Below are 461,373 nucleotides of genomic sequence, written 5' to 3'. Positions count from 1 at the left end.
TCACAGGAATCCTAAACATGAACTCAAAGTGCTATTGCATAGGCTGGTCCCTCGTGGCCGGTCTGGCGGTAAGCGTTCTGGCATTGCCGAGCTTGGCGGGTGGATTGACGCTTGATGAAGCGTTGCGGCTGGCCGAAAACAATGCACCGTCGCTGACCGCACAAGACGCCAAAATTCAGGCTGCCAGCAGCGCAGCCATTCCAGCGGGGGAGTTGCCTGACCCCAAACTGCTGCTGGGTGTGCAGAACTATCCTGTTGGCGGCCCGGATCGCTGGAGCATCGACCAAGACTTCATGACAATGCAAATGGTTGGAGTCAGGCAAGAAATGCCCAACAGCGACAAGCGCAAGGCGCGCATTGAGGTCGCCGATGCGGCCGTTGAACGCGCCGCGGCGCAGCGGCGGGTCGAACGTCTGAACGTACGCCAATCCACGGCGTTGGCCTGGATCAGTAGCTACTCGGTTGAGCGCAAAGATGCACTGTTCCAGGACTTCTACAAAGAGAACCGCCTGCTGAGCAATACCGTCCTGGCTCAGATTGCCGGTGGCCGGGCTCAACCCGCCGATGCGGTAACACCCAAGCAAGAAGCGGCTCGACTAGCGGAGCAACAGGACGATCTGATTCAGCAGCGAAGGCAGGCCCGAGCTGCCCTCAAGCGTTGGATTGGCCCCGCTGCCAACGACGAGCTTGTGGGCCGCTTGCCTGAATGGTCCGTCGATACCTCCGGTTACTCCCATAACCTGCAGCACCATCCCGAGCTGGCAGCGTTTGCCCCGATGACCCGAGAAGCGCAAGCCAAGGTTCGTGAAGCCGTGTCGGAGAAACAGTCAGACTGGAGCTGGGAGCTGGATTACCAGCACCGTGGCCGAGCGTTTGGGGATATGGTCAGTGTGCAGCTTTCCTGGGATCTGCCGCTGTTTCCTGGCTCTCGCCAAAATCCCAAAATCGCAGCCAAGCAGGCTGAACTCAGCCAGCTTGAGGCCGAGCGTGAAGCCCTGTCACGCGAGCACACTCAGGAACTGGAAAACCAACTGGCTGACTATGAGCGTCTGAATCGTGCGGTGCACCGAAACCAGGACAGTCTGTTGCCTCTGGCCAAGGAAAAGGTCGAACTCAGCATGGCCAGTTATCGTGCCGGAAAAGGCGATTTAAATGCCGTTGTTGCGGCCCGGCGTGAGCTCATCGAAGCGCGTCTCAAACAGATTGAGGTGGAAGAGCAGCGGGCGCTGACCAGTGCGCGCCTGTACTTTGCCTATGGGGAGCCCAGCCAGTGATCCTTAAAAAGTGGAATGGGGCATTGTTGGTAGGCATCTCGCTGACATTGGGTGTTGCCGGTGGTTACTGGTTCGCTCAGCAGCGGATGAACGGAGTATCCAGTACTGCCCAGGAGAGGGGTGTCAGCCCGTCGGGTGAACGCAAGGCTCTGTATTGGTACGACCCCATGTACCCGCAGCAAAAGTTTGATAACCCCGGAAAGTCCCCCTTTATGGACATGCAGTTGGTGCCTCAATACGCCAGCAGCGAAGGGGATCGTGCGGTCGTCAGTATCGATCCAAGCCTGACCCAGAACCTCGGTTTGCGTTTTGCGACGGTCACCCGGGGAGTCTTTGATTCCAGCCTAGATGTGGCAGGTGTCTTGGCGTTCAACGAGCGTGATGTCGCGGTGATTCAGGCCCGTACCGCCGGCTTTGTGGAGCGGGTCTATGCCCTTGCTCCAGGGGATGTGCTCAAAGCCAATGCCGCCCTGGCGGATATTCTGGTGCCGGAATGGGCCGCGGCTCAGACAGAGTTTCTGGCCCTGAGGCGTAACGGGGATGCCGATCTGTTGGTTGCGGCCCGTCAGCGCCTGCGACTCACAGGGATGCCCGCAGCACTGATTACTCAGGTTGAACGTAGCGGTAAGGTTCAACCGTATCTGACCCTGACCAGTCCCATCGCCGGTGTGCTGCAAGAGCTGAACGTACGCGCGGGCATGACCGTGGCGACGGGCGAGACTCTGGCACGGGTCAATGGCTTGAGCAGTATATGGCTAGCCGTGGCTGTTCCAGAATCCGATGCCGGGGCCATCACTGTGGGGCAGGCGGTCGAAGCGCGTCTGCCAGCCTTCCCGGGGACAACGTTCAGAGGCAAGGTCAGCGCGATTTTGCCCGAGACCAATCCGGACAGCCGCACTCTTCGGGTGCGGGTGGAACTACCCAACCCGGACGAGCACCTCAGGCCCGGTTTGACGGCGCAGGTGCGCCTGAGTCATTCGACCGGGGAAAGTGTGTTGTGGGTGCCGAGTGAAGCAGTCATTCGCACTGGCCGACGCGCCCTGGTGATGCTCGCTGAAGACGCCGGTCGCTATCGCCCGGTGGAGGTGCAACTCGGGCAGGAAAGCGATGGCAAGACGGCGATTGTGAAAGGTCTGACAGAAGGACAGAAAGTGGTTACGTCTGGCCAGTTCCTGCTCGACTCGGAAGCCAGTCTTAAAGGCATTGTTGCCAGCGCTGAGGAAGATTCACCACTCGGCGCAACAGCCTCCAGTTTTCATGAGGCCGATGGGCAGATTGTTGAGATCAACGACAAAGACGTGACGCTCGCCCATGGTCCTTTCAAGACGCTGGGCATGCCCGGCATGACGATGACTTTTCCTCTCGCCAGTCCGGCGCTGATGCAGGGCCTCAAGGCGGGGGACAAGGTTCGGATCGCGGTGAGCCAAACTGACGATGGTTTGCGTGTCGAGCGCCTGGACAAATCGGGGAGCCAGCCATGATTGCTGCACTGATTCGTTGGTCGGTGGCCAACCGGTTTCTGGTGCTACTGGCTACGCTGTTCGTCACTGCTTGGGGCATCTGGTCGGTACAGAGCACACCGATCGATGCGTTGCCGGATCTCTCAGATGTGCAAGTGATCATCCGCACCCCTTATCCGGGACAAGCGCCGCAGATTGTCGAGAACCAGGTGACCTATCCGCTGGCCACCACCATGCTCTCAGTGCCGGGAGCCAAGACGGTACGTGGTTATTCCTTCTTCGGTGACAGCTTCGTTTACGTGCTGTTCGAAGACGGCACGGACTTGTACTGGGCCCGCTCGCGAGTGCTGGAGTACCTGAGTCAGATACAAAACCGATTGCCGGCCAGTGCAAAACCTGCGTTGGGGCCGGATGCAACGGGAGTGGGCTGGATCTATCAGTACGCACTGGTGGATCGCACGGGTGGGCACGACTTGGCACAGCTGCGCGCACTTCAGGACTGGTTCCTCAAGTTCGAACTCAAGACCCTGCCCAATGTTGCTGAAGTGGCTACGGTGGGAGGCATGGTCAAGCAGTACCAGGTGCAGCTTGACCCGCTCAAGTTGGCCAGTCTGGGCATCACACAGGCGGAGGTGACCGAGGCTATCGGCAAGGCCAACCAGGAGACGGGCGGCGCCGTGATGGAGATGGCCGAGACTGAGTACATGGTGCGAGCTTCCGGCTACCTGAAGACGCTCAATGACTTTCGGGCCATCCCGCTAAAACTGGGGGCGGCCGGAGTGCCGGTCACCCTTGGCGATGTCGCCACCATCCAATTGGGCCCGGAAATGCGACGTGGCATCACCGAACTCGACGGCGAAGGCGAGACCGTTGGTGGTGTGGTGATTTTGCGCAACGGCAAGAACGCCCGCGAGACCATTGCGGCGGTCAAGACCAAACTCGACGAACTGAAATCCAGTTTGCCGGCCGGCGTTGAAATCGTCACCACCTACGACCGCAGCAAGCTGATCGATCGCGCGGTGGAAAATCTCAGCCACAAGCTCATCGAAGAGTTCATCGTCGTCGCGCTGGTCTGCGGGATCTTCCTCTGGCACTTGCGCTCATCCCTAGTGGCGATCATTTCGCTGCCGGTGGGCGTGTTGATTGCCTTCATCGTCATGCGCTACCAAGGCATCAACGCCAACATCATGTCCTTGGGCGGGATTGCCATCGCCATCGGCGCTATGGTCGATGCCGCCGTGGTGATGATCGAGAACGCCCACAAGAAGATAGAGGCTTGGCACGCTGCCAACCCTGGGGAGGAACTGAACGGCGAGCGTCATTGGCACGTGATGACCGAAGCGGCTGCGGAGGTAGGCCCGGCACTGTTCTTCTGCTTGTTGATCATCACCCTGTCGTTCATTCCGGTATTTACCCTTGAGGCCCAGGAAGGGCGGCTGTTCGGCCCGTTGGCTTTCACCAAGACCTACGCCATGGCGGCAGCGGCGGGACTGTCAGTGACGTTGGTGCCAGTGCTGATGGGTTACTGGATTCGAGGTCGAATTCCCAATGAACAACAGAACCCGTTGAACCGGTGGTTGATTCGACTCTATCAGCCAGCCCTGGATGCGGTACTGCGTCGTCCCAAGATCACGCTAGTGGTGGCGCTCTTGGTATTTTGCAGTGCACTATGGCCAATGTCTCGCCTGGGGGGCGAGTTTCTTCCACCGCTGGACGAAGGCGATCTGCTCTACATGCCTTCTGCTCTTCCGGGGTTGTCGGCACACAAAGCCGCGCAGCTGCTGCAGCAGACCGACCGCCTGATCAAGACCGTGCCTGAAGTCGAACACGTTTTCGGTAAAGCAGGGCGTGCCGAAACCGCAACCGATCCTGCCCCTCTGGAGATGTTTGAAACCACCATTCAGTTCAAACCACGCGAGCAATGGCGCCAAGGTATGACACCTGAAAAACTGGTGGAAGAATTGGATCGAGTGGTGCGAGTTCCGGGGCTGACCAATATCTGGATACCGCCGATTCGCAACCGTATCGACATGCTGGCTACGGGGATCAAGAGCCCCATCGGTGTGAAGGTTGCCGGCACCAATCTGATGGAAATTGATACGGTCACTCAGACGGTCGAGCGCGTGGCCAAGGGGGTACCTGGTGTCAGCTCGGCTCTGGCGGAGCGACTGACCGGTGGCCGGTATATCGATGTGGATATAGACCGCAAGGCCGCCGCCCGCTACGGCCTGAATATCGCCGATGTGCAATCCATCGTGGCCGGTGCTATCGGTGGAGAGAACGTTGGGGAGACCATTGAGGGGTTGGCACGGTTTCCAATCAACGTGCGTTACCCACGGGAGTGGCGTGACTCGCTCGGTGCTTTGGAGCAATTACCTATCTACACCCCGTTAGGCAGCCAGATCACCCTGGGTACTGTGGCGAAGATTAAGGTCAGCGACGGCCCGCCGATGCTCAAGAGCGAAAATGCTCGGCCTTCGGGCTGGGTTTATATCGACGTGCGGGGCCGGGACATTGCCTCAGTCGTCGCCGATCTGCGCCGGGTCGTCAGTGAACAGGTCAAGTTGCAGCCAGGTATGAGCCTGAGCTACTCGGGGCAGTTCGAATTTCTCGAAAGGGCCAACGCCCGACTAAAACTAGTTGTGCCTGCCACGTTGTTGATCATTTTCGTGCTGCTCTACATGACTTTCGCCCGCTTCGATGAGGCCTTTTTGGTCATGGCCACTCTGCCATTCGCCCTCACGGGCGGGGCATGGTTCCTCTATCTATTGGGGTACAACCTGTCGGTCGCAACCGGGGTCGGCTTTATCGCGCTGGCCGGAATTTCGGCCGAATTCGGTGTGATCATGCTGCTCTACCTCAAGAACGCTTGGGTCGAACGTGTAGACCTCGGCGACAACACGGAAGTTGGGCTGGTGGCGGCGATCCGTGAAGGAGCTGTACAGCGCGTTCGCCCCAAGGCCATGACCGTGTCCGTCATCATTGCCGGCCTGTTGCCCATTCTGTTGGGCAGCGGAACCGGTAGTGAAGTGATGAGTCGCATCGCCGCGCCAATGGTCGGCGGGATGGTCACTGCTCCCTTGCTTTCCCTGTTTGTCATACCGGCAGCCTACAGCTTAATGCGCCGTCGGAACCTCTCGGGTTGTACCCACTAAGCCTTAAGGAAAAAACCTTATGAAACTGCCCCTGATAATGCCCCTATTTTTGATACTCGCCTGAAATAGAGATCAAGCTACTAGGGCCAACTTCTGTTAGGGGGGGAATGCCTCCGAGGGCCATGTTCGATCGCTCGTGATTGTATGTCCAAATCCAAACTGGCGATCTGTACTCCAGCACTCGACCGGGGCTCGAAAGAAGAGTTCTAAAACTCGTGAGTCTTGCATCACATTTGCCTCGTTAACATCTGAGGTTGAGCCATGAGATCAAGCTATTGCGGAACAGCGCAATCCCTGCGCCTGTTGGTGGGCGCCTGTGAGCGGTTTCTGTGGGAATACGATGCTCCCTCACGCTACCATCGTTCACAAACAGACAAGACTGTTCATGAGCGTTGGCGCTCTGGAGAATTATGCACATTTCCAAAATGACTTTGGTGAACTACCGAAACTTCAGCAACACAACGCTAAAGTTTCAGCGGGGCGTCAACACCATCATCGGCGAAAATGGCTCAGGTAAGTCCAATATCCTGCGCGCAATCCGTCTACTATTGGATGACACCATGGTGCGTGCAGCCTATCGACTGGAGGAGTCCGACTTCTGCCGATCGCTCGGTGAATGGCGAGGTCACTGGATCATTATCAGTGTTGAGTTTGAACAGATCAGCGCCGACGAAGCCGTTCAGGCGCTATTTCTTCACGGCACCGCTGCGCTAGAAGACGGACCGCTAGCGAAGGCAACCTATAACCTCATCTTCCGTCCGAAAAAGGAGATCCGGCTCAAGCTGGCTGCTCTAGATATTTTTGATGATGAGGTGCTCGCGGAAATACGCAGTACCATCACGATCGATGACTACGAAACTGTGTTCACGGGAAGAAGCAGCGCCGACTTCAGCGACCCTTCCGTCTACCAGTCGATTGTGGGTAATTTCGAAACGTGTACTTTCAGTGCTGAAACTGAATTCCCTCAGATCGGGGCTAAAGTACCTGGATTCCTCTCGGTTACGAAAGAAGTGTCACTGACCTTCATACAAGCCCTCCGGGACGTCGTTGCCGAGTTTCACAACAACCGAACGAACCCGTTGTTTGCGCTACTCAAGAGTAAGAGTGGGGAGATAGATCCAGTGTCGATGCTTCCTATAACCCAAATGGTCAGAGACCTGAATGCCTCTATCGAAGGACTCGAAGATGTGCAGTCGGTTCGTAACCACATTCGCGAAACGATCAAAGATGCGGCCGGAGAAACCTACTCGCCTGCTTCGCTTTCGATTAAATCTGACCTACCAGATGAGGCAGAAAAATTATTTCAGTCCCTGCGCCTTTTTGTAGGCGAGGCCGATGATGGGTATGAGGGTGGTATTCACGAGCTGAGCTTGGGCGGAGCAAACCTCATCTACCTGACGCTGAAGCTTCTTGAGTTCAAGTATCAGCGTGAGAAGCTTGCCATTGCCAACTTTCTACTGATCGAGGAGCCCGAAGCGCACATTCACACCCATATCCAGAAGACTCTGTTCGACCGTATTTCCTACAGCGATGCCCAGATTATCTACACAACGCATTCGACCCACATCTCCGAAGTGAGCAATGTCACTAACGTCAACATTCTGGGGCGGCAAGGCTCATATTGCGAGGCTTACCAACCCGCTACGGGGCTTGAGCCATCAGAGGTGAGAAGCATCCAGAGATATCTGGATGCTGTCCGCAGTAATTTGCTCTTCGCTAAAAGCGTACTACTCGTTGAAGGCGATGCGGAGGAGATACTGATCCCGATATTGGTGAAAAAGGTGCTTGGGCTGAGCGTTGATGAGTTGGGTATTAGTGTCATCAACATACGCAGCACGGGGTTCAAAAACGTCGCAGTCCTTTTTCACGACCTCCGAATCCGCAAGCGCTGTGCGATAGTTACTGACCTTGATACCACCTTCTTTGATGTGACGCCGCAGCCCACTGATCATGAGTTTCTGGCAAGCAAGAAACGCAAGGCGATAGGTTCCCAAAAAGCTGGCGTCGAACGCAAGGTTGGTCTCGATGCCTTTGTCGCTGGAAACCCTTGGATCTCGGCCTTCTATGCACCACACACCTTTGAAGTTGACCTCGTATCAGCGGGCAACGAAGAGGCGTTCGCTCGAGCAGCGAGCAAGGTCTATATAGCGCCGCACACTATCAAAGAGGCGGTGGAAGCCCTTCGATCGGGTCAACCTCACCTAGTAGGTTTTCGTGCGCTGTTGATGGCTGAGTATGAGGGGAAAGGCTGGTTTGCAATCATGCTCGCCGAAGAGCTGGACCATCAGGTAGCGATCCCTCCCTACATCTTGCAGGCCCTTCAATTCGCGCATGGGCACATGTCCCCTCTGCTGCTCGCCAGAATCCTACAGTATCGAGTTGCCCGCCAAATCCATGCCGATCCTTCAGCACAGCCACGACTAACACTCCTGAGGGGTGAGGTTGAGCGTTTCCAACGCGGCGAAATCGATCTGGTTTTCCTAAAAGCTGCTGTCGCCCTCGCGCTACCAGGCGATGCCATTAATTCGTTCATGGTTGGCATTGCCTGATGTTCGCCTGGGATTCCCGTGAATTGAACGCCGAGCAGTCTGCCGCAATCGAGGAGCCTTCGAGCGTATTCCTCATCGCATGCCCTGGGAGCGGAAAAACGCGGACGTTGACCTATAAGATCGCTTATGAGCTTTCGCGGGCCACGGACAAGCGGATTGTCGTGGCGATTACTTATACGCACCGCGCAGCAGATGAAATTCAGGAGCGCATTGAAGGTCTCGGTGTTGACACGTCAAAGCTGTGGATCGGGACCATTCACTCATTTTGCCTCGAGTGGATCATTAAGCCATATGGCATCTACCTTCCAGAGCTTTCCCGCGGCTATCGAGTCCTAGACAGACACGACCGCGAACTCATGCTCGATAGGCTATGCGCGCCCTACCCAAAGATCACGCACTGGGATTGCGATTATTACTTCAGCAAAACGGGCTATCACCTAGGATGCAAAGATGCTTGGAAGCATGAAACGCTACATAAAATTCTTGGTGAGTATTTTCGCGAGCTCGGCGAAGCGCGTCAGATCGATTTCGAGCTGATCCTTTGGTATGCGCAGGTCCTGATGAGTGATCAAAAGCATATTGCATCAATTCTCGCTTCGGTCTTCTCATATGTTCTGGTAGACGAGTATCAGGACACGAAACAAATTCAATATGGCCTTCTTACCGCTATTTTGCGTGCCGGAGCGGGGCGAACGAAGACCTTCATCGTAGGCGATCCAAACCAAGCTATCTACGGCTCGCTTGGTGGCTACGCAGTTCCGGTGGCTGATTTTCGTGCCGAAGCTGGAATCCCGATAAGAGAAATGGCGCTTACCCGGAATTACCGTTCGAGTAATAGGATCATTTCCCACTTCTCGAATTTCAGCGTTTATCCGACATCAATCGAGAGCGCGGGATCGGATGCGTCGTTTCCAAGCAAGGTTTCGTACAACCAGCACGTAACACTCACCAATTTGCATGACGAGCTAGTACGACTGATCCAAGCAAGCCTTGCTGCCGGGCATCCTCCTGAGGAGATCTGCGTGCTCGCCCCATGGTGGATTTTATTGGCATCGACGACGCGGCATCTAGTAAGGATGCTTCCGGATCAGCAGTTTGACGGCCCTGGTCTAGTCCCCTTTAGTAACGATATAGACAACTTCTGGTTCAAGGTTTCGAAAATCATCCTGACTGAGTCATCGCCGAAGATGCTTGTTCGTCGCATGCGATGGGCCAGAGATGTGATCAGCGACCTGGGTGATTTGGGCGTTGATACATCGCGCCTGACACAGCGGCTCCTATTGAGGGAATGCAACTCAATTTCAATCTCCGAAATGGATGGGATTGCCTACCTTGACCAAGCCTTCACCGCGCTGCTTGAACGACTCGGGGTAGCCCTTCATAGCTTCCCCGCATTAATGGAGCACCGCGATGCGTTCTTTCGCAGCTCACTATCTCGGATCGACAGGCTCCAAAAGGACGGGGCCCCGTACATCAACGATATCTCTTTCTTCAGGAAGGTATTTCGCGAGCGGACTGGTATCACCGTTTCGACGATCCACGGGGTAAAAGGTGCCGAGTACGATGTGGTCATCGCGTTCGGCCTTCTTCAGGGGATGGTGCCTCATTTCACCGAGGCAGCAAGCCTGGATGCCGCGAACAAGCTCCTCTACGTCGTAGGTTCCCGTGCCCGCAAGAATCTACATTTGATTTCTGAGAGCGGACGCCCCCAAGGGCACTATGGGCACTATGCGGCTACAGAGGCACTGTTCACATGTGTCTTTGACTACGACGCAGCCGAGTAGAATCCAGCCTAGGGGGGAGGCCCATCGAAAATACGCCTCGCCCCGGCACATTGCTGTGCCAAAAGACTAGATTGGTAAGGCATGGTGGCCCCTTGCGTTAGCAAACTCGAAGCAGTTGTGTCCGGTAATGCTGAGAGAAGTTGAGCTCGTAGGTTCGGCCAACATCGTAGCTATAGATCTCATCCGGCAACTGTTGGCTTTCGCGCTCAAAGCACTCGCCTTGGAACGGCGTCACAGGGTGACAGTTGTACTGGTCAGCCGAGTTCTCAACTGGGCTAGCGGCGACCTCCTCTGAGACACCCTGAAGATAGTTCAGCACCGCGACGTCGCGGGGAAGATCGTCTGCAACCCGCTCAGAAAACTGCTGCAGCGAAGGCTCGGCCAAGACGTACAGCCAGGCCTCTGTGTCATTACTAGCGGAACGACGCAGAATCCGGCCCAAGACCTGTCTGTAATAAAGCTCAGTCCTGATCCTGCTTAGGTGACAGCACACTTGAAGCCTCGGAATGTCAGTACCCTCACTAATCATTCCAACAGCCACAATCCACGGCCGATTGCTGTGCCTGAAATCGTTGATCACTCGCTGAGCATTTGGGGTTTTATTTGTGACTACATCGCAGCTCTCACCTTCAAGTCGGAGCATCGCTGCGACTTGGTGAGCGTGTTCGATATTTGTTGCCACCACAAGCCCGCCAGCGTCCGGTTTCACGTTACGAATTTCCTTGAGCTTCCGGCACCCTAATAGCAAAAGCTGTCTCAGGACATCTTCGTGGAACAGCAGGCTTTCATAGGTAACTGGCGAGTCTGTAAGCAAGCTAGCGATGTTGGGGAAAACAGTAACCGTATTATCACTCTCAATGGCCTCTGTGAGTCTGACCATTGTATTGTCCAAAATAACTATTCGCGGTGATCGGCATACCTCGTCCGAGATCGCCTCTTCAAGACCGTAACGGTAGTCACAAATAAGGTTGCCTTCTGGAGTCGAGTAGCGCGCCAGGACTATCGCCTTTTGGTCGGACCTCCAAGGCGTGCCAGAAAGCGCTAGCGTGTACGCAGCCCTGTCCTGGACGCGCTGAATTATACGCTGCCCCCAAGCATTGCTTAAGAGTGCATCGTGGCCAGCGCAATGATGAATTTCGTCAAACACAGCGAACACACGATAATCATCGAACAGCTTCCAAAAGGTCTCATCCCGGTATTCCATCCCTTGGTAGGTGCACACAGCGCCGACGGCGCCAATCAGCCCATCGAGTCGTCTCGACAGCACATCAGAAAAAGTACGCCGGAAGCCTTCAACCACTTGGCGTGATGGAGCAAAACACAAAACCAGGTCAATTCTGCCCTGATCCAGCAGCGCTTTTGCAAGTTCAGCCGCCATCCTGGTCTTACCGGCCCCGGGAGTGGCCTGACAGAAAAAATGGGGCGTCTCAAGGTATTGAGCCAACGCCGTGTTTTTGCATTGATCCTGCCATGTGCGAAGTCCCATGCTCATACCGCGGTCACAGCCTTGAGTGTCGTCTCTAGCGCGCGGAGATGACCCAACAGGCGGGAGCAGCGGTCTCGAACCTCGTAATAAGCGTTTTCAAGAAGCCCTTTCAAATGGGGGATTTCCTCAAAGAGCTGCTTGTAACGTTCTGTTTCTCCCATTGAGGAAAGAAGGTCTAGGCGAGTCTCCTTCAGCATTTCCTCTAAGCGGCTATGGGCTACCGCCGGATCAGCGATTGGCAAAATTGGATCTGATGGATCAATTGTATTGTCACTTGCGTGATGCCCCCCCACAACTGGGTCTGAGATGTCTGCACATCGGAAGCGAGATGCAACCAGCATGAGGTCTATGCCAGGAGGCTTGCTTAAGACTTGATAGACTTGGCCACGCTTACGAAGCATAGGCGCCTTGGCCACCCATCCGGCACGCACCAGCCGCCGGATCTGCTCATACACGTAGATCCGAACTGCAGCGAGTTTCGGGCTTCCTTCCATAGTCAGCACGTAGGCATCCCGGAGCTGCCGGATCGTGAAACTTTGATGGTGTTCATGGCAGAGGAGGTCATACAGCTGCCTGTCAAACTCGAATGAATCATGTTTCATGCAGGGAACCAAGCTTTCGCAGACAAAATACGGATTATAGTCCGTGGCTGATTCGTCCGTAAACGCCCGATAGTCCTGCCTCGAGTGAATTGAGGCAGCTATGAGCGATTTGGCGAAGGCGTTAGGGAAAAAAGTGAGGGAAGCAAGGAAGGCAAAAGGCATATCCCAAGATGGGCTTGCACTTGTATGCAAAGTTGATCGCAGCTATATGGGCCGGATTGAGCGGGGCGAGGCAAACATTACGGTAGAGAAGCTCTATCAGATTGCGGAGAGTCTAGGGTGTGATCCCAGATGCTTGTTACCTGACAGCCGATAACATGGGACCGGCACACCTCTTAGATACGCCATCGAGCAAATCTGGCAATCTATCCCAGGTGGAAATCGCTGAAATTTTGAACTACCATAATAGATAAAGATGAGGATACAACGGCGATTAATCACGACATCGATCATTTATCCTTACTACTCTATTATCAGATACCTAGTAAAAATGGCCAGAGGCTAAGAAAAGCGCGTTACTAATCTCAACCCCAGCCAACTTGAACATCAGCGATTGGTAGTACCTCTTTTAGGACCTCCCAGCGCCACGATTCGGCCGGACTTGGATTGCTCTAATACCCTCATACGCTCCCAAAGTTTAAGATTTTGAGCCAGAGCCCGATCACGCTGATACGAGGTTTCAATAAGCTGCTGCTCAAGATTCTGTACCTTTTTTTTCAATGACTGCAGCGTACTCTCACTTGATGACGTTTTAGTTTTAGACGCACTCATGCGTAAAGCATCAATTCTCGCCAGTAGCGGAAGATGAGCGGCGCGTGAGCGCTTAAGATATCCTCTATCATACCCCGCCTCTTCGCTAACTATACTTGCCGTAAGCTTACTTAAAGACAACCCTACAAATCTGGATTTTACGGGTTGCGCCGCAATCAATCGATCCAACGCCTCAAAACAAAGTAATAAACCGCTTTGGGGTTCTTTACTCATACTAGTTCTACCCCAACCCGCTCAGTGGTCTTTAGACGCAAAAAGTCGGATAGTCTTTCAATTTCTTTCTCTACTATCTGCCGCTCGCCAGAAGCCTGTGGATACATCAACAATTCGGAACGACTATCCGATATCACGACTTCAATCCTTTCTAACTTTATCACCGCACTCTCGCACGTTAGGCAACTCAAAAAATCGCCGAGCAAAAAAGAATTGCAGCGACCAAACTTAGTGCATCCACCCAAGAGCGTCTCGCGAAAGCTTATGTCACCGTTCTTGACTCTGCGCTGAGTATCCGCTCGAAGTTCCTCTACACTAATTTCACCACTGAGAACTCTTCCACGCTGCTTTTCCACATAAGTTCCGACTCCGCCAAACTGAGGGGCATCAGAATGCAGAAGGTCTGCGATTAATTGATTAGCAACTGACATTGGTATAGCCATCTGATAATCATATGCAATGTGGTTTTTCGGCAAGACAAACTCTCCTCTACCTTGATCATAGTACCCGAACATCGTGCGCAACTTATTAAACCCGTTAGCGTAATATCGGGCCATTGCTAAAGACAAATGTTTAAACTGAGATCTGAGCGTTGGAAGAGAGACGAAGCCGCTACTACTGCCATAAAACGCTAGCGAGCGTCTATATTGATGTCCAGTCAGCGGCCATGGCTGACCAACTTGGTAAGCAGGTTCATTCCAAAAGTCACGAGACTGATCGGTTAATGAGAGCTCAGCTAAATCCTCAGCGGTAATAAGCATCGAAGATAAGCCAGCAAGCTGGGTCTTTTCTGATACAAAGTTAGCAACTGCTACTTTTTTCGCCCCTCTTATAAATCCGATCACCGAAGGACTAAGAAACAGTGGGCATTCATCACCAACGTCTATTCCATATAAGGTCGCCAACCCTCTGCAAATGGCCTGTGCGCCTTCCACAGCCCTTGTGACTTCCTTGGGGGCAAGCCACCTTCCTTCCATTTTATATCCAGAATACTTGGTCGTCGTAGACAGTACGCTCACGCATTGCCCAAGATCGGTACTGATACGCTTCGGGTCTTGAAACGGAGTACGATACGATACCTCACTTATACAATTATATGACATGCGCATGACTTCCTGCTCCCGCATGCCGGTATACAACTGGATTACAGTTTTCATAACATACTGAAGTTTCAAAATGATTCTTTGAAATACCAACCGAGATTGACACTCAAATTCCCCCTTGAACAAATCGTGCAAACCATGCTCCTTGATAGCCATGTGCAAATCTGGACGATAGTGTCTTTTCCCACCTAAGCCCCTTGATTTCTGTGTACCTCTCCCAATGCCGTAATGTTCATCGGAGAATTTACAAATCAATGTATCGAGCTCTTTAATATTCGGATAAATCTGATCGAGCAAAGCGCCGGTAACGTTTATAATCTGAAGGTAAAATCTTGTGGGAATAACGGGGTGTTGTTTATTCTTCGGCCGGACGATTTTAAGAGCTTGAGGATTAACAACTTCATAACCCAGATGCCGCGCCCCGACACCTATCATTTGACTTAGAAATGCAGATGTAACTTTGTGATAGGACGGGTTCAATTCGCGCAAGAATGCAGCAAGATAAACTGGAATAGTAAACAACTCGCCCAGTGTGATAATCCCTACCATGGGTTTAGCGCGCTGAGCATAGCAAAACCGCAGCGCTCCCCGCAGCACATGCACCCAATACAAACCAAGAGTAGTAGCGCTCAAAGCCCCGGTCCGTCCACCTCCGCCGTAATAAATCAATGAGTACATTATATATTTCGCCTCATCTATTAAGCGCAATTCGTGTTCGCCTTCGCCCTTGAAAACCTTGGCAAAATTTACCTTGCATATATGAACCGCCGACAGCCTGTACGGATTAAAATCCCAAATATTATTTCCATACACGGCGGTGGCCAGGCCGTCACCATCTCGACATAAAACAAAACAATTACTTGGTGCCTTACCGCTTGCGCATGCAACATCAGGCTTGTTCTTCATATCCAAGCCTTTGGCTGCGTATAATATGCCCGAGGATGAAAACTTCTTATTCAAAAAACAACTCCTAGCCTTTCAAAGCGACTCAAGCGCGTTTCCCAAAAAGGGGTTAATACACCATAGACATGCACAGTAGTTCTTACTTTTTCAACAATCTTCGCAACCGAATCGCCGCGTTCCGCAAGAGCGTTAAGGATATAATCAATCCTTGCAGACAAATCCGAGTATAGTAATTCAGCATGCTCCATATCTGGCGCAGAACGACGTACAGCATTTACTACGTACTGCAAACTCATCAATTTATTTATGTCAGTCTCATCTGAGTGACACACATAGTGAACACAAAACAAGCATCCGTGCTGGGTTTGGCAGTCCGGTAGTATGGAAATACTCGACGCAAATTGAGGTGCTGGCGAAGCAGCGCCGAATTGTTCGCATTGGCCGCTGGCGATAGGTATCAGCTGATCCGCCTTCTCGGATTGTTCTTTAATTGATGCAGCAGCCGTTTGAACAGCCTCCCAGTATTTGGAAAGCTCTGACTTTTGATGCTCGAGGGTACCTCCAGAATACCGACCTAGGTTCATAGTCTCTGTATGATTCAGAGAATTCGCTACTGTAGATACGGAAAACCCCCCCATATGCTGGGTGACGCTCTTATGTCTTCGCATCTCCCTCACTGTAAGGATTGGAATACTAGGATCTATAAACCCCGCATGAAGGGTACGATAGAACGTCTGTAGCGCATCGCTAGTTGGAAAATCCCTCAAAGCGTCAAGCTCTTTGTAGGATGGATTACGCAGTTCAGAGACCGTAAAAAAAAGCTTATCGTAGCTCCGACCGTCTAGCAACCACTCCCGCAATTTGAGATAGTCCTGGAGAATAGACAGCCCATTTTTTCTACCAACATTATAATTTGTAACTTTCCCACCTGCCCTAAACTTCACCGCCGACAATTCTTTTTTTAACGGCGATTTATTAACTTGCAGGGCATCCGCGTATAAAAACTGAGAAAATTCCGTAGGGGTAGCCCCGGTAATTAAGAGCAGAAGGCACGCATACGCCTTGACTGCCAAGGATGCAATGCGAAGACGCTGCCGAGATCGTTCATCGCGGTTATTTCTGCTCAAGGTTTTTTGAGCATCCATTATGCCGTGCTTAAGGATCCTGTCTTTTACTTCAATGTTTTTCTCAAGCAATTTAGCCTTATATTCATCGAGCGTAGCGATACGCCGCTCCGCGGCATTATAAACGTCTATAGGAGGTCTATACGGGCTCGAAACGCCTACTACAGAGTGAAAAACAACCACTTCATAATCGCGAATATTTACCACGCATGGGAAAGGTCGTTTGTTCAACACGAACTCACTGCATTGTCGAGCCAGAGCGAGACATACATCTCTATAAAAGTGGATATGATCGTCACTAGGAGCAACAGGTTGTGTCACTCCCGAAATTTTTGTGACTCCCGATACGACATGTCGGTAGGTCTGGGGAAATGCTGCTTTAATAACGGAACAAGCACCTTCTTGGTAATGTGCAGCAGTACGCGGCTTAAGCCCACCAGTATGAAGCCTATGTATAAGGTGAGCCGTGTATCCAACATACGCTCTTTGCGCTTCCTCCTCGCTTTCGAACAGCCTCACAAAGCCTTCTCTATTCAGCCATCGAATGAATAGCCGTATGCGTACGAAGTTTTGGAGCACGCTTTCTTCACGAAGAGTAAACAAGCTCTGTATGATTGCAAGAATGAGTTCCCGGCGAGATTCAACAAAAGATGAAAGAACAACATACTCGCCACGATCCTCGTGCACATTCAAATCTGCCCGAGTATCAGCATACGCAAAACTTCCAAAATCTAAGCCTTTTTTCTTGACCGACCTTGTCAATCTAACTAGAAGCCTCTCAGGCTCAGAAAAATCTTCCAGAAACGCTGACGGTGGGATGTGAATTAAGTCTGCACGCTGCACGTAATCCTCATGCATTGGACAGGCCTCCGCCTGATATTTCGTACGCACCTTCAAACAACCTATACTCCCAAAACTCCTGTACGAGCACTTTCTCATGCGTCATTGTAAAGAGCTTTAAGTAGTTCTCCGTAGTCTCTCTTGCCTCATGATGCATTCTGGATTGTATGAAATCGATGATATCCCCCGACGGCAACAACTCTTTAGATACGAGAGCTTTCAGCCTTTGATATAAAATATAGGCGTATGTTGCTCTCAGCCAGTGGCAGGTAAAATCGCAAGGAAAGTTTTTAATATCAAGACGTCTTATTTTGCGTCGAATCGTATCTGCGACCTGCCCGGACTGAGGCGATTTCACTAGGGTATACCGGGGATCATCCTTAGCCATGTAATAGCTATTACCCTGATCAGATAAAAATACGTACATTTCATCGCCTGTCATTTGCACCTGTGGAAATTCTTTTGCCAACTTTGCTTGAAATTTTTTCTGTCGGGCAAGCATCAACGGGCTAGCAATTAACCTGCATAATTCTTCGGCGAGCGGCCTAGGAAAATAGAGGTCTTGCAGCTTGTTATTTTTCGTGTCGATTCCGGTTCCTGGCCCGGCAAAAAGTTTATAAGTATTATCTTTTTGCAGAAATTCAGGGCGAAATCTTTTCAGGTGCCGAAGCCGCAATGTCAAAACTGTTTGTTTTCTTGCCCCAGTAAGAAGAGAAACATGCACAATAAGCCGCTCTACAGCAGACCAAACTTCACCATCACTCAGAGATAGCATCAAGACCTGAAGTTCAGAATTATGCAGAGGCCGCAAATCCTCGCCATCCTCTCTTATGTATCCAATTTGCGGCATCGCCCTGCGTGGCACCTTTTTTGTCTGCCCTCTTTTCCTTACCTCGAATGACTTGGTACCTGTTGACGTCTCCACCATCATTTTGACGTACTTGACCGTATCAACCTTATTCATATCTAATGGATGCCAGTTCTCGCTGACATATTGATAAAAACCGTATACCGCCCCGGTATATTGATTGATTACAGAATTACTTCTCTTACCTTCCGTTATCAGCCTATGAAAGTAACGGGTAGTTGGGTGCATGGACATCCTAGTACCCGAGAAGTCGAGCCATTCTTGTTCATTGTCTTCGCAAAACCTCAAATAATCTAACAACTTACTTGCTAGCTTTCTTATCCCATCGGTGCGGCTAACCCTAACTGGGCTATCACGAATCACACTCAGCACGTATGAGTTTGCCTCATGCCAAGGGTCTCCGTTGGCATGAAACAAAAATGGAAGGTGGTATAGCTCTGAATTTCCCGGTTCGCAGATCGAGTTGAACTCATAAACGACAAGTGATTGGTCTGCGGTCAGAGGCTCCGCGCGGGCGCCAGCGGCTTCAAGCGTTGACACGTTTGAAAAGGGATCGGAAATACGCGCAATCGTGGTCAGGCGACTTCGATGAGAGGGGTTGCTGTATGGCATAGCTCACCTGTGGATGTTGGAAAATCCACCTTAGCGAGTACGCGTTTTCGATTCACCTCAACTCAGTGCAGTTACTTCCTCGTCCAGAGCTCAAGCAACCTGGGACAGTGAACGCGTCGTAGTCAACGCTGCTCGTTATGTGGAAGCAGAAGCCTGAATGCGTCAATCATTTCTTGTTAAGCGAATCGACCCAAGGGTCCAACTTATGGAATAGCTTGGGATAACGCCCCTTGAGGTCTTTCTTCACCTCGGCATAGGTGCTGCGCCAGAAGTTGGCCAGATCCTGGGTCACTTGTACCGGTCGCCGTGCAGGCGACAACAGGTGCAATTTGACCACCTGACGCCCGCCCGCAATGCGCGGGGTATCCGCCAGGCCGAACAGTTCTTGCAGGCGTACCGCCAAAATCGGTGGGTGCTCGCTGTAGTCCAACCGCACCGATGAACCCGACGGCACCTTGATGTGATGGGGCGCCAGTTCGTCGAGGCGCTGGGGCAGCGGCCATTTGAGCAAGTTATGCACAATGCTCGACAGGTCCAGGCCGGCAAAATGACTCAGCCGCGAAACCCTTCCCAGGTAGGGCGCCAGCCACTCCTCAAGCCCGGCCAATAGCGCAGTATCGCTGACGTCCGGCCATTCGCTGTGGCCTTGAGCCTGCATTTCAAGCTGACGCAACAGGGCCACTCGCGCCTGCCATTGACGCAGTTCGGGCGTCCACGGCAACAACTCCAGGCCTTTGCGCCGCACCAGATTGATCAGCGCTTGCGTGCGCGCCGCCTCGTCCAGACCGGTCAACGGTTCGCGACTGAGTACCAGTTCGCCCACTTTGCGTTGGCGTTCAGCACGCAACACGCCTTCTCGCTCATCCCAGTCAAGCTGATCGACAACGCTGACCTGCTCACTCAGCACGCCATCCAGCAGCGCGGGATCAAACTCGGCGGCCAGGTAGATACGCTCTTCGCGCTGGCCCTGACGGCTGCCCAGGTCTGCGATGACCAGCCAGGGCTGCTTCATCAGGCCGTCGACTTCGCTGAACAGCGCTGCCCGGCCATTGGCCAGCCGATACTCCGCACCACCGGGCTTGCGTTGCTGGGCAATGCGGTCGGGGTAGGCCAGCGCCAGCAAGGCGCCCAGCCAGCGCGGGTGATCGGGGTCGGTCACCGGCTGAGTGGCCTTGGCCCGCAAATAGCCCCGATACTGACGGGCCAGTTGTTTGGCGCGCTGCACGCCTCCTTGACCGCCCCGTGCGGCGCGGCTTTCACCCGAGAGCAAGGCCAGGCGGCTGTGCACATCCGCCCCGGCGCCGCGCAAGATATCGCGCTCACCCAATAGCGCCGCCACGTCGCAGGCCATGTCAGCCAGGCCCAAGTCTTGCCCGCGAAGTAACAGATGGGCGATACGCGGGTGCGCAGGCAGTTCGGCCATTGTTTCGCCATGCGGCGTGAGTTTTCGGTCGCGCAAGGCGCCCAGGCGTTCCAGCAATTGCTGAGCCTGTGCATAACTTGCCGCGGGAGGCACATCGAGCCAGATCAATTGCTCCGGCGTCACGCCCCAGCGCGCCAACTGCAACGCCAGCCCGGCAAGGTCTGCCTGAAGGATTTCAGCACTGCCGTAGGCGGCCAGTTGCCCGTGCTGGTCTTCTGACCACAGGCGGTAACACACACCGGGTTCCAGTCGCCCGGCACGACCAGCGCGCTGGGTGGCACTGGCACGGGAGATACGCTGGGTATCGAGACGGGTCATGCCGCTGCCCGGGTCAAAACGCGGCACCCGCGCCAGCCCGGCATCGATGACCACGCGCACGCCGTCAATGGTCAGGCTGGTCTCGGCAATGTTGGTGGCCAGCACCACTTTGCGCAGGCCCTTGGGCGCCGGTTCGATGGCCGCCCGCTGAGCCGCCAGATCCAGCTCACCGTGCAGCGGGCACAGCAAAATATCGCTGCGTGAGCCCAGCGCGTCAGCCAATTGCTGATTGACCCGGCGAATCTCTGCCTGCCCGGGCAAGAACACCAGCAGGCTACCGCTTTCATCGTTGATGGCATCGAGGACGGTCTGCACCACTCGCGGCTCGATAAACTCGCCGGGCACAAAGGGCCGCCCCCAGCGCATCGTTACGGGGTACATGCGTCCTTCACTGCGCAGGATCGGTGCATCGCCCAGGATGCTGGCCAGGCGCTCGCCCTCAAGGGTGGCGGACATCAGCAGGATTTTCAGCGGTTGCTCGTCGCGAAACAGCTCACGGCCATTGAGGCTCAAGGCCAACGCCAGGTCGGCATCCAGACTACGCTCATGGAACTCGTCGAAAATCACCAGGCCTACCCCTTCCAGCGCCGGGTCGTGCTGCAGGCGGCGGGTGAGGATGCCTTCGGTGACCACTTCAATACGGGTATCGGGACCGACTTTGCTGTCGAGACGAATCCGATAGCCCACGGTTTCGCCGACTTTTTCACCCAGTTCACTGGCCAAACGCTCGGCGGCTGCACGGGCAGCAAGACGCCGGGGTTCGAGCATCAGAATTTTCTGACCGGCGAGCCACGGTTCATCGAGCAGGGCCAGCGGAACACGGGTGGTTTTACCAGCGCCGGGGGGCGCTTCAAGCACGGCTTCATGGCGCTCGGACAAAGCCAGGCGCAGCGCAGGTAAAACTTCATCAATCGGCAAAGAAATCATGGTGGCTCCAGAACAGAGCGGCGAGTATAACGGCGAACAGTTGAGCATTAAGCGCGGTCTTAATGATTCAGTCCTTTAAGCGTCTTCGAGGTTTTTGTATGCGTATGTCTTCCCGTGTGATCGGCGGTGTCGTGGTTGCGGCCCTGCTCAGCCAATTGACTGCCTGCGGCAGTATTTTCTTTCCCGATCGTCGTGGACAGATCGACGGCAAGATCGATCCCATGATTGCTGTGCTCGATGCCGTAGGCCTGCTGTTTTATGTGATTCCGGGCCTGATCGCATTCGGTGTCGATTTCGCCACCGGCGCGATTTACTTCCCGCCAGGCAAAACCGCACAAATCGCCCCGGAAAAACTGCGCGAAGCCATTGGCGAAGACGGCAAGGTCGATAACGCCAAGCTTCAGGCCATTCTCGAAAGCGAGTTGGGCCGCAGTTTCCCGCTGAACGACCCGCGCCTGATCCAGCACAAGGGCAGCGCACAGCAGTTGGCCATGTACGGTTTGCAGCCCGCCGCCTGAAGCCCGTCGCCCATGAACAAGGAAGCGCCATGACCAGCAGCACGGAACACGCCCGCCTGTTACGCCTCGCCACCCGTGCGTCGGTGGCGGTGGCGAGTCTGTTGATCGTGACCAAGGCCATCGCCTGGTGGCTCAGTGGCTCGATCAGCATGCTCGCCGGGTTGACCGACTCGCTGCTCGATGGCGTGACCTCGTTTCTCAATTTGCTGGCCGTGCATTACGCCTTGCGCCCCGCCGATGAAGATCACCGCTACGGTCACGGCAAGGCCGAGTCGCTGGCCGGCATGGGACAAGCACTGTTTATCGGGGTGAGTGCAGTATTGATCGCCTTTCAGGCCGTCGAACGGCTGAAAAACCCCGAGCCGGTGGGCGCACCGTGGATCGGAATTGGCGTGATCGTATTTTCGCTGGTGATGACCGTGGCACTGTTGATGCTGCAACACCGGGTGATCAAGGCCACGGGCTCCAATGCCGTGCGTGCCGACTCGCTGCACTATCGATCGGACCTGATGCTCAATGGCAGTATTTTGCTGGCGCTGGTGCTGGCCAGTGTTGGCTTTCCTCAACTGGATGCCTGGTTTGGTCTGGGGATTGCGGTGTATATCCTCTGGAGTGCGATCCAGATCGGGCGTGAGAGTTTTGCCGTGTTGATGGATCAGGAGTTACCGAGTGACATCAGCGAAAACATGCTGTCATTGGCCTGTGCCGTGCCGGGCGTACTGGGCGCTCACGACCTGCGCACACGCATCTCGGGCACTGTCTGGTTTGTGCAGTTTCACCTTGAGCTGCCGGGCGAGCTGACCCTGTCCGCAGCCCATACCATCTGCGACCACGCCGCCGACGCCATCAAGCAGGTTTACCCCCAGGCCGAGGTGCTGGTGCACGCCGACCCGAAGGAAGTGGTTAGGGGCAAAACCTTGTAGTAGCTGCCGCAGGCTGCGAAGGGGATCGCGGAGTCTTTGAGACAACGGGTTGCTACGCAACCCTTCGCAGCCTGCGGCAGCTACTACAGGTGTTCAGGTCAATACGTCACCTGATACCCGCGGCTGCTCAGGCAATTGCCTTGTGCCTGACGATAGGCTTGCACCAAGGCCGGGTCAGGTGCGTAGGTGAGTCTGGCTGGGTCAAAACCGCTTTGATCCACAGCCCAGCGGTAGCAGTCATAGCGATCCTGATCGATTTGCGCCGGGCTCTGGCCATTCATCGGGTAAGCCACCACGTCATAGCCGTTGCTCACTGGTTGCTGGGCAGTCGGGGGTTGAACCACGATGTAGTCCTGGGTTGCGGGTTGATACGCGTAATACGCACCCGCCGCCAGGAACATCAACGTGCTGCCAAACCATACTTCCCGCGCAAACTCAGGCAAATACCCTACGCGAATCCCATAGGGCGGTTGAACCACGATGTACCGCGGGCCTTGTGGGCGATACCAGTAGCCGCCGGAAAAGAAGTAATCCTGACCGCGATAGGGCACTTGCCGGTACTGACCGGGAAAACGGTCAATCACGTAACCGGGCCTGTATTGAGGCCCCGGACCCCAGCCATTTCCGTTCCCGGGCGGGCGCCCGACCCAGCGCTGGTCGTTGGGGTGACGATTATTGGCGCCCGGGTAGTAACCGCCGCCGTGCCAACTCTGATTGCCACCCCGGTTCGGGGCCTGGGTCTGCTGCACTGTATCTGGACGAGACTGAATCGACAGGTTATTACCGGGCTGGACCGGGCGCGCTTGAACAGGGGCTGCGCCCTGTGGACGCCCTTGCCATTGACCGCCATGAGACTGCGCATTCTCTTGTGACGGCCTGTTTTCAGGGCGGGCCGAGGTGTCTGAATGACCCTGCGGGCGCCCTTGCCATTGACCGCCATGGGACTGCGAATTTTCTTGTTGCAGCCTGTTTTCAGGGCGTGGCTGGTTGTCTTGATGGCCTTGGGGGCGCCCTTGGTTGAACTCCTGGCGCGGCTGATTATTACCGCCCTGCCCGTGTTGCTGACCACCATTGGAATGGGCGGGGCGAGCTTCTTGAGGACCGCCTTCACCTCGTTCATCGGCCAATAACTGTCCGCTGACACTCACACAGAGCACGCCAACTGTAGCCAGATGCCAGATGCGCGGTTTCATGCTGTTCCTCACTGCGGGTTAGGTCTTACAAATAAGACTAGGATTTATAGAACCAGTTCTGTGGGAAACAGTCGGGTAAAACTTATTTTTGGCAAACGAAAAAAGGGCGACCCGTCGGTCGCCCCTTGAATTTTCAGTCCTGGCTCAACACTTGTGATGTTGGCTCACCTCGCGCCGTCTTCTGGACAGTGCGTAGCCCGGGGGCCGGAACACCCCTGTGGGGTTGGCGGCCGCGGCTGGCCTGATTCGGCGGGCCGCTGTGGACTCTATGTCCGGGCAGTGATTCTGTTGATAAGAATAGGCTTGAGGGCACAGCAGGCGATTGCGAATATTGCTCGATAAAACATTACTTGCGCAATTTTTGACTTAAGGTGGATACTTTCACGCAATAGTTATGACAAAGGGTAACTTCGTGAGCAAACTCGACCGGTATGACCTGAGCATTTTGGCGGAATTGCAGCGTGACGCACGCATCTCTAACCAGGAACTGGCCGAGCGCATCGGCCTGTCGCCATCACCTTGCTCACGCCGGGTTAAACAGCTGGAGGATGATGGCTACATCAGCCGGCAGGTGGCGCTGCTCGACCGTAAGCTGCTGGGTTTAAGCCTTACGGCCTACGTGCTGATCGGCATGGACCGACACACGCCAGAGCGTTTTGAGAATTTCGAAGCCTGTATTCGCAACCTGCCCCAGGTGTTGGAGTGCAGCCTGGTGACCGGCATGGACGCGGACTACCAGCTCAAAGTGGTGGTAGCCGACATGGATCATTACCAGAAACTGCTGCTGGGGGAGCTGACCCGTATCGAAGGCGTGACCAGCGTGCGCTCGAGCTTTGTGCTCAATCAGGTGCTTAACAGCACCGAGTTGCCGTTGACTCACTTGCGCACGTAAGCAGGCCTGTAGTCGCTGCCGAAGGCTGCGAAGAGGCTGTGGTGAATTCAAGAAAACGGGTTGCGGTGCAACCCTTCGCAGCCTTCGGCAGCGACTACGCAGCTCATCTTCACGACCCAGCTCAACAACCAGCCACTCTTCCCTGGCGTATACTCCTACGGCTTTTTCCCACGATGACGCCGGAGAACACCGATGGATCCTGCCGTACTTGAAGAATGGATGATGACGATTCTGGTCAGTGTGCTGATCATTTTCATGGCCTTTATCGTCTGGGATCTGGCGAAGAAGTCCAAAGCCGGGCGCTTCGGCTCAATGATTCTGTTTTTCGTACTGGGCCTGGGTGTTGCGGCGTTCATCATCAAAAGCGTGGTGATCGGGCTGATTGAGTCCGGCGCGCTATAGCCGCGCTGGCACTTCCTTGTATTGCCCCTGCTCCAGCCCTTCAATCGTCCAGTCGCCAATTCGCACCCGCACCAGACGCAGGGTCGGCAGGCCCACCGCGGCCGTCATCCGCCGTACCTGACGATTGCGCCCTTCGCGAATCACCAGCTCTAGCCACGACGTGGGAATGCTTTTTCGAAAGCGCACCGGCGGGTTGCGCGGCCATAGCTGCGGCTCTTCCAGTGCCCGTGCTTCGGCTGGCAGGGTCTTGCCATCGTTGAGCTCCACACCCTCACGCAACTGCTGCAATTGCTCTGGCGTGGGCTCGCCTTCCACTTGTACCCAGTAGGTCTTGGGCAATTTGTGCTTGGGGTCGGCAATCCGCGCCTGTAGCTGGCCATCATTGGTCAGCAGCAGCAAACCTTCACTGTCCCTGTCCAGCCGACCGGCCGGGTAAATGCCCGGTATGGGGATAAAATCCTTGAGCGTCGCCCGCCCGCCTTCGTCGCTGAACTGAGTCAGCACATCGAAGGGTTTATTGAACAGATAGAGCTTGGGATCAGACGGCGGCGCCTTGGCCACACGGCGATTGGCAGCTTGAGGGTTTGGACTTTTCGAGGCCGGGCGGCGCGGGGCGGGACGAGACATGACAAAAAAGGACATCTAGCGATCAGGGCTGGCAATGCTAGTCCCCCGATCGCTAAATGACCATCACCGATCAACGGAACGGCGGTTCGTCGAAGCTGCGCAGTTTGCGCGAGTGCAGGGAGTTGAGCTGGCTGCGCATCAAGTCCACGGCGGCAATACCGATTTTCAAGTGCTGGCTCACGGCCCGCTCATAGAAAGCGTTGGCCGAGCCCGGCAGTTTGATTTCGCTGTGCAAGGGTTTGTCCGACACGCACAGCAGCGTGCCGTACGGAACGCGCAAGCGATAGCCCTGGGCCGCAATGGTGCCGCTTTCCATGTCAACGGCCACGGCGCGGGACAGGTTGATCAGCGGGCGCTCCTGAGCCCAGCGCAGTTCCCAGTTACGGTCGTCATAGGTCAGTACGGTGCCGGTGCGCAGGCGTTTTTTCAGTTCTTCGCCGCGCTCGCCGGTGACCTGTGCCGCCGCTTCCTGCAACGCCAGTTGCACTTCTGCCAGAGCCGGAATCGGAATATTGGGCGGTACGACCCGATCCAGAATCCCGTCGCGACGCATGTAGGCGTGGGCCAACACGTAGTCGCCGATGGTTTGCGACTGACGCAGGCCGCCGCAGTGACCAATCATCAACCAGCAATGGGGACGCAGCACGGCAAGGTGATCGGTGATGTTTTTCGCGTTGGACGGGCCGACGCCAATGTTCACCAAGGTCACGCCGTGACCATCGCTGGCCTGCAGGTGATACGCCGGCATCTGGTAACGATGCCACACCACCCCTGCCGCAATGGCCTGGGCTTCGCCGTAGTCCATCGATTTTTCGATGATCACGTTGCCCGGCAACACCATGCGCACAAAGCGCGGGTTGTCCCGCAGTTGCTCAAGGCCGTGCAAGATGAACTGATCGACATAGCGATGGTAGTTGGTCAGCAGAATCCACGGCTGCACATGGCGCCAGTCGCTGCCGGTGTAGTGCACCAGGCGACGCAGCGAGAAGTCGACCCGGGCAGCGTCGAACAGCGCCAAGGGCAGCGGATCGGTGTTTTCCCAATCGTACAGGCCATCTGCGATGCCGTCGGTGGCGGCGGACAGGTCGGTGCTGGGGAATACGCGCGCCAACGCGGCTGCGGTCACTCCGGAACCGGCAAGCTCATCCCCTTGTTCGACCACATAGGGATACGGAATATTTTGCTGGCTGACACCGACTTCCACCTCAACGGTGAAATCGCGCATCAACGGCACCAACTGCTCCAGCAGGTAGTTACGGAAAGAGGCGGGATGGGTGACGGTGATGCTGTATGTGCCCGGCAATTGCACTTTGGCGTAAGCACGGGTCAGGGTGGGGATTTCACCGTGAATGGTATTGGTCAGTCGCAGTTCCGGGTAGCGGAACAGGGCGCGCTCTTCGGCACTGGGCTCGACTCGGTCTTTCAGGTAACGCTTGAGTGCCTGGCTCAACGCAGTGGTTGCGCGCTCGTGGAGGGCAGCGAGGCGATCAACGGCCTCTTCAGCGGTGGAAACGACAATAAAAGCTTCGGTCACGATAAGCATCCTGTCTTCTGAACGGGCAGGCCTTTATCTTGCCTGTATCGAGGGGCAAAGACAGCTACAAATGTAGGCATGCCACTGATTTTATGTGGGTGATTTCCTGTGGGAGCTCACATGTTCAGGGGATCCCAGGGGTTGAGCGAGCAACGATCGCGGCCACATTCAAACCCCTTGGCAACGTGCCGTAAACCCGGCCGCTGTTTTGCAGGCGACTGGCGATAAAGGCGTCGCTGACATCGCTGTTTCCCGCTTCCAGCAATAACTTTGCCTGCAGGCCCAGGGCGATGTCTTCTGTCAGTTGCCGCGCGCGGTATTGAATGTCATCGGTGTCTTTAAAGTCGGTTTTAAGCTGTGCAATGTGCTGCGCCAGACGCGTATCACCGTGCCCGTCACCCAGTTCGGCAAACAGCGCATCCAGGACTCCGGGCTCTTTGGACAGGGCTCGCAGCACGTCCAGGCATTGCACATTCCCCGAACCTTCCCACGTTGAATTCACCGGCGCTTCGCGATACAAGCGCGGCAGGATGCTGTCTTCTACATACCCTGCACCACCCATGCATTCGGCCGCTTCGTTGATCATGGCTGGAGCCCGCTTGCAGATCCAGTACTTGCCCACCGCCGTCACCAGCCGGGAAAACCGGGCTTCTTGCGGGTCGTCCAGGTGATCCAGCGCACGCCCCATGCGCAAGCTCAAGGCCAGCGCGGCTTCACTTTCAAGCGCCAGGTCTGCCAGTACGTTCTGCATCAACGGCTGCTCTGCCAACACCCGCCCTCCCACCAGACGGTGAGCACAATGATGGCTGGCCTGGGTCAGCGCCTGACGCATCAAGGCGCTGGAGCCGACCATGCAATCGAAGCGGGTCATGGCGACCATTTCAATAATCGTCGGCACGCCGCGCCCTTCTTCGCCGATCATCCAGGCCAGCGCACCACGAAACTCGACTTCACTGGAGGCGTTGGAGCTGTTGCCCAGTTTGTTTTTCAGGCGCTGGATATAGAACTCATTGCGGCTGCCGTCCGGGCGATGGCGCGGCAGCAAAAAGCAGCTCAGGCCCTTGTCGGTCTGCGCCAGGGTCAGGAAGCCGTCACACATCGGTGCCGAACAAAACCATTTGTGGCCCAACAGTTCGTAGGCCTGCCCCGCTCCCTTGGCTCCCACCGGATACGCCCGAGTGGTGTTGGCGCGCACATCGGTACCGCCCTGTTTTTCAGTCATGGCCATGCCCAGGGTCACGCCGGCCTTTTGGCTGATATCGACATTGCGCGGGTCATAGTCAGTGGCCAGCACTTTGGGCAGCCAGACAGCAGCCAGCTCGGGTTGCAGGCGCAAGGCCGGCACGCTGGCGAAGGTCATGGTCAAGGGGCAGCCGCTGCCTGCTTCGGCCTGGCTGTGCAGGTAGGTCATGGTGGCGCGGGCCACATGGGCACCGGGTTGCGGCTGCGTCCAGGGCAAAGACGGCAAGCCGTGCTCAATCGCCGTGCGCATCAGTTCGTGGTACGCCGGGTGAAACTCCACCAGATCGATCCGATGCCCATAACGGTCATGGCTGACAAACTGCGGTTTGTTTTCATTGGCCAAAAAGCCCGCGACCATCAACGGGCCACCCGCCAGTGCACCGTACTCATCGATCCGCGCCTGTGCCCAGCCCGCACCAAAGTGCTGACTCCACTGTTGCAGCACCCGATCGATCCGGTACAGGTTCACGCCGTCCAGAGACGGCGGCTGATTGGTCACTTGGTGGGTTTCAGCGTATTGATGCAGGTTCATTGCGCGGGCTCCTCTGGCTCTTGCCAATAGAGCCAGTGAAGCACGCATCTGCACCTAAACAAGTGGCATAAACGCCTAAAACTCTGCGTTCTTGCTGCCTTCCCGAATCAAAAGCCGCTGTGCCAAGGCGTGTTGCAGCGCCTCAAACCGTAGCGGCTTGATCAGGTAATCGGTGATTCCGTCGACCTGATCACGGGCCTGATGGGCCTCGAGCTCGGACTCGAACAACGCCAGCACGGGTAGTTGCGCGCACGCAGCCAGTGTCAGCAACTGGCTGCCTATCGATGTCCCCGACACCAGCGCCAGCGGGCACGCCAGCAACACTGCATCGACCCGCTCGCGACGCAGTGCCTCTATCGCCGCCTGCCCGGTGTCGGCACTCAGCACGCGATAACCCAGCTTGAGCAACATGCCTCGCACCATCGCAGGGTTGGAGGGTTCCTCAACCAGCAGGACAACACACTCCCCGGGGGTGCGAACCAGGGTCTGGGCGTGGACCGATACGGGGTGCGGCTGCGGGACTTGAACCGGTGACTCAAGCTCCAGCAACAGTTGGAACTGTGAGCCCTGCCCGGGCTGCGAATGGTGTGTCAGTCGCCCTCCAAGCAGCTCCACCAGACGTCGACAAATCGCCAGGCCGATGCCTAAACCACCATATTCGCGCGTCATGGAACCATCGACCTGGAAGAAGTGCTGGTACAGCTCGGCTTCCTCCTGATGTACGAAACCGATGCCGCTGTCGATGACATTGAACGCCAGCGCCCAACGCCCGGCGTCTGCGGCTTTGCCGGTAACTCGCAGGACCACGCCACCTTCACGGGTGAACTTGATGGCGTTATCCAGCAGGCACTCAAGGCACTGTCGAATTTTCTCGGCATCGCTTACCCAGTGATCGGGTAGGTTGCGTGCCACTTCGTACGAAAACTCCAGGCCTTTTCTACGCGCCGCTGGCCCGAACTGATCACTCAGCCCATGCAGCAGTTCATTCAGGCTGAACGGGCGAGGACGGGCGACCAGTCGACCCGCTTGCAGTTCTGTCAGCACCAGGATGCCATTGACCATGTGCATCATTTCGCGTGCAGAACCTTCTGCCGTCTGGGTGTACTGCGCAAGCTCAGGGCTCATGTCCAGGGTTTTGATCAGCTCCAGCGAGCCAATCACGCCGTTCATGGGGGTGCGCAACTCATGGGTAACGGTTGCCAGAAATTCATCTTTCAATTGGTTGGTACGCGCCAGCTGCTGGTTCATGGCGGCCAGCTTTTGCCCGGACTCTTGCAGCGTGCGCGCCTGCAGGTCACGCATGGCATTGATCCGGTCGGCAAGCGCCAGCGACAACAGCCCCACCTCAATCGCCGAGCCGATCTGGCTCGCGTACATGGTCAGGAATACGTTTGGCAGATAGCCCAGCACCATCAGCGTATTGACCAGCCCACCGAGCAAAAAGGCCGACCAGGCGATCACAAAGTAGCGCGCGACCCGCAGCCCTCGTATCCAGGCCACCACGCCGGCGGTAAAAATGGTGACGATAAACGCCAGCGCCAGGCCAGTGGCCAGGCGCAACGACACGGCATAGCTGGTGGTCAACGCCAGCACCATCACCAGGGCACCCACTGCCATCAGGAGCATCAGCGCCCGATCAAGCCAGCGACTGTGGGAGGCGGTGTGCAAAAAGGAGCGGGCAAACTGGCAACCGAAAAACGCCGAAGCCCCAATCAGGAACGGTGTGGACGCGTTTGCCCACCACGGGTTGTTCGGCCAGAAGTACTGCACCGCTGCGCCATTGACTGACAGCTGATACAAGCCAAAGGAGCCGATGTAGAAGATGTAGTAGAGGTAACTGGTGTCGCGCACGCTGAGGTAAATGAACAGGTTGTAAACCAGCATCCCCAGCAATACGCCATAAATCAGGCCCAGGATATAAATCCGTACAGGTTGTTCTTCGAGGTACGCCTGGGCTGACCACAGCGTTAACGGCGCCTGGACAGAGCCCTGGCTGGAGAGGCGCAAGTACAGGGTCTGGCTTTGCCCCGGGGTGAAGTTGAGTTCAAACAGGTAGTTGTTTTCTTTGATCTGACGATTGTCAAAGGGCAGCGCATCGCCCGTACGTTCGGCGAGTCGGTAGTTGCCTGCGGCATCAGCCAGGTACAGTTCGATGGAATCAAGCGGCGGATAGGCCAATTCCAGCAGCCAGGTGCGATGCACCTGCGGGTCTAGTGGCTGATAGTGCAAATCCACTTTGACCCAGAAGGCCGAGTGCGAGTAGCCCTCGTTCAGCGTGTCTTTGGTGTGTGGCTTGAACAGCTCGTCGCGGGCGGTCACATCTGCCAGAGTCGCTTCGCCGCCCACGTCTTCGAAGACTTGCATCACGCGGCCCAAGGGCAGGCTTTGTGTGGTTTCGTCAAACGTGACTGCGCCAGCCAGCATCGGTAGCCAGCCCAACAACATCATCAACAAATAGCGCATACAGCCCCAACGTAGCTCACTCGATAAACTGCGTCAGCCCATACTCCCTCTGGGATGACGTCGCCCGAATGACCGGTTATTAATTTGAAGGCACTCTAACATAGCCATTAATGGCACATACACACCATGCCAAAAATCAATGCAAAGGCTCTAGATCGGGCATTACAGCGATAGGCGAGTTTTCAAACGGGAAATTTGTCAGGGCAATCAAAAGCTTATAACCAACATTTAACTGCGCACGGACCAAGCGCCCCAAAAAACCGTTTGGTGGTAAGCTCGCGCACCATGAATATCTACAGCTCTCGCCCCGTTGTCCTCTGTCTCTCCGGCCATGACCCCAGTGGGGGTGCCGGCTTGCAGGCAGATATCGAAGCCCTGCTGGCTCAAGGCTGTCACGCCGCCCCGGTGGTGACCGCCCTGACTGTGCAGAACACCGTCAATGTCCGCGACTTCCGCGTGCTGGATCGTGAGTGGGTGCTGGCCCAGGCCGACGCCGTGCTCAGCGACTCCACCGTTGCGGCGGTCAAGCTGGGCATGCTCGGCTCACTGGAAATGGTCGACACCGTGGTCGAACTGCTTCAGGCCCACCCGCATCTGCCAATGGTCTGCGACCCGGTGTTGCGCGCAGGCGGCGGCGGGCGACTGGGCAAGGACGAAGTGGGCTACGCGATGCGCGAACGCCTGCTGCCCCTGGCCACCATTGCCACCCCCAACCTTCCCGAAGCCCGCATCCTGGCCGAACTGCCCGAGGGCAGCGCTGATGAATGCGCAGAAAAACTCCTGCCCTTTTGCAAGCACCTGCTGATCACCGGCGGTCACGGTGATGAACACGAAGTCCATAATCGCCTGTACAGCCGCGACGGTAGCCGTCATACCTTTACCTGCCATCGCTTGCCCGGCAGCTATCACGGCTCGGGTTGCACCCTGGCCAGCACACTGGCAGGACGGCTTGCCATCGGTGAAGAACTGGTCAGCGCCGTGCAGACCGCGCTCAACTACACGTGGCGCACCCTGCGCGATGCCGAGCAACTGGGGCAGGGGCAGTTTGTACCGCGCCGCTTGCCGCTGGACTTCTGCTCGTAACGAATGAGGCACGAACCATGACACTGCGCGGCCTGTATGCAATCACTGACAGCCAACTGCTGGCCGGCAAACTGCTGCCCTACGTTGAGGCGGCCCTCGATGGCGGCCTGACGCTGTTGCAATATCGCGACAAAAGCAACGATGACGCCCGTCGCCTTCGCGAAGCCGAGGCATTGCGCGGTTTGTGCGAGCGCTACAAGGCGCACTTGATCATCAACGACGATGCCGAGCTGGCCGCGCGCCTGGGCGTGGGCGTACACCTGGGGCAAACCGATGGCCCGCTGACACCGGCCCGGGCACTGCTCGGGCGCAATGCCATCATTGGTTCCACCTGCCATAGCCAGATTGAGCTTGCCGAGCAGGCCGCCAAGGAAGGGGCAAGTTATGTCGCCTTTGGACGCTTTTTCAATTCCAGCACCAAGCCCGGCGCCCCGACCGCAACCCTGGACGTACTGGACCAGGCTCGCGCCCGGCTCAACCTGCCGATTTGTGTGATTGGCGGCATTACCCTGGACAACGCGGCCCCACTGGTTGCCCACGGCGCCGACCTGCTGGCCGTGGTGCATGGCCTGTTTGGCGCCCGGGACGCCCAGGAAGTCACCCGCCGCGCCAAGGCGTTCAACACCTTGCTGTCTATTTAAATACCGAATCCTGATTCAGAGAGAGCCCACCATGTCTCGTTCCGAAACCCTGTTTGCCAATGCCCAAAAACACATCCCCGGCGGCGTGAATTCGCCTGTGCGTGCGTTCAAGAGCGTGGGCGGCACCCCGCTGTTCTTCAAGCATGCTGAAGGCGCCTACGTCACTGACGAAGACGACAAACGCTACGTGGATTACGTCGGCTCGTGGGGCCCGATGATTCTGGGTCACAGCCACCCGCAAGTACTGGATGCGGTGCGTGCGCAACTGGAACACGGCTTGTCGTACGGTGCTCCGACCGCCATGGAAACCGAAATGGCAGACCTGGTGTGCTCCATCGTGCCGTCGATGGAAATGGTGCGCATGGTCAGCTCCGGCACCGAAGCCACCATGAGCGCCATCCGCCTGGCCCGTGGTTTCACCGGCCGCGACAATATCCTCAAGTTTGAAGGCTGCTACCACGGCCACTCCGACAGCCTGCTGGTCAAGGCTGGCTCAGGCCTGCTGACTCAGGGCGTACCGAGCTCGGCCGGGGTTCCGGCTGATTTTGCCAAACACACCCTGACCACCGCGTTCAACGACATTGAAGCGGTTGAAAAACTATTGGCTGAAGTCGGCGACACCGTGGCCTGCATCATCGTCGAGCCGGTGGCCGGCAACATGAACTGCGTACCGCCTGCGCCAGGTTTCCTGCAAGGCCTGCGCAGCCTGTGCGACAAACACGGCGTGGTGCTGATTTTTGACGAAGTGATGACCGGTTTCCGTGTTGCCCTGGGTGGCGCTCAAGCCCATTACGGCGTCACCCCGGACCTGAGCACCTTCGGCAAGATCATCGGCGGCGGCATGCCGGTTGGCTGCTTCGGCGGCAAACGCGAAATCATGCAGCACATCGCACCACTGGGCCCGGTTTACCAGGCGGGCACTCTGTCCGGCAACCCGCTGGCAATGGCTGCTGGCCTGACCACCTTGCGCCTGATCAGCCGTCCGGGCTTCCACGCCGAGCTGAGCGATTACACCACCCGCTTGCTGGATGGCTTGCAGCAGCGCGCCGACGCGGCAGGCATTCCATTTGTCACCACCCAGGCCGGTGGCATGTTCGGCCTGTACTTCAGCGGCGCCGACGACATCGTCACCTTCGATGATGTGATGGCCAGCGATGCCGATCTGTTCAAGCGTTTCTTCCACCTGATGCTCGACGGTGGCGTGTATCTGGCACCCAGTGCTTTTGAAGCCGGTTTCACCTCGATCGCCCACGGCGAGACCGAGCTGCAACTGACCCTGGATGCTGCAGAGCGTGCATTTGCCGCACTGAAGTGATCCACAAAAACGGCAAGGGTTGATGCCCTTGCCGTTTTTTTATGCCCGTAATGGCCTGATCTTTTACCCCGCCCGTCCAAAATCGTCTTAAATCAATGGATATCGCGGTCACGCAGCAGAAAAACGAGTAAAGACTTTGTAAGGTTGCCTCTGCTTATTTCATAATGCGCGCCTACACATCCCACGGTCGGGTTAACCCGCCTTTCAGAGGTACGTCGATTCCCATGAACCGCACCGGCCGCGCCCTTGCACTGGGCTGCCTGTTGCTCCTACAACCGCTGCTTGTCCAGGCAGGCGGTAACTCGTTGTTGATCCCAGCGATGGGTCGCTGCACCCTCAATACTCAGCCTGAAGACCTCGCCGAGGCGCTTGCGGCATGCGTTGAAGCGGCAAAAGCCGGGGATGCAGAAGCCGAATACGAGTTAGGCGAGTTCTATTACGACGGTAAAAACACCCCTCGCGATCTTAATCAGGCATTGAGCTATTTCGAGCAAGCGTCGCTGCAAGGTCACGCCATGGCTCAATTCCAGCTCGGCACCATGTTCTTCAAGGGCGAAGGTGTACCGGCCAATAACATCCAGGCGTATATCGTGCTGAAGATGGCCGCGGTCAACGGCGCCGAAGACGCACTGGACACTGCCGACCTGGTAGCCGAGCAAATGCCTCGCGACCAGCTGGAAACCGCCACCCAGATCCTGGGGCAGATTTTCCGCAAGTACTTGCAGGAACTGCAATCGACCGATGCCCGCTCGCCGTTTTCGCCGCTACCTTAAATCAAGGCCAGCACAAAGCCTGCAGTCGCAGCCTTAGCCCATCCCGGCAGACGAATCCCGACAGAATAAACGGCCTTACTTTTCCGGCATCGGAAACGGAAACGGCATCACGTTGCTCACGCCACGGGCTTCGCTGATTTTGGGAGTGCCCAAGCGCTCAACCTCGTCGATACGCACAATCGAGTGCATCGGCACAAAACTGCGCACCACACCTTCGAACTGGGCCTTGAGTTTTTCTTCACTCGGGTCGACGACCATTTGCGTGCGCTCACCGAAGACGAATTCCTCAACTTCCAGGAAACCCCACAGATCACTTTGATAGATCTGCTTGGCGTACATTTCGAACACCTGGCCCTGGTTAAGGAAAATCACCTTGTAGATTGGAGCTTCACGTTTGGTCATGGTGGGCGGGTAAGCATCTGGAGGTATAAAAGAGGGCGCGAACTATAGCATAGCCGTCAGACGCACAACGCTAGGAAGCAACGGCCATGCCCCCTATAATGCGCGGTTCTTTGAATCACTTGATGAACACCCATGGCCAAGAAGCTTTACATCGAAACCCACGGTTGCCAGATGAATGAGTACGACAGCTCGCGCATGGTCGACCTGCTGGGTGAACATCAGGCCCTGGAAGTCACAGCGCGCGCCGAAGACGCTGATGTCATCCTGCTTAATACCTGTTCGATCCGTGAACGCGCCCAAGACCGCGTGTACTCGCAACTGGGTCGCTGGCGTGAATTGAAACTGGCCAACCCCGACATGGTGATTGCCGTGGGCGGCTGTGTTGCCAGCCAGGAAGGTGCGGCGATTCGCGATCGCGCCCCTTACGTGGATGTGGTATTTGGCCCGCAAACCCTGCATCGCCTGCCAGAAATGATCGACGCTGCGCGCATCACCAAGCTGCCGCAGGTCGACGTGTCGTTCCCCGAGATCGAGAAGTTCGACCATCTGCCAGAACCGCGCATCGACGGCCCAAGCGCCTACGTCTCGGTCATGGAAGGTTGCAGCAAATACTGCACATTCTGCGTGGTGCCTTATACCCGCGGCGAAGAAGTCAGCCGCCCGTTCGATGACGTGCTGGCCGAGGTGATTCACCTGGCCGAAAACGGCGTACGTGAAGTGACCCTGCTCGGCCAGAACGTCAACGGCTACCGCGGCCTGACCGAGGGCGGTCGCTTGGCCGATCTTGCCGAACTGATTCGCGTGGTTGCCGCGATCGACGGGATCGAGCGCATTCGCTACACCACCTCCCACCCGCTGGAGTTCTCCGACAGCCTGATCCAGGCCCACGCCGAAGTCCCGGAGCTGGTCAAACACCTGCACTTGCCGGTGCAATCGGGCTCTGACCGCATCCTGTCGGCCATGAAGCGCAACCACACGGCACTGGAATACAAGTCCAAGCTGCGCAAACTTCGGGCAGCCGTACCGGGTATCTGCATCAGTTCCGACTTTATTGTTGGCTTCCCGGGCGAAACCGAAAAAGACTTCGAACAAACCATGAAGCTGATCGAAGACGTAGGTTTCGACTTCTCCTACTCCTTTGTGTACAGCCAGCGCCCGGGCACCCCGGCAGCAGACCTGACAGACGACACGCCGGAAGAGCGCAAGAAGGAGCGTCTGAACGCGCTGCAACATCGCCTCAACCAGCAGGGTTTTGAGATCAGCCGCCAAATGGTGGGTTCCATCCAGCGGATTCTGGTGACCGACTACTCGAAAAAAGACCCTGGTGAACTGCAGGGCCGCACCGAGAACAACCGGATCGTCAACTTCCGCTGTGACAACCCGCAGTTGATCGGGCAATTCGCCGATGTGCACATCGATGCTGCCCAGCCGCACTCGTTGCGGGGCTCGCTGCTGAACTGACCACACGCAATCAACTTCTGTGGGAGCGGGCTTGCTCGCGATGCATGCAACGCGGTCCGGCTGGACGAGTGCGGTGATGCAATCGCGAGCAAGCCCGCTCCCACATCAAACATTTGGTTAAGTCCTTTCACGCTTGACCTGCTAGCGTTATCCTTAATTCCATCTCAATTGCCTAAGGGCGGCTAAATACGACCTTGAACGCACCCATCGAACCACATCGCTTTCTTCTCGAGCCATTTGAGGCTCGCCGTTTCGCCAATCTGTGCGGGCAATTCGACGAGCATTTGCGCTTGATCGAACAACGCCTGACGATCGAAATCCGCAATCGCGGTAATCAATTCGAGCTGATCGGCGACCCCAAGCTGACCTCTTCCGCTGAACATCTGCTGCGCCGCCTGTACCGTGAAACCAGAGCCTGCGAGCTTTCACCGGACATGGTGCACCTGTTCCTGCAGGAATCTGCCGTCGAAGACCTGGCCAGTAATCCGGTGGCTGAAGCCAGTGTTTCGCTGCGTACCAAAAAGGGCATGATTCGCCCCCGGGGCATCAATCAGCAGCGCTACGTCAAAGAAATCCTGGGGAACGACATCAACTTCGGGATTGGCCCAGCGGGTACGGGTAAAACCTATCTGGCCGTGGCCTGCGCCGTTGATGCCCTGGAACGCGAGCAAATCCGCCGCATCCTGCTGGTGCGCCCGGCCGTTGAAGCCGGCGAAAAACTCGGTTTCCTGCCAGGCGACCTGTCGCAAAAAATCGACCCGTACCTGCGCCCGCTCTACGACGCGCTGTACGAAATGCTGGGCTTTGAATACGTGGCCAAGCTGATCGAGCGCCAGGTGATCGAAGTTGCGCCACTGGCCTACATGCGTGGTCGCACGCTGAACAACAGCTTTATCATTCTCGACGAAAGCCAGAACACCACCGTCGAGCAAATGAAGATGTTCCTGACCCGTATCGGCTTCGGCTCGACCGCCGTGATCACCGGTGACATCACCCAGATCGACCTGCCTAAAGGCACCAAATCAGGGCTGAACCACGTCATTGAAGTGCTCAAGGATGTACCGGGTATCAGCTTTACTCACTTCCAGTCCAAAGACGTCGTGCGCCACCCGCTGGTGCAGCGCATTGTGGAAGCCTACGGGCGCTACGAACAGGAAGCCGCCGACAAGCTGGCCGCACTGCCCGCTGCAAAGGATTACCGTCACGATGCTTGAGCTTGACCTGCAACTGGCCACCGAGGCAGCCGCCCCCACCGAAGCCCAGTTCCGCCAATGGTGTGAACTGGCTCTTCGTCAGCGTACCGCCGATTCGGAAATGACCATTCGCCTGGTAGACGAAGCCGAAGGCCGCGAGCTCAATCACACCTGGCGCCAGAAAGACTACGCCACCAACGTGCTTTCCTTTCCGGCTGACGTGCCTGACGAATTCCTCGATATCCCGTTACTGGGCGATCTGGTGATTTGCGTGGCCGTGGTTGAACGCGAAGCCACCGAACAAGGCAAAAGCCTCGAGGCCCATTGGGCCCACCTGGTGATTCACGGCTGCTTGCATCTTCTGGGTTACGACCATATAGAAGACGAAGAAGCCGAAGAAATGGAAGCACTGGAACGAACGTTGCTTGCTGAACTGGGTCATCCAGACCCGTATGCAGACGACGAAACCGAATAACACCCACTGAAACGACCAAGGGATACGAGTAAATCGCTATGAGCGAAGACCGATCGAGCAACGGGCAAAAGTCATGGTTAGGTAAGCTGACCCAGGCCTTTGCCCATGAGCCGAAAAACCGCCAGGAGCTGCTTGAGCTGCTGCGCGAAGCACACCAGAACAAACTATTGGACAGTGAAGCGCTGGCCATCGTCGAAGGCGCCATTCAGGTGGCTGACCTGCAGGTACGGGACATCATGGTTCCGCGCTCGCAGATGATCAGCATCAAGGCGACCCAGACCCCCCGTGAATTTCTCCCGGCGATCATTGAGGCTGCGCACTCGCGCTACCCGGTGATCGGCGAAAGCCATGACGACGTCCTGGGCGTCCTCCTGGCCAAAGACTTGCTGCCGCTGATCCTTCAGGAGAACGGCGACAAGTTCAACATCAAGGATTTGCTGCGTCCGGCGACGTTTGTCCCTGAGTCCAAGCGTCTGAACGTGTTGTTGCGTGAGTTCCGTGCCAACCACAACCACATGGCCATCGTGATTGACGAATACGGCGGCGTGGCGGGCCTGGTAACGATTGAAGACGTTCTGGAGCAGATCGTCGGCGACATCGAAGACGAGCACGATGTCGAGGAAGACAGCTACATCAAGCCGCTGCCCAGCGGTGACTTCCTGATCAAGGCCCTCACCCCCATCGAGAACTTCAACGAGTTCTTTGACACCGAATTCTCCGACGATGAATTCGACACTGTCGGCGGCCTGGTCATGAGTGCATTCGGGCACTTGCCAAAACGCAACGAAACCACTGAAATCGGTCCTTACCGCTTCCGCATCCTCAATGCGGACAGTCGCCGGATTCATTTGATTCGCCTTACGCCTATCGCCCGCTAAACCTCAATACCAAGGATTGAAATGCGCTGGATAACCTCCCCCGGCTGGCCCGGTAACTTGCTGGCCGTGGTGGCCGGCGCACTGACAACCCTGGCGTTGGCACCTTTCGATATCTGGCCACTGGCACTGGTTGCCCTGGCCATTTTCTATCTTGGCTTGCGTGACCTGTCCCCAAGACAGGCGCTGGGCCGTGGCTGGTGCTACGGTTTTGGTCTGTTTGGCGCCGGCACCAGCTGGATCTACTACAGCATTCACCACTTCGGCGGCGCGTCTGTGCTGCTGGCCGGACTGCTGATGCTGGCGTTCACGGCAGCTATTGCATGGTTCTTCGCCCTCCCCGCCTGGCTCTGGGCACGCTGGATTCGCCGCAACGAAGCGCCACTGGCCGACACATTGGCGTTTGCGGCCCTGTGGGTCGCACAGGAAGCTTTTCGTGGCTGGTTCCTCACCGGTTTCCCCTGGCTGTACTCCGGTTACAGCCAATTGGACGGCCCACTGGCCGGCCTTGCCCCTCTGGGCGGCATGTGGCTGATCTCCTTTACCCTGGCCCTGACCGCAGCACTGCTGTGCAATCTGCCGCGCCTGATCAAGGCCAAACGCAAAGCCTTTGTAGCGGCTGGTTTAGTGTTACTGATCGGTCCGTGGTGCCTCGGCCAGGCACTCAAGCATCACGCCTGGACCAGCCCTTCGGGTGATCCACTGAGCGTCGCGGCCATCCAGGGCAATATCGAACAAAGCATGAAATGGGATCCGGCGCAGCTCAACGCGCAACTGGCCCTGTACCGCGACATGACATTGAGCTCCAAACGCGTTGATCTCATCGTTTGGCCAGAAACCGCCATTCCCGTACTCAAAGAAAACGCTGAAGGCTTCTTGAGCATGATGGGGCGGTTTGCCGCTGATCGAAACTCGGCACTGATTACAGGCGTGCCTATCCGCCAGGAAGTACGTCACGAGCCGCGCTACTTCAACGGTATTACCGCCGTTGGTGAGGGTGACGGTGTTTATCTGAAACAGAAGCTGGTGCCGTTTGGCGAATACGTGCCGTTGCAGGATGTCCTGCGCGGCCTGATCGCATTCTTCGACCTGCCGATGTCGGACTTCGCCCGAGGCCCGTCTGATCAGGCCATGCTGCAAGCGAAGGGTTATCAGATCGCGCCGCTTATTTGCTATGAAGTCGTCTACCCGGACTTCGTGGCCAACCTCGCCGCCCAAAGCGATATTTTGCTCACCATCAGTAACGACACCTGGTTCGGCACGTCGATTGGCCCGCTGCAACATTTGCAGATGGCACAAATGCGCGCCCTGGAAGCAGGCCGCTGGATGATCCGGGCAACCAACAATGGCGTAACGGCTCTGATCAATCCGTTCGGCCAGATCACCACCCAGATCCCGCAGTTTGAGCAGGGCATCATGTATGGCGAAGTAGTCCCCATGCACAACTTCACGCCTTACCTGCAATGGCGCTCGTGGCCGCTGATCATCCTGTGCAGCCTGCTGATTGGCTGGGCACTGATCACCAGCCGGATTGCCAAGACGGTGTAGTGGCAGCCGGGCTTGCATCGCGAGCAAGCCCGCTCCCACAAACAGCCAGACGCCCCGCCTCTCAGTTACCGGTAAAAAAGCGGATAGGACATCTGCCCGACCGCTTCATTGATCAACAGCCCGGACTGCCAGAACGATTTGTATTCGGGCATCCAGCCACCCAGCGGCCGAGCGTTGTCAGCACTCAAGAATCCAACGGGAGCGGGTACAACCTCAAAGCCGGCCTTTTCAAAGCTCCACACCGAACGCGGCATGTGCCAGCCGTGGGTGACTACTACCACGCGTTTGATACCCAGCGGCAGCAGAATGTCTGCAGTCATTTTGGCGTTTTCCCACGTGGTACGGCTTTGTTCTTCTTTCCAGCGCACGCTCACACCAAAGTCATCACGCAACGAGTCCGCCATCAACTGCGCCTCGCTGGGGGGCGTGCCGTAGTGCAAACCTCCCGTGGTCAGTACCGGCAAACCTGAAGCCTTGGCCAGCCGGGCCGCATATCGCTGGCGTTCCAGGCCTATTCCCGTCGGTTGATCGCTGCCCCATGCCGGGTCTCCCCGCTCACGGCCCGAGCCCAGCACCACGATTGCATCCGCCCGCTGCGCAAGCCTGGACCACTCGCTTTGGGCCAACGGCGGCTCGCTCTCGAGCACCCGCGCGCCCCATTCCACCATCACGGGCAAACTCATCAGCCAAAAACCGCCCACCCCCAAGGCGAACAGGACACCCGCCAAACGCGGGCGCGAACGACGCAACCACCAGGCAAGCACCAAGAGGAGTAAAAGAATTCCAGGAGGTAATAGAAGTTGTTTTAAAAAATATCGAATAGGCATCGAGCATCTCCAAAGATGCCCGAAGCCTAAGGGGGTTGAGTGAACGCATCAACAGCGCAGGTGAGAAACCCAAACACAAACACCTGATACATCAACCCGGGGTACAACCTTTCTTGATGCGACTTTTTCTGAAGGCCCGGCCTGAATCGTTGAATCGCCGTAAGGCCCTAAGCTCCCTGCACCCTGTCTTTAAGCCAGATGACCTTGGCCTTGGGGGCATCCTGCATGTTCCTGCTGCCTTGCGAGCGTTCAATCGCCTCACGCCCCATCCGATTCAAATAGAGGTTGATCAACTCTAGCTCGGCACGACTCAAGCCTCGCAACTCCAACTCGACTGGACGTTCATCACGTAATTGGACAGCCGTCTTTGCTGAATCAAGAGCCACACTTAAACGATCAATCAGCCGCTCATACACTTGCGATGTTGTTGCGCTGCGTTGCAACTCTGCCATCCGTCCACCTCATTAAAGGAAATGTATCTCCCCCAAAGAGAGCTTAGCTGTGCCTGTAAAACCGGCGTGCTGCCGCGACCAACGGAGTGATGAGGCAATCAGGGTTTCCCTCGATAGAGCGGGGTCATGTATGCTACGGGACTTCCTGTAACCCCTGCTCCAACCTGACCGGGCAACACCAAAGCCGATCTATGTTGAAGAGGATTAGGCCACCCTTTATCAGTACAAGTAGCCATGCACGAACAATATCAGCCCCGTGAAATAGAAGCCGCCGCCCAATCATTCTGGGACAACCAAAAGTCCTTCGAAGTCAGCGAAGATCCAGGCAAAGAGACTTACTACTGCCTGTCGATGTTCCCGTACCCAAGCGGCAAGCTACACATGGGGCATGTGCGTAACTACACCATCGGTGACGTGATCTCCCGTTACCAGCGCATGCTCGGTAAAAACGTCCTGCAACCGATGGGTTGGGACGCCTTCGGCATGCCGGCCGAAAACGCCGCGATGAAAAACAATGTCGCCCCGGCCAAGTGGACCTACGAAAACATTGCCTACATGAAAACCCAGCTGCGCAGCCTGGGTCTGGCGGTGGACTGGTCCCGCGAAATCACGACCTGCCAGCCGGATTACTACCGCTGGGAACAATGGCTGTTCACTCGCCTGTTCGAAAAAGGTGTGATCTACCGTAAAAACGGCACCGTGAACTGGGACCCGCTGGACCAGACCGTTCTGGCCAACGAACAGGTCATCGACGGCCGCGGCTGGCGTTCGGGCGCGCTGATCGAAAAGCGCGAAATCCCGATGTACTACTTCAAGATCACCGCTTATGCGGATGAACTGCTTGAAAGCCTCGACGACATGCCGGGTTGGCCCGAGCAGGTCAAAACCATGCAGCGTAACTGGATTGGCAAATCCCGCGGCATGGAAGTGCAGTTCCCTTACAACGTCGACTCCATCGGCGAAGCGGGCGCACTCAAGGTCTTCACCACCCGTCCCGACACCCTCATGGGCGCTACCTATGTAGCCGTGGCTGCCGAGCACCCGCTCGCCACTCTGGCTGCACAAGGCAATCCTGAGCTGCAAGCGTTTATCGCTGAATGCAAAGGCGGCAGCGTGGCCGAAGCCGATATGGCGACCCAGGAGAAAAAGGGACTGCCAACCTCGCTGTTCGTTGAGCACCCACTGACCGGTGAAAAGCTCCCGGTATGGGTCGCCAACTATGTATTGATGCATTACGGCGACGGCGCGGTGATGGCCGTTCCAGCACACGACGAGCGTGATTTCGAGTTCGCTACCAAGTACAACCTGCCGATCAAAGCAGTCGTTCGTACCAGCGCAGGCGACGAATCACCTGCTCCGTGGCAAGACGCCTACAACGAGCACGGCACGCTGATCAACTCCGGCGAATTCGACGGCCTGGATTTCGACGCGGCATTCGCTGCCATCGAAGCCGCCCTGACCGCCAAAGGCCTTGGCCAGTCGCGTACCCAGTTCCGCCTGCGTGACTGGGGCATCAGCCGCCAGCGCTACTGGGGCTGCCCGATCCCGATCGTGCACTGCGACACCTGCGGTGACGTTCCGGTCCCTGAAGACCAGTTGCCCGTCATCCTGCCAGAAGACGTCGTGCCCGATGGCGCCGGCTCGCCATTGGCGCGCATGCCTGAATTCTATGAGTGCAGCTGCCCTAAATGTGGCGCACCGGCCAAACGCGAAACCGACACGATGGACACCTTCGTCGAGTCCTCGTGGTACTACGCCCGTTACGCGTCCCCGCACTATGAAGGCGGCCTGGTCGAGAAATCGGCGGCTGACCACTGGCTGCCGGTTGACCAGTACATCGGCGGTATCGAACACGCCATCTTGCACCTGCTGTACGCGCGCTTCTTCCACAAGCTGATGCGTGACGAAGGTCTTGTCAGCTCCAACGAGCCGTTCAAGAACCTGCTGACCCAAGGCATGGTGATTGCCGAAACTTACTACCGTCGCGAAGCCAACGGCGCCCTGACCTGGTTCAACCCGGCAGACGTCGAGCTGGAGCGTGACAGCAAAGCCAAGATCATCGGCGCCAAACTGATCAGCGACGGCCTGCCCGTTGAAATCGGTGGCACTGAAAAAATGGCCAAGTCCAAGAACAACGGCGTCGACCCGCAATACATGATCGAGCAATACGGCGCAGACACCTGCCGCTTGTTCATGATGTTTGCCTCGCCACCTGACGCGAGCCTGGAATGGTCCGACTCGGGTGTTGAAGGTTCGCACCGCTTCCTCAAGCGCGTATGGCGTCTGGCCTATGCCCACGTTGGCCAAGGTCTGCCGGGCACGCTGGACATCGCCAGCCTGAACGACGAACAAAAAGTCATTCGCCGTGCTATCCACCAGGCGATCAAGCAAGCGAGCCAGGACGTCGGCCTGCATCACAAATTCAACACCGCCGTCGCCCAGGTGATGACCGTGATGAACGTGCTTGAAAAAGCACCGCAAGTGACTGAACAAGACCGCGCACTGCTGCAGGAAGGCCTTGAAACGGTTGCACTGGTATTGGCCCCTATCACTCCGCATATCAGCCATGAGTTGTGGAACAAATTGGGCCATGCAGGCGCCATCATCGACGCGCCTTGGCCAACCCTGGATGAAAGCGCACTGATTCAAGACACCCTGCAACTGGTTATCCAGGTCAACGGCAAACTGCGTGGGCATATTGAAATGCCAGCCAGTGCCAGCCGTGAAGACGTTGAAGCCGCAGCCCGCACCAACGAAAACGTACTGCGGTTTACCGAAGGCCTGACGATTCGCAAAGTCATCGTGGTCCCCGGCAAACTGGTCAATATCGTCGCGAGCTAACTGGAACAGGCGCCCGTGCCATGCCCGGGCGCCCAATAAGACCTTCAGGGCCGCCTAGTCGGCCTATCTGGTTTCAAGGGGAGCAACACATGATCAAACGCAACCTGCTGGTGATGGGTCTCGCTATTTTGTTGAGCGCCTGCGGCTTCCAGCTGCGCGGCACCGGCACCAATCAGCTGACGATCACCGAACTCGACGTGAGTGCTCGCAACGCCTATGGCGATACCGTGCGCCAACTGCGTCAGATTCTGGAAAACAGCGGCGTAAAACTGACCGCCAATGCTCCGTACAAAATGGTTCTGACCAGCGAAAAAGAAACTCAGCGCGCCGCCAGCTACTCTGGCAACGGCGGAACTGCCGAGTATCAGTTGACCAACGTGGTGAATTACGAAATCCGGGGTCACAACAATCTGACGCTGCTGAGCAATCGGGTTGAAGCGAACAAGGTTTACCTGCAGGACGGCAGCAACATTGCTGGCGCCAATCAGGAAGGCCAAATGATCCGTAAAGAGATGCGTCGCGACCTCGTACAGCAACTGGTCATGCGCCTTGAGCAGTTGACGCCTGAGCAGCTGGAAAAGCTGCAACAGCAGGCCGATGCGAAGGCCAAGGCTGAAGCCGACGCCATCGAAGCTGCACGCAAGGCTCAAGAGGAAACCCCTCAACAGTCGCCTCTCGAACTGCAAAACCAGTAAGGCATACGGGGCGCTCAGGCGCCCCGCTATCGTTATAGCCCCTATGAAACTCGCCCCCGCCCAACTCGCCAAACACTTGCAAGGCAATCTCTCGCCGATCTACATCATCAGCGGCGATGACCCGTTGCTGTGCCAGGAAGCGGCAGACGCCATTCGCAGCACTGCTCGCCAACAAGGTTTTGATGAACGCCAGGTGTTCAGCGCAGACGCCAGCTTTGACTGGGGCACGTTGCTGCAAGCGGGCGCCAGCATGTCGCTGTTCGCCGAAAAGCGCCTGCTGGAACTGCGCCTGCCCTCGGGTAAACCCGGCGACAAAGGCGCCGCGGCACTGATCGAGTACAGCTCACGCCCGGCCGAAGACACCCTTTTGCTGATCAGCCTGCCCAAGCTTGATGGCAGCGCGCAGAAGACCAAGTGGGGCAAGGCACTTGTCGAGGGACCCCATACCCAGTTCGTTCAGATCTGGCCAGTCGACGCCAACCAGTTGCCTCAATGGATTCGCCAGCGCCTGTCACAGGCAGGCTTGTCTGCCAGCCAGGACGCGGTCGAACTGATTGCTGCAAGGGTTGAGGGCAACCTGCTGGCGGCGGCCCAGGAAATCGAAAAGCTCAAATTGATGGCCGAAGACGGGCAGATCACCGTCGAAACCGTACAGGCCGCGGTGGCTGACAGTGCGCGCTTTGATGTGTTTGGCCTGGTCGATGCCGTACTTAACGGCGAGGCTTCCCACGCCTTGCGCATGCTGGAGGGTTTGCGCGGTGAAGGTGTAGAGCCTCCGGTGATCCTCTGGGCACTGGCCCGTGAACTGCGGGTTCTGGCCAATATTGCGCTGCAATACAGCCAGGGCATTCCTCTGGACAAGGCTTTCAGCCAGGCACGCCCCCCGGTCTGGGACAAGCGCAAGCCGCTGATGAGCAAGGCTTTGCAACGTTACTCGGCGCAGCGCTGGGCACAGCTGTTGATGGACGCACAGCGTATCGATGCGCAAATCAAGGGTCAGGCAGCGGGCTCGGCCTGGAACAGCCTGAGTCGTCTGGCGCTGCTGATGTGCGGACAACGCTTGAGTCTGCCTGCGGAGTAACCCCTGCTCCCACTCACCCATGGCTGGACAACCGCAAAATTCTGGCCGATGATTTGCGCTTGTTCACATCAAGCGAGAGTACCTGCCATGAGCAAGCGCCCCAACAAGGCCAAATCCATCGTCGCCCAACCCCTGTTCCGCAGCCGCCAGGAACGCCCCGCCAAAGGCAAAGGCAGCTACCGCCGCGAAGCCTTCCAGTCGAGAGACCGGGAGGCTTTTTACTTTCTGGCTGCCTGACAGCGGGGATGATAAGGTCTGCATCTGATTTGCATTACCTGGACCTGCGCATGCCCTTAAGTCATAAACGTGGTTGGCCGATGCGCCAACTGATCGCTGCTTCCAGCGTCATCCTTTTAGTCGCCTGCGCCGAGAAACCTACCGCAGCCGATGCCCAACCCTTGCCTGTGACGCCTCCCGCCCCAGCGGTGACCACCAGCGCGCCAGGCACCACCGACACACCTTTTGTCCAGCCCGCCCAGAGCTTCAGCGAGTGGCAGGCCAACTTCCGCGTTCAGGCCCTCAAAGCCGGAATCAGCCCGCAGGTGTTCGATAACGCCTTTGCTGGCGTCACACCCGACATGAGCGTGATCAAGGCCGACCGCAGCCAGCCTGAATTCAGCCGCCCTGTCTGGGAATACCTCGACGGCGCCCTGTCACCCTTGCGTGTGCGTAATGGTCAGCGTTTGCTGGAGCAAAACGCCGAGTTGCTGAGCCGCATCGAACAGCGTTATGGCGTCGACCGCCAGGCACTGGTGTCGGTCTGGGGCATGGAGAGCAACTTCGGCTCGTTCCAGGGCAACAAATCCGTCATCCGATCGCTGGCCACCCTGGCCTACGAAGGGCGTCGCCCGGAATTCGCTCAAAGCCAATTGATCTCGGCGCTGAAAATCATTCAGCAAGGTGATATCAGCGCCGACAAAATGCTCGGCTCCTGGGCTGGCGCAATGGGCCAGACCCAGTTCATTCCGACGACCTATGAAACCCACGCCGTGGATTTCGACGGTGACGGTCGTCGTGACATCTGGAACAGCTCTGCCGACGCCCTGGCCTCGACTGCGCATTACCTGCAAAGCTCTGGCTGGAAACAAGGCCAGCCGTGGGGCTTTGAAGTCATGTTGCCTGCCAGCTTTGACTACGCGCTGGCGGATGGTGCTGTCAAAAAGAGCGTCGCCGAATGGCAGCAACTGGGGGTATTAGTGCCTGAAAGTTCTGCAGCCGGCTCAGAGCAGTTGAGCGCTACCCTGCTGCTGCCGGCAGGCTACCGTGGTCCGGCGTTCCTGGTGCTGGATAACTTCCGCGCTATCTTGCGCTACAACAATTCATCGTCCTATGCGCTGGCCGTAGGCCTGTTGTCTCAGCGCTTCAACGGGGGCGGAACCATTTTGGCTGCGTGGCCAAAAGATGACCGACCGCTGAGCCGTTCCGAACGCGTAGAGCTGCAAACACTGCTGAGCCAGCGCAATTACGATGCGGGCAATGCGGATGGCATTATTGGCGCCAATACGCGCAAAGCAATTCGCAGCGCGCAGCAAGCTATGGGTTGGCCTGCAGATGGCTACCCGAGTCACAAGTTGCTGGAGAGTTTGCGTAGCCGCTGAGTTGCGACTCAACCGGTAGGAGCGGGCTTGCTCGCGAGGCTATCAACTCGGTATTTCTGACTAAACGAGTCGATGCAATCGCGAGCAAGCCCGCGCCCACGGCTCAGGTTTTGACTGTGACCACAGCCTGCTCAAGTACCAATAACTGCTGATCAGCATCCAGCCGCACTTGAGCCCCCATCGGCAAGGTCAGGTTTGGATCACAATGCCCGCTGCGCCATCCGGCCAGCACGGGAATGCCAAGCCCGCCCAATTCCTGTGTGAGCAACCGCTCCAGCGCCCGTACATCAACCCCAGCCACATCCCCTACAAGGACGCCACGCACCTTGTCGAGCTTGCCTGCCAGACGCAAATGCGTGAGCAGACGGTCGACCCGGTACAACGGCTCGTTCACGTCCTCGATAAACAGGATGATGCCTTCGCCATCCAGCTCAAACGCCGTCCCGAGGGTGGCGCAGATCATGGATAGATTGCCGCCCAGCAAACGGCCACTGGCGCAACCTGACACAAGGGTTGTCAGCGGGTAAGCTGCAGGATGCTCCAGCACAGGCAGTTGCTGCCCGCCAAGCATGCGTAGCAGTGAGGATTCTGTCGGCGGTTGCTTGTTACCCAGCAGGTCGGCGTTCAGCATCGGCCCGTGGAAAGTCACAAAGCCTGCGTAACGTGTAATCGCCAGATGCAGCGCGGTGATATCGCTATACCCCACAAAAGGCTTGGGATGGTTGCGCAGAAGCTCGAAATCGATGCCATCAAGCAAGCGCGGGGATCCGTAGCCACCGCGCAGGCAAAAAATCCCATCAATGCTGTCATCGGCAAAGGCGTCGTGCAGGTCGCGTAAACGCACGGCATCAGAGCCTGCGAGGTAGCCGTCCTTTTCCCACACGCCCGGAAATACGCGCAACTGATAGCCGCGGTCATGCATCCATTGGGTGGCGAGTTTCAGATCAAGTTCGGCGGGACCGGCCGGGGCGATCAGGGCGATCACCCCACCAGCGGGCAACGCGGGCACCGCGCTGTGGGTCTTGAAAGACACGGGCGCGGTGCTCCGGTTTGTCATGGAATCAGGCACTCACCAGCATGGATTTGACCAGCTTGGCTTGTTCATCCGCGTGATACGAAGAACGTACCAACGGGCCGGATGCCACGTTTTTGAAGCCCATTTTGTAGCCTTCTTCGGCGAACCAGGCGAAAACGTCCGGGTGCACGAAACGCTGTACCGGCAAGTGGTTGCGCGATGGCTGCAAGTACTGACCCAGGGTCAGCATGTCGATGTCGTGTTCGCGCATGCGCTTCATGACTTCGATGACTTCTTCATCCGTCTCGCCCAGACCCAGCATCAGGCCGGACTTGGTCGGGATGTGCGGCATCATCTGCTTGAAGCGCTGGAGCAAGGTCAGCGACCACTGGTAGTCGGAACCAGGGCGGGCGGCCTTATACAGGCGCGGCACGGTTTCGAGGTTGTGGTTGAACACGTCAGGCGGCTCGGCTGCGGTGATTTCCAGCGCAACGTCCATGCGACCACGGTAATCCGGCACGAGGGTTTCAAGCAGAACGCCCGGCGACAGCTTGCGGATCTCGCGGATGCAATCGGCAAAGTGCTGGGCACCGCCGTCACGCAGGTCGTCGCGGTCTACCGAGGTGATCACCACGTACTTCAGGCGCAGGTCAGCAATGGCGATGGCCAGGCTTTCAGGCTCGTTGACGTCCAGTGGCTTCGGTCGACCGTGACCCACATCGCAGAACGGGCAGCGGCGGGTGCAGATGTCGCCCATGATCATGAAGGTCGCGGTGCCACCCGAGAAGCACTCGCCCAAGTTCGGGCAGGAAGCTTCTTCGCACACGCTGTGCAGCTTGTGCTTGCGCAGCAATGACTTGATACGGTCGACTTCAGGCGAAACCGGAATGCGTACACGAATCCAGTCAGGCTTCTTCGGCAGCTCGGTGGTCGGAATGATCTTTACCGGGATACGCGCAACCTTTTCGGCACCGCGCAACTTAACGCCGGTCTCAACCTTGGAACGGGCCTCGCTGGCGCGGGCTGCACGTTCTGAGATATCCAGCGTTGGGATCAGGGTTTGAACAGCGTCTTGCGCAGTAGTCATATCAGTCGATTCCGCCCGTCAGGGTCGTCTGCTCAGCATAGTCGAGGTGTTTGACGAGCTGCACACGCAGCCGGGCACCTACCTCGGCAAATTCAATCGGCCCTGCATGGTCACGCAGCTGGGTCATCGCCAGCCCCGCATAACCACAGGGGTTAATCCGTCGAAACGGTTCCAGGTCCATGTCCACATTCAGGGCCAGACCATGGAAGGAGCAGCCATTGCGGATCCGCAGCCCCAGAGAAGCGATTTTCGCGCCGTCAACATACACGCCGGGCGCATCGGGCTTGGCCGCCGCGCTCACGCCATAGCTGGCGAGAAGGTCGATCAGGCACTGCTCCATCCGCGAGACCAGCTCACGCACGCCATAACCCAGCCGACGCACGTCAAGCATCAGGTAAGCAACCAGCTGGCCAGGGCCATGATAGGTCACCTGACCACCGCGATCCGACTTCACCACCGGGATATCACCCGGTAACAGCAGATGCTCGGCCTTGCCTGCCTGGCCTTGGGTAAACACCGGCGGATGCTGCACCAGCCAGACTTCATCTTGCGTGTCCGGCTCAAGCTTGCGCTCATCGGTGAAGCGCTGCATCGCCAGCCAGGTGCGCTCGTAATCAAGCTGACCCAGTTCGCGAATACCCAAGACCTGCGACATCACAGCACCATGTGTACGAAGCCGGTGGCTCGCAGTTCGCTGTTGATGTTGTAGAGCTGATCCTGATCTGTTGCCACGATGTGCAACTGGATGGTCGTGTACTTGCCGTTGGTGCTCTGGCGCTCGTCGACACGATCATCGTTGACCGTCGCGTGTTTCTTGACGATGTCGATGATCCTGTCCTTGTTGCCCACACCCGTGTCGCTGATCACCTTAACCGGGTAATCAACGTTGGGGAATTCGATCTTTGGCGCCTTTACTTCAGTATCGGTCATGGCGTATTGGCCTCGTAAGCCTTGAGCTACAGAGATAACCCCGCGCCGTGTAAGCGCGGGGCCATGCAGGTGGGTGCTATCAGTTGAACAGACCGTAGAAGAATAGACGGATGCTGTCCCAAACGCGTCGGAAAATACCGCCTTCCTCAACGGGCTCCAGTGCGATCAGGTCGGCACTGTGCACAACCTTGTCGTCCAGCTTGACCTCAACCTTGCCGATCACATCGCCTTGGGCGATAGGGGCCATCAGTTGCGGGTTCATGGTCATGCTTGCAGCCAGCTTTTTCAATTGGCCTTTAGGCAGAGTCATGGTCAAGTCTTCGGCCAGGCCGGCCTTGACTTGATTGGTGGTGCCTTTCCAGACCGGGGCCTGAGCCAGCTCTACACCCTTCTGATAGAACGTCTGGGTTTCGAAGAAGCGGAAACCGTAGGTCAGCAGCTTCTGTGTTTCGGCAGCACGGGCGACTTCGCTGTTGGTACCAAACACCACGGCAATCAGTCGCTGACCATCACGAACAGCCGACGACACCATGCAATAGCCTGCTTCGTCGGTGTGACCGGTTTTCAGACCGTCAACGGTCTTGTCACGCCACAGCAACAGGTTGCGGTTAGGCTGCTTGATGCCGTTCCAGAAGAACTCTTTCTGCGAGTAGATCGCGTAGTGAGTCGGGTCTTCGTGAATGATGGCACGGGCCAGCAACGCCATGTCGTGGGCCGACGAGTAATGCTCAGGGTTTGGCAGGCCAGTCGGGTTCATGAAGTGGCTGTTGGACATGCCCAACTCGCCGGCGGTCTTGTTCATCATGTCGGCAAAGGCGTCTTCGCTGCCGGCGATGTGCTCGGACAAGGCCACGCTTGCGTCGTTACCCGACTGAATGATGATGCCGTGCAGCAGGTCACTGACCGACACTTGAGTGCCGACCTTGATGAACATCCGCGAACCACCGGTACGCCAGGCGTTTTCGCTGACGGTGACAGGATCATTTTCGCCGATCTGGCCGCGACGGATTTCCAGGGTCGCGATGTAAGCAGTCATCAGCTTGGTGAGGCTGGCTGGCGGCAGACGCTGGTCGCCGTTGTTCTCAACCAGCACGTTACCGCTGCTGGCATCCATCAGAACATAGGACTTGGCTGCAAGTTGTGGCGGCGACGGCATCATCTCGACTGCCCAGGCGGCAGGAGTGACGATCAGCGGTACAAGCAGGCACAGGCGTTTGGCTAAAGTGGTGATGTTCATCCGTCTCTCGAAGTTGTTAATTGAAACTTACCCTCACGGGCAAAACTGTACAGGCAGTCGTATGACTGACTGCCGCGTATTCAGTTGCAGTCCCGGCCCCTGGAAGGGCTTTTATTCTTGACCTCTGCAACTGCGTTTGGGCCCTTGATGCTCCGGCCCAACGCTTTGATCGGTGTTACTGATCCGACGTCACAACGCTTGGCTGACCCAAATTGGCCTGGCGCACGCTGTTTTGCGTTTGCTGTACTTCACCCGCCGAGGCAATGGGCCCCAGGCGCACTCGATGCAAGGTTTGCTGATTGCGCACAATCGAGCTGATGAATACTGGGGTGCTGACCATGCCACTGAGCTTGGAACGAAGCAACTCGGCGGCGTCCGGATTGGCAAAGGCGCCTACCTGCAAATACGTACCCTGGCCCTTGGGCAGTGTGCTGACCGGTACCACATCGGCGGCGTGCTGCTGGGCCGGCGGCGTCCATTGCTCAATCTTGCCGGTAGAGACGGTCGGCCCGGTGTTCTGGGCCATTTTCGGCTCATTGAGCATCAAGGGAGCCGGACGACCACGCTGGGCCCACCAGGCTTGCGGGTCAATCCCTTCAACCTTGACCCGTGCCGTACCGGTTTCGGCATAGCCCAGTTTCTTGGCGGCAGCGTAGGAGAGGTCGATGATGCGATCCGAATAAAACGGGCCACGGTCGTTGACCCGCAGGACCACGGCCTTGCCGTTATCGAGGTTGGTCACTTTGACGTAGCTGGGCAACGGCAGGGTTTTGTGCGCCGCGCTCATGCCGTACAGGTCATACACTTCGCCATTGGCCGTGTTCTGACCGTGAAACTTGGTGCCGTACCAGGACGCAGTGCCAGAAGCCACATAGGTCTTGGACTCTTGCATCGGAAAGTAGGTCTTGCCCAGCACCGAATACGGCGCGGCCTTGTAAGGACCGCTGTGCAGGGTCGGCGTGGCATCCGGGATACGGGATACGTCGACATCCCACCACGGCGCACCATCTTTATGGGCGCGGTTGATGTCCAGGCCCGGCTTGGAACTGACACCGCCAGAGGTTTGCGGGGTCGTCGAACGGCTGCTGGAGCAGCTCACCACCAGCAACGCCAGGGCGGCGCAGGCAGCGAGTTTCAAAGGTGTGCGGATCGCTAGAAACGGCATTACTTGTTGCCCCGTGCTTGAACCAGCAGGTCGGACAGTTGATGCACTGCCATGGCGTACATCACGCTTCGGTTATAGCGCGTGATCGCATAAAAATTCTTCAGGCCCATCCAGTATTCAGGACCATTGGCGCCTTCAAGACGGAACGCCGTGACCGGCATATCGTCGGGCAGCGCATCATGACTCGACCAGCCCAGCGCTCGCAACTCCCCGACAGTCTTGACCGGCTCAATGCCCTGGGTCAGGCCTTCATCGGCCCGATCACCGGTCACATCGGCGCGAATCACCACCGGCTCACCGGCCACCCAGCCGTGACGCTTGAAGTAGCTGGCAACACTGCCGATGGCATCGTCCGGATTGCTCCAGATATTGATATGACCATCACCGTCGAAGTCCACGGCATAGGCGCGAAAGCTGCTTGGCATAAACTGCGGCAAGCCCATCGCCCCGGCATAAGAGCCTTTAAGGGTGAGCGGGTCAACTTGCTCTTCGCGGGTCAGCAGCAGGAACTCACGCAGCTCCTTGCGAAAAAACTCGGCGCGCGGCGGGTAATCGAACCCCAGGGTCGACAGCGCATCGATCACCCGGTAGTTGCCGGTGTTGCGGCCATAAAAGGTTTCGACGCCGATGATCGACACAATCACCTGGGCCGGAACCCCGTACTCCTGCTCGGCGCGGGCCAGTACGGCTTCGTGCTCACGCCAAAAATCCACACCACGGGCAACCCGGGCGTCGGTCAGGAACATCGGGCCGTACTCTTTCCACTGTTTAACGCGTTCGGCCGGGCGAGAAATGGCATCGAGGATGCTCTGTTTACGCTCTGCCTCACGGAACACGCCCATCAGTTGCTCGCCGGCAAATCCGTAGTCGCGGGTCATCTCACCGACGAACTCAGCCACCTGGGGCGAGCCTTCGTAGTCACCGGCTACCGCGCCCTGCGCTGCCCCGAACAGACCCAGCAGGCCCACCCATGACGCGTATCGAGCGGCCCAGCCACGCATTGCTTGCATTGAATAATTCACCTTAATCAAACTTGTGCGATCCACTTGCGATGTGTGTGAATCGACATCAAAACCCCAAACGCTGACAACAGCGTCACGAGCGAAGTGCCGCCGTAACTGATAAATGGCAATGGCACGCCCACCACCGGTAGCAAGCCACTGACCATACCGATGTTGACGAAAACATAAACAAAAAACGTCATGGTCAGGCTGCCCGCCAGCAATTTGCCGAACAGGGTCTGCGCCTGGGCCGTGATCACCAGGCCGCGACCAATCAACAGCAAGTAAATCAGCAGTAACGCGCAGATGCCGACCAGGCCGAACTCTTCGCCCATCACCGCAATAATGAAGTCGGTGTGGCTTTCGGGAAGAAAGTCCAGGTGCGACTGGGTGCCCAGCAGCCAGCCCTTGCCGAACACCCCGCCCGAGCCGATGGCGGCCTTGGACTGGATAATGTTCCATCCGGTGCCCAGCGGATCGCTCTCAGGATCGAGGAAGGTCAGAACCCGCTGTTTCTGATAGTCGTGCATCACAAACATCCACATGGCAATCGCCACGGGCACCGTCGCTGCCAGCACGCTGAGGATCCAGCGCCAGCGCAGCCCGCCCATAAACAGCACGAACGCACCGCCCGCCAGTACCAGCAAGGCCGTACCCAGGTCGGGCTGGCGCACAATCAGGGCAAAAGGCACCCCGATCAGCATCAGGCTGACCGCCACATGCTTGAGTTGCGGTGGCAAGGTCCGCTTGGACAGATACCAGGCGATGGTCGCCGGCATGAGGATTTTCAGGAACTCCGAGGGCTGGAAGCGAATCACACCCGGAATATTGATCCAGCGTGTGGCGCCCATGGCGTTGTGGCCCATGACGTCCACCACCACCAGAAGCAACACGCCAGCCAGATAACCGATCGGTACCCAGCGGGCCATAAAACGCGGTTCAAGCTGAGCGATGATGAACATCGACACCAGCCCGATCCCGAATGAAGTCGCCTGCTTGCTGAGCAAGTCCCAGTTCTTGCCACTGGCCGAATACAGGACAAACAGGCTGCCGGCCGCCAGGGTCAGCAGCAAAATCAGCAGCGGGCCATCCAGGTGCAGACGCTGAAGCAGCGTGGCACGCCGACGCATCACATCCTCGCTGGAGAGGATGCGGTCAAAATTACTGATCATTGGCCGTAACCTCTGCCTTTACGGGACCGCCGTACTCGGGTTTGAGTTTGCCGTCTTCACCCAGCAACCAGGCGTCCATGACCTTGCGCACCACAGGCGAGGCTACGCGGCTGCCGGCTTCGCCGTTTTCAATCATGACCGAGACCGTGATCTGCGGGTTGTTGGCCGGGGCAAAGCCGACGAACAAGGCGTGGTCACGGTGACGCTCCTGAACCTTGGAGCGGTCGTATTTTTCGCCCTGCTTGATCGCCACCACCTGTGCCGTACCGCTTTTGCCGGCAATCAGGTATTGCGCGCCAACGCCCGCAACCCGCGCCGTGCCACGTGCGCCATGCACCACTTGCTGCATGCCGTGGTTGACCTTGGCCCAGTTGGACGGGTCACGCAGGACGATGTCCGGTACCGGATCCGGATCCACCGGCGGAACGCCTTCGATGGTCTTGGCCAGGTGCGGACGAATCCACTTGCCTTTACTGGCAATCAGCGCCGTGGCCTGGGCCAGCTGCAGGGGCGTGGACTGCATGTAGCCCTGACCGATCCCCAGAATCAACGTCTCGCCGGGGAACCAGGCCTGACGCCGGGTGGCCCGTTTCCAGTCGCGGGACGGCATCAGCCCGGCGGATTCCTCGAACATGTCCAGGGAGACCTTTCGCCCGATACCGAACTGATTCATGTAGGTCGACAGACGATCAATCCCCAGCTTGTGGGCCAGATCATAAAAATAGGTGTCGTTGGAGCGCATGATCGCGGTGTCCAGATCGACGTAGCCGTCACCGGTGCGGTTCCAGTTACGATATTTGTGATCGTAATTGGGCAACTGGTAATAGCCGGGGTCATACACGCGTGAAGTACCACTGATCACGCCACTGTCCAGCCCCGCAATTGCGACGGCGGGCTTGATGGTCGAACCAGGTGGATACAGGCCGCGCAGGATGCGGTTGAACAATGGGCGATCAATCGAATCGCGCAGCTCGGCATAAGCCTTGAAGCTGATGCCGGTCACGAACAGGTTGGGGTCGAAACTCGGCTGGCTGACCATGGCCAGCACTTCCCCCGTCATCGGGTTAAGTGCAACCACCGCGCCACGACGCCCTGCCAGGGCCTCTTCGGCCGCCTCTTGCAGCTTGATATCGAGGCTGAGCACGATGTCTTTGCCGGGGATCGGGTCGGTACGCTTAAGCACCCGCAATACCCGGCCCCGGGCATTGGTTTCGACTTCTTCGTAACCCACCTGGCCGTGCAACTCGGCTTCGTAGAAACGCTCGATGCCGGTTTTGCCGATATGGTGCGTGCCGCTGTAGTTGACCGGATCGAGGGTTTTAAGCTCTTTCTCGTTGATCCGCCCCATGTAACCCACCGAGTGCGCAAAGTGCGCGCCTTGCGGGTAATGGCGCACCAACTGCGCAACCACCTCCACCCCGGGCAGGCGGAACTGGTTTACAGCAATCCGGGCGATCTGCTCTTCGTTAAGCTCAAACAGAATGGGCACCGGCTCAAATGGCCGCCGCCCCTGCTTCATGCGCTTTTCAAACAGGGCGCGATCTTCAGGCGCAAGCTGCAGCACTTCAACAATGACGTCGAGCACTTGCTGCCAGTCGCCGGAGCGCTCGCGGGTCATGCTCAGGCTGAAGCTGGGACGGTTGTCCGCAATAACCACGCCATTACGGTCAAAGATCAAACCCCGTGTAGGCGGGATCGGCTGCACATGCACCCGGTTGTTTTCTGACAAGGTGGAGTGGTACTCGTACTGCACCACCTGCAGATAATAAAGTCGCGCGAGCAATACGCAGATCAATCCCACCACGACAAATGCGCCGACCACGACGCGTCCGCGCACAAGGCGTGAGTCTTTCTCGTGGTCTTTAAGGCGAATCGGCTGAGACATTCAGGGCGCTGAGCTATTTGTGATACGGGTGCCCGGACAACACTGTCCAGGCGCGATACAACTGCTCACCGATCAGAATCCTTACCAACGGGTGCGGCAACGTCAATGGCGACAGCGACCAGCGCTGGTCAGCGCGGGCGCAGACTTCCGGCGCCAGCCCTTCCGGGCCACCGACCATAAAGTTCACCGTGCGCGAATCCAGGCGCCAGCGGTCGAGTTCAACCGCCAGCTGCTCGGTACTCCACGGTTTGCCGTGCACTTCCAGGGTTACGATCCGCTCACCGGGGCCGACTTTGGCCAGCATGGCCTCGCCTTCCTGTCGGATGAATCGAGCCACGTCGGCATTCTTGCCACGGGTATTGAGCGGTATTTCCACCAGTTCAAGGGCCAGCTCGGATGGCAGACGCTTGGCATATTCATGCCAGCCTTCTTCCACCCATTTAGGCATACGTGAACCGACAGCGATCAAACGCAGGCGCACAGCGAACCCTTACTCTTGGTCTTTGTTGAGCTTCAGGAAGTGCTCATGGGTGTTTTCCGGGCTGTGGTGAGCAGCACTGCCAGCACGGCTTTGTTCAGCACCGGCCCACAGACGCTCCAGGTCGTAGAACTGACGGGCACTGGCGGTCATCATGTGAACGATCACGTCGTCCATGTCCAGCAGAACCCAGTCGCTGTCGCCCTTGCCTTCTTCGCCCAAAGGCTTGACGCCCAGAGCCTTGACCGCTTCACGAATCTTGTCGAGCATCGCGCCGATCTGACGGTTCGAAGTACCGGTAGCGATGATCATGAAGTCAGTGATGCTGTGCTTGTCACGAACGTCGATGACCTGAATGTCCTGGGCCTTGACGTCTTCCAGAGCGCTAACCGCTACCTTGACCAGCTCTTCGCCCTTGAGCGGCTCGTTGGTGAAGGTTTTTTCTGGCAGAGGGGCGCTTTTGAACGTGCCTTTGCGCTTTACTTTGCTTACATCTTTGTCAGTCATATAAAACTCGTTTTGCTCGTATGTTCGGGTGTTTCAATACACGTCAATTCGCGCCTTGAAACACGCCCTTTTTAGTTCGACGCACGGTAAAGCCCGTGCGCATCGATGTAGGCCAGGACCGCGTCGGGCACCAGGTAACGTACCGACTTACCGCTGGCCAGCAGTTGACGGATCTGGGTGGCGGATACCGCGAGCGGCGTCTGCCAAACGAATGCAATCTGTCCGCTTGCCCCCTTCAGGGCCAGCGGGTCGCTTACCGAGCGCGCTGCCAGCAGGTTGCGCAAGGCATCCGGCGGTTCGCTGTCGGCATCCGGGCGCTGTAGCACCAGGATATGGCAATGCTGGAGCAACTCTTCCCAGCGATGCCACGTGGGCAGGCCGCAAAAAGCGTCCCAACCCAACAGTAAAAACAACTGGTCGTGCGCGGCCAACTCGGCCCGCATCAGTTCCAGCGTATCGATCGTGTAGGACGGTTTGTCCCGCTGCAGCTCCCGGGCGTCCACTACCAGCGTAGCCACTCCTGCGACAGCACACTCGACCATCGCCAAACGGTCATGAGCCGACACCTGGGGCGTATCGCGGTGAGGAGGCCTGGCATTGGGTGTCAGACGAAGCTCGTCGAGCTCCATCATTTCAGCCACTTCAAGTCCGCCACGCAAATGCCCGATATGCACCGGATCGAAGGTTCCACCCAGCACGCCTATGCGCAGGGGTAACGCTTCGATTTTCGGTGCCGGCCCTGACGCTTTAAGAGCGACCAAGTCAGACCGGCTCCTGACCGCGCAACTGGCCATCACCGACCACAATGTACTTCTCGCAGGTCAGACCTTCGAGACCGACCGGTCCGCGGGCGTGCAGCTTATCAGTAGAAATGCCAATCTCCGCACCCAATCCGTATTCAAATCCATCGGCAAAGCAGGTTGGTGTGTTGAGCATCACGGAACTGGAGTCCACTTCGGCCATAAAACGCCGGGCTTCGCCCTGATGTTCGGTCACGATCGAGTCGGTGTGGTGGGAGCCGTAGTGATTGATGTGTTCAATCGTCTGATCAAGCCCGTCGACAACACGAATCGACAAAATCGCGTCCAGGTACTCGGTGTTCCAGTCATCTTCAGTCGCCGCCACCACGTCGATCAGCGCCTGGGTGCGTTCGCAACCGCGCAGTTCGACGCCCTTGGCGCGAAATTGTTCAGCCATTGCCGGCAGAAAATCAGCAGCCACCGCCTGATCCACCAGCAGGGTTTCCATCGCCCCGCAAATGCCATAACGGTAGGTTTTGGCGTTGAACGCAATGCGTCGGGCCTTCTCCAGATCAGCATGGGCACTGACGTACACATGGCAAATCCCGTCCAGATGCTTGATCACCGGCACCCTGGCGTCACGGCTGACACGCTCGATCAGGCCTTTGCCACCCCGTGGCACGATCACGTCAACGTACTCGGGCATGGTGATCAATGCGCCCACTGCGGCGCGGTCGGTCACTTCAACCACTTGCACCACGGCTGGCGGCAGACCGGCCTCGGCCAGCCCTCGCTGAATGCAGACCGCAATGGCACGGTTGGAGTGAATGGCTTCGGAACCACCGCGCAAGATCGTCGCATTGCCTGACTTCAGGCACAGACTGGCGGCATCAATGGTCACGTTCGGACGCGACTCATAGATGATTCCGACTACACCCAGCGGCACGCGCATCTTGCCTACCTGAATACCCGAGGGGCGGTAGCTCATGTCGCGGATCGCGCCAATGGGGTCTGGCAGGCTGGCCACCTGACGCAAGCCGACAATCATGCTGTCGATGCGTGCAGGGGTCAGCGCCAGGCGCTCCAGCATGGCCGGCTCAAGGCCGTTGGCCCGGCCAGCGGCCAGGTCCAGTTCGTTGGCGGCAACAAGTTCCAGGCGAGCGGCATCCAGTGCAGCGGCAGCGCCGTGCAAGGCACGGTTTTTCTGCGCAGTGCTGGCACGGCCAATCACGCGGGAAGCTTCGCGAGCAGCGCGACCCAGTCGGGTCATGTAGTCAAGAACGGACTCAGTCATGGTCTCAAGGGTCTTGGCAGGGAGGAAAGCGGCCGATTATAGCGGTCCAACCGCCTTACGCACAGCGGTGGCAGGCGGATGGTCGAAATGGACTACAAATACACGGCGTTCAGCCCCGATTAAGCATGACTTGCTATTATCTGCCCCTTTTCAGCTATCCACTGACCGCCCTGAAAATGCCCATGATGCTGCCTGATGCCTTTTTCGACCGCGACGCCCAGCTTCTGGCTCGTGAACTGCTGGGCAAAGTCATCCGCCATCGGGTCAACGGCCTGTGGCTCAGTGCACGGATTATCGAAACCGAAGCCTATTACATGGCCGACAAGGGCAGCCACGCTTCGCTGGGGTACACCGAGAAACGCAAGGCGCTGTTTCTGGATGGCGGGCACATCTATATGTATTACGCCCGTGGCGGCGATTCTCTGAACTTTAGCGCCCACGGCCCCGGCAACGCGGTACTGATCAAATCGGCTTTCCCGTGGCTGGATGAACTGTCGGGCCCGGACAGCCTGGCGCAGATGCAACTCAACAACCCCGATGCCCAAGGCAACCCGCGCCCCGAGCAGAAACTCTGCGCCGGGCAAACCCTGCTGTGCAAAGCACTGGGCCTCAAAGTCCCCGTATGGGATGCAAAATGTTTCGACCCCGAACGTTTATGGGTCGATGACGTCAGAGAAAAACCTTCGCGGATCATCCAGACCACTCGCCTGGGCATACCCCACGGACGGGACGAGCATTTGATGTACCGCTTTGTTGACGCTGACTACGCCGGGCATTGCACCCGAAACCCCCTGCGCCGCGGTCAGGTCGAAGGACAGGATTATGTGATTGTGCAAAACCCGTAACCCCTGTTGCGGGAGCGGGCAAGCCCGGCTCCCACCGGCTCTACACGGGTTCACACATTGACCCGAGCCCGCTTCAAGACTGCTGCTCCCACAAGAAACCTGAAAGCGAATAAGGAAATTGAAACATGGGCCCGTGGCTCGAGAGCGTAACCGGCTGGCTGACAGCCAACCCGCAGTGGCTGGGCCTTGCGGTGTTTATTGTGGCGTGCGTGGAGTGCCTGGCGATTGCCGGGATCATCGTTCCCGGCACCGTGCTGTTGTTCGCCATTGCCGTGATGGCTGGCAGCGGCGCCCTGTCACTGGGCCAAACGTTGCTGTTGGGATTTCTCGGTGGGCTACTGGGTGACGCGGTGTCTTACGCCTTGGGCAGACGCTTCCACCAGAACATTCGACGCTTGCCACTCTTGCGCACCCACCCTGAGTGGATGAACGGTGCCGAGAGCTATTTCCATCGCTATGGCATTGTCAGCCTGTTGATTGGTCGTTTTATCGGCCCATTGCGCCCCATGTTGCCGATGGTGGCCGGGATGTGCGACATGCCGCTGCCTCGATTCATCGGCGTCAGCCTGCTGGCGGGTGCAGGCTGGGCGGTTGCGTATCTGCTGCCAGGCTGGGCAACCGGCGCAGCCATTCGCCTGCCGCTGCCCGAGGGCTTTTGGCCTCAGGCAGCCATCGTTGCTGTGGGGCTGGTTGCCCTGCTGGGCCTGAGCATCAATGCCAGCATCCGCCGCCAACCCAGGGCCACACTCCTGATCGGTGCGTTAAGCCTGACCCTGCTGCTGGCCGTTTTCATTGGCTACCCGAACATGACCGCTTTCGACCAGGGCATCACTGCGCTGGTACAAGAGCACCGTAGCAGCGCCATGGACACCGCGGCGGTACTGGTGACGCAAATCGGCAACTTCCGCACGCAGTTTTTAGCGGCGGCGCTGGTGTGCGTCATTCTGCTGTTTGCAAGGCAATGGCGGGCGATGTGGTTCTTTGGCGGGGTCACGCTGTTTACGGCCTTGGCCAATGCAGCGACCAAACACTTTTTCGCCCGGGTGCGCCCCGAAGTACTGGTCGACCCGTTGACCAGCTACAGCATGCCCAGCGGCCACAGTTCGGGGGCATTTGCGTTTTTTGTAGCCCTGGCGATTCTGGCCGGACGCAATCAGCCCCAGCGCATGCGCGTCACCTGGGTACTACTGGGGTGTTTGCTGGCAATTACCGTGGCGATGTCGCGGGTGTACCTGGGGGCTCACTGGCCAACCGATATCACCGCAGGCGCCCTGCTCGCCATCACCGTCAACGCACTTGCCCTGGCGTTGAGTCAGCGATTCATGCCGCTTGAGCCCGTGCCTCAGAAAATCTGGTGGCTGATCTTGCCATCGGTGACTGCGCTCTACGGCTTTTTCATGCTGGCCCACCTGTCCAAAGAGCTGCTGCGCTACGCCTATTGAACCGAGCACGGCATGACGCCCGCGAGGTGCTCTATAAATTGAACGCCTCGCCCTGGATCTCATCAAGCAACACTTGAATCCCGTCCAGACGCTGCTGCGGGTCATCGACCTGCAGCAGTTCGATCTTGTCCGCTTCGGCAAAAGGCAACAGGTACGCCAGTTGATTGGCCAATGACTGCTGCCCGGCCACTTCGGTATTCATGTTCAAAGCGGCGACCATCGGGTGCTCGGCCAGCGCCCTGAGCAAGGCCAGCAGATCCAGATCCTCGTCCTGAAGCGGTTGCTCGGGGATCTCGCTCAGCCACTCGACCTGTGCTACCAGCAACTGGTCGCGCTGCAACTCAGTGCTCAGCACCTCAAAGCGACGCCCGCCTTCAACCCGAATCCCCAGCAGCCCATTGTCCTGCTGCTGAAAGTCGCGGATCAGCGCTTCGCAGCCGATCCCGGCGATGTCCTGGGGCGCATCACCGACTTCTCGCCCCTCAAGGATGCACACCACGCCAAAGCCCGTGCCCTGCTTCATGCAGCGGGCAATCATGTCCAGATAGCGCGCTTCAAAAATCTGCAAATCCAGTACACAACCCGGAAACAGCACCGTCTTCAAAGGAAACAGCGGCAACGTCATACACTCACCCTTACACCACGAGGGTCACGGCCAACGGCAAGAAGACTGCCGTGGCAACGCCCATCAGACTCATCGCCAACGCCGCAAAAGCGCCGCATTCTTCACTCTCCTGCAACGCCACCGACGTGCCGACTGCATGCGCCGTCATGCCCAGCGCCATGCCACGGGCCTCCGGGCTATGAACCCCCAAAAGCTGTAGCAGGGCCGGCCCGCAAATTGCGCCTATCACCCCTGTAATCAATACAAACACTGCTGCCAGCGCGGCGACACCGCCAATCTGTTCAGCCACCAGCATGGCAATCGGCGAGGTGACCGATTTGGGCGCAAGGGTCATCAGCATCATGTGTTCGGCCCCGAACCACCAGGCCAGCCCCACCACCAGCCCGGTGGCGAACACACCGCCAATCATCAGCGTAGTAAAAATGGGCCAGAACAATTGACGAATTCGCCGCAGGTTCAAATACAACGGCACCGCCAGCGCCACCGTCGCAGGCCCCAGCAAGATACTCAGGATGTCCGTGCTTTTGCGGTACTCGGCATAGCTCAAGCCGCAACTGAGCAATACACCGATCACCAGCAGCATCGACGCCAGTACGGGCTGCAGGAAGAGCCAGCGGGTTTTTTCGTAGGCGGCAAGTACCAGTTGATAGGCACCCAAGGTGATGCCAATGCCAAACAGTGGATGGTGGATGACTGACTCCCAGGCGCCTTGCCATTGAACACTCATGGCCGCTCCTCGGGGTGGCTGTGACGCTTGAGCAGGCGCTGCATCAGCACCCCCACAAACCCCATCGAGATCAACAGCGACAGCACCAGCGCACCGACGATGGCCCAAAAGTCAGCGGCAATATCGGCGGCATACACCATGACGCCCACCGCGGGTGGCACCAGCAACAAGGGTAGATAACGCAACAGACTGCTGGCCGCCTCGCTCAATGGCTCGCCGACCTGACCCCGCACCATCAAAAAGCCCAGCAACAGCACAAGCCCAATAATGGGACCGGGCAACACAGGGACGAACAAGTGATTGAGCGCAGTGCCCAGCAATTGAAACAGCACCAGCCAAGTCAAGCCGCGTAACAACATCTCACCTCTCCAGCGATTTTTTTTGTGCCGCATTATAAGCACGTCCCGCCGACCAACGGCCCTGGCTTGCACCCTGGCATGCAATAACTGTCGATGTTTCATCCGGACCTATAGACAGTCCCCATTGCTACGGCATACTCGGTGGCTTAATTATCCGGATCCCGCTATGCGCCCATTTGCCCCCCTTGCTTTGACCCTGCTGCTGACGGCCTGCGGTGACGGTGAATCACTGTTACCGCCAGACGCACGCCTGCCCGATGGCGGGCGTTATCGTGGCGAAGTGGTCAACGGGTTGCTGCAAGGCCAGGGCCGCATCGACTACCCGAACGGCAGTTGGTACGCAGGGGATTTCAAAAATGGCCTGTGGCAAGGCCAGGGCGAATGGCACGCCAGCAATGGCGATGTGTATCGCGGCGGCTTTGAACAAGGGCTGTTTAGCGGCCAGGGTAGCCTGACCGCTCACGACAGCACCTATGTAGGCGGGTTCAAGCAGGGGCGGCGCGAGGGTGAAGGCACTCGCAAAGAGGCAGGCTTGAGCTATCGCGGCGAGTTCAAGGATGACCAGTTCTCCGGCAACGGCCAGCTTGAACTGGAAGACGGCAGCCAGTACAAAGGCCAGTTTGCCCACGGCAAGCCCCACGGCGAAGGGATGCGCAGCGATGCCAGCGGCAATGAATTTACCGGTCAGTTCGTCAATGGCGAGCTGGAAGGCAACGGCGTGTTCAACAGCGCAGACGGCGACCAGTACGAAGGCGCGTTCAAGCACAACCAGCTGAACGGCAAAGGCCGCTATGAAAATGCCGACGGTGACGTCTGGGTCGGGGAATTCAAGGACGGTGCACTGACCGGCAAGGGCGAACTGATCGGCATCGACGGCAGCCATTACCGCGGCATGTTCAACGAATGGCGCTTCAACGGCCCCGGCCATTTGAGCCTGCCCGACGCCAGCAGCTATGTGGGTGAGTTTGCCGCAGACACCTATCAGGGCCAGGGCACCCTGACCCTGGCCGATGGCACGGTGCAAAGCGGTTTCTGGCTCAACGGCCAGCGGGTACGCGATGCCAATGGCAAGGTCTTGCCCGATCCGCTGGAGCTGGGGCTACTCAACCAGGGCACGCTGCTCAACGAGGCACTGGCAGGCATTGCACCCTCAACACCGGCCATTGAGCTGTACAGCCTGGTGCTGGCAGGCGACGGCAAACAAAGCGTGTTCAAGCGCGAAGCCGACTACGTCAACGACATGCTCGCCAGCCGCTTTGGCAGCCGTGGCCAGATCACGTTGGTGAACCACCGCGACCACCTGCTCGATCGTCCCATGGCCACCCGCGAGAACCTGCACCGCGCAGCCCTTACCCTGGCCGAACGTACCGGGCCGGAAGACCTGATCTTTATTTACCTGACCAGCCACGGCACCCAGGAACACGAACTGGTACTGGATCAGCCCCGTCTGGAGCTGGCAGACCTGCCCGCCGACGACCTCGCGGCGGCACTGGCCCCACTGAAAAACCGCGACAAGATCATCGTGATTTCATCCTGCTATTCGGGCGGTTTTATCCCCGCACTCAAGGATGAAAAGACCCTGATCATGACCGCATCCAAGGCTGATCGCGTGTCCTTCGGCTGCTCGGAAGAAGCCGACTTCACTTACTTCGGCAATGCCTTGTTTGCCCAGGCGCTGAACCAGACAGACGATTTGCAAAAAGCCTTCAAGCTGGCCAAAGGCTATGTCGCCGAGCGCGAGGTGGCTGATGGCTACGAACCTTCTGAACCGCAGATCTGGGCGCCAAAAGGCGTTCTGAACCACTGGCAACGCTTGCGTCAGCAACAAGCAAAACAGGCTTTGCAGTAAGCAAATAACCCTGGAATGGCTACGCTGGTTGTATCAAGGGAGAAACACTATGCACTTGACGCCTTCACATATTCTGCTCGCAGGAGCCACCGGCCTTACGGGTGAGCTGTTGCTCGACCGCCTGCTCAATGAACCGACCATCACCCGAGTGCTTGCCCCTTCGCGCAAGCCTCTGGCAGCGCATCCGCACCTGGAAAACCCGGTAGGGGATCCAGCCGTATTCCTGCCCCAGCTGAGTGGGCGGGTCGATGTGGCCTTCTGCTGCCTGGGCACCACCATCAAACAGGCTGGCTCGGAAGCGGCATTCCGCGCAGTCGACCATGACATGGTGGTGGCTTTCGCCAAACGGGCACGGGAAATGGGCGCCCGGCACCTGATTGTGATCAGTGCCATTGGCGCCGATCCCAAATCTTCGGTGTTCTATAACCGGGTCAAAGGCGAGATGGAGCAATCGCTACGCGCCCAGAACTGGCCGCAACTGACCATCGCACGCCCTTCGCTGTTGCTCGGCGACCGCGTTGAACCGCGACTGGCGGAGCAGATCGCGGGGCCATTATCCAAACTGATTCCGGGCAAGTACCACGGCATCGAAGCATGCCAACTGGCCCGGGCCCTTTGGCGCCTGGCGCTGGAAGAGCAGGACGGCATACGGGTGATTGAGTCCGATGAACTGCGCAAGCTGGGCAAATAGCCAGCAACCCGTTCGCTACAAACCGCCGCTGGCCTGAAACCCGACACCCAGCACGGTCAGCACTGACAACGGCAACACCACCGTGTCGAGCAACGCACTGGCGGGCAGGTCCAGCCCGGGATATCGCGGAGCATCGGCGCCAAAGCGATCCTTGGCGCAACACCCTCCCTGCAACGCATACAGGTCAAGCCGGGTGCCCGAATAGACAATCGGAGCACCCGACTTGGCTGCGTTCAGCGTACGTACGCTGGCGCAACCACACACCAGAGCCGCCACCAGCAAGGCCAGCAGCGCCTTATTCATCGCCGCCCACATGGTGTTCACCCCAACGCGGGAGCATGTCCTGGGGGATATTGAGCAGGTTGAGAATGCGCGCCACCACAAAATCCACCAGATCATCGATGGTCTGTGGCTGATGATAAAAGCCGGGGGACGCTGGCATGATCACCGCGCCCATATTGGACAGCTTGAGCATGTTCTCCAGATGGATGCTGGAGTACGGCGCTTCACGGGGCACCAGAATCAACTGGCGGCGCTCCTTGAGGGTCACATCGGCCGCCCGCTCCACCAAGTTATTGCAGGCGCCAGTGGCAATCGCCGACAGCGTGCCGGTCGAACAGGGCACCACCACCATCGCTGCCGGAGCTCCCGACCCCGAAGCCACCGGCGACATCCAGTCTTCCTTGCCGTACACCCGAATCTGTCCGGCAGCAGCCCCGGTGTATTCAGTCAGGAACGCCTGCATCGCCTGCGGTTTGGCCGGCAGGCTGACGTCGGTTTCAGTGGCCATCACCAACTGCGCCGCCTTTGAGATCAGGAAGTGCACTTCGCGATCCTCTCGCACCAGGCAGTCGAGCAAGCGCAAGGCGTACTGCATGCCCGATGCGCCGGTGACGGCCAGGGTTATACGCTCCGGGCCGCTCATTGCAGCGCGTCCGCCAGCTTGCCATGCAGGCCGCCGAAGCCACCGTTGCTCATGATCACCACATGGGCGCCCGGCTTAACCTGAGCCTTGACCTCGGCAATGATGGCTTCCAGCGAATCGCACACCTTGGTCGGCACAGGACTCGACGCAACCGTCGCCGCCAGATCCCATCCCAGATTGGCCGGTGCGTACCAGACCACGTGATCGGCCTGCACCACACTTTGCGGCAGACCATCACGGTGGGCACCAAGCTTCATGGAATTGGAGCGCGGCTCAATCACGGCAATCAGCGGTGCATCACCGATGCGCTTGCGCAGGCCGTCGAGGGTGGTCGCAATCGCGGTCGGGTGGTGGGCAAAGTCGTCGTAGATGGTAATACCGTTAACTTCAGCGACTTTTTCCATACGGCGTTTCACGCTTTTGAAGGCACTCAAGCCATCAATTGCCAGGCTCGGCACAACGCCCACATGGCGTGCAGCAGCCAAGGTCGCCAAGGCATTGGCCACGTTGTGCTGGCCGGTCATGTCCCAGTCGACGGTGCCCTGCAGGACGCCGTCAAACAGCACCTCAAAACGCGAACCATCGTCACTGAGCAGGCGAGCTTGCCATTGGCCGCCCTCGCCCGTGGTTTGCACCGGCGTCCAGCAACCCATCTCGATCACACGCTGCAAGGCAGGCTCTGTGGTCGGATGGATCACCAGCCCTTCACTCGGAATGGTGCGCACCAAATGATGGAATTGACGCTCAATGGCCGGCAAGTCCGGGAAGATGTCGGCATGATCGAACTCAAGATTGTTCAGGATCGCCGTGCGCGGACGGTAGTGAACGAATTTCGAACGCTTGTCGAAAAACGCGCTGTCATATTCGTCGGCTTCCACCACAAAGAACGGGGTGTCACCCAAACGGGCCGACACGGCAAAGTTTTGCGGCACGCCACCAATCAGGAACCCCGGCGCCATACCCGCGTGTTCCAGGACCCAGGCCAGCATGCTGCTGGTGGTGGTTTTGCCGTGGGTGCCGGCCACGGCCAACACCCAGCGACCCTGCAGCACATGGTCGGCCAGCCATTGCGGGCCCGAGACATAGGGCAGGCCTTTGTTCAGCACATACTCCACTGCCGGGTTGCCCCGCGACAGCGCGTTGCCGATCACCACCACATCCGGAGCCGGATCGAGCTGAGACGGGTCATAGCCCTGAGTCAATTCGATACCTTGAGCCTGCAGCTGGGTGCTCATTGGCGGATAGACGTTAGCGTCAGAGCCGGTAACGTGATGGCCCAGTTCTTTGGCCAGAACCGCCAGCGAACCCATGAAAGTGCCGCAAATACCAAGAATATGAATGTGCATAGTCGACCTCGTAAATCATCGGCGAAGGGTAGCGCAGGGGGGTTCTTTTCGCACCTGATGATTCATGTGGGAGCGGGCTTGCTCGCGATGACATCACCGCGGTTTGCCAGGCAGACCACAGCTCCCACACACGTGAAGTCGCTCTGCTCAGCGCTCAATCCCATGCTTGCGCAGCTTTCTATAAAGGGTATTGCGGCTAACCCCCAGTTGCAGCGCCGTATGGGTCATGTGCCAGCGGTGCAGTTCGAGCGCCAGCAACAAGGCCTGCTTTTCGGCATCCTCAAGCGGGTGTTCACAAGGTTCGGGGACCCTGGACGGAGCCAGGCGAATAGTGGCAGGCAAGTCGCCGAACTGGATCACATCGTCGTCACACAAAGCCGCCAGGGTGCGCAGCACATTTCGCAATTGGCGCACGTTGCCCGGCCAGGCAAACGCCAGCAGCGCCTCGCGCGCGCCCTGGCTGATCCGCAACGGTTGCCCGCCCGACTCTTCTGCCAGCAAGAAGTCCAGCAACTGCGACTTGTCAGTGCGATCGCGCAACGCTGGCAGGCCGACTTCCAGCCCGTTGAGACGGTAGTACAAGTCCTCGCGAAAACTGCCGTCGGCCACCCGCTCCTGCAAGTTACGGTGAGTCGCGCTGATGATGCGCACGTTGACCTCCAGCGGTTCGCCCCCGATCGGCACCACCTGACGGTCCTCCAGCACTCTTAATAGACGGGTTTGCAGCGCTAGTGGCATATCGCCAATTTCGTCGAGGAACAAGGTGCCGCCATCGGCCTGCTGCAATTTGCCTTGCATGCCTTCCTTGCGGGCCCCGGTGAAGCTGCCGCCGCGATAACCGAACAGCTCGCTCTCGATCAGGCTCTCCGGAATCGACGCGCAATTGAGTGCCACGAAAGGCTGGCTGCTGCGCAAACTGGCCTGGTGCACGGCCTTGGCAAAGGCTTCCTTGCCGGAACCGGTTTCGCCGTTGATCAGCAGCGGCACATCCCGCTCAAACACCCGCAGCGCCCGGCGAAAATCGACCTGCAGGGCCTCATCCCCCAGACAAATCCCGCTTGGGCGCGCGCGAACGGGTTCAACGTGCACGGCGACCGGGGCAGTCCCTTGTCGCGGCTGGCCGCGCAGCGCCGCAAACAGTCGGCGACCATCGCGGGTGCGCAGCGGCCAACTGGTGCTCGCATGGGCAGTGGCCCGAGAAAAAAGCTCATCACGCTGGCAATCGAAAACACTTTCGACCACGTGCCCAAGCAGCCCCCCACGTACGTGGCCCAGCAAGTTCAAGGCACTTTGGTTAACCGCGCAAATAATCCCGTCACCATCAAACGCCAGCATGCCCTCACTGAACAGCCCGACGGACTCTGCCTGCAGGTGAAAGCGCAACAGCCACTGGTTTTCGAAATGCCCCAGGAAGTAGCTGTTCTCGATGATCTTGGCCGACAGGTTGACCAGCGCCATTGTATGAAACTGGCTCTGACGCGAAGCCTCATGCCGTGCCGAAGACACATCCAGCACCGCCAGCAACTCGCCCTGCGGATCAAACACAGGACTGGCCGAGCAGGTCAGCCCGGTGTGCCGACCGCGAAAGTGTTCGTCCTGGTGGATCGTCAGCGCCTGACGCTCCACCAGGCACGTGCCGATACCATTGGTGCCCTCCCGCGCCTCGCTCCAGTCAGCTCCCAGCCACAACCCGGCCTGCTCGAACACCTTGCGTTCGGAAGGCGCGGTGACACAGTTGAGAATCACGCCACGGGCATCGGTCAGCAACACTGCGTGCCCGGCACCGGAAAGCTGCTGATGCAGGCTGTTCATTTCGTGACCGGCAATTTTCAGCACCTGCTGCAACCGCTCGCGGCCTTCGAGAATGCGCCCTTGTTCAAGCACGGTCGGGGCAATGGTCTGCGCGGGATCGAGATGGTAGTCCTCCAGGCAACGTTGCCAGGAGCGAACGATAGACGGGTCACAGCCTTGAGGGCGGCCCTGGGTGACATCAATCACTTGCCGTGCGTGACGGCTCAAATCGGTACTGTGCATTTCTTATTGTTCTCCGCTCTGTCTCGGTGGTCTCCCGCTCGACGGAGGCAACTCGCCCTCAGCGACTACAGAGATCCAGTCCAAACCGAACATCCAGCATCCTCTCGCCTGCAGCCCTTTGCAATCACGAACTGACCCGCCGGTCATCGGTTGCGCCAAGAACGGTACATATTGTCACAGCTTCTGTGTCACAGCTGTCACAGCGGCCCTCCCCCAACCACCGACTAAAACCTGCAAAGCCCCGGCCTGCAAGGCTTTCACAAATATGGCCCAGCCCTTGCTCCTGCTTCTGCCAGCGCCACAGCGCGTCCTCCCATAAGCACAATAAAGCCAGGAGACACACCCCATGCGTTACGCACAACCCGGTACAGAAGGCTCGATCGTCTCGTTCAAGAGCCGCTACGGTAACTACATCGGCGGCGAATTCGTGGCGCCCGTCAAAGGCCAGTACTTCACTAACACCTCGCCTGTGAACGGCAAAGCCATCGCCGAATTCCCGCGTTCGACCGCAGAAGACATCGACAAAGCCCTCGACGCCGCCCATGCCGCTGCCGATGCATGGGGCGCGACCTCCGTGCAGGCGCGCTCTCTGGTACTGCTGAAAATCGCTGACCGTATCGAACAGAACCTCGAACTGCTGGCCGTGACCGAAACCTGGGACAACGGCAAAGCCGTGCGCGAAACCCTGAACGCCGACGTGCCCCTGGCCGCCGACCACTTCCGTTACTACGCCGGTTGCATCCGCGCCCAGGAAGGCAGTGCCGCCGAAATTGACGGCAATACCGTGGCCTACCACATCCACGAGCCGCTGGGTGTGGTCGGGCAGATCATCCCGTGGAACTTCCCGCTGCTGATGGCCGCCTGGAAGCTTGCGCCAGCACTGGCTGCCGGTAACTGCGTGGTGCTCAAACCCGCCGAACAAACTCCGCTGAGCATCACCGTGCTGATGGAACTGATCGGCGACCTGCTGCCACCGGGCGTGCTCAACGTGGTGCAAGGGTTCGGCAAAGAAGCGGGCGAAGCACTGGCCACCAGCAAGCGCATTGCCAAGATCGCCTTCACCGGCTCTACGCCAGTGGGCTCGCACATCATGAAATGTGCTGCCGAGAACATCATTCCGTCGACCGTTGAGCTGGGCGGCAAATCGCCGAACATCTTCTTCGAAGACATCATGCAGGCAGAGCCAACCTTCATTGAGAAAGCCGCTGAAGGCTTGGTGCTGGCGTTTTTCAACCAGGGGGAAGTCTGCACGTGTCCATCCCGGGCACTGATTCAAGAGTCGATCTACGACGACTTCATGAAAGTGGTGATGAAAAAGGTCGAATCGATCAAGCGTGGCGACCCGCTGGACACGGACACCATGGTCGGCGCCCAGGCGTCCGAACAGCAATTCGATAAAATCCTCTCCTACCTTGAAATCGCCAAGAAAGAAGGCGCGCAACTGCTGACCGGCGGTGCCGTGGCCAAGCTCGAAGGCGACCTGGCTACCGGCTATTACATCCAGCCGACCCTGCTCAAGGGCACCAACAAAATGCGTGTTTTCCAGGAAGAAATCTTTGGCCCGGTGGTCAGCATCACCACCTTCAAAGACGAAGCCGAAGCACTGGCGATTGCCAACGACACCGAGTTCGGCCTGGGTGCAGGCCTGTGGACCCGCGACATCAACCGCGCCTACCGCATGGGCCGCGCAATCAAGGCCGGTCGTGTGTGGACCAACTGCTATCACCTGTACCCGGCTCACGCCGCGTTCGGTGGTTACAAAAAATCCGGCGTTGGCCGTGAGACCCACAAAATGATGCTCGACCACTATCAGCAGACCAAAAACCTGCTGGTGAGCTACGACATCAACCCGCTGGGCTTCTTCTAACCCCCCCAATTCCTGTAGTCGCTGCCGCAGGCTGCGAAGGGTTGCACAGCAACCCGTTATCCGGAGCCTGCGCAGTCCAATCGCAGCCTTCGGCAGCGACTACAAGGGATGTGTCAGCTCCTGTGGCCCAGCTCTTGCTTTGCTCCCTGTCATATTTTCTCAAACTATAAAAGAACAGGTGAACCCCATGCCTAGCGAACCTACTCCCGCTTCGGCGGCATCCTCTGTCGACTTTGAAAAGGTCGGCAGCGAATATTTCCAACAACGAGAACTGAAAAAAGGCGCTGCCGGCTGGGTCCTGCTGGTGGGCCTGGGCGTGGCTTATGTGATTTCCGGCGACTATGCCGGCTGGAACTTTGGTCTGGCCCAAGGCGGCTGGGGCGGGATGTTTATCGCCACATTGCTGATGGCCACCATGTACTTGTGCATGTGCTTTTCGCTGGCTGAACTGTCTTCGATGATCCCCACCGCTGGCGGCGGCTACGGCTTCGCACGCAGCGCCTTCGGACCTTGGGGCGGGTTTCTGACCGGTACCGCGATCCTGATCGAATACGCCATCGCCCCCGCAGCCATTGCCGTGTTTATTGGCGCCTATTGCGAGTCGCTCTTCGGGATTGGCGGCTGGATGATCTATCTGGCGTTCTACATCATCTTTATCGGCATCCACATTTTCGGGGTCGGTGAAGCGCTCAAGCTGATGTTTATCATCACTGCCGTGGCCGCCATTGCCCTGGGGGTATTTCTGGTCGCGATGGTGCCGCACTTCAGCGTCGCCAACCTGCTGGATATCCCGGTCACCGAAGCCAAGGGCGCCAGTCCCTTCCTGCCGTTCGGTTATGTCGGCGTCTGGGCGGCGATTCCTTACGCGATCTGGTTTTTCCTCGCGGTCGAAGGCGTGCCGCTGGCTGCTGAAGAAACCAAAAACCCCAAGCGTGACCTGCCTCGCGGCCTGATCGGCGCCATGCTGGTACTGGCTACCTTCGCCCTGCTAATCCTGGTGATCGGCCCGGGTGGCGCGGGCGCGAACAGCTTGATGGCCTCGGGCAACCCGCTGGTTGAGGCACTGAGCAAGGCGTATGGCGGCTCCACCTGGATGGGCGGCTTTGTGAACCTGGTGGGCCTGGCCGGTTTGATCGCCAGCTTCTTCTCGATCATTTACGCCTACTCGCGTCAGATCTTCGCCTTGTCCCGCGCAGGCTACTTGCCGCGCAAACTGTCCGAAACCAACAAGAGCAAAGCCCCGGTACTGGCCTTGGTCATTCCCGGCATTATCGGTTTTGGCCTGTCGCTGACCGGTCAGGGCGACTTGCTGATTCTGGTGGCGGTGTTTGGTGCAACGATTTCTTACGTGCTGATGATGGCCGCGCACATCACCCTGCGCATTCGTCGCCCCAAAATGGAGCGCCCGTATCGTACGCCGGGCGGTATTTTCACTTCAGGCATCGCTTTGGTGCTCGCCTGCGTCGCGGTCGTTGCCGGTTTCCTGGTAGACCCACGGGTGGTGATTGGCGCTGCGGTGATCTATGGAGTATTAATTGCCTACTTCGCATTCTATAGCCGACATCACTTGGTGGCCGGTACGCCGGAAGAGGAATTCGCGGCTATTCAACAGGCTGAAAAAGCCCTGCACTAACCGCTGAGAAATCCGCCAGGCGCACTGCGCCTGGCGTCATGGAGCACCCTGAATGGCAACTTTCTCCCATGCGGTTGGCACCCAGACCTACCGTTTCGACAGCCTCAAAGACGTAATGGCCAAAGCCAGTCCGGCACGTTCCGGGGATTTTCTGGCAGGCGTGGCCGCACTCAACGACGGCGAACGCGTCGCCGCACAAATGGCGCTGGCTGATATCCCGCTCGCGTATTTCCTGCAAGAAGTGCTGATCCCTTACGAGTCCGACGAAGTCACCCGGCTGATTATCGACAGCCATGACCTGCAAGCCTTCTCTGCAGTGAGCCATCTGACCGTGGGCGGTTTTCGCGACTGGCTGCTCAGCGACGCGGCCGATGAACACAGCCTGCGTGCCCTGGCACCGGGCCTGACGCCCGAGATGGCCGCTGCCGTATCGAAGATCATGCGCGTGCAGGACCTGATCCTGGTGGCCCAAAAGATCCGGGTCGTTACCCGGTTTCGCGGCACCATGGGCCTGCGCGGCCGGCTTTCGACCCGCCTGCAGCCCAACCATCCCACCGACGATCCGGCGGGAATTGCCGCCAGCATTCTTGACGGGCTGCTGTACGGCAACGGCGACGCCATGATCGGCATCAACCCGGCCACCGACAGCATCGCCTCGATCTGCGACTTGCTGAACATGCTCGACGCGATCATCCAGCGCTATGAGATCCCCACCCAGTCTTGCGTGCTGACCCACGTCACCACGTCAATCGAGGCGATCAACCGCGGAGTGCCGCTGGATCTGGTGTTTCAGTCCATTGCAGGCACCGAAGCGGCCAACGCCAGTTTCGGCATCAACCTGAATGTTCTGCAGGAAGGCTATGAAGCGGGTTTAAGCCTCAATCGCGGCACGTTGGGCAACAACTTGATGTATTTCGAAACCGGCCAGGGCAGCGCGCTGTCAGCCAACGCCCATTTCGGCGTGGATCAACAGACCTGCGAGACGCGGGCCTACGCGGTTGCGCGGCATTTCAAGCCGTTTCTGGTCAATACCGTGGTCGGTTTTATCGGCCCCGAGTACCTGTACAACGGCAAGCAGATTATCCGGGCCGGTCTTGAGGACCACTTCTGCGGCAAGCTGCTGGGTGTGCCCATGGGCTGCGACATCTGCTACACCAACCACGCCGAAGCGGACCAGGATGATATGGACAACCTGCTGACGCTGCTGGGCGTGGCCGGGATCAACTTCATCATGGGCATTCCAGGGTCGGACGACATCATGCTCAACTATCAGACCACTTCCTTCCATGATGCGTTATATGCGCGCAAAACCCTGGGACTCAAGCCTGCACCCGAGTTTGAACAGTGGCTGAGCAAGGTCGGAATTTTCACTCAGGCTGACGGCCGGATTGAGTTCGGTCATCAATTGCCCCCCGCATTTCGCCAGGCGCTGGCTCACCTGGGAGGTCGCTAGACATGGCCAACACCCCGACCGACAGCCCAAACCCGTGGCTGGAACTGCGCCGACTGACCCCGGCGCGGATTGCCCTGGGCCGCACCGGTACCAGCATGCCGACCCAGGCCCAGCTCGATTTTCAGTTTGCTCACGCCCAGGCCCGCGATGCGGTGCATTTGCCGTTTGATCACCCGGGCTTGAGCGCGCAGTTGAGCGAGCGCGGGCGCGAAAGCCTGTTGCTGCACAGCGCCGCCATTGACCGCCACAGCTACCTGCAGCGACCGGACCTGGGGCGCAAGCTTAACAACGGTTCCGCACAGCAATTGCGCGACTACGCCCAGGCCAACCCGGGGGGGATCGATGTGGCAGTGGTGGTCGCCGATGGTTTGTCGGCACTGGCCGTTCATCGCCACACCCTGCCGTTTTTGGCGCGCATGGAAGAGCACACGGCGACCGAAGGCTGGTCACTGTCCCCCGTCATTTTGGTGGAGCAAGGCCGTGTGGCCGTGGCCGACGAAATTGGCGAACTGCTGGGGGCACGAATGGTGGTGATGCTGATCGGCGAACGCCCCGGCCTGAGCTCACCCGACAGCCTGGGGCTGTACTTCACCTACGAGCCCAAGATCGGCCTGACCGATGCGTATCGCAACTGCATATCCAATGTACGGCTCGAAGGCTTGAGCTATGGCATGGCCGCTCATCGGCTGGCCTACTTGATGCGCGAAGCCTGCCGTCGGCAATTGTCGGGGGTCAACTTGAAGGATGAGGCACAGGTACAGACCCTGGACGTGGACGCCCCCAGCGAAAATTTCCTGCTCAAGGGCGATTGAAACTCGCTCTGCTTGGCTGTGCTTGGTTGTGCTTGGTTGTGCTTGGCTGTGTAGTCGCTGCCGAGGAACGAAGGCCGCGAGCCTTGAATGCCTATGCCCACAACAGCTCGCAGCCTTCGTTCCTCGGCAGCGACTACAGGGTTTTGAACATCAATACACGCCTCGCTACAAACTCAATCTGCAGAATTCATCTCAATCCGTATAATCCAATTCTTTAAAAAAGTACGAAAAAACTACATTCGTTGTAGTTAACTACGCCTCCCTACCCGCACAGACCTGCAGAGCCGGGTCATCAACACAGGTGCTTTACATGGATTTCAACCCGATCGACATTATCCTGCACCTCGATGTGTACCTCGACATGCTGGTGAACAATTACGGGCCATGGATCTACGCCATCCTGTTTCTGGTGATTTTTTGCGAAACCGGCCTGGTGGTCATGCCGTTCCTGCCGGGTGATTCGCTGCTCTTTATCGCAGGCGCTGTAGCTGCAGGCGGCGGCATGGACCCTGTATTGCTCGGGGGCTTGCTGATGCTGGCTGCGATCCTGGGCGACAGCACCAACTACGTGATCGGACGAACGGCAGGGGAACGCTTGTTCAGTAACCCGGACTCGAAAATCTTCCGTCGCGACTACCTGGAAAAAACCCACGACTTCTACGAACGTCATGGCGGTAAAACCGTGACGATGGCGCGCTTCCTGCCGATTTTCCGTACCTTCGCCCCGTTTGTTGCCGGTGTGGCACGCATGTTCTACCCGCGTTTCTTCATGTTCAGCGTGTTTGGCACCATCTTGTGGGTCGGCGGCCTCGTGACCCTGGGTTACTTCTTCGGCAACGTACCTTTCATCAAGAAAAACCTGTCCCTGCTGGTAGTAGGCATCATCTTGCTGTCGCTGGTACCGATGATTATCGGCGTGATCCGCAGCCGCATGGGCCGCACTCCGGCAAAAGCCAAAGCCTGATCGGGACTCGCCTACCATGTGGTCTCTAACTGAATGGCGGCGCCAGCGGATTCTGGCGCAGCACCCGGTGGCATCCGATGTCTGGCACAGCGTGCGCCAGCGGTTGAGCATTCTCGACGGCCTGGATGACGAGCAGGACAAATGGCTGCGCGACAACAGCGTGCTGTTTCTGAAAGACAAGCACCTGACGCCGATGCCCGGTGTTGAACTGACTGAAGAAGGCCGGCTGCTGCTGGCCGCTCAGGCTCAATTGCCCCTGCTCAACTTGGGCGACCTGGACTGGTATCAGGGGTTTCACGAAATCGTGCTGTACCCCGACGACTTCATCAGCCCCCAGCGCCATCGTGACTCCAGCGGCGTAGAGCATGAATGGGAAGGCCATCACAGCGGTGAAGCCTGGGAACATGGCCCGGTGGTTCTGGCCTGGCCCGGGGTTCTGTCGAGCGGCGGCTGGGAAGGTTACAACCTGGTCATCCACGAACTGGCCCACAAACTGGACATGCTCAACGGCGCCGCAAATGGCATGCCGCCATTGCACAGCAGCATGCACGTCAGCGACTGGACCAAGGCCATGCAACAGGCCTACGACCACCTCAATCACTATCTTGATCACCACAACCCCGATCACGCACCGATCGACCCGTATGCAGCCGAAAACCCGGCGGAGTTCTTTGCGGTCACCAGCGAATACTTTTTCAGCGCGCCAGACCTGTTGAACCATGCTTACCCGCTGGTCTATCAACAACTGAGCCTGTTTTATCGCCAGGACACGCTTGCACGCCTCAAACAGCTGCAAAGCGAACACCCCGAATACCGCGCACAGCACTGATCGCCCAAGGGTGACGTCCTTATAGGAATACGCCTATAATCGCCGCCACTTTTTGGCCAAATCGGCCAACCAAACTGGCCTACTAACGGGGGCACCGCCCAATGAGCTACAGCAAGATTCCGGCTGGCAAAGACCTGCCGAATGACATCTACGTCGCTATCGAGATTCCGGCTAACCACGCGCCGATCAAATATGAAATCGACAAAGACAGCGATTGCCTGTTCGTTGACCGCTTCATGGCTACCCCGATGTTCTACCCGGCCAACTACGGCTTTATCCCGAACACCCTGGCCGACGACGGTGATCCGCTGGACGTGCTGGTTGTTACCCCTTACCCGGTAGCTCCAGGTTCGGTTATCCGTGCTCGCCCGGTTGGCATCCTGCACATGACTGACGACGGCGGCGGCGATGCCAAAGTTGTTGCAGTACCTCACGACAAGCTGTCCCAGCTGTACGTTGACGTGAAAGAGTACACCGACCTGCCACCTCTGCTGATTCAGCAAATCCAGCACTTCTTCGAGAACTACAAAGATCTCGAAAAAGGCAAATGGGTGAAGATCGAAGGTTGGGGCGATGCTGAAGCCGCCCGCGCCGAAATCACCAAATCGGTTGCTGCCTACAAAGGCTAAGCAACCCGTTAAAAAAACCTCGGCTCGCCGGGGTTTTTTTATGCCCGTATAAACGCAATGCAACAACCCGTTTACGGGATTTAAAAAGCCCAGCCAAGATTTGTAGGAAATTTCGCCGAAAGACTCGGAAAATTCTTGTTTTTATAGCGCTTTTTTGAACGTTTAGTTTATTTAAACAGCCGAGTCTTGCCCGTAGACTCTGTGTTCATGAATACATCCGGTGATCGCCTGAAAGCCCTCCTGCGGGAGTGCCATTTAACCGCTTCGGACTTCGCAGCCAATCGCCGAGCTGCTGTGCGTCCACAGCCGCTGGTTGCGTACCGGCGAAGGAAACAAGCATCCGGGGCTTGGCGACAGCCACGACGAAATGGCGCCCTTCCTGGCGCCGGAGCAGCACAAGCCTGCTGCCAGCCTCGAAGTTGAAGTGCCTTTCTACAGCGAAGCCCTGCACCCGGATGGCTCGGGCAGAACCCGAGTGATGCACATTCCTGGCTGTACCGTGCGATTGAGCTGCTCGGTTCTGGAGGCCATGGACGTCAGCCCCGACCACGCCCTGTGTGTTGCCATGATCGGCAACCACATGGCGCACAAGATCCAGGACGGCTCCACTGTCGCCATCGACCGCAGCCTGACCCACATCGTCGACGGCGAACTATATGCCCTCGAACAGGACGGCATGCTGCGAATCAAATACGTCTACCGCCTGCCCAACAATGGCCTGCGCTTGCGCAGCCACAACCCTCTGGAATCTGCGGACGAAGTGTTCAGCGCCGGCGAAGTTCAGGCGCAGCAGATACGCATATTGGGATGGGTATTTTGGTGGTCCACGCTCAACCGCCGCCCCCAAGTGCCATACACGCTGGAGGAATAACATTGAGGCGGGCTTTTAGTGGGAAAAGCACCTGAATCCCAGTATGATTCCCCGCACTTGCGCATCCCTCCTCGCTTCAGGCGAGCCGGAATGCAGGGCCAGACCGCAAAAAGCCGTCACGCCCCACACCCAGTCGCAACGCGCTGGATGTCCCGATTGAAGGCGAGTACGGCTTACCAAAAATAAGCCAAACCCGCCCCCGAGAAGCCGGCCACAAGCCGGCTTTTTAATGTCTGAAAGTCAGGCAAAACAAGGGCCGTGTACGAAACGCCATCTTTGACCCACACTTTGACCCACACCAAAGCTTTGGGTTAACTGCTTCGTCGATTCGATTTCTGTGACACAGACGACCAGGGCCACCTTATGCTCTAGTGCGTAATTGCATCACAGCTTGACCACCAATGCATTCGTTTGGACCACATGCATGTATGCGGCCGAACAGCAAACGCTATAGTAACGAACAGCCTCGCTCGACCCGAAGCTGCACCTTGCCAGGTAGAAGTCGGCCAAAGGAATTAACACCAAAGATGGCCGTCATCAGCTCCATCTCATTTTCCATTAACTATTTATCACTACTGAACAGCCATGACTGAGCGCTATATCGAGTTTCTTGTTGACTCAACCGGCAAATCGCCTCGCAACCTCAAAGACGCCATCCGTCGTGTACTCAATGCATCAGCGGGATTCAAGCAAAGCTGGTTAGTCGGCGATAAGCAAGAAGCTTACGAAACCAGCCAAGAAGCATTCGAAAACCTTGACTACATACAAAACGAGTTATTAAGGCAGCGTGATGTGTTGAGAGGTGATAAGGCTTCGTGGCCAACATCGCCGTTTAATGCCGCCCTTGCCAACCCCGTCGGATATTTGCTCAAGAATGTCACCCCTACTGATCGAACTTGGTTTATAGGGTTACCCCAAGGACAAGGCGCGATGCCATCTAGCACTGCGCCAATCGCACTTACACTTGAACAGGCATTAAATAAACTCAAACACCGAGACACGATAGCACTCAACTTTTCTTTACCTTCGTCCGGTAGTCACATCTTTTATCTATTTACCAACGCCGGCATGGGGCAGCCAGACTCCATTTCTGAAATTGATGTTGTGAGTTTCTGTTCCGCTTGCAAGTTTGCTGCGCAGCACATTTGACACCCAACTTCTCGGTCAGCCGGGCCGCCTGCGCTTCGAGCTCCGGCGGCCGGGTACCTCTCCACTATTATTTTGGGTCGATTACTGCCCTTCACGACAGGCAGCACGACAAGAGAACAGCGGTCAGGTGCCTACGAATTCAGCAACGATTTAGATTGAGCTCAAGCCTGTAAACGGCCAGATCAAAAAAGCTTCCTAGCTCAGGTAAAGATACTGCTGAAAGCCCACAAACGCTTTGCGCACGCTATCGGGAGATCCAAGGTCAGCAAATGCATCCGCAATAGCGTTGTTGTACTTAAGCTTCAGCAGTGGTCCCAGTTTAATCTCGTCGAGCTCATCCACTCCGGCACTGACGTAGTGCGCGAGCACGAAAGTCAAAAACGCCTGCTGCTTGTCGCTGAACTCCTTACTGATCACAATCCTCGCGCGCTCAGCCCTCTCTTCACGGGTGAGTGGGGTGTCGGCGTAGGCAACAAAGGCCAACACATCGAAGATGTCGCTGTTCTCGGCATGGATGATCTTCTGCATTTCAGCAAGCTGATCTTTCCCATATCCTTTCTCAGCGAGGCCGTCCAGCAGCTTGCGCCGAGTATCGGGAGCGCTCCATATGGCCCGCAGCTCATCCTCGTCCTTGAAGAACTCCGGCAGTTTTCCGAATAGTGACTCCATAAATTGTGCGGCGGACATAGGGGTGCCATCCGGATGCCAGAAACTGGTCGCAGTCATGAACTGAATTTGTCGCTCCTTGCCGTCTGCAAGCTTTACCTTCGCTTTTTTCGTGCAGGTGCAGGGCCAGTTTCCGCATTTCGGACACGGCTCTTTCGGGCATGTGCAGAGTTGATTACCGCAGGTTGCACAGGGTTTCAGTGGCGTCTTTTCGCAGGTACAAGATGCATTTCCGCATTTCTTACAAGCCTCAGGTTCCACCGGCTCGCCATCCCATTCCGGATCACTGAAATGATGATGGGCCTTCACGAAGTCGTAGATCGTGAAGTAATCCTTGCCGTCGTAAAGCCGAGTGCCGCGTCCGATGATTTGCTTGAACTCGATCATCGACTTCACCGGACGCATCAGCACGATGTTGCGCACATTGCGCGCATCCACGCCGGTCGAGAGCTTCTGCGAAGTTGTAAGAATGGTCGGAATGGTCTTCTCGTTGTCCTGAAAGTCGCGCAACCATTGCTCTCCTAACGCGCCATCATTTGCCGTCACGCGCTGGCAGTAATTCGGATCTGCGCTCTTCTTCGTCTGGTTGATCAGATCGCGTACTGCCAGCGCATGCGTCTGCGTGGCGCAAAAGACGATGGTCTTTTCCTTCTGATCGATGTCTCCCATGAAAATCTCGACGCGTTTCTTCTCGCGCTCTTTGATCTCGATAATGCGGTTGAAATCGGCCTCGTCGTAGCGTTTGCCAACCTCGATCTCGCCTTCTACCACAGTGTCGTCGGCGGTAAAAACATAGTCATCCAGCGTGGTCGCAATTTGCTTCAGGCGGAAAGGCGTGAGGAAGCCATCGTTTATGCCATCCTTCAGCGAGTAGATGAACACTGGCTCGCCAAAGTAGGCGTAGGTATCTCCGTTATCCTTGCGTTTCGGTGTCGCAGTGAGGCCCAACTGCACGGCTGGCGAGAAGTATTCGAGAATACCGCGCCAGTTGCTCTCGTCATTTGCCCCACCTCGGTGGCATTCGTCGATGATGATGAAGTCGAAAAATTCCGGAGGGTAATCACCAAAATAAGGAGTTTCACCAGGCCCACTCATGAAAGTCTGGAAGATCGTGAAAAAAATGCTGCCGTTCTTAGGAACTTTACCTTTCTTCTTGATTTCGTCCGGAGCGATGCGTAGCAGTGCATCTTCGGGGAAGGCTGAAAAAGCGTTATAGGCCTGATCGGCGAGGATGTTGCGATCAGCCAGAAACAGGATGCGTGGACGGCGTGTTGGTTCCCCATCCGATTTCCAGTCCGTAACATTCCAACGGCTCTGGAACAATTTCCACGCCAGCTGGAACGCGATAAAAGTCTTGCCAGTGCCCGTTGCCAGCGTCAGCAGAATGCGCTCTTGCCACTCGGTAAGCGCACCCAGCACGCGCTCAATGGCGATGTCCTGATAGTAGCGGCCCTGCCAGTAACCACCCTTGTCTTCAAAGGGCACAGCAGCAAAGCGTTCGCGCCAGGCATTTTCAACAGCGAAAGTTGCCTGCCACAGTGCTTCAGGTGAGGGAAAAGTAGGCTGTTCGCCTTCCACGCCGGTGTGCATATCAATGCCGTAAACACCCTGGCCGTTGCTGGCGTAGGTAAAGCGAATTGAAAGCTTGCCCGCGTAGTTCTTGGCCTGTCCAACGCCCTCAGACAACGGTTTATGCCAAGCCTTAGCCTCCACCACCGCTAGCTTGGTGTTGCGGTACTCCAACACATAGTCAGCCGTGAGCGCCTCACCGCGCTTGCCATTGCCCTCAATACGACCCAGCGTGATTGGGTACTCGCGGCGGATACGGCTACCTTCAACCACGCCCCAACCAGCGGCAGCTAGCGCTGGGTCAATGTATTCGGCTCGGGTTTCGGCTTCGTTCATTCTTAGTTTTAGCCTTAATTCATAAGGTGAGTGGCGTAGGAGGCGTTTTAATCGATAAGAAACCTTAGCCGCCCCATGCTATACAATCCATGTTCTAGGAACGTTAAAATCAATATCAAACAGAAGGAAGCACCAACACGGTTGCCTGGATGTCGATTCGGAAACCGTAGCTCTGAAAGAATCGCCGCTTCAGTTCGTGGTCGATAGTCGCGAACGCCCTGTGCCGCTTGTTGCAAGCGAACGCTTTCTTGTGACGAAAGCGACTTAGGTCATCTAAGTGATGTTGGCGAAGAAACAGAATCGTCGACTCCAATTGGGCAATAGCATGTGGCTGCCAGTGTGCTCTCTGATCTTTCAACTCCACCAAGTACAACAGATCAACTGTGGTCAGCATGCCATCGCAGCGCCCCCGGTCCGGCTCGTCGCCATCCTGTATGACGCACTTGTCGATAGCCGTGAATATGACTGGGCTCTGTGAGGGGTTCTCAACGGTCGCAATCCATATCGACGGAGTGTTGGAATCGACATAGGCGCGAGTGGTGTTCTGATCATCACACAATCCGAACTTCACTTGGTTGAAAGGACCGCTCTGACACTCTGGATTAAAGAAATCCACTCAGATAGCCTCTTCCAGTTCCAACAACCGGTCGAACAGTTCGTTCCCTGCTAGCAGCCATTCGTTCAGCAGGTTGTGATCCGAAGGAATTCCCTCGAAAGAGGGCAAACGGGTAATACTGCCGTCACGCTCGTTGCACTGGTAGATCGCCAGCTCATCAGGTAGCAACAATGCCTGCAAAGGTACGATCTCATAAAGTGCGGGTAGTAAATCCTCGCGCTTTTGCTCAATGAGGCGCTGCTGCAGATGCTTTCCCTGAATCGCAAGGCTGAGGTAATTCACGATGTATGGACTATGCGTAGTCAGTACCAGGCGGTTGCGCATACCTTGATTGTTGAAAGCAAGCAGGCTTTTCAGAATGTCCCACTGCGACGAGGGGAATAGGTTCTGCTCAGGCTCCTCGACGATGTTTATGAATGCCGTCTTATTGAAGCGAGCCGAAAGCACCGAGAGCGCAGCCCGCTTTTGTTCTTCCGTCAGGGTCTCATTGGCAAAAACACTTTCCACGCCTTTCTTGAACCGATCCAGCTCGTCGGCACTCATCGGCTGTTGGCTGTTCTGGCTCTGCTCTTGCACCATATTGGCGAGGTACTGACTTACGAGATACACCGGCACGAAAGACTGAAAGCCGCTAGATGCATCCGTCAGCCTCAGCTTGTAGCCTGGTCCTTTGAGATTGAGGATGTCGTTTAGCTTGTCATACTCAATTTCGCTATCGTTGATCGGTAATTTCAGCGATCCCCGCAAATTGTCTTTAGCTTGATCAAATGCTGTCAGGAATTCCTTCAGTGACTCGGAAGAGAGCTTTAACTCTCTCGAGCTCCTCACATACGAAATGAAGTTGCGCTCCGCTGGCACATACATAACCTGCGGCAGAGCATAGCCTTGATGTCCGGTTTCCCTGATGCTCAACTGCCCGCCCGCATAGCGGAGTGCATAGGCTTCACCCTCGTATTCAATCTCGACATTTCCCCTGTCACTCGTTTCCAAGTAATTTTCTAAGCGGTGATAACTCAGGTATTGGCTCTTCAGTCGCCCCTTTCGCTCAAACCACTTCTTCTCGTAATCCCCCCGCACTAAGGCTTTCTCGATCCAAGAGAAGGTGGAGTACAACTTGGCCAAAGTGCTTTTACCCGAGCCCTGATTACCGATGAAGACCGTAACCCGCTTGATATCGATCCAACCACCATTCTCCGAAAGACCAGGGCCGATGGGACCGAAATTATTGATGCGCAGGCGGCTCATTGTGTGTCTCCAAAGAGTTTCAAGTCAGGGTCCATTCCTTGCCTTTCCTTACAAGTTACCCGAAAAGGCATGATGCAGCAGAGATCGCTTGAGCTCGTCTAGCGCTTCGAGCTTACGCTGGTAGAGGGCCTCGAGGTGTCTGGTTTCATCTTGAATCTCTTCAAGTTTTGAAACGATGCATCTTTGTTCATCTACAGAGGAGGGAAATGCGACAACGACTTCACCTATTTTGGTTGGTGACGTGTGACGCACCTTTACGCCGGAAGCACTGCCGTGAATTGCTTTGCGCACTGCTTGCGTGTTGAAAACATGAAAGAAGAATTCGTTGAGCCAAGGTACACCGGTCTTTGGTGTGACGAGGCCGAGACGCTGGTTATGAAGGAAGCGCCCTGGTTCCGGAACAAGAATGGGGCTGCCAAGCAAACCTGCCGCTTGCTCTGTCATAGCAACTAGCAAGTCGTTCTTTTCAAGAATGAAACCAGTTGGAATATCGCCGCAATAGTATTTCTGCTTTACGCCTCGATCACGATATCCGCCTGATTCGTAGAAATTCCCAGGGGTTAGAAGTATATGATCCCCTTTATCAGTGAAGAACTCACTCTTGAAAGCAAAGCCGTGCTTAATGTTGCACAGTTCTGACAACGGCTTTTCCTGCCACCCCTTACCCCTTAAGCTGAAGACGTCCTGGAGGCAGCTGTCAAAGAGGGCCCGGGAGTTTTGGCGATTTTGCTCGGCGGCGGAGCAGGCCGTGGCGATGCCGGCCAAAGCTTCATCGAGGATAGCTGCAATGCGCCGCTGTTCGGCGAGCGCGGGAAAAGAGATTTCAATTGCCTTGTATGCGTTACCGTCAAGATTGCGTATGCCAGTCGAATGGCTTTGCATTTTCTCGGTTATGCCACACAAATACGTCCAGTACAGCAGTTTATGCAGGAAGCGAAAATCCAGTTCCTGCGGGTCTTTGATCCTTAAGGCCGACGTGAAATTGCTGAACGAAAACAGTCCTTCCTGTTTATCAAACAGTACAACTCGTCCAACCGGCTGCTTCGGACCTCCCCCTGACTTTTCTAGGATAATGTCGCCGAACTGCAGGCGACGCTTCTCAAACTTCTTAGCTTCAACATCAAGGTAGGCAATGTCTGAGTCATCGAGTGCGCCATCTTTCGTGAAGTTCGTGTTTCGAATCACGCCGACGTTAACAAATGGCTCTTTCTCGCCCTTCCAGAGACCATTGGAAAAGTGACATGCTTCAATCAGCGTCTTTTTCTGCCACCCCGCCCTCATAGCATCCCCCTGATACTTGCCAGCACATCCGCGCTCACGGCATCAAGGGCCGTAATCTCATCCAAGATGTCCTGTGGGCTGCAGTGGGTAACTTCTTCACCGCCGTTCGGGTTCTTCACCGATAGATCGTAGCTGGCCGCACCAATGCTGGCAGCGTCCACGCTCCAGCTCTTGTCCGAGTCTGCAAAGCTCTTCTGCAACACCACGAACTCTTCGAGATCGGCGTCATTCAACGGGTTGGTCTTGCCCATGTTGCGACCGGGGTCGAGCTGGTAGTACCAAACTTTGCGAGTAGGCGCGCCTTTCTCGAAGAACAGCACGACGGTTTTAACGCCCGCCCCCAGGAAGGTCCCGCCTGGGCAATCGAGTACGGTATGTAGATTGCAACTCTCCAGCAGAAGCTTTCTCAGACTCACAGCGGCATTTTCACCGTTGCTGAGAAAGGTGTTCTTGATGACGATGGCTGCGCGACCACCAGCCCGCAACATCTTGATGAAGTGCTGCAGGAAGAGAAACGCGGTTTCGCCCGAACGAATCGGGAAGTTCTGTTGTACTTCGGGTCGCTCTTTGCCGCCGAAGGGCGGGTTGGCGAGAATCAAGTCGAAGCGATCTTTCTCCTGCACGTCTGCGAGGTTTTCAGCTAGCGTGTTGGTGTGCAGAATATTGGGGGCTTCGATACCGTGCAGGATTAGATTCATGATTGCGATCACATAGGCGAGGCTCTTCTTTTCCTTGCCATAGAAAGTTCGTGTCTGCAGGGTTTCGAGGTCTTTTGTACTCAGATTGGGCTTAGCGCTAAGGTAGTCGTGCGCTTCGCACAGGAAGCCGGCAGAGCCGCAAGCCCCGTCATAAATGCGCTCGCCGATCTGCGGCGCAGTCACCTGGATCATGGCGCGAATTAGAGGGCGCGGAGTGTAGTATTCGCCACCATTGCGCCCGGCATTGCCCATGCGCTTGATCTTTTCTTCGTAGAGCGCGGAGAGCTCGTGCTTCTCGACCTGTGAGCGGAAACGCAGTTCGTCGATGTGATCAATGATGTCGCGCAGGGTGTACCCGCTGCGGATCTTGTTTTTGATCTCGCCAAAGATCTCGCCAATCTTGTACTCAATGGTGTCTGGACCCGTCGCACGTTGCCTGAAGCCGTGCAGATAGGGAAAAAGCTTACGATCGACAAAATCGACCAAGTCATCGCCCGTGAGCGCGGTATTGTGGTCAAGCCCGCCGGAGGCATCCTTCGGCGCGGCCCAGGCGCTCCAGCGGTAAGCCGGGTCAAGAATGTAATTGTAGCTCTTACCTTCGAGCATGGCCTCGCTGGCCTTATCCTGCTCTAGCCCATCCAGGTACTTCAGAAAAAGCAGCCAGGATGTTTGCTCGGTGTAGTCGAGCTCGGTGGTACAGCCGCTTTCTTTCCAGAGGGCGTCGTCGATATTTTTGAAGGCTTGCTCAAACATGAAATACGGTGTCCTGGCGATGTAGCGCGGGGCAAAGACGCTAATCTACCTGCTATCCTCCTGGCCTGAAAGTTTGTATCGCCTAAGCACCTCATCCCTATCAGCAAAGCTCAAAGATTTCGCGTCTAAAACTGCGAAACAGAGTTTTACCGTATGATGATTTTTAGGGCTCCCAGATGTAGTGTTCTGAACTTCCATATCAAAAATAGTAATACGCCGGCCCTTCCAATTGGCTATGCCATAGCGGGGCGTATTGTGATGTTTCGCGCGCGTACGGTTTAAGAAATTATCAATTTCTCACAATGACCATCAGACAGGGCGAGCATGGATGAACAGACAACGAGAACTCTCAGAACACAGAATCACTCGTGACCTGGGGGAGGCTTTGGCTCAGCGCCTGGCTATTGGCTGTATCCGTAATCTCCAGCGCATCCAGGACTGTCTGTTGTCGGGGGGCGACACGCCGCTGAGCAGCATCTGGGAAGAGATCTGCGTCCAGCAGCAGTGGGAACTGTCGTTTTACTGGCGCGCCTACCAAGACACAATTACCGCCTCCGTCGAAGGCCGCATTGAGGGCTTGCAGCCTTACGAGTAGGACGCTCTTTGGCTGCTGACTCGCGAGAGCGAATATTGGGATTGCAAATCGGAAAGTGATCGCGAGTCCTACCCGGTGCTCCAAGACGATGTGGTCGATTACATTCGGGACGAAATACTCGGTCGAGCCAACGACTGGAGCAATGAGCGGATTCGGCGCTACTTAGCACGCCGTTATGAGGTGAATTGAGAGTGAGCGCCATCCCTAGCGTTTCGCTCAGTCCAAGATCTCGCGACGAATCTTGTCCTGCTCTCGCAGCTCTTCAGCCAGCTCTCGCAGCAGCGGCCTCATCCCGCCCGTCCAGGCATTGCGAGAAGCAGCGGTCTTACCCTCGGCGCTTCGCGGCCCGGTGCTTTGCTCCCAAGGTCGCCATTGCCGGATCAGCTCCGCCTGCCGAGCACGTCGCTCGGGTGTCCAGCCGTTCGCCATGCTCCACCTCCAATAGTTCGTTCTGCGCTTTTTTGGTTTTCCGCGTGCGCGCGGGCTTCTCTTGAATACCGTTGTTGACTTGGACCTGATTACCGATGTTCGCCTGCTTCACGAAAGCGATCTGCTTGGGAGCTTTGAGTTCGCCCAGGGTCTGCAAGGTAGCCCTGGCCTGGTTCTGGGCCTTGAGCGCCAGACGCATGTAGGACTCCAACCCGCCCATGTGTTTGGCCGACAGCGCCCGACTTGCGAGATGCGTGAATAGAGCGTCCAAAGTGTGTGCCTGCGCCACCAGCATTTCTTCTGCTCGGGTCATGTCACCGCGGGTAATTGCAGCCGACTGCCGAAAAAGTTCGGAGACAACCTCGGTAACCGGCGTCTTGCAGAGCAGGTTACTGCTAACAAGCAATGCAGCGCTCAGGAACTCCGGTGTCAGGTAATTGCGGGCGTTGATCTGGTCCTCACTTTCCTCAATGGCTAACTTCACTGTCGGGGCGTCGCTCATTCGCTCGTCTCCATCTGGGTGTTTTCATAACGCTGGCGCAGCGCTTCCCCTATTGCACAGTAACGAACAGTCGGTGCGTGACAGGCATCGCAGCGCATCAGATGGCCGATGTACAAGTCGCGGGACTGGTGCCATTCAGGTGAGGCCGTCGCAGCAGTGCGGATGAGATGTTGCGGCTCGTGCTGCTGCGCTACTGGCGCGATCTGCGGATCGTTGGCAACTTCCAATTCGACCAGCAGGTCAGCGCGGTGATCGCTCAGGTACTGGCGGTGCTCGTCGGTGATACGCGATGCTGGGGTCACGCGCAGTCGCTTGCCCTCCAGCTCGACGACCAGGCCAGCCTGGCGCAAATAGTCCAGGGCGGCCATGGCTAGAAGTACTCCGCTGTGTTGTCTTCGTGCTGTACCGCTTTTTGATCCGCTACAACGCTACAAGCCTCGGAACTACTGGCTTTCAGCGTTTTTTGCTTCGCTACAGACGTGACCTGTGTAGCGTTCGAAAATTCGCTCAAAGCCTCATGGTTGCTGGTCTGTAGCGTTGTAGCGGTAGCCGCGGGGGTAGTGCCGGGAAGGTAGCGCTTCCATACGTCTTCGAAGTCGCTACGCTCGAAGCCTTTTTTTACAGCTACCCCAATACGCACGTCTTTCGACTTAACGCCAAAACCCTCAACGCGATCGGTGAGCTGACGGCGAGTCATAGGGCGGCCACGATTCCAGGTTGCCCAAGGCGCTTCCTCATCAGCCAACAAAAAAGCGAGAAGGTCTTCTCCGAACATCTTGAACGCATGCTTTTCCGTGAAAGCGGTGCGAATGTCGTTCAGCAGTTCGGCATCTGCGCTCGGAGCTTCCTCCTCCAGGCCGTGAAGCGTGATCGCAGACTGACGAGCAAGGCGCAACCAGTCACCACCAGCGACTTCCGCAATCTTCAGAAGCGGTTCCCAGCAATCATTGGCCCGGTCGTTCAAGCCTTCGATCTCTGCCGGCCTGGCGAGTCGTACTGCATCCCGGTTGTCGATGGCGAAACGGGCCAATTTGCCCGCCAGCTCGGCAAAGACGGCGGGGTCGGCATGGCGAATCTTCACCGTGCGCTCCCCCGGCAGTTTGCGGCGCAAGCGCAGCGGAATGCTGCGATCTGCCAGAGTGTCGGCAATTTTGCCGATGCCACAAAGCGCCTTGGCGCCCCACACGTTGAAGCGGGTTGGCATGTGATCATCGCCCACACAGCGAATTACGAACGCCGTATCACGGGTGAAGCCGGCATTCAGAATGCCGCGCGCTTCCTCATGCGCGGCCAAGAAGGCATCCACCTCATCAACCATCAAGGTTGGCGTCCACAATTCCAAGGCACGGAAAAGCGCAGCCGGGGCGATGTTGGAAACGGCCAGCGGACGACAGGCCAGCCGTGCCAACACGCCCAGCATTACGGTCTTCCCGCAACGCTTTTCTGGGGCTGTGATGTTGGCAATTGGTGCCACGTCCACCACGTCGATAAACCAAGTGAAGGCAACCCACAGCGCAGCAGCGTGGATTGTCGTTGGGTCGGCAATGACGTGGAGGCGGATAGCGGCTGCCACTTCATGCAAAAGTACCGCTCCGTCAACCGAATCGGGCGAAATCATCACCTCGGGGAACAAGTCGGCGCTACCGGTTTCTTTGGGACTGCTGATGCCGGTCAGCTTATCCAGGTCGACCATGCTTACGACATTAACGTCCTTGATGGCCTGCCGGCAGCGCGCCCAACGTGCCGGATCGGTTTCACGTACTAGGCGCAGAAGCACCAGCACCTCAACCTCAAACACGGCACCGGGATCTTGCTTGAGCTTCGAGATGGCGATTGCGATAGGGTCAGGCGCAGGCAATGCTTCGGGCACCAGCAAGCTTACGTTGGATGCGTTCATGCGTTGGTCTTCCGCCATTGATGCAGATCGTTGAAGTCGGAAAGTTCCATCGGTTCGGCACCAGACCAGGGCGGGAAAACCAGCCCGCAGCCCAGCGCGATAGCCGCCTTAGTGGCGGCAGTCCTGCCTGGGTTACCCTTGGTCTGTCGGTCATCATCGCCCGCTACGATAAGCACGGCTTCAGAATGCTCGCGTTGCAGGCGTTGGCCAACTTGCAAGAGGTTGCCGGCATTCATGGCACAAGCCACGGCGGCCCCAGTTTGGGCGTGGATTGTGGCGCCGGTCGCCCAGCCCTCGCATTCGTACAGCGGCTGACCAGCGGTGATAATGCCCAATGGCGAGTAGCAACCCTTGATCATGCCGCCTTTCAGGAAGCCCTTACTTCCGTCCGGATGGATGCGTTGCAGGCTCACCACCTGCCGCCCTAGGCACAGCGGTACTAAAAGTACGTCGCCGCGTTGGCGCAGGATGTAAGGCTTTGCACCTTTGCGGGTCAGGTAGGGGTGATCGGGATCAGCCGGTGCGCCAGCATTCCACAAGCGCAGAGCTTTGATGGCGGCAGCTTGTTGGCGCTCACGCTGTTTGGCTTTGAGCTGCTGCTGGGTCCGCTTGAAGCCCTGGACGATCATCTGTGCCTCCAGATGATTGACCGGCTTACGGCTGTGCCATTTGTACACACCCCCAGCCTTCCAGCTACCGTAACAGCCCGTGGCGATGCGATCGGTATACAGCACATACCAGCCGTTCAGACTGCCAGGCTTATCACCGGGGACATGGAAGCGATGAATATTGCCATCTGGAATCGGCAGAAAATCAAGTGGGCCATAAAAGGCTTCAAGAGCATCATGAAACAGCAGAGAGTGGCCGTGTTTCATTATTGGCACTCCAACTGCTCGGAAATCCAAGCATCTACCTCCAATGAGTCCCAACCAACAACATGCGCACCAGCGATGCGGCGCGCCTTCGGAAAGCGGCCCTCTTTCATCAAATCATAGATTTTGGTCCGCCCCAAACCCGTTGCAGACTTCACAGCCGGAAGCCGCAAGATGCGGCGCTGGGTGGCTTTATGTTGGGCGTATTCTTGGTTGGTTGCAGCCATCGTCGTCTTCCTCTCGACTCCGCAGCGGCGCTGCGGATGGCTACATATTCAATACACCAACGCGGTTGAGTTCGATCCGAGTTTCAGGGGGCGAAAACTTCCGGAAAGTTTTAGCTCTCAAAAACTTCCGAAAAATTTCAGCCCGCTACAACCTCCGAATCAGCTGAAGCTTGCGTAGCGGCCTCGACGGCGGCCAGCGCTTGAAGCTCTGATAGGTCGCGTACCAGTCCAGCAGCCAGTGGAACGACTGTCTTGCTGAACGAGCTCTCGCCTTTGACATACCCGACCGCATCAGCCATGACATGGCGATTGATGCTGTTGCCGCTCAAGAGCTCCCAAATCCGAAGGTCCAGATACGGCAGCAAGCCAAAGCTCGGCCATCGGTAATACATTTTTTTCCTACCTAGTGGTGCGCTGACCTGCTTGGATCTAATCTCTTTGAGCAACGCCGCGAATGCTTGTTTCAGCACGCTATCCGGTGCGCTCAGGTCAAGTTGCACGACAGGCGACGCAGGGGCACCATTGAAATAGTCGATGGACAACGGGGTTGTTTGGCCACTTGGAAGAACTCCGTGCAGGAGCGGAATCGCTGGCGACCGATCTGGCAGAGGTTGAATCCCAGGATTGATTGCCGCCCACTTATGGTAATGGCTCTTCTTCACCTTCCCCGCTATCAGCGCTTGCTTATCTCGGGCCATTTGCCAGGCAAGATCATTCATGCAGACTGGTTTGACCGGCATACTCGGGCCATCTGAAATCCATTTGCTTGGCATGCATTCTGATTGATCCTCTATAGGATTCTCCCAAATCTAAGTTGCCCCTTCTTCCACGCTCCGCTGCCACACCATGCAGAGAGTGTCTTGAATGAATTCCGGTACATCTTGAGAAGAGTCACCCCCAGGGTAGTGCCTCAGCAGATCACTGCGTCGTTCCAGTTGTTTCATCCACTCAAAAGCCCTGAACGATTCAACTCCCTTGTATTTCTTCAGGTCGAACCACCCTGGCAGATCTTGCAGTCTTGTAATTTTTGCCACTGCTGCGCCTCCACAGGCAACCTACACAAAAAAGCCGACCAGCCAACGGGGTAGGTAATCCCGCTTTTCGCCCAGTCGGACTAGGCTGGTCGTAACTTGATCAGGCGCGCTTGAAGTCGCCTTGAATGACGTTTGCCGCTGGCGGGGTGGTAATAAATTTCGCCCAATCAGCCATTAAGGCGCGGCGCTTTTCGATGAAGTCGGATCTGGAGTAGGCGGCCTCGGTCTGGTCACGCTCGTCGTGGGCCAAGGCCAGTTCGCAGACTTCACGAGGATACTGAGTGTATTCGCTTGCCCAGTCACGGAAGCTGGACCGGAAGCCGTGACGGGTCACGTCATCATGCCCGAGGCTATGTAATAGGCTGCGGATGGCGTTGGCATGCATAACGCCAGTCTTGCCTTGACCAGGGAATAGGTACGAACTGTCCTCGTCGCGCGGAAAAGTTTCCAGCAGCTCGACAACCTCGGAAGCCAAGGGAATATTGAAGGCTTGGCGCATTTTCATCCGCTCGGCAGGCAGCGACCAGATACCGGCCTTCAAGTCGAACTCCGACCACTTTGCAAAGCGGACCATGAGTGCGCGCGCACCAGTGAGGATGAGCAGTCGAGCCGCCACAGAGGCGCGAGATTCGTCCATCGCCAGCTTGACCATAAGCGTCGGCACATCCTTCCACTTCATCGCAGGAAAATGCTGGCGCTGGCGCGCTTTTTTCTTTTCTACTTTGCTCAGCAGGCTGTCCAGATGCCCGCGCCAGCGCGCCGGATTGTCACCATCGCGCAGCTTGTGCGCCTTGGCGGCATCTAGGACCTGCTCGATTTGTCCACGCACCTCGTCGGCGGTGCGGGTTTTGGTTGCCCAGATTGGGCGAAGTACTTTCAGGACCTGCTCGGTCTGAACCTCAGCAGCAGGTAGCTTGCCTATGATGGGGAAGGCATACAGCTCCAGCTTTCGCAGCCAGCCTTTACGCCACTTTTCCGACCAAGTGGAACCGTGAGCGTTCCGGTATTCGGTCGCGAGCGACTCAAAGGTCACCCGACGCGATTGTGCTTGTCGCTCGGCTTCGCGCTTCACTTCTCGCTCGAGATCACGGGCGGCCAGAGGGTCACTGCCAGCAGCCAAGACCTTGCGTTGATCTGCCGCCAGTTCGCGGGCCTTCGCAAGAGTGATGGTTGGATAAGGGCCCAGCCCCATTTCACGGCCTTTGCCCTCAATCTTGTAGCGGAAAATCCAACTGGACACCCCAGCTTTGCTGATCTGGAAATACAAACCATCACCGTCGTTGGTTTTGCCTGCGTCTCCAGAACGGGCAAGTGATTCGATTGCCTTGATCGTCAGCTTGCCCATAAAGCCTCCTCAGTCCGACCCACACTTTGACCCACACCCTAATCGCGGTTTCCAGCGATCAACGGCGGACACTTATGAACTGATAGTAGGCTTAAAGCCTTGTAAAATCTAGGCTTCGAGGAAGTCTGCGAAAAACTGCGGACCAAAGAAATGCCGGCCACAAGCCGGCTTTTTAATGCCTGCAAAAAAGTGACCAGCCCCGCTCAGCCCTCTCCCTGCCAATGTCGACACTTCGAGGTTTTTCCCACGCCCGGATTGAAGGCATTGCACGGATCCAGCTCCTTGTAGAACGCCTTCAGATCGGGTTTCGCAGGATAGAGATGGCCGACGTTATGCTCTGCCGGGTATTCAGCACCACGCTCGTCCAGAAGCGCCCACATCGCATGCTCCACCGCCAGGCAATCGCTGCCCTTGCGCACGATGTAATCCTGATGGAAGACGTGACAGAAGAAATGCCCGTAGTACAACTTCAGTACCAGTTGCTGCTCAATGGATGCCGGTAGCGTCTCGAACCAGTCGCGGTCGTTGCGCGCCAGGGCGATGTCCAGCGCCACGATATCTTCAACCGTTTTGTCATGGATCGCCCGATACCGAATCGCCGCACCGGCTGCCGCGAACCGATGCAGGAACGCCTTGCTGCCCTCCTCTGCAGTGCAGCGAAAGTAATCTCCCTCGCGCCCCTCGAACAATTGACTCAGGTAAGCCTCGGCCGGTTCAAGAGAAGCCGCCGAGACCTTGAGCATCAAGTAATGCTCATACCGCTGACGAAAGTTGGCCATGCGCTTGGGAAGGTGATCGGGAAAGCATCGCGCGATGCCTTGCAGGACGCGGTCTGATAAGTGCGGTCGCAACCCGCTGAACCGCCCGAGAAAGTTGTCCACCCGGCTTTTGAGGGCAAACATTTTCGGCAGGCGCCGGGTGCCCAGGTGATGGATCATCAGAAAGGTGTCCTTCCCGTACTCAGCCGCCACGTCATAAGCATCGCGGTGCATGTATTCACCGGCGATGGGCAGCTCGGAAAAATGTTCGAGCATGTGCCGACGGATGTCGGTCAGGTCGGCGGAATCGTTGGTGCCAATGTATAAGACCGCGGTATCGCATTCGGCGGCAAAGGTGTCCAGGCGCACCGCGAACACCGCCAACTTGCCCGCACTGCCGCTGGCCTCGTGCAGGCGCTGTTTGTCCGCATTGAACCGGGCTGGTGTGGACGCGTCGATATCACGCACATGGTCCGCATAGCCATGATCGGACCCACGCCCGGCGTCGGCCTTGATATCCGCTTCGCTGTATCGACCGGCATCCAGGTTGCTCAGGATCTGCTCGGGGGTATCTCCCAGATTGACCCCCAGGTGGTTGACCAGATGCAACTGGCCCTGTGCATCGAGCTGGGCATACAGCGACATCTCGGTATAGGCCGGGCCGCGGCGTATCAACGAGCCCCCGGAGTTGTTGCAGACGCCACCGAAGACCGAGGCCCCTATGCACGAAGAACCGATTACCGAGTGCGGTTCGCGGCCCAGGGGCTTGAGCACTGCTTCCAGCTGATCCAGGGTTGAGCCGGGAAAACAGATCACCTGCCGCCCCTCCTCGATCACCTGGACCTTGCGCATGCGCAGGGTATTGATGATCACGACCTTGCGATCGTATACGCCATCTGGGGTCGAGCCGCCGGTCAAGCCGGTATTGGCCGCCTGCATGATGACGATCAGGTCGGCGCCGACACAGGCTTTGACCACCTGCCATTGCTCAAGCAACGAACCCGGGCATACCACAGCGACGGCGTTGCCCTGACCAAAACGAAAGCCCTGGCGAAAACGCACCGTGTCGCTGGCTTGCGTCAGCACATGGCTGGGACCAACGATGGTTTTAAGGTGGGCAATCAGGTCGGGGATGGCAGCTTGATTCAAAGGCGTAACAATGGCGTTCATGGGTATTTCCGAAAATTCAGGCGCGATCAGGCAGGCGCAGTGCTCAGGGAGCGACGCGTTTGACAAGCAGGTGCGGCGTCCACCGATTGAGTGGACGCGCCACGGTCCCTTAGATTTCCAGAATGCCCGACGCCATGTAGCCGCCGTCCACCGGAATCACGTGACCGCTGATATACGAAGAATCGTCGGACGCCAGAAACGCAACCGCCCCTGCCATTTCCGCAGGCGTTCCGTATCGACGCATCGGCACTGACCGAGCGTAGGAGTCCCGGGTTTTGGCCGAGTGCAGCCTCTGGGTCAACGGTGTGTCCACCGGGCCAGGCGCGATGCCGTTGACGGTGATACCCAAGTCAGCCAGCTCCACGGCCATCTGCCGGGTCAGGCCGATGATCGCCGCCTTGGAGGTGCCGTAAGCCGTGCGACCCATGCTCGCCCGCATTCCACTGATGGACGCGACATTGATGATCCGCCCCCAGCCGTTGGACTCCATCAGGCGGGCCGCATGCTGGCCGCACAACAGGGAGCCGGTGAGGTTGATGTTCAATACCCGCTGCCAGTCAGCCAGGTCACACTCCAGGAAGGCCTGGGTCTTGGCGATCCCGGCGTTGTTGACCAGGACATCGCAACGACCGAAGCGCTGGTGCAGCTCCTCGAATGCCGCAGCAATAGACTGCGCGTCGCCCACATCGATGGCCAGCGCCAGCGCTTCAATGCCTTGAGCCTTGAGACCGGCAACCATTTCTTCGGCCGCAGCCAGGTTGATATCGGCAACCACCACGGTATGCCCGTCGTGCCCCAGCCGTTCGGCAATGGCAGCACCAATCCCCATCGCCGCTCCCGTGACCAGGGCCACACGGCCCAGCGCTGCAACAGGCGTGATTTTTCTGTTCGCTAATTGGCTCATGACAAATGCTCTCTTAAAGGAAACCGATGGAGATCCACGGGAAACAGGCAACGATGATCAACGCCACGATCAGTGCGCCGAGGTAACCCCAGACGCGGCGGATAACATGGTCCGAGGACACTTTGCTGATGGCGCAGGCAGCGTAGAAACCGACGCCCAGAGGCGGTGCGAACAGACCGATACCCATGGCCAGGATCACCACCATCGCGTAGTGCACCGGGTGGATCCCGAGCATTTCCGCCAACGGGAACATCAGCGGACCGAACAGCACGATCGCCGGGATCCCCTCCAGGACGCTGCCCAGAATCACGAACACAAGAATGGTCACGACCATGAAGCCAATCGTGCCCCCCGGAATCTCGCTGATCAGGTCCACCAGCGCGGCCGAGAACCCGGACTGCGTGAGTGCCCAGGCCATTGCAGATGCCATACCGATGATCAGCAAAATCGAGCCGGACAATGCCCCTGCCTCGAGCATCATCGGGTACACCCTTCTGAACTCGATGTGGCGCATGAACAGGTGCATCACCAGTCCGACCATCACCACATAAGCCACTCCGATGGTTGAGACTTCGGTGGCGGTGGCTGCGCCTTCCAGCACGGCCACTCGAATCAGCAATGGCAGCGCCAGAGCAGGCAAGGCGATCATGAACGTACGGGCGATGACCGACAGCGGTGCGCGCTTGACGGTGGGCATGGCCTCCTTGCGTGAACGCCACCAGCACACCAGCGCGATGACCACGGTGGCAACCACCGCCGGCATCAGGCCGCCGATGAACAAGGCCGTAATGGACACACTGCAGACTGCACCGATGGTGATCAACACCAGGCTCGGCGGGATCGTCTCGGTCATGGCTCCGGTGGCTGCCAGCAACGCCGCCAGCTCTTCAGGTTCGGAGCCACGCTTCTTCATTTCAGGAAACAGCGCCGGAGCCACCGCTGCCATGTCGGCAACCTTGGAGCCGGAAATCCCCGATACCAGAAACATCGCCCCCAGCAACACATACTGCAACCCGCCCCGCACATGCCCCAGCAGTGAGGCCATGAAATCGATCAACGTCTTGGCCATGCCCGAAAGCTGCAGCACCACCCCCAGCATGACGAACAGCGGCACCGCCAGCAGCACCATGTGCGACATGCCTTCGTCCATGCGCCCGACCACGATCGACAACGGCGCGTGGGTAACCAGCGCCAGATAGGCGATGGTTGCAGTACCGAAGGCGAAGGCGATCGGGATGCCACCAAACACGCAGGCGCCCAGCAGCACCAGGAAGAAGATGATCAGGTTGTAGTTACCCATCCCCACCAGCAGCGGCTGGCTGAGCCACAAAGCAGCGGCAACGACCGCCACCACGCCGACCCCGGCCATGAACTGGCGCATCGTGGAATACCGCGCCATGCGCGACACCGCAGCCAGCAGCATCAGTATCGCGCCGACCGGCAAAGCCGCAGCCCGCAAGCCGTCGGGGATGCCCAGGGCCGGAGTCGTGATCGACATCTGCTCATGGGAGTGCTCCATGGCTGGCCCGATGATCACCAGTACGAACAGGCACACCACCAACGCCGAAAGCGTTTCACAGAATCCGCGCCAGGCCACCGGAAGCTTGTTCACCAGGGCGGACATGCGCATGTGTTCGCCGCGGTCCAGGGCCAGCACCGAGCCGAACATGGCCAGCCAGATGAACAGCGAAGAGGCCAGTTCGTCCGCCCAGATCAACGGGTTGTGCATCACGTAGCGGGAAATCACACCCGCCAGCAACACGCAGGTCTCGATCACCAGCAGAGCAACGGTGATCGCTCCGACCACATGAATGCACCAGGTATTGAGAAACACGAGCGCCCGGGCCGGCAGGCGCATGGAAGTAGTGGGGGCCACTGCCACCGACGCGCCCATCATGCGAGTTTCCCGGAGTATTTTTCGAGGATTGCCCAGGCAGCGTCGCCGAACTTTTCGTGCCAGTCGGCGTAGTAGTTGGCGGACTGCAGGCGCTCACGGAACGGCTCCGGCGGCGACTCGACCAACTCCAGGCCCTGCTGTTTCAAAGTCTCGCGGATGGTGCCTTGAAGCTTGGCGAGGTCATTGCGCTGGGACATGACGGCAGTGTTGATGTGCTTGCTGACAATGGCTTGCAAATCCGCAGGCAGGCGGCTGAACGAGGCATTGTTGCCCAGCATCCAGAAACCATCCCAGACGTGGTTGGTCAGCGAGCAGTATTTTTGCACTTCGTAGAGTTTGGCCGACGAGACCAGGGTCAGGGGGTTTTCCTGGCCTTCGACAATGCGGGTCTGCAGCGCCGAATACACTTCCGAGAAGTTGATGCTGGTGGGGGCGGCCTCAAATGCGCGGAAGATCGACATGATGATCGGGCTGGGCGGCACGCGCAGTTTCATGGCCTTCAGGTCGTCAGGGGTCACGATCGGCCGGGTACTGGTGGTGGTTACCCGAAAACCGTTGTCCCAGATCTTGTCGAAGGCGAACAGGGTATCGGTCTTGGCAATTTCAGATCGAACGTGGGCACCCAGCTCGCCGTCCATCGCGCTCCAGACTTGATCGTAATCCTTGAACGCGAACCCCACCGCGCTGATCTGCACCGACGGCACCAGAGTGCCGAGAATCACCGGCGACAGGGCGAACATGTCGACGGCGCCAGAGCGCACCTGCGCCAGGGTGTCGGTGTCGCTGCCCAGCTGGCTGCTGGGGAATACCTGGATCTGTACCGCACCGTTGGTTTCTTCGCGTACCGCCTTGGCCATTTCCCGTGCCCGCACATTCATCGAGTGGGTGATAGGCAGGTTGTTGGCAAATTTAAGCTTGAACTCGGCGGCCTCACTCTTGCCGCTGTAAAGGCCAAGCCCTGCGGTCGCGACGGCAGCGGACGCAAGGGAGGCCGTTTTGAGAAAATTGCGGCGAGTAAAGTCGCTCATTTGGTTCTCCTGACTTTATTATTTTTATGGATCAATGACCGTGAAATAGGCACTGGATACGCAAGCTATAGCAATTCAGGTGCCACGAAAGACGCAGCCCTGGTGGAGGGGAACCAGGTTTGTATTCAACTGGCTGTTTTCACTAGGAAAAATATCCTACTCACTAGTGTTTCAATTTCTTACAGCACTCAGGGTAGGACGGGTGATGTGACAGGTGTCTCCCTCAACTGTCTCGCTGGCCAGCGCAACAAGTGACACCTGTCCTCAGCAGATCAAATTTCAACGATGGGTAAACAACAAGGGGCTCTGGCAGCCGAGCCCCTCTGAACTAGAACAACGCCAGGGTATAGTTGATGGATACCCGGTTCTGATCCTGGGCATATTCGCTGGGCACGCCACTGCGCATCGTTCCGTTACGCCAGCTGAACCCGACGCCCTTGAAGGTCCCGGTCTGCACCACGTAATCCAGGGCCAGGTCGCGCTCCCACTCTTTCTCGGTGCCACCGCTCGCCATGCGGATATTAGTGCCTTTGAGATAGGTCACGGACGCCACCAGCCCCGGCATGCCCAGCCCGGCGAAGTTGTAGCCGTACTGCCCGAATGCCGTACGCTCACCTGCCCGGGTGAAGCTGGTGATCAGGCGATCGGTGAACAGGTAAATGCTGCTGCCTGCTGCCCCCTCGTTGATATTGCCCTGGTTGAGCTGCACGAAGTTGCCGCTGTCGGACACACTCTGGTAACCGAGCAGGAAAGAATTGCCCCCAAGGGCATAGGTAAACATCGCACTCCAGGTGTCGTTGTCGATTTTGCCAGCGGTATCACCCAGGCCACTGACCCGATAACCGGCTGCGCGACCCGAGGCGGAGTCGTTGCGACCGTCGGCGTCAGTCTTGAAGTAACGCAGATCAGTCGTCAGCGACTGCCCCTCGCCCAACGGCAGCACATGCACCAGCCCGCCAAAATGTTGCACGTAATAGTCTTCCAGCCGGGATGTGTAGTATTGCAGCGTGAGGTCCTTGGTCAGCTTGTAGTCGGCACCGGCAAACAGGAACTCATTGCTCTGCTGCGTGCCGCCAGCAACCGCGAACCCCGAGCGGTTGCTTGATCCGCGGCCGGTGGCGTGTTCCAGGCGACCGCCAACCAGAGTCAGGTTGTCCACTTCTTTGGAAGTAATCATGCCGCCTTCGAAGGTTTGCGGCAGCACTCGACCATCGTTGGCCACCAGGATCGGCAACTTCGGCTGCAGCGTTCCGTAACGGGCTTCAGTCTGGGAAAAGCGCATCTTCCCGGTCAGCCCCAGGCGACTCCAGTCATCCACCGCACCGCCATCGCTATCATCAGGGATCATCGAGCTGCCGCGGTGATTGCCTTTGCCGCCATCCAGGCGCACACCCTGCAAACCGAGCACGTCCAGTCCAAAACCGACGGTGCCTTCGGTGAAGCCGGATTTGTAATCGAGGAAGAACCCCTGAGCCCATTCCGCCGTCTTGCTTTGCCCGGCGGGACCGGTGCGATCACGGTAATCATTGTTGAAGTAGTAGTTGCGAAAACCCAGGGTGGCCTTGCTGTCCTTGACGAAGTCCGCATACGCCAAGGGCGACAGGACAATCCCCGTAGTGGCGAGCATGGACAGTCGAACGAAAGGAGTTTTTTTCATTATTGTTTTCCTGATGGGCGTGGCAATACGAACGAAAGGCCGCGAACACAGGACTGCGGGACAACCCTGTGTGTGCGGTTTCGATTTTCTTGTTATGGGTTGCGAGGGTTCAGTCGGGCAGCCACTCCTGCAGCGTCAACTCGACCGTGATGAACGTGAGGTTTTTGCCGCGCTCCAAGCGACCGGCGTAGAGCTTGCCGTCCGCATCGGCTAGCACCGCCTGCAGACGACTTTCACCGCTGAGAATTTCGCCGCTGATGCTGAGGATTTCCACCCCCGGACCTTCGACAGGGATCTTCATCATGCCTTCGCGGCCCTGGTAGCTGAGCTGACCATCAATCAGGCTGCCCAGACCGCCGCGCACCACGGCCAGATGGATTCCGTGCTCTCTGCACAGGGCTTCGGCACTGTCGATGATGTCTTCATTGGGCTTGAGGCGTGCGATGACCAGACGGCCCAGTCGGCCGCCCTGAACTTGTGATTCCTGGACTGCAGCGACGTTCATGACACCTCCTGGAGAACGGGGTGAAGCAGGTTGAAGTGGGTTTCAGCGTCAGGCTGCACCTGATAGGCCACCTGATTGAACAGGCAAAGACTGATCGTCATGGGCTCGCTGCCCACGATGAGTTTGTCCAGTACCAGATGCCCGCCGTGCTGCTCGCCATTGCTGTCCAGAAACCCGGCATGGCCGTGCAGCAATGGAGCGCCCCGGACATCGCGCCCGACGGTGATGGCGCCGCTGATAAAGGTGATATGTCCTTCAAGAACCACCGGCTGGCCGTAGTCATAGGGCCGCTCCGGCTTGTCGGTGACGATCATGCGGTGATAGCTCAGGTGCGCGGCGCCGCCACACACAATGCGACCCACGGCACTGGCGAAGCATCGACCTTCAAGCACCTTGAGCAGGCTGGCGCCGACATTACTGCCCAGCGGCAGGACGATGCGTATCTCTTCGCTGCCGGGCACTTCCAGGTCAAGCAGTCGCGGGGCCAGGGACGGGCCTGCGTGGATGAACGTGCGCACGCCGCTGCGCTCGGCAAAATGAGCATTCATCAGGCGACCTCCTGCCGTTCTTCGAGCAGCGCACGGATCTGCTTCTTGACGATTTTGCCGTAGCCGGACTTGGGCATTTCGGCCCAGCGCACAAAGCGCTTGGGCCATTTGTAGCGCGCAATGCGTGGCTCCAGGTAGGCAAGCAGTTGTTCGTCCGTGACCTCGGCAGTGGTGACGATGACGGCGTAACCGGACTCCCCCCACTTGGCGTCGGGCATGCCCAGCACCGCAGCCTCGGTTACCGCTGGATGGCTGAGCAGGGCCTCTTCGATCTCCCGTGGATACACGTTCGACCCACCGGAAATGTACATGTCCGAAGCGCGGCCCGTGATGAACAGGTAGCCCTGTTCATCCAGATGGCCTAGGTCACCCGTGTGGAACCAGCCGAACTTGAAACAGCTTTCGTTGGCCTTCGGGTTGTTGTAGTAACCGCTGAACACTGCGGGCCCGCGCACGCAGATTTCACCGTCTATGCCCGTGTCCAGTTCGTTGCCCGCCTCGTCGAGAATCGCCACTTGCATGCCGGTTCGAGGGTAGCCGCAGCTGCCGACCTTGGCGTCTGGCGAGTCTTCACTTTCATGGCAGTCGGCGGGCAGCACGGTGATGTTGCCGGTCACTTCGCCCAGGCCGTAATACTGCACCAGGACCTTGCCCAGTTTGTTCAGGGCATGGCGTTGATCAGCGCGGTACATCGGCGCGCCCGCGTAGATCAGGTGTTGCAGGCTGCTGTGGTCGTAGCGGTCGACGGCATCGCTTTCGGTGAGCATTTTGACGATGGTCGGCACGGTGAACAGGTTATCCACGCGGTACTCCTGCACCAGGCGCCAGGCCTCATCGCAATCGAGCTTGTCGCTGGCCGGCAGGACGCAGGCAGCCCCTCGGGCGACATTGACCAGCGCATGGATACCGGCGCCGTGGGAGAGCGGAGCGAGCACCAGCGAACGCGAGTGCTGGTTCAGGCCGGGCATCAGGTCGGCGATGTGGTTGGTAATGACAAAAGCCATCTGGCCGTGGGTCAGCACCCCGGCCTTGGGGTGGCCGGTGGTGCCTGAGGTGTAGAAGAACCACAGCGGGTCGTGGTACGTCACTTCGGCCGCACGGAAAGCCGCATACGAAGCGCGGCCCTCATCCAGCAACTGCTCGTAACCCAGCTCACCGCTGCGGGGCTGACCGATGGCGATGACCGTCTGCAGGCTGGGCGACGCTTCGCGCACAGCGTCGACGTAATGTTCGAGACCTTCGTCGTAAAGCATGGCCACCGCGCCGCTGGAGCTGCCCAGGTAAGCCGCCTCCACCGGGGTGATCCGCACATTGGTCGGGACCCACACAGCGCCCAGACGAAACGCGACCCAGGCACTTTCGAACAGCGGCAAGTTATTGCGCGAATGCACCAGCAGCTTGTCGCCCTTACCGATACCGCGGTCGCGCAACGCGGCGGCGACGCTATCGACCCGCATGGAAATTTCTTTCCAGGTGTATTCACGTCCACCCCGGATAAGGCCGGGCGCATCGGGATAGCGACGTGCGATCTGGTTGAGCATTTCGCCCAGGTTCATGACGTTGTCGATACCTTTCATTGCACGGTCTCCAGGATGCTCACGTAGTTGGTCACCGCCGCGCCCCCCATGTTGAACACGCCGGCGCGATCGGCCGTGGGCAGTTGCATGTCCCCCGCCTGGCCCGTGAGCTGCATGGCGGCCATGACGTGCATCGACACCCCGGTGGCGCCGATCGGGTGGCCCTTGGACTTGAGGCCGCCAGACGGGTTGATCGGCAGGCGCCCGTCCTTGCGACTGATGCCTTCGGCGATGACACGCGCCCCCTGGCCGCGCTCGGCCAGGCCCATGGCTTCGTATTCCATCAATTCAGCGACCGTGAAGCAGTCGTGGGTCTCGACCAGCGACAGGTCGTCCAGGCTCAGGCCTGCTGTTTGCAGGGCCTGCTGCCAGGCGCGGGCTGCGCCTTCGAAGAACGTCGGGTCTCGCCTGGACAGCGGCATGTAGTCGTTGACTTGCACCGCAGAACGGAAGCGCACGGCTTGACCGCGACCGCCCACCAGATCCTCGCGGCTGATCACCAGGGCGGCCGAGCCATCGGTGATCAGAGAGCAGTCGGTACGTTTCAGTGGCCCGACCACAAACGGGTTTTTCTCGGAGGGATGACGGCAGAAGTCATAGCCGAAATCCCGGCGCATGTGAGCGTACGGGTTCAGTACACCGTTGGCATGGTTCTTCGCGGCAATCATCGCCAGCGCATCGGACTGGTCGCCGTAACGGTCGAAGTAACTCTGCGCAATGTTGCCGAACACGCCTGCAAAGCCGCCCTCAATGTTGGCTTCTTCCTTGGCGTAACAGCACTTGAGCAGGATCTTGCCGACCTCGGCGGTGGGCAACGTATTCATCTTTTCGAAGCCCACCACCAGGGCGTGCTTGCTCTGGCCGCTGAGCACGGCCTGCAGCGCCGAGTGGATGGCAGCGGAGCCGGTAGAGCAGGCGTTTTCCACGCGAACTGAAGGCGTGAAGCGCAATTGCGGAATGTGATTGGCCAGCAGCGCAGATGGAAAATCCTGGTAGAGAAAGCCTGCGTTGAAATGGCCGACGTGAACGGAGTCGATCTGCTCCGGCGCGATATCAGCGTGCGCCAGCGCGCCCAACGCGGCCTCGGCCATCATGAGTTCAGGGTCGAGTTGGTCGAACTTGCCGAATGGCGAGTGATACCAGCCAGTAATAACAGGCGATCGCATAAGGTGTTCCTTGCATTAACTGTGTTTGCAAGGTCGATAGCAAGAGCGGTGCCAAAGCCCGGCCAAGTTGGCGCAGGCCTTATGCAGCAAGGGGTGCAGGGGAATTAGGGTTGCCGGGGCAACTGTCGCCTGAGCGCAGGCGGGAGACACTCAGGGAGACAGCTGTCACTTCAGATCCGTGTACGGGCTCAGGGGTTTGCGACCGGTCGAGGTGCGCGCCCGTCAGCAACCACGGCTCAACTCACCACCTCTTCACAAGACACCAGCGCACAGGATTGTCGGGCGCTCTCGATGAAGGTCTCGATACAGGGGTTGTGATTGTCGGCCTTCCACACCGCCACCACTTCAATCACCGGTGCAGCGCGCAACGGTTTGAAGGTGGTGGTGGTCAGGCGCATGTTGCGCATCGAGCGCGGCACGATCGCAATCCCCAGGCCTTCGCCCACCAGGTTGACGATGGTTTGCTGCATATTGATTTCCAGTCCGATGTTCGGCGTAACACCGTGCTGCAGGCAGTAGCTGTAGATCATGTCGTGCAGCGCCGGGGCAATCCGCCGAGGCACGATGATGAAGGTCTCCCCGGCAAGCTCGCTCGGGTCGATGATGGCCTGTTCGAGGAGTCGATGACCCGGCGGCAGCACCACGGTCATTTCTTCCCGGTAGAGGGTCACGGATTCGAGCCCGGAGCAGTCCTGGGGGCGGTACATGATGGCAACGTCTTTGTTGCCGCTGCTGATGTCCTCGGCCAGGTCCAGGGGCAAGGTCTCGGTGAGCTTGAGGCTGACCTGGGGAAACTGCGCCGCGTAGCGCCGGGTAATCGCCGGGGTAACGCTGTAGGCCGTTGACATCATGAAGCCCACTGACAGCTCCCCCGCAGCGCCCCGCGCCGCAGCCAGGGCGTTGCGCTTGGCCTGTTCGAACGCAGCCAGCACCGTGGCGGTATCCAGGTAAAAGCGCTGACCAGCCTCCGTCAGCTCTACCCGTCGACTCGATCGATCAAAGAGCTTTACCCCGAGTTCCTCCTCCAACATGGCAATTTGCCGCGACAGTGGCGGCTGCGAAATATGCAGCCGTTCTGCGGCGCGACCAAAATGCAGTGTTTCGGCGAGCGTGCGGAAATAGTTCAAGTGACGGAGCTCGATCATGATGCTCTCAAAGGTATCAATGGATGATTTATTATGGATTGGAAAATATCGGTGCGCCTCGTTACTGTCATTTAACGCCATATCGACGGCTGTATCACAAGTGCGGCGAGTCGACATAGTCACAAGCTATACAATAATAAAAGGTGACGCTGATGCCTTCCGTATACGAACAACCTTCGTTTACCCAAGACCGTACAACTGCTGTCCACCCTGAATGCGACATTTCCCACGACACTGATCCGCAAGTGCGTCAGGCTTTTCGCCGCGCATTGCTCCTGATGGAGCGCGGCATTGCCGTGCTCATCCAGGGCGAAACAGGGACGGGTAAAGAAGTGCTGGCCCGTGCGCTGCACGAACACAGCCGGCGCCATGCCGCGCCGATGGTTGCCCTCAACTGCGCGTCCATCCCCGAAACCCTGATCGAAAGCGAGCTGTTCGGTTATTCCCGTGGCGCGTTTTCCGGCGCCCTGCCGGGGGGCAAAAAAGGCAAGGTCGCGCAGGCAGACGGCGGCACCTTGTTCCTCGATGAAATCGGGGACATGCCATTCGAGCAGCAGACCCGCCTTTTACGGGTGATCGCCGAACGCGAGATCACCCCCTTGGGTGCCGAGCGCAGTGTGCCGGTGAATTTCGCGCTGATCTGTGCGACCCACCAGTCCCTTACGCAACTGGTGGAGAACGGCAGCTTTCGCGAAGACCTGTTCTATCGCATTGCCACGGGCGTGGTGCAATTGCCGCCGCTGCGCGATCGCACTGACCGTGCTGAGTTGGTGTGCCGAATGGTCGCCACCGAGATCCCCGGCTGCGATCCGCGCCAGATGATAGCCAACGATGTCTGGACCTTGCTCCTCGGGCATGCCTGGCCTGGCAACCTGCGCCAGATGCGGGCCGTCATTCGCTATGCCTGTGCCGTCATGGAAGGCGCGCGCATCCAGCGCTGTGATCTGCCTGCGGATTTTCTGGCACAAACGGGAGAGCAGCCTGCGCAACCGTCCCGTGCACACCCGCACAACGTCACACCGATTCGCCTGGGCAGAATCCCCGCGCCCCCACTGGGTGAGCGCGAAGATGTACTGGGCGTACTCGTCGACTGCCGCTGGAACATGACGGCTGCGGCGCGGGCGCTGGGCATCTGCCGACCTTCGCTGTATCGCGTGCTTCGGCGGCTGAACATTGCCCCGCTCAAAGACCAGTTGGCACTGGGCCGCTACGCCCCTTCCTGACTGCTTTCACCGACTGACTTAACCGACTGACATAACCGGAGCCGGCCATTCTCCATCAAGGGGGAAGGCCGACATGCGCCCAGACCAAAGGATAATAATAATGAATGCTCCCGCCAATTTTGCGCCGATCAGCCTTTCGCTGGAGGGCCGTAACGCACTGGTCACCGGGTCTGCCCGCGGGATCGGGTATGCCATCGCCGTCGCCCTTGGCCAATGCGGAGCAAGGGTCGCGATTTGCGACCTCGACCACAGCGCCGCCGAGCGTGCCGTTGCCCAACTGGGCGAACTGGGCATCCATGCCATCGGGCTGGGGGTCGACGTGGCCGACGAACAGCAGGTGGAGGCAATGGTCAGCCAGGTTGAACGGGTCTTGGGCAGCGTCGATATCCTGGTCAACAATGCAGGGATCGTCTCGACCTTGCCCCTGCTGCAGGTGAGTGCAGCCGAGTGGAAACGGGTCATGGCCATCGACCTGAACAGTGTTTTCTACTGCGCCAAGGCGGTATTGCCAGGCATGATGGCCCGGCGGTCGGGACGAATCATCAACATAGCCTCTGTCGCCGGAAAACGTGGTGGCGGGCTGCTGGGCAACAGCTGCTACGCCGCCGCCAAAGGGGGCGTGATTGCACTGACCAAAGGCCTGGCACGTGAAGCCGGGCCGTTCAATATCACCGCCAATGCCGTTTCCCCGGCCTTGACCGATACCGACATGACCAGTGCACTGAGCCCTGACGCACGGGCCAGGGTGCTGGCAGACATGCCCCTGGGACGTGCCGGAACACCGCGGGACATTGCCGCTGCAGTGTGTTTCCTGGCATCGGATGCGGCCAGTTTTGTGAGCGGCGAAATCATGGACGTGGACGGTGGGTACATGCGCGACTAATGGGTCGCCATGCCGGTTTTCCGGGTTTTATCGGTCAAATTGAAGCGGGGGCAAGCCGCCCCCGATTTGCCCCAAAACCCGCTGTCTGCTAGTGTCGGCCGGTTTTAACGCCTACCGAGAATGCCGCCATGGCCCGCAAAAAAGCTTCACCGGATTTCGAACAGTCGCTCTCTGACCTGCAAACACTGGTCGAGCGTCTGGAAAATGGCGAGCTGTCGCTGGAAGATTCTCTGACTGCCTTCGAACAAGGCATCCGCCTGACCCGTGACTGCCAGGGCGCATTGGCCCAGGCCGAGCAGAAAGTCCAGATCCTGCTTGAGCGTGATGGTGAGTTGGCACAAGAGCCTTTTGATGCGGAACAGTCCGAATGATTGATGCTTACCAGATCAGCAGCCAGGCCCGCGTCAATGCGGCGCTTGAATGTTTGCTTGTTGCTCCGGCTCCTGAGCTGGCCCGTCTTTACGAGGCCATGCGCTACAGCGTCATGAATGGCGGCAAGCGCGTTCGCCCGCTACTGGCCTATGCCGCTTGCCAGGCCCTGGGCAGCGCCCCCGAGCAAGCCAATGGCGCGGCGTGTGCCGTCGAACTGATCCACGCCTATTCGCTGGTGCATGATGATTTGCCCGCAATGGATGATGACGATCTGCGACGCGGCCAGCCCACCACCCACAAGGCCTTCGATGAAGCCTGCGCCATTCTGGCCGGCGACGGTTTGCAAAGCCTTGCGTTCAGCGCCCTGCTAGACCCCCGACTCAACACCCTGGATGCTGAAACGCGCTTGCGCATGGTGACTGCCCTCGCACAGGCTGCAGGCCCGGCGGGCATGGTCGGCGGCCAAGCCATTGACCTCGGTTCTGTAGGCATGAAGCTCGATCAGGCGGCGCTGGAAAACATGCATCGGCACAAGACCGGGGCCCTGATCGAAGCCAGTGTGCAACTGGGCGCCCTGGCCAGCAGCAACGCGACTGCCGAAAATCTTCAGGCACTGAACATTTACTCGCGAGCCATTGGTCTGGCGTTTCAGGTTCAGGACGACATTCTGGATGTTGAAAGCGATACCGCGACGTTGGGCAAACGCCAGGGCGCCGATATTGCACGCGACAAACCGACCTACCCGGCGCTGATGGGTCTGGAGCAGGCCAAAGGCTATGCACTGGATCTGCGCGACCAGGCACTCAACGCCCTGCGGCATTTTGATGCAGGCGCCGAACCGCTGCGTGAACTGGCGCGATATATCGTTGAGCGCCGCCATTAATCGTCACACTCGGTAATTATTTCTGACAGCTCTAATGCCAAGGTCTTACTAACGAGTGCCAGACTGCGTGGGCAGCTTACGTTCCTTAAGGTAAACTGCCGCCTCTTCTTATACCTATAACGATTCGCCTGATGCCAACGACGTTTCAAGAGATTCCCCGCAACCGTCCGACTACGCCCCTGCTCGACCGGGCAGGCACGCCTGCGGGCCTGCGCCGCCTGGCCGAAGCCGAGCTGGAAACCCTGGCCGATGAGTTGCGCCTGGAATTGCTCTATACCGTCGGCCAGACGGGCGGGCATTTCGGTGCCGGCCTGGGTGTCATTGAGCTGACCATTGCGTTGCACTACGTGTTCGACACCCCGGACGACCGACTGGTGTGGGATGTGGGTCATCAGGCGTATCCGCACAAAATCCTCACGGGCCGTCGCGAGCAAATGGCGTCCTTGCGCCAGAAAGACGGCGTAGCCGCTTTCCCGCGTCGCTCCGAGAGCGAGTACGACACTTTTGGCGTTGGCCACTCCAGCACCTCGATCAGCGCAGCGCTGGGCATGGCCATTGCCGCCCGCCTGCAGAACAGCGACCGCAAGGCGATCGCCGTGATCGGTGACGGAGCGCTGACCGCCGGCATGGCCTTTGAAGCCCTGAACCACGCGCCGGAAGTGGATGCCAACATGTTGGTGATCCTCAACGACAACGACATGTCGATTTCGCGCAATGTGGGGGGGTTGTCCAACTACCTGGCCAAGATCCTGTCGAGCCGCACTTACGCCAGCATGCGCGAAGGCAGCAAAAAGGTGCTCTCGCGTCTGCCTGGCGCGTGGGAAATCGCTCGCCGTACCGAAGAATATGCCAAGGGCATGTTGGTACCCGGCACGCTGTTTGAAGAGCTGGGCTGGAACTACATCGGCCCTATCGATGGCCACGACCTGCCGACCCTGATCGCGACGCTGCGCAATATGCGCGACCTCAAAGGTCCGCAGTTCCTGCATATCGTCACCAAGAAAGGCAAAGGTTTTGCTCCCGCCGAAGCTGACCCGATCGGCTATCACGCCATCACCAAGCTTGAACCGCTGAACGCCCCGAAAGCGGCGCCAAAAGTTGCGAGCGGGCCGAAGTACTCGGCCGTCTTTGGCGAGTGGCTGTGCGACATGGCCGCCGCCGATGAACGCTTGATGGGCATCACTCCGGCCATGAAAGAAGGCTCGGACCTGATCGCTTTCAGCGAACGTTTCCCCAAGCGTTATTTCGACGTGGCGATTGCCGAACAGCACGCCGTGACGTTCGCTGCCGGCATGGCCTGCGAAGGCGCCAAGCCTGTCGTGGCTATTTATTCGACATTCCTGCAGCGCGGTTACGACCAGTTGGTGCATGACGTCGCCGTACAGAATCTGGACGTACTGTTCGCCATCGACCGTGCAGGCCTGGTGGGCGAAGACGGCCCGACCCACGCAGGCAGCTTCGACCTGTCGTTCCTGCGTTGCATCCCGGGCATGGTCATCATGACCCCGAGCGACGAGAACGAACTGCGCAAGATGCTCACCACCGGCCATCTGTACAACGGCCCGGCGGCCGTGCGCTACCCGCGCGGGACCGGCCCGAACGCTCCCATCGAAAAAAACCTTGAGCCGCTGGAAATCGGCAAAGGCGTGATTCGTCGCCAGGGCTCCAAGGTCGCCATGCTGGTTTTTGGCGTGCAACTGGCCGAAGCCTTGCTCGTGGCAGAAAAAATCGACGCCACCGTGGTCGATATGCGCTTCGTCAAACCGATGGATGAAGCACTGGTACGCGAAATGGCTGATAGCCATGAGCTGCTGGTGACCATCGAAGAAAACGCCATCATGGGTGGCGCCGGTGCGGGTGTCAGCGAGTTCCTGGCCCGTGAAAACGTGCTCAAGTCAGTCCTGCACCTGGGCCTGCCGGACATCTATGTTGAGCACGCCAAACCGAGCCAGATGCTGGCCGAGTGCGGCCTGGATGCGCCAGGCATTGAAGCCTCGGTGCGCCAGCGCATGGCATTGCTGGGTCTCTGACCAACCTGTACCTGTAGCCGCTGCCTTCGGGCTGCGATCGAGCCCGAAGGGATCGCGCTTTACATAGCGAAGGTCCTGCGGACCTTATCGCAGCCTGCGGCAGCGGCTACAGGTTTGATACCGAGAGCCCATGAAACACCTTCGTCTGGTTTTAATCCTCAGCAGCCCGTTGCTGGCCAACGCCGCCGAGCGCGAAAACGCGCTCAAACTCCCGCAAACACTGATCACCGGCAATCGTCAGGTTGAAGCGCGCTCCGACAGCAGCAGCGCCAACAGCGTGTTCACCCGTGAAGATATCGACCGCCTGCAACCCACCAGCCTGACCGACCTGCTGGGCCGGGTACCGGGTGTTCAAGTGGCGCGCAGCGGCGGGCGCGGCGGTTTGCCGGGGATTTATATTCGCGGCACCAAGTCGGCACAAAGCCTGGTGCTGGTGGACGGCCAACGCATGGCCAATGCCACTTCGGCCGACAGCAACTTGCAGTACCTGAATATCGATCAGATCGAACGAGTGGAAGTGCTGCGCGGATCGCGATCAGTGATCTACGGCAGTGATGCGATCGGCGGGGTGATTCAGATTTTCACTCGCCGTGGCGCCAATCAGGCCCCGCAGCTTCGAGTCCGCAGCGCGATGGGCAGCTATGGCAGCTCAGACAACAGCGTCGGGATATTCGGTGGTGATGCGCAAACACGCTACAACTTGAGCGCCAGCCTCGAACAGACCGCGGGGATCAACCGTACTCACGAGTCCTTCCCCAGCGACAACGACCATGATGCTTATCGCAACAAGTCACTCAGCCTGAATCTGAGCCACTACCTGAGCGAAGACCTTGAGGTCGGATTGACGGCGATGAAGAACATCGGCAAGACCGAACTCGACAACTCGTTCGGGCGCTGGGACCCGAGCACCATGACAGTCAGCGGCCAGCAACTTTACAGCGACTTCGATATCAGCAGCGTCGCCAGTTTTATCGACGCCCAACTCGCCGAGCGCTGGAATTCACGCCTGGAGCTGGGCCACAGCGAGAACCGTGAAAAAACCCGGGACAAGCTCAGCCCGGACCTCTACAGCTTCAATACCTATCGCGACTCGCTGAACTGGCAAAACAACCTGACGCTGGACGATCAAAACACCCTGATCCTGGGCGCAGACACCTATGAAGACCGCGTGCGCAGCAGTACTGTTTTCGACGAGGACAGTCGCTGGAACCGCGCCGCCTTTATCCAGCACCGCTTCCACGGTGATTACTTTTCGACCGAGCTGGGCCTGCGTCACGACCAGAACCAGCAATTCGGCAGCCACAACACCTGGAGCGCCAGCCTGACTGTACCGCTCAACGCCGACAATGATGTGCTGCTGTCTTACAGCGAAGGGTTTCGCGCACCTACGTTCAATGATTTGTACTACCCACAATTCGGCAACCCGAATCTCAAACCGGAACATTCCAAGAGCTACGAACTGCAGTGGCGCAGTCAGCTGAGTGAAACCAGCCGCCTGGAAACCTCGCTGTACCGTACCGAGATTCGTGACGCGATTGTGGCCGATGCCGACTTCATCCAGCAGAACATCGGCGCAGCACACATCACCGGTTTCGAAAGTGCCTTGCAGCAGGAGTGGTTCGGCTGGCAGAGCAGTCTGGGCATCGCGATCATCGACCCTCGCGATAAAGGCACCGGCCACACGTTGGGCCGTCGCGCACGCCGGACGTTAAGCCTGGATCTGGATCGGCAATTCGACAAGATGGGGGTCGGCGCCAGCTGGCAAGCGGTGAGTAGCAGCTTCAACGATGAAGACAACAAGCAACCCATTGGCGGGTATGACGTGCTGGGACTGCGCGGCAACTGGCAGGCCAGTTCAGAAGTGCGGTTCGATGTGAAGGTCGACAACCTGCTGGACAAGCGCTTCACCCGCGCGCTCTACAGCTATGACGGCAACTACTACGGCTATCGGGAAGAACGGCGCAGCTTGCAGTTGGCCATCACCTGGACCCCCGAGTTATGACACCTGCGGCAGCGACTACAGAGCCTTGATCAACTGCTCACACAATCTGGCGGTCGCTTCCAGCATCTGCGCGCTTGGGCGTTCCAGGCCTTTGTCGGCCAACAACAGCAAACGCCCATGCTTGACCGCATCAATTTGCGGCCAGGCTTTCCAGGCATCCAGCTGCGCCTGGGTGCTGGCAATGATCACCTCGGGATTGCGCTGCAGAACGGATTCAATGCTGACTTGCGGCGCAGGCAGCTTGAGGTCGTCAAACACATTTTTCGCCCCGCACACGGCCAGCGCATCACTGATGATTTGCCCGCCACCGATGGTGTACAGAGGCTGATCCCACACCTGATAGAACACTCGCACCGGCTTGTCGCTCTGATACTGCGCCCGTAACCCGGCAAGACGTTGACGCAACTGGCCAGCCAACTGGTGTCCCCGTGCCGGGCGCCCGAGGGCAGTGGCCAGGGCTTCAAGCTGATCCGCCAATTGTTCGAGGCTACCGGGCTCAGCAATGTAGGTCGGAATCTTCAGGTTACGCAGCTGTTCGCGCTGTGCGATGCCCACACTGCCCGGCCAGAGCAACAGCAGGTCGGGTTGAAGGCTGAGCAGGCGCTCCATGTCCAATTGCCCGTAGCGGCCCACCGAGGGCACGCTGACCAGCTCCGGTAATGGCTCGCCCGCATCCAGACGCCCCACCAGCACATCGGCAGCGCCCAGTTCGACAACCATTTCAGACAAGGAAGGTGAAAGGCTGACCACACGGAGGGTGGCCAGAGAAGGCATGCTGGCGCTCAGCAGCAGAGCCGCCAGCAAGACGCGCATCAGCCGACCTGGCGGGGAATGCGGTAAAGGTAAAACAGGACCAGCGTCGACAAGGCCAGCAGCAACAGGGGCACACCTTCAAGCCCGACAAACACTGCCAGGGCGGCGATCCAGGTGGGCAACCCCGCTGCCAGCAAGGCACGATGACGCACACGGGCCAGCTCATCCCAGGCCGCCGGTTCTTGCGGGGTGTCGAGGGCTTTTTGCAGGTTGATCAGGCCATGTTTGTAAGGCCCGAACGTGCGCAGGGTCGCGAACATGGATGCCACGCCAGCAATAAAGAACGGCATCGTCAGATCAGGCAACAGCGGCTCGGAGTCGCCAAAAAACCAGTTGGCCAGCACCAGCGGGAGCAGGGTCAGTATCAACTGTTGCCACCAGCTGAAGCTCAGGCGCCGACGGCGCTGACCGCGGGTCACGCCGGGTCAGCCTCGTTTTGATGCTGGTTGCCCATCATGTGACCGAGCTTGTTGGCCTTGGTCGCCAGGTACAGTTTGTTGTGCGGGTTGTGCCCCGTGTGCAGCGGAACACGCTCTGCCACGGTGATACCCATATCGGTCAAGGCTTTGACCTTGCGCGGATTGTTGGTCATCAAACGCAACGACTGCACACCTACATGCTCAAGCATCGGCAGGCAGATGGCGTAATCGCGCTGGTCGGCAGCAAAGCCAAGACGCTCGTTGGCTTCAACGGTATCGGCGCCTCCATCTTGCAGCTCGTAGGCACGGATTTTATTCAACAAACCAATGCCACGGCCTTCCTGGCGCAGGTACAACAGCACTCCACGCCCTTCGCGGGCAATGGCCTGCAAGGCCGCTTCGAGCTGAGAACCGCAGTCACAGCGCTGGCTGAACAGGGCATCACCCGTCAGGCATTCAGAATGAACCCGCCCCAACACCGGAGCACCATCGGCCACGTCGCCCAAACTGAGCACAACGTGTTCACGGCCCGTGGTTTTCTCAAGGAAGCCATGCATGGTGAATTCGGCAAAGGGGGTAGGCAACTTGCAAGCGGCAACGAAAACGACGGGCACCGTGTGCTCCTGATCAGTTTGAGGACTGGAAATTCGCAGAGGCGGCATTGTAACAGGAGGTTCCAACAGACGCTTAGGCTGAATTACCGAGGATAAATATCTAAAAGTTTGATGACTTGTGGCACACACAGTACCTGTGGGAGCGGATTTGCTCGCGAAACAGGCGATGGGGTGTATCAGGCTGAACGTGGCGATGTCATCGCGAGCAAGCCCGCTCCCACAGGGTCAAGCATGAAAATGCTGATATCCGCGCACTGCAGGGGTGATGTCTGAGCCATCCGTATCCAGCAGAGTCACGCCCTGCCCTTCGACCACGCGACCAATCACATGGATCGGCCAGCCATCGGCCAGCAACGTCGGCAGTTCAAGCGCGGGCAAGGTGAACGCCAGAACATAATCGTCACCCCCGCTCAACGCCGCTTGCTGCGCACCGCCATCGCCCAGGAACTCTTCCAGCGCCAATGACACGGGCACCCGGTCCAGCTCAATCACCAGACCCGCCTGTGACGCCAAGGCAATATGGCCACAGTCGGCGAGCAGGCCATCGGAGATGTCCAATGCCGAAGTGGCTTTGCCGCGCAATGCCTGACCCAGCGCCAGCTGCGGCTGCGGCGACCAGTAATGGGCCAGCAACGGTTCGCTGATGATCGGCTCGGCGGTACGCTGCCCCAACACCAGCGGCAACGCGCCAGCCCCATTGCCCAGCTCACCGCCCACACACAACAGGTCGCCGGGTCGGGCACCGCTGCGGGTCAGGGCCTGGCCGTTGGGTACCCGGCCGAACACCGTGAGCGTCAGGCATAACGGGCCGCGCGTGGTGTCGCCGCCAATCAGGCGCAGGCCACAGGCTTGGGCCATCATGTTTAATCCGCGGGCATACGCCTCTAACCAATCGGCTTCAACCGTCGGCAAGGTCAGGGCAAGGGTAAAGGCGAGGGGTGTTGCGCCCATGGCCGCCAAATCGCTGGCCGCCACCGCCAGCGAACGCTGACCAAGCAAGAAAGGGTCGCAAGGATCTGCGAAGTGCACCCCGGCTACCAGGGTGTCGGTGGAAATTGCCAGCTGTTCCCCGAAGGGAACATCCAGCAGGGCGCAGTCGTCGCCAATCCCCAGGGCAACACCCTCGCCGCGCTGCGCACAGGGCGCGGCAGCGAAGAAGTTGCGGATCAGCTCAAACTCGCCCATGGCCGACAGCGCCGTTTAGCGCTTGTAAGCCTTTACTTCAGCTTCACGCAAGCGTGGCGCCAGTTTGTCGAGCACACCGTTGACGAACTTGTGGCCGTCGGTGGAACCGAACACTTTAGCCAGCTCGATACCTTCGTTGATCACAACGCGGTAAGGCACGTCGACACGCTTGATCAGCTCCCAGGTGGACAGGCGCAGAACGGACAGCTCAACCGGGTCGAGTTCTTCGATGGTGATGTCCAGGCACGGAATCAGCGCAGCATCGATCTCGCCTTTGTGCGCAGGTACGCCGTGCAGGATTTCACGGAAGTAAGCGGCGTCAACGTCGGTGAAGTCGTTATCGACGCGAAACTGCGCTTCGATCTCGTTCAACGACTGCTTGGCCATGTGCCATTGGTACAGGGCCTGAGTCGCGAGTTGACGCGCTTCACGGCGCTTGGCGCTCTTGGAGGGTTTGCCAGCGTCCGCAGGTTTTGGATCGCGCGGGTTGAAACGATCGCTTTCGTCGGAAATCACTTGGCCTCCAACTGTGCCAACAGGCTGACCATTTCAAGGGCGGACAAGGCAGCTTCAGCGCCTTTGTTGCCGGCTTTGGTGCCGGAACGCTCGATGGCTTGCTCGATCGAATCAACAGTCAGTACACCGAATGCTACCGGTACGCCGAACTGCATGGACACCTGGGACAAGCCCTTGGTGCATTCGCCAGCAACGTATTCGAAGTGCGGAGTACCGCCACGAATCACGGCGCCCAGGGCGATGATGGCGGCGAACTCGTTGCGCTGGGCAACTTTTTGCGCAACCAGCGGGATTTCGAACGCACCCGGCGCACGAATGATGGTGATGTCGCTTTCGTTCACACCGTGGCGAACCAGGGCATCAACGGCACCACTCACCAGGCTTTCGACAACAAAGCTGTTGAAACGGCCAACTACCAGAGCGTAGCGCCCTTTGGGGGCGATGAAGGTACCTTCGATGGTCTTCAGGGTCATTCGGTATGTCTCGTATTAAAGAGCCAGAACGCACTCGCGTGCGTTCTTTAAGGATATTGGGCCACGAATTTCAGACAGGACACGACCGGTCTTTATTCGGAGGGCACGTATTCTACAACTTCCAGATCGAAACCGGATATGGCATTGAACTTCATTGGTGAACTCATGAGGCGCATTTTGCGCACGCCCAGGTCACGAAGGATCTGCGAACCGGCACCGACGATGCTGTAGGTGGTCTGTTTTTTCACCGGCGCGTGGTCCGCGGTTTCGCGGATATTGGCCAGCAGTACGTCGCCATCCAGCGGATGCCCCAACAACAGCACCACACCACTGCCCGCCTCTGCTACCGCGGTCATGGCGGCGCGCAAGCTCCAGCGGCCCGGCTGTTTGACCATCAGCAGGTCACGCAGCGGGTCCATGTTATGCACCCGAACCAGGGTCGGTTCTTCGGCGCAAATCTTGCCCAGGGTCAGGGCCATGTGCACATCGCCTTCGACTGAATCACGATAGGTCACCAAATTGAATTGGCCCAGTTCGCTGTCCAGTGGCTGCTCGGCAATCCGCTGAACGGTACGTTCATGGATCATCCGGTAGTGAATCAGGTCGGCAATGGTGCCGATCTTGATGCCGTGTTCGGCCGCAAAGGTCTCCAGTTCCGGACGACGAGCCATGGTGCCGTCATCGTTCATCACTTCGCAGATCACGCCGCTTGGCTCGAAACCGGCCATGCGCGCCAGGTCGCAGGCCGCCTCGGTGTGACCGGCGCGGGCCAGAGTGCCGCCCGCCTGGGCCATCAGCGGGAAGATGTGGCCAGGGCTGACGATGTCTTCGGCCTTGGCGTCCCTGGCCGCAGCCGCTTGCACGGTGCGCGCGCGGTCAGCGGCGGAAATGCCGGTGGTCACGCCGGTAGCCGCTTCGATCGATACGGTGAACTTGGTGCCAAAGCCGGAGCCATTGCGCGGCGCCATCAATGGCAGCTTGAGCAGCTCGCAGCGCTCGCGGCTCATCGGCATGCAGATCAGCCCACGGGCGAAGCGCGCCATGAAGTTGATGTGCTCGGCCTTGCAGCACTCGGCGGCCATGATCAGGTCGCCTTCGTTCTCGCGGTCTTCGTCATCCATGAGGATGACCATCTTGCCTTGGCGGATGTCTTCAACCAGTTCTTCGATGCTGTTGAGCGCCACGCGGCACCCCCTTAAGTCAGGATTTGAGGTAGCCGTTGGCGGCCAGAAAACTTTCGCTGATGCCACCCGAGGTCGGCTCGGCGGCTTTGTCGCCCAGCAGCAGACGCTCAAGGTAACGCGCCAGCAAATCGACTTCGAGGTTGACCCGGCGACCCGGACGGTAGTCGTCCATGATGGTTTCGCTCAGGGTGTGCGGAATGATGGTCAGGGAGAACTCGGCGCCATTGACCGAGTTCACGGTCAGGCTGGTGCCGTCGACCGTGATCGAGCCTTTGTGGGCGATGTACTTGGCCAGTTCCTTGGGCGCACGGATACGAAACTCGATGGCACGGGCGTTCTCTTCACGGGAGATCACTTCACCCACGCCATCAACGTGACCGCTCACCAGATGACCACCCAGGCGCGTGGTCGGCGTCAGGGCTTTTTCCAGGTTGACCCGGCTGCCGCTTTTCAGATCGTTGAACGCGGTGCAGTCCAGGGTTTCGCGGCTGACGTCAGCCGCAAAGCCGTTGCCCGGCAGTTCAACGGCGGTCAGGCACACGCCATTGATCGCGATGCTGTCGCCGAGTTTGACATCGCTCAGGTCGAGCTTGCCGGTGTCGATGGAAACTCGCACATCACCGCCCTTGGGGGTCAATGCACGGATGCTGCCGATGGATTCGATGATGCCGGTAAACATGGCGTTCCCCTTGAGAACAAAGCCTGCGTAAAACGAAGACCGAGAATTATACGCTCGCTGGCGGCACGGGAATGGCGGTGACTCGCCAGTCATCGCCCACCGCGCGCATTTCAGTGATTTTGAGCAATGGTGCTTCGCTCATGTGGGTCAACGGCAGCTCAAGCAGTGGCCGGGCTGTGGAGCCCAAGAACTTGGCCGCGACGAAGATCTGGTACTCATCGACCAGGCCTTGATCGGCAAATGCCCCGGCCAGGCGCGGACCGGCCTCGACCAGCACTTCGTTGACGCCGCGTGCCGCCAGCGCAACCAGCAATTTGCGCAGATCAACCTGGCCGTTGGCACCGTGGATCACCAGGCATTCGGGCCCCGTGCGGTACTGCTCGGCAGGTGGCACGCAGGTGGCGACCAGCGCCGGGCCAGCCTTGAAAAACGGCGCATCCAGCGGCACCCGCAAACGCCCGTCGATCAGTACCCGCAGCGGCGGCCGGCTGAGCGCCAATGCCGTCAGCTCAGGGCTCAGACCCAGCTCGGGGCCACGCACGGTCAGGCGCGCGCCGTCGGCCAGAACCGTGTCGGCACCGGTCAGTACGACGCTGGCCTGGGCCCGCAGACGCTGTACCGCAGAGCGCGCCTCGGGACCGGTGATCCACTGGCTTTCGCCATTGGCCATCGCGGTGCGACCATCAAGGCTCATCGCCAGCTTGACCCGCACAAACGGCAGGCCATGTTCCATGCGCTTCAGGAAGCCCGGGTTCAGCGCCCGGGCATCGGCTTCCAGCACACCGCTGAGCACTTCAATCCCGGCGTCGGCCAGACGCTTGAGGCCGCGCCCGGCGACTTCCGGATTGGGGTCCTGCATGGCCGCAACCACACGCGCCACGCCAGCCGTGATCAGGCCTTCGGCGCACGGCGGGGTGTGGCCGTGATGGCTGCACGGCTCAAGGGTGACATAGGCCGTGGCGCCACGGGCCAGCTCGCCCGCTGCGCGCAGGGCGTGGACTTCTGCATGGGGCTCGCCGGTGCGCACATGCCAGCCTTCGCCAACGATCTGCCCGTCACGCACGATCACGCAACCGACACGCGGGTTGGGATGGGTGGTGTACAAACCGTTGCGCGCCAACTCGATGGCGCGGGCCATGTAATGGATGTCTAAAATCGATTGTTCAGGGGACTGGGTCATTCTTTGGAAGGCTCACGGGCAAGTCGGTCGATCTCTTCGCGGAACTCGTTCAAGTCCTGGAAGCGTCGATAGACCGAGGCAAAGCGGATATAGGCCACTTCGTCGAGCTTTTGCAGCTCGCCCATGACCAGTTCACCAACAACCAGCGATTTGACTTCACGTTCGCCGGTGGCGCGTAGCTTGTGCTTGATTCGGGCAAGGGCGGCTTCAAGGCGCTCGACACTCACCGGGCGCTTTTCCAGCGCCCGCTGCATGCCGGCGCGCAGCTTATCTTCGTCGAAGGGCTGACGACTGCCGTCTTGCTTGATCAGACGGGGTAACACCAACTCGGCTGTTTCAAAGGTGGTGAAACGTTCACCACAGGCCAGGCATTCGCGCCGGCGACGCACCTGGTCGCCCTCGGCGACCAGACGCGAGTCGATGACTTTAGTGTCGTTGGCACCGCAGAAGGGACAGTGCATGGTGGCAGCCAACAAAAATGGGGAGCGCCATGTTAGCGCATCCCACTGGCAAGACAAGCCATAGGCTTTACGGTATACAGACGGGCTACTATGTTTTACACCATCTGTTACATCGACTGACCTGCTGCTGGAGCCGTGTATGCCGCTACGAACGCTTGTTTTGCTGTGCCTTGCCAGTTTGCTGGTGGCTTGTAGCAGTGAGCCACCCAAATCGGCACAGCCCCAAGTGCTGACGCAGCCAAAAACCGACGCCCCGGCTGACCTTGGCCCGCTACCGGCGTATCAGCGCGAGTTGAGTGGCGTACTGACTGGCGCGCCGGCAGGCGCCGAGGTTGAGCTGGCCATACTGATCGTCGACGACCGCGGACGCCCCCAAGGACTGATGGCCAGCAGCAAAATCATCGGCAACAACCAGGCCCTGCCATTCAAGCTGCGATTCAACCCCGAGGCCTTCCCCGCCGGTGCGCGGGTCGAACTGCGCGGACGCGCCAGCCAGTCCGGGCAACTGATCCTGCACCTGCCTTCACGGATTATCAGCCAGCCCACTACGCAGGCGCTGGGGACCCTGGCACTCGTCAAAGCGCCATGAACACACCGCTAGACCTGCAGCAGTCGCTAGGCGAGTTATTGGGTGATGCGCAACTGGTCATCACCGACTTGCCGGACACCGCGCTCAAGCTCTGGTTGATCGATGCGCACAATATGGATCGCGCCTTCACCCCTGACGAAACCCGGCGCATTCTCTACGAGCCGCCCTATTGGGCGTTTTGCTGGGCCAGCGGGTTGGCGTTGGCGCGCTTTCTGGCCGATCGGCCGCACTGGGTCAAAGGCAAGCGCGTGCTGGATTTTGGTGCTGGCTCCGGCGTCGCGGGGATTGCTGCTGCCCGGGCCGGGGCGCTGGAAGTCGTGGCCTGCGACCTTGACCCGCTGGCGCTGGCAGCATGCCGGGCAAATGCGCAACTCAATGATGTGGAGCTCGGCTATTCCAGGGACTTTTTTGCCGAGGCCGACCGGTTTGACCTGATCCTGGTGGCTGACGTGCTGTATGACCGCGAAAACCTGCCGCTGCTGGATCACTTCCTCGCCCGCGGCCAACAGGCGCTGGTCGCTGATTCCCGGGTGCGTGACTTCAGGCATCCGCTGTATCGGCAGCTGGAAATGCTCAAGGCACTGACCTTGCCCGATCTGGCCGAACCCCACGAATTTCGCAACGTCAGCCTGTATCACGCGCAACGCGAACCAACGCCTTTCAGCGCTCGCGTCCAGCCTTTATAGTTGCCCTCATTTACCTGCTTCGAGACACATAATGAATCAGCCTACGCCCTCTTTCAGCTTCGACGTAACCTCCGCTGACTTCGACAAACTGGTTGTACAGGCGTCTTTCGAGCAGCCCGTGCTGGTGGATTTCTGGGCCGAGTGGTGCGCGCCCTGCAAGGTGATGCTGCCGATCCTGGAACAAATCGCCGAGGACTATCAGGGCGAGTTGCTGCTGGCCAAGGTCAATTGCGATGTCGAGCAGGACATTGTGGGCCGTATCGGCATTCAGACTTTACCCACGGTCGTGCTGTTCAAGGACGGCAAGGTGGTCGACGGGTTCCAGGAAGCACAGCCTGAATCGGCGATCCGCGCCATGCTCGCCCCCCACGTGGTCATGCCTGAACCTGAGGTAGAAGACCCGCTGGTACAGGCCCAGGCGCTATTTGCCGAAAGCCGTTTTGCCGATGCCGAAGCCCTGCTCAAAAGTATCCTGACCGAAGACAACAGCAACGCCAAGGCACTGATCCTGTACGGCCGTTGCCTGGCCGAGCGCGGTGAGTTGACTGAAGCGCAGGCCGTGCTGGATGCCGTCAAAAGCGACGAGCACAAAGCCGAACTGGCAGGAGCCAAGGCTCAGCTGACGTTTTTGCGTCAGGCGGCAGACTTGCCGGATGTTGCCGATTTGAAAACCCGCGTGGCGCAAAACCCGCAGGACGATGAAGCGGCGTACCAACTGGCGATTCAGCAATTGTCGCGCCAGCAATATGAAGGGGCTCTGGACGGCTTGCTGAAGTTGTTTACCCGCAACCGCAGCTATAACGAAGGCATCACCCACAAGACGTTGCTGCAAGTGTTCGACCTGCTGGGCAACGATCACCCGCTGGTCACCACGTACCGCCGCAAACTGTTTGCTGCGCTGTACTAAACGCCGATACATCTCTGTAGCAGTTGCCGAGGGAACGAGGCTGCGTTCGGCGGCAGCTGCTACAGGGTTTTTGTTACGCCCCGTCAACCCAGCTATAGATCGGTGAGTCTGCACCGCTGATCACCTTGACCTCGGCACAATGACGCAGGCGCACCAACAAGCGCTTGCCAGCGCCCGTACTGCCGGTCAGCGCTTCAAGCTGGCCCAGCAGTTCAGGCCCGGTCATCTGGCCAGCCTTGCGCAGCAAGTCTTTGGTCGTTTCCCATACCGCATCGTCCTGACTCGCGGGCTTGGCAGGTGGCGCAGCGGCCGGCGCATCACCCACAGGCAACTGCGCACCCAGCTTCGCCCAATCGCTATCATCCAGCTCCACCGTCAAATCGACCGGCCAGTCACCTATCGTTCCGCGAATGCGCACCATCGTTGTGCTCCTGAAATTTCATGAAGCCATGCTCCCATGCGTCTTGCGTAACGCCAAGCACACGGGCAAACTCTCGCAACACTTGTTATAAGATCACATAACAAAACATTCATATTTCTTGCTGGAGTGCTCCCATGCGCCGTTTGCTTCTTGCTTTGCCGTTTGCCTTGTTGCCGCTGGCGATGGCTCACGCCGCCGACGATCACGATCACGATCACGACCATGAACACGGCAGCCTGGCGCCCCATGAGCATGGCGTGGGAAGCTTGAATGTGGCGCTGGACGGTCAGACACTGGAACTGGACCTCGACGGTCCGTCAATGAATCTGGTGGGCTTTGAACACGTGGCCACGACCCAAGATGATAAAGCCAAGGTCAGTTTGGCCCGTAAACAACTGGAAGACCCGCTGGTACTGTTCAGCATCCCGAAGGCAGCTGGCTGCATAGCTGACGATCAGGAGCTCAAGAGCCCGTTGTTCGAACCGGCTCCTGAAGAAGGCGCAGCCAAGGGCGAGCACCACCATAGCGATATCGAAGCCCACTACGCGTTTACGTGCAGCAAACCGGATGCTCTGAAAGCCCTGGACCTGACCCAGTTTTTCAAGACATTCCCCGGCACTCATAAATTCAAGGTACAACTGATCGGCCCAAGCGGTCAGCAAGCGGTGGAAGTGACGGCCAAGGCACCTACGCTGAAGTTTTAAATACCCGCCCCTCTGTGGGAGCGGGCTTGCTCGCGATGGCGTCACCGTGCTTTCACTGAAAGCCCGCAGCGTCTGAATCGCGAGCAAGCCCGCTCCCACACACCCCCCCCGATGACACAGGCGATTTCCTCCCCCCATGACCCAAGCACTTATCGAACTGAGCGACCTGAGCTTCAGCTGGCCGGGACACCCCGTGCTGCTGGATATCCCGGCGTTTCGCCTGGAACCCGGTGAAACCCTGTTTCTCAAAGGCCCCAGCGGTAGCGGTAAAACCACACTGCTGGGCTTGCTGGGCGGGGTTCAAAAAGCCAACCGGGGCACGATCCGCTTGCTGGGCCAGGAACTGAGCGAGCTAGGCTCGGGGGCGCGCGATCGTTTTCGGGTTGATCACACGGGCTATATCTTTCAGCAGTTCAATCTGCTGCCGTTTTTATCGGTTCGCGAGAACGTTGAACTGCCTTGCCATTTTTCCAAACTACGCGCCAGCCGTGCCGTGCAGCGTCATGGCAGTGTGGATAACGCCGCACAAACCCTGCTCGCACATTTGGGCCTCAAAGACCCGGCGCTGCTGGAACGACGCGCAGATTCACTTTCGATTGGCCAGCAGCAGCGTGTCGCCGCCGCCCGCGCACTGATCGGCCAGCCCGAACTGGTGATTGCCGACGAACCCACTTCCGCGCTGGATGCCGACGCCCGTGAAGCCTTTATCCAGTTGCTGTTTACCGAGTGCCGCGAGGCTGGCGCCAGCCTGCTGTTTGTCAGTCACGATCAAAGCCTGGCCCCCCTGTTCGACCGCAACCTGTCGTTGTCTGAACTCAATCGCGCTGCAACAAAGGTAGAGGTCTGAGATGTATCTGTTTCGTCTAGCGCTGGCCAGTCTGGCTAACCGTCGCTTTACCGCACTGCTGACTGCCTTCGCCATTGCCCTTTCGGTGTGCCTGCTGCTGGCAGTCGAGCGGGTGCGCACCGAAGCCAGGGCCAGCTTTGCAAGCACCATCAGCGGCACAGACCTGATCGTTGGCGCCCGCTCAGGCTCGGTCAACCTGCTGTTGTATTCGGTGTTTCGCATCGGCAATGCCACCAACAATATTCGTTGGGACAGCTTTGAGCACTTCGCCAACAACCCGAAAGTGAAATGGGCAATTCCCATGTCCTTGGGCGATTCTCATCGTGGTTATCGGGTGATGGGCACCAACGAGAACTACTTTGAGCACTACCAGTACGGCCACAAGCAAAACTTGAAACTGGACAATGGCCGCGCCTTTGCAACCGATCCGTTCGAGGTGGTACTGGGCGCCGAAGTCGCCGAGGCCCTGCACTACAAACTGGGGGACAAGCTGGTGCTGGCCCATGGCGTGGCAGCGATCAGCCTGGTCAAGCATGACGACAAACCGTTCACCGTGGTCGGTATTCTCAAGCGCACCGGCACCCCGGTTGACCGCACACTGCATATCAGTCTTGGCGGCATGGAAGCGATTCACATCGACTGGCATAACGGGGTGCCCGCCCAGGGTAGCGGACGTGTCAGCGCGGACCAGGCACGCAATATGGACCTCACGCCACAGGCCATCACCGCTTTCATGCTGGGCCTGAACAGCAAGATTTCAACCTTTGCCCTGCAACGTGAAATCAATGAGTTTCGCGGCGAGCCCATGATGGCCATTTTGCCAGGCGTAGCCCTGCAAGAACTCTGGAGCCTGATGAGCACCGCTGAAAAGGCGCTGTTTGTGGTTTCGCTGTTCGTGGTGTTGACCGGGTTGATCGGCATGCTCACGGCGATTTTGACCAGCCTCAATGAGCGTCGGCGCGAGATGGCGATTCTGCGCTCCGTGGGCGCACGGCCCTGGCACATCGCAACCCTGCTGATCTTCGAAGCGCTCGCGCTGGCATTGGCCGGAGTGATTGCTGGCGTTGGTTTGCTGTATGTGTGCATTGCCATTGCACAAGGCTACGTGCAATCCAATTACGGGCTGTATTTGCCACTGGCATGGCCAAGTGAATATGAATGGACGCTGCTGGGCGGTATTCTGGCGGCGGCCCTGCTGATGGGCTGCGTGCCCGCATGGCGCGCCTACCGACAATCGCTGGCCGATGGCCTGTCCATTCGTTTATGAGCTTATGTTTATGAAAAGGTCTGCACTGTCACGCGCAGTACTGGCGCTGTTACTGCTGGTGGCCACACCGCTGTGGGCGGCCGAGCCAAAAGAGCTGACATGGTCAGAGATGATCCCGGCGGATGCGCCGCCTGAAGCCCCGGACATGACACCCTTGCACGACTTGTCTCAAATGGGTGACATGGAGACCGCACCAGCAGCCAGACAGGACTTGCCCAATGCGCCGGTGGTCCCGGCGCTGGACGGCCAACTGATCCGCCTGCCGGGCTATATCGTGCCCCTTGAAGTCAGCGAAGACGGCCGTACCACCGACTTCTTACTGGTGCCCTACTTCGGCGCCTGTATCCACGTACCACCACCACCGTCCAACCAGATCGTGCATGTAACCAGCAAAGAGGGCGTCAAACTCGAGGAGTTGTACCAGCCGTACTGGATCGTAGGCGCGATGCAGGTCAAGGCCAGCACCAGCGAACTGGCCGATGCGGGCTATCAGATGGATGCGCAGAAAATCGTGGTGTACGAGTTGCCTGAGTAAATCAAAAGCCCCGTGCACTCTTGGCAACTAACGAATTTTTCACAACCTCATCTTTTCATTGAGCTGGGTCAACTGAACGGAGCTGCGGGCTCATTACCATTGGTTATATAAATTTTAAATATCCCAATGGAGCTCCCATGCACAAGTCTTTGCTCAGCGCAGCCGCCCTTGCGCTCGCTGTCGTCGCCCCTCTTGCTCACGCACACACCGAAGGCGACATCATCCTGCGTGCCGGTGCCATCACCGTAAACCCGAAAGCCGACAGCTCCAGCGTCAAGGTTGATCAGGGCCCATTGGCAGGCACCGATCTGGGCGGCAAGGCGACCATGAGCAGCGACACGCAACTGGGTCTCAACTTTGCTTACATGATTACCGATCATGTGGGTATTGAACTGCTGGCGGCAACGCCGTTTGAACATGACGTCAAACTCAAGGGCACCGGCCTGGATGCGGCCAACGGTAAGCTGGGCAGCCTCAAGCACTTGCCGCCGACCCTGAGCGTTGTTTACTACCCACTGGACTCCAAGTCGGTGTTCCAGCCTTACGTCGGTGCCGGTATCAACTACACCTGGATCTACGACGAGCACGTCGGTAGCAGTGCCAGCGCCGCAGGTTTCGACAACTTCAAGGCGAAAAACTCCTGGGGCATGGCATGGCAGCTGGGCGCTGACTACATGCTGACCGACAACATCATGATCAACGCCCAGGCACGCTATATCGATATCGATACCCGCGCGACCGTAGAAAACAACGGCGTTGCACCGGGCACACGCGCCAAGGTCAACGTTGATGTAGACCCGTGGGTTTACATGGTAGGCCTGGGCTACAAGTTCTAAGCCAGCCACCCATAAAAAAGGCGCCCGAAAGGCGCCTTTTCTTGTGGGCAAAAAACCCTTAGCGGCCCAGCAGGCGCGCCAGCCCGACACTCATCGGTGTGGTTTCGCCCAGCGTGAAGCGCTGCAACAGACGGGTGTTATCGGCACGGGAATGACGGATATCGCCAGAGCGGGCCGGACCGAAGGTGATAGGTGGCAGTGGGCCTACGACTTCACTCAGGGCTTCAAGCATTTGTTTGAGGGTGGTGGCCTTGTTCAGACCAACATTCACTGCCCCCTCCTCAACCTCCCGAGCCTCAATAGCCTGAACCAGAAGTTTGACTACATCCCCCACGTACACGAAGTCACGAGTTTGCTCGCCATCGCCAAAAATGGTGATGGGCAGGCCCTTTTCAGCACGCTCGCTGAAAATGCTGATCACGCCGGAGTACGGTGAGGATGGATCCTGGCGTGGACCAAAGATATTGAAGAAGCGAAAAATGACCGGTTCCAGGCCGTGTTGGCGGCGGTAGAAATCCAGGTAGTACTCGCTGGACAGCTTGTCGGCTGCGTAAGGCGTCAACGGCGCTTTTGGCGTGTCTTCGACGATCGACTCACCTTCGCCATTATTGCCGTACACCGCAGCACTGGACGCGAATACAACACGCTTGATGCCCGTTTCGCGCATGGCTTCGCACACGTTCAGGGTGCCGATGAAGTTGCTCTGATGCGTGCGTACCGGATCGTCCACCGACGCCTGCACCGAAGCGACCGCTGCCAGATGAACCACGGCACTGCAACCGGCCATGGCCTTGGTCACCAGTGCGGCATCAGCCACATCACCTTCAATCAGTTCGAGACGCGAGTTGTCCATTGGCAGATTGCTGCGCTTGCCTGTGGACATGTCATCGAGAATTCTTACGGAGTAGCCCTTGGCCAGCAAGGCATCTACCAGATTGGAACCAATAAAGCCGGCGCCACCGGTGATTAAAACGGGAGCATCAACCATGACGATAAAACCTGTCCAGTAAAGCGGGAAGAGCCGCACGCCATGCGCGAGGCTTGATCCCGAAGGTGTGTAGAATTTTTTTGCAGGCCAGCACCGCGTGCTGGGGCTCTTCAGCCGCATCCGGCCGCGCGGCATGGGCCTGGGGCGTAGGTGCCTCAACTGCCAGCGGGTGCAGATTGCGCGCCTCGGCCAGAATCGCCTGCCCCAGCGCCAGCGGCGTCGTCGCTTCATGTCCGGCGTAGTGGTAAGTGCCCCACAGAGGCGCCGCACAATCAAGCTGCTTGAGTACAGAGATAATAACCCGTGCGGCGTCGTCCACCGGTGTCGGGTTGCCCCGTCGGTCATCGGCCATCAGCAGTTCGCCCGGTTTTTCGGCCTGGGCCAGAAACCGCCCAAGGGTACCGTCGGGGCTGTCATCAAGTAACCAGCCAAAACGCAGCAGCACGTGTTGTGGGCAAATGGCCCTCACACTTTGCTCGATGCGCCACAGGGCCTGACCGCGCAACCCGAGCGGAACGGGCTCGTCTTTCTCGCTGTAGGCCGTGGCTCGCGACCCATCGAAAACTCGATAGCTGGAAGGCTGCAGCAAGGTGATGCTGTGGTGCTGGCACAACTCGGCCAGACGCTCGACAGCACGCTCTTGGGCGCCAAGGCGTGCCTCGCTCACGGACTGCGCCTGGAACCAGTCGAAGTAGTACGCAAGGTTGATGACAGCATCCGGGCGGGTGTCATCGAGCAGCTGCGTGAGGCTCGCGGCGTCCCAACCGTCTTGCGGTGGACGCGGGGCAAGGAAATTAATGTCTTCCTCGGCACCCAGACGAATCAGCGCCTGCCCGAGGGCATTTCCGCCGCCCAATAACATAAGGCGCATTCGCATAAAGTATGCAGACTCAGTCTATTCAGAACGGTGATGTATACCAGAAAATCAGCCGTGAAAGCTGCTGACCATGATCAAGATAGCCGCATTTTGCGGGTTTCTGCCCCGCGCGTCACTGACAAACTGCCCCCATGCAGTTGGTCCTCACTGTGATCTCGGCGGGATGTCTGAAAGCAATACCGCAGGCCGTTGAGCCAAAGAGTCCGTTTGCGATGCTTGTTCCGACTCACGCACGGGCATCAGAAACCCCTGTGGATAATGTTGCGCAAAATGCACGTCCGGCGACTTATCCACAAGCTTTTTAAGCCGGTCATTGAACGCCCGGCTAACGGTGTTCTGCGCCCCGGACAGGGTGCGGAACTGCGCAGTAATCGTCACCCCGTCCAGGGTCATGCTGTCGACACCAAAGATGGTCAACGATCCCTGCAAGCTGAGACTCAGCAATGGATCGCCAGTGATCTGATTCCCCGCCTCCCGGATCAGAGCCGTCGCTTTATCCATGTCGGTGTCGTAGGTGAACTGCACTGAAAAAAATGCGTAGGCAAACTGCCGGGAGTGGTTGATCACCGCCTTGATCTGACCAAACGGCACCGAGTGGACAAAGCCTCGCGAGTCCCGCAGGCGCAACGTACGGATGGTCAGCCCCTCGACCGTACCCGCGTGGGAAGAGTCGACCACCACCCAATCGCCGACCGAAATGGTGTCTTCAATGATGATGAACAACCCGGTAATGACATCTTGCACCAACTGTTGAGAGCCAAAGCCGATCGCCAGGCCGATAACCCCGGCCCCCGCCAGGAAGGGAGCTACGTTCACCCCCAGATTGGCCATAGTGGTGATGGTACAGATCACCACCAACACCACTTTGATCGCATTGCGGGCCAACGGCAGGATGGTTTTGATCCGCGTGCTGGGTTCGTGGGTGCCACGCCGGTTGGTCGTGGGCTCCAGTGCTTGTTGAATGGCCGTGTCGAGCACGACCCATGACAGCCAGGTCACCAGGAAAATCAGCAGGATGTGCCCCAGTGAGTCACTGATAACCCTGCCGGTGCTGCTGTCCGATGCAAAGGCCAGCAACGAGAAACCCCAGATTTTCGCCAAGAGCTCAATAAAGCTCACTGCCAGGACAATGCGCAACAAGGCGTAAACCACATTTATAAAGCGATCTTTGTAGGCTCCGGAGCTTCGAATTCTCGTGCGAAATGAATGATGCAGAATCGTACTCAGAAATACCGTGCCGATCAGCAATCCGGATGTCAGCAGCGCATTGCGCAAAGCACGCTCACTGCCCTCACCCACGCCCAGCAAGTTGAGTGCCGTTGCCAGCAGCATCAGCAACAGGGGCCAATACCAGAGCACCGAAAAAATGCGCAATGACTCTTGCAATGCGGGCTGCCCCAGACGCTGGGCCAAGGCCCTGTTACGAAACAGATGAGCGACGGGACGGCGAAGCCGGACTGCCAAAAAGGCCAGAATGGCGCATGCCAGCAACCCTGAAAAAACCGAGAGGCAACTGGTAATGTTGCCGCCAATTTCCTGAGTGATTTGCGGGCTGTTCATGGCATCACTCAGGGCTGCCAAAAAGCCGATGAAAAATAGCGGACGCATGGCGTACTCGCGAATGATCTGGACTGCGATCCGCTTGTGTTCCACCTCAAACATCGTATTCAGTGACAGCACCAGTGCCGAGCAGAACACCCCTGCACTGCTCGCATAGGACAGGCTAAGCGCCAGCGAACGGCCAAGGGTGTCGTTCAGAAAACGACTGACATACAGCGTCAACACTATGCTCAGCAGCGCAGGCACCAGATAAGGCAGCCCGAAACCGATAAACGCTTGTATCCGCTCCCGGCTGTTAATGCGTCGGCTCTTGCCCAGATAAATTGCCAGCCAACGTCCCGCCAGCATTAATCCGATGAACGCGCCTGCCCAGATCAAGGACAACAGGAAAAAGTCCCACACACCGCTCCACGAGGGATGAGTCGATGCCTGGATTACCAGGGCCTCAACCTCTTCTGCAGCCCGCTTGGAGCGCAAACTCCAGGCGCTCAACTGCTCCACGCTGGAGCCCAGCTGGCTCTGCACCTCATCCATACCGGCACCCAGGGCACCCAGCAAGCCGCCATCGACCAGAACCGGCGGCTTACCGTCAGACTCTTCGGCTTTCATGATGGAGGCCAGCGTAGGCGCTGCCTTAACAATACCGTTGCCTGTTAACAACAGGATGAGGAACAAACATGCTGTTTTGAATGTGAGCAAACCCGGAGATCCCCCTGGACAAGTCTGGCGAGCAGATCGCAACCAGCCAAAAATTCAGCTGGCAACTCGACGCGCAGTTCCCGGTACAGCGTAGTCAATACACGGATTAACCCCGCACCTTCGTGCGAAAACTCTCTCATATGCAACTCAAGCGCGCCCTGTCACGGGTCAACCGTGCCCTCCCTTCCAAATGCGCGGCACAAAAAAAGGCCCGTCGCTGTGTCAGCGACGGGCCTTTTTCAGTACTTCAATGCAGCTCGAAAGCTACAAATCAGAATGGAATATCATCATCGAAGCTGTCGAAGTCCGGAGCAGGTTGTGGTGCCTGCTGTTGCGGCGCTGGACGCGACTGCTGCTGAGGCTGCTGTTGCGGCGCAGGGCGTTGAGCCTGCTGACGCGGAGCGGATTGCTGTTGCTGGTAGTTGTTACCACCGCCCTGGTTTTGCTGGTCGCCCTGTGGACGGCCACCCAACAGCTGCATGGTGCCTTGCATGTCGACCACGATTTCGGTGGTGTAACGCTTGATACCGTCTTTTTCCCACTCGCGGGTCTGCAGCTTGCCTTCGATGTAAACCTGCGAACCCTTGCGCAGGTATTCGCCAGCGATTTCGGCAACTTTGCCGAACATCGATACACGGTGCCATTCAGTCTTTTCGACTTTCTGACCGGTCTGCTTGTCAGTCCACTGTTCGCTGGTTGCCAGACTCAGGTTGGTCACGGCATTACCGTTAGGCAAGTAGCGAACTTCGGGATCCTGGCCGCACGTGCCGACCAATATAACTTTGTTAACCCCACGGGCCATAACGTTCTCCTAGGCTTCGCACGTCGGCGCTGGGTTAACCAACTGCTCGAGTGTCGCGCGATCCAATAGTTCGGTGTCCAATTTGATATAAATCGCAGCTTCTTCAGCCACGATCACTGCATCTGTAACGCCAGCAACTGCCTTCAAACGCTCGGTCAGACCTGCTTCGCGGAGCGCCTCAGGCGATAACGGCAAGCGCAGGCTGGTTACATATGGTGGTTCACGCATGGTAACAGCAAAGGCCAACCAGAGTGCAGCCAGACCTGCGCCTCCAAGGAACACAACCGACAAACCGCCATGCTGGAATAACCAGCCGCCGAGTATGCCACCCAGTGCCGAACCCAGGAATTGACTGGTGGAATAGACCCCCATCGCCGTGCCCTTGCCACCCGCCGGTGAAACTTTGCTGATCAGCGAAGGCAATGAAGCCTCAAGCAGGTTGAACGCGGTAAAGAACACTACGGTACCAATCACCAATGCGCGCAAGCTGTCGCCAAACTGCCAGAAGAATAGCTCAGTGAGCATCAACGTCGCGACGGCACCGAGTAAAACTCGTTTCATTTTGCGTTTCTTTTCGCCATAGATAATGAACGGGATCATGGCGAAGAAAGAAATCAGCAAGGCTGTCAGGTACACCCACCAGTGCTGCTCCTTGGGCAGTCCGGCCTTTTCGACCAGAGCCAGCGGCAACGCGATAAAGCTCGACATCAACATGGCGTGCAACACAAAAATGCCGAGATCCAGACGCAGCAGGTCGGGATGGCGCAAGGTTGGCAGCAAAGCCTGCCTGGCCACGCCGGACTCGCGGTGCTGCAAGGTCCCGGTCGAGCGCGGCACCATGAACATGACAATCACGATCCCCAGCAGTGCCATGGCACCTGTCGCCAGAAACAGGCCAGACAGACCAAAGGCACGGGTCAGCAGTGGCCCCACGACCATTGCAACCGCAAATGACAAACCAATGGTCATGCCGATCATGGCCATCGCCTTGGTGCGGTGCTGCTCACGGGTGAGGTCAGACAAAAGCGCCATAACTGCAGCAGAAATTGCACCCGCCCCCTGCAGGATTCGTCCCGCGATAACGCCCCAAATCGAATCTGAGTTAGCCGCCAGCACGCTACCCAAGGCGAAGACAATCAGCCCCAGATAAATGACCGGGCGCCGTCCAATACGGTCGGAAATCACACCAAACGGGATCTGAAAAATGGCTTGGGTCAGGCCATAAGCGCCAATTGCCAGACCTATCAGGGCGGGCGTCGCACCGGCAAGGTCCATCCCATAGGTTGCCAAAACCGGCAACACCATAAACATGCCTAGCATACGGAAGGCGAACACCAGGGCCAGACCGCTTGCCGCTCGGGTCTCGCCGCTACTCATGCGTTCGCTGTGGGGATCGTGCATGGAAAAACCTCATGTGAACCGGCGGCGATTCTATCAGTCCCATCGAGTAACAGCACATACGCGAGAGAGCCGCGACGCTTTGTCACGCAAAAGTTATAAAGGCTGCTTGAATGACATCGTGCCATCAAGGCCTGCACAGCTTTCATACAGATCCGTATACTCATTCGTTTACGTTATGCCCGCCAAGCGAGGCCGCAGTGGACAAGATCCTGATACGTGGGGCACGAACCCACAACCTGAAGAACATCGACCTGACCCTGCCAAGGGACAAACTGATCGTCATCACCGGACTGTCTGGCTCCGGCAAATCATCCCTGGCGTTTGACACTTTGTACGCTGAAGGCCAGCGCCGTTATGTCGAGTCGTTGTCCGCCTATGCGCGGCAGTTCCTTTCCATGATGGAAAAGCCTGACGTCGATACCATCGAAGGTCTGTCGCCAGCGATATCCATCGAGCAAAAATCGACTTCGCACAACCCGCGCTCCACGGTTGGCACCATTACCGAAATTTACGATTACCTGCGCTTGCTGTACGCCCGCGTCGGCATCCCCCGCTGCCCGGATCACGACATCCCCCTTGAAGCCCAGACCGTCAGCCAAATGGTCGATCTGGTGCTGGCGCAGCCTGAAGGCAGCAAACTGATGTTGCTGGCTCCGGTCATTCGCGAGCGCAAGGGTGAACACCTCTCCGTATTCGAAGAGCTGCGGGCCCAGGGCTTCGTGCGGGCTCGCGTCAACGGCAAGCTCTGTGAGCTGGATGAACTGCCCAAACTCGACAAGCAGAAGAAGCACACCATCGACGTGGTGGTCGACCGCTTTAAAGTGCGGGCTGACCTGCAACAGCGCCTGGCCGAATCATTCGAGACCGCGCTGAAGCTGGCCGATGGCATTGCCCTGGTCGCGCCGATGGACGACGAGCCGGGCGAAGAGATGATCTTCTCTGCACGCTTCGCCTGCCCGATCTGCGGCCACGCGATCAGCGAGCTGGAACCCAAGCTGTTCTCCTTCAACAACCCGGCTGGCGCATGCCCGACCTGTGACGGCCTGGGGGTCAAGCAGTTTTTTGACATCAAGCGCCTGGTCAATGGCGAGCTAACCCTGGCAGAGGGCGCGATTCGCGGCTGGGACAGGCGTAACGTTTATTACTTCCAGATGCTGGGAGCGCTGGCCAAGCATTACGACTTCAGCCTTGAAGTACCGTTCAGCGAGCTGGCGGCTGACAAACAAAAAGTCATCCTGTACGGCAGCGGCACGCAGAATGTCGATTTCCGCTATCTGAATGACCGCGGCGACATCGTTAAGCGCGCGCATCCGTTTGAAGGCATCGTGCCGAACCTTGAGCGGCGCTACCGTGAAACTGAATCGGCCACCGTGCGCGAAGAGCTGGCCAAGTTCCTTAGCACCCAGGCATGCCCGGACTGCCGCGGTACCCGTCTGCGCCGCGAAGCCCGTCATGTGTGGGTCGGCGAAAAAACCCTCCCGGCCGTGACCAATATGCCTATTGGCGACGCGACCGAGTACTTCAGCACCCTGAGCCTGACCGGGCGTCGCGGCGAAATTGCCGACAAGATTCTCAAGGAAATCCGCGAGCGTCTGCAGTTTCTGGTGAATGTGGGGCTCGACTATCTCTCACTGGATCGCAGTGCCGATACGTTGTCTGGCGGTGAAGCCCAGCGTATTCGTCTGGCCAGCCAGATTGGCGCAGGACTGGTCGGGGTGCTGTACATCCTCGATGAGCCCTCCATTGGCCTGCATCAGCGCGATAACGACCGATTGCTGGGCACCCTCAAGCATCTGCGCGATATCGGCAACACGGTGATTGTGGTGGAGCACGACGAGGATGCAATTCGTCTGGCGGACTACGTAGTGGACATTGGCCCGGGCGCGGGCGTGCATGGCGGGCATATCGTCGCGCAGGGCACACCGGCCGAGGTCATGGCGCACCCTGACTCGCTGACTGGCAAGTACTTGTCGGGCCGGGTGAAGATCGCCGTGCCGGCCAAACGCACCCCACGCGACAAGAAGCTGACGCTGTCGCTCAAGGGCGCTCGCGGCAACAACTTGCGCAACGTGGATCTGGAAATTCCTATAGGCCTGCTGACCTGCGTGACCGGGGTTTCGGGCTCGGGCAAGTCGACACTGATCAACAACACGCTCTACCCGCTCAGCGCCACGGCACTCAACGGCGCAACCACGCTGGAAGCCGCGGCTCACGACAGCATCAAAGGCCTGGAGCATCTGGATAAGGTCGTAGACATCGACCAGAGCCCGATTGGCCGCACACCACGCTCCAACCCTGCTACCTATACCGGACTGTTCACGCCGATACGCGAGTTGTTCTCCGGCGTACCGGAATCCCGCTCGCGGGGCTATGGTCCAGGGCGTTTTTCATTCAACGTGAAAGGTGGGCGCTGCGAGGCCTGTCAGGGTGATGGCTTGATCAAGGTAGAAATGCACTTTCTGCCTGACATCTACGTGCCTTGCGATGTGTGCAAGAGCAAGCGCTATAACCGTGAGACCCTTGAAATCAAATACAAGGGCAAGAGCATTCACGAAGTGCTGGAGATGACCATTGAGGAAGCACGCGTGTTCTTCGATGCAGTACCAGCCCTGGCGCGTAAGCTGCAGACGCTGATGGATGTAGGTCTGTCATACATCAAGCTGGGGCAGTCCGCCACAACGCTGTCAGGCGGCGAGGCACAACGGGTGAAACTGTCCCGCGAGCTGTCCAAGCGCGATACCGGTAAAACGCTGTATATCCTCGATGAACCTACTACAGGTTTGCACTTTGCCGATATTCAGCAGTTGTTGGATGTATTGCATCGTCTACGCGATCACGGCAATACCGTGGTGGTGATCGAGCACAACCTGGATGTGATCAAGACTGCTGACTGGCTGGTTGACCTGGGACCTGAAGGCGGTTCCAAGGGTGGTCAGATCATCGCAACCGGCACTCCGGAAGAAGTAGCCGAGATGTCGCAATCTCATACGGGCTTCTATCTGAAACCGTTGTTGATTCGCGACAAAGCTTAAATCGCAGTAAGAAAAAGCCCCTGCCATCGTGAGATGGCAGGGGCTTTTTGTTGAGGCTTACGCCGATCAGAACTGCGATTGCAGGTAGTTCTGCAGACCTATCGTTTTGATCAGGCCCAGCTGTTTTTCCAGCCAGTAGGTGTGATCTTCTTCGGTGTCTGCCAACTGAATGCGCAACATGTCACGGCTTACGTAGTCCTTGTGCTGCTCACACAGTGCAATACCTTTGCACAGCGCAGCGCGGACCTTGTACTCAAGGCGCAGGTCAGCCGCGAACATATCCGGCACGGTGGTGCCCACATCCAGATCATCCGGGCGCATGCGCGGAGTACCTTCAAGCATCAGAATCCGGCGCATCAACGCATCAGCGTGTTGTGCCTCTTCTTCCATTTCGTGGTTGATGCGCTCGTAGAGCTTGGTAAATCCCCAGTCCTCGTACATGCGGGAATGGACAAAGTATTGATCACGTGCAGCCAGCTCGCCGGTGAGCAACGTGTTGAGGTAATCGATTACGTCCGGGTGCCCTTGCATCGCCGCACATCTCCCTGCTTGAAAGCCTGTAGTTTGAACCAAGCTGACTGAGAGGTCACGGCTCAATCGCTATAAAATCCTGTATTTGTAGAGAAAACAGACCTAAATAACGCAAAAACCGCCCTATTGAGGGCGGTTCTGCTTCTCACTTAGACTTACTTAGCCTTTACGCCCAGCGCTTTGGCGACACCGTCACCGTAAGCCTGATCGGCATTGTAGAAATGTTGCAACTGACGCTCCACGACGTCGGCCGAAACCCCGTCCATTGCCCCTGCGATGTTATTGATGAGCAGGGCTTTCTGCTCGTCATTCATCAGGCGGAACAATGCACCCGCGTGACTGTAGTAATCGCTGTCAACGCGATGATCGTAACGATCCGCCGCACCACTCAGGGCCAAAGGCGGCTCGGCGAACTGCGGCGCTTGTTTTGGCGCATCAGCGTAGCTGTTGGGCTCGTAGTTCGGCGCAGCACCACCATTATTGCCAAAAGCCATTGAGCCATCACGCTGATAGTTATGCACAGGCACCCGTGGTGCGTTGATCGGCAGGTGCTGATGGTTGGTGCCTACACGGTAGCGATGGGCATCGGCATAAGCGAACACACGGCCTTGGAGCATGCGATCCGGAGACAAGCCGACACCTGGGACCATGTTGCTGGGACCAAACGCAGCTTGCTCGACTTCTGCGAAGTAGTTGAGCGGATTACGGTTCAACTCAAGTTCACCGATTTCAATCAATGGAAACTCTTTCTGCGACCAGGTTTTGGTCACGTCGAACGGATTTTCGTAGTGTGCGGCGGCTTGCGCTTCGGTCATGATTTGCATGCAGACACGCCATTTCGGGAAATCACCGCGCTCAATGGCACCAAACAAATCCCGCTGTGCGTAGTCCGGGTCAGTACCTGCAAGTCGTGCAGCCTCGGCAGGCGGCAGGTTTTTGATACCTTGCTTGGTCTTGTAGTGCCATTTGACCCAGTGACGCTCACCCGCTGCATTGATCATGCTGTAGGTATGACTGCCAAACCCGTGCATGTGACGGTAGCCATCGGGAATGCCACGATCAGAGAACAGGATGGTGACCTGGTGCAGCGACTCCGGCGAGTGCGACCAGAAATCCCACATCATCTGCGCGCTTTTCAGGTTGCTTTGCGGCAGACGCTTTTGGGTGTGGATAAAATCAGGAAACTTAAGTGGATCACGAATGAAGAACACGGGGGTGTTGTTACCCACGATGTCCCAGTTACCTTCCTCGGTGTAGAACTTAAGCGCAAAGCCGCGAGGATCGCGTTCGGTATCGGCCGAGCCACGTTCGCCACCTACGGTTGAAAAACGCAGAAAAGTGGGCGTTTGCTTGCCGATGGTGTCGAACAGCTTGGCACTGCTGTACTGAGCCATGTCACGGGTCAGTGTGAAGGTGCCGTGTGCACCTGAACCCTTGGCGTGCACACGACGCTCCGGAATGTTTTCCCGGTTGAAGTGAGCGAGCTTCTCGATCAGATGAAAATCGTCGAGTAGCAAAGGGCCGCGAGGGCCAGCAGAACGAGAATTCTGGTTATCAGCAACTGGAGCGCCGCTGGCGGTTGTAAGCGTTTTGGTCTGGCTCATGTGTTTGCTTCCTCAGTCAGTCTTTGTGCTGCCGGCTAATCGGCTGAGGAGGAGTATTGACCATGATCTACTCACGGGCAAATGCATTAAATGATCAGAATCAATAGAGAATACTAATCTAACAGGCACAAAAAACCGGGCACTAGGCCCGGTTCTTTGTAGAGACTGACGTCTTACTCAGCGGATACAGCTTCACCGCCAACTGGACGATCAACCAACTCGACGTACGCCATAGGCGCGTTGTCGCCAGCGCGGAAACCGCACTTGAGGATGCGCAGGTAGCCACCCTCACGAGTTGCATAACGCTTGCCCAGATCGTTGAACAGCTTACCAACGATGGCTTTCGAACGCGTACGGTCGAAGGCCAGACGGCGGTTAGCCAGACAATCATTCTTGGCCAGAGTAATCAGCGGCTCAGCAACGCGACGCAATTCTTTGGCTTTCGGCAGAGTCGTTTTGATCAGCTCGTGCTCAAACAACGACACTGCCATGTTTTGAAACATAGCCTTGCGGTGGGAGCTAGTGCGGCTCAGGTGACGACCACTTTTACGATGACGCATGGTTCATTCCTTACCAAACACAACGTTCGGTGATTACGACGATCAGGCAGTCGCCTTGTCGTCCTTCTTAAGACTTGCAGGCGGCCAGTTGTCGAGGCGCATGCCGAGGGACAGACCACGGGAGGCCAGAACGTCCTTGATTTCAGTCAAGGATTTCTTGCCCAGGTTCGGAGTCTTCAACAGTTCTACTTCGGTGCGCTGAATCAGGTCACCGATGTAGTAAATGTTCTCCGCCTTAAGGCAGTTGGCCGAACGCACGGTCAGTTCCAGATCGTCAACCGGACGAAGCAGGATCGGATCGATCTCGTCTTCCTGTTCGATTACCACTGGTTCGCTGTCACCTTTGAGGTCGACGAATGCAGCCAACTGCTGTTGCAGGATGGTTGCAGCACGACGAATGGCCTCTTCAGGATCCAGTGTACCGTTGGTTTCCAGATCAATAACCAGCTTGTCCAGGTTAGTACGCTGCTCGACACGGGCGTTTTCCACCACGTATGCGATACGGCGAACCGGGCTGAACGAAGAGTCAAGCTGCAAGCGACCAATGCTGCGGCTTTCATCTTCATCGCTCTGACGCGAGTCTGCTGGTTCATAACCACGACCACGAGCTACGGTGAGCTTCATGTTCAAGGCGCCGTTAGACGCCAGGTTGGCGATTACGTGATCGGGATTAACGATCTCGACATCATGATCCAGCTGAATATCGGCAGCGGTAACCACCCCCGAACCCTTCTTCGACAAGGTCAGCGTAACTTCGTCACGGCCGTGCAGCTTGATAGCCAGACCTTTAAGGTTCAACAGGATTTCAATTACGTCTTCCTGTACACCTTCGATGGCGCTGTACTCGTGGAGCACACCGTCAATCTCGGCCTCGACTACTGCACAGCCTGGCATTGAGGACAACAGGATGCGGCGCAGCGCGTTGCCCAGGGTGTGGCCAAAACCACGCTCGAGAGGCTCGAGAGTGATTTTAGCGCGGGTTGGACTGACAACTTGCACATCAATATGGCGAGGTGTCAGGAACTCATTTACCGAAATCTGCATGGATGCACCTATTTTCTAGCCCTTACTTGGAGTAGAGCTCGACAATCAGGCTTTCGTTGATGTCGGCGGACAGATCACTGCGAGCAGGAACGTTCTTGAAAACGCCCGACTTCTTCTCAGTGTCTACTTCTACCCATTCTACGCGGCCACGTTGGGCACACAGATCGAGAGCTTGGACAATGCGAAGCTGGTTCTTTGCTTTCTCGCGGATAGCGACCACGTCACCAGCACGAACCTGGTAGGACGGAACGTTTACGGTCTGACCGTTAACGCTGATCGACTTGTGCGATACCAACTGACGAGATTCGGCACGAGTAGAACCGAAACCCATACGGTATACGACGTTATCCAGGCGGCATTCGAGCAGTTGCAGCAGGTTTTCACCGGTTGCACCTTTCTTGCCAGCAGCTTGTTTGTAGTAGCCGCTGAACTGACGCTCGAGAACGCCGTAGATACGACGGACCTTCTGCTTTTCACGCAGTTGGGTACCGTAGTCGGATTGGCGACCGCGGCGTTGGCCGTGGATGCCTGGAGCAGCTTCAATATTGCACTTCGATTCGATAGCGCGCACACCACTCTTCAGGAAGAGATCGGTGCCTTCACGACGTGCCAGTTTGCATTTTGGACCAATGTAACGAGCCATTCTTTACAGTCTCCTGGATTACACGCGGCGCTTCTTCGGCGGACGGCACCCGTTGTGCGGGATAGGCGTCACGTCGGTGATGCTGGCGATCTTATAGCCACAGCCGTTCAAAGCACGGACAGCGGACTCACGACCTGGACCTGGGCCCTTAACGTTAACGTCAAGGTTTTTCAGGCCATATTCCAGCGCAGCTTGACCAGCACGTTCAGCAGCTACTTGAGCAGCGAACGGGGTGGACTTGCGAGAACCGCGGAAACCCGAACCACCGGAGGTAGCCCAAGAAAGCGCGTTACCCTGACGGTCGGTGATGGTCACGATGGTGTTGTTGAAAGACGCGTGGATGTGGGCGATGCCATCAACCACTGTCTTTTTAATTTTCTTACGAGGACGAGCAGCAGGTTTTGCCATGACTAAATTCCTGTCGATTCGCTGGTGCGATTACTTGCGGATCGGCTTACGCGGACCTTTGCGAGTACGCGCGTTGGTCTTGGTACGCTGACCGCGTACTGGAAGACCACGACGATGGCGCAGACCGCGGTAGCAGCCCAAGTCCATCAAGCGTTTGATTTTCATGTTGACTTCACGACGCAGGTCACCTTCAGTGGTGAACTTCGCCACTTCGCCACGCAGCAACTCAATCTGCTCGTCGCTCAGATCCTTGATCTTAGCGGCTGGGTTTACACCAGCATCCGCACAGATTTTCTGTGAGGTAGTGCGACCAACACCATAGATGTAGGTCAGCGAGATAACAGTGTGCTTGTTATCTGGAATGTTAACGCCTGCAATACGGGCCATTCAGTGGGACTCCAATTGACAGCTACCTACGCCCCGGAAGCCAAGAAATAGGGCGCGAGATAATATCGCTGTAATAACAAATAATCAACCCAGCAGCGCACTAGCTGCTGGGCTTCAAACAGATCACACTCAGCCTTGGCGCTGTTTGTGACGTGGTTCCGCGCTGCAAATTACCCGAACAACACCTTCGCGGCGAATAATCTTGCAGTTACGGCACAGCTTTTTCACCGATGCACGAACTTTCATCACCAACTCCTCTCACCTTACGGGGTAGTACTTCAGCGGAGCATGCCGCTGCCGTAGCCCTTCAGGTTGGCTTTCTTCATCAGGGATTCGTACTGGTGCGAAACGAGGTGCGATTGTACTTGGGACATGAAGTCCATAACAACCACGACCACGATCAGCAACGAGGTCCCGCCAAGGTAGAACGGAACGTTTGCCGCAACCACCAGGAACTGGGGCAACAGGCACACGGCCGTCATATAAAGAGCACCGAACAGAGTCAAACGAGTCAAAACGCCATCAATATAGCGTGCCGACTGCTCGCCTGGACGGATACCCGGAATAAAGGCACCGGACTTCTTCAGGTTTTCCGCTACGTCTTTCGGATTGAACATCAACGCCGTATAGAAGAAGCAGAAGAAAATAATCCCTGCACTAAACAGCAGAATATTCAACGGCTGACCAGGAGCGATCGACTGCGAGATGTCCTGCAACCAGCCCATACCTTCAGACTGACCGAACCAGGCACCCAGCGAAGCCGGGAACAGCAAAATGCTGCTCGCAAAAATAGCCGGAATAACACCGGCCATATTCACTTTCAGCGGTAGGTGGCTAGTCTGCGCAGCAAAAACCTTACGGCCCTGCTGACGCTTGGCGTAATGAACAGCAATACGACGCTGACCACGCTCAATGAACACCACGAAACCGATAATCGCTACTGCCAGCAAACCGATAGCAACCAAAGCGAAAATATTGATATCGCCCTGACGCGCAGACTCGAAAGACTGCCCTATTGCTCTCGGAAGACCGGCGACGATACCCGAAAAAATCAACATCGAGATACCGTTGCCAACACCACGCTCAGTAATCTGCTCACCCAGCCACATCATGAACATTGCACCCGCCACAAAAGTGGTTATTGCAACGAAATGGAAGCCTAGGTCACCAGTGAACGCTACGCCCTGCCCCGCCAAGCCAATGGACATGCCAATAGCCTGGACGAGAGCAAGAACGACAGTGAGGTAGCGGGTGTACTGGCTTATCTTGCGACGACCAGCTTCACCTTCCTTCTTCAACTGCTCCAGTTGCGGGCTGACAGCGGACATAAGCTGCATGATGATCGATGCCGAAATGTACGGCATGATCCCCAGCGCAAAAATACTCATCCGCTCCAGCGCGCCGCCGGAAAACATGTTGAACAAGCTAAGTATGGTCCCCTCATTCTGTCGAAACAGGTCCGCCAGCCGGTCCGGGTTGATACCAGGAACTGGGATGTGTGCGCCTATTCGGTAGACGATAATCGCCAAGAATAGAAAACGCAGTCGAGCCCAGAGCTCGGATAACCCGCCTTTGCTGAGCGCTGAGAGAGCACCTTGCTTAGCCATTTATTCCTCGAACTTGCCGCCAGCTGCTTCGATAGCCGAACGCGCACCTTTGGTGGCGCCGATTCCCTTGCCGATTGTGACAGCGCGAGTAACTTCACCGGACAGCATGATTTTCACACGCAGCACGTTGACGTTGATCACGTTGGCATCTTTCAGGGTCTGCACAGTAACGATGTCGCCTTCCACTTTAGCCAGCTCGGACAAACGCACTTCTGCGCGATCCATGGCTTTCAGGGAAACGAAACCGAACTTAGGCAGACGGCGATGCAGCGGCTGTTGACCGCCTTCAAAGCCTGGAGCAATTGTGCCACCGGAACGGGAGGACTGACCTTTGTGACCACGGCCACCAGTCTTGCCCAAACCGCTACCGATACCACGGCCCGGACGATGCTTTTCGCGACGGGAACCCGGCGCTGGACTCAGATCATTGAGTTTCATCGATTAACCCTCTACACGCAGCATGTAGTAAGCCTTGTTGATCATCCCGCGATTCTCGGGAGTATCAAGTACTTCTACAGTGTGACCGATGCGACGCAGACCCAGACCCTTAATGCACAGTTTGTGATTAGGGATACGGCCGGTCATGCTTTTGATCAGCGTTACTTTAACGGTAGCCATGATCAGAAGATCTCCTTGACGCTTTTGCCACGCTTGGCGGCAATAGATTCAGGAGACTGCATAGCTTTCAAACCTTTAAAAGTGGCGTGAACCACGTTTACCGGGTTAGTCGAGCCGTAGCACTTGGCCAGTACGTTCTGAACACCAGCAACTTCGAGGACAGCACGCATAGCGCCGCCAGCGATGATACCGGTACCTTCAGAAGCAGGCTGCATGTAAACCTTGGAAGCGCCGTGGGCGGATTTCATGGCGTACTGCAGAGTGGTGCCGTTCAGGTCCACTTGAATCATGTTGCGGCGAGCAGCTTCCATTGCCTTCTGGATCGCAGCAGGCACTTCACGTGACTTGCCACGGCCGAAGCCAACGCGCCCTTTACCATCACCAACCACGGTCAACGCGGTGAAAGTGAAGATACGGCCGCCTTTAACGGTTTTGGCTACGCGGTTAACTTGAACCAGCTTCTCAATGTAGCCTTCGTCGCGCTTTTGGTCGTTATTTGACATAACTTAGAACTCCAGCCCAGCTTCACGAGCAGCCTCAGCCAGCGCTTTCACGCGGCCGTGGTACTTGAAGCCAGAGCGGTCGAAAGCCACCTGCGAGACGCCAGCGGCTTTTGCACGCGTAGCGACCAGCTGGCCAACCTTTGTGGCCGCGTCGATGTTGCCAGTGGCAGCATCACGCAGTTCTTTGTCCAAAGTCGAGGCGCTTGCCAGGACTTTGCTGCCGTCGGCCGAGATGACCTGGGCGTATATATGCTGAGACGAGCGGAACACGCAGAGACGCACGACTTCTAGTTCGTGCATTTTCAGACGTGCTTTGCGAGCGCGACGCAGTCGAGTAACTTTTTTGTCGGTCATTTGCTATGCCCTACTTCTTCTTGGCTTCTTTACGACGGACGACTTCGTCCGCGTAACGTACACCCTTGCCTTTATAAGGCTCTGGCGGACGGAAACCGCGGATCTCAGCGGCCACCTGACCTACCAGCTGCTTATCAATACCCCGGATCAGGATATCGGTTTGGCTAGGAGTCTCAGCGGTGATGCCTTCCGGCAATTCGTAATCCACTGGGTGCGAGAAGCCAAGAGCCAGGTTCAGCACTGTGCCTTTTGCTTGCGCTTTGTAACCAACACCGACCAGCTGGAGCTTACGCTCGAAGCCTTGGCTTACGCCTTGGACCATGTTGTTTACCAACGCACGAGTGGTACCAGCCATTGCGCGAGTTTGTTGATCGCCATTGCGAGCAGCGAAACGCAGCTCACCAGCTTCTTCAACAATCTCAACGGACGAATGGATGTTCAGTTCTAGAGTGCCCTTGGCACCCTTCACCGAAAGCTGTTGGCCGGCGAATTTTACTTCGACACCAGCTGGCAGCTTAACGGGGTTCTTAGCGACGCGTGACATGCTTATCCCCCCTTAGAACACAGTGCAAAGAACTTCGCCGCCGACACCGGCAGCGCGCGCAGCACGATCCGTCATCACACCTTTGCTGGTGGAGACGATAGACACACCTAGACCGCCACGAACTTTCGGCAGGTCTTCGGAGGACTTGTACTGACGCAGGCCTGGACGGCTAACGCGCTTAACTTCTTCGATAACCGAACGGCCTTCGAAGTATTTCAGCTCGATAGACAGCAGTGGTTTGATTTCGCTGCTGATCTGATAATCCGCGATGTAACCTTCGTCTTTAAGAACTTTGGCTACAGCTACCTTCAACGTGGAAGATGGCATGCTTACGACGGACTTTTCAGCCATCTGGGCATTACGGATTCGAGTTAGCATGTCCGCTAACGGGTCCTGCATACTCATGGGCTAGACGCTCCTGATACAAAAAGAATTAGCCTTGCGGCTACAACTGTCGCCGAGTGACTCAATGCTTAAAAAGCACGGGCTCAGGCGAGCCGGTCATTCTAGACACACGCCAGAAATGAATCAAGCCCCAATAGGGGCTTGATTCATATTCAAGGTCACCGGCTGTCAGGATCTTACGACCCTGACAGGGGTAACTTTGCCTGTACGCCTTACCAGCTGGCTTTAACCAGACCTGGTACGTCACCGCGCATTGCTGCTTCACGCAATTTGTTACGGCCAAGGCCGAACTTGCGGTAAACACCATGCGGACGACCAGTGAGGCGGCAGCGGTTACGCATGCGCGCAGCGCTTGCGTCACGTGGCTGCTTCTGCAGAGCAACTTGAGCTTCCCAACGTGCTTCTGGACTTGCGTTCAGATCAACGATGATAGCTTTCAGCTCAGCACGCTTCTTGGCGAACTTGGCAACCGTAAGCTGACGTTTCAGCTCGCGGTTTTTCATGCTCATCTTAGCCATGGTCCTACTCCAATCAGTTGCGGAACGGGAATTTGAATGCACGCAGCAATGCGCGACCTTCATCATCCGTTCGAGCAGTGGTGGTCAGGGTAATGTCCAGACCGCGGAGGGCATCGATTTTGTCGTAGTCGATTTCCGGGAAGATGATCTGCTCTTTAACGCCCATGCTGTAGTTACCACGACCATCGAAGGACTTGGCATTCAGGCCGCGGAAGTCGCGAACCCGAGGCAGGGAGATCGACAGCAGACGATCCAGGAATTCATACATACGCTCACGGCGCAGAGTAACCTTAACGCCGATCGGCCAGCCTTCGCGAACTTTAAAGCCTGCGATGGACTTGCGAGCGTAGGTCACTACACATTTTTGACCCGTGATTTTTTCCAAATCAGCTACAGCGTGCTCGATGATTTTCTTATCACCGATCGCTTCGCCCAAACCCATGTTCAGGGTGATTTTGGTAACGCGCGGAACTTCCATCACGTTCGAAAGCTTAAGTTCTTCCTTAAGTTTCGGAGCGATTTCCTTCCGGTAAATCTCTTTTAGTCGTGCCATGGTCTCATCTACCTAGCAGTGTTCAAGCATCAACCGCTTTTTGGGTCGACTTGAAGACACGAATTTTTTTGCCGTCTTCTACTTTAAAACCAACGCGATCTGCTTTGCTGGTTTCGCTGTTGAAGATGGCCACGTTAGAAGCGTCCAGTGGAGCTTCTTTCTCGACGATACCGCCTTGTACGCCCGACATCGGGTTAGGCTTGGTATGACGCTTAACCAGGTTCAGACCACCAATAACCAGACGGTTGTTAGCGAGAACCTTAAGCACCTTACCGCGCTTACCTTTGTCTTTGCCGGCGATCACGATGATCTCGTCGTCACGACGAATCTTTTGCATGTCGGATCTCCTTACAGCACTTCTGGGGCGAGCGAGACGATCTTCATGAACTTCTCAGTACGAAGTTCACGGGTCACTGGCCCAAAGATACGGGTGCCGATCGGCTCTTGCTTGTTGTTCAGAAGAACAGCAGCGTTGCCATCAAAGCGGATAATGGAGCCATCAGCACGACGTACGCCGTGACGAGTGCGGACTACAACAGCAGTCATCACTTGGCCTTTTTTCACTTTACCGCGAGGAATTGCTTCCTTCACGGTAACTTTGATGATGTCACCGATACCAGCGTAACGACGATGGGAGCCACCCAGCACCTTGATGCACATAACGCGGCGTGCGCCGCTGTTATCGGCCACATCGAGCATGGATTGAGTCTGAATCATATAATTTCTCCGACCCCTAGTCCTTAGACTTCCACAGCGCGTTCGAGAACATCAACCAGTGCCCAAGACTTGGTCTTGGCCATCGGACGAGTTTCACGAATAGTGACTTTGTCGCCGATGTGGCACTGATTGGTTTCGTCGTGCGCGTGCAGCTTAGTCGAACGCTTAACGTATTTACCGTAGATCGGGTGCTTAACGCGACGCTCGATCAAAACGGTGATGGTTTTGTCCATCTTGTCGCTGACAACACGGCCAGTCAGCGTACGGACAGTCTTTTCGGCTTCAGCCATGATTACTTACCTGCCTGCTGTTTGAGCACAGTCTTCACGCGAGCGATGTCACGCTTAACTTGCGAGAGCAGATGCGACTGCCCCAACTGGCCAGTTGCTTTCTGCATACGCAGATTGAACTGGTCGCGCAGCAAGCCGAGCAGTTGCTCGTTCAGCTGCTGTGCGGATTTTTCACGAAGTTCATTCGCTTTCATCACATCACCGTCCGTTTAACAAAGGAGGTGGCGAGCGGCAGCTTTGCAGCAGCCAGGGCGAAAGCCTCACGCGCCAGCTCTTCAGTAACACCCTCGATTTCATACAGGACTTTGCCTGGCTGAATCTGGGCAACCCAATATTCCACGTTACCCTTACCTTTACCCATACGAACTTCGAGGGGCTTTTTGGAAATAGGCTTGTCCGGGAATACACGGATCCAGATCTTACCGCCACGCTTAACGTGACGGGTCAGTGCACGACGCGCTGATTCGATCTGACGAGCGGTGAGACGACCACGAGCAACAGACTTCAGCGCATATTCGCCGAAGCTGACTTTGCTACCGCGCAATGCCAAGCCACGGTTGTGGCCAGTCATTTGCTTGCGGAACTTCGTACGCTTAGGTTGTAACATTTGGCGTACCCCTTACTTAGCAGCTTTTTTACGAGGCGCTGGTGCTTGTGGCTTCAGCTCTTCTTGGCGACCACCAATTACTTCGCCTTTGAAGATCCAAACCTTTACACCGATCACACCGTAAGTGGTGTGAGCTTCGTAGTTGGCATAGTCGATGTCGGCACGCAGGGTGTGCAATGGCACACGACCTTCGCGATACCATTCAGTACGTGCGATTTCAGCACCGCCGAGACGACCGCTCACTTGGATTTTGATGCCTTTGGCACCAATGCGCATAGCGTTCTGTACAGCGCGTTTCATCGCGCGACGGAACATTACACGACGCTCCAGCTGCTGAGCTACGCTCTGCGCAACCAGCATACCGTCGAGTTCCGGCTTGCGGATCTCTTCGATATTGATGTGCACAGGCACACCCATTTGCTTGGTCAGGTCCTGACGCAGTTTCTCAACATCTTCACCTTTCTTCCCGATAACGATACCTGGACGAGCGGTGTGGATGGTGATACGTGCAGTTTGGGCCGGACGATGGATATCGATACGGCTTACGGACGCGCTTTTTAGTTTGTCTTGGAGGTATTCACGCACCTTCAGATCAGCGAACAAGTAGTCCGCATAAGTCCGGCCGTCTGCGTACCAGACGGAGGTGTGCTCCTTGACGATTCCCAGGCGAATGCCAATGGGATGTACTTTCTGACCCATCTCTTCGACTCCGTTACTTGTCAGCAACCTTGACAGTGATATGGCAAGACCGCTTGACGATGCGATCAGCGCGGCCTTTGGCACGCGGCATGATGCGCTTCAGCGAACGCCCTTCGTTGACGAAAACGGTAGCGACTTTAAGGTCGTCAACGTCTGCGCCTTCGTTATGCTCGGCGTTGGCTACGGCCGACTCCAGCACTTTCTTGATGATCTCGGCGGCTTTCTTGTTGCTGAAAGCCAACAGGTTGAGCGCTTCGCCCACCTTCTTCCCGCGGATCTGGTCGGCGACCAAGCGGGCTTTCTGGGCGGAGATTCGAGCGCCCGACAACTTAGCGGCTACTTCCATCGTTCCTTACCCCTTAACGCTTGGCTTTCTTGTCTGCCACGTGCCCACGATAAGTGCGGGTACCGGCAAACTCGCCTAGTTTATGGCCAACCATGTCTTCGTTCACAAGAACTGGGACATGAAGACGACCGTTATGCACAGCGATGGTCAAACCGACCATTTGTGGCAGGATCATCGAACGACGCGACCAGGTTTTCACCGGTTTGCGATCGTTCTTTTCCGCCGCCACTTCGATCTTCTTCAGTAGGTGAAGATCAATAAAAGGACCTTTTTTCAGAGAACGTGGCACTGTCGTATCCCTCTATTTACTTGCGACGACGGACGATCATTTTGTCGGTACGCTTATTACCACGAGTCTTCGCGCCCTTAGTCGGGAAGCCCCATGGCGATACCGGATGACGACCACCAGAGGTACGACCTTCACCACCACCATGTGGGTGGTCAACCGGGTTCATGGCAACACCACGAACGGTTGGGCGAACGCCACGCCAGCGTTTGGCACCAGCTTTACCCAGCGAACGCAGGCTGTGCTCGGAGTTCGAGACTTCGCCAAGCGTTGCACGGCATTCAGCCAATACTTTACGCATTTCACCGGAACGCAGACGCAGGGTCACGTAGACACCATCACGAGCGACCAGCTGAGCCGAAGCACCAGCGGAACGAGCGATTTGTGCGCCTTTGCCCGGCTTCAATTCGATGCCGTGTACGGTGCTACCAACTGGAATGCTGCGCAGTTGCAACTGGTTGCCTGGCTTGATCGGAGCCAAAGCACCCGAAATCAGCTGGTCGCCAGCGCTCACGCCTTTAGGGGCGATGATGTAACGGCGTTCGCCGTCTGCGTACAACATAAGAGCAATGTGAGCAGTACGGTTTGGATCGTATTCGATACGCTCAACAGTGGCTGGAATGCCATCTTTGTCGTTGCGACGGAAGTCGACCAAACGATAATGCTGCTTATGACCACCACCGATGTGACGCGTGGTAATACGGCCATTGTTGTTACGACCACCAGTCTTCGATTTCTTCTCGAGCAGCGGTGCGTGAGGAGCGCCTTTATGCAGCTCCTGGTTGACCACCTTGACCACATGACGGCGGCCAGGGGAAGTCGGTTTGCATTTAACGATTGCCATGATGCACCCCTTCCTTACTCAGCACTGCTGCTGAAATCGAGATCTTGGCCTGGCTGAAGGGAGATTACTGCCTTCTTCCAGTCATTACGCTTGCCCACGCCGCGAGCGGTGCGCTTGCTCTTACCCAGAACATTCAGGGTAGTAACACGCTCAACTTTCACGCTGAACAGGCTTTCGACGGCCTTCTTGATTTCCAGCTTGGTTGCATCAGTAGCAACCTTGAAAACGAACTGGCCTTTCTTGTCTGCCAGAACCGTAGCCTTCTCGGAAACGTGCGGGCCAAGCAGAACTTTAAATACGCGTTCCTGGTTCATCCCAGCAGCTCCTCGAATTTCTTCACGGCCGACACGGTGATCAACACCTTGTCGTATGCGATCAGACTAACTGGGTCGGAACCTTGCACGTCACGTACATCAACGTGTGGCAGGTTACGAGCAGCCAGGTACAGGTTCTGATCAACAACTTCAGACACGATCAGGACGTCTGTCAGACCCATGCCATTCAGCTTGTTCAGCAGATCTTTGGTTTTCGGCGCTTCAACTGCGAAGTCCTGAACCACGATCAGACGATCAGTACGAACCAGTTCAGCAAGGATGGAACGCATTGCTGCGCGATACATCTTCTTGTTGAGCTTCTGAGAGTGATCTTGTGGACGAGCTGCGAAAGTAGTACCACCGCCACGCCAGATTGGGCTACGGATAGTACCGGCACGAGCACGGCCAGTACCTTTCTGACGCCAAGGGCGCTTACCGCCACCACGAACGTCGGAACGGGTCTTTTGCTGCTTGCTACCTTGACGACCGCCAGCCATGTAGGCCACGACTGCCTGGTGAACCAGCGTCTCGTTGAACTCGCCGCCAAACGTCAGTTCGGAAACTTCGATCGCTTGAGCATCATTTACATTTAATTGCATGTCAGCTTCCCCTTAACCGCGAGCCTTGGCCGCCGGACGTACAACCAGGTTGCCGCCAGTAGCGCCAGGAACAGCACCCTTGACCAACAACAGATTGCGTTCAGCGTCGACGCGCACTACTTCGAGGGACTGCACGGTCACGCGCTCAGCGCCCATATGACCGGACATTTTTTTGCCCTTGAATACACGACCAGGAGTCTGGCACTGGCCAATAGAGCCCGGGACGCGGTGGGAAACGGAGTTACCGTGAGTGTTATCTTGGCCACGGAAATTCCAACGCTTGATCGTACCCTGGAAGCCTTTACCTTTGGACTGACCGGTCACATCGACCATCTGACCTGCGGTGAAGATTTCAGCGTTGATCAGATCGCCTGCTTGGTACTCGCCTTCTTCAAGACGGAATTCCATTACGGTACGACCAGCTGCAACGTTTGCTTTAGCGAAGTGACCCGCTTGAGCAGCAGTTACACGCGAAGCGCGACGCTCGCCGACAGTGACTTGCACTGCACGATAGCCATCGGTTTCTTCAGTTTTGAACTGGGTGACGCGATTCGGCTCGATCTCAATGACCGTTACCGGAATGGAGACACCTTCTTCGGTGAAAATACGGGTCATACCGCATTTACGACCGACTACACCAATAGTCATGTTGTAAACCTCATGAGTGTACGGGGCTTTCACCCGCTATGGCCGCCCATTTCAGAGCGTTACACGACTAAGACCCAAGTCTTAGCCGAGGCTGATCTGCACTTCCACACCGGCCGCAAGATCAAGCTTCATAAGTGCATCAACGGTTTTATCCGTTGGCTGGACGATGTCCAGAACGCGCTTATGAGTACGGATCTCATACTGGTCACGCGCGTCTTTGTTGACGTGCGGGGAGACCAGAACGGTGAACCGCTCTTTACGGGTAGGCAGTGGAATTGGACCACGCACTTGAGCACCAGTACGTTTCGCGGTTTCCACGATTTCCTGGGTTGATTGGTCGATCAGGCGATGGTCAAAAGCCTTCAACCTGATACGGATTTGCTGATTTTGCATTGGATTTCAGACTCCGATTGCTATTCCCACCGAGCGCAATACGCCCGTTTAAAGGAGGCGCAATTCTATAGATGGCCCAACTGGGTGTCAACTCAATAAAAAAAGCCCCCGCTGAGCGGGGGCTTTTTCAGGCAATCAAAGCTTAAGCAATGATTTTGGCTACTACGCCAGCGCCGACGGTACGACCGCCTTCACGGATTGCGAAACGCAGACCGTCTTCCATTGCGATGGTTTTGATCAGGGTGACAACCATTTTGATGTTGTCGCCTGGCATTACCATTTCAACGCCTTCCGGCAGTTCGCAGTTACCGGTCACGTCAGTGGTCCGGAAGTAGAACTGTGGACGGTAGCCTTTGAAGAACGGAGTGTGACGGCCGCCTTCTTCTTTGCTCAACACGTACACTTCAGCTTCGAAGGTAGTGTGCGGCTTAACCGAACCCGGCTTAACCAGAACCTGGCCACGCTCTACGTCGTCACGCTTGGTGCCGCGCAGCAGCACGCCGCAGTTCTCGCCAGCACGACCTTCGTCAAGCAGCTTACGGAACATTTCAACGCCGGTGCAGGTGGTAACAGTAGTGTCACGCAGACCAACGATTTCCAGCGGATCTTGAACGCGAACGATACCGCGCTCGATACGACCAGTTACAACAGTACCGCGACCAGAGATCGAGAATACGTCTTCGATTGGCATCAGGAACGGCTTGTCGATAACACGAACTGGGTCCGGAATGTAAGTATCCAGAGTTTCAACCAGTTTACGAACGGCAGTGGTGCCCATTTCGTTGTCGTCTTTGCCTTCCAGAGCCATACGAGCAGAACCGATGATGATCGGAGTGTCGTCGCCTGGGAAGTCGTAAGTGCTCAGCAGATCGCGCACTTCCATCTCAACCAGTTCCAGCAGCTCAGCGTCGTCTACCAGGTCAGCCTTGTTCAGGAAAACCACGATGTACGGAACGCCAACCTGACGGGACAGCAGGATGTGCTCACGGGTTTGTGGCATCGGACCATCAGCGGCCGAACAAACCAGGATAGCGCCGTCCATCTGAGCAGCACCGGTGATCATGTTCTTCACATAGTCAGCGTGACCTGGGCAGTCAACGTGAGCGTAGTGACGGATCAGCGAGTTGTATTCAACGTGTGCAGTGTTGATGGTGATACCACGAGCTTTTTCTTCTGGCGCGCTGTCGATTTTATCGAAGTCAACGATTGCCGAACCGAAAATCTCGGAGCAAACACGAGTCAGAGCTGCAGTCAGCGTGGTTTTACCATGGTCAACGTGACCGATAGTGCCAACGTTGACGTGCGGTAGGGAACGATCAAATTTTTCTTTAGCCACGACAATTAACTCCTTGCCTAAAGGACTGAACTAAATCAGCCTTGTTTTTTAGTAACAGTTTCGACGATGTGCGCCGGAGCTGTATCGTATTTTTTGAATTCCATAGAGTAGCTTGCGCGACCCTGAGACATGGAACGAACGTCGGTCGCATAACCGAACATTTCACCCAACGGAACCTCGGCACGAATAACTTTGCCGGAAACCGTATCTTCCATACCCTGGATCATGCCGCGACGACGATTCAAGTCGCCCATCACGTCACCCATATAGTCTTCAGGTGTAACAACCTCTACCGCCATGATCGGCTCAAGCAGCTCACCGCCACCTTTGGTAGCCAGTTGCTTGGTCGCCATGGAAGCAGCCACCTTAAACGCCATCTCGTTGGAGTCGACGTCGTGGTAAGAACCATCAAACACGGTAGCCTTCAGGCCGATCAGCGGATAGCCGGCAACAACACCGTTCTTCATCTGCTCTTCGATGCCCTTCTGGATAGCCGGGATGTATTCCTTAGGAACCACACCACCTACCACTTCGTTCACGAACTGCAGACCTTCCTGACCTTCGTCAGCAGGTGCAAAACGGATCCAGCAGTGACCAAACTGGCCACGACCGCCGGACTGACGAACGAACTTGCCTTCGATCTCACAGTTCTTCGTGATGCGCTCACGATACGAAACCTGAGGCTTACCGATGTTGGCTTCGACGTTGAACTCACGGCGCATCCGGTCAACCAGGATGTCCAAGTGCAGCTCGCCCATGCCCGAGATGATCGTCTGACCAGTCTCTTCATCAGTTTTAACGCGGAAAGATGGATCTTCCTGAGCAAGCTTGCCCAGTGCAACACCCATTTTTTCCTGGTCATCCTTGGTCTTAGGCTCTACGGCAACCGAAATAACCGGCTCCGGGAAGTCCATGCGAACCAGAATGATTGGCTTGTCAGCGTTGCACAAAGTCTCACCAGTGGTGACATCCTTCATGCCGATCAAGGCCGCGATGTCACCAGCGCGTACTTCCTTGATTTCTTCACGGGCGTTTGCGTGCATTTGCACCATACGACCCACACGCTCTTTCTTGCCTTTAACCGAGTTGATCACGCCGTCGCCGGAGTTCAACACGCCCGAGTAAACACGGACGAAGGTCAAGGTACCCACGAATGGGTCGGTAGCGATCTTGAACGCCAGAGCCGAGAACGGCTCGCTGTCGTCAGCATGACGCTCCAACTCGATGCTCTCGTCATCAGGGTCAGTACCCTTGATGGCAGGAATATCAGTCGGAGCAGGCAGGAAGTCGATAACGGCGTCGAGAACCAGGGGAACACCCTTGTTCTTGAAGGAAGAACCGCAAACAGCCAAGACGATCTCACCAGCGATAGTACGCTGACGCAGAGCAGCCTTGATTTCCGCGATGGTGAATTCTTCACCTTCGAGGTACTTGTTCATCAGCTCTTCATTGGCCTCGGCCGCAGCCTGAACCATGTTGTCGCGCCATTCGTCAGCAAGATCTTTCAGCTCAGCTGGAATTTCTTTGCGAACAGGAACCATACCCTTGTCAGCATCGTTCCAGTACACAGCTTCCATGTTGATCAGATCAATCTGACCCTGGAAGTTGTCTTCGGAACCGATAGCCAGCTGGATTGGAACCGGAGTGTGGCCCAGACGCTTCTTGATCTGCTCAATAACGCGCAGGAAGTTGGCGCCAGCACGGTCCATCTTGTTTACGTAAACAAGACGTGGAACGCCGTATTTGTTGGCTTGACGCCATACGGTTTCCGACTGAGGCTCAACACCCGAGGTACCACAGAACACAACGACAGCGCCGTCGAGTACGCGCAGGGAACGCTCAACTTCAATAGTGAAGTCAACGTGGCCCGGGGTATCGATTACGTTGAAGCGATGCTCGTCCTTGTACTGCTTGGCAGAACCTTTCCAGAAGGCGGTGATAGCAGCAGAAGTAATGGTAATACCACGCTCCTGCTCCTGAACCATCCAGTCTGTGGTCGCGGCGCCATCATGCACCTCGCCCATTTTGTGACTTTTGCCCGTGTAAAACAGTACGCGCTCGGTGGTAGTGGTTTTACCAGCATCCACGTGAGCGACGATACCGATGTTACGGTAGCGACTAATCGGAGTAGTACGAGCCATAAAGCCCTCGCAAAATTAGTGAAGCTGAATTTAGAAGCGGTAGTGCGAGAAAGCTTTGTTAGCTTCGGCCATACGGTGCACGTCTTCACGCTTCTTAACAGCAGCACCTTTACCTTCAGCTGCGTCCAACAGTTCGCCAGCCAAACGCAGAGCCATAGACTTCTCGCCGCGCTTACGGGCGAAGTCTACCAACCAGCGCATTGCCAGGGCGTTACGACGGGACGGGCGAACTTCGACCGGAACCTGGTAAGTAGCACCGCCTACACGGCGCGACTTCACTTCGACCAGCGGAGCGATGGCGTCGAGAGCTTTCTCGAAGATTTCCAGGGGATCGCTGTTCTTGCGTTCTTTAACCTTTTCCAGCGCGCCATAAACGATACGCTCGGCAACGGCTTTTTTGCCGCTTTCCATCACGTGGTTCATGAACTTGGCCAGGATTTGGCTTCCGTATTTTGGATCGTCAAGCACATCGCGCTTGGCTGCTACGCGTCTTCTTGGCATGGATAAGCCCTCAAACGGTCTTCAGGTTAGCTCGGAACCATTACATCCAAAAGATGCACGTCCGACCTTACTCTTATCGACTCAGAAAAAAAGAAATCTGCATTTTTTACCAGCAACCGAATACTACTTCGGCTTCTTGGTACCGTACTTCGAACGACCTTGGTTACGACCTTTAACGCCGGAAGTATCCAAAGAGCCGCGAACGGTGTGATAACGAACACCTGGCAAGTCTTTTACACGACCGCCACGAATCAGTACCACGCTGTGCTCTTGCAGGTTGTGACCTTCACCACCGATGTACGAGGAAACCTCGAAACCGTTGGTCAGGCGCACACGGCATACTTTACGCAGTGCCGAGTTAGGTTTTTTCGGCGTAGTTGTATACACACGGGTGCATACGCCACGACGTTGCGGGCAGTTTTGCAGCGCAGGCACGTCGGATTTCTCGACGATACGCTTACGCGGCTGACGTACCAGCTGGTTGATAGTTGCCATCTACTAGCTCCACTGTTGTCTTGCGACGCTATTGTCTTGCAAGAAAAGCAAAATGGCAGGAACGAATTCCCGCCAAATTTAGGGGTACAAGAGTCTAAAGAGGATCTTGCCCCCAGTCAAGACAAGGCCCCGACCTTCCCACTCATCAAACCCCGACAAAATGTCTCGATTCGATGAACGGAACTGCCGGGGCCCATCTCTCATTTACCGCAGAACTCAGTTACCGCTCGAGTTCAGCGCTTCGGTCAGTGCAGCTTCCACTTCACTGGCGCTCACGCGCAACGGCTTGTCAGCTTCACGGCGGCGCTTGCGCTCGCTGTGGTATGCCAAACCGGTACCTGCCGGGATCAAACGACCCACGACAACGTTTTCTTTCAGGCCACGCAGGTAGTCGCGCTTGCCGGTTACCGCTGCTTCGGTCAATACGCGGGTAGTCTCTTGGAAAGAGGCCGCGGAAATGAACGACTCAGTCGACAACGACGCCTTGGTGATACCCAGCAGGACGCGAGTGAACTTGGATACGAATTTATCTTCGCCGCCCAAACGCTCGTTCTCGGTCAACACCTGAGTCAACTCCATCTGGTCGCCCTTAATGAAGGTGGAATCACCTGACTCGGCAATCTCAACTTTACGCAACATCTGACGCAGAATGGTCTCGATGTGCTTATCGTTGATTTTTACGCCTTGCAGACGGTAAACGTCCTGAATCTCGTTAACGATGTACTTGGCCAGCGCACTTACACCCAGCAAACGCAGGATGTCGTGTGGATCGCTTGGACCGTCGGAGATAACTTCGCCGCGGTTCACTTGCTCGCCTTCGAAGACGTTCAGGTGACGCCACTTTGGAATCAGCTCTTCGTACGGATCAGTACCGTCGTTCGGGGTAATAACCAGACGGCGCTTGCCTTTGGTTTCTTTACCGAACGCGATGGTGCCGCTGACTTCAGCCAGAATCGAGGCTTCTTTCGGACGACGCGCTTCGAACAAGTCAGCAACGCGTGGCAGACCACCGGTGATGTCTCGAGTTTTCGAAGTCTCTTGCGGAATACGAGCGATAACGTCACCGATCGCGATTTCCGCGCCATCCGCTACACCGACCAGGGCGTTGGCTGGCAGGAAGTACTGAGCCGGTACGTCGGTACCAGGCAACAGCAGATCCTTGCCATCCACACCAACCATCTTAACGGCTGGACGGATGTCCTTGCCGGCAGCTGGACGGTCTTTGGCGTCGAGGACTTCAATGTTGGTCATACCGGTCAATTCGTCAGTCTGACGCTTGATCGTGATGCCTTCTTCCATGCCCACGTAGGTCACGGTACCTTTCATTTCGGTAACGATTGGGTGAGTGTGCGGATCCCACTTGGCTACGATCGAGCCAGCGTCAACCTTGTCACCTTCTTTAACCGAAATTACGGCGCCGTACGGCAGCTTGTAGCGCTCACGCTCACGACCGAAGTCATCAGCGATGGCCAGCTCACCGGAACGGGATACAGCTACCAGGCAGCCATCTACACGCTCAACGTGCTTGAGGTTATGAAGACGGACAGTACCGCCATTCTTCACCTGAACACTGTCAGCAGCAGAGGTCCGGCTTGCCGCACCACCGATGTGGAACGTACGCATCGTCAGCTGTGTACCCGGCTCACCGATCGACTGAGCAGCGATTACGCCGACAGCTTCACCGATGTTCACCTGGTGACCACGAGCCAAGTCACGACCGTAGCACTTGGCACAGATACCGAAGCGAGTTTCACAGCTGATTGGCGAACGCACGATTACTTCGTCGATGCTGTTCAGCTCGATGAATTCAACCCACTTCTCGTCAACCAGAGTGCCCGCAGGAACGATAATGTCCTCGGTACCCGGCTTGTACACGTCACGGGCGATTACTCGACCCAGAACGCGCTCACCCAACGGCTCTACAACGTCGCCGCCTTCGATGTGCGGAGTCATCAGCAGACCGTGTTCGGTACCGCAGTCAACTTCAGTCACAACCAAGTCTTGCGCAACGTCTACCAGACGACGAGTCAGATAACCGGAGTTAGCTGTCTTCAAGGCGGTATCCGCCAGACCCTTACGAGCACCGTGAGTAGAGATGAAGTACTGAAGTACGCTCAGGCCTTCACGGAAGTTCGCAGTAATCGGCGTTTCAATGATGGAACCGTCCGGCTTGGCCATCAGACCACGCATACCGGCCAGCTGACGGATCTGCGCTGCAGAACCCCGTGCGCCGGAGTCGGCCATCATGTACATCGAGTTGAACGACTCTTGCTCAACCTCAACGCCGTGACGGTCGATAACCTTCTCTTTCGAGAGGTTGGACATCATTGCCTTGGAAACTTCGTCGTTAGCTTTCGACCAAAGGTCGATTACTTTGTTGTACTTCTCGCCCTGGGTTACCAGGCCGGAGGCGTACTGACTTTCGATCTCTTTCACTTCATCGGTCGCAGCCGCGATGATGCGAGCTTTTTCATCCGGGATAACGAAGTCGTTAACACCGATGGAAACGCCGGAAATGGTCGAGTAAGCAAAACCTGTGTACATCAACTGGTCAGCGAAGATCACGGTCTCTTTCAAACCAACCACGCGGTAGCACTGGTTGATCAGCTTGGAGATCGCTTTTTTCTTCATCGGCAAGTTGACGACGTCGTACGACAGACCTTTTGGCACAACCTGGAACAACAGCGCACGGCCGACGGTGGTGTCGACAATCCGAGTGTTGCTCACGCTGCCGCCATCACGATCGTTGACGGTTTCACTGATGCGAACCTTGACCTTGGCATGCAGTGCGGCTTCGCCGGCACGGAATACACGATCAACTTCTTGCAAGTCAGCGAATACACGACCTTCGCCTTTGGCGTTGATCGCTTCACGAGTCATGTAGTACAGACCCAATACAACGTCCTGCGACGGAACGATGATTGGCTCACCGTTGGCTGGCGACAGAATGTTGTTGGTCGACATCATCAACGCACGCGCTTCCAGCTGGGCTTCCAGCGTCAGCGGTACGTGCACGGCCATTTGGTCGCCGTCGAAGTCGGCGTTGTACGCAGCACAGACCAACGGGTGCAGCTGGATAGCTTTACCTTCGATCAGAACCGGTTCAAAGGCCTGGATGCCCAGACGGTGAAGAGTCGGTGCACGGTTGAGAAGCACTGGGTGTTCGCGGATAACTTCAGCGAGAACGTCCCAAACTTCCGGCAACTCGCGCTCAACCATTTTCTTGGCTGCTTTGATGGTGGTAGCAAGACCACGCATTTCCAGCTTGCCAAAAATGAACGGCTTGAACAGCTCAAGAGCCATTTTCTTCGGTAGACCGCACTGGTGCAGACGCAGGGTCGGACCTACGGTAATTACCGAACGACCCGAGTAGTCAACACGCTTACCGAGCAAGTTCTGACGGAAACGACCCTGCTTACCCTTGATCATGTCAGCCAAGGATTTCAGAGGGCGCTTGTTCGAACCGGTAATAGCGCGACCACGACGGCCGTTGTCGAGCAATGCATCGACCGCTTCTTGCAACATACGCTTTTCGTTGCGCACGATGATGTCCGGAGCGGACAGATCAAGCAGGCGCTTCAAGCGGTTGTTACGGTTGATTACCCGACGATACAGATCGTTGAGGTCGGAAGTCGCGAAACGACCACCATCAAGCGGAACCAAAGGACGCAGATCTGGCGGCAGAACCGGCAGAACGGTCAGTACCATCCACTCAGGAAGGTTGCCGGAGCCCAGGAAGGCTTCCATCAACTTCAGGCGCTTGGACAGCTTCTTGATTTTGGTTTCGGAGTTGGTTTGCGGAATTTCTTCGCGCAGACGGCCAATCTCGTGTTCCAGGTCGATAGCGTGCAGCAGTTCACGGACAGCTTCAGCACCCATACGGGCATCAAAGTCGTCGCCGAACTCTTCCAGCGCTTCGAAGTACTGCTCATCGTTCAGCAGCTGACCTTTTTCCAGAGTGGTCATGCCTGGATCGATAACGACATAGCTCTCGAAGTAGAGAACGCGTTCGATATCACGCAGGGTCATGTCCATCAGCAAGCCGATACGGGACGGCAGCGATTTCAGGAACCAGATGTGAGCAACCGGCGAAGCCAGTTCGATGTGAGCCATGCGCTCGCGACGGACCTTGGCCAGTGCGACTTCAACGCCACACTTCTCACAGATCACACCACGGTGCTTCAAGCGCTTGTACTTACCGCACAGGCACTCGTAATCCTTTACCGGGCCAAAGATCTTGGCGCAGAACAGGCCGTCACGCTCAGGTTTGAACGTACGGTAGTTGATGGTTTCCGGCTTTTTAACTTCACCGAACGACCACGAACGGATCATCTCAGGCGATGCCAATCCAATACGGATGGCGTCGAACTCTTCGACTTGACCCTGGTTTTTCAGCAAATTCAGTAGGTCTTTCAAGGCCTTTCCTCCTGGCGGAGCAGAGAGCGGGCTAAACAGCCCCGCTCTCGATTCGCGTCACGTGTTATTCGGTTTCCAGATCGATATCGATGCCGAGGGAACGAATTTCTTTGATCAACACGTTGAAGGACTCGGGCATGCCCGGCTCCATACGGTGATCGCCGTCCACGATGTTTTTGTACATCTTGGTACGACCGTTCACATCGTCCGACTTCACTGTGAGCATTTCTTGCAGAGTGTATGCCGCGCCGTAGGCTTCCAGCGCCCAGACCTCCATCTCCCCGAAACGCTGACCACCGAACTGTGCCTTACCACCCAGCGGCTGCTGGGTAACCAGGCTGTAAGAACCGGTAGAACGAGCATGCATCTTGTCGTCTACCAAGTGGTTCAGCTTCAGCATGTACATGTAGCCAACGGTAACCGGGCGCTCAAACTGGTTGCCGGTACGACCGTCTGTCAGCGTCATCTGGCCGCTGTCCGGCAAATCTGCCAAACGAAGCATTGCCTTGATTTCGCTTTCTTTGGCACCGTCGAACACCGGGGTAGCCATCGGCACACCGCCACGAAGGTTCTTCGCCAGATCCAGGATTTCCTGATCGGAGAAGTCATCCAGGCTTTCTTGACGACCGCCAATTTCGTTGTAGATCTCATGCAGGAACTTGCGCAGGTCAGCGACCTTGCGTTGTTCTTCAATCATGAGGTTGATCTTCTCGCCCAAACCTTTAGCCGCGAGGCCCAGGTGAGTTTCGAGAATCTGACCAACGTTCATACGCGAAGGTACGCCCAACGGGTTGAGAACCACATCAACCGGGGTGCCATTGGCATCGTACGGCATGTCTTCAACCGGCATGATCACGGAGACCACACCTTTGTTACCGTGACGACCAGCCATCTTGTCACCCGGCTGGATGCGACGACGGATTGCCAGGTAAACCTTGACGATTTTCAGCACGCCCGGAGCCAGGTCATCGCCCTGCTGCAGTTTGCGCTTCTTGTCTTCGAACTTGTCATCCAGCAGACGACGGCGATCGATGATGTAGGCCTGAGCTTTTTCAAGCTGCTCATTCAGAGCATCTTCAGCCATGCGCAGTTTGAACCACTGACCATGCTCAAGACCGTCCAGGATTTCATTGGTGATTTCCTGGCCTTTCTTCAGACCGGCACCGCCCTCGGCAATACGACCAACCAGAGCAGAGCGCAGACGTTCAAAAGTAGCGCCTTCAACGATACGGAACTCTTCGTTCAGATCCTTGCGGATCTCGTCCAGCTGGGTCTTCTCGATCGACAGGGCACGAGCATCACGCTCAACGCCGTCACGAGTGAAGACTTGTACGTCGATTACAGTACCTTTGGTACCGGTAGGTACACGCAGGGAAGTGTCTTTAACGTCGCTGGCTTTTTCACCGAAGATTGCGCGCAACAGCTTCTCTTCTGGAGTCAGCTGAGTCTCGCCTTTCGGAGTGACCTTACCTACCAGAATGTCGCCAGCGCCAACTTCAGCACCTACGTAAACAATACCGGCTTCGTCCAGTTTGTTCAGTGCAGCTTCACCCACGTTCGGGATATCTGCAGTGATCTCTTCAGGCCCAAGCTTGGTGTCACGTGCCACACAGGTCAGTTCCTGAATGTGGATCGTGGTAAAGCGATCTTCTTGAACAACTCGTTCCGACAGGCAGATGGAGTCTTCGAAGTTGTAACCGTTCCAGGCCATGAACGCGATACGCATGTTCTGACCCAACGCCAGTTCACCCATATCGGTGGACGGACCGTCAGCCATGATGTCGCTGCGCTGTACACGATCACCCTTGCGGACCAGCGGACGCTGGTTGATGCAAGTGTTCTGGTTGGAGCGGGTGTACTTGGTCAGGTTGTAGATATCAACACCAGCTTCGCCGGTCTCAACTTCATCATCAGCAACACGAACCACAATACGGCTGGCATCAACAGAGTCGATCACGCCGCCACGACGAGCCACGACGCAAACGCCGGAGTCACGAGCTACGTTACGCTCCATGCCAGTACCTACCAGCGGCTTGTCAGCGCGCAGGGTCGGTACAGCTTGACGCTGCATGTTCGAACCCATCAACGCACGGTTGGCGTCATCGTGCTCGAGGAACGGAATCAACGACGCTGCAACCGAAACAACCTGCTTCGGAGATACGTCCATCAAGGTGACGTCTTCCGGCGCCTTAACGGTGAATTCGTTCAAGTGACGAACAGCTACCAGCTCGTCGATCAGGACTTTCTTGTCGTTCATCGTGGCCGAGGCCTGAGCGATCACGTGATCGGCTTCTTCGATGGCGGACAGGAAAACGATCTCGTCAGTTACCAGTGCGTCTTTAACCACACGGTACGGGCTTTCAAGGAAGCCGTACTGGTTGGTGCGCGCATAGGCAGCCAAGGAGTTGATCAGACCAATATTCGGACCTTCCGGCGTCTCAATCGGGCAAACACGGCCGTAGTGAGTCGGGTGTACGTCACGAACTTCAAAGCCGGCACGCTCACGCGTCAAACCGCCCGGGCCCAGTGCAGAAACACGGCGCTTGTGGGTGATCTCGGACAGAGGGTTGTTCTGGTCCATGAACTGGGACAGCTGGCTCGAACCGAAGAACTCTTTCACCGCCGCAGCCACTGGCTTGGCGTTGATCAGGTCTTGCGGCATCAGGCCTTCGCTTTCAGCCATCGACAGACGCTCTTTGACCGCACGCTCAACACGCACCAGGCCAACGCGGAACTGGTTCTCGGCCATTTCGCCTACACAGCGAACACGACGGTTACCCAGGTGGTCGATGTCATCGACGATGCCTTTACCGTTACGGATGTCGACCAGGGTCTTCAGCACAGCAACGATGTCTTCTTTGCACAACACGCCCGAACCTTCGATCTCGGTACGACCGATACGACGGTTGAACTTCATCCGGCCGACCGCAGACAGGTCATAGCGCTCAGGGCTGAAGAACAGGTTGTTGAACAGGGTCTCGGCAGCGTCTTTGGTTGGCGGCTCGCCTGGACGCATCATGCGATAGATCTCGACCAGCGCTTCCAATTGGTTGCTGGTGGAGTCGATCTTCAGAGTGTCGGAAACGAACGGACCACAGTCGATATCGTTGGTGTACAACGTCTCGATGCGAACAACCTGGCCCTTGGCGATTTTTGCCAGGATTTCAGTCGTCAGCTCGGTGTTGCACTCAGCAATGATTTCGCCGGTAGCCGGATGCACGATAGCTTTGGCCGTTGTGCGTCCCAGGACATAGTCCAGAGGCATAACGAGCTCTTTGATACCGGCTTTTTCCAGCTGGTTGATGTGGCGAGCAGTAATACGACGACCCTGCTCAACAATCACCTTGCCTTTGTCATCGGTAATATCGATGGCCGCGATTTCACCGCGCAGACGATGCGGAACCAGTTCCAGGCTAATGCTTTCGCCCTGAACGTGGAACACGTTGGTCGTGTAGAACGCGTCCAGCACTTGTTCAGTGGTATAGCCCAGCGCACGCAGCAATACCGATGCAGGCAGCTTGCGACGACGGTCGATACGCACGAACACGCAGTCTTTCGGATCGAACTCAAAGTCCAACCACGAACCGCGGTAAGGAATGATACGCGCAGAATAAAGCAGCTTACCGGAGCTGTGCGTCTTGCCGCGGTCGTGGTCAAAGAACACGCCCGGGGAACGGTGCAGCTGGGAAACAATTACACGCTCGGTACCGTTGATTACGAAGGTACCGTTTTCAGTCATCAGGGGGATTTCACCCATGTAGACTTCTTGCTCTTTGATGTCCTTGATCGCTTTGTTCGACGATTCTTTGTCGAAAATGATCAAACGAACTTTTACCCGCAAAGGTACGGCGTACGTTACGCCACGCAACACGCATTCTTTGACATCAAATGCCGGCTCGCCCAAGCGATAACCGACGTACTCCAGCGCAGCATTGCCGGAGTAGCTGATGATCGGGAAAACGGATTTGAAGGCCGCATGCAGGCCCACGTCGCGGAACTTATCTTTAGTCGCTCCCGCCTGCAAGAATTCACGATACGAATCCAGCTGGATTGCCAAGAGATACGGCACATCCATGACGTCCGGCAACTTGCTAAAGTCCTTGCGGATACGTTTTTTCTCAGTATATGAGTAAGCCATCAGCGTTCCCCAGCTTGGTCACCTGCTTGTTTGGCCTCTCCCGACGGGAGCAGCCAGAAAATCGTGCAAACCCCTTGGTTTGCTCCACCGCACAGGGTGGTTACAGCACGTTAAAGGCATCGACCTAGTCGACTGCCAATAACGGAAAAAGGCCGGTGGCAAGAGCCACCAGCCATCAGCCTCAGCTTAACGCTTGGGCTGGAGACGCAAGGTCGATGCTTACTTCAGCTCGACTTTAGCGCCTGCTTCTTCCAAGGCTGCCTTGGCTTTGTCAGCTGCGTCTTTCGCAACAGCTTCCAGAACAACGCTAGGAGCGCTGTCTACAACTGCCTTGGCTTCTTTCAGGCCCAGACCAGTCAGCTCACGAACAGCCTTGATCACGTTAACTTTCTTCTCGCCAGCTTCCAGCAGCATGACGTTGAATTCAGTTTGCTCTTCAACAACAGCAGCGGCAGCAGCAGGACCAGCAGAAGCAGCAGCAGCAGAAACGCCGAATGCTTCTTCCATTGCCTTGATCAGCTCAACGATTTCCAGAACGGATTTCGAACCGATTGCGTCGATGATTTCTTGAGTAGTCAGAGACATGACTATAAATTCCTGTATTGGGGTGACAGCCTAGGCGGCCATCGAAATAAACAATAAACGCTGAAAGGAGTTGCTCAGCCTTAGGCTGCAGCTGCTTCTTTCTGGTCGCGAAGTGCCGCCAGAGTACGAGCCAATTTGCTGGTAGCGCCTTGAATCACGCTCATCAGCTGAGAAATTGCTTCGTCACGGGTCGGCAGACTTGCCAGTACGTCGATCTGATTAGCTGCGAGGAACTTGCCCTCGAACGCAGCTGCCTTGATCTCGAACTTATCCTGACCTTTAGCGAACTCTTTGAACAAACGGGCAGCAGCGCCTGGATGTTCGTTCGAGAATGCGATCAAGGTCGGGCCTGTGAACACGTCGTTGAGGACACTGTATTCAGTGTCAGCAACAGCGCGCTTTAGCAGGGTGTTACGTACAACACGTACGTAAACGCCAGCTTCACGAGCCTCTTTACGGAGTCCGGTCATAGCGCCTACTGTCACACCGCGGGCATCAGCCACAACAGCGGACAGGGCAACTTTGGCAGCCTCGTTGACTTCAGCGACGATGGCCTTCTTGTCTTCGAGTTTAATTGCCACGGGTTTAACTCCTGCATGTTACCGTTTCATCCAACCGAGGCCGGATGTCGTTTTGGTGTCTGATTCGGTAAGGAACCGGGAGCACCATCTGCGTAGGCTTGAAGTTTAAGGCTTGCGCCGCCTACGGTCTTGGATAGCCCCCGCCAGGCAGGGACCCCAATCTTTCATTGGCGAGCTAAAAGCACGCCAATTTGTCTTACGCGTCCAAAGAACCTTGGTCGATGACCAAGCCTGGGCCCATAGTGGTGCTCAGGGTAACGCGCTTAACATAAATACCTTTCGAAGAAGCTGGCTTGATACGCTTCAGATCAGCGATCAGGGCTTCAACGTTTTCCTTCAGCTTGACGGCATCAAAACCGATCTTGCCAACGGAAGTGTGGATGATACCGTTTTTGTCAGTGCGATAACGAACCTGACCAGCCTTCGCGTTCTTGACAGCGGTAGCTACGTCTGGAGTTACAGTACCAACCTTAGGGTTAGGCATCAGACCACGTGGACCAAGGATCTGACCCAACTGACCAACAACACGCATTGCGTCCGGGGAGGCAATAACTACGTCATAGTTCAGGTCGCCGCCTTTCATTTCGGCAGCTAGGTCGTCCATACCAACGCGATCAGCGCCGGCAGCCAGAGCAGCTTCAGCAGCTGGACCCTGAGTGAACACAGCTACACGTACAGTCTTGCCAGTGCCGTGTGGCAGCACAGTAGCGCTACGAACAACCTGGTCAGATTTACGTGGGTCTACGCCCAGGTTAACGGCGATGTCAAAAGACTCGCTGAATTTTACAGTCGACAGCTCAGCCAGCAAAGCAGCAGCGTCTACAAAGTTGTAAGACTTGCCAGCTTCAATTTTACCGGCGATTGCCTTTTGACGCTTAGTCAGCTTAGCCATTACACACCCTCCACGTTAAGGCCCATGCTACGAGCAGAACCGGCGATAGTACGCACGGCTGCTTCCATATCAGCTGCAGTCAGATCCGCGTTTTTGGTTTTCGCGATTTCTTCCAGCTGAGCACGAGTCACAGTGCCAACCTTAACGGTGTTTGGACGAGCGGAACCGCTAGTCAGACCAGCAGCCTTCTTCAGCAGAACCGAAGCAGGGGTCGACTTGGTTTCGAACGTAAAGCTACGGTCGCTGTATACAGTGATGATCACTGGAGTCGGCAGGCCTGGCTCAATACCCTGAGTACGGGCGTTGAAAGCTTTGCAGAATTCCATGATGTTCACGCCGTGCTGACCCAGAGCCGGGCCTACGGGTGGACTTGGGTTGGCCTGAGCGGCCTTCACTTGCAGCTTGATGTAAGCGGTAATCTTCTTAGCCATGAGGCACTCCAATTACGGGTTCAAGCGCCTAAAGAGGCTCCCCGGTTACTTGCGCGTTTATCCCAGTGACGACAAAACCCCACAGCCTAGACCATGGGGTTGGGATTCGTGTCTAACTAGACCTTTTCGACCTGGCTAAACTCTAGCTCTACCGGAGTAGAGCGACCGAAAATGAGCACTGCCACTTGGATGCGGCTCTTTTCGTAGTTAACTTCTTCGACTGTGCCATTGAAATCAGCAAATGGACCGTCGGTAACACGGACAACTTCGCCCGGTTCGAATAGTGTTTTTGGCTTAGGCTTGTCGCTACCATCAGCAACACGACGCAGAATTGCTTCCGCCTCTTTATCAGTGATCGGCGCCGGCTTGTCGGCAGTCCCACCAATGAAGCCCATTACGCGCGGAGTATCCTTGACCAAGTGCCAAGTACCCTCGCTCATATCCATCTGAACCAGCACATAACCAGGGAAGAACTTACGCTCGCTTTTGCGTTTCTGGCCATTACGCATTTCAACCACTTCTTCAGTGGGAACCAGAATTTCGCCGAAGCCTTCTTCCATGCCTGCCAGCTTAATACGCTCAATCAAAGAGCGCATAACATGCTTTTCGTAACCCGAATAAGCATGCACTACGTACCAACGCTTAGCCACGGGACACCCTTAGCCAACAATCAAGGAAACGAGCCAACCGAGCAGGGAATCTAAACCCCACAACAGCAACGCCATAACAAGAACAACAGCCACCACGATCAACGTGGTCTGCGTAGTTTCTTGGCGAGTTGGCCATACGACTTTACGAATCTCAGTACGAGCTTCCTTCACCAACACAGAGAACGACTTGCCTTTAGCCGTCTGCAAGCCTACATAGGCAGCAACAGCAGCAATCACAAGAAGTGCAATGACGCGATACAGGATCGGCGAACCAGAATAATACTGATTCCCAACAACGCCAACCACCACAAGAGCAACCACTACAAGCCACTTGAGGAGATCGAAGCGAGAGCCTTGAACTTCAGCCTTGGGAGTCATCTAAGAGGATCCTGTGAAAAGAAAGCCAGACGCAATGAGCGAATCTGGCAGGTCAGGAGGGAATCGAACCCCCAACCTACGGTTTTGGAGACCGTCGCTCTGCCAATTGAGCTACTGACCTAAAACATTATCGAGCCGCCGATTATGCCGACACGAGAGAGACTTTTCAACAACTTATGCAATTACTTTTGCAACCAACCCTATCAAAGCGGAGATTGCCAGCGAGCAGCAGAATGCGAGCTACTCACAACCGTAACAACCAACCAGGGCAGCAGCACCAAAAGCACCACCAGCAAACACCCCAGACAGGCTATGCACCTGTTAAAACAAAGGCAGATATTTTCATATCTGCCTTGTTATATGGAGCTCTTGAGCGGATTTGAACCGCTGACCTCACCCTTACCAAGGGTGTGCTCTACCAACTGAGCTACAAGAGCGAAACACGTTGCGAAAACAGCTAGACTGGAGCGGGTGGCGGGAATCGAACCCGCATCATTAGCTTGGAAGGCTAAGGTTCTACCACTAAACTACACCCGCAAATCTTGCTGCTCTAGCTTGAATATGGTGGAGGGGGAAGGATTCGAACCTTCGAAGTCGTAGACGTCAGATTTACAGTCTGATCCCTTTGGCCGCTCGGGAACCCCTCCTGAGCTGGCTAGAATTCTACACCATTCTAACCTTATGTCAACCACTTTCTTCAATTAAATCAGGAAGTTAGCAACTTGACTCGCTTCACACCTAGTAGCCTGTTCGGTGTTCACTGTGGAGCGGGCGCCATTCTATGCAAACTATCGGATGGCTGCAAGCCCTCACACCGCATTTTTTTGTATTTTAACCCATTGAATTCATTGGCAAGGTTAGCCAAAGCCATTTCAGTGCCCACAGCACCGATTTGAGGCGAGAGTTTTAGTACATATCCCCCTGAATCATCTCGGACCACTGTGGACGGCAGTGACTGCACATCCACATCAGAAAGCTTGCTCTGAAGACTGCGCAACTGCTCTTCACTGGATAAGCCGCTTATATAGAAGCACTCCAGACTTTCTACACGGTCTCCAGAAACACTGTCACTGACGACCTTGGGTCGCGCCTCACTGAGTAGGCGTATGTCCTGCTTGTTCCCCTTATACAAGGACAAGGAAATGACTTCCTTCGCCCTGGGCGGCGCCTCTTGTTGATGCCAGACGTAATAAAAGATATTGAGTACAACTAGCAGAAGAAACAGCCAACGCATAAGAACCTCAAGGAAGGGGACACACTACCGCCAAGCCTACAAATACAAGGTCTTGCACCAAACGAGCATCAGGCACCATATCCCTCACCAAACTGGCGTCACCGCCCGTGAGAAAAACCTCAAAATCCTGCCCCCAATATTCGCGCGCCAACTCCAGCTGGGTCAAAACGAAGCCTCTCATCATCAGCAAACAACCACGCTCAACAGCCTCAGCCGTGGTACGACCCGGAGTCTGCTGTAGCAACGCCTGCTCCGCCGAAAAGTCGTCGTACCTGATACGCCGCGTATGCGTACGCAATTGGTCCCGCATCAAGGGCATACCAGGGCATATAAATCCTCCCAGGTGCTGACCATCGGACGCAACAAAGTCCGCAGTGACCGCCGTACCGAAATCCAGAACAAGGCACGCATTCTTAGCCAGCTCAAATGCCCCAACCAGAGCCAGCCAGCGATCCAGCCCCAAACGAGCAAACTCCTCATATCCGTTACTTACACCCGCGACTTCCCTTGCAGGTTTAGCACACTCCACTCCGACACCGAGCATCGAGGCAATTGATGCCACCAGACTCGATGTCTCGTCATCACTGCGCACGCTAACCAAGCGGCAATGGGTTATGCGCAGCTCCGGAGCAGCTAGTATCGCGGCCATAAGCCCAGCATCTGAGTCCACGACTCCGCCGCTTACTACAACCGTGCCGTCTAGAGCGCGCCATTTTATGAAACTGTTTCCACAGTCCATTTCAAGAATCATCGCGCAACCTCAAACTAAGCTCACCGCCACTGAACACCTTCTCCTCACCATTTACACTCATACGCAGCGCACCCTGACGGTCAATACCCATGACCGTACCGTTCACCTGGTGCACCCCAGCGATCAAAGAGACTTCACGCCCTTGCCACAAATGATTTTGTTCCCACTCCGACTGAATAGCCGAAAAGCCTGAGACCTCATGGCGCTTGAGATACATGCGCAAGCTATCGCTGAGCTTTGACACTAATTCATTACGGTTAGTCGCAACTCCAGACTCCAGAAAAACCGAAGTCCAGGCCTGATCAACCTCACTCGCCACTCTCATGTTAACGTTGATACCGATACCAAGGACTACATGACATACGTCGGCCGGATCTCCGACCAGCTCAAGCAAGATGCCGGCAATTTTTTTGTTGCTCACTAGCACATCATTTGGCCATTTCAGCCCCGCATCCGAGACACCAACCGCTCTGAGCGCACTCAGCACCGCAAGGCCAACTACGAGGCTAAGCCCTTCCAGCTGACGCATACCCCCATCCATCCGGAGCACTAGACTGTAGTAAATATTCTCCGCGAAAGGACTAACCCACTTACGCCCCCGTCGCCCCCTGCCTGCGGTCTGTCTCTCAGCCAGTATTACAAATGGCGCCGTTACACCACGATCAACCGCGCGCAGGGCTTCAGCATTCGTAGAGTCTAACGAGTGGCTAATCGCAACAGGCCAAGGACTCGCTGCCAACTGATCCAGCTCAAGCAGCTCAAGGGGGGCAGCCAACTGATAGCCACGACCACGAACCTTATGAATTGATAAGTTCAAGTCTGACTCCAAGTGCTGGAGCTGCTTCCATACAGCGCTGCGACTAACGCCGAGCGCAGCCCCGAGCGCTTGTCCCGAATGAAATCGACCGTCTTTAAGGAGTTTCAACAACGTCAGCATGCAAGTATCGCCTCACAATGAGGCACGCATAATAGCCATGAGGAGAGCTATTGCATAGAAACGCTGCTACGCACTGCAGCAGACGCTCCTGAAAAGTGGGACAGCAACAAGTGCGGCTAGCCATAGCTGCAACTTTTCTCGGCCCAAAAACAAACCCCCTGTCTGCGCGAGCAGACAGGGGGTTTGGAATTTAATCTTGACGATGACCTACTCTCACATGGGGAAACCCCACACTACCATCGGCGATGCATCGTTTCACTTCTGAGTTCGGGATGGGATCAGGTGGTTCCAATGCTCTATGGTCGTCAAGAAATTCGGTAGCCAGGTCGTTTACCTTTCGGTTTACGCTCCAGCGAATGGGTATGTAATAGTTTGGTGTTTTGTGAGTCGCAAACTTTCGGTCTGTATCGTCTTCACACACCGCAATCTGGTCTCTTCGACTCAAATTGCTTGGGTGTTATATGGTCAAGCCTCACGGGCAATTAGTATTGGTTAGCTCAACGCCTCACAGCGCTTACACACCCAACCTATCAACGTCGTAGTCTTCGACGGCCCTTTAGGGAACTCAAGGTTCCAGTGAGATCTCATCTTGAGGCAAGTTTCCCGCTTAGATGCTTTCAGCGGTTATCTTTCCCGAACATAGCTACCCGGCAATGCCACTGGCGTGACAACCGGAACACCAGAGGTTCGTCCACTCCGGTCCTCTCGTACTAGGAGCAGCCCCTCTCAAATCTCAAACGTCCACGGCAGATAGGGACCGAACTGTCTCACGACGTTCTAAACCCAGCTCGCGTACCACTTTAAATGGCGAACAGCCATACCCTTGGGACCGGCTTCAGCCCCAGGATGTGATGAGCCGACATCGAGGTGCCAAACACCGCCGTCGATATGAACTCTTGGGCGGTATCAGCCTGTTATCCCCGGAGTACCTTTTATCCGTTGAGCGATGGCCCTTCCATACAGAACCACCGGATCACTAAGACCTACTTTCGTACCTGCTCGACGTGTCTGTCTCGCAGTCAAGCGCGCTTTTGCCTTTATACTCTACGACCGATTTCCGACCGGTCTGAGCGCACCTTCGTACTCCTCCGTTACTCTTTAGGAGGAGACCGCCCCAGTCAAACTACCCACCATACACTGTCCTCGATCCGGATAACGGACCTGAGTTAGAACCTCAAAGTTGCCAGGGTGGTATTTCAAGGTTGGCTCCATGCAGACTGGCGTCCACACTTCAAAGCCTCCCACCTATCCTACACAAGCAAATTCAAAGTCCAGTGCAAAGCTATAGTAAAGGTTCACGGGGTCTTTCCGTCTAGCCGCGGATACACTGCATCTTCACAGCGATTTCAATTTCACTGAGTCTCGGGTGGAGACAGCGCCGCCATCGTTACGCCATTCGTGCAGGTCGGAACTTACCCGACAAGGAATTTCGCTACCTTAGGACCGTTATAGTTACGGCCGCCGTTTACCGGGGCTTCGATCAAGAGCTTCGCGTTAGCTAACCCCATCAATTAACCTTCCGGCACCGGGCAGGCGTCACACCCTATACGTCCACTTTCGTGTTTGCAGAGTGCTGTGTTTTTAATAAACAGTCGCAGCGGCCTGGTATCTTCGACCGGCATGGGCTTACGCAGTAAATGCTTCACCCTCACCGGCGCACCTTCTCCCGAAGTTACGGTGCCATTTTGCCTAGTTCCTTCACCCGAGTTCTCTCAAGCGCCTTGGTATTCTCTACCCAACCACCTGTGTCGGTTTGGGGTACGGTTCCTGGTTACCTGAAGCTTAGAAGCTTTTCTTGGAAGCATGGCATCAACCACTTCGTTGTCTAAAAGACAACTCGTCATCAGCTCTCGGCCTTAGAATCCCGGATTTACCTAAGATTCCAGCCTACCACCTTAAACTTGGACAACCAACGCCAAGCTGGCCTAGCCTTCTCCGTCCCTCCATCGCAATAACCAGAAGTACAGGAATATTAACCTGTTTTCCATCGACTACGCTTTTCAGCCTCGCCTTAGGGACCGACTAACCCTGCGTCGATTAACGTTGCGCAGGAAACCTTGGTCTTTCGGCGTGGGTGTTTTTCACACCCATTATCGTTACTCATGTCAGCATTCGCACTTCTGATACCTCCAGCAAGCTTCTCAACTCACCTTCACAGGCTTACAGAACGCTCCTCTACCGCATCACCTAAGTGATACCCGTAGCTTCGGTGTATGGTTTGAGCCCCGTTAAATCTTCCGCGCAGGCCGACTCGACTAGTGAGCTATTACGCTTTCTTTAAAGGGTGGCTGCTTCTAAGCCAACCTCCTAGCTGTCTAAGCCTTCCCACATCGTTTCCCACTTAACCATAACTTTGGGACCTTAGCTGACGGTCTGGGTTGTTTCCCTTTTCACGACGGACGTTAGCACCCGCCGTGTGTCTCCCATGCTCGGCACTTGTAGGTATTCGGAGTTTGCATCGGTTTGGTAAGTCGGGATGACCCCCTAGCCGAAACAGTGCTCTACCCCCTACAGTGATACATGAGGCGCTACCTAAATAGCTTTCGAGGAGAACCAGCTATCTCCGAGCTTGATTAGCCTTTCACTCCGATCCACAGGTCATCCGCTAACTTTTCAACGGTAGTCGGTTCGGTCCTCCAGTTAGTGTTACCCAACCTTCAACCTGCCCATGGATAGATCGCCCGGTTTCGGGTCTATTCCCAGCGACTAGACGCCCTATTAAGACTCGCTTTCGCTACGCCTCCCCTATTCGGTTAAGCTTGCCACTGAAAATAAGTCGCTGACCCATTATACAAAAGGTACGCAGTCACCCAACAAAGTGGGCTCCCACTGCTTGTACGCATACGGTTTCAGGATCTATTTCACTCCCCTCTCCGGGGTTCTTTTCGCCTTTCCCTCACGGTACTAGTTCACTATCGGTCAGTCAGTAGTATTTAGCCTTGGAGGATGGTCCCCCCATATTCAGACAAAGTTTCTCGTGCTCCGTCCTACTCGATTTCACTGCAAAGATGTTTTCGCGTACAGGGCTATCACCCACTATGGCCGCACTTTCCAGAGCGTTCCGCTAACATCAATACAGCTTAAGGGCTGGTCCCCGTTCGCTCGCCACTACTAAGGGAATCTCGGTTGATTTCTTTTCCTCAGGGTACTTAGATGTTTCAGTTCCCCTGGTTCGCTTCTTAAGCCTATGTATTCAGCTTAAGATACCTAACTTATGTTAGGTGGGTTCCCCCATTCAGACATCTCCGGATCAAAGTCTGTTTGCCGACTCCCCGAAGCTTTTCGCAGGCTACCACGTCTTTCATCGCCTCTGACTGCCAAGGCATCCACCGTATGCGCTTCTTCACTTGACCATATAACCCCAAGCAATCTGGTTATACTATGAAGACGACATTCGCCGAAAATTCGCATGTTCAATTAAGAACGCTCACAAATTTTACCTTAGCCTGAATAAACACCAGTGAAAGTGTTATCCAGTCTAACTTTCTATTACATACCCAAATTTTTAAAGAACGATCTAATCAAAAGATCAGAAATCAACATTCACCACCGTTTGATGGAATGCTCATTTCTAAGCTTTACGACAGAAAAACCACAGAGCGACTCTGCAGTTATCGTCTTCTACAATGAATCAAGCAATTCGTGTGGGAACTTATGGAGCAGCTGATGTCGTCGATTAAGGAGGTGATCCAGCCGCAGGTTCCCCTACGGCTACCTTGTTACGACTTCACCCCAGTCATGAATCACACCGTGGTAACCGTCCTCCCGAAGGTTAGACTAGCTACTTCTGGTGCAACCCACTCCCATGGTGTGACGGGCGGTGTGTACAAGGCCCGGGAACGTATTCACCGTGACATTCTGATTCACGATTACTAGCGATTCCGACTTCACGCAGTCGAGTTGCAGACTGCGATCCGGACTACGATCGGTTTTATGGGATTAGCTCCACCTCGCGGCTTGGCAACCCTTTGTACCGACCATTGTAGCACGTGTGTAGCCCAGGCCGTAAGGGCCATGATGACTTGACGTCATCCCCACCTTCCTCCGGTTTGTCACCGGCAGTCTCCTTAGAGTGCCCACCATTACGTGCTGGTAACTAAGGACAAGGGTTGCGCTCGTTACGGGACTTAACCCAACATCTCACGACACGAGCTGACGACAGCCATGCAGCACCTGTCTCAATGTTCCCGAAGGCACCAATCTATCTCTAGAAAGTTCATTGGATGTCAAGGCCTGGTAAGGTTCTTCGCGTTGCTTCGAATTAAACCACATGCTCCACCGCTTGTGCGGGCCCCCGTCAATTCATTTGAGTTTTAACCTTGCGGCCGTACTCCCCAGGCGGTCAACTTAATGCGTTAGCTGCGCCACTAAGAGTTCAAGACTCCCAACGGCTAGTTGACATCGTTTACGGCGTGGACTACCAGGGTATCTAATCCTGTTTGCTCCCCACGCTTTCGCACCTCAGTGTCAGTATCAGTCCAGGTAGTCGCCTTCGCCACTGGTGTTCCTTCCTATATCTACGCATTTCACCGCTACACAGGAAATTCCACTACCCTCTACCATACTCTAGCTTGCCAGTTTTGGATGCAGTTCCCAGGTTGAGCCCGGGGATTTCACATTCAACTTAACAAACCACCTACGCGCGCTTTACGCCCAGTAATTCCGATTAACGCTTGCACCCTCTGTATTACCGCGGCTGCTGGCACAGAGTTAGCCGGTGCTTATTCTGTCGGTAACGTCAAAACACTAACGTATTAGGTTAATGCCCTTCCTCCCAACTTAAAGTGCTTTACAATCCGAAGACCTTCTTCACACACGCGGCATGGCTGGATCAGGCTTTCGCCCATTGTCCAATATTCCCCACTGCTGCCTCCCGTAGGAGTCTGGACCGTGTCTCAGTTCCAGTGTGACTGATCATCCTCTCAGACCAGTTACGGATCGTAGCCTTGGTGAGCCATTACCTCACCAACTAGCTAATCCGACCTAGGCTCATCTGATAGCGCAAGGCCTGAAGGTCCCCTGCTTTCTCCCGTAGGACGTATGCGGTATTAGCGTCCGTTTCCGAACGTTATCCCCCACTATCAGGCAGATTCCTAGGTATTACTCACCCGTCCGCCGCTCTCAAGAGAAGCAAGCTTCTCTCTACCGCTCGACTTGCATGTGTTAGGCCTGCCGCCAGCGTTCAATCTGAGCCATGATCAAACTCTTCAGTTCAAACATCTTTGGGTTTTTAAGAAACCCTAAACTTGGCTCAGCAATCGTTGGTTACATCTTTGATTTCTCGCGGAGTAACTTGTGATGCTGATAATCTTGTTGACTATCAGTCTGACTCCACAAGCACCCACACGAATTGCTTGATTCAGTTGTTAAAGAGCGGTTGGTTTAGCTTTCGCTGAACCGAGGCGCGCATTCTACAGCAGCCTCTGTTGCTGTCAAGCGGTTATTTTAAGATGTTTTCAAAGTTTCCTCTGTAACATCAACCACTTGCGCTTTCGATCTCTCGTTAGCGGGAGGCGAATTCTACAGCGTTACACGCTGCTGTCAACACCTCATTTCCTGCTTCGATGACTTGAAGCTGACACTGCCGAAAACCAATCCAACTCATTGAAACTCAAGGAGTTTTCCGTTTCGACTGCGCCGGAAGTGGGCGCATTATAGGCTAATAAAATGCGCCGTCCAGCACTAATTTCCTACTTATTCAGCTTTTAGCGTAATTCGCGCAAAAGCCTTCTTCCCAGCCTGACAAACGTGGGTAGAACCCAGTGCATATATATAGGAGCGATCAACCACCTCACCATCTATACGCACACCACCCGAACCCAGCAGGTCTCTGGCCACCGCTGAGTTCTTAACCAGCCCAGCTTTATTAAGAACAGCTGCAATCGGCATATCCTCAGTAGCAGTCAACTCCACCTCGGGCAGATCGTCTGGCAACTCGCCATCCTTCATCCGATTGCCGGCGCCACGATGCGCATTGGCCGCAGCCTCTTCACCATGGAATCGAGCCACGATCTCTTCGGCGAGCTTGATCTTGATATCACGCGGGTTAGCCCCCGCCTCCACGTCAGCCTTGAACGCATCGATTTCATCCATCGAGCGAAAGCTCAGCAGTTCGAAGTAGCGCCACATCAACGCATCAGGTATGGACACCAGCTTGCTGTACATCACACCCGGCGCTTCCTGGATACCAACATAGTTACCCAAGGACTTGGACATCTTCTTGACGCCGTCCAGACCTTCAAGCAAAGGCATTGTCACAATGCATTGCGCTTCCTGACCGTAGCCGCGCTGCAGCTCACGCCCCATCAGCAAATTGAATTTTTGATCTGTACCGCCCAGCTCAATGTCCGCCTTCAATGCAACCGAGTCATACCCTTGCACTAACGGGTAAAGGAACTCATGGATCGCGATTGGCTGATTGGTGGTGTAGCGCTTGTCGAAGTCATCGCGCTCAAGCATGCGAGCAACGGTGTACTGGGAAGTCAGGCGAATGAAGTCGGCAGGCCCCATTTGATCCATCCAGGTGGAGTTGAATGCCACCTCGGTTTTAGCCGGATCTAGAATCTTGAAAACCTGAGTTTTATACGTCTCGGCGTTTTCAAGTACCTGCTCGCGCGTCAGCGGTGGACGCGTAGCACTCTTGCCGCTCGGATCACCGATCATCCCGGTGAAATCACCTATAAGGAAGATCACCTGATGGCCCAGTTCCTGGAACTGGCGCAGCTTGTTAATGAGTACGGTATGACCCAAGTGCAGATCGGGTGCGGTCGGGTCGAATCCGGCCTTGATACGCAACGGCTGACCGCGCTTGAGTTTCTCGACCAATTCAGACTCGACCAGTACCTCTTCGGCACCCCGCTTTATTAGCGCTAGCTGCTCTTCAACCGACTTCATATCAGACCCGTAAGGCTCAAATTCAAAGGGAACCAACGATACAAGATCAGGGACTAATTACAAGTTCCGGCAGGCATACGGCGGTCTATCCGCGCGCGAATGGCTCGCGGACTTGCTTCAAGGGCGATTTGGTTATATTTTATACAGTTATTTCATATTCATTGTGCCAGTCATCTTTTCCAATTCATCCTTTATCTCAAAGTCAAAATCATCTATGACCAGTCAACCGCCTAAAGCGCCGCCGCTTTATCCGAAGACCCACCTGCTTGCCGCAAGTGGTATCGCCGCTCTCTTAAGCTTGGCCTTGCTGGTATTTCCCTCCAGCGAAGTAGAAGCCAAAAGAACAACGCTTAATCTGGAGCTGGAAACACCTGCTGAACAACTGACACAAGATCAAGACGCTGCCGAGCTCGTTCAAGCCACAAATGAAGCGAATCCATCGCCATTTGCCCAGATTGAACAGCAGGACAACGCACCGGTTGCGACTGCCAAAGTCGAACCAGCAGCGCCACCCGCCCCCACCCACCGCGAAGTGATCGTGAGTAAGGGTGACACGCTATCAACCTTGTTCCAGAAGGTCGGCCTGCCAGCTACCTCCGTGCATGAAGTACTGGCCAGCGACAAGCAAGCCAAGCAATTTAGCCAGCTCAAGCACGGCCAGAAGCTCGAATTTGAAATGAGCCCTGACGGCTTGCAACTGAACAAGCTGCATAGTCAGGTCAGCGATCTTGAGACCATAACCCTCAACAAAAGCGCCAAGGGTTATACCTTTCGCCGTGTCACGACCCTGCCTACCATGCGCACGGCGTACGCCCACGGCGTGATCAGCAGCTCGCTTTCCGTATCGGGCCAGCGCGCAGGCTTGCCGCACAGCACAACGATGGATATGGCCAAGGTGTTTGGTTACGACATCGACTTCGCTCAAGACATCCGCCCAGGCGATCAGTTTGAAGTGATCTATGAGCAGAAAGTGATCAACGGTAAAACCGTCGGCACTGGCAATATTCTCTCTGCGCGCTTTACCAACCGCGGTAAAACCTTTACCGCCGTTCGTTACACCAACAAGCAAGGCAACAGCAATTACTACACCGCCGACGGCAACAGCATGCGTAAAGCATTCATCCGCACCCCGGTAGATTTTGCCCGCATCAGCTCGCGTTTCTCGTCAGGTCGCAAGCATCCGATCCTGAACAAGATCCGCGCCCACAAAGGCGTTGATTACGCAGCGCCACGCGGGACCCCAATCAAAGCAACCGGCGATGGCAAAGTACTGCTGGCTGGTCGTCGTGGCGGCTACGGCAATACCGTCATCATTCAGCACGGTAACACTTACCGCACGCTTTACGGGCACATGCAGGGCTTCGCCAAAGGCGTCAAAACCGGCGGTTCGGTCAAGCAGGGCCAAGTGATTGGCTACATCGGGACAACTGGCCTTTCGACCGGTCCGCATCTGCACTACGAGTTCCAGGTCAATGGCGTACACGTTGATCCACTAGGACAGAAACTACCGATGGCCGACCCGATTGCCAAAGCTGAACGCACTCGCTTCCTGCAACAAAGCCAGCCATTGATGGCTCGCATGAATCAGGAAAAGGCCACCCTCCTGGCCTCGAGCAAGCGCTAAGCCATGGCCCTCTATATAGGTGTGATGTCCGGAACCAGCCTGGACGGTATGGACATCGCCCTTATAGAGCTGGGGGCTGGCATCAGGCTGCTGGCCACCCATTACATTCCCATGCCGAATACCTTGCGCAGCGAGCTACTTGGTTTGTGCGCCAGCGGCCCGGATGAAGTGGCCCGCTGTGCAATTGCCGAGAATCACTGGGTCGAACTGGCCGCACAGGGCGTCAACGCGCTCCTTGAGCAACAGCATTTGTCCCCGGCAGATATCCGCGCAATCGGCAGTCATGGCCAGACCATACGGCACGAACCCGCCCGCGGTTTTACCGTACAGATTGGTAATCCGGCACTCTTGGCCGAATTGACCAACATCTGCGTCGTAGGTGACTTCCGCCGTCGCGACGTGGCTGCCGGAGGTCAGGGAGCACCTTTGGTTCCTGCCTTCCACGAAGCATTGTTTACGGATCAAGTCGGTAACAGGGCAGTGCTTAACGTAGGCGGATTCAGCAACCTTAGCCTGATAACTTCTACCGCTCCCGTTGCAGGATTCGACTGCGGCCCGGGTAATGTCCTGCTGGATGCCTGGATACAAGAGCAGCGCGGTGAGCTCTATGACCGCAACGGTGACTGGGCTGCAAGCGGCAAGATTGAGCCGCTGCTGCTCAACGCCCTGCTCAGCGACCCTTTCTTCCAGACCAAGGGCCCAAAGAGTACAGGCCGCGAGGTATTCAACCTCGCATGGTTGAAACAGCATCTGTTCAACCTGCCCACTTTCCCTGCTGAAGACGTCCAGGCAACCCTGCTGGAGCTTACAGCACAGACCATCGCGCAATCCCTGAAGGCAGCCCAGCAACACACGGACGAGCTACTGGTATGCGGTGGCGGAGCCCACAATGCCGCATTGATGGCCCGACTGGCAGACTTGCTGGCTCCCGCCCAAGTGAACAGCACACAGGCCAAAGGTGTAGACCCTGACTGGGTCGAAGCAATGGCCTTTGCATGGCTCGCGCACTGCTGCCTGGAAAACATCCCTACCAACCGCCCCAGCGTCACTGGCGCACGCGGCTTGCGCATATTGGGCGCCATCTACCCCGCCTGACCGCCCACCTCACAGTACAGACAGCAAAACGCCGCGAATCTACGCGGCGTTGAGTTTGAAGCCTGTACGACACGCTTAGATCGAGAACGATGATCCGCAACCACACGTTGTGGTGGCATTGGGGTTCTTGATCACAAAACGCGACCCTTCCAGACCTTCCTGATAATCCACCTCGGCACCCGCCAGGTACTGGAAGCTCATTGGATCGACCACCAGGCTCACGCCTTCGCGCTCCACCAGGGTGTCGTCATCGGCCACTTCTTCATCGAAGGTGAAACCATACTGAAAACCGGAACAACCGCCGCCCGTAACAAAAACGCGCAACTTCAAACGATCATTACCCTCTTCATCGACCAGGCTCTTCACCTTGTGCGCAGCACCTTCGGTGAATTGCAAAGCCATGGGGGTGAAGGATTCGACGCTCATGCTGACTATCTCCCGGCGTTATGCCGCCATAATGCGTGATGACGCGCATTATCCGCTTCTCCTAGAAAAGCGGTCAACTATTCATAAGTAGCAGCTGCAAGTGAAGAGCTCTTCACTTGCAGCTTGTGCTGGGTACCTGCAGATGCTTTAAGGCAACATCCCGGCGTGGGACAAGCCCAGACGCTCATCCAGGCCGAACATGATGTTCATGTTCTGCACCGCCTGGCCAGAGGCGCCCTTGACCAGATTGTCGATCACCGACAACACCACGACAAGGTCACCATCCTGTGGACGATGTACCGCAATCCGGCACACGTTGGCACCGCGCACGCTACGGGTTTCTGGATGGCTGCCGGCAGGCATCACATCGACGAAAGGCTCGTTGGCGTAACGCTTTTCGTACAAAGCCTGCAAGTCGACAGAACGATCAACAACGGTTGCATACAACGTGGAGTGAATACCGCGGATCATCGGCGTCAGATGCGGAACAAAGGTCAGGCCCACCTCTTTACCTGCCGCGCGGCGCAGACCCTGACGGATCTCCGGCAAGTGCCGATGGCCTTTCACGGCATACGCCTTCATGCTTTCAGACGTTTCGGCATACAGCGCTCCTACACTGGCACCCCGGCCAGCGCCGCTCACACCCGACTTGCAGTCAGCGATCAACTGCGAAGTCTCGGCCAGGCCGGCTTCCAGCAAAGGCAGAAAACCCAGTTGGGCAGAAGTCGGATAGCAACCCGGCACCGCGATAAGCCGCGCCTTCTTGATCTGTTCACGGTTCACTTCCGGCAGGCCATAGACAGCCTCATCCAGCAGCTCTGGCGCACCGTGCGGCTGGCCGTACCACTTGGCCCACTCATCCGCATCCTGCAAGCGGAAGTCTGCCGAGAGGTCGATAACCTTGGTGCCTGCAGCCAGCAGTTCGCCAGCCAGCGCATGGGCTACGCCGTGGGGCGTTGCAAAAAACACCACATCACACGCTCCCAGGGTTTGCGTGTCCGGCACGCTGAAGGCCAAACCGTCGTAATGACCGCGCAGGTTGGGATACATATCGGCAACTGGCAGGCCAGCCTCGGATCGAGAAGTGATGACAACCACTTCAGCCTGCGGGTGCTGTGCCAGCAAACGCAGCAATTCGACCCCGGTGTAACCCGTGCCGCCGACAATACCGACCTTGACCATAACCTGCCCTCAACGAAACCACTGGAAAGCCTTCGATAATAGGGATACCTGGCCCCTGCGACAACCGCCAAGGTGACTCCCGGACGCTCTACTACTACTATTTGATCTACCGTGAACCTGGGAATAACTAAAAATGCTTTATCTATGGCTCAAAGCCTTCCACCTCATCAGCATCGTCTGCTGGTTTGCTGGCCTCTTTTACCTGCCTCGCCTGTTTGTTTACCACGCACAAAGCGAAGATTCCGTTAGCAAAGAGCGATTCAGCATCATGGAGCGCAAGCTGTATCGCGGCATCATGGGCCCGGCAATGATTGCGACCCTGATTTTTGGCGGCTGGTTGATCAGCCTCAACCCGAGCGGCTATTTCAGCCAGGGCTGGATGCACGTCAAGCTGACACTGGTGATCCTGTTGATTGGTTATCACCACATGTGTGGGGCGCAGGTAAAACGCTTTGCCCGCGGCGAAAACAAACGTAGCCACGTGTTCTATCGCTGGTTCAACGAAGTGCCGGTCGTGTTTCTGCTGGCGATCGTAATTCTGGCCGTGGTCAAACCGTTTTAAACTCACTTCTTAACGATCCGAGGTTATCCATGTCACTGCCCGCTCTGCTTGAACAACGCTTGCGCCTGCCGGTAGTAGCCGCCCCCATGTTTCTGATTTCCAACCCTCAACTTGTCCTGGCCTGCTGTCGCAATGGTGTTGTAGGCAGTTTCCCTGCACTCAACCAGCGCGAGAGCAGCGGTTTCAAGGCATGGCTTGAGGAAATAGAATCAGGACTCGCCGGACTGGATAACCCTGCCCCCTACGCCGTGAACCTGATTGTGCATAACAGCAACCCACGGCTGCAGGCGGATCTGGCGATTTGCATCGAACATAAAGTGCCTATCGTCATCACAAGCCTGGGGGCAGTCAAAGAAGTTGTTGATGCCGTGCACAGCTATGGTGGCCTGGTATTTCACGATGTCACCACCCGACGTCATGCCGAGAAAGCAGTAGAGGCCGGGGTAGACGGCTTGATTGCAGTCGCAGCCGGCGCTGGTGGACATGCAGGTACCTGGAGCCCTTTTGCATTGGTCGCCGAAATACGGCAGTTTTTCGACAAAACCTTACTCTTAGCAGGGTGCCTGAATCACGGCCACGAAATCCTCGCGACTCAGGTTCTGGGCGCTGATCTTGCCTACCTCGGTACACGCTTTATCGCCACCCAAGAAAGCCATGCGCCTGACGCTTACAAAGAGATGCTGCTGGCATCCCGCGCCGCCGATATCATTCACACCCCCGCTGTATCGGGTGTGCCCGCCAGTTTTATGCGCCAAAGCCTTGAAAATGCAGGTTTCGACCTGGCTGCACTCCAAGGCAAAAACGACACGGGGGCAGGTAACAAACTCAAGCCGCTGACCGATGAGGCCAAGGCGTGGAAAACAGTCTGGTCCGCTGGCCAGGGCGCAGGAGAAATCCACGACCTGCCCACAATCGACCAGTTGATCGCACGCCTGGATGAGGAATATCGCAAGGCGCTAAGCCGCACCTCAAAACTCGCCCAGCATTGGCCGCATCACTGATATTGCCAAGCCCGCCATTACGGCGGGTTTTTGTTAACTCCACCCGGACAAGGAAGCCACCGTGCCCGAGCTTAGCCTGAACAAAACACCTCAAGAACAGTACGCGCCGCTTGACCCTGTGGGGTTCAGCGGGAGGATCGGGCGTTTACGACTGCTGGCATGGAGCATGATAATCACCGTCATCGCCATGGTGACATCACTTCTGGTTTTGCTCGCAGTCAAGGTTTCCCCCACCCTGGGCATTACCTGTGGCGCAACGCTCACACTTGCCTACTTCATCATCAGCCTGAGAATCAGCGCCCAGCGCCTGCATGACCTCAACTGGTCCGCGTGGATGCTGTTACTGCATTTGGTGCCCGTGGCCAATCTGATCCTGTCCCTCATGATGCTCTTGATGCCCGGCACACCCGGTCCCAATAAATACGGGCCACCGCCACCGCCGAACAGCCGTGCAGTCAATGTTCTGGCTGCGATTACCATCTTTTTGATTGGACTGGGCATCTGCGTAATGATTGTCCTCTTTGCTTTGGGCCTGCTGACTGCGTTGATCAACGCAGTCAACAGCAACAGCATGTAGACTGCCCGCCTTAATGAACGCGTTAACGCCAGGGACATCATTGTCACCGGACTGTACCGTTGCAATGGAGAACAGCATGACCCGTTACGCTTTAATCACCGGCGCCTCCAGCGGCATTGGCCTGGCGCTGGCTGAGGCTCTTGCCCGACGCGGGCGCAGTTTGATTCTGGTGGCCCGCCAGCGGGATGCGCTGGAAACCATTGCACTTGAGTTGACCCAGCGTTTCGGCGTCGAGGTGTTGTTCCGCGCCTGCGACCTGGGTGAGCCCCTGCGCCTGTCAGGCTTTTTGCTGGAGCTTGAAGAAGGCGACCGTCAGATTGACCTGTTGGTCAATTGCGCGGGTATCGGCACCTGCGGTCCTTTCCTGGCCCACGACTGGAGCGCCGAACAAGACCTGATTGAACTTAACGTGCTGGCACTCACCCGGTTGTGCCATGCCATTGGCAACATGATGGCCGTGCAAGGCGGCGGGCAGATTCTCAATGTGTCCTCAATTGCTGCGTTCAAGCCCGGGCCTTGGCTGAGCACCTACTTCGCCAGCAAAGCGTATGTCCTGCATTTTTCTGAAGGCCTGCGCGAAGAAGTGAAAAAAACCGGGATTAAAGTCTCGGTACTCTGCCCCGGCATTACCCGAACCCGTTTTTTCGATGCAGCCAAAATGAATACCGACGCCATCAAGCAAAGCACCGGAGCCATGAGCCCCGAAGAAGTTGCGCTTTACACCGTGCGTGCGCTCGATAAAAACAAGGCGATCATCATTCCAGGACGTCGCAACCGCTGGCTCTCTCGCTTCCCGCGTGTTCTCTCTCGCTGGATGACACGAAAAATAGCCGCCTCGGTCAACAAATCCTACTGCCCTCGTTAACGACGACTGGGCGTAACTCACAGCCCTGAGTACACTCAGACCGGACTTCACTCACGGAGACACAGCTTTGGATACTTTGTTTACCAAGATCATCAACCGTGAAATACCCGCAAAGATCATCTATGAAGATGATCAAGTGCTCGCTTTTCACGACATCGCACCACAAGCACCGGTCCACTTTCTGGTTATCCCGAAAAAGCCGATACGCACGCTTAACGACCTGGCCGAAGAAGACAAGCTGCTGGCAGGCCATATCCTCTTCACGGCACAGCGCCTTGCCAAAGAACTGGGCTGCGAAGACGGTTTCCGCGTAGTGATGAACTGCAATGAAAAGGGTGGCCAAACGGTTTACCACATTCATATGCACGTTCTGGGTCAACGCCAGATGAATTGGCCGCCGGGCTGATTGCTAGACGATTCTGACGTGGGAGCCGCACGGTTCCCACATCCATCCATGATCCAACGCAAACTCCACCCCCGCGATTGGGGTAAACTGACCGCCGTGATTTTTTCCGGAGGTAAGCATGACTAACCAACGTCACTACTCGCCGATTGACCGTCTTCTGTTACAAGCCGATACCGCCCTGCGCACTCTGCTGCCATTCAGCGGCCAGCCTCATCGGCCATCACCGGCCATAGTCAAACCTGAAAACCCGCTAGACCCGCAAGCTACACGCCATGTTGCCGGTCTGATGCGTATCAACCACACCGGTGAAGTCTGTGCTCAAGCCTTGTATCAAGGTCAGGCACTGACAGCCAAGCTCCCGCACGTGCGCGAAGCGATGGAACACGCCGCTGAAGAAGAAATCGATCACCTGGCCTGGTGTGAGCAACGCATTCGCCAACTGGGTAGCCATCCCAGCGTGCTGAACCCGCTGTTTTACGGCATGTCCTTCGGGATCGGCGCAGCAGCAGGACTGATCAGCGACAAAGTCAGCCTGGGGTTTGTGGCGGCCACCGAAGATCAGGTTTGCAAGCACCTGAACGAGCATCTTGAGCAACTGCCGGTCGAGGATGAAAAGTCCCGGGCGATTCTTGAGCAAATGCGTATCGACGAAGAGCAGCACGCAGAATCTGCGCTCGATGCTGGCGGGTTCCGCTTCCCAGCCCCGGTCAAATTCGGCATGAGCCTGATGGCCAAGGTGATGACAAAAAGTACGTACCGTATCTGATCGCAGCTTCGGTAGAGACCGCCGCTTTAGCGGGACTTTGCACATAGGCTATGTGCGTGTCAGTTAAGGGGCCTGTGGGAGCGGGCTTGCTCGCGATGCAGGCGACGCGGCCTGAGAGTCAAACCGCGCGGCTCCCATCGAGGGCAAGACCGCTCCCACAAGAGCCAGCTTCCCGATTTACTGACTGGCATTAGCTAAATCAAGACCCTTATTGACTCAGCCCAGCTCGATAATTTCGTAATCGTGGCTGATGGCAACACCCGCTGCGCCAAGCATGATGGATGCCGAGCAATACTTCTCGGCCGACAACTCGATGGCACGCTTGACCTGGGCTTCTTTCAAGCCACGGCCCTTGACCACAAAGTGCAGATGGATTTTGGTGAAAACCTTTGGATCTTCAGTGGCGCGTTCTGCCTCCAGAAACGCGTCACAGCTCTCAACCGCCTGACGCGACTTCTTGAGAATGCTGACAACGTCAAAGTTGCTGCAACCCCCGAGACCTAACAACAGCATCTCCATCGGGCGTACGCCCAGATTGCGACCACCGCTTTCAGGCGGGCCATCCATCACAACGACGTGGCCGCTGCCTGACTCGCCCAGAAACATGGCTTCGCCAGCCCATTGAATGCGTGCCTTCATCACCCAGACTCCACTGATTTAAAAGGGGCGCCAGCTTAGCACAGGGTCAGAAACTGATAACTCACCACACTGAAGCGTTTCTCTGGCCTGGCACTCCGAAAATTCTGCAATCCGTACAGAACCTGTCTGGTAAGCTGGCGCCAAATCGCTGGCGCCTGCCAGAAAGCGCTCTATATAAAAATAGATTTAATCCTTACTGTGTACGCTTCTCGGGATACAACCATGGTTGCTCTTACTCCCATACCCAAGATCAAGAACCTCGACAAGTTTTTGACTTTTTGCCAACGCAAACGATATCCAGCCAAGAGTAATATCATTTGTGCAGGTGAGTCTTCACACACCCTGTTCTTCATTATCAAAGGCTCGGTAACGGTTTTGATTGAAGACGAGGAAGGTCGTGAAATGATCATTGCCTATCTCAACAGCGGAGACTTTATTGGCGAATTGGGCCTGTTTGAACAAGCGGGACAAGAGCAGTCACGCAGCGCATGGGTTCGAGCCAAGACCGAGTGCGAAGTTGCAGAGATCAGCTATCCAAAGTTCAGAGAATACACTCAGCAAGAGCCAGAGATTCTTTACGCGCTAAGTGGCCAAATAGCACAACGCCTGCGCAACACTACGCGCAAGGTCGGTGACTTGGCATTCTTTGATGTCACAGGAAGGGTTGCGCGCTGCCTGCTTGAGCTGTGCAAACAACCCGATGCCATGACCCATCCGGACGGCATGCAAATCAAGATCACCCGTCAGGAAATCGGTAGAATCGTCGGTTGTTCTCGAGAGATGGTAGGACGCGTACTAAAAGGTCTGGAAGAACAGAACCTGGTAAACGTCAAAGGCAAAACCATGGTGGTGTTCGGTACACGTTAAGACTTGAGCAAGGGCGCCAGGATCTGTTGATAACTGGCACTCAAGCGCTCAAAGAAGTCGGGGGCCGCAAACGCTTCGTGCAAAGCGATGTGACTGTCGGCAAGACAGCGTTGCTCAAGATCACACAACTGATTGAAACGATTGACCGCCGCCACCATCGACTCACGCTCGTTCTCTACCAGCAATGCACCATGAACCAAACCGACAGGCCGCTGCCCGCCTTGACTCTGACGCCAGCGCTGAGCGGTTCCCACCAGTTTCCGGGCATTGAGATTGACGTTAAAACGCCCATCACAGAACGCACCCTCAACTTCGCCCAAAGAAGCGGTGCCACCCAACTGCATCAGCAAATCGCAAATCGGCTCGCACAAACGGCGATAGGCCGTTTCGATACGCCCATGATCGCCTTCACTGCATAAAGGCGCATAAACCAGTGCAATATTGACCGTCGAGGCGGACTGCGGGACAGGCTCGCCGCCCGTCTCACGCAACAGAACCGGCCAGCCGCTGGCAGCCAACTCAATACTGGCCTGCTCAAAACCCGGCAAGCGACTCAGTCGCCGCGGCATGACCAGCGCCCGATCCGTGGGCTGCCAGAACAGCACCCCTGCCTCCAGCTCTGCGGCACAGACCGAGGCCAGTAAATCCTGCTCGGCCTTGAGGCCGGCTTCGACGGTGAGGTGCTGGATGGGTGCCATGGGATTCCTTGTCAGACGCTGCAGATACAGGTTCGATCGCTGTTGGAGCGGGCTTGAGGCGCCGCAGCCTGCCAGGAAAATCGCGGGGCTGCTATCGCGAGCAAGCCCGCTCCCACAAGGGGATGAGTCAATCCAGAGTCGAACCCGTCACTGGCACAACGCGCTCCGGGAAAAACAGACGCTGCAGTTCATTGCCCGGGTTCTCGGCGCGCATAAAGGCTTCACCAACGAGGAACGAATACACCTCGCTGATTTCCATCAGCTCGACATCCGCACGGTTGAGAATCCCGCTCTCGGTAATCACCAGGCGATCACGCGGTACACGGGGCAACAGATCCAGAGTCGTTTCCAGGCTGACTTCAAAAGTGTGCAGGTTGCGGTTGTTGATGCCCACCAACGGCGTATCAAGGGTTTTAAGTGCGCGCTCAAGCTCGTCGCCATCATGCACTTCAACCAACACATCAAGCCCGACGCTTTTGGCGACGGCTGCCAGCTCTGCCATCTTCACGTCGTCCAGGGCGGACACGATCAACAGCACGCAATCGGCCCCCAAGGCACGGGCTTCGACGATTTGATAAGGGTCGATCATGAAATCCTTGCGGATCACCGGCAAGGTACAGGCCGCACGGGCCTGCTGCAGGTACGCGTCGGCACCCTGGAAGTAATCGATATCAGTCAGCACGGATAGACACGTCGCACCGCCCGACTGATAGCTCCTGGCAATGTCGGCAGGCACGAAGTGCTCGCGAATCACGCCTTTGCTCGGCGACGCCTTTTTGATTTCGGCAATCACTGCAGGCTGTTTTTTCTTGGCCTGCGCCAGCAAGGCATTGGCAAAGCCGCGAACAGGATCCGCCTGAGCGGCCAAACGTTCAAGCTCGGCCAGGCTCACGCGCGCGCTGCGCTCGGCAACCTCTTGAACTTTACGCGCCAGAATATTTTCCAGAACGGTTGGCACACTCATGCTTCATTCTCCTGCTTGAAAATCGCGGTAAACGCGCCCAGCTCTTCGAGCTTCTCGCGGGCCAATCCGGTGTGCAGCGCATCATGGGCCAACTCCACACCCTCTTTGAGAGTGTAGGCAAGGTCCGCGGCATAAAGCGCTGCGCCAGCATTGAGCACAATCATTTCGGCGGCTTTCTGGCCCGCTTCGGTTTTGCGACGACCCAACGCATCGCGGATCAACTCCAACGATTGCTCGGGGCTGTCTACTACCAGGCCGAACAGGCTCTGGCTCTTGATGCCAAAATCTTCAGGCTGAACCCAATACTCGGTGATCTCACCGTTTTTCAGCTCTGCCACAAAGGTCGGCGCTGCCAGGCTGAATTCATCCAGGCCGTCTTGCGAGTGCACCACCAGCACATGCTTGCTGCCCAGACGCTGCAGCACTTCAGCCAAGGGACGGCACAGCGCCTGGTTGAACACACCGACCACTTGATGCAACACACCAGCCGGATTCGTAAGCGGGCCAAGCATATTGAACAGGGTTCGCAAGCCAAGGTCGCGACGCGGAATAGCCGCATGCTTCATGGCGCCATGATGGCATTGGGCAAACATAAAGCCGATGCCCACGCTGTCGATGCATCGGGCGACTTGAACCGGGGTCAGGTTCAAATACACACCGGCCGCTTCCAGCAGGTCAGCACTGCCGCTTTTACCGGACACCGCGCGGTTGCCATGCTTGGCCACCGTGCAACCCGCCGCGGAAATCACCAGCGCCGAAGCGGTGGACACGTTGAAAATGTTCGCACCATCGCCGCCGGTACCAACGATATCGACCACGCCGTCCAGCGTCTTGAGCTCAACCTTGTCTGCCAGTTCGCGCATGACAGTCACGGCACCGACGATTTCGTCGATGCTTTCGCTTTTCATGCGCATGCCCATCATGAATGCGCCAATCTGCGCTTCGGTGCATTGACCGGTCATGATGTCGCGCATTACGTCGCGCATCTCATCGGTGGTCAGGTCGAGGTGGCCGACGATACGGCTCAGGGCTGTCTTGATATCCATATAAAGTCCTTAGCGCGTGCCGCCGGTTTGTTTTAGAAAATTCGCAAACAGCTCATGACCTTGCTCGGTCAGGATCGACTCAGGGTGAAATTGCACCCCTTCGATATTCAGCGTCTTGTGGCGCAGGCCCATGATCTCGTCCACCGAGCCATCTTCGAGCTGAGTCCAGGCGGTCAGTTCCAGACAGTCCGGCAGGGTTTCACGCTTGACCACCAGCGAGTGGTAACGGGTCACGGTCAGCGGATTGTTCAGGCCCTGGAATACCCCTGTATCGAGGTGATACACCGGGCTGGTCTTGCCATGCATCACTTGCCGGGCGCGGACCACATCGCCGCCAAATGCCTGGCCGATGGACTGATGGCCCAGGCACACGCCCAGGATCGGCAGCTTGCCGGCAAAGTGCTTGATGGCTTCGAGGGAAATACCCGCCTCGTTCGGCGTGCAAGGGCCGGGCGAGACCACAATGCGCTCGGGCTTGAGCGCTTCGATCTGGGCCACGGTCAATTCATCGTTGCGCACCACCTTGACCTCTGCACCCAGCTCGCCGAGGTATTGCACAACGTTGTAAGTAAAAGAGTCGTAATTATCGATCATCAGCAGCATGTTGCTAAACCTCTGAATTCACTGACATTCAAAACTGTTTTCAGAATCCTGTGCCCGCAGTTTCAGTTGCTGGTTTGAACACACCAACCGAGGGGCAGCCATTCATGAAAACGCAGGGGGCAGGTCCGGCGTGGCCGGCAGAGAAATATTAGGCGCGCCAACGCCAACGGCCGTGGGCCTTGAGAACTCGCATAAAGAGTTTGCTGATGATCAACACAGGAAGGGTCTCATTTCTACGTCAGGGCACAGTAACGTAGCCTCGCAGAAGGCGCAACACGGGGCAGCAAATACGGGGAAAAACATACGGACAATACTTTGTGTCTTTATTTGACACGAAACACTTAATACGAATTGTTTTGATAGTGTCCGCGCTCCCAACAATAAAAATAGACCTCCTCATGCGCAGACTTTCACTACTCATCCCCCTGGCGGGATGCATCCTGTCCTTCGTTAGCGAACGCGTACTCGCCGCCCCAACCCCCTACTCCACGATGATCGTGTTCGGCGACAGTTTGAGTGACTCGGGGCATTTTCCTGATACCGGCAGCGGCATGCGTTTTACCAATCGCAGCGGGCCTACCTACAGGGGTGAAACTTACTCGGCAGTAGCACCGATGATTTTGGGTGAAAAACTGAGCATCGCGCCCGGCGACTTGAGCCCGTCCACATCACCGGGCAACGCATTCACCGGCGACCCCGATGGTAACAACTGGGCGGTCGGCGGCTACCGTACGGACCAGATTTTTAACTCCATTACCAAAGTATCGAAGGTAGCCGTACCGCAAGGCTGGTTTCTTGGGGGGACCGTATTACGCAGCCGACGCGGCTACCTTGTGGAAAACGGTTTCAAAGCCGACCCCAAAGCGTTGTATTTCATCTCGGGCGGCGGCAACGACTTCCTCGATGAGAGAGTAAGAAACCCCGCCGAGGCAGCTAAAGCCGCGCAGAATCTGGCAGACAGCGCCTTCGCCCTGCAACAGGCCGGAGCGCGTTACATCATGGTCTGGCTGTTGCCTGACCTGGGCCTGACCCCGGCCATTTACGACACACCGGCACAAGCTGGCAGCAGCTACCTCAGCGCGGTGTTCAACACCGAACTGGCCCATCAACTCAGCCAGATAGACGCCGAAATCATCCCCCTCAATGTCCCGCTCCTGTTCCGGGAAGCGGTCTCCGATCCCGCCCGTTTTGGCCTGGCCACCGGGCACAACCTCGTGGCCACTTGCTTCAGCGGTGACGAATGCACAGAGAACCCGCAGTACGGCATCAATAGCCCGACCCCCGACCCAGCCAGGCTGTTGTTCAACGACTCGGTCCACCCCACCGAAGCGGGACAACGCTTAATCGCCGACTATGCCTACTCATTGCTGGCCGCCCCGTGGGAGGTGACGCTGTTACCCGTGATGGCCCAAGGCACGCTGAATGCCCACCAGGACCAACTGCGCACCCAGTGGGGGAGCGACAACCTTCAATGGCAAGCCACAGGGCAATGGAGAGCGTTCGTTGCGGGTGGCGGGCAACGTTTGAATATTGACGAGCAGCACACCTCAGTCAGTGCGGATGGCCGGGGCTATAACGTCAATATCGGCACCAGCTATCGACTGGATGAACACTGGCGACTGGGCGTGGCATCCGGATTTTACCGACAACGCCTCGAAACGGGCGCCAACGAATCGGACTACAAACTCAATAGCTACCTGGGCAGTGTCTTTGCTCAGTACCAACACAATCATTGGTGGGGTGACGCCGCCCTGACCTTGGGCAGGCTCGATTACGACAGCCTCAACCGAAAGTTCGCGCTAGGCGTGAGTGAGGGGGTGGAGAAAGGGCAAGCCGACGGCCACCTCCGGGCATTGAGCACACGTCTGGGTTATGACATCGCACAGGCCTCGGCTTCGTGGCACCTGTCGCCTTTTATCAGCGCCGACTACTCGCGAGTAGAGGTTAATCGCTATGCAGAAAAAGGGCGGCGTTCGACCGCATTGAACTACGAAGAGCAGACACTCGTTTCAAATCGACTTGGCGCGGGCGTACTCGCCAGCTACCAGTTCACCCCGCAGACCCGGGTGTTTGGCGAAGCCGTCCACGAGCACGAGTTCCAGAATGCGACCCAGCGCCTGAGCATCGCGCTGAACAGCCTGCCCAACAACAGCTTCACACTCGAAGGCTATACACCGCAAAGCAACCTTGACCGTGTCAGCCTGGGGATCAGCCACAGACTGACCGCCGACCTTATGCTGCAGGCGGCTTATAACGTGAGGAAGGGTGATGGGGTGGCTCAACAGGGAGCCAACCTCGGGGTCAGCCTGAACTTCTGATGACACAACCAGCAGGAGGGGACTTGCTCGCGCTGGCATCGCCTCGGTCAATCAGACAGACCGGGGACCCAGCATCGCGAGCAAGTCCGCTCCCACATCAATCCCGTGGAGTCTGCTCGGCCAGTACCACGGCCCGGAACATGGCGCGACGCTTGTTCAGCGTCTCTTCCCACTCAAGGGCCGGGACCGAGTCAGCGACAATGCCGCCGCCAGCCTGCACGTGCAGTTCACCGTTCTTGATCACAGCCGTGCGGATGGCGATTGCCGTGTCCATATTGCCGTTCCAGGCGAAATAACCGACCGCGCCGCCATAGACACCACGCTTGACCGGTTCCAGCTCGTCGATGATTTCCATCGCACGGATTTTAGGCGCGCCGGACAACGTACCCGCCGGCAGAATTGCCCGCAATGCATCCATCGCCGTCAGCCCGCTTTTCAGCTGGCCTGTCACGTTGGACACAATGTGCATCACGTTGGAGTAACGCTCGATCACCATTTTTTCGGTGAGCTTGACCGAGCCGATTTCAGAGACACGGCCCGTGTCGTTACGCCCCAGGTCGATCAGCATCAAGTGCTCGGCGATTTCCTTGTCATCACTGAGCAGGTCCTCTTCGAGCGCCAGATCGGCCTCTTCGGTGGCACCACGGGGGCGGGTTCCGGCAATCGGGCGCACGGTAATCAGGTTGTCTTCAACCCGCACCAGCACTTCTGGCGAGCTGCCCACGACGTGGAAGTCGCCAAAGTTGAAGAAGTACATGTAAGGCGTCGGGTTGAAGCAACGCAGCGCGCGATACAAATCGATCGGCGCGGCCTTGAAGTCTATGGACATGCGCTGCGATGGCACCACTTGCATGCAATCGCCTGCGAGGATGTAGTCCTTGATCGTGTCGACGGCTTTCTCGTAGTCGTTCTGGGTGAAGCTGGAACGGAACACCGGATCAGCCGCTTGCTGTGCCGTGAAGTCCAGGCCACGACGCGGGGTAATCGGCTGACGCAGCTGTTCAAGCAGGGCCTCGAGCCGGGCCTGACCTTCTTCATAAGCATCAGGCTGCGCCGGATCGACCAGCACGATCGCGTGCATCTTGCCGGCCAGGTTATCGAACACCACCACGGCGTCAGACACCATCAGCAGGATATCCGGCACGCCCAGCGGATCCGGGTTCGGGCATTTGCCCAGACGCGTCTCCACATAACGCACGCAGTCATAACCGAAATACCCCACCAGGCCACCGTTGAAGCGCGGCAAACCGGCAATGGTCGGCACGTTGTAACGGGCCTTGAATTCTTCAACGAACGTCAGCGGATCTTGCGCTTCGCAGGCTTCAATCTCGACACCGTCATGGGTCACGCTGATCTGGTGATCATGCACCCGCAGCACCGTGCGGCATGGCAAGCCAATGATCGAATAACGCCCCCACTTTTCGCCGCCCTGCACCGACTCCAGCAAATAGGAGTTGGGCTTATCGGCCAGCTTCAGGTAGATCGACAGCGGTGTGTCGAAATCAGCCAGGGTTTCGCGTGCAAGGGGGATACGGTTGTAGCCGGCAGCGGCCAAACGCAGGAATTCTTCGCGGATCATGAGGTGCCTCGTGGTCTGAGGGTAAAACGGTCAGGTATGCAAACGTGCCGACTATGCGGCCAGATTCAAGTCAGGCGCGCCAACGCCAACGGGCCAGGGCCTTGATAACTTTCATCCAGAGTTTGCGAGTGACCACCACGATAGAATCTCTTCGAGAGGGGGAAACAGAATTGCCCAACGTTATCTCAGGCGCAGAATCTAAGCAACCGGCTATCAGTTCTTGCAGGTTGCCAATCACCATATCCGGTGACTCTTCTTCAATCGGACGACCGTGGTTGTAGCCGTAGCTCAACGCGACGCAACGAACGCCGGCAGCCTTGGCCGCCAGTACGTCATTGCGAGAGTCGCCGACAAACATCGACTGGGCCGGGGTGGCGCCAGCCATTTTCATCACGAACAACAGCGCGGCCGGGTCAGGTTTTTTCTGTGGCAGGGTGTCGCCACCGATAATCCAGCGAAAAAACCGCCCCAGCTTCAGCTCATCAAGCAAGGGCGCGACAAAGCGCTCGGGTTTGTTGGTGATCAGGGCCATTTCAACGCCCTGCTTTTGCAGCCACTTGAGGCTTTCGCGCACACCGGGATAGACCTTGGTGTGTTCATGGCCGCCGTCGTAGGCCTCCATGAAAATCTCCAGTGCCTGCTCGGCCTGCGCGTCATCAACACCGCTGCCGTCCATATTGCCGGCCAGGGCACGGCGCACCAGCATCGGCGCACCATTACCGATCCACAACCGCACGTTTTCAATCCCGGCGGGTGGTCGACCCAGCTTGAGCAGCATGGTCTCCACGGCCTCTGCCAAATCCGGTACCGAGTCAATCAGGGTGCCATCCAGATCGAACATCACCAATTTTGGCAGCTGGCCCTGAAGTAGCTGCTCAAAGCGGCTCATGGGCGGGCCAACGCAAGCTCGGCACGCATTTTCTGAATGACTTCTTCGTAGTTTGGCGTGTTGAAAATGGCGGAACCGGCGACAAAGGTGTCGGCACCGGCTTCAGCGATTTCACGGATATTGCCAACGTTCACGCCGCCGTCGATTTCCAGGCGAATCTCGCGGCCGGATGCATCGATCAGCGCGCGGGCTTCACGCAGCTTGTTCAGGGTGCCGGGGATGAATTTTTGCCCGCCAAAGCCTGGGTTGACGCTCATCAGCAAGATCATGTCGACCTTGTCCATCACGTACTTGAGCACATCCAGCGGCGTTGCCGGGTTGAACACCAGACCTGCCTTGCAGCCGCCTTCGCGGATCAGTTGCAGGGAGCGGTCGATGTGCTGGGTCGCTTCGGGGTGGAACGTGATGTAAGTGGCGCCGGCTTCGATAAAGTCGCCGATGATCCGGTCAACCGGGCTGACCATCAGATGCGCATCGATAGGGGCAGTGACGCCGTACTTGCGCAGGGCGGAGCAGACCATCGGGCCGATGGTCAGGTTGGGTACGTAATGATTGTCCATGACATCGAAGTGAACGATATCAGCACCCGCGGCGAGTACGTTGTCCACTTCTTCGCCAAGGCGGGCGAAATCGGCGGAAAGAATCGATGGGGCAATAGCGAAGGGCTGCATGACGCACCTTTTAGTGGGCTAAACACGGTGGCGCGCATTGTATACCGCTGGCTATGTGCCGCACACCGCCTTACGGTCGCTTCGCGACCGATCGCAGCCTTCGGCAGCGACTACAAAGACACACATAACCTGTAGTCGCTGCCGAAGGTTGCGAAAAGGACCCAAGCACTTTTCTGCAATATTTTGCGAATAAAGGATCAAGCCACTCCCTCGTTAGCCATCTAGGTTAAACAAATACCCACTGCGTCGAGGGCAAAGGAATGCCACGAGTGTTTACCAGCAACCAACTACTAAAAGGCCGCTACTCCGAACCTGGCCGTATTTACCTGCTCACAACCGTCACCGATCGCAGACGCCCGATTTTCAGCGATTTCCATTTAGGGCGTCTCGTCGTCACACAACTCAGGCAAGCCCATGACGAAGGCATCGTCCATTCAATCGCCTGGGTGGTCATGCCCGACCATTGTCATTGGCTGGTAGAGCTACGCCGTAAAACCCTGGGTGAACTGATGTGCCGCATCAAGTCGCGCAGCAGCGTCGCCGTCAACCGGGCCGCCCAATCCGCAAGCCGGTTATGGCAAAAGGGTTACCACGACCGCGCTTTGCGCCAGGAAGATGACCTCAAGGCCGCCGCCCGCTACATCATCAAAAACCCGATCCGCGCCCAATTGACCACGCGGATCGGTGATTACCCCTTGTGGGATGCTTGCTGGTTCTAGGCCTGTGCCGTGCGTAGCTTCTCGCTACGCCCGCGCAGCCATTCAAGCGTAAGCAACAACACCACCGAAAACGCAATCAGCAAGGTCGCAGCCGCAGCAATGGTCGGGCTGAGGTTTTCGCGGATGCCGCTGAACATCTGCCGTGGCAAGGTCGCCTGTTCAGGGCCAGCCAGAAACAGGGTGACCACTACTTCATCAAACGAGGTCGCAAAGGCAAACAACGCCCCCGAAATCACCCCCGGGGCAATGAGTGGCAATGTCACTCGGCGAAAGGCCGTCAACGGTGAAGCTCCCAGGCTGGCAGCCGCCCGAACCAGATTGTGGTTGAAGCCCTGCAATGTCGCCGACACGGTAATGATCACAAACGGCACACCCAAGACCGCATGCACCACGATCAGCGAGATGTAGCTGTTACCCAGTCCCAGCGGCGCAAAAAACAGGTAACTGGCCACACCAATGATCACCACCGGCACCACCATCGGCGAAATCACCAGGGCCATCACCAGTGCCTTGCCCGGAAAGTCACTTCGGGTCAGGCCGATCGCCGCCAGCGTGCCGAATACCATCGCCAGCACGGTCGCCAACGGGGCCACGATCACGCTGTTTTTCAGGGCACGCATCCACTCCGCTGAGGCGAAGAAATCCTGATACCAGTGCAGCGAAAAACCCTGCAACGGATACACCAGGAAACTGCCCGAGTTGAACGACAACGGAATAATCACCAGCACCGGTAAAATCAGGAACAACAGAATCAGCCCGCAAAGAATGCGCAAGCTGTAGAACCAGACCCGCTCAACGGGTGACATATAGGGGCTCAGCATGGCGCTCTCCTTAACTCAAACGCAGGCGGCTGGCGCCTACCAGCCAGTTGTACATCAGGTACAGCACGACGGTAGCCAGCAATAACAAGCCGCCCAATGCTGTGGCCATGCCCCAGTTGATGCTGGTGTTGGTGTAGAACGCCACGAAGTAGCTGACCATCTGGTCATTCGGGCTGCCGAGCAAGGCCGGGGTGATGTAGTAGCCAATAGCAATGATGAACACCAGCAAGCAACCTGCTCCTATACCGGCGTAGGTCTGCGGGAAGTACACCCGCCAGAAGCTCGCAAACGGATGACAACCCAGCGAGATGGCTGCACGCATATAGGTAGGCGATATGCCTTTCATCACGCTGTAGATTGGCAGGATCATGAACGGCAACAGAATGTGCACCATCGCGATGTAAACCCCGGTGCGGTTAAACACCAGCTCCAGCGGCTTGTCGATCAAACCCATGCTGAGCAACGCGCTGTTGATCAGACCGCCTGACTGCAGCAACACAATCCAGGACGCGACCCGCACCAGCACCGAGGTCCAGAATGGCAACAGCACCAGAATCATCAACAGGTTGCTTTGCCGTGTTGGCAGGTTGGCCAGCAAATACGCCAACGGGTAGGCCAGCACCAGACAAATACAGGTGATCACAAAGCCCATCCAGAAGGTACGGGCGAAGATGTCCAGGTAGATCGACTGATCGGGAGTGGCCTGGGCGATTTCACCCAGATCATCGATGCGGTGATCGACCGCCGCCAGCAGATAAAACGCAGTCACACTGGAGCTGTTGCGCTTGATCGCCTGCCAGTACGCCGGGTCGCCCCAACGTTCATCAATCACTTCCATCGCATCTTTGTAAGACTCAGGGGCCGCCTTGAATGGCAGCGCCTTGGCGGTTTTCATCAACAGGCTGCGATAGCCGGCCAATTCCATATTCAGACGCTTGGACAAATCGCCCAAGACTTGATTCTTGCGGGCTTCGGCCAAGTCTTCACTGAGGGCCTTGTACACGGGCTCGGCGGGCAAGCCCTTGCCATCCCAGCTCTCCACGGCAACCACCGTGCGCGGCAAACCTTCGACCACCTCCGGGTTACCGACACTTTTGTAGAGCAATGCCGCAATCGGTACCAGAAACACCAGCAGCAAAAAGATCACCAAGGGGGCAATCAGCGCCTGCGCCTTCCAGCGGTTGATCCGCTCGGCATGCGCCAAGCGCTTCTTCAAGGTGGGGCTGGAGACCTCGTTCAGGGGAACGGCGACGGCCATGGCGAACTCCGAAAAACTTTAAACGATGGCGGTGCGACCCAATGGATCGCACCGCATGTCAGCGCTGCTTACTTGGCAGCCCAGGCGTTGAAACGCTGTTCCAGTTGCTCGCCGTTGTCAGCCCAGAAGCTGACATCGATCTGCACCTGGTTGGCGATGTTTTGCGGGGCTGTAGGCATGTCGGCCTGAACCTCTTTAGGCAGCAATGGCATCGCCTCCTTGTTGGCCGGGCCGTAAGCGATGTTTTGCGAATAGACGCTTTGCTGTTGTGGCAGCAGGGTGAACGCCATGAACTTCTTCGCCGCGTCCGCCTTGGCTTTGCCCAGGCCTTTAGGGATGGCCCATGCATCAAAATCGTAGATGCCGCCGTTCCACACGATTTTCAGATTGCTTTCTTTTTGCACGGCAGCGATTCGACCGTTGTAGGCCGAGCTCATCACCACATCGCCAGAGGCCAGGTATTGAGGCGGCTGAGCGCCCGCTTCCCACCATTGAATGCTCGGTTTGAGCTCATCGAGCTTTTTAAAGGCACGGTTCTGACCGTCCTTGCTCGCCAGCACGGTGTACACATCCTTGGGCGCGACGCCATCAGCCATCAACGCGAATTCCAGGGTGTACTTGGCGCCTTTGCGCAGCCCGCGTTTACCCGGGAAGGTCTTGGTGTCCCAGAAATCCACCCAGCTGGTTGGCGCGGTTTTCAGTTTGTCGGCGTTGTAGGCCAGAACGGTGGACCACACAAAGAAGCCCGCCCCACAGGACTGAATCGCGCCTTTGACGTATTGATCAGGATTGCCGAACAACGCCGGGTCCAGGGGTTCGAACATATCCTCGTCGCAACCGCGGGACAGCTCCGGAGATTCCACTTCTACCAGGTCCCAGGAGATGCTTTTGGTGTCGACCATGGCCTTGATCTTGGCCATTTCACCGTTGTATTCCCCGGCAATGATCTTGCCGTCGCCCTTGGCTTCCCAAGGGGCGTAAAACGCTTTGACCTGGGCGGCCTTGTTTGCGCCGCCAAACGACACCACGGTCAGATCGGTTGCGGCCAGTGCATTGGCCGCAAACATCAGGCCCAGACTTAAGGCCGTGAACTTGAAGGATGTATGCATTGTTATTCTCCACTGTGCAGGGTTGGTGAAGCCGGGGCGATCAATTCGCCTCTAAGAGAGGGTCCAGCGCACGTACATGTTCGACCTGCCAGCCCAGCGGCACGACGTCGCCGACGGCCAGGGTGGGGTCCAGCTCGGCAATCGGCTGTTTCACAAAGAAATCGTTCATGCCGCAGACTTCCAGGCGCACCCGGACGTGGTCGCCCAGGTAGATAAACTCCTCAACCCGACCCGAGAACCGATTGGCGCACGACTCGCTGGAACCATTGAGGCTGATACGTTCAGGGCGAATCGACAGGGTGACCGGATCACCTGTACGACCGACATTCACCGCCAGTGCCTGGACTTTCTCGCCCCGGCTCAGCTCGACTACGCAGCGATCGCCGTCCTGGCTGAGCAGGCGGCCATTGAGGCGGTTGTTCTCGCCGATAAAGTTGGCAACAAAAGTATTTTTTGGCTCTTCATAGAGCATGCGCGGCGGGGCGATTTGCTGGATTTCACCCTGGTGGAACACGGCAACGCGGTCGGACATGGTCAGCGCTTCACCCTGGTCGTGGGTCACGTAGACCACGGTCACGCCCAGGCGTTGGTGCAGGTGTTTGATTTCCATCTGCATGTGTTCACGCAGTTGCTTGTCCAGAGCCCCCAAAGGTTCGTCCATCAGCACCAGCTGTGGCTCGAACACCAGCGCACGGGCCAGCGCCACACGCTGTTGCTGGCCGCCAGACAGCTGGGCCGGGTAACGCTGGGCGAAGGCGTCGAGCTGAACCATGCTCAGTACCCGCTTGACCCGCTCACTGATATCGGTTCGGTTCAGCCCGCGTACCGACAGGGGAAAGCCGAGGTTTTCGGCCACGGTCATGTGCGGGAACAGCGCATAGTTTTGAAACACCATGCCGATGTCGCGCTTGTGCGGCGGCACGTTATTGATCGAACGTCCGGCCAGCAAAATCTCACCGGCGGTTGGCGTCTCGAAACCGGCCAGCATCATCAGGCTGGTGGTTTTGCCCGAACCGGAAGGCCCGAGCAAGGTCAGGAACTCGCCTTTGCGAATCTCCAGATTGAGATCTTTGACGATCAGGTTTTCACCGTCGTAGCTCTTTTGCACGCCACGAAAGCTGACCAGAATCTCATCCGCCCCAGCGCTTGCACCGACCTCACTCATAACCACACCTTTTGTTTTGGACTGCCGTAGCCCAAGACTAAAGAAGCGGCTACCCCACAGAAATCGGGGGGTGAGAGAGATTCACATCAGGAGTCTGGAAGGCTTTGGGTAGGGATTGCCCTACAGAGATGTCGTGATCAGGATGGTGATCAGGACACCCGTACGCACTTGCTAAAGGCTGGCAGCCAAAAATGTCGCAAACAGGCATGACCCTTGTCCCTGTAGTCGCTGCCGAAGGCTGCGAAGGGTTGCGGAGCAACCCGTTTTCTTGAAGACCCTGCGATCTCCTTCGCAGCCATCGGCAGCGACTACGGGAACAAGGCAAGTCGTTACAACAACTTGTGCTCCATCGCGTATTTCACCAACTCGGCCAGCGACGTGACGTTGAGCTTTTGCATCAGGCGCGCCTTGTGGGTGCTGATGGTCTTGCTGCTCAGCGCCAGCTGCTGGGCAATGTCATTGACGTTAACGCCCTGGGCCAGGCGCTTGAACACCGAAAATTCACGCTCGGACAGCAAGGCATGCAAAGGGCGCGAATCGGTCAGGCCCACTTCAAACACCATGCGGTCAGCCAGGTCCGGGTCGATATAGCGCCCCCCTGCCGCCACCTTGCGGATCGCCATCAGCAATAGCGCCGGGTCGCTGTCTTTGGTGGCATAACCCGCCGCCCCAAACTTCAGCGCCCGCGCCGCCATTTGCGCTTCATCGTGCATCGACAACACCAGGATTGCCGGTGGATTGTTCAAGGCCCGAATACGCGGTATCGCCTCAAGGCCATTGACCCCGGGCATGGAGATGTCCAGCAGCACGACTTCGCACGGCACATGACGCAAGGTTTCCAGCAACTGCTCCCCATTGCTGGCCTCACCCACCACCAGCAGGTCTTTGGCCAGGCCGATCAATTGCTTGATCCCTTCACGCACAATGGTGTGGTCTTCCGCTACCAGTACACGAATCACGGGCAATTCCTCATCAACTTTTATCAACCAAAGGCACGCGTACAATCAGGGTCGTCCCCTCCCCCGGAACACTGTGCAGAGACAAGGTTCCGCCCAGCATCAAGACCCGCTCACGCATCCCCACGACGCCGAAGGACGTCGGCCTGCCAGTGTCAGGCACAAAGCCTTGCCCATCATCACTGATGTTCAGGCACAGCTCCTTGCCTTCCACACTCAAGGTCAGCTCAACCGTGTGCGCGTGAGCATGGCGCATCACATTGGTCAGCGCTTCTTGCAAGATACGAAACAAGCCCACTTCCTTGGCCGCTCCAAGCGGCGGCAAGTGCTCCGGCACCTGCACCAGACACGGGATGTGCGTGCGCGCTTCAAAGCGCCTGGCCTGCCACTCGATGGCCGAACTGATACCTGCATCCAGAATCGGTGGTCGCAGTGACGTGGCCACATCGCGCACCAACTGAAAGAGCTGGGCAATCAGCCTTTTCATGCTGTTGAGCCGCTCATTCAACCCCGGATCAAGCTGCGCGTAAGCCAGCTCGCACATCGAGGTTTCCAGTTTAAGCACCGTCAACATCTGCCCCAGCTCATCATGAACCTCACGGGCGATGCGCGCTTTCTCTTCTTCGCGCACACTTTCGAGGTGCGCCGACAATTCACGCAACTGCCCGCGGGAACTGTCCAGCTCAAGTTCAATGCGCTTGCTTTCGCTGATATCCCAGACAATGCCATCCCATACTACGGTGCCATCATCCAGGCGACGGGTTATCGCCTTGATTTCGGCCCAACGCTGCTGCCCCTGACGGGTCAATATCCGACCCTGCCATGACCAGTCACTGTCGCTGTCGAGCGCCATGTCCTGCACACGATGGTAGTCAGCCCTGTCATCAGGATGCACCAGGCTACGCAGGCCTACCTCGCGCAGGCGCAGTGTTGCCGGAGAAAAACCGGCAAGGCTTTCGCTGCCCTCACTGATATAGGGGAAATCCAGTTCACCCGTCAGCAACGAACGCTCCAGACGAAAGACCAGCCCCGGTACGTTGGCAGCAATGCCCTGCAAGCGCGCATCACTTTCTTGCAAGGCGGCCTGTACCCGGTGCCGCTCAGTGATGTCATTGAGGTACACGACCAAGTACTCCGACGTCTGAAAGCGCAGAAAGCTCAAGGTCACATCGGCGGGAAACTCACTGCCATCGGCCCGCACGCATAGGGTTTCACTGCGGTGAACACCCTCTTTGTGATTGCGCGCACGCCGCCACATATTCAGCCAACGGTCCATGTTCAGACCCGGTTCAAAATCGCTTAACGGTCGATCCAGCACGGCACCCGGCTGATAGCCGAGCATGTCTTCAGCCGCTCGATTGGCATAGCGCACGTGGCTGTCCCAATTGACCCACAAGATACCCACCGGGCTTTGGTCGATTGAGAACTGGCTCAAGCGCAGCGCCTGGGCACTGGCCGTGCGCACGACAAGATCTTCGCGGGCGCTGAGTAACGCGCGCTCCAGGGCCGTTTGCTGGCGACGCTGCCACACCACAATCGCCATGCTGGCCAGCAACAACGCACCCATCAGTAAACTCAGGTTCTGCCAAAAGCCGGGCGATGGCCCAAGGTGCGGATACTTGGGCTGCAGCCAGCGGCTGTGCAGTTGCTCCATGTCCCGCGCCGGGATCGCATGCAGCCCGCGCTCAACGATGTCGGCCAATTGGGGCCAGTCGCGGCGCGTCGCAACCCGCAACAGCTGCGGCAAGCCGACATCACCCACCACGGCCAGCTCCGCGAACTCCGGCTCGACCGACAAACGACTGAGCTGGGCCTCATCGATAACGGCATAAGTCGCTTGCTGACTGAGCAGCAGTTGCAGAGCCTGACGCTCCAGCGGCACACCTTGCAGGTTGAGGCCGGGGTAACTGCTGCGCAAAAAATCGGCCGTGGCGCTGGGCATGCGCACCGCGACCCGGGTCTGGCTGTCGACTCGTTCCAGGTCCACCGAACCGGTGCCATTACGTGTGCCCACCAACAACTGCGGCACACGCATGTAAGGATCGGAAAACTGCCACAACCGCAAACCGGCCGGGGTCTGGGTCAAGCCGGGCACAAGATCGATTTCTCCGGCGCGGGCAGCTTGCTCCAGTTGCGCCAGGTCCTGATAGTTACGCCATATCAGCTCAACATCCAGCGCCTGGGCCAGCCACTTCATCAGCTCGACGTTGGCGCCCGAAAGCTGCTGTAACCGTTGATCAAACTTGGCATAGGGCGCCTGCAAGACAAGTCCTACCCGAAGCTCCTTGTGCCGGGCCAGCCACTCGCGCTGATCCGCCGACAATTGGGCCGCAGGCACAGGCGCCGCATTGCCCATTAAGGGCAGCCATAACCAGCCGATAACCCACAGATAGCAAAAACGTCTCATCTAAACGCTCACACCCTGACAAATACTGATCAACCCATTACGCTGCCGGGACTACTTCTGGCCTGGAATCACTGATGTTTTCTTATCGTCTGGTACTACCGGCCTTGTACATGTCGCTGCTATTGCCACTCGCCTCGCCAGTGTTTGCAACAGAAGCCGAGGCCGAGGCCCAGCCCAAACCTGCCGTGCGTGAACCGCTGCCCGAGCGTAGCCAGGAAGACGCGGCGGCTCTTGAGCGACAGGTTCCGCAACACGAACAGCAACAGCTTCAAGCCCCGGGCGACAGCTTTCTTGCCCTCTGGAAACCCGCCAACAGCACCGCCCCTCAAGGTGCGGTGATCATTATTCCCGGGGCCGGTGAAACCGCCGACTGGCCGCTGGTTGTCGGCCCTCTGCGCAACAAGCTGCCGGACGCCAACTGGGCCAGCCTGAGCCTGAGCTTGCCGGACATGCAAAGCGAAGCCAGTCAGGCGCGGGAAGACGAACCAGAAAAAACTCCTACGACATTAGCGACAGACAGTAGCAGCAAAGCAGCCAGCACCACAGCCAAACCCATCGAGCAGGCGGCCAGTGCAGGCACCGAAAGCCCGGAGCCCGAGAGCATTGAAACCGTTGATGCTTTGAGCGAAGCGGATGCCGAGCGCATCTTTGCCCGCATCGACGCGGCCATCTCCTTTGCCCAGAAACAAAACATGCGCAGTATTGTTTTGCTCGGCCACGGCTCAGGCGCCTACTGGGCATCGCGCTATATCAGCGCAAAGCACCCGGCCCAGATTCAGAAACTGGTCATGATTTCTGCGCACACACCCGCCCAGGCAAAGTCAGAGCTGAGCCAACTGACACCCGCCCTCGACGTGGCACTGCTGGATATTTTCTACAAGGACCAGCCACTTGCCCGCGAAGCCGCCTTGCAACGATTGCAGGCAAGCAAGCGAGCCAACGGTTCGAATTTCAAGCAGGTAGGATTATTCGCCATCCCGGGAAATCGGGATGGCGAACAGGAGCAACTGTTTCGTCGTGTTCGCGGCTGGCTCAGCCCCCAGCCTGTGGACAAGTAAGCGCCGTTAAAAACCGTGCTGTTCACGGATAAAGGCGTAGGCCTGATGCAGCTCACGGGTTTTTTCCGTGGCCTCTCTTACCTGCAGCGTACTGGCACCTGTGCCAGCAACCTTGTCCGGATGGTGACGGCTGAGCAATCGTCGATAGGCACGTTTGATCTGCGCAGGATCACTGGTAGCCGTAACCCCAAGCAAGGTCAGCGATTGCTGATAAGTCCCGGCGCGAGTCGCCACCGGCTTTTTAGGGGCGTCATATTCGCCCCCCAGTGCCAGAACCTGTTGCCGTGTCCAGCCCAGCCAGTTCCCCCAGCGCGTGATCAACTCACGCTCCTGGGGCGCAACGCGGCCATCAGCCAGTATCATCCGCCAGCAGGCGCGCAACACACCTTCTGCCGCATGGGGCTGAGCTTTAAGACGCCGCAGGTAGCCGCGCAACGAATCATTACCTGACTTGCCGCGATTGAACGCCGCAATAGCACGCTTCTGGGCTGCGGGCTCCATGTCGAGCTGACGCATTTCAAGCCGCGCCTGCTCGATGTGCCTGTCCACGACTCGCCCTCCACTTTTCGCCAGTCGACCGAGCAGCACAAATAACAGCTCATCGTTGCGCAACACCGGCCGGGCACCCAGGCGCTCAAGCAAATGCGCCCAACTGTGCAGCTGCAAGCGCCGGTCCAGCGCTTGCCCCAATAAAGCCCCGAGCATGGCCCCCGGAATGCTGGCTATAAAAAAACCCGCTCCGGCTCCAACGAGAGTCCCTGGCCACAGCATTTTAGCGGGAGCTCTCAATCAGCGACTCGACCTCGGCCAGACGTTCATGTGTGCCCACATCGACCCAGTGCCCGAGCAAACGCTCACCCGTTACTTGCCCTGCAACCATCGCCTTGCGCAACAGAGGTGCCAGCTTGAAAGCACCTGCCGTGCATTCCCTGAACAACTCCGGGTGGAGCACGGCAATACCGCTGTAGGTCAACGTATCGCTACCTGGCACACCATCTTCAACCTGCTTGCCGTTCAGGCAGAAATCACCGGTGGGGTGATGCGCCGGGTTATCCACCAATACCAGGTGGGCCAGCCCCGTCAGCGGTTGACGCAAGGCGCCAAAGTCGTAATCGGTCCAGATATCACCGTTCACTACCGCAAAAGGTTCAGTACCCAACAATGGCAACGCCTTGAAAATCCCGCCACCGGTTTCAAGTGGCTCGCCCTCAGGGGAGTAACGGATGCTGACGCCAAAGCGCGAACCGTCCCCCAGGTGATCTTCAATTTGCTGGCCCAGCCAAGCGTGATTGATCACGATCTCGGTAAACCCCGCCGCCGCCAGTGCCCGCAAGTGGTACTCGATAAGTGGCACACCGCCAGCGCAAATCAATGGCTTTGGTGTGTGCAGGGTCAGTGGCCGCAAGCGCTCGCCCTTGCCGGCAGCCAGAATCATCGCTTTCATGCATCGGCCTCGCTGACGAGTCCAAGGCTGGCGAACAGCTCACCCAACTCGGCCAACTCAGGACGCCGCGCCAACACGCCTTCTATATAAGAGAAGAAGCGCGGCACATCGGCCAGGTAGCGCGGTTTGCCATCACGGTGACAAATGCGTGCAAAAATGCCGATCACTTTCAAGTGCCGCTGCACACCCATCAGGTCGCTGGCGCGCAGGAACTCTTCAAAGTTCGATTGCACCGGGATGCCCAGGGGCAATGCCAGCTTCCAGTAATCCTGCAGCCAGGCACGCACGCGCTCTTCGGGCCAGCTCAGAAAGGCGTCCTTGAACAGGCAGGTGATGTCATACGTCACCGGGCCATACACGGCGTCCTGAAAGTCCAGCACACCGGGATTGGGAATACTGAGCATCAGGTTGCGTGGCATAAAGTCGCGGTGCACCAGCACCTTGGGCTGTGCCAGCGCACTGTCGATCAGCAGTGTGCTGACCCGTTGCCAGGCAGCCAGTTGCTGTTCATTGAAGTCAACACCCAGGTGAGCCCGTACGTACCACTCGGGGAACAGCTCAAGCTCGCGGCGCAACAAGGCCACGTCATAGCTGGGCAACGGCTCGACCATCGGCAGTTGCTGAAACGCCAGCAAGGCTTCGATCGCATCCTTGAACAGCTCATCGGCATTGGTGCTGTTAATCACGTCGAGAAAGGTTTTATTGCCCAGATCGTTGAGCAAAAGAAAGCCGCGATCGAGGTCCTGGGCATAAACTTTCGGTACGTTTATCTGGCAAGTACGCAACAAATCGGCAATATCGACGAAAGGTTTGCAGTTTTCCTGGGGCGGCGGCGCATCCATGACGACAAAACTGCGACCCTCGCCTTCCCAGCGAAAATAGCGTCTGAAACTCGCATCGCTACTGGCAGCAGTCAGCGTGGCCGGGGGCAAAGCACCCCACCCCTCATTCGCGAACAAGGTTGCCAACTGCTCATCCAGCCAAACTTTCAGGTGTTGCAAGCGTACATCTTGGTCAGGCATTACAAGGGTCTCCGACGGTGCTAGCCGTCAAGCGGGTCATGCTTTATTATCCAGAATCTTTTCCAGACCATCGATAGGCGTGCGGTCCCCCACCGCGGGCTGATGGCACGCAGGAAGCCCGGACTAATAAGATGGCATTGAAATCCCCCGCGTTTCGTAAAAAATTTCCGTTGCTGGTAACCGGCAGTTTGCTGGCCATGCAACCTCTAGCCACGCCGTTCGCGTTTGCCGAGGAGCAGTATGACTGTTCCGTGTCGGCTTCGGGTGGCTGGGATTGCGCACCAAAAAACAGCGTGGCGCAACTGCCACCGCGTCCGGCCCATGCCGACGGGTCTGTAGGTGCAAGCGGTGAAACCAGCGAGCAGGTCAAACAGGCCCCGCTGGTGACTGAGGCCAAAGGCCGTGCGCTAAAAGCGCGCAGTGACGACTACAGCCATCTCGACTGGGTGCCACGTGACAAACTGACCGCAGCGCAACTGGCCGAAACCGGTCCGTACTGCGCCGGTTCGTACGTAGAGCCCATCCGTCCGGGCATGAACGACACGACCAGCAAAAGCGATTCCCCGACCTTTATCGGCGCCAAGGCCTCCCGCTATCAGCAGGAAGAGCAGGTCGCGACCCTGGCCGGTGACGTCGTAATGCGTCAGGGCAGCATGCAGATCGAAGCCGACGAAGCCAGCCTGTATCAGGCTGAAAGTCGTGGCGAGCTCAATGGCAAGGTTCGCCTGCGCGACAACGGGGCCCTGATCGTAGGCGACCACGCCGATGTTCAACTGGACACGGGTGCGGCCAAGGTCGACAACGCCGAATACGTGCTGCACAAGTCGCGCATTCGCGGCAGTGCGCTGTACGCCAAGCGTGCCGAAGACTCGATCATCCGCCTCAAGGATGGTACGTACACCACGTGCGAACCCAGCAGCAACGCCTGGCAACTCAAGGGCAACAACATCACGTTGAACCCGGCTACCGGTTTCGGTACGGCGACCAACGTGACGCTGCGGGTCAAGGACATTCCGGTGTTCTACACCCCGTACATCTACTTCCCGATCGACGATCGCCGTCAGTCCGGTTTCCTGCCGCCGTCCTTCAGCAGCAGCTCCGACACCGGCTTCATGCTCGTGACCCCGTACTACTTCAACCTGGCACCCAACTACGATGCCACGTTGTACCCGCGCTACATGACCAAGCGCGGCTTGTTGATGGAAGGCGAGTTCCGTTACCTGACCGAGTCCAGCGAAGGCCAGTTCGGTGCCGCGTACCTCAACGACGATAACGACGACCGCAAGCGCCAGACCGACTACACCGACAAGCGCTACATGCTCAACTGGCAGCACAAGAGTGGCCTCGATTCCCGTGTACTGACCGAAGTCGACTACACCAAAATCAGCGACCCGTATTACTTCCAGGACCTGGAAAGTGATCAGATCGGCGTTGAAAGCCGTGATTACGTTAACCAGCAAGGTGCCGTCAGCTATCGTGGCGACAGCTATACCGCCAAGCTGAACGCACAGGCCTATCAACTGGCCACTGTTACTCAGATCACGCCTTACAACATGCTGCCGCAACTGACCCTTAATGGTGAACTGCCACAGCAACCGGGCGGCCTGAACATCGCCTACAACACCGAGCTGGTTCGATTCGATCGCAGCCTCGAAAACGGTCAGTACACCAACGAAAATGGTACTACTGATGATCGCCTGGACACTAACGTAACGGGTCTGGCTCGAGCCAACGGTACGCGCATGAACCTGGCCCCGAGTGTCAGCCTGCCGCTGAACTGGAGCTACGGCTACCTCACGCCGTCCCTCAAGTACATGTACACCCAGTACGACCTGGATCTGGATGGTACCGGCAAGACCCAATTGGCCACTGCAGGTGGAAAATTCGACAGTTCGGTTAGCCGCAGTGTGCCAATCGCAAGCGTCGACAGCGGGCTGTACTTCGACCGCAACACCAACTGGTTCGGCACCAACTACCGCCAGACCCTGGAGCCGCGTGCGTTCTATCTGTATGTCCCTGAGCGCAATCAGGACAACATCCCGATTTTCGACACCAGCGAAAGCACCTTCAGCTATTCCTCGTTGTGGCGTGACAACCGCTTCACCGGTACTGACCGCGTCGGTGACGAGAACAAGCTGTCACTGGGTCTGACCAGCCGCCTGATCGAAGACAACGGTTTTGAACGTCAACGCATCAGCGTGGGCCAGGCCTACTACTTCAAGGACCGCAAGGTTCAGTTGCCTGGCATTGAAGACGACCGCAAGGATGCAACTTCCAGCATGTCGCCGTATGCGCTGGAGTACGCCTATCGCTTCAACCGCGACTGGCGGGCCACTGCCGACTACAACTGGGACCCGGAAAGCCGCAGCCCGCGTTCTGGCAGTGCGATGATGCATTACCAGCCTGAAGACAACCCGAACAAGGTCGTCAACATCGGCTATCGCTATCGCAACGACCAGGTTCGCTACGACCAGTACACCGGCAAGTGGATCGTTGGTGGTGGTGATTTCGGAACCCCGGGTCAACCGGGTTACATCAAGGATTACTACAAAATTCAGCAGCACGACTTCTCGGTTATCTGGCCGATCGTGCCTCAATGGAATGCCATCAGCCGCTGGCAGTACGACTACAACCGCAACCGTACCCTGGAAGCCTTCGGTGGTTTCGAGTACGACAACTGCTGCTGGAAGCTTCGTCTGATCAGCCGTTATTGGGTATCCAACGACGAGTACACCCAAGCAGCCCCTCTTAACGAGAAGGGCGACCATGGTCTCTTCCTCCAAGTTGTGCTGAAAGGTCTCGGTGGCGTTGTTGGCACCAAAGTAGAGAGCTTCCTCGACAAAGGCATCCAAGGTTATCGTGAACGTGAAGATCAAGCTTTCTGAGTGTCTGCGCCCGCTAATGCTGGGCGCGTTGTTCCTGGGTACTGCAGCCAGCGCTGCGGTACAACCCCTGGATAAAGTGGTGGCCATTGTCGATAACGACGTGATCATGCAGAGCCAACTGGATCAGCGCGTCCACGAAGTTCAGCAAACCATCGCCAAGCGTGGCCAGGGTGTTCCCCCTGCCAGCGTTCTGGACCAGCAGGTGCTTGAACGCCTGATCGTCGAAAACCTGCAACTGCAGATCGGCGAGCGTTCAGGCATCCGTATCACGGATGAAGAACTGAACCAGGCCATCGGCACCATTGCCCAGCGCAATAACATGACCATCGAACAGTTCCGCCAGGCTTTGGCCCGCGACGGCCTGTCTTATGAAGATGCCCGCGAGCAGGTACGTCGCGAGATGATCATCAGCCGTGTGCGTCAACGTCGTGTGGCTGAGCGCATCCAGGTAACGGATCAGGAAGTGAAAAACTTCCTGGCTTCGGATCTGGGCAAAATGCAGATGTCCGAAGAATACAACCTGGCCAACATCCTGATTCCAACGCCTGAGAGCGCGAGTTCAGATGCCATCCAGAACGCCGCCAAGCAAGCCGAAGATGTCTACAACAAGCTCAAGCAAGGCGCGGACTTCGGGCAAATGGCTATCGCTCGCTCCGGCAGCGACACTGCACTGGAAGGCGGCGACATGGGCTGGCGTAAAGCAGCTCAACTGCCACCTCCTTTTGACCGCATGCTCAGCGAGATGCCTGTGGGTGACGTAACACCGCCAGTGCGTACGCCTGGCGGCTTCATCATCCTCAAGCTGAATGCAAAACGCGGCGGCGAAACAGTGGTTGTGGACGAAGTGCATGTTCGCCACATCCTGATCAAACCAAGCGAAATTCGCAGCGAAGCGGCCACCAAGGCGCTGGCAGAGAAACTTTACGAGCGCATCAGCGCCGGCGAAGACTTTGCAGAGTTGGCTAAAAACTACTCCGAAGACCCGGGTTCCGCTCTTAACGGCGGCGATCTGAACTGGGTTGACCCCAACTCGCTGGTACCCGAGTTCCGCGAAGCAATGGCCGACACACCACAAGGCGTGCTGTCCAAACCCTTCAAAAGCCAATACGGCTGGCATGTACTGGAAGTCCTTGGCCGTCGCGCCACTGACAGCACCACCCAGGCACGCGAGCAACAGGCAATGAACGCTTTGCGTAACCGCAAGTACGACGAAGAGCTGCAATCCTGGCTGCGTCAGATCCGCGACGAAGCCTATGTTGAAATCAAGCTGCCAGGCGCAACCGGAACTGACAGCGCAGATCAGGCCGCGCAGTGAAAGCACAGCGCTTTGCCCTGACACCCGGTGAACCGGCAGGCATAGGTCCAGACCTGTGCCTGCTGCTCGCCTCGCAGCAACAGCCACACCCCCTGATTGCCATCACCAGCCGCGACCTGCTCCTTGAGCGGGCAGCGCAGCTCGGTGTGGCTGTCAGCCTGCTGTCTGTAGGGCCTGGCAACTGGCCCGAACAACCGGCGCCTGCAGGCAGTTTGTACGTGTGGGATACCCCCCTGAATGCCACCGTCACCGCTGGCACGCTGGACAAGGCCAACGCAGCCTTTGTGCTGCAAACCCTGACCCGCGCCGCCCAAGGCTGCCTGAGTGGCGACTTTGCAGGAATGATCACCGCCCCCGTGCACAAAGGCGTGATTAACGAAGCGGGCATTCCGTTTTCTGGCCACACCGAATTCCTCGCTGACCTGACTCATACCGAGCAAGTGGTAATGATGCTTGCCACTCACGGACTGCGCGTAGCTCTGGTCACGACTCACCTGCCACTTCGTCAGGTCAGCGATGCAATCACCTCCGAGCGACTGATGCGGGTTACCCGTATCCTGCACGCCGACCTGCAACAAAAATTCGGCATTGCCCAACCGCGTATCCTGGTCTGCGGGCTAAACCCCCATGCCGGTGAAGGCGGGCACTTGGGCCATGAAGAAATCGACATCATCGAACCAACCCTGGAGCGCCTGCGCAGCGAGGGCATGGACCTGCGTGGCCCGCTGCCTGCCGACACTCTGTTTACCCCCAAATATCTGGAACACTGCGACGCAGTGCTGGCGATGTACCACGACCAAGGCCTGCCCGTACTCAAGTACAAAGGGTTTGGTGCCGCAGTCAACATCACCCTGGGCTTACCGATTATCCGCACCTCTGTCGACCACGGTACCGCCCTGGATCTGGCAGGTAGCGGCAAAATCGACACCGGCAGCCTGCAAGTCGCCCTGGAAACCGCCTACCAGATGGCCGAGACCCGTATATGAACGAGCAATACCAACACAAGGCGCGCAAGCGCTTTGGCCAGAACTTCCTGCACGATGCAGGCGTTATTGACCGTATCCTGCGCGCCATCCACGCCAAGGCTGACGATCGCCTGCTGGAAATCGGCCCGGGCCAGGGGGCCCTGACCGAAGGCATTCTCAACAGCGGTGGTCAACTTGACGTCGTGGAACTCGACAAAGACCTGATCCCGATCCTCAATCGGCAATTCGCAGGGATGAGCAACTTCACCCTGCACCAGGGTGACGCGCTGAAGTTCGACTTCAAAAGCCTCAACGCTGCACCCCGTACTCTGCGAGTAGTCGGCAACCTGCCGTACAACATCTCCACACCGCTGATTTTTCACCTGCTGAAAAATGCCGACCTGATCCGCGACATGCACTTCATGCTGCAAAAAGAAGTGGTTGAACGCATGGCCGCCGGTCCTGGCGGTGGCGACTGGGGTCGTCTTTCGATCATGGTCCAGTACCACTGCCGCGTCGAACACCTGTTCAACGTAGGCCCAGGTGCATTCAATCCGCCGCCAAAAGTTGATTCGGCAATTGTCCGACTGGTGCCGCACGAAGTGCTGCCACATCCAGCCAAGGACCATCGACTGCTTGAACGCGTGGTTCGTGAAGCATTCAACCAGCGTCGTAAAACCCTGCGCAACACCCTCAAAGCCTTGCTCAGCAACGATGAAATCGAAGCCGCTGGCGTTGATGGCAGCAAACGTCCGGAGCAACTCGACCTTGCCGCCTTTGTGCGCCTGGCCGACAAGCTCAGCGAACAGCCTGTCGTAGCGCCCTCTGCCGACTGATTGCCGAGAAAAACGGGTACTGGGCCGGACGCAACGTCTGGCCTAGTACACGTTGTTTGGCCTAGACTCAGGCATCAGTTTTATCCCGAACTGTGTCTTCGCTTTCACGTAAGGCCTCTCGCATGCACGATCCCCGCTACCTGGTCGACGTCAGTGTCGTCACGCGTTACCTGCCAGAACAATCGCAGCCTGAACATCAGCGTTTTGCCTTTGCCTATACCATCACGGTGCGCAATAACGGCTCAATACCCGCAAAACTGCTGTCCCGGCATTGGGTAATCACCGACGGCGATGGCCATGTAGAAGAAGTTCGTGGCGCTGGCGTTGTGGGTTTGCAACCTACAATCGCCCCCGGTAGCGAGCATTCCTACAGCAGCGGTTCGGTCATCACGACCAAAGTCGGCACCATGCAAGGCAGCTACCTGATGCATGCCGACGACGGTCATGAGTTCAAAGCCGTCATTGCGCCCTTCCGCCTTGCGGTCCCCGGGGCCCTGCACTGATGGCGGTATATGCCGTTGGCGATCTGCAAGGCTGCTTGAAGCCTCTCAAACGCCTGCTCGAACGCGTAGCCTTCGCCCCTGACAGAGACAAGCTCTGGCTGGTGGGCGACCTGGTCAACCGTGGCCCGGAATCGCTGGAAACCCTGCGCTTTTTGTACCGCATGCGAGAATCACTGGTGTGCGTGCTGGGCAACCATGACCTACACCTGCTGGCCGTGGGCCATAACGCCGAGCGCCTGAAAAAAGGCGATACCCTGCGTGAAATCCTCCAGGCTCCCGATTGTGATGAACTGCTGAGCTGGTTACGCCAGCAACCTCTTCTGCATCACGATGCCGAGCGCAATATTGCACTGGTGCATGCCGGAATACCGCCGCAGTGGACACTGAAAAAAGCCCTCAAGTGTGCCAGTGAAGTTGAACATGCGTTGCGTGATGACAACCTCATCGGGCCTTACCTTGACGGTATGTACGGCAACGACCCTGCCAAGTGGGACAACGAGCTGACGGGCGTCACCCGTTTACGGGTTATTACCAACTATTTCACCCGGATGCGTTTTTGTACCCGAGAAGGCAAGCTCGACCTCAAAAGCAAAGAAGGCATCGGTAGCGCACCGCCAGGCTACGCGCCTTGGTTCAGTTATAAAGAACGCAAAACCCAAGGGCTCAAGATCATCTTTGGGCATTGGGCAGCGCTGGAAGGCAACTGCAAGGAGCCTGGCATCTTCGCTCTCGATACTGGCTGTGTCTGGGGAGGCGCCATGACTCTGCTCAACGTCGATACCGGTCAGCGCCTGATCTGCGATTGCGACGACCCGGCCCTTGCGGCGCCCTCCATCGCCCTGCAAACCGCCCCACCTTCCCAACCCTTGGGCGCCAGCTAACCGCGCCCGCTGTCAGGCCACAGGAATCTCCCCATGACCGAATTCAAACGTATCCCGCCAGAGCAGGCCCAGGCCTTGCGCGAACAAGGCGCCGTCGTAGTTGATGTGCGTGATCCACAGGCCTTTGCCGCCAGTCATATCAGCGGCGCGAAGCACCTGGACAACCACTCACTGCATGACTTCATCGCCAACGCCGACCTCGACGCCCCTCTGATCGTTGCCTGTTACCACGGCAACTCCAGCCAAAGCGCCGCGGCGTATTTGGTGAGCCAGGGTTTTAGCGAGGTCTACAGCCTTGATGGCGGCTTCGAGCTGTGGCGTGCAACTTATCCGAACGAAACCGCGCAAAGCACTGCCGAATAATATTTTTTTCAGCGCCAGCCCCCGGTATCAGAGGGCTGGCGCCCTTCCTGACCAACGGTCAGGCGCAACAATTCATGCATCTCGCCTTGACCTCCCGGATTACCAACTATCCTTTACCTCAGGCCATCCAAATCTGGGGAGAGCCGGTACACCGGCGAATGGATCATCGGTAGTAACTTCAAGGGCTTAGCCACCTTGATGGTGTCCTGGGGGGTACACAGCAGCTGAAATGCTGCTGCATGCCAGCACTCGAACTGACCGATCTATCGCCGACTCCACGTATCGAGCGAGGTGACGTCATGAGTATTTTTAGCCACTTCCAACAACGCTTTGAATCCACACGCCAGGAAGAGCTCACGCTCCAGGAGTATCTGGAGCTGTGCAAGCAAGACAAAAGCACTTATGCCTCTGCTGCTGAAAGGCTACTGCTGGCCATTGGTGAACCGGAACTGCTGGACACCTCAAACGACTCTCGTCTGTCACGAATCTTCTCCAACAAGGTGATTCGTCGTTATCCGGCCTTTGAAGACTTCCATGGGATGGAAGAATGCATTGACCAGATCGTCTCCTACTTCCGCCATGCTGCGCAGGGCCTGGAAGAGAAGAAACAAATCCTCTACCTGCTGGGCCCGGTCGGGGGCGGCAAGTCATCCCTTGCCGAAAAGCTAAAGCAACTGATCGAAAAGGTGCCCTTCTATGCGATCAAGGGCTCGCCGGTCTTCGAATCGCCTTTGGGGCTGTTCAACGCCACAGAAGATGGCGCGATCCTCGAAGAAGATTTCGGCATCCCGAAACGCTACTTGAGTACCATCATGTCGCCGTGGGCCACCAAGCGTCTGGCCGAATTTGGTGGTGACATCAGCCAGTTCCGCGTAGTGAAACTCTATCCCTCGATTCTCAACCAGATCGGTGTCGCCAAAACCGAACCCGGCGATGAAAACAACCAGGACATTTCAGCCCTGGTCGGCAAGGTTGATATTCGAAAACTGGAAGAATTCCCGCAGAACGACGCCGATGCCTACAGCTATTCGGGCGCGCTGTGCCGGTCCAACCAGGGCCTGATGGAATTCGTGGAGATGTTCAAGGCGCCGATCAAGGTGCTGCATCCACTGCTGACTGCCACTCAAGAAGGCAACTACAACAGTACCGAAGGTCTGGGGGCCATTCCGTTTACCGGTATCCTGTTGGCCCACTCAAACGAATCGGAGTGGCACACCTTCCGCAACAACAAGAACAACGAAGCGTTTATCGACCGGATCTACATCGTCAAAGTGCCGTACTGCCTGCGCGTCAGTGACGAAGTAAAAATCTACGACAAACTGCTGTTCAACAGCTCACTGGCCAAAGCCCATTGCGCACCCGACACCTTGAAAATGCTGGCCCAGTTCACTGTTCTTTCGCGCCTCAAAGAACCGGAAAACTCCAACATCTACTCCAAGATGCGGGTATATGACGGTGAGAACCTCAAGGACACCGATCCGAAAGCCAAATCCATTCAGGAATACCGCGACAACGCGGGCGTCGACGAAGGCATGAACGGGCTTTCGACCCGATTCGCGTTCAAGATCCTGTCCAAGGTATTCAACTTCGATCCCCACGAAATTGCAGCAAACCCCGTTCACCTGCTCTATGTACTCGAACAGCAGATCGAGCAGGAACAGTTCCAGGCCGAAACCCGTGAGCGCTACCTGCGCTTCCTCAAGGAATACCTGGCGCCGCGCTACATCGAGTTTATCGGCAAGGAAATCCAGACGGCTTACCTGGAGTCCTACAGCGAATACGGGCAAAACATCTTCGATCGCTACGTGCTGTACGCCGACTTCTGGATTCAGGACCAGGAATACCGCGATCCGGAAACCGGTGAGATCCTCAACCGCGTAGCCCTGAACGAAGAACTGGAAAAAATCGAAAAACCGGCCGGCATCAGCAATCCGAAAGATTTCCGCAACGAAATCGTCAATTTCGTTCTGCGTGCCCGTGCCAACAACAACGGCAAGAACCCTACCTGGCTCAGCTACGAGAAGTTGCGCGTGGTGATCGAGAAGAAAATGTTCTCCAACACCGAGGACCTGCTGCCGGTTATCAGTTTCAACGCCAAGGCGAGCAAAGAGGACCAACAGAAACACAACGACTTCGTCACTCGAATGGTCGAACGCGGCTATACCGACAAACAAGTACGGCTGCTCTCCGAGTGGTACCTGCGGGTCCGCAAGTCGCAGTGAGGCAGCTGTAAGCCTCAAGCCTCAAGCTGCAAGGACCAGGCACGCGCAATTGCCTGGACTTGCAGCTTGCAGCTCACAACTTGAAGCTGCCCGGAGGGCCTAATGAGCTATGTGATCGACCGACGCCTCAATGGCAAGAACAAGAGCACGGTAAACCGTCAGCGCTTTCTGCGGCGCTACCGTGACCACATCAAAAAGGCCGTAGAAGAGGCCGTGGGCCGCCGCTCCATAACGGATATGGAACATGGCGAGCAAATCAGCATTCCCGGCCGCGATATCGATGAGCCGGTGCTTCACCATGGGCGCGGTGGCAAGCAAACCGTAGTTCACCCTGGCAACAAGGAGTTCACCAGCGGCGAACACATTCCCCGGCCTCAAGGCGGAGCGGGCGGCGGCGGTGGACCCGGAAAAGCTGGCAATTCCGGCGAAGGCATGGATGAGTTCGTATTCCAGATTACCCAGGAAGAGTTCCTCGAATTCATGTTCGAAGACCTTGAACTCCCCAATCTGGTCAAACGCAACCTGACCGGAACTGACACCTTTAAAACCGTACGCGCCGGTATCAGCAACGAGGGCAACCCGTCTCGCATCAATATCATTCGTACCTTGCGCTCAGCTCACGCCCGGCGCATTGCCCTTTCAGGCAGCAGTCGGGCAAAACTCAGGGAGGCCAAGGCTGAGCTGGAACGATTAAAGCGCGAAGAGCCCGATAACTTCGGCGATATCAAAGCCGTAGAGGCCGAAATCGAGAAACTTAGCGCACGAATTCACCGCGTACCTTTCCTCGATACCTTTGACCTCAAGTACAACCTGCTGGTCAAGCAACCCAACCCCAGCTCCAAGGCCGTCATGTTCTGCCTGATGGACGTTTCTGGCTCCATGACCCAAGCCACGAAAGACATCGCCAAACGATTTTTCATCTTGCTGTACCTGTTCCTGAAGCGGAACTACGACAAAATCGACGTCGTGTTTATTCGCCACCACACCAGTGCACGCGAAGTGGATGAAGAGGAGTTTTTCTACTCAAGAGAAACCGGCGGCACCATCGTCTCAAGCGCACTCAAACTGATGCAGGAGATCATGGCCGAGCGCTACCCCACCAACGAGTGGAATATCTACGCAGCGCAAGCCTCTGACGGGGATAACTGGAACGATGACTCACCCATTTGCCGCGACATTCTGATCAACCAGATCATGCCATTCGTGCAGTACTACACTTATGTAGAGATTACACCGCGCGAACATCAGGCCCTCTGGTACGAATACGAACGCATCAGCGAGGCGTTTTCCGACACCTTCGCGCAGCAACAACTGGTCTCGGCCGGCGATATTTATCCGGTCTTCCGTGAACTCTTCCAGCGCAGGTTAGTGACATGACCGCCAAAGAGAATAAACGCCAACCCATCTCCACTGGCTCAGAGTGGACCTTTGACCTGATCCAGGCTTACGACCGTGAAATCGGTCGCCTGGCCGAACGCTATGCGCTGGATACCTATCCCAACCAGATCGAAGTGATTACTGCCGAACAGATGATGGACGCCTACGCTTCAGTGGGCATGCCGCTGGGGTATCACCACTGGTCCTATGGCAAACACTTTTTGAGCACCGAAAAGTCATACACCCGTGGGCAGATGGGGCTGGCCTACGAAATCGTCATCAACTCTGACCCGTGCATTGCTTACCTGATGGAAGAAAACACCATCTGCATGCAAGCACTGGTGGTGGCCCATGCGTGCTATGGGCATAACAGCTTCTTCAAGGGTAACTACCTGTTTCGCACCTGGACGGACGCCAGTTCGATCATCGACTACCTGGTGTTCGCCAAGCAGTACATCATGCAATGTGAGGAGCGCCACGGCATCGATGCGGTCGAAGACCTGCTCGACTCCTGCCATGCCTTGATGAACTACGGTGTAGACCGCTACAAACGACCCGATCCGATTTCAGCTGAAGAGGAACGCCGTCGCCAAAAAGAGCGCGAAGAGCATCTGCAAAAGCAGATTAACGATTTGTGGCGCACCATCCCTAAAAGCGCAGACAAACTAAGCGAGAAAGATAACGCGCGCTTCCCCGACGAACCTCAGGAAAACATCCTCTATTTCATAGAAAAACACGCGCCGCTGCTGGAGCCCTGGCAACGCGAAGTTGTGCGTATCGTGCGCAAGATTGCACAGTACTTTTACCCACAACGGCAAACGCAAGTGATGAACGAGGGCTGGGCTACTTTCTGGCACTACACCTTGATGAACGACCTCTACGACGAAGGCCTGGTGACCGAAGGCTTCATGATGGAGTTCCTCATTTCCCACACCAGCGTGGTGTTCCAACCCGGCTTTGACAGCCCTTACTACAGCGGCATCAACCCCTACGCACTGGGGTTTGCAATGTATTGCGACATCCGGCGCATTTGCGAACACCCAACCGACGAGGACCGTTACTGGTTCCCTGACCTGGCAGGCAGCGACTGGCTATCAAGCATCAAGTTCGCCATGAGCAGTTTCAAGGACGAGAGTTTTATCCTGCAATACCTGTCACCCAAAGTAATCCGCGATCTGAAATTGTTCAGCATCATGGACGACGATCAAAAAGACGACTTGCTGGTACCCGCCATTCACGACGAGAACGGTTACCGCATCATTCGTGAAACCCTGGCTGCCCAGTACAACCTGGGCAATCGTGAACCCAACATACAAATCTGGAGTATCGACCGCCGTGGCGACCGCTCCCTGACCCTGCGCCACCAGCAACATGACCGCAAACCCTTGGGCGAATCAACCGACGAGGTCTTGAAACACCTGCACCGCTTGTGGGGCTTCGATATCCATCTTGAAACACTGCAAGGCGACCAGGTCGTGAAAGTCCATCATGTCCCACCAAAAGGCGATCACGGCGACAATGATCGCGGCCGACTGGATATGGGCGCCATTCACCTGTAATGCACACAAGCCTCCGTTAACACGGCACACGCGCTATCCTGTCGTGCTAACGGAGGTTTTTTATGCAGATCTATAAAGTTGGCGGCGCTGTACGTGATCGCCTGCTGGGCAAGCCTGTCACCGATATTGACTGGGTAGTCGTTGGCGCAACAGCCGAACAAATGCAAGCCTTGGGGTATCGCCCTGTAGGTTCAGACTTCCCGGTATTTCTTCACCCCAAAACCGGCGACGAATACGCTCTGGCACGTACAGAGCGTAAAAGCGGTCATGGTTATGGCGGCTTTATTTTTCATGCCAGCCCCGACGTCACCCTGGAAGAAGACCTGATACGCCGCGACCTGACCATCAACGCAATGGCTGAGGACGATGCTGGCAATATAACTGACCCTTACAATGGTCAGCGCGATCTTGAAGACCGTGTTTTACGCCACGTTTCCCCCGCATTTGCCGAAGATCCTCTCAGAGTCCTGCGTGTGGCCCGCTTCGCAGCACGCTACGCGAGCCTTGGTTTCAACATCGCACCAGAAACGCTGGAATTGATGCGCCAGCTGTCCAGATCCGGCGAGCTGCAAGCCTTGACCCCCGAGCGCTGCTGGAAAGAAATTTCCCGCGCCCTGATGGAAGACCAACCTCAGGTATTTATTGAAGTGCTGCGCAGTTGTGACGCACTGGAGGTGCTGCTGCCAGAGGTGAATGCACTGTTTGGTGTGCCACAACCCCCTGCCCACCACCCGGAAATCGACAGCGGCGTGCATACCCTGAGCGTGCTGGAGCAATCGGCGCTGCACAAGCAACCGCTGACCGTTCGCTGGGCGTGCCTTCTGCACGACCTTGGCAAGGGGCTTACGCCGGAGAAAGACTGGCCAAGACACATTGCCCACGAGCACAAAGGACTACGCCTGATCAAAGCCGTAAATGATCGCTACAAAGTGCCAAGGGATTGCCAGGAATTGGCATTGCTGGTGGGCGAGTACCACACCCACGGCCATCGTGCTCTTGAGCTCAAGGCTTCGACGCTACTCGAGTTACTGCAGCGCTTTGACGTGTACCGCCGCCCGCAGCGATTCGAGGAGTTTATCGTGGCATGCGAGATGGACGCCAAAGGGCGTCTTGGCCTGGAAAACCGGCCGTATCCGCAAGCTGACTACCTGCGCGGCGCTGCACGGGCCGCACTGGCCGTGGCCGTGCAACCACTGCTGGAGCAGGGCTTCAAAGGCCCAGAACTGGGTGAGGCCCTGAAGCACGAGCGGCTCAAGGCACTGCAAGCCTACAAGGATGCCGTGTAGCGCAAATATTGTGGGAGCGGGCTTGCTCGCGATGGCATCAATGCGGTCTGACGCAAAGACCGCAGCGCCAGTATCGCGAGCAAGCCCGCTCCCACAAAAAAGCAGCACCCTGCTGCACATTCAAACGACCTTCAGCCTGCCAGCATCTCCAGCGGCGTCAACTGCTCACCCCGCCATTCAAACGCAGCAGGTGCGAGCACTTGATCGATCTGTGCCTCTGCCCACAACTGAGCAAGGGTCTTGCCCACACCTGGATGCACTTTGTCTGGCGCTATCAATGATAGCGGCCACAACACAAAAGCATTCTTGAGAATCTCGGCACGGGGCAAGGTCAATCCGTCAAAACTACCCACCAGGTCACCGTAAAACAGCACGTCGATATCCAGTGGCAATCCTTTACGATCTTGAGCATAACGTCCGTTATCAGCTTCGATCAGCTTCAATCGCCGACTCAACTCAATCAGTGGCAAATCGGTTTTCGCCGCCACCACCAGATTGAAAAAAGGCCCGCTTTTGATACCCACAGGCTGACTTTCGAAAACCGCAGAGCAACACATATCGCGCAAAAAACCGGTCAGTGCATCAAGCCCCGCCAGCAAATGCTTTTCGCGCTCGACATTACTGCCCAGCCCGAGATAAACCTGAGTTAGCGACATCCGCGCTCAATCTCCACGCCAACCCCTGTGGCCGCCGCAACGGCGCCGGGCTTGGTCAGCTTGAGGTGCAGCCAGGGAATGTTGAACTCACTCATCAACACCTCTGCCAGACGCTCCGCAAAGGTTTCCACCAGTTGAAATTGAGCGTGCTCGGCAAATGCCTGAATACGCGTGGAAACGCTCGCATAATCGAGAGCCAGCGTCAGGTCATCGCCAGCGGCAGCCGGACGGTTATCCCACGCAAAACTCAGGTCAAGGCGCAGGCACTGACGGATGCCGCGCTCCCAGTCATAAGCACCAATTACGGTGTCGACTTCCAGGCCTTCGATAAACACTCTGTCCAAGCACTCTTCTCCGCAGCACGACAAGGGCGCAATGCGCCGTTAGAATCAGGGCGTCCTCGCCCGGAATAGTTAGCATGTTTTGGTTACTGGCGATCCTCGCCTACCTGCTTGGCTCTCTGTCCTTTGCCATTTTGCTCAGCCGCCTGACGGGAACTCCCGATCCGCGAATGAGTGGCTCCGGCAATGCCGGCGCAACCAACATGTTGCGTCTGGCTGGCAAAAAACTTGCCGTCCTGACCTTGCTCGGCGACCTGTGCAAGGGGCTTTTACCCGTCCTTCTGGCCTGCCAACTGGATTTCTCGCTCCAGGACCAAGCCTGGATCGGTAGCTGCGCCGTCGTAGGACACATGTACCCTGCGTACTTCCGCTTTCGCGGCGGCAAAGGTGTCGCCACGGCTGCCGGCATGCTACTGGGGCTATACCCTCCCGCGGCATTGCTGGCTGTCGCAGCATGGCTGCTAACCTTTCAGCTGACCCGTACCAGCTCACTGGCGGCGTTGATCGCCACACCCCTGACCCTGCCATTGCTGGCCTGGCAAGAGCCTGCCGCCCTGCTGCCCATGAGCGTCCTGACGGCACTGATTGTCTGGCGCCACCGCGGCAATTTACGCGACCTGATGGCTGGGCGCGAACGCCATTTCTGAATCTTGCCCGTGAAAAAACCTCACGCTCGATCCAACCCCGGCTCTCACAGGGGCTTCAACTGCTCCATCGGCCAGCGTGCCTGCACGCTGATTGCCAATGTTTCGTGCTGGCCAGCCTGCAAACGCTGGCAACCAGCAAACGCAATCATCGCGCCATTATCCGTGCAAAATTCCGGGCGAGCGTAGTAAACGTTACCCTTCATCTCGCCGAGCATTTTTTCCAGGGATACACGCAACGCCTTGTTGGCGCTCACACCACCAGCAATCACCAGGCGCTTCATGCCCGCGTGCTTCAAGGCGCGCTTGCACTTGATCGTCAGCGTCTCGACCACAGCCTGCTGGAACGCCAGGGAAATATCGCAACGGGTTTGCTCGGTATCGTCGCCCGCGGCCACACAGCGCTGCCAAGTGTTCAGGGCGAAGGTTTTGAGGCCGCTGAAGCTGAACTGCAGCCCCGGACGATCAGTCATGGGGCGAGGGAATACAAAACGCCCCGCAACGCCCTGAGCGGCCAGACGCGCGATCTCAGGGCCACCTGGATAGTTGAGCCCCATCATCTTCGCGGTCTTGTCGAACGCCTCACCCGCAGCATCGTCCAGCGTCTCGCCCAGCAACTCGTACTGGCCGATACCATCAACGCGAACCAGCTGCGTGTGACCGCCCGACACCAACAAAGCGACGAACGGAAATTCCGGAGGCTGTTCTTCCAGCATCGGAGCCAATAAATGGCCTTCCATGTGATGGACACCGAGGGCCGGAATACCCCAGGCAAAAGCCAGCGCCTGAGCGCAAGAAGCCCCAACCAGAAGGGCTCCGACCAATCCTGGACCCGCCGTGTAGGCTATTGCGTCGATCTCGGTCGGCACACAATCGGCTTCGGCCAGCACCTGACGAATCAAGGGCAGCATGCGCTTGACGTGATCCCTTGAAGCCAGCTCCGGCACCACACCGCCATAGGCGCGGTGAAGGTCGATCTGACTGAACAGTGCATCGGCCAAAAGCCCGCGCTCACTGTCGTATAGCGCGACGCCGGTTTCGTCGCAGGAGGTTTCTAATCCCAGTACTAGCATGGGTTTACGCCTTGTAGAGGCTAAATTCGAAGGCGCGCATAATAGTCGCCACTCCCGCCCCCGGCCAGCGGTTTTCGATCAGAGGCTTTGCATTCCGGGCGATGAGGGGTTAACATCCGCAACCCTTAAAAACCGACGTCTTTCAACGCAATTTTTGCCTTGAGACGTTGACCCCGGTAATGAATGAAGGTAGCTCTGGATGCCAGCCGTCAAAGTAAAAGAGAACGAACCCTTCGACGTAGCTCTGCGTCGTTTCAAGCGCTCCTGCGAAAAAGCCGGTGTTCTGGCTGAAGTTCGCAGCCGCGAATTTTACGAGAAGCCGACTTCCGAGCGTAAACGCAAAGCAGCAGCTGCTGTTAAGCGTCACGCGAAGAAAGTTCAGCGCGAGCAGCGCCGCGCCGTTCGTCTGTACTAATACACAGACGTTCGTAGCACGCTTCTGCCAAGCCCGGCCTAAAGCCGGGCCGTAGGCAGTTGTTGAAGGTTACATGCTTTATCGTCAAGGCCGCAGATGCGACCGCGACAAGCGTTACATCACGTCAGACCTGGCCTAATAGCCAGCGGTGCACGTCTTTACTGACGAGCCTTCCAAGGCTACCGACGAGCACACCTCTCTGATTTTCCCTAAAGACGATCAGCCCAAGGCACCTCTCCAGTGCCTGCTTATGAGCTATCCGAGACCAGCCATTGGTCAGTGCCGGACTCAGAGCGTGAAAATTACCGATCCCATTCACTCTGTTTAAAATGAGCAGACCGGGTTTCGACAGATACACTTCCCCGAAATAATTGAGCTGACGCCCCACGATCGAGCAGTGCATTCGCCTGCACGCGCGATGTCCAAGCCCTTTATACGGACCCATTTCTGCGCAGTGATGACGAGAACGCCATGGCCGGGTTAATCCCCCAGAGCTTTATTGACGACCTTCTGAACCGTACCGATATCGTCGATGTCGTCAGCTCTCGCGTGCAAATGAAGAAAGCCGGCAAAAATTACGCGGCCTGCTGCCCCTTCCACAAAGAAAAAACGCCGTCTTTCAGCGTCAGCCCCGACAAACAGTTCTATTACTGCTTTGGCTGCGGCGCGGGCGGCAACGCCCTCGGCTTCATCATGGACCACGACAACCTGGATTTCCCCCAGGCCGTCGAAGAACTGGCCAAAGCCGCCGGCATGGAGATCCCGCGAGAAGAAAGTGGCCGCCCACACAAGCCGCGGCAGCCAACTGACTCTCCGCTCTATCCACTTCTGACCGCGGCTGCCGATTTTTATCGCCAGGCATTAAAAACCCATCCTGCACGCAAAGCTGCTGTGGACTACCTGAAGGGCCGCGGCCTGACCGGCGAAATCGCCCGCGACTTCGGTCTCGGATTCGCCCCGCCAGGCTGGGACAATCTGTACAAACACCTAAGCAGCGACACACTGCAGCAAAAAGCCATGATCGATGCGGGCTTGCTGGTGGAAAACGCCGAGACCGGCAAGCGCTATGACCGCTTTCGTGATCGCGTCATGTTTCCGATCCGCGACAGTCGTGGCCGCATCATCGCCTTTGGTGGCAGGGTCCTGGGCGATGACAAACCCAAATACCTGAACTCCCCGGAAACGCCGGTCTTTCATAAAGGCCAGGAACTGTACGGGCTGTTCGAAGCACGCAAGTTCAATCGCAGCCTCGACGAAATCATCGTGGTTGAAGGCTACATGGACGTCATTGCCCTGGCCCAGCAAGGCCTGCGCAATGCCGTCGCAACACTGGGCACCGCCACCAGTGAAGAACACATGAAGCGCTTGTTCCGCGTGGTACCCAGTGTTTTGTTCTGCTTTGACGGCGACCAGGCAGGCCGCAATGCTGCCTGGCGCGCACTGGAGGCCACACTCCCTTGCCTGCAGGATGGACGGCGCGCGCGCTTTTTGTTTCTGCCTGAAGGCGAGGACCCGGACACACTGGTGCGCTCCGAAGGTACCGACGCCTTCAAGGCACGCATCAACCAGCACGCACAACCACTGGCCGATTACTTCTTCCAGCAGTTAACCGAAGAAGCAGACCCGCGCTCGCTAGAAGGCAAAGCCCATATGGCCACGCTGGCAGCACCGCTGATCGACAAAGTCCCGGGTGCCAACCTGCGGACCTTGATGCGCCAGCGCCTGAGCGAAATTACCGGCCTGACCAGCGAGACCGTCAGCCAGCTGGCGCAAAACGCACCTGCGAAGCCCCAGGCTCAACCGACCTACGACCCCGGCATTGATTACGATGCAATGCCCGACTACAGCGACTTCCAGCAACCGGACATGTACATCCCGCAACAGGAATGGACGCCGAAAAAGCCTGGCGCTGGCGGTAAAAAGTGGGAAAACAAACCCTGGGACAAAAAAGGCAAGCGTGGCGGCGAACGCGAGCAGGCCTGGATCCCCGTAGGCGTTGAACCGCCCACACTGACAGCCCTGCGCACCCTGCTGCACCATCCGCAACTGGCCAAAAAAGTTGAGGATGCCGGGCACTTTGCTGCAGAAGACCAGACTAACAATCAGTTACTGATTGCGCTGGTAGAGGCCGTACAGAAAAATCCTAAGCTAAGCTCTATACAGCTACTGTCCCGCTGGCACGGCACTGAACAGGGCCGCTTGCTGCAAAGACTGCTGGAAAAGGAATGGCTAATTGATGCCGATAACCTTGAACAACAGTTTTTCGACACCATAACTAGCTTGTCAGCTCGTCAACGCGAGCGAAATCTAGAGCAACTTCTTCGAAAAGCACGTCAAGGCGAGCTAAGTAGCGAGGAAAAAAATCAGTTACGCGACCTTCTAAGTCGCAATAATCCCGCATCAAACCCGACCTCAACTGGCGCGTGAGGTCATAGCTAAGGTATAATCCTCGGCTTGTTTTTTGCCCGCCAAGACCTTCAGTGGATAGGGTGTTATGTCCGGAAAAGCGCAACAGCAGTCTCGTATCAAAGAGTTGATCACCCTCGGCCGTGAGCAGAAGTATCTGACTTACGCAGAGGTCAACGACCACCTGCCCGAAGATATTTCAGATCCGGAGCAAGTGGAAGACATCATCCGCATGATTAATGACATGGGGATCCCCGTACACGAGAGTGCTCCGGATGCGGACGCCCTTATGTTGGCCGATGCCGACACCGACGAAGCAGCTGCTGAAGAAGCAGCTGCCGCGTTGGCGGCAGTAGAGACCGACATTGGTCGTACTACCGACCCTGTGCGCATGTATATGCGTGAAATGGGCACGGTAGAACTGCTGACACGTGAAGGCGAAATCGAAATCGCCAAGCGTATCGAAGAAGGCATCCGTGAAGTGATGGGCGCAATTGCGCACTTCCCTGGCACGGTTGACCATATTCTCTCCGAGTACACTCGCGTCACCACCGAAGGTGGTCGCCTGTCCGACGTTCTGAGCGGTTATATCGACCCGGACGATGGTATTGCGCCGCCTGCAGCCGAAGTGCCGCCTCCTGTCGACCCAAAGGTGAAAGCCGAAGGTGATGACGAAGAGGACGATAAGGAAGAGTCCAGCGAAGAAGAGGAAGAGGTCGAAAGCGGCCCCGATCCGATCATCGCGGCTCAGCGCTTTGGCGCCGTTTCCGATCAGATGGAACTCGCTCGCAAGGCACTGAAAAAGCACGGCCGTGGCAGCAAGCAGGCAATTGCCGAGCTGGTTGCACTGGCAGAGCTGTTCATGCCGATCAAACTGGTCCCGAAGCAATTCGAAGGCCTGGTTGAGCGTGTTCGCAGCGCCCTGGAGCGTCTGCGTGCACAAGAGCGCGCCATCATGCAGCTGTGTGTACGTGATGCACGCATGCCGCGTACCGATTTCCTGCGCCTGTTCCCGGGCAACGAAGTCGACGAAAGCTGGAGCGACGCGCTGGCCAAAGGCAAAAGCAAATATGCTGAAGCCATTGGTCGCCTGCAACCGGACATCATCCGTTGCCAGCAAAAGCTGTCTGCCCTGGAAGCAGAAACCGGCCTGAAGATTGCCGAGATCAAGGACATCAACCGTCGTATGTCGATCGGTGAGGCCAAGGCCCGCCGCGCGAAGAAAGAAATGGTTGAAGCCAACTTGCGTCTGGTTATCTCCATCGCCAAGAAGTACACCAACCGTGGCTTGCAGTTCCTCGATCTGATCCAGGAAGGCAACATCGGCTTGATGAAAGCGGTAGACAAGTTTGAATACCGCCGCGGCTACAAATTCTCGACTTATGCCACCTGGTGGATCCGTCAGGCGATCACTCGCTCGATCGCCGACCAGGCCCGCACCATCCGTATTCCGGTGCACATGATCGAGACGATCAACAAGCTCAACCGTATTTCCCGCCAGATGTTGCAGGAAATGGGTCGCGAACCGACCCCGGAAGAGCTGGGCGAACGCATGGAAATGCCAGAGGATAAAATCCGTAAGGTATTGAAGATCGCTAAAGAGCCGATCTCCATGGAAACCCCGATCGGTGATGACGAAGACTCCCATCTGGGTGACTTCATCGAAGACTCGACCATGCAGTCGCCAATCGATGTAGCCACTGTTGAGAGCCTTAAAGAAGCGACACGCGATGTACTCGGCGGCCTCACAGCCCGTGAAGCCAAGGTACTGCGCATGCGTTTCGGTATCGACATGAATACCGACCACACCCTCGAGGAGGTTGGTAAACAGTTCGACGTTACCCGTGAACGGATTCGTCAGATCGAAGCCAAAGCGTTGCGCAAGCTGCGCCACCCGACGAGAAGCGAGCATTTGCGCTCCTTCCTCGACGAGTGATAACAAAACCCCCGGCCCTGCCGGGGGTTTTGCTTTATAGCCAAGACCCTTCCTGCTCCCTCCCCCTGCCACAGCCCGACTACACTGGATGCATCCAGGCGTTTTGAAGAGACGCGCATGTCACGATTGCTGGCCATCCTGCTACTGTCGCTTGTCGTTTGGACTACGGGCTCCCATGCCCTGACGTTCACCGATAATGAACAACAGTGGCTCAAAGACCATCCTGAGCTGCTCCTGGGTATCGACACCACGTGGCCGCCCTTTGAGTTCCGCGATCAGGAAGGCAACTACAAGGGCCTTGCCGCCGATTACATACAGCTGATCAGCGACCGGCTGGGTATAACCTTCAAACCGGTGGCAGCTCCAAGCTGGAGCGAAGTGCTGGAACAGACCAAAGAAGGCAAGATCGACTTGCTGCCCGGCATCATGTCGACACCTGAACGTCAAAAGTACCTGGCGTTTACCCGGCCCTATCTGGACTTCCCCATCGTCATCCTCGCCCACAAGGGTGGCGCGTCACCGAAAAACATCGAAGACCTCTACGGCCTCAGGGTCGGCGTCATTGAAAACTACGCCCCCCATGAGCTTCTGCGCGCGCAATACCCGGACCTGAACATCGTCGCACTGCCCAACGTCAGTTCGGCCCTGCAGGCACTGGCCACGGATCAGGTCGATGCGATGGTCGGTGACCTGGCTTCCAGCGTATGGAGCCTGCGCCAGCTCAAACTCGATGGTCTTTACGTCAGTGGCGAAACGCCTTTTCGCTTTCAGCTGGCAATGGCCGTTCCCAAAAGTCAGACTGTACTGCTCGAACTGCTGGACAAGGTGCTGGCTGACATAAGCCTCAGTGAAACCGAAAGCATTCAGCAGCACTGGGTCGGCAACATCAGTGATTACCGGGCCTTGTGGCGCACCTTGCTGGTGTATGTCCTTCCCGGCGCGCTGCTATTGATCACCGTGCTGCTCATCGTCGTGCGCATCAATCGGCGCCTGAGCTCTGAAATTTCCCGGCGAACGGCCCTGGAACAGGAGCTGCGCAGCAGCGAGCATCACTACAGGGGAATGATTGAAAGCCTTTCAGCTATCGCCTGGGAGGCACCACTGGACGGCGACACCTATACCTATGTCTCCCCCCAGGCCGAGGCTTTGCTGGGCTACCCGATTGCCGACTGGCTAAGTCTGGGCTTCTGGAATCGAATCCTGCACCCCGACGACCTGGCCCGAGCCCGGGACTACCGCGAAAAGGCAATCAACGCCAACTGCGACCACAGCCTGGACTATCGCGTGATCACCGCTGACGGCAGCACGCTGTGGCTGCGCGACATCGCCAGCATCACAACCCATAACCTGCAGGTCATACTGCGCGGCCTGATGATCAATATCAGCGAAACCAAGCAAACCGAGGAGGCCTTGCGCTTATCCGAAGAAAAGTTCGCCAAAGTATTCCATGCCTCACCCAATGGCCTGTTAGTGAGCCGAAAAAGTGACGGCCTGTTGATAGAGATAAACGAAGGCTTCAGCCGTCTCAGTGGTTATGACAATGCCAGCGCCTTGCACCACTCAACATTTGACCTGCATCTATGGGTGGATTTTCAACAGCGGCGCGAAGTACTGCGGCTACTGGAACAGGACGGCTTTGTAAGGGACTTCAGCTGTAACTTCCGTCATAAAGACGGGCACATTCGCCTCTGTGAGATCTCCAGCTACCCACTGATGATCGGAGCTGAACACTGCATTCTGACCATCATTCACGACATCACCGAACGTCACCAGATGCAGGAAAAACTCCTGCAAACGGCCACCGTCTTTGAAAGCACGGCCGAAGGCATCATCTTTACCGACCCCCAGCAAAAAATCACTGCAGTGAACCGGGCCTTCACCGAAATCACCGGCTACAGCGAGAGTGAAGCACTGGGTCAGACTCCGAGAATCCTGGCGTCAGGCCAACACGACAGGGTATTTTTTGCAGCCATGTGGCATCAACTGTCGAACGCCGACAACTGGCAGGGCGAAATCAGCAACAAACGCAAAAATGGCGAAATCTACCCCAACTGGTTGACCATTAGCGCCGTGCGCAACAGCGACAACCTGATCACCCACTTTGTGGCCGTATTTTCTGATATTTCCAGCCTCAAACATGCTCAGGCACGCCTTGACCACCAGGCTCACCACGACCCGCTGACCAACCTTCCCAACCGTTTACTGTTTGAAAACCGGTTATGCGAGGTACTGGCCGATCAGAGGCGAAACGGCCAGCGCAGTGCCGTGCTGTTTCTGGACCTTGATCGATTCAAAAACATCAACGACAGCCTCGGGCATCCAGTGGGCGACCTTCTGCTGAAAGGCATCGCAACCCGCCTCAAGGAACAGCTGCGCGACATCGACACAGTGGCCCGCCTGGGCGGGGATGAGTTCATCATTTTGCTGCCCGGGCTCAAACAAGCCAACGATGCGCAAATGATTGCCAACAAGTTGCTGGCGTGTTTCAACGCACCCTTCCTGGCAGGCGAGCACGAGCTTTTCATCAGCGCCAGCATCGGCACCAGCGTATTCCCGGACGATGGCGACGACGTCGCCACACTCGTCAAAAATGCCGACCTGGCGATGTACCACTCCAAACTCAAAGGGCGCAACCGCGTCGAACGCTACAGCCACGACCTTGGTTCACAAGCCAGTGCGCGGGTCGTCCTGAGCCATGAGCTGCGCCGAGCCCTGGAACGCGGCCAGGTATCACTGTTGTACCTACCCAAAATCAGCCTGGATGACTGCAGCGTGGTCGGGGCCGAAGCTCTGCTGCACTGGATCCACCCCATACTCGGAGAAATCCCCCACGAGCGCTTGATTCATCTGGCCGAAGAAAACGGCATGATCATACAAATAGGGGATTGGATGCTTGAACGCGCCTGCCAGCAACTGCACTCATGGAACCAGGTGTACGTCCCCTTTGGAGCGATCTCAGTCAACCTCGCAAGCGCTCAACTGCACCAACCCGGGTTACTGGAGCACGTACAGCACCTGCTCAAGACTTGCATGCTCAAGCCCGGCTACCTGCAACTTAAAATCACTGAAAGCTTTATTACGTGCCAGGCCGAAGAAGCCTGTGAAGCCCTGCATCGACTCAAACAACTGGGGGTAAGACTGTCCATTGACGATTTCGGCACCGGCAACTCGTCCCTCAGCTACCTCAAGCGCTTGCCGCTGGACACGCTGAAAATCGACTCGTCTTTTATCAAGGGCCTGCCCGATGACGCACACGATGCCGCTATTGTTCGCGCCATCATTACACTGGGGCACAGCCTGCAATTGACCATCATCGCGGACGGCGTAGAAACCGGGGCACAGCGTACATTCCTGGCCCAAGCCGGTTGCGAACAAATCCAGGGCGCCATCGTCAGCCCCCCTCTGTCTGCTGAAAAATTCGCAGCAACCTTCCTTCGTATGCCTATTTCAGATTTTTCGGATAGCACTACCGAGAAACCGTCGTTATAATCCGCGGCCTACTGAGGGCCTATAGCTCAGTTGGTTAGAGCAGGGGACTCATAATCCCTTGGTCGTAGGTTCGAGTCCTACTGGGCCCACCATACTCAAAGCCGCGCACTGCGCGGCTTTCGTGTTTCTGGAGTGGTCACTGTTTTTACAGTCCTACGCTCCAAGGGTACAAATTAGGTACAGTGCTGGTTCGCCAGCCGCCTAGGAGCAACCTCTCATGGCAACACTCGTCAAAACACCTTCCGGCACCTGGAAGGCCCTGATTCGCAAAACTGGCTGGCCTACCGTGGCTAAAACCTTCCGCACCAAGCGTGATGCGGAGGATTGGTCTCGATGTAGTGGTCAACTCATCCCGGACACGGTTTTGAGTTTTTCTTCCGTTTTCGCTGGGGCCAATCCATCGTTAAATTGATGAGGTCGGATCCAGTTGTAGTGATGCATCAGGTACTGGCTAATATCTCTCTGAGCCTGGTGGCCGGTCATGTAGCCAGTGGTTGGTATCCACTCTGTTTTCAAGCTGCGAAAAACCCGCTCCATCGGCGCATTATCCCAGCAGTTTCCTCGGCGGCTCATACTCTGACGCATGCGATAACGCCACAGCCGCTGGCGAAAGTTGCGGCTGCCATATTGGGATCCCTGGTCTGAGTGAAATAGCAGGCCTTGCGGCTTGCCACGCTGCTCGTAAGCCACATCCAACGCCTTGATCACCAAGTCTGCATCCGGCTTTTCTGATAACGCCCAGCCCACCACTCGGCGAGCGTAAAGATCCATGACAACCGCAAGGTAGTGCCATTTCCCCTGTGCCCAGATGTAGGTGATGTCGCCGCACCAGACCTGGTTGGGCGCTTCGACATCAAATTCTCGGTTCAATATATTTGGGATATCCGGCCGCTCGACTGTCGCCTTTTTATAGGCGTGTGATCCTGGCTGCTTGCTGACCAACTCCAGCTCACGCATCAGCCTGCGTACCTTAAACCGTCCAATTTGCTCACCTTCTTCTTGCATCATCAACGTGATGCTTCGACTGCCGGGAGCACTTCGGCCCTGGGTGAACAACTCGCTCACTCGGCTACGCAGCCTGAGCCGCTCAACATCTGGTGTTCGCCGCCTTAGACGATGCGCGTAGTACCCCGAACGAGCGACCTCAAACGCCTCGCACAAGCAGTCAACAGGCTCATGGACGCTTAGCTGATTGATCAGCGCGTACGCTCGAGATCTTCCGACATCAAGAGCGCGGTAGCCTTTTTTAATATTGATTTCTCGCGCTCGAGGCGAGCAATCCGAGCTTCCAACTCCTGGATTTTTTGCTGCTCTGGTGTCAGGGCCTTGCTCTGGGGCGTGACGCCGGTGCGCTCTTGCTGAAGCTGGTCGACCCAGCGGCGCAGCGCCGACTCACCAACACTCAGTGAACGACTGGCTTCGATGAAGCTGTAGTTTTGCTTGAGCACGAGGTCGGCAGCCTCGCGTTTGAATTCAGCGGAAAAGGTACGGCGTTGTTTGGTCATCTGACACCTCGATCTGGCGAGCATTCTCGCCTAAAAGGGTGTCCGGTTTCATTAGACCACTACAATCGAACTGTCAGCTGGAATTGACCATCCCAAGGTATACCAACTCTCGGAGGCTGAGCGGAGCAAGCGAAGGGAAGCCGTAACCTTTGCCAACGCCTCAACAAACCTGTCTGCATTTGAAATCACTGACGGTATGAAACGCCTCGGCGAGCGTTACATCAGCGGCGAGATTGATCTGGAAGAATTTGTAGCGACCTCGCGGCTAGAACACGCTCAGTGAAATGAGATCCACAGATGCCCATATTTTCATTGCAGGCGTGCGTGCATCGAACCGGAAAAAGCTTGTTCATGAACAAGTACTAAATCCCGTGGAACACTAATGCAGGATAGGCTTTTCGCCGGTCAATAGGCGCCCAAAGCTTGTTCATGAACAAGGATTCAAGCGCATGGAGATCTAGTGCAGGATAGGCTTTCACCGGAAAGCTGTACTACACAACGCCATCTCCACTACGGTTTTTCCTTGTTCATGAACAAATTTGAAAGACGGTGGAGCACTAGTGCAGGATAGGCAGAGCGCCGGTTAGGTGTACGCACAGCTCAAGATGTAACAATCGGAGATGGAATTCTTTACCTGCTTGTATCTAGTGGATATTGTGACCACATTCGCATCTTCGGCAGCTACAGCTTTCAAGCTCAGAAACGGGGTGACGAGTCCCAACCTATAGGCACCCACAACTCCGTTAAGGGGCACCTTCACGTTAGTAAGGGGTGGTGTGAGCACTCATACCGCAAAGGATTGAAAAATTGGCATGAAGTCATCCTCTCATCGAATACCGACCTGCTTAAAACTCTTCTGTCCGATCTTCTTCGCCGAATGTTCGGTGCAGGAGGGTGCTCGAATGTTTAGGATTTGAGATGGCTATTCTGAATCCTTTACTTCGCATGGCCACAATCGCTGGAGTGGAGGTCGCCGTCAGGCTTCACATCTCCAGGGGGGACAATCTCGATGCCCGTGATGGCAGCGGCTGTACGCCTTTGATGCTCGCAGCAGCTCGCAAGAAAAAGGGGGTTCTTCGTTTACTGTTGGATGCAGGTGCTAGCCCAGAACTTATCGATGCCGAGGGCCGAAGCGCGCTCGCCCATGCGTTGAAAGGAGGTTGTCCAGAATGTATTGCAATACTGGAAAGCTTTCCTCGGCCGGTGGCGCTCAGTCAAGGGGAGGATGGAGCTGTCCCTCTGGATTTAGGTCTAGGCCCGATGCTTTTCTCGGAAGCAACTCCTCCAGTAACGCAAAGCTCGAATGAGCTCGATTCTAGAGATCTGGATCCAACAGTTGAGAAACCTAAAGACTTCGAGATATTAGGAGAGCTCAAGCCCGCTGGAGTGCTCGAAGTCTTGAGTCCTTCTCCCGTTTATTTTTGTGGTTCGAGCGCCCCGGTACACATTCTGGAGCTCGACGATCAGCCTCTAGAGTCGGAGTTCGAAAGTTTTTGGGAGGCTGAATCTGAGACCGAGGCCCCGGCAGGGAACGAATCTATTGCCCTAAGCGTCACCGAGCTGCAGGTGCTTATTGGCCTCCATAAGGCGATTGATACAGACGAAAGCTGGGACGACATCGAGCTATTTCTTCCTGAGCGCTCCCTTCCCCTCGTGCGCGATCACGATGAGGGAATCCGAGGCATGCTGTTTCAAGGCATACGGGAAGGAGGGGTCCCGGAGGGAGCTCTTATACAGCTATGTCTCCGTCCAGACGGATCGCGCAACGAGGAGTTTGAAAACCTACTTCACTTTGTTTTGAGCGATCTCAGTGTTCGGATCTTTGAAGGAGAAGGCTTGGATGACTCTTCCTTTCTGGGCACCCCTACTAGCGATGAAGAGCATTTACTGGCTGAGGTATTGGAATATACGGAGGACCTAGCTTCTGGCAAAAACGACCCTCTACGACACTACGTCAAGTCGTTTAAGGCCAAGTTACTTCGAGCTGATGAGGAGATTGCTTTAGGCAAAGAGATGGAGGAAGCCGGAAGTCTCGCTCTCGATGCTCTTTCATCATGGCCGTATGGTCTCGCGCGCATTTTTGAGGCTGCCGAAAAAGTTATAAGCGGGGAGGCAGATTACGAAACGTTCAGCTCTGGAAGGGATGCCTCGCCGGATGTCGAAGCCAAATCCGACAGTACATTGCTTGACGATGAATTTGATGAAGAAGAGCTTGAGCCGGACGCGGCAGCCTTTGTGGCGGCTGTTTCTGAAGCACGGTTGGCTGTTGGCGATCAACCAAAAGTCCGAGTCGCTTTAGGCAGCGCTGGCTTGCTTCGCGGGTTCTTGCTGGAACTCTCGAAATACTCCGACGCGGATCCGATCAGCTCCTTATTTTCTTCCGCTATTCGTCGCCAAGAGGCCGCCCGCGAGAAGATGATCCTCGCCAATCTTCGGCTGGCGTTTTCTATCGCCAGAAAATACCTGTGGTCAGATGTTCCGCCCGATGACTTGGTGCAGGAAGGGAATATCGGTTTGATGAAGGCTGTAGAGCGTTTTGATTGGAGGAAAGGTTTCAGGTTCTCCACTTACGCTACCTGGTGGATTCGGCAACAAATTTCTCGCTCTATTGCCAATACAGCGCGAGCCATTCGAGTTCCGGTACATATGCAGGAGCTGGCCCGCAAGACGCTAAAGGAACGGGCTGAGCTGGAGGGGCGCACCGGGAAAGTAGAGACCGAGCGGGAAATCTCTATTCGTTCCGGAGTGCCTTTGGAGAAGATCAAGCTTCTGCTGAACACAGTTGCGGAGATTACCAGCCTCGACGATTGCCTCCCAAACTCCGACATCCCATTGGTGCGAGTCGTTCCGGAAATGGAATCGTCTGATCCGGCTTTGGCCGCGGAGCATGCCTCCCTCCGAGCCATTCTTCTCGAAATGATCAGCGGGCTCGATCAGCGTTCTGCTGACGTTGTCATACTCCGTTTTGGCCTGGGGCAAGAAGAGGCGATGACGTTAGAGGAGATAGGAAGCAGGTTTGAAGTTACACGCGAGCGAATAAGGCAAATAGAGTCGAAAGCTCTGAGAAAGCTGTCTACCCCAGCCAAGAGGGACAAGCTTGGTCCTTATATCGGAGATCAATTCGAAGTGTCTCAGGTAGATGACTCGACGCCCCCTCAGACTAGCTCCACTCTTCCCGCTTCTAAGCGAGCAAACATGGATGAATCGGACATCAGCTCGCCCGAAGATGCTGAGGTAGAACCAGATGATTTACCTGGGGCACCATCCCAAGAGATGTCGTCGGAGCGCGCCCTTTTGTCTTAGGGCTCATTATTTTGTCCGGAGTTGATTACCTCAAATGAGCGAGAGAACTAGAAGTGCGCCCCCGAGAGCTGGCGCGATGCTTGAGGCGCTCAGGGGGCTTGGATACACAACTGCTTCAGCGCTGGCAGACGTTATTGATAACGGTATATCTGCTGGGGCGTCCAATATCCATGTGCGGTTTGACTGGGCCGGCGAACGTAGCAAGATTTCGATTTTGGATGATGGTCGAGGAATGAGCGACTCTGAGCTTGAGTCTGCGATGACCCTCGGGGCAAGGAATCCGCTTGAGGAGCGCTCTGCTACAGATCTTGGACGCTTTGGTATGGGTTTGAAAACAGCTTCATTTTCCCAGTGCCGTCGTCTTACCGTCGTATCCAAGATGCTGAATGAGCAAGCCTCCTGTCTGCGATGGGATTTAGACGCAATTGCTGCCGCTCCAGATCTTGGCTGGCTAATGTTTGAAGGACCTGCCAATGGTTCCGAGGCATCGATTGCTTCAATGAGTTCGGTCACCTCCGGGACGCTTGTTTTGTGGGAATGCCTAGATCGAATAGTCACGCCAGGCTACAGCTTGGATCACTTCGCCGACCTTATAGATGATGTGGAAATGCGGCTATCGATGGTTTTCCATCGGCTTATTGAGGGACCGAACCCCTCCCTCCAACTGTTTATAAACGACCAGAAGCTGAGCCCTTGGGATCCCTTTATGATTGGGCATCCTGCTAAGCCTTGGCATTCGCCTGTAGCCAAAATCTTGGCAATCGAGGTGCAATGTCATGTTCTCCCCCATAAAGATCGTCTCACTGAGGAGCAGTTTCGCAAAGCGGGCGGGCCGGAGGGTTGGACTTCACAGCAGGGTTTCTATGTGTACCGGAACCGTCGCCTCCTTCTGGCTGGTGGTTGGCTGGGACTTGGGCAAGGACGGGCCTGGAATCGAGAGGAATCGCATCGACTTGCACGGATAAGGCTGGATATCCCTAACACCGCGGATGCTGACTGGAAAATCGATGTTAAAAAATCAACTGCCAGACCCCCCGTAACTGTTCGGGCTTGGCTTACTAAGCTGGCCGAGGATACGAGAGGGAGAGCCCGACGGGTCTTCGCTTTTCGCGGCGCGTCGGTGCCTGTCTCGGCCGGCCCTCCGCTTGAGCAAGCGTGGCGTGTTGAGAGGCTCAAAGATGGTGTGCGTTATCGCATCGACAATGGCCACCCTGCGGTTGCGGCTGTTATCGAAGCAGTTGGTGCTCGCGCTGATCTTGTCCGAGCGATGCTTCGCGTCGTTGAAGAGACAGTGCCAGTCCAGCGCATTTGGTTGGATACCGCGGAAAACAAGGAAACGCCTAGAACCGATTTTGAAGGAGAGCCAAATGCGGCCGTCATTGAAGTCGCAAGCGTCTTTTTTAATGATTTGAGGAATCGTAAAGGGTTGAGTGTCGAAGAGGCGCGTAAGTCGATGCTCAGAACCGTTCCATTTCAAAAATACCCAGCGTTGGTCGCCAAATTGGGAGGCTCGGAATGACTTCAGCGGAAGAGGCAGCAGCACAAAAGGAGCTGTTGGAAAACGTCATAGCTACTGCACAGCGGTTGGTGAAGGCAGAGAAGGACAAGTCGAAAATTACGCCCGCGTTCATCGCCGAGAAGGTCAAGCTCGCGACGGCCATGTTTGCGGGGGAATCCTTTTCTGATGTGGATGAAGGAAAAGCGGTTGTTACGTTGATCCAACGCTTCAGTCATTGGGTTGGTAAAGCGACGACGCTTAAGGACAACACGGGACATTTTGACTGGCTCACTTCCGCCCGCAAACAAGATTGGCACTATTGGAGGCGGTACAGAGACTATTTGGAATCAAAGCTCTCCGATACGGTTGTTGATGGGCTCGATGAAGCTACTGACGACATACTTGGTCTGCTGGAAGACCCCCTGCGTGGCGATAGCTGGGATAGGAGAGGTCTTGTCGTCGGGCACGTACAGTCGGGCAAAACCAGCAACTACTCAGGGCTTGTATGTAAGGCAGCTGATGCCGGCTATAAAATCATCATCGTGCTAGCAGGTATGCATAACAATCTGCGTTCGCAAACACAGATGCGACTGGAAGAAAGTTTTCTTGGTTATGAAACGACCATTGATCGTGATCCTGGAATGCCTATTGGGGTCGCAGAGTTTGGAGAGGATTTAAAGACTAACTCAGCCACTACGCGCGCCGAAAACGGAGACTTCAATAAAGCTATTGCCAAGCACTTTCACGGAATTTCGCCTGAAGAGCGACCTTGGCTGTTTGTGGTTAAGAAGCAAAAAACAGTTCTGACCGCTTTGCTTGATTGGATTCAGAAGCGTGTCGCCGACAGCAGCGATTCGAGTGATGGCCGCAAACTGGTGACGAAGCTGCCTCTCTTGGTTATTGATGATGAGGCTGATAACGCCTCTGTGGATACAGGGGAGCAATTATTTGACGATAAGGGTTCGCCCGACGAAGAACATCAACCGAAGACAATCAACAGGCTTATTCGCCAAGTGCTTCACTCGTTTACACGCAAAGCCTATGTCGGTTACACAGCTACACCTTTCGCCAATATATTCATTCATCACAAAGGGGCTACGGCTAAGGAAGGGCCAGACCTATTTCCGAAGTCTTTCATTATCAACCTTGCGGCACCTTCCAACTATGTAGGGCCTGCCCGCATGTTTGGGAAAATGACCAAGGAGGGGCGCAAGGGTGCGCTTCCCCTCTCTCGAGACATTTTTGATCACTACGATCCCGAAATTGATTCGGGGTGGATGCCACCGAAGCACAAAAAAACACACGTCCCTACCTACCACGGGCAGGAACTCATTCCTCCGTCATTGAACGAGGCTGTATGTGCCTTCGTGTTGGCCTGTGCTGTTCGCGAGCTGCGGGGCCAGAAAGATCAGCACAGCTCCATGTTGGTTCACGTGACTCGCTACGTAGACGTGCAGAATCATGTGCGGGAGCAGATCGAAGAAGCTGTGCGCCGCATGCGGCAAAAAATCAGTAGAGGCCTTGGTGCGGTTGACCTCATAAGTCAGCTTCGCTCGCTCTGGGATAGAGACTTCCTTCCAACCAGAGATCAAGTGATGGAGTTGTCGCCGGTCGAAGAGCATCCGCCAGCCATGCCGAGCTGGAATGACATACTAACGGTTTTGCCCAATGTGCTTGCTGACATCCAAGTCAGATCAATCAATGGAACTGCTAAGGATGCGCTCGACTACGCAACGCTAGGGGCTGCGCTGAAAGTTATTGCGGTAGGCGGCGATAAGCTGGCTCGAGGGCTAACCTTGGAAGGGTTGTGCGTCAGTTACTTTGTTCGTACGACAAAAATGTACGACACGCTCATGCAGATGGGGCGCTGGTTCGGCTACCGCCCCGGTTATTTGGACCTTTGTCGTTTGTATACGTCATCTGACTTGGTTAGTTGGTTCTGCCACATCGCCGATGCGTCGGAGGAGCTTCGGGATGAGTTTGACTTCATGGCTGAAGCCAAGCTAACGCCCGAGCAGTACGGGCTAAAAGTGATGTCGCATGAGGTACTCACGGTTACCTCACAGCTGAAGATGCGTAACTCGCAGACACTTTCATTGAGTTACAGCGGCACGCGACCGCAGACAATTCTTTTTCATCGCAATGCTCGAATCCAAGAGCAGAATCTCGACGCCACTGACTCACTTATTAAGTCCCTTTCGGGCCCAAGTATCGTGCCTAAATATGACAGAGACGGTGAGCCCGACTCTTGGCCAAATGCTCGCCTTTGGAAAGACGTCGATGTGTCTATGGTGCTCTCCTTTCTAGATGCTTACACGACCCATCCAAATGCCACTAGCGCCAAGGCCGCTCTGCTGTCTGAGTTCATAACGAAAATGGTCGATATCGGGCAGTTGAGTAGGTGGAGCGTTGCGCTATTGGGGGGAGGTAACGGGGTTGGCGACGAGCACACCTTCCCTGGTGGCATACCGTCAAAGAATTTCTCTATTCGCAAGACTGAAGACCCTGACGATCCCGAGAAATTAGACCCTAGTAATTTTGCCATTGGGGTGCTCACCGACCCGAAGGACGAGGGGGTCGATATCGATGACGATGTCTGGCGAGAAGCTCTGGCTTTGACTCGTGCGGCATGGAAGCCAGAACCTGCCCGTGGCAGAGAATCTACCCCGAGTTTTCCCAGCGGTAAGGGCATTCGCGAAGCTCGCGGAAAGCTGGGTGGGGAAACTGATCGAGGGGTCCTGATGCTCTATCCGCTCACTCCATACTTCTATAAAGACAAGAACCCCCAACGGCTTATTGTTCCAGACTGGACTAAGCCAATTATGGCTTTTGCCATCGCATTTCCCGCAAGTAAGAACACGATAAGCGTGGAATATGAGGTCAATCTTCTTTATTGGATGCAGGAATATGGCCCGTCTGAGTGAAGAGTTTTTGCTGGCTTGGTCATCGCTCTCAGGTAACGAGTCGTTACCTGGATGGAGTGCCATTTCCCTGCCTCCTGCCGGACCTGTTGAAGTGCAAGCTGGCCGGCGTTCTCCGACGAACTCGGAGGCCGTTCTGTTCTGCTTTCCGTATGTCGCGCTGGCTCGATCTGAGAAGCTTCCCGAGGGGAAAGGATTCTTGGTCGAAAGGGCCGACTCGGTTGCAGATAAAGGAGTGAGATTAGCGCTTAGCCGCAGAGCGGAAGGTAGCCCGGAGTTATTCGCCTCGATGGTGTGCGACGTCGTCGGTGCACTGGATGAGGCAGTGGCTGGTGGCGGCTCAGAGGTACAGTTGTTACGTGTCTTAATCGGACGGGTAATTGCTTGGCAGAGATTTATGTCACGAGGAAATCCCTATCTTGGAGCTGAAACGGAGCTGGGATTAGCGGGAGAGCTCATTTTTTTGACCATGCTGCTGGATTTAAACATTACTTCGGATTTAGTGCTGAGCGCTTGGGTGGGGCCTGATGATGCTCCGCAAGACTTTTTACTGGGATATGGGGCCATTGAGGTCAAGGCTACGATGTCCTCGTCGGGGTTCCCTGTAAAGATAGGTTCCCTAGAGCAATTAGATGACACCGTCGCATCGCCCTTATTTCTTGTCGCTCTTAGGTTTGCGTCGAGAGAAGAGGGACTTAGCTTGCCTGAGATAATCTCGGGAGTTGAGCATCGACTAGGTGGTGATTCTGGGGCAGTGAATATATTCCGGGAAAAGCTGTTGGCTGCTGGCTATTCCGATGCACACTCAATCCAATACAGTCGAAAATTTGAACTGAAAGAAATTCGAGTTCTTGCTGTGTCGGAGGGCTTTCCACGCCTTACTCCTGGGGCAGTCCCCAATGGGGTAACGCGAGCTCTTTACGAAATTAACCTGGACCACGCTCAAGACTTCCTCTCGGATCTTGACGCGGCTCTGGAGCTTTTAGGAGTTATCGCATGACGCTTGATGACTTTCTCGCTGAGACCAAGGGCGAGATTGCAACACAGATGAGCGAGGGATCCCCTTTCGCTGAGCTTGTTTTTGCCGAAGTAGTTATGCAGCACCTTGTTGATGCTGGAATGACTTTCGAGCCGGTGATTTGCCACTTTCAAGGAAAGATTGGCAATGCCAATTTGCGCCTTAGCGGCTATGCAATGTCTGAGGACGCAGACCAGCTGGATCTATTCGTCAGCCTCTATGAGGGATTCTACACACTAACCTCTATCTCCGACCAAGATACGAAGACCGCTGCAGCGCAGTGTGTCCGTTTTCTGGAGTTGTGCGCTGCAGGAAGAGTTGCGGACAAGCTGGATCCTTCCAGTGACGTCCACTCGTTGGCATTAACCATCAGGGAAATTTACGACGAGCTTGAGCAGGTCCGTGTTTACGTCCTTACTGATGGGATTGCTAAGTCGAAGAGTTTCAAATCCAGAGATATTGGTGGTAAAGACGTAAAACTCGAAGTCATGGATATCGAGCGTCTATTCCGTCACAAGTCGGAGGGAAAACCGCGTGACGAGCTAATGATTGACTTCAATGAGGTTTCTGGATCGCCACTGCCCTGTGTTTTCGTGCCGGGGGAAACTGGCGATTATGATTACGCCCTGACTGCTATCCCAGGTGAGGCACTTCGGTTTGTGTATGAGAAGTTCGGTCCACGCTTGCTGGAAGCAAACGTCCGCTCTTTTTTGAGCGTCAAGGCTAAAGGCGTAAACGCTGGCTTACAGAACACTCTTCGAAATGCGCCGGAGAGGTTCATGGCCTACAACAACGGGATCGTCTTAGTCGCCGATGAGATGCGGCTTGATCGTGCCAGCGATGGCTCGCCCGGAATTGTTTGGCTTCGTGGTATGCAAATTGTCAACGGTGGTCAGACTACCGCCTCTATTTTCTTTGCGAAGAAGAAATTTGCTGATATAGATCTGAGCAAAGTTCGTGTTCCCGCAAAAATCATTGTTATGAAAGAGGCGGACCCAGCAAAAGAAGAGGCACTAGTCTCTGATATCTCACGCTACGCGAATAGTCAAAATGCGGTACGCCAATCAGATCTTTCAGCTAACAAGCCTTTCCATGTTGATGTGGAGCGACTGTCCCTTTCGGTTTATTGCCCAGATGGAACTGGAAGGTGGTTCTATGAACGAGCCGCTGGCAGCTACAACACTCTTCTCGCACGGGAGGGCGTGACTCCGGCGAAGCTTCGCGCCTTGAAAGAGTCCATGCCCGCAGGAAGACGAATCACCAAAACCGAACTGGCAAAGTACTTCATGGCTTGGGATGGGCAGCCAGACGTAGTAAGCCTCGGTTCGCAGAAATGCTTTGACCGATTCATGTCAGGCATGGCTGATTCAGAAGCCGGATCGGGAGCGCCTGCTCCTGACGTCGCTTATTTCAAATCGATTGCTGCCAAAGCTCTTCTGTTCAAAACGGTCCATAAGGCCGCACGACCTTTGGTTCCGGCGTTTCTCGCAAACGTCGCAGCCTATACCGTTGCGGTAATCTCCAAAACCTACGGGGAGCCATTTGACCTTGATCGTATTTGGAGCCGACAAGCGATATCTCCTCAGCTTGTAGAGCAAGCAAACATTTGGGCTCGGGAGGTCTACGACCGCCTTCTTGAAACCGCGAATGGAAAAATGATTTCCGAGTGGGCGAAGCGTCCGGAGTGTCTTGAGGCCATGTTCTCTCGACCTTTCTCATCGCCAGTTATTGATGTTCCGGAGGCTCGCCGGGGAGGCCAGTGACAGATATCGTCGATGCCCGCGCCCGGAGTCGCATGATGTCCGGGATACGCGGTAAAAATACGAAACCAGAAATTCTTGTGAGAAGGGCTCTCTTCAAATTCGGTTTCCGCTTTCGATTGCATCGGAAAGACTTGCCGGGTGCCCCCGACATTGTACTGCCGAAATGGAGGGTCGTAATCTTTGTACATGGTTGCTTTTGGCATCTACATCCCGGCTGCCCAAACGCGAGGGTTCCGGCCACTCGTACGGAATTCTGGGTGGCGAAGCTTGGCGCTAACGTCGAGAGGGATCGTCAAGCTCTTAACCGCTTGGCTGAGGCAGGGTGGAGAGTACTTGTCGTTTGGGAGTGCTTGACGAGAGATACAGGTGGGCTGGCCGCTCTGCCCGAAACTCTGTCCGAGTGGATCAGAGGTTCTGAGCGCTCTGGCGAACTTTGCCCGCCCGATATGAATCAATAACTGTCGCCACAATGGCCGCTATTTTTCGGGCTAGGAGCGGGGGAACTGCATTTCCGATCTGAGTGTACTGTTGCGTGGTGTTGCCTTCGAAAAAGTAATTGTCCGGGAAGGTCTGCAGCCTCGCAGCCTCACGTACCGTCAGACTGCGGCATTGGCTTGGGTCAGGGTGGATGTAGTAATGGCCATCTTTCGATATATGGGCAACTATCGTTGTTGATGGTCCATCAGCCATCTGGACTCTGAATCTGTCACTGAAGGGGACAGACTCGGATGTGACGTTTTCATGGGCAGGAAGAAACTGCTTGGGGAACTGCTGGATCTTTGGCGAGGTTCCATGAAGCTTTGCGTAACTAGCTGCATAAATATATCTATGCAGGTCGGAACGCATGTGACTTCGGGCTTTGTGCTGGAGCACCCCTTTCAGCCGGTGGTCTAGGTACCACTCCCGCTGTTTAGGTGTCATTTTGGTGACTGCGCTCCAGGGAATAAATTTTCCGCCACTCGAGCCAAGCCTTCCTGCGTCCGTCGCGGCTTTTTGCATTATTTCTAGCAAGTCTCCACTGCCTGCAACGTAATGCCGTAGCAGAAGTATGTGCGCTTCCTGTAACGCAGCAAGCCATGCTTCGAGAGAGTCTTTGCCTCGCGAAATCTCGCTCCGAAGGGGAGGCAACCCTGATAACGCTTGATCAACAGTGAAAGGCGCCTGACTACGTTCTAGAACAAGATTTTGCGGGCGCTCCAACAGTGCAGGACAAGTAGAGGCAACGTCCGCACGTACTCCAAATAAAATCACTCTGTGACGGGCTTGAGGAAGCCCATAGCGCTCGGCCTGAATCACAAAGTCATGAGGGTTGAGCTTGTCCACATCTTCAGGCACCACAAAAGACCGGATATGATAAGCCAGCCCCTCTGCGGGAGCAGACAGGTCGCTGAGAATTTGTTGAAAGATATGCGAGCCGCTGTGCTTGGAGGAGAGCATGCCCTTTACGTTTTCCATAACGAAAATCGTAGGTTTGAACTCTTGGATGATGCGCAGGTATTCCTTATAGAGGAAGTGCTTCTCGTCGCTTTCGAAAGCCTCTTGGCTCTCTTTCGTGCGGCGGGCTCGACCCGCTACGGAGTACGCCTGGCAGGGGGGGCCGCCAATTAACACCCAGTCCTGCGCGCCGTTCAAAGCGTCTCGGACCCACTGATCAACCTGCTCTGGCGCTACTTTTCCTAGCTCAACCTGTTTCGCTTCTCGCGAGGCTTCTATCGCTTCAGCTGGAATGCTTGGATGAGCAAAAAGCTCGTCGCGAGTTATCTCGCCGCGCACGTACTGATAGTAGGCCTCAGGAACCTCCCCTTTTGGGAAGGCGCGAAATAGCGCTCGAAGGGACAGTGTAGCGTGTGCAATAGCATCTTTCTCTATCGACACGCGGAGTCGAAATTTTTGCCTTCCCTTCTCACTGCCGCCAATGGAGGAAAATCCTTCTCCTAGTCCGCCCGGCCCTGCGAATAGGTCAATTACCGGGATAGATTCCTTATAATTCATTGAGTTAGCCGATGCGCCTGAAACGGGAGTGGGTGGCATTTTCTAGAGCTATGGAGATACTGCCTCCAGACCTTTAGGAAGGGAAAGATACCGCGGAATGGTACCGTTTCGCGAGGTTTCGGGCAAGAATTCAGGGGACAGCTGAATCGCCCCTAGTTTCGTAGACACCTCCAAGCCTTAAAATGAGGCCCATTAGGATGTGCCATGAGCAACCAGCGTTATCCCGAAGAATTCAAAATCCAGGCGGTCAACCAAGTGACCGAAAAACAGCTTCCTGTTTCAGAGGTGGCTGCGCGATTGGGCGTGTCCGTGCACAGCCTCTATGCCTGGATTAAGCGCTACACCAAGCCCCAGGAGCAGCGGGTTCAGGAAGACGATCAGAGTGCTGAGCTTCGCCGCCTACGTGCTGAGCTAAAGCGGGTGACGGAGGAGCGAGACATCTTAAAAAAGGCCGCCGCGTACTTTGCCAAGGAGTGCGGCTGAAGTACGCCTTTATTAAGCTGCTTTCGGGTGACTACTCCATTCGACGGCTTTGCCTGACGCTGAAGGTTCATCCCAGCGGCTACTACGCGTGGCTATCCGAACCAAAATCTGCGCACGCCAAGGAGGATCAACGACTGCTCGGTTTGATCAAGCATTCCTGGCTGGAAAGCGGTGATGTTTATGGCTATCGCAAGATCCATGATGACCTGCGCGAGGTTGGTGAGAGCTGTGGCCGCCATCGGGTGGCTAGGTTAATGCGCTTTGAAGGTTTGCGTTCTCAGACAGGGTACCGGCGGCGGCCAGGAAAATCTGGCGGTAAACCAGCGGTTGACTCACCAAACTTACTGAAGCGCCAGTTCGATGTCAGAGAGCCCAACAAAGTCTGGGTCACCGACATCACCTACATCCGAACCTATGAAGGCTGGCTGTACTTGGCCGTGGTGCTCGATCTGTTTTCACGCCAAGTCGTTGGCTGGTCAATGAAGTCACAAATGACTAGCGACTTGGCCATTGATGCACTGCTGATGGCCGTGTGGAGGCGTAAGCCGAGGCAGGAAGTAATGGTTCACTCTGATCAGGGCAGCCAGTACAGCAGCTCTGACTGGCGCAGCTTTTTAAAGGCCAACAACCTTATCGCGAGCATGATCCGTCGAGGTAACTGCCACGACAACGCCGTAGCTGAGAGTTTTTTCCAGCTGCTGAAACGGGAACGAATCAAGAGAAAAATCTATACCACGCGGCAAGATGCTCGTGGTGATGTGTTCGATTACATCGAGATGTTTTACAACCCAAAACGACGTCACAGTTTCAACAATCAGCTGTCACCGGTAGAGTTTGAAAAGCGCTACACAGCGAGCTTGGAGAGTGTCTAGAAAACCCGGGGCGATTCAAGCAACCATAATCGTACCTGCCAGATCCTCAGAAAAGGAGGGGATTTGTAGGGCACCTCAAAAGGCTAAACTACTTAGCAATACACGACTCAATCTTCGCCTTGTTTGCAATGCGGATGTAGTAGGCGACGGTGGAGCTTTAGGTGAATCTATCCCGGATCCACAACGCCCTGAAGGTACGCAAGCGGTACAGTGCTCAGATATTAAAGCTTTTGCTCAATTACGCTTAACACCCCGTACTACAGGACATCCAGCTATGCCAACCTACGTTCACCTACGAACGCTTTCTCTAGGCATACCAGTTCGCCCAGCAACTCATAATCCCTTGGTCGTAGGTTCGAGTCCTACTGGGCCCACCATACTCAAAGCCGCGCACTGCGCGGCTTTTGTGTTTCCGGGGTTTGGGATTTTGCTTTTCAAAACACCCTGAAAACCGCTTTCCGTCCACAAACCGTCCACACCCTTGATTCGCGGCATCAGAACGTTGGCGTGTATTTCACGCTGAACATTACGTTACGCGGATCACCGTAGTTGTTGTTGCCATTGAGCTGGTTATAGCCCGCAGTGAAGTAGGTTTTGTCGAACAGGTTGTTGGCGTTCATTGCCAGTTCGATCTCCGGCGTCATCTGGTAGCCGACACGGGCATTCCACACGGCGTAACCCGGCACGTTCACGGAGCTGTCATAGCCAATCGTATGGGTTTGAGCGGTGAAGCCAAGGCCCGTGCTCACGCGGCTCCAGTCACCGCTGAACTGGTAGTTGCTCCACACCCGCAGCATGTGTTTGGGCGTCCACCAACTGAAGATTTTGCCTTCGCTTTCCGGGTCTTTGAGGTATTTGGTGGTGTTGTAGGTGTAGCCCGCAAACAGTTGCAGGCTGTCGGTCACTTCACCGCTGATTTCAGCCTCGATCCCCTGGCTGCGCACTTTCCCTGACGCGATTGAGCAGTACCAACCGTCGCAGAGCTGGGGCGATTGCATGTCAGGGACGGCACGGTTTTCCTGGTCATAACGGAACACCGCCAGGGAGGTGTTGACCCGGCCGTCCATCAACTCACCCTTGATGCCGACTTCGTAGTTGCTGCCGATCACCGGCTTGAGCACAGGGCCCGTTACGGTGCGGGCAGTCTGTGGTTCGAAAACGTCGGTGTAGCTGGCGTAGACGGCCCACTCGCGGCTCAGGTCATAGACGATGCCTGCGTAAGGGGTGACTTGCCCGGTTTCGTTGGTGGTGCTGTCCGGGTTGGCGGTAATGCCGGACGCTTTCTGGGTCCAATACTTGTAGCTGTAGTCGTACCAACTGACCCGGGAACCCAGCACCAGGGTCAGGGAGTCGACCGGCTTGACTCGCCAACTGCCATAGAGCCCTTTTTGACGAATGTCATAGTTGCTCGGAGTGCCCTGCCCCCCTGGGGAATTAATCAGGCCTTCGTAGCTGATGTCAGGACGGTCATGGTCGATACCGAAAATAGTGTCAGTGCTGTCATTGAAAGTACGGGCGTATTGGTCGTCCGTGGTCAGCTTCGAGTAGTTACCACCGACCATGATCTCCTGCTGCATGGACCAGGCTTCGAATTTGCCGGTGAGGTTCATGTCCAGACCGATTTTGGTGGAGTCGAAGTCCGAGTAAAAATCGGCGTACTGCACGCCGCTGCCATCCGCGGCCAAGCCCTTGAGGGTGGATTGCACCCGCTGATTCTTGGCTATATTGCTCTCGGTCTGGCGCACGGCGCCGACCTTGAAAGCCCAGTCGTCGTTGAGTCTGTGCTCCAGATCGGCATAAAGGGTGGTGACATCGATCTGAGAGTGGTTCCACTTCGCGCCGGTGTAGGTGCTGCGCGGCAGATCGATTGCCTTGCTGTCAGCGTAACGCGGGAAGCCGCGAACCATCGGCCGTGATTCGCCGCTGGAGTGGCTGACCGCCAGGCCCAGGGTGGTGTCGTCACGCAAATCGAAGTCCAGGGCACCGTACAGCGAGGTGGTTTTACTCCAGGCGGAATCGACGAACGAGTGGCTGTCGTCCTGGTCGGCCACGAAGCGTCCACGGACCGTGCCGGTCTGGTTCAGCGGGCCGCCGGCGTCCAGTTGCAAGCCGTAATGATCCCAGGAGCCCGCCTTGCCGGTGAGGGTCACAGTGGGTGCGATCTGCCCGCGTTTGCGCACCAGATTCACCGCGCCACCAGGGCTGCCGGTGCCTTGCAGCAGACCGGATGCGCCACGCAGCACTTCCATGCGATCGAAGAAGATCAGGTCCTGGGTTGCCCAGTTGCCCAGTGCATAGGTGTTGCGCGGGATCGGTACACCGTCGTATTGCCAGTCGTCGATCTGGAACCCGCGCGAACTGAGGATCATGCCTTTGCCCACGCCCTGTGCGCCGACCAGTCCGGTGGTCTTGTTGGCCGCGTCCTTGAGGTCTGTCAGACCTTGATCGTCCAGCTGTTTGCGGGTCACTACCGTGATCGACTGCGGGATTTCCTTGAGGGTGTGGGTGCCCTTGCCGATGGTCACCGCCCGCGAGGTGTAGGAGCCAGAACCTTCGGTGGTGGCGTCGGTGCTGAGTTCAACGATGTTGGTAGCCCCCAGTTGCAGCGCGGCATTGCTGTCCATGACCGGCTCGACGCTGAAGTTGCCCTGGCCCGTCACTCGCAGTTGCAAGCCGCTGCCCGACAATGCCTGTTGCATCGCCTGCTCGGCGGGCATCTTGCCGACCACCGCAGGCGCCTGCTTGCCCTTTACCAGCGACGGCTCCAGCGAAACGATGTGTCCACTCTGGCTGGCAATGGCATTCAGGGTGCTGGCGAGCGGGCCGGACGGCAGATTGAAGGTCAGATCCTGCGCTTGCGCCAGAGTGGAACTGGCCAGCGCAGCCAGGGTGACGGCAACGCAAAGGGGATGGGGCCACGGGTTGAACACAGCGTTCTCCTGAAAATGTGAAAGTGTCAGGAGATAGGTGGGGCGAGAAATGAAAACCAGACACGAATGAGAGCGATTTTCAAAAATAACGCTTCAGCCGTGCTATTTCCCACGAATTAATGTCAACCAGGGGCTGTAGCGATCAACACGAATCGGCAGGGTTTCTGCCAGTGCCGCAAACACCCGATCCGGATTTTCTAGCGGGAATACCCCCTGGACACGAAGGTTGCGAACCTCGGGAGCCACCCGCACAAAGCCGCGACTGTAAGGGCGCAGTGCGTTGACGACTGCCTCCAGCGGATCGTCCAGCACGTTCAAGCGCCCGATCATCCAGTCAGCCCGATGATGTTGATCACCGGCGAGCGGAGCAATGTTGCCGGCTTGCATGACGGCTGACTGGCCTTCCTGCAAATCAATGCTGGTGCCGTCGAACAGCCGGACGTTGACCGAGTGCTGCAATACTACTACCCGCGTGGCGCCGTGTTCCTGGGCCACGAGGAATCGAGTCCCCAGTGCGCGAATTTCACCTTCTGCGGTGCGCACGCTCAGCGGACGAAGAGGATCGGCGGCGACCTGGATCACCAGCTCACCGTGGCGCAAAATCACCAGGCGGCGCTGGGTATCGAAGCGCAGGTCCACCGAACTCTCGGCATTCAGGCTCAGGCGACTGCCGTCGGCCAGGGTGAAGTCCTGACGCTGGCCGCGCCCGGTGTGCAGGTCAGCCAGCAGCGAGTCACCCCACGGGCTGCGCGCACCGACCCAGGTAGCCCCGCCGAGCAAGCCAAGCCCTGCAATTACCCTGAGCGCATCGCGGCGCGAAGCCTTGGGTTGGAGCAATAGTTGGCGCGCTTCTGCGGCCTGGCCGGGCACCCGTCGATCCAGTGTGCGAACGGCACCGAAGGAAGCACCCAGTCGCTCCTGCAAAGTGGCCCAGGCCTGGGCGTGGGCGGGATCGAGTACCAGCCAGGCATTGAAACGCTTCTGCAGCGACACATCCGGTTCGCCCGCACGCAGGCGCACCATCCAGTCGATCGCCTGCTCGCTGACGGGGTCAAGACGCCGCTTGCTCATGATGCACCTTCGCTCAGATAGCACTGACGCAAAGCCTGCTTCATGTAGCGGCTCACCGTGCGCTCGGACAGCTCAAGCTTGCGGGCAATCTCCACGTAGCTCAGGCCATCCAGCTGGCTGTAGAGGAAGGCCGCCTTGACCAGCATCGGCAGGCCGTCAATCGCCCGATCGATGGCCACCAGGGCTTCGATCAACAGCAATTGTTCTTCCGGGGACGGCGCCAGCGCTTCGGGCAACATGGACAGGCGTTCGAGGTAGGCCAACTCCAGCTTGCGCCGACGATGACGATCGAAGATCAGGCGTCGGGCAATGGTCGACAGGTAGGCACGGGGCTGCTCGATGGCGTCCGGGTCTACCCGTGCCACCAGTAACTGGCAAAACGTATCGGCAACCGTGTCCTCGGCATCGGCGTGATTGCGCAAATGCCGCTGGATATGGGACAGCAGCCAACGATGATGATCGCTGAAAAAAAAGCCCAACTTGCTGGTCGAAGGAGGTTGCACCGAGCGGCCCACCAGATGTAAGTGCGAATTATTCTCAATCTTACCCGCAGGACGTTCGCCACTTCAATACTTGGTTACAACTCCCCGGTCTGTAGAAAGCACGCGCCTAAACAGCCAGGCCAACCCCTGCAAAAATTTTACGCACCCTGCCCAAAACCGAGGAGGCCTATTGAATGCACAGTGCCATGGTCAACCTTGTCTCACCTTGGTTAAGCTACCGTCACTTGCGCATGACAAAGCCACGTTATCGCCCTGACAGGAAAACGGTGGGCTGAGGCGGGTTTTCAGGCATTCCAAACATCCTGTAACGCCCGGCGTCCGCTTATCACTGCCGTGCCAAATACCTTGCAAAACGGCACTACTATGCCTAATCTCCCCCCGCAACACACCCGCCATGCCTATGGTTGCTTCAGCAGCTAAGCACAAATTGTGCGGGTTTTTTATGCCCGGTAGCTTTTCAGCATGAAGCTTTTCAGCAAGCCCGCCATAGACATTCCTGCGCAACTGATCCTGCTCAAGCACCGCGGGCTCATCATTCAGGACGAAGCAAAAGCGCACTGCTTTCTCGAAGCAGTCAGTTTTTTCCGCCTGACACCTTACATGCGCTCTTTCCAGCTTTCGCACGATGCAGAGCACGGCTTCAGACCCGGGACTCGGTTGAAAGAGCTGACTCGTCTGTATGATTTCGACCGACGCCTGCGGCTGCTCGTTATCGATTCGATTGAACGGATTGAAGTCGCCACCAGGGCTGCCATCAGCAACCACATGGGGCCTCAACATGGGGCTCATTGGTATATGGATGCGCGCTTCTTCCAGCGTGATTATCGTCACCAAGTGCTGCTCGACAGTATTCGCAGCAAGCAGGAAAAAGCACGTCAGGACCATTTGCGTGAATGCCAGCGCATCGAAACTTCCCAGTCAACGGATACTCGCAAGGTAAAACTCAAGAACCTTCGAGCCAAGGAAAGCTATGCGCGCCATTACACACTGACCTACAACGCACCTGACCTCATGCCCGCTTGGGCCGCCATGGAAGAGATCACCCTTGGCGAGCTCTCGCACTTATTCAAAGGCCTGGCACGGGATGCCGACAAGAAAGCTATCGCCCGTCGCATGGCCCTGCACGGTCCACTGCTACAGTCCTGGCTGCACACCCTGACGACCATTCGCAATATATGCGCGCATCACGCACGACTATGGAATCGAGAACTGGGCATTCGTCCTGAACTCCCCAAAACGGTCAATTTCCTTTGGCCGCAATACCTGCAGAAGCCCGGACAGCACGCCCGAATGTTCACCGTGCTATGCATCCTCAATCTGCTGATGCGCCGGGTCAGCCCCCATACCAGCTGGGATACACGCTTACATGAGCTGCTGAGCGAGTTCCCCGAGATCAATCTGGCAGCAATGGGCTTCCCACCGAACTGGAAGAGCGACCCGTTCTGGAAAGCGCCTGACTGAGCGCGCCATGGACCTTCATTCAATCCTGCGAGCCGAGTAGCCGGTTTACTCGGCTCGCAAGCCAAACGCGGTCGCAAAACATCGCCCTGAACCTAAACGAACGAACGAACAGGACGTCATTTATACCCATCCCGGATTTTCAGAGCGTCATGCGGCCGATATTTCCGGGGTCAACGCCTCATCCCCATCACAAAAAACGTCATTGCCCCCCTCGGCAAAAAACAACTGAGAAGCATTAGTAGTATCATTGCCATCTGTTTCTCCCGGTGTTTCTACCCGCCATGACCCCCCTTCCCCCGAACACGGCGCCCTGCGTACTCATCGTCGACGACAGCCGCAAAATTCGCGAACCGCTGGCCGCGTACCTGCGCCGCCACACGTTTGATGTGCGCACGGCAGCGGACGCCGCGGGCATGTGGCAATTGCTCAAGCAACACGCCTTTGACGTGATCATTCTCGATGTGTCGTTACCCGATGGCGATGGCTTTGACTTGTGCAGCAGGCTGCATCGGCGCGCCGACACGCCGGTGATTCTGCTGACCGCCCGGGACACTTCGGCAGATCGGGTACGTGGCCTCGACCTGGGAGCAGACGACTATGTGACCAAACCCTTTGAACCGAGAGAGCTGGTTGCGCGGATCAACAGTGTGTTGCGTCGCCACCGTCCTGGCGCCGCGAAGCAGGTTGCATCGGCAAGCGCCCTGAAGATGAGCCCCTGTTATCGGTTCGCTGGCTGGCTGTATAACCCCAGTCACGCCACGCTGACCCGTGATCAAGGGGCGCAGATTGTGCTCAGCACGGTGGAAAGCAAACTGCTGCAGGTGTTTCTCGACCAACCCAATACGCTGCTGCCTCGCGAGCGCCTGATTGATCTCACGACCGCCACCGACAGCGATGTCAGCGACCGCGCCATCGACCGCCAGGTCAGTCGCCTGCGCCGCAAGCTGGCGTACAGCGCCGGGGAGCCCGAGTTACTGCGCACGGTCTGGGGCGGCGGTTATCTGTTTGCGGCCGATGTCACGTTGCAAGCGCCATGAATCGTCTGCGCGCCCTGTGGCCCCGCAAGATGCTGCATCAACTCAGTGCGTTGTTGTTGCTCGCGCTGCTCGCCTCCAATGTCATCGCCATCGTGTTTGTGCAACATACCGGCGCGTTGATCCATCCCCTGTCGCGCACCATGAGCCTTGAGCGATTGGTGACCGCCCATCATGTGGCCATGGAAGCCCAGGACGAGGTCTTCGACCGGCTGCTGGGGGCGATCACCAGCGCAGATGCACGTTTCTGGATCTCCACCCAGGCCGACGTCGAACCCTTTGCCATGCGTGCCGAAGAACAGCGAATGGCCAGCGCCCTGCGCGAGCAACTGCAACTGCCCCAGGACGTGCGCGTGGCCATGCAACTGGAACGGGTCAGTGGCGACCATGCCCGGGGGCGCGTGTTCAGCCCCGACGGCTGGGCCCCCCTGCGGCTGCGCAGCAGTATCGAATTGCCCGACGGCCGCTACCTCAACGCCCTGCAACATCCGGCAGGCGCCTACGAATGGGGAAATATGCTGGCGTACAGTCTGCCGGTGACGACCGTTCCGGTGCTGTTGATCGTGATGTTCTGCATCAGCCGCGTAGTGCGTCCGGTCAAGACCCTGGCCCAGGCCACCGAACGCGTCAGCCGCGGGGAATGGATTGCGCCACTGCCTCTGACCGGCCCACAAGAAGCACGTGACCTGACGGCGGCCTTTAACACCATGCAAGCCAATATCGCCCGCCATGTCGAAGGCCGTACCCGAATGCTCGCGGCGCTCAGCCACGACCTGAACACGCCCATCACTGAACTGCGGCTGCTGCTGGAACTGCTGGAAGAGAGCCCGGCCCGCGAGGACATGCTCGAAAGCCTGGATGAGTTGAGTGCGATGGTGGGCGCAACCCTCAACTTCGTTCGTGACGATGCCGTGCAGGAGCCCACGCTGACAATCGTGCTGAATGACATGCTGGAGGATCTGGCCAAGCGCTACCGACTCATGAAGCAGCCGGTCACCTGGTCAGGCTCGGCGCCGATCATGCTCACCTGCCGTCCCCTGGCGTTGAAGCGGGCCTTGACCAACCTGATCGACAACGCACTGCGTCACGCCGCAGATGCCACGTTGACGCTGTACCAGGAGGACCCCGGCACCCTGCGACTGGAAATTCTCGATCACGGCCAGGGCCTGCCGCAAGAATGGCTCAGCAAAGTGTTCGAGCCCTTCGTACAGTTTGGCGCCGCCGACGGTTCTCACAATGGCGGCATCGGCCTGGGCCTGGCCATCGCCCGCGCCTGCGTGCAAGCCCACGGCGGCGAACTGCTGCTGGAAAATCGACCGCCCGCCGGGTTGTGCGCCGTGGTCAGGCTGCCGATGGCCCTGGTCAGAAGTTCAGCGTAGCCCCCATCCACAAGGTGCGACCGTAGTTCACCGTGCCGTAGGTTTCGTCGTCCAGACGCTTGTCCGTCAGGTTGTTCAGTGAGCTGTTCAACGTGATCGAGTCTGTGAGTTCGTAAGAGCCGCCGATATCAGCCGTGGTGTAACCCGGTGCAGGCACGTCAGCCAGGGTGTTGCCGGTTTCTTCACCGTAATAGCTGACGGACGCCCAGGCCTGGGCACGGTCCGTCACCACCCACTCGCCGCGCACGTTGGCTTTCTGTTTGGGCGTCAACGCCAGTGGGGCGCCGGCGTTGGCGCCGCTTTTCTGTTCAGAGTCGGTGTAGGTGTAGTTGGCCTTGAGCAAGACGCTGTCGCTGACATCCCATTGACCGGTCAGCTCAACGCCCTGGATCACGGCCTTGTCGACATTGACGCGATCCATGACGATGTAGCCATTCCATCGCTCATCAGTGGTGACGGTAGAGAGTTTGTCTTTGAAGTCGTTGTAAAACACCGTCGCGCCTGCCGACAAATTGTCGCGATTGGACCACAGCGCGGACATTTCGTAGTTGGTGCTCGACTCGGGCTTGAGGTCCGGGTTGCCAAACATCACGAAGCGATTGCGGCGCAGGTAGGCGTAGTCCTTGACCACGGCACGCAGCTCCGGCGCCTTGAAGCCACGGGCGATGCCGCCCTTGAGGGTCCAGTTGTCGGTTGCGCGCCACACCCCGTAGATTCGCGGATTGGCGTGGGTGCCGTACTGTTCGTGGTGGTCCAGGCGCAATCCTGTGGTCAGGGCAAAGGTATCGGTCATCGCCCATTCGTTTTCGGCAAACACGGCCTTCTGTACCACTGAGAACTCGTAATCGACGCGATCACCCAGGCCCTGGTTCCAGTCGGTCAGCTGGCTTTCATTCCACTGCACGCCGACGGTGCTGACATTGTGCGCAGTCGGCACCACCAGTTTGGCGTCAAACACCGTGCTCTTGATCTCGGGCTTGCGGCCGTAGATATCCGTTTGCGCAGGTGTCGCCTTGCCCTCGCGGCTGGACGTTTCCTGGAACAACGCCATGTCCGACGTCGCCCAGCCCCAGCGCCCCTGGTGTGACAGCGACCAGTGATCGCGATTGTTCTCTTGTTCGCGGGTGGCCCAGTTTGCGCTCACGCCATCGCCGTTCTTGAGGCGCGTGGCGCCCGCTTCCAGCAGGATGTCGTGGTCGACTGTCGGGGTGAATGCCAGCCGCGCGGTCAGGTCACGATGATCGGCATTGCTGAAACCATTGGTTTGCTCGATGTCGTCGTCCGCCTGGCGGTCCAGATAACGGCCCCAGACCTGCAAACCGAGAAAATCCTCGCGCAGCGGACCACTGAGGTAGAACTGTGTCTGGCGGGCATTCCCCTGGTCGCTGTGCTGGCGCGCCGAGTAGTCGTAGCCCACAGAGCCGCCCCACTGGGGCGACACTTTGCGGGTGATCACGTTAATCACCCCGCCAATGGCATCCGAGCCATACAGCGATGACATCGGCCCTCGAACCACCTCGATGCGCTCAATGGCCGCGGCTGGCGGCACGAAGCTCTGCTCATAACCGCTGTTGCCGTTGACCCGCGACTCACGGGCGCTCTGGCGTTTGCCATCGACCAGAATCAGGGTGTAATCGGCTGGCATGCCACGAATGGAGATATCCGTCTCATTGGCCCCGCCGTTGACCACTACACCTTCAACGTCACGCACGGCGTCGCCCAGGTCCCGATAGGATTTGCGCCGAAGCGTCTCCCCATCAATCACCGTGATCGAGGCGGGCGCATCCTCGATGCTCTGCTCGTAACCGGAAGCCGTAACGACCATTTCATCAAGGGTCAGTGCTTGCGGATCTGCCGCCTGGGCAGAAGTCCCCAGCGTGCAGGATGCGCCTGCAGCCAAGGCCAGACGAACCCACAGGGGCAATGGGTGAAAGCGAAGAGACGAATGCATGAAGCGTCCTTATGATTCAACTTAAAAGAGAATCGTAATCATCTACACCCCTGTAGATTGGACAAAGTGTGACAACCCCCGGCGCTCACTCTTAAAATCCGCCCGCCAGCAAAGTGGTGCCGCAGCCCTGTACCATGACCGCCCACCACGCCCATGCCTTTGGAGCTTCACGTGCCTGATACCCGCCCTCCCGCGCTGGATGAAATCGACCGCCAATTGATTGCGGCCTTGCAGCTCAATGCACGGGAAAGCGTTGCGATGCTGGCTCGCCAGTTGGGAATTGCGCGCACCACCGTGACATCTCGGCTGGCACGACTGGAGAAAACGTCGGTGATCACCGGTTACGGGGTTCGCCTGGGGCAGCGCTTGATTGATGGCGGTTTGCAGGCTTATGTCGGGATTACCGTACAGCCACGCTCAGGCAAAGAGGTGGTCCGGCGCTTGAGCGCAATGGCCCAGGTGCAGCAACTGTGCGCGGTCAGTGGCGAGTTCGATTACGTGGCCTGGCTGCGCAGTGATTCTCCCGAGCAACTGGACCAATTGCTCGACCAGATCGGCAGCGTCGAGGGCGTCGAGAAAACCACCACCTCCATCATCCTCAGCAGCAAAGTTGATCGCGGATAAGTCACTTCGACTGCCAGCTTCGTCACATTGACTAAACAAAAGCCATAACGACGACAGTTTGCGTCTTATTACCGTGTTCCACGCTCCCTATCATGGTGCCTGTCTTTTCCTATACTCAACGTTATGCGTGAGTCGCCAGCAAGGTCAGCCATGAACAAGAATAATCGCCACCCTAACGACGGCAAAAAACCCATCACCATCTTCGGCCCGGACTTTCCGTTTGCCTTTGATGACTGGATCGAACACCCGGCGGGCCTGGGCAGCATCCCGGCACACAAGCTTGGAGCTGAGGTGGCGATTGTCGGCGCCGGGATGGCCGGGATGGTGGCGGCTTATGAGCTGATGAAACTGGGTCTCAAACCCGTGGTGTATGAAGCGTCGAAGATGGGCGGACGTCTGCGCTCGCAAGCCTTTGAGGGCAGCGAAGGGGTTATCGCCGAACTCGGCGGCATGCGTTTCCCTGTGTCTTCCACGGCGTTTTATCACTACGTCGACAAGCTGGGCCTGGAGACCAAACCCTTCCCCAACCCGCTGACGCCCGCTTCGGGCAGCACCGTGATTGACCTTGAAGGCCAGACTTTCTACGCACAAAAACTGGCGGACCTGCCTGCGCTGTTTCAGGAAGTGGCCGATGCCTGGGCGGACGCACTGGAAGCGGGCTCGCGCTTTGGCGATATTCAGCAGGCCATCCGCGACCGAGACGTGCCTCGCCTGAAAGAGCTGTGGAACACCCTGGTTCCCCTGTGGGACGACCGCACGTTCTACGACTTCGTCGCCACGTCCAAGGCCTTCGCCAAGCTGTCGTTCCAGCACCGCGAAGTGTTTGGCCAGGTGGGGTTCGGCACCGGTGGCTGGGACTCCGACTTCCCCAACTCGATGCTCGAGATTTTCCGTGTGGTGATGACCAACTGCGACGATCACCAACACCTGGTGGTTGGCGGTGTTGAGCAAGTACCCCTGGGGATCTGGCGTCACGCGCCCGAGCGCTGCGCCCATTGGCCTGCTGGCACCAGTCTGAGTTCGCTCCACCACGGCGCACCACGTACCGGGGTCAAGGCCATCTCTCGTTCAGAGGACGGGATGTTTTCCGTCACCGACATACTCGGGGTGACTCGTCCATATGAAGCGGTGCTGGTGACCTGTCAAAGCTGGCTGCTGACCACCCAGATCGAATGTGAAGAGTCGCTGTTCTCCCAAAAAGTGTGGATGGCACTGGACCGTACACGCTACATGCAATCCTCCAAAACCTTTGTCATGGTCGACCGCCCGTTCTGGAAAGACAAAGACCCCGAGACTGGCCGTGACCTGATGAGCATGACTCTCACCGATCGCCTGACCCGCGGCACTTACCTGTTCGACAACGGTGACGACAAGCCGGGGGTGATTTGCCTGTCGTACTCGTGGATGAGCGATGCGCTGAAAATGCTCCCGCACCCGGTGGAAAAGCGCGTGAAGCTGGCCCTCGATTCGTTGAAAAAGATTTACCCCAAAGTGGACATCGCCAGCCGCATCATCGGCGATCCGATCACGGTGTCGTGGGAAGCCGACCCGCACTTTCTGGGTGCCTTCAAGGGCGCACTGCCGGGGCATTACCGTTACAACCAGCGCATGTACGCGCACTTCATGCAGCAGGACATGCCCGGCGAACAGCGGGGGATCTTTATCGCTGGCGACGACGTGTCGTGGACCCCGGCCTGGGTGGAAGGTGCAGTACAGACTTCATTGAACGCGGTGTGGGGCATCATGACCCACTTTGGCGGCAGTACCCACGCGGCCAACCCCGGGCCGGGCGATGTGTTCCACGAAATCGGCCCGATTGCATTGCCGGATTGATCCCTGTGGGAGACCTCAAACCGCTTTCGTAGCCGTTGCCGAAGGCTACGTCCGATTGCGTAGCAATCGTAAAATCCAAGTCCCAGATCCATCTGTCTCACCGCAGTACCTGGATTTACGACGACTGCGTCGCCGGACGCAGCCTTCGGCAGTTGCTACGAAATTTGTCAGCGGCAGTTTCAACGGGAAATTTGACCACCAGGAGAACCCCATGCGCGTCGCCCTTTACCAATGCACGCCTCTGCCCCTGGATGTCGCGGGCAATCTGCAGCGCTTGAATGACATTGCACGGCAAGCCGAAAACATCGACCTGCTGGTTCTACCCGAAATGTTCCTCACGGGCTACAACATCGGCGCCCAGGCCGTGGCCAGACTCGCGCAAACCCACGACGGCGACGCCGCCAGACAGATTGGTGAACTGGCAAAAGCCACTGGCATGGCCATTGCCTACGGCTACCCCGAACGCGGTGCAGACGGGCAGATCTACAACAGCGTGCAGTTGATCGACGCCCACGGCAAAAGCCTGTGCAACTACCGTAAAACCCACCTGTTCGGCGAACTCGATCACTCGATGTTCAGCAAAGGCCCCGATTCATTCCCGGTCATCGAACTCAATGGCTGGAAGCTTGGCCTGCTGATTTGCTACGACCTTGAATTCCCGGAGAACACCCGCCGCCTGGCGCTGGCCGGTGCCGAGTTGATTGTGGTACCCACCGCCAATATGGCGCCCTACGACTTCATCGCCGATGTCACGGTGCGCTGCCGCGCCTTCGAGAACCAGTGCTATGTGGCCTACGCCAACTATTGCGGGCATGAAGGCGAGATCCATTACTGCGGCCAAAGCAGTATCGCCGCGCCCGACGGCAAGCAAATAGCGCTGGCCGGGCATGAGCAAAGCCTGCTGATTGCGACCTTGCAACGTCAGCAACTGGCGGATGCCAAAACCGGGAATTTTTACCTGGCGGACCGTCGCCCCGAACTTTATCGCGAGCTGAGCAAGCGCTAAATCCGCTAGCATGAGCGCATCTCTGTTCCGGAAGTGCCCATGCCTGCGCTGAATCACCCTCACCCCCAACGTCAGACACTTGAAAACGGTCTGACCCTCTGCGTGCGCCATGAGCCGCGCCTCAAGCGCTGTGCGGCCGTTATACGGGTTGCCGCAGGCAGCCACGATGTGCCCGCAGCGTGGCCCGGCCTCGCGCATTTCCTGGAGCACTTGCTGTTTCTGGGCACCGCGCGCTTCCCGGCGGCAGATAACCTGATGGCTTACGTGCAGCGCCACGGCGGCCAGGTCAATGCCAAAACCTGCGAGCGACATACCGACTTCTTTTTCGAGCTGCCACCGGCCGCCTTTGACGGCGGGCTTGAGCGTTTGTGCGACATGCTCGCCCATCCGCGCATGGCTCTGGATGACCAGCTTCGCGAACGTGAAGTGCTGCACGCCGAATTTATCGCCTGGGCCCGCGAAACGTCTGCCCAGCGGGAGATGAAGTTATTTCAGCCACTGAACCCTGCTCATCCGCTGCGGGCATTCCATGCAGGCAACCGTTACAGCCTGCCCGTGCCGCGCGCAAGCTTTCGGCAAGCCCTGGAAGACTTTTACCAAGGGTTCTATCAGACCGGGCAAATGACCTTGAGTCTGAGCGGTCCGCAATCAACCCAAGACTTGATCGTCCTGGCTGAACGTTGCAGCGCTGTGTTGCGCCCAGGCGACACCCTGCTGCAGGCTTGCCCGCCAGCGCTGCTGACCGGCGTTGAACCCCAGTATCAACACATGGACGGCCCGTCCCTGAGCCTGATGTTCGCCTTGGAACAGTTGCCGCCAGAGTCCGCCCAGGCCCTGGATTTTCTGTGCCACTGGATCAACGCAGACAAGCCCGGCGGCCTGCTCGCACAATTACGCGAACAGGGGTTGGTCGACACCCTGAAAGCCACACCGCTCTATCACTTCAAGAGCCAGGCACTGCTGCAGATCGAGTTCAAAGCCACCACCGATATTGCCCCGCAGGCCATGCAGATTCGCGACACGTTCCATGACTGGCTGGCGTTCTTCAGCGCACAGCAGGACTGGCCCACGCTGCGTGAGGAGTTCCACCTTCTGCAGCAGCGTCAGCAAGACGTCAGTGGCGCGCTGGAACTGGCCCGCCGTGATTGCGAGCAACGTGCCCCCGGCCTGTCGGATCAGGGCGTAATAACCCTCAAGGCTGTGCTCGAGCAGATACAACCTGCGCCCATGCCGTCATCGCAACAGGCCTGGCATTTGCCTGCACCCAATCCGTATCTGCACGCGGCGAAAGAGCCGGTCAGCGCCGGCCTGATTCGCGGACAAACCAGCGCTCACCGTGGCTTGCGTACTTTTGCCCAGGACCGCTTGCGCACTCGCCGCGACGTGTCTGCCATGAGTTTCAGCACCGCAGTGCCCAGTCACAGCGGCGAAGCGGCGATTTACCTGCGCTGGCGTCTGCCCGCAAAGCCAGCTGACGATCTGCCGGCGTCACTGGAAAACAGCCTGCGCTCGCTGATACTCGATGCCAGACAGGCTGGGGTTGAAGTGTCGCTCAATGGGTCAGGCAATGACTGGCTGCTGAAAATGTCCGGTTTCCACGAGCCAATGCCCGCCATTCTCGAGCACGCGCTGCGTGTGCTCAGCGCACCATCGGCCAAGCCTCCGGGCAACCTGTCCCCTGGCGCCACCTTGATGCCGATTCGCCAACTGATCAAACGCCTGCCCGAGCTGTGCCAGCCAGCCAGCGAGTCTGCACTCAACGATCTGCAACACGACTGGTCCAAGGCGCACTGGGACGGCTTGGCTGTCGGCCTGCCCGCCGCCACGCAGGCCTTGATCACACCTGTACTGCACAAGGTTCCCGGCACACCGGATGCGCATCTGGCGCAGCATGGCGAGCAGCCAGCCCAACGCCATTGGCACACCGAAGCCTGTGATTCCAGCGAACACGCGCTCATCCTGTTTTGCCCGACCCCCGAGGCAACGCTGGCTGACGAAGCCGCCTGGCGCATGCTCGCCCAAGTGATGCAAACCCCGTTTTATCAACGCCTGCGGGTCGAGTTGCAATTGGGTTATGCCGTGTTCAGCGGCCTGCGCCAAATCAATGGTCAAACCGGGCTGCTGTTCGGGGTGCAATCGCCTCACACCTCAACGACGCAGATCTTTGAGCACATCCAGAATTTCCTCGTGGATTTGCCGGAATTGATCTCGACGCTGGATGAAATATCTTTCACCCAAGCCCGTACTGCCTTGGCACAACAATTCTCGACCGAGGCCCTGGGGGTGTTCCAGGCCGGTGAATTGTTATGGCAAGCCAAACTGGCGGGCCACCCGTCGGATTACCTGACAGCCCTCTACACAGCACTTATGGCGCTGGATCAAGGCACTACACTGAAGGCGGCCGAGCACATTAACTCGCCGCAAAGCCGTTGGTTATGCTTGGCCACAAGCCCGGAGACTGAAACGTTTTATCAAGGGAGAAGCTGATCGTTACCAACCACGTAACGGGCTTTCTTCGACATTGAGCGTTCAAAAACCGTCAAATTTAGTAACATAGTCACCTAAGCGTTTGAACAACTCCCTCGGGAGCTGGACTAATCAAGAGACACCCATTCACCCACTCACTGAAGGAGTCACCTCATGGCTTGGACTAAACCTGCTTACACCGATCTGCGCATTGGCTTTGAAGTCACCATGTACTTCGCAAGCCGTTGATCTGCCCGGCCTCTTGAGTAAAAGAGCCCAGCAGAGCAGCCCAACGCCTCGGTTCGCCGGGGCGTTTTTATTTTCAGCATCGCAAGAGAACACGCCATGTTCGTCCAGATTCTAGGCTCCGCCGCTGGCGGTGGATTCCCGCAGTGGAACTGCAACTGCGTCAACTGCGCGGGTTTTCGTGATGGCACCCTGCGTGCCACCGCCCGCACTCAGTCCTCCATTGCGATTTCCGATGACGGTGTGAACTGGGTGCTGTGCAACACCTCGCCCGATATTCGTGCGCAACTGCAAAGCTTCGCCCCGATGCAGCCGGGCCGCGCCCTGCGTGATACCGGGATCAGCGCGATCATCCTGATGGACAGCCAGATCGATCACACCACCGGCCTGCTCAGCCTGCGCGAAGGTTGCCCCCATGATGTGTGGTGCACCGACATGGTCCACGAAGACCTGAGCACAGGCTTCCCGCTGTTCACCATGCTCAAGCACTGGAACGGTGGCCTGAACTGGAACCGTATCGAGCTTGAAGGCTCGTTCACCATCCCGGCCTGCCCCAACCTGCGTTTCAGCCCGCTGCCGTTGCGCAGTGCGGCGCCGCCGTATTCGCCACACCGTTTCGACCCGCAACCGGGCGACAACATTGGCCTGATCGTCGAAGACCTGCGCACCGGCGGCAAACTGTTCTACGCCCCGGGGCTGGGCAAAGTCGATGCACCGTTGCTGGACATCATGGCGGGCAGCGATTGCCTGCTGGTGGACGGCACGATGTGGGACGACGACGAGATGCAACGTCGTGGCGTCGGCACCCGCACTGGCCGCGAGATGGGCCACCTGGCGCAAAATGGCCCCGGCGGCATGCTCGAAGTGCTTGAGCAACTGCCCGGGCAGCGCAAAGTCCTTATCCACATCAACAACACCAATCCGATCCTCGACGAAGACTCCGCCGAGCGTGCCGAACTGGCCCGCCGGGGCGTTGAAGTCGCCTTTGATGGCATGAGTATCGAGTTGTAAAAGCTGAACCTTGTAGTCGCTGCCGAAGGCTGCGAAGGGTTGCGCAGCAACCCGTTTTCTCGAAGACCCTGCGGTCCATATCGCAGCCTGCGGCAGCGACTACATAGAATACTTTCCGGAGGCACCAGATGACCCAAGCCCCACTCTCCACCGCCGAATTCGAGGCCGCGCTGCGTGCCAAAGGCGCTTATTACCACATCTACCACCCCTATCAGGTGGCGATGTACGAAGGCCGCGCGACCCGCGAGCAGATTCAGGGCTGGGTCGCCAACCGCTTCTACTATCAGGTCAATATTCCGCTCAAGGACGCCGCCATCCTGGCCAACTGCCCGGACCGCGAAGTGCGCCGCGAGTGGATTCAGCGCCTGCTAGACCACGACGGAGCCCCCGGCGAAGACGGCGGCATCGAGGCCTGGCTGCGTTTGGGCCAGGCCGTCGGCCTGGACCCGGACCAACTGCGATCCCAGGAACTGGTACTGCCCGGCGTGCGCTTCGCGGTGGACGCCTACGTCAACTTCGCCCGCCGCGCCAGTTGGGAGGAAGCCGCCAGCAGCTCGCTGACCGAGATGTTCGCGCCGCAGATCCATCAGTCGCGCCTGGACAGTTGGCCCCAGCACTATCCGTGGATCGACCCGGCCGGCTACGAGTACTTCCGCACCCGCCTGGGCCAGGCTCGGCGCGACGTGGAGCACGGGCTGGCGATTACCCTGCAGCACTACACCACCTACGAAGGCCAGCAGCGCATGCTGGAAATTCTGCAGTTCAAACTCGACATTCTTTGGAGCATGCTCGATGCCATGACCATGGCCTACGAGCTTGACCGCCCGCCGTACCACAGCGTGACCCGCGAACGTGTCTGGCATAAAGGAATCACCCTATGAGCTTTGATCGCAGCAAAGTCCCGACCTGGCGCACCGGCTACCGTTTTCAGTACGAACCGGCGCAAAAAGGCCACGTGCTGCTGTACCCCGAAGGCATGATCAAACTCAATGACAGTGCCGCACTGATTGGCGGCCTGATCGACGGCCAGCGCGATGTCGCGGCCATCATTGGCGAACTGGACAAACAGTTCCCCGGCGTACCCGAGCTCGGTGCAGACATCGAGCAATTTATGGAGGTCGCTCGTGCAGAGCACTGGATCGAACTCGCCTGACAGCCCGATGGCGTTGCCACCCAAGCCCGAAGTGGGCTTGCCGCTGTGGTTGCTGGCCGAACTGACCTATCGCTGCCCGCTGCAATGCCCGTACTGCTCCAACCCGCTGGACTTTGCCCAGCAAGGCAAAGAGCTGAGCACCGAGCAGTGGATCAAGGTTTTTCGTGAGGCACGGGAGATGGGGGCTGCCCAACTGGGCTTCTCCGGGGGCGAGCCACTGGTACGTCAGGACCTGGCCGAGCTGATCGGCGAAGCCCGCAAGCTGGGCTTTTACACCAACCTGATCACCTCGGGCATTGGCTTGACCGAGCAAAAGATCAGCGACTTCAAAAAAGCCGGGCTGGACCACATCCAGATCAGCTTCCAGGCCAGTGACGAGCAAGTGAACAACCTGCTGGCCGGCTCGAAAAAAGCCTTCGCGCAAAAGCTCGAAATGGCCCGCGCCGTGAAGGCACACGGCTATCCGATGGTGCTGAACTTCGTCACCCATCGGCACAATATCGACAAAATCGACCGCATCATCGAGCTGTGCATCGCCCTTGAGGCCGACTTTGTTGAGCTTGCCACCTGTCAGTTTTACGGCTGGGCCCAGCTCAACCGCGTCGGCTTGCTGCCGACCAAAGAGCAGCTTGTCCGTGCTGAGCGCATCACCAATGAATACCGCGCCAAACTTGAAGCCCAGGGCCACCCCTGCAAGCTGATTTTCGTCACCCCGGATTATTACGAAGAACGCCCAAAAGCCTGCATGAACGGCTGGGGCAGCATCTTTTTGACCGTGACGCCTGACGGCACGGCCCTGCCGTGTCATGGTGCACGGCAAATGCCGGTCGAGTTTCCCAATGTGCGCGACCACACCATGCAGCACATCTGGTACGACTCGTTTGGCTTCAACCGTTTTCGCGGTTATGACTGGATGCCCGAGCCTTGCCGCTCGTGCGACGAGAAAGAAAAGGACTTCGGCGGCTGCCGTTGCCAGGCCTTTATGCTCACCGGGGACGCTAGTAACGCCGACCCGGTCTGCAGTAAATCGCCCCAACACGACCTGATTCTCAAGGCGCGCGAAGAAGCAGAGCACGCCACCCAGACCATTGAACAATTGGCCTTCCGAAATGAACGAAACTCACGTCTCATCGCTAAAGGCTGAACCGTTCAGCGCCGCGCTCGCTGTGGCCGCCGGGGTCGATTTCGCAGAATTGCGCGTCGGCCTACAGGGCCTGTTCTGGAACGAATACCGACCACAGGATGCTGCCTGTCGCATCTGGCACTGGCGCGACGGCGAGGCCCGCTGCCTGACGCCCGACGGTTTCAGCGTACGCAGCCGGGTCTACGAGTACGGCGGCGGCGCGTTTTGCCTGAGTGATGACGCCGTGGTGTTCGTCAACGAGGCCGACCAGCAGCTGTACCGGCAAGCTCTGGACGGCACTGCCCCGCAGCCCCTGACCCAGGGCGCCTGCCGTTATGGCGACGTGCAGTTTGCTGCGGACCAGGTGCTGGCTGTCGAAGAACACCTCGATCAACATCGACTGGTCAGCATCGACCTGAGCACCCTGGAGCGCCAGGTTCTGGCCGAAGGGGCCGACTTCTACGCAGCGCCCACACCGAGCCCCGACGGCCAGCGCCTGGCCTGGATCGAATGGAGTCGTCCCCATCAGCCGTGGACCTCGACCCGCTTGATGCTGGCTGAAGGCCAAACCGCTGGGCGCTGGAACCCCGCGCATTGCCTGGCGGGCGATCTCGCAGAAGAATCGCTGCAACAACCGCGCTTCGACGAACACAATCGCCTGCATTGCCTGACCGACCGCGCGGGGTTCTGGCAGCCGTGGGCCGAGTCGGGTGAGGGCCTGATGCCTGCACCCAGCGCCCACGCCGATCATGCCCCTGCACCTTGGCAATTGGGCGCCAGCACCTGGCTGCCGATGGGCGAGCAGGCCTACCTCGCCAGTTGGACCGAGGCTGGTTTCGGGCATTTGGGCATCCGCACGGCTGACGGCACCATTGACGACTTCACCGGCGAATACAGTCGCTTTCGCAGCCTGGCACTGAATGATGAGTTCATCTATTGCATTGCCGCGTCGCCTGTCTACCCATCGGCAGTGGTGCGCATCAGTCGCACCGACCACCGCGTCGACGTGCTGGCCGGTGGCGTTGCGCCGCTGCCTCCCGAGCACATCAGCCGTCCGCAGACCCTGTGCTATCCCTCAGGCGGGGGCCAGGCACACGGTTTTTTCTACCCCTCGATGCAGGGCGAAATCAAACCGCCCGTGGTGGTGTTTATCCACGGCGGCCCGACGTCTGCCTGCTACCCGATGCTCGACCCGCGTATCCAATACTGGACCCAGCGCGGCTTTGCCGTGGCCGACCTCAACTATCGCGGCAGCAGCGGCTATGGCCGTGCCTATCGGCAATCCCTGCATCTGAAATGGGGAGAGGTGGATGTGGAAGACGCCTGCGCGGTGGTCAGCTATCTCGCCGACCAAGGACTGATTGACCCCGGCAAGGCATTTATTCGCGGTGGCAGTGCAGGTGGTTACACCACGCTGTGCGCGTTGGCGTTCAACAACGTATTTCGGGCAGGTGCCAGCCTGTATGGCGTCAGCGACCCGATTGCCCTGGCCCGTGCCACACACAAGTTTGAAGGTGATTACCTGGACTGGCTGATCGGCGATCCGGAGCGCGATGCCCAGCGCTACGCGGCTCGCACCCCACTGTTACACGCCAGCCAGATCAGGGTGCCGGTGATTTTCTTCCAGGGTGAACTGGACGCTGTCGTGGTGCCGCAACAAACCCGGGACATGCTCCTGGCCTTGCAAGCCAACGGCATCCCGGCCAAGGCCCATTACTACCCCGACGAGCGCCACGGTTTTCGCAAGGCCAGCAACCAGGCCCACGCACTGGAACAGGAATGGTTGTTTTACAGCCAATTATTGACGCACTGATCCCGTGGGAGCGGGCTGCTCGCGATAGCATCAACTCAACCTGCCTGATAGACCGAGTTGCCTGAATCGCGAGCAAGCCCGCTCCCACCCGAATCAGTTGCCGCACTAGCGCTTGGCGATAATCCACACCGCGTGCACGATCCCCGGAATGTAACCGCACAACGTCAGCAGAATATTCAGCCAAAATGCCCCTGCAAAACCCACTTGCATAAATACGCCCAACGGCGGAAGCAGGATGGCGAAGATGATTTTGATAAGGTCCATATTCACAGCTCCCAATGATTGGCGGGCTCAATCAAGCCCTACCGACAATCGACTGCGAGCTCAGGCCAAAGGTTCAGTCAGCACTTATCCACAGACAAAAAAAACGCCCCGTGCCGAAGAAATCAGGCACAGGGCGACGCGTTATACCGCGAGACGGTTCTTTAAATTCTGTGTGGCAGATGCAGTCAGACCGCAACACCGCGACGGCACTGCAACTGAGCCGTGCGAACACGGGCAAAGGCCCGGGCCAGACGCAGCAGCATTTCATCTATGTTGCCCTTGCTGACGCACAGTGCCGGGGTAAACCGCAGGCAATCAGGTTGCGGCGCGCTGATCAGCAGCCCCTCGTACAGCGCCGCCTTGACCACCGCCTGGGCCGAGTCGTCCGATAAGGTCAGCCCCCACAGCAGACCCTGCCCACGCAATTCACCCTGTGCATAACTATTGGCCAAACGGCCCAGGCCTTCGCGCAAGTGCTGCCCCGCGTCACGGACCTGCTGCAAAAAGCCCTTCTCCAGCATCGTGTCGAGCACTGCCAAGCCTGCTGCGGTCATCAAGGCATTGCCATGATGGGTGCCGCCCAGTTCGCCTGGCGCCAGGCAGCATGCCTTGCCGCGAGCCAGCAGCGCAGCCAGTGGCACTCCCCCGCCCAGGCCCTTGCCCAGGGTGATGATGTCGGCGCGAATGCCGTAATTCTGCTCCGCCAGCAACGTGCCGCAACGGCCCATACCGGTCTGGACTTCATCCAGAATCAGCAAAATCCCCAACTCGCGGCACAAACGCTCCACACCCTTGAGGTAATGCTCGGTTGCCGGGATCACGCCGGCTTCGCTTTGCACCGGTTCCAGCATGATTGCCACGGTCTGTGCATCGACGGCCGCATGCAACGCGGGCAAGTCGTTGAACGGCACATTGATAAAACCCGGCAGTTGCGGCTCGAAACGGTTATCCACCGTCGCGCTGCCCGAGGCCGACATCGCACCAAAACTGCGACCATGACAACTGCGGCTGGCCGTGATAATCCGGTGTGCGCCCCCGCGATGCAGTTGCCCCCATTTGCGCGCCAGCTTGATTGCGCCCTCGTTGGCCTCAGCCCCGGTATTGAGCAAATGCACTTGATCGCTGCCAGTGCTTTCACACAAACGATGCGCCAAATCCAGCATCCCCCGGTTTAAAAAACCCGCACCTGGGTTCATCAAGGATTGCGCTTGGTCAGCCATCGCCTTGACCAGCACCGCCGGGCTATGGCCCAGGCTATTGGCCGCCCCGCCCTGGGTGAAATCCAGGTACGCACGGCTGTCGCTGTCCCACATCCACGAACCTTGTCCGCGCACAAACACATGGGCTTCGCGCTCAACGCAAGGCATAAGGTACTCACGGGAAGGGTGGTTGCCAGATATCGAGGGTGTCGAATGCGCAGCCATCTCTTCAAGACTGGGGGAATGACGACGCAGGTTAAACAGGTTCATGCACGCGGACCTTGTGACCATAAACAGATTCGATTTGCAACCTGCGGCTGTTCATATAGAAGGTAAACCTCTCGATGGGTTTATTGCCCTGCCTATGTAAAACGCCGCTGCACATCAGCCTCTCTGGCTCGATGAGCCTTGTGGAATGGGCGTAGACTAGGCGCCTCAAGGCCAATGGGCCATTTCGTTTTTTAAGCATTTTCGATAAGTATTACTTATGGATTTCAAGCAACTGCGTTATTTCGTCGCGGTCTATGAAGAAGGCCATGTGGGCCGTGCTGCCGAGCGTCTTTCTATCTCGCAGCCAGCCCTTTCGCAGCAGATCCGCCAGCTCGAACACAACCTCGATGTCAGCCTTTTTGAGCGCAGCAGCAAACGCCTGCTGCCCACGCTTGCAGCGCACACGTTGTACAACCACGCCTTGCCACTGCTCGATGGTTTGCAGCGGGCCAAGGAGGCCTTGCACCATTTCCAGGGCCAGGCCCTGCGCACGATTGCCATCGGCGTGTTGCAAACCGTGCACACCAGCCTCGTCCCGCACATGCTGGAGCGTGTGCGCCAGGCCCAACCCCATTTGGTGGTACAGATTTACGAGTTGACCGGCATCGAGATCGAACGGCGCCTGCTCAATGGCTCACTCGATATTGGTATCAGCTACCTGCCGCCACGCCAGCCAGGCCTGCACGGCATGATGCTGTACGAAGACGAGCTTCAATTGGTCATCCCGGCTGATCATCCGCTGCGTGAATTCAAGAAGGTTTCACTGAGCCAGGCCGCAGAGCTGCCGATGCTGTTGCTGGGGGAAGAGTTTCAGGTGCGCCAGATCTGGCAAACCCAGCTCGCCAACCTCGGCCGTCGACCGCAGGTCCAGGCCGAGTTGAATACCATGGCCGGGATCCTCGACAGCCTGCCCCACAGCAAACTGGCCACCGTATTGCCGGGGCGCTCGCGCCATCAACATGACGACCAGACATTGCTGTGGAAACCCCTGAGTGAGCCTCGCGTACCGCTGAAGGTCGGGCTGGTGTGCCGTGATGTGCAGCGTCAGCAAGCCACATTGGGGCTATTACGCACGCTGCTTGAGGATGTGATGCAGAGCAATGAACAAACGTTGTAGCCGCGTAGCAGCTGCTACGGAGGGATCTAACGTCAAAGTAAAAATTCTGACGCACAAAAAAGAAAACCCCGCCGAGGCGGGGTTTTACAGACTGTTTCCCTGACATCCTTTTCACTCCGCCATCCTGGCAGAATCCTACGTGTCCCTGTTGTTGCTTTGAGCTTCCTGCTCTACGTCCATGGAAAGTAGATTACCTCTGGATCCAATCTGGCGATATGGGAGATTGTCAGCATGCAATGTAAGCAAATGCTTACAAATTAATAAACCCTTTAAAAATGTGCCTCGTCCAGCAGATAAAGGGAATCGCTGCCCGCCTTCACCGACGCGCTCAATGAATGGATCCGCGGCAGCAAACGTGCGAAGTAGAAGCGTGCAGTGCCCAGTTTGCTGGCATAAAAGGCTTCATCGGCCTCTTTGCCCAACGCGGCCCTGGCCATCAACGCCCACATGTACGCATACGTCGTGTAACCAAAAACTTGAAGGTACTCGACCGATGCGGCTCCGATCTCGTTCGGGTTGTTTTGCGAGCGGTCCAGCACCCAGGCTGTCAACTGATCAAGTGTGTCCAAAGCCGACGCCAATGGCTGGGTGAACTCATTCAGATCGCTGTTGGCCGAGGCGATGAACTGACGAATCTCGTCAGCGAACTGGCGATAGTAAACACCCTGGTTACCCACGATCTTGCGCCCCACCAGATCCAGCGCCTGGATACCATTGGTGCCTTCGTAGATCTGGGTAATACGCACATCACGCACCAGTTGCTCCTGGCCCCACTCACGAATGTAGCCATGACCGCCGAACACTTGCTGACCGTGCACCGTGGTTTCAAGCCCAAGATCCGTCAGGAAGGCTTTGGCCACAGGCGTCAGCAAGGCAACCAGGCCATCAGCCCGCTCACGCGCCGATGGGTCTTCGCTGAACTTGGCAATGTCCAACTGATTGGCAACATACGTCGAAAAGGCTCGACCCCCTTCGTTCGAAGCCTTCATGGTCAGCAGCATGCGGCGCACGTCCGCGTGCACGATGATCGGATCCGCCACTTTGCCCGGGGCTTGAGCGCCGGTTGCAGCACGCCCTTGAAGGCGGTCGCGGGCATATTCAACCGCGTTCTGGTATGAGCGCTCGCCGCAGGCAAGACCCTGAATGCCAACCCCCAGGCGTTCATAATTCATCATGGTGAACATCGCAGCCAGGCCACGGTTGGGCTCGCCCACCAGGTAGCCGACGGCTTCATCGAAGTTCATCACGCAGGTGGCAGACGCCTGAATGCCCATTTTGTGTTCAATCGAGCCGCAGGTAACCGGGTTGCGATCACCCAGGCTGCCATCGGCGTTGACCATGAACTTCGGCACCAGGAACAGCGAAATGCCTTTGGGCCCGGCAGGCGCATCCGGCAATTTGGCCAGCACCAGGTGGATGATGTTTTCCGTCAGGTCGTGTTCGCCGCCAGTGATGAAGATTTTGGTGCCACTGACTTTATAAGAGCCATCCACTTGAGGTTCGGCTTTGGTGCGAATGATCCCCAGATCCGTCCCGGCATGGGGTTCGGTCAAGCACATGGAACCGGCCCACACGCCCGAATACATATTGGGCAGATAGGTGGCTTTCAGTTCTTCGCTGGCGTGGGCGTTGATCGACACACAGGCGCCGGCGGTCAACATCGGATACAGGCCGAAGGACAGGCCGGAGGAGTTGATCATTTCTTCGACCTGGGCCGACACCGCCTTGGGCATCCCCATGCCGCCGAACTGTGGATCACCGCCTACGCCGACCCAGCCGCCTTCGGCGTAGGTGCGATAGGCATCGACGAAACCTGCGGGGGTGGTCACCGCACCATTGTCCCAGTGACAACCTTCTTCATCACCGCTTCGGCTCAGCGGCGCGATGCTTTTAGCGGTGACCTTGCCCGCCTCTTCAAGAATGGCTTCTACCGTTTCAGCATCCACGGTGTCTGCCAACGCAGGCAATTGCGCCCAAAGTGTAGCGACCTCGAACACTTCATTGAGGACGAAGCGCATATCGCGCAGGGGCGCTTTGTAGTCAGCCATGGAAAACCTCGTAATCTGTAAACGGCGATTAATGTAGGACCCAGTCTAGCTTAACGACAACGGCGATACATAGGGTCATGCTGTGACCGAAAACATACATACGGTCATATATTTTTTGTGGGAGCGGGCTTGCTCGCGATTCAGGCGGCGCGGTGTTTCAGGAAGACCGTGGTGATGCCATCGCGAGCAAGCCCGCTCCCACATGTGCCCACCCAAAAAAAAGCCGCCTCCCCAAAAGGAGAAGCGGCTTTGCAAGATGACCCGCCAGGACTTAGTAGCCCAGGTCGAAGTCTTCTTCTTTCATGTCCATCAGGTTGGCAGCGCCCGACAGCATGGTGGCAACGTGTGCGCGTGTGCGCGGCAGGATGCGCTGGAAGTAGAAGCGCGCAGTTTGCAGCTTGGCTTTGTAGAACGCTTCTTCGGACGTGCCGGCCGCCAGCTTTTCAGCCGCCAGACGGGCCATGTCAGCCCAGAAGTACGCCAGGCATGCATAACCGGAATACATCAGGTAATCGACCGAAGCCGCACCCACTTCTTCACGGTCCTTCATGGCTGCCATACCGACCTTCATGGTCAGCTCGCCCCATTCCTTGTTCAGTGCAGCCAGTGGCGTGACGAATTCATTCAGCGCTTCATTGCCTTCGTTGCTCTGGCAAAACTTGTGGACGATTTTGGTGAAACCCTTGAGGGCTTCGCCTTGGGTCATCAACACTTTACGGCCCAGCAGGTCGAGTGCCTGGATACCGGTGGTGCCTTCGTACAGCATCGAAATGCGGCTGTCGCGAACGTTCTGCTCCATGCCCCACTCAGCGATAAAGCCGTGGCCGCCGTAGATTTGAACGCCGTGGTTGGCGGACTCAAAACCTACTTCAGTCATGAACGCTTTGGCGATCGGAGTCATGAAGGCCAGCAGTGCGTCGGCTTTCTTTTTCTCTTCTTCATCAACGCCGTATTTCACGATGTCGACTTGCTTTGCGGTGAAGTAAACCATCGCACGGTTGCCTTCGGCGAATGCCTTCATGGTCAACAGCATGCGACGTACGTCCGGGTGAACGATGATCGGGTCAGCCGCCTTTTCAGGGGCTTTTGGTCCGGTCAGCGAACGCATTTGCAGACGGTCACGGGCGTATTTCAGGCCGCCCTGGAAACCGATTTCGGCGTGGGACAAGCCCTGCAAAGCGGTGCCCAGACGTGCGGTGTTCATAAAGGTGAACATGCAGTTCAGGCCTTTGTTCGGCGGGCCGATCAGGAAACCTGTCGCGCCGTCGAAGTTCATCACGCAGGTCGCGTTACCGTGGATGCCCATTTTGTGCTCAAGCGAACCACAGGACACGGCGTTGCGCTCACCCAGGCTGCCATCGGCGTTGGCGTTGAACTTGGGAACGATGAACAGCGAAATGCCTTTGGTGCCAGCCGGTGCATCCGGCAGGCGGGCCAGAACGATATGGACGATGTTGTCGGCCATGTCGTGCTCGCCAGCCGAGATGAAGATCTTGGTGCCCGAAATCTTGTATGAACCGTCAGCCTGAGGTTCGGCCTTGGTGCGCAACAGGCCCAGGTCAGTACCGCAATGGGATTCGGTCAGGCACATGGTGCCGGTCCACTCGCCAGTCACCAGCTTGCTCAGGTAAGTGGCTTGCTGCTCGGGAGTACCGTGCTCGGAGATGGTGTTCATCGCACCGTGGGACAGGCCCGGGTACATGCCCCACGACCAGTTGGCAGCGCCAACCATTTCACTGACTGCCAGACCCAGCGACTCCGGCAGGCCCTGGCCGCCGTGTTCTACGTCATGGGCCAGGCTCGGCCAGCCGCCTTCAACGAATTGTTTGTAGGCTTCTTTAAAACCGGTAGGGGTTTTAACGCCGGATTCACTCCAGGTGCAGCCTTCGATGTCACCCACGCGGTTCAGAGGTGCCAGCACCTGCTCACAAAACTTGGCGCCTTCTTCAAGAATGGCGTCAACCATATCTGGAGTAGCGTCCTGGCAAGCCGGCAGGCTCTGATAATGCGCTTCGTAACCGAGCAGTTCGTCACGAACGAAGCGAATATCACGCAAGGGGGCCTTGTAGTCAGGCATAGCGATAAACCTCTGCTGATGAATCCGGGGATGAACGACCGCGTGGATTTGTTATGGCGGTCAAACAGGTGTTTGAAACATACGTTTACGCCTATTTATTGTCAAGCAGCGCGAAGCCGCCGTTCGTCTTAGGTCGGCTCGTAGGCAAAGGAGGATTGATTTGTGGGAACTGCTGTCAGTCCAGCAGATCCAGTTGCAGATATTCAGCCACGGACTGCGCCGATGCCGATTTCAGCTTTGGCACACGACCCAGGCAGGGTGCGGGCAAACGCTCGGCCAACGTGGCGAGGTTCTCTTCCAGGCGTGAAGTTTTCGGACCAATGATATTGGCCACCCAGCCAGCCAGTTGCAGGCCATCCCGTGCAATCGCTTCGGCGGTCAGTAACGCATGGCTGATACACCCCAAACGCACGCCCACCACCAAAATCACCGGGAGATCCAGCGCTTGAGCCAAATCCGACAAGCTGTCTTGCCCTGAAAGCGGCACGCGCCAGCCACCCGCGCCTTCGATCAGGGTGAAATCTGCCTGCCTGGCCAAAATGTGCTGCATGGGTTCCAGCAGCGAACGAACCGTCAACACCACCCCGGCTTCGCGCGCAGCGATATGCGGAGCGATAGCCGGTTCGAAGGCTATCGGATTGACCTCGTCATAACTGAGCTTGATCGAGCTTTCGGCCATCAGCGCCAGCGCGTCTGCATTGCGCAGGCCCTGTGGCGTGATTTCACACCCGGACGCCACCGGCTTGCCCGCCGCAGTGCTCAGCCCTGAGATGCGGGCGGCATACAGAAGACCTGCCGCCACCGTGGTTTTACCCACATCGGTATCAGTACCGGTAATGAAGTACGCAGGGCTCATCGCGCTTTCTCCAAAATGCCGTAGACCACTTGATACGTCGCCGGCAACCCGAGCGGCTGACGAAATTTCTCATAGGCGCCAACCATCCCCTGAAGCCGCGCCCGGCCACTCAATCCTTCAGGACGACCGGGGTTCAGATTGTGCGCACCCAGCGCTTTAAGTTCATGGGTTAACTGGCGAACCTGAGCGTAGTGCAGCACATGGGGCTGTTTGTGCAAGCCGAGCACCTGCATTCCACTGTTGGCACACAACTGCTCATAGGTCTGGAACTCACGGAAACGATTGACGTGAACCTGACCGTCGACCGCTCGCCAACTGTCGCGCAACTCACTCAAGGTGCCCGCACACAAACTGGCAAACGCCAGCACCCCGCCAGGCTTGAGTACACGGTGGGCCTCGTTCAGTACCGCCCTGAAGTCCGCACACCATTGCAGCGCGAGGCTGGAGAAAATCACATCGCAACTATTGGATTGCAGCGGCAGGCTTTCGGCATCGCCAGCAATGAAGTGTTGCGCACCTCCCAGTGGGCGGGCGTACGCCAGCATGCCCTGGGCAATGTCTACCGCCAGCCCCTGGCTATCGACAAAACGCTGACCCAACACGCGACTGAAATAGCCCGTGCCACTGCCCAGGTCCAGCCAGCGTTGCGGACTGAGACCGGCCGGCAGCCGGGCGATCAATTCATGGCCAACGGCCCGTTGCAGCTCGGCGACACTGTCGTAACTGGCAGCCGCACGGGAAAACGAGACCGCTACCTGACGCTTGTCCGGCAAACTGGCCGCAAGCATCGCAATACTTAAATCATTCATCGCCCGACTCGTGTAAAAACGCCTGGATTGCCGCCGCCAATTCGTGGGGAGCCTCCAGTAAAAAAGCATGACAGGCCTGTTCAATCAGACCCACTTCGACATCGGGTAATAACGCCAGCACATCGGTCGCTGCCTGCACCGGCACCAGCGCATCAAGCCCGGCAAACAGATGCAGTTGCGGCCCGCTAAAACGTTGCAAGGCATCACGGGCATCCAGCTTGCCCAACAGTTCAAGACCGGCCAGCAGGGTATCGGGTTGAGCGTGGGGCGCTGCGCCCAACAGCAGCCCGGCCAGTGCCCGAGACTCAGGCGAGCCTTGGCTGCACAACAGGCAAAAGCGTTTGAGGGTGGTGTTGGGTGCATCGCGAAAACCGCTGAGGAACGGTTCGAACGTCGACACGGGCATGGCGCTCGGCCAGTCCTCGCGACTGACAAAACTCGGGTTGCTGGCCAATGTCACCAGGCCACAGCAACGGTCGCCCCGGCGTGCCGCCAACTCACTGGCGAGCATCCCGCCCAGTGACCAGCCGCCCAGCCATACGTTGTCGGGCAGGGTCGAATCGAGCTCGTCGAGCCAGTCTTCAAGATCGACAGACAGCAGCACCGGCAGCGGTTCGATCTCAACCCGCAAGTGCTCGTCCAGAGCGCGCAATGCCTGGGCCAGAGGCTCCAGGGGTGACACCCCCAGGCCCCAGCCCGGCAACAAAACCAAACGATCACGCATGATCTGGCTCCAACGTCTGCCAACAGTCTTCGAGTGCACTTAACAATAGCTGCACCTGTGCCTCTGTGTGAGCGGCCGACAAGGTCACGCGCAAGCGTGCACTGCCTGCAGGCACGGTTGGCGGACGAATGGCCGTCACCAGCAAACCGCGCTCGCGCAGCCTCTGCGACAGGCGAATGGCCCGGCCACTGTCGCCCACCATGATCGGCTGGATCGGGGTAAAGCTGTCCATCAACTGCAAGCCGATTTGCTCGGCGCCACGACGAAACTGGCCTATCAAGGTGTTCAGGTGCTCACGTCGCCAATGCTCGGTGCGCAGCAGTTCAAGGCTTTTCAACGTTGCGCAGGCCAGGGCAGGGGGCTGGCTGGTGGTGTAGATGTAAGGCCGGGCGAACTGGATCAAGCTTTCGATCAGCTCTTCGCTGCCCGCGACAAATGCACCGCTGGTGCCAAATGCCTTGCCGAGCGTCCCGACCAGCACCGGCACATCGTCCGCACTCAAGCCGAAGTGCTCGACAATCCCGCCGCCATTGGCACCCAAGGGGCCAAAGCCGTGGGCATCGTCCACCATCAACCAGGCGCCTTTGGCCCTGGCTTCACGGGCCAGCGCAGGCAAGTCGGCCAGATCGCCGTCCATGCTGAATACGCCATCCGTCACCACCAGCGTATTGCCGCAGGCTTTCTCAAGGCGCTTGGTCAGGCTGACCGCGTCGTTATGCAAATAGCGATTGAAGCGCGCGCCGCTCAGCAAACCGGCATCCAGTAACGAGGCATGGTTCAGACGGTCTTCCAGCACCGTATCGCCCTGGCCCACCAGCGCCGTGACGGCGCCCATATTGGCCATATAGCCGTTGCTGAACAGCAGTGCCCGCTCACGGCCGGTGAACTCGGCGAGGGCTTCTTCCAGTGCGTGATGCGGGGTGCTGTGGCCGATGACCAGATGGGACGCCCCTCCCCCCACCCCCCAGCGTGAAGCACCGGCCTGCCAGGCTTCGATGACCTGCGGATGATTGGCCAGCCCCAGATAGTCGTTGTTGCAGAAGGCGAGCAAAGGCTGCCCGTCGACCACCACTTGCGGCCCTTGAGGGCTTTCCAGCAGCGGTCGATGACGGTACAGATTGTCGGCACGGCGAACGGCCAGGCGGGCGTTTAGATCAAATGGCATGCTGACTGTAATCCCTTGTAGCCGCTGCCGCACGCTGCGATGGGCAGCGAAGCGGCCCCGGCTTCGGTATTGAAAGCTAAGGTCCTGCGGCAGCGGCTACGGGAATGTGTGGGTTAAACCACAGCGTTATAAAACTGCTCGCTGGATTTCTGATCCCTGAGCGCATGCTCGATCACGGCCTGATGCACCTCGTCCGCATGGTCTTCACCCGCCTCGGGCAAGATGCCCAGACGGCTGAACAGCTGCATGTCCTTGTCCGCCTGAGGGTTGGCCGTGGTCAGCAATTTGTCGCCGTAGAAAATCGAGTTGGCCCCGGCAAAGAACGCCAGTGCCTGCATTTGCTCGTTCATTGCCTCACGGCCCGCCGACAGGCGTACATGGCTGTGCGGCATCATGATCCGCGCCACCGCCAGCATGCGGATGAAGTCAAACGGGTCGATGTCTTCTGTGTTTTCCATCGGCGTGCCGGCCACTTTCACCAGCATGTTGATCGGCACCGACTCTGGGTGCTCAGGCAGATTGGCCAACTGGATCAGCAGGTTGGCGCGGTCGTCCAGCGACTCGCCCATGCCCAGAATCCCGCCGGAGCAGATTTTCATCCCGCTATCACGCACGTAACTCAAGGTTTGCAGGCGTTCGCTGTAAGTACGGGTGGTGATGATGCTGGTGTAGAACTCGGGCGAGGTGTCGAGGTTGTGGTTGTAGTAATCCAGACCTGCGTGGGCCAACGCTGCGGTTTGCTCCTGATCGAGCTTGCCCAGGGTCATGCAGGTTTCCAGCCCCATGGCCTTCACCCCTTTGACCATTTCCAGTACGTAGGGCATGTCTTTGGCCGACGGGTGCTTCCACGCGGCGCCCATGCAGAAACGGGTAGCGCCGATGGACTTGGCCCGCTGTGCTTCTTCCAGCACCTTCTGCACCTGCATCAACTTCTCTTTAGCCAGGCCAGTGTTGTAGTGGCCCGACTGCGGACAATATTTGCAATCTTCCGGGCAGGCGCCGGTCTTGATCGACAGCAGCGTCGAAACCTGTACCCGGTTGGCATTGAAGTGCTTGCGGTGAACGGTCTGCGCTTCGAAAAGCAGGTCATTGAAGGGCTGGGTAAACATCGCCCGGACCTCGGCTAAAGACCAATCATGTCGCACGTTGGCAAGGCTGCTGGCGCTCATCGGCGTTTCTCTTGTTTATGCTTAGACTTGAACCTGAGGCAAACGCCCCAGGCACGGCACGGATGTCGGCATGTTTAAGGATGTGACATGAACTGTCAACCACAATGGATCAAGCTGGTTTACATCTGGTTATTTAATAACCAATCCTGTTTGTTGTGTGATGAGCGCTGCTGCACACCCCATGCCCTGTGTGCCGCCTGCGAACTGGAATTGCCCTGGCTGGTTGATCGCTGCAAGCGCTGCGCATTGCCATTACCGATGGCCGGGCTGGTATGCGCCCACTGCATCAAGCAGCCGCCAGTCTATGAGCAAGTGCATGCACCCTGGGTGTACAGCTTTCCGATCGACAGTCTGATCATCCGTTTCAAACATCACAGCAAGTGGCCTTATGGACGACTTTTAGCCGAACTTCTCGGCCAATCGCTGCTCGATGCCTTCAACTCCGGCAGCCCGCGACCCGACTTCCTGCTGCCGGTGCCCTTGTCCAGCAAACGTCTGCGCCAGCGCGGCTATAACCAGGCCGCCCTGCTAGCCCAGTGGCTAAGTGCTGCGCTGAACATCCCTCGACACGAGCACTGGCTGCTGCGTACCCAGGACACGGACGCGCAACAAGTCCTGGACGCCAAAAACCGCAAGCGCAACGTGTTGCAAGCATTCAGGCTGGCACCGGGCGTGCAGGTCACCGGGTTGCACCTGGCGCTGGTGGATGACGTGCTGACCACCGGCGCCACGGCGCAGAGCCTGGCCCGGCTGCTGGTCAAGGCCGGGGCCAGGCGGGTCGATGTGTATTGCCTGGCCCGCACGCCAAAACCCGACGGGCCTCCTTGACGCCACCCGGTTGAGCAGGCACTTTCCGGGCACGTCCTGCCTCGTGAATTCTCCGTCATGCACCTGCCCGCCCTCCTCGCCCAACACATGGTCCGTCGCCCGCAACGCATCGCGCTGCTGCAGCACATTGTTGACCAAGGCTCGATCACGGCCGCCGCCAAAAGCGCCGGTATCAGCTACAAAGCCGCGTGGGATGCCATTGATGAACTGAACAACCTGGCGCAAACCCCCTTGGTTGAGCGCAGCATCGGCGGCAAAGGCGGCGGCGGCGCTCGACTGTCCGTGGCCGGTGAGCGGGTGTTGCGGCTATATCAGCGTCTGCAGGCGCTGCAAACCCAGGTGCTGGACGCCGCCGAAGACATTCAGGACCTCGACCTGCTGGGACGCCTGATGCTGCGCACCAGCGCCCGCAACCAGTTGCACGGCACCGTCATTGCCATCCACCGCCACGGCCATAACGATCTGATTCAGCTGGAACTGCCCGGTGGCCTGACCCTTCACGCACAAATCACCCGCGACAGCACCCTGCGCCTGGAACTGGCAATCGGCAGCCAGGCAGTGGCGTTGATCAAGGCAGGCTGGCTGCAACTGCTGGATGCCGCATCCCCTTCCAACGCCGAGCACAATCACCTGCACGGACGCATCGAGCAGATCCTGCACACCGACAACGGCCCCAGCGAAGTCCGTATCACCCTGCCCAGCGGCCAGACCCTGTGTGCCCTGACCGAACCGCAACACCTCGAAACACTTGGGCTGACCGAGGGTAGCGAGGCCCAGGTGCACTTTGCGCCATCGCTGGTATTGCTGGGCACCGCGCTGTAAGTGCCGCCAGCTCCCGCATCCGCTCCCGACTGAAACATCTCTGTCATACCCGCTGCTTATGGTGTTTGCCAAAACCGTCAAGAGCCAAGCCAGCCATGAGCCTATTAGAAGAAAACCAATCCACCGACCTTGAGCAGATCATTGGCCTGAGTCGTCGCGGCTTTATCAGTGCTGGCGCCCTGTGCGGCGCAGCGATGTTTCTAGGCGGTGGCCTGCTCAGTCGCAGTGCCCTGGCAGCCGGTGTCAGCGCCGCCAACAGCAACCTGCTGGGCTTCGACAGCATCAATGCGGCCACCACTGACACCATCAGCCTGCCACCCGGCTATCGCTCCTCGGTGCTCATCAGTTGGGGGCAGCCGCTGCAAGCCGACGGCCCGGTGTTTGATCCTTCCGGCAACGGCACTGCCAGCGCCCAGGAAGTACAGTTTGGCGACAACAACGACGGCATGAGCCTGTTCGCCTTCGCGGATGATCCGAACCGCGCCCTGATGGCGATCAACAACGAATACACCAACTACCGCTACCTCTTCCCCCATGGCGGTTCACCTGTTTCTGCAGAAGAAGTGCACAAGGCCCAGGCCACTGAAGGCGTGTCGGTGATCGAGATCCAGCGCAAGGGCGACGGCTGGCAGTTTGTCCAGGGCTCTCCCTTCAACCGACGTATCCACGCCAACACGCCCATTCGCCTGAGCGGCCCCGCTGCCGGTCATGAGTTGCTGCGCACCCAGGCCGACGCGACCGGCACCCGCGCACTGGGCACCTTCCAGAACTGCGCCAATGGCAAAACCCCGTGGGGCACCTACCTGACCTGCGAAGAAAACTTCACCGATTGCTTCGGCAGCTCCGACCCGAAGCAAGCGTTCGATGCCGCGCAAAAGCGCTATGGCGTGGTCGCGGCCAGCAAAGACATCAACTGGCACCAGCACGACCCGCGCTTCGATATGGCACTCAACCCCAACGAACTCAATCGCCACGGCTGGGTCGTTGAAATCGATCCGTTCGACCCGCTTTCAACACCGGTCAAACGCACCGCACTGGGCCGTTTCAAACACGAAAACGCCGCCCTGGCCGAAACCGGCGACGGCCGTGCCGTGGTGTACATGGGCGACGACGAGCGCGGCGAGTTCATCTACAAATTCATCAGCCGCGACAAGATCGACCACCAGAACCCCAAGGCCAATCGCGACCTGCTGGACCACGGCACGCTGTATGTGGCGCGCTTTGACGCTGGCGACAGCAACCCTGATCGCCCCAAGGGTCACGGTCAGTGGATTGAACTGACCCACGGCAAAAACGGCGTTGATGCCGCGAACGGCTTTGCCAGCCAGGCCGACGTGTTGATCCATGCACGCATGGCCGCCAGCGCCGTCGGCGCCACCCGCATGGACCGCCCGGAATGGATCGTGGTCAGCCCCAAGGACGGCCAGGTCTATTGCACCCTGACCAACAACGTCAAGCGCGGCGAAGACGGGCAACCGGTCGGCGGCCCCAATCCCCGTGAGAAAAACGTCTACGGGCAGATCCTGCGCTGGAAAGCGCGCAATGCCGATCACGGCTCAGACACCTTCGACTGGGACCTGTTCGTCGTGGCGGGCAATCCGGCCGTTCACGGTAAACAACCCAAGGGCGGCTCCGCCAATATCAACCCGCAGAACATGTTCAACAGCCCCGACGGCCTGGGATTCGATGACGCAGGGCGCCTGTGGATCCTGACCGACGGTGATGCCAGCAACAGCGGCGACTTTGCAGGCATGGGCAATAACCAGATGCTGTGCGCCGACCCGGTCAGCGGTGAAATCCGCCGTTTCATGGTTGGCCCGGTGGGCTGCGAAGTCACCGGTATCAGCTTCTCGCCCGACCACAAAACCCTGTTCGTGGGCATTCAGCACCCTGGCGAGAACGGCGGTTCCACCTTCCCCGAGCACCTGCCCAACGGCAAACCGCGCTCATCGGTCATGGCCATCAGTCGGGAAGACGGCGGTATCGTCGGCGCGTAAAAGCTTGAACCCGCTTTTGTGGGAGCGGGCTTGCCCGCGACAGTGTCGACGCGGTTTGCCTGATACACCGCAAGGACTGCATCGCGACCAAGCCCGCTCCCACAGGCCGGTGCATTAACCTGCCCTTCCATACCCCGGTCTGCGCTAACATGCATGGCCGGACGCGGCAGCCTGCTGCGCGCAGGAGTCAGCATGTCTCATCCGTTTGCAACACTTACCCCTGATCTGGTGCTCGACGCCGTCGAGAGCATCGGCTTCCTGAGCGACGCCCGTGTGCTCGCGCTCAACAGCTACGAAAATCGCGTGTACCAGGTAGGTATCGAAGACTCGGAACCGCTGATCGCCAAATTCTATCGACCGCAGCGCTGGACCAACGAAGCCATCCTCGAAGAACACCGTTTCACCTTCGAACTGGCCGAGCTTGATGTCCCGGTGGTCGCACCGATGATTCACAACGGTGAAAGCCTGTTCGAACACGCAGGTTTCCGCTTCACCCTGTTTCCACGCCGAGGTGGCCGCGCGCCAGAACCGGGCAATCTCGACCAGCTGTATCGCCTCGGGCAACTGCTCGGTCGCCTGCATGCCGTAGGCGCGACCAAGCCGTTCGAGCACCGCGAAGCACTGGGGGTGAAAAACTTCGGTCACGACTCGCTGACCACCCTGCTTGAAGGCAACTTCATTCCGCGCAGCCTGCTCCCGGCCTACGAGTCCGTCGCCCGCGACCTGCTCAAGCGGGTCGAAGACGTCTACGCCGCCACCCCCCACACCAACATCCGCATGCACGGCGATTGCCACCCCGGCAACATGATGTGCCGCGACGAAGTGTTCCATATCGTCGACCTCGACGATTGCCGCATGGGCCCTGCAGTGCAGGACCTGTGGATGATGCTGGCCGGGGATCGCCAGGAATGCCTGGGCCAGCTGTCAGAGCTGATGGACGGCTACAGCGAGTTCCATGACTTCAACCCCCGCGAACTGGCGCTGATCGAGCCGCTGCGCGCCTTGCGCCTGATGCACTACAGCGCCTGGCTGGCTCGGCGCTGGGACGACCCGGCCTTCCCCCACAGCTTCCCGTGGTTTGGCAGCGAGCGTTATTGGGGCGACCAGATCCTGGCATTGCGCGAGCAGCTTTCGGCATTGAATGAAGAGCCGCTGAAGCTGTTTTAAGAAAACCGGGTGAACACTGTAGTCGCTGCCGAAGGCTGCGAAGGGCTGCGAAGCAACCCGTTTTCCCGGGAGCGCCGGCCACCCCTCGCAGCCTTCGGCAGCGACTACAGAAAACGTCCCGCCTCACACAGGACACTCCTGCAAAACCTGCTTACACTCACAGCTTCTTCCGTGTCTGTTAGTTGCCTAAGCAAGGATTCTGCATGCAAGCCGCAAACCCGCGTCGCGGGTATATTTTAGGCCTCACGGCCTATGTCATCTGGGGCCTTTTCCCGCTCTACTTCAAACTGCTGGCCAGCGTTCCGGCTGCCGAAATCATCGTGAACCGGGTGCTCTGGTCCGCGTTGTTCGGTTCACTGTTGCTACTGGTGTGGAAACACCCCGGCTGGTGGCAGGAACTGCGCGACAACCCCAAGCGCATTGGCGTTTTGACCTTCAGTGGCCTGCTGATTGCCGCCAACTGGCTGACGTATGTGTGGGCCGTGAACAACGACCGCATGCTCGAAGCCAGCCTGGGGTACTACATCAACCCACTGGTCAACGTATTGCTCGGCATGTTGTTGCTGGGGGAACGCCTGCGCCGCCTGCAGTGGATTGCAGTGGGCCTGGCCGTTGTCGGTGTGGCACAACAGGTATGGCAAGTGGGCAGTCTGCCCTGGGTGTCCCTGGCGCTGGCACTGAGCTTCGGTTTTTACGGGCTGATCCGCAAACAGGCCCCGGTCAAGGCATTGCCGGGGCTCGTGGTCGAAACATGGATTCTGGTCCCGGTGGCCATCGTCTGGTTGCTGCTGCACCCCGAGGCCAACAGCGCCCATGCCGACTTCTGGAGCACCTCAGAGGCCTGGTTGCTGGTCGCCGCAGGCCCGGCCACGCTGATACCCCTGGTGTGTTTCAACGCCGCCGCACGGCATCTGCCCTACACAACCCTAGGCTTTATGCAGTACATCGCGCCGACGCTGGTCTTGATTCTGGCGGTATCGGTTTACGGCGAGCACTTGTCCGAAAGCACCTTGATCGCCTTTGCATTTATCTGGGCCGGCCTGGTGGTGTACAGCCTCGATGCCTGGTTCAGCCTGCGCAAGCGCAGCTGAACCGGCGACGTTACTCCTCGGTGCTGAACTTCAAATCCACCAGCAGCTCATCCGCCAGGGTTTCCAGACGTTTTTGCAGCACATCTAGGGACAAGGTCAGGGGCACCGCCAAAATGGCCTCGGCATGAAACAGCGGCTCGTTGCTCATCGGCGCGGGCCGCACGTCTGTCACCAGCCGCTCCAGGCTCACGCCCTGCTCCGTCAGCACCCGGGTGATGTCGCGCACAATGCCGGGGCGGTCGTTGCCCACCAGCTCCATGGCGATGGGCTTCCAGGTGCAGGACTGCTCGATGCCGCTTTCGGCAATCAACACCCGAATCCCTTCCTTGCCCAGATGCTGCAACGCATCGACCAGCTCATCGTGAGCTTCGGCGGGCACACCCACGCGCAGGATTCCGGCAAATTGCCCGGCCATGCGCGACATTCGACTCTCCAGCCAGTTACCGCCATGCTCGGCGATGCATTGAGCAATGCGCTCGACCTGCCCGGCCTTGTCCTGGGCAAACACCGTAATCACAAGATGGTTCATGGCGGGGGTCTCTCTTGTTGGGGGGATCGAATGAGTATAGGCCGCCATCAAATGCTCGTAGTCGCTGCCGAGGGCTGCGAAGCGGGTTGTGTCGCTCTATGGAAAACGGGTTGCTCCGCAACCCTTCGCAGCCTTCGGCAGCGACTACACAGATAAAACCCGATCGCTAAACATTAAATTGTGTACTGTTTTTAGAATTATCTGGAACAACCTGCATGTTTCTTGAGAACATCCTGTTCTTCTGCGTGACCGATAGCGTAAAAACGGTCGCAGAACGACGTGATTGGTCTGATTTTCACATCTGCAATTGATCATGTAGTATGCCTCGGCGACCACTACATAACTTGCAACATGGTCCGCCAAGGTGTCTGCTGTACCCCGTCCAACCCCGCCAGCATGAGCCACGCGGTGTTTTAAGAAGCGCTCCAGGCTTTAAATAAAAATGAGTGAGGCAAGCAATGACTGAACACGTTCACGTCGGTGGCCTGCAGGTCGCCAAAGTCCTGTTCGACTTCGTAAACAACGAAGCTATCCCCGGTACCGGCCTCACCGCCGATCAGTTCTGGGCCGGTGCCGACAAGGTCATCAATGACCTGGCACCCAAGAACAAAGCACTGCTCGCCAAACGCGATGATTTGCAGGCGCGGATCGACGCCTGGCACCAGGCTCAGGCCGGCAAGGCCCATGACGCCGTGGCTTATAAAGCCTTCCTCCAGGATATTGGGTATCTGCAGCCAGAAGCCGCAGATTTCCAGGCAACGACACAAAACGTCGATGACGAAATCGCCCGCATGGCAGGCCCGCAATTAGTCGTGCCGGTCATGAATGCGCGCTTCGCCCTCAACGCTTCGAACGCCCGCTGGGGCTCGCTGTACGACGCGCTGTACGGCACCGATGCCATCAGCGAAGCCGATGGCGCCACCAAGGGTCGCGGCTACAACAAGGTTCGCGGCGACAAGGTCATCGCCTTCGCCCGCGCCTTTCTCGACGAAGCCGCGCCTCTGGCCAGCGGCACTCACGTTGACTCCACCGGCTACGCCATCGTTGACGGCGCCTTGCAGGTCACCCTCAAGGGCGGCGCCAGCACCGGCCTGCGCGACACCGCGCAACTGATCGGCTACCACGGCTCAACCGCGGCACCGACCGCCGTGCTGCTCAAGCACAACGGCCTGCACTTCGAAATCCAGATCGATGCCGCAAGCCCTGTCGGCCAGACCGATGCCGCAGGCGTCAAAGACGTGCTGATGGAAGCGGCCCTGACCACCATCATGGACTGCGAAGACTCGGTTGCCGCCGTTGATGCCGATGACAAGGTGGTGATCTACCGCAACTGGCTGGGCCTGATGAAAGGCGACCTCAGCGAACAGGTGTCCAAGGGCGGCGAAACCTTCACCCGCACCATGAACCCGGACCGCGAGTACACCGCGCCAAATGGCGGTACCGTCAGCCTGCACGGCCGCTCGCTGTTGTTCGTACGCAACGTGGGTCACCTGATGACCATCGATGCGATCCTCGACAAGGACGGCAACGAAGTACCCGAAGGCATCCTCGACGGCCTGCTGACCAGCCTGGCCGCGATCCACAGCCTCAACGGCAAGGCCACGCGCAGCAACAGCCGCACCGGTTCGGTCTACATCGTCAAACCGAAGATGCACGGCGCTGAAGAAGCCGCGTTCACCAACGAGCTGTTCGGCCGTATCGAAGACGTACTCAAGTTGCCACGCAACACGCTCAAAGTCGGGATCATGGACGAAGAGCGGCGCACCACGATCAACCTCAAGGCGTGCATCAAGGCTGCCAGCGAGCGCGTGGTGTTCATCAACACCGGTTTCCTGGATCGTACTGGCGATGAGATTCATACCTCGATGGAAGCCGGGCCGATGGTGCGCAAGGCCGACATGAAAGCCGAGAAGTGGATTTCGGCCTACGAAAACAACAACGTCGATGTCGGCTTGAGCACTGGCCTGCAAGGCCGTGCGCAAATTGGCAAAGGCATGTGGGCCATGCCCGACCTGATGGCCGCGATGCTGGAGCAGAAAATCGCTCACCCGCTGGCCGGTGCCAACACCGCCTGGGTGCCATCGCCGACCGCCGCCGCCTTGCACGCGCTGCATTACCACAAGGTTGACGTGTTCGCCCGTCAGGCCGAACTGGCCAAGCGCGCCCCTGCGTCGGTGGACGATATCCTGACCATCCCGCTGGCAGTGAACCCCCAGTGGACGCCGGAACAGATCCAGAACGAACTGGACAACAACTCCCAGGGCATCCTGGGCTACGTGGTGCGCTGGATCGACCAGGGCGTAGGTTGTTCGAAGGTGCCGGATATTAACGACATCGGCCTGATGGAAGACCGTGCCACGCTGCGTATTTCCAGCCAGCACATCGCCAACTGGCTGCGTCATGGCATCGTCAGCGAAACCCAGGTCCTGGAAAGCCTCAAGCGCATGGCGCCTGTGGTCGATCGTCAAAACGCCAACGACGCGCTGTACCGTCCGCTGGCGCCAAACTTCGACAGCAACATCGCCTTCCAGGCGGCCATCGAACTGGTGATCGAAGGCACCCAGCAGCCAAACGGCTACACCGAGCCGGTACTGCACCGTCGTCGTCGCGAGTTCAAGGCCAAAAACGGCCTGTAACCCGTCACGATAAAAAAAGCCCCGAACATTCGGGGCTTTTTTTATTGCCTTGACCCACCTTCCCGCAGCAAGCCCTAGATCCCCAGTTCCTGACGGATCAGCTTGAGCAACTTGGCGGTATCAATCGGCTTGAGCAGAAAGTCCACCACATGCAGATGCATGGCATCGATGGCATCGCGCACACTCGCATCCCCCGACATGATGATAATCGGCAAGGTGGCCTGATCCGACTCGCGCACTTTGCGAATCAAGTGCAAGCCATCGTGGGGCAGCATGCGTAAATCGGTGATCATCAGGTTAATCGGCTTGTCCGATGCCAACAGCGCCAGCGCCTGCTCTTCATTGCTGGCCGTGAGGCTTTCGATTGCATTGAGTTCCAGAAGCTCCGCCAACAACTCCCGAGCCACTGGATCGTCCTCAACAATCAACACACATGATGAAGCCGAAGCAGGGGTCAGCATGACCTCTTTCAAGGCCTCACGTTCGGCGTCAGTCAAAATGTCGTGCTCAGTCATATGTTTCTCTAAAGCAAACTTGTCGGCGAAATATCCTAAGAGCGTAGTCGGTTATCCCTGACCATTTGCCAATGTGCACTTAGCCATTCGCATTTCCAAGCCTTGCAGTACAAATAATGTACAAAAACCTGTCCGCCTTTTTGAAAGCCGTCTCAGAACCCTGGCCCCATAGACTTACGTCCAATGGGCACCCGCGTGCAGACCGCCGAGCATGAGGGATAGAAGTACGCCATGGGGCGAAGCCCTGTCCGGTCATAACAACAACGGTTAACCACCAACAACGCGGTATCAGTAATGAGTAAATCGGATGCGTTTCTCCAGGCAGGGAAAACCGCGGTGCTACAGAACATTCACGGCACCATGCAGTTTTTGCAGCGATTCCCGCCCTTTAACCAAATGGAAAACACTCACCTGGCGTATCTGGTCGAGCAGTGCCAACTGCGCTTCTATGCCCCCGGCGAAAGCATCATCCGACCGACCGACGGCCCGGTGGAACACTTCTATATCGTCAAGCAGGGCCGTGTGGTGGGCGAGCGCACCCACGTGGGCCGCGAAGAAGCCCAGACCACCTTCGAGATCACCGCTGGCGAGTGCTTCCCGCTTGCCGCCTTGCTGGGCGAGCGCGCCACCCGCACTGAACACCGCGCGGCCGAAGACACGTTTTGCCTGCAACTGAACAAACTCGCATTTATCAAACTGTTTGGCCTGTCCGACGAGTTCCGCGACTTTGCCCTGCGTGGCGTCAGCAGCCTGCTCGACAAGGTCAATCAGCAGGTTCAGCAAAAAGCGGCTGAAACCCTGGGCACCCAATACTCGCTCAATACCCGCCTGGGCGAACTGGCCATGCGCCACCCTGTGACCTGTGCGCCCACCGTCTCGCTGCGCGAAGCCGTACGGCTGATGCACGAACAGCAAGTGGGCAGCATTGTGATCGTCGACGAACACAAATCGCCCCTGGGGATTTTCACCCTGCGCGACCTGCGTCAGGTGGTGGCCAATGGCATTGAGGATTTTGCGCAAGCCATCGAACTGCACATGACACCCGACCCGTTCTACCTGAGCCCGGATAACAGCGCCTTCGACGCCGCCATCGCCATGACCGAACGGCACATTGCCCACGTGTGCCTGGTCAAGGACCAGCGCCTGTGTGGCGTGGTGTCCGAACGCGATCTGTTCTCTCTGCAACGGGTCGATCTGGTCCATCTGGCGCGCACCATCCGCCACGCGCCACGGCTGGATACCCTGATCAACCTGCGCGGTGAAATCGGCCAACTGGTGGAGCGCATGCTGGCCCACGGTGCGTCCTCCACGCAGATCACCCACATCATCACCCAGCTCAACGACCACACCGTATGCCGGGTAATCGAACTGGTGCTGGCTGACAAGGGCGACCCCGGCGTACCGTTTACCTGGCTGTGTTTTGGCAGTGAAGGCCGACGCGAGCAAACCCTGCACACCGACCAGGACAACGGCATTCTGTTCGAGGCCAGGGATGACGCCCAGGCCGCCGAGATTCGCCAGCGCCTGCTACCCATCGCCCAGCAGATCAACCAGCACCTGGCAGCCTGCGGCTTCACCCTGTGCAAGGGCAACATCATGGCCGGCAACCCCGACCTGTGCCTGTCACGCGCCGAGTGGGCCCGCCGTTTTGCCGCATTTATCCGCGAAGCCACCCCTGAAAACCTGCTGGCCTCCGCCATTTATTTCGACCTGCGGGTGGTCTGGGGCGATGAACAGGGCTGTGAGCAACTGCGCCGCGGCATGCTTGGACAGGTCGCCGACAACCGTCTGTTCCAGCGCATGATGGCCGACAACGCACTGCGTCATCGCCCGCCCGTGGGGCGCTTTCGTGAGTTTGTGCTGGAACGCAAAGGCGGCGACAAGGCCACCCTCGACCTCAAGATCCAGGGCCTCACGCCTTTCGTTGACGGCGCGCGCTTGCTGGCGCTGGCCAACGGGGTCGAAGCCAACAATACCCTGGAACGTCTGCGCCAGCTGGTCACCCTGCACGTGATCGAGCCACTGGACGGGGCCGCCTATGAAGAGGCCTATCACTTCATCCAGCAAACCCGCATGCAGCAGCACCAGCTGCAAACCCGGGAAAACCGTGCGTACTCCAACCGCGTCGACCCTGACAGCCTCAACCAGCTGGACCGACGCATCCTGCGTGAAGCCCTGCGCCAGGCCCAGCGCCTGCAAAGCAGCCTGGCCCTGCGGTATCAGCTATGAGCCTGCTGTCATGGTTGTTGCCACGAAAAAAACCGGTGCTCAGCCTTGAGCAGCATCAGCGCCTGCTGCGACTGCCGACCGCCTGCGGGTTGAGCGAGACACCCATGCGCACGCAACGCTGGGTGGTGGTCGATCTGGAAACCACCGGCCTGAACCTCAATCGCGACCAAGTGCTGTCGATCGGTGCGGTGGTCATTGAGGACGGCGCCATTGACTTCAGCCAGGGGTTTGAACGCACCCTGCTGCGCCCCGACAACCCCTTGAGCCCCAGCATGTTGCTCCATGAGCTGGGGCCTGCCGCCATTGCCGCAGGCAGCGACCCGGTCGATGCCCTGCTCGACTTCATGGATTTTGTTGGCGACAGCCCGGTGCTGGCGTTCCATGCGCCGTTTGACCAGCACATGCTCGCCCGTGCCCTCAAGGACAGCCTGGGCTACCGCTTGCAGCATCCGTTTCTGGATGTGGCGGCACTGGCACCCATGCTTTGTCCCCAGGTGAATCTGCGCGAAGCCGGACTTGATCAATGGATCAACCACTTCAACCTGCAGGTCGAAGACCGCCACAACGCCAGCGCAGATGCCCTGGCCACCGCCGAACTGGCGTTGATCCTGTTCAACCGTGCCCGCACCCAAGGCATCGACACCCCCCAGGCCCTGCAACAGCGGCTGAACCAGTGGCAACGGCGCAAGCAGATGCACGGTTTTTAATCTGTGGGAGCGGGCTTGCTCGCGATTCAAACAACCCGGTCCATCAGACACACCGCAGCGATTTCATCGCGAGCAAGCCCGCTCCCACAAAAAATGGTTTTTACCCCTCCCGGTCTGCCATCCGATGAGCGTCAATTGCGTAGGACCATTCCCTCTGACACAATCGCGAATAATTATCGTTAGTTAAAACTTGCCGTCGGTGATGTCTTTGTCGTCAGTCCAAAACCCACACAGTGAGCTGGTTGGAGCGCTTTATCGCGACCATCGCGGCTGGCTGCTGGCGTGGTTGCGGCGTAACGTGGCCTGCCCGCAGCGGGCCGAAGACCTGAGTCAGGACACTTTTGTGCGCCTGCTCGGCCGCCCAGGACTGCAAGCCCCCCGCGAACCACGGGCATTGCTGGCGGCCATCGCCAAGGGCCTGCTGTTCGACTATTTTCGCCGCGCGGCACTGGAGCAGGCCTGGCTCAACGAGCTGATGCTGATCCCCGAGGCCGAACACCCCTCACCCGAAGCCCAGCACCTGATCCTTGAAGACCTCAGGGCCATCGATCGCCTGCTGGGCAAGCTGTCGAGCAAGTCCCGTGCAGCCTTCCTTCACAGCCGTCTGGATGGCCTGACCCACGCTGAAATCGCCGAACGCCTTGGCGTGTCTGTGCCCCGCGTACGCCAGTATCTGGCCCAGGGCATCCGCCAGTGCTATATCGCCTTGTATGGCGAACCGACATGAGCCAGGCCAACACCAAACCGGTTTCCTCTCAGGTGCTGGACGCCGCCATCGCCTGGCAGTTGTGCCTGGATTGCGGCAGCGGCAGTGCCGTGGAGCAGGCCGAATTTGCCAAGTGGTACAGCGCCAGCGAAGAACACGCCCGCGCGTGGCTGCAACTGGGCATGCTCGATCAGCGCTTCAGCACTACCAGCATCCCGGCGCGCAACGCCTTGCTCAATGCCCGCAACGGCGTACAGGGACAGGTGCGCAAAATCGGCAGTGGCCTGGCCAGTATCGCGCTGGTATGTGGGCTGGCCTTGTTCGCCGGTAAAAACTACCTGCCCATTGATTACTGGATGGCCGACCAGCGCACCGCCACCGGCGAACAACGCCAGTTGCGCCTGGCCGATGGCACGCTGCTCAACCTCAACACCCACAGCGCAGTCGATGTGCAGTTTGATGAAACGACCCGACGCATCATCCTGCAGGAAGGCGAGATCATGGTTGAGACCGGCCATGGCGACCCTCGACCGTTTATCGTGCAAACCCGCGACGGCAGCCTGCGCGCACTGGGCACACGGTTCATGGTCAAGGGCGAAGACGACGGCACGCGCCTGAGCGTGCTGCAATCGCGAGTCGAAGCACACCCTGAGAACAGCGCAGACCACATCATCTATAGCGAAGGCCAGCAGGTCCTGATGCGCCGCGACCGCCTGGGCCAGATGCTCACCCTCAGCCCGGGGGCAGACGCCTGGACGCGGGGCATGCTGGTGCTGGACAACGTGCGCCTGGCCGACATGGTCAGCGAACTCAGTCGCTATCACGTCGGCCATCTGGGCGTAGGCCCCGAAGTCGCCGACCTGCGCATCACCGGCAGCTTTCCACTGAACAACATCGAACGGTCGCTCAATGCCTTGCAGCCGACCTTGCCAGTGCGTATCGAGCAACGTACCCCGTGGTGGATCACCGTCAGCGCCAAACCGTCGGCGAACTGAATCTAAATTATTTTCAATCAGCCCTATCACTTTTCAACTCTCATCCGGCAGAGAGGCATCAGAAACATTTCCATTCAGGAACCCGCCGAATGTCCCGCTCCCTCGACACGTTGTTGCGCCCCAGCCTGTTAGCCATCGCCATCGCCCTCTGCGCCCCGTTGACCAGTACCGTTCTGGTTGCTGGCGAGCAGGCATCGTCTGCGCGCAGCTACAACCTGCCCGCCGGACCCTTGGCGGCCACCCTGAATCAGATCGCCAGCCAGGCCGGCATCACCCTGGCCATCGACTCGTCCTTGCTGGCGGGCAAAACTTCGGCGCCGGTCAAAGGTACGTTCGAGGCCACGACTGCATTGCGTGAAGCATTGCAGGGGAGCGGGTTGCAGCTGGTGCCCGGCACTGCTGGCAGCTTCACACTGATCGAAATCCCCCAGGGTGCGTTGGCCCTGGAGGCAACGACTATCTCTGGCCAGGGCAATTACGAAAGCGCCTGGGGCCCGGTTGATGGCTACCTGGCCCAGCGCACAGCGTCGGGCACCAAAACCGATACCTCTTTGGCAGAAGCTCCGCGCTCCATCTCCGTTGCCACACGCAGCCAGATGCAGGACAGGGCAGTGCAGAACCTGGATGACGCGGTGCGCTATATGCCCGGCGTTACGGCCAGCAGTTACGGCAGCGACAGCCGCTCGGAGTGGCTGAAGGTACGTGGTTTTGAACCGACCCAGTTTCTGGACGGCCTGCCGCTGCCCAAGGGTTCCTACACCATGCCCAAGCTGGAAACCTGGGACCTGGAGCGCGTAGCCCTGCTCCGTGGCCCGGCATCATCGGTTTACGGCCAGACACCTGCTGGCGGCTTGCTGGACATGGTCAGCCGTCGCCCGCAAGACACCCCAAGCCATGAAGTGCAGGTACAAGTCGGCAGCTACCAGCGCAAGCAGATCAGCTTCGACAGCACCGGCCCGATTGATGATGAAGGGCAATTCTTGTATCGAGTCAGCGGCGTGGTACGCGACAGCAACACTGCAATCGATCATAACGAAGACAAACGCTACAACATCGCGCCCAGCCTGACCTGGAACATCAACGAAGACACCAAGCTGACGTTCCTCAGCCAGTTCAATCGTGACGACACCGGCATCACCAGCCAGTTCTTGCCGATCCAGGGCACCAAAGTGGACTCACCAGCGGGCAAGGTGAAGTTTCACGAGAACCTGGGTGATCCAAAGTGGGAGTTCTACGACAAAACCTACTACGCACTCGGCTACGCCTTTGAGCACCGTTTTGATGATGTGTGGCAGTTCCGCCAGAACCTGCGCTACACCAAAAGTGATCTGTCCTTCCAGGGCATCACGGCAGGCGGTTATTACGGTTCGGTTGCCGACGACGGCACTCTGCAGCGCGGCGCCAATATCGTGAACGAGGACATCAGTCAATTCGCCGTGGATAACAACTTCCAGGCGGACTTCAACACCGGCACCCTCAAGCACACCGTACTGATCGGGCTCGACCACCAGCGCGTCAACACCAACTATAAATGGCAATACGGCGCTGCCCCGGCCAGCAACATAATCAACCCGATCTACGGGCAAGACTTCAGCAACGTCCAATACACCGCCTATAACGACTACAACCAGAAAACCCGTGATACCGGCCTCTACCTGCAAGACCAGATGGCGCTGGATAACTGGCGTTTGACCCTGGGCGGACGCCAGGACTGGCTGCACACCGACACCACGTTCTACAACGAAAACAACGCTCGCGACAAACGTGACGACAGCGCCTTCACCGGCAATGCCGCGCTGAGCTATGTGTTCGATTCAGGCTTCACACCTTACGTTTCCTATGCCGAATCGTTCCAGGCCGAGCCGGGTGGCTTTGGCGGCAAGGCCTTCAAACCCGGCACAGGCAAGCAATACGAAGTGGGTCTCAAGTACCAGCCACCCGGCACCGAGATGCTGTTCACGGCAGCCGTGTATGACCTGACCCGCAAAAACATTGTGCTCAGCGATACCCTGGGTGTCAGCCGACCACTGGGTGAAGCCAACGTACGCGGTGTAGAACTGGAGGCCGTGGGCAACGTCAACGACAACCTGAAGCTGACAGCCGCCTACACCTACGCCAACACCAAAATGACCAAGGTGTCCGACCCGCTGGACAAGAACCGTCCACTGCCACTGACGCCTGAACATCAGGCATCCATCTGGGCTGACTACACCTGGCACAAAGGCGTGCTGGATGGCTTCGGCGTGGGCTTTGGCGCTCGCTACATTGGTGAAACCGACAACATTGCGATCGGCAGCATGGCCTATGTGCCGGATGCTTCCTACGGGCACACCGATGCTTACACCGTCTACGACGCAGCCGTGCATTACGACCTCTCCAAGGTCAGTAAAACGCTCAAGGGTGCCACGGTCTCGGTTAATGCCAACAACGTATTCGACAAGGAATACCTGTCGACCTGCGACGGTTTCTACTGCTACTACGGCGATCGCCGCAACGTAATGGCCAGCGTCAACTACAAGTGGTAACCCGCCAAGGGACACCTGACTCCTGTGGGAATGGGCTTGCCCGCTCCCACAGAGGGTTTACGCATTCAGGATTTTCATGAAAAGCAAAACCATCCGCCGCTGGTCCTTTGTCCACACCTGGACCAGCCTGATTTGCACCGCGTTTTTGCTGATGCTGGCACTGACCGGTTTGCCGTTGATTTTTCACCATGAAATCGACCACCTGCTGGGCGATGCGCCGCAGGTCAAGGAACTGCCCGCCGACACCCCGACGCTCGACCTGCAACAACTGGTACGCGCCGCCGAAGCTCATCGGCCTGGCGAGGTCATGCAGTACTTCGGCTGGGAAGAAGACGAACCCAATGCCGCCCTCACGATCATGGCGGCCACCGCGGGCACCGAGCCCAACTCGTCCCACACCTTTATGCTCGATGCGCGCACCGGCGAGGCCATAGAGGTTCCGTCAGCCAATGGCGGGATCATGATGGTCATGCTGCGCCTTCACGTAGACATGTTCGCCGGGCTGCCCGGCAAGCTGCTGCTGGCCTTCATGGGTCTGCTGTTTGTGCTGGCGATCATCTCCGGCACGGTGCTGTATCTACCCTTCATGCGCCGCCACGAATTCGCGACGGTGCGCACCGACAAGTCCACCCGCTTGCGCTGGCTCGACCTGCACAACCTGCTTGGCGCCGTGACCCTGACCTGGGCCCTGGTGGTGGGCGTGACCGGCGTGATCAGCGCCTGCGCCGACCTGATCATCGCCGCCTGGCGCAATGACAGCCTCAGCGCCATGATCGAACCCTACCGCGAGGCCCCGCCCCTGACCCGTCTCGCCCCGGCCAGCCAACTGCTGGAGATCGCCGCAAAAGCCGCGCCCGACATGCGCCTGGACTTTATCGCCTTCCCCGGCACACGCTTCTCCAGCGAACACCATTACGCCGTGTTCATGAAAGGCAGCACGCACCTGACCTCGCACCTGCTGACACCGGTATTGATCGATGCCAGCACCCTTGCCGTCACTGCAGTGGCCGGACGGCCGTGGTACATGGATGCGATGGGCATGTCCCAGCCGCTGCACTTTGGCGACTACGGCGGCATGCCGATGAAAGTCCTCTGGGCAGCCCTCGACCTGCTGACCATCGTGGTGCTCGCCAGCGGCTTGTACCTGTGGTGGGTGCGTCGACGTGCGGCCAGGGAGAACGCTCGATGAGGCCGCGTCAGTCGAACTTCTGGAAGGTGTTTTCCATCCCGCTGGCCATTGGGCTTGTGAGCGTGACCGGATTGTTCAGCGCGCTACTGGGTGACGGCGCGTGGGACATCTTGAGCTGGATCGGGCTGGGGATCCCGGTGTGGATCAGTGTGCGCGGTTTGCTCAAGCGCTGAGCAGGCGGGAGCTGGCTTGCCTGCGATGCAATCGACTCGGTCTTGCAGTTAAAGCGCGTCGATACCATCGCGAGCAAGCCCGCTCCCACCTAAATCAGCAATCGGGCTTGTCTGCCGTGTAACGACGGGCCGGGTTCACCGCGGCACCAAACTCGCGCAGCGCCTTGGCGCCGATCAGCAACGGATAGTTGAAGCTGCTGCGATCGGTGAGGTTGACCTCCACGGTGCGCTTGACGTTACCCAGGCACATCTCCAGGTCGACCACCGGGCGCTTGGCACTTTCGGGGACTTCTTTCTCATCATCTTCATCGGCGCGGCTCTTGATTTTGCTGATGCGCGCCACTTTATGCTCGTACACCTTGCTGCTCGCGCCTTCGGTCGCCAGTTGGAAGCGGACCCACTCGTCACCATCACGGGTAAAGGTCTGAATGTTCTTGGCCGACAGCGACGCCGTCAGGGCACCGGTGTCCATCTTGGCTTTGAGGGTTTCACCAATTTCCGGCAACTTGATGTATTCGTAACGCCCGTACAGGGTCGGCTCGGCCGCCATCACCGGCAACGCCAATACAGACAGCAACACAAAAACAGACCTCATGCGGGCACTTCCTTTTAAAGAGAATACGGTGTGAAAGTTGCCAGCCTTAAACGCCCCAGGCGCTGCCCAGCTTGCTCAGCAGCGAAGTGCTGACGTTCTGGCCCTTGAAGTACTCCAGCAATACCGGGGCAAACTTGGCAACCATGCCGTCCTGCATGCCCAGGGCTGTGAATGCACTGTTCAACTGGTCGGTGTTGGCCACGTTGCTGACGGCGCTGGTCGCGGTCTCGGACACGCCACTGGATTTGCCCAGCAGGCCGCCCAACTGGCTCAACTGGCCCAGTGCACCGGCGCCAGCCAGTTTGTTGACGCCCGGCACTTGCTGGGTCAGTTCGGAATAGTCGCTGGAGGTCAGCTGGTTTTTCGCCAGGCTCAACATCGCGCCGATACCGCCCGCCGCCTGCTCAGGCTTTACACCCAGCTCGTTGACTTTGGTCAGCATTTGCACCGCTTGCGCCGACTTGTCGGTGGTCGCGCCATTGCCGTTGGCACCCTGCACTTGCGCCGCCACGTTGGCCACGTCGCTCAGGCTGAAACCTGCAAACACCGGGCTCGCTGCCACGGTCATCAATGTTGCCAGTGCCACGCCGCTCAACTTATTCATCGCTTCAACCTCCAGAACCAAAAAACCGCCTGCAATAGAGCGGTAAAACTATGTCTATGACCCAAAACCCCAGCAGATGTTCCCAGGTGCCACTATCGGATCAAACGGGCCGCAATCTTAATTGAAAACCGCTGCATCCGCTGTGCCCTTGCCTGCGTATACAGGACACAGAGGTGCCACATGATTGGAACAACCACACAGCCTGAACTAACCTCAACCGACGACTGGTCTGATGCCCTGACTGTGTTTGACGGGAGAGTGGCTATTTTAATTACCGATGCCGATGACCTTGCAACGCTCTTGGCCCAATGTTCACTGGGCAATCGCCGCGCCTTCGAAACCCTCTACCGCACCGTGGCACCGCGCCTGCACAGCGTGGCACTGCGCTGCATGGGCCGCAGCGACCTGGCGCAAGACGTGGTACAGGAAAGCTTTGTGCGCATCTGGCACAACGCCCCCCGCTATGAAGCTCACTTGTCGGCCCCTCTGACCTGGATGATCACCATCACTCGCAACCTGGCCATCGACCAGCTGCGCAAACATCGCGAACTGCCCTTGAGTGACCTGCAGCAAGACACCTTGGCCGATGAGAGTCCCAGCGCCCATGAGCAACTGGACAGCGCCCGGGCGGCCAGCGCCCTTGGCCATTGCCTTGAACGACTGGAAGGCATGCAGCGCCAGAGCATCACCATCGCCTATTTTCAGGGGCTGAGTGCCAGCGAACTGGCGCACACCCTTGATGCACCGCTGGGGTCGGTCAAATCCTGGATCCGCCGGGGCATGGAGCGACTGCGCAGGTGCCTTGAGTCATGAACTATCAAACCCCTGAACGGCGCCGTGCGCTGGCCGCCGATTACGCCATCGGCCTGATGCCGCCCACCGCCCGCAAACGTTTCGAAAACCTGCTGCTGGACGATACCGACCTGCGTAGCGAGCTGGCCCACTGGCAGAACCACCTCACCCAACTGACCGAGCCCCTGATCGAGCAACCTGTGCCCGAGCACGTGTGGCACGCCATCGTGGCGCGCATTGAACCGCAAACACTCCATGTACCGCCAAAGCGTGCGTTCTGGAACTGGCTGCGGTTGGGTGCGGTTGCCTGTTCGTTGCTGGTCGCCTTGACCGTGGGCCTGCTCTACAACCACGACAGCGTCCAGTACAAAGCAACTCTGCTCAGCGGCACCGCTCAGCCCGGCCTGAGGATCGAGGCCCACGCCGATTACCTGAAGGTTCGACCGCTTGAGCTGAGCGCGGTTGAGGCAGGACGCAGTCTGGAATTGTGGGCGATTCCGGTTGAGGGCAAACCGGTGTCCCTGGGGCTGATCCCCGCGGATGGCGATGGTCGGATAGCCCTGAGCCAGAGCCAGCAGCAATTGATCAGGGTTCCGGTGGTACTGGCGGTGAGTCTTGAGCCGCAGGGCGGCTCACCAACCGGGCAGCCAACCGGCCCCGTGTTGTATCAGGGGCCGCTGGCGACACTGTAAACCAACCTGTAGTCGCTGCCGCAGGCTGCGATAAGGGCCTCAGGCCCTTCAAGGCAGGATCGCTGCGCAATCCATCGCAGCCTGCGGCAGCGACTACACAGTCAGTTGTGGCTTTTAAGCCTTGCTGAACATCCGGTGCGGATCGATCACAAACTTCTTCGGCACACCGGCATCGAACTCGCCATAGCCCCGTGGTGCCTCGTCCAGGCTGATCACCTCAACGCCCACGATATCGGCGATCTTGATCCGGTCCCACATGATGGCCTGCATCAGTTGGCGGTTGTATTTCATGACCGGGGTCTGCCCGGTATGGAAGCTGTGGGATTTGGCCCAGCCCAGACCAAAGCGGATGCTCAGGCTGCCCATTTTCGCGGCTGCATCGACGGCACCCGGATCTTCGGTGACGTACAGCCCCGGAATACCGATTTTGCCCGCCACCCGCACCACGCCCATCAGTGAGTTGAGCACCGTGGCCGGCGCCTCGTGTTTCACCCCGTCATGCCCGTGACCCCGGGCTTCAAAGCCCACGGCATCGACGGCGCAATCCACTTCCGGCTCGCCCAGCAGCTCGGCAATCTGTTCGTGCAATGGCGTGTCTTTGGACAGGTCGGCAATTTCAAACCCCTGTGCCTTGGCGTGAGCCAGGCGAATCGGATTCACGTCACCCACGATCACGACCGCAGCGCCCAGCAAACGCGCCGAAGCCGCCGCGGCCAGGCCTACGGGGCCGGCGCCTGCGATATAGACCGTACTGCCGGGGCCAACACCTGCGGTGACAGCACCGTGATAGCCGGTTGGCAGGATGTCGGAGAGGCACGTCAGGTCACGAATCTTTTCCATCGACGCGTCACGATAAGGCAGCTTGAGCAGGTTGAAATCGGCATAAGGCACCAATACATATTCAGCCTGACCGCCGACCCAATCGCCCATGTCCACATACCCATAGGCACCGCCGGGACGGGCCGGGTTGACGGTCAGACAGACGCCGGTGTTTTGCTCCTTGCAACTGCGGCAACGCCCGCACGCCACGTTGAACGGCACCGATACCAGGTCGCCGACTTTCAGATGCTCCACATCGCGCCCGGCCTCGATCACCTCGCCAGTGATCTCATGGCCCAGCACCAGCCCGGTTTGCGCCGTGGTACGGCCACGCACCATATGCTGATCGGAGCCACAGATGTTGGTCGATACCACACGCAGGATCACGCCGTGGTGGATGGGCTTGCCTTGAGGGTTTTGCATCTTCGGGAAAGGAATGCTTTGCACTTCAACCTGGCCATTGCCCAGGTACACCACACCGCGATTGTCAGCCATCGTATTCACCCTTGTTGTTATTGGAGAGATTACTTGCTGCAGCCAGCTTAGAACGTGCCGCGCCCCTACAGCACCACCGTACGACCTCCATTTAGGAAAACGCGCCGCTCTATGTGATAGCCCACACCGCGAGCCAGCGTCTGGGCCTCGATGTCGCGGCCCTTGGCGATCAGGTCTTCGGGATAGTGGCTGTGGTCGACCACTTCCACGCCCTGGGCAATGATCGGGCCTTCGTCCAGGTCGTTATTGATGTAGTGCGCCGTAGCGCCCACCAGCTTGACGCCCTTTTCGTAGGCCTGGTGGTAGGGCTTGGCGCCCTTGAAACCGGGCAGCAGGGAGTGGTGAATATTGATCGCCTTGCCGTCGAGCTTGCGACACAGCTCAGGAGACAGCACTTGCATGTAACGGGCGAGGATCACCAGTTCGGCGCCAGTGTCTTCGATCACCTGCCACACCTTTGCTTCTTGCGCCGGTTTGTTGAGCGGATCCAGAGCGAAGTGGTGGTAAGGGATGCCGTGCCAGCTTGCCAGCGGCTCCAGGTCGGGGTGATTGGACACCACGGCCACCACGTCCATCGACAACTGGCCGATGCGCTGGCGATAGAGCAGGTCATTGAGGCAGTGATCGGCCTTGGACACCATGATCAGCACTTTGGGCCGGTGATGGGGTGGCGTCAGTTCGAACGTCATGCCGAACGCCTGGCCACGCTCGGCCAGGCCTGCGCGAAAGGCGTGCTCGTCAAACCTGTCGGGCTGACGAAACTCCACGCGAATAAAGAATCGCGCCGAGCGCTGATCGTCGAAGGAATGGTGCTCGGTGACGTAGCAACTGTGCTCGAACAGATAACGCGTGACCGCATCCACCGTGCCCAGCAGGCTCGGGCAGTCCGCGGTGAGAATCCAGGTATCGGGCGCGCGGCTCATGGGGTGCTCCTTGATGGGTATTGGAACGCACACGACCTGTGTGGGAGCGGGCTTGCTCGCGCTGCAAACAACACGGTACATCCGGATGACCGTGGTGCTGCAATCGCGAGCAAGCCCGCTCCCACAGAGGCGCAGGCAGGATCATATTTACGCTTCGACGTTCAGCCCGTACTCCGCTGCTGCATCCTGCAACCATAACCACCAGTAGTCCGAAAAGCTGCGGCGGATAAGCAGCTCCCATGTGTCTTCAGCCGTGTGGCGAATCACCAGCTGCGACTTGGCGAACACGGTGCCCACCGCCTTGCCCACCGGGAAGTTGTCCGGATGGACGTCATAGCTGGTGGACTTCATCAGCACTTCGCGCACCTTTGGCCCGCTCAGTTCCAGCAGTTGTTGCCCGCCGCTGACGTTGACCACCGAGATATGCAGCCCGGCCAGTGCTGCACGCAACGCTTGCTCCACGGCGAATTCCTGGCCTCCGGGTACGATCAGCAACCACTCATCCGGCCCCATCCATTGCAACGATGTCTCGTCTTTGGCCACCAGGCTCAGGGCCACCGGCAATTCCAGGCCCAGGGCCTTGTGCACGCCTTCGGCAAAGGCCGGGTCTTTGGCGTCGCCGCGAAGGGTCAAATGGCCCAGCAGTTTTTTCTCGCGCACGGTCACGCCAGGGTTTTTGCGGCCCTTGCCGATCAGGCCCGCGAGATTGGCCTGGTGTAACGATGACTCGGCTTTGGCGCCCGAGTCCGGGCGCTGTTGGTATACGTTGGCTGTGGTCATGGGTCACCCGCTCAATTCTGTGTAGTTTGGTCTGCCGTCATCGCGGGCAAGCCCGCTGCCACAGGTGTCACTCAAATATTCTGGCGCTCGCCTTTCGGGTCGAAGAACACCGAAGAAACGATTTCAGCCTCGATCACGCTGCCGTCGGCCTGGGGCGAAAACACACGTTCGCCGATGCGCTTCAAGCCGCCCTTGACCACACCCATTGCAAACGAATAACCCAGTGAGTTGTGGGCATAGCTGGAGGTCACGTGACCCACCATCGTCATCGGGATTGCCTGCTTGGGATCGAACACCAGCTGCGCGCCCTCAGGCAGCCACTTGGTCGGATCTACCGGCTTGAGGCCCACCAGCTGTTTGCGTTGTTCACGCACGCAGTCTTCGCGGTTCATGCCACGCCAGCCGAGCCACGAGAACGGCTTGGTACGACCCACACACCAGCCCATGTTCAAGTCGTCCGGGGTCATGGACCCGTCGGTGTCCTGGCCGACAATGATGAAACCCTTCTCGGCCCGCAGCACGTGCATGGTCTCGGTGCCATAGGGGGTGAGGTTGTATTGCTTGCCCGCCTCGACGATTTTTTCCAGCACGCCCATCGCGTAGTCCGCCTGGATATTGACCTCGTACGACAGCTCACCCGTAAACGAGATGCGGAACACCCGCGCCGGAACACCGCCTACCAGCCCTTCTTTCCAGGTCATGAACGGGAACGCTTCACGGTCCAGATCGATATCCGTGACTTCGCTCAGCAGCTTGCGGCTGTTGGGCCCGGACAGGGTCAGCGTCGCGTAGTGGTCGGTCACGGAAGTGAAGTACACCTTCAGTTCAGGCCATTCGGTCTGCTGGTAGATTTCCAGCCATTGCAGTACCCGTGCTGCGCCACCGGTGGTGGTGGTCATGACAAAGTGATTGTCGGCCAGACAGGCCGTTACGCCGTCGTCGAACACCATGCCGTCTTCTTTGCACATCAGGCCGTAGCGAGCCTTGCCCACATCGAGCTTGGTCCAGGCGTTGGTGTAAATGCGGTTAAGGAATTCCCGCGCATCCGGGCCCTGAATGTCGATTTTGCCCAGGGTGGAGGCATCGAGAATACCGACGCTGTCACGCACCGCCTGGCACTCGCGCTTGACCGCTGTGTGCAGGTCTTCGCCATTACGCGGGAAGTACCACGGACGCTTCCATTGGCCCACATCTTCAAACTCGGCACCCTGCTTGACGTGCCAGGCTTGCAGCGCGGTGTAACGCACCGGTTCGAAAATATGCCCGCAATGGCGACCCGCCACGGCGCCGAACGTCACCGGCGTGTAGTTGGGGCGGAACATGGTGGTGCCCATCTGCGGGATGGTTACATTCAGCGAGCGTGCGGCGATGGCCAGCCCGTTGACGTTGCCCAGCTTGCCCTGATCGGTACCGAAGCCCAGCGCGGTGTAGCGTTTTACGTGTTCGACCGACTCGAAACCTTCACGGGTTGCCAGTTCGATGGCCGCGGCGGTGACGTCGTTCTGCAGGTCGACAAATTGTTTGGGCGCCCGTGCAGTGCCCTTTTCATGGGGCACGTGAAACAGTGCCAGTGTTGGCTCCTGGTGCTGGTTCAGGGCTTTGGGCAACACGCCCTCTACCGCTTTGAAGCCGGCCTCGCTGGCAGCACGCACGCCCCCTTCGAACCCATCGGCCAGGCTGTCGCCCAGCCCGTAGACACCGTTGATGCCGCCCACGCACACCCGTTTTTGCGGTGCTTCGCCGGGTACGAAACCCAGAATATCTTCGCGCCAGGTGGGTTTGCCGCCCAGGTGCGAGGCCAGATGCACCACCGGGCTGTAACCGCCCGAAGTGGCAACCAGATCGCATTCCAGCCATTCGCCGGGGCTGGCGACACTGTTGGTTTTAAGGTCAATCGCGGCCACACGGGCACCGGTCACGTGTTTGCTGCCACGGGTTTCGATCACCGCGCTGGCGGTCAGAATACGGATGCCCTTGGCCCGCGCCGCTTCTACCAGTGCGCCGCGAGGGTTGCTGCGCGCATCGGCGACAGCCACCACTTGCTGGCCTGCATCGATCCAGTCCAGAGCAACGCGGTAGGCGTGGTCATTGTTGGTACTGAGCACCAGTTTTTTACCCGGTGCCACGCCGTAACGGCGCACGTAAGTCGACACTGCGCCCGCCAGCATATTGCCCGGCACGTCGTTGTTGCCGTACACCAATGGCCGCTCGCAGGCGCCGGTCGCCAGGACTACACGCTTGGCCCGAACCCGGTGAATGCGCTGACGAACCTGGCCAATCGGTGCGCGATCACCCAGATGGTCGGTGAGGCGCTCGTGGATGGTCAGGAAGTTGTGGTCGTGATAGCCGTTGACTGTCGCCCGAGGCAAAAGCGTCACGCCCGGCAATGCCTTGAGTTCAGCGATGACTTTAGCAACCCATTCCATCGCCGGTTTGCCGTCCAGGCTTTCGCGGCTGTCGAGCAGGCTGCCGCCAAACTCTTCCTGCTCATCGGCCACGATCACCCGCGCGCCGCTGCGTGCTGCAGCCAGTGCCGCCGCCAGGCCTGAAGGCCCTGCGCCGACGATCAGTACGTCGCAGTGATGGTTCATGTAGTCGTAGGTGTCGGGGTCGTTCTGGGTCGGCGAACGGCCCAGGCCTGCCGCCTTGCGGATGTACTTCTCGTACGTCATCCAGAACGATTGCGGGTACATGAACGTTTTGTAGTAGAAGCCCGGCGGCATCAGCTTGCCGCCAACCTTGCCCAGGATCCCCATCACATCATTGTTGACGTTGGGCCAGCCGTTGGTGCTGGTGGCAACCAGGCCCTGGTACAACGCCTGCTGCGTAGCGCGCACGTTAGGAATCTGGGTCGCTTCGGTGGCGCCGATCTGCAGCACCGCGTTGGGCTCTTCGGCACCGGCGGCATAAATGCCCCGAGGCCGGGAATATTTAAAGCTGCGACCAATGACGTCGACACCATTGGCCAGCAGCGCTGCGGCCAGGCTGTCGCCCTCGTAGCCTTTGTATTGTTGACCGTTGAAGGTAAAGGTCAGCACTTTGCTGCGGTCTACGCGGCCGCCATTAGGCAAGCGATGGGTCTGGCTCATACCTTTTCTCCCTGCTCGCGGGTGGCCGTGGTGATCAGTGGTGCCGCCTGTTCAGTGAACTGCGGCTGGGTGCCAATCAGGTAGGTTTCAAGAATTTCGTAGGTCACGGTGTTGCGCGTGGCGTTGAAGAACTGGCGGCAACCGGCGACGTGGTTCCACAGTTCGTGGTGCAGGCCGCGAGGGTTGTCGCGAAAGAACAGGTAGTCGCCCCACTCGGCGTCGGTGCAGGCCGCGGGGTCCAGCGGGCGCGGGATGTGCGCCTGGCCGCTGGCATGGAATTCCTCTTCGGAGCGCAGTTCGCCGCAATGGGGACAGAAGATATGAAGCATGAGTGTTTCTCCTGTTAGTGGGCGACAGCGGCAGCGCCGTGTTCGTCGATCAGGGCGCCGGTGTGGAACCGGTCAATGGAAAACGGTGCAGCCAATGGGTGCATCTCGCCCTTGGCCAGACTGGCGGCAAACACGTTGCCCGAGCCCGGCGTGGCCTTGAAGCCACCCGTACCCCAGCCGCAGTTGAAGAACAGATTCGGCACCGGGGTCTTGGAGATGATCGGGCAAGCATCGGGAGTGGTGTCGACGATGCCGCCCCACTGGCGGTTCATGCGCACGCGGGACAACACCGGGAACATTTCCACAATGGCCTGAATCGTGTGTTCGATCACCGGGTACGAACCGCGCTGACCGTAGCCGTTGTAGCCGTCGATCCCGGCACCGATCACCAGGTCGCCCTTGTCGGACTGGCTGATGTAGCCGTGAACCGCGTTGGACATGATCACGCTGTCGATGATTGGCTTGATCGGCTCCGACACCAGCGCTTGCAGCGGGTGGGATTCAATCGGCAGGCGGAAACCGGCCTGACGGGCCATGTGCCCGGAGTTACCGGCCGTCACCACGCCTACGCGCTTGGCACCGATAAAACCCTTGCTGGTTTCAACGCCGATGCACACGCCGTTTTCCTTGCGAAAACCGAGCACTTCGGTTTGCTGGATCAGGTCTACACCCAGCGCATCCGCAGCCCGGGCAAAACCCCAGGCCACGGCATCGTGACGGGCCACACCGCCACGGCGCTGTACGGTGGCGCCGATAATCGGGTAACGGGTATTTTTTGAGCAATCGAGGTACGGGATCTCGTCCGCCACTTGCTTGGCGTCAAGCAGTTCACCATCCACGCCGTTGAGGCGGTTGGCGCTGACCCGGCGCTCCGAGTCACGTATGTCTTGCAAGGTATGGCACAGGTTGTAGACACCGCGCTGGGAGAACATGACGTTGTAGTTCAAGTCCTGGGACAAGCCTTCCCAAAGCTTCATCGCGTGTTCGTACAGGTGCGCCGACTCGTCCCACAAATAGTTGGAACGCACGATGGTGGTGTTGCGCGCCGTGTTGCCGCCGCCCAGCCAGCCCTTCTCGACCACGGCCACGTTGGTGATGCCGTGCTCCTTGGCCAGATAGTAGGCAGTGGCCAGCCCGTGGCCGCCACCGCCGACGATGACCACGTCGTAGACCTTTTTAGGGGTCGGCGTGCGCCACATCTTCTGCCAGTTTTCATGGTGGCTGAGGGAGTGTTTGAAGAGGCCGAAGCCTGAATACCGTTGCATAGGGTTTACTCCAAAAACGCGCTCAGCGATAAACCGGGAAGTCTTTGCACAGCGAGGTCACCTGGCGTGCCACGTCGGCCTCGATATCGGCATCGCCGAGGTGATCGAGGATGTCGCAGATCCAGCCCGCCAGTTCCGTGCACTGCGCCACTTTGAAACCGCGCGTGGTCACTGCCGGGGTACCGATGCGCAGGCCCGACGTCACGAACGGTGATTGCGGGTCATTGGGCACCGCATTTTTATTGACCGTGATATGAGCACGGCCCAGGGCTGCGTCGGCGTCTTTGCCGGTCAGGCCCTGACGGATCAGGCTGAGCAGGAACAGATGGTTGTCGGTGCCGCCCGAGACCACGTCGAAGCCACGCTTGATAAACACTTCGGCCATCGCCTGAGCGTTGTCGATGACCTGCTTTTGATAGGTCTTGAAGCCCGGCTCCAGGGCTTCTTTAAAGCACACCGCCTTGGCCGCGATCACATGCATCAGCGGACCGCCCTGGCCACCGGGGAACACGGCCGAGTTGAGTTTCTTTTCCAGGGCTTCGTTGGACTTGGCCAGGATCAACCCGCCGCGGGGGCCGCGCAGGGTTTTGTGGGTGGTGGTGGTGACCACGTCAGCGTAGGGCAGCGGGTTGGGGTACAGCCCCGCCGCGACCAGGCCGGCCACGTGGGCCATGTCGACAAACAGGTAGGCACCCACCTTGTCGGCAATCTGGCGAAAGCGCGGAAAGTCGAGGAATTTGGAGTAAGCCGAGAAGCCGGCAATGATCATCTTTGGCTGATGCTCAACGGCCAGACGTTCTACTTCGTCGTAGTCGATCAGCCCGGTGGTGGTGTCGATGCCGTACTGCACGGCGTTGTACAACTTGCCGGAGAAGCTGACGCTGGCGCCGTGGGTCAAGTGCCCGCCGTGGGCCAGGCTCATGCCCAGCACGGTGTCACCGGCATTGAGCAACGCCAGGTACACGGCCGCATTCGCCTGGCTGCCGGAGTGAGGTTGCACGTTGGCATAATCGGCGCCGAACAGTTGTTTGGCGCGGTCGATGGCCAGCTGCTCGACTTTATCCACATGTTCGCAGCCGCCGTAATAGCGCTTGCCCGGATAGCCTTCGGCGTACTTGTTGGTCAGGCCGCTGCCTTGGGCCTCCATCACACGCTGGCTGGTGTAGTTCTCGGAGGCAATCAGCTCGATGTGATCTTCCTGGCGCTGATCTTCGGCATTCATGGCCGCTAACAAGGCATCGTCGTAACCCTGGATCTGATCCTGCTTGCTGAACATTGCGTGTCTCCCAGCGCCAGCGCGCCTTTGGTCTCGGTGGGGCGTATGCCCTTTGAGCCAGATGGTAGAGCTGGCGCAGGCAGATCAAATGCCTATGGACGCCACGCAATGGTGCGTTTACGACATGGTTTCGCATAACCCTGTAGGAGCGGGCTTGCTCGCGATACTGGCGGCGCGGTTTGTCTGGCAAACCCGGGCGATGCCACCGCGAGCGAGCCCCCTCCCACACTTTTATTACGGGACTTTGAGCTATTCTTTTGTAAGGGTTTTCCGCACTTTGAGTCGTGCCTGTGCACCCGACAAAATCTTGGATAAAGTGCACGACACAATTCGACCAAGGAACCGGGAAATGACTGACAAGAGCCAACAATTCGCCAGCGACAACTACTCCGGTATCTGCCCTGAAGTCTGGACCGCCATGGAACTGGCCAACCACGGTCATCAACGCTCTTATGGCGATGACGAGTGGACCCTGCGCGCTGCCAACGACTTTCGCAAACTGTTCGAAACCGACTGCGAAGTCTATTTTGCCTTCAACGGTACTGCGGCCAACTCCCTGGCCCTGTCATCGTTGTGCCAGAGTTTCCACAGCGTGATCTGCTCCGAGACCGCCCACGTCGAGACCGACGAATGCGGCGCGCCTGAATTCTTTTCCAACGGCTCCAAGCTGCTGATCGCCCGCACTGAAAACGGCAAGATCACCCCCGAATCGATCCGCGAAATCGCCCTCAAGCGCAAAGACATCCACTATCCAAAGCCGCGAGTGGTGACCATCACCCAGGCCACGGAAGTCGGCAGCGTGTACCGCCCTGAAGAAATTCGTGCCATCAGCGACACCTGCAAGGAGCTGGGCCTGTTGCTGCACATGGACGGTGCCCGCTTCTCCAACGCATGCGCCTTCCTCGGCTGCACGCCCGCAGAGCTGAGCTGGAAAGCCGGTGTGGATGTACTGTGCTTTGGCGGGACCAAAAATGGCATGGCGGTGGGTGAAGCGATTCTGTTCTTCGACCACACCCTGTCGGTGGACTTCGACTACCGCTGCAAACAGGCCGGTCAACTGGCGTCGAAGATGCGCTTTTTGTCGGCACCCTGGGTGGGCTTGCTGGAAAACGACGCATGGCTCAAACACTCACGCCACGCCAACCACTGCGCGCAGTTGCTGAGCCAGTTGGTGAGTGACATTCCGGGGGTTGAACTGATGTTCCCCGTGGAAGCCAATGGCGTGTTCCTGCAACTGTCGGAACCGGCCGTGGCTGCGCTGACCGCCAAGGGCTGGCGCTTCTATACCTTTATCGGCAAAGGCGGCGCACGTTTCATGTGTTCCTGGGACACCGAAGAGGCACGGGTACGGGAACTGGCGGCGGATATTCGCGAAGTGATGGCGGGGTAAAAACAGCCTGATTCCCTGTAGTCGCTGCCGAAGGCTGCGATAAGGTCCGCAGGACCTTCAGCCTTGGGCAGCGACTACAGAGTATTGCGAAGTGTCAGGATTGCCCTAACGTTCGCTCAATCACATCGACCGTGGCGCTGACTTGCTCTTGATAACGGTCGAGTTCCTGTTTGTGGCTCAGTTGCAGCTCAATCTGCTTGGAACACAGATTCAGCGCTGCCAGCACCAACAGCTTGTCCCCGATCAGGCTCGGGTACTTTCTTTTCGTTTCGGCCAGGGCGGCTTTCAACATGACCGTGGCCGCCATCAGGGTCTTTTGCTCCCCCTCCGGCGCTTTGATCGTGTAGTCGTTACCCAAAATCGAGACGACATTTACTCCGTCTCTGTCCACGCTCATGCGCTGACAGGGCTCGCGCGCTCAACCAGTGCCTGAATGCGGGCTGCGGTTGCGCCTTGTTTCTCTTCCTGTTCCATCAGGGTCAGTTGCAGGCTTTCGTTTTCGTCTTTGGCCAGAGCCAGTTCAGCGCTCAGCTGTTCGTTGGCGTCCAGCAGTTCTTGCTTTTGCTGAACCAGGTCGCTGACCAGTTGTTCCAGTTTGCTAAGGGATGACTCAATCATGGTGGTGTTCTCAAGCAGTTTCGGAGGGCGCGTACGATAAAGAAAAGTCACCGCCTAAGCTAGCGGCGACCTTGCTTTACCCGCCTTAAAGACTGCCTATTTGCTACTCAGTTCCCCGCCCGGTGACCCAGAGGCACGTTTCAAGGGGTAAAAACCACCCACGACCTGCTTTCACCGGCAGTGAAATGTGCCCTTGATCACGCTGCAACACGACACACCATGGCCATCGAAAACAAACCCTATCTATCCAAGTGCGCAACTTGTTGCACACTTGGATAAAGACCACTTGCTTATTTACCGCTACTAATCAAGCCGTTATTAACCTGTAGAAAGTGCGCAACTTCTTGCGCACTTTATAAAATAATTCAAATAATTTAAATAAACTTCAGCCCTCTGAATTTATACAAGCCATTGATAAACATGAATTTTTATATAGATTAAACAAATCTTGATATATAGCCAGGCACTTCAACAACAAATAACCATCGGTCATACTCTTTGACCCACAGGCTTTCAATGCCCTTATTTAAACTCCCACCCCGAAGGTCATTGCATGTTCGTACCGGCCAACACGGCACACTTCTCGCTGCACATTCCCGATATCCGCAACGACTTCAAAGTGCTCGGCTTTGAAGGATTTGAAGCCATTAGCCAACTCTACGAAATCAACATTGAACTGGTCAGTGAAAACCCAGACATCAATCTTGAATCATTGCTCAGCCTGCCTGCCTTTTTGCAATTTGGCCTCAACGGCGAAGGCATACACGGGCGCATCGAAGATGTTTGCGTGGGCGAATCCGGCAAGCGCCTGACCCACTATCACTTGACCCTGGTCCCCGCACTCCACTATTTGCAGTTCAGCTACGACCAGCGAATCTTCCAACACCACAGCGTGCCGCAGATCATCGCAAAAGTCCTGCAAGGCCATGGTATTCAGGCTGACGCATTTAGCTTTAATGTCCGCACCAGCCCTGTGCGCGAGTACTGCACTCAATACGGCGAAAGCAATTATTCATTCCTGCAACGCCTGTGTGCCGAAGACGGTATTGCCTGGCATCACCAGCATACGAAAGACGGCCACCTGCTGGTATTCACTGACAGCCAGGCCTATTTTCCTGCGCTGGGCGAAACGCCCTACCAGCAAGGCACCGGAAACGTCGCCGATTACCCGGTGGTTGAGCAGTTTTCCCAACGTTTCAGTACCCGCACCAGCACGGTTACCCGTCGTGATTACGACCTGAACCGGCCAAGCCTGCTGATCGAAAATGCCTTCACCGCCAAGTTCACCCCCGCGCTGGAGGATTACCACTACCCGGTACTGATCAGTACCGAAAAGCGCGGCCAACAGTTGGCCCAGCAAGCCCTCGAACGCCATCGAACCGACTACCAACTGGCCGAAGGCAAAAGCGATCAGCCCACGTTGCGCAGTGGCCACTTGTTCACCCTGAGCGAACACCCGCGCAAAGCCTGCAACGACCTGTGGCTATTGCTCAGCGTGAACCACGAAGGCAAGCAGCCCCAGGCGCTGGAAGAATCGATCACCAGCGATGCAACACCCGCTGACGGCTTCACCCAGGGCTACCGCAACACGTTCAGTGCGATACCGTGGGACGTGTTCTTCCGCCCACCCCTGCCACCCGCCCGCGCGCCACTGGTCGCGCAAACCGCCCGCGTGACCGGCCCCCAAGGTCAAGAGATCTATTGCGACGAGCTAGGACGGGTAAAGATTGAACTGCCCTGGGACCGAGCTGAACTCAACAGCGAAAAAAGCAGCTGCTGGGTCAGGGTTTCATCCAGCTGGGCCGGGGAAAACTTCGGCGCCGTGACGATCCCGCGCATCGGCATGGAAGTGGTCATCAGCTACGTCGAAGGCGACCCCGACAAACCGCTGATCACCGGTTGCGTCCCCAATAAGACCAACCCGATGCCTTACCCGTTACCGGCGCACAAAACCAAAACCGTGCTGCGCAGCCAAAGCTCGCCACACACCGGTGGCTATAACGAACTGTTGATCGAAGACCGTGCAGGCCAGGAAAAAATCTACCTGCGGGCCCAACGTGACCTTGAGCAGGTAATCCTCAACAACAGCGACACCACCATTGGCAACGACCGCCGCGAGCACATCACCCGAGACAGCCACAGCCTGATCGAACACGACCGCTTCGAGCAGGTCGACCGCAACAGCTCCAGCCTGATTGAAGGCGACGAACTGCACACCACCCAGGGCCTGCGCAACACTGTGATCGGCGGCAACGAGCTGTTGTCCATCCGAGGTAACAGCAGCACCACGGCCGATGGCTCACTGGTGATACAGGCAACCAGCCAGGCACACCTCAGCGCCGCCAACGTAGTGATCGATGCAGGCATGAGCCTCACGCTGGCAGCGGGCGGCCAACACATCGTCATCAGTGCCGGCGGTATTTTCAGCAGCCAACCCATCGTCGTGGGCGGCGCACCGGCGGTGGGAATAGGGGCCATGCCTGCGGCTTCGGTGGTTCCGGTAGTGGCGGGTGCGTGGGGGATGCCTTCATTGCCTGCGCAAAAAACAGCCGTGAGGCAGGCCACGCAACAGGTCACCTCTATTTGTGCGGTGTGTCAGAAGCTTGAGGAGTCGAAGGTATGAGTCAGGCGTACCTGTTACTTGATCGCACCCAAATCGACAATCTGGCGCACCGGTTGTTCGAGGTCGCGCCCGGCGTGCAATTGCATTCCCTGTATCAACGCACCGCCTACAGCGCGCTGGATGAAGTCAGCCCAGTACTGGTCCCAGTGACGCCCAACAGCCCTCTGGCTCACACCTTTACCGAGCAGTGGAGCGCCACGGCGGGGATCTGGCTGGAATCACTGGCTGATGAAAAAACCGTAGTCGAGCATGTGCGCAGCCTCGTCCATGCCCGCGTCCAGGGCGAGGTCACGGTGTTATTCCGTTTCTACGACCCCCGGATTACCGCCTTGTGGCTAGCCGACTTGCCTGCCCATGAGCGCGCCCCCTTGATGGGGCCAATACAACTAATACGACTGGCGCACTCAGTAATTCATCAGGCCCAACCTGATCAGCCCGCAGCGCGGTATGCAGACACGCCCTGGCTGCGTCTGCCCGCAGAACAACTGGATCACTTGAACAGTGCCAAGCAACAGGGCTTTACCCGGCGCTTGATCGAACATTGCGACACTTACTTCCCCGACTATCTGCAAGGTCAGGACATGACCGCAGAACAATGGGTCGCCCACTGCATAAACACTGCCGAGCGATACGGCTACAGCGCCGCCGATGAGATTTTTTTGTGGGCGCGTTTTCAAGCGGTGCTGGGGACGGACTTTCCTCAAGGCCCGGCCCATGGTGCTTATCGCCTGATACTGGCTGAGCCCGGCGTAACCCCCGAACAACGTCTGGATAACCTGAACACCGAGCTGACGTACCAGTTGCTCACCAATAAGGAACCCCGTGCATGAGCGCTCAAAAACTGGCCATGATCGATAACGCCGCGCAGGCCGAACGCGCCGCCAGGGCCCAGCCTCACGTCGATGTCAAAAGCCCTCTGACGCCATGCCCGGCTCACCAGCCCGAAGTGTTCGTGGTGCCCGTGCGCTACGCCCTGGCGCAGGAACAAGCCACTCACCCCTGCTGTTCCCCCAGCGTGACCACCCAAAGCCACCCCATGGCCGCCCGGCGTCTTCGGGCCGGCTTTTTGTATATCTGGCAGGAAAAAGGCCCGCTCCAGCGCTATGCCGTGTCGTCCGACGGCAGGTTTCAGGCGCAGGCGCTTGAGGACGACTCCACCCTCTTGCTTAAAGGCACTCTAACAGGGCTGACGCTGAACAAAATCCATGACGCCTGGATGCTCTACAGCGAGTTCCCACTCAACCCGCAACACTGCGCCTTGCTCAGCGAAAAACCCGCCAAACGCAGTGCGCACATGCGCCATGTGGCCTTGCGCACCGTGGCCAACGAGCTGCAAGCCGAACACTGTCCGCCCCTGGAAAACGCCACCGAGGTGATGGCTGAACTCATCCCCGACACCTACGCCCAATCGATGAAGGCCTATCAAAAAGCCGGAGGCGATGACACCCAGGCGTTGGGCGCAACCGTGATGAAAGACCCCACCAAGGCCAACATCAAGGCTTACACCGATGCCATGCACCGCGCCCGGGAGCGCGAAAAAATCATCGCCCAATACCCCGATGCGTCCGACCAGGCACCCGGCGAGTGGAGTGCCGAGCCGTGGGACGGCCAGGGCACCCAGACCTGGCTGGAGGCCGCCACGGCTGAGGCCAGGGCGCTTTACCCGGTATTCGTGTGCCTGGACGACGACCTGGGGGTGCTGCGCGACATCAACCATGAGCAGGAACGGGTTGAATCGAGCCACGAACAATGGGTGGGCGACAATAACCTGCGCTTGAACATCGGCGGCTTTATTCGAAGCCTGATCACCGAAGAGGGTGCTGAGGTGGCGAGCACCCTGAGCTACCGGTACAAGGATCGGGACATCCGCCTCACGCCCGAGCAGGGCACGGTCATGCTAGACGCCCAGCAGCAACTGGACGAAGCACTCAAGATCGAAACCCGGGACCGCCAGTATGGTGGCCTGCCTAGCAGAGCCGAAGTGACCGCCCGTAATGCCCGTATCGAACGTATCGTAGAGCCCGTACGGGCCTTCATTCCGCCCGACCTGTACACCGACGTGCAGGCGTTGGTGCATCAATACCGCGCCGAAAAACAGTCCAACCTCGACAACGACCCCTTCAGCGCCAAGGTCAGCGAGTACATTGACTTGCCGGCCATGAACACCTGGCTCGACACCACCGCACCGGCCCATTACCAACACGTCGAACAGCGCCACAACGCCTTGTTTGCCGACCGAGGCCAATACCTCACACGCTCCCACAGCGGCACCTGGTTCGTCGATTACTACGACGTTGAAAGCCGCCAGTGGCTCACCGAACTGGCCACCGGCTGCCTGAGCGCCCAATGCACCCGGGCCAAGGGTGCAGAGCAATATGCCGACTACGTGCGCGCCCCCGACGAAGGCGCGCTCAAACACCTGTTCCACGCCTGGACGCCTTCGATCGATGCGGGCATTGTCGGCACCGGTCGCCTGGGGGAAATACTGGCGGCTTTGGGCTCTGAAAACCGCGAGGCAACCCGTCAGCTGTTTGCCCCCCTGAGCGCCGTGATTGCCAACGACATCGCCGCCATGGCCCGCGACGCCCAGGGGCCCTGGAGCGTACTGGTCAACCGGTTGGCGGCGGCGCTGCTGGTCCTCAAGGGTGACACCACCTTGAGCAGCGCCTGGGTGGGTATCTTCGTCGCCGCACGCCTGGGCAGCGATGCGCGCTTGCAGGCCGTGACCCACGCGGGGAGGCAGATGTGGACCCTGCTGGGAGAAAAAGCCGAGGGCCTCAACCACTGGGTCAAGGCCACGGGACACGCCATCGGCGCCGGGCGCATGGAACGCGTGACCAACTCCCCGCTGATCAGCAACAGCGGCGGCGTGGTGCCATTGGCGGCGTTGCTGCTCAACACGCTCAATGCGAACAACTACTTGAGCCAGGCCGCAGCGCTGGAAGGGATGGATGATCAGCGGGTTAACGACACGGTGTCGGCTTCGCTGTATGCCTCGGCGGCGTTGGTGGCGGTGGTTGATAGTCAGGTTAGGAAGGGGTTGGGGATAAAAACAGTGGGCAAGGGCCAAGCAATGGCTCCGACTCTTACATTGTTTGGGGGGGTGATTTGGGGGTTGTCGGCATACGCTGCAGCAAATGAATTCAAATCACTGCAAAGACAGATAGAAAGTGCCCAAACACATATCGATCCCTGGCTGGAGATGCGCCAAACGGTCGTAGGAGGGCAAGTAATTGCTTATGGGGCTCAGGCACTACTGGGTTTCGGTCTAACCGCCCGAGTACTGGCACGCTTTATCGAAGTAGAAGTCGCCATCATGCGTTACACGCTGTACATGGGCCCACTGAACTGGATTATTGCCGCACTGGGCGTGTTGTACCTGATCAGTTGGTTCTTTCAGCAAACCCCGGTGCAAAACTTCCTCAATTTCTGCTGCTGGTCCAAAGCACGGGCCAGGAATTTAGAGCCCATCCCCGCCAAAGCCCAGCAAGAAGAACTGAACTGGCTATACGGCATCTTGTACAGCCCCCGCGTCAGCATGCAAAGCAGTTCCGAGACAGGCGGTTCCAATGGTCCATCTGGGCTGTCCTTCGTCAGCTCCATCAATGCCCTGACCATCGACTTGCCGGGAGCAGAACCGGGTACCGCCTATCTTGAATTGAGCATGATGGGCGATCCAGTGGACTCCCAAGCCTACCGTTACCTGATCAAAAACAGCCCTCACAATAACTACAAACCCCCTCGCCCATGGCGTGACATGACGCCTCATTGGCTGCCCAGTAGCGAGTGCCAATGGATACCGTTCCAGGAAGGCCAAGGCTTGCGCCTGAGTGGCCCGTTTAAAACTCTGTCGAACGTATTAAGGTAAGCGCTCCATAAACCCCACCAACTTAAAGATGGGTAACGCGCTGAACGAGCCCCATGAAAGACAGGACACCGTTTCCCCCTTACGATAAGGGATAGGCAAACGGTTATGTTTATGACTAACAGCAACGATAAGAGTGGGAAGCTTTTGGGCCAGGAGCGGCGGCGCCGCTGGAGCCCGGAGCAAAAGCTGGCCATGGTTCGCGAGTGCCTTGAGCCAGGACAAAGCGTGTCGGTGGTGGCTCGGCGCAACGGTATCAATGCCAATCAGCTGTTCCTGTGGCGCAAGCTTTATCAGGAAGGCAGCCTGTCGGCGGTCAGTGCCGGTGAGTCGGTGGTGCCTGCCTCCGAGCTGAGCGATGCGCTCAAGCAGATACGTGAACTGCAACGGATGCTGGGCAAGAAAACGATGGAAGCGGAAATCCTCAAAGAAGCCGTGGAGATCGCCCGGTCGCGAAAATGGATTGCGCACTCACCCTTGTTGCCGGGGGACGACCAGTGAAACTGGTCAGCGAATGTCTCGGTGTGGCGCGCTCGCAATTAACGGTTCGAATCAAGCAATCGGTATCGCCCAAGACACGGCGAAGCAGGCCTGTGAACGACGCTGAGTTGGTGGCCGAAATCAAGCAACAGGTCAGCGAACTGCCCAGCTATGGCTACCGTCGGGTCTGGGGATTGCTGCGTCGTGCACGTGAAAAGCGGTCGCTACCCGCGATCAACGTGAAACGGGTTTACCGGGTCATGCGTGATCACAACTTGCTGCTGGAGCGCCGAATCAAACAGCCCGGCGTGCCGCGTCGGCACGAAGGCCGTATTGCCGTGCAAACCAGCGATACACGTTGGTGCTCGGACGGCTTTGAGTTCCGCTGTGAGGACGGCGCCAAACTGAGCGTGACCTTCGCCCTGGACTGCTGTGATCGCGAAGCCATCGGCTGGGTCGCCAGCCCGACCGGGTACAGCGGCGATGATATCCGCGACTTGATGCTGGAAAGTGTGGAAAAGCGCTTTGGTGATCAACTGCCTGCAACGCCAGTGCAGTGGCTCAGCGACAACGGCTCGGCGTACACCGCCGAACAGACGCGTCTGTTTGCTCGACAGATCGGCTTGCAGCCGGTGACCACCCCAGTGCGCAGCCCACAGAGTAACGGCATGGCAGAGAGCTTCGTGAAGACAATCAAGCGTGACTACGTGGCACACATGCCCAAGCCGGATCGAGAAACGGCGTTGAGTAACCTGGCAATTGCCTTCGAGCATTACAACGAGCAGCATCCGCACAGCGCCTTGAACTACCGTTCACCGAGGGAGTTCAGGCGCTTGGCGGCAGCATCAATTTAACGGGGAGTTGGTGTCCGGTTTTGTAGGGGCAAGTCCACGCGCCTAGTTAGGCGACACCAGCGAGCAGTTCCACGGCAACAGCGCTTCGTAATCTTCAACCGAGGTCGCCAGTGGCAGCCGTTCTAATGCGTGGCGCAGCCACGCATAGGGCTCTTGGCCGTTGGCTTTGGCAGTCTCGACCAAGCTGTAAAGTTGAGCACTGGCCGTCGCGCCTTTGGGGGTGTCGCTAAACAACCAGTTCTTTCTTCCGATGACGAAGGGCCTGATCGCACGCTCGGCGAGGTTGTTGTCGATCGGCAAATAGCCTTCCTCGGCGTACCGTTCCAGTTTGTTCCAGTTACTCGCCAGATAGCCGATGGCCTTGCCCAAGGCGTTCTGAGACGTAACTTGTGGCTGCGTCTTTTCCATCCAGCTTTTTAACTGAGCCAGCACTGGCAGACTCCGATCATGACGGCCAGTTTTACGATCGTCGTCGCACGCATCCTTCAGATCACGCTCTACACCATAGAGTTTGTTGATCAGGTTCAGCGCGATGTCAGCACGTCCCGTCTTGCCTTTCGGCTGTACTTTTTGGGCTTCAACAAACTTGCGCCTTGCGTGCGCCCAGCAGCCCAAACGTTCGACTCCGGTCTGCGCGCCCAACGCGTTATAACCGGCGTAATCATCGGTCATCACATAGCCACGATAACCATCGAGCAGGCGTGTCGGCACCTCCTGCGCGCGGCTGGTGGAGTAGTCAAAAAGGATCACTGGTTTATCTGGCGGGCCGCCGGTTTGCACCCACATCCAGGACTGGCTGCTTGGGTCTCGGTCAGGCTCTTTCAACACCTGTACCCGTGTTTCATCGCAGTGGACAACACGGCTGCCCAACAGGCTATCGTGCATTAAATTCAGCAGCGGCTGAAAGTGTTCACCGCACTGGATAACCCAGCGTGCCAACGTCTGACGCGGGATATCGACACCATGGCGGCCCAAGACTTTTTCGAAACGGTGAAGCGGTAGTCCATCGACGTACTTGGTGGTCAGCAGCATCGCCAGAACACTTGGGCTGGCCATGCTTTTTTCAATCAGTTGAGCCGGCTTGTCAGCAGTGACCGGCGCCATCTCGCAGTCGCGGCAACCGTAAACTTTGCGAACGTGTCTGATCACACGGATCTGCATCGGCACGATTTCAAGCTGCTCGCTGACTTCTTCGCCAATAGTGTGTTTGCGGCAGCCGCAGACGCACGTCAGTTCATGTTCGGGAAGTTCGTGGATAATCTCGATGCGCGGCAGATCGGCGGGCAGTGGCTTGCGTTTGCCGCGGCGCTTGATCGGGGCAACGACTTCTTCATCTGAGGCTTCGTCCACAGGCTCGACAACGCTTTCTACTTCATTGAAGAGGGCCAGTTGCGGCGTTGCCGCATCAGCTGTTTGCTCGGACTTACGTCCGAACAGACGCTGAAGCAGGAGGGCATTTTGTTCTTCTAGCCGAACAATCTTGCCCTTATCCAACTGACGCTCGTCGAGCATCTGCCCAAGCATTTGCTTGAGCAGAACGGGATCATCTGGAAGATTTTCGGGCAAGGAATTCATGCCCTGGATTATACCGAATCAGGCTACGAATCGCGGCGTCAAAACTTGATGAGGACGGTTGCGCCAGAGGTCAAAGCCATCGAGCATCCAGTTGAGTTCCTGGACGGTCAGAACGATCGCCTCGTCGGTGGCGTCCGGTGATGTTTTGAATCGTTCGGACTCGAGGCGCTTGAGCCAAAGGCAGAAGCCGTTGCGCTCCCAATACAATATCTTCACTCGGTTGCGGGGCTTGTTGAGGAAAACGAAAAGCACAGGGTCGAATACTGCGACTTTAATATCCAGCTCGACCAGCGCAGCCAAGCCGTCGATGGATTTTCGGAAGTCCACCGGCTTGGGGTACAGATACACTTTTTCGACTTTGGCATCGGGTCGCATCATGGCGAGCTGGCTCCTGAGGGAATCGGGAGCACAGCATCCGGGATCAGCTAAGCGCTTTGAATGTGGGGTTTATGGAGCGCTTACGTATTAAGCACGTCGCCAGCCACTATTTCGCTTCGTTTGCGCTATCGCACACCCTTGATTGCCATGCTGGGCGCTCACAACTTTGTCGGTGGCGAACGGGGTGTTGCTTTTACCCTCACCAACAACGACGGGGTGATAGCCCTGCGTAGCGACCCGACTCCCGAACTGGATCGAGTGCCAACCTACGCCCTCGGCAAGGGCCATCCCGGCGCTATATACCTGCAACCTAAGGACAAGCCATGAGTACGCCACCGGCGGGAACCACCAAGAAACGGTTTTTTTCACGCGATGACTACTTGGCGCCATTGCCCATTCCGACGGGAGAAAAACCGGAAGACGTTCTAAACACCATTTGGCGCAAGAACGATGTATTTATTGATATAGGGAACTACAGCATTGGTGCTGCTGCCATGACAATATGGGTTGGAGTGATACTTTTTACGGGGCTCGCTTATATATTTAACGACGTCGACGCTCTAGTTTTGGGGAGTTGTATTATGGCAATTCCTATTTACTGGCTTATCCAAGGCCTATTTCGCGAAGTCCCTCTTCCCGTACGCTTTAACCGTCAACGCCGAGAAGTCTGCGTACCGATGGAAGACGGCGACTATTGGATTGTGCCTTGGGAAAGTGTCACCGCCGCCGCCACTCAACACTCATCGACAAGTCAGGCGGGTAAAAATACGATGGGTTTGTTAATTATCGGTTTTGAAAACCCCGACCCGCACGCTAAAGAAGACAACAAACACTTCTCTTTCGGCTTCAATTGCGGCGGCGGCACGACGGCGATGGCCCTGTGGGAATGCACGCGCAGTTATATGGAAATTGGCCCGGACGCTGTACCTGACAGCCGAGTGGGTAATGCGCCCTATGAAAAAACACAGATCGGTTCAATCATCACTGATTTGCGCAAAGGAAACCTGCTGGGTGTTTTATGGGGGATCTTTTGCATCACGATTTTAGGAACCTATCTCGCAGAGAAATTACAAAACCTGAAATTGTCCTATCCACCCGACCTCACCCACCCCGACATCATCGAATGGTCAAAACCCCTCCCGCCGGAACAATGGGCCAAACGCTCCCCGGAACTTGAACACGCCATCGCCAAACGCGAAGCCGAACTCGCCGCGCTGGCGGTGCAAGAAACAGCATGAACCAGCAAACCAGCACGTTCCTGGCCACTGTTTCGCTTCGTTTGCGCTATCGCACACCCTTGATTGCCATGCTGGGCGCTCACAACTTTGTCGGTGGCGAACGGGGCGTTGCTTTTACCCTCACCAACAACGACGGGGTGATAGCCCTGCGTAACGACCCGACCCCCGAACTGGATCGAGTGCCAACCTACTCCCTTGGTAAGGGATATCCCGGCGCCATTTACCTGCAACCCAAGGACAAGCCATGAGCACGCCACCGGCTGGAACCACCAAAAAACGGATTTTTTCGCGTGATGATTATTTGGCGCCATTGCCTATTCCGACAGGCAGAAAACCTTCAGATGTGCTCAATACCATTTGGCGCAAGAACGATGTGTTTATTGATATTGGAAACTACAGCATTGGGTCGGCAGTGATGACGATTTGGCCGTTGGTAATGCTGTTTCTTTCTATGGCCTATATTTTCAATGACTATGGCGCATTGGTATTAGGAGCGTGTATTACAGTTATACCTATTTGCTTTGTCATCCAAGGCCTCTTCCGCGAAGTCCCCCTTCCCGTACGCTTCAATCGTCAACGCCGAGAAGTCTGCGTACCGATGGAAGACGGCGACTATTGGATTGTGCCCTGGGAAAGTGTCACCGCCGCCGCCACTCAACACTCATCGACAAGCCAGGCGGGTAAAAACACGATGGGTTTATTGATCGTTGGTTTCGAAAACCCGGCCCCCTTGGCCAAGGAAGGCAATAAACACTTTTACTTCGCCTTCAATTGCGGTGGCGGCACCACGGCGATGGCGCTGTGGGAGTGCATGCGCAGTTATATGGAAATTGGGCCTGATGCTGTTGAAGATCAAACAGCACGCTTCGATAGATCCAAAGGTATATGGGCGACCTATTTGGACGATCTCATAAAAGGTGCGAAGTTGAGAGGCTGGCCAGTAACAATCTTGTGGGAAGGCTTTTGCGGGATTTTCATCTTCAACACACTACTGATTGACGTGCTTGAACGCTGGAAACTGAACCCGCCACCCGACCTCCCTTACCCCGACATCATCGAATGGTCAAAACCCCTCCCGCCGGAACAATGGGCCAAACGCTCTCCGGAACTTGAACAGGCCATCGCCAAGCGCGAGGCCGAACTCGCCGCGCTGGCGGTGCAAGAAACAGCATGAACTCGCTAAACCAAACCATCGGGGCGCTAACCGCTTGCACAGCAATCGTCGCCCTGCTGCCTTGAATGCACCTTAAAACTCGATCCGCACATCGCCCTTGGGCACGCTGCAGCACGACAAAATATAGCCTTCGGCAACGTCTTCGTCGGTGATGCCGCCGTTGTGGTCCATCTCGACTTCGCCGCCCAGCTTGAGCACCTTGCAGGTGCCGCAAATCCCCATGCCGCACGCCTTGGGAATCAGCAGCCCCAGCTTGGCCGCCGCAGCATGCACGGTTTCGGCCGGGCCCACGCGGATGCTCTTGCCCGACGCGGTAAATTCCACCTGATTCAAATCCGCCAGGTCCAGCTCCGGCGCCTCGGCCGCCTGCTCGGCTTGCTCCACCGCATCGGCCCTGGCTTCGGGCGGCGTCGCACCAAAGGACTCCTCGTGATACCGGCTCATGTCAAAGCCGTTGTTCTCCAGCAGGCGCTTGACCGCATTCATGTAAGGCGTAGGCCCGCAGCAGAACACCTCGCGCTCCATGAAGTCGGGCGCCATCAGCTCAAGCATTTTGTGGTTCAGATAGCCGCGATACCCGGCCCACGGCTCACCCAACCCGTGTTTTTCACAGATCAGGTGCAGGCTGAAGTTGTCGATGCGCGAAGCCATGTGTTCCAGCTCGCGGTGATAAATGATGTCTTTGGGCGAACGGGCGCTGTGGATAAACACCATGTCGACATTGGCGTTGGTGTCGTAAAACCACCGCGCCATCGACATGACCGGGGTAATCCCGACGCCGCCGCTCAGGTACAGCACCTTGGGGCTCGGTGCATCAATGGCGTTGAACAGCCCGACCGGCCCGTGTACGGCCAGTTCCTGGCCTTCCTGCAGGTTGTCGTGCAGCCAGTTGGACACCCGCCCGCCCGGTACACGCTTGATCGTCACCGAAAAGCTGTAGGGCACCGAAGGCGAGCTGGAGATAGTGTACGAGCGCATCACCGGGTCGCCATCGATTTCCAGCTCCAGGGTGACGAACTGCCCCGGCTTGAAAAAGAACAGAATCGGCTGGTCGGCCATAAAACAGAAGGTGCGCACGTCCCAGGTTTCCTGAATGACTTTGACGCATCGCACGATGTGTCGGCCGTTGGCCCAGGTCTGGGTGGTTACAGGGTTCAGAAAGCTGTTGGACATGCGTTTCTCCACGGCCGACAACCGGCCTCTTGCTGGCGATTCTGCGCATGCCCCGAGGCGGCCATTTATCTATTCGCGACATTCACATGCTTATGGCGACCAGCCCCTGAAAACAGGGGCTCGCGCGTCGGGAACAGATTTGGCCATGTCGCCCGCAGATAAGGCATCGCAACACTTCGAACGCACACTCAGCGCCACACACTACCGTAAATGCTTTGCCTTGCGTCGCACCCCTGATCAGCCACTTTTAGGCCACATACGATGGCCATGAGGATTACAACGATGGACGTCACCGCAAACCTGAGCCTGGGCGATCCACTGGAACCCGCACGCAAGGCCACCGCCGAGATGTTGCAGAACCGCGAACGCACGTTTTCGCTGCCGCAGCCGTTTTACAACGACGAGCGGCTGTTCGACATCGACATGCAGGAGATCTTCCAGAAAGAGTGGCTGATTGCAGGCATGACCTGCGAGATCCCGGCCAAGGGCAACTTTCTGACCCTGCAAATAGGCAAGAACCCGATCATCGTGATTCGCGGCGCCGAAGGCCAGGTGCATGCCTTTCATAACGTGTGCCGCCATCGCGGCTCACGGTTGTGCACCAGCGAAAAGGGCAAGGTTGCCAAGCTGGTGTGCCATTACCACCAGTGGACCTACGAACTGGACGGGCGCCTGCTGTTTGCCGGCACCGAGATGGGCGCCGATTTCGACATGAAGCAATACGGCCTCAAGCCGGTAAACGTCAAAACCGCGGGCGGCTACATCTTTATCAGCCTGGCCGAGAACCCGCCTGCCATCGACGAGTTCCTGGCCACGCTGAACCACTACATGGAACCCTACGACATGGAAAACACCAAGGTGGCGATTCAGACCACCCTGGTGGAAAAAGCCAACTGGAAGCTGGTGCTGGAAAACAACCGCGAGTGCTATCACTGCAACGCGTCCCACCCCGAACTGCTCAAGACCCTGCTGGAGTGGGACGACGTCACCGATCCACGGGCCGATCAGGCATTCAAGGATCACGTAGCCGCGTCGGCTGCTGCCTGGGACGCAGAAAAGATTCCTTATGCACACGCCAGTTTCGGCCTGCGTAACCGTATTGTGCGCATGCCGCTGCTCAAGGGCACCGTGTCCATGACCCTGGATGGCAAGCAAGGCTGCGCAAAACTCATGGGACGGATCAAAAACCCGGACCTGGGCTCGATGCGCATCCTGCACCTGCCGCACTCGTGGAACCACTGCATGGGCGATCACATCATTGTGTTTACCGTGTGGCCGATCAGCGCGCAGGAAACCATAGTCACCACCAAATGGCTGGTCCACAAGGATGCGGTTGAGGGCGTGGATTACGACGTGGAACGCATGCGCAAGGTCTGGGACGCCACCAACGACCAGGACCGCCGGCTGGCCGAAGAGAACCAGCGCGGCATCAACTCAATCGCCTACCAGCCGGGGCCTTACTCCAAGACCTACGAGTTTGGCGTGGTGAACTTTATCGACTGGTACAGCGAGCGGCTGCTGAACAACCTGGGGGCGGCGCCAGCGCCGTACCTCAAGGGCATAGTTGCCCAATAGACACCCACCTGTGGAAGCAGAGGTGGCTAGCTGGAAAACGGCCAGAGCATCAAATACGCCTCACCCGTCACGCGGATCAGCGGGTGGGGTGTGACCTGACAGGTTTTGACGATCTCGAAACCATGGCGCTCATAAAACCGGCGGGCACCCGTGTTCGCCGCATAGTCGATCAGGCTCAAGCCCGTCAGGCCCAGTTCGGCGCAGCGCTCCCTGGCGTGCTGCAGGAATCGGGCTCCCAGCCCAAGACTTCGCCAGCCCTCGTGCAGGGCCAGGCTCGAGATGTACAGCGTGTCCGGGATTTCCATGTCCGCATAAGGCGCCAACACCGGATCGGTCTCAGCCACGGCATCAGGGTCGTGATGCATCACAAAGCTGTGCATCATGCCAATCACCTGGCCCTCGGCCTCGGCAATCAGGCAGTTTTCATAGGAAAAAATAACGCCTTCGCGTGCGTAACGCATTTCACCCACGTCCAGCAGCGCCTGCCCCGGTTGTGCGATCAGGCTCCAGATATAGTCGGCACATCCTTCGGACGAAATTTGAAACAGGCGAGCAATCTCCCGCGCATCGGCGCGCTCGGCCGGACGAAATAAAACGCTCATTTTCTGTACTCCACAGGACTTTGGGCGCCCTTTTTAGCCCGGCCTCATCCAGGGCTACAAGGCCACGGCGGGCCACCTGTATAACCAGATATTGCCACTCAATGATCAATTTTTGACCAACAGTCTGCAGGCCATGCATTCAAAGGCCTACAGCCCTTCACCAACATCTTGTCCACAGGCACACCCACAGCAATTGTGGGGAAGTGGACAAGTTATGCCCGAATGATCAATTGATCGTTTTTTGTACAGAGCACTGTAAGCCACGTAACACGTGGCCTGTAGCCAGCCGCGAACACCTTATCCACATATCCACCAACAGAGATTGTGCGCAACTTATGCACCGCCTCGTTTCACTGTGGAAAACCCCTTAAGGCTCCGATTATTCAAGGGTTTAACAACCAGACGGTGGATAAAGCAATGAATTGGGTGTTTTTTGATCAGAAGCCTGTAAGCCACGGTTTGTATGGGTCTTAGACGACAGCAAACAACTTATCCACATAAGCGCTAACAGACTTTGTGGGCAAGTATCAGCGCACCACGCCTTCTTCAACCAGCAGCTTCAAAATAGCCTGGGCACCCTCTTCGGCACTCACACCCTTGAGTACTTGCCCGGAGCCGCCAACGGCCTTGGCTGTGGCTGCTTTCATGCGATCTGCGCCACTTTTGGCCTTGATCACTTTCAAGCGCTTGGGCCGCGGCTTGGCAGGTTGCAGCACACCCTTTGTGGATAACTCATCCACCGTGACTTCAACCACTTCAGCGTTGACCAGCCCCCGGGTGGCGGGGCCATAAGCGCTTTGCCGGGCCTTGGGGGCGGCGTTATCCACAGTGATCACAAACGGCAGCCGTACTTGCAACCGACGACGCTGCCCCCGAGGCAGGGCTTGCAGCAACTGCGCCACACCGCTGTGGATAGATTCGATCTGCGCCACACCCACCACCAGCGGCCAGCCGAGTTGCTCGGCCAACAGGTACGGCAACATTCCAGAACCTTCGCCGGTTTCCGCCTGGCTGCCGGTCAGCACCAGTTGTACGCCCGCTTCACGGATGTAATCGCGCAGTACCGGGACCACATCGGCGCCATCCGGTTGCTCCAGCACATGCAACTCGTCCAGTCCCATGCCCAGATAGGCGCGCAAGGCGGACTCGTGGGGATTGCCAGCGTGCAGCACATGCAAGTTATCCCCAGCCAGCTCCAGGCCCAGTTCGACAGCGCGGGCGTCCTGCTCGGCGCGGCGGGCGCGGCCTGAAGCCGGGTGGGCGCCGATTGAAACCAGTGCAACGGTGGCGATGCTCATTAATAAATCTCCAGACAATGTGGGAGCGGGCTGCCTGCGCAGGATCGCCTCGGTGTATCAGGCAGACCGGGTCGCCTGATTCGCGAGCAAGCCCGCCCCCCCGGAAGATGCGTTGCGCCAGTTATCCACAGCCACAATCAATGCCTCAAGCACGGCCGTTCCATCGCCAATCACCGACAGGTCAGCGCGCTTGATCATGTCGCAACCGGGGTCCAGGTTGATCGCCACCACTTTGTCGCAGGCGCCAATCCCTTGCAGATGCTGAATTGCACCGCTGATACCGACCGCCACGTAGACCCGTGCCGTGACCCAAACCCCACTGGCACCGACCTGACGCTCCCGGGCCATAAAGCCATCATCCACCGCCACACGGGAAGCGCCTTCAGTGGCCCCCAGGGCAACGGCAGCCTTGTGGAAAAGTCCCCAGTCTTTAATCCCGTTACCGCCACTGAGGATAAATTCGGCTTCGGCCATGGGTATCGCAGCCGGATCGACCGCCACCGCGCCCAAATCTTCAATCCGCGGCAGGCAGCTCGCAATCGCTGTGGATAACTGCACCTCCAAGGCCTCGTGACGGGTTTCGCTGACCGGTTCGGCGCACTCGGCGGCGGCCAGGATCAAGCGCGGCAATGGCTGCGCCACGTCTTGCTGGCCCGCGCCAGCGCGTCCCACACAAGCCCCGTCCTTGACCTGCCACACCCGCGTGGCCGGGCGTTCGCCCAAGCTTGCGGCAAAGCGCCGACCCAACTCCGCCCCGCCGCTGCGGCTGTCAGGCAACAACCAATGCCTGGGTGCAAACTGGTTATCCACAGCCCGCAACCCCAGTACCTGTTGCTCCGGTGCATAACCTTCACTGTCGAGCAGCAGCAGCCGATCCACGCCCGCCGTGGCAAAAGCGGTTTCTTTTGATTCGCCAAACACCACCGCCAACACCGCGCCGTCGCTACCCGCCAACTGCCGGGCCAGGCCCAACAGGTCGCGGTCATGACTGCTCAGGCGCCCGCCGACCATGTCCGGTACCACGCCAATATAAAACGCCGGTGCTGACACTTGATGCAGCACCAGTTGCACCTGGGCGCTGGCCGCACGCTTGCTTGTGCCTCCCTGCTGCGCGCCGCTGCGGTCGATGCGCTTGATGCCGTTGGGGCCGATGAAACCTACCCCATGCACGTTTTTGCGAAGTACGCCGTTAGGCCCCATCCAGCTCTGCTGGTGGGGTTGCATGGCGGCGTGCAACGGGTGCAGGCGGTTGCGGGCGATCCACTCGGCGCGCGGATCGCGGCGAATAATGTCACTCATGCGATCACCTCCGGGGCTGCGCGCCTGGCCGGTTGGGCAGATACGGCGCCTTCAATCAGGGCATCGGCTACCAGTTCGGCAATGTCTTTGATCAGCGGACGGGGCTCAACCACGCCTTCGAGCATGACGGTGCATTGCGGACAACCCACTGCCACGCGCTCGGCGAGGGTCTCGCGGATGTCATCCATGCGCATGTCGGGAATACGCTGTTTGCCGGGGATGTCGGTGATCGGAGCACCGCCACCGCCTCCGCAGCAACGGGAGCGAAACCCCGAGCGCTGCATTTCTTTGACTTCAATGCCCAGCGCTCGCAACACAGCGCGCGGCGCCTCGTATTCGCCGTTGTAGCGGCCCAGGTAACACGGGTCGTGATAGGTCACGCTGCCCCCTGTATCCGCAGCCAGGTTGAGCAACCCTGCGTCGATCAACTCGGCCATGTATGTGCTGTGATGCTGCACAAGATAGTCACCGCCAAGGGCGCCGTATTCGTTTTTAAGCACATGAAAGCTGTGGGGGTCGCAGGTGACGATGCGCGTGAAGCGGTACTGCGCAAGGGTCTGGATATTGCGCTTGGCCAAGGCCTGGAACGTGGCCTCATCCCCCAGACGCCGGGCCACATCTCCGCTGTCCCGTTCTTCCAGCCCCAGCACGGCAAAGTTGACCTTCGCGGCCTTGAGCACTTTGACGAAGGCGCGCAGGGTTCGCTGGTTGCGCATGTCGAACGCACCGTCGCCGACCCAGAACAGCACGTCCGCCGAGGGTTTGTCGCGCATCAGGTCGAGGTTCAAATCCGCCGCCCAGTTCATCCGCCCGCCCGGTGCAAAACCGCCGGGGTTGTCGGTGGCAATCAGGTTATCCAGCACCTGGGCACCGTTGTTAGGCGTTGCCCCTTTTTCCAGGGTCAGGAATCGGCGCATGTCGACGATGGCATCCACGTGCTCGATCATCATCGGGCACTCTTCGACACAGGCCCGGCAAGTGGTGCAAGACCAGAGCGTGTCCGCGTCGACCAGACCGTTGACGATGGGCTGATGGGGATTGCCGCCGTGCTCACCTATCGGTTTGCCAGGGTAAGGGCTGCCGGCGAAGTTCGCATCGGTGCCACCTGCCAGACCCACCACCATGTCTTGAATCAGCTTCTTGGGGTTGAGCGGCTGCCCGGCGGCAAACGCCGGGCACGCAGCTTCGCACTTGCCGCACTGCACACAGGCGTCGAAACCGAGCAACTGGTTCCAGGTGAAGTCCTCGGGTTTTTCCACCCCCAACGGCGCGGCGCGGTCATTCAGGTCCAGGGGTTTCAAACCGGTGGATCGACCGCCGCCAAAGCGTTCGGCACGCCGGTGCCAGGCCAGGTGCAAAGCGCCGGCAAAGGCGTGTTTCATCGGGCCGCCCCAGGTCATGCCGAAGAACAGCTCCGTCACGCCCCACAGCACACCAACGCTCAACACCGCCGCCAGCAGCCAGCCACCAAAGTTTTCAGGCAGCAAGCCGGCCACCGGCAAGGTGAGCATAAAAAAGCTTGCGGCAAACGCCAGCAGGCTTTTAGGCAGGCGCATCCAGGGGCCTTTGGACAGGCGCGACGGTGGGTTGAGGCGGCGTTTGAACACAAAGAGCGCGCCGATAAACATCAGCGCCGTAGCGAACAGCAAGGCATAGCCCAGGATGCGGTTATGCAGCCCCAGGCCGTGCACCAGAATCGCCAGCACCGCCGCCAGCACAAAGCCGCCTGCGGTGGCGACGTGGGTGTTGGCCATGTATTTGTCGCGGGCAACGACGTGGTGAAGGTCGACCATATAGCGCTTGGGCATGGCCAGCAGGCCACCCAGCAAATCGACCTTGGCCGGGCGGCCACGGCGCCACATGTTCATTCGACGGATGGCGCCGATCACGGCGAGGACCAGTGCCGCGAACAACAGAATGGGGAGAACGATTGTCAGCATGGTGAAGCTCCCAAAGACCACACAGGTCTAGTGTGGGAGCGGGCTTGCTCGCGATTCAGGCAACACGGTGCATCTCACACACCGCGTGATTGTTTTCGCGAGCAAGCCCGCTCCCACATTGGTTCGGTATCGGATCAGAAATCCTTGCACAACCGCAGCGCGTCATAGATCGCTGCATGCACGTTGCGCTGGGCCACGCAGTCACCGATGCGGAACAGCAAGTAGCCGTCCCCCGCTTCGCTCAGGCATGGCTGCGGCTTGATCGCGAACAAGGCTTCGACGTCGATCTGGCCCTTGTTGCGCGAGTCCGGCTTGAGCCCGTAATACAGCTCTTCGTCCGGGCGCACGCCGTTTTCAATCACCACTTGATCCACCACGCGCTCTTCCTTGGCCCCGGTGTATTCGTTCTCGAGCACGGCAATCAGCTTGTCACCCTCGCGGTAGACCTTCTCGAGCATCATGTCCCCGGTCATGATCACTTCCTTGGGGTACAGGCTGCGGTAGTAGGTCGGGAATGACGTGCCACCAACCGCCACGCCAGGCTTGGTGTCATCGGTGACGATTTCGACCTGAGCCCCTTTGTCCGCCATGTAGTCGGCCACCGACATACCGGTGAACTCGCAAATGGTGTCGTACACCAGCACGTTCTTGCCCGGCTCGACCTTGCCGTCGAGCACGTCCCAACTGCTCACCACCAGCCCTTCGGCAGCGCCCCAGTGTTCGTTCTGTTCCACAAACGGATGCCCGCCTACAGCCAGCACCACGATGTCCGGGCGCAGGTCCATGATCGTCGCCGCATCCGCGGCCGTCCCCAGGCGCAGGTCAACCTTCAGGCGCGCCAGTTCCAGTTGGAACCAGCGCGTGATACCCGCCATCTGGTCACGCTGCGGGGCTCTGGCCGCCGTGGTGATTTGCCCGCCGATGGCATCCTTTTTCTCGAACAGGGTCACGTCATGCCCGCGTTCAGCCGCCACCCGCGCCGCTTCCATACCGGCAGGGCCTGCGCCGACGATCACCACCTTGCGTTTAACCCCGGTGGTTTTTTCGATGATGTGCGGCACACCCATGTATTCACGGGACGTGGCCGCGTTTTGAATGCACAGCACGTCCAGGCCTTGATACTGACGGTCAATGCAGTAGTTGGCGCCCACACACTGTTTGATCTGGTCCACCTGGCCCATTTTGATCTTGGCAATCAGGTGCGGGTCGGCGATATGGGCGCGGGTCATGCCCACCATATCCACGTAACCCCCCTCCAGAATCCGCGTCGCCTGATTCGGGTCCTTGATGTTCTGTGCATGCAACACCGGGGCCTTGACCACTTCCTTGATACCCGCAGCCAAATGCAGAAACGGCTCCGGTGGATAACTCATGTTCGGGATGACGTTGGCCAGGGTGTTGTGGGTGTCGCAACCCGAACCCACCACACCGATGAAGTCGAGCATGCCGGTGTCGTCGTAGTACTTGGCGATTTGCTTCATGTCCTCGTGGCTCAAGCCATCGGGGTGGAATTCGTCGCCGCACAGGCGGATGCCCACGCAGAAGTCCGGGCCGACTTCAGCACGCACCGCCTTGAGCACTTCGAGGCCAAAGCGCATGCGATTTTCGAAGCTGCCGCCCCACTCATCGGTGCGTTTGTTGACTCGCGGGCTCCAGAACTGATCGATCATGTGCTGGTGCACGGCCGACAGTTCAACACCGTCCAGCCCGCCCTTTTTGGCCCGGCCGGCGGCGCTGGCGTAGTTGCCGATCACGCGCCAGATTTCTTCAGGCTCGATGGTCTTGCAGGTAGCGCGGTGAACCGGTTCGCGCACGCCGGAAGGCGACATCAGGGTCGGCCAATTGAAACCGTCCCAACGGGACCGACGGCCCATGTGGGTTATCTGGATCATGATCTTGGCGCCATGCTTGTGCATGGCGTCGGCCAGGTTCTGGAAGTGCGGGATAATGCGGTCGGTGCTCAGGTTGACCGAACTCCACCACTCTTGCGGGCTGTCGATGGCCACCACCGATGAACCGCCGCAAATCGCCAGGCCGATACCTCCCTTGGCTTTTTCCTCGTAGTACTGCACGTAACGCTCGGTGGTCATGCCGCCATCGGTGGCATAGACCTCGGCGTGTGCGGTGCTGAGCACACGGTTGCGGATGGTCAGTTTGCCGATTTGAATCGGCTCAAACATTGCTTCGAACGCCATATCCCGATCCTCGACTTACAACGGCTTGACGACAAACAGGCCGTGGTCGTGGCCTTCTTCCGATCCGCTGTAGACCTGTGCGGCTACGGTGCGGATATCACTGCCGCGCGCTTGCAGAATCTGGTCCATAGCGCCTGCAAACCAGCCCGTGAACATGTAGTCGACCTTGCGCCCGACCTTGCCGTACACGTAGACGAAACAGGAGTGTTCGAGCTTGATGGTGGCGGTGCCTTTATCGAGGTCGATGTCCTGAATGGTGAACAGGCCCCAGCCGCGTTGCGACAGGCGTTTCATGTAGTGTTCGAATACGGCGACACCTTCGAGGCCGTGGCATTCGGCTTCTTTTTCGCACCAGTGCCAGGCGGATTTGTAGCCGGCCTTGTAGAGGATTTCGGCGTAGGCGTCAGCCCCCAGGACTTCCTCGATCCCCATGTGGTTGTTGACGAAAAAGTGCCGTGGCACGTAGAGCATCGGCAGCGCGTCTGAGGTCCAGACGCCGGTTTCGCTGTCGACTTCGATAGGCAGTTGCGGGGCGATTTTAGCCATGGATACAGCTCCAAAATTCGGTTTTGACCCGGGCTCTGTAGTCGCTGCCGAAGGCTGCGATCAGGTATGTGGGGTCTTTGGGGAAACGGGTTGCTGCGCAACCCTTCGCAGCCTTCGGCAGCGACTACGCAAAACGTGATCGTTGACGGCTCATTCGCCCCAGACATCTTTGAGGACGTTGACCCAGTTTTCGCCCATGATCTTGCGCACCACACGCTCGCTGTGACCGCGCTTGAGCAAGGTTTCGGTAAGGTTGGGGAACTCGCCCACGGTACGGATGCCCAGCGGGTTGATGATCTTGCCGAAGCTGGTCAGACGGCGGGCATAGCCCTTGTCGTGGGTCAGCATTTCGAAGAAGTCCTGACCGTGGCCCTGGGTAAAGTCGGTGCCAATGCCAATCGAGTCTTCGCCGACGATATTCATCGTGTACTCGATCGCTTCGGCATAGTCGTCGATGGTCGAATCGATACCCTTGGCCAGAAACGGCGCGAACATGGTCACGCCGACAAAACCACCATGGTCGGCAATGAATTTGAGTTCAGCATCAGACTTGTTGCGCGGGTGTTCTTTGAGGCCGGACGGCAGGCAATGGGAGTAGCAGACCGGTTTTTTCGATTCCAGAATCACCTCTTCCGAGGTTTTCGAGCCGACGTGGGACAGGTCGCACATGATCCCGACGCGGTTCATTTCAGCCACCACTTCGCGGCCAAAACCCGAAAGCCCGCCATCGCGCTCGTAGCATCCGGTGCCCACCAGGTTCTGGGTGTTGTAGCACATCTGCACCACGCCAACCCCGAGCTGCTTGAAGATCTCGATGTAGCCCAACTGGTCTTCAAACGCATGGGCATTCTGGAAGCCGAAAATGATCCCGGTTTTGCCCTGTTCCTTGGCGCGGCGAATGTCGGCGGTGGTTTTGACCGGGATGACCAGATCGCTGTTGTCGCGAATCAGGGTCTGGCTGGCAACGATGTTATTGATCGTGGCCTGAAAGCCTTCCCATACCGAGACGGTGCAGTTGGCAGCAGTGAGGCCGCCTTTGCGCATGTCTTCGAACAGTTCACGGTTCCATTTGGCAATGATCAGCCCGTCGATAACGATGCTGTCTGCGTGCAACTCGGCTGGGCTCATCAGGCGTCCCCTTATTGGCGTTTGCTGCGCCGAATCGTCTGCCGGCGCTTTGGGGCCAGCATAGGCCCGGGGTTAAAAGCAGCCGGGTGCAAAAGCGACAGCGCAATTGCCGAAAGCGTCAATCCACGACAAAGCGCGCAACCGCGATGACATGGCCTATGCTGCGCGACTGTTCTTTGGCCGACGCTTAAGCCAGAATCCGCCCCATCTATGGATTAGGAAGCCGCAATGAAATCGATTCTCCTGGCCTTGGCGTTGATCACCAGCGGAGCCCATGCGGCCGATGATGCCGACTACAACCCGTGCGACGCGGTAGAAAACGACCGGCAAACCCTGGCGTGTTCGGTGTTCAGCAAAAATGCTGCCGAGCAGTTGCTGACCGAAAACTACGAAGCTCTGCAGGAGCGCATGACGACCCTGTACGGCAATAACGCGACCCAGCTCAATAACATCCTCAGCAAAATCAAGGCTGCCCAGGCGCTGTGGTTGCACCAGCGCGACGCCGATTGCGCGATTGCGGTATTCCCGGCCACTGCTGGCACCGAGGCATTCAACATCGCCCAAAACGACTGCATGGCCCGCATCAGCGACGATCGTTCTGAGTTTCTGGAATCGATCGGGCAGGATTGACCCCTTCCGGGTGTGGGAGCGGGCTTGCTCGCGATAGCATCACCGCGGTCCAACCTGAAGACCGGGTCGCTTGCGTCGCGAGCAAGCCCGCTCCCACAAGAACAGTTCAACTTATCGATCAGGTTTTTATGACTATTTGCGGTATCGAAATCAAAGGCAGCGAAGCTATTTTCGCCCTCGCCAACCAGGGCCTTGAGCATGTGGCCAACGCCACCAAGAAAATCGCCCTGGACGACGATGAAGACGCCGCCAGCGTCAAAGCTTTCGCAGCGCAGATGGCCGCTTTTGTGAAGGCCAACGCCATCACCCGGATCGTGATCAAAAAGCGCAGTAAAAAGGGTGAGTTCGCCGGTGGCCCGATCACGTTCAAGATCGAAGGCCTTATCCAGTTGCTGGACGATTGCGAAGTGCAGCTGCTATCCCCGCAAACCCTCAACGCCCAATACAAAAAGCACGCCTTCGACCTGCCTGCCTCGCTGAACAAGTATCAGCATGAAGCGTTCAAGGCAGCGTGTGCGGCGTTGCTGAAGGGGTAGTACCCGTCACCCGGTCCTGCCTCGGCGCGCAGCCAAACCGCGCCCGGTAGCTGCGGGTGAAATAGGACGGTGATTCAAAACCGCACGCAATGCTGATGTCGAGCACGCTCATGTCGGTCTGGCGCAGCAGTTGCCGGGCTTTTTCCAGGCGCAGGCCCAGGTAGAAGTTGCGCGGGGTGTCGTGCAGGTGCAAACGGAACAGGCGCTCCAGTTGGCGCCGGGTCACGTTGATGCCAAGCGCCAGTTGCGAGGTGCTCAGGGGCGGCTCGCTGTGTTGCTCCATCTCGCCAATGACCTGCACCAGTTTTTTATTGTGGATGCCATAGCGGCTGGCGACCTGCATGCGCTGGTGATCCTTGCGCGGGCGGATGCGGCCAAGCACGAACTGTTCGGAAACCTGGATCGCCAACTCCGGTCCGTGGGCCTGGGCGATCAGGTCCAGCATCAGGTCAATGGAGGCGGTGCCGCCCGCACAGGTGATGCGCTGGCGGTCGATTTCAAACAGCTCCTGAGTCACGTGCAATGCGGGGTATGACTCCTTGAACGCTTCCAGCGCCTCCCAGTGCAGGGTCAACCGATAGCCGTCGAGCAGGCCCGCCTGCGCCAGTACCACACTGCCCGTGTCGATGGCGCCCAGGGTTACTCCGTCGTTGTCCAGGCGTCGCAACCACTGATTAAGCGCCGGTGTCACGTGGGTCAGCGGGTCAAAACCGGCCACCACCAACAGTGTCGCACCGGCTTCAAGTGCCCCCAGCCCTCCCTCGGCATTGACCGACATACCGTTGCTCGCGAGCACGGCGCCCCCCTCGCAACTGAGTACGTGCCAGCGGTACAGCTCGCCGCGAAAACGGTTGGCTACCCGCAGCGGTTCGATGGCCGAAATAAAGCCCATTGATGAAAAGCCGGGCAGCAGAAGGAAGTAAAAGTCCTGGGCCATGGGAACGCTCGCAAGTCGGTTCAACGGATTGAAACACAGTCAGGTCGCTGCAGTGCAAAACCACGTCGCCCCAGTGCGGTTGCGCGGCACGCCGCCTGCGTACCTTGGCATCACGGCGCACAAAGACGCCGATCCCCCAATAACAACCTGCCGAGGCCCCACCCATGAAACGACTGATCAGCTGTTGCCTGTTGGTACTGAGCCCCTGCGTCCTGGCTGCTGAAGATGCATCGTGCAAGAACGTACGCATGGGCGTGGTCAATTGGACCGACGTGATCGCCACCAGCGCCATGGCGCAAACCCTGCTCGACGGTCTCGGCTATAAAACCAGGCAAACCAGCGCTTCACAGCAAATCATCTTCGCTGGCCTGCGCGACAAGCGGCTGGACATGTTTCTGGGTTACTGGAACCCGATCATGAACCAGAGCATTACCCCGTTCGTGGACGCCAAACAGGTCACGGTCCTGGCCGAGCCGAGCCTTAAAGACGCCAGGGCCATGCTCGCCGTTCCAACCTACATGGCTGACAAGGGGCTCAAGAGCTTTGCCGACATCGCCAGATTCGAGAAGGAACTGGGGGGCAAGATTTACGGGATCGAGCCGGGGTCCGGCGCCAATACCCAGATCAAGGCCATGATCGAGAAAAACCAGTTTGGCCTGGGCAAGTTCCAGCTGGTGGAGTCCAGTGAAGCCGGGATGCTCTCGGCGGTGTCACGCGCAGTGAATCGCAACGAGCCGATTGTGTTCTTTGGCTGGACACCGCACCCGATGAACATCAATCAGAAAATGACTTACCTGACCGGCAGCGAAGGAGCCCTGGGCCCGGATGAAGGCCTGGCCACGGTATGGACAGTCACCACCCCGGACTACGCCAGCCGCTGCCCCAATGTCAGCCGTTTGCTCAGCAACCTGACCTTCAGCGCCGAGGACGAGAGCCGCATGATGCAGCCGCTGCTCGATCACAAGGATGCACAAGTCTCGGCCCGCCAGTGGCTCAAGGACCATCCGCACGACCTTCAGCGCTGGCTTGAAGGCGTCACCACCGTGGATGGCAAACCCGCTGCCGAACACCTGAAGCTCAGCGCTAAATAATCAAACACCAAGCCCACCTTCGCGGCCCTTGATGGCTGCGTTGTGGCGCTCTACGCCCCAAGGAAATGCCCCATGAACCACGACGTCATCATCACCTGCGCACTCACCGGTGCCGGCGACACCAGCGGGCGCAGCCCTTTAGTGCCAGTCACGCCCAAACAAATTGCCGAAGCAGCCGTGGAAGCGGCCAAGGCCGGAGCCACGGTGGTGCATTGCCATGTACGTGATCCAAAGACCGGGCAGTTCAGCCGCGATGTGGCGCTGTACCGCGAACTGATGGAACGCATCCGCGAGGCGGATATCGACATCATCGTCAACCTCACAGCCGGCATGGGCGGTGACTTGCATATCGGCCCCGGCGAGAACCCGATGGAGTTTGGCCCCCACACGGATCTGGTCGGGCCGCTGACCCGTCTGGCTCACGTCGAGGAGTTGCTGCCGGAAATCTGCACCCTGGATTGCGGCACCCTGAACTTTGGCGACGGCGACACGATTTACGTCTCCACACCGGCGCAACTGCGGGCGGGCGCCAAGCGTATCCAGGAACTGGGCGTGAAAGCCGAACTGGAAATTTTCGACACCGGCCACCTGTGGTTCGCCAAACAGATGATCAAGGAAGGCTTGCTCGATGACCCGCTGTTTCAGCTGTGCCTGGGCATCCCGTGGGGGGCTCCGGCGGACACCACCAGCATGAAAGCCATGGTCGACAATTTGCCCGCCAACGCGGTGTGGGCCGGATTCGGGATTGGTCGCATGCAAATGCCGATGGCCGCGCAAGCGGTGCTGCTGGGCGGCAACGTTAGGGTCGGGCTGGAAGACAACTTGTGGCTGGATCGCGGGGTGCTGGCCACTAACGGGCAACTGGTGGAACGCGCCACTGAAATCCTCAGTCGCTTGGGCGCCCGGGTACTGAGCCCGGCAGAAGGTCGGGTGAAGATGGGGCTCACCTCCCGATAACCCCATCGGCTTTGCGTTTTCCTACGGTTCAATTCAGGACACTTTCATGACGTTTATTACCGAGATCAAAACCTTCGCCGCCCTTGGCAGCGGTGTCATCGGCAGCGGCTGGGTCGCTCGCGCCCTTGCCCACGGACTTGACGTTGTCGCCTGGGACCCGGCCCCCGGCGCCGAAGCGGCCCTGCGCAAGCGCGTCGCCAAGGCCTGGCCGGCGCTGGAAAAAAGCGGCCTTGCCCAAGGCGCATCCCAAGACCGGCTGCGCTTTGTCAGCACCATCGAAGCGTGCGTGAGCGAGGCCGACTTCATTCAGGAAAGCGCCCCCGAGCGGCTCGATCTCAAACTGGATTTGCACCGCAGAATCAGCGCTGCGGCCAAACCCGATGCCTTGATTGGCTCCAGCACGTCGGGCCTGCTGCCCAGCGAGTTCTACGAAACCTCCACCCACCCGCAGCGGTGTGTTGTCGGCCATCCGTTCAACCCGGTTTACCTGCTGCCATTGGTCGAAGTGGTCGGCGGGCAAAAAACCGCCCCCGAGGCCATTCAGGCGGCCATCAAGGTCTATCAATCCCTGGGCATGCGCCCCTTGCACGTGCGCAAGGAAGTGCCCGGCTTTATTGCCGACCGCCTGCTTGAAGCCTTGTGGCGCGAAGCGCTGCACCTGGTCAATGACGGCGTCGCCACCACCGGCGAGATTGACGACGCCATCCGCTTTGGCGCAGGTTTGCGCTGGTCGTTCATGGGCACCTTTTTGACCTATACCCTGGCGGGGGGCGATGCCGGGATGCGTCACTTCATGAATCAGTTCGGCCCGGCCCTGCAACTGCCCTGGACGTATTTGCCCGCCCCTGAGCTCAGCGAAAAACTGATCGACGACGTGGTCGAAGGCACCACTGAGCAACTGGGCAGCCACAGCATCGGCGCGTTGGAAAGCTATCGTGATGACTGCCTGCTGGCCGTAATGGAAGCGGTTAACGCGACCAAACTCAAACATGGCATTGCCATCAACGATTGAACGAGGTTCAGCATGCCCGCGCTCACCACCTACAGCACCCCCATTCTTGAAGAATGGGTCGATTACAACGGCCATTTGCGCGACGCCTTTTACCTGCTGATTTTCAGCTACGCCACCGATGCCCTGATGGACCGCATGGGGCTCGACAGCCAGAACCGTGAAGCCAGCGGCCATTCACTGTTCACCCTGGAGGTGCACCTCAATTACCTGCACGAGGTGAAACTCGGGGCACAGGTTGAAGTGCGCACCCAACTCATCGGCCACGACAAAAAACGCCTGCATGTCTATCACAGCCTGCACCTGGCCGGTGATGAGAGGGTCTTGGCGGGCAATGAGCAAATGCTGTTGCATGTCGACCTGGCAGGCCCGCGTTCCGCGCCGTTTGGCGAACACACCCTGGCCTTGTTGCAGGCCATCGAGCAGCAGCAACGTGATCTCCCGAAACCCGAGCATGTGGGGCGGGTGATTGCCTTGCCCTTGCCTTAAAACGACCTGTTCTTAGGCAGATCAGACATATCGCCAAACCGCCCTTGCCCACGGACCAAAGCCCTACCAGAATCAAACTTCAATCGCGCTTCATAAAAGGACCAAACCATGATGCACGCGGATTTGATAGATGAGCAGGACCTGCTGGGCCAACTGCGTGCCTTGGGGTTCGAGGTGTCGGGCAGTGCCGAACAGGCTTGCTCGGCGGCGGTATGCGGGCTGAATGAAACCAATGCCCGGGCCTTGAAGGGCATGGTCGAAAAGCTCTACACCGGCAGCGCAACGATTTTACCGGCGGTACGCCAGGCCATTGATCAGCAACTGTTGCCGGGGCTGATGGCGTTCAAGCAAAAGCAATTGCACTGAGCCGTATGGAAGCGGGCTTGCTCGCGATGCAGAAAATGCGGTCTGTCTGTTGAACCGCAGTGCCTGTATCGCGAGCAAGCCCGCTCCCACAACGGCTTGCTACAACCTCACACTGGCAAACGTCGATTCGTTACGCGCCTGATTCAAGGCGGACATCGGCCCGGCCAGCGGGGACAGCAACAATGACTGCGGGATCTGCACAAGCGTGGTCTGCTGTGCCGTGTTGGAGCCCACACGCTCGTCCCGTGGCGGAATGCCGAAGTATTCGCGGTAGCACTTGGAGAAATGCGGCGTGGACACAAAGCCGCAGACCGCCGCCACTTCAATGATCGACATGGGGGTTTGCTTGAGCAACTGCCGCGCCCGCACCAACCTCAACTTGAGGTAGTAGCGCGACGGCGAGCAGTGCAGGTACTTCTGGAACAGGCGCTCCAACTGGCGCCGCGATACGGTGACGTAAACCGCCAGTTCATCCAGGTCGATAGGCTCTTCGAGGTTGGCTTCCATCAGCGCGACAATTTCCTGCAACTTGGGCTGATTGGTGCCCAGCATATGCTTGAGCGGTACGCGCTGGTGGTCCTGCTCGTTGCGAATGCGCTCATACACAAACATTTCCGAGATGGCGGCCGACAGTTCGCGACCATGATCACGGCTGATCAGGTGCAGCATCATGTCCAGTGGCGCAGTGCCCCCCGAGCTGGTGAAGCGGCTGCGGTCAAGGGTAAACAGGCGTGTGCTCATGACAACCCGCGGAAAGGCTTCCTGCATGGACGCCAGACACTCCCAATGCACGCTGCAATCAAAACCATCGAGCAAGCCTGCATACGCCAACGCCCAGCTGCCGGTACAGACGGCGCCCAGACGGCGCGACTGGCGCGCCTGGCTTTGCAGCCATGACACGTGCTCGCGGGTCACGGTGCGTTGAATGCCGATACCGCCGCACACGATCACCATGTCCAGCGCCGGTGCCTTGTGCATGCTGGCGTCGGGGGTCACTTGCAGACCATCACTGGCCCATACCTGGCTGCCATCCGCGCTGAGGGTGCTCCAGCGATACAACTCACGGCCCGACAACTGGTTAGCCATACGCAAGGGTTCTATCGCGGACGCCAGGGAAATGAGCGTGAAATTGTCCAGCAGCAGAAAGCCGATGGATTGAGGCGTACGGTTCTGGGGTTGGACCCCGGAGTTGAACGACGTCATCGCGATATCTCCTCACACAAAGCGGGTGATGGCCCCAGGCGCGGGCTCTTGTTTTTGCCCTCGTTGAACGGGGCTTTTAGATGGCAACGCAAATGCCATGCCTAAACTTGGATGGGCATTCAATAAAGTCTGAAAACGACGTCGCAAAGGGTCTAGGCAGGTCGTGCCAAAACTACGGTCCAGCAGGGCTGCACGGGTGTGATCCTGCGCTGTTGAGCACATTGGTATCACTTGTGGGAAGGGGGCAGAAACAGAGCTGCAATCAAATGTCACGAAAAGTACGAGTGCGCCAAAAAAGGTCGGCGTGCGCTGAAACAGCGCTGGCAGGTGTGCCTCTTCTGTGGGAGCGGGCCAGCTCGCGATGGCGTCCAGGCCAACCGTGTCGCCTGCATCGCGAGCAAGCCCGCTCCCACAAGGGTTTTCAGCATTCCACCGCACTGACCGCCAGGCCACCCCGTGAGGTTTCCTTGTATTTGTCGTGCATGTCGGCGCCGGTGTCGCGCATGGTCCGGATCACCCGGTCCAGGGAGATAAAGTGCTGCCCGTCACCGCGCAAGGCCATTTGCGCCGCGTTGATCGCCTTGACCGCCGCAATGGCGTTGCGCTCGATACACGGCACCTGCACCAGCCCGCCCACCGGATCGCAGGTCAAACCCAGGTTATGTTCCAGGCCAATTTCAGCCGCGTTGCACAGTTGTTCAGGGCTCGCCCCAAGGATTTGCGCCAGCCCCGCTGCCGCCATCGCGCAGGCCGATCCGACCTCGCCCTGACATCCCACTTCGGCTCCGGAAATCGACGCATTCTTTTTGCACAGAATGCCGATCGCCGCCGCGCTCAACAGGTAGTCGACCACATGGGCTTCGCTCACTTCATCGCTGAATTTCATAAAGTAGTGCAGCACCGCCGGGATGATCCCCGCCGCACCGTTGGTCGGTGCGGTCACCATGCGCCCGCCCGCCGCATTCTCTTCGTTGACCGCCAGTGCAAACAGGTTGACCCACTCCATGGCGCTCAGGGTTGAACCGATCACATTGGGTTTGCCCAATTCCTGCAGACTGCGGTGCAGGCGGGCAGCGCGACGGCGCACATTCAGGCCGCCGGGCAGGATGCCTTCGTGTTTCAAACCCTGCTCAACGCAGTCCTGCATGGCGCGCCAAAGCTTGATCAGGCCACAACGAATTTCGTCCTCGCTGCGCCATGTGCGTTCGTTGGCCATCATCAATGCCGCCACGCTCAGATGGTGCTTGCGGCACAAGTCGAGCAACTCGACGGCAGAATTGAAATCGTAGGGCAGTTCGGTGCGGTCCATGTCCAGCACACCGCTTGCCGCTTGCGCAGCGTCCACCACAAAACCGCCGCCCACCGAGTAGTAGGTGTCGCGGTGCAGTTCACCGGCTTCGGTTTCTGCGACCAGGGTCATGGCGTTGGGATGGAACGGCAGGTTTTCGTCAATCAGGCGCATGTCTTGCGACCATACGAACGGGATCGGCATGTACCCATCCAGCAGCAGCGTCTGGCTGTGATGAAGCTGGGCGATGCGCGGGGCTATCTGCGCCGGATCAATTGCATCGGGCCACTCACCCATCAGGCCCATGATCACCGCGCTGTCACTGCCGTGGCCAATGCCGGTGGCCGACAACGAGCCATAGAGCTGCACTTCGATGCGATGTACCTGCTGCAGTTGGTCCCGTTCGCGCAAACCCTGCACAAACAGCGCAGCAGCCCGCATCGGGCCTACGGTGTGGGAGCTTGAGGGACCGATACCGATCTTGAACAGGTCAAATACGCTGATAGCCATGAGCACGAACCTTAAGGGTGTGTGCCCGCATCATGGGGTGTTTGCGATCTGCAAAAACGTCCAGCTACGACTCACCTTTGCCTGCCAGCGCCCCCGACGTTTTATACGGTGCAGAGGCATGAAAAAAGCGGTTTTTACTCATGAAACGTCTATATACGACCTCCCAAGTATCAGATACGACCCTGCCTGTACTGGATGCGACGCCCCCTGTAGGCGTTTGATTTTCGCTGTTACATGATCAGTCCTGACTCGATTGCAAGATGCGCCGGCAACACCCCTGCCGTGCATCACCCAACCGCAACTGATACGTGCGGCTTTCGATCGAAAACCGCATCCCAGACACACAGGAGTCGTTCCATGAAACATTCCTCATCGTTGTTGTTGGCTGCATTGCTGAGTCTGCCCGTCATCACCCAGGCAGCAGAACCGGAGCAATGCAGCACGGTCAACTTCTCGGATGTCGGCTGGACCGACATCACCGTCACCACCGCAGTCACCAGCGAAGTGCTCAAGGCCCTTGGCTACAAAACCAAAACCACCATGATTTCAGTACCGGTCACGTACAAGTCGCTCGCCGATGGCAAGAACATGGACGTGTTCCTGGGCAACTGGATGCCGACCATGGAAAACGACATCAAGGCTTACCGCGAGGCGGGCACCGTCGAGACCGTGCGTGCCAACCTGGAGAACGCCAAATACACCCTCGCTGTCCCCCAGGCCCTCTATGACAAGGGCCTCAAGGACTTCTCGGATATAACCAAATTCAAGAAGGAACTGGACGGCAAGATCTATGGCATCGAGCCGGGCAACGATGGCAATCGCATGATCCAGACCATGATCGACAAGAACGCGTTCGGCTTGAAAGACGCGGGCTTCAAGGTCGTGGAGTCCAGCGAAGCCGGGATGTTGTCGCAGGTCGATCGCGCCCAGCGCCGTGGCACTGAAGTGGTGTTCCTGGGATGGGAACCCCATCCGATGAACACCCGTTTCAAAATGAAGTACCTCACCGGCGGCGATGACTTCTTCGGCCCCAATTATGGCCAGGCGACCATCTATACCAACACCCGCAAGGGCTACAGCGAAGAGTGCAGCAACGTCGGTCAACTGCTGAAAAATCTTGTGTTCACCCTCGACATGGAAAGCACCCTGATGGGCAAGGTCCTGGACGACAAGATCAAACCGGACGTGGCCGCCAGGGCCTGGCTCAAACAGAACCCGCAAGTGCTCCAAACCTGGCTCGCAGGTGTAACCACGATTGATGGCAAACCGGGTCTTGCAGCCGTTCAAGCCAGCCTCGCGAAGTAATCGCGGGCGCCAGGCGACCAACCCCGCCTGGCTCCGTTTTAATCCCCCTGCATGCGGACGTTCACTACCATGCTGATTGATCAAAAAATTCCTCTGGGCGAGTACATCGCAAGCTTCGTCGACTGGCTGACCAAAAACGGTGCCAGCACCTTCGATGCCATTGCGCTGACACTTGAAACGATGATCCACGGCGTGACGTTTGCGCTGACCTGGTTCAACCCTTTCGTGTTCATCGGCCTGATCGCCTTGTTTGCCCACTTTATTCAACGTAAATGGGGGCTCACTGTTTTCGTGGCAATGTCGTTTCTGCTGATCCTGAACCTGGGTTATTGGCAAGAAACGATGGAAACCCTGGCCCAGGTGTTGTTCGCGACCTTTGTGTGCGTGATCATCGGCGTGCCGCTGGGGATTCTCGCCGCCCACAAGCCGATGTTTTATACCTTCATGCGCCCGGTACTGGACTTGATGCAGACCGTGCCTACCTTCGTCTACCTGATCCCGACCCTGACCCTGTTTGGCCTGGGTGTGGTGCCGGGGCTGATCTCCACGGTGGTGTTTGCGATTGCAGCGCCCATCCGCCTGACGTACCTGGGCATTCGCGACGTGCCCCATGAACTGCTGGATGCCGGCAAGGCGTTTGGCTGCTCACGCCGCCAGTTGCTCACACGCATTGAACTGCCCCACGCCATGCCGAGCATCGCCGCCGGGATTACCCAATGCATCATGCTGTCGCTGTCGATGGTGGTGATCGCTGCCCTGGTAGGCGCCGATGGCCTGGGCAAACCGGTGGTCAACGCACTCAATACCGCCGACATTGCCCTGGGCTTTGAAGCAGGGCTGGCGATTGTGCTGCTGGCAATCATGCTCGACCGGATCTGCAAACAGCCGGAAGCCAAGACAGGAGCCGACGCATGAGTATTATTCGTTTCGATAATGTAGACGTCATCTTCGCCAAAGACCCCCGTGAGGCACTCAGCCTGCTGGATCAAGGCCTTTCGCGGGATCAGATCCTGAAAAAGACCGGGCAGATTGTGGGCGTCGAAAAGGCCAGCCTGGATATCGACAAAGGCGAAATCTGTGTGCTGATGGGCTTGTCCGGCTCGGGCAAGTCCAGCCTGTTGCGCTGCATCAACGGACTCAATACGGTCAGCCGTGGCCAGTTGTATGTGGAGCACGAAGGCAAGCAGATCGACATTGCTTCATGTACCCCCGCCGAACTGAAAATGATGCGCACCAAGCGCATCGCCATGGTGTTTCAGAAGTTCGCCCTGATGCCCTGGCTGACGGTGCGCGAGAACATCAGCTTCGGCCTGGAGATGCAGGGCCGCCCCGAGAAAGAACGACGTACCCTGGTGGATGAAAAGCTGGAGCTGGTGGGTCTGACCCAATGGCGCAACAAAAAGCCCGATGAGTTGAGCGGCGGCATGCAGCAACGGGTTGGCCTGGCGCGAGCATTGGCAATGGATGCCGATATTCTGCTGATGGACGAACCCTTTTCAGCCCTCGACCCGTTGATCCGCCAAGGCCTGCAAGACGAGCTGCTGGAGCTGCAGCACAAGCTGAACAAGACCATTGTGTTTGTCAGCCATGACCTTGACGAAGCGCTCAAGCTGGGCAGCCGCATTGCGATCATGAAAGACGGCAAGATCGTGCAGTACAGCAAGCCCGAAGAGATCGTACTCAATCCTGCCGACGACTATGTGCGCACCTTCGTCGCCCACACCAACCCGTTGAACGTTCTGTGCGGGCGCAGCCTGATGCGCACGCTGGACAACTGCAAGCGCATCAACGGCTCGGTGTGCATCGATCCGGGGGATGATTCGTGGATTGATCTGGCGGAAGGCAACACCATCAAGGGTGTGCGTCAGGGCGCCGGTGCCGTGGAGCTGCAGCGCTGGAGCAGCGGGCAGGCGGTGGAAGGTCTGGGCCGGGGGCCGACTCTGGTGGATTCGGGAATTGGCATGCGCGACGCGCTGCAAATCCGCTACCAGACGGGCAACAAACTGGTGCTGCACGACAACCAGAAAGTGGTGGGGATACTGGGCGATACCGAGTTGTATCACGCGTTGTTGGGCAAGAACCTGGGCTGACGCGCACTCATCCTGTGGGAGCGGGCTTGCTCGCGATGCAGTCAACGCGGTGTATCAGGTACACCCCGTTGATGCTATCGCGAGCAAGCCCGCTCCCACACGCGGTTTAGCTGTACACCCTGCCAAGGAGTTGGCGATGGCTTTCAAACTGGTCGAGCACGTCACGACCGATTTGCTCTTGGGTGAAGCCCATCAGGTCGTACTCCTGGTTGCCGTTGTGCAAATACACCTCGGCCCGGTAATAACGACTGCGCACTTCATCCTGTTCGGACTCGCTCGGTGCGGCCAGATAACCGTCCAGGCTGACTTCGTAGACAAACGGGTTGCCCTCTTCCATCTCCACCCGCACGCCCATGCAACGCTTGGCACTGCCCAGCAGGGTTTGCACCTCCAAGCCCCGACTGCGCAGCTGTTCTGCCGCATCTTCCAGGGCCGGGGTCACGTGTTTGTCCATAAAGCGCTGCACCACCGCCTGGGTCGGTTGCAGGTCCTGGGCAGTCAAGCGCTCGCTGAAACCTCGACGACCACGGGCGGCCAACTCGGCTTGTTCCTGCTCAACCAGGGTGTCCTGGCGCATCGCTTTGTGCAGGCCAAACATAAACAGGACCAATACCACCGAAAACGGCAGACCGGCCAGCACCACCATCGTTTGCATGGCCGCAAAGTTACCGGCGAACAACAGGCCGATGGTCACCAGAGTGATCACCGCAGACCAGAAGATACGCAGCCAGTGCGGCGCGTCCTCATCCACATCGCCGCCTTTGCACGACAGGTTGGCCATCATCACCGCGCCGGAATCCGCCGGGGTCAGGAACAGCACAAAGCCCACAAAGATCGACACGCCGATGACGATTTTCGACGCCGGGTAATGCTCAAGCAGTTGGTAAATAGCCATCGACGGCTGTTCAAGCGCCGTTTTCCCCAACTCCACCGCACCGTGGTTAACCACCAGGTCCAGTGCCGAGTTACCGAAGATCGACAGCCAGGCCAGGGTGAAGCCCAGCGGAATCAACAACACGCCCGCCACCAGTTCACGCACGGTACGACCACGGGAAATACGCGCGATGAACATCCCTACGAATGGTGCCCAGGAAATCCACCACGCCCAGTAGAACAGGGTCCACAGGCCCAGCCAGCCCTCGGTTTTCTTGCTGTCGCCTTCATACACGTACAGGTCGAAGGTTTTCATGACGATACCGTTGAGGTAGTCACCGGTGTTTTGCACAAAGCCGTTGAGCAGGTGAAGCGTGGGGCCGAACAACAACACGAAAATCAGCAAGCCGCTGAACAGCACGATGTTCAGGTTGGACAACCGGCGGATGCCGTTTTCAACGCCAGAGACAGCGGCGATGGTGGCCACAGTGCTCATCACGATGATCACGATCAGCAGGTTGGTATTGCTGTGTTCCATGCCGAACAGGTTCTCAAGCCCGGACGACACCTGCATCGAGCCAATGCCCAGGTTGGTCACCAGCCCCAGCAGGGTCACGAACATGCCGAAGCCGTCCACCGCATGGCCAGCAGCACCTTTGACCCAACGCTCGCCCATCAACGGATACAGCGCCGAACGCAGCGCCAGCGGCTGGTTGTGACGGTAGGCAAAATACGCCACGGCCAGGCCGACCAGCGCGTAAATCGCCCAGCCGTGCAGGCCCCAGTGCAGGAAGGTCAGTTGCAACGCCTGACGCGCGGCTTCGTGGCTGCCCGACACGCCTTCAGGCGGGTTGAAGTAGTGATCCAGCGGCTCGGAAGCGCCGAAATAGAGCAAGGAAATACCGATACCGGACGAAAACAACATCCCGGCCCAGGCGCCATAGCTGAAATCCGGGGTGTCTTGCTTGGTGCCCAGCTTCAGTTTGCCGTAGGACGAAAACGCCAGACCGACTACGAAGATCAGGTAAGCGGCGATCACCACCATGTAATACCAACCGAAGCTGCGCGACAGCCATTCCTGGGCAACGCCCAGAATACGACCCGCTTCTTCGGGGGCAATGATCAAAATGGCAGTCAACAACAATATCAAGGCAGTGGAGGTGTAAAACACCCAACCATTGACCGTCACCTTTTGCGGCGGGGTCTTTATAAGAGAGGCAGAACTCATTGCACAGGTGCTCCAGGCAGTGCGAGACAAGGACTTAAGGCAACGCACCACTCGACCAAAGGGTTGGATTACGACCAACGGTCGAGTGATATAAAGACACCGCTAAAAAACCGGACCCGCCCAGACCGCGTTCAGAACCTGTGTGCGTCCCCTTGAAATCAAGGGCTGCCCCGCGTGGTCTGGTGCGTTATGCCTGTTTGGACCTCCTGTCAGCGCCTGCGAAAGCCTGCTTCTGCCTAGGTTCCATGGGAATTTACCGTGTCGTTTTGCGCCATTCATGCGTAAGGAAACGACATAAATCGCGACTATTTGTCGCAGAGCTTATTCTTTGTTGATTGAACGTTCAATCAAAACAAAATAGACTGGCTGTCGTTCAGTGATGCTTATGCACTGCTCGCCGGCCCAAGGAGATTTGCGAAATGCCCAAGGTCGGTATGCAACCCATACGCCGCCAGCAGTTGATCGAAGCCACGTTGACGGCGGTCGATCAGGTCGGGATGGCAGATGCCAGCATTGCGCTGATTGCCCGTCTGGCCGGTGTGTCGAACGGCATCATCAGTCACTACTTCAAAGACAAGAACGGTCTGATTGCCGCCACCATGCGGTACTTGATGAACGTCTTGATCGACAACGTCACCGAGCGCCGCCTGGCGTTAAGCGATGACAGCCCACGGGCTCATCTGCAGGTGATTGTTGAAGGCAACTTCGACGCCAGCCAGGTCAGTGGCCCGGCAATGAAAACCTGGCTGGCCTTTTGGGCCGCCAGCATGCACCAGCCGTCGTTGCACAGATTGCAGCGGATCAACGATCACCGCTTGTATTCCAATCTGTGCTGCCAGTTTCGCCGCGTAATGCCGCAGGCCCAGGCCCGCAATGCAGCACGGGGCCTGGCAGCTCTCATCGATGGTCTATGGTTGCGGGGTGCCCTGTCGGGAGACGCGTTCGACACCGAACAGGCACAACGCATCTGCTACGAATACATGGATCTACAACTGGCGAAACAGGTGAGTTAGGCCCCAATAAATGCTTAACCCCTGAACTGTCGTGAGTTTGAGTTGCCCCAATCAGATGGCACCCGACTCACGACCAACGCCAACCACTTATGCACTTGCGAGGATTTTATGGCCCGTTTCGAACTGCAAAAACTCTACATCGACGGCGGCTACACCGACGCCGGTAGCGACGCTACTTTCGATGCCATCAACCCGGCTAACGGCGAAGTCCTCGCTCAAGTGCAACGCGCAACCAAAGAAGACGTCGAGCGCGCGGTTGTCAGCGCTGAAAAGGGCCAGAAAATCTGGGCCGCCATGACGTCCATGGAGCGCTCGCGCATCCTGCGTCGCGCCGTGGAAATCCTGCGCGAGCGCAACGATGAACTGGCCGCCCTGGAAACCCTGGACACCGGCAAGTCGTACTCCGAAACCCGTTACGTCGACATCGTGACCGGTGCCGATGTACTCGAATACTACGCAGGCCTTGCACCCGCCATTGAAGGCGAGCAAATCCCGCTGCGCACCACCTCTTTCGTTTACACCCGCCGCGAGCCGCTTGGCGTTGTAGCCGGTATCGGCGCGTGGAACTACCCTATCCAGATCGCCCTGTGGAAAGCCGCACCGGCACTGGCTGCCGGTAACGCGATGATCTTCAAGCCAAGCGAAGTCACCTCCCTGACGACCCTCAAGCTGGCCGAGATCTTCACCCAGGCGGGCCTGCCGGATGGCGTGTTCAACGTACTGACCGGCAGTGGCCGTGAAGTCGGTACCTGGCTGACCGAGCACCCGCGCATCGAAAAAATCTCGTTCACCGGCGGCACCGACACCGGCAAGAAAGTCACCGCCAGCGCCACCAGCTCGTCCTTGAAAGACGTGACCATGGAACTGGGCGGCAAGTCGCCCCTGATCATTTTCGACGACGCCGACCTGGATCGCGCCGCAGATACCGCGATGATGGCCAACTTCTACAGCTCGGGTCAGGTGTGCACCAACGGCACTCGCGTGTTTATCCCGACGGCCATGAAGGCTGCGTTTGAAGCCAAGATCCTGGAGCGCGTTGCGCGCATCCGCATCGGCAACCCGGAAGACGAAAACACCAACTTCGGCCCGCTGGTCAGCTTTGCTCACATGGAAAGTGTGCTGGGCTACATTGCCAAGGGCAAAGAAGAAGGCGCCCGCGTACTGTGCGGCGGCGAACGCCTGACCCAGGGCGATCTGGCCAAGGGCGCATTCGTGGCACCTACCGTGTTCACCGACTGCACCGACGAGATGACCATCGTCAAGGAAGAAATCTTCGGCCCGGTGATGAGCATCCTCACCTACGACACCGAAGAAGAAGTGATCCGCCGCGCCAACGACACCGAGTTCGGTCTGGCTGCGGGCGTCGTGACCCGGGACCTGAACCGCGCCCACCGCGTCATCCATCTACTGGAAGCGGGTATTTGCTGGATCAACGCCTGGGGCGAGTCCGACGCAAAAATGCCGGTAGGCGGCTACAAGCAATCGGGCATTGGCCGTGAAAACGGCATCAGCTCGCTGGCTCAGTACACCCGGATCAAATCGGTACAGGTAGAGCTGGGCGACTACGTCTCGGTGTTCTAAACCCAATTGGCAGCCGATTACCTGTAGTCGCTGCCACAGGCTGCGATGAAGTCCGTGGAGGCTTCGGGAAAACGGGTTGCTGAGCAACCCTTCGCAGCCTTCGGCAGCGACTACAGGCTTGTTTATTTCAAAGAGGGTGCATTTTATGTCCCAAGAATTCGATTACATCATCATTGGTGCCGGCTCTGCCGGTAACACCCTGGCGACCCGTCTGACTGAAGACCAAGGCGTCACCGTGCTGCTGCTTGAAGCGGGCGGCCCGGACTACCGTTTCGACTTCCGTACCCAGATGCCGGCCGCCCTGGCATTCCCGCTGCAGGGTCGTCGCTACAACTGGGCCTTCGAAACCGATCCAGAGCCACACATGGACAATCGCCGCATGGAATGTGGCCGTGGCAAGGGGCTGGGCGGTTCGTCCCTGATCAACGGCATGTGCTACATCCGTGGCAACGCGATGGACTACGACGGCTGGGCAAAACTGCCAGGCCTCGAAGACTGGGATTACCTGAACTGCCTGCCGTACTTCCGTAAAGCCGAAAGCCGCGACATCGGCCCCAACGATTACCACGGTGGCGATGGCCCGGTCAGCGTGACCACGCCCAAAGCCGGGAACAACGTGTTGTTCCACGCCATGGTTGAAGCAGGCGTACAGGCCGGCTACCCGCGTACCGAAGACCTGAACGGCTATCAGCAGGAAGGTTTTGGCCCGATGGACCGCACCGTGACGCCTAACGGCCGTCGCGCCAGTACCGCCCGTGGCTACCTGGACACCGCCAAGCAGCGCTCGACGCTGACCATCGTGACCCACGCCCTGACCGACAAGATCGTTTTTGAAGGCAAGCGCGCCGTTGGCGTTTCCTACATGGTCGGCGACAGCGACACCCGCATCCAGGCCAAGGCCCGTAAAGAAGTGCTGCTGTGCAGCGGCGCAATTGGTTCGCCAACCGTGCTGCAACGCTCCGGCGTCGGCCCGGCCGAACTGCTCAACAGCCTCGATATTCCGGTCGTTCACGACCTGCCGGGCGTTGGCCAGAACCTGCAGGATCACCTTGAGCTGTACCTGCAGTACGCCTGCACCCAGCCGGTTTCGCTGTACCCGTCGCTCTTGTGGTGGAACCAGCCGGCCATTGGCGCCGAGTGGATGTTCCTGGGCAAAGGTATTGGTGCCAGCAACCAGTTCGAAGCCGGTGGTTTTATCCGCACCCGCGAAGAATTTGAATGGCCGAACATTCAGTACCACTTCCTGCCGGTAGCGATTAACTACAACGGCAGCAATGGCGTAAAAGAACACGGTTTCCAGGCGCACATGGGCTCCATGCGTTCGCCAAGCCGTGGCCGGATCAACGTGAAGTCCAAGGACCCGCGTGAGTACCCGAGCATCCTGTTCAACTACATGGCAGCCGAGCAAGACTGGCAGGAATTCCGTGACGGCATCCGCCTGACCCGCGAAATCATGCAGCAGCCTGCGCTGGATGCGTACCGTGGCCGCGAAATCAGCCCTGGCATCGACAAGCAGACCGACGAAGAGCTGGATACCTTTATCCGCGAACACGCCGAGACTGCATTCCACCCGTCCTGCTCGTGCAAGATGGGCACCGACGAGATGGCCGTGGTAGACGCCGAAGGCCGCGTGCATGGGATGCAGGGTCTGCGTGTGGTCGATGCGTCGATCATGCCGCTGATCACGACTGGCAACCTCAACGCACCGACGATCATGATTGCCGAGAAAATCGCCGACAAGATCCGTGGCCGCCAGCCGTTGCCGCGCAGCACTGCCGACTACTACGTGGCAGGCGATGCACCGGTTCGCGGCAAGCCGCTGCGTGAAGTCAGCCGTACCGCGCAGTAAGCACACCACCCTGTAGTCGCTGCCGCAGGCTGCGAAAAGTGCCGAAGGACCTTCGCTTTTGAAATGAGCGAACCCTTCGGGCCCGATCGCAGCCTTCGGCAGCGGCTACAGGTTTGTTGCCGTTTTTGGTTTCATCTTCCCCCCCCCGCTTGCCCCCGGCCTCAACGCAGGCCTACTCTGTTGTCTCGTTTCGCTCCCCTATTCCAAACCTCGATACGTTTCCCGTTTTTCGGAGGTCAGTGCATGTTCGATTTTTACCCTCAGCTCAAGCAACGCTTTGGCGCGTTGCGCACCCGGGCCGAGTTCTTTTCGCTGCGTTATGTGCGCGAGTCCGGGCAATACCTGTCGGTACGCAAGAACGTCGCAGAACCTCCTTCATTCAATCACGATCAGGGCGCGATGCTCACGGTGCGGCTCAAGGGTGTCGAAGCCTACGCCGCCACCAATGACCTGTCGCAAGCCGGCTTGCAGGCAGCCCTGGAACGTGCCGAGGCACAGGCTCAACTGATTGCTGCCCACGCCCTGCTCGATCTGAGCCAGGAGCCGGTGTCCCACGAACGCGCTGACTACTACTCGCCCCATCTCGATCAAGCATTCCCGTCACTCAACGAATGCTTTGAACTGTTGGGCGCTGAGTCGGCTGCCGTCCCCAAGGACGAGCGGCTGGTCAGCTGGGACGTTTCGCTGGGCCTCAATCACGTCGAGCAGATCTATCTCAACAGCGCTGGCGCCGAGTTGCGCCGGGCACAACGTTTTGTCTACCCGGGCATCAGCGTCACCGCCTATGACGGCAACGACAGCCAGACCCGCAGCCTGGGCCGCGAAAACTTCGGTCAGCAAGGTGGCGCCGACGTGATCAGCCGCTGCGGGTTGATCGGAGCCGCGCCAAAGGTCGCCGACCAGGCCCTGCAATTGCTGCTGGCACCCAATGCCCCAAGCGGCAAACGCGACCTGCTGCTGATGCCCGACCAGATGATCCTGCAAATCCACGAATCGATCGGCCACCCGCTGGAACTGGACCGCATCCTCGGTGACGAGCGCAATTACGCAGGCACCAGCTTCGTCAAGGCCAGCGACTTTGGCAGCCTGCAGTACGGTTCCAAACTGCTGAACGTCACCTTCGACCCTGACATTCCCGAGCAGTTGGCCAGCTACAGCTTCGACGATGACGGCACACCGGCCCACAAGGAGTTCCTGATCCGCGAAGGCCTGCTGCTGCGGCCTTTGGGCGGTGCGCTGTCGCAGTTCCGGTCGGGCCTTGATGGCGTGGCCAACAGCCGCGCCTGCGGCTGGAACCGCCCTCCGATCGACCGCATGGCCAACCTCAATATCGAACCTGGCGACCAGTCGATGGCTCAACTGATTGGCGGCATTGAACACGGCATCCTGATGGCCACTAACCGTTCCTGGTCGATTGACGATGCGCGCAACAAGTTCCAGTTCGGTTGCGAGTGGGGCCAGTTGATCGAGAACGGCGAACTCAAGGGCGTGGTGAAAAACCCCAACTACCGGGGTATTTCCGATCAGTTCTGGCGCAACCTCAGCGCCGTGGGTGACGCCAGTACCTTCAAGGTGCTGGGCACGCCGAACTGCGGCAAGGGCGAACCCAATCAGGTGATTCGCGTAGGGCATGCGTCACCCGCGTGCGTGTTCAATCAAATTGATGTGTTTGGAGGCGATGCCTGATGAGTACCCCATTGAGTCAGGCCGAGCAGTTCAAGGCGTTGGTCGAATGGCTGGGCAAGGCCATTCGACCGCCAGAGCAGTTCACCCTGGGCTACGACGCCGAAGCCTCGGAGTTCATCCGTTTCAACAAGGGCAAGGTGCGCCAGGCCGGGCGTGTGCAGCAGGCCAGCCTGAGCCTGAAACTGATCAACGACGGCCGCCACGGGGATATCCGCCTTACCCTGGCCGGTGAGCCGGATGTCGACAAACAGCGCCTGGCCGACGCGGTGCAACAACTGCGTGACACTTTGCCGTTGTTGCCCGCCGACCCTTATTTATTGCTGAACCCCCAGCCTTGGCACAGTCATGAGGTGCAGGACCATCCACTGCCGGACACCGCTCGGGTCCTGGATGAAATCCGCCGTGCGTGCGACGGCGTCGATCTGGTGGGGTTTTATGCCTGCGGCCCGATCAGCTATGGCTACGCCAGTTCCGAAGGTGCGTTTGGCTGGCATCAGGCCAACAGTTTCAACTTCGACTGGAGCCTGTTCCACAGCAACGGCCAAGCGGTGAAAGCCAGCTACGCCGGGGCCGATTGGGACAGCGAACGTTTCGCCCAGCGCATGCAACTGGCCCGTGAGCAACTGAGCTTTCTGGATCGCCCGCTCCATGCCCTGGCACCCGGCGAGTACAGGGCCTACCTGGCCCCCGCGGCGCTGGAAGAAGTGATGAGCATGTTGTGCTGGGGCGGTTTTTCGGCACAGGCGCTGGCCAGCAAATCCAGCCCTTTGCAGCGACTGTACGGCGGTGATGCGCAACTGAGCCCCCTGGTGTCATTTGACGAGCAGGTCAGCCAGTCCCTGAGCCCGGCGTTTTCCGGCGAAGGGTATCCGCGCCAGGACTTGTCCCTGGTCAAGCACGGCAAGGCCAACCAGCAACTGGTGGGTTCGCGCAGTGCTGCCGAATATGGCCTTGAGGTCAACGGCGCGCCACAGGGCGAGGCGCCGAGCGCACTGGCGATGGCGGCGGGTACGCTGGAGCAGGCCGATATTCTCAAGCAATTGGGCACCGGGTTGTACATCAGCAACCTGTGGTACTTGAACTACTCGGACCAACCGGCCGCGCGCCTGACCGGCATGACCCGTTTTGCCACCTTCTGGGTCGAAAACGGCGAGATAAAGGCCCCGGTCAACACCATGCGTTTTGATGACAGCGTCTATAGTCTGCTGGGCTCGCAGTTGGAGGCACTGACGGCAGATCGTGAGTTGTTGCTGTCGGCCAGCACCTACGACCAGCGCCAGACTGCGTCGAATCTGCTGCCGGGAGCGTTGGTCAAGAAGCTCACGCTGACGCTGTAATACCTGTAGTCGCTGCCGAAGGCTGCGATGAAGTCCGTGGAGGCTTCGGGAAAACGGGTTGCTGGGCAACCCTTCGCAGCCTTCGGCAGCGACTACAAAGAATGCTCATCATAAAAAAGAGGTCTTATGCCCGTACGCCCGGTTCTGAGTCCTGAAACCCTGCGCTGGTTGCCGTGGGTTGTGGCCATCGCGTTTTTCATGCAGTCGCTCGACGGCACCATCCTCAACACCGCCCTGCCCGACATGGCCAGGGACTTGAAAGAAAACCCGCTGCGCATGCAAGGCGTGATCGTTGCCTACATGCTTACCGTGGCCCTGCTGATCCCTGCCTCGGGCTGGATTGCCGACCGCTTCGGCACCAAGAAAATCTTCTTCAGCGCCATTCTGCTGTTCAGTTTCGGCTCGTTGCTTTGTGCGCTGTCCAACACCCTCAACGAGTTGATTGGCGCACGGATCATCCAGGGCCTGGGCGGTGCGCTGATGCTGCCCATCGGACGGCTGGTGGTGCTCAAGGCTTACCCGCGCTCGGAGTTGGTGCGGATCATGGGGTTTATCACCATCCCGGGCCTGCTCGGTCCATTGATCGGCCCCACGATGGGCGGCTGGATGGTGCAGTACCTGAGCTGGCACTGGATTTTCCTGATCAATCTGCCGGTGGGCGTTCTGGGCTGCTGGGCAGTCTGGCACTTCATTCCGGACCTGCGCGGCAGCGAGCGCACCCGCTTCGACGGGCTGGGTTTCGTGCTGTTTGGCGCCGCGATGATATTTATCACCATTGCGATGGAGGGGCTGGGCGAGTTGCACATGCCGCATTTGCGCGTGATGTTGCTGCTCTTCGCCGGGATGGCGTGCCTGGCGGCCTACTGGTTGCGGGCGGGCAATATCAGCAACCCGCTGTTCTCGCCGGCACTGTTCAAAACCAAAACCTTTGCGGTGGGTATTCTGGGTAACCTGTTTGCTCGCCTGGGCAGCGGGGCGCTACCGTTCCTGGTGCCGTTGCTGCTGCAAGTGGCGCTGGGCTACTCGCCGTCACAAGCCGGGATGAGCATGCTGCCACTGGCCGCAGCCGCCATGCTGGCCAAGTGGATAGCCCGACCGCTGATCGAGCGCGCGGGGTATCGCACGGTACTCACGGCCAACACCTTTGCCCTGGGCCTGATGCTGGCCAGCATGGGCCTGGTCACCGAACACACGCCCTACCCGCTGTTGCTGTCAATGCTGGCCGTTTTGGGGGCGATCAACTCGTTGCAGTTCACCGCGATGAATACCGTCACCCTGATCGACCTCGATGACGCCAGCGCCAGCAGCGGCAACAGTTTGCTGTCGGTGGTGGCGCAATTGTCCTTGAGCCTGGGCGTGGCCTGCGCCGGGGCATTGCTCGGCGGCTTCACTGGCGATGGCGGCAGCGACGGGGTGGACACGGTGCTCGGGGCATTCCAGCTGACCTTCCTCACAGTCGGGATCATGGCGATGCTGGCAGCGGCTATTTTCCTGCAACTGTCACCGCAGGACGGCCGCAAACCCAAGGCCAACTCGGAGCATGACCTGGAACATTAAGCGACTTTTTAATCAGAACTGGATGACATCTCGTCCAGAATGTTCAGGCAAAGGGCATGGGACTGGTACACTGCGCGACATTTTGTTTTGCAGGCCAGTCCCGTGACCACCATTGCCACCGCTTTTAACACTCTGCCTCTGTCCGCCGCCATGCTGGCTAACCTCGACTCCCTCGGTTATGCCCAGATGACGCCGATTCAGGCGCAGAGCTTGCCGGTGATCCTCAAAGGCATGGACCTGATCGCTCAGGCCAAGACCGGCAGTGGCAAAACTGCCGCCTTCGGCATCGGCCTGCTGAACCCGATCAACCCGCGCTTCTTCGGCTGCCAGGCCCTCGTGATCTGCCCGACCCGCGAACTGGCTGACCAGGTTGCCAAGGAAATCCGCCGTCTGGCCCGCGCCGAAGACAACATCAAAGTGCTGACCCTGTGTGGCGGCGTGTCTTTCGGTCCGCAAATCGGTTCGCTGGAGCACGGTGCGCACATCATCGTCGGCACGCCGGGCCGCATTCAGCAGCACTTGCGCAAAGGCTCGCTGGTACTGGACGGTCTGAACACTCTGGTACTGGACGAAGCGGACCGCATGCTGGACATGGGTTTCTACGATGCCATCGAAGACATCATTGTAAAAACCCCGGAGCGTCGCCAGACCCTACTGTTCTCGGCCACCTACCCGGCCGGTATCAAGCAACTGTCGTCCAAGTTCATGCGCAACCCTCAGCAAGTAAAAGCCGAGGCGCTGCACACTGACAGCCAGATCGAACAACGCTTCTACGAAATCTCCCCTGAAGAGCGCATGAGCGCTGTAACCAAGGTGCTGGGCCATTTCCGCCCGCAATCTTGCGTAGCGTTCTGCTTCACCAAGCAGCAGGTTCAGGAAACCGTTGATCACCTGACGTCCAAAGGCATTTCGGCTGTTGGCCTGCATGGCGATCTGGAACAGCGCGACCGTGACCAGGTGCTGGCGATGTTTGCCAACCGCTCGACTTCAGTACTGGTTGCCACCGACGTAGCGGCCCGTGGTCTGGACATCGACGCGCTGGACATGGTGCTCAACGTTGAGCTGGCCCGTGATTCGGAAATCCACATTCACCGTGTTGGCCGTACCGGCCGTGCTGGTGAAAAAGGTGTTGCGATCAGCCTGGTTGCCCCGTCCGAAGCGCACCGCGCCCAGGCCATCGAGCAGCTGCAGAAAGCCCCGCTGAACTGGGAAACCCTGGACACCCTGACCTCCCAGGGCGGCGCACCGTTGCTGCCGGCCATGAGCACGCTGGTGATCGGTGCCGGTCGTAAAGACAAGGTTCGTCCGGGCGATATCCTCGGTGCCCTGACGGGTGACGCGGGCATCCCGGGTGCCCAGGTTGGCAAGATCGCGATCTTTGACTTCCAGGCCTACGTGGCCGTTGACCGCACCGTGGCCAAACAGGCTGCCCAGCGCTTGAGCGAAGGCAAAATCAAAGGCCGCGTATTGCGCGTTCGGGTTTTGTAAGAGATCGCCTGAACACTGGCGATCACATGTGGGAGCGGGCTTGCCCGCGATGCAAACAACTCGGTTCAGCTGAATCACCGGGGTGCTGCAATCGCGAGCAAGCCCGCTCCCACATTAGGTTTGGATTGACTATAAATTTTGTGAGGACACCGCTTTGCGCTCTACCGACGTTGTGATTATTGGCGCTGGCGCCGCTGGTTTGATGTGCGCGCTGACCGCTGCCGGTCGCGGGCGAAAGGTCATGCTCATCGACCACGCCAACAAGGCGGGCAAAAAGATCCTGATGTCGGGCGGTGGCCGCTGCAACTTCACCAACATGTACACCGAACCCAACAATTTTCTGTCGCAGAACCCGCACTTCTGCAAGTCAGCCCTGGCACGCTACACCCAGTGGGACTTTATCGAGATGGTCGCCAAACACGGCGTGCCCTATCACGAGAAAAAACTCGGCCAACTGTTCTGCGATAACAAATCCAGCGACATCCTGGAAATGCTCCTCGATGAGTGCCAAAAAGCAGGCGTCAGCCTGCACCTGGACACCTCGGTCGAGCAGATCGAAAAAACCGACAACGGTTACAGCCTCAACACAACGCTGGGGCCGATTGACTGCCTGTCGCTGGTGGTCGCCACCGGCGGCCTGTCGATCCCGACGCTCGGTGCCACCGGCTTCGGCTATCAAATCGCCAGGCAATTTGGCCACACCTTGCTGCCCACCCGCGCGGGCCTGGTGCCGTTCACCATCACCGACCAGCTCAAAGAGATCTGTACCGAACTCTCGGGCACGTCAGTCGACTGCCTGGTGAGCTGCAACGATCAGAGCTTCCGGGAAAATATCCTGTTCACCCATCGGGGCTTGAGCGGACCGGCGATTTTGCAGATTTCGTCGTTCTGGAATACCGGCGACACGGTTGAAATCAACCTGCTGCCCGACCTCGACGCGCTGAGCTGGTTGCAAACCCAGCAGGCCGAACGCCCCAACAGCGAACTGAAAACCCTGCTCGGTGAGATTTTCACCAAGAAGATGGCCAACCTGTTGGCCGAGCACTGGTTCGAGTCCAAGCCCATGAAGCAGTACACCCCGGGTGAACTGGCGCACGTGGCTGACAAACTGGCGAGCTGGAAAGTGATACCGGCTGGCACCGAAGGCTACCGCACGGCTGAAGTGACCCTGGGCGGGGTTGATACCCGCGAAGTGTCTTCCAAGACCATGGAGTCGCTGAAAAGCCCCGGCCTGTACTTTGTGGGTGAAGTGCTGGATGTGAGCGGCCACCTGGGCGGCTTCAACTTTCAGTGGGCGTGGGCTTCGGGGTATGCGGCGGCGCAGTACGTTTAACGCCAGGCGGCATTAAAAATATTTTGTGTTCGATGTGACAGTGCCATTGCGCTGTCGTCTTAACTGGCTCAAGTTAGCGAATCACGAGCCAGGCACCGCCACTCCATGTCATCGAAAAGCTTTCAGCATTCCCTGCGCCGCTTGTGGGCGCTGGACAAGTTCAGTTACAGCGTGCGGGTGTTTGTCGCCCTGACCGGCAGCATGGCTTTTTGCTGGTATCAGGATGAAATGTCGCTGCTGATCCCGCTGTTCCTGGGGATTATCGCCAGCGCGCTGTCCGAGACTGATGACAGTTGGCAAGGCCGACTGAACGCTTTGCTGGTAACGCTGGTGTGCTTCACCGCCTCGGCACTCAGTGTCGAACTGCTCTTCCCCTATCCCTGGCTGATGGTCTGCGCGCTTGCCCTGGCCAGCTTCGGCCTGACCATGCTCGGTGCGCTGGGCGAGCGCTACGGGGCGATTGCTTCGGCCACACTGATTCTGGCCGTGTACACCATGATTGGCGTCGACCAGCGGGGTGGCGAAGTCACCAATTTCTGGCATGAACCCTTGCTGCTGGTGGCGGGCGCGGCCTGGTACGGGATGCTGTCGGTACTGTGGCAGGCGCTGTTTTCCAATCAACCGGTACAGCAAAGCCTGGCGCGGTTGTTCTGGGAGCTGGGCCTGTACCTGAAGATCAAATCGTCGCTGTTCGAGCCGATCCGCAAGCTGGATGTCGAAGCCGGCCGACTGGAACTGGCGCGGCAAAACGGACGTGTGGTGGCCGCGCTCAATACCGCCAAAGAGATCATTCTGCACCGGGTCGGCAACTCCCGGCCGGGCTCCAAGCTCAGCCGCTACCTCAAGCTGTACTTCCTGGCGCAGGACATCCACGAACGCGCCAGTTCCTCGCACTACCCCTACAACGCCCTGGCCGAAGCCTTCTTCCACAGTGACGTGATGTTCCGCTGCCAACGCCTGCTGCGCCAGCAAGGCGTGGCCTGTCAGCGCCTGTCGGAGTCGATCAAGCTGCGCCAGCCGTTTGTCTACGACGACAGCTTTGCCGAAGCGCTGAGCGACTTGCACGCCTCGCTCGAACACTTGCGCATCCAGAGCAACCCGGCCTGGCGCGGACTGTTGCGTTCACTGCGGGCGCTGGCCGCCAACCTGGGCACCCTCGACCGTTTGTTGAGCGACGCCAGTAACCCCGACAACCTGGCAGATGCCACCGACAGCAGCCTGCTGGACCGTTCGCCACGTAACCTCAAGGACGTGTGGTCGCGCCTGCGTCAGCACCTCACACCCACGTCGCTGATCTTTCGCCACGCCTTGCGCCTGCCTTTGGCCCTGAGCATCGGTTTTGCGATGGTGCACTGGATTCACCCGAGCCAGGGTTACTGGATCATCCTCACCACGCTGTTCGTGTGTCAGCCAAGTTACGGCGCCACCCGACGCAAATTCAGCCAGCGCATCATCGGCACGGCCATCGGCCTGGCCGTGGGCTGGGCGCTGTTCGATCTGTTCCCCAACCCGCTGGTGCAGTCGATGTTTGCGGTGGTGGCCGGTGTGGTGTTCTTTATCAACCGCACCACGCGCTACACCTTGAGCACCGCAGCCATCACCCTGATGATCCTGTTTTGCTTCAACCAGGTGGGCGACGGCTACGGGCTGTTCCTGCCGCGACTGTTCGATACCCTGGTGGGCAGCGTGATTGCGGCGGCAGCGGTATTCCTGTTCTTGCCGGACTGGCAGGGCCGACGCCTGAATCAGGTACTGGCCAATACCTTGAGCTGCAACAGCCAGTATCTGCGCCAGATCATGCAGCAGTACGCCCAGGGCAAAAGTGACAACCTCGCCTATCGCCTTGCGCGGCGTAACGCCCATAACGCCGATGCGGCGCTGTCGACCACACTGGCCAATATGCTGATGGAACCGGGGCACTTCCGTAAGGATGCCGACATGGGCTTCCGCTTTCTGGTGCTGTCCCACACCTTGCTCAGCTATTTGTCAGGACTGGGCGCTCACCGTGACACCGAGCTGCCCGGTGAAGTGCGGGAACAGTTGATCGAGGGCGCCGGACGCAGGATTGCCGACAGCATTGACCAGATCGCACAGGATCTGGCGTCCAAGCAGGCGGTGGCGGTACAAAGTGATGATGAAGAAGCACTGGCCAGCGAGCTTGAGCAAATGCCCGACGAGATCGATGAAAACCAGCGTCTGGTGCAAACCCAACTGGCGTTGATTTGCCGTCAGCTCGGGCCGCTGCGCACCCTGGCTGCACATTTGGTCAAGGCACCTTAGAACTTGGCGCGAGTACACATCGCGCCTACTATCGGGTCATACACTCACCAAGAAGGACACGATCGTGACCACCGACTGGCTCTGCAAACACCACAACGACCTGGGCAAGGAACAGCTCTACGCCATTCTGGAATTGCGCTCGAAAGTATTCGTCGTCGAGCAGAAATGCGCCTACCAGGACGTCGACGGGCAAGACCTGACGGGGGACACGTTGCATGTGATGGGCTGGCAGAACGATCAACTGGTGGCGTATGCCCGCGTGCTCGACCCTGAATCCCAGGGCGGCGACGTGGTGATCGGCCGCGTGATCATTGCCCCCGAGGGTCGCGGGCAAAAGCTGGGGCATGTCCTGATCGAGAAAGCCCTGGAAAACATCGAGGATTACTGGTCGGGGCAGCCCGTGTTCTTGTCCGCCCAGGCGCACTTGCAGCCGTTCTACGGGCAACACGGGTTTCGCGCCGAGGGCGAAATGTATCTTGAAGATGACATCCCGCACATCGGCATGCGCCTGACGCCTCAGGGATAACCCAGCACCTGCTTGATCTGCACCAGATGCTCGCCGACCCAGGTTTTGTCGACAGGGCCCCAACTGTGAATCTGATAACGCCCGGCATGATTACGGGCGCCGTCCTGCTGCTCGAACTCGCAGACAATATCCAGATCAGCCAGCGCCGCGATGGTGTCCTGCGCGGTACGGCGCGGCATGCCGGTCACTTCGGTCAGTGCGGGCACGCTGCTGGCAATCTGGCTATCGATTAACCAGGCCACGTACAAGCGCCGGTAAAAGCTGCTTTTGGTTTTGCTGACGTCCATTCAGAACTCCTGATGCGGATGATTGCTGGCTTTCTGTGGGAGCGGGCTTGCTCGCGATTCAGGCGCTGCGGTCCTTCTGGGAAGACGCGTCGATACCATCGCGAGCAAGCCTGCTCCCACACGGGTTCAGGGTTGGGGTTTTCCTGCCAAGTCACGCCACGTCAGATACACCCGCAAGTCAAACTCCAGCTGGTGGTAACCCGGCAACATGTGTTCGCACAATTTGTAAAAAGCCTTGTTGTGGTCCGACTCCTTGAGATGGGCCAGTTCGTGAACCACGATCATCTTCAGGAATTCAGGCGCCGCCTCCTTGAACAACGAGGCCACACGCAGTTCTTTCTTGGCCTTGAGCTTGCCACCCTGAACCCGTGAGATGGCGGTATGTAACCCCAGCGCACGGTGAGTCAGGTCGAGCTTGTTATCAAACAGCACCTTGTCGAAGGACGGCGCATTGCGCAGGTATTCCTGCTTCAGTTCCAGCGCGTAGGTATACAGCGCCTTGTCACTTTGCACCGCGTGACGCTGCGGGTAGCGTTCGCTCAGGTAGCTGCCCAACTGATCGCGCTCAATCAATTGGCGCACCTGCTCTTGCAAGGTCTGGGGGTAGGCCTGGAGGTACTTGAGAACGGTCATGGGACGCCAACGCACAGCATAGAAGGGCGCCAGTGTAGCGAATTCAACCCAAAGGCGCCCACGTCAGACTTTTACGCGGACATAAGCCAGACATTTCCGAGAAAACCCGGTGCCCACAAGCGTCGCTTGCAGCCCGAAAAGCCTCGGGGCTATCTTCACCAGTCGCCGATGATCCCCGTGGAAGAGACATGAAAAAGACGACGCCCGACGATCCCAAAGCAAATCACACCCCCCGTGATGATCATCAGCACGATGAGGCCACCCGCCGTATTCTCGATGCCGTGCTCCGTGCCCCGCCTGTTGACCTCGACAGCCTCAAGCCCACCAATGCGCAACATGTCAGCCCCAAATCACCCTTTGCCGTGCGGCCTGATATCCGGGCAATAGAGGCCTTGTCTCACATCTGGCTGATGCTCAAGAGCGCAGAAGAGGTCTCGGATGAAATCACCGAGTATGCCAGTGGCATCGAGCGCGGGCTGATATGGTCATTGGTGCATTCGGTCGAGATGTCCCGCTCGCTGGTGAGTGCCCTGCTCAAGGCCAATGGCGTTGATCCGGAACAATTACACCGATCTGCATAAACATCGCACCCACAAAAAAGCCCGCATCGCTGCGGGCTTTTCAGTACGCGCCGGTCTTAGTTGACCTTGGCGTTCAGCTCACCTTTGAGGTAACGCTGGTACATCGCTTCCAGGGAGATCGGCTTGATCTTCGAAGCGTTACCGGCAGTACCGAAGGCTTCGTAACGAGCGATACACACGTCACGCATGGCCGTTACGGTGGCGCCGAAGAACTTGCGCGGGTCGAACTCGCTCGGGTTGGTTGCCATCAGGCGACGCATGGCGCCAGTCGATGCCAGACGCAGATCGGTGTCGATGTTGACCTTGCGCACGCCGTGCTTGATGCCTTCAACGATTTCTTCTACCGGCACACCGTAAGTTTCTTTGATGTCGCCGCCGAACTCGTTGATGATCGCCAGCCATTCTTGTGGAACAGAAGACGAACCGTGCATCACCAGGTGAGTGTTCGGGATACGCTTGTGGATTTCTTTGATGCGGTCGATCGCCAGCACGTCGCCAGTAGGTGGCTTGGTGAACTTGTAAGCGCCGTGGGAAGTACCGATGGCAATGGCCAGGGCATCCACTTGAGTGCGCTTGACGAAGTCAGCGGCTTCTTCCGGGTCGGTCAGCATCTGGCTGTGATCCAGAACGCCTTCTGCGCCGATGCCGTCTTCTTCGCCAGCCATACCGGTTTCAAGCGAACCCAGGCAGCCCAGCTCGCCTTCAACCGACACACCGCACGCGTGTGCCAGGGCAACGGTTTGCTGAGTAACGCGAACGTTGTAGTCGTAGTCGGTAGGGGTTTTGCCGTCTTCGCCCAGCGAGCCGTCCATCATGACCGAGCTGAAGCCCAGCTGGATCGAGCGCTGGCACACGTCAGGGCTGGTGCCATGGTCCTGGTGCATGCACACCGGGATATGCGGGAATTCTTCGATTGCAGCCAGGATCAGGTGACGCAGGAAGGGAGCACCTGCGTACTTGCGCGCACCGGCCGAAGCCTGAACGATCACCGGGGAGTCGGTCTTGTCAGCGGCTTCCATAATGGCGCGCATCTGCTCAAGGTTGTTTACGTTGAAGGCTGGAACGCCGTAGCCGAATTCGGCGGCGTGGTCCAACATCTGGCGCATGCTGATAAGTGCCATTGTGAGTGTCTCTCCCGGACAAGGGTCGTTAATCGTGCAAGCCTGCCGTAGCGGCGGCTGCTATTCAAGTTATTGCAGATCGGGGGTTGTGCCCCATTCTGCCAATCCGATTTAGCTGAAACGATACAGCTCCAGCTATAGCTATGCGGCCTGATTGTGAGAGCGGGCTTGCTCGCGATGCAGGCAATTCGGTCTATTTGCCGAACCGCGGTGATGCAATCGCGAGCAAGCCCGCTCCCACGCAAAAACCCATATCAAATCAAGGGCACCCACGCTCTTGTGAAGCCTTGGGCGACTCGTATTTTTCCAGCGCTTCAGGACCTGAGCGTTTATTGACCAGCGGCACGCTTTGCGCCTGCCAGTCTGCCTGGTAGCAACCACTCTCTTCAGGGGTTGCAGCTTCGGGCGTCGGCTTGCCCGAACTGGCGCAACCGGCCAAAAAGCCCACGATCATCAACAGCGGTAACAACTTGACCATGTCCATGCTTCCTTTCAGGGCCTGAAACACCTTCAGGCTTTGGCGCGGCTTTCCAGAATTTCGACGGCAGGCAGTACCTTGCCTTCAACGAACTCAAGGAAGGCACCACCGCCGGTGGAGATGTAGGAAATTTGATCAGCAATGCCGTACTTGTCGATAGCCGCGAGGGTGTCGCCGCCACCCGCGATCGAGAACGCTGCGCTGTCAGCAATGGCCTGGGCCAGAACCTTGGTGCCGTTACCGAACTGGTCAAACTCGAACACACCTACCGGGCCGTTCCACAGGATAGTCTTTGACGACTTCAGCAGCTCGGCGAAATGCGCGGCGGTTTGTGGGCCAATGTCCAGAATCATGTCGTCGGCAGCCACATCAGCGATCAGCTTGACGGTTGCAGCAGCGCTTTCAGCGAACTCCTTGGCCACGACCACGTCAGTCGGCAGAGGCACATTGACCTTGGCGGCGATGGCGCGGGCGGTGTCCAGCAGATCAGGTTCGTACAGCGATTTTCCAACCGGGTGCCCGGCAGCTGCCAGGAAGGTGTTGGCAATACCGCCACCCACGATCAGCAGGTCGCAGATCTGGCTCAGGCTGTTGAGCACTTCAAGCTTGGTCGACACCTTGGAGCCGGCAACGATAGCGGCCATCGGCTTGGCCGGGGCGCCCAGTGCCTTGCCCAGTGCGTCCAGCTCGGCAGCCAGCAACGGGCCAGCAGCCGCAACCTTGGCAAACTTGGCCACGCCGTGGGTCGAGCCTTCGGCACGGTGGGCAGTACCGAAAGCATCCATCACAAACACGTCGCACAGGGCGGCGTATTGCTGGGCCAACTCGTCGGCGTTTTTCTTTTCGCCCTTGTTGAAGCGCACGTTTTCGAACAACACGATGTCGCCCGCTTTAACGTCGACGCCATTGAGGTAGTCGCTGACCAGCGGCACTTCGCGGCCCAGGGCATTGCTCAAGTAATCGGCTACAGGCTTGAGGCTGTTTTCAGCCGAGAACTCACCTTCAGTCGGACGTCCCAGGTGCGAGCAGACCATAACCGCCGCGCCTTTTTCCAACGCCAGCTTGATGGTCGGCAGCGAAGCAAGGATGCGCGCATCGCTGGTGACTACACCGTCCTTGACTGGGACGTTGAGGTCTTCGCGGATCAGTACGCGCTTACCTTGCAGATCGAGGTCGGTCATCTTCAACACGGTCATGGGTCGCAGTTCCTGAGTTTCTAATGTTAGAGAGCGGGTTTGGGGTGGGTAACGTGCAAATAGTGCTCTGCCACATCGATCATTCGATTGGCAAAACCCCATTCGTTGTCGAACCAGGCCAGCAGGTTCACCAGCCGGGGGCCGGAAACGCGGGTCTGGCTGGCATCGACAATGGCCGAATGCGGGTCATGGTTGAAATCACAGCTGGCGTGGGGCAACTCGGTGTAGGCCAACAAGCCTTTGAGCGGGCCGCAGGTGGCCGCCTCGCGCAGCAGGCGGTTCACCTCTGCGGCATCGGTGTCCCGTGCCGTGGTCAGGGTGATATCCAGGCACGACACATTCAATGTCGGTACCCGCACCGCTTTGGCTTGAATTCGGCCGGCAAGTTCCGGCAACAAACGCTCAATGCCCTTGGCCAGGCCGGTAGAGACCGGAATGACCGACTGAAAGGCCGAGCGTGTACGACGCAGATCTTCGTGGTGGTAGGCATCGATCACGGGCTGATCGTTCATCGCCGAGTGAATGGTGGTAATCGATACATACTCAAGACCCAATGCCTCATCCAGCAAACGCAGCAGCGGCACGCCGCAGTTGGTCGTGCAGGAGGCGTTGGACACCAGTCGCTCTTCGCCGGTCAGGCTGTGCTGGTTAACGCCGTAGACGATGGTGGCGTCAACATCGGCGTCACTGGCCATCGGTTGCGAAAACAGCACGCGGGGAGCCCCGGCATCAAGGAAACGCTGGCCGTCGGCGCGGGTGTTGTAAACGCCGGAGCATTCCAGCACCAGGTCAACACCCAGGGCAGCCCAGTCGATCCCCTCGGGGGTGGCACTGCGGAACACTTTCACGCAGTCGCCATTGATATGCAGGCAGTCGCCTTCGATCCGTATCTCGCCGGGAAACCGGCCATGGGTGGAGTCGAAGCGCGTCAAATATTCGAGACTGGCCATATCGGCCAAATCATTGAGTGCAACAATTTCAAACCCGGCAGCGGCCCCTCGCTCGAACAACGCACGCAGGACGCAACGACCAATCCGGCCGTAGCCGTTGAGTGCAACTTTGTAGGGACGCGATTGGGGCATGGGGTTCTCTTATTAAAAGCCTGTAGTCGCTGCCGAAGGCTGCGATCAAGACCGCACGACCTTCAAAAAAACGGGCTGCTACGCAGCCCTTCGCAGCCTGTGGCAGCGACTACCTAAAACGCGGCAGCCAGGACCACCGCGGCTTGCTTTAGTCTTCCAGCAACTCGTCAGCCTGACCCAGGATGTTTTCCAGGGTGAAGCCGAACTCTTCGAACAAGGCTGGCGCAGGCGCCGACTCGCCGTAAGTGGTCATGCCGATGACGCGGCCTTCCAGGCCCACGTACTTGTACCAGTAGTCCGCGTGGGACGCTTCGATCGCAATACGGGCGCTCACCTGCAGCGGCAGAACCGACTGCTTGTAGCCTGCATCCTGAGCTTCGTACACGCTGGTGCATGGCATCGATACAACACGTACCTTGCGGCCTTGCTCGGTCAGCTTCTCATAAGCCTGAACCGCCAGGCCCACTTCGGAACCGGCCGAGATCAGGATCAGTTCAGGCTCGCCTGCACAATCCTTCAGCACGTAACCACCACGGTTGATGTCGGCAATCTGGCCAGCATCACGGGTTTGGTGGTTCAGGTTCTGACGCGAGAAGATCAACGCGGACGGGCCGTCGTTGCGCTCCAGGGCGAATTTCCAGGCCGCTGCGGATTCCACCGCATCGGCTGGGCGCCAGGTGTCCAGGTTCGGCGTGGTACGCAGGCTGGTCAATTGCTCGACCGGCTGGTGCGTCGGGCCGTCTTCGCCCAGACCGATGGAGTCATGGGTGAACACATAGATCACGCGCTGCTTCATCAGGGCCGACATGCGGATGGCGTTGCGGGCGTATTCCATGAACATCAGGAAGGTCGCGCCGTAAGGCACCAGGCCGCCGTGCAGGGCAACACCGTTCATGATGGCGCTCATGCCGAACTCGCGTACGCCGTAGTACACGTAGTTGCCGCTGGCGTCTTCAGCCGAAACACCTTTGCAGCCTTTCCAGAGGGTCAGGTTGGAACCGGCCAGGTCAGCGGAGCCGCCCAGCAGTTCTGGCAACAGTGGGCCAAAGGCATTCAATGCGTTCTGGCTGGCTTTACGGCTGGCGATGGTTTCGCCCTTGGCCGCGACTTCAGCGATGTAGGCGTTGGCCTTGGCATCGAAGTCAGCAGGCAGTTTGCCGCTCAGGCGACGGGACAGCTCGCCGGCCAGCTCAGGGAACTCGGCCGCGTAGGCAGCAAAGCGCTTGTCCCACTCGGATTCAACCGCAGCACCGGCTTGCTTGGCATCCCATTCGGCGTAGATATCAGCCGGGATTTCAAACGGACCGTGGTTCCAGTTCAGGGCCTGGCGGGTCAGGGCGATTTCGTCGTTGCCCAGTGGAGCACCGTGGCAGTCTTCCTTGCCCTGCTTGTTCGGCGAGCCGAAACCGATGGTGGTTTTGCAGCAGATCAGCGTTGGCTGGTCGCTTTTGCGTGCGGTTTCGATCGCGGTCTTGATTTCTTCCGGGTCGTGACCGTCAACGTTACGGATCACTTGCCAGTTGTAGGCTTCGAAACGCTTTGGCGTGTCGTCGGTGAACCAGCCTTCAACTTCGCCATCGATAGAGATGCCGTTGTCGTCGTAGAACGCGATCAGCTTGCTCAGACCCAGAGTGCCGGCCAACGAGCCAACTTCGTGGGAAATGCCTTCCATCATGCAGCCATCACCCAGGAACACGTAGGTGTGGTGATCAACGACGTTATGGCCAGGGCGGTTGAACTGAGCGCCCATGACTTTTTCTGCCAGGGCAAAGCCCACAGCGTTGGCCAGGCCCTGACCCAGCGGGCCAGTGGTGGTTTCAACGCCCGGCGTGTAGCCCAGCTCCGGGTGACCCGGGGTGCGGCTGTGCAGCTGGCGGAAGTTTTTCAGGTCGTCGATCGACAGGTCATAGCCGGTCAGGTGCAGCAACGAGTAGATCAGCATCGAACCGTGGCCGTTGGACAGCACAAAGCGGTCACGGTCAGCGAACGAAGGGTTGCTCGGGTTGTGCTTCAGATAATCGCGCCACAGTACTTCGGCGATATCCGCCATACCCATAGGGGCACCTGGATGGCCGCTGTTGGCTTTTTGCACGGCATCCATGCTGAGTGCACGAATGGCGTTGGCACGCTCACGACGGCTGGGCATCGCTGTTCTCCTGGGTATTGAAAGTTAAATCGAAACGGAAAAAAGGCGAGCATTTTCCCTCAGGCAACGCCCTCGGGGCAATGACAGATAGTCGCAAGAGGCGTTTTTCCTGTGCTTAACCGTTCAACCTGTTAAGGATCGGACATTTCGTTTCGTTAATAAGCACACACTCTCCGACAAACGCGCCACTTATCGACCAATATCAAAACTTTTCGATATTGAACTTGCGGGGGCTGTACGGGGTAACTAGACTGCGACCCCATGAACTTACGCATGCCTTCAATCCGCCATGACGATAGCGACGAGCTCTCCGCCCTGTGCAAGGCTGGAGGCGATCCGCTGCGACTCAATGTGCTGCGCGCGTTGGCCAACGATTCGTTTGGTGTGCTGGAGCTGACGCAGATTTTTGCCACTGGCCAATCAGGCATGAGTCATCACCTCAAGGTGCTGTCTCAAGCCAGGCTGGTCGCAACACGACGCGAAGGCAATGCGATTTTTTATCGCCGTGCCCTGCCCCACACCGAGCAACCAGGCGGAAAACTCCATGCTGCGCTGCTGGAAGAGGTCGATAACCTGACCTTGCCCACCGATGTACAAGCGCGAATCAGCGCAGTACATGCACAGCGTGCAGCCGCCAGTCAGGACTTTTTCTCACGCGTAGCCGAGAAGTTTCGCGCTCAACAGGATTTGATCGCCGGCTTGCCGCAATACCGGGACAGCGTTTTGACGCTGCTCGACAAACTGAGCTTCGACCCGGCGGCCACGGCCCTGGAAGTCGGTCCCGGCGATGGCAGCTTCTTGCCCGACCTGGCTCGCCGCTTCCATCAGGTCACGGCGCTGGACAACAGCCCGGTCATGCTTGGGCTGGCCCGCCAGCTCTGTGAACGCGAGTCACTGAACAACGTCAGCCTGATCCTGGCCGACGCGCTACACGATGCACAGCTGCAAGCCGACTGCGTTGTCGTGAACATGGTCCTGCACCATTTCGCCGCACCGGCCGAAGCACTTCAGCAACTGGCAACCTTGCTGCAGCCGGGCGGCAGCCTGCTGATAACAGAGTTGTGCAGCCATAATCAGGCGTGGGCCCGCGAGGCATGCGGTGATTTGTGGCTGGGTTTTGAACAAGATGATCTGGCCCATTGGGCCACCGCTGCGGGACTCGTTCCCGGGGAAAGCCTCTATGTAGGCTTACGTAATGGTTTCCAGCTTCAGGTCCGCCACTTTCAGCGGCCAACTGGCGACACTCACCATCGGTAAATATTAGGAAACCGTCGAGATGAGCGAATACTCCCTTTTCACCTCCGAGTCCGTGTCTGAAGGGCATCCGGACAAAATCGCCGACCAGATTTCTGACGCGGTGCTGGACGCCATCATTGCTGAAGACAAGTTCGCCCGTGTGGCGTGCGAGACTCTGGTGAAAACCGGCGTAGCAATCATCGCGGGCGAAGTCACCACGTCGGCCTGGGTCGACCTGGAGCAGATCGTTCGTGACGTGATCACCGACATCGGCTACACCAGCTCCGACGTCGGCTTCGACGGTGCTACCTGCGGCGTGATGAACATCATTGGCAAGCAGTCCCCTGACATCAACCAGGGTGTTGACCGTGCCAAGCCTGAAGATCAGGGCGCCGGTGACCAGGGCCTGATGTTCGGCTACGCCAGCAACGAAACCGACGTGCTGATGCCTGCACCGATCACCTTTTCGCACCAACTGGTACAGCGCCAGGCCCAGGCCCGTAAATCCGGCCTGCTGCCGTGGCTGCGCCCGGACGCCAAGTCCCAGGTAACGTGCCGTTACGAAGGCGGCAAGGTTGTCGCCATCGACGCCATCGTGCTGTCGACCCAGCACAACCCTGAAGTGTCGTACACCGACCTGCGCGAAGGCGTGATGGAACTGATCGTCAAGCACGTGCTGCCAGCCGAGCTGCTGCACAAGGACACCCAGTTCCACATCAACCCTACCGGCCAGTTCATCATCGGTGGCCCGGTGGGCGACTGCGGCCTGACCGGTCGCAAGATCATCGTTGACACCTACGGCGGCATGGCCCGTCACGGCGGCGGCGCGTTCTCGGGCAAGGATCCATCCAAGGTTGACCGTTCGGCTGCTTACGCCGGTCGTTACGTGGCCAAGAACATCGTGGCTGCCGGCCTGGCTGAGCGCTGCGAGATTCAGGTTTCCTACGCTATCGGCGTCGCTCAACCGACTTCGATTTCGTTGAACACCTTTGGTACTGGCAAAATTTCCGACGAGAAAATCATCAAGCTGGTACGTGACGTATTCGACCTGCGTCCATACGCCATCACCACCATGCTTGACCTGCTGCACCCGATGTACCAGGAAACTGCAGCGTACGGCCACTTCGGTCGTACGCCGCAGATCAAGACCGTTGGCGACGATACCTTCACCACGTTCACGTGGGAGCGTACCGACCGCGCTGAAGAGCTGCGCGCTGCCGCCGGTTTGTAATTAAGCCTGCTGCACCAGAAGCCCCGGACAGGTGACTGTTCGGGGCTTTTTGCTGCTCATGGATAACGTTCGACGGATTGCTTGCCTGCGGATGCTGCTAACATCCACGGTTTGGATCAGCCGAAACGCGCTTGCGTGGCGTTTTTTCAGCCTTATTTAATTGTCATCTTTTGTCATGGAGCCATTTATGAAATTACTTTCACCGCTCGCCCTGTTGACTGTTTGCGGCCTGCTGGCAACGCCTCTGATGGCCGCAGACGCAGCGCCGGAACTGACCGGTTGCGCTGCCAAGAAACAAGCCATCACCCTGCAACTTGAGCAGGCCCGCGCGCACGGCAACAGCAACCAGGTCGCGGGCCTGGAAAAAGCCCTGAGCGAAGTCACCGAGCACTGCACTGACGCGGGCCTGCGCAAGGAACGTGAAAACAAGGTGCTGGAAGCCAAGCACGAAGTGAGCAAGCGCCAGGCTGATCTGGACAAAGCCATGAAGAAAGGCGACCCGGAGAAAATCGACAAACGCAAAAACAAGCTGGCCGAATCGCGCAAGGAACTGCAAGAAGCGCTGGATCAGCTGGATAAATAAGTCTCGCGATACGGATCTCCTGTGTGGGAGCGGGCTTGCTCGCGATGGCAGCACCTCGGTGATTCAGAAGTCCCGAGTCGTGCTTGTCGCGAGCAAGCCCGCTCCCACAGAAGGCGGGTACCGGCTGATCTTTACTCAGTGATTCCTGAATTCCTTGTGGCACGCACTGCAGGTGTCTTCCACTTTCTGCACGGCAGGCGTCAGGTTACTGGCTTTGTAGGGTTGTACCTGGCTGGCGATCACCAACTCACCGGTTGCGCCCTCCAACTGGCGCGCCAGTTGCTGAAAACGCTCCTGCTTTTGCCAGACATCATCGGTAGCACTGGTCAGGTCGGACTCCTTAACCTGTGGGAAATGCTTCCACGGCTCGTGAGCCAAAGCGTCCAACTTGATGGCACCTTCGGTAAAGCGCGGACCGTCAAAGGGAATCCGACCTCGCAACATGCCCCCCAGGTCTTCGCTGGTCTTTAGCATCTGCTTGAAAATCGCTTTACGCTGGCCCAGCGGCGAATCGGGATCCACCCCGCCACACGCAGACAACGTCAGGCAGGCCAGCACAACAACAGTCAATCGTTTAAAAGTCATGGTCGCTTCAGGTCACGGAAATCGGTCGCCAGTATCCTCGCGTCACCTGCAAAGACCAATACCCCTATTGAATACAAGGATTGCCAGAGGGTTATCCGGCCTCGGCAAACCTCGAAGGAATTTCACCCATGAACACATTTTTCAAGCCTCTGGCCTGGGCGTTGCCCGTTGCCCTGTTGCTGGCCGGATGTAACGGCACCGACAAGGACGCCGACAAGAATGCCACTCAGCCAGAACCCCACACGACCTACAGCAAGGCTGACTGGAGCGCACTGCCTGAAGTGACGGGCAGCGACCTGCAAAGCGGTTTTGCTTCATGGCGCAGCGCCTGTACCCGACTCAAGGCCGACCCCAACTGGGGCTCCGTGTGCAGCGACGCAGCCGCCTTGCCTGCCAGCCCGAGCGTGGCCGACATCAGCAACTTCCTGCAAACCCATCTCGACGTGTACAGCCTGCGTTCGGCCGAAGGCAGCAGCGACGGCCTGATCACCGGTTACTACGAACCGGTTTACCCCGGCAGCCTCAAGCCGACCCAGGCCGCCAACGTACCCATCTATGGCGTACCGGCTGACTTGATCGTGGTCAACCTGGACAGCATCTACCCCGAGCTCAAAGGCAAACGCCTGCGCGGGCGCCTTGAGGGCCGTGTGCTCAAGCCTTACGACACCGCAGAGACCATTAACAGCAAAGGCCTGCAAGCACCGGTACTGGCGTGGCTGACCGACCCGATGGACCTGCAGTTTTTGCAAATCCAGGGCTCGGGCCGGGTTCAACTCGACAATGGCCGCCAGCTGCGCATCGGCTATGCCGACCAGAACGGCCATCCGTACAAACCGATTGGCCGCTGGCTGGTTGAACAGGGCGAACTGAAAAAAGAAGACGTGACCATGGGCACCATTCACGCCTGGGCCATGGCTCACCCGCAACGGGTCCACGAGATGCTGGCCAGCAACCCGAGCTACGTGTTTTTCACCCAGAACCCGGACAGCAACGAAGGCCCGCGCGGCTCGCTGAACGTGCCGCTGACGGCTGGCTACAGCGTGGCGGTGGACCGCAAGGTCATCCCGCTGGGCAGCCTGCTGTGGCTGTCGACCACCCAGGCTGATGGCCAGCCCATCGTACGCCCGGTAGCCGCCCAGGACACCGGTGGCGCCATTGCTGGCGAAGTGCGGGCCGATTTCTTCGTGGGCACCGGCCCTGAAGCCGGGAAGATTGCGGGCGACATGAAGCAGAAGGGCAATATCTGGCTGCTATGGCCGAAAGGCGCGGCGCTGCCGCAGTAAAACCACCTGCATGCAATGAAACCAAACCTTTGTGGGAGCGGGCTGGCTCGCGATGGCATCACCGCAGTGCATCAGGCAAACCGGATTGTCTGCATCGCGAGCAAGCCCGCTCCCACACATTGGTTATTGGCTTGCGTTTACATCGACACAAAAAAGAAGCTGACCACCAGTCCCATGCCGATAAACCACACGATGGAGCGCAGGATCGCCCAGTCGGCCAGGTAGCAGATGATGTACAGCATGCGGCTGGTAACGAACAGAACCGCTAGCACATCAATGGTCACGGGCTGGGCGTTCCCTACGATATCGGCAATGATCACCGCCGCCGCAAAGGCCGGGGTCACTTCGAAGCTGTTGAGCTGGGCGCTGTGGGCACGCTTGGCAAAGCCTTGAAGGTTGTCCAGAAACGTACGTGGATCATGGTTTTGTTTGGGCCCGAACTTGCCGTCACTGAACTTGGCAAAAGCGGTACACACATAGGTCAAACAGAAGGCAATAAGCACACACCAGAAGGCAACCGTCATTGGAATTTCCTTTTTAGAGTTTCAACACGAGTATGGGTGGCCTGCTACAGCGCCAGTGCGCACATGCAACCTCAGTGCAACTGCGTGGTCAATGACCTCGCACATCGCGCCCATTTGCCACACCCCGGGGATGTGCCCCTGATGCCCGCGCCTGCATCCAAACATAACCCGTACTGATCGGGTTTCCATTCATTCTCGCCACCACAGGATCCCGGATGCTTGAGCTTGTTGCTGCGTTTATCTGCCTGACCTCACTACTGACTTACGTGAACTTCCGCTTTATCGGCCTGCCGCCGACGATTGGCGTGATGGTCACTGCCCTAATGTTTTCGTTGCTGCTGCAAGGCTTGAGCTTTATCGGTTATCCGGGCCTTGAAGAGCGCGTGCAAGAACTGATCGGCCAGATCGACTTCGGCGATCTGCTGATGAACTGGATGCTGTCGTTCCTGCTGTTTGCAGGCGCCCTGCACGTCAATATCAATGATGTACGCAGCTATCGCTGGCCGATTGGCCTGCTGGCCACCGTCGGTGTGCTGATCGCCACCACCGTGATCGGCAGCCTGGCGTACTGGATTTTTGCCCTGTTCGGCTGGCATATCAGTTTTCTGTACTGCCTGCTGTTCGGCGCACTCATCTCCCCCACCGACCCGATTGCCGTGCTGGGTGTACTGCGGACCGCCAACGCCTCCAAACCGCTGAAAACCACCATCGTGGGCGAGTCGCTGTTCAATGACGGCACCGCTGTTGTGGTGTTCACCGTGTTGCTCGGCATCCTGCAACTGGGCGAAACCCCGAGCCTGAGTGCCACGGCCATGCTGTTTGTTCACGAAGCCATCGGCGGCGTGGTGTTCGGTGGTTTGATCGGTTACCTGGTGTACCGGATGATCAAGAGCATCGAGCAGTATCAGATCGAAGTGATGCTGACCCTGGCACTGGTGATCGGCGGCTCGGCCATGGCCAGTGAACTGCATGTGTCGGCGCCGATCGCGATGGTTGTCGCAGGTCTGATCATCGGTAATCTGGGCCGTAACAAGGCCATGAACGAGATGACCCGTCGCTACATGGACGGTTTTTGGGAGTTGCTTGATGACATGCTCAACGCGCTGCTGTTCGCGCTGATTGGCATGGAACTGTTGCTGCTGCCGTTCTCATGGCTGCATTTGCTGGCGGCCAGCGTTCTGGCCGTGGCCATTTTGCTGTCGCGCCTCTTGACCGTGGCACCGGCCATTGTCCTGCTGCGCCGCTGGCGTACCGTGCCACGGGGCACCATCCGCATCCTGACCTGGGGTGGCCTGCGCGGCGGTGTTTCGGTAGCGCTGGCCCTGGCATTGCCACTGGGCCCGGAGCGTGACCTGATCCTGAGTATCACCTACATCGTGGTGCTGTCCTCGATCCTGTTCCAGGGTTTGACCATCGGCAAACTGGTCAAGCACGTGACCAAGGATGCGCCGGTAGAGGTTGAGCACGCGCACTGATCCCGGTGTTTTTCCCCGCCTTGGCTACACTCACGTTCCTGAGGCCTTAAGGCATGACACACAAAGGGGAACGGGATGAGTACTTCTGCTGCCTATGCACCACCCAGGCGCCCTCTGGGCGCCAACATCATGATCATCACCGCATTGATTGCTCTGGGCATTACCGCCTGGCGGTTCTTCACTCCCTTGTCCGGGGTGACAGATTCCGGGGGGGCAATGACGGCGATGCTGGCCGAGTTTGTGCTGTTTGTCCTGGGGGTGGTGCTGGCTCAAGCCAGGGCGGGAGGCCTGCGAAATTTCGTCCTCTTCCTGGCCTGGGTCGGTGTGATCGGAACAACGTTTGCCGCATGCCTGCTGCACGGTTGGTGGACCGCCGCCGTTCTGGGGATCTACGCCCTGGGTGTGATCATTGAAACCTTTGCCGGCAAGCCAACAAGGAGCGCGATATGAGCGCGATCACAAAACAGTTTTTGACAGCTCCGGCCTTGTGCTTGCTGGCGGGTGTTTCCAGCGTCCACGCGCAAGACACCTACACCGTCCCGCCGCCTTTGCTGGCACCGTCCAGCATCTCTGCCGAGGACGCAAAACTGCCGATCCCCAGCGGCAAGGAGTGGGACAGTTTCCACGGGCAACTGAGCTCGCAAAAGTATTCGCCCCTGACTCAAATCAACAAGGACAACGTCGGCAAACTGACCAAGGTCTGGGAATACTTCACCGGCGACATGTCCACGGGCACCGGCAAAATCCCGCCGTCGGTCTGGTCCGCGACACCTATTTTTGCCAATGACACGTTGTACGTCGGCACGCCTTTTTACCGGATCATTGCCCTGGAGCCCGAGACCGGCAAAGAAAAGTGGACCTACGACACCAAGTCGAAACTGGTCGCCGAAACCCAGCCCGCGCTGAAATCACGTGGCGTGGCCTACTGGCAGGAAAAAAACCCTCAAGCGGGCGTGGCCTGCCAGAAGGTCGTCTACCTGGGCAACATGACCGCGCAGCTCTACGCGGTAGACGCCGACACCGGCAAGCCTTGCGAAGGCTTCGGCAAAAACGGGGTGGTGGACGTCAACCAATGGAACACCATGAACGCGAAATGGCCGCTGTCACAGTTGCAGCCACCCACCGTCATCGGTGACAAGTTGATCGTGGGCTGGGCCGGTAAAGACTGGGAATACGAAGTTGAATCCCCGGGCTCACTGTTTGCCCTCAATGCCCGCACCGGCGCGCTGGAGTGGGAATTCAAGCCGATCCCCGAGGAAGAGGCAGGCAAAACCGGCACTGCCAACATCTGGACAGCCATGTCGTATGACCCGGCGCTGGGCTTGCTGTATATCCCCGTGTCCTCGCCTTCACCCAACTATTGGGGCGGCAACCGGACCAAGCCGATTCCGCTGGGCACTTCCACCACGGCCCTGGATATCAACACCGGCAAGGTCGTGTGGTCTCGTCAGTGGGTTCACCACGACATATGGGACTACGACATCAACTCGGCCCCGACGCTGATGGACATCACCGTCAACGGCAAGCCCGTGGCAGCACTGGTGCAAGCGACCAAGATGGGCTTTTTGTTCACCGTTGACCGCCGCACCGGCGAGGACGTATGGCCGATTGAAGAACGCCCTGTACCCCAGGGTGATGCTGCTGGAGAGGTGTACTCGCCAACCCAACCGTTCCCGACCAAGCCTGCACCCTTGATGGATCAATCGAAAAAACCGGCGATCTGGAAAATCGCCGACATTGTCGGTTTTGGCCAGTGCACAAAAATGTGGGACGGCCTGGAATACAACGGCATGTATTCGCCGCCCAGCACCAAAGGCAACGGCGTACTGGCCTACCCGGACAGTGCCGGTGGCGTGCAATGGGGCGGTGTAGCGTTTGATCCGGTCAGCCAGGTCGCCATTGTGAACACCTCCCACATTGTGCAGATGATCAAGCTGTGGGACCGCGCCTCCTACGACAAGCAACCCAAAACTGCAGGCAACGAGAACGGCTTCTACCCACAGATCGGCGCGCCTTACGGCATGAGTTTGCTCAACGCACAGAACTGGGCAGGCATGCCGTGCTGGGCACCGCCTTTCGGTGAAATCGTGGCGATCGACATGCGCACCGGTGACGTGAAATGGCGTCGTCCGATGGGCGCCGTCCAGCAGTGGGGTTGGTACATGCCTGAAGACATGGGCTCGCCGACCATTGGTGGCCCGGCAGTGACCGCAGGTGGCGTGGTGTTCATTGGTGCATCGATGGATGCCAAGGTCCGTGCCTATGCCCTGGAAGACGGCAAAGAGCTGTGGTCGGACATCGTCATGGCCCCTGCCGTCGCCAACCCTGCCGTGTATGAATACAAAGGCCGACAATATGTGGCGTTTGTGGCGGGCGGCAACTCGATCATGAAAGATCAGGTAGGGGACCAGGTGGTGGTGTACGCACTGCCCAAGTAACAGGAAATAACCTGTAGTCGCTGCCGCAGGCTGCGATAAGGGCCGAAGGACCTTCGCTCTTGGAAAAAACGCGAACCCTTTGGACTCGATCGCAGCCTGCGGCAGCGGCTACACGGATGTTTGATCAGCCCGCCAACCGCTGCAACTGCTCGCTGGCCCGCTCGGCGAACAATTGCAGCAACCCTTCCAGCGTATGCGCCGGGGCTTCGTCCGCCCGGGTCACCGCGTACAGCGTAATCGGCAGCGCCGGGCTCAAGGGCCGGATCAAGGTGCTTGCCCGTGAAGCACCCAACGCCGTAAACGGATCAATCACCGCCAACCCCGCACCCGACTCCACCATCGCCCGCGCCAGCGAATAGGTCTGCACCGCGATGCTGATGCGCGGCGGTGGCTCTACTGCTTGCAGGTAGCTGTCCAGCCGGGCAAACAGCGGATCGGCACTGCTCAGCCCGATCAACGGCGCGTCCGCCAGCTCATCCAGTGCGAGCGGTACGCCTTCGCTTTCATCCGCCCAGTAACCCCGCGGCGCCAGCGCTACGAGTACACCGTGGGCCAGCGCCCGCGCCTTGAGCCCCGGATGATCGGGCAGCTTGAAGGTCAGGGCCACGTCCAGTTCGCGCATCAACAGGTTCTGCACCAGCTCACGGCTGTGGGCGCTGGCCAGTTCACAGTTGATATCGGGATAACGACGGGTCCACTCGCTGATCACCGGCGGCAATAGTGACAACGCCAGCGCGGGCGTGCTGCCAATACGCAAACGATGCCCCGGCTCACGGCGCAGGCTTTCGGCCAGGCGCTGCACACCTTGCAGGCTCTCGGTCACCTTGTCGACTTCGCGCTCCAGCAACAGCGCTTCGGGGGTGGGCTGCAACTTGCCGCGCACCCGCAGAAACAGCGGGAACCCCAACCGCTGTTCAGCGTGTTGCAGCACCTTGCTCACCGCAGGCTGGGAGACATGCAGCAACTGGGCAGCCGCACTCACCGACCCGGTTTGGCGAATCGCCTGGAACACTTCGATATGACGCAAGCGCATGGCAGCAGTCCATAACCTTTGTTTATGGGAGGACCATCTTTATTCATTGTTCGCCGCCTGTCACCTGCCCCTAACCTGAAGCCTGTTCAACAGTGGCTAGGGACTGACATGGCACAGCGAGTTTGCATCATCGGCGGGGGCGTTATCGGGCTGGCAACGGCGTATGCATTGGTGCGCGACGGCTTTGACGTGAGCGTGATCGAGGCCCAGCCCACCCTGGGCAGCCAGACCAGCTTTGCCAATGGCGGTCAGCTTTCCTACCGCTACGTCGCCCCCCTGGCCGATGCCGGTGTGCCCTTGCAAGCGGTGGGCTGGATGCTGCGCGGCGACTCGCCGCTCAAGCTGCGCCCACGCATGGACCCGGCCCAATGGCGCTGGCTGGCGTCGTTTATAGCCGCGTGCCGTGGTTCGGTGAACCAGCGCAATGGCGCGCATTTGCTGCGTCTGGCATTGCTCAGCCAGGCCACATTGCAGCAATGGCGCGAAGAAGATCAGCTGGACGGTTTCGCCTGGCAGCGCAACGGCAAACTGGTGGCGTTTCGTGAACGCAGCCACTTCGACAAAGCGCGCAAAAAAGTTATCCACAGCTCATTTCAACACGCGCTGTCCGCCAGCGAATGCGCCAGCCTGGAACCCGGCCTGCAAGGCTCGGCATTTGTGGGAGGCATCTACACCCCGAGCGAAGAGGTCGGTGACTGCCACGCGTTCTGCCAACAACTGGTCGCCCGCTTGCAGGCCAGTGGCCGTTGCACGTTCTTGCTGGGTAAAACCGTCACCCGCCTGCGTCATGCCAACGGTGAAGTCCAGGCTGTGGAAATGGGTGACGAGGTGCTGGCAGTGGATCAACTTGTGCTCGCAGCGGGGCACAACAGCCCGGCCCTGCGCCTGCCGGGGATGAACCTGCCGCTGTACCCGCTCAAGGGCTACAGCCTCACGCTGGCCCTGACCGACCCGCAAAAAGCGCCACAGGTGAGCATCACCGACTACGACCGCAAAATTGTCTACGCCCGCATTGGCGAGCAATTGCGCATTGCCGCGATGGTCGACATTGTCGGCTTCGATCCCTCGCTGGACCCCAAGCGCCTGGCGCAAATGCGCCAACTGGCCAGCAGTACTTTCCCGGAAGCGGGCGATTATCACGACGCTATCGAGTGGGCTGGCATGCGTCCTGCTACCCCGAGTGGCGTTCCCATTCTTGGCGCCAGTGGCTACCGCAACCTGTGGCTCAACCTGGGCCACGGCGCGCTGGGCTTTACCCTGGCCTGTGGCAGCGGGCGCTTGCTGAGCGAGCTAATTGCACACCGTAAAACGTCCATTGACCTGCAAGGCCTGGCTGCCTGAGTGCACCCTCCCAACCAGAAGGAATGCCCGATGACGATTGACCGCATCAACAGCAATGACCGTTTGAGCGCCGCCGCGACGTTCGAGGCGCTGGTATTTTTGTCCGGACAAGTTCCTACGCAAAGCGAGGACATCACGGCACAGACTCAAGAGGTCTTGAGCAAGATCGACGCACTGCTGGCCGAAACCGGCAGCGACAAAGACCACATCCTTAACGCCACCATTTACCTGCAAGACATTCAGCGCGACTTCGCCGCCATGAATGCCGTGTGGTCAGCCTGGCTATCGGCAGGCAAGGCGCCTACCCGCACCACCCTGCAAGCCGAACTGGCACGGCCTCAGGTGTTGGTGGAAATAAGCGTGATTGCCGTTCGTCATTAATCTGTTTTAAGGGAAAACAACAACATGAAAAAACTTACCTTGATCAGTTGCACCCTGGGCCTGTTGATCAGCCACACCGTGCAAGCCAATGAGACGCCGCTGCAAGGCACGCTAAAGAAAATCGCCGACTCCGGAAGTATTACCTTGGGTTATCGCGATGCCTCGGTACCGTTTTCGTATGTCGGGGACAACAGCGGCAAACCGATGGGCTATTCGGTGGAGTTGGCGAACAAAATCGTTGAACGTATCCAGCAGCAAGTGGGCGACAAACCGCTGAAGGTCAAATACAACCTGGTGACTTCGCAAACCCGTATCCCGCTGGTGCAGAACGGCACCGTTGACCTGGAGTGCGGCTCAACCGGCGTGACCGCCGAGCGGCAAAAGCAGGTGGCGTTTTCCTATGGGTTTATTTACGTCAAAGGCCAATTGCTGACCGCCAAGGACAGCGGCATCAAGGGATTCGATGATTTGCGGGACAAGAACGTCGTCACGACGGCTGGCACCACCAATGAGCGCTTCATCAAAAGCTACAGCGCCGACCACAAGATGGGCATGAACGTCATCAGCGCCAAAGACCATGGCGAAGCCTTCAAGATGCTCGAAACCGGCCGCGCCGTAGCGTTTTACATGGACGACGCGCTGCTTTACGGCGAACGCGCCAAAGCCCGTGATCCGCACAAATGGGTGGTTGTAGGGGATGAGCAATCTCGGGAAATCTACAGCTGCATGGTGCGCAAGGACGACCCGCAGTTCCTGGCGGTGGTCAACAAGACCCTGGCTGACCTGTACCAGTCCGGTGAAATCACCAGCATTTACCAGCGCTGGTTCGAACAACCGATCCCGCCCAACGGCCTGAACCTGGAATTCCCGATGACCGCCGAGCTAAAACAGATCATCGCCAAACCGGTGAGTGATCCGGTGGAGTAAGGGCGTCAAAAAAAGTCTTCCGTTACACCCTCACCTTCAAACCAGCTGTCCCAAGACGCGCCTGCTGCACTCAGGCGCGTGCTGCTTCCGTGCGTTGCCAGCGTATCCAGCGACTTGTCGACATAACCCTTGGCCAGCTCCACCAAGTGCATGACCGACAACACCAAATCGCGCGCAGGCCCGCTCAGGCCATTCCCCGCCTCATTCGCGCAGGCACCCGCACAGCGCAACAAGTCTGACGCCTGGGCCAAAGCCGCTTCTGAATTGACACTGTCCGGGATGGCCAGCATGGCCGTGCCTATAGGGCGATAAGGCTTATGGTTTTGCAGGTAGTAATTGAGCGCACGTTCGACGGCGATACGATCCAGCAACGGGTCGTTACTGTCAGCAGCATCGAGGGGAGAAACGGGTGGATCGGGGGTGATTTTTTTCATGGGGTTCTCCAAATTTATGGAGCTGCCCTTTATCGCTACTAAACGAATGGGTGGCAGCCGTACGCAGGTTAGTAGACCGGAAAACTTGGAAACCGGCGCACCCGAAAGTGCCCTACGCACGGCCACCATAGAGATGGCGCTTTGCGTCAAGTTTACAAGCCGGGCTACTAAACCCGACCGCTGTTTTGCAGCGATTGGCCGAGACTATTCCCCGATTTGAACAGGCGCAAGCGAGCGGAATCTTCTCGGATGTTTCACGAGAATGAAAGCGAAACGTCGTACGAAACCACTGAAATTGAAGCCCGCTCCCACAAAAGCAAAAAAGGGCTGAGGCTGACTTAGAAATCGCCCCACAACTGCTGCGCCACGGCCAGGGCTACCACCGGTGCGGTTTCGGTGCGCAGCACCCGTGGGCCAAGGCGTGCAGGCTGGTAGCCGGCGGCTTGGGCCAGATCGATTTCGTTGTCGGTCAGGCCGCCTTCAGGGCCGATCAAGAACGCCAGCGTCGCAGGCCTGGCGTGACTGGCCAAGGGCTCCGATACCGGGTGCAACACCAGTTTCAAGTCAGCCTGCGTGGTTTTGATCCAGTCGCCGAGCAGCACTGGCGGATGAATCACCGGCACCCGCGAACGGCCGCATTGCTCGCACGCACTGATCGCCACTTGCCGCCAGTGGGCCAGGCGCTTGTCGGCGCGCTCGTCCTTGAGCCGCACTTCGCAGCGCTCGCTCATGATCGGCGTGATTTCAGTGACCCCCAGTTCAGTGGCCTTTTGAATCGCCCAGTCCATGCGCTCGCCACGGGACAGACCCTGGCCGAGATGAATGGCCAATGGCGATTCGATTTGCCCGACAAAGGTTTCGTCCAGCAACACGCGCACGCGTTTTTTGCCGACTTCCAGCAAGCGCCCCAGAAACTCCTGGCCCGAGCCGTCGAATACCTGCAGGGCATCGCCCTCGGCCATACGCAGCACGCGGCCAATGTAATGCGCCTGGGCCTCAGGCAACTCATGTTCACCAAGGCTCAAGGGAGCGTCGATAAAGAAGCGGGACAATCTCATTTATATTCTCTGGAAAAGGGCTCTGTACTTTGTAGTCGCTGCCGCAGGCTGCGAAGAGCTCCAGGGCGGACAGGACTGCTGCGCAGCCCATCGCAGCCTGCGGCAGCGACTACAAGGGGATGCTGCGGTTTAACCCGGGTCACGGAAGTCTGGATGAAAGTTCGACGGCACGGCCACGCTGATGTCGTTGCGCGTCGCAAGGTCGATCCCTTCACTGGCCACCTCGGCCAAAAAGTCGATCTGCTCCGGGGTGATCACGTAAGGCGGCAAGAAATACACCACGCTGCCCAATGGACGCAACAACGCGCCCCGCTCCAGCGCGTGCTGGAAGACTTTCAGGCCTCGACGTTCCTGCCACGGGTATGCAGTTTTGCTGGCTTTGTCCTGGACCATTTCAATGGCCAGGACCATACCGGTCTGACGCACCTCCGAGACATGGGGATGGTCTACCAGATGCGCGGTGGCGCTGGCCATGCGTTGCGCCAGGGCCTTGTTGTTTTCGATCACGTTGTCTTCTTCGAAGATATCCAACGTCGCCAGGGCCGCCGCGCAGGCCAGCGGATTACCCGTGTAGCTATGGGAATGCAGAAAGGCGCGCAAGGTCGGGTAGTCATCATAAAACGCGCTGTACACCTCGTCCGTGGTGACGCATGCAGCCAGCGGCAAATAGCCACCGGTCAGCGCCTTGGACAGGCACAGGAAGTCCGGTGTGATGCCCGCCTGCTCACAGGCAAACATCGTCCCGGTTCGACCAAAGCCCACGGCGATTTCATCGAGGATCAGGTGCACACCGTAGCGATCACAGGCCTCGCGCAGCAGTGTGAGGTAGACCGGGTGGTACATGCGCATGCCGCCCGCGCCCTGGATCAGCGGCTCAACGATCACCGCCGCAACCGTGTCGTGGTGCTCGGCCAGTATCTGTTCCATGGCCAGAAACATCGTGCGCGAGTGCGCTTCCCAACTCACGCCTTCGGGGCGCAGGTAGCAATCGGGGCTAGGCACTTTGATGGTATCGAGCAGCAACGCCTTGTAGGTTTCGGTGAACAACGGCACATCACCCACCGACATGGCTGCCATGGTTTCGCCGTGGTAGCTGTTGGTCAGGGTCACGAAGCGTTTTTTATTCGGCTGTTCGCGATTGAGCCAGTAGTGAAAGCTCATCTTCAGCGCAACTTCGATACACGACGATCCGTTATCGGCGTAGAAGCAACGAGTCAGCCCTTCAGGCGTCATGTTCACCAGACGCTCGGACAGTTCGATCACCGGCTGATGGCTGAAACCGGCAAGGATCACGTGCTCCAGTTGATCGACCTGATCCTTGATGCGCTGATTGATACGCGGGTTGCAGTGGCCAAACACGTTGACCCACCAGGAACTCACCGCATCCAGGTACCGTTTGCCTTCGAAGTCTTCAAGCCACACACCTTCGCCGCGCTTGATCGGGATCAACGGCAGTTGCTCGTGATCCTTCATTTGGGTGCAGGGGTGCCATAACACGGCAAGGTCGCGCTGCATCCACTGATTATTCAGGCCCATTTCCACTCTCCTGGCGCTGGTTCCCGACATCTGCGGGTAAACAATCGCGCAAGCCTATGCAATCCGCAGGCGTGTCACAACCCATTACAAATTCCGGCAGCGTATAGACGCTTGCAGACCCGCAAGAAGGACACTAAATATTGTTAACGTTTGCTTAATTATTGCCTCACAGGCTACACATCGTATTTATCGATACCTTGCAGCTAAAAAATGAGCTTTCAATCGATAGGTAAACCATTAGTCTTAGATCCAAGTTCCTACAGGATGTTGGCAATGCAGCTACGTAACTCTTCTTCTCGATATGGTGCCGTCAGCATTCTCATGCACTGGACCGTTGCGCTCGCGGTGTTCGGACTGTTCGCCCTGGGTTTATGGATGGTCGGTCTGGACTATTACAGCCCTTGGCGCAAAGAAGCCCCTGACCTGCATAAAAGCATTGGCCTGACGTTGCTCGCCGTGATGGTGCTGCGTGTACTGTGGATCTGGATCAGCCCGGCGCCACCGGCACTGGCCAGTTACAGCAAGGCAACGCGTATTGGGGCCAAACTCGGCCACGGCTTTTTGTACCTGAGCCTGTTTGCCGTGATGATCGCCGGCTACCTGATCTCCACCGCAGAAGGCGTGGGCATCCCGGTCTTCGGCCTGTTTGAAGTCCCTGCACTGATTTCCAACCTGCCCGACCAGGCCGATGTGGCCGGTGTCGTGCACTTATACCTGGCGTGGACCGTGGTGATTTTTGCCGGTTTGCATGGTCTGATCGCTTTGAAACACCACTTTATAGATCGTGATGCGACCCTGACTCGTATGCTGGGGCGCAAAGCCTGATGCTCGACCTCAACTCAAAAGGAAAAGAAAGCATGTTGAAAAAGACCCTCGCTGCGCTCGCTCTCGGTACCGCACTGCTGACCGCAGGCCAGGCCATGGCTGCTGACTACACCATCGACAAGGAAGGCCAGCACGCCTTTATCGACTGGAAAGTCAGCCACCTGGGCTTCAGCTTCATTCACGGTACTTTCAAGGACTGGAGCGGCACATTCTCGTGGGATGCAGCCAAGCCTGCCGACAGCAAGATTGACGTGACCCTGAAAACCGCCAGCCTGTTTTCCAACCACGCAGAACGTGACAAGCACATCGCCAGCAAAGACTTCCTGGACGTGAGCAAGTACCCGGAAGCGACCTTCAAGTCGACCAAGGTTGTGCCGACTGGCGACAAAACAGCTGACGTGACAGGCGACCTGACCCTGCACGGCGTGACCAAGCCTGTGACCTTCAAGGCAACGTTCAACGGCGAAGGCAAGGACCCATGGGGTGGCGAACGCGCTGGCTTCAACGCGACCACGACTGTGAACCTGAGCGACTTCGGCATCAAATCCCCAAGCAAGGATCAGACCCTGAGCCTGGATATCTCGCTCGAAGGCGTGAAGGCCAAGTAATAGCGCTTCTATACGGCTAACAAAAAACGCCCCGGCTTGCGAAAGCCGGGGCGTTTTTTTGTGCGGATCAAAAGCGCCCTCTCTACCGTGAGGGCGCTTTAGACTCAGCGGTTACGCGTCAGCAGTGCCGGCTTCTCGCCACGAGGGCGGTTCGGCAGTTGATCGAGCTGCTCAGGCGTCGGGAAGCGATCGCTTTTCGACTCTTTGTGCATGATCTTCGGCTGATTCTCACGTGGGCCTTTAACCGCTGGCTCTTGACGGGCATCGTCACGGGCCGGGCGGTTTTCGCGACGGGCTTGACCGTCACGCGGGGCACCACTGCGTGGACCGCTGCGCTTGGCAGGCGGTGTGCCAGTGGTAGCGCCGCTGCCAGTACGCGGAGCATTCTGACGACCACCGGTACGCGCGGCAGGTGCTGCGCCAGTGCCTTGAGCCGGAGCTCCCGGACGACGGCCGCGGCTCTGGTTGTTTTTGTTCTGGTACGGGCTGACGTAATCAGCGCGGTTACCAAAGTTGTCCACATCGTCATCACGGAACTCGTCCGGCGCACGGTTGGCGTCTGAACGAGGCGCTGGCTGACGCTGCTCACGGGCAGGCTGAGCTTCGCGTGGCTTTTGCTCACGAGCTGGACGCTCGCTGCGAGCAGCCGCCGGTTTTTCTTTGCTCTTTTCCTTGCCCTTGTCTTTACGACCGCCGCCACCGCCCGGGTTACCCGGACCGTCGCCACGTGGACCGCGTGGCGTGTTGCGCGGGTTACGCACATCCGGACGCTCGCGTACTTCAGGCTTTTCGGCCTCTACGGTGCTGGAGTCAAAACCCATCAGATCACCATCGGCGATTTTCTGGCGGGTCATGCGCTCGATGCTTTTCAGCAGTTTTTCTTCGTCCGGAGCGACCAGCGAGATGGCCTCACCCGAACGACCGGCACGGCCAGTACGGCCGATACGGTGAACGTAATCTTCGTCGACGTTTGGCAGCTCGAAGTTGACCACGTGTGGCAACTGATCGATATCCAGGCCGCGAGCGGCGATATCGGTCGCTACCAGAATGCGTACGGCACCGGCTTTAAAGTCGGCCAGGGCTTTGGTTCGTGCGTTCTGGCTCTTGTTGCCGTGGATGGCCACAGCGCTGAGGCCGTGCTTGTCCAGGTACTCGGCCAGACGGTTGGCACCGTGCTTGGTCCGGGTAAAGACCAGAACCTGTTCCCAGGCGCCTGCGGTGATCAAGTGCGCCAGCAGGGCACGCTTGTGGGTAGCGGGCAGACGGAAAACCCGTTGCTCGATACGCTCGACCGTGGTGTTGGGTGGCGTAACTTCGATACGTTCCGGGTTGCGCAGCAGCTTGCCGGCCAGATCGGTGATGTCCTTGGAGAACGTCGCCGAAAACAGCAGGTTTTGACGCTTGGCTGGCAGACGCGCGAGGACTTTTTTCACGTCATGGACGAAGCCCATGTCGAGCATGCGGTCGGCTTCGTCGAGCACCAGGATTTCAACGTGGGACAGATCTACGCTGCCTTGACCGGCCAGGTCGAGCAAACGACCCGGGCAGGCAACCAGTACGTCAACACCGCGGGCCAGAGCCTGGACCTGAGGGTTGGTACCCACACCGCCGAACACGCAGGCGCTGACGAACTTCAGATCGCGGGCATAGAGCTTGAAGCTCTCGTGCACCTGGGCGGCGAGTTCGCGGGTCGGTGTCAGGACCAGCACGCGTGGTTGGCGTGGGCCGTGGCGCTGGGATTTGTCCGGGTGGCCATTGGGAAACAGCTTTTCCAGGATCGGAAGAGCGAAGCCGCCGGTTTTACCAGTACCTGTCTGAGCCGCAACCATCAGGTCGCGACCTTGCAACACGGCGGGGATGGCCCGCTGTTGCACCGGAGTAGGCTCGGTATAGCCCGCAGCTTCAATGGCGCGGACTAAAGCCTCGGAGAGACCGAGGGAAGCAAAGGACATGAGAAATCCTGTTCTAGTTAGGGCTTGGCCCAAAGGGATAGTCTTGCCTGGCGTGAATGGCGTTTAAGATGACGCAATCCCGTCCGGTCCTGCTCCAGTCCACAAGGCTCATGCGCACCGCTCGCGCGGGCAAGAGCTGCGCAGTAGCGGGGTTGAGTGGCTTGTACAAGGACGAGCGGCCGGGCGTAAGCCTGGCGGAAAGCCCGGAGTATAACAGAGCAATCACGGCGCGCCGATTTCATGCTGCCCAACGGTTTTTTCAAGAGGAGCCAAAAAACCTGTAGTCGCTGCCGAAGGCTGCGAAGGGTTGCGAAGCAACCCGTTCCCTCGAAGGCCCATCGGACCTTCTCGCAGCCTGCGGCAGCGACTACCGTTTTCTGTTTAGCGCGGCAGCTTGAGGTTGTTCCAGATCGCCAGGCTCGGATCAGCCTGGTTCAGGGTGTAGAAGTGCAACCCCGGTGCGCCGCCATCAAGCAGGCGCTCGCACATTTCGCTGATGACCTGCTCGCCAAACGCCTGGATGCTCTGCGTATCGTCGCCATAGGCTTCAAGTTGCTTGCGGATCCAGCGCGGGATTTCAGCACCACAGGCGTCAGAAAAACGCGCCAGCTTGCTGTAGTTGGTGATCGGCATGATGCCCGGCACGATGGGAACCATCACGCCTGCAGCTTCCACGCGCTCGACAAAACGGAAGTAGCTGTCGGCGTTGAAGAAGTACTGGGTGATCGCACTGTCAGCGCCAGCTTGGGCCTTGCGTACGAAGTTGCTGATATCGTCTTCGAAGTTGCGCGCTTGCGGGTGCATTTCCGGGTAGGCGGCCACTTCGATGTGGAAGTGATCGCCGGTTTCTTCACGAATGAAGCTCACCAGGTCATTGGCGTAGCGCAGCTCACCACTGGCCATGCCCATACCCGAAGGCAGGTCGCCGCGCAGTGCAACAATGCGTTTGATACCTGCAGCCTTGTACTGGGCCAACAGGCCGCGCAAATCGGCCTTGCTGTCACCCACGCAGGACAGGTGCGGTGCAGCAGGCACTTTTACTTCGCTCTCCAGCTGCAGCACGGTATTGATCGTGCGGTCGCGGGTCGAGCCACCGGCACCATAGGTGCAGGAGAAAAAATCCGGGTTGTAGGTCGCCAGTTGGCGAGCCGTGTTCATCAGCTTTTCATGTCCAGCATCGGTCTTGGTCGGGAAGAACTCGAAGCTGAAACGACGGTCTTGAGACATGGGAATACCCTTGCGTACGCGAAGGAGGCCAGTGATGCCCCCTGACGCTGAACTCACACAAAAAAAAGGCGGTCAGTGCAAGCCTGACCGCCTTTTTTAATCAGTAGCGATAAGCGTCTGGCTTGAACGGGCCTTCGACGGTAACGCCGATGTAGTCAGCCTGTTGCTTGGTCAGTTGCGTGACCACGCCGCCGAAGCCGCGAACCATTTCCAGGGCCACTTCTTCGTCCAGCTTCTTCGGCAGGACTTCTACGGTCAGGCGCTCGGCTTGCAGCTCGGCTGGCAGGTCAGCGTACTTCTGGGCGAACAGGAAGATCTGGGCCAGAACCTGGTTGGCGAACGAACCGTCCATGATGCGGCTTGGGTGACCTGTGGCGTTGCCCAGGTTAACCAGACGGCCTTCGGCCAGCAGGATCAGGTAGTCGTCGTTCTGTGGGTCGAATTCGCCCAGGCCAGTACGGTGAACCTTGTGAACCTGTGGCTTCACTTCTTCCCATGCCCAGTTCTTGCGCATGAAAGCGGTGTCGATTTCGTTGTCGAAGTGACCGATGTTGCACACTACGGCGCGTTTTTTCAGCGCAGCCAGCATGTTTTTGTCGCACACGTTGACGTTACCGGTGGTGGTCACGATCAGGTCGATCTTGCCCAGCAGCGCAGCATCGATGCTGGCAGCAGTGCCGTCGTTCTGGCCGTTGATGAACGGCGAAACCACTTCAAAACCGTCCATGCAAGCTTGCATGGCGCAGATCGGGTCAACTTCGGACACTTTAACGATCATGCCTTCCTGACGCAGGGACTGGGCCGAACCCTTGCCCACGTCACCGTAGCCGATGACCAGTGCTTGCTTGCCGGACAACAGGTGGTCAGTACCACGCTTGATGGCATCGTTCAGGCTGTGACGGCAGCCGTACTTGTTGTCGTTTTTGCTTTTGGTGACCGAGTCGTTGACGTTGATCGCAGGGATCATCAGCTCGCCTTTGGCCAGCATGTCCAGCAGACGGTGAACACCGGTGGTGGTTTCTTCAGTCACGCCGTGGATCTTTTTCAGCATGGCCGGGTATTTCTTGTGCAGCAGCTCGGTCAGATCGCCGCCGTCGTCGAGGATCATGTTGGCATCCCAAGGCTCGCCATCTTTGAGGATGGTTTGCTCAAGGCACCACTCGTACTCTTCTTCAGTCTCGCCTTTCCAGGCGAAAACCGGGATACCGGCAGCAGCGATAGCAGCGGCAGCCTGATCCTGAGTCGAGAAGATGTTGCACGAGGACCAACGCACTTCGGCACCCAGGGCAACCAGGGTTTCGATCAGTACGGCGGTCTGGATGGTCATGTGAATGCAGCCCAGAATCTTCGCGCCCTTGAGCGGTTGTTCTGCTGCATAACGGCGGCGCAGACCCATCAGGGCTGGCATTTCGGACTCGGCGATGAACGTTTCGCGACGGCCCCATTGGGCGAGGGACATATCAGCGACTTTATAGTCGGTAAAACCTGCAGGCGTGTTTATAGCGCTCATCAAGAGCCTCCATTCGTTTAATCGCGAATGGGCGCCGTTGTGCGTTTAGTGCCTGAACAGGGGACCCTGATCAAACAACGCCCCATCCGAGCCTGACAGGTTGAACCTGCTGCAGCGCCCCTCGGACAGGTGGCGGGAACGGTACTGGGTATTAATGACCGTTTTGAAACGGGGGGTATTATAGCCATCCGGGCAAGTGATCCCAAGGCTTTTTCTTTGACCCTATCGAGACCATAGTCCAAGGTTAATAGAGCTAAGTGCCGTGGTCTGACATCATGGCCCGCATCTAAGGCAAGACGGTCAGGAGCGAATATGAATTTTCACACCCGCAAATGGGTTAAACCCGAAGACCTCAACCCCAACGGCACCCTGTTCGGTGGCAGCCTGCTGCGCTGGATCGACGAAGAAGCCGCGATTTACGCCATCGTCCAACTGGGCAACCAGCGCGTGGTCACCAAGTACATCTCCGAAATCAACTTTGTCAGTGCTTCGCGCCAGGGCGACATCATCGAACTGGGCATCACCGCCACTGAATTTGGCCGCACCTCGATCACCCTGACCTGCGAAGTGCGCAACAAGATCACCCGCAAAAGCATCCTGACGGTGGACAAGATGGTCTTCGTCAACCTGGGCGAGGACGGCCTGCCCGCACCGCACGGGCGCACCGAGATCAAATACGTCAAAGACCAGTTTCAGGACTGATGACCGGGTTTGATGCCTGGCCTGTGTAGTCGCTGCCGCAGGCTGCGAAGGGTTGCGCAGCAACCCGTTTAATTGGAGGCCCATCGGCCCCATCGCAGCCTTCGGCAGCGACTACAGGTTTTGAGTGAACAGCTACAGCCCCTGCGTGTCGTACCTTTACACACGCAACGGTCATGAAGCTCATGGAAACCCAAAAGTCCGGCAAAACCCCCAACCTGTCGGCTGAAGAAGAGCACGACGTCACCAAAAACCAGCCACCACGCGCCGCCGTCCTGCACGAGATCATTCGCTTGCAGGGCGATCAGGAGCTGGAGCGCAGCATCGCCGCCCTGTTCTGGTCGGCACTCGCCGCAGGACTGACCATGGGCCTGTCGCTTATGGCCATGGGCTTGCTCAACTCGCGCCTGCCCGACGGCGAAGCCTTCAAGGTCATCGCCAGCTTCGGCTACTGCGCAGGTTTTTTGGCCGTCATCCTTTCCCGCCAGCAATTGTTCACCGAAAACACCCTGACCGCCGTGTTGCCGATCATGAGCAAACCCACGCTCAACAATTTCGGGCGCCTGCTGCGGCTCTGGGGGGTGGTGCTGGTGGGTAACCTGATGGGCACCCTGCTGGTGGCCTACGTCATGCTGCACCTGCCGATTTTCGACACGCCGACCGACAAGGCCTTTCTTGAAATCGGCCGCAAGGTCATGGAAAACGACGCCAGTCAGATGTTTGCCAAGGGCATCGTTTCGGGCTGGATGATCGCCACCATGGTGTGGATGATCCCGTCCATGGAGAGTGCCAAGATGTGGATCATCATCCTCATCACCTACTTGATGGCGCTGGGCGACTTCACCCACATCGTGGTCGGCACGGCCGAAGTGTCCTATCTGGTGTTTGCCGGGGAACTGCCCTGGAAAGACTTCTGGCTGATCTTTGCCGGCCCGACCCTGGCCGGCAATATCATCGGTGGCAGTTTTATTTTTGCCCTGATCAGTCACGCGCAGGTTCGCAGTGACACTAAAAAACTGCCCTGAATCAGATCACGTAATGCGCGATGGCCACAAAGTGCAGCAGGCTGCCGGCAATCACAAACAGATGCCAGATACCGTGGGCATGGCGCAGGCGATGGTCCAGGGCAAAAAAGATAATCCCCACGGTGTACATCACCCCACCCGTGGCCAACCAGATAAAGCCCGCGGTGCCCAGCGCCGCGAGTAACGGCTTGACGGCCACCAGCACAATCCAGCCCATCACCGCGTAAATCACGATAGACAGAATGCGCGCCTCGGAGCGTGGCTTGATCTCTTGCAGCATGCCGATCACCGCCATGCCCCACACAATCCCGAACAGCGACCAGCCCCACGGGCCATGTAGCGTGACCAGGCAAAACGGCGTGTAACTGCCCGCGATCAGCAGGTAAATCGACAAGTGATCAAACTTTTGCATGATCACCTTGGAGCGCCCGCGCACGCTGTGGTACACGGTCGATACGCTGTACAACAGCACCAGCGTGACGCCATAAATGGCCACACTGACAATCTTTTGCGGGCTGCCATCCAGGCACGCCATCACCAGCAACCAGATACTGCCCACTGCTGCTGCAACCGCACCCACCAGATGAGTCCAGGCGTTGAGCTTTTCACCGTGATACATGTGCAACATCCTCAAGAACTGACAGTGCGACTGTGTCACCCGGTTACTAGATAAGGGTCAGGGGTGTGAAGTTAAAGGGCAATGCGGCGATTCAAGATGTTCGTGATGGCGGCACCACGAGACCGCATCGCCAGCATCGCGAGCAAGCCCGCTCCCACATGATCCAGAAACTCGCCAGCGTTGGCTGCAGACGCTTCTCGTTAATCGCCAAATGCCTCAAACCGCAGCATCAGCACCTGTTCAAGCAACTGCTGCGTGCTGCCCAACAGGCTCGCCAACAATCCCTCATCTTCGTCCATGTAACCTTCGTATTCCGCGAGGTTACGGCGCTCATGGCACAAGGCAAACAAACGCACCTGCACTTTGTCGATTGTTGACGTATGGATCAGGCTTTGAAAAACCAGATAACGCCGGTCTGATCGATACCCGTACAGCCGCAAGGCGGTCAGTGCAATGGCGTGGGCTGCGTTGTAGGCCAGATCGAAACGGCTGGCGAAAGACAACTGGGCGCTGCCTGCATCTTTCAGGCGATCAACCGCTGAACGCAGCAGCCCTTCACACTCCTTGCGATCGGGTGGTTCAACCTTCAAGCCTCCAGTGCGTACCAGATTTTCCAGGTTTTCATTTTTCTCCATCCACGGGCTCCAGCGGGTCATGACCGATCAGCGTGATTTTTTCCTGTTGCGCAACCCTCACGACAAAGCTGTTTCCGGCAGCCAGCTTGGCGGCCCAGTCCTGAGGGGTGTAGAGCGTCGGGTTGATGGTACGACCCAACGATTCTTCAAGCGGCATCAGGTGCTCCATGACGTCACTGTAATGCAGGTTTTCACCCATCAGCATAAGGTCGATATCGCTGCCGACGTGTGCCTGATCCTTGGCAACCGAGCCATATACAAATGCCCATTGCAACTGTTCTGCGAAAGGCATCAGTGCCACACGCAGCGGTTCAGAGAGCCCCGAGGTCTTGCGGATAATGCTCAGCAGCTCCTGATAAATCGGGCACTGTGCATTTGCCTGGTAGTGAGCCTGATTTCCCTGACGGGTCACAGTGAGAATGCCTGATCGCTCTAGACGCCCCAGCTCGCGCGTCAAACTGCCTTTGCCTACCTTTGCCCAACGTGCAATTTCATTGACGTAAAAGCTCTGGCCAGGCTTGCCAAAAAGCAGGCCCAGCACTTTTTGCTGCGTGGTGGTAAAGAGCGCATCACTGAGCGATAACATGTTCACGGCTCCGCCTAAGAGTCCCAAAAAGGGAACGATAAGTCCCTTTTAGGGACTGATCAAGCTTGACCTGTTAGAGCGGGATTAGTCCGCAGCCCCGCGCACCAACCTTTCCAGCGCCAGCAAGTCCGGGATTTTCGCCACGTGGTCCCCCACTTGCACCGCCGCACGCTCCAGCGGGCTGAGCGGTACGTCGACAAAGCTCAGCTGGCTGTCGAGGCGATAGGAGCGCGGGATGCCTTGTACCACCAAAGCGATAAACTTGAGCGCCGGGTCGCCGCCCAGGGTGTTGAGGATGACGATCCGCGCACGCTCACCGACCACCAGCGGCCCGCCGCAGGCGGCTTCAAAGCTGATCAATGGCAACTGGTGGTCGCGCCAGGTGATCTGGCGCAGGTGCCAGGGCGGTGAGTCGCTGCTGGGGTCGCCGCGCTGCCAGCCGATCAGTTCGGCAATGGCAACGTTGGGCAGCAGCAGATAGCGGTCAGCCAGCGGCAGCAGCAAACCGGTCAGGCTGCCCACGCGATGATCAAGCATGAAAGTTGCTCCAGTAGGCGATTCGCTCCAGCAACACCGACTCTTGATACGGTTTGCCCAGGTAGTCGTTGACGCCAATGGCCATCGCACGGTTCTGGTGTTTTTGCCCGGTGCGCGAGGTGATCATGATGATCGGCAAGTCTTTGAGACGCGGGTCGTTGCGCACGCGGGTGGCCACTTCGAAGCCGTCCATGCGCGGCATTTCGATGTCCAGCAGCATCAGGTCAGGGGTGTGCTCTTCGAGCACGCTCATGGCGTCGACCCCGTCCTTGGCGGTGATGACGTTCATGCCGTTGCGCTCCAGCAGGCGACTGGTGACTTTGCGCACCGTGACCGAGTCATCCACCACCAGCACCAGCGGCGGGCGTACGGCCGGGGTGAACTCCAGCGCGCCGACGGCTTCGTGATGTGCTCGCTGCAACGGCTGACGCGCCTGATGGGCGCGAATATAAGCCAGCAGATCGAGGATCAGCACCACCCGGCCATCCCCCAGAATGGTCGCACCCGACAACCCCTGCACCCCGGTAAATTGCGGGCCGAGGCTTTTGACCACGATTTCTCGCGAGCCTGCCAGCGCATCGACTTGCAACGCCACGCGCTGATCCTGGCAATGCACCAGCAACACCGGCAACGAATGGCTTTCGCCCACGAGCTTGGGTTTGCCCACGGTTTGCAGCAACTCCCCCAGATAACGCAACTCATAGGTCTGCCCGCCGTAGTGATACAGCGGGGGATTGAGCTGGTAATACCCCTCCAGCTCATTGGGCATGACTCGCACGATGCCTTCGACGGTGTCGAGGGCAATGGCGTATTGCTCGTCGGCGCATTGCACCATCAGCGCCCGGTTGAGCGAGACGCTGAAGGGCAGGCGGATCTGAAAGTGCACGCCCTGCCCGGCCACCGAGTCGATGGTCATGCTGCCGCCCAACTGCCGAACTTCTTCGTGAACCACGTCCATGCCGACGCCGCGGCCGGAAATCTGAGTGATTTTTTCAGCGGTGGAGAACCCCGGTTGCAGGATGAACTGCAAGACATCGCGGTCGCTGATCGTCGCCTGCGGATCCAGCAGGCCGCGCAAAATAGCTTTTCGGCGTACGGCTTCAAGCGGCACGCCGGCGCCATCGTCATGCATGTCGAAGACCACGTCGCCACCTTCGTAAGACAGCTCCAGACTGATCAATCCCTGCTCCGGCTTGCCGCTGGCGTGACGGATATCTGCTGGCTCGAGACCGTGGTCGACGGCGTTGCGCAACATGTGTTCCAACGGCGCCACCATGCGCTCAAGCACGTTGCGGTCGATTTCAGCCTCGGCATTGATCACGCTGAATTCGACCTGCTTGCCCAGCTCACTGGCCACCTGGCGCACGACCCGCTTGAGGCGCGGCAATACGCGCTCGAACGGCACCATGCGCGTACCCATCAGGCCTTCCTGCAGCTGGGTGTTTACCCGCGCCTGCTTCTGCAAAAGGCCGTGGGCATCCTGATTGCGCGCAGCCAGTGTGGCCTTGAGGTCGAGCAAGTCCGAAGCCGATTCGAACAATGCACGGGACAGCTGTTGCAGCAGGGAATGACGGTCCATCTCCAGGGGATCGAATTCGTCGTAAGCCACGCCATCGGCTTCGGTGTGCGAGCGGCTGTGCAGGCGCCCCTGGGTTTCGCTGTCGAGGCGACGCAGTTGGTCCTGCATCCGCTCAAGGGTGGTCTGCATTTCGTTGAGAGCGATCTGACCATCGTTGACCTGCTGCTCAACGCGCCCACGGATGATCGAGGCTTCGCCTGCCAGGTTGACCAGGTCTTCCAGCAACTCGGCCGGCACCTTGAGGGTGTCCAGCCCCGTGCGTTCACCTTCGGGCAATGGCGGCGCCACAGGCTCGGACTTGGAAGCTGCGGGAGCCTCCTGACGGGTGTTGCGTTCAATCCTGCGGATTTTCTCTATCAGCGTCTGAGGCGAAGGCAGCGGCTGGCCACTGCGCAACGCATCGAACATTTGTGCAAGCTGGTCATGGCAACGCTCAAGCAGCACAAACAGCTCGGCATTGGGTGCCAGCAAGCCAGCCGAAATATCTTCGAAGAGGGTTTCAAGTTCATGGGCAAAGTCGCCAATGGCGGCAACCTCAACCATCCGCGCCCCACCTTTGAGGGTATGCAGGTCCCGCAGCAGGTTTTCAACCTCGAGGTGATTCTGGGGGTCGGCCTGCCAGCGCGATAACGCCGTGCCCGAGCTTTCGAGAATGTCGAAAGCCTCGTCGAGGAAGATATCCTGCAATTCAGGGTCGGCCGTGTTCAGCGCTGCATCGGGCTCGGCTTCAGTGTTGCCCGGTTCGACAGGCGAATGGCTGTAGAGACGAAACCCGCGAATGGCCTCGATCAGTTCATAAGATTCGCTCAACGGCTGCTTGTGCTTGAGCTGATCGAGCATCAGTGCCAGTTGCTCATGGCTGCGCTCAAGCAAGTGGCTCAATGCCGGGCTTTCACTCAGTCTCCGGTCCAGCAGACCTTCGTAGAGGTGCTCCAGCTCATGGGCCAGATCGGCAATCGGCTCGATCCCGGCCATGCGCGCCCCACCCTTGAGGGTGTGCAAATCGCGCTGCAAGGAAGACAGCGAAGCCAGGCTGTCGGGGGCGACCAGCCAACGCTGCAGGGCCTGCCCGACACTGTCGAGAATATCCACCGCCTCTTCGAGAAAGATTTCGACGATTTCCTCGTCGACATCATCGTCCTGCCCCGCCCCCAACTGGTCAGTCGCGGCGCCCAGTTCGGTGATGTCCAGCGTCTGGCCGCCATCACGGCGAATCAGCCCCGTGGCGTCAGGCGCCAGCCCTTCGTGCAGCAGCGCATGCAAGGTCTGGATCAGCTCCGGCTGCGGGATGATTTCTTGCCCCGCCGCCAGTTGATCGAGCATGTTGATCAACGCTTCCTGAGCATCATCGGCCGCCTCGAAGAACCGCTCACTGGCCGCCAGGCTGCTTTCCTCAACGGCGCCATACAGGTCGAGCAAGGCTTCGCACACGGCATCAATGGGGTGCAGGTCCAGCAGGTGTGCGGCCTGGGCCAAGGCAGTCAGCTGGTCCAGCAGGGTATCCAGGCCCTCCCGCTGCTGGGGGTTCTGATGCCAGTTTTTAAGCAGCTCTTCGGCGTCAAACAGGATGTCCATGCTTTCGCCCAGAAACTCGGTAATCCGTTGCGGGTCGCGCTGGGCCACCCAACTGCTGGTGGGCGTATTGAGCAGGGTTTCAAGACGGGTGGCGATCAGTCGCTCGGTGCGCTCGATCAGGGAGCGAGCCCCCTTGATCTCGGCCAGCTGGTCACTGTCCAGTTGCTTGAGGCCGCGGTGCAACAAGCCGTCAGCCTCCCGCAACAGCTCAATTTCTTCCTGCCCGAGGGCAAGATGATGGGCCTTGTACTCACGGACCAGATGATCCAGTGGCGCCGCCAGTTCGGCCATGTGCACCACGCCCGCCATGTGCGCACTGCCTTTGAGGGTGTGCATGGCCAGTTGCAGGTCGTCGCTGGCATACAGCGGCATTTGCTCGCGGGCCCGATCCAGAAAACGGTCAAGACGCTCAAGGTGGGTTTGCGCTTCCTGTCGGAAGATGTCCAGCAACTGCGGGTCGAAATGGCTGGCGTCCTGGGCAATCAGCAGCGGCTGCGGCTCACCTTTGGCCAGGCGCTGTGCCCGAGCGGCCAGTTGGTCGACGTCTTCGCGCTGACGCTGGCTTTGCTCGGCAAACGCCTGAATCAGCTCGGGCAGCATCACCAGCACGTCTTCAAGCAGTTGAAAGATCTGCGGGGACGGCGCCACGCTGCGCTCAATCACGCGATTGAGCAGGTTCTCGACCGCCCACGCCAATTCCCCCAGCACCAGCGCACGCACCATGCGCCCGCTGCCCTTGAGGGTGTGAAAGCCGCGGCGCAGTTCTGCCAGTGCGGCGCTGTCCGCCGGGTTGGCGACCCATTGCGGCAGGCAATCGTGCAGGGTGATCAGTACTTCGTCGGTCTCTTCCAGAAAGACGTCCAGCAACTCTTCATCAAGGGGCTCTTCATCCATCGGCGGCGGCAGCAGGCTGGCGGGCATGTGCTGCGCAGGCGGATTGAGCGCAGACAGCGGACTCGCCAGCACATCGGCCAGGTTCCCCTGCAGATCCGGCATCAGCGGTTGATCCGCGGGGCTGCAGGCGTCATCCAGCAACGGTCCGGCAGGCTCGGCCGGGGCATAGCCCAGCCTGGCCAGACTGTTTTCGGCCCAATCCAGCACCCGCTCGCCCGCGGCTCCCGGGTCCTGGGAGAGACGCTCCAGGTAATACTCGATGCTGCTCAGGGCTTCGGCCAGATGATCCAGTTGCTGCGCTGTCGGGATATCAGCCCCCTGCAGCAGGCGCTCGCACAGATAGTCATGGCAGGCTTGCAGCAGGCTGGCAGCGCGGCTCAAGGGGATCATTGCCAGCGCACCACGGATTTGTGTGATCAGCGCAGGCAGTGGCTGCAAGTGCAGGCGGTCATGGCCGGCCATCACGTAATCGGCGATCAGATCCTTCACTTCCTCAAGGCCGATGCGCGCCTCCTTGATCACCAGTTGATGGATCTGCATGAGGTCGGTGGTGGGCAAACGGCTCTCTTCGCGCTGCGAGGGCTCAACGCTGCCAACCATGCCAGCCAATGTGGCCTCTACGTAGAGCAGGGCTGACGCAACATCCATCAACACCGCATCGGTGGGCTCGCGCTGGCCCTGGGCCAGACTTTGCATCACCGCCAGTTGATCGATGATGACTTTGCGCGGCTGACCAAACCCCAGCACCGCCAAGGTGTCAGCGATCTGGCGCAACGGGGCCATCAGGCTGCTCAGTTCCGAGACGTGCAAACGGTCGCTGCGCACAAACAGGTCGAGGCGTTCCTTGACCCGCACCAGTTCTTCGCACAATGCCGCAACCACTGAGCGCATCGCGTCGCGGTCGGGGCCAGCCAGTCGCGCCCGCTCCTCATCGACCATCGCCGCATCGGGCATGGCCTGATCCAGTTCGTAATGGTTTTTCAGGGCGAGCATTTTCGAGGTCGGATGCTCGGCCTTGGCGATGTAAAACAGCAGGCTGGTGAGCAACTCTTCGGGCGCAGGCTGATTGACGGCCTCGATGCCTTGCTCCAGCAGGCGCTTGAGTTCCTTGTCGGACTTTTTAAGCAGGCTGCGCAGGGCCGGGCTGTTCGGGACCCGCCCCTTGAGCATGCCATCGACCAGGGCCGCGGCTATTTTCCACAAGGCGTTGAGCGGCGAACCCAGGCACAGGCTTTGAAGCCGTGCGAACACCCCGGCCATCATTTCCAGATGGGCCTGCACGGCTTCGCCACGGCGCAAACCCAGAAACGCGGTTTGCAAGGTATGGCGCAGAATCCGCAGCTCCCGCGGCAAGTCTGCGGGGAGCAAACGGGCCAGGGCGGCCGGGTCCAATGGGGGCAACACTTGCAAGGGCGGGCTGAACAGACTGGTTTCCGAGAGCAGGGCTTCGCCACGGGCGCTGCGCAAGTCATTGAGCAACGGCAACACCACCAATGGCCAATCCCGTCGGGCACTGTGTACTCGGTCCAGGTACAACGGCAATTGGCTGAAGGCTTGCTGCAATAACCGCAGGGCTTCGTCGAGCTGGCTGACGCGGCCCTGTTGCAAGGCAATGACCAACTGCTCCATCTCTTCTGCCAGCAACGCCGCGCCGTAGAACTCGACCATCAGCAAGCTGCCATGCACCTGATGAATACAGGCCAGGCATTGCTCCAGCGTGTCGGCGGCAGGCTGTTGCGCGTAGGCATCCAGCGCCACGCGGGCCTGTTTTAGCGTGTGGGCAATTTCGCCTTTGACCCACTCAAGGGCCACATAGTCGTGCCGGTCAACCATAACGACTCCAGTCAGAATTGCAGCGCATTACTGTGGACCAAGGTCTTTAGGCGGCGCAGGCAATGTGAAGCCAGATACCGAACGCCGCAGCTGGCTGGCCATTTTGGCCAGATTACCGATGCTGTCGGCGGTCGCAGTGGAGCCCGACGAGGTCTGGTTGGTGATTTGCTGAATGACGTTCATGGTCAGGGAGATCTGCGCCGCCGAAGTGGTCTGCTGCTGCGCGGCGTTGGAGATGCTTTGAATCAGGTCCGCCAGATTTTGCGACACGCCTTCGATCTCCTCCAGCGCCACTCCGGCGTCATGGGCCAGACGGGCACCGCGCACCACTTCGGTGGTGGTTTGCTCCATGGAAATCACCGCCTCGTTGGTGTCGGCCTGAATCGCCCGCACCAGGGTTTCGATTTGCCGCGTAGCCGCCGATGAGCGCTCGGCCAGGCGCTGGACTTCGTCGGCCACCACGGCAAACCCGCGCCCGGCATCGCCGGCCATCGAGGCCTGGATGGCCGCGTTCAACGCCAGGATATTGGTTTGATCGGCAATATCATCAATCAGGCTGACAATGTCGCCGATTTCCTGGGAAGACTCGCCCAACCGCTTGATCCGCTTGGCGGTGTCCTGGATCTGATCACGAATGTTGTCCATGCCATGAATGGTGTTATGCACCACTTCGTTGCCCTTGTTGGCAATCGCCACGGAGCGCTCCGCCACCGCTGAAGACTCCGAAGCGTTGGCCGACACCTGATCGATGGAGTGGGCCATTTGCTGGATGGCTCCCGAAGCCTCGGCAATTTGCTGGGCTTGATGCTCGGAAGCCTCGGCCAACTGCATGGCGGTTGCCTGGGTTTCCTGCACGGCTGCCGCGACCTGACCTGCGGTGTGGTTGATCGTGGCCACCAGCTCGCGCAGTTGGTCGATCGAATAGTTGATGGAGTCGGCAATGGCCCCCGTAAAATCTTCGGTGACAGAGGCCGTCACCGTCAGGTCGCCGTCGGCCAGATCGGCAATTTCGTCCAGCAAACGCATGATCGCGTTCTGGTTGCGCTCGTTCTTTTCGGCCGTTTCACGCAGTTGGCGATTGGTTTCGCGCACCATCACCAGCCCGATCAGGATGATTGATGCCAGTGCCAGCAAGCCCAATACGTAACCGCCAATGATGTCGAGCGAGCGCCCGGTGGCGAGATTTTCAAAGCCGTTGGCCAGGGTCGACGCTTCATCAAGCAAGGTTTGCGACAGGCTGAATATGGTGTTGGCGGCTTCACGTACGTGGAACAGCTGCGGCGAGGTTTCAATGATTTCATCCACTGAGCCCGACACAAACTGGAACAGCTCGGAAATTTCCTGCAAGCGGGCACGGGCGTCCTTGTCTTCGACCTGGGTAATCCTCATCCCGTCATTGCCTTCCAGCATGCCGTTGAGCACTTGCCCGAAGCGGTTGGCATCGCGCCCGAAAGCACCGGCGGCCTGGGCTGCATTTTCATCACCGGCCAGCACCGTATTCACCGCGCCTAAAATGCGTTCGGCCAGTAATGACTGACGCTGCGCCAGCGCCACCTGGCTGGCTGGCGCGCCACGCTGCAACAGGATTTCGACGACCTTTTCGTATTCGACCTGTAGCTGCGGCACGGTTTCGGCCAGTGTCGCGGCCACTTGATGCAACGACAGTACGGTTTGCTCACTGGCCAAAATGGCGTTGACGTTGCTCAGCAACAGCTCCCAGTCACGCTGAACCGCCTGCATTTCCTTGTGGACTGCAGGAGGCGCGGGAGGCAGGCCAGTGACCGGATCGCCTTTTTTCAGATAGCCCCAACGCTGGCTGAAATCGTTTCGCGCATCGATCAGCAACTTGAACGCGGCAGCCTTTCCGGCTGCGGCCTCAGTGGCGTTTTTGGCAATACGCTGGGACAGGACACGCAATTCACCCGCGTGGCTGATGTATTGCTTGTCGTAGTTGGATTGGGTGTTGAGGTAAGCAAAGTTGGCGAACAACAGCATGATGAACACGATCAGGGCGATAAAAAGCACGATGATCTGCGAACGACTGCGCGACCCTTCCATTGGTTTAGCGGTATTGGCTGTGGTCATCAATCAGGTCCTGAGATCCCGTTTTAAAGCGCGAGGCCTGATCACACGGCCACCGCCCAGAATTGCGGCGCCTGAGCCAGGGCAAAAGGGCTGAATACCCACCAAGGGTGTTCGCCAGCAAAATGCCCCTGCACATAAGGCGCGAACATCGGATGAGGCAACGCGTGCGTATCGGCATTGAGATCGGCATGTGCAAAGTGCTGCATGCCCTGCACTTCGTCCACCTGCAACCCGACAAACACGTCTTTATATTCCAGCACCAGCACCCGGCGCTGTTTACGCAAGGGCGACAGCTCAACCCCGAAAAAGCCGCACAGGTCCATGACCGGCAGCAATTGCCCGCGCAGATTGGCCACGCCCTTGACCCAGGGCTTTACACCGGGCAACAAGGTGAATCGCGGCTCATGGAGGATTTCGGCAATTTCGCCCATCGGCGCCACAAAACAATGCTCGCCGATGCGAAAGCCGATACCGCTCCAGGTATCGAGTTGCGCTTGTGCAGGCACCAGGCCCGCTGCCAGCTGGCGACAGCGCTGGTCGATTTCAAGCAGCAGTTCGAAGGCCGTCAGTGAGCCAGGCATAAGGCAGCCGTCATTTTAGAGGGTTTTCTTCCAGGACTTTTTTCACCTTGAGGATCAGTTGCTCTTCATCGACCGGCTTGGTCAGGTAGCCCTTGGCCCCTTGTCGTTGGGCCCAGACCATGTCGGTTTCCTGATCCTTTGTCGTCACAACGATAACCGGGATGTAGCTGGTCTCCGGATCTTTGGTCAGCTGACGCGTGGCCTGAAAACCATTGAGGCCCGGCATCACGATGTCCATCAACACCACATCGGGCTTTTCCTGGCGTGCCAGGGCAACGCCGTCGGCGCCGTTTTCAGCCTTGAGCACTTCATGGCCGTGCTTTTCCAGCATGCCGGTCAATTTGTACATTTCAGTCGGCGAGTCATCGACGATCAGAATGCGAGCCATGGTGTTCCCCATTTATAAGGTGGTTGGCCGGCTGGCCGGGCTTCATTGAGCACTTTGTACGATATTGAAGGCTGGCACATGGGCCTTGATTGCGCTCAGCAATTCATCACGGCTGAAGGGCTTGGTCAAAAATTGATCAGAACCCACAATTCGTCCCTTGGCCTTGTCGAACAGGCCGTCCTTGGACGACAGCATGATCACGGGGGTCGACTTGAACGCCCGGTTGCTCTTGATCAGTGCGCAGGTCTGATAGCCATCCAGACGCGGCATCATGATGTCGACAAAGATGATGTGCGGATGATGGTCGACAATCTTGGCCAGCGCATCGAAACCGTCGATGGCGGTAATGACCTCGCAGCCCACGTTTTTCAACAGCGTTTCGGCGGTGCGGCGAATGGTTTTCGAATCGTCGATTACCATCACCTTCAAGGCGCTGGAATGTTTTTCCATATGTGCTCTACCATCGCCACGGCGACCCATTTTGTTACAACTGTGCGACTTAAAACCCCAACTCCTTGATGGACAAGGGCTCAAAGCACTGTGCCAGCCTTTTTAGCACAGTCACGACCGTCAATCTATCGAACCGCCCAAGGCGTGCTGGAGCAGGTGGTTTTTCCTTGACCGGGGCCACACTCAGCGCCACTCTGGCGCCACTTTTCAGAGCCTTTTTGCCCATTATTTATTGAGGAATTTGCCATGAGCGTTCGAGTCGGGATTGTCATGGACCCCATTGCGGGCATCTCCTATAAAAAGGACAGCTCGCTGGCCATGTTGCTGGCCGCCCAGGATCGCGGCTGGACCCTGTTCTACATGGAACAGCAAGACCTTTACCTGAATGAAGGCAAGGCGCGGGCGCGCATGAAGCCGCTGAAGGTGTTCGCCAACCCTGAAAAATGGTTTGAACTGGACGCCGAAACCGACACGGCCCTGAGCGACCTGGACGTGATCCTGATGCGCAAGGACCCGCCCTTCGACATGGAGTTCGTGTACTCCACCTACCTGCTGGAGCAGGCCGAGCGTGATGGCGTACTGATCGTCAACAAGCCGCAAAGCCTGCGCGACTGCAACGAAAAGCTGTTCGCCACCCAGTTCACCCAGTGCACGCCGCCCACCGTGGTCAGCCGCCGCGCCGATGTATTGCGTGAGTTCGCCGCCCTGCACGGTGACGTGATTCTCAAACCCCTGGATGGCATGGGCGGAACGTCGATCTTCCGTCACCGCGTGGGCGATCCGAACCTGTCGGTGATTCTCGAAACCCTGACCGCCAACGGCACCCAGCAAATCATGGCACAAGGCTATTTACCGGCGATCAAGGACGGCGACAAACGCATCCTCATGATCGACGGCGAGCCTGTTCCGTATTGCCTGGCGCGTATCCCGGCAGCTGGCGAAACCCGTGGCAACCTGGCTGCAGGCGGTCGGGGCGAAGCCCGTCCGCTGAGCGACAAGGACCGCTGGATTGCAGCCCAGGTAGGCCCGACGCTGCGTGAAAAAGGGCTGCTGTTTGTCGGCCTGGACGTGATCGGTGAGCACCTGACCGAAATCAACGTCACCAGCCCGACCTGCATCCGCGAGATCGACAATGCGTTCGGTACCAATATCGGCGCCCTGCTGATGGACGCGATTGAGCGCAAGCTCGCCGCGCGCTGATCTGCAACACCCAGTAATAGACCAACATTGCGCTATCATGCGCACCCTGTGAAACCCGCGATGTTGGTCTTTTTGCCATGACACTCCCCAGCGACCTGCCCCCCGAACTCAGCCATAAAGGCGTGCGAGCGGCCGATCGCCTTGGATTTACCCTGTTTGTGGCGGCGCTGATTCATATCGCGGTGATTGTGGGCGTGGGTTTCAGCATGACCGAACCCAAACAGATCAGTAAAACCCTGGAGATCACGCTCTCCACATTCAAAAGCGAAAAGGCCCCGGAGAAAGCGGACTTTCTGGCTCAGGACAATCAGCAAGGCAGCGGCACGCTGGATAAAAAAGCCGTGCCCAAGACCACTGAAGTTGCTCCTTTCCAGGACAACAGCGTCAAAAAGGTCACTCCGCCGCCGGCCGCCAGGCCCGAGCAGACCCAAACCGCACCCAAGGCTGCCGTGACCACCGTGGCGCCAGCCCCGAAAAAAGCGCCGAGCCAGCCGCAAAAGGTCAAGACCGAAGCCGCGCCCAAGGCCAGCATTCCAACGTTCGACAGCTCCCAGCTGTCCAGCGAGATATCCAGCCTGGAGGCCGAACTGGCCAACGAGCAGCAGTTGTACGCCAAGCGCCCGAAGATCTACCGCATGAGTGCGGCCTCGACCATGCGCGACAAGGGCGCCTGGTACAAAGAGGACTGGCGCAAGAAGATCGAGCGCATCGGCAACCTGAATTACCCCGAACAGGCACGTCGCGAAAAAATCTACGGCAAGCTGCGGCTGCTGGTGTCGATCAACCGGGACGGTTCGCTGCATGAAGTGCTGGTGCTTGAGTCATCGGGCCAGCCGCTGCTGGATCAGGCTGCTCAACGCATCGTGCGCCTGGCCGCACCCTTTGCACCGTTCACGGGCGACCTGGCAGACATCGACCGGCTCGAAATCATCCGCACCTGGAAGTTCGCCCAAGGCGATCGGCTTTCGAGCAACTGAGGTAAAACCTGTAGTCGCTGCCGAAGACTGCGATGGGGCGCACCGCGGCCCTGGCTTTTGAAGGTCCTGCGGACCTTATCGCAGCCTTCGGCAGCGACTACAGGGCTTTTATCATCCTCAAACTTGTCAGTTCACGTTGCCAGCGCCACACTAAGACTCATGAAAAACCACGCACCGACTTACCTCAAGCATCAATTCCTGATCGCCATGCCGCACATGGCCGACCCGAATTTTGCCCACACCTTGACCTACATCGTCGAGCACACGGCCAGTGGGGCCATGGGACTGGTGATCAATCGCCCGCTGGAACTGAGCCTGGCGGACATTCTTGAGCAGTTGCGCCCGGAAAAACTCTCCTCGGCCCTGTGCCAGCACGTTCCGATCTATGGCGGTGGGCCAGTGATGACTGACCGTGGATTTGTCCTGCACCCCACGGGAATGAGCTTTGACGCCACCGTCGAGCTGGCTGACGGGCTGGCCCTCAGCACCTCGGCCGATGTGCTGTTCAGCATTGCCGACGGGCACGGCCCGAACCGCAGCCTGATTTGCCTGGGCTATGCCGGGTGGGACGCTGGCCAGCTGGAAGCCGAACTGGTCGACAATGCGTGGCTGACCTGCCCGTATTCCGCTGACGTCCTGTTTGAAACCCCTAGCGAGCTGCGCCTCGACGCGGCCGCGAAACACCTCGGAGTGAACCTCAATTTGTTAAGCACCCAAGCAGGCCATTCCTGATGGCCGGCCTTCGTTTACTGCTGGGCTTTGACTACGGCACCCGATCCATCGGTGTCGCTGTCGGCCAGATGATTACCGGCCAAGCCCGCGAGCTATGCAACTTGAAAGCCGAAAATGGCATTCCCAGGTGGGAAGAAATTGAAAAGCTGATCAAGGAATGGCAGCCCGACGCAATGGTGGTCGGCATGCCGTTGAACATGGACGGTACCCCAAGCGACTTCTGCGCCCGTGCGCAAAAATTTGCCAACCGTCTGAATGGCCGCTTCAATCTGCCCGTTTTCACCCACGATGAACGCCTGACCACCTTCGAGGCCAAGGGCGAACGCCGGGCCCAGGGCGGCCAGCGCGGCAGCTACCGCGACAACCCCGTCGATGCCATCGCCGCCAAGCTGGTGCTGCAAGGCTGGCTCGACGAAAACCCGGCTCAAACCCAAGACTGACCCGGCGCTTGTATCACTTGACCCGCCCCGTTGTTTGCGCCCGCCGCTGCACGTTTTGCTGCGCGGGCCTTTAAAGGAGCCACCATGATCCTGCCTGTTCCCGCTGAACTGATCTCCCAGATGGCCCTTGATCTCAAGGCCCACCTTGCCCGTCGCGGCATCACTGAACCGAATTTTATCGGTATCCGCACTGGCGGCATCTGGGTTGCCCAGGCGCTGCTGCGGGCGCTCAACAGCGATGCTCCGCTGGGTACGCTGGACGTATCGTTCTACCGCGATGACTTCAGCCAGAACGGCCTGCACCCGCAAGTGCGTCCCTCTGAGCTGCCGTTCGAAATCGAAGGCCAGCACCTGGTGCTGATCGACGACGTGCTGATGAGCGGTCGCACCATCCGCGCGGCACTTAACGAACTGTTCGACTATGGACGTCCGGCCAGCGTGACGCTGGTCAGCCTGCTGGACCTGGACGCGGCCGAGCTGCCGATCCGGCCGGATGTGGTGGGGGCGACCTTGTGCCTCAAGCCGAGCGAGCGGGTGAAGTTGTCCGGCCCTGCGCCACTGACACTCGAACTTCAAGACCTAGCCCTTCCTGCCCATTAAGAGATGAGACCATTGCGATGACGCCTACAGACGCCAAGCGCCCGCTGCAGCTCAATGATCAGGGCCAGCTGCGCCACTTTCTGTCGCTCGACGGTTTGCGCCGCGAGCTGCTGACTGAAATCCTCGACACCGCTGACTCGTTCCTTGAAGTCGGTGCCCGAGCGGTGAAAAAAGTCCCGTTGCTGCGCGGCAAGACCGTATGCAACGTGTTCTTCGAGAACTCCACTCGCACCCGTACCACCTTTGAAATGGCCGCCCAGCGCCTGTCTGCCGACGTGATCACGCTCAACGTGTCGACCTCGTCGGCGAGCAAGGGCGAGACCCTGCTCGACACCCTGCGCAACCTTGAAGCCATGGCCGCTGACATGTTCGTGGTACGCCACGGCGACTCCGGTGCCGCCCACTTCATTGCTGAGCACGTGTGCCCTCAGGTAGCGATCATCAATGGTGGCGACGGCCGTCACGCGCACCCGACCCAGGGCATGCTCGACATGCTGACCATTCGTCGGCACAAGGGCGGTTTTGAGAACCTGTCGGTGGCCATCGTCGGCGACATCCTGCACTCGCGGGTCGCGCGCTCGAACATGATCGCCCTCAAGACCCTCGGCTGCCCTGACATCCGCGTGATTGCACCCAAGACCTTGCTGCCGATCGGCATCGAGCAATATGGGGTGAAGGTCTACACCGACATGACCGAAGGCCTGAAAGACGTCGACGTGGTGATCATGTTGCGCCTGCAGCGCGAGCGCATGTCCGGCGGCCTGTTGCCGAGCGAAGGCGAGTTCTACCGCCTGTTCGGCCTGACCACTGCACGCCTGGCCGGTGCCAAGCCCGATTGCATCGTGATGCACCCGGGCCCCATCAACCGCGGGGTCGAAATCGAGTCCGCCGTGGCCGACGGTCCGCACTCGGTGATTCTCAACCAAGTGACCTACGGCATTGCCGTACGCATGGCCGTGTTGTCCATGACCATGAGCGGACAAACCGCCCAGCGCCAATTCGAACAGGAGAACGCCCAGTGAAGCTCAGCATTCTCGGCGCCCGTGTAATTGATCCGGGCACCCAGCTGGATCAAGTGACTGACCTGCATCTGGAAGCCGGCAAGATCATTGCCATTGGCGCAGCGCCAGCCGGTTTCACCCCGACTCAAACCATTGAGGCCCAGGGCCTGGTAGCCGCCCCCGGCCTGGTTGACCTGAACGTCGCCCTGCGCGAACCGGGTTACAGCCGCAAAGGCACCATTGCCAGCGAAACCCGTGCTGCGGCAGCCGGTGGCGTCACCAGCCTGTGCTGCCCGCCGCACACCAAGCCGGTACTGGATACCTCGGCGGTGGCCGAGCTGATCCTGGACCGCGCCCGCGAAGCCGGAAACTGCAAAGTGTTCCCCATTGGCGCACTGAGCAAGGGCCTGGAGGGCGAGCAGCTTGCAGAGCTGATCGCTTTGCGCGACGCCGGCTGTGTGGCGTTTGGCAATGGCCTCAACAGCTTCACCAACACCCGCACCCTGTGCCGGGCACTGGAATACGCGGCCACGTTCGACCTGACGGTGATTTTCCACTCCCAGGACCGTGACCTGGCCGAAGGCGGTATTGCCCACGATGGCGCGATGGCCGCGTTCCGTGGTTTGCCGGGCATCCCGGAAACCGCCGAGACCGTGGCGCTGGCCCGGGATCTGCTGCTGGTTGAGCAAAGCGGTGTGCGCGCCCACTTCAGTCAACTGACCAGTGCACGGGGTGTGGCCCTGATCGCCCAGGCCCAGGCACGCGGCCTCAAGGTCACTGCCGATGTGGCGCTGTATCAGCTTATTTTGACGGATGAGGCCCTGGAGGATTTCTCCAGCGTTTACCACGTGCAACCGCCGTTGCGTACCCGTGCCGACCGTGATGGTCTGCGCGAGGCGGTGAAGTCGGGTGTGGTGCAAGCCATCTCCAGCCATCACCAGCCCCACGAACGCGACGCCAAACTGGCACCGTTCGGGGCTACCGAAGCGGGCATGAGCAGTGTTGAAGTATTGCTGCCGCTGGCGATGACCCTGGTAGAAGACGGCCTGCTGGACTTGCCGACACTGCTTTCTCGTCTCAGCGCAGGCCCGGCTCAGGCGCTGCGCCTACCGGCCGGCAAGCTGGCGGTAGGCTCGGCTGCAGACCTGGTGCTGTTTGACCCGGCGGCCTCGACCCTGGTCGGCGAAAAATGGCATTCCAAAGGCGATAACTGCCCGTTCCTCGGCCATTGCCTGCCGAGTGCCGTGCGTTACACGCTGGTGGATGGTCGGATCAGTTACGAAGGCTGAAGGCTGAAGTGCACCCTGTGGGAGCGGGCTTGCTCGCGATTGGATTAACTCGGTCTTTCAGAAGGACCGAGGTGCCTGAATCGCGAGCAAGCCTGCTCCCACAGGCTTTAATGTGCGACGGTTTAACGACGCTCTGCGTTCTTGATCGAGATCTGCTCGTTCAAGGTCCAGAAGTCATACAGGATACCGATCAGGAACAAACCACCGGTAAACAGGTAGATGATCCCGGTGATCCATTTGCCCATGTACATGCGGTGTACGCCGAACAACCCCAGAAACGTCAGCAGAATCCAGGCCACGCTGTAGTCTGTGTCACCTGAGGTGAATCGCAAGTCAGCTTCACGGTCCATGCTCGGGATCAGGAACAAGTCGATCAACCAGCCAATTCCCAACAAGCCCAAGGTGAAAAACCAGATCGTCCCGGTCACCGGCTTGCCGTAATAGAAGCGATGCGCCCCCAGAAAACCGAAAATCCACAGCAGGTAGCCCAGCACTTTGCTGTGAGTATCGCGTTGTATATCGTCTCGATAGCCGCTCATAAATGCCCTCGTTGCTGCTGATAGAAAAATATTGTGAAGTTTTTTGTGACTTTTTTACTGTCGTGCAAAAGGTAAAAGTGTCTTACAAGAAATGGCGCAAAGCCTTATAGGACCTGACCTGCGCCGTCACCATGTGACAATTTGCCACCACCTTTGCGGAATTTGACCCCATAGTCCAACTGACAAATGGCCTGAGAAAGGACAAAAAAGCTGTTATAAAGTTTCGCGTTTATAACCATTGAGCCCTGCCGAATGCGTCCTATATTCAAGACATGGCTAACCATTTGCCTATTATTGCCACTGGCCGCCCACGCCACCAATCGTGAGCAACATCTTCCTTCGGGCTTCACCGGCTACACCGCAAAGTCATCTGCGGGCGCCGCTTACGTTGCCTCTAACAGCAAGACCGTAGCACGTCCTGCAGCCAGTAAAGCCCATCGCAAAGCCCCAGGCAAAATTGCGACCGCTTCACTGGCAGCCGCCAACAAGCAAAGCAGCACGGTCCTGAGCCGCGCTGTAAACGTGTTGGGCACCCCTTATCGTTGGGGCGGCAGCAGCCCAAGCAAAGGGTTTGACTGCAGCGGCCTGGTCAAATATGCCTTCAATGACGTTGCAGCAGTCGACTTGCCGCGCACTTCAAGCGAAATGGCCAGTGGTCATGGTCAGAAGGTCGAACGCAAGGACCTGAAGCCTGGCGACCTGCTGTTTTTCAACATCAAGAGCCGCAAGGTCAACCACGTTGCCATCTACCTGGGCAACGACCGGTTCATCCACGCTCCGCGTCGCGGCAAGTCGGTCACTATCGACACGCTGAAAAAGCCTTACTGGCAGAGCCACTACGTGGTCGCCAAGCGCGTATTACCTAAAGAGAAAGCCCCGCTGCAGGTTGTACAACGCTAAAGCTGTGGGAGCGGGCTTGCTCGCGATGGGAGCGATGTGGTTCACCCGCTGAACCGCGCCGCCTGGATCGCGAGCAAGCCCGCTCCCACAGAAACAACACCCCCACCCGATTATTGCATCAATCCCTGCTCCCTCAGCCTGTTCAGGCCCATTTCAAGCGTCTGCATGCCCACCGCTGCGCCGGTCTGGATCGCTGAAACCATCTGCGCCACCTTGTTCTCCCGAATCAGATGTCGAATCGCAGGCGTAGCCAGCATGATTTCGTGAGCCGCCACACGCCCCCCTCCTGCTTTTTTCACCAGTGTCTGGGAAACCACGGCCAGCAGTGACTCCGAGAGCATGGCGCGCACCATTGCCTTTTCGTCGCCGGGAAACACATCCACCATCCGGTCGATGGTCTTGGCCGCCGACGATGTGTGCAGCGTGGCAAACACCAGATGCCCGGTTTCTGCCGCTGTCAGCGCCAGCCTGATGGTGTCCAGGTCGCGCATCTCGCCCAGCATGATCACATCCGGGTCTTCGCGCATGGCCGAACGCAAGGCGGCTGCAAAGCTGTGGGTGTGGCGATGCACCTCGCGCTGGCTGATCAGGGACTGACGCGGCGGGTGGATAAACTCGATCGGGTCCTCAAGGGTGAGGATGTGCCGTTGGCGGGTGCGGTTGAGGTGATCAATCATCGCCGCCAGGGTGGTGGTCTTGCCCGAGCCCGTCGCGCCCGTGACCAGGACCAGCCCGTGGGGTGCCTGGCAGAGCTGGCTGAATACGTCGCCCAGGCCCAGCGATTCAAGGCTGGGCACTGTCTCGGCTATGCGGCGAAACACGGCTCCGGGGCCGCGCTGCTGTTCGAAAACATTGACCCTGAAGCGACCCAGCCCCGGCAGGGCGTACGCAAAATCGGCTTCGAGTCGCGCCTCAAACCCTCGGCGCTGTGCTTCACTCATGACGCCCTGGACTAGCCTTCGCACTTGCCCTGCCTCCAGCACCGGCAAATCGCAACGCTGCATGTCACCGTCAATGCGCAGCATCGGCACCACGCCCGCTGACAGGTGCAAGTCCGAAGCCCCGTGGTTGACGCTTAACGCCAACAGGTCGGCGATATCCATCCCCCCTCCCAATTCCAGTAGAATGCCGCAGACTTTCACAACGGCGGGCTAAACGAATGTCCACGATAGCAGGCAACATTGCACAGGTTGAGGCTCGCATCCGTGCAGCAGCACTGGCTGTGCAACGTGATGTAACGAGCATTCACCTGCTCGCTGTCAGCAAGACCAAACCTGCCGCCGCACTGCGTGAAGCCTATGCCGCAGGGGTTCGCGACTTTGGCGAAAATTACCTGCAGGAAGCCCGCGCCAAACAGGTCGAATTAGCCGACCTGCCCTTGTGTTGGCACTTCATCGGCCCCATTCAATCGAACAAGACGCGCGACATCGCCGAGCATTTTGCGTGGGTGCATTCCGTTGACCGGCTCAAGATTGCCCAGCGCTTGTCTGACCAGCGCCCGGCAGACTTGCCGCCGCTCAACATCTGCATTCAGGTCAATGTCAGTGGCGAGGCCAGTAAATCGGGCTGTAACCCGGCAGACTTGCCTGCGCTGGCGGCCGCAATCAGCGCGCTGCCCCGTTTGAAACTGCGCGGCTTGATGGCGATTCCGGAACCAACGCAAGACCGCGCCGAGCAGGACGCCGCATTTGCGACGGTACGTACGCTGCAAGAGAGCCTGAACATGGGGCTCGACACGCTTTCGATGGGCATGAGCCACGACCTTGAGTCGGCTATTGCCCAAGGTGCCACCTGGGTGCGCATTGGCACCGCATTATTTGGCGCCCGCGATTACGGCCAGGCCTGAAGAGGCCTTCTCTTTTTTTATAAGGATCGGTTATGAGCAAAACGCGTATTGCCTTTATCGGCGCCGGCAACATGGCTTCCAGCCTGATCGGCGGCCTGTTGGCCAAAGGTCTGGATGCAGCACAGATCCGCGCCAGCGATCCCGGTGCCGAGACCCGGGCCAAAGTGGCCGCCGAGCACGATATCGAGCTGTTTGCCGATAACGCCCAAGCCATTCAAGACGCCGATGTGATTGTGATCGCAGTCAAGCCACAGGCCATGAAAGCCGTGTGCCAGGACCTGCGCCCGCACCTCTTGCCACATCAGTTGCTGGTATCGATTGCCGCAGGCATTACCTGCGCCAGCCTCTTCAACTGGCTGGGCAACCAACCGCTGGTACGCTGCATGCCCAACACCCCGGCGCTGCTGGGCAAAGGCGTGAGCGGCCTGTACGCCACCGCCGGCGTCAGCGCCGAGCAACGCCAGCTGGCTGAGCAACTGTTGAGCGCCGTGGGCATTGTGGTGTGGGTTGATACCGAAGCGCAGATCGATGCCGTGACCGCCGTGTCCGGCAGTGGTCCTGCGTACTTCTTCTTGCTGATCGAAGCCATGACCGAGGCTGGCGTCAAGCTCGGCCTGCCCCGCGAAGTCGCCAAGCAGCTTGCCGAGCAGACCGCCCTGGGCGCCGCGCACATGGCCGTGGGCAGCGATGTCGACGCCGCCGAACTGCGCCGCCGCGTGACTTCGCCAGCCGGCACCACCGAAGCTGCAATCAAATCATTCCAGGCCGACGGCTTCGCAGCCTCGGTCGAAAAAGCATTGAGTGCCGCCGCGCACCGCTCGGCCGAAATGGCCGAACAACTGGGTCAATAAGGAGCACATGATGTCAGGACTAAATGGCGCAGCCATTTTCGTAATTCAAACCCTGGGTAGCCTCTACCTGCTGATCGTACTGCTGCGGTTCATCCTGCAGCTGGTGCGCGCCAACTTCTACAACCCGCTGTGCCAGTTCACGGTCAAGGCCACCCAGCCTTTGCTCAAGCCTCTGCGCCGGGTGATTCCAAGCCTGTTCGGCCTGGACATGTCGTCCCTGGTACTGGCTATCGTCGTGCAGATGGTGATTTTCGCCGTGGTACTGACGCTCAGCTACATGTCGTTCAACGTGCTGGGCCTGCTGCTGTGGGCGATCATTGGCGTGACCGCACTGTTTTTGAAGGTGTTCTTCTTCGCCATGATCATCAGCGTGATCCTGTCGTGGGTTGCACCGGGCAGCACCAGCCCGGGCGCTGAACTGGTCAACCAGATCACCGAACCTGCACTGGCACCGTTTCGCCGCTTCCTGCCAAGCATGGGCGGCCTGGATATCTCGCCGATCCTGGCGTTCATGGTCATCCAGTTGATCCAGAGCTACGTGATCCCGCCATTGGCGATGTACGTCGGCATGCCGGTCGTGTTGTTCGGCCTGATCTGATGGGCTACTTCCGTTGGGACGGCGAGGACCTGATTCTCGACTGTCACCTGCAACCCAAGGCCAGCAGCGACGAGTTCGCTGGCTTGCACGGTGATCGTCTGAAAATCCGCCTCACTGCCCCGCCGGTAGAAGGCAAGGCCAATGCCCACCTGATGGCTTTTCTGGCCAAGGCGTTTGGCATCTCCAAAAGCCAGGTAAGCCTGATCAGCGGCGAACTGAACCGTCAGAAACGAGTGCGCTTGCACGGCCCGAAAAAACTGCCGGACCTGCCGGGGCTGGCCAGGCCATGAACCAAAATTTGTAGTCGCTGCCGCAGGCTGCGAAGAGTTGCGTAGCGACTCGTTGTCCAGGGGGCGCCCACGATCCCCTTCGCAGCCTGCGGCAGCGACTACAGGTTTGGGTCAGCTCATAAAATCAGCCCAGACCATTGCTTGCTGCTGGGTCCCCCGCTCATTAGACTTACGCCTCATTTAAATGAGAGCAGGGTCGATGCCAGCTGCCTTTCCCCCCGATTCCGTTGGTCTGGTTGTGCCGCAAACGGCGCACTTCAACGAGCCCCTGGCGTTAGCCTGCGGCCGCTCGCTGCCTGCCTACGACCTGATTTACGAAACCTACGGCCAGCTCAATGCCACCGCCAGCAATGCGGTACTGATCTGTCATGCGCTGTCAGGGCACCATCATGCGGCGGGCTATCACAGCGCCGATGATCGCAAGCCCGGCTGGTGGGACAGTTGCATCGGTCCCGGCAAGCCAATCGACACCAACAAGTTCTTCGTCGTCAGCCTGAACAATCTGGGCGGCTGCAACGGCTCTACCGGCCCCAGCAGCACCAACCCCGAAACCGGTCGCCCGTTTGGCGCCGAGTTCCCGGTATTGACCGTCGAAGACTGGGTCCACAGCCAGGCACGTCTGGCCGACCGGCTGGGCATCTACCAGTGGGCCGCCGTGATCGGTGGCAGCCTGGGCGGCATGCAGGCGCTCCAGTGGAGCATCAGCTACCCGGATCGCCTGCGCCATTGTCTGGCGATTGCCTCGGCACCCAAATTGTCTGCGCAAAACATCGCGTTCAACGAAGTCGCCCGCCAGGCCATCCTCACCGACCCCGAGTTCCACGGCGGTTCGTTCCAGGAAAAAGGCGTAATCCCCAAGCGCGGCCTGATGCTGGCACGCATGGTAGGGCACATCACCTATCTGTCCGATGACTCGATGGGTGAAAAATTCGGCCGTGGCCTGAAAAACGAAAACCTCAACTACGACTTCCACAGCGTCGAGTTCCAGGTCGAGAGTTACCTGCGTTATCAGGGTGAAGAGTTCTCCGGGCGTTTCGACGCCAATACCTACCTGCTGATGACCAAGGCGCTGGACTACTTCGACCCCGCGGCCAATTTCGACGACGACCTGGCCAAAACCTTTGCCGGTGCCAAGGCGCGCTTTTGCGTGATGTCGTTCACCACCGACTGGCGCTTCTCGCCGGCCCGTTCGCGGGAGCTGGTGGATGCCCTGATGGCCGCGAAAAAAGACGTGTGCTATCTGGAAATCGACGCTCCGCAGGGCCATGACGCCTTCCTGATCCCGATTCCGCGCTACCTGCAAGCCTTCAGCAACTACATGAACCGAATAGAACTGTGAGAACGCCATGAGAGCCGACCTGGAAATCATCCAAGACTGGATCCCCGCCGGCAGCCGCGTGCTCGACCTCGGTTGTGGTGATGGTGAGCTGCTGAGCTGGCTGCGCGACAACAAACAAGTCACCGGCTACGGCCTGGAAAACGACCCGGACAATATCGCCGAGTGCGTTGCCAAGGGCATCAACGTCATCGAGCAAGACCTCGACAAAGGCCTGGGCAACTTCGCCAGCAACAGTTTCGACATCGTGGTCATGACTCAGGCGCTGCAAGCCGTGCATTACCCCGACCGGATCCTCGACGAGATGCTGCGTGTGGGTCGCCAATGCATCATCACCTTCCCCAACTTCGGCCACTGGCGCTGCCGCTGGTACCTGGCCAGCAAGGGACGGATGCCGGTTTCCGACTTTCTGCCCTACACCTGGTACAACACGCCGAACATCCACTTCTGCACCTTCGAAGACTTCGAAGCGCTGTGCCGTGGTCGTGAAGCCCGGGTGATCAACCGTCTTGCCGTGGATCAACAACACCGACACGGGTGGGCAAGCAAGATATGGCCTAACCTGTTGGGCGAGATTGGCATTTATCGTGTCAGCAGCCCTGGCCTTCAAGATCATCAGGTCGCGGTCTAAACCAGCAAGTTCAAGGAGAGTGACAATGGGTCGTATTGGATTACTACTGCTTTCAATGTGTTTTGGCATGCAGGCGTTTGCCGGTGACGGCACCTCTGCCCAGCGTCAGCAGACGTTTGGCGACACAACGGTGTATTACAACGCGTTCCCGTCGACTTTCCTGACGCCGGACATCGCCAACGAATTTCAAGTCACCCGCAGCAAAACCAATGCGGTCCTGAACATCACCCTGAACAAGGGCGGCAAAAACATTGCCGCCAACGTTCAGGGCACGGTCCAGAGTGGCGACGCCAAACCGACACCGCTGACGTTCCGGCAGGTGGGCAAGAACGGCGAAATCAACTATCTGGCCCAGTTCCCGGTAGCCGGACCGCAAACCTTCACCTTCAAGGTGGATGTGAAGGCTGGCGGCGCAACCTCTGAAACCATCCAATTTTCTCAAATGGTCGCTCCAATCGAATGATGAACCTCACGCAACTGGTACTGGCTAGCCACAACGCCGGCAAACTCAAAGAACTTCAGGCCATGCTCGGCGAGTCGGTGCAGTTGCGCTCGATTGGAGAGTTCAGCAGCGTCGAACCGGATGAGACCGGTTTGTCGTTTGTTGAAAACGCGATTCTCAAAGCCCGCAATGCGGCGCGCATCTCGGGTTTGCCGGCACTGGCCGACGATTCGGGGCTGGCGGTGGACTTTCTCGGTGGCGCGCCGGGCATCTATTCGGCGCGTTACGCTGACGGCCAAGGTGACGCGGCGAACAACGCCAAGCTGCTGGACGCCCTCAAGGACGTGCCTGAAGCCGAGCGCGGCGCACAGTTTGTCTGCGTGCTGGCGCTGGTGCGCCACGCCGATGATCCGCTGCCGATTATCTGCGAAGGCTTGTGGCACGGGCGCATCCTGCCTGTGGCCAGTGGCGAACACGGTTTTGGCTATGACCCGCTGTTCTGGGTCCCGGAGCGCAACTGCTCCAGCGCCGAACTCAGCCCGATCGAGAAAAACCAGCTGAGCCATCGTGCCCGGGCCATGGTTCTTCTGCGTCAGCGTTTGGGCCTGAAATGACCCACGACACACCTCCACAGCCGCTCTATCTGGGCGCGGCTGGCTTTACCCAGCAGGCGCCACGCGCGCCGCTGAGCCAATTGCCACCCCTGTCGCTGTACATCCATATCCCGTGGTGCGTGCGCAAATGCCCGTACTGCGACTTCAACTCCCACACCGCAAGCCCGGTGCTGCCCGAAGACGAGTACGTCGACGCGCTGCTGGCCGATCTTGATCAGGACCTGCATGCCGTCTATGGCCGTGAGCTGAGCTCGATATTTTTCGGCGGCGGCACACCCAGCCTGTTCAGCGCGCAATCCCTGGGGCGCTTGCTCAAGGGTGTTGAAGCGCGTACCCCGTTTGCCAGCGATATCGAAATCACCCTGGAAGCCAACCCCGGTACGTTCGAGCAGGAAAAGTTCGTGGCCTACCGCCAACTGGGGATCAATCGCCTGTCGATTGGTATCCAGAGCTTCCAGCAAGAAAAACTGCAGGCCCTGGGCCGCATCCACAACGGTGACGAGGCCGTGCGTGCCGCCGGGATGGCGCGTCAGGCGGGCTTTGACAATTTCAACCTGGACTTGATGCACGGCTTGCCCGATCAGTCGCTGGAAGACGCCCTGGGCGACCTGCGCCAGGCGATCGCACTCAAGCCGACCCACCTGTCGTGGTATCAACTGACACTGGAACCCAATACCGTGTTCTGGAACCAGCCGCCGGTTCTGCCTGAAGACGACACCTTGTGGGATATTCAGGAAGCCGGCCAGGCACTGCTCGCCGAACACGGCTACGCCCAGTACGAAGTTTCGGCTTATGCCCAGCCCGGTCGTGCGGCGCGGCATAACCTCAACTACTGGAGCTTTGGCGACTTTATCGGCATCGGCGCCGGAGCCCACGGCAAATTGAGCCATCCCGATGGCCGTATCGTACGCACCTGGAAAACCCGCCTGCCGAAGGACTACCTGAATCCAGCTAAAAACTTTCAAGCAGGCGAGAAAACCCTTACAGCCGAAGAGCTACCTTTCGAGTTTCTAATGAACGCCTTGCGCCTGACCGATGGCGTCGACTCGGTGCTCTACCCTCAGCGCACCGGGTTGCCCCTGGAAAGCCTGAGCATTGGACGTAAAGAAGCCGAACAAAGTGGCTTATTGCAGGTCGAACCGTCACGCCTGGCGGCAACCGCCCGGGGCCAGCTGTTTCTCAACGACTTGTTGCAGCACTTTTTGACCTAAGGAACTCGAATGGACTTGGTACTTGACCTGCTTGCCACCGTATCGCGCTGGAGCCGCAGCCATCTCTCGGAGATCGCTCTGGCATTGATTGGCTGTGTGCTGGTGCTGTTTGGTGCCGACTTCAAGGGCTGGGTCGAACAACGTCTGGGCAGCATCGCCGGCGCCTTGCGCGTTCCGCTGATGGCCTTGCTGTGCCTGATCGGCAGCGGCGCTGCGTTGATCTATGCCACGCCGTGGGTAGAGCGCGGATTGAGCCAGTTCAACAACTACAGCCTGGCGCCGGTGTTGTTGGTGGTGCTGGTGTTGATCGGGGTTGTGGCGGATCGACGGGGGTAGACGTACCTGACTGTAGTCGCTGCCGAGGCACGAGGCTGCGACCGGCGGCGAAGCCGTCGCACTTACCTCGTGGATCTTCAAAGAAACGGGTTGCTACGCAACCCTTCGCAGCCTTCGGCAGCGACTACGCCAGTTTTTCGAACTTCAAATCCCACACGCCATGACCCAGACGTTCGCCGCGGCGTTCGAACTTGGTCACCGGGCGCTCAGGCGGACGCGGCACGCAAAGGCCATCTTCAGCCAGGTTGCGGTAGCCCGGCGCGACGTTCATCACTTCCAGCATGTATTCAGCGTACGGTTCCCAATCGGTAGCCATGTGCAGCACGCCACCGGCCTTGAGCTTGGAGCGCACCAGCTCGGCGAAGGACGCTTGCACGATCCGGCGCTTGTGGTGACGGCTCTTGTGCCAAGGGTCCGGGAAGAACAGCAACAGACGGTCAAGGCTGTTGTCTGCCACGCAACGGGTCAGCACTTCGATCGCATCGCAATCGTAAACCCGCAGGTTGGTCAGGCCCTGGGTCAGCACGCCATTTAACAGCGCGCCCACACCCGGGCGGTGAACCTCTACCCCGATGAAGTCCTGCTCAGGCGAAGCAGCCGCCATTTCCAGCAGGGAATGGCCCATGCCAAAGCCGATTTCGAGGGTACGCGGCGCGGAGCGGCCGAACACCTGATCAAAATCGACCGGCGCGTCAGCCAGCGGCAGTACATAGAGCGGCGTGCCTTGATCGAGGCCGCGTTGCTGGCCTTCGGTCATGCGCCCGGCGCGCATCACAAAACTCTTGATGCGGCGGTGTTGGCGATCTTCGCCTTCTTCCGGGATTGGGGTGTCTAGTGATTCAGTCATCAGTGGCTCTTACTTGATCAGACCATCCAGCGGCGAAGAGGCGCTGGCATAGAGTTTTTTCGGCATGCGCCCGGCCAGATACGCCAGACGGCCCGCCACAATGGCGTGCTTCATGGCTTCGGCCATGATGATCGGGTGCTGGGCGTTGGCGATGGCCGAGTTCATCAGCACCGCCTCACAGCCCATTTCCATGGCAATGGTCGCGTCGGAGGCAGTACCCACACCCGCATCGACCAGCACCGGAATTTTTGCTTCTTCAAGAATGATGCGCAGGTTGTACGGATTGCAGATCCCCAAACCTGTACCAATCAGGCCAGCCAGCGGCATCACGGCAATACAGCCCATGGCTTCAAGCTCGCGGGCAATGATCGGGTCATCACTGGTGTACACCATGACGTCAAAACCGTCCTTGACCAGAATCTCGGCGGCCTTGAGGGTTTCGATGACGTTGGGGAACAGGGTCTTCTGATCTGCCAGCACTTCGAGCTTGACCAGCTTGTGGCCATCGAGCAGTTCACGGGCCAGGCGGCAGGTGCGCACGGCTTCGACCGCGTCATAGCAACCGGCGGTGTTCGGCAGGATGGTGTAGCGATCCGGCGGCAACACGTCCAGCAGGTTGGGCTCGCCCGGGTTCTGGCCGATGTTGGTGCGACGCACAGCAACAGTGACGATTTCAGCACCCGAGGCTTCGATGGCCAGGCGGGTTTCTTCAAGGTCACGGTACTTGCCGGTGCCTACCAGCAAACGCGACTGATAGGTACGGCCAGCCAGGATAAAGGGCTTGTCGCTGCGAACGTTGCTCATCGGGAATCCTCTTTAATTGTGTGCACTGTGGGCCGGGCGTGAAGTGTGTGGCAAAACCTAGCCGCCACCGATGGCGTGCACCACTTCAACCTGATCGCCTGCTTTGAGTACCGTTTCGGCATGCTGGCTGCGCGGGACAATGTCCAGATTGAGCTCGACCGCGACCCGACGGCCCGTCAGCTCCTGGCGTGCCAGCAGATCCGCGACGGTCTCGCCGTCCGGTAGTTCAAAGGATTCACCGTTCAACTGAATGAGCATGCGCGACGCTGCCTTCATTTTAAGGGGCCAGCATTCTAGCCCGATCAGTCAGGCCGACCCAAGCCATTCATCTTGTGGTCTCAGCTCAGGCGCCAGGCGGCCAGCCCCAAACACAGCCAGCCGGCCAAAAATGCCAGGCCACCGAAGGGTGTAATGATCCCCAGCTTGCTGATGCCAGTCATGGTCAGCAGGTACAGACTGCCCGAGAACAGCACGATCCCGAGGGCGAAACAGATACCTGCCCAGGTCACCAGGCGTCCGGGCAGATGCGTGGCAAGCAATGCCACGCCGAAAAGGGCCAGGGTGTGGACCAGTTGGTAGGTCACACCTGTATGAAAAATAGCCAGATACTGCTCACTCAAGCGACCTTTCAGGCCGTGGGCGGCGAATGCGCCCAGCGCAACACCGGTAAAGCCAAAGAAAGCGGCCAGCATCAAATAAGTGCGCAGCATGGGGTAACTCCAGTCAGGATCATCGAATGGCGCAGGGTCTGTATAATGGCCCGCTCAACGGGTTCGGCCAAGCCATCTATGCTGCGTTTTCTTGTTCACCGCTTTCTTAAAGCCCTGCTCTGGTTCGCAGTGGGCAGCGCATTGCTGGTGCTGATCTTTCGCTGGGTGCCACCACCCGGCACTGCACTGATGGTCGAGCGCAAGGTCGAGTCCTGGTTCGATGGTGAGCCCATCGACCTGCAGCGCAGTTGGCGGCCGTGGGATGAAATCTCCAACGACCTCAAAGTCGCAGTCATGGCTGGCGAGGATCAGAAATTTCCCGAGCACTGGGGTTTCGACTTCGGTGCAATCCGCGCTGCCCTGGTGCACAACGAGCAGGGCGGCACATTGCGCGGCGCCAGCACGCTGAGCCAGCAAGTGTCGAAGAACCTGTTTTTATGGTCGGGCCGCAGCTGGTTACGCAAGGGCCTGGAAGCCTGGTTTACCGGGTTGATTGAAATCCTTTGGCCCAAGCAGCGAATTCTTGAGGTGTATCTCAACAGTGCAGAGTGGGATGAAGGCGTATTCGGCGCAGAAGCGGCAGCTCGCCATCACTTCGGTGTGAGTGCCAAGAACCTTTCAACCCAGCAGGCCAGCTACCTGGCAGCGGTGCTGCCCAGCCCGCTGAACTGGAGTGCCAGCCACCCCAGCACCTACGTGAGCCGCCGCGCAGGCTGGATTCGCCAGCAAATGCGCCAGTTGGGCGGTGATAGCTACCTCGACACCCTGAATAACTCGCGCAAGGCGCCGTGGGCTGACTGAAGCAGCCCCCCACACCATCCGCGCCGTAGAATGAACGCAATTGCAACACATACAAAAACGCCCCGACTCTTGCGAGCCGGGGCGTTTTTTTATCGAGCCGGGTTAGGCGGCAATCGACAGTTTGAGCTTGTTCATCGCGCTTTTTTCAAGCTGACGAATCCGCTCGGCAGACACGTTGTACTTCTGTGCCAGGTCGTGCAGCGTGGCTTTCTCTTCAGCCAGCCAGCGCTGATACAGAATGTCGCGACTGCGGTCGTCCAGCACTTCCAGCGCTTCATGCAGGTTGCTGGTGGAGTTATCGGTCCAGTCAGCATCTTCCAGTTGGCGCGCCGGGTCGTACCGATGGTCTTCCAGGTAGTTGGCTGGCGACTGGAATGCACTGTCGTCGTCAGCTTCAGCTGCCGGGTCGAAGGCCATGTCATGACCGGTCAGGCGGCTTTCCATCTCGCGCACTTCGCGAGGCTCTACGCCGAGGCTTTCAGCCACACGATGAACTTCGTCGTTGTTCAGCCAGGCCAAACGTTTTTTCTGGCTGCGCAGGTTGAAGAACAGTTTGCGCTGAGCCTTGGTGGTCGCAACTTTCACGATCCGCCAGTTACGCAAAATGAACTCGTGGATCTCTGCCTTGATCCAGTGAACGGCGAACGACACCAGACGCACGCCCATTTCAGGGTTAAAGCGTTTGACCGCCTTCATCAGGCCGACGTTGCCTTCCTGGATCAGGTCAGCCTGAGCCAGGCCATAGCCCGAATAACTACGGGCAATGTGTACAACAAAACGCAGGTGGGCGAGCACCATCTGCCGAGCCGCCCCCAAATCCTGCTCATAATAGAGACTCTCGGCCAGTTCACGCTCCTGCTCCGGTGTCAGCAGTGGAATGCTGTTCACCGTGTTGACATAGGCCTCAAGGTTCGCACCAGGGACCAACGCATACGCAGGTTGCAAAGAAGTGGTCATACGAAAAAACCTCCGTCTTACATAACTCGTGCAGTTCAGCACTGCGAAAGTTGACCGGAAACCTGGAAAAAAGTTCCCAAAAAAAGCTGAAAAGGTCAACAGGTGTAAAGACACTACTTGGGCGAAAGCTCACGTAAGTGACGCGCGACTGCAATCCATGCACCGATATACCCTAACAACACCGCGCCAAGCAAGAGAGACAGACCATCGGCTACCGGCACACCCGCCAGGGCAAAATTGCTGCCATACAGACCAGCCAATCCCACCACCGCGTCGTTTAGCCAATTCAGGCCGAAAGCCAAAACGCCCCAGGAAAGCACTCCCGCACCGAAACCATACAGCGCGCCCATGTACAGAAATGGCCTGCGCACATAGCTGTCAGTACCACCGACCAGCTTGATGACTTCAATTTCGATACGACGATTCTCGATATGCAAACGAATCGTATTACCGATGACCAGCAGCAAAGCTGATACCAGCAACACCGTCAAGCCAAACACAAAACGGTCACCCAATTTCAGGATGGCCGCCAAGCGCTCGACCCAGACTAGATCAAGTTGCGCCTGTTGCACATTTGGCAACTGCGCAAGACGCTCGCGAAGCGCCTCAAGTGTGGCTTTATCGACCTCGGCCGGGGTCACGAGCACTACGCCCGGCAACGGGTTATCGGGCAGTTCTTTAAGCGCTTCGCCCAGCCCAGACTGCTGCTGGAACTCTTCAAGAGCTTTTTCACGGCTGATGAATTCTGCGTCAGCCACCCCCGCCATACCTTTTATCTGATCGCTGAGTTTTTCACCCTGCTCGCTGCTGGCATCCATCTGCAAGTACAGAGAGATTTGCGCTGCACGCTGCCAGGAACCTCCCAAGCGCTCGACGTTGTTAAGCAACAACGACAAGCCCATGGGCAGACTCAGAGCAACGGCCATCACCAGACAGGTAAAAAAACTGCCAATGGGCTGCTTGCCCAGGCGCTTGAGGCTATCGAGCAAGCTTGCACGGTGGGCCTCAACCCAGGCGTGAAACAACATGCCAAAGGTCGGACCATCGTCATCGTCGTGTTTTTTCTTCGGTGGCTGCGGATCGGCTGCCTTGGGTGCTACGCGTTCGGACACTTTGGAGCTGCGTGTTGCACTCATACGGCGGCCTCCCCGTCGCCAATCAATCGCCCGCGCTGCAAGGTCAGCATACGATGGCGCATGCGTGCGATCAGGGCCAGGTCATGGCTGGCGATCAGTACGCTGGTGCCCAAACGGTTGATGTCTTCAAATACGCCCATGATTTCCGCCGCCAGACGCGGATCGAGGTTACCGGTGGGCTCATCGGCCAGCAGCAAGGCCGGACGATGGACAATGGCTCGGGCAATGCCCACGCGTTGTTGCTGACCTGTGGACAAGTCACCTGGATAAAGATCGGTTTTGTCCGACAGCGCAACACGCTCCAGCGCCGAGTCGACTCGCTTGGCGATTTCAGGTTTGGACAACCCGAGAATCTGCAGCGGCAAGGCGACGTTGTTGAACACCGTGCGATCAAACAACAGCTGGTGGTTCTGGAACACCACGCCGATCTGGCGACGCAAGAAAGGAATCTGCGCATTGCTGATCTGCCCCAGGTCCTGCCCGGCCAGCAGCAACTTGCCGGTGGTCGGACGTTCCATCGCCAGCAGCAGGCGCAACAGCGTGCTTTTACCTGCGCCGGAGTGGCCGGTCACAAAGAGGAATTCGCCCCGACGGACCCGAAAGCTCAGCTCGTGCAGGCCCACGTGTCCATTTGGATAGCGCTTACCGACCTGCTCGAAACGAATCATGGACGCTCCCGCTCCGCAAACAGAGCCTGGACAAAGGGTTCGGACTCAAAGTCACGCAAATCATCAATGCCTTCACCCACACCGATAAAGCGGATCGGGATATTGAATTGCTTGGCCAAGGCGAAAATCACCCCGCCCTTGGCCGTGCCGTCCAGCTTGGTCAGCGCCAGGCCTGTGAGGGCAACGGTCTGATCAAACTGCTTGGTCTGGCTGATAGCGTTCTGCCCCGTGCCAGCATCAAGCACCAGCAACACTTCGTGCGGGGCGTCGGCGTCGAGCTTGCCGATAACCCGACGAACTTTCTTGAGTTCTTCCATCAGATTGTCTTTGGTGTGCAGGCGACCGGCGGTATCAGCGATCAATACGTCGATGCCACGGGCCTTGGCGGCTTGCACGGCGTCAAAAATCACCGATGCCGAGTCAGCGCCAGTGTGCTGGGCAATGACCGGGATATGGTTGCGCTCGCCCCACACCTGCAACTGCTCAACGGCCGCGGCGCGGAAGGTATCACCGGCCGCCAGCATGACTTTCTTGCCTTCAAGCTGCAGCTTTTTGGCCAGCTTGCCTATGGTGGTGGTTTTACCGGCACCGTTGACGCCCACCACCAGAATCACGAATGGCTTGTTTTGCGATTCGATTTTCAGCGGCTGTTCAACCGGCTTGAGCATGGCCGCCAGCTCGTCCTGCAACGACTTGTACAGTGCGTCGGCATCGGTCAATTGCTTGCGGGCGACTTTCTGCGTCAGGTTTTTAATGATCACCGACGTTGCTTCAACGCCCACATCGGCGGTCAGCAAACGGGTTTCGATCTCTTCGAGCAAATCGTCATCAATGGCCTTTTTACCCAGAAACAGGCTGGCCATGCCTTCGCCAATGCTGGCGCTGGTCTTGGACAGACCTTGCTTGAGACGGGCAAAGAAGCCTGTCTTGGGTTCAGCGGCAACCACCGGAGCCGGCACCGGGGCTTCAACCACAGGAGCGGCTGCAGCCACTACAGGAGCTGGCACGATGACCGGCTCAACAACGGCAACTGGCTCTGGCTCTGGCTCTGGCTCAACGATGGGTTCAACCACCTCGGGCTCTTCAACCACAGGCTCCGGGGCAATCACCGGCTCGGGAACAACCACCTCGGGCTCAGGAATCGGAGGCACGACATGCGGCGCTTGCACGTCGGCAACCAGTGCCACCGGCTCTTCGGGAACAGGCAACGGCGGCCAGGGCGCCGCCTCAGGGGCGACAGGCGGTTCAATGGCTGGCTCAACCGCTGGTGCTGCGGCCACGACGACCACTTCAGGCGTTGCCTCGACGACCACAGTGGCCTCAATCAACGGCTGCGGGGTAATTTCGGGCGCAGGCGCGGGCTGTTCCACGACGGTTTCCTGCGGCTTTCTGCGCAGCCATCCGAACAGGCCTTTTTTCTCGCCAGCCGCAGCTGGGTTCTTCTTGTCGTCGTTGGAACCAAACATGGAGGACGGCTATCTCATCGTAGCGGTGCGCCACTGTGGCGCCCCGGCAAATAATATTCGGTGTGAAACAGACTGTAATTTTGTCAGCTTGTTCGCACGCAACTGTGTTCAGAGGGTAAAACGCACCTCGTGAACTTCGTCTTAACTCGGGTCTGTCACGGGAAAGTCGGCAAAAATGCGAAATTTACCGGGATACATCCACACTTCCAAGCGGGCTCCTATACTGCCCGATCAACCTTAGTCTGATCGTAAATGGCCTGATAGGCGTGGCCGCCGGTAAAACGGATCAGTATCCTAGCACCTCCTCACCTGCAGACGCTAAGGCCGAGCAGGTAGCCCAACAGGTTAAAAAACGAATGAATCTAGCCCGCCGCGCTGCTGGCCTGTTGCTCAGCACAGTTTTACTTCCGCTTTCGGCCCTGGCGGCCGAACCGCAGCCTACTCACGAGTTCCGCCTGGACAATGGCCTGAAAGTCATTGTGCGCGAAGACCATCGCGCGCCCGTAGTGGTCTCCCAGGTCTGGTACAAAGTGGGTTCCAGTTTCGAGACGCCCGGCAAGACCGGCCTGTCCCACGCCCTTGAGCACATGATGTTCAAGGGCAGCAACAAGGTCGGCCCCGGCGAGGCCTCGTTGATCCTGCGCGACCTTGGCGCCCAGGAAAACGCCTTCACCAGCGACGACTACACCGCCTATTACCAGGTGCTGGCCCGCGACCGCCTGGGCGTGGCCTTTGAACTTGAGGCCGATCGCATGGCCAGCCTTCGCCTGCCGCCTGAAGAGTTCAAGCGCGAGATCGAAGTGATCAAGGAAGAACGCCGCCTGCGCACCGACGACCAGCCCATGAGCAAAGCCTACGAGCTGTTCAGTGCTATGGCCTTCCCGTCCAGCGGCTACCACACTCCGACCATCGGCTGGATGGTGGACCTTGAGCGCATGAGCGTTGGCGAACTGCGCGCATGGTATGAAGAGTGGTATGCGCCCAACAACGCCACGCTGGTCGTGGTCGGCGACGTGACCCCGGATGAAGTCAAAGCCCTGGCTCAACGCTACTTCGGGCCTGTTCCAAAACGCGAAATTCCTGTCGCCAAAATCCCGCTGGAGCTGCCAACCCCTGGCGAGCGCCTGCTCAAGATCCACGTACAGACCCAACTGCCAAGCTTGATGCTGGGCTTTAACGTGCCAAGCATTGCGACGGCCAAAGACCCGATCACCGCCAATGCCCTGCGCCTGATTTCTGCGCTGCTGGACGGCGGCTACAGCGCACGCATGCCGACCCAGCTTGAGCGCGGTGAAGAACTGGTCTCCGGGGCATCGTCCAGCTACAACGCCTTCACCCGTGGCGACAGCCTGTTCATGCTTTCAGCAATGCCCAACAGCCAGAAAAAAGTCACCATGGCCCAGGCCGAAGCGGGTTTGTGGCGTTTGCTCGACGACCTGAAAAAGACCCCGCCTACCACTGAAGAACTTGAGCGCGTGCGTGCCCAGGTGATTGCCGGCCTGGTCTACGAGCGCGACTCGATCACCAGCCAGGCCACCTCGATTGGCCAACTGGAAACCGTCGGCCTGTCCTGGAAGCTGATGGACTCCGAGCTGGCTGACCTGCAAAAGGTCACACCGGCCGATATCCAGCAAGCCGCCCGCACCTATTTCACTCGCGACCGCCTGAGCGTTGCGCATGTTCTGCCCGAGGAGAAAACCCATGAGTGAGCGTAAAGCCTCCCGCTTCGCCCTGCTCGGTCTGAGCGCTGCCGTTCTGGTTGGCGCACTCGGCTACTTTTTTGCCAATCCCGACCAATCGGTTGCAAGCCAGGCGCTGGACAAGGCCAAGACCGAGCAAAAACTCCAGTCATTGGCCGAACTCGACGGCAAGGCTCCCAGCCACCGTGCGCTGAACGTGCAAACCTGGAAAACTGCCGAAGGCTCCAAAGTGCTGTTCGTCGAAGCACGGGAGCTGCCGATGTTCGACCTGCGCCTGACCTTCGCCGCCGGCAGCAGCCAGGACGACAACACGCCAGGCCTGGCACTGCTGACCAACGCCATGCTCAACGAAGGCGTGGCCGGCAAAGATGTAGGCGCCATCGCCCAGGGCTTTGAAGGCCTGGGTGCCGACTTCGGCAATGGTGCTTATCGCGATATGGCCGTTGCCTCACTGCGCAGCCTGAGCGATGTGGACAAACGCACTCCGGCGCTCAATCTGTTCGCCGAGGTGGTGGGCAAGCCGACATTCCCGGCTGACTCCCTGGCGCGGATCAAAAACCAGTTGCTCGCCAGCTTTGAGTTCCAGAAGCAAAACCCCGGAAAACTGGCCAGCGATGAGCTGTTCAAGCGCCTGTACGGCGATCACCCGTACGCTCACGCCAGCGATGGCAACGCCCAAAGCATCACCTCTATAACCATCGATCAACTCAAGGCCTTCCACAACAAGGCCTACACCGCTGGCAACGCAGTCATTGCGATCGTTGGCGACCTGTCTCGCGCTGAAGCAGAAGCCATCGCAGCCCAGGTTTCGGCCGCGCTGCCCAAGGGCCCGGCCGTTGCAAAAACAGTGCAACCGAGCGAGCCAAAACCCGGCGCAACCCACATCGAGTTCCCGTCCAAGCAAACCCACTTGCTGGTGTCCCAGCTGGGCATTGACCGTGACGATCCCGACTATGCCGCACTGGCTTTGGGCAACAGCATCCTGGGTGGCGGCGGTTTCGGCACGCGCCTGATGACTGAAGTGCGTGAAAAGCGCGGCCTGACCTATGGCGTGTATTCCGGCTTCAGCCCGATGCAAGCCCGTGGCCCGTTCATGATCAACCTGCAAACCCGTGCCGAATTGAGCGAAGGTACGCTCAAATTGGTGCAAGACATTTTGGCTGATTACCTGAAAAATGGTCCGACGCAAAAAGAACTCGACGATGCCAAGCGTGAACTGGCAGGCAGCTTCCCGCTGTCCACTGCCAGCAACTCAGCCATCGTCGGCCAACTTGGCGCAATGGGCTTCTATGATTTGCCTTTGGACTATCTTGAAACCTTCATGCAGAAATCCCAGGACCTGACCACCGATCAGGTCAAGGCCGCCATGAACAAGCACCTGAGCGCCGACAAAATGGTCGTAGTGACCGCTGGCCCAACCGTGCCGCAAAAACCACTGCCACCTCCTACCGACAAACCTTCAGAGCAACCTCTTGGGGTTCCGGAGCATTAATGGCAAAGCCAAAAAACACATCGCACTCAGGTGCGGGTCAGTTACGCATCATTGGCGGGGAATGGCGCAGCCGCAAGCTCGACTTCCCCCATGTAGAGGGCCTGCGTCCGACACCGGATCGCGTGCGAGAAACCCTGTTCAACTGGTTGGCCCCGCACATCGGCGGCGCCAAGGTACTGGACGTATTCGCCGGCAGCGGCGCGCTGTTCCTTGAAGCCATGTCCCGCGGCGCAGCCAAAGGCGTGGCACTGGACAGCAACCGCGATGCGATTTCCAACATTCGCGAGAACATGGGCATCCTGCGCTGCACGGTCGGCGAAGTGCAGCAGACCGACGCCCTTCGTTATCTGGACGCGACGGCAACTGACACGTTCGACGTGGTTTTCCTGGACCCGCCGTTCAACAAGGACCTGCTCAAGCCGGCCTGCGACCTGCTGGAGCAACGCGGCTGGCTGGCCGATGACGCATGGGTTTACACCGAAAGCGAAGTCCGCCCATCGGAACTGAGCCTGCCTGCCAACTGGCGCCTGCACCGCGAGCAAAAAGCCGGGGGCGTGAACTACGCCCTGTGGCAGCGTGAGGCTGCGGCCGCACAATAACCTGTAGCCGCTGCCGCAGGCTGCGATCGAGCCCGAAGGGATTGCTCTTTTTCAAGAGCAATCCCTTCGGCCCTTATCGCAGCCTACGGCAGCGGCTCCACGGTCCGGGCGATGCCTTGAGCGCGCCTGCAAACACAAAATCCCTGCGTAACACCCTCTCCTGCCTTCGCAAGCCCAGCCGGTTCTTTTGATGGGACCCCGTTGCATGCCAACCATCAGATAACTAACTGGCCATTACGCAACACTTGGGTGCCGGGCTGCAATGTGGCAATTTAGACACCCGCCGTACCTGTCATCCGATGAGAACCACCGTGCCTTTTTCAGCCAGCCATGCTTTACCCCTCAAGCCGTTTGTCACGGCGCCGGGTTTGGGCAATCCTCATATCCAGACGTTATGGGGGCCGTTATGGCGCACAAAACCTGCCATCGAGCATCGGCGTGAACGCATCTGGCTCAAGGACGGCGACTTTCTCGATCTGGACTGGCACGGCACGCCGCAGGCATATGCCCCCGTCGTTCTGGTGCTGCACGGCCTGACCGGCTCATCGGGTTCGCACTATGTTCTGGGGCTGCAAAACGCCCTTGCCGCACGCGGCTGGACCAGTGCTGCACTGAACTGGAGAGGCTGCTCGGGCGAACCCAACCTGTTGGCTCGCAGCTATCATTCAGGCGCCAGCGAAGACCTGGCCGAGGCCGTGGCGCATTTGCGCGCCACACACCCGTTGGCGCCGCTGTATGCCGTGGGCTATTCGCTGGGGGGCAATGTGCTGCTCAAGTATCTGGGCGAAAGCGGCCACGATAGTGGCTTGCAAGGTGCCGTCGCCGTATCGGTACCGTTCCGTCTTGACCAGTGTGCAGACCGGATCGGCCTCGGGTTTTCGAGGGTCTACCAGGCTCATTTCATGCGCGAGATGCTGGCCTACGTCAAAGTCAAAAAGCACCGGTTCCAGCTCGATGCTCAACACGAAGGCCTGGCCAGACTGGCCGAGCTGGGTTCAGTGAAGACGCTGGGCAAGATGCGCACCTTCTGGGAATTCGATGACCGTGTGACAGCCCCCCTTAACGGCTATCTCAACGTCGATGATTACTACCGTCGCGCCTCCAGTCGTTACTTCCTCGGTACTATCGACACCCCAACCCTGATTATCCAGTCCACGGACGATCCGTTCGTGTTCAAGCACAGCATCCCTGAAACCAGCGAGCTGTCGCCCAGCACGCAACTTGAATTGCACGCCAAAGGCGGACATGTCGGCTTTTTGGAAGGTACGCCGACCAGGCCGGGTTACTACCTTGAGCGACGGATTCCCCAATGGCTGGCCGCGCTGCGGCTTGAGTCCGAGTAATGGACGCACAGCAGGGTGAGTCGATTCGCTTCTGGCAGACGCAGCCCCTGACGGGCGTCGAATTGCTCACGGCGCGCTATATCGAGCACCGCTTCGTGCCCCATGTGCATGATGGTTTTGTGATCGGCATGATCGTCGAGGGCGCCCAGCGTTATCGCTATCGGGGCGCCGAACACCTGGCCGCCACGGGCACGCTGGTGCTGATCAACCCGGACGAAGTCCACAATGGGCACAAAGGTCATGATGCGGGCTGGCGCTACCGGGCTTTTTACCCGGACAACGCGCAAATTCAACAATTGCTCGAAGAACTCGAACTGCCCGCCACGCACTTGCCGACCTTCAATGACACATTGCTGTACGACAGCGACCTGTTTCACGGGTTGTTCCGGCTGCATCAATTGCTGGAAGGGCCAGAAACCGCCTTGCACCAGCAAACTGTATGGCGCCAGATGATGCTAGCCCTGCTCAATCGCCATGCCCGCCTGCCGATGCCGGCAAAACCCGGCGTCGAGCATCGTGCCGTAAGCCGGGCCAAGGAACTGTTAAACGCCCGGCTGGCAGAGCCACCCTCACTGGAAGAGCTCGCCGCAGCGGTCAACTTGTCTGCGTTCCACTTTGCCCGGGTGTTTCAACGAGCCACTGGCATGCCGCCACACACCTGGCTGATGCAGCAGCGCATCGCCCATGCCCGGGCCTTGTTGCAACAAGGCTGCTTGCCGCTACAAGTGGCGACGCAATTGGGTTTTGCCGACCAGAGCCACCTGAGTCGGCAATTCAAGAAGGTCTATGGCGTTGGCCCTGGTGCGTATCGCTTGGCCAGTGCCAACTCGGACCGCCGATGATTGCAGCCCGCTCCCACACACTAAACCGCCCTCGGTTGATCAATCGCCGGTAGCAATGCCACGCGCCGGATCGTTGATCCACTCACTCCACGAGCCCGCATAGAGCTTGCCCAGCGGATAACCCGCCAGCCCCAGCGCAAAAAGGTTATGACACGCCGTCACACCGGACCCGCAATAGGCCACCAGTTCATCGGGCGAGCGATCCCCCAGTTTTTCGGCGAACCGCTGCTTGAGTTGCTCGGCAGGCAAAAAACGCCCCGTGCTATCGAGGTTTTCGCTGAACGCTGCGCATTGCGCGCCTGGAATATGTCCGGCAACAGGATCGATGGGCTCCACCTCGCCTCGAAAGCGCGGCTGCGCACGGGCATCGATCAAGGTCATCTGCGGTTTGCCAAGGCGCTTTTGCAGTTGCTCCGCGCTGAGCAGCATATGGCTGTCAGGTTTACCTTCGAACGTGCCGCGCAACGTCGGAGCCGCATCCAGGCTCAGGGGAAAGCCCGCTCCATGCCAGGCCTTGAGGCCGCCATCCAGGATAAACACGCCGTCGCGCTTGCCCAGCCAGGTCAGCAACCACCATGCCCGAGCAGCAAAGGCACCGGGACCATCGTCATACAGCACCACATCGCTGTCGGCATTTACACCCCAGGTGCGCAGTCGCTCCACAAGGGTGCGCGGATCGGGCAGCGGATGGCGACCTGTCACGCCCTTGATCACCGGCCCGCTCAGGTCACGCTCAAGGTCGGCAAACTGTGCGCCGGCAATGTGCCCTTCGGCATAACTGCAACGGCCATAATCCGGGTCTTCCAGGGCAAAGCGACAGTCCAGAATAACCAGGCCGGGCTGCGCCTGACGTTCATTCAGGGCTTGAGGGCTGATCAGTTGCGCAACGGGCATAGTGAACTCCTGTGAGGGGGTGAAATGCAGTTATTGAGCGTACAGCGCATGTTCCAGGGGAACGTAATATTCCTTGATCAGTTCATCGACTGCTTCACGGGCCTGGTCGGTGACAAACCCCGCCTCCAGCACCAGCAGTTGATACACACCACGCTTGATCGCCTGCTCGCTGAGCTGCTCACTGTTCTCACGGGTGGTGCATAAAAATCCGACCCACGAGGTAAGAATAATCCACGCGTTAAGGCTCAAGGATTCGATTTGCTGGGAGGTCATACGCAAGATTTCGGCCTCGACGAATCCGGCATAGATCGCCTGCGCCTGAGTCAGGCAGTGCTGTGAAAAGCGTCGATAGCGGATGGCCAGTTCCGAATCGCTGTGCAGTAAATGCTCAATGTCGCGGTACAAAAAACGGTAGCGCCACATGGCATCCAGCAGTTGCTGCAAGTAATGGCGCTTGTCGGCAACGGTGGGCAAACGCCCTTCTGGCGGGTGTAAAAAACTCAACACCAGTGCTTCGTACTCACTGAACAACACCGAGATGATCGCCTGCTTGTTCGGGAAGTGGTAATACAGATTGCCCGGCGAAATTTCCATATGGGCCGCAATGTGGTTGGTACTGACACTGCGTTCGCCCAGCTGGTTAAAAAGCTCCAGGCTGCTATTGGCGATGCGCTGGCTGGTTTTTAGTCGTATGGCCATGGGCTTGCGCTTAATTTAAAAACGAAAGGCATCTTACGGCCTAACCTTGAATCGATAAACAACACGGGTGACAGGCCCGGCGATTGACAACTTAGAGCACAAGCTCTAAAAACATCCCTGCTCTCCAACGATAAAAACCCATAGAAAAAACGCCTGGAGCAACCATGTCTGTCGACAGTGCCTACGATCACAACGTCTCAGCCCTTCAGGATGAGCTCAATTCACTGCTCGACAAACAGCGTCAGGCCTACGCAGCCCATCCGTTTGCACCTCTTGCGCAACGCCAGCAATGGTTAAAAAGTCTGCGCCAACTGCTCAGTGCCGAGCGTGAAGTCTTGATCGACGCCATCAGTCAGGATTTCAGCCATCGCAGTCCGGACGAAACCTTGTTTGCCGAGCTGATGCCTTGCCTGCACAGCATTGATTACACCCTCAGACACCTCAAGCGCTGGATGAAGCCTTCAACGCGCAGCGTCGGCATGATGTTTATCCCCGCCAGCGCCAAGGTGGTGTACCAGCCACTGGGCGTGGTCGGAATTATCGTGCCGTGGAACTACCCGCTGTACCTGGCAATTGGCCCTTTGGTCGGGGCATTGGCCGCCGGCAACCGGGTCATGCTCAAGCTCAGCGAGTTCACCCCGGCCACAGGGCGTTTGCTCAAGGATTTGCTGGGGCGCATCTTTCCCGAAGACATGGTGACGGTGGTGCTGGGCGAAGCCGATGTGGCTGTAGCGTTCTCCAGCCTGGGGTTTGATCACTTGCTGTTCACCGGTTCCACCCACGTGGGCAAGCAGGTGATGCGCGCGGCCGCTGAAAACCTGACCCCCGTCACCCTGGAACTGGGCGGCAAATCTCCTGCCATTGTGTCGGCCGATGTACCGCTCAAGGATGCCGCCCAGCGCATCGCCTGGGGCAAGACCCTGAACGCGGGACAGACCTGCATCGCCCCGGATTACGTGCTGGTACCCCAGGACCGGGTCGACGGTTTTATCGACGCCTACCGCCAGGCGGTCCACAGCTTTTATCCGACCCTGATCGATAACCCGGACTACACCGCAATCATCAACGAACGCCAGGTGGCGCGCCTTGAACGACTGCAAGCCGATGCGACCCTCAAGGGCGCACGCCTGGTTCCGTTATATGAACAAGGCCAGGGGCGACGCATGCCCCACGCACTGGTGCTGGAGGTCAGCGACGACATGCAGGTCATGCAGGACGAGATCTTTGGCCCGCTGCTGCCCGTCGTGACCTATACCCATCTCGATCAGGCATTGGCGTACATCAACGCCAGACCTCGCCCCTTGGCGCTTTATTACTTTGGCTACAACAAGGCCGAGCAACAGCGCGTCATCCAGCACACCCACTCGGGCGGTGTCAGCATCAATGAAACACTGCTGCACGTGGCCATCGACGACCTGCCTTTTGGCGGGGTCGGGCACTCGGGCATGGGCCATTACCATGGTCACGAAGGGTTTCTGACCTTCAGCAAGGCCAAAGGGGTCCTGGTCAAACAGCGCTGGAACAGCTCGCTGATGATCTACCCGCCTTACGGCCGGCAGTTGGTGCGCCTGATCCAGAAACTGTTCATCCGCTAGCGGAGCCTTGGCCATGCCTGTACTCAGTGTCGAGAACGCCCTGCTTTCACGTCGCGGGGTCTTGAAGGTCGGTGCATGTGCCAGTGCATTACTGGCGACTGCCGGGCTAAGTGCCAGCCTTAGCGGTTGCTCGGCCAGCAGCAGCGCCAGTGGCTTTGCGGTATTGCGCAGCAGCGACCTGATTTTTTTGCGCGCGCTGATCCCGGTCATGCTCGCTGGCAGCGTGCCTGCGTCCTCAATGCCCGACGCTACGAAGGCCACGCTGAACACTCTGGACGACAACCTCAACCACTTGTCTCCCGCGCTGCTCAGCCTTACCCAACAACTGTTCGACGTGCTGGCCATGCCCATGACACGCGGCCCGTTGACCGGGGTTTGGGGTCGCTGGGAAAACGCCAGCCCCGAGCAGATCCGGCACTTTCTCCAGCGCTGGCAAAACAGCAGCCTGGGCTTGCTGAAAATGGGTCATGGCTCGCTGGTGCAGCTGGTCATGATGAGTTGGTACGAGTGCCCGCAATCATGGGCGGCCTGCGGCTACCCGGGTCCGCCAAAAATATAAAAACACTTACGTTCCCGCACTCATCTCGAGTAACCCTGATGCCCGTAACCGATCCGTTTCGCGAAGGCCTGGCCCGAGGCTGGAAAACCCATGATGGCTCGCAACTGGAGGGCGACCTGACACTGGAGGCAGACGTCGCCATTGTCGGCAGCGGTGCAGGAGGCGGCACCACGGCTGAAATCCTCAGCGCAGCGGGCTACAAGGTCCTACTGATCGAAGAAGGGCCGCTCAAGACCAGCAGCGATTTCAAGCTGCTCGAGGACGAGGCCTACGCCAGCCTGTATCAGGAAGGTGTGGGGCGCATGAGCAAAGACGGCGCCATCAGCATTCTTCAAGGCCGGGCCGTGGGCGGCACCACGCTGGTGAACTGGACCTCCAGCTTTCGCACCCCGGCGCCCACCCTGGAGCACTGGGCCCGCGAGCACGCAGTCGCAGGCCACAGCGAGGAACAGATGGCTCCCTGGTTCGAACACATGGAGCAGCGCCTGGGTGTTGCGCCCTGGCAAGTCCCGCCCAACGCCAACAACGAAGTGATCCGCAACGGCTGCGAAAAGCTCGGCTACAGCTGGCATGTGATCCCCCGCAACGTGCGGGGCTGCTGGAACCTGGGCTATTGCGGCATGGGCTGCCCGACCAACGCCAAACAATCAATGCTGGTCACAACCATTCCCGCGACTCTGGAGAACGGCGGCGAACTGCTGTATCTGGCCCGCGCGTGGCGGTTATCCATCAGTGGCGACCATGTCACCGGCCTGGAGTGCCAGGCAATGGACAGCCGCTGCGTAACCCCCAACGGCCACACGATTACGGTCAAGGCCCGCCACTACGTTCTGGCAGGCGGTGGCATCAATACGCCCGGCCTGCTGATGCGCTCCGACGCACCCGACCCACACAAGCGACTGGGCAAGCGGACATTTCTGCATCTGGTCAACTTCTCCGCAGCGCAATTTCCTACTGCAATCAATCCTTTCTACGGTGCGCCGCAGTCGATTTACTCAGATCACTTTCAATGGAAAGACGGTCCCAAAGGCCCTATGGGCTACAAACTCGAAGTGCCACCGCTGCACCCGGCATTGGCCGCCACCTTGTTTTCAGGCTTTGGCCAGAGCAGTGCTGAACAAATGGCCAAACTGCCCACTACCCACATGATGCTGGCGCTGATGCGCGACGGTTTTCATCCTGACAGCCCTGGTGGCAGTGTCGAGTTGCGCAGCGATGACAGTCCGGTGCTCGATTACACCCTCACGCCCTACGGCTGGGAGGGGCTCAAGCGCGCCTTCCACAGCATGGCCGAAATCCAGTTTGCGGCGGGTGCCAGCGCAGTCATGCCATTGCACAGCGATGCGCGCTACATGACACGCCTTCGCGAAACACGTGACCAGATCGACAGTTTGAGCCTTGAGTTGTATCGAACCCGCCTGGCCAGTGCCCATGTGATGGGCGGATGTTCAATGGGTGAAAATCCGCAGATGGCCGTCACCGACAGCCTCGGCCGCCATCATCAATTGCGCAATGTATCGGTCCACGACGGCTCATTATTCCCCACCAGCATTGGTGCCAACCCACAATTATCGGTGTACGGATTGACAGCAAAACTCGCGACGCAACTGGCCGAACGCCTTAAAAGTTCATGAAAAAGCAGTTAATTCGTCGCGTCTATAGTGCTTTCTTCTTCGAATGGCGACTTGGCCGACCGGTAATGCTGCGATACCATCCGACTCCCCAACGGATTCCCGCCAGGACGACGCGATGAACCGAGTGTTGTACCCAGGTACATTCGACCCTATTACCAAGGGCCATGGCGATCTGGTCGAACGCGCTTCGCGCCTGTTCGATCACGTGATCATTGCTGTCGCTGCCAGCACCAAGAAAAACCCGCTATTCCCACTGGAACAGCGTGTGGAGCTGGCTCGTGAAGTCACCAAACACCTGCCCAATGTTGAGGTGGTCGGTTTCTCGACGCTGCTCGCGCATTTCGCCAAAGAACAGAACGCCAATGTCTTTCTGCGTGGCCTGCGTGCCGTGTCGGACTTCGAATACGAGTTTCAGCTGGCGAACATGAATCGCCAACTGGCCCCCGATGTCGAAAGTCTGTTCCTCACGCCGTCAGAGCGTTATTCGTTCATATCGTCGACGCTGGTGCGCGAAATCGCAGCATTGGGCGGCGATATCAACAAATTCGTACACCCGGCCGTGGCTGATGCCCTGACCGAGCGTTTTCGCAAGAAATAACCACTGAAGCGGCGCCCGCGTGCACTGCGGGCGCCAATGCGGCACAATTGCCGCATTCGATTTCAGTTGCCCGGGCCGACCGCCCCGGCCGGAGTACCCATGTCCCTGATCATCACCGACGATTGCATTAACTGCGACGTCTGCGAACCCGAGTGTCCGAACGCTGCCATTTCCCAGGGCGAAGAGATCTACGTGATCGACCCCAACCTGTGTACCCAGTGCGTTGGCCACTACGACGAACCGCAATGCCAACAGGTTTGCCCGGTTGACTGCATCCCGCTGGATGAAGCCCACCCGGAAACCGAAGAACAGCTGATGGAAAAGTACCGGGCAATTACCGGGAAGGCCTGATTCATCGTCTATGCGATTTGTGTGGGAGCGGTCTTGCTCGCGATAGATTCACTGCGATCGACCCGTTCGACCGAGGTGGTTGCATCGCGAGCAAGCCCGCTCCCACAAGCTTTCAGCGCAGGACTGGTGACTACGTCTGGCAACGCGGGCAGAACACGCTGGCGCGCTGACCCAGCTTTACATCACGCAGTTCAGTGCCGCAGATCTTGCAGGGCTCATACCCGCGCCCGTACACGAACAGTTCCTGCTGGAAGTAACCGGGCTGGCCATCGCCACCGATAAAGTCGCGCAAGGTCGTGCCACCACGCTCGATGGCGGCGGTCAAAATCCGCTTGATCTCAATCGCCAGCTTCAAATAGCGCGCACGGGAAATACTCTTGGCCTCGCGACGCGGGTCGATCCCGGCAGCAAACAATGCTTCAGTCGCGTAAATATTGCCCACGCCCACCACCACCGCGTTGTCCATGATGAACGGCTTGACCGCCATCGAACGCTTGCGCGACAGCTGAAACAGTCGATCGCCATCAAACAGGTCCGTCAGCGGCTCCGGCCCCAGGCGCACCAGCAGCTCGTGGTTCAACGGATCCAGACTCCAGAGCATTGCCCCGAACCGGCGCGGGTCGGTGTAACGCAAGGCCAGCCCGGACTCCAGTTCAATGTCCACATGCTCATGTTTGGCAGCGGGCAAGCCCGCCTCCACCAGCCGCAAGTTGCCGGACATGCCCAAATGGCTGATCAGCGTCCCCACCTCGGCGTTGATCAGCAAGTACTTGGCCCGGCGCTCGACCAGCACAATGCGCTGCCCTGACAGGCGCACATCAAGGTCTTCGGGGATCGGCCAGCGCAGACGGCGCTCGCGTACAATCACCCGGCTGACCCGCTGCCCCTCAAGGTGCGGGGCGATGCCACGCCGGGTGGTTTCGACTTCAGGTAATTCAGGCATGGGGGCTCCGTACTCTGGAATAGCTGGCGATTCTAACGGAAATTTCTGCGCGACTAGCTCCGTGATCCGACGCAATGCGGTGAATCAGCCAAGCCTCAAGGTTACGTCTAAGGCTATAATCGCGCCCTTTTCAATACCCGGAGCGACGTCATGTCCCTGCCAAGCCTGCGCCTTAAAGCCAATGCCGATCGACGCCTGCGCGCCGGCCACTTGTGGGTCTACAGCAACGAAATCGATGTAGCCGCCACACCGCTGAACGGTTTTAAGGCCGGCGACCAAGCGGTACTCGAAACCGCCGGCGGCAAGCCGCTGGGCATCGTTGCCATGAGCCCCAACAACCTGATCTGTGCACGCCTGCTGTCACGCGACATCAAGCTGCCATTGGACAAATCGCTGCTGGTTCACCGCCTGAACATGGCCCTGTCCCTGCGCGACCGCCTGTTCGACAAGCCTTACTACCGCCTGGTTTACGGCGATTCAGACCTGCTGCCGGGCCTGGTAGTCGACCGTTTCGGTGACATCCTGGTGGTCCAGCTGGCCTCGGCCACCATGGAACAGCACAAAGACGACGTGATCGCAGCGCTGGTGCAAGTCCTCAAGCCAAGCGGCATCCTGTTCAAGAACGACTCGGCTGCCCGCGACGCTGAAGGCCTTGAGCGCTACGTCGAAACCGTGTTCGGCCTGGTGCCGGAGTGGGTTGCCCTGGAAGAGAACGGCGTCAAGTTCGAAGCGCCGGTCATGACCGGTCAGAAAACCGGCTGGTTCTACGACCACCGCATGAACCGTGCCCGCCTGGCGCCTTACGTCAAAGGCAAAAAAGTCCTGGACCTGTTCAGCTACATCGGTGGCTGGGGTATTCAGGCGGCTGCTTTCGGCGCCAGCGAAGTGACCTGTGTCGACGCTTCATCGTTCGCCCTCGACGGTGTTGAGCGCAACGCTGCCCTGAACGGTTTTGCCGAGCGAGTCACCTGCATGGAAGGCGACGTGTTTGAAGCCCTCAAGGAACTCAAAGCCAACGAAGAGCGTTTCGACGTGATCGTTGCTGATCCGCCGGCCTTCATCAAACGCAAAAAAGACCTGAAAAACGGCGAAGGTGCCTACCGCCGCCTGAATGAGCAAGCCATGCGCCTGCTCACCAAGGACGGGATTCTGGTCAGCGCATCGTGCTCGATGCACCTGCCGGAAGACGACCTGCAGAACATTCTGCTAACCAGCGCCCGTCATCTGGATCGCAACATCCAGCTGCTGGAACGCGGTGGCCAGGGTCCGGATCACCCGGTACACCCGGCCATCAACGAAACACGCTACATCAAGAGCATCACCTGCCGTTTGCTGCCTAACAGCTAAGACGCACATTGCCCCCGTAGCAGCTGTCGAGAACGACGGCTGCTACGGGGTTTAGCGTTCATTGCGCCTTCGAACGGGGATTGAGCTCCACGCCATTGATCAACAATGATTGATAGCGCGGCGTCACTACCTTCGCGTTGCCTTCACGGATCTGCTCGATCATCTCCAGTGCATTGGCATCGGCCTCGTACGAGCCTGCGTGTTGCCACTTGCCCTGCCCATCGCGCTTGAAAAAATCCAGTTCCCTGACCCAGCCCCGCTTGGGCAGTTGCACCACCTCGTTTTGCCCATCCCGATCCAGATCAACGGCCCACAACACACAGCCCGGCTCCTGACACGCCTGCTTGCCAAAATCTGGCGCTTCAAATTGATCACTGCCTTCAACTACAGGGCCAATCCATTCCAGGGTTTTCTCTTTCGGCGCCCGCTTGCCCTCGCCCGTGTCGACACTTTTGAGGCGCTTGAGCAACGCTTGCCGCTCAGGCGGCGTCAATACCTGGCCTTGCTCCACTTGCACCAGCAACTCGTCAAACGCCTGCTTGCCGGGCAGGCCCAGCTGATAGCGCAAGGTGTCGGCATCAAAGTTCTCTACCGCCGTCTTGCCACTCAGCACGCGAGCCACCTGATTATTTGCACTGAAATTCAGCGGGCTGAACCACGGCGTATGAATGGCCAGCAACAGCACCACCGTCCCCAGCGCGATGACCGGGTTGGTGAGACGCAAACTCCACAGCCACTGGCGCTGCGGCACCACCACCGCCCAGACCGCAGCCAGGCTGTGGGCAAATATCACCGCGACCAGCAACATTGCCAGCACACGGGAAGGCGTCAGGCCGTACTGCTCGATGCGTAGCCAGGTCGAATACCCTGCCAGCAACACCAGCACCGGCAAGCACAGCAGACACAGGTCGACCACACGCTTGAGCCACACCGCATAACCGCTGCCCTGGGTGCCGTCCTGGAAAACACCATTGAGCAAGAACAGATTGACCGCCACCAGCCACAGCATGATCGGCGTCGAATACCCGGTGTCCCAGATCGGCTCCAGCCCGGTAAATGGCAACGCCAGGGTGAACACAATGGCAATCAGCGCCCCCAGGGGCAGCAGAAAACGGCAGAGCGTGAGCAAAAGCCCGCGCAGCATGCCGATGACACGATCATTCTCGCGCCCCATATTCACGCCCAGGGCAAATACCATCGCCGAACTGACGCAAATAAACCCCTCGGTTGAGAACAGTTTATTGAGCACCACAATCCCGAGCATCTTGAACAGACTGCCCCACAGCCACAGCAATCCCCAGAACACCGCATTCAGCAGCAGCCCCAGCAGCACGATAAACACCGTGTCCCAGGCATGGCGGAACAGGTCCTCATAACGCGGATACCGCCCCTCACGGGTCGGCCAACTGAGGATAAAAGCGGTACAGACGTAAGCGACCACCAGCGAGAAGAACACCCAACTCCCGGTCAGCCACCTGTTGTTGAATAACTGCCTGTCACCGTCCAGAAATACCCAGGTACTGATGGCCGTCAAGACGGCCGTGAGTCCGATCACCAGCCATGCCGTACCGCGCTGGCGCACGCTGTCACCCAACAGCAGCAGATTGATGCCGCCCACCAGCACGGCTGTAGCCAAAGCGATCCTGACCCCGGACTGGGGCAAAGTACTGGCCAGCCAGAGCAGCAGCCCTTGTGTCAGACCGATCACCAGGCTGGCTTTGACGGAGCGGTTGAGCGTCAGCATTTAGAGTCCTCACTGAAAAACCATTCGAACACTATTGCTTGAATTTCGTTAAATGGCCCGGTCACTTTCAAAAAATACTGTTTCTTACACAAAGGCAGGCCTGGACTTACTCAATGCCCGATTGACCGTGAACAGCGAGTGCGTTACTGCGAGTCGCTCATTTGTGCTCCGGAGTAACTGCCCTGCCCATTCCCTCCGCCCGCCAGCCGTGTAGAATCGACGGATTCATCGCCAATCATCCCCGGCGGGTTTATGAGCTCAGGCCCAGGCGCGCGGCGATCCCGCAGCGTTTAAGGCAGCTAGCTGACACGTAGTCATTTTCTGTGTGGTCTGCCAGTCATTAGAAGCTCACTTCCCTGTTTGTTACCTGATTAGCCGCCCGGAGTTGTTCCATGCCTGACTATCGTTCGAAAACCTCCACCCACGGCCGCAACATGGCCGGTGCCCGCGCTTTGTGGCGCGCCACGGGGATGAAAGATGCCGACTTCAAGAAGCCGATCATCGCCATTGCCAACTCCTTTACCCAGTTCGTACCCGGCCACGTCCACCTGAAGGACATGGGTCAACTGGTTGCCCGCGAGATCGAGCGCGCTGGCGGCGTTGCCAAGGAATTCAACACCATTGCCGTAGACGACGGCATCGCCATGGGCCATGACGGCATGCTGTACTCGCTGCCGAGCCGCGAGATCATCGCCGACTCCGTCGAGTACATGGTCAACGCCCACTGCGCCGACGCCATTGTGTGCATCTCCAACTGCGACAAGATCACCCCTGGCATGCTGATGGCCTCGTTGCGCCTCAACATCCCGGTGATTTTCGTTTCCGGTGGCCCTATGGAAGCGGGCAAGACCAAGCTCGCCAGCCACGGCCTGGACCTGGTAGATGCCATGGTCATCGCGGCCGACTCCAGCGCTTCTGACGAGAAGGTTGCCGAGTACGAGCGCAGCGCTTGCCCAACCTGTGGTTCGTGCTCCGGCATGTTCACCGCCAACTCGATGAACTGCCTGACCGAAGCCCTGGGCCTGGCCCTGCCGGGAAACGGCTCGGCACTGGCGACCCACAGCGACCGCGAGCAGCTGTTCCTGCAGGCTGGCCGCACCATCGTCGACCTGTGCCGCCAGTACTACGTCGAGAACGACGAATCGGTACTGCCGCGCAACATCGCCAACTTCAAGGCATTCGAAAACGCCATGACGCTGGACATCGCCATGGGTGGGTCGACCAACACCATCCTGCACTTGCTGGCCGCTGCCCAAGAGGCCGAGATCGACTTCGACCTGAAAGACATCGACCGCCTGTCGCGTCACGTGCCGCAGCTGTGCAAAGTGGCGCCGAACATCCAGAAGTACCACATGGAAGACGTGCACCGCGCCGGCGGCATTTTCTCCATCCTCGGTTCGCTGGCCCGTGGCGGCCTGCTGCACACCGACCTGCCGACCGTACACAGCAAGACCCTGGCTGAAGGCATCGCCAAGTGGGACATCACCCAGACTGACGACGAAGCCGTGCATACCTTCTTCCGTGCAGGCCCGGCCGGTATTCCAACCCAAACCGCGTTCAGCCAGTCGACCCGCTGGGACACCCTGGACGACGACCGTGAAAACGGCTGTATCCGCAGTGTCGAGCATGCCTACTCGCAAGAAGGCGGCCTGGCCGTGCTGTACGGCAACATCGCGCTGGATGGTTGTGTCGTTAAAACGGCGGGCGTAGACGAATCGATCCACGTGTTCGAAGGCAATGCCAAGATCTTCGAAAGCCAGGACAGCGCCGTGCGCGGCATTCTGGCGGACGAAGTGCAGGCCGGTGACATCGTGATCATCCGCTACGAAGGCCCGAAAGGCGGCCCGGGCATGCAAGAGATGCTTTACCCGACGTCCTACCTGAAATCCAAAGGCCTGGGCAAAGCTTGCGCCCTGCTCACCGATGGCCGCTTCTCGGGCGGTACTTCGGGCCTGTCCATCGGCCATGCTTCGCCGGAAGCGGCGGCTGGCGGCGCGATCGGTCTGGTGCAGGACGGCGACAAAGTGCTGATCGACATTCCAAACCGCTCGATCAACCTGCTGATCAGCGACGAAGAGATGGCGACACGCCGTGCCGCGCAAGACAAGAAAGGCTGGAAGCCGGTTGAAGTGCGTCCGCGCAAAGTCACCACCGCCCTCAAGGCCTACGCCTTGCTGGCCACCAGCGCCGACAAGGGCGCGGTGCGTGACAAAGCATTGCTGGACAAGCTGGTGCCGTAAGCCACCCTGCAACAACAAAAATCCCGGCCAGGTGCCGGGATTTTTTATGGGCAACATAACCACCCTTGTGGGAGCGGGCTTGCCCGCTCCCACAGGAATTACTGGATCTGGTCAGGCTTGACGATCACCCAGTTCTTGTCCGCCGTCACCGGCAAACCTTCCTTGGCCTGGGCCGCTGCGTTTTTGGCCATCATGCCTTCCAGCTGCGCCATGTATTTGTCCTTGCGGTTGACCCACAGGTGAATCCCGCCCTTGGCGACGTCAACCCCGTGAAACAACATGTAGCCATCACTGGACGGCGTATCACCGCCCACCAGCACCGGTTTTTTCCATTGATCAATATAGGTCAGGATCGCCGCTTGCTTGCCCGCCATCCACGTCGCCGGTGTCCACAGGTAAGGCGTCAGTTCCAGCCCAAGGTTGGCTTTTTCGTTATAGGTGCCCGCACTGATCTGCTTGCGTGCCGTGGTCAGCTCCCCGGTTTTACGGTCCTTGAGCAAGGTGGTCACGCCAATCACGTTCTGCGGCTTGACGTTGTAACCGTACTTGGGATCGGCCGCCACCATGCGCACCAGCTCTTCCGAGGCAGCCGTCATCACGTAGACCTCGATGCCGTTTTCCATCAGTTTGTTGAACAGCTCGACCTGACCGGTAAACACCTTGGGCGGCTGAACCTCTGAGTTCTTGACCACATCGCCCTCGAAGTAAGTCACCGGCACCGGCTTGCCCGACGCCATCAACTCATCCACGTAACCCTTGAGCTGTTGCAGGGTGAAACCGGAAAACACCTGGGCCACCCACGGGTAGCAGACCATGTCGTCGATTTCACACAGGCGGTAGTAGTAACTGAACAGGCTTTCCTTGTGGTCAGCGGTGTCTTTGAACGGGATCAGTTTGAGTGACGGGTCCAGGCTTTCGCGGGTGATGAGGCCCTTGTTCTCCATATAAGGCAGCAGGGCCTCTTCCAGATCGTTGCGATAGCTGGTGTTGTCCATGTCAAAGACCGCGAAGTTACCCTTGTTCGCGTTGGCGGCGATCATGGCCTCCAGTTGCCTGGCCTGATCAGCGGGCCAGTGTTCCAATTCTGTGGCCAGTGCCTGCCCCGTCAGGCCCAGACACAGGGTTGCAGCGATCAACTTGGCGGTCAGTTTCATCAGCTATGCTCCACGTCAAAGGCATCGAAGCTAACAAACCTGTGTGACAATTTTTGATTCGGACACGACGGCTATCGTCGTGAATGCGCCACCGCCTTATTCCAAAAACAAAGGTTGTCATTCCACAACGGTATATTTCCTGTTATTTCAAACTGTTACGCTTTCCGGTTCGCAATAGCTGCATACAAATACTGATGCACGTCGTCCCCTCGGAGTTTTCATGAATTTCCCGCTGATCCTCAATCTGCTGGTGTTCCTCGCGTTGCTGTTTGGCCTGTCGCTGACCCGCCACACCGCGTGGAGCCTGGCTAAAAAAGTCTTGCTGGCACTGGTTCTCGGCGTGGTCTTCGGTCTGTGCCTGCACATGACCTACGGTGCTGATAGCCCTACCCTGAAAACGTCCATCGGCTGGTTCGATCTGGTAGGCAGCGGCTACGTGCAACTGCTGCAAATGATCGTGATCCCGCTGGTTTTCGCATCGATTCTCAGCGCTGTGGCCCGACTGCATAACGCCTCATCCCTGGGCAAGATCAGCTTCCTGACCATCGGCACACTGCTGTTCACCACCATGATCGCAGCGCTGGTGGGCATCGGCCTGACCAACCTGTTCGGCCTGACCGCCGATGGCCTGGTGGCGGGCGCGGCTGAAATGAGCCGCCTGCAAGTGATCCAGAGCGACTACGTGGGCAAGGTTTCGGACCTGAACGTGCCGCAGTTGCTGCTGTCGTTTATCCCGCAGAACCCGTTTGCCGACCTGGCCCGAGCCAAGCCGACCTCGATCATCAGCGTGGTGATTTTCGCTGCATTCCTGGGTATTGCTGCACTGCAGCTGTTCAAGGATGAACCGGAAAAAGGCGGCAAGATCCTCAGCGCCATCGACACCCTGCAAGCCTGGGTGATGCGCCTGGTGCGCCTGGTGATGAAACTGACCCCGTATGGTGTTCTGGCCCTGATGACCAAAGTGGTCGCCATGTCCAACGTGCAAGACATCATCAAACTGGGCAGCTTTGTGGTGGTGTCCTACATCGCCCTGGCCCTGATGTTCGTGATTCATGGCGTGATCCTGTCGGTATCCGGCGTTAACCCGCTGCGCTTTTTCCGCAAGGTATGGCCAGTACTGACGTTTGCTTTCACCAGCCGTTCGAGCGCGGCCAGCATCCCGCTGAGCATTGAAGCGCAAACCCGTCGCCTGGGGATTCCATCTTCCATCGCCAGCTTTGCCGCCTCGTTTGGCGCCACCATTGGCCAGAACGGCTGTGCCGGCCTGTACCCGGCCATGTTGGCGGTGATGGTTGCTCCGACCGTTGGCATCAACCCGCTGGACCCGGTGTGGATCGCGTCGCTGGTAGCGATTGTGACCTTGAGTTCAGTGGGCGTGGCCGGTGTGGGCGGTGGTGCGACCTTCGCGGCACTGATCGTATTGCCCGCGATGGGCTTGCCGGTATCGCTGGTGGCGTTGCTGATTTCGGTTGAGCCACTGATCGACATGGGCCGCACGGCGCTGAACGTCAGCGGTTCGATGGTCGCCGGTACGGTGACCAGCCAGATTCTGCACCAGACCGACAAGGCCATTCTGGCTGAAGACGACCATGGTGATCTGGCGCACGCGTAACACCTGACTGACCCCGCGCCCACGCTTGTGGGTGCGGGCTTGCCTTAAACCCTTTCCCACACCTCAAAGCTGAACGCCGGCTTGTCATCCGCGGCGGCATGCAGTTCTTCTGACACCCGCTTCCATTGCGCCTGATCAAACTCAGGGAACCACGCATCGCCTTCCGGGCTCATCCCCACCCGCGTCAGGTACAACCGGTCGGCATCCGCCAGGCCCTGGGTGTACAACTGCGCGCCGCCAATCAACATGACTTCGCTTACGCCCTGCTCGGTTGCCCACTGCTCGGCACGCTCAACCGCGGCTTCAAGCGATGCAAACACCTCGGCACCTTCGAGCTGCAAATCGGCCTGACGACTGACCACCAGGTTCAATCGACCCGGCAACGGGCGCCCCAGGGAATCCCAGGTTTTGCGACCCATGATGATCGGCTTGCCCAGGGTGGTGGCCTTGAAGTATTTGAAATCCGCAGGCAAATGCCACGGCATGCTGTTGTCGACGCCGATCACGCGGTTTTCAGCGAGTGCCGCGATCAGGCTTAGGGGGAGTGATTTTTTCATGGCGCCGAGGATACCAGAGCGACCTGCGCCGACAGTACCCCGCCTGACTAACAGCGGTTATGCTCCTTGTTCACTTGAATGGAATGTCGCGTGACTCAACTTTCCCCATTACAACGCCTCTGGTTGACCGAGACCGTGCGCCTGCGCGAAGAACACGCAGGCCCGCTGGACGACCTGGAAGCCAATCGCCGTGCCCGAACCACGGCTGGCGACTTATCCACACGCCTGCAAAACCGTGCCCTGTGGCTGGCCGAACGCGATGGTTTGCTCAGTGCCATGCAGCACTGGCTGCAAGGCGCCCGGCTGGCGTTGCTGGTGCTGGCCGTTCTGGCCGTGATCAGCGGCGCCGGCCTTGCATTTGCGGCCCTGGGCGACGGGCAAACCCCGGTCAATGTGTTCTGGGCACTGGGCAGCCTGCTGGGGCTCAACCTGATACTGCTTCTGAGCTGGGCAACCGGCCTGCTGTTTGCCGGTGAACACGGCGCCAGCCTCGGCCGCCTGTGGCTGTGGCTCAGTGAAAAACTCGCCCGTGACGCCAAGGCCGCGCAATTGGCTCCCGCGTTATTGCTGTTGCTGCAACGGCGCAAACTCAATCGCTGGGCGCTCGGCACACTGGTCAATGGCCTGTGGCTACTGGCAATGCTCAGCGCGCTGGTGATGATGCTGTTGCTGATGGCCACCCGCCGCTACGGGTTTATCTGGGAGACCACTATTCTGGGCGCCGACGTCTTTGTCGCCGCCACCCGCGCCCTTGGCGCATTGCCCAACTGGCTGGGCATGAGCGTGCCGACCGTAGAGATGATCCGCATCAGCAACGATACCAGCCTCTACAACAACGAACTGGTGCGTCAGGCCTGGGCGGTCTGGCTGGTTGGCGTGGTACTGATTTACGGCGTACTGCCGCGCCTGCTTCTGGCAGCCTTGTGCCTGTGGCGCTGGAGAACCGGGCGCAACGCTCTGGAGCTGGATCTCAACCTGCCCGGCTACAGCCAGTTGCGCGAACGGCTGATGCCCAGCAGCGAACGCCTGGGCGTCAACGACATCGCCCCCGAGCAATTGCACAGCGTGCAGGGCGGGCACAGCGACCTGCACACCGATGGCGCATTGATCGTGGCCATTGAGCTGGACGACCAGCATCCGTGGCCACCCACCTTGCCGCCCACGGTCAAGGATGCGGGCATTCTCGACAGCCGCG

Annotated in this window: 419 protein-coding genes, 5 tRNA genes, 3 rRNA genes, 1 pseudogene and 1 riboswitch (1 of these 429 cut by a window edge); of the genes and pseudogenes, 196 read left to right on the top strand and 232 right to left on the bottom strand. The window is 58.1% G+C overall.

All coding sequences use genetic code 11. The features are described 5' to 3' along the window. Positions 1-17 precede the first annotated feature (17 nt). From V6P94_RS06415 to V6P94_RS06395, 5 genes are all read left to right on the top strand, one after another. Positions 18-1,274 (top strand): TolC family protein, encoded by a 1,257-nt coding sequence (locus V6P94_RS06415; RefSeq protein ID WP_010655494.1) that lies wholly within the window; start codon positions 18-20, stop codon positions 1,272-1,274. Then, complete coding sequence (locus V6P94_RS06410) at positions 1,271-2,755, top strand: efflux RND transporter periplasmic adaptor subunit (protein ID WP_010655493.1); 1,485 nt, start codon at positions 1,271-1,273, stop codon at positions 2,753-2,755. Before V6P94_RS06415 ends, V6P94_RS06410 begins: the two co-directional genes overlap by 4 nt. Beyond that, positions 2,752-5,889 carry an efflux RND transporter permease subunit gene (locus tag V6P94_RS06405; RefSeq protein WP_326425203.1) on the top strand — a complete coding sequence of 1,046 codons (3,138 nt, stop codon included), beginning with the start codon at positions 2,752-2,754 and terminating at the stop codon, positions 5,887-5,889. The genes V6P94_RS06410 and V6P94_RS06405 overlap by 4 nt, the downstream gene beginning before the upstream one ends. Positions 5,890-6,299: 410 nt before the next feature. Next, a complete protein-coding gene (locus tag V6P94_RS06400) occupies positions 6,300-8,438 on the top strand; it encodes an AAA family ATPase (protein ID WP_326425200.1) in 2,139 nt (712 codons plus the stop codon). Further along, positions 8,438-10,222: a UvrD-helicase domain-containing protein gene (locus V6P94_RS06395; RefSeq protein ID WP_010655490.1), complete on the top strand. Its 1,785-nt coding sequence runs from the start codon at positions 8,438-8,440 to the stop codon at positions 10,220-10,222. Before V6P94_RS06400 ends, V6P94_RS06395 begins: the two co-directional genes overlap by 1 nt. Positions 10,223-10,319: 97 nt before the next feature. On the opposite strand, the gene V6P94_RS06390 is transcribed toward V6P94_RS06395, so the two are convergent. Both V6P94_RS06390 and V6P94_RS06385 read right to left on the bottom strand, forming a co-directional pair. After that, positions 10,320-11,714 (bottom strand): DEAD/DEAH box helicase, encoded by a 1,395-nt coding sequence (locus V6P94_RS06390; RefSeq protein WP_010655489.1) that lies wholly within the window; start codon positions 11,712-11,714, stop codon positions 10,320-10,322. Continuing rightward, positions 11,711-12,310, bottom strand: a complete 600-nt coding sequence (locus tag V6P94_RS06385; protein ID WP_029612172.1) for a hypothetical protein — start codon at positions 12,308-12,310, stop codon at positions 11,711-11,713. The genes V6P94_RS06390 and V6P94_RS06385 overlap by 4 nt, the downstream gene beginning before the upstream one ends. 100 nt (positions 12,311-12,410) lie before the next feature. Here V6P94_RS06385 and V6P94_RS06380 point away from each other — a divergent pair, with 100 nt between their 5' ends. After that, on the top strand, positions 12,411-12,626 hold the full coding sequence (locus V6P94_RS06380; protein ID WP_010655487.1) for a helix-turn-helix domain-containing protein: 216 nt from the start codon (positions 12,411-12,413) through the stop codon (positions 12,624-12,626). A 230-nt stretch (positions 12,627-12,856) separates the two neighbouring features. Here V6P94_RS06380 and V6P94_RS06375 read toward each other — a convergent pair whose 3' ends face one another. The 5 genes from V6P94_RS06375 to hrpB form a co-directional block, all read right to left on the bottom strand. Then, entirely contained in the window at positions 12,857-13,294 is a 438-nt protein-coding gene (locus tag V6P94_RS06375; protein WP_010655486.1) for a hypothetical protein, read from the bottom strand. Continuing rightward, positions 13,291-15,357 carry an integrase gene (locus V6P94_RS06370; protein WP_326425195.1) on the bottom strand — a complete coding sequence of 689 codons (2,067 nt, stop codon included), beginning with the start codon at positions 15,355-15,357 and terminating at the stop codon, positions 13,291-13,293. The genes V6P94_RS06375 and V6P94_RS06370 overlap by 4 nt, the downstream gene beginning before the upstream one ends. Then, positions 15,354-17,282: a hypothetical protein gene (locus tag V6P94_RS06365; protein ID WP_010655484.1), complete on the bottom strand. Its 1,929-nt coding sequence runs from the start codon at positions 17,280-17,282 to the stop codon at positions 15,354-15,356. Before V6P94_RS06365 ends, V6P94_RS06370 begins: the two co-directional genes overlap by 4 nt. Next, positions 17,275-18,744 (bottom strand): site-specific integrase, encoded by a 1,470-nt coding sequence (locus V6P94_RS06360; protein WP_019824165.1) that lies wholly within the window; start codon positions 18,742-18,744, stop codon positions 17,275-17,277. The genes V6P94_RS06365 and V6P94_RS06360 overlap by 8 nt, the downstream gene beginning before the upstream one ends. 166 nt (positions 18,745-18,910) lie before the next feature. After that, complete coding sequence (gene hrpB / locus V6P94_RS06355; protein WP_326425191.1) at positions 18,911-21,412, bottom strand: ATP-dependent helicase HrpB; 2,502 nt, start codon at positions 21,410-21,412, stop codon at positions 18,911-18,913. Between the two features lie 98 nt (positions 21,413-21,510). On the opposite strand from hrpB, the gene V6P94_RS06350 reads away from it, so the two are divergent. Next, complete coding sequence (locus V6P94_RS06350; protein WP_133076996.1) at positions 21,511-21,930, top strand: polyribonucleotide nucleotidyltransferase; 420 nt, start codon at positions 21,511-21,513, stop codon at positions 21,928-21,930. A 29-nt stretch (positions 21,931-21,959) separates the two neighbouring features. Then, on the top strand, positions 21,960-22,853 hold the full coding sequence (locus V6P94_RS06345) for a cation diffusion facilitator family transporter (RefSeq protein WP_133076997.1): 894 nt from the start codon (positions 21,960-21,962) through the stop codon (positions 22,851-22,853). A gap of 98 nt (positions 22,854-22,951) precedes the next feature. Here the strand turns inward: V6P94_RS06345 and V6P94_RS06340 are convergent, their stop codons facing one another. Beyond that, positions 22,952-24,046, bottom strand: a complete 1,095-nt coding sequence (locus tag V6P94_RS06340; protein WP_133076998.1) for a DUF6515 family protein — start codon at positions 24,044-24,046, stop codon at positions 22,952-22,954. Between the two features lie 394 nt (positions 24,047-24,440). Between V6P94_RS06340 and V6P94_RS06335 the strand changes: the two genes are divergently transcribed. Next, a complete protein-coding gene (locus V6P94_RS06335) occupies positions 24,441-24,938 on the top strand; it encodes an Lrp/AsnC family transcriptional regulator (RefSeq protein WP_173667388.1) in 498 nt (165 codons plus the stop codon). A gap of 192 nt (positions 24,939-25,130) precedes the next feature. Beyond that, positions 25,131-25,340 carry a DUF2788 domain-containing protein gene (locus V6P94_RS06330; protein ID WP_016779292.1) on the top strand — a complete coding sequence of 70 codons (210 nt, stop codon included), beginning with the start codon at positions 25,131-25,133 and terminating at the stop codon, positions 25,338-25,340. Here the strand turns inward: V6P94_RS06330 and V6P94_RS06325 are convergent. From V6P94_RS06325 to V6P94_RS06310, 4 genes are all read right to left on the bottom strand, one after another. Then, on the bottom strand, positions 25,335-25,901 hold the full coding sequence (locus V6P94_RS06325; RefSeq protein ID WP_162207952.1) for a pseudouridine synthase: 567 nt from the start codon (positions 25,899-25,901) through the stop codon (positions 25,335-25,337). The genes V6P94_RS06330 and V6P94_RS06325 overlap by 6 nt on opposite strands. Before the next feature lie 136 nt (positions 25,902-26,037). Beyond that, positions 26,038-27,510 (bottom strand): AMP nucleosidase, encoded by a 1,473-nt coding sequence (gene amn, locus V6P94_RS06320; RefSeq protein WP_219262642.1) that lies wholly within the window; start codon positions 27,508-27,510, stop codon positions 26,038-26,040. 115 nt (positions 27,511-27,625) lie between these two features. Next, complete coding sequence (locus V6P94_RS06315) at positions 27,626-29,275, bottom strand: acyl-CoA dehydrogenase family protein (RefSeq protein WP_219262641.1); 1,650 nt, start codon at positions 29,273-29,275, stop codon at positions 27,626-27,628. Between the two features lie 75 nt (positions 29,276-29,350). Next, positions 29,351-31,738, bottom strand: a complete 2,388-nt coding sequence (locus tag V6P94_RS06310) for a hybrid sensor histidine kinase/response regulator (RefSeq protein WP_133077001.1) — start codon at positions 31,736-31,738, stop codon at positions 29,351-29,353. A gap of 285 nt (positions 31,739-32,023) precedes the next feature. On the opposite strand from V6P94_RS06310, the gene V6P94_RS06305 reads away from it, so the two are divergent. The 4 genes from V6P94_RS06305 (at position 32,024) to V6P94_RS06290 (ending at position 35,550) form a co-directional block, all read left to right on the top strand. Then, positions 32,024-32,821, top strand: a complete 798-nt coding sequence (locus V6P94_RS06305) for a hydroxymethylpyrimidine/phosphomethylpyrimidine kinase (RefSeq protein ID WP_133077002.1) — start codon at positions 32,024-32,026, stop codon at positions 32,819-32,821. A 17-nt stretch (positions 32,822-32,838) separates the two neighbouring features. Beyond that, positions 32,839-33,462: a thiamine phosphate synthase gene (thiE, locus tag V6P94_RS06300; RefSeq protein WP_133077003.1), complete on the top strand. Its 624-nt coding sequence runs from the start codon at positions 32,839-32,841 to the stop codon at positions 33,460-33,462. Between the two features lie 31 nt (positions 33,463-33,493). Beyond that, positions 33,494-34,777 carry a glutamate-1-semialdehyde 2,1-aminomutase gene (hemL, locus tag V6P94_RS06295; RefSeq protein WP_133077004.1) on the top strand — a complete coding sequence of 428 codons (1,284 nt, stop codon included), beginning with the start codon at positions 33,494-33,496 and terminating at the stop codon, positions 34,775-34,777. A gap of 224 nt (positions 34,778-35,001) precedes the next feature. Further along, positions 35,002-35,550 (top strand): tetratricopeptide repeat protein, encoded by a 549-nt coding sequence (locus V6P94_RS06290; RefSeq protein ID WP_019824185.1) that lies wholly within the window; start codon positions 35,002-35,004, stop codon positions 35,548-35,550. 75 nt (positions 35,551-35,625) lie between these two features. On the opposite strand, the gene V6P94_RS06285 is transcribed toward V6P94_RS06290, so the two are convergent. Beyond that, positions 35,626-35,952 carry a DUF1820 family protein gene (locus V6P94_RS06285; RefSeq protein ID WP_019411970.1) on the bottom strand — a complete coding sequence of 109 codons (327 nt, stop codon included), beginning with the start codon at positions 35,950-35,952 and terminating at the stop codon, positions 35,626-35,628. A gap of 132 nt (positions 35,953-36,084) precedes the next feature. On the opposite strand from V6P94_RS06285, the gene miaB reads away from it, so the two are divergent. The 5 genes from miaB (at position 36,085) to lnt (ending at position 41,504) form a co-directional block, all read left to right on the top strand. Continuing rightward, a complete protein-coding gene (gene miaB, locus V6P94_RS06280) occupies positions 36,085-37,413 on the top strand; it encodes a tRNA (N6-isopentenyl adenosine(37)-C2)-methylthiotransferase MiaB (RefSeq protein WP_133077005.1) in 1,329 nt (442 codons plus the stop codon). A 194-nt stretch (positions 37,414-37,607) separates the two neighbouring features. Beyond that, positions 37,608-38,627, top strand: a complete 1,020-nt coding sequence (locus tag V6P94_RS06275; RefSeq protein ID WP_133077006.1) for a PhoH family protein — start codon at positions 37,608-37,610, stop codon at positions 38,625-38,627. Next, complete coding sequence (gene ybeY, locus V6P94_RS06270; RefSeq protein ID WP_133077007.1) at positions 38,620-39,081, top strand: rRNA maturation RNase YbeY; 462 nt, start codon at positions 38,620-38,622, stop codon at positions 39,079-39,081. Before V6P94_RS06275 ends, ybeY begins: the two co-directional genes overlap by 8 nt. A gap of 38 nt (positions 39,082-39,119) precedes the next feature. Next, positions 39,120-39,959: an HlyC/CorC family transporter gene (locus V6P94_RS06265; protein ID WP_019824191.1), complete on the top strand. Its 840-nt coding sequence runs from the start codon at positions 39,120-39,122 to the stop codon at positions 39,957-39,959. A 21-nt stretch (positions 39,960-39,980) separates the two neighbouring features. Next, positions 39,981-41,504, top strand: a complete 1,524-nt coding sequence (gene lnt / locus V6P94_RS06260) for an apolipoprotein N-acyltransferase (protein WP_133077008.1) — start codon at positions 39,981-39,983, stop codon at positions 41,502-41,504. Positions 41,505-41,569: 65 nt separating this feature from the next. On the opposite strand, the gene V6P94_RS06255 is transcribed toward lnt, so the two are convergent. After that, positions 41,570-42,331: a YdcF family protein gene (locus V6P94_RS06255; protein WP_133077009.1), complete on the bottom strand. Its 762-nt coding sequence runs from the start codon at positions 42,329-42,331 to the stop codon at positions 41,570-41,572. A 167-nt stretch (positions 42,332-42,498) separates the two neighbouring features. Next, entirely contained in the window at positions 42,499-42,783 is a 285-nt protein-coding gene (locus V6P94_RS06250; RefSeq protein ID WP_133077010.1) for a hypothetical protein, read from the bottom strand. Between the two features lie 234 nt (positions 42,784-43,017). Here V6P94_RS06250 and leuS point away from each other — a divergent pair, with 234 nt between their 5' ends. From leuS to V6P94_RS06225, 5 genes are all read left to right on the top strand, one after another. Further along, on the top strand, positions 43,018-45,624 hold the full coding sequence (leuS, locus tag V6P94_RS06245) for a leucine--tRNA ligase (RefSeq protein WP_133077011.1): 2,607 nt from the start codon (positions 43,018-43,020) through the stop codon (positions 45,622-45,624). An 89-nt stretch (positions 45,625-45,713) separates the two neighbouring features. After that, a complete protein-coding gene (gene lptE, locus V6P94_RS06240; protein ID WP_133077012.1) occupies positions 45,714-46,319 on the top strand; it encodes an LPS assembly lipoprotein LptE in 606 nt (201 codons plus the stop codon). Positions 46,320-46,362: 43 nt separating this feature from the next. After that, positions 46,363-47,400: a DNA polymerase III subunit delta gene (gene holA / locus V6P94_RS06235; RefSeq protein ID WP_219262638.1), complete on the top strand. Its 1,038-nt coding sequence runs from the start codon at positions 46,363-46,365 to the stop codon at positions 47,398-47,400. A gap of 87 nt (positions 47,401-47,487) precedes the next feature. Then, the gene (arfA, locus tag V6P94_RS06230; protein ID WP_003444166.1) at positions 47,488-47,637 is read left to right on the top strand and encodes an alternative ribosome rescue factor ArfA; all 150 of its coding nucleotides are present in this window, start codon (positions 47,488-47,490) and stop codon (positions 47,635-47,637) included. A 50-nt stretch (positions 47,638-47,687) separates the two neighbouring features. Beyond that, entirely contained in the window at positions 47,688-48,998 is a 1,311-nt protein-coding gene (locus V6P94_RS06225) for a lytic murein transglycosylase (protein WP_133077014.1), read from the top strand. Positions 48,999-49,101: 103 nt separating this feature from the next. Here the strand turns inward: V6P94_RS06225 and V6P94_RS06220 are convergent, their stop codons facing one another. From V6P94_RS06220 to V6P94_RS06160, 13 genes are all read right to left on the bottom strand, one after another. Next, a complete protein-coding gene (locus V6P94_RS06220) occupies positions 49,102-50,055 on the bottom strand; it encodes an LD-carboxypeptidase (protein ID WP_338649118.1) in 954 nt (317 codons plus the stop codon). 4 nt (positions 50,056-50,059) lie between these two features. Beyond that, entirely contained in the window at positions 50,060-51,100 is a 1,041-nt protein-coding gene (lipA, locus tag V6P94_RS06215) for a lipoyl synthase (RefSeq protein WP_133077016.1), read from the bottom strand. Between the two features lies 1 nt (position 51,101). Then, entirely contained in the window at positions 51,102-51,755 is a 654-nt protein-coding gene (gene lipB, locus V6P94_RS06210; protein ID WP_133077017.1) for a lipoyl(octanoyl) transferase LipB, read from the bottom strand. Beyond that, positions 51,755-52,030, bottom strand: coding sequence for a DUF493 domain-containing protein (locus tag V6P94_RS06205; protein ID WP_019824211.1), 276 nt, complete (start codon positions 52,028-52,030; stop codon positions 51,755-51,757). Before V6P94_RS06205 ends, lipB begins: the two co-directional genes overlap by 1 nt. 79 nt (positions 52,031-52,109) lie before the next feature. Further along, positions 52,110-53,267, bottom strand: a complete 1,158-nt coding sequence (locus V6P94_RS06200) for a D-alanyl-D-alanine carboxypeptidase family protein (RefSeq protein WP_133077018.1) — start codon at positions 53,265-53,267, stop codon at positions 52,110-52,112. A 175-nt stretch (positions 53,268-53,442) separates the two neighbouring features. Beyond that, a complete protein-coding gene (locus V6P94_RS06195) occupies positions 53,443-54,432 on the bottom strand; it encodes a septal ring lytic transglycosylase RlpA family protein (RefSeq protein ID WP_219262637.1) in 990 nt (329 codons plus the stop codon). Next, positions 54,432-55,442: a lytic murein transglycosylase B gene (mltB, locus tag V6P94_RS06190; protein ID WP_133077020.1), complete on the bottom strand. Its 1,011-nt coding sequence runs from the start codon at positions 55,440-55,442 to the stop codon at positions 54,432-54,434. Before mltB ends, V6P94_RS06195 begins: the two co-directional genes overlap by 1 nt. A gap of 17 nt (positions 55,443-55,459) precedes the next feature. After that, positions 55,460-56,563, bottom strand: coding sequence for a rod shape-determining protein RodA (rodA, locus tag V6P94_RS06185; protein ID WP_219262646.1), 1,104 nt, complete (start codon positions 56,561-56,563; stop codon positions 55,460-55,462). 31 nt (positions 56,564-56,594) lie between these two features. After that, positions 56,595-58,490, bottom strand: a complete 1,896-nt coding sequence (mrdA, locus tag V6P94_RS06180; RefSeq protein WP_133077022.1) for a penicillin-binding protein 2 — start codon at positions 58,488-58,490, stop codon at positions 56,595-56,597. A 13-nt stretch (positions 58,491-58,503) separates the two neighbouring features. Next, a complete protein-coding gene (rlmH, locus tag V6P94_RS06175) occupies positions 58,504-58,971 on the bottom strand; it encodes a 23S rRNA (pseudouridine(1915)-N(3))-methyltransferase RlmH (RefSeq protein ID WP_003444191.1) in 468 nt (155 codons plus the stop codon). A 9-nt stretch (positions 58,972-58,980) separates the two neighbouring features. Continuing rightward, complete coding sequence (gene rsfS, locus V6P94_RS06170; RefSeq protein ID WP_219262635.1) at positions 58,981-59,475, bottom strand: ribosome silencing factor; 495 nt, start codon at positions 59,473-59,475, stop codon at positions 58,981-58,983. Positions 59,476-59,546: 71 nt separating this feature from the next. Further along, the gene (gene nadD, locus V6P94_RS06165; RefSeq protein ID WP_257623002.1) at positions 59,547-60,269 is read right to left on the bottom strand and encodes a nicotinate-nucleotide adenylyltransferase; all 723 of its coding nucleotides are present in this window, start codon (positions 60,267-60,269) and stop codon (positions 59,547-59,549) included. Further along, positions 60,238-61,509 (bottom strand): glutamate-5-semialdehyde dehydrogenase, encoded by a 1,272-nt coding sequence (locus tag V6P94_RS06160; RefSeq protein WP_133077025.1) that lies wholly within the window; start codon positions 61,507-61,509, stop codon positions 60,238-60,240. Before V6P94_RS06160 ends, nadD begins: the two co-directional genes overlap by 32 nt. 176 nt (positions 61,510-61,685) lie before the next feature. Here V6P94_RS06160 and V6P94_RS06155 point away from each other — a divergent pair, with 176 nt between their 5' ends. Together V6P94_RS06155 and V6P94_RS06150 are read left to right on the top strand one after the other, a co-directional pair. Beyond that, the gene (locus tag V6P94_RS06155) at positions 61,686-62,354 is read left to right on the top strand and encodes a DNA-3-methyladenine glycosylase (protein ID WP_133077086.1); all 669 of its coding nucleotides are present in this window, start codon (positions 61,686-61,688) and stop codon (positions 62,352-62,354) included. Positions 62,355-62,479: 125 nt separating this feature from the next. Continuing rightward, on the top strand, positions 62,480-63,796 hold the full coding sequence (locus V6P94_RS06150; protein ID WP_338649116.1) for a bifunctional DedA family/phosphatase PAP2 family protein: 1,317 nt from the start codon (positions 62,480-62,482) through the stop codon (positions 63,794-63,796). 31 nt (positions 63,797-63,827) lie between these two features. Here V6P94_RS06150 and V6P94_RS06145 read toward each other — a convergent pair whose 3' ends face one another. From V6P94_RS06145 to V6P94_RS06135, 3 genes are read right to left on the bottom strand one after another with little or no spacing between them, the layout of a single operon-like run. After that, positions 63,828-64,421, bottom strand: coding sequence for an LON peptidase substrate-binding domain-containing protein (locus tag V6P94_RS06145; RefSeq protein ID WP_133077027.1), 594 nt, complete (start codon positions 64,419-64,421; stop codon positions 63,828-63,830). Between the two features lie 10 nt (positions 64,422-64,431). Further along, complete coding sequence (locus V6P94_RS06140) at positions 64,432-65,148, bottom strand: LrgB family protein (protein ID WP_133077028.1); 717 nt, start codon at positions 65,146-65,148, stop codon at positions 64,432-64,434. Continuing rightward, positions 65,145-65,507: a CidA/LrgA family protein gene (locus V6P94_RS06135; protein ID WP_133077029.1), complete on the bottom strand. Its 363-nt coding sequence runs from the start codon at positions 65,505-65,507 to the stop codon at positions 65,145-65,147. The genes V6P94_RS06140 and V6P94_RS06135 overlap by 4 nt, the downstream gene beginning before the upstream one ends. Positions 65,508-65,673: 166 nt before the next feature. Here V6P94_RS06135 and V6P94_RS06130 point away from each other — a divergent pair, with 166 nt between their 5' ends. Together V6P94_RS06130 and V6P94_RS06125 are read left to right on the top strand one after the other, a co-directional pair. Further along, complete coding sequence (locus tag V6P94_RS06130) at positions 65,674-67,356, top strand: C13 family peptidase (RefSeq protein ID WP_133077030.1); 1,683 nt, start codon at positions 65,674-65,676, stop codon at positions 67,354-67,356. 49 nt (positions 67,357-67,405) lie between these two features. Next, positions 67,406-68,047 (top strand): oxidoreductase, encoded by a 642-nt coding sequence (locus V6P94_RS06125; RefSeq protein ID WP_133077031.1) that lies wholly within the window; start codon positions 67,406-67,408, stop codon positions 68,045-68,047. Between the two features lie 15 nt (positions 68,048-68,062). On the opposite strand, the gene V6P94_RS06120 is transcribed toward V6P94_RS06125, so the two are convergent. From V6P94_RS06120 to V6P94_RS06105, 4 genes are all read right to left on the bottom strand, one after another. Continuing rightward, on the bottom strand, positions 68,063-68,350 hold the full coding sequence (locus tag V6P94_RS06120; RefSeq protein WP_338649112.1) for a YceK/YidQ family lipoprotein: 288 nt from the start codon (positions 68,348-68,350) through the stop codon (positions 68,063-68,065). Next, the gene (gene ubiX, locus V6P94_RS06115) at positions 68,343-68,972 is read right to left on the bottom strand and encodes a flavin prenyltransferase UbiX (protein WP_133077033.1); all 630 of its coding nucleotides are present in this window, start codon (positions 68,970-68,972) and stop codon (positions 68,343-68,345) included. Before ubiX ends, V6P94_RS06120 begins: the two co-directional genes overlap by 8 nt. Beyond that, entirely contained in the window at positions 68,969-70,318 is a 1,350-nt protein-coding gene (gene mpl / locus V6P94_RS06110; RefSeq protein WP_133077034.1) for a UDP-N-acetylmuramate:L-alanyl-gamma-D-glutamyl-meso-diaminopimelate ligase, read from the bottom strand. Before mpl ends, ubiX begins: the two co-directional genes overlap by 4 nt. A gap of 147 nt (positions 70,319-70,465) precedes the next feature. Further along, entirely contained in the window at positions 70,466-72,352 is a 1,887-nt protein-coding gene (locus V6P94_RS06105; protein ID WP_133077035.1) for a sigma 54-interacting transcriptional regulator, read from the bottom strand. 346 nt (positions 72,353-72,698) lie between these two features. On the opposite strand from V6P94_RS06105, the gene V6P94_RS06100 reads away from it, so the two are divergent. The 9 genes and pseudogenes from V6P94_RS06100 (at position 72,699) to V6P94_RS06060 (ending at position 82,559) form a co-directional block, all read left to right on the top strand. Further along, on the top strand, positions 72,699-74,219 hold the full coding sequence (locus tag V6P94_RS06100; RefSeq protein WP_133077036.1) for an aldehyde dehydrogenase family protein: 1,521 nt from the start codon (positions 72,699-72,701) through the stop codon (positions 74,217-74,219). A 187-nt stretch (positions 74,220-74,406) separates the two neighbouring features. Continuing rightward, positions 74,407-75,852: an ethanolamine permease gene (gene eat, locus V6P94_RS06095; protein ID WP_326398556.1), complete on the top strand. Its 1,446-nt coding sequence runs from the start codon at positions 74,407-74,409 to the stop codon at positions 75,850-75,852. A gap of 52 nt (positions 75,853-75,904) precedes the next feature. Continuing rightward, the gene (locus V6P94_RS06090; protein WP_133077038.1) at positions 75,905-77,305 is read left to right on the top strand and encodes an ethanolamine ammonia-lyase subunit EutB; all 1,401 of its coding nucleotides are present in this window, start codon (positions 75,905-75,907) and stop codon (positions 77,303-77,305) included. A 2-nt stretch (positions 77,306-77,307) separates the two neighbouring features. Then, positions 77,308-78,117, top strand: coding sequence for an ethanolamine ammonia-lyase subunit EutC (gene eutC / locus V6P94_RS06085; RefSeq protein WP_338649108.1), 810 nt, complete (start codon positions 77,308-77,310; stop codon positions 78,115-78,117). Positions 78,118-78,427: 310 nt separating this feature from the next. Beyond that, complete coding sequence (locus V6P94_RS06080) at positions 78,428-79,081, top strand: DedA family protein (protein ID WP_133077040.1); 654 nt, start codon at positions 78,428-78,430, stop codon at positions 79,079-79,081. Between the two features lie 16 nt (positions 79,082-79,097). After that, positions 79,098-79,910: a zinc-dependent peptidase gene (locus tag V6P94_RS06075; protein ID WP_133077041.1), complete on the top strand. Its 813-nt coding sequence runs from the start codon at positions 79,098-79,100 to the stop codon at positions 79,908-79,910. 101 nt (positions 79,911-80,011) lie between these two features. Continuing rightward, positions 80,012-80,539 carry an inorganic diphosphatase gene (gene ppa, locus V6P94_RS06070; protein ID WP_016779241.1) on the top strand — a complete coding sequence of 176 codons (528 nt, stop codon included), beginning with the start codon at positions 80,012-80,014 and terminating at the stop codon, positions 80,537-80,539. 207 nt (positions 80,540-80,746) lie between these two features. After that, positions 80,747-81,410, top strand: a pseudogene (locus tag V6P94_RS06065) (helix-turn-helix transcriptional regulator). Positions 81,411-81,995: 585 nt separating this feature from the next. Continuing rightward, positions 81,996-82,559 (top strand): hypothetical protein, encoded by a 564-nt coding sequence (locus V6P94_RS06060; protein WP_338649107.1) that lies wholly within the window; start codon positions 81,996-81,998, stop codon positions 82,557-82,559. 195 nt (positions 82,560-82,754) lie between these two features. On the opposite strand, the gene hsdR is transcribed toward V6P94_RS06060, so the two are convergent. The 5 genes from hsdR to V6P94_RS06035 form a co-directional block, all read right to left on the bottom strand. Then, positions 82,755-85,130, bottom strand: coding sequence for an EcoAI/FtnUII family type I restriction enzme subunit R (gene hsdR, locus V6P94_RS06055; RefSeq protein WP_338649106.1), 2,376 nt, complete (start codon positions 85,128-85,130; stop codon positions 82,755-82,757). A gap of 115 nt (positions 85,131-85,245) precedes the next feature. Next, positions 85,246-85,746, bottom strand: a complete 501-nt coding sequence (locus V6P94_RS06050) for a hypothetical protein (protein ID WP_338649105.1) — start codon at positions 85,744-85,746, stop codon at positions 85,246-85,248. Beyond that, positions 85,747-86,991: a hypothetical protein gene (locus V6P94_RS06045; RefSeq protein WP_338649104.1), complete on the bottom strand. Its 1,245-nt coding sequence runs from the start codon at positions 86,989-86,991 to the stop codon at positions 85,747-85,749. A gap of 48 nt (positions 86,992-87,039) precedes the next feature. Further along, positions 87,040-88,272 (bottom strand): restriction endonuclease subunit S, encoded by a 1,233-nt coding sequence (locus V6P94_RS06040; protein ID WP_338649102.1) that lies wholly within the window; start codon positions 88,270-88,272, stop codon positions 87,040-87,042. Further along, positions 88,269-89,723: an N-6 DNA methylase gene (locus tag V6P94_RS06035; RefSeq protein WP_338649101.1), complete on the bottom strand. Its 1,455-nt coding sequence runs from the start codon at positions 89,721-89,723 to the stop codon at positions 88,269-88,271. Before V6P94_RS06035 ends, V6P94_RS06040 begins: the two co-directional genes overlap by 4 nt. Before the next feature lie 328 nt (positions 89,724-90,051). Here V6P94_RS06035 and V6P94_RS06030 point away from each other — a divergent pair, with 328 nt between their 5' ends. Beyond that, positions 90,052-90,318, top strand: coding sequence for a hypothetical protein (locus tag V6P94_RS06030; protein WP_338649100.1), 267 nt, complete (start codon positions 90,052-90,054; stop codon positions 90,316-90,318). Positions 90,319-90,643: 325 nt separating this feature from the next. Here the strand turns inward: V6P94_RS06030 and V6P94_RS06025 are convergent, their stop codons facing one another. The 18 genes from V6P94_RS06025 to V6P94_RS05945 all read right to left on the bottom strand — a co-directional run bounded on the left by V6P94_RS06025 (position 90,644) and on the right by V6P94_RS05945 (position 108,979). Next, positions 90,644-91,249, bottom strand: a complete 606-nt coding sequence (locus V6P94_RS06025) for a hypothetical protein (RefSeq protein WP_338649099.1) — start codon at positions 91,247-91,249, stop codon at positions 90,644-90,646. Continuing rightward, entirely contained in the window at positions 91,246-91,617 is a 372-nt protein-coding gene (locus V6P94_RS06020; protein ID WP_338649098.1) for a hypothetical protein, read from the bottom strand. The genes V6P94_RS06025 and V6P94_RS06020 overlap by 4 nt, the downstream gene beginning before the upstream one ends. A 2-nt stretch (positions 91,618-91,619) precedes the next feature. Continuing rightward, positions 91,620-93,146, bottom strand: a complete 1,527-nt coding sequence (locus tag V6P94_RS06015) for a DUF3631 domain-containing protein (RefSeq protein ID WP_338649097.1) — start codon at positions 93,144-93,146, stop codon at positions 91,620-91,622. Next, on the bottom strand, positions 93,143-94,021 hold the full coding sequence (locus V6P94_RS06010; RefSeq protein ID WP_338649096.1) for a toprim domain-containing protein: 879 nt from the start codon (positions 94,019-94,021) through the stop codon (positions 93,143-93,145). The genes V6P94_RS06015 and V6P94_RS06010 overlap by 4 nt, the downstream gene beginning before the upstream one ends. After that, entirely contained in the window at positions 94,021-94,245 is a 225-nt protein-coding gene (locus V6P94_RS06005) for an AlpA family phage regulatory protein (protein ID WP_338649095.1), read from the bottom strand. The genes V6P94_RS06010 and V6P94_RS06005 overlap by 1 nt, the downstream gene beginning before the upstream one ends. Positions 94,246-94,382: 137 nt before the next feature. Then, the gene (locus tag V6P94_RS06000; protein WP_338649094.1) at positions 94,383-94,964 is read right to left on the bottom strand and encodes a DUF6387 family protein; all 582 of its coding nucleotides are present in this window, start codon (positions 94,962-94,964) and stop codon (positions 94,383-94,385) included. Between the two features lie 90 nt (positions 94,965-95,054). Then, positions 95,055-95,279, bottom strand: a complete 225-nt coding sequence (locus V6P94_RS25050; protein ID WP_405046736.1) for a DUF6387 family protein — start codon at positions 95,277-95,279, stop codon at positions 95,055-95,057. Between the two features lie 100 nt (positions 95,280-95,379). Beyond that, the gene (locus tag V6P94_RS05995; RefSeq protein ID WP_338649093.1) at positions 95,380-96,624 is read right to left on the bottom strand and encodes a phage integrase central domain-containing protein; all 1,245 of its coding nucleotides are present in this window, start codon (positions 96,622-96,624) and stop codon (positions 95,380-95,382) included. Positions 96,625-96,827: 203 nt separating this feature from the next. Continuing rightward, positions 96,828-98,552, bottom strand: a complete 1,725-nt coding sequence (dld, locus tag V6P94_RS05990; protein ID WP_133077043.1) for a D-lactate dehydrogenase — start codon at positions 98,550-98,552, stop codon at positions 96,828-96,830. 109 nt (positions 98,553-98,661) lie between these two features. Further along, positions 98,662-99,456 (bottom strand): SDR family NAD(P)-dependent oxidoreductase, encoded by a 795-nt coding sequence (locus V6P94_RS05985; protein ID WP_133077044.1) that lies wholly within the window; start codon positions 99,454-99,456, stop codon positions 98,662-98,664. Between the two features lie 13 nt (positions 99,457-99,469). Next, a complete protein-coding gene (locus V6P94_RS05980) occupies positions 99,470-101,353 on the bottom strand; it encodes a TRAP transporter large permease subunit (RefSeq protein ID WP_338649091.1) in 1,884 nt (627 codons plus the stop codon). Beyond that, complete coding sequence (locus V6P94_RS05975; protein WP_133077046.1) at positions 101,350-102,381, bottom strand: TRAP transporter substrate-binding protein; 1,032 nt, start codon at positions 102,379-102,381, stop codon at positions 101,350-101,352. The genes V6P94_RS05980 and V6P94_RS05975 overlap by 4 nt, the downstream gene beginning before the upstream one ends. A 328-nt stretch (positions 102,382-102,709) precedes the next feature. Continuing rightward, the gene (locus V6P94_RS05970; RefSeq protein WP_133077047.1) at positions 102,710-104,038 is read right to left on the bottom strand and encodes an OprD family porin; all 1,329 of its coding nucleotides are present in this window, start codon (positions 104,036-104,038) and stop codon (positions 102,710-102,712) included. A gap of 109 nt (positions 104,039-104,147) precedes the next feature. Further along, the gene (locus tag V6P94_RS05965) at positions 104,148-104,543 is read right to left on the bottom strand and encodes a PPC domain-containing DNA-binding protein (protein ID WP_133077048.1); all 396 of its coding nucleotides are present in this window, start codon (positions 104,541-104,543) and stop codon (positions 104,148-104,150) included. Beyond that, positions 104,540-105,091 carry a hypothetical protein gene (locus V6P94_RS05960; RefSeq protein ID WP_133077049.1) on the bottom strand — a complete coding sequence of 184 codons (552 nt, stop codon included), beginning with the start codon at positions 105,089-105,091 and terminating at the stop codon, positions 104,540-104,542. Before V6P94_RS05960 ends, V6P94_RS05965 begins: the two co-directional genes overlap by 4 nt. Beyond that, positions 105,091-106,668 carry an acyl-CoA synthetase gene (locus V6P94_RS05955; protein ID WP_133077050.1) on the bottom strand — a complete coding sequence of 526 codons (1,578 nt, stop codon included), beginning with the start codon at positions 106,666-106,668 and terminating at the stop codon, positions 105,091-105,093. The genes V6P94_RS05960 and V6P94_RS05955 overlap by 1 nt, the downstream gene beginning before the upstream one ends. Then, a complete protein-coding gene (locus tag V6P94_RS05950) occupies positions 106,665-107,834 on the bottom strand; it encodes a thiolase domain-containing protein (protein ID WP_133077051.1) in 1,170 nt (389 codons plus the stop codon). Before V6P94_RS05950 ends, V6P94_RS05955 begins: the two co-directional genes overlap by 4 nt. Positions 107,835-108,070: 236 nt before the next feature. Beyond that, positions 108,071-108,979, bottom strand: a complete 909-nt coding sequence (locus V6P94_RS05945) for a LysR family transcriptional regulator (RefSeq protein WP_133077052.1) — start codon at positions 108,977-108,979, stop codon at positions 108,071-108,073. Between the two features lie 152 nt (positions 108,980-109,131). Between V6P94_RS05945 and V6P94_RS05940 the strand changes: the two genes are divergently transcribed. The 6 genes from V6P94_RS05940 to V6P94_RS05915 all read left to right on the top strand — a co-directional run bounded on the left by V6P94_RS05940 (position 109,132) and on the right by V6P94_RS05915 (position 116,372). After that, positions 109,132-110,202 (top strand): sigma-54-dependent Fis family transcriptional regulator, encoded by a 1,071-nt coding sequence (locus tag V6P94_RS05940; protein WP_133077053.1) that lies wholly within the window; start codon positions 109,132-109,134, stop codon positions 110,200-110,202. 100 nt (positions 110,203-110,302) lie between these two features. After that, complete coding sequence (locus V6P94_RS05935) at positions 110,303-111,085, top strand: SDR family NAD(P)-dependent oxidoreductase (RefSeq protein WP_326398560.1); 783 nt, start codon at positions 110,303-110,305, stop codon at positions 111,083-111,085. Positions 111,086-111,213: 128 nt separating this feature from the next. Further along, a complete protein-coding gene (locus V6P94_RS05930; protein ID WP_133077055.1) occupies positions 111,214-111,456 on the top strand; it encodes an exodeoxyribonuclease VII small subunit in 243 nt (80 codons plus the stop codon). Next, the gene (ispA, locus tag V6P94_RS05925) at positions 111,453-112,340 is read left to right on the top strand and encodes a (2E,6E)-farnesyl diphosphate synthase (protein ID WP_133077056.1); all 888 of its coding nucleotides are present in this window, start codon (positions 111,453-111,455) and stop codon (positions 112,338-112,340) included. Before V6P94_RS05930 ends, ispA begins: the two co-directional genes overlap by 4 nt. A gap of 131 nt (positions 112,341-112,471) precedes the next feature. After that, a complete protein-coding gene (gene dxs / locus V6P94_RS05920) occupies positions 112,472-114,370 on the top strand; it encodes a 1-deoxy-D-xylulose-5-phosphate synthase (protein WP_326398561.1) in 1,899 nt (632 codons plus the stop codon). Between the two features lie 130 nt (positions 114,371-114,500). Then, positions 114,501-116,372 carry a TonB-dependent receptor domain-containing protein gene (locus V6P94_RS05915; RefSeq protein ID WP_338649087.1) on the top strand — a complete coding sequence of 624 codons (1,872 nt, stop codon included), beginning with the start codon at positions 114,501-114,503 and terminating at the stop codon, positions 116,370-116,372. A gap of 15 nt (positions 116,373-116,387) precedes the next feature. Here the strand turns inward: V6P94_RS05915 and V6P94_RS05910 are convergent, their stop codons facing one another. From V6P94_RS05910 to nrdR, 10 genes are all read right to left on the bottom strand, one after another. Continuing rightward, positions 116,388-117,185, bottom strand: a complete 798-nt coding sequence (locus tag V6P94_RS05910) for a cobalamin-binding protein (protein WP_133077059.1) — start codon at positions 117,183-117,185, stop codon at positions 116,388-116,390. Continuing rightward, positions 117,185-117,604, bottom strand: coding sequence for an MFS transporter (locus tag V6P94_RS05905; RefSeq protein ID WP_133077060.1), 420 nt, complete (start codon positions 117,602-117,604; stop codon positions 117,185-117,187). The genes V6P94_RS05910 and V6P94_RS05905 overlap by 1 nt, the downstream gene beginning before the upstream one ends. Beyond that, positions 117,601-118,218: a GTP cyclohydrolase II gene (gene ribA, locus V6P94_RS05900; protein ID WP_219262620.1), complete on the bottom strand. Its 618-nt coding sequence runs from the start codon at positions 118,216-118,218 to the stop codon at positions 117,601-117,603. The genes V6P94_RS05905 and ribA overlap by 4 nt, the downstream gene beginning before the upstream one ends. 225 nt (positions 118,219-118,443) lie before the next feature. Then, positions 118,444-119,403, bottom strand: a complete 960-nt coding sequence (gene thiL / locus V6P94_RS05895) for a thiamine-phosphate kinase (RefSeq protein WP_133077062.1) — start codon at positions 119,401-119,403, stop codon at positions 118,444-118,446. Positions 119,404-119,418: 15 nt separating this feature from the next. Then, entirely contained in the window at positions 119,419-119,919 is a 501-nt protein-coding gene (gene nusB, locus V6P94_RS05890; RefSeq protein WP_133077063.1) for a transcription antitermination factor NusB, read from the bottom strand. Then, positions 119,916-120,392 carry a 6,7-dimethyl-8-ribityllumazine synthase gene (gene ribE / locus V6P94_RS05885; protein ID WP_003444275.1) on the bottom strand — a complete coding sequence of 159 codons (477 nt, stop codon included), beginning with the start codon at positions 120,390-120,392 and terminating at the stop codon, positions 119,916-119,918. The genes nusB and ribE overlap by 4 nt, the downstream gene beginning before the upstream one ends. Before the next feature lie 92 nt (positions 120,393-120,484). Continuing rightward, entirely contained in the window at positions 120,485-121,576 is a 1,092-nt protein-coding gene (gene ribBA / locus V6P94_RS05880; protein ID WP_133077064.1) for a bifunctional 3,4-dihydroxy-2-butanone-4-phosphate synthase/GTP cyclohydrolase II, read from the bottom strand. 16 nt (positions 121,577-121,592) lie between these two features. Further along, complete coding sequence (locus V6P94_RS05875) at positions 121,593-122,255, bottom strand: riboflavin synthase (RefSeq protein ID WP_019824314.1); 663 nt, start codon at positions 122,253-122,255, stop codon at positions 121,593-121,595. Positions 122,256-122,301: 46 nt separating this feature from the next. Then, on the bottom strand, positions 122,302-123,435 hold the full coding sequence (gene ribD / locus V6P94_RS05870; RefSeq protein ID WP_219262618.1) for a bifunctional diaminohydroxyphosphoribosylaminopyrimidine deaminase/5-amino-6-(5-phosphoribosylamino)uracil reductase RibD: 1,134 nt from the start codon (positions 123,433-123,435) through the stop codon (positions 122,302-122,304). Continuing rightward, positions 123,432-123,896, bottom strand: a complete 465-nt coding sequence (gene nrdR, locus V6P94_RS05865; RefSeq protein ID WP_019824317.1) for a transcriptional regulator NrdR — start codon at positions 123,894-123,896, stop codon at positions 123,432-123,434. The genes ribD and nrdR overlap by 4 nt, the downstream gene beginning before the upstream one ends. Positions 123,897-124,035: 139 nt before the next feature. Between nrdR and V6P94_RS05860 the strand changes: the two genes are divergently transcribed. Genes V6P94_RS05860 through trxA form a run of 3 tightly spaced genes read left to right on the top strand, consistent with a single transcriptional unit; the run spans position 124,036 to position 126,078 of the window. Beyond that, on the top strand, positions 124,036-124,485 hold the full coding sequence (locus V6P94_RS05860) for a hypothetical protein (protein ID WP_133077065.1): 450 nt from the start codon (positions 124,036-124,038) through the stop codon (positions 124,483-124,485). Further along, positions 124,482-125,171, top strand: a complete 690-nt coding sequence (locus V6P94_RS05855) for a methyltransferase (protein WP_133077066.1) — start codon at positions 124,482-124,484, stop codon at positions 125,169-125,171. The genes V6P94_RS05860 and V6P94_RS05855 overlap by 4 nt, the downstream gene beginning before the upstream one ends. 31 nt (positions 125,172-125,202) lie before the next feature. After that, the gene (gene trxA, locus V6P94_RS05850) at positions 125,203-126,078 is read left to right on the top strand and encodes a thioredoxin (RefSeq protein WP_133077067.1); all 876 of its coding nucleotides are present in this window, start codon (positions 125,203-125,205) and stop codon (positions 126,076-126,078) included. A 73-nt stretch (positions 126,079-126,151) separates the two neighbouring features. Here the strand turns inward: trxA and V6P94_RS05845 are convergent, their stop codons facing one another. Beyond that, entirely contained in the window at positions 126,152-126,499 is a 348-nt protein-coding gene (locus V6P94_RS05845; RefSeq protein WP_133077068.1) for a hypothetical protein, read from the bottom strand. 134 nt (positions 126,500-126,633) lie between these two features. On the opposite strand from V6P94_RS05845, the gene V6P94_RS05840 reads away from it, so the two are divergent. The 5 genes from V6P94_RS05840 to V6P94_RS05820 all read left to right on the top strand — a co-directional run bounded on the left by V6P94_RS05840 (position 126,634) and on the right by V6P94_RS05820 (position 130,688). Beyond that, positions 126,634-127,203 (top strand): DUF2796 domain-containing protein, encoded by a 570-nt coding sequence (locus V6P94_RS05840; RefSeq protein ID WP_133077069.1) that lies wholly within the window; start codon positions 126,634-126,636, stop codon positions 127,201-127,203. 136 nt (positions 127,204-127,339) lie between these two features. Continuing rightward, on the top strand, positions 127,340-128,050 hold the full coding sequence (locus V6P94_RS05835) for an ABC transporter ATP-binding protein (protein ID WP_219262614.1): 711 nt from the start codon (positions 127,340-127,342) through the stop codon (positions 128,048-128,050). 1 nt (position 128,051) lies between these two features. After that, a complete protein-coding gene (locus V6P94_RS05830; protein ID WP_326398563.1) occupies positions 128,052-129,317 on the top strand; it encodes an ABC transporter permease in 1,266 nt (421 codons plus the stop codon). A gap of 10 nt (positions 129,318-129,327) precedes the next feature. Beyond that, entirely contained in the window at positions 129,328-129,852 is a 525-nt protein-coding gene (locus tag V6P94_RS05825) for a DUF3299 domain-containing protein (protein WP_133077072.1), read from the top strand. Positions 129,853-129,989: 137 nt separating this feature from the next. Then, positions 129,990-130,688, top strand: coding sequence for an OmpW family protein (locus V6P94_RS05820; RefSeq protein WP_219262613.1), 699 nt, complete (start codon positions 129,990-129,992; stop codon positions 130,686-130,688). 58 nt (positions 130,689-130,746) lie between these two features. On the opposite strand, the gene V6P94_RS05815 is transcribed toward V6P94_RS05820, so the two are convergent. The 5 genes from V6P94_RS05815 to V6P94_RS05795 form a co-directional block, all read right to left on the bottom strand. Further along, the gene (locus V6P94_RS05815; RefSeq protein WP_326398564.1) at positions 130,747-131,676 is read right to left on the bottom strand and encodes an NAD-dependent epimerase/dehydratase family protein; all 930 of its coding nucleotides are present in this window, start codon (positions 131,674-131,676) and stop codon (positions 130,747-130,749) included. Beyond that, entirely contained in the window at positions 131,669-132,553 is an 885-nt protein-coding gene (locus V6P94_RS05810; RefSeq protein WP_219262612.1) for a sugar nucleotide-binding protein, read from the bottom strand. Before V6P94_RS05810 ends, V6P94_RS05815 begins: the two co-directional genes overlap by 8 nt. 144 nt (positions 132,554-132,697) lie before the next feature. Continuing rightward, on the bottom strand, positions 132,698-134,812 hold the full coding sequence (locus V6P94_RS05805) for a mechanosensitive ion channel domain-containing protein (RefSeq protein ID WP_338649084.1): 2,115 nt from the start codon (positions 134,810-134,812) through the stop codon (positions 132,698-132,700). A 271-nt stretch (positions 134,813-135,083) separates the two neighbouring features. Continuing rightward, positions 135,084-135,614, bottom strand: coding sequence for a single-stranded DNA-binding protein (locus V6P94_RS05800; protein ID WP_046810341.1), 531 nt, complete (start codon positions 135,612-135,614; stop codon positions 135,084-135,086). Positions 135,615-135,623: 9 nt separating this feature from the next. Then, entirely contained in the window at positions 135,624-137,015 is a 1,392-nt protein-coding gene (locus V6P94_RS05795; protein WP_019824342.1) for an MFS transporter, read from the bottom strand. Between the two features lie 197 nt (positions 137,016-137,212). Here V6P94_RS05795 and uvrA point away from each other — a divergent pair, with 197 nt between their 5' ends. Next, the gene (gene uvrA, locus V6P94_RS05790) at positions 137,213-140,047 is read left to right on the top strand and encodes an excinuclease ABC subunit UvrA (protein ID WP_326398566.1); all 2,835 of its coding nucleotides are present in this window, start codon (positions 137,213-137,215) and stop codon (positions 140,045-140,047) included. Between the two features lie 66 nt (positions 140,048-140,113). Here the strand turns inward: uvrA and bfr are convergent, their stop codons facing one another. The 53 genes from bfr to tyrS all read right to left on the bottom strand — a co-directional run bounded on the left by bfr (position 140,114) and on the right by tyrS (position 182,429). Further along, the gene (bfr, locus tag V6P94_RS05785; RefSeq protein ID WP_133077078.1) at positions 140,114-140,578 is read right to left on the bottom strand and encodes a bacterioferritin; all 465 of its coding nucleotides are present in this window, start codon (positions 140,576-140,578) and stop codon (positions 140,114-140,116) included. A 155-nt stretch (positions 140,579-140,733) separates the two neighbouring features. After that, positions 140,734-142,182: a catalase gene (locus V6P94_RS05780; RefSeq protein WP_338649083.1), complete on the bottom strand. Its 1,449-nt coding sequence runs from the start codon at positions 142,180-142,182 to the stop codon at positions 140,734-140,736. A 173-nt stretch (positions 142,183-142,355) separates the two neighbouring features. After that, a complete protein-coding gene (gene rplQ / locus V6P94_RS05775) occupies positions 142,356-142,742 on the bottom strand; it encodes a 50S ribosomal protein L17 (protein ID WP_003444357.1) in 387 nt (128 codons plus the stop codon). Between the two features lie 42 nt (positions 142,743-142,784). Further along, positions 142,785-143,786: a DNA-directed RNA polymerase subunit alpha gene (locus V6P94_RS05770; RefSeq protein WP_003176403.1), complete on the bottom strand. Its 1,002-nt coding sequence runs from the start codon at positions 143,784-143,786 to the stop codon at positions 142,785-142,787. A 22-nt stretch (positions 143,787-143,808) separates the two neighbouring features. Next, positions 143,809-144,429, bottom strand: coding sequence for a 30S ribosomal protein S4 (rpsD, locus tag V6P94_RS05765; RefSeq protein WP_003444359.1), 621 nt, complete (start codon positions 144,427-144,429; stop codon positions 143,809-143,811). Between the two features lie 18 nt (positions 144,430-144,447). Then, on the bottom strand, positions 144,448-144,837 hold the full coding sequence (gene rpsK / locus V6P94_RS05760) for a 30S ribosomal protein S11 (protein WP_007924177.1): 390 nt from the start codon (positions 144,835-144,837) through the stop codon (positions 144,448-144,450). A 30-nt stretch (positions 144,838-144,867) separates the two neighbouring features. Beyond that, on the bottom strand, positions 144,868-145,224 hold the full coding sequence (rpsM, locus tag V6P94_RS05755) for a 30S ribosomal protein S13 (protein WP_016779184.1): 357 nt from the start codon (positions 145,222-145,224) through the stop codon (positions 144,868-144,870). Between the two features lie 129 nt (positions 145,225-145,353). After that, positions 145,354-145,470, bottom strand: a complete 117-nt coding sequence (rpmJ, locus tag V6P94_RS05750; protein ID WP_002555468.1) for a 50S ribosomal protein L36 — start codon at positions 145,468-145,470, stop codon at positions 145,354-145,356. 32 nt (positions 145,471-145,502) lie between these two features. Next, positions 145,503-146,831, bottom strand: a complete 1,329-nt coding sequence (gene secY / locus V6P94_RS05745) for a preprotein translocase subunit SecY (RefSeq protein WP_019409908.1) — start codon at positions 146,829-146,831, stop codon at positions 145,503-145,505. Beyond that, on the bottom strand, positions 146,832-147,269 hold the full coding sequence (gene rplO, locus V6P94_RS05740; RefSeq protein ID WP_003444362.1) for a 50S ribosomal protein L15: 438 nt from the start codon (positions 147,267-147,269) through the stop codon (positions 146,832-146,834). 3 nt (positions 147,270-147,272) lie between these two features. Further along, positions 147,273-147,449, bottom strand: coding sequence for a 50S ribosomal protein L30 (gene rpmD, locus V6P94_RS05735; RefSeq protein ID WP_003444363.1), 177 nt, complete (start codon positions 147,447-147,449; stop codon positions 147,273-147,275). A gap of 2 nt (positions 147,450-147,451) precedes the next feature. Beyond that, the gene (rpsE, locus tag V6P94_RS05730; RefSeq protein WP_003186035.1) at positions 147,452-147,952 is read right to left on the bottom strand and encodes a 30S ribosomal protein S5; all 501 of its coding nucleotides are present in this window, start codon (positions 147,950-147,952) and stop codon (positions 147,452-147,454) included. 3 nt (positions 147,953-147,955) lie between these two features. Then, positions 147,956-148,306 carry a 50S ribosomal protein L18 gene (rplR, locus tag V6P94_RS05725; RefSeq protein WP_003444364.1) on the bottom strand — a complete coding sequence of 117 codons (351 nt, stop codon included), beginning with the start codon at positions 148,304-148,306 and terminating at the stop codon, positions 147,956-147,958. Between the two features lie 10 nt (positions 148,307-148,316). Further along, positions 148,317-148,850 (bottom strand): 50S ribosomal protein L6, encoded by a 534-nt coding sequence (gene rplF / locus V6P94_RS05720; protein ID WP_003444365.1) that lies wholly within the window; start codon positions 148,848-148,850, stop codon positions 148,317-148,319. A 12-nt stretch (positions 148,851-148,862) separates the two neighbouring features. Beyond that, positions 148,863-149,255 (bottom strand): 30S ribosomal protein S8, encoded by a 393-nt coding sequence (rpsH, locus tag V6P94_RS05715; protein WP_003444366.1) that lies wholly within the window; start codon positions 149,253-149,255, stop codon positions 148,863-148,865. A gap of 212 nt (positions 149,256-149,467) precedes the next feature. Then, positions 149,468-149,773, bottom strand: coding sequence for a 30S ribosomal protein S14 (gene rpsN / locus V6P94_RS05710; protein ID WP_019409906.1), 306 nt, complete (start codon positions 149,771-149,773; stop codon positions 149,468-149,470). A gap of 13 nt (positions 149,774-149,786) precedes the next feature. Further along, entirely contained in the window at positions 149,787-150,326 is a 540-nt protein-coding gene (gene rplE / locus V6P94_RS05705; RefSeq protein ID WP_003444368.1) for a 50S ribosomal protein L5, read from the bottom strand. Positions 150,327-150,348: 22 nt separating this feature from the next. Then, entirely contained in the window at positions 150,349-150,663 is a 315-nt protein-coding gene (gene rplX / locus V6P94_RS05700; protein ID WP_133077080.1) for a 50S ribosomal protein L24, read from the bottom strand. An 11-nt stretch (positions 150,664-150,674) separates the two neighbouring features. Beyond that, positions 150,675-151,043, bottom strand: a complete 369-nt coding sequence (gene rplN, locus V6P94_RS05695) for a 50S ribosomal protein L14 (RefSeq protein WP_002555479.1) — start codon at positions 151,041-151,043, stop codon at positions 150,675-150,677. 23 nt (positions 151,044-151,066) lie between these two features. Further along, a complete protein-coding gene (gene rpsQ / locus V6P94_RS05690) occupies positions 151,067-151,333 on the bottom strand; it encodes a 30S ribosomal protein S17 (protein ID WP_003194644.1) in 267 nt (88 codons plus the stop codon). Between the two features lie 2 nt (positions 151,334-151,335). Continuing rightward, positions 151,336-151,527 (bottom strand): 50S ribosomal protein L29, encoded by a 192-nt coding sequence (gene rpmC / locus V6P94_RS05685; protein WP_003444371.1) that lies wholly within the window; start codon positions 151,525-151,527, stop codon positions 151,336-151,338. Beyond that, positions 151,527-151,940: a 50S ribosomal protein L16 gene (gene rplP, locus V6P94_RS05680; RefSeq protein ID WP_016779178.1), complete on the bottom strand. Its 414-nt coding sequence runs from the start codon at positions 151,938-151,940 to the stop codon at positions 151,527-151,529. Before rplP ends, rpmC begins: the two co-directional genes overlap by 1 nt. A gap of 12 nt (positions 151,941-151,952) precedes the next feature. Continuing rightward, the gene (rpsC, locus tag V6P94_RS05675; protein ID WP_003176422.1) at positions 151,953-152,639 is read right to left on the bottom strand and encodes a 30S ribosomal protein S3; all 687 of its coding nucleotides are present in this window, start codon (positions 152,637-152,639) and stop codon (positions 151,953-151,955) included. Between the two features lie 13 nt (positions 152,640-152,652). Further along, entirely contained in the window at positions 152,653-152,985 is a 333-nt protein-coding gene (gene rplV, locus V6P94_RS05670; protein ID WP_003444373.1) for a 50S ribosomal protein L22, read from the bottom strand. A gap of 13 nt (positions 152,986-152,998) precedes the next feature. Continuing rightward, positions 152,999-153,274 carry a 30S ribosomal protein S19 gene (rpsS, locus tag V6P94_RS05665; RefSeq protein ID WP_003232420.1) on the bottom strand — a complete coding sequence of 92 codons (276 nt, stop codon included), beginning with the start codon at positions 153,272-153,274 and terminating at the stop codon, positions 152,999-153,001. Between the two features lie 16 nt (positions 153,275-153,290). Next, positions 153,291-154,115 carry a 50S ribosomal protein L2 gene (rplB, locus tag V6P94_RS05660; RefSeq protein WP_019824364.1) on the bottom strand — a complete coding sequence of 275 codons (825 nt, stop codon included), beginning with the start codon at positions 154,113-154,115 and terminating at the stop codon, positions 153,291-153,293. 14 nt (positions 154,116-154,129) lie between these two features. Next, positions 154,130-154,429 carry a 50S ribosomal protein L23 gene (gene rplW, locus V6P94_RS05655; RefSeq protein WP_003444375.1) on the bottom strand — a complete coding sequence of 100 codons (300 nt, stop codon included), beginning with the start codon at positions 154,427-154,429 and terminating at the stop codon, positions 154,130-154,132. Next, entirely contained in the window at positions 154,426-155,028 is a 603-nt protein-coding gene (gene rplD / locus V6P94_RS05650) for a 50S ribosomal protein L4 (protein WP_003444376.1), read from the bottom strand. The genes rplW and rplD overlap by 4 nt, the downstream gene beginning before the upstream one ends. A gap of 12 nt (positions 155,029-155,040) precedes the next feature. After that, the gene (gene rplC, locus V6P94_RS05645) at positions 155,041-155,676 is read right to left on the bottom strand and encodes a 50S ribosomal protein L3 (RefSeq protein WP_003444377.1); all 636 of its coding nucleotides are present in this window, start codon (positions 155,674-155,676) and stop codon (positions 155,041-155,043) included. Positions 155,677-155,757: 81 nt separating this feature from the next. Then, a complete protein-coding gene (gene rpsJ, locus V6P94_RS05640; protein WP_003186070.1) occupies positions 155,758-156,069 on the bottom strand; it encodes a 30S ribosomal protein S10 in 312 nt (103 codons plus the stop codon). Between the two features lie 142 nt (positions 156,070-156,211). Then, positions 156,212-157,405 (bottom strand): elongation factor Tu, encoded by a 1,194-nt coding sequence (gene tuf / locus V6P94_RS05635; protein ID WP_003444379.1) that lies wholly within the window; start codon positions 157,403-157,405, stop codon positions 156,212-156,214. Between the two features lie 35 nt (positions 157,406-157,440). Further along, on the bottom strand, positions 157,441-159,546 hold the full coding sequence (fusA, locus tag V6P94_RS05630) for an elongation factor G (protein ID WP_019824367.1): 2,106 nt from the start codon (positions 159,544-159,546) through the stop codon (positions 157,441-157,443). 30 nt (positions 159,547-159,576) lie between these two features. Further along, positions 159,577-160,047, bottom strand: coding sequence for a 30S ribosomal protein S7 (gene rpsG, locus V6P94_RS05625; protein ID WP_019824369.1), 471 nt, complete (start codon positions 160,045-160,047; stop codon positions 159,577-159,579). Between the two features lie 123 nt (positions 160,048-160,170). Continuing rightward, positions 160,171-160,542 (bottom strand): 30S ribosomal protein S12, encoded by a 372-nt coding sequence (gene rpsL, locus V6P94_RS05620; RefSeq protein ID WP_002555494.1) that lies wholly within the window; start codon positions 160,540-160,542, stop codon positions 160,171-160,173. Positions 160,543-160,758: 216 nt separating this feature from the next. Beyond that, positions 160,759-164,958: a DNA-directed RNA polymerase subunit beta' gene (gene rpoC / locus V6P94_RS05615; protein WP_019824371.1), complete on the bottom strand. Its 4,200-nt coding sequence runs from the start codon at positions 164,956-164,958 to the stop codon at positions 160,759-160,761. Positions 164,959-165,022: 64 nt separating this feature from the next. Next, positions 165,023-169,096 (bottom strand): DNA-directed RNA polymerase subunit beta, encoded by a 4,074-nt coding sequence (rpoB, locus tag V6P94_RS05610; protein ID WP_133079711.1) that lies wholly within the window; start codon positions 169,094-169,096, stop codon positions 165,023-165,025. A 219-nt stretch (positions 169,097-169,315) separates the two neighbouring features. Next, the gene (gene rplL / locus V6P94_RS05605) at positions 169,316-169,681 is read right to left on the bottom strand and encodes a 50S ribosomal protein L7/L12 (RefSeq protein WP_003444390.1); all 366 of its coding nucleotides are present in this window, start codon (positions 169,679-169,681) and stop codon (positions 169,316-169,318) included. 80 nt (positions 169,682-169,761) lie between these two features. Continuing rightward, complete coding sequence (rplJ, locus tag V6P94_RS05600) at positions 169,762-170,262, bottom strand: 50S ribosomal protein L10 (RefSeq protein ID WP_003444392.1); 501 nt, start codon at positions 170,260-170,262, stop codon at positions 169,762-169,764. Positions 170,263-170,458: 196 nt separating this feature from the next. Beyond that, the gene (rplA, locus tag V6P94_RS05595) at positions 170,459-171,154 is read right to left on the bottom strand and encodes a 50S ribosomal protein L1 (protein WP_003444394.1); all 696 of its coding nucleotides are present in this window, start codon (positions 171,152-171,154) and stop codon (positions 170,459-170,461) included. Further along, a complete protein-coding gene (gene rplK / locus V6P94_RS05590) occupies positions 171,154-171,585 on the bottom strand; it encodes a 50S ribosomal protein L11 (protein WP_008008888.1) in 432 nt (143 codons plus the stop codon). Before rplK ends, rplA begins: the two co-directional genes overlap by 1 nt. Positions 171,586-171,701: 116 nt before the next feature. Beyond that, positions 171,702-172,235, bottom strand: a complete 534-nt coding sequence (gene nusG, locus V6P94_RS05585) for a transcription termination/antitermination protein NusG (RefSeq protein ID WP_003444397.1) — start codon at positions 172,233-172,235, stop codon at positions 171,702-171,704. Between the two features lie 9 nt (positions 172,236-172,244). Next, positions 172,245-172,613, bottom strand: coding sequence for a preprotein translocase subunit SecE (gene secE / locus V6P94_RS05580; RefSeq protein ID WP_003444399.1), 369 nt, complete (start codon positions 172,611-172,613; stop codon positions 172,245-172,247). Positions 172,614-172,658: 45 nt separating this feature from the next. After that, a tRNA-Trp gene (locus V6P94_RS05575) sits at positions 172,659-172,734 on the bottom strand. A 240-nt stretch (positions 172,735-172,974) separates the two neighbouring features. Beyond that, positions 172,975-173,050: transfer RNA gene (locus V6P94_RS05570), tRNA-Thr, on the bottom strand. Between the two features lie 26 nt (positions 173,051-173,076). Beyond that, positions 173,077-173,150: transfer RNA gene (locus tag V6P94_RS05565), tRNA-Gly, on the bottom strand. Positions 173,151-173,175: 25 nt separating this feature from the next. Beyond that, positions 173,176-173,260: transfer RNA gene (locus V6P94_RS05560), tRNA-Tyr, on the bottom strand. Between the two features lie 110 nt (positions 173,261-173,370). Beyond that, positions 173,371-173,847, bottom strand: coding sequence for a hypothetical protein (locus tag V6P94_RS05555; protein ID WP_219262609.1), 477 nt, complete (start codon positions 173,845-173,847; stop codon positions 173,371-173,373). 7 nt (positions 173,848-173,854) lie between these two features. After that, positions 173,855-174,598 (bottom strand): pantothenate kinase, encoded by a 744-nt coding sequence (locus V6P94_RS05550; protein ID WP_219262608.1) that lies wholly within the window; start codon positions 174,596-174,598, stop codon positions 173,855-173,857. Further along, positions 174,588-175,535: a bifunctional biotin--[acetyl-CoA-carboxylase] ligase/biotin operon repressor BirA gene (gene birA, locus V6P94_RS05545; protein ID WP_219262607.1), complete on the bottom strand. Its 948-nt coding sequence runs from the start codon at positions 175,533-175,535 to the stop codon at positions 174,588-174,590. Before birA ends, V6P94_RS05550 begins: the two co-directional genes overlap by 11 nt. Before the next feature lie 194 nt (positions 175,536-175,729). Continuing rightward, positions 175,730-175,845, bottom strand: a 5S ribosomal RNA gene (gene rrf / locus V6P94_RS05540). Between the two features lie 151 nt (positions 175,846-175,996). Further along, a 23S ribosomal RNA gene (locus V6P94_RS05535) occupies positions 175,997-178,888 on the bottom strand. 324 nt (positions 178,889-179,212) lie between these two features. After that, a 16S ribosomal RNA gene (locus tag V6P94_RS05530) occupies positions 179,213-180,749 on the bottom strand. The 16S, 23S and 5S rRNA genes sit together here, the layout of an rRNA operon. A 480-nt stretch (positions 180,750-181,229) precedes the next feature. Then, the gene (gene tyrS / locus V6P94_RS05525) at positions 181,230-182,429 is read right to left on the bottom strand and encodes a tyrosine--tRNA ligase (protein ID WP_133075338.1); all 1,200 of its coding nucleotides are present in this window, start codon (positions 182,427-182,429) and stop codon (positions 181,230-181,232) included. 214 nt (positions 182,430-182,643) lie between these two features. On the opposite strand from tyrS, the gene V6P94_RS05520 reads away from it, so the two are divergent. Both V6P94_RS05520 and V6P94_RS05515 read left to right on the top strand, forming a co-directional pair. Next, positions 182,644-184,053 carry a peptidoglycan DD-metalloendopeptidase family protein gene (locus V6P94_RS05520; RefSeq protein ID WP_133075337.1) on the top strand — a complete coding sequence of 470 codons (1,410 nt, stop codon included), beginning with the start codon at positions 182,644-182,646 and terminating at the stop codon, positions 184,051-184,053. A 3-nt stretch (positions 184,054-184,056) separates the two neighbouring features. Then, positions 184,057-185,148: an anhydro-N-acetylmuramic acid kinase gene (locus V6P94_RS05515; RefSeq protein WP_326398571.1), complete on the top strand. Its 1,092-nt coding sequence runs from the start codon at positions 184,057-184,059 to the stop codon at positions 185,146-185,148. Between the two features lie 75 nt (positions 185,149-185,223). Here the strand turns inward: V6P94_RS05515 and erpA are convergent, their stop codons facing one another. Continuing rightward, complete coding sequence (erpA, locus tag V6P94_RS05510) at positions 185,224-185,574, bottom strand: iron-sulfur cluster insertion protein ErpA (protein WP_016782396.1); 351 nt, start codon at positions 185,572-185,574, stop codon at positions 185,224-185,226. A 147-nt stretch (positions 185,575-185,721) separates the two neighbouring features. Further along, positions 185,722-186,756 (bottom strand): N-acetyl-gamma-glutamyl-phosphate reductase, encoded by a 1,035-nt coding sequence (gene argC, locus V6P94_RS05505; protein ID WP_133075335.1) that lies wholly within the window; start codon positions 186,754-186,756, stop codon positions 185,722-185,724. Positions 186,757-186,889: 133 nt separating this feature from the next. Between argC and hemJ the strand changes: the two genes are divergently transcribed. From hemJ to coq7, 6 genes are all read left to right on the top strand, one after another. Next, complete coding sequence (hemJ, locus tag V6P94_RS05500; RefSeq protein ID WP_133075334.1) at positions 186,890-187,318, top strand: protoporphyrinogen oxidase HemJ; 429 nt, start codon at positions 186,890-186,892, stop codon at positions 187,316-187,318. 29 nt (positions 187,319-187,347) lie between these two features. After that, positions 187,348-188,319: a nitronate monooxygenase family protein gene (locus V6P94_RS05495; protein WP_219262888.1), complete on the top strand. Its 972-nt coding sequence runs from the start codon at positions 187,348-187,350 to the stop codon at positions 188,317-188,319. 61 nt (positions 188,320-188,380) lie between these two features. Next, positions 188,381-188,896: a DUF805 domain-containing protein gene (locus V6P94_RS05490; RefSeq protein ID WP_326398572.1), complete on the top strand. Its 516-nt coding sequence runs from the start codon at positions 188,381-188,383 to the stop codon at positions 188,894-188,896. 76 nt (positions 188,897-188,972) lie between these two features. Further along, positions 188,973-189,761 carry an SDR family oxidoreductase gene (locus V6P94_RS05485; RefSeq protein WP_219262887.1) on the top strand — a complete coding sequence of 263 codons (789 nt, stop codon included), beginning with the start codon at positions 188,973-188,975 and terminating at the stop codon, positions 189,759-189,761. A 67-nt stretch (positions 189,762-189,828) separates the two neighbouring features. Continuing rightward, a complete protein-coding gene (locus V6P94_RS05480) occupies positions 189,829-190,167 on the top strand; it encodes a histidine triad nucleotide-binding protein (protein WP_133075330.1) in 339 nt (112 codons plus the stop codon). Between the two features lie 118 nt (positions 190,168-190,285). After that, positions 190,286-190,933, top strand: a complete 648-nt coding sequence (gene coq7, locus V6P94_RS05475; protein ID WP_219262886.1) for a 2-polyprenyl-3-methyl-6-methoxy-1,4-benzoquinone monooxygenase — start codon at positions 190,286-190,288, stop codon at positions 190,931-190,933. A gap of 216 nt (positions 190,934-191,149) precedes the next feature. On the opposite strand, the gene V6P94_RS05470 is transcribed toward coq7, so the two are convergent. Beyond that, a complete protein-coding gene (locus tag V6P94_RS05470) occupies positions 191,150-191,572 on the bottom strand; it encodes an OsmC family protein (protein WP_338649078.1) in 423 nt (140 codons plus the stop codon). Between the two features lie 222 nt (positions 191,573-191,794). Here V6P94_RS05470 and crp point away from each other — a divergent pair, with 222 nt between their 5' ends. Then, entirely contained in the window at positions 191,795-192,439 is a 645-nt protein-coding gene (gene crp / locus V6P94_RS05465) for a cAMP-activated global transcriptional regulator CRP (protein ID WP_019823132.1), read from the top strand. Here the strand turns inward: crp and V6P94_RS05460 are convergent. The 4 genes from V6P94_RS05460 to V6P94_RS05445 form a co-directional block, all read right to left on the bottom strand. After that, positions 192,436-193,137 (bottom strand): lipoyl protein ligase domain-containing protein, encoded by a 702-nt coding sequence (locus V6P94_RS05460; RefSeq protein WP_326398573.1) that lies wholly within the window; start codon positions 193,135-193,137, stop codon positions 192,436-192,438. The genes crp and V6P94_RS05460 overlap by 4 nt on opposite strands. 127 nt (positions 193,138-193,264) lie before the next feature. Then, complete coding sequence (trpC, locus tag V6P94_RS05455; protein ID WP_133075327.1) at positions 193,265-194,101, bottom strand: indole-3-glycerol phosphate synthase TrpC; 837 nt, start codon at positions 194,099-194,101, stop codon at positions 193,265-193,267. Then, entirely contained in the window at positions 194,098-195,147 is a 1,050-nt protein-coding gene (gene trpD, locus V6P94_RS05450; protein WP_133075326.1) for an anthranilate phosphoribosyltransferase, read from the bottom strand. The genes trpC and trpD overlap by 4 nt, the downstream gene beginning before the upstream one ends. Positions 195,148-195,156: 9 nt before the next feature. Continuing rightward, positions 195,157-195,750, bottom strand: coding sequence for an aminodeoxychorismate/anthranilate synthase component II (locus V6P94_RS05445; RefSeq protein ID WP_133075325.1), 594 nt, complete (start codon positions 195,748-195,750; stop codon positions 195,157-195,159). Between the two features lie 398 nt (positions 195,751-196,148). On the opposite strand from V6P94_RS05445, the gene estP reads away from it, so the two are divergent. Then, positions 196,149-198,068, top strand: a complete 1,920-nt coding sequence (gene estP / locus V6P94_RS05440; RefSeq protein WP_338649076.1) for an esterase EstP — start codon at positions 196,149-196,151, stop codon at positions 198,066-198,068. 97 nt (positions 198,069-198,165) lie between these two features. On the opposite strand, the gene trpE is transcribed toward estP, so the two are convergent. The 3 genes from trpE to rpe all read right to left on the bottom strand — a co-directional run bounded on the left by trpE (position 198,166) and on the right by rpe (position 201,207). Beyond that, entirely contained in the window at positions 198,166-199,647 is a 1,482-nt protein-coding gene (gene trpE / locus V6P94_RS05435) for an anthranilate synthase component I (protein WP_326398575.1), read from the bottom strand. 70 nt (positions 199,648-199,717) lie between these two features. Continuing rightward, positions 199,718-200,536, bottom strand: a complete 819-nt coding sequence (locus tag V6P94_RS05430; protein ID WP_133075322.1) for a phosphoglycolate phosphatase — start codon at positions 200,534-200,536, stop codon at positions 199,718-199,720. Further along, positions 200,533-201,207 carry a ribulose-phosphate 3-epimerase gene (rpe, locus tag V6P94_RS05425; protein WP_133075321.1) on the bottom strand — a complete coding sequence of 225 codons (675 nt, stop codon included), beginning with the start codon at positions 201,205-201,207 and terminating at the stop codon, positions 200,533-200,535. The genes V6P94_RS05430 and rpe overlap by 4 nt, the downstream gene beginning before the upstream one ends. A gap of 260 nt (positions 201,208-201,467) precedes the next feature. Between rpe and V6P94_RS05420 the strand changes: the two genes are divergently transcribed. Next, positions 201,468-201,926, top strand: coding sequence for an REP-associated tyrosine transposase (locus V6P94_RS05420; RefSeq protein WP_219262882.1), 459 nt, complete (start codon positions 201,468-201,470; stop codon positions 201,924-201,926). On the opposite strand, the gene V6P94_RS05415 is transcribed toward V6P94_RS05420, so the two are convergent. From V6P94_RS05415 to V6P94_RS05390, 6 genes are all read right to left on the bottom strand, one after another. Continuing rightward, positions 201,923-202,747 (bottom strand): ABC transporter permease, encoded by an 825-nt coding sequence (locus V6P94_RS05415; protein WP_133075319.1) that lies wholly within the window; start codon positions 202,745-202,747, stop codon positions 201,923-201,925. The two genes, V6P94_RS05420 and V6P94_RS05415, sit on opposite strands and share 4 nt — an antisense overlap. A gap of 10 nt (positions 202,748-202,757) precedes the next feature. Beyond that, positions 202,758-204,005, bottom strand: coding sequence for an ABC transporter permease (locus V6P94_RS05410; protein WP_133075318.1), 1,248 nt, complete (start codon positions 204,003-204,005; stop codon positions 202,758-202,760). Positions 204,006-204,073: 68 nt separating this feature from the next. Beyond that, the gene (locus V6P94_RS05405) at positions 204,074-205,114 is read right to left on the bottom strand and encodes an ABC transporter substrate-binding protein (protein ID WP_219262880.1); all 1,041 of its coding nucleotides are present in this window, start codon (positions 205,112-205,114) and stop codon (positions 204,074-204,076) included. A gap of 40 nt (positions 205,115-205,154) precedes the next feature. Next, positions 205,155-206,279, bottom strand: a complete 1,125-nt coding sequence (locus V6P94_RS05400; RefSeq protein ID WP_133075316.1) for an ABC transporter ATP-binding protein — start codon at positions 206,277-206,279, stop codon at positions 205,155-205,157. Positions 206,280-206,608: 329 nt separating this feature from the next. Continuing rightward, positions 206,609-207,238 carry a response regulator transcription factor gene (locus V6P94_RS05395; RefSeq protein WP_019823106.1) on the bottom strand — a complete coding sequence of 210 codons (630 nt, stop codon included), beginning with the start codon at positions 207,236-207,238 and terminating at the stop codon, positions 206,609-206,611. 13 nt (positions 207,239-207,251) lie between these two features. Then, the gene (locus tag V6P94_RS05390; protein WP_326398576.1) at positions 207,252-209,642 is read right to left on the bottom strand and encodes a PAS domain S-box protein; all 2,391 of its coding nucleotides are present in this window, start codon (positions 209,640-209,642) and stop codon (positions 207,252-207,254) included. Positions 209,643-209,716: 74 nt separating this feature from the next. On the opposite strand from V6P94_RS05390, the gene V6P94_RS05385 reads away from it, so the two are divergent. After that, a complete protein-coding gene (locus V6P94_RS05385) occupies positions 209,717-210,700 on the top strand; it encodes an alpha/beta hydrolase family protein (protein WP_326398577.1) in 984 nt (327 codons plus the stop codon). Between the two features lie 6 nt (positions 210,701-210,706). On the opposite strand, the gene V6P94_RS05380 is transcribed toward V6P94_RS05385, so the two are convergent. Genes V6P94_RS05380 through V6P94_RS05370 form a run of 3 tightly spaced genes read right to left on the bottom strand, consistent with a single transcriptional unit; the run spans position 210,707 to position 213,166 of the window. Continuing rightward, positions 210,707-211,471, bottom strand: a complete 765-nt coding sequence (locus V6P94_RS05380) for a TerB family tellurite resistance protein (protein WP_326399145.1) — start codon at positions 211,469-211,471, stop codon at positions 210,707-210,709. A gap of 1 nt (position 211,472) precedes the next feature. Next, entirely contained in the window at positions 211,473-212,144 is a 672-nt protein-coding gene (murU, locus tag V6P94_RS05375; RefSeq protein ID WP_326398578.1) for an N-acetylmuramate alpha-1-phosphate uridylyltransferase MurU, read from the bottom strand. Continuing rightward, positions 212,141-213,166 carry a phosphotransferase gene (locus tag V6P94_RS05370; protein ID WP_338649073.1) on the bottom strand — a complete coding sequence of 342 codons (1,026 nt, stop codon included), beginning with the start codon at positions 213,164-213,166 and terminating at the stop codon, positions 212,141-212,143. The genes murU and V6P94_RS05370 overlap by 4 nt, the downstream gene beginning before the upstream one ends. 131 nt (positions 213,167-213,297) lie before the next feature. Between V6P94_RS05370 and V6P94_RS05365 the strand changes: the two genes are divergently transcribed. From V6P94_RS05365 to V6P94_RS05315, 11 genes are all read left to right on the top strand, one after another. Further along, positions 213,298-216,051: an LPS-assembly protein LptD gene (locus tag V6P94_RS05365; protein ID WP_133075311.1), complete on the top strand. Its 2,754-nt coding sequence runs from the start codon at positions 213,298-213,300 to the stop codon at positions 216,049-216,051. After that, entirely contained in the window at positions 216,032-217,366 is a 1,335-nt protein-coding gene (gene surA / locus V6P94_RS05360; protein WP_133075310.1) for a peptidylprolyl isomerase SurA, read from the top strand. The genes V6P94_RS05365 and surA overlap by 20 nt, the downstream gene beginning before the upstream one ends. Continuing rightward, on the top strand, positions 217,363-218,352 hold the full coding sequence (gene pdxA / locus V6P94_RS05355; RefSeq protein ID WP_326398579.1) for a 4-hydroxythreonine-4-phosphate dehydrogenase PdxA: 990 nt from the start codon (positions 217,363-217,365) through the stop codon (positions 218,350-218,352). Before surA ends, pdxA begins: the two co-directional genes overlap by 4 nt. Continuing rightward, positions 218,349-219,167 carry a 16S rRNA (adenine(1518)-N(6)/adenine(1519)-N(6))-dimethyltransferase RsmA gene (gene rsmA / locus V6P94_RS05350; RefSeq protein ID WP_219262876.1) on the top strand — a complete coding sequence of 273 codons (819 nt, stop codon included), beginning with the start codon at positions 218,349-218,351 and terminating at the stop codon, positions 219,165-219,167. Before pdxA ends, rsmA begins: the two co-directional genes overlap by 4 nt. 122 nt (positions 219,168-219,289) lie before the next feature. Further along, on the top strand, positions 219,290-219,670 hold the full coding sequence (gene apaG, locus V6P94_RS05345; protein WP_133075307.1) for a Co2+/Mg2+ efflux protein ApaG: 381 nt from the start codon (positions 219,290-219,292) through the stop codon (positions 219,668-219,670). Continuing rightward, positions 219,670-220,551, top strand: coding sequence for a symmetrical bis(5'-nucleosyl)-tetraphosphatase (locus V6P94_RS05340; RefSeq protein ID WP_133075306.1), 882 nt, complete (start codon positions 219,670-219,672; stop codon positions 220,549-220,551). The genes apaG and V6P94_RS05340 overlap by 1 nt, the downstream gene beginning before the upstream one ends. Positions 220,552-220,584: 33 nt before the next feature. Next, positions 220,585-220,914: a thiosulfate sulfurtransferase GlpE gene (gene glpE, locus V6P94_RS05335; RefSeq protein ID WP_019823082.1), complete on the top strand. Its 330-nt coding sequence runs from the start codon at positions 220,585-220,587 to the stop codon at positions 220,912-220,914. A 299-nt stretch (positions 220,915-221,213) separates the two neighbouring features. Continuing rightward, the gene (locus tag V6P94_RS05330; protein WP_019823081.1) at positions 221,214-223,136 is read left to right on the top strand and encodes a PrkA family serine protein kinase; all 1,923 of its coding nucleotides are present in this window, start codon (positions 221,214-221,216) and stop codon (positions 223,134-223,136) included. A 102-nt stretch (positions 223,137-223,238) separates the two neighbouring features. Beyond that, positions 223,239-224,513, top strand: coding sequence for a YeaH/YhbH family protein (locus V6P94_RS05325; RefSeq protein WP_133075305.1), 1,275 nt, complete (start codon positions 223,239-223,241; stop codon positions 224,511-224,513). Then, complete coding sequence (locus V6P94_RS05320) at positions 224,510-226,072, top strand: SpoVR family protein (RefSeq protein ID WP_219262874.1); 1,563 nt, start codon at positions 224,510-224,512, stop codon at positions 226,070-226,072. Before V6P94_RS05325 ends, V6P94_RS05320 begins: the two co-directional genes overlap by 4 nt. A 62-nt stretch (positions 226,073-226,134) precedes the next feature. Beyond that, positions 226,135-227,358, top strand: coding sequence for a multifunctional CCA addition/repair protein (locus V6P94_RS05315; protein ID WP_133075303.1), 1,224 nt, complete (start codon positions 226,135-226,137; stop codon positions 227,356-227,358). 131 nt (positions 227,359-227,489) lie between these two features. Here V6P94_RS05315 and folK read toward each other — a convergent pair whose 3' ends face one another. Continuing rightward, positions 227,490-228,014: a 2-amino-4-hydroxy-6-hydroxymethyldihydropteridine diphosphokinase gene (folK, locus tag V6P94_RS05310; protein ID WP_326425137.1), complete on the bottom strand. Its 525-nt coding sequence runs from the start codon at positions 228,012-228,014 to the stop codon at positions 227,490-227,492. After that, complete coding sequence (folB, locus tag V6P94_RS05305; RefSeq protein WP_133075301.1) at positions 228,005-228,358, bottom strand: dihydroneopterin aldolase; 354 nt, start codon at positions 228,356-228,358, stop codon at positions 228,005-228,007. The genes folK and folB overlap by 10 nt, the downstream gene beginning before the upstream one ends. Before the next feature lie 74 nt (positions 228,359-228,432). On the opposite strand from folB, the gene plsY reads away from it, so the two are divergent. Beyond that, positions 228,433-229,002 (top strand): glycerol-3-phosphate 1-O-acyltransferase PlsY, encoded by a 570-nt coding sequence (gene plsY / locus V6P94_RS05300; RefSeq protein ID WP_133075300.1) that lies wholly within the window; start codon positions 228,433-228,435, stop codon positions 229,000-229,002. A gap of 44 nt (positions 229,003-229,046) precedes the next feature. Here plsY and tsaD read toward each other — a convergent pair whose 3' ends face one another. After that, the gene (gene tsaD / locus V6P94_RS05295; protein ID WP_048361129.1) at positions 229,047-230,072 is read right to left on the bottom strand and encodes a tRNA (adenosine(37)-N6)-threonylcarbamoyltransferase complex transferase subunit TsaD; all 1,026 of its coding nucleotides are present in this window, start codon (positions 230,070-230,072) and stop codon (positions 229,047-229,049) included. 199 nt (positions 230,073-230,271) lie between these two features. Between tsaD and rpsU the strand changes: the two genes are divergently transcribed. The 5 genes from rpsU (at position 230,272) to V6P94_RS05270 (ending at position 238,410) form a co-directional block, all read left to right on the top strand. Beyond that, positions 230,272-230,487, top strand: a complete 216-nt coding sequence (rpsU, locus tag V6P94_RS05290; RefSeq protein ID WP_002551877.1) for a 30S ribosomal protein S21 — start codon at positions 230,272-230,274, stop codon at positions 230,485-230,487. A gap of 471 nt (positions 230,488-230,958) precedes the next feature. Next, positions 230,959-232,914 carry a DNA primase gene (gene dnaG / locus V6P94_RS05285; RefSeq protein WP_326398581.1) on the top strand — a complete coding sequence of 652 codons (1,956 nt, stop codon included), beginning with the start codon at positions 230,959-230,961 and terminating at the stop codon, positions 232,912-232,914. 67 nt (positions 232,915-232,981) lie between these two features. Further along, the gene (rpoD, locus tag V6P94_RS05280; protein WP_133075298.1) at positions 232,982-234,829 is read left to right on the top strand and encodes an RNA polymerase sigma factor RpoD; all 1,848 of its coding nucleotides are present in this window, start codon (positions 232,982-232,984) and stop codon (positions 234,827-234,829) included. Between the two features lie 117 nt (positions 234,830-234,946). After that, positions 234,947-238,318: an EAL domain-containing protein gene (locus tag V6P94_RS05275; RefSeq protein WP_326398582.1), complete on the top strand. Its 3,372-nt coding sequence runs from the start codon at positions 234,947-234,949 to the stop codon at positions 238,316-238,318. 15 nt (positions 238,319-238,333) lie between these two features. Beyond that, positions 238,334-238,410: transfer RNA gene (locus V6P94_RS05270), tRNA-Ile, on the top strand. Positions 238,411-238,660: 250 nt separating this feature from the next. Here the strand turns inward: V6P94_RS05270 and V6P94_RS05265 are convergent. Beyond that, positions 238,661-239,823 (bottom strand): IS3 family transposase gene (locus V6P94_RS05265; protein WP_095019831.1). Its coding sequence is split into 2 segments (ribosomal slippage): positions 238,661-239,568 and positions 239,568-239,823, totalling 1,164 coding nucleotides; the frame shifts between segments, so codons are not numbered across the junction. A 918-nt stretch (positions 239,824-240,741) separates the two neighbouring features. Between V6P94_RS05265 and V6P94_RS05260 the strand changes: the two genes are divergently transcribed. From V6P94_RS05260 to V6P94_RS05235, 6 genes are all read left to right on the top strand, one after another. Beyond that, positions 240,742-243,126: a sigma-70 family RNA polymerase sigma factor gene (locus tag V6P94_RS05260; RefSeq protein ID WP_338649071.1), complete on the top strand. Its 2,385-nt coding sequence runs from the start codon at positions 240,742-240,744 to the stop codon at positions 243,124-243,126. Positions 243,127-243,202: 76 nt separating this feature from the next. Next, positions 243,203-244,645, top strand: coding sequence for an ATP-binding protein (locus tag V6P94_RS05255; RefSeq protein ID WP_338649070.1), 1,443 nt, complete (start codon positions 243,203-243,205; stop codon positions 244,643-244,645). Beyond that, positions 244,642-247,548, top strand: a complete 2,907-nt coding sequence (locus tag V6P94_RS05250; RefSeq protein WP_338649069.1) for a Z1 domain-containing protein — start codon at positions 244,642-244,644, stop codon at positions 247,546-247,548. Before V6P94_RS05255 ends, V6P94_RS05250 begins: the two co-directional genes overlap by 4 nt. Then, the gene (locus V6P94_RS05245; protein ID WP_338649068.1) at positions 247,532-248,545 is read left to right on the top strand and encodes a PD-(D/E)XK motif protein; all 1,014 of its coding nucleotides are present in this window, start codon (positions 247,532-247,534) and stop codon (positions 248,543-248,545) included. Before V6P94_RS05250 ends, V6P94_RS05245 begins: the two co-directional genes overlap by 17 nt. Continuing rightward, positions 248,542-250,326 carry an AIPR family protein gene (locus tag V6P94_RS05240; RefSeq protein WP_338649067.1) on the top strand — a complete coding sequence of 595 codons (1,785 nt, stop codon included), beginning with the start codon at positions 248,542-248,544 and terminating at the stop codon, positions 250,324-250,326. The genes V6P94_RS05245 and V6P94_RS05240 overlap by 4 nt, the downstream gene beginning before the upstream one ends. A gap of 32 nt (positions 250,327-250,358) precedes the next feature. Continuing rightward, on the top strand, positions 250,359-250,784 hold the full coding sequence (locus V6P94_RS05235; RefSeq protein WP_405046749.1) for a very short patch repair endonuclease: 426 nt from the start codon (positions 250,359-250,361) through the stop codon (positions 250,782-250,784). Here the strand turns inward: V6P94_RS05235 and V6P94_RS05230 are convergent. Further along, positions 250,732-252,318: a DNA cytosine methyltransferase gene (locus tag V6P94_RS05230; RefSeq protein WP_338649065.1), complete on the bottom strand. Its 1,587-nt coding sequence runs from the start codon at positions 252,316-252,318 to the stop codon at positions 250,732-250,734. The two genes, V6P94_RS05235 and V6P94_RS05230, sit on opposite strands and share 53 nt — an antisense overlap. 204 nt (positions 252,319-252,522) lie before the next feature. Between V6P94_RS05230 and V6P94_RS05225 the strand changes: the two genes are divergently transcribed. After that, a protein-coding gene (locus V6P94_RS05225) for an IS3 family transposase (protein ID WP_338649064.1) occupies positions 252,523-253,673 on the top strand; the annotation gives its coding sequence in 2 pieces (ribosomal slippage) (positions 252,523-252,757 and positions 252,757-253,673; 1,152 coding nt in all). Positions 253,674-254,167: 494 nt separating this feature from the next. On the opposite strand, the gene V6P94_RS05220 is transcribed toward V6P94_RS05225, so the two are convergent. The 3 genes from V6P94_RS05220 to V6P94_RS05210 form a co-directional block, all read right to left on the bottom strand. Continuing rightward, positions 254,168-256,603: a TonB-dependent siderophore receptor gene (locus V6P94_RS05220; protein ID WP_326398583.1), complete on the bottom strand. Its 2,436-nt coding sequence runs from the start codon at positions 256,601-256,603 to the stop codon at positions 254,168-254,170. A gap of 102 nt (positions 256,604-256,705) precedes the next feature. Next, positions 256,706-257,674, bottom strand: a complete 969-nt coding sequence (locus V6P94_RS05215; RefSeq protein WP_133075295.1) for a FecR domain-containing protein — start codon at positions 257,672-257,674, stop codon at positions 256,706-256,708. After that, positions 257,671-258,177: a sigma-70 family RNA polymerase sigma factor gene (locus V6P94_RS05210; protein WP_219262869.1), complete on the bottom strand. Its 507-nt coding sequence runs from the start codon at positions 258,175-258,177 to the stop codon at positions 257,671-257,673. Before V6P94_RS05210 ends, V6P94_RS05215 begins: the two co-directional genes overlap by 4 nt. Positions 258,178-258,639: 462 nt before the next feature. On the opposite strand from V6P94_RS05210, the gene V6P94_RS05205 reads away from it, so the two are divergent. The 3 genes from V6P94_RS05205 to V6P94_RS05195 all read left to right on the top strand — a co-directional run bounded on the left by V6P94_RS05205 (position 258,640) and on the right by V6P94_RS05195 (position 262,051). After that, positions 258,640-259,638, top strand: coding sequence for an Abi family protein (locus V6P94_RS05205; protein ID WP_326398584.1), 999 nt, complete (start codon positions 258,640-258,642; stop codon positions 259,636-259,638). 281 nt (positions 259,639-259,919) lie between these two features. Then, positions 259,920-260,675 carry a response regulator transcription factor gene (locus V6P94_RS05200; RefSeq protein ID WP_338649063.1) on the top strand — a complete coding sequence of 252 codons (756 nt, stop codon included), beginning with the start codon at positions 259,920-259,922 and terminating at the stop codon, positions 260,673-260,675. 32 nt (positions 260,676-260,707) lie between these two features. Beyond that, the gene (locus tag V6P94_RS05195; RefSeq protein ID WP_405046748.1) at positions 260,708-262,051 is read left to right on the top strand and encodes an ATP-binding protein; all 1,344 of its coding nucleotides are present in this window, start codon (positions 260,708-260,710) and stop codon (positions 262,049-262,051) included. On the opposite strand, the gene V6P94_RS05190 is transcribed toward V6P94_RS05195, so the two are convergent. After that, the gene (locus V6P94_RS05190; protein ID WP_338649062.1) at positions 262,035-264,002 is read right to left on the bottom strand and encodes a TonB-dependent receptor domain-containing protein; all 1,968 of its coding nucleotides are present in this window, start codon (positions 264,000-264,002) and stop codon (positions 262,035-262,037) included. The two genes, V6P94_RS05195 and V6P94_RS05190, sit on opposite strands and share 17 nt — an antisense overlap. A 171-nt stretch (positions 264,003-264,173) precedes the next feature. Here V6P94_RS05190 and V6P94_RS05185 point away from each other — a divergent pair, with 171 nt between their 5' ends. The 10 genes from V6P94_RS05185 to V6P94_RS05140 all read left to right on the top strand — a co-directional run bounded on the left by V6P94_RS05185 (position 264,174) and on the right by V6P94_RS05140 (position 275,277). Continuing rightward, positions 264,174-264,626 (top strand): Lrp/AsnC family transcriptional regulator, encoded by a 453-nt coding sequence (locus V6P94_RS05185; RefSeq protein ID WP_019823049.1) that lies wholly within the window; start codon positions 264,174-264,176, stop codon positions 264,624-264,626. A gap of 150 nt (positions 264,627-264,776) precedes the next feature. After that, complete coding sequence (locus tag V6P94_RS05180) at positions 264,777-266,459, top strand: NAD(P)/FAD-dependent oxidoreductase (RefSeq protein WP_133075290.1); 1,683 nt, start codon at positions 264,777-264,779, stop codon at positions 266,457-266,459. A 211-nt stretch (positions 266,460-266,670) separates the two neighbouring features. After that, positions 266,671-267,465, top strand: coding sequence for a nitrilase-related carbon-nitrogen hydrolase (locus V6P94_RS05175; RefSeq protein ID WP_133075289.1), 795 nt, complete (start codon positions 266,671-266,673; stop codon positions 267,463-267,465). Positions 267,466-267,504: 39 nt separating this feature from the next. Further along, complete coding sequence (gene pqqF / locus V6P94_RS05170; RefSeq protein ID WP_338649061.1) at positions 267,505-269,952, top strand: pyrroloquinoline quinone biosynthesis protein PqqF; 2,448 nt, start codon at positions 267,505-267,507, stop codon at positions 269,950-269,952. Positions 269,953-270,105: 153 nt separating this feature from the next. Further along, positions 270,106-270,180, top strand: coding sequence for a pyrroloquinoline quinone precursor peptide PqqA (gene pqqA / locus V6P94_RS05165; protein WP_003444522.1), 75 nt, complete (start codon positions 270,106-270,108; stop codon positions 270,178-270,180). Positions 270,181-270,276: 96 nt separating this feature from the next. Next, positions 270,277-271,188 (top strand): pyrroloquinoline quinone biosynthesis protein PqqB, encoded by a 912-nt coding sequence (pqqB, locus tag V6P94_RS05160; RefSeq protein WP_338649060.1) that lies wholly within the window; start codon positions 270,277-270,279, stop codon positions 271,186-271,188. A gap of 128 nt (positions 271,189-271,316) precedes the next feature. Further along, positions 271,317-272,069: a pyrroloquinoline-quinone synthase PqqC gene (gene pqqC / locus V6P94_RS05155; protein WP_133075286.1), complete on the top strand. Its 753-nt coding sequence runs from the start codon at positions 271,317-271,319 to the stop codon at positions 272,067-272,069. Then, positions 272,066-272,341, top strand: coding sequence for a pyrroloquinoline quinone biosynthesis peptide chaperone PqqD (gene pqqD, locus V6P94_RS05150; protein WP_133075285.1), 276 nt, complete (start codon positions 272,066-272,068; stop codon positions 272,339-272,341). The genes pqqC and pqqD overlap by 4 nt, the downstream gene beginning before the upstream one ends. Positions 272,342-272,348: 7 nt before the next feature. Then, positions 272,349-273,485, top strand: coding sequence for a pyrroloquinoline quinone biosynthesis protein PqqE (gene pqqE / locus V6P94_RS05145; RefSeq protein WP_019823034.1), 1,137 nt, complete (start codon positions 272,349-272,351; stop codon positions 273,483-273,485). After that, on the top strand, positions 273,451-275,277 hold the full coding sequence (locus tag V6P94_RS05140) for a S9 family peptidase (protein ID WP_219262864.1): 1,827 nt from the start codon (positions 273,451-273,453) through the stop codon (positions 275,275-275,277). The genes pqqE and V6P94_RS05140 overlap by 35 nt, the downstream gene beginning before the upstream one ends. A gap of 105 nt (positions 275,278-275,382) precedes the next feature. Here the strand turns inward: V6P94_RS05140 and V6P94_RS05135 are convergent, their stop codons facing one another. Next, on the bottom strand, positions 275,383-275,541 hold the full coding sequence (locus tag V6P94_RS05135) for a YqaE/Pmp3 family membrane protein (RefSeq protein WP_004419451.1): 159 nt from the start codon (positions 275,539-275,541) through the stop codon (positions 275,383-275,385). 185 nt (positions 275,542-275,726) lie between these two features. Continuing rightward, entirely contained in the window at positions 275,727-277,010 is a 1,284-nt protein-coding gene (locus tag V6P94_RS05130) for an aspartate aminotransferase family protein (protein ID WP_219262863.1), read from the bottom strand. A gap of 217 nt (positions 277,011-277,227) precedes the next feature. Between V6P94_RS05130 and V6P94_RS05125 the strand changes: the two genes are divergently transcribed. Further along, positions 277,228-278,127 (top strand): LysR substrate-binding domain-containing protein, encoded by a 900-nt coding sequence (locus V6P94_RS05125; RefSeq protein ID WP_133075281.1) that lies wholly within the window; start codon positions 277,228-277,230, stop codon positions 278,125-278,127. Positions 278,128-278,396: 269 nt separating this feature from the next. On the opposite strand, the gene V6P94_RS05120 is transcribed toward V6P94_RS05125, so the two are convergent. From V6P94_RS05120 to bioB, 7 genes are all read right to left on the bottom strand, one after another. Next, positions 278,397-280,175, bottom strand: a complete 1,779-nt coding sequence (locus V6P94_RS05120) for an acyl-CoA dehydrogenase C-terminal domain-containing protein (protein WP_219262862.1) — start codon at positions 280,173-280,175, stop codon at positions 278,397-278,399. Positions 280,176-280,446: 271 nt separating this feature from the next. Beyond that, positions 280,447-282,252 (bottom strand): phenylacyl-CoA dehydrogenase, encoded by a 1,806-nt coding sequence (locus V6P94_RS05115; protein ID WP_133075278.1) that lies wholly within the window; start codon positions 282,250-282,252, stop codon positions 280,447-280,449. A 175-nt stretch (positions 282,253-282,427) separates the two neighbouring features. Beyond that, positions 282,428-283,108, bottom strand: a complete 681-nt coding sequence (gene bioD, locus V6P94_RS05110) for a dethiobiotin synthase (protein WP_133075277.1) — start codon at positions 283,106-283,108, stop codon at positions 282,428-282,430. After that, a complete protein-coding gene (gene bioC, locus V6P94_RS05105) occupies positions 283,105-283,917 on the bottom strand; it encodes a malonyl-ACP O-methyltransferase BioC (protein ID WP_133075276.1) in 813 nt (270 codons plus the stop codon). The genes bioD and bioC overlap by 4 nt, the downstream gene beginning before the upstream one ends. Continuing rightward, positions 283,910-284,641 carry an alpha/beta fold hydrolase gene (locus V6P94_RS05100; RefSeq protein ID WP_133075275.1) on the bottom strand — a complete coding sequence of 244 codons (732 nt, stop codon included), beginning with the start codon at positions 284,639-284,641 and terminating at the stop codon, positions 283,910-283,912. The genes bioC and V6P94_RS05100 overlap by 8 nt, the downstream gene beginning before the upstream one ends. Further along, positions 284,634-285,806 (bottom strand): 8-amino-7-oxononanoate synthase, encoded by a 1,173-nt coding sequence (gene bioF, locus V6P94_RS05095; RefSeq protein ID WP_219262860.1) that lies wholly within the window; start codon positions 285,804-285,806, stop codon positions 284,634-284,636. The genes V6P94_RS05100 and bioF overlap by 8 nt, the downstream gene beginning before the upstream one ends. 113 nt (positions 285,807-285,919) lie before the next feature. Then, a complete protein-coding gene (bioB, locus tag V6P94_RS05090; RefSeq protein ID WP_338649058.1) occupies positions 285,920-286,975 on the bottom strand; it encodes a biotin synthase BioB in 1,056 nt (351 codons plus the stop codon). Positions 286,976-287,062: 87 nt separating this feature from the next. Here bioB and V6P94_RS05085 point away from each other — a divergent pair, with 87 nt between their 5' ends. From V6P94_RS05085 to rarD, 5 genes are all read left to right on the top strand, one after another. Then, positions 287,063-287,803, top strand: coding sequence for a ComF family protein (locus tag V6P94_RS05085; RefSeq protein WP_338649057.1), 741 nt, complete (start codon positions 287,063-287,065; stop codon positions 287,801-287,803). Positions 287,804-287,860: 57 nt separating this feature from the next. After that, the gene (locus V6P94_RS05080) at positions 287,861-288,625 is read left to right on the top strand and encodes a TOBE domain-containing protein (RefSeq protein ID WP_133075271.1); all 765 of its coding nucleotides are present in this window, start codon (positions 287,861-287,863) and stop codon (positions 288,623-288,625) included. 95 nt (positions 288,626-288,720) lie between these two features. Then, complete coding sequence (locus V6P94_RS05075) at positions 288,721-290,622, top strand: PhoX family phosphatase (protein WP_219262856.1); 1,902 nt, start codon at positions 288,721-288,723, stop codon at positions 290,620-290,622. Positions 290,623-290,814: 192 nt separating this feature from the next. Beyond that, a complete protein-coding gene (locus V6P94_RS05070) occupies positions 290,815-291,789 on the top strand; it encodes a serine/threonine protein kinase (protein WP_048352320.1) in 975 nt (324 codons plus the stop codon). A 203-nt stretch (positions 291,790-291,992) separates the two neighbouring features. Further along, a complete protein-coding gene (gene rarD, locus V6P94_RS05065) occupies positions 291,993-292,880 on the top strand; it encodes an EamA family transporter RarD (RefSeq protein WP_133075269.1) in 888 nt (295 codons plus the stop codon). 10 nt (positions 292,881-292,890) lie between these two features. Here the strand turns inward: rarD and V6P94_RS05060 are convergent, their stop codons facing one another. After that, on the bottom strand, positions 292,891-293,409 hold the full coding sequence (locus tag V6P94_RS05060) for a glycine cleavage system protein R (protein WP_019823006.1): 519 nt from the start codon (positions 293,407-293,409) through the stop codon (positions 292,891-292,893). 458 nt (positions 293,410-293,867) lie between these two features. On the opposite strand from V6P94_RS05060, the gene V6P94_RS05055 reads away from it, so the two are divergent. Then, positions 293,868-296,045 (top strand): malate synthase G, encoded by a 2,178-nt coding sequence (locus V6P94_RS05055; protein ID WP_326398589.1) that lies wholly within the window; start codon positions 293,868-293,870, stop codon positions 296,043-296,045. Positions 296,046-296,119: 74 nt separating this feature from the next. On the opposite strand, the gene V6P94_RS05050 is transcribed toward V6P94_RS05055, so the two are convergent. Next, positions 296,120-296,560 (bottom strand): response regulator, encoded by a 441-nt coding sequence (locus V6P94_RS05050; RefSeq protein WP_133075267.1) that lies wholly within the window; start codon positions 296,558-296,560, stop codon positions 296,120-296,122. 294 nt (positions 296,561-296,854) lie between these two features. On the opposite strand from V6P94_RS05050, the gene V6P94_RS05045 reads away from it, so the two are divergent. From V6P94_RS05045 to V6P94_RS05015, 7 genes are all read left to right on the top strand, one after another. Further along, the gene (locus tag V6P94_RS05045; RefSeq protein WP_326398590.1) at positions 296,855-298,789 is read left to right on the top strand and encodes a putative nucleotidyltransferase substrate binding domain-containing protein; all 1,935 of its coding nucleotides are present in this window, start codon (positions 296,855-296,857) and stop codon (positions 298,787-298,789) included. After that, positions 298,786-299,496: a 3'-5' exonuclease gene (locus V6P94_RS05040; protein WP_326398591.1), complete on the top strand. Its 711-nt coding sequence runs from the start codon at positions 298,786-298,788 to the stop codon at positions 299,494-299,496. The genes V6P94_RS05045 and V6P94_RS05040 overlap by 4 nt, the downstream gene beginning before the upstream one ends. Before the next feature lie 202 nt (positions 299,497-299,698). Continuing rightward, positions 299,699-300,223, top strand: coding sequence for an RNA polymerase sigma factor (locus tag V6P94_RS05035; RefSeq protein ID WP_326398592.1), 525 nt, complete (start codon positions 299,699-299,701; stop codon positions 300,221-300,223). After that, positions 300,220-301,197: a FecR family protein gene (locus tag V6P94_RS05030; protein WP_338649055.1), complete on the top strand. Its 978-nt coding sequence runs from the start codon at positions 300,220-300,222 to the stop codon at positions 301,195-301,197. The genes V6P94_RS05035 and V6P94_RS05030 overlap by 4 nt, the downstream gene beginning before the upstream one ends. A gap of 89 nt (positions 301,198-301,286) precedes the next feature. Continuing rightward, entirely contained in the window at positions 301,287-303,722 is a 2,436-nt protein-coding gene (locus V6P94_RS05025; RefSeq protein WP_219262849.1) for a TonB-dependent siderophore receptor, read from the top strand. A gap of 76 nt (positions 303,723-303,798) precedes the next feature. After that, positions 303,799-304,911: a PepSY-associated TM helix domain-containing protein gene (locus V6P94_RS05020; protein WP_326398594.1), complete on the top strand. Its 1,113-nt coding sequence runs from the start codon at positions 303,799-303,801 to the stop codon at positions 304,909-304,911. Continuing rightward, complete coding sequence (locus V6P94_RS05015; protein ID WP_219262847.1) at positions 304,908-305,084, top strand: hypothetical protein; 177 nt, start codon at positions 304,908-304,910, stop codon at positions 305,082-305,084. Before V6P94_RS05020 ends, V6P94_RS05015 begins: the two co-directional genes overlap by 4 nt. Positions 305,085-305,178: 94 nt before the next feature. On the opposite strand, the gene V6P94_RS05010 is transcribed toward V6P94_RS05015, so the two are convergent. Then, positions 305,179-305,679 carry an ATP-dependent zinc protease gene (locus V6P94_RS05010; protein WP_133075259.1) on the bottom strand — a complete coding sequence of 167 codons (501 nt, stop codon included), beginning with the start codon at positions 305,677-305,679 and terminating at the stop codon, positions 305,179-305,181. A gap of 46 nt (positions 305,680-305,725) precedes the next feature. Then, positions 305,726-306,283 carry a DUF2780 domain-containing protein gene (locus V6P94_RS05005; protein WP_133075258.1) on the bottom strand — a complete coding sequence of 186 codons (558 nt, stop codon included), beginning with the start codon at positions 306,281-306,283 and terminating at the stop codon, positions 305,726-305,728. Positions 306,284-306,463: 180 nt separating this feature from the next. On the opposite strand from V6P94_RS05005, the gene V6P94_RS05000 reads away from it, so the two are divergent. Next, positions 306,464-307,096, top strand: a complete 633-nt coding sequence (locus V6P94_RS05000; protein WP_133075257.1) for an RNA polymerase sigma factor — start codon at positions 306,464-306,466, stop codon at positions 307,094-307,096. Further along, complete coding sequence (locus V6P94_RS04995) at positions 307,093-307,767, top strand: anti-sigma factor domain-containing protein (RefSeq protein ID WP_219262846.1); 675 nt, start codon at positions 307,093-307,095, stop codon at positions 307,765-307,767. Before V6P94_RS05000 ends, V6P94_RS04995 begins: the two co-directional genes overlap by 4 nt. A gap of 114 nt (positions 307,768-307,881) precedes the next feature. Here the strand turns inward: V6P94_RS04995 and fdhA are convergent, their stop codons facing one another. The 7 genes from fdhA to glyA form a co-directional block, all read right to left on the bottom strand. Then, positions 307,882-309,081, bottom strand: a complete 1,200-nt coding sequence (gene fdhA / locus V6P94_RS04990; RefSeq protein WP_133075255.1) for a formaldehyde dehydrogenase, glutathione-independent — start codon at positions 309,079-309,081, stop codon at positions 307,882-307,884. A gap of 65 nt (positions 309,082-309,146) precedes the next feature. Beyond that, positions 309,147-310,004, bottom strand: coding sequence for a formyltetrahydrofolate deformylase (gene purU / locus V6P94_RS04985; protein ID WP_219262845.1), 858 nt, complete (start codon positions 310,002-310,004; stop codon positions 309,147-309,149). Positions 310,005-310,151: 147 nt separating this feature from the next. Further along, complete coding sequence (locus V6P94_RS04980) at positions 310,152-310,784, bottom strand: sarcosine oxidase subunit gamma (protein WP_133075252.1); 633 nt, start codon at positions 310,782-310,784, stop codon at positions 310,152-310,154. A 71-nt stretch (positions 310,785-310,855) separates the two neighbouring features. Further along, entirely contained in the window at positions 310,856-313,873 is a 3,018-nt protein-coding gene (locus V6P94_RS04975) for a sarcosine oxidase subunit alpha (protein WP_133075251.1), read from the bottom strand. Beyond that, positions 313,870-314,202, bottom strand: coding sequence for a sarcosine oxidase subunit delta (locus V6P94_RS04970; protein WP_219262843.1), 333 nt, complete (start codon positions 314,200-314,202; stop codon positions 313,870-313,872). Before V6P94_RS04970 ends, V6P94_RS04975 begins: the two co-directional genes overlap by 4 nt. Before the next feature lie 14 nt (positions 314,203-314,216). After that, entirely contained in the window at positions 314,217-315,467 is a 1,251-nt protein-coding gene (locus V6P94_RS04965; protein WP_133075249.1) for a sarcosine oxidase subunit beta, read from the bottom strand. Between the two features lie 22 nt (positions 315,468-315,489). Beyond that, a complete protein-coding gene (gene glyA / locus V6P94_RS04960) occupies positions 315,490-316,743 on the bottom strand; it encodes a serine hydroxymethyltransferase (protein ID WP_219262842.1) in 1,254 nt (417 codons plus the stop codon). Between the two features lie 349 nt (positions 316,744-317,092). Between glyA and V6P94_RS04955 the strand changes: the two genes are divergently transcribed. Then, positions 317,093-318,133 (top strand): low specificity L-threonine aldolase, encoded by a 1,041-nt coding sequence (locus V6P94_RS04955; protein ID WP_133075247.1) that lies wholly within the window; start codon positions 317,093-317,095, stop codon positions 318,131-318,133. A 94-nt stretch (positions 318,134-318,227) separates the two neighbouring features. Here V6P94_RS04955 and V6P94_RS04950 read toward each other — a convergent pair whose 3' ends face one another. After that, complete coding sequence (locus V6P94_RS04950; protein ID WP_133075246.1) at positions 318,228-318,530, bottom strand: cell division protein ZapA; 303 nt, start codon at positions 318,528-318,530, stop codon at positions 318,228-318,230. Next, the gene (locus V6P94_RS04945; RefSeq protein ID WP_133075245.1) at positions 318,527-318,751 is read right to left on the bottom strand and encodes a hypothetical protein; all 225 of its coding nucleotides are present in this window, start codon (positions 318,749-318,751) and stop codon (positions 318,527-318,529) included. Before V6P94_RS04945 ends, V6P94_RS04950 begins: the two co-directional genes overlap by 4 nt. A gap of 553 nt (positions 318,752-319,304) precedes the next feature. Between V6P94_RS04945 and tssI the strand changes: the two genes are divergently transcribed. The 4 genes from tssI (at position 319,305) to V6P94_RS04925 (ending at position 326,573) form a co-directional block, all read left to right on the top strand. After that, on the top strand, positions 319,305-321,374 hold the full coding sequence (gene tssI / locus V6P94_RS04940; RefSeq protein ID WP_338649054.1) for a type VI secretion system tip protein TssI/VgrG: 2,070 nt from the start codon (positions 319,305-319,307) through the stop codon (positions 321,372-321,374). Further along, positions 321,371-322,204 (top strand): DUF4123 domain-containing protein, encoded by an 834-nt coding sequence (locus V6P94_RS04935; RefSeq protein WP_219262840.1) that lies wholly within the window; start codon positions 321,371-321,373, stop codon positions 322,202-322,204. The genes tssI and V6P94_RS04935 overlap by 4 nt, the downstream gene beginning before the upstream one ends. Then, positions 322,201-325,242: a toxin VasX gene (locus V6P94_RS04930; RefSeq protein WP_338649053.1), complete on the top strand. Its 3,042-nt coding sequence runs from the start codon at positions 322,201-322,203 to the stop codon at positions 325,240-325,242. The genes V6P94_RS04935 and V6P94_RS04930 overlap by 4 nt, the downstream gene beginning before the upstream one ends. Positions 325,243-325,353: 111 nt before the next feature. After that, positions 325,354-326,573, top strand: a protein-coding gene (locus V6P94_RS04925) for an IS3 family transposase (RefSeq protein WP_405046735.1) whose coding sequence is annotated in 2 segments (ribosomal slippage) — positions 325,354-325,699 and positions 325,699-326,573 — 1,221 coding nt in all. Because the reading frame shifts where the segments join, the coding sequence is not laid out codon by codon here. 42 nt (positions 326,574-326,615) lie between these two features. Here the strand turns inward: V6P94_RS04925 and tnpC are convergent. Together tnpC and tnpB are read right to left on the bottom strand one after the other, a co-directional pair. Then, positions 326,616-328,148 (bottom strand): IS66 family transposase, encoded by a 1,533-nt coding sequence (gene tnpC / locus V6P94_RS04920; protein WP_095041554.1) that lies wholly within the window; start codon positions 328,146-328,148, stop codon positions 326,616-326,618. 18 nt (positions 328,149-328,166) lie between these two features. Further along, positions 328,167-328,526 (bottom strand): IS66 family insertion sequence element accessory protein TnpB, encoded by a 360-nt coding sequence (tnpB, locus tag V6P94_RS04915; RefSeq protein WP_024647222.1) that lies wholly within the window; start codon positions 328,524-328,526, stop codon positions 328,167-328,169. 60 nt (positions 328,527-328,586) lie between these two features. Between tnpB and V6P94_RS04910 the strand changes: the two genes are divergently transcribed. The 4 genes from V6P94_RS04910 to V6P94_RS04895 are packed head-to-tail and all read left to right on the top strand — an operon-like array spanning position 328,587 to position 330,938. After that, on the top strand, positions 328,587-328,853 hold the full coding sequence (locus V6P94_RS04910) for a hypothetical protein (protein ID WP_338649051.1): 267 nt from the start codon (positions 328,587-328,589) through the stop codon (positions 328,851-328,853). Beyond that, entirely contained in the window at positions 328,850-329,764 is a 915-nt protein-coding gene (locus tag V6P94_RS04905) for a hypothetical protein (protein WP_338649050.1), read from the top strand. Before V6P94_RS04910 ends, V6P94_RS04905 begins: the two co-directional genes overlap by 4 nt. Continuing rightward, complete coding sequence (locus tag V6P94_RS04900) at positions 329,761-330,012, top strand: hypothetical protein (protein WP_326398595.1); 252 nt, start codon at positions 329,761-329,763, stop codon at positions 330,010-330,012. The genes V6P94_RS04905 and V6P94_RS04900 overlap by 4 nt, the downstream gene beginning before the upstream one ends. Continuing rightward, entirely contained in the window at positions 330,009-330,938 is a 930-nt protein-coding gene (locus tag V6P94_RS04895) for a hypothetical protein (RefSeq protein WP_326398596.1), read from the top strand. The genes V6P94_RS04900 and V6P94_RS04895 overlap by 4 nt, the downstream gene beginning before the upstream one ends. A 72-nt stretch (positions 330,939-331,010) precedes the next feature. Here V6P94_RS04895 and gbcB read toward each other — a convergent pair whose 3' ends face one another. Then, a complete protein-coding gene (gbcB, locus tag V6P94_RS04890) occupies positions 331,011-332,111 on the bottom strand; it encodes a glycine-betaine demethylase subunit GbcB (protein WP_133075241.1) in 1,101 nt (366 codons plus the stop codon). A gap of 282 nt (positions 332,112-332,393) precedes the next feature. Between gbcB and gbcA the strand changes: the two genes are divergently transcribed. Next, positions 332,394-333,686 (top strand): glycine-betaine demethylase subunit GbcA, encoded by a 1,293-nt coding sequence (gbcA, locus tag V6P94_RS04885; RefSeq protein ID WP_133075240.1) that lies wholly within the window; start codon positions 332,394-332,396, stop codon positions 333,684-333,686. Between the two features lie 26 nt (positions 333,687-333,712). Here the strand turns inward: gbcA and V6P94_RS04880 are convergent, their stop codons facing one another. The 7 genes from V6P94_RS04880 to V6P94_RS04850 all read right to left on the bottom strand — a co-directional run bounded on the left by V6P94_RS04880 (position 333,713) and on the right by V6P94_RS04850 (position 342,694). Beyond that, positions 333,713-334,288 carry a GNAT family N-acetyltransferase gene (locus tag V6P94_RS04880; RefSeq protein ID WP_133075239.1) on the bottom strand — a complete coding sequence of 192 codons (576 nt, stop codon included), beginning with the start codon at positions 334,286-334,288 and terminating at the stop codon, positions 333,713-333,715. Positions 334,289-334,815: 527 nt separating this feature from the next. Next, positions 334,816-335,586 (bottom strand): electron transfer flavoprotein subunit beta, encoded by a 771-nt coding sequence (locus V6P94_RS04875; protein WP_133075238.1) that lies wholly within the window; start codon positions 335,584-335,586, stop codon positions 334,816-334,818. Positions 335,587-335,643: 57 nt separating this feature from the next. After that, positions 335,644-336,885 (bottom strand): electron transfer flavoprotein subunit alpha/FixB family protein, encoded by a 1,242-nt coding sequence (locus V6P94_RS04870; RefSeq protein WP_133075237.1) that lies wholly within the window; start codon positions 336,883-336,885, stop codon positions 335,644-335,646. Continuing rightward, positions 336,882-338,825, bottom strand: coding sequence for a dimethylglycine demethylation protein DgcB (dgcB, locus tag V6P94_RS04865; protein ID WP_133075236.1), 1,944 nt, complete (start codon positions 338,823-338,825; stop codon positions 336,882-336,884). The genes V6P94_RS04870 and dgcB overlap by 4 nt, the downstream gene beginning before the upstream one ends. 134 nt (positions 338,826-338,959) lie before the next feature. Further along, positions 338,960-341,020 (bottom strand): dimethylglycine demethylation protein DgcA, encoded by a 2,061-nt coding sequence (gene dgcA, locus V6P94_RS04860; RefSeq protein WP_133075235.1) that lies wholly within the window; start codon positions 341,018-341,020, stop codon positions 338,960-338,962. 15 nt (positions 341,021-341,035) lie between these two features. Further along, positions 341,036-341,566 (bottom strand): DUF5943 domain-containing protein, encoded by a 531-nt coding sequence (locus tag V6P94_RS04855; RefSeq protein ID WP_338649049.1) that lies wholly within the window; start codon positions 341,564-341,566, stop codon positions 341,036-341,038. Between the two features lie 150 nt (positions 341,567-341,716). Beyond that, entirely contained in the window at positions 341,717-342,694 is a 978-nt protein-coding gene (locus V6P94_RS04850; protein ID WP_095036151.1) for a dipeptidase, read from the bottom strand. Positions 342,695-342,922: 228 nt separating this feature from the next. On the opposite strand from V6P94_RS04850, the gene V6P94_RS04845 reads away from it, so the two are divergent. Together V6P94_RS04845 and V6P94_RS04840 are read left to right on the top strand one after the other, a co-directional pair. Then, complete coding sequence (locus tag V6P94_RS04845) at positions 342,923-343,324, top strand: lysozyme inhibitor LprI family protein (protein WP_133075233.1); 402 nt, start codon at positions 342,923-342,925, stop codon at positions 343,322-343,324. A gap of 128 nt (positions 343,325-343,452) precedes the next feature. Then, positions 343,453-343,860, top strand: coding sequence for a DUF3010 family protein (locus tag V6P94_RS04840; RefSeq protein WP_133075232.1), 408 nt, complete (start codon positions 343,453-343,455; stop codon positions 343,858-343,860). On the opposite strand, the gene V6P94_RS04835 is transcribed toward V6P94_RS04840, so the two are convergent. Then, positions 343,826-344,797 carry a GlxA family transcriptional regulator gene (locus tag V6P94_RS04835; protein WP_133075231.1) on the bottom strand — a complete coding sequence of 324 codons (972 nt, stop codon included), beginning with the start codon at positions 344,795-344,797 and terminating at the stop codon, positions 343,826-343,828. The two genes, V6P94_RS04840 and V6P94_RS04835, sit on opposite strands and share 35 nt — an antisense overlap. Positions 344,798-344,961: 164 nt before the next feature. Between V6P94_RS04835 and choX the strand changes: the two genes are divergently transcribed. The 5 genes from choX (at position 344,962) to V6P94_RS04810 (ending at position 348,709) form a co-directional block, all read left to right on the top strand. After that, positions 344,962-345,888 (top strand): choline ABC transporter substrate-binding protein, encoded by a 927-nt coding sequence (gene choX, locus V6P94_RS04830; RefSeq protein WP_133075230.1) that lies wholly within the window; start codon positions 344,962-344,964, stop codon positions 345,886-345,888. Positions 345,889-345,960: 72 nt separating this feature from the next. Beyond that, positions 345,961-346,845 carry a 3-keto-5-aminohexanoate cleavage protein gene (locus V6P94_RS04825; protein ID WP_326398598.1) on the top strand — a complete coding sequence of 295 codons (885 nt, stop codon included), beginning with the start codon at positions 345,961-345,963 and terminating at the stop codon, positions 346,843-346,845. 46 nt (positions 346,846-346,891) lie between these two features. After that, entirely contained in the window at positions 346,892-347,857 is a 966-nt protein-coding gene (locus V6P94_RS04820; protein ID WP_326398600.1) for an L-carnitine dehydrogenase, read from the top strand. Positions 347,858-347,869: 12 nt separating this feature from the next. Then, positions 347,870-348,343: a thioesterase family protein gene (locus tag V6P94_RS04815; RefSeq protein WP_133075227.1), complete on the top strand. Its 474-nt coding sequence runs from the start codon at positions 347,870-347,872 to the stop codon at positions 348,341-348,343. A 108-nt stretch (positions 348,344-348,451) separates the two neighbouring features. Beyond that, on the top strand, positions 348,452-348,709 hold the full coding sequence (locus tag V6P94_RS04810) for a hypothetical protein (protein WP_133075226.1): 258 nt from the start codon (positions 348,452-348,454) through the stop codon (positions 348,707-348,709). Between the two features lie 99 nt (positions 348,710-348,808). Here the strand turns inward: V6P94_RS04810 and V6P94_RS04805 are convergent, their stop codons facing one another. Together V6P94_RS04805 and V6P94_RS04800 are read right to left on the bottom strand one after the other, a co-directional pair. Further along, positions 348,809-349,912 carry a GlxA family transcriptional regulator gene (locus V6P94_RS04805; RefSeq protein WP_133075225.1) on the bottom strand — a complete coding sequence of 368 codons (1,104 nt, stop codon included), beginning with the start codon at positions 349,910-349,912 and terminating at the stop codon, positions 348,809-348,811. A 421-nt stretch (positions 349,913-350,333) separates the two neighbouring features. Continuing rightward, positions 350,334-351,710, bottom strand: coding sequence for an L-serine ammonia-lyase (locus V6P94_RS04800; protein ID WP_133075224.1), 1,377 nt, complete (start codon positions 351,708-351,710; stop codon positions 350,334-350,336). A gap of 357 nt (positions 351,711-352,067) precedes the next feature. Between V6P94_RS04800 and V6P94_RS04795 the strand changes: the two genes are divergently transcribed. The 3 genes from V6P94_RS04795 (at position 352,068) to choV (ending at position 355,105) form a co-directional block, all read left to right on the top strand. Further along, complete coding sequence (locus V6P94_RS04795; RefSeq protein ID WP_133075223.1) at positions 352,068-353,015, top strand: choline ABC transporter substrate-binding protein; 948 nt, start codon at positions 352,068-352,070, stop codon at positions 353,013-353,015. 69 nt (positions 353,016-353,084) lie between these two features. Next, positions 353,085-353,930: a choline ABC transporter permease subunit gene (gene choW, locus V6P94_RS04790; protein WP_133075222.1), complete on the top strand. Its 846-nt coding sequence runs from the start codon at positions 353,085-353,087 to the stop codon at positions 353,928-353,930. Then, entirely contained in the window at positions 353,927-355,105 is a 1,179-nt protein-coding gene (gene choV, locus V6P94_RS04785) for a choline ABC transporter ATP-binding protein (RefSeq protein ID WP_133075221.1), read from the top strand. Before choW ends, choV begins: the two co-directional genes overlap by 4 nt. Before the next feature lie 106 nt (positions 355,106-355,211). Here the strand turns inward: choV and V6P94_RS04780 are convergent, their stop codons facing one another. Continuing rightward, positions 355,212-357,149 (bottom strand): BCCT family transporter, encoded by a 1,938-nt coding sequence (locus V6P94_RS04780; RefSeq protein ID WP_326399150.1) that lies wholly within the window; start codon positions 357,147-357,149, stop codon positions 355,212-355,214. Between the two features lie 476 nt (positions 357,150-357,625). On the opposite strand from V6P94_RS04780, the gene betI reads away from it, so the two are divergent. From betI to V6P94_RS04730, 10 genes are all read left to right on the top strand, one after another. Beyond that, a complete protein-coding gene (gene betI / locus V6P94_RS04775; RefSeq protein WP_019822931.1) occupies positions 357,626-358,219 on the top strand; it encodes a transcriptional regulator BetI in 594 nt (197 codons plus the stop codon). 108 nt (positions 358,220-358,327) lie between these two features. Next, a complete protein-coding gene (gene betB, locus V6P94_RS04770) occupies positions 358,328-359,800 on the top strand; it encodes a betaine-aldehyde dehydrogenase (protein WP_326398605.1) in 1,473 nt (490 codons plus the stop codon). 145 nt (positions 359,801-359,945) lie between these two features. Continuing rightward, positions 359,946-361,649 (top strand): choline dehydrogenase, encoded by a 1,704-nt coding sequence (betA, locus tag V6P94_RS04765; RefSeq protein WP_133075218.1) that lies wholly within the window; start codon positions 359,946-359,948, stop codon positions 361,647-361,649. A 243-nt stretch (positions 361,650-361,892) separates the two neighbouring features. Then, on the top strand, positions 361,893-363,335 hold the full coding sequence (locus V6P94_RS04760) for a TldD/PmbA family protein (protein ID WP_326398608.1): 1,443 nt from the start codon (positions 361,893-361,895) through the stop codon (positions 363,333-363,335). Beyond that, positions 363,335-364,672 (top strand): metallopeptidase TldD-related protein, encoded by a 1,338-nt coding sequence (locus V6P94_RS04755; RefSeq protein WP_133075216.1) that lies wholly within the window; start codon positions 363,335-363,337, stop codon positions 364,670-364,672. The genes V6P94_RS04760 and V6P94_RS04755 overlap by 1 nt, the downstream gene beginning before the upstream one ends. A 126-nt stretch (positions 364,673-364,798) precedes the next feature. After that, entirely contained in the window at positions 364,799-366,229 is a 1,431-nt protein-coding gene (mdtD, locus tag V6P94_RS04750) for a multidrug transporter subunit MdtD (protein ID WP_133075215.1), read from the top strand. A 150-nt stretch (positions 366,230-366,379) separates the two neighbouring features. Continuing rightward, on the top strand, positions 366,380-367,717 hold the full coding sequence (gene dbpA / locus V6P94_RS04745; protein WP_241486165.1) for an ATP-dependent RNA helicase DbpA: 1,338 nt from the start codon (positions 366,380-366,382) through the stop codon (positions 367,715-367,717). A gap of 154 nt (positions 367,718-367,871) precedes the next feature. Beyond that, complete coding sequence (locus V6P94_RS04740; protein WP_133075214.1) at positions 367,872-369,050, top strand: NAD(P)/FAD-dependent oxidoreductase; 1,179 nt, start codon at positions 367,872-367,874, stop codon at positions 369,048-369,050. Between the two features lie 105 nt (positions 369,051-369,155). Further along, a complete protein-coding gene (yccS, locus tag V6P94_RS04735) occupies positions 369,156-371,330 on the top strand; it encodes a YccS family putative transporter (RefSeq protein ID WP_133075213.1) in 2,175 nt (724 codons plus the stop codon). A 64-nt stretch (positions 371,331-371,394) separates the two neighbouring features. Then, positions 371,395-371,856: a GNAT family N-acetyltransferase gene (locus tag V6P94_RS04730; RefSeq protein WP_133075212.1), complete on the top strand. Its 462-nt coding sequence runs from the start codon at positions 371,395-371,397 to the stop codon at positions 371,854-371,856. Here V6P94_RS04730 and V6P94_RS04725 read toward each other — a convergent pair. Together V6P94_RS04725 and V6P94_RS04720 are read right to left on the bottom strand one after the other, a co-directional pair. Beyond that, on the bottom strand, positions 371,847-372,143 hold the full coding sequence (locus tag V6P94_RS04725) for a helix-turn-helix domain-containing protein (RefSeq protein WP_133075211.1): 297 nt from the start codon (positions 372,141-372,143) through the stop codon (positions 371,847-371,849). The two genes, V6P94_RS04730 and V6P94_RS04725, sit on opposite strands and share 10 nt — an antisense overlap. A gap of 126 nt (positions 372,144-372,269) precedes the next feature. Then, positions 372,270-372,776: a YgjP-like metallopeptidase domain-containing protein gene (locus V6P94_RS04720; protein WP_133075210.1), complete on the bottom strand. Its 507-nt coding sequence runs from the start codon at positions 372,774-372,776 to the stop codon at positions 372,270-372,272. 188 nt (positions 372,777-372,964) lie between these two features. Between V6P94_RS04720 and V6P94_RS04715 the strand changes: the two genes are divergently transcribed. Beyond that, positions 372,965-373,357, top strand: a complete 393-nt coding sequence (locus V6P94_RS04715; RefSeq protein WP_133075209.1) for a hypothetical protein — start codon at positions 372,965-372,967, stop codon at positions 373,355-373,357. A 56-nt stretch (positions 373,358-373,413) separates the two neighbouring features. On the opposite strand, the gene fba is transcribed toward V6P94_RS04715, so the two are convergent. The 5 genes from fba to tkt all read right to left on the bottom strand — a co-directional run bounded on the left by fba (position 373,414) and on the right by tkt (position 379,380). Next, positions 373,414-374,478, bottom strand: coding sequence for a class II fructose-bisphosphate aldolase (fba, locus tag V6P94_RS04710; RefSeq protein ID WP_004419605.1), 1,065 nt, complete (start codon positions 374,476-374,478; stop codon positions 373,414-373,416). A gap of 259 nt (positions 374,479-374,737) precedes the next feature. Further along, on the bottom strand, positions 374,738-374,956 hold the full coding sequence (locus V6P94_RS04705; protein ID WP_019827976.1) for a hypothetical protein: 219 nt from the start codon (positions 374,954-374,956) through the stop codon (positions 374,738-374,740). A gap of 32 nt (positions 374,957-374,988) precedes the next feature. Then, on the bottom strand, positions 374,989-376,152 hold the full coding sequence (locus V6P94_RS04700) for a phosphoglycerate kinase (protein ID WP_326398617.1): 1,164 nt from the start codon (positions 376,150-376,152) through the stop codon (positions 374,989-374,991). A 26-nt stretch (positions 376,153-376,178) separates the two neighbouring features. Then, a complete protein-coding gene (epd, locus tag V6P94_RS04695; RefSeq protein WP_133075207.1) occupies positions 376,179-377,234 on the bottom strand; it encodes an erythrose-4-phosphate dehydrogenase in 1,056 nt (351 codons plus the stop codon). A 148-nt stretch (positions 377,235-377,382) separates the two neighbouring features. After that, a complete protein-coding gene (gene tkt / locus V6P94_RS04690; protein WP_133075206.1) occupies positions 377,383-379,380 on the bottom strand; it encodes a transketolase in 1,998 nt (665 codons plus the stop codon). A gap of 261 nt (positions 379,381-379,641) precedes the next feature. On the opposite strand from tkt, the gene V6P94_RS04685 reads away from it, so the two are divergent. From V6P94_RS04685 to V6P94_RS04675, 3 genes are all read left to right on the top strand, one after another. After that, the gene (locus V6P94_RS04685) at positions 379,642-380,637 is read left to right on the top strand and encodes a metalloregulator ArsR/SmtB family transcription factor (RefSeq protein ID WP_133075205.1); all 996 of its coding nucleotides are present in this window, start codon (positions 379,642-379,644) and stop codon (positions 380,635-380,637) included. A 19-nt stretch (positions 380,638-380,656) separates the two neighbouring features. Beyond that, positions 380,657-381,847: a methionine adenosyltransferase gene (metK, locus tag V6P94_RS04680; RefSeq protein WP_133075204.1), complete on the top strand. Its 1,191-nt coding sequence runs from the start codon at positions 380,657-380,659 to the stop codon at positions 381,845-381,847. Positions 381,848-382,034: 187 nt separating this feature from the next. Then, positions 382,035-382,430, top strand: coding sequence for a DUF1090 domain-containing protein (locus V6P94_RS04675; RefSeq protein ID WP_133075203.1), 396 nt, complete (start codon positions 382,035-382,037; stop codon positions 382,428-382,430). A 135-nt stretch (positions 382,431-382,565) separates the two neighbouring features. On the opposite strand, the gene V6P94_RS04670 is transcribed toward V6P94_RS04675, so the two are convergent. Beyond that, positions 382,566-383,015 carry a cytochrome c gene (locus V6P94_RS04670; RefSeq protein WP_133075202.1) on the bottom strand — a complete coding sequence of 150 codons (450 nt, stop codon included), beginning with the start codon at positions 383,013-383,015 and terminating at the stop codon, positions 382,566-382,568. Between the two features lie 128 nt (positions 383,016-383,143). On the opposite strand from V6P94_RS04670, the gene V6P94_RS04665 reads away from it, so the two are divergent. Then, complete coding sequence (locus tag V6P94_RS04665) at positions 383,144-384,298, top strand: murein transglycosylase A (protein WP_133075201.1); 1,155 nt, start codon at positions 383,144-383,146, stop codon at positions 384,296-384,298. A gap of 137 nt (positions 384,299-384,435) precedes the next feature. Here the strand turns inward: V6P94_RS04665 and V6P94_RS04660 are convergent, their stop codons facing one another. After that, positions 384,436-384,822, bottom strand: coding sequence for an MAPEG family protein (locus V6P94_RS04660; protein WP_133075200.1), 387 nt, complete (start codon positions 384,820-384,822; stop codon positions 384,436-384,438). 215 nt (positions 384,823-385,037) lie between these two features. Between V6P94_RS04660 and V6P94_RS04655 the strand changes: the two genes are divergently transcribed. The 3 genes from V6P94_RS04655 to V6P94_RS04645 all read left to right on the top strand — a co-directional run bounded on the left by V6P94_RS04655 (position 385,038) and on the right by V6P94_RS04645 (position 388,735). Further along, on the top strand, positions 385,038-386,297 hold the full coding sequence (locus V6P94_RS04655) for a sodium:proton antiporter (RefSeq protein WP_133075199.1): 1,260 nt from the start codon (positions 385,038-385,040) through the stop codon (positions 386,295-386,297). A 75-nt stretch (positions 386,298-386,372) separates the two neighbouring features. Further along, positions 386,373-386,747: a hypothetical protein gene (locus V6P94_RS04650; RefSeq protein ID WP_133075198.1), complete on the top strand. Its 375-nt coding sequence runs from the start codon at positions 386,373-386,375 to the stop codon at positions 386,745-386,747. Next, on the top strand, positions 386,744-388,735 hold the full coding sequence (locus V6P94_RS04645; protein ID WP_338649044.1) for a pyrroloquinoline quinone-dependent dehydrogenase: 1,992 nt from the start codon (positions 386,744-386,746) through the stop codon (positions 388,733-388,735). The genes V6P94_RS04650 and V6P94_RS04645 overlap by 4 nt, the downstream gene beginning before the upstream one ends. A gap of 124 nt (positions 388,736-388,859) precedes the next feature. Here V6P94_RS04645 and V6P94_RS04640 read toward each other — a convergent pair whose 3' ends face one another. Next, the gene (locus tag V6P94_RS04640) at positions 388,860-389,768 is read right to left on the bottom strand and encodes a LysR family transcriptional regulator (RefSeq protein WP_133075196.1); all 909 of its coding nucleotides are present in this window, start codon (positions 389,766-389,768) and stop codon (positions 388,860-388,862) included. 108 nt (positions 389,769-389,876) lie between these two features. On the opposite strand from V6P94_RS04640, the gene V6P94_RS04635 reads away from it, so the two are divergent. The 3 genes from V6P94_RS04635 to V6P94_RS04625 are packed head-to-tail and all read left to right on the top strand — an operon-like array spanning position 389,877 to position 392,417. Further along, positions 389,877-391,109: a D-amino acid dehydrogenase gene (locus V6P94_RS04635; RefSeq protein ID WP_133075195.1), complete on the top strand. Its 1,233-nt coding sequence runs from the start codon at positions 389,877-389,879 to the stop codon at positions 391,107-391,109. Positions 391,110-391,139: 30 nt separating this feature from the next. Continuing rightward, the gene (locus V6P94_RS04630) at positions 391,140-391,490 is read left to right on the top strand and encodes a Rid family hydrolase (protein ID WP_133075194.1); all 351 of its coding nucleotides are present in this window, start codon (positions 391,140-391,142) and stop codon (positions 391,488-391,490) included. Positions 391,491-391,514: 24 nt separating this feature from the next. Then, positions 391,515-392,417 carry a transporter substrate-binding domain-containing protein gene (locus V6P94_RS04625; protein WP_133075193.1) on the top strand — a complete coding sequence of 301 codons (903 nt, stop codon included), beginning with the start codon at positions 391,515-391,517 and terminating at the stop codon, positions 392,415-392,417. 5 nt (positions 392,418-392,422) lie between these two features. Here V6P94_RS04625 and V6P94_RS04620 read toward each other — a convergent pair whose 3' ends face one another. The 3 genes from V6P94_RS04620 to V6P94_RS04610 form a co-directional block, all read right to left on the bottom strand. Further along, positions 392,423-392,851 (bottom strand): DUF6124 family protein, encoded by a 429-nt coding sequence (locus V6P94_RS04620; RefSeq protein WP_326398631.1) that lies wholly within the window; start codon positions 392,849-392,851, stop codon positions 392,423-392,425. 338 nt (positions 392,852-393,189) lie between these two features. Beyond that, positions 393,190-393,909, bottom strand: coding sequence for a 16S rRNA (uracil(1498)-N(3))-methyltransferase (locus tag V6P94_RS04615; RefSeq protein ID WP_326398633.1), 720 nt, complete (start codon positions 393,907-393,909; stop codon positions 393,190-393,192). Between the two features lie 129 nt (positions 393,910-394,038). Then, on the bottom strand, positions 394,039-395,445 hold the full coding sequence (locus tag V6P94_RS04610) for an adenosylmethionine--8-amino-7-oxononanoate transaminase (RefSeq protein ID WP_133075191.1): 1,407 nt from the start codon (positions 395,443-395,445) through the stop codon (positions 394,039-394,041). Positions 395,446-395,718: 273 nt separating this feature from the next. Between V6P94_RS04610 and V6P94_RS04605 the strand changes: the two genes are divergently transcribed. Together V6P94_RS04605 and V6P94_RS04600 are read left to right on the top strand one after the other, a co-directional pair. Further along, on the top strand, positions 395,719-396,270 hold the full coding sequence (locus tag V6P94_RS04605; RefSeq protein ID WP_133075190.1) for a cytochrome b: 552 nt from the start codon (positions 395,719-395,721) through the stop codon (positions 396,268-396,270). Positions 396,271-396,302: 32 nt separating this feature from the next. After that, on the top strand, positions 396,303-396,878 hold the full coding sequence (locus V6P94_RS04600; protein ID WP_133075189.1) for a YceI family protein: 576 nt from the start codon (positions 396,303-396,305) through the stop codon (positions 396,876-396,878). 104 nt (positions 396,879-396,982) lie between these two features. Here V6P94_RS04600 and V6P94_RS04595 read toward each other — a convergent pair whose 3' ends face one another. The 3 genes from V6P94_RS04595 to ahcY form a co-directional block, all read right to left on the bottom strand. Beyond that, a complete protein-coding gene (locus V6P94_RS04595; RefSeq protein WP_133075188.1) occupies positions 396,983-398,830 on the bottom strand; it encodes a DEAD/DEAH box helicase in 1,848 nt (615 codons plus the stop codon). A gap of 381 nt (positions 398,831-399,211) precedes the next feature. Beyond that, complete coding sequence (metF, locus tag V6P94_RS04590; protein ID WP_133075187.1) at positions 399,212-400,057, bottom strand: methylenetetrahydrofolate reductase [NAD(P)H]; 846 nt, start codon at positions 400,055-400,057, stop codon at positions 399,212-399,214. A 100-nt stretch (positions 400,058-400,157) separates the two neighbouring features. After that, complete coding sequence (gene ahcY / locus V6P94_RS04585; protein ID WP_133075186.1) at positions 400,158-401,567, bottom strand: adenosylhomocysteinase; 1,410 nt, start codon at positions 401,565-401,567, stop codon at positions 400,158-400,160. 22 nt (positions 401,568-401,589) lie between these two features. Beyond that, a riboswitch (S-adenosyl-L-homocysteine riboswitch) is annotated at positions 401,590-401,696 on the bottom strand. A gap of 183 nt (positions 401,697-401,879) precedes the next feature. Here ahcY and V6P94_RS04580 point away from each other — a divergent pair. Then, a complete protein-coding gene (locus V6P94_RS04580) occupies positions 401,880-402,269 on the top strand; it encodes an acyl-CoA thioesterase (protein ID WP_048361238.1) in 390 nt (129 codons plus the stop codon). 182 nt (positions 402,270-402,451) lie between these two features. Beyond that, positions 402,452-403,291, top strand: coding sequence for a formate/nitrite transporter family protein (locus V6P94_RS04575; RefSeq protein ID WP_133075343.1), 840 nt, complete (start codon positions 402,452-402,454; stop codon positions 403,289-403,291). A gap of 1 nt (position 403,292) precedes the next feature. On the opposite strand, the gene V6P94_RS04570 is transcribed toward V6P94_RS04575, so the two are convergent. The 9 genes from V6P94_RS04570 to pilG form a co-directional block, all read right to left on the bottom strand. Next, positions 403,293-403,910, bottom strand: a complete 618-nt coding sequence (locus V6P94_RS04570) for a hemolysin III family protein (protein ID WP_086795678.1) — start codon at positions 403,908-403,910, stop codon at positions 403,293-403,295. A gap of 200 nt (positions 403,911-404,110) precedes the next feature. Beyond that, on the bottom strand, positions 404,111-404,545 hold the full coding sequence (locus V6P94_RS04565; RefSeq protein WP_133075185.1) for a hypothetical protein: 435 nt from the start codon (positions 404,543-404,545) through the stop codon (positions 404,111-404,113). Then, positions 404,532-405,137, bottom strand: coding sequence for a transcriptional regulator (locus V6P94_RS04560; RefSeq protein ID WP_133075184.1), 606 nt, complete (start codon positions 405,135-405,137; stop codon positions 404,532-404,534). The genes V6P94_RS04565 and V6P94_RS04560 overlap by 14 nt, the downstream gene beginning before the upstream one ends. 78 nt (positions 405,138-405,215) lie before the next feature. Then, on the bottom strand, positions 405,216-405,668 hold the full coding sequence (locus V6P94_RS04555; protein WP_133075183.1) for a chemotaxis protein CheW: 453 nt from the start codon (positions 405,666-405,668) through the stop codon (positions 405,216-405,218). Beyond that, a complete protein-coding gene (locus V6P94_RS04550; protein ID WP_326398642.1) occupies positions 405,661-411,549 on the bottom strand; it encodes an Hpt domain-containing protein in 5,889 nt (1,962 codons plus the stop codon). The genes V6P94_RS04555 and V6P94_RS04550 overlap by 8 nt, the downstream gene beginning before the upstream one ends. A gap of 27 nt (positions 411,550-411,576) precedes the next feature. Beyond that, on the bottom strand, positions 411,577-413,634 hold the full coding sequence (locus V6P94_RS04545) for a methyl-accepting chemotaxis protein (protein ID WP_133075181.1): 2,058 nt from the start codon (positions 413,632-413,634) through the stop codon (positions 411,577-411,579). Positions 413,635-413,675: 41 nt separating this feature from the next. After that, positions 413,676-414,215 carry a chemotaxis protein CheW gene (locus V6P94_RS04540; protein ID WP_133075180.1) on the bottom strand — a complete coding sequence of 180 codons (540 nt, stop codon included), beginning with the start codon at positions 414,213-414,215 and terminating at the stop codon, positions 413,676-413,678. Between the two features lie 10 nt (positions 414,216-414,225). Continuing rightward, positions 414,226-414,603 (bottom strand): twitching motility response regulator PilH, encoded by a 378-nt coding sequence (pilH, locus tag V6P94_RS04535; protein WP_326398645.1) that lies wholly within the window; start codon positions 414,601-414,603, stop codon positions 414,226-414,228. Between the two features lie 42 nt (positions 414,604-414,645). Continuing rightward, on the bottom strand, positions 414,646-415,053 hold the full coding sequence (pilG, locus tag V6P94_RS04530; RefSeq protein WP_019828024.1) for a twitching motility response regulator PilG: 408 nt from the start codon (positions 415,051-415,053) through the stop codon (positions 414,646-414,648). A 246-nt stretch (positions 415,054-415,299) separates the two neighbouring features. On the opposite strand from pilG, the gene gshB reads away from it, so the two are divergent. The 7 genes from gshB (at position 415,300) to V6P94_RS04495 (ending at position 421,292) form a co-directional block, all read left to right on the top strand. Then, a complete protein-coding gene (gene gshB / locus V6P94_RS04525; RefSeq protein ID WP_133075178.1) occupies positions 415,300-416,253 on the top strand; it encodes a glutathione synthase in 954 nt (317 codons plus the stop codon). A 77-nt stretch (positions 416,254-416,330) separates the two neighbouring features. Beyond that, complete coding sequence (locus tag V6P94_RS04520) at positions 416,331-417,230, top strand: TonB family protein (RefSeq protein ID WP_133075177.1); 900 nt, start codon at positions 416,331-416,333, stop codon at positions 417,228-417,230. A 159-nt stretch (positions 417,231-417,389) separates the two neighbouring features. Then, on the top strand, positions 417,390-417,962 hold the full coding sequence (locus tag V6P94_RS04515) for a YqgE/AlgH family protein (protein ID WP_133075176.1): 573 nt from the start codon (positions 417,390-417,392) through the stop codon (positions 417,960-417,962). Beyond that, complete coding sequence (gene ruvX, locus V6P94_RS04510) at positions 417,962-418,402, top strand: Holliday junction resolvase RuvX (protein ID WP_133075175.1); 441 nt, start codon at positions 417,962-417,964, stop codon at positions 418,400-418,402. The genes V6P94_RS04515 and ruvX overlap by 1 nt, the downstream gene beginning before the upstream one ends. Before the next feature lie 84 nt (positions 418,403-418,486). Beyond that, positions 418,487-419,002: a bifunctional pyr operon transcriptional regulator/uracil phosphoribosyltransferase PyrR gene (pyrR, locus tag V6P94_RS04505; protein ID WP_133075174.1), complete on the top strand. Its 516-nt coding sequence runs from the start codon at positions 418,487-418,489 to the stop codon at positions 419,000-419,002. 17 nt (positions 419,003-419,019) lie between these two features. After that, a complete protein-coding gene (locus V6P94_RS04500; RefSeq protein WP_019828034.1) occupies positions 419,020-420,024 on the top strand; it encodes an aspartate carbamoyltransferase catalytic subunit in 1,005 nt (334 codons plus the stop codon). Continuing rightward, on the top strand, positions 420,021-421,292 hold the full coding sequence (locus V6P94_RS04495) for a dihydroorotase (RefSeq protein ID WP_338649040.1): 1,272 nt from the start codon (positions 420,021-420,023) through the stop codon (positions 421,290-421,292). Before V6P94_RS04500 ends, V6P94_RS04495 begins: the two co-directional genes overlap by 4 nt. A gap of 122 nt (positions 421,293-421,414) precedes the next feature. On the opposite strand, the gene V6P94_RS04490 is transcribed toward V6P94_RS04495, so the two are convergent. Beyond that, positions 421,415-421,831 (bottom strand): TM2 domain-containing protein, encoded by a 417-nt coding sequence (locus V6P94_RS04490; RefSeq protein ID WP_133075172.1) that lies wholly within the window; start codon positions 421,829-421,831, stop codon positions 421,415-421,417. 252 nt (positions 421,832-422,083) lie between these two features. On the opposite strand from V6P94_RS04490, the gene V6P94_RS04485 reads away from it, so the two are divergent. Next, positions 422,084-422,731: a C40 family peptidase gene (locus V6P94_RS04485; RefSeq protein ID WP_133075171.1), complete on the top strand. Its 648-nt coding sequence runs from the start codon at positions 422,084-422,086 to the stop codon at positions 422,729-422,731. Between the two features lie 110 nt (positions 422,732-422,841). On the opposite strand, the gene V6P94_RS04480 is transcribed toward V6P94_RS04485, so the two are convergent. Continuing rightward, entirely contained in the window at positions 422,842-423,834 is a 993-nt protein-coding gene (locus V6P94_RS04480) for a type IV pilus twitching motility protein PilT (RefSeq protein WP_338649039.1), read from the bottom strand. A 56-nt stretch (positions 423,835-423,890) separates the two neighbouring features. Between V6P94_RS04480 and V6P94_RS04475 the strand changes: the two genes are divergently transcribed. From V6P94_RS04475 to V6P94_RS04430, 10 genes are all read left to right on the top strand, one after another. Then, entirely contained in the window at positions 423,891-424,577 is a 687-nt protein-coding gene (locus V6P94_RS04475) for a YggS family pyridoxal phosphate-dependent enzyme (RefSeq protein WP_133075169.1), read from the top strand. A 32-nt stretch (positions 424,578-424,609) separates the two neighbouring features. Further along, complete coding sequence (gene proC, locus V6P94_RS04470; protein WP_133075168.1) at positions 424,610-425,428, top strand: pyrroline-5-carboxylate reductase; 819 nt, start codon at positions 424,610-424,612, stop codon at positions 425,426-425,428. A 10-nt stretch (positions 425,429-425,438) separates the two neighbouring features. Further along, on the top strand, positions 425,439-426,026 hold the full coding sequence (locus tag V6P94_RS04465; RefSeq protein WP_133075167.1) for a YggT family protein: 588 nt from the start codon (positions 425,439-425,441) through the stop codon (positions 426,024-426,026). Then, positions 426,026-426,316: a DUF167 domain-containing protein gene (locus tag V6P94_RS04460; RefSeq protein ID WP_133075166.1), complete on the top strand. Its 291-nt coding sequence runs from the start codon at positions 426,026-426,028 to the stop codon at positions 426,314-426,316. Before V6P94_RS04465 ends, V6P94_RS04460 begins: the two co-directional genes overlap by 1 nt. 199 nt (positions 426,317-426,515) lie before the next feature. After that, positions 426,516-427,655: a homoserine O-acetyltransferase gene (locus V6P94_RS04455; RefSeq protein WP_133075165.1), complete on the top strand. Its 1,140-nt coding sequence runs from the start codon at positions 426,516-426,518 to the stop codon at positions 427,653-427,655. Between the two features lie 7 nt (positions 427,656-427,662). Further along, positions 427,663-428,283 (top strand): methionine biosynthesis protein MetW, encoded by a 621-nt coding sequence (gene metW, locus V6P94_RS04450; RefSeq protein WP_133075164.1) that lies wholly within the window; start codon positions 427,663-427,665, stop codon positions 428,281-428,283. A 25-nt stretch (positions 428,284-428,308) separates the two neighbouring features. After that, a complete protein-coding gene (locus V6P94_RS04445; protein ID WP_133075163.1) occupies positions 428,309-428,746 on the top strand; it encodes a DUF4426 domain-containing protein in 438 nt (145 codons plus the stop codon). Continuing rightward, on the top strand, positions 428,743-429,339 hold the full coding sequence (rdgB, locus tag V6P94_RS04440) for an RdgB/HAM1 family non-canonical purine NTP pyrophosphatase (RefSeq protein ID WP_133075162.1): 597 nt from the start codon (positions 428,743-428,745) through the stop codon (positions 429,337-429,339). The genes V6P94_RS04445 and rdgB overlap by 4 nt, the downstream gene beginning before the upstream one ends. After that, positions 429,336-430,550: a radical SAM family heme chaperone HemW gene (gene hemW / locus V6P94_RS04435; RefSeq protein WP_133075161.1), complete on the top strand. Its 1,215-nt coding sequence runs from the start codon at positions 429,336-429,338 to the stop codon at positions 430,548-430,550. The genes rdgB and hemW overlap by 4 nt, the downstream gene beginning before the upstream one ends. Positions 430,551-430,559: 9 nt before the next feature. Further along, entirely contained in the window at positions 430,560-430,886 is a 327-nt protein-coding gene (locus V6P94_RS04430) for a DUF3392 domain-containing protein (RefSeq protein WP_046810379.1), read from the top strand. A gap of 124 nt (positions 430,887-431,010) precedes the next feature. On the opposite strand, the gene trmB is transcribed toward V6P94_RS04430, so the two are convergent. The 4 genes from trmB to V6P94_RS04410 form a co-directional block, all read right to left on the bottom strand. Beyond that, positions 431,011-431,733: a tRNA (guanosine(46)-N7)-methyltransferase TrmB gene (gene trmB, locus V6P94_RS04425; protein ID WP_133075160.1), complete on the bottom strand. Its 723-nt coding sequence runs from the start codon at positions 431,731-431,733 to the stop codon at positions 431,011-431,013. Positions 431,734-431,742: 9 nt separating this feature from the next. Further along, positions 431,743-432,537: a thiazole synthase gene (locus V6P94_RS04420; RefSeq protein ID WP_048361267.1), complete on the bottom strand. Its 795-nt coding sequence runs from the start codon at positions 432,535-432,537 to the stop codon at positions 431,743-431,745. Positions 432,538-432,594: 57 nt separating this feature from the next. Next, a complete protein-coding gene (thiS, locus tag V6P94_RS04415) occupies positions 432,595-432,795 on the bottom strand; it encodes a sulfur carrier protein ThiS (protein WP_016782550.1) in 201 nt (66 codons plus the stop codon). 80 nt (positions 432,796-432,875) lie between these two features. Next, a complete protein-coding gene (locus V6P94_RS04410) occupies positions 432,876-433,247 on the bottom strand; it encodes a DUF423 domain-containing protein (RefSeq protein WP_133075159.1) in 372 nt (123 codons plus the stop codon). A 45-nt stretch (positions 433,248-433,292) separates the two neighbouring features. On the opposite strand from V6P94_RS04410, the gene mtgA reads away from it, so the two are divergent. Next, positions 433,293-434,048, top strand: coding sequence for a monofunctional biosynthetic peptidoglycan transglycosylase (mtgA, locus tag V6P94_RS04405; protein ID WP_133075158.1), 756 nt, complete (start codon positions 433,293-433,295; stop codon positions 434,046-434,048). A 102-nt stretch (positions 434,049-434,150) separates the two neighbouring features. On the opposite strand, the gene rpoH is transcribed toward mtgA, so the two are convergent. From rpoH to ftsY, 4 genes are all read right to left on the bottom strand, one after another. After that, entirely contained in the window at positions 434,151-435,005 is an 855-nt protein-coding gene (gene rpoH, locus V6P94_RS04400; RefSeq protein WP_004419731.1) for an RNA polymerase sigma factor RpoH, read from the bottom strand. A gap of 113 nt (positions 435,006-435,118) precedes the next feature. Continuing rightward, positions 435,119-436,141, bottom strand: a complete 1,023-nt coding sequence (gene ftsX / locus V6P94_RS04395; RefSeq protein WP_133075157.1) for a permease-like cell division protein FtsX — start codon at positions 436,139-436,141, stop codon at positions 435,119-435,121. Further along, positions 436,138-436,809 (bottom strand): cell division ATP-binding protein FtsE, encoded by a 672-nt coding sequence (ftsE, locus tag V6P94_RS04390; RefSeq protein ID WP_019828060.1) that lies wholly within the window; start codon positions 436,807-436,809, stop codon positions 436,138-436,140. The genes ftsX and ftsE overlap by 4 nt, the downstream gene beginning before the upstream one ends. Beyond that, positions 436,806-438,275 carry a signal recognition particle-docking protein FtsY gene (gene ftsY, locus V6P94_RS04385; RefSeq protein ID WP_133075156.1) on the bottom strand — a complete coding sequence of 490 codons (1,470 nt, stop codon included), beginning with the start codon at positions 438,273-438,275 and terminating at the stop codon, positions 436,806-436,808. The genes ftsE and ftsY overlap by 4 nt, the downstream gene beginning before the upstream one ends. Positions 438,276-438,631: 356 nt before the next feature. Between ftsY and V6P94_RS04380 the strand changes: the two genes are divergently transcribed. From V6P94_RS04380 to V6P94_RS04360, 5 genes are all read left to right on the top strand, one after another. Beyond that, a complete protein-coding gene (locus V6P94_RS04380; RefSeq protein ID WP_133075155.1) occupies positions 438,632-439,984 on the top strand; it encodes an insulinase family protein in 1,353 nt (450 codons plus the stop codon). Continuing rightward, the gene (locus tag V6P94_RS04375; RefSeq protein ID WP_133075154.1) at positions 439,977-441,467 is read left to right on the top strand and encodes an insulinase family protein; all 1,491 of its coding nucleotides are present in this window, start codon (positions 439,977-439,979) and stop codon (positions 441,465-441,467) included. The genes V6P94_RS04380 and V6P94_RS04375 overlap by 8 nt, the downstream gene beginning before the upstream one ends. After that, positions 441,467-442,066 (top strand): 16S rRNA (guanine(966)-N(2))-methyltransferase RsmD, encoded by a 600-nt coding sequence (gene rsmD / locus V6P94_RS04370; RefSeq protein ID WP_133075153.1) that lies wholly within the window; start codon positions 441,467-441,469, stop codon positions 442,064-442,066. The genes V6P94_RS04375 and rsmD overlap by 1 nt, the downstream gene beginning before the upstream one ends. 311 nt (positions 442,067-442,377) lie before the next feature. Then, the gene (locus V6P94_RS04365; protein ID WP_338649038.1) at positions 442,378-443,409 is read left to right on the top strand and encodes a hydrolase; all 1,032 of its coding nucleotides are present in this window, start codon (positions 442,378-442,380) and stop codon (positions 443,407-443,409) included. Further along, positions 443,409-444,251 carry an AraC family ligand binding domain-containing protein gene (locus V6P94_RS04360; RefSeq protein ID WP_133075151.1) on the top strand — a complete coding sequence of 281 codons (843 nt, stop codon included), beginning with the start codon at positions 443,409-443,411 and terminating at the stop codon, positions 444,249-444,251. The genes V6P94_RS04365 and V6P94_RS04360 overlap by 1 nt, the downstream gene beginning before the upstream one ends. Before the next feature lie 39 nt (positions 444,252-444,290). Here the strand turns inward: V6P94_RS04360 and V6P94_RS04355 are convergent, their stop codons facing one another. Next, complete coding sequence (locus V6P94_RS04355; protein ID WP_133075150.1) at positions 444,291-445,145, bottom strand: sulfurtransferase; 855 nt, start codon at positions 445,143-445,145, stop codon at positions 444,291-444,293. Between the two features lie 30 nt (positions 445,146-445,175). Then, positions 445,176-445,844 carry a TetR/AcrR family transcriptional regulator gene (locus V6P94_RS04350; RefSeq protein ID WP_133075149.1) on the bottom strand — a complete coding sequence of 223 codons (669 nt, stop codon included), beginning with the start codon at positions 445,842-445,844 and terminating at the stop codon, positions 445,176-445,178. Between the two features lie 164 nt (positions 445,845-446,008). Here V6P94_RS04350 and V6P94_RS04345 point away from each other — a divergent pair, with 164 nt between their 5' ends. The 5 genes from V6P94_RS04345 to V6P94_RS04325 all read left to right on the top strand — a co-directional run bounded on the left by V6P94_RS04345 (position 446,009) and on the right by V6P94_RS04325 (position 450,581). Further along, a complete protein-coding gene (locus V6P94_RS04345) occupies positions 446,009-447,439 on the top strand; it encodes a coniferyl aldehyde dehydrogenase (RefSeq protein ID WP_133075148.1) in 1,431 nt (476 codons plus the stop codon). 13 nt (positions 447,440-447,452) lie between these two features. Next, positions 447,453-447,998 carry a twin-arginine translocation pathway signal protein gene (locus V6P94_RS04340; protein ID WP_219262675.1) on the top strand — a complete coding sequence of 182 codons (546 nt, stop codon included), beginning with the start codon at positions 447,453-447,455 and terminating at the stop codon, positions 447,996-447,998. A gap of 38 nt (positions 447,999-448,036) precedes the next feature. Next, entirely contained in the window at positions 448,037-449,632 is a 1,596-nt protein-coding gene (locus V6P94_RS04335) for a GMC family oxidoreductase (RefSeq protein WP_133075146.1), read from the top strand. A gap of 115 nt (positions 449,633-449,747) precedes the next feature. Continuing rightward, positions 449,748-450,230, top strand: a complete 483-nt coding sequence (coaD, locus tag V6P94_RS04330) for a pantetheine-phosphate adenylyltransferase (RefSeq protein WP_004419754.1) — start codon at positions 449,748-449,750, stop codon at positions 450,228-450,230. Positions 450,231-450,329: 99 nt separating this feature from the next. Beyond that, entirely contained in the window at positions 450,330-450,581 is a 252-nt protein-coding gene (locus V6P94_RS04325; RefSeq protein WP_016782613.1) for a YfhL family 4Fe-4S dicluster ferredoxin, read from the top strand. Between the two features lie 130 nt (positions 450,582-450,711). Here V6P94_RS04325 and mutM read toward each other — a convergent pair whose 3' ends face one another. Beyond that, positions 450,712-451,524 carry a bifunctional DNA-formamidopyrimidine glycosylase/DNA-(apurinic or apyrimidinic site) lyase gene (gene mutM / locus V6P94_RS04320; RefSeq protein WP_133075145.1) on the bottom strand — a complete coding sequence of 271 codons (813 nt, stop codon included), beginning with the start codon at positions 451,522-451,524 and terminating at the stop codon, positions 450,712-450,714. A 150-nt stretch (positions 451,525-451,674) separates the two neighbouring features. On the opposite strand from mutM, the gene V6P94_RS04315 reads away from it, so the two are divergent. After that, complete coding sequence (locus tag V6P94_RS04315) at positions 451,675-452,871, top strand: class I SAM-dependent rRNA methyltransferase (RefSeq protein ID WP_019828076.1); 1,197 nt, start codon at positions 451,675-451,677, stop codon at positions 452,869-452,871. Positions 452,872-452,929: 58 nt separating this feature from the next. On the opposite strand, the gene V6P94_RS04310 is transcribed toward V6P94_RS04315, so the two are convergent. Further along, positions 452,930-454,615, bottom strand: a complete 1,686-nt coding sequence (locus V6P94_RS04310; RefSeq protein ID WP_133075144.1) for a DUF4153 domain-containing protein — start codon at positions 454,613-454,615, stop codon at positions 452,930-452,932. A gap of 392 nt (positions 454,616-455,007) precedes the next feature. On the opposite strand from V6P94_RS04310, the gene ilvD reads away from it, so the two are divergent. Beyond that, positions 455,008-456,855 carry a dihydroxy-acid dehydratase gene (gene ilvD, locus V6P94_RS04305; RefSeq protein ID WP_133075143.1) on the top strand — a complete coding sequence of 616 codons (1,848 nt, stop codon included), beginning with the start codon at positions 455,008-455,010 and terminating at the stop codon, positions 456,853-456,855. 98 nt (positions 456,856-456,953) lie between these two features. Here ilvD and V6P94_RS04300 read toward each other — a convergent pair whose 3' ends face one another. Further along, positions 456,954-458,009: a haloacid dehalogenase-like hydrolase gene (locus V6P94_RS04300; protein ID WP_133075142.1), complete on the bottom strand. Its 1,056-nt coding sequence runs from the start codon at positions 458,007-458,009 to the stop codon at positions 456,954-456,956. A 220-nt stretch (positions 458,010-458,229) separates the two neighbouring features. On the opposite strand from V6P94_RS04300, the gene V6P94_RS04295 reads away from it, so the two are divergent. Continuing rightward, positions 458,230-459,621, top strand: a complete 1,392-nt coding sequence (locus tag V6P94_RS04295) for an L-cystine transporter (protein WP_133075141.1) — start codon at positions 458,230-458,232, stop codon at positions 459,619-459,621. Between the two features lie 44 nt (positions 459,622-459,665). Here the strand turns inward: V6P94_RS04295 and V6P94_RS04290 are convergent, their stop codons facing one another. After that, positions 459,666-460,178 (bottom strand): dihydrofolate reductase, encoded by a 513-nt coding sequence (locus V6P94_RS04290; protein ID WP_133075140.1) that lies wholly within the window; start codon positions 460,176-460,178, stop codon positions 459,666-459,668. A gap of 90 nt (positions 460,179-460,268) precedes the next feature. On the opposite strand from V6P94_RS04290, the gene V6P94_RS04285 reads away from it, so the two are divergent. Continuing rightward, positions 460,269-461,373 carry the 5' portion of a DUF2868 domain-containing protein gene (locus tag V6P94_RS04285; protein ID WP_133075139.1) on the top strand. Its footprint extends 278 nt past the window's final position, so only the first 1,105 of its 1,383 coding nucleotides appear in the window; it begins with the start codon at positions 460,269-460,271; its stop codon lies off the right edge, out of view.

Source organism: Pseudomonas sp. ML2-2023-3 (assembly GCF_037055275.1).
In the GTDB taxonomy this organism is placed as follows: Bacteria; Pseudomonadota; Gammaproteobacteria; order Pseudomonadales; family Pseudomonadaceae; genus Aquipseudomonas.
Note: the sequence above shows the minus strand (reverse complement) of the source record. Positions and strands in the feature narration are given on the sequence as shown.

Bases quoted from the DNA above. Each gene is read 5' to 3' on its own strand.
- V6P94_RS06415 (WP_010655494.1), top strand. From the start codon at position 18: ATGAACTCAAAGTGCTATTGCATAGGCTGGTCCCTCGTGGCCGGTCTG.
- V6P94_RS06405 (WP_326425203.1), top strand. From the start codon at position 2,752: ATGATTGCTGCACTGATTCGTTGGTCGGTGGCCAACCGGTTTCTGGTG.
- V6P94_RS06400 (WP_326425200.1), top strand. From the start codon at position 6,300: ATGCACATTTCCAAAATGACTTTGGTGAACTACCGAAACTTCAGCAAC.
- V6P94_RS06395 (WP_010655490.1), top strand. From the start codon at position 8,438: ATGTTCGCCTGGGATTCCCGTGAATTGAACGCCGAGCAGTCTGCCGCA.
- V6P94_RS06390 (WP_010655489.1), bottom strand. From the start codon at position 11,714: ATGAGCATGGGACTTCGCACATGGCAGGATCAATGCAAAAACACGGCG.
- V6P94_RS06385 (WP_029612172.1), bottom strand. From the start codon at position 12,310: ATGAAACATGATTCATTCGAGTTTGACAGGCAGCTGTATGACCTCCTC.
- V6P94_RS06380 (WP_010655487.1), top strand. From the start codon at position 12,411: ATGAGCGATTTGGCGAAGGCGTTAGGGAAAAAAGTGAGGGAAGCAAGG.
- V6P94_RS06375 (WP_010655486.1), bottom strand. From the start codon at position 13,294: ATGAGTAAAGAACCCCAAAGCGGTTTATTACTTTGTTTTGAGGCGTTG.
- V6P94_RS06365 (WP_010655484.1), bottom strand. From the start codon at position 17,282: ATGCATGAGGATTACGTGCAGCGTGCAGACTTAATTCACATCCCACCG.
- V6P94_RS06360 (WP_019824165.1), bottom strand. From the start codon at position 18,744: ATGCCATACAGCAACCCCTCTCATCGAAGTCGCCTGACCACGATTGCG.
- hrpB (WP_326425191.1), bottom strand. From the start codon at position 21,412: ATGATTTCTTTGCCGATTGATGAAGTTTTACCTGCGCTGCGCCTGGCT.
- V6P94_RS06350 (WP_133076996.1), top strand. From the start codon at position 21,511: ATGCGTATGTCTTCCCGTGTGATCGGCGGTGTCGTGGTTGCGGCCCTG.
- V6P94_RS06345 (WP_133076997.1), top strand. From the start codon at position 21,960: ATGACCAGCAGCACGGAACACGCCCGCCTGTTACGCCTCGCCACCCGT.
- V6P94_RS06340 (WP_133076998.1), bottom strand. From the start codon at position 24,046: ATGAAACCGCGCATCTGGCATCTGGCTACAGTTGGCGTGCTCTGTGTG.
- V6P94_RS06335 (WP_173667388.1), top strand. From the start codon at position 24,441: ATGACAAAGGGTAACTTCGTGAGCAAACTCGACCGGTATGACCTGAGC.
- V6P94_RS06330 (WP_016779292.1), top strand. From the start codon at position 25,131: ATGGATCCTGCCGTACTTGAAGAATGGATGATGACGATTCTGGTCAGT.
- amn (WP_219262642.1), bottom strand. From the start codon at position 27,510: ATGCTTATCGTGACCGAAGCTTTTATTGTCGTTTCCACCGCTGAAGAG.
- V6P94_RS06315 (WP_219262641.1), bottom strand. From the start codon at position 29,275: ATGAACCTGCATCAATACGCTGAAACCCACCAAGTGACCAATCAGCCG.
- V6P94_RS06310 (WP_133077001.1), bottom strand. From the start codon at position 31,738: ATGCGCTATTTGTTGATGATGTTGTTGGGCTGGCTACCGATGCTGGCT.
- V6P94_RS06305 (WP_133077002.1), top strand. From the start codon at position 32,024: ATGAATATCTACAGCTCTCGCCCCGTTGTCCTCTGTCTCTCCGGCCAT.
- thiE (WP_133077003.1), top strand. From the start codon at position 32,839: ATGACACTGCGCGGCCTGTATGCAATCACTGACAGCCAACTGCTGGCC.
- hemL (WP_133077004.1), top strand. From the start codon at position 33,494: ATGTCTCGTTCCGAAACCCTGTTTGCCAATGCCCAAAAACACATCCCC.
- V6P94_RS06290 (WP_019824185.1), top strand. From the start codon at position 35,002: ATGAACCGCACCGGCCGCGCCCTTGCACTGGGCTGCCTGTTGCTCCTA.
- V6P94_RS06285 (WP_019411970.1), bottom strand. From the start codon at position 35,952: ATGACCAAACGTGAAGCTCCAATCTACAAGGTGATTTTCCTTAACCAG.
- miaB (WP_133077005.1), top strand. From the start codon at position 36,085: ATGGCCAAGAAGCTTTACATCGAAACCCACGGTTGCCAGATGAATGAG.
- ybeY (WP_133077007.1), top strand. From the start codon at position 38,620: ATGCTTGAGCTTGACCTGCAACTGGCCACCGAGGCAGCCGCCCCCACC.
- V6P94_RS06265 (WP_019824191.1), top strand. From the start codon at position 39,120: ATGAGCGAAGACCGATCGAGCAACGGGCAAAAGTCATGGTTAGGTAAG.
- lnt (WP_133077008.1), top strand. From the start codon at position 39,981: ATGCGCTGGATAACCTCCCCCGGCTGGCCCGGTAACTTGCTGGCCGTG.
- V6P94_RS06255 (WP_133077009.1), bottom strand. From the start codon at position 42,331: ATGCCTATTCGATATTTTTTAAAACAACTTCTATTACCTCCTGGAATT.
- V6P94_RS06250 (WP_133077010.1), bottom strand. From the start codon at position 42,783: ATGGCAGAGTTGCAACGCAGCGCAACAACATCGCAAGTGTATGAGCGG.
- leuS (WP_133077011.1), top strand. From the start codon at position 43,018: ATGCACGAACAATATCAGCCCCGTGAAATAGAAGCCGCCGCCCAATCA.
- lptE (WP_133077012.1), top strand. From the start codon at position 45,714: ATGATCAAACGCAACCTGCTGGTGATGGGTCTCGCTATTTTGTTGAGC.
- holA (WP_219262638.1), top strand. From the start codon at position 46,363: ATGAAACTCGCCCCCGCCCAACTCGCCAAACACTTGCAAGGCAATCTC.
- arfA (WP_003444166.1), top strand. From the start codon at position 47,488: ATGAGCAAGCGCCCCAACAAGGCCAAATCCATCGTCGCCCAACCCCTG.
- V6P94_RS06225 (WP_133077014.1), top strand. From the start codon at position 47,688: ATGCCCTTAAGTCATAAACGTGGTTGGCCGATGCGCCAACTGATCGCT.
- V6P94_RS06220 (WP_338649118.1), bottom strand. From the start codon at position 50,055: ATGACAAACCGGAGCACCGCGCCCGTGTCTTTCAAGACCCACAGCGCG.
- lipA (WP_133077016.1), bottom strand. From the start codon at position 51,100: ATGACTACTGCGCAAGACGCTGTTCAAACCCTGATCCCAACGCTGGAT.
- lipB (WP_133077017.1), bottom strand. From the start codon at position 51,755: ATGTCGCAGGTCTTGGGTATTCGCGAACTGGGTCAGCTTGATTACGAG.
- V6P94_RS06205 (WP_019824211.1), bottom strand. From the start codon at position 52,030: ATGACCGATACTGAAGTAAAGGCGCCAAAGATCGAATTCCCCAACGTT.
- V6P94_RS06200 (WP_133077018.1), bottom strand. From the start codon at position 53,267: ATGAACATCACCACTTTAGCCAAACGCCTGTGCCTGCTTGTACCGCTG.
- V6P94_RS06195 (WP_219262637.1), bottom strand. From the start codon at position 54,432: ATGCCGTTTCTAGCGATCCGCACACCTTTGAAACTCGCTGCCTGCGCC.
- mltB (WP_133077020.1), bottom strand. From the start codon at position 55,442: ATGCAAGCAATGCGTGGCTGGGCCGCTCGATACGCGTCATGGGTGGGC.
- rodA (WP_219262646.1), bottom strand. From the start codon at position 56,563: ATGCGTCGGCGTGCCACGCTGCTTCAGCGTCTGCACCTGGATGGCCCG.
- mrdA (WP_133077022.1), bottom strand. From the start codon at position 58,490: ATGTCTCAGCCGATTCGCCTTAAAGACCACGAGAAAGACTCACGCCTT.
- rsfS (WP_219262635.1), bottom strand. From the start codon at position 59,475: ATGACTGACAAAGATGTAAGCAAAGTAAAGCGCAAAGGCACGTTCAAA.
- nadD (WP_257623002.1), bottom strand. From the start codon at position 60,269: ATGGCCAGTTGCGCGGTCAGGAGCCGGTCTGACTTGGTCGCTCTTAAA.
- V6P94_RS06160 (WP_133077025.1), bottom strand. From the start codon at position 61,509: ATGACTGAGTCCGTTCTTGACTACATGACCCGACTGGGTCGCGCTGCT.
- V6P94_RS06155 (WP_133077086.1), top strand. From the start codon at position 61,686: ATGCCCATGATGCTGCCTGATGCCTTTTTCGACCGCGACGCCCAGCTT.
- V6P94_RS06150 (WP_338649116.1), top strand. From the start codon at position 62,480: ATGGGCCCGTGGCTCGAGAGCGTAACCGGCTGGCTGACAGCCAACCCG.
- V6P94_RS06145 (WP_133077027.1), bottom strand. From the start codon at position 64,421: ATGACGTTGCCGCTGTTTCCTTTGAAGACGGTGCTGTTTCCGGGTTGT.
- V6P94_RS06140 (WP_133077028.1), bottom strand. From the start codon at position 65,148: ATGAGTGTTCAATGGCAAGGCGCCTGGGAGTCAGTCATCCACCATCCA.
- V6P94_RS06135 (WP_133077029.1), bottom strand. From the start codon at position 65,507: ATGTTGTTACGCGGCTTGACTTGGCTGGTGCTGTTTCAATTGCTGGGC.
- V6P94_RS06130 (WP_133077030.1), top strand. From the start codon at position 65,674: ATGCGCCCATTTGCCCCCCTTGCTTTGACCCTGCTGCTGACGGCCTGC.
- V6P94_RS06125 (WP_133077031.1), top strand. From the start codon at position 67,406: ATGCACTTGACGCCTTCACATATTCTGCTCGCAGGAGCCACCGGCCTT.
- V6P94_RS06120 (WP_338649112.1), bottom strand. From the start codon at position 68,350: ATGAATAAGGCGCTGCTGGCCTTGCTGGTGGCGGCTCTGGTGTGTGGT.
- ubiX (WP_133077033.1), bottom strand. From the start codon at position 68,972: ATGAGCGGCCCGGAGCGTATAACCCTGGCCGTCACCGGCGCATCGGGC.
- mpl (WP_133077034.1), bottom strand. From the start codon at position 70,318: ATGCACATTCATATTCTTGGTATTTGCGGCACTTTCATGGGTTCGCTG.
- V6P94_RS06105 (WP_133077035.1), bottom strand. From the start codon at position 72,352: ATGCACAGTACCGATTTGAGCCGTCACGCACGGCAAGTGATTGATGTC.
- V6P94_RS06100 (WP_133077036.1), top strand. From the start codon at position 72,699: ATGCGTTACGCACAACCCGGTACAGAAGGCTCGATCGTCTCGTTCAAG.
- eat (WP_326398556.1), top strand. From the start codon at position 74,407: ATGCCTAGCGAACCTACTCCCGCTTCGGCGGCATCCTCTGTCGACTTT.
- V6P94_RS06090 (WP_133077038.1), top strand. From the start codon at position 75,905: ATGGCAACTTTCTCCCATGCGGTTGGCACCCAGACCTACCGTTTCGAC.
- eutC (WP_338649108.1), top strand. From the start codon at position 77,308: ATGGCCAACACCCCGACCGACAGCCCAAACCCGTGGCTGGAACTGCGC.
- V6P94_RS06080 (WP_133077040.1), top strand. From the start codon at position 78,428: ATGGATTTCAACCCGATCGACATTATCCTGCACCTCGATGTGTACCTC.
- V6P94_RS06075 (WP_133077041.1), top strand. From the start codon at position 79,098: ATGTGGTCTCTAACTGAATGGCGGCGCCAGCGGATTCTGGCGCAGCAC.
- ppa (WP_016779241.1), top strand. From the start codon at position 80,012: ATGAGCTACAGCAAGATTCCGGCTGGCAAAGACCTGCCGAATGACATC.
- V6P94_RS06060 (WP_338649107.1), top strand. From the start codon at position 81,996: ATGACTGAGCGCTATATCGAGTTTCTTGTTGACTCAACCGGCAAATCG.
- hsdR (WP_338649106.1), bottom strand. From the start codon at position 85,130: ATGAACGAAGCCGAAACCCGAGCCGAATACATTGACCCAGCGCTAGCT.
- V6P94_RS06045 (WP_338649104.1), bottom strand. From the start codon at position 86,991: ATGAGCCGCCTGCGCATCAATAATTTCGGTCCCATCGGCCCTGGTCTT.
- V6P94_RS06040 (WP_338649102.1), bottom strand. From the start codon at position 88,272: ATGAGGGCGGGGTGGCAGAAAAAGACGCTGATTGAAGCATGTCACTTT.
- V6P94_RS06035 (WP_338649101.1), bottom strand. From the start codon at position 89,723: ATGTTTGAGCAAGCCTTCAAAAATATCGACGACGCCCTCTGGAAAGAA.
- V6P94_RS06030 (WP_338649100.1), top strand. From the start codon at position 90,052: ATGAACAGACAACGAGAACTCTCAGAACACAGAATCACTCGTGACCTG.
- V6P94_RS06025 (WP_338649099.1), bottom strand. From the start codon at position 91,249: ATGAGCGACGCCCCGACAGTGAAGTTAGCCATTGAGGAAAGTGAGGAC.
- V6P94_RS06020 (WP_338649098.1), bottom strand. From the start codon at position 91,617: ATGGCCGCCCTGGACTATTTGCGCCAGGCTGGCCTGGTCGTCGAGCTG.
- V6P94_RS06015 (WP_338649097.1), bottom strand. From the start codon at position 93,146: ATGAACGCATCCAACGTAAGCTTGCTGGTGCCCGAAGCATTGCCTGCG.
- V6P94_RS06010 (WP_338649096.1), bottom strand. From the start codon at position 94,021: ATGAAACACGGCCACTCTCTGCTGTTTCATGATGCTCTTGAAGCCTTT.
- V6P94_RS06005 (WP_338649095.1), bottom strand. From the start codon at position 94,245: ATGGCTGCAACCAACCAAGAATACGCCCAACATAAAGCCACCCAGCGC.
- V6P94_RS06000 (WP_338649094.1), bottom strand. From the start codon at position 94,964: ATGAATGATCTTGCCTGGCAAATGGCCCGAGATAAGCAAGCGCTGATA.
- V6P94_RS05995 (WP_338649093.1), bottom strand. From the start codon at position 96,624: ATGGGCAAGCTGACGATCAAGGCAATCGAATCACTTGCCCGTTCTGGA.
- dld (WP_133077043.1), bottom strand. From the start codon at position 98,552: ATGAACGCCATTGTTACGCCTTTGAATCAAGCTGCCATCCCCGACCTG.
- V6P94_RS05985 (WP_133077044.1), bottom strand. From the start codon at position 99,456: ATGAGCCAATTAGCGAACAGAAAAATCACGCCTGTTGCAGCGCTGGGC.
- V6P94_RS05980 (WP_338649091.1), bottom strand. From the start codon at position 101,353: ATGATGGGCGCGTCGGTGGCAGTGGCCCCCACTACTTCCATGCGCCTG.
- V6P94_RS05975 (WP_133077046.1), bottom strand. From the start codon at position 102,381: ATGAGCGACTTTACTCGCCGCAATTTTCTCAAAACGGCCTCCCTTGCG.
- V6P94_RS05970 (WP_133077047.1), bottom strand. From the start codon at position 104,038: ATGAAAAAAACTCCTTTCGTTCGACTGTCCATGCTCGCCACTACGGGG.
- V6P94_RS05965 (WP_133077048.1), bottom strand. From the start codon at position 104,543: ATGAACGTCGCTGCAGTCCAGGAATCACAAGTTCAGGGCGGCCGACTG.
- V6P94_RS05960 (WP_133077049.1), bottom strand. From the start codon at position 105,091: ATGAATGCTCATTTTGCCGAGCGCAGCGGCGTGCGCACGTTCATCCAC.
- V6P94_RS05955 (WP_133077050.1), bottom strand. From the start codon at position 106,668: ATGAAAGGTATCGACAACGTCATGAACCTGGGCGAAATGCTCAACCAG.
- V6P94_RS05950 (WP_133077051.1), bottom strand. From the start codon at position 107,834: ATGCGATCGCCTGTTATTACTGGCTGGTATCACTCGCCATTCGGCAAG.
- V6P94_RS05945 (WP_133077052.1), bottom strand. From the start codon at position 108,979: ATGATCGAGCTCCGTCACTTGAACTATTTCCGCACGCTCGCCGAAACA.
- V6P94_RS05940 (WP_133077053.1), top strand. From the start codon at position 109,132: ATGCCTTCCGTATACGAACAACCTTCGTTTACCCAAGACCGTACAACT.
- V6P94_RS05935 (WP_326398560.1), top strand. From the start codon at position 110,303: ATGAATGCTCCCGCCAATTTTGCGCCGATCAGCCTTTCGCTGGAGGGC.
- V6P94_RS05930 (WP_133077055.1), top strand. From the start codon at position 111,214: ATGGCCCGCAAAAAAGCTTCACCGGATTTCGAACAGTCGCTCTCTGAC.
- ispA (WP_133077056.1), top strand. From the start codon at position 111,453: ATGATTGATGCTTACCAGATCAGCAGCCAGGCCCGCGTCAATGCGGCG.
- dxs (WP_326398561.1), top strand. From the start codon at position 112,472: ATGCCAACGACGTTTCAAGAGATTCCCCGCAACCGTCCGACTACGCCC.
- V6P94_RS05915 (WP_338649087.1), top strand. From the start codon at position 114,501: ATGAAACACCTTCGTCTGGTTTTAATCCTCAGCAGCCCGTTGCTGGCC.
- V6P94_RS05910 (WP_133077059.1), bottom strand. From the start codon at position 117,185: ATGCGCGTCTTGCTGGCGGCTCTGCTGCTGAGCGCCAGCATGCCTTCT.
- thiL (WP_133077062.1), bottom strand. From the start codon at position 119,403: ATGGGCGAGTTTGAGCTGATCCGCAACTTCTTCGCTGCCGCGCCCTGT.
- ribE (WP_003444275.1), bottom strand. From the start codon at position 120,392: ATGACCCTGAAGACCATCGAAGGTACCTTCATCGCCCCCAAAGGGCGC.
- V6P94_RS05875 (WP_019824314.1), bottom strand. From the start codon at position 122,255: ATGTTTACCGGCATCATCGAATCCATCGGCAGCATCCGTGCATTGACC.
- ribD (WP_219262618.1), bottom strand. From the start codon at position 123,435: ATGACCCAGTCCCCTGAACAATCGATTTTAGACATCCATTACATGGCC.
- nrdR (WP_019824317.1), bottom strand. From the start codon at position 123,896: ATGCACTGTCCCTTCTGCGGTGCCAACGACACTAAAGTCATCGACTCG.
- V6P94_RS05860 (WP_133077065.1), top strand. From the start codon at position 124,036: ATGCCGCTACGAACGCTTGTTTTGCTGTGCCTTGCCAGTTTGCTGGTG.
- V6P94_RS05855 (WP_133077066.1), top strand. From the start codon at position 124,482: ATGAACACACCGCTAGACCTGCAGCAGTCGCTAGGCGAGTTATTGGGT.
- trxA (WP_133077067.1), top strand. From the start codon at position 125,203: ATGAATCAGCCTACGCCCTCTTTCAGCTTCGACGTAACCTCCGCTGAC.
- V6P94_RS05845 (WP_133077068.1), bottom strand. From the start codon at position 126,499: ATGGTGCGCATTCGCGGAACGATAGGTGACTGGCCGGTCGATTTGACG.
- V6P94_RS05840 (WP_133077069.1), top strand. From the start codon at position 126,634: ATGCGCCGTTTGCTTCTTGCTTTGCCGTTTGCCTTGTTGCCGCTGGCG.
- V6P94_RS05835 (WP_219262614.1), top strand. From the start codon at position 127,340: ATGACCCAAGCACTTATCGAACTGAGCGACCTGAGCTTCAGCTGGCCG.
- V6P94_RS05830 (WP_326398563.1), top strand. From the start codon at position 128,052: ATGTATCTGTTTCGTCTAGCGCTGGCCAGTCTGGCTAACCGTCGCTTT.
- V6P94_RS05825 (WP_133077072.1), top strand. From the start codon at position 129,328: ATGAAAAGGTCTGCACTGTCACGCGCAGTACTGGCGCTGTTACTGCTG.
- V6P94_RS05820 (WP_219262613.1), top strand. From the start codon at position 129,990: ATGCACAAGTCTTTGCTCAGCGCAGCCGCCCTTGCGCTCGCTGTCGTC.
- V6P94_RS05815 (WP_326398564.1), bottom strand. From the start codon at position 131,676: ATGGTTGATGCTCCCGTTTTAATCACCGGTGGCGCCGGCTTTATTGGT.
- V6P94_RS05810 (WP_219262612.1), bottom strand. From the start codon at position 132,553: ATGCGAATGCGCCTTATGTTATTGGGCGGCGGAAATGCCCTCGGGCAG.
- V6P94_RS05800 (WP_046810341.1), bottom strand. From the start codon at position 135,614: ATGGCCCGTGGGGTTAACAAAGTTATATTGGTCGGCACGTGCGGCCAG.
- V6P94_RS05795 (WP_019824342.1), bottom strand. From the start codon at position 137,015: ATGCACGATCCCCACAGCGAACGCATGAGTAGCGGCGAGACCCGAGCG.
- bfr (WP_133077078.1), bottom strand. From the start codon at position 140,578: ATGCAAGGGCACCCGGACGTAATCGATTACCTCAACACGTTGCTCACC.
- V6P94_RS05780 (WP_338649083.1), bottom strand. From the start codon at position 142,182: ATGAGCCAGACCAAAACGCTTACAACCGCCAGCGGCGCTCCAGTTGCT.
- rplQ (WP_003444357.1), bottom strand. From the start codon at position 142,742: ATGCGTCATCGTAAAAGTGGTCGTCACCTGAGCCGCACTAGCTCCCAC.
- V6P94_RS05770 (WP_003176403.1), bottom strand. From the start codon at position 143,786: ATGCAGATTTCGGTAAATGAGTTCCTGACACCTCGCCATATTGATGTG.
- rpsD (WP_003444359.1), bottom strand. From the start codon at position 144,429: ATGGCTCGTTACATTGGTCCAAAATGCAAACTGGCACGTCGTGAAGGC.
- rpsK (WP_007924177.1), bottom strand. From the start codon at position 144,837: ATGGCAAAACCTGCTGCTCGTCCTCGTAAGAAAATTAAAAAGACAGTG.
- rpsM (WP_016779184.1), bottom strand. From the start codon at position 145,224: ATGGCCCGTATTGCAGGCGTTAACATTCCAGATAACAAGCACACTGTT.
- rpmJ (WP_002555468.1), bottom strand. From the start codon at position 145,470: ATGAAAGTTCGTGCATCGGTGAAAAAGCTGTGCCGTAACTGCAAGATT.
- secY (WP_019409908.1), bottom strand. From the start codon at position 146,831: ATGGCTAAGCAAGGTGCTCTCTCAGCGCTCAGCAAAGGCGGGTTATCC.
- rplO (WP_003444362.1), bottom strand. From the start codon at position 147,269: ATGAAACTCAATGATCTGAGTCCAGCGCCGGGTTCCCGTCGCGAAAAG.
- rpmD (WP_003444363.1), bottom strand. From the start codon at position 147,449: ATGGCTACCGTTAAAGTAACGCTGATCAAAAGCATGACCGGCCGTATC.
- rpsE (WP_003186035.1), bottom strand. From the start codon at position 147,952: ATGTCAAATAACGACCAAAAGCGCGACGAAGGCTACATTGAGAAGCTG.
- rplR (WP_003444364.1), bottom strand. From the start codon at position 148,306: ATGACCGACAAAAAAGTTACTCGACTGCGTCGCGCTCGCAAAGCACGT.
- rplF (WP_003444365.1), bottom strand. From the start codon at position 148,850: ATGTCACGCGTCGCTAAGAACCCCGTTAAGCTGCCAGCTGGTGTCGAA.
- rpsH (WP_003444366.1), bottom strand. From the start codon at position 149,255: ATGAGTATGCAGGACCCGTTAGCGGACATGCTAACTCGAATCCGTAAT.
- rpsN (WP_019409906.1), bottom strand. From the start codon at position 149,773: ATGGCTAAGATGAGCATGAAAAACCGCGAGCTGAAACGTCAGCTTACG.
- rplE (WP_003444368.1), bottom strand. From the start codon at position 150,326: ATGGCACGACTAAAAGAGATTTACCGGAAGGAAATCGCTCCGAAACTT.
- rplX (WP_133077080.1), bottom strand. From the start codon at position 150,663: ATGCAAAAGATTCGTCGTGACGACGAGATCATCGTGATCGCCGGCAAA.
- rplN (WP_002555479.1), bottom strand. From the start codon at position 151,043: ATGATTCAGACTCAATCCATGCTCGATGTGGCCGATAACAGCGGCGCA.
- rpsQ (WP_003194644.1), bottom strand. From the start codon at position 151,333: ATGGCTGAAGCCGAAAAGACTGTCCGTACGCTGACTGGCCGTGTTGTC.
- rpmC (WP_003444371.1), bottom strand. From the start codon at position 151,527: ATGAAAGCGAATGAACTTCGTGAAAAATCCGCACAGCAGCTGAACGAG.
- rplP (WP_016779178.1), bottom strand. From the start codon at position 151,940: ATGTTACAACCTAAGCGTACGAAGTTCCGCAAGCAAATGACTGGCCAC.
- rpsC (WP_003176422.1), bottom strand. From the start codon at position 152,639: ATGGGTCAGAAAGTACATCCCATTGGCATTCGCCTGGGAATCGTCAAG.
- rplV (WP_003444373.1), bottom strand. From the start codon at position 152,985: ATGGAAGTAGCCGCTAAGTTGTCGGGCGCTCGAATCTCCGCCCAGAAA.
- rplB (WP_019824364.1), bottom strand. From the start codon at position 154,115: ATGGCAATCGTTAAATGCAAACCGACTTCCCCTGGCCGCCGTCATGTG.
- rplW (WP_003444375.1), bottom strand. From the start codon at position 154,429: ATGAACCAGGAACGCGTATTTAAAGTTCTGCTTGGCCCGCACGTTTCC.
- rplD (WP_003444376.1), bottom strand. From the start codon at position 155,028: ATGCAATTAAATGTAAATGATGCTCAAGCGATCGAAGTTTCCGAACTG.
- rplC (WP_003444377.1), bottom strand. From the start codon at position 155,676: ATGACTATTGGTGTAGTCGGTCGTAAATGCGGTATGACCCGTATTTTC.
- rpsJ (WP_003186070.1), bottom strand. From the start codon at position 156,069: ATGCAAAATCAGCAAATCCGTATCAGGTTGAAGGCTTTTGACCATCGC.
- fusA (WP_019824367.1), bottom strand. From the start codon at position 159,546: ATGGCTCGTACTACTCCGATTAGTCGCTACCGTAACATCGGTATCGTC.
- rpsG (WP_019824369.1), bottom strand. From the start codon at position 160,047: ATGCCAAGAAGACGCGTAGCAGCCAAGCGCGATGTGCTTGACGATCCA.
- rpsL (WP_002555494.1), bottom strand. From the start codon at position 160,542: ATGGCAACTATCAACCAGCTGGTACGTCAGCCGCGTAAGCGTATCGTC.
- rpoB (WP_133079711.1), bottom strand. From the start codon at position 169,096: ATGGCTTACTCATATACTGAGAAAAAACGTATCCGCAAGGACTTTAGC.
- rplL (WP_003444390.1), bottom strand. From the start codon at position 169,681: ATGTCTCTGACTACTCAAGAAATCATCGACGCAATCGGTTCGAAATCC.
- rplA (WP_003444394.1), bottom strand. From the start codon at position 171,154: ATGGCTAAGCTGACTAAGCGTCAAAAGGCAATCGCCGGTAAAATTGAA.
- rplK (WP_008008888.1), bottom strand. From the start codon at position 171,585: ATGGCTAAGAAGATTACCGCTTACATCAAGCTGCAAGTGAAGGCCGCT.
- secE (WP_003444399.1), bottom strand. From the start codon at position 172,613: ATGACTCCCAAGGCTGAAGTTCAAGGCTCTCGCTTCGATCTCCTCAAG.
- V6P94_RS05555 (WP_219262609.1), bottom strand. From the start codon at position 173,847: ATGCGTTGGCTGTTTCTTCTGCTAGTTGTACTCAATATCTTTTATTAC.
- V6P94_RS05550 (WP_219262608.1), bottom strand. From the start codon at position 174,598: ATGATTCTTGAAATGGACTGTGGAAACAGTTTCATAAAATGGCGCGCT.
- birA (WP_219262607.1), bottom strand. From the start codon at position 175,535: ATGCTGACGTTGTTGAAACTCCTTAAAGACGGTCGATTTCATTCGGGA.
- tyrS (WP_133075338.1), bottom strand. From the start codon at position 182,429: ATGAAGTCGGTTGAAGAGCAGCTAGCGCTAATAAAGCGGGGTGCCGAA.
- V6P94_RS05520 (WP_133075337.1), top strand. From the start codon at position 182,644: ATGACCAGTCAACCGCCTAAAGCGCCGCCGCTTTATCCGAAGACCCAC.
- V6P94_RS05515 (WP_326398571.1), top strand. From the start codon at position 184,057: ATGGCCCTCTATATAGGTGTGATGTCCGGAACCAGCCTGGACGGTATG.
- erpA (WP_016782396.1), bottom strand. From the start codon at position 185,574: ATGAGCGTCGAATCCTTCACCCCCATGGCTTTGCAATTCACCGAAGGT.
- argC (WP_133075335.1), bottom strand. From the start codon at position 186,756: ATGGTCAAGGTCGGTATTGTCGGCGGCACGGGTTACACCGGGGTCGAA.
- hemJ (WP_133075334.1), top strand. From the start codon at position 186,890: ATGCTTTATCTATGGCTCAAAGCCTTCCACCTCATCAGCATCGTCTGC.
- V6P94_RS05495 (WP_219262888.1), top strand. From the start codon at position 187,348: ATGTCACTGCCCGCTCTGCTTGAACAACGCTTGCGCCTGCCGGTAGTA.
- V6P94_RS05485 (WP_219262887.1), top strand. From the start codon at position 188,973: ATGACCCGTTACGCTTTAATCACCGGCGCCTCCAGCGGCATTGGCCTG.
- coq7 (WP_219262886.1), top strand. From the start codon at position 190,286: ATGACTAACCAACGTCACTACTCGCCGATTGACCGTCTTCTGTTACAA.
- V6P94_RS05470 (WP_338649078.1), bottom strand. From the start codon at position 191,572: ATGAAGGCACGCATTCAATGGGCTGGCGAAGCCATGTTTCTGGGCGAG.
- crp (WP_019823132.1), top strand. From the start codon at position 191,795: ATGGTTGCTCTTACTCCCATACCCAAGATCAAGAACCTCGACAAGTTT.
- V6P94_RS05460 (WP_326398573.1), bottom strand. From the start codon at position 193,137: ATGGCACCCATCCAGCACCTCACCGTCGAAGCCGGCCTCAAGGCCGAG.
- trpC (WP_133075327.1), bottom strand. From the start codon at position 194,101: ATGAGTGTGCCAACCGTTCTGGAAAATATTCTGGCGCGTAAAGTTCAA.
- trpD (WP_133075326.1), bottom strand. From the start codon at position 195,147: ATGGATATCAAGACAGCCCTGAGCCGTATCGTCGGCCACCTCGACCTG.
- V6P94_RS05445 (WP_133075325.1), bottom strand. From the start codon at position 195,750: ATGCTGCTGATGATCGATAATTACGACTCTTTTACTTACAACGTTGTG.
- estP (WP_338649076.1), top strand. From the start codon at position 196,149: ATGCGCAGACTTTCACTACTCATCCCCCTGGCGGGATGCATCCTGTCC.
- trpE (WP_326398575.1), bottom strand. From the start codon at position 199,647: ATGATCCGCGAAGAATTCCTGCGTTTGGCCGCTGCCGGCTACAACCGT.
- V6P94_RS05430 (WP_133075322.1), bottom strand. From the start codon at position 200,536: ATGAGCCGCTTTGAGCAGCTACTTCAGGGCCAGCTGCCAAAATTGGTG.
- rpe (WP_133075321.1), bottom strand. From the start codon at position 201,207: ATGCAGCCCTTCGCTATTGCCCCATCGATTCTTTCCGCCGATTTCGCC.
- V6P94_RS05420 (WP_219262882.1), top strand. From the start codon at position 201,468: ATGCCACGAGTGTTTACCAGCAACCAACTACTAAAAGGCCGCTACTCC.
- V6P94_RS05415 (WP_133075319.1), bottom strand. From the start codon at position 202,747: ATGCTGAGCCCCTATATGTCACCCGTTGAGCGGGTCTGGTTCTACAGC.
- V6P94_RS05410 (WP_133075318.1), bottom strand. From the start codon at position 204,005: ATGGCCGTCGCCGTTCCCCTGAACGAGGTCTCCAGCCCCACCTTGAAG.
- V6P94_RS05405 (WP_219262880.1), bottom strand. From the start codon at position 205,114: ATGCATACATCCTTCAAGTTCACGGCCTTAAGTCTGGGCCTGATGTTT.
- V6P94_RS05400 (WP_133075316.1), bottom strand. From the start codon at position 206,279: ATGAGTGAGGTCGGTGCAAGCGCTGGGGCGGATGAGATTCTGGTCAGC.
- V6P94_RS05390 (WP_326398576.1), bottom strand. From the start codon at position 209,642: ATGAGACGTTTTTGCTATCTGTGGGTTATCGGCTGGTTATGGCTGCCC.
- V6P94_RS05385 (WP_326398577.1), top strand. From the start codon at position 209,717: ATGTTTTCTTATCGTCTGGTACTACCGGCCTTGTACATGTCGCTGCTA.
- V6P94_RS05380 (WP_326399145.1), bottom strand. From the start codon at position 211,471: ATGCTGTGGCCAGGGACTCTCGTTGGAGCCGGAGCGGGTTTTTTTATA.
- murU (WP_326398578.1), bottom strand. From the start codon at position 212,144: ATGAAAGCGATGATTCTGGCTGCCGGCAAGGGCGAGCGCTTGCGGCCA.
- V6P94_RS05370 (WP_338649073.1), bottom strand. From the start codon at position 213,166: ATGCCTGACCAAGATGTACGCTTGCAACACCTGAAAGTTTGGCTGGAT.
- V6P94_RS05365 (WP_133075311.1), top strand. From the start codon at position 213,298: ATGGCATTGAAATCCCCCGCGTTTCGTAAAAAATTTCCGTTGCTGGTA.
- rsmA (WP_219262876.1), top strand. From the start codon at position 218,349: ATGAACGAGCAATACCAACACAAGGCGCGCAAGCGCTTTGGCCAGAAC.
- apaG (WP_133075307.1), top strand. From the start codon at position 219,290: ATGCACGATCCCCGCTACCTGGTCGACGTCAGTGTCGTCACGCGTTAC.
- V6P94_RS05340 (WP_133075306.1), top strand. From the start codon at position 219,670: ATGGCGGTATATGCCGTTGGCGATCTGCAAGGCTGCTTGAAGCCTCTC.
- glpE (WP_019823082.1), top strand. From the start codon at position 220,585: ATGACCGAATTCAAACGTATCCCGCCAGAGCAGGCCCAGGCCTTGCGC.
- V6P94_RS05330 (WP_019823081.1), top strand. From the start codon at position 221,214: ATGAGTATTTTTAGCCACTTCCAACAACGCTTTGAATCCACACGCCAG.
- V6P94_RS05325 (WP_133075305.1), top strand. From the start codon at position 223,239: ATGAGCTATGTGATCGACCGACGCCTCAATGGCAAGAACAAGAGCACG.
- V6P94_RS05320 (WP_219262874.1), top strand. From the start codon at position 224,510: ATGACCGCCAAAGAGAATAAACGCCAACCCATCTCCACTGGCTCAGAG.
- V6P94_RS05315 (WP_133075303.1), top strand. From the start codon at position 226,135: ATGCAGATCTATAAAGTTGGCGGCGCTGTACGTGATCGCCTGCTGGGC.
- folK (WP_326425137.1), bottom strand. From the start codon at position 228,014: ATGTCGCTAACTCAGGTTTATCTCGGGCTGGGCAGTAATGTCGAGCGC.
- plsY (WP_133075300.1), top strand. From the start codon at position 228,433: ATGTTTTGGTTACTGGCGATCCTCGCCTACCTGCTTGGCTCTCTGTCC.
- tsaD (WP_048361129.1), bottom strand. From the start codon at position 230,072: ATGCTAGTACTGGGATTAGAAACCTCCTGCGACGAAACCGGCGTCGCG.
- rpsU (WP_002551877.1), top strand. From the start codon at position 230,272: ATGCCAGCCGTCAAAGTAAAAGAGAACGAACCCTTCGACGTAGCTCTG.
- dnaG (WP_326398581.1), top strand. From the start codon at position 230,959: ATGGCCGGGTTAATCCCCCAGAGCTTTATTGACGACCTTCTGAACCGT.
- rpoD (WP_133075298.1), top strand. From the start codon at position 232,982: ATGTCCGGAAAAGCGCAACAGCAGTCTCGTATCAAAGAGTTGATCACC.
- V6P94_RS05275 (WP_326398582.1), top strand. From the start codon at position 234,947: ATGTCACGATTGCTGGCCATCCTGCTACTGTCGCTTGTCGTTTGGACT.
- V6P94_RS05260 (WP_338649071.1), top strand. From the start codon at position 240,742: ATGGCTATTCTGAATCCTTTACTTCGCATGGCCACAATCGCTGGAGTG.
- V6P94_RS05255 (WP_338649070.1), top strand. From the start codon at position 243,203: ATGCTTGAGGCGCTCAGGGGGCTTGGATACACAACTGCTTCAGCGCTG.
- V6P94_RS05250 (WP_338649069.1), top strand. From the start codon at position 244,642: ATGACTTCAGCGGAAGAGGCAGCAGCACAAAAGGAGCTGTTGGAAAAC.
- V6P94_RS05245 (WP_338649068.1), top strand. From the start codon at position 247,532: ATGGCCCGTCTGAGTGAAGAGTTTTTGCTGGCTTGGTCATCGCTCTCA.
- V6P94_RS05240 (WP_338649067.1), top strand. From the start codon at position 248,542: ATGACGCTTGATGACTTTCTCGCTGAGACCAAGGGCGAGATTGCAACA.
- V6P94_RS05235 (WP_405046749.1), top strand. From the start codon at position 250,359: ATGATGTCCGGGATACGCGGTAAAAATACGAAACCAGAAATTCTTGTG.
- V6P94_RS05230 (WP_338649065.1), bottom strand. From the start codon at position 252,318: ATGAATTATAAGGAATCTATCCCGGTAATTGACCTATTCGCAGGGCCG.
- V6P94_RS05215 (WP_133075295.1), bottom strand. From the start codon at position 257,674: ATGAGCAAGCGGCGTCTTGACCCCGTCAGCGAGCAGGCGATCGACTGG.
- V6P94_RS05205 (WP_326398584.1), top strand. From the start codon at position 258,640: ATGAAGCTTTTCAGCAAGCCCGCCATAGACATTCCTGCGCAACTGATC.
- V6P94_RS05200 (WP_338649063.1), top strand. From the start codon at position 259,920: ATGACCCCCCTTCCCCCGAACACGGCGCCCTGCGTACTCATCGTCGAC.
- V6P94_RS05190 (WP_338649062.1), bottom strand. From the start codon at position 264,002: ATGCATTCGTCTCTTCGCTTTCACCCATTGCCCCTGTGGGTTCGTCTG.
- V6P94_RS05180 (WP_133075290.1), top strand. From the start codon at position 264,777: ATGAACAAGAATAATCGCCACCCTAACGACGGCAAAAAACCCATCACC.
- V6P94_RS05175 (WP_133075289.1), top strand. From the start codon at position 266,671: ATGCGCGTCGCCCTTTACCAATGCACGCCTCTGCCCCTGGATGTCGCG.
- pqqF (WP_338649061.1), top strand. From the start codon at position 267,505: ATGCCTGCGCTGAATCACCCTCACCCCCAACGTCAGACACTTGAAAAC.
- pqqB (WP_338649060.1), top strand. From the start codon at position 270,277: ATGTTCGTCCAGATTCTAGGCTCCGCCGCTGGCGGTGGATTCCCGCAG.
- pqqC (WP_133075286.1), top strand. From the start codon at position 271,317: ATGACCCAAGCCCCACTCTCCACCGCCGAATTCGAGGCCGCGCTGCGT.
- pqqD (WP_133075285.1), top strand. From the start codon at position 272,066: ATGAGCTTTGATCGCAGCAAAGTCCCGACCTGGCGCACCGGCTACCGT.
- pqqE (WP_019823034.1), top strand. From the start codon at position 272,349: ATGGCGTTGCCACCCAAGCCCGAAGTGGGCTTGCCGCTGTGGTTGCTG.
- V6P94_RS05140 (WP_219262864.1), top strand. From the start codon at position 273,451: ATGAACGAAACTCACGTCTCATCGCTAAAGGCTGAACCGTTCAGCGCC.
- V6P94_RS05135 (WP_004419451.1), bottom strand. From the start codon at position 275,541: ATGGACCTTATCAAAATCATCTTCGCCATCCTGCTTCCGCCGTTGGGC.
- V6P94_RS05130 (WP_219262863.1), bottom strand. From the start codon at position 277,010: ATGAACCTGTTTAACCTGCGTCGTCATTCCCCCAGTCTTGAAGAGATG.
- V6P94_RS05125 (WP_133075281.1), top strand. From the start codon at position 277,228: ATGGATTTCAAGCAACTGCGTTATTTCGTCGCGGTCTATGAAGAAGGC.
- V6P94_RS05120 (WP_219262862.1), bottom strand. From the start codon at position 280,175: ATGGCTGACTACAAAGCGCCCCTGCGCGATATGCGCTTCGTCCTCAAT.
- V6P94_RS05115 (WP_133075278.1), bottom strand. From the start codon at position 282,252: ATGCCTGACTACAAGGCCCCCTTGCGTGATATTCGCTTCGTTCGTGAC.
- bioD (WP_133075277.1), bottom strand. From the start codon at position 283,108: ATGAGCCCTGCGTACTTCATTACCGGTACTGATACCGATGTGGGTAAA.
- bioC (WP_133075276.1), bottom strand. From the start codon at position 283,917: ATGAATGATTTAAGTATTGCGATGCTTGCGGCCAGTTTGCCGGACAAG.
- V6P94_RS05100 (WP_133075275.1), bottom strand. From the start codon at position 284,641: ATGCGTGATCGTTTGGTTTTGTTGCCGGGCTGGGGCCTGGGGGTGTCA.
- bioF (WP_219262860.1), bottom strand. From the start codon at position 285,806: ATGCCATTTGATCTAAACGCCCGCCTGGCCGTTCGCCGTGCCGACAAT.
- bioB (WP_338649058.1), bottom strand. From the start codon at position 286,975: ATGAGCGCCAGCAGCCTTGCCAACGTGCGACATGATTGGTCTTTAGCC.
- V6P94_RS05085 (WP_338649057.1), top strand. From the start codon at position 287,063: ATGAACTGTCAACCACAATGGATCAAGCTGGTTTACATCTGGTTATTT.
- V6P94_RS05080 (WP_133075271.1), top strand. From the start codon at position 287,861: ATGCACCTGCCCGCCCTCCTCGCCCAACACATGGTCCGTCGCCCGCAA.
- V6P94_RS05075 (WP_219262856.1), top strand. From the start codon at position 288,721: ATGAGCCTATTAGAAGAAAACCAATCCACCGACCTTGAGCAGATCATT.
- V6P94_RS05070 (WP_048352320.1), top strand. From the start codon at position 290,815: ATGTCTCATCCGTTTGCAACACTTACCCCTGATCTGGTGCTCGACGCC.
- rarD (WP_133075269.1), top strand. From the start codon at position 291,993: ATGCAAGCCGCAAACCCGCGTCGCGGGTATATTTTAGGCCTCACGGCC.
- V6P94_RS05060 (WP_019823006.1), bottom strand. From the start codon at position 293,409: ATGAACCATCTTGTGATTACGGTGTTTGCCCAGGACAAGGCCGGGCAG.
- V6P94_RS05055 (WP_326398589.1), top strand. From the start codon at position 293,868: ATGACTGAACACGTTCACGTCGGTGGCCTGCAGGTCGCCAAAGTCCTG.
- V6P94_RS05050 (WP_133075267.1), bottom strand. From the start codon at position 296,560: ATGACTGAGCACGACATTTTGACTGACGCCGAACGTGAGGCCTTGAAA.
- V6P94_RS05045 (WP_326398590.1), top strand. From the start codon at position 296,855: ATGAGTAAATCGGATGCGTTTCTCCAGGCAGGGAAAACCGCGGTGCTA.
- V6P94_RS05040 (WP_326398591.1), top strand. From the start codon at position 298,786: ATGAGCCTGCTGTCATGGTTGTTGCCACGAAAAAAACCGGTGCTCAGC.
- V6P94_RS05035 (WP_326398592.1), top strand. From the start codon at position 299,699: ATGTCTTTGTCGTCAGTCCAAAACCCACACAGTGAGCTGGTTGGAGCG.
- V6P94_RS05030 (WP_338649055.1), top strand. From the start codon at position 300,220: ATGAGCCAGGCCAACACCAAACCGGTTTCCTCTCAGGTGCTGGACGCC.
- V6P94_RS05025 (WP_219262849.1), top strand. From the start codon at position 301,287: ATGTCCCGCTCCCTCGACACGTTGTTGCGCCCCAGCCTGTTAGCCATC.
- V6P94_RS05020 (WP_326398594.1), top strand. From the start codon at position 303,799: ATGAAAAGCAAAACCATCCGCCGCTGGTCCTTTGTCCACACCTGGACC.
- V6P94_RS05015 (WP_219262847.1), top strand. From the start codon at position 304,908: ATGAGGCCGCGTCAGTCGAACTTCTGGAAGGTGTTTTCCATCCCGCTG.
- V6P94_RS05010 (WP_133075259.1), bottom strand. From the start codon at position 305,679: ATGAGGTCTGTTTTTGTGTTGCTGTCTGTATTGGCGTTGCCGGTGATG.
- V6P94_RS05005 (WP_133075258.1), bottom strand. From the start codon at position 306,283: ATGAATAAGTTGAGCGGCGTGGCACTGGCAACATTGATGACCGTGGCA.
- V6P94_RS05000 (WP_133075257.1), top strand. From the start codon at position 306,464: ATGATTGGAACAACCACACAGCCTGAACTAACCTCAACCGACGACTGG.
- V6P94_RS04995 (WP_219262846.1), top strand. From the start codon at position 307,093: ATGAACTATCAAACCCCTGAACGGCGCCGTGCGCTGGCCGCCGATTAC.
- fdhA (WP_133075255.1), bottom strand. From the start codon at position 309,081: ATGGCTGACAATCGCGGTGTGGTGTACCTGGGCAATGGCCAGGTTGAA.
- purU (WP_219262845.1), bottom strand. From the start codon at position 310,004: ATGAGCCGCGCGCCCGATACCTGGATTCTCACCGCGGACTGCCCGAGC.
- V6P94_RS04980 (WP_133075252.1), bottom strand. From the start codon at position 310,784: ATGACCACAGCCAACGTATACCAACAGCGCCCGGACTCGGGCGCCAAA.
- V6P94_RS04975 (WP_133075251.1), bottom strand. From the start codon at position 313,873: ATGAGCCAGACCCATCGCTTGCCTAATGGCGGCCGCGTAGACCGCAGC.
- V6P94_RS04970 (WP_219262843.1), bottom strand. From the start codon at position 314,202: ATGCTTCATATCTTCTGTCCCCATTGCGGCGAACTGCGCTCCGAAGAG.
- V6P94_RS04965 (WP_133075249.1), bottom strand. From the start codon at position 315,467: ATGCAACGGTATTCAGGCTTCGGCCTCTTCAAACACTCCCTCAGCCAC.
- glyA (WP_219262842.1), bottom strand. From the start codon at position 316,743: ATGTTCAGCAAGCAGGATCAGATCCAGGGTTACGACGATGCCTTGTTA.
- V6P94_RS04955 (WP_133075247.1), top strand. From the start codon at position 317,093: ATGACTGACAAGAGCCAACAATTCGCCAGCGACAACTACTCCGGTATC.
- V6P94_RS04950 (WP_133075246.1), bottom strand. From the start codon at position 318,530: ATGAGCGTGGACAGAGACGGAGTAAATGTCGTCTCGATTTTGGGTAAC.
- V6P94_RS04945 (WP_133075245.1), bottom strand. From the start codon at position 318,751: ATGATTGAGTCATCCCTTAGCAAACTGGAACAACTGGTCAGCGACCTG.
- tssI (WP_338649054.1), top strand. From the start codon at position 319,305: ATGTTCGTACCGGCCAACACGGCACACTTCTCGCTGCACATTCCCGAT.
- V6P94_RS04935 (WP_219262840.1), top strand. From the start codon at position 321,371: ATGAGTCAGGCGTACCTGTTACTTGATCGCACCCAAATCGACAATCTG.
- V6P94_RS04930 (WP_338649053.1), top strand. From the start codon at position 322,201: ATGAGCGCTCAAAAACTGGCCATGATCGATAACGCCGCGCAGGCCGAA.
- tnpC (WP_095041554.1), bottom strand. From the start codon at position 328,148: ATGAATTCCTTGCCCGAAAATCTTCCAGATGATCCCGTTCTGCTCAAG.
- tnpB (WP_024647222.1), bottom strand. From the start codon at position 328,526: ATGATGCGACCCGATGCCAAAGTCGAAAAAGTGTATCTGTACCCCAAG.
- V6P94_RS04910 (WP_338649051.1), top strand. From the start codon at position 328,587: ATGTGGGGTTTATGGAGCGCTTACGTATTAAGCACGTCGCCAGCCACT.
- V6P94_RS04905 (WP_338649050.1), top strand. From the start codon at position 328,850: ATGAGTACGCCACCGGCGGGAACCACCAAGAAACGGTTTTTTTCACGC.
- V6P94_RS04900 (WP_326398595.1), top strand. From the start codon at position 329,761: ATGAACCAGCAAACCAGCACGTTCCTGGCCACTGTTTCGCTTCGTTTG.
- V6P94_RS04895 (WP_326398596.1), top strand. From the start codon at position 330,009: ATGAGCACGCCACCGGCTGGAACCACCAAAAAACGGATTTTTTCGCGT.
- gbcB (WP_133075241.1), bottom strand. From the start codon at position 332,111: ATGTCCAACAGCTTTCTGAACCCTGTAACCACCCAGACCTGGGCCAAC.
- gbcA (WP_133075240.1), top strand. From the start codon at position 332,394: ATGGACGTCACCGCAAACCTGAGCCTGGGCGATCCACTGGAACCCGCA.
- V6P94_RS04880 (WP_133075239.1), bottom strand. From the start codon at position 334,288: ATGAGCGTTTTATTTCGTCCGGCCGAGCGCGCCGATGCGCGGGAGATT.
- V6P94_RS04875 (WP_133075238.1), bottom strand. From the start codon at position 335,586: ATGAGCATCGCCACCGTTGCACTGGTTTCAATCGGCGCCCACCCGGCT.
- V6P94_RS04870 (WP_133075237.1), bottom strand. From the start codon at position 336,885: ATGAGTGACATTATTCGCCGCGATCCGCGCGCCGAGTGGATCGCCCGC.
- dgcB (WP_133075236.1), bottom strand. From the start codon at position 338,825: ATGCTGACAATCGTTCTCCCCATTCTGTTGTTCGCGGCACTGGTCCTC.
- dgcA (WP_133075235.1), bottom strand. From the start codon at position 341,020: ATGGCGTTCGAAGCAATGTTTGAGCCGATTCAAATCGGCAAACTGACC.
- V6P94_RS04855 (WP_338649049.1), bottom strand. From the start codon at position 341,566: ATGGCTAAAATCGCCCCGCAACTGCCTATCGAAGTCGACAGCGAAACC.
- V6P94_RS04850 (WP_095036151.1), bottom strand. From the start codon at position 342,694: ATGAGCCCAGCCGAGTTGCACGCAGACAGCATCGTTATCGACGGGCTG.
- V6P94_RS04845 (WP_133075233.1), top strand. From the start codon at position 342,923: ATGAAATCGATTCTCCTGGCCTTGGCGTTGATCACCAGCGGAGCCCAT.
- V6P94_RS04840 (WP_133075232.1), top strand. From the start codon at position 343,453: ATGACTATTTGCGGTATCGAAATCAAAGGCAGCGAAGCTATTTTCGCC.
- V6P94_RS04835 (WP_133075231.1), bottom strand. From the start codon at position 344,797: ATGGCCCAGGACTTTTACTTCCTTCTGCTGCCCGGCTTTTCATCAATG.
- choX (WP_133075230.1), top strand. From the start codon at position 344,962: ATGAAACGACTGATCAGCTGTTGCCTGTTGGTACTGAGCCCCTGCGTC.
- V6P94_RS04825 (WP_326398598.1), top strand. From the start codon at position 345,961: ATGAACCACGACGTCATCATCACCTGCGCACTCACCGGTGCCGGCGAC.
- V6P94_RS04820 (WP_326398600.1), top strand. From the start codon at position 346,892: ATGACGTTTATTACCGAGATCAAAACCTTCGCCGCCCTTGGCAGCGGT.
- V6P94_RS04815 (WP_133075227.1), top strand. From the start codon at position 347,870: ATGCCCGCGCTCACCACCTACAGCACCCCCATTCTTGAAGAATGGGTC.
- V6P94_RS04810 (WP_133075226.1), top strand. From the start codon at position 348,452: ATGATGCACGCGGATTTGATAGATGAGCAGGACCTGCTGGGCCAACTG.
- V6P94_RS04805 (WP_133075225.1), bottom strand. From the start codon at position 349,912: ATGACGTCGTTCAACTCCGGGGTCCAACCCCAGAACCGTACGCCTCAA.
- V6P94_RS04800 (WP_133075224.1), bottom strand. From the start codon at position 351,710: ATGGCTATCAGCGTATTTGACCTGTTCAAGATCGGTATCGGTCCCTCA.
- V6P94_RS04795 (WP_133075223.1), top strand. From the start codon at position 352,068: ATGAAACATTCCTCATCGTTGTTGTTGGCTGCATTGCTGAGTCTGCCC.
- choW (WP_133075222.1), top strand. From the start codon at position 353,085: ATGCTGATTGATCAAAAAATTCCTCTGGGCGAGTACATCGCAAGCTTC.
- choV (WP_133075221.1), top strand. From the start codon at position 353,927: ATGAGTATTATTCGTTTCGATAATGTAGACGTCATCTTCGCCAAAGAC.
- betI (WP_019822931.1), top strand. From the start codon at position 357,626: ATGCCCAAGGTCGGTATGCAACCCATACGCCGCCAGCAGTTGATCGAA.
- betB (WP_326398605.1), top strand. From the start codon at position 358,328: ATGGCCCGTTTCGAACTGCAAAAACTCTACATCGACGGCGGCTACACC.
- betA (WP_133075218.1), top strand. From the start codon at position 359,946: ATGTCCCAAGAATTCGATTACATCATCATTGGTGCCGGCTCTGCCGGT.
- V6P94_RS04760 (WP_326398608.1), top strand. From the start codon at position 361,893: ATGTTCGATTTTTACCCTCAGCTCAAGCAACGCTTTGGCGCGTTGCGC.
- V6P94_RS04755 (WP_133075216.1), top strand. From the start codon at position 363,335: ATGAGTACCCCATTGAGTCAGGCCGAGCAGTTCAAGGCGTTGGTCGAA.
- mdtD (WP_133075215.1), top strand. From the start codon at position 364,799: ATGCCCGTACGCCCGGTTCTGAGTCCTGAAACCCTGCGCTGGTTGCCG.
- dbpA (WP_241486165.1), top strand. From the start codon at position 366,380: ATGCTGGCTAACCTCGACTCCCTCGGTTATGCCCAGATGACGCCGATT.
- yccS (WP_133075213.1), top strand. From the start codon at position 369,156: ATGTCATCGAAAAGCTTTCAGCATTCCCTGCGCCGCTTGTGGGCGCTG.
- V6P94_RS04725 (WP_133075211.1), bottom strand. From the start codon at position 372,143: ATGGACGTCAGCAAAACCAAAAGCAGCTTTTACCGGCGCTTGTACGTG.
- V6P94_RS04720 (WP_133075210.1), bottom strand. From the start codon at position 372,776: ATGACCGTTCTCAAGTACCTCCAGGCCTACCCCCAGACCTTGCAAGAG.
- V6P94_RS04715 (WP_133075209.1), top strand. From the start codon at position 372,965: ATGAAAAAGACGACGCCCGACGATCCCAAAGCAAATCACACCCCCCGT.
- fba (WP_004419605.1), bottom strand. From the start codon at position 374,478: ATGGCACTTATCAGCATGCGCCAGATGTTGGACCACGCCGCCGAATTC.
- V6P94_RS04705 (WP_019827976.1), bottom strand. From the start codon at position 374,956: ATGGTCAAGTTGTTACCGCTGTTGATGATCGTGGGCTTTTTGGCCGGT.
- V6P94_RS04700 (WP_326398617.1), bottom strand. From the start codon at position 376,152: ATGACCGTGTTGAAGATGACCGACCTCGATCTGCAAGGTAAGCGCGTA.
- epd (WP_133075207.1), bottom strand. From the start codon at position 377,234: ATGCCCCAATCGCGTCCCTACAAAGTTGCACTCAACGGCTACGGCCGG.
- tkt (WP_133075206.1), bottom strand. From the start codon at position 379,380: ATGCCCAGCCGTCGTGAGCGTGCCAACGCCATTCGTGCACTCAGCATG.
- V6P94_RS04685 (WP_133075205.1), top strand. From the start codon at position 379,642: ATGAACTTACGCATGCCTTCAATCCGCCATGACGATAGCGACGAGCTC.
- metK (WP_133075204.1), top strand. From the start codon at position 380,657: ATGAGCGAATACTCCCTTTTCACCTCCGAGTCCGTGTCTGAAGGGCAT.
- V6P94_RS04675 (WP_133075203.1), top strand. From the start codon at position 382,035: ATGAAATTACTTTCACCGCTCGCCCTGTTGACTGTTTGCGGCCTGCTG.
- V6P94_RS04670 (WP_133075202.1), bottom strand. From the start codon at position 383,015: ATGACTTTTAAACGATTGACTGTTGTTGTGCTGGCCTGCCTGACGTTG.
- V6P94_RS04665 (WP_133075201.1), top strand. From the start codon at position 383,144: ATGAACACATTTTTCAAGCCTCTGGCCTGGGCGTTGCCCGTTGCCCTG.
- V6P94_RS04660 (WP_133075200.1), bottom strand. From the start codon at position 384,822: ATGACGGTTGCCTTCTGGTGTGTGCTTATTGCCTTCTGTTTGACCTAT.
- V6P94_RS04655 (WP_133075199.1), top strand. From the start codon at position 385,038: ATGCTTGAGCTTGTTGCTGCGTTTATCTGCCTGACCTCACTACTGACT.
- V6P94_RS04650 (WP_133075198.1), top strand. From the start codon at position 386,373: ATGAGTACTTCTGCTGCCTATGCACCACCCAGGCGCCCTCTGGGCGCC.
- V6P94_RS04645 (WP_338649044.1), top strand. From the start codon at position 386,744: ATGAGCGCGATCACAAAACAGTTTTTGACAGCTCCGGCCTTGTGCTTG.
- V6P94_RS04640 (WP_133075196.1), bottom strand. From the start codon at position 389,768: ATGCGCTTGCGTCATATCGAAGTGTTCCAGGCGATTCGCCAAACCGGG.
- V6P94_RS04635 (WP_133075195.1), top strand. From the start codon at position 389,877: ATGGCACAGCGAGTTTGCATCATCGGCGGGGGCGTTATCGGGCTGGCA.
- V6P94_RS04630 (WP_133075194.1), top strand. From the start codon at position 391,140: ATGACGATTGACCGCATCAACAGCAATGACCGTTTGAGCGCCGCCGCG.
- V6P94_RS04625 (WP_133075193.1), top strand. From the start codon at position 391,515: ATGAAAAAACTTACCTTGATCAGTTGCACCCTGGGCCTGTTGATCAGC.
- V6P94_RS04620 (WP_326398631.1), bottom strand. From the start codon at position 392,851: ATGAAAAAAATCACCCCCGATCCACCCGTTTCTCCCCTCGATGCTGCT.
- V6P94_RS04615 (WP_326398633.1), bottom strand. From the start codon at position 393,909: ATGAGATTGTCCCGCTTCTTTATCGACGCTCCCTTGAGCCTTGGTGAA.
- V6P94_RS04610 (WP_133075191.1), bottom strand. From the start codon at position 395,445: ATGGGCCTGAATAATCAGTGGATGCAGCGCGACCTTGCCGTGTTATGG.
- V6P94_RS04605 (WP_133075190.1), top strand. From the start codon at position 395,719: ATGCAGCTACGTAACTCTTCTTCTCGATATGGTGCCGTCAGCATTCTC.
- V6P94_RS04600 (WP_133075189.1), top strand. From the start codon at position 396,303: ATGTTGAAAAAGACCCTCGCTGCGCTCGCTCTCGGTACCGCACTGCTG.
- V6P94_RS04595 (WP_133075188.1), bottom strand. From the start codon at position 398,830: ATGTCCTTTGCTTCCCTCGGTCTCTCCGAGGCTTTAGTCCGCGCCATT.
- metF (WP_133075187.1), bottom strand. From the start codon at position 400,057: ATGTCTCAAGACCGTCGTTTCAGCTTCGAGTTCTTCCCGACCAAGACC.
- ahcY (WP_133075186.1), bottom strand. From the start codon at position 401,567: ATGAGCGCTATAAACACGCCTGCAGGTTTTACCGACTATAAAGTCGCT.
- V6P94_RS04580 (WP_048361238.1), top strand. From the start codon at position 401,880: ATGAATTTTCACACCCGCAAATGGGTTAAACCCGAAGACCTCAACCCC.
- V6P94_RS04575 (WP_133075343.1), top strand. From the start codon at position 402,452: ATGGAAACCCAAAAGTCCGGCAAAACCCCCAACCTGTCGGCTGAAGAA.
- V6P94_RS04570 (WP_086795678.1), bottom strand. From the start codon at position 403,910: ATGTATCACGGTGAAAAGCTCAACGCCTGGACTCATCTGGTGGGTGCG.
- V6P94_RS04565 (WP_133075185.1), bottom strand. From the start codon at position 404,545: ATGGAGAAAAATGAAAACCTGGAAAATCTGGTACGCACTGGAGGCTTG.
- V6P94_RS04555 (WP_133075183.1), bottom strand. From the start codon at position 405,668: ATGCTTGATCATCGCGTGGGCAGCCTGACCGGTTTGCTGCTGCCGCTG.
- V6P94_RS04550 (WP_326398642.1), bottom strand. From the start codon at position 411,549: ATGGTTGACCGGCACGACTATGTGGCCCTTGAGTGGGTCAAAGGCGAA.
- V6P94_RS04545 (WP_133075181.1), bottom strand. From the start codon at position 413,634: ATGACCACAGCCAATACCGCTAAACCAATGGAAGGGTCGCGCAGTCGT.
- V6P94_RS04540 (WP_133075180.1), bottom strand. From the start codon at position 414,215: ATGCCTGGCTCACTGACGGCCTTCGAACTGCTGCTTGAAATCGACCAG.
- pilH (WP_326398645.1), bottom strand. From the start codon at position 414,603: ATGGCTCGCATTCTGATCGTCGATGACTCGCCGACTGAAATGTACAAA.
- pilG (WP_019828024.1), bottom strand. From the start codon at position 415,053: ATGGAAAAACATTCCAGCGCCTTGAAGGTGATGGTAATCGACGATTCG.
- gshB (WP_133075178.1), top strand. From the start codon at position 415,300: ATGAGCGTTCGAGTCGGGATTGTCATGGACCCCATTGCGGGCATCTCC.
- V6P94_RS04520 (WP_133075177.1), top strand. From the start codon at position 416,331: ATGACACTCCCCAGCGACCTGCCCCCCGAACTCAGCCATAAAGGCGTG.
- V6P94_RS04515 (WP_133075176.1), top strand. From the start codon at position 417,390: ATGAAAAACCACGCACCGACTTACCTCAAGCATCAATTCCTGATCGCC.
- ruvX (WP_133075175.1), top strand. From the start codon at position 417,962: ATGGCCGGCCTTCGTTTACTGCTGGGCTTTGACTACGGCACCCGATCC.
- pyrR (WP_133075174.1), top strand. From the start codon at position 418,487: ATGATCCTGCCTGTTCCCGCTGAACTGATCTCCCAGATGGCCCTTGAT.
- V6P94_RS04500 (WP_019828034.1), top strand. From the start codon at position 419,020: ATGACGCCTACAGACGCCAAGCGCCCGCTGCAGCTCAATGATCAGGGC.
- V6P94_RS04490 (WP_133075172.1), bottom strand. From the start codon at position 421,831: ATGAGCGGCTATCGAGACGATATACAACGCGATACTCACAGCAAAGTG.
- V6P94_RS04485 (WP_133075171.1), top strand. From the start codon at position 422,084: ATGCGTCCTATATTCAAGACATGGCTAACCATTTGCCTATTATTGCCA.
- V6P94_RS04480 (WP_338649039.1), bottom strand. From the start codon at position 423,834: ATGGATATCGCCGACCTGTTGGCGTTAAGCGTCAACCACGGGGCTTCG.
- V6P94_RS04475 (WP_133075169.1), top strand. From the start codon at position 423,891: ATGTCCACGATAGCAGGCAACATTGCACAGGTTGAGGCTCGCATCCGT.
- proC (WP_133075168.1), top strand. From the start codon at position 424,610: ATGAGCAAAACGCGTATTGCCTTTATCGGCGCCGGCAACATGGCTTCC.
- V6P94_RS04465 (WP_133075167.1), top strand. From the start codon at position 425,439: ATGTCAGGACTAAATGGCGCAGCCATTTTCGTAATTCAAACCCTGGGT.
- V6P94_RS04460 (WP_133075166.1), top strand. From the start codon at position 426,026: ATGGGCTACTTCCGTTGGGACGGCGAGGACCTGATTCTCGACTGTCAC.
- V6P94_RS04455 (WP_133075165.1), top strand. From the start codon at position 426,516: ATGCCAGCTGCCTTTCCCCCCGATTCCGTTGGTCTGGTTGTGCCGCAA.
- metW (WP_133075164.1), top strand. From the start codon at position 427,663: ATGAGAGCCGACCTGGAAATCATCCAAGACTGGATCCCCGCCGGCAGC.
- V6P94_RS04445 (WP_133075163.1), top strand. From the start codon at position 428,309: ATGGGTCGTATTGGATTACTACTGCTTTCAATGTGTTTTGGCATGCAG.
- rdgB (WP_133075162.1), top strand. From the start codon at position 428,743: ATGATGAACCTCACGCAACTGGTACTGGCTAGCCACAACGCCGGCAAA.
- hemW (WP_133075161.1), top strand. From the start codon at position 429,336: ATGACCCACGACACACCTCCACAGCCGCTCTATCTGGGCGCGGCTGGC.
- V6P94_RS04430 (WP_046810379.1), top strand. From the start codon at position 430,560: ATGGACTTGGTACTTGACCTGCTTGCCACCGTATCGCGCTGGAGCCGC.
- trmB (WP_133075160.1), bottom strand. From the start codon at position 431,733: ATGACTGAATCACTAGACACCCCAATCCCGGAAGAAGGCGAAGATCGC.
- V6P94_RS04420 (WP_048361267.1), bottom strand. From the start codon at position 432,537: ATGAGCAACGTTCGCAGCGACAAGCCCTTTATCCTGGCTGGCCGTACC.
- thiS (WP_016782550.1), bottom strand. From the start codon at position 432,795: ATGCTCATTCAGTTGAACGGTGAATCCTTTGAACTACCGGACGGCGAG.
- V6P94_RS04410 (WP_133075159.1), bottom strand. From the start codon at position 433,247: ATGCTGCGCACTTATTTGATGCTGGCCGCTTTCTTTGGCTTTACCGGT.
- mtgA (WP_133075158.1), top strand. From the start codon at position 433,293: ATGGCCCGCTCAACGGGTTCGGCCAAGCCATCTATGCTGCGTTTTCTT.
- rpoH (WP_004419731.1), bottom strand. From the start codon at position 435,005: ATGACCACTTCTTTGCAACCTGCGTATGCGTTGGTCCCTGGTGCGAAC.
- ftsX (WP_133075157.1), bottom strand. From the start codon at position 436,141: ATGAGTGCAACACGCAGCTCCAAAGTGTCCGAACGCGTAGCACCCAAG.
- ftsE (WP_019828060.1), bottom strand. From the start codon at position 436,809: ATGATTCGTTTCGAGCAGGTCGGTAAGCGCTATCCAAATGGACACGTG.
- ftsY (WP_133075156.1), bottom strand. From the start codon at position 438,275: ATGTTTGGTTCCAACGACGACAAGAAGAACCCAGCTGCGGCTGGCGAG.
- V6P94_RS04380 (WP_133075155.1), top strand. From the start codon at position 438,632: ATGAATCTAGCCCGCCGCGCTGCTGGCCTGTTGCTCAGCACAGTTTTA.
- V6P94_RS04375 (WP_133075154.1), top strand. From the start codon at position 439,977: ATGAGTGAGCGTAAAGCCTCCCGCTTCGCCCTGCTCGGTCTGAGCGCT.
- rsmD (WP_133075153.1), top strand. From the start codon at position 441,467: ATGGCAAAGCCAAAAAACACATCGCACTCAGGTGCGGGTCAGTTACGC.
- V6P94_RS04360 (WP_133075151.1), top strand. From the start codon at position 443,409: ATGGACGCACAGCAGGGTGAGTCGATTCGCTTCTGGCAGACGCAGCCC.
- V6P94_RS04355 (WP_133075150.1), bottom strand. From the start codon at position 445,145: ATGCCCGTTGCGCAACTGATCAGCCCTCAAGCCCTGAATGAACGTCAG.
- V6P94_RS04350 (WP_133075149.1), bottom strand. From the start codon at position 445,844: ATGGCCATACGACTAAAAACCAGCCAGCGCATCGCCAATAGCAGCCTG.
- V6P94_RS04345 (WP_133075148.1), top strand. From the start codon at position 446,009: ATGTCTGTCGACAGTGCCTACGATCACAACGTCTCAGCCCTTCAGGAT.
- V6P94_RS04340 (WP_219262675.1), top strand. From the start codon at position 447,453: ATGCCTGTACTCAGTGTCGAGAACGCCCTGCTTTCACGTCGCGGGGTC.
- V6P94_RS04335 (WP_133075146.1), top strand. From the start codon at position 448,037: ATGCCCGTAACCGATCCGTTTCGCGAAGGCCTGGCCCGAGGCTGGAAA.
- coaD (WP_004419754.1), top strand. From the start codon at position 449,748: ATGAACCGAGTGTTGTACCCAGGTACATTCGACCCTATTACCAAGGGC.
- V6P94_RS04325 (WP_016782613.1), top strand. From the start codon at position 450,330: ATGTCCCTGATCATCACCGACGATTGCATTAACTGCGACGTCTGCGAA.
- mutM (WP_133075145.1), bottom strand. From the start codon at position 451,524: ATGCCTGAATTACCTGAAGTCGAAACCACCCGGCGTGGCATCGCCCCG.
- V6P94_RS04315 (WP_019828076.1), top strand. From the start codon at position 451,675: ATGTCCCTGCCAAGCCTGCGCCTTAAAGCCAATGCCGATCGACGCCTG.
- V6P94_RS04310 (WP_133075144.1), bottom strand. From the start codon at position 454,615: ATGCTGACGCTCAACCGCTCCGTCAAAGCCAGCCTGGTGATCGGTCTG.
- ilvD (WP_133075143.1), top strand. From the start codon at position 455,008: ATGCCTGACTATCGTTCGAAAACCTCCACCCACGGCCGCAACATGGCC.
- V6P94_RS04300 (WP_133075142.1), bottom strand. From the start codon at position 458,009: ATGAAACTGACCGCCAAGTTGATCGCTGCAACCCTGTGTCTGGGCCTG.
- V6P94_RS04295 (WP_133075141.1), top strand. From the start codon at position 458,230: ATGAATTTCCCGCTGATCCTCAATCTGCTGGTGTTCCTCGCGTTGCTG.
- V6P94_RS04290 (WP_133075140.1), bottom strand. From the start codon at position 460,178: ATGAAAAAATCACTCCCCCTAAGCCTGATCGCGGCACTCGCTGAAAAC.